This window comes from Brooklawnia propionicigenes (assembly GCF_030297015.1).
GTDB classification, from domain to species: domain Bacteria; phylum Actinomycetota; class Actinomycetes; order Propionibacteriales; family Propionibacteriaceae; genus Brooklawnia; species Brooklawnia propionicigenes.
Genome location: NZ_AP028056.1, coordinates 2584096 through 3045468, shown reverse-complemented (window position 1 = coordinate 3045468; position 461373 = coordinate 2584096). Strand labels below are relative to the sequence as shown.

396 protein-coding genes, 10 tRNA genes, 1 other RNA gene, 6 pseudogenes and 1 riboswitch (2 of these 414 cut by a window edge) are annotated in these 461373 nt (G+C 65.4%); of the genes and pseudogenes, 147 read left to right on the top strand and 266 right to left on the bottom strand.

All coding sequences use genetic code 11. The features are described 5' to 3' along the window. From QUE25_RS13970 to QUE25_RS13960, 3 genes are all read right to left on the bottom strand, one after another. A protein-coding gene (locus tag QUE25_RS13970) for a homoserine dehydrogenase (protein ID WP_286266051.1) crosses the window boundary here: on the bottom strand, positions 1-11 show its 5' end (the start). 1312 nt of this gene lie to the left of the window's left edge; the window shows 11 of its 1323 coding nt (coding positions 1-11); its start codon is at positions 9-11; its stop codon lies beyond the left edge, outside the window. Between the two features lie 2 nt (positions 12-13). Next, positions 14-1417, bottom strand: coding sequence for a diaminopimelate decarboxylase (gene lysA, locus QUE25_RS13965; RefSeq protein WP_286266048.1), 1404 nt, complete (start codon positions 1415-1417; stop codon positions 14-16). 161 nt (positions 1418-1578) lie between these two features. Beyond that, the gene (locus tag QUE25_RS13960) at positions 1579-2835 is read right to left on the bottom strand and encodes an integrase (RefSeq protein ID WP_286266046.1); all 1257 of its coding nucleotides are present in this window, start codon (positions 2833-2835) and stop codon (positions 1579-1581) included. Between the two features lie 181 nt (positions 2836-3016). Between QUE25_RS13960 and QUE25_RS13955 the strand changes: the two genes are divergently transcribed. The 6 genes from QUE25_RS13955 to QUE25_RS13930 all read left to right on the top strand — a co-directional run bounded on the left by QUE25_RS13955 (position 3017) and on the right by QUE25_RS13930 (position 11245). After that, positions 3017-3088, top strand: a tRNA-Arg gene (locus QUE25_RS13955). Positions 3089-3228: 140 nt separating this feature from the next. Further along, positions 3229-4353 carry an AI-2E family transporter gene (locus QUE25_RS13950; protein WP_286266045.1) on the top strand — a complete coding sequence of 375 codons (1125 nt, stop codon included), beginning with the start codon at positions 3229-3231 and terminating at the stop codon, positions 4351-4353. Between the two features lie 16 nt (positions 4354-4369). Beyond that, on the top strand, positions 4370-5731 hold the full coding sequence (locus tag QUE25_RS13945) for a glycosyltransferase family 87 protein (protein WP_286266041.1): 1362 nt from the start codon (positions 4370-4372) through the stop codon (positions 5729-5731). Then, positions 5728-7041: a hypothetical protein gene (locus QUE25_RS13940; protein WP_286266039.1), complete on the top strand. Its 1314-nt coding sequence runs from the start codon at positions 5728-5730 to the stop codon at positions 7039-7041. Before QUE25_RS13945 ends, QUE25_RS13940 begins: the two co-directional genes overlap by 4 nt. A gap of 91 nt (positions 7042-7132) precedes the next feature. After that, on the top strand, positions 7133-10861 hold the full coding sequence (locus QUE25_RS13935; protein ID WP_286266036.1) for a multifunctional oxoglutarate decarboxylase/oxoglutarate dehydrogenase thiamine pyrophosphate-binding subunit/dihydrolipoyllysine-residue succinyltransferase subunit: 3729 nt from the start codon (positions 7133-7135) through the stop codon (positions 10859-10861). Positions 10862-10993: 132 nt separating this feature from the next. Then, complete coding sequence (locus QUE25_RS13930; protein WP_286266032.1) at positions 10994-11245, top strand: WhiB family transcriptional regulator; 252 nt, start codon at positions 10994-10996, stop codon at positions 11243-11245. A 246-nt stretch (positions 11246-11491) separates the two neighbouring features. Here the strand turns inward: QUE25_RS13930 and QUE25_RS13925 are convergent, their stop codons facing one another. The 3 genes from QUE25_RS13925 to QUE25_RS13915 all read right to left on the bottom strand — a co-directional run bounded on the left by QUE25_RS13925 (position 11492) and on the right by QUE25_RS13915 (position 15215). Continuing rightward, positions 11492-12793, bottom strand: coding sequence for a DUF222 domain-containing protein (locus QUE25_RS13925; RefSeq protein ID WP_286266030.1), 1302 nt, complete (start codon positions 12791-12793; stop codon positions 11492-11494). A gap of 236 nt (positions 12794-13029) precedes the next feature. After that, entirely contained in the window at positions 13030-13746 is a 717-nt protein-coding gene (locus tag QUE25_RS13920; protein ID WP_286266028.1) for a M50 family metallopeptidase, read from the bottom strand. Beyond that, positions 13743-15215 carry a sensor histidine kinase gene (locus QUE25_RS13915; protein ID WP_286266025.1) on the bottom strand — a complete coding sequence of 491 codons (1473 nt, stop codon included), beginning with the start codon at positions 15213-15215 and terminating at the stop codon, positions 13743-13745. The genes QUE25_RS13920 and QUE25_RS13915 overlap by 4 nt, the downstream gene beginning before the upstream one ends. A 217-nt stretch (positions 15216-15432) precedes the next feature. On the opposite strand from QUE25_RS13915, the gene QUE25_RS14940 reads away from it, so the two are divergent. After that, positions 15433-15507: a 50S ribosomal protein bL37 gene (locus QUE25_RS14940; protein WP_425332775.1), complete on the top strand. Its 75-nt coding sequence runs from the start codon at positions 15433-15435 to the stop codon at positions 15505-15507. A gap of 77 nt (positions 15508-15584) precedes the next feature. On the opposite strand, the gene QUE25_RS13910 is transcribed toward QUE25_RS14940, so the two are convergent. Continuing rightward, complete coding sequence (locus QUE25_RS13910) at positions 15585-15860, bottom strand: zf-HC2 domain-containing protein (RefSeq protein WP_286266022.1); 276 nt, start codon at positions 15858-15860, stop codon at positions 15585-15587. Next, entirely contained in the window at positions 15853-16464 is a 612-nt protein-coding gene (locus QUE25_RS13905) for a sigma-70 family RNA polymerase sigma factor (RefSeq protein ID WP_286266021.1), read from the bottom strand. Before QUE25_RS13905 ends, QUE25_RS13910 begins: the two co-directional genes overlap by 8 nt. A gap of 188 nt (positions 16465-16652) precedes the next feature. On the opposite strand from QUE25_RS13905, the gene QUE25_RS13900 reads away from it, so the two are divergent. The 4 genes from QUE25_RS13900 to QUE25_RS13885 are packed head-to-tail and all read left to right on the top strand — an operon-like array spanning position 16653 to position 20430. Then, entirely contained in the window at positions 16653-17246 is a 594-nt protein-coding gene (locus QUE25_RS13900; RefSeq protein ID WP_286266019.1) for a DoxX family membrane protein, read from the top strand. Continuing rightward, positions 17243-18562, top strand: a complete 1320-nt coding sequence (gene aroA, locus QUE25_RS13895) for a 3-phosphoshikimate 1-carboxyvinyltransferase (RefSeq protein WP_286268583.1) — start codon at positions 17243-17245, stop codon at positions 18560-18562. The genes QUE25_RS13900 and aroA overlap by 4 nt, the downstream gene beginning before the upstream one ends. Then, positions 18559-19578, top strand: coding sequence for a ribosome small subunit-dependent GTPase A (rsgA, locus tag QUE25_RS13890; RefSeq protein ID WP_286266017.1), 1020 nt, complete (start codon positions 18559-18561; stop codon positions 19576-19578). Before aroA ends, rsgA begins: the two co-directional genes overlap by 4 nt. A 9-nt stretch (positions 19579-19587) precedes the next feature. Then, entirely contained in the window at positions 19588-20430 is an 843-nt protein-coding gene (locus tag QUE25_RS13885) for an inositol monophosphatase family protein (protein WP_286266015.1), read from the top strand. Positions 20431-20466: 36 nt separating this feature from the next. Here QUE25_RS13885 and serA read toward each other — a convergent pair whose 3' ends face one another. The 6 genes from serA to QUE25_RS13855 are packed head-to-tail and all read right to left on the bottom strand — an operon-like array spanning position 20467 to position 26646. Beyond that, complete coding sequence (gene serA / locus QUE25_RS13880) at positions 20467-21654, bottom strand: phosphoglycerate dehydrogenase (RefSeq protein ID WP_286266014.1); 1188 nt, start codon at positions 21652-21654, stop codon at positions 20467-20469. A 40-nt stretch (positions 21655-21694) separates the two neighbouring features. Then, a complete protein-coding gene (locus QUE25_RS13875; RefSeq protein ID WP_286266012.1) occupies positions 21695-22483 on the bottom strand; it encodes an ATP-binding cassette domain-containing protein in 789 nt (262 codons plus the stop codon). Continuing rightward, a complete protein-coding gene (locus QUE25_RS13870) occupies positions 22473-23318 on the bottom strand; it encodes an ABC transporter ATP-binding protein (RefSeq protein WP_286268582.1) in 846 nt (281 codons plus the stop codon). Before QUE25_RS13870 ends, QUE25_RS13875 begins: the two co-directional genes overlap by 11 nt. Positions 23319-23323: 5 nt before the next feature. After that, positions 23324-24106: an ABC transporter permease gene (locus QUE25_RS13865; RefSeq protein WP_286268581.1), complete on the bottom strand. Its 783-nt coding sequence runs from the start codon at positions 24104-24106 to the stop codon at positions 23324-23326. A 35-nt stretch (positions 24107-24141) separates the two neighbouring features. Then, positions 24142-25128, bottom strand: coding sequence for an ABC transporter permease (locus QUE25_RS13860; protein ID WP_425332721.1), 987 nt, complete (start codon positions 25126-25128; stop codon positions 24142-24144). A gap of 12 nt (positions 25129-25140) precedes the next feature. Further along, a complete protein-coding gene (locus QUE25_RS13855) occupies positions 25141-26646 on the bottom strand; it encodes an ABC transporter substrate-binding protein (protein WP_286266010.1) in 1506 nt (501 codons plus the stop codon). Between the two features lie 142 nt (positions 26647-26788). On the opposite strand from QUE25_RS13855, the gene QUE25_RS13850 reads away from it, so the two are divergent. Beyond that, positions 26789-26862 (top strand) — tRNA-Met (locus tag QUE25_RS13850). Positions 26863-26959: 97 nt separating this feature from the next. Here QUE25_RS13850 and QUE25_RS13845 read toward each other — a convergent pair. Together QUE25_RS13845 and QUE25_RS13840 are read right to left on the bottom strand one after the other, a co-directional pair. Continuing rightward, positions 26960-27928, bottom strand: a complete 969-nt coding sequence (locus QUE25_RS13845; RefSeq protein ID WP_286266009.1) for a hypothetical protein — start codon at positions 27926-27928, stop codon at positions 26960-26962. Between the two features lie 63 nt (positions 27929-27991). After that, the gene (locus tag QUE25_RS13840; protein ID WP_286266007.1) at positions 27992-29221 is read right to left on the bottom strand and encodes an Nramp family divalent metal transporter; all 1230 of its coding nucleotides are present in this window, start codon (positions 29219-29221) and stop codon (positions 27992-27994) included. 78 nt (positions 29222-29299) lie between these two features. On the opposite strand from QUE25_RS13840, the gene QUE25_RS13835 reads away from it, so the two are divergent. The 3 genes from QUE25_RS13835 to QUE25_RS13825 all read left to right on the top strand — a co-directional run bounded on the left by QUE25_RS13835 (position 29300) and on the right by QUE25_RS13825 (position 32939). Beyond that, entirely contained in the window at positions 29300-30580 is a 1281-nt protein-coding gene (locus QUE25_RS13835; RefSeq protein WP_286266004.1) for a M16 family metallopeptidase, read from the top strand. 2 nt (positions 30581-30582) lie between these two features. Then, positions 30583-31932 (top strand): M16 family metallopeptidase, encoded by a 1350-nt coding sequence (locus QUE25_RS13830; RefSeq protein WP_286266002.1) that lies wholly within the window; start codon positions 30583-30585, stop codon positions 31930-31932. 122 nt (positions 31933-32054) lie between these two features. After that, positions 32055-32939: an IS5 family transposase gene (locus tag QUE25_RS13825; protein ID WP_425332702.1), complete on the top strand. Its 885-nt coding sequence runs from the start codon at positions 32055-32057 to the stop codon at positions 32937-32939. Between the two features lie 44 nt (positions 32940-32983). Here QUE25_RS13825 and QUE25_RS13820 read toward each other — a convergent pair whose 3' ends face one another. Genes QUE25_RS13820 through QUE25_RS13810 form a run of 3 tightly spaced genes read right to left on the bottom strand, consistent with a single transcriptional unit; the run spans position 32984 to position 37466 of the window. After that, positions 32984-35878, bottom strand: a complete 2895-nt coding sequence (locus QUE25_RS13820; RefSeq protein WP_286266000.1) for a UPF0182 family membrane protein — start codon at positions 35876-35878, stop codon at positions 32984-32986. Next, on the bottom strand, positions 35875-36426 hold the full coding sequence (locus QUE25_RS13815) for a PPA1309 family protein (protein ID WP_286265997.1): 552 nt from the start codon (positions 36424-36426) through the stop codon (positions 35875-35877). The genes QUE25_RS13820 and QUE25_RS13815 overlap by 4 nt, the downstream gene beginning before the upstream one ends. Then, entirely contained in the window at positions 36420-37466 is a 1047-nt protein-coding gene (locus tag QUE25_RS13810) for a YlbL family protein (protein ID WP_286265995.1), read from the bottom strand. The genes QUE25_RS13815 and QUE25_RS13810 overlap by 7 nt, the downstream gene beginning before the upstream one ends. 124 nt (positions 37467-37590) lie before the next feature. Between QUE25_RS13810 and QUE25_RS13805 the strand changes: the two genes are divergently transcribed. Then, entirely contained in the window at positions 37591-38925 is a 1335-nt protein-coding gene (locus tag QUE25_RS13805; RefSeq protein WP_286265992.1) for a zinc-dependent metalloprotease, read from the top strand. Here the strand turns inward: QUE25_RS13805 and QUE25_RS13800 are convergent. Beyond that, a complete protein-coding gene (locus tag QUE25_RS13800; protein WP_286265990.1) occupies positions 38922-39521 on the bottom strand; it encodes a M48 metallopeptidase family protein in 600 nt (199 codons plus the stop codon). The genes QUE25_RS13805 and QUE25_RS13800 overlap by 4 nt on opposite strands. Before the next feature lie 270 nt (positions 39522-39791). On the opposite strand from QUE25_RS13800, the gene QUE25_RS13795 reads away from it, so the two are divergent. Beyond that, positions 39792-39953, top strand: a complete 162-nt coding sequence (locus QUE25_RS13795) for a DUF5679 domain-containing protein (RefSeq protein WP_286265988.1) — start codon at positions 39792-39794, stop codon at positions 39951-39953. Between the two features lie 25 nt (positions 39954-39978). On the opposite strand, the gene QUE25_RS13790 is transcribed toward QUE25_RS13795, so the two are convergent. After that, positions 39979-41775 (bottom strand): ATP-dependent DNA helicase UvrD2, encoded by a 1797-nt coding sequence (locus QUE25_RS13790; RefSeq protein WP_286265986.1) that lies wholly within the window; start codon positions 41773-41775, stop codon positions 39979-39981. Between the two features lie 112 nt (positions 41776-41887). Between QUE25_RS13790 and QUE25_RS13785 the strand changes: the two genes are divergently transcribed. From QUE25_RS13785 to recD, 3 genes are read left to right on the top strand one after another with little or no spacing between them, the layout of a single operon-like run. Next, positions 41888-45043, top strand: coding sequence for an exodeoxyribonuclease V subunit gamma (locus tag QUE25_RS13785; protein WP_286265984.1), 3156 nt, complete (start codon positions 41888-41890; stop codon positions 45041-45043). Further along, on the top strand, positions 45036-48311 hold the full coding sequence (locus QUE25_RS13780) for a UvrD-helicase domain-containing protein (protein WP_286265982.1): 3276 nt from the start codon (positions 45036-45038) through the stop codon (positions 48309-48311). The genes QUE25_RS13785 and QUE25_RS13780 overlap by 8 nt, the downstream gene beginning before the upstream one ends. Next, complete coding sequence (gene recD / locus QUE25_RS13775; RefSeq protein ID WP_286265979.1) at positions 48308-50089, top strand: exodeoxyribonuclease V subunit alpha; 1782 nt, start codon at positions 48308-48310, stop codon at positions 50087-50089. The genes QUE25_RS13780 and recD overlap by 4 nt, the downstream gene beginning before the upstream one ends. Here recD and nudC read toward each other — a convergent pair. The 3 genes from nudC to QUE25_RS13760 are packed head-to-tail and all read right to left on the bottom strand — an operon-like array spanning position 50086 to position 57331. After that, positions 50086-50949, bottom strand: coding sequence for an NAD(+) diphosphatase (gene nudC / locus QUE25_RS13770; RefSeq protein ID WP_286265976.1), 864 nt, complete (start codon positions 50947-50949; stop codon positions 50086-50088). The genes recD and nudC overlap by 4 nt on opposite strands. Beyond that, positions 50946-54167, bottom strand: coding sequence for an ATP-dependent helicase (locus tag QUE25_RS13765; protein ID WP_286265974.1), 3222 nt, complete (start codon positions 54165-54167; stop codon positions 50946-50948). The genes nudC and QUE25_RS13765 overlap by 4 nt, the downstream gene beginning before the upstream one ends. Next, positions 54164-57331, bottom strand: a complete 3168-nt coding sequence (locus tag QUE25_RS13760; RefSeq protein ID WP_286265972.1) for an ATP-dependent DNA helicase — start codon at positions 57329-57331, stop codon at positions 54164-54166. The genes QUE25_RS13765 and QUE25_RS13760 overlap by 4 nt, the downstream gene beginning before the upstream one ends. A gap of 192 nt (positions 57332-57523) precedes the next feature. Between QUE25_RS13760 and QUE25_RS13755 the strand changes: the two genes are divergently transcribed. Both QUE25_RS13755 and QUE25_RS13750 read left to right on the top strand, forming a co-directional pair. Then, a complete protein-coding gene (locus QUE25_RS13755; protein WP_286265970.1) occupies positions 57524-57730 on the top strand; it encodes a cold-shock protein in 207 nt (68 codons plus the stop codon). Positions 57731-57910: 180 nt separating this feature from the next. Next, positions 57911-58138, top strand: a complete 228-nt coding sequence (locus QUE25_RS13750; protein ID WP_286265965.1) for a DUF3107 domain-containing protein — start codon at positions 57911-57913, stop codon at positions 58136-58138. A gap of 27 nt (positions 58139-58165) precedes the next feature. Here QUE25_RS13750 and QUE25_RS13745 read toward each other — a convergent pair whose 3' ends face one another. Next, positions 58166-59032: a hypothetical protein gene (locus QUE25_RS13745; RefSeq protein ID WP_286265963.1), complete on the bottom strand. Its 867-nt coding sequence runs from the start codon at positions 59030-59032 to the stop codon at positions 58166-58168. 177 nt (positions 59033-59209) lie between these two features. Beyond that, positions 59210-59866 carry a ferritin-like fold-containing protein gene (locus tag QUE25_RS13740; protein ID WP_286265960.1) on the bottom strand — a complete coding sequence of 219 codons (657 nt, stop codon included), beginning with the start codon at positions 59864-59866 and terminating at the stop codon, positions 59210-59212. Between the two features lie 144 nt (positions 59867-60010). On the opposite strand from QUE25_RS13740, the gene QUE25_RS13735 reads away from it, so the two are divergent. Together QUE25_RS13735 and QUE25_RS13730 are read left to right on the top strand one after the other, a co-directional pair. Continuing rightward, positions 60011-61441, top strand: a complete 1431-nt coding sequence (locus QUE25_RS13735) for a DEAD/DEAH box helicase (protein ID WP_286265957.1) — start codon at positions 60011-60013, stop codon at positions 61439-61441. A gap of 1 nt (position 61442) precedes the next feature. Then, positions 61443-62204 carry an SDR family NAD(P)-dependent oxidoreductase gene (locus QUE25_RS13730; RefSeq protein ID WP_286265954.1) on the top strand — a complete coding sequence of 254 codons (762 nt, stop codon included), beginning with the start codon at positions 61443-61445 and terminating at the stop codon, positions 62202-62204. 21 nt (positions 62205-62225) lie between these two features. Here the strand turns inward: QUE25_RS13730 and QUE25_RS13725 are convergent, their stop codons facing one another. The 4 genes from QUE25_RS13725 to QUE25_RS13710 all read right to left on the bottom strand — a co-directional run bounded on the left by QUE25_RS13725 (position 62226) and on the right by QUE25_RS13710 (position 70208). Beyond that, positions 62226-63305, bottom strand: a complete 1080-nt coding sequence (locus QUE25_RS13725) for an LOG family protein (protein ID WP_286265952.1) — start codon at positions 63303-63305, stop codon at positions 62226-62228. Between the two features lie 32 nt (positions 63306-63337). Continuing rightward, positions 63338-64459: a tryptophan--tRNA ligase gene (gene trpS / locus QUE25_RS13720; protein WP_286265950.1), complete on the bottom strand. Its 1122-nt coding sequence runs from the start codon at positions 64457-64459 to the stop codon at positions 63338-63340. Positions 64460-64530: 71 nt separating this feature from the next. Next, complete coding sequence (locus QUE25_RS13715) at positions 64531-65388, bottom strand: PHP domain-containing protein (protein ID WP_286265949.1); 858 nt, start codon at positions 65386-65388, stop codon at positions 64531-64533. Between the two features lie 5 nt (positions 65389-65393). Beyond that, complete coding sequence (locus tag QUE25_RS13710) at positions 65394-70208, bottom strand: NAD-glutamate dehydrogenase (protein WP_286265947.1); 4815 nt, start codon at positions 70206-70208, stop codon at positions 65394-65396. A gap of 125 nt (positions 70209-70333) precedes the next feature. Between QUE25_RS13710 and QUE25_RS13705 the strand changes: the two genes are divergently transcribed. Next, the gene (locus QUE25_RS13705) at positions 70334-70816 is read left to right on the top strand and encodes a DUF2505 domain-containing protein (RefSeq protein ID WP_286265945.1); all 483 of its coding nucleotides are present in this window, start codon (positions 70334-70336) and stop codon (positions 70814-70816) included. Between the two features lie 48 nt (positions 70817-70864). Here the strand turns inward: QUE25_RS13705 and QUE25_RS13700 are convergent, their stop codons facing one another. Further along, positions 70865-71644 carry an SDR family NAD(P)-dependent oxidoreductase gene (locus QUE25_RS13700; RefSeq protein ID WP_286265942.1) on the bottom strand — a complete coding sequence of 260 codons (780 nt, stop codon included), beginning with the start codon at positions 71642-71644 and terminating at the stop codon, positions 70865-70867. A gap of 201 nt (positions 71645-71845) precedes the next feature. Between QUE25_RS13700 and QUE25_RS13695 the strand changes: the two genes are divergently transcribed. The 5 genes from QUE25_RS13695 (at position 71846) to QUE25_RS13675 (ending at position 77350) form a co-directional block, all read left to right on the top strand. Next, on the top strand, positions 71846-72286 hold the full coding sequence (locus QUE25_RS13695) for an RpiB/LacA/LacB family sugar-phosphate isomerase (RefSeq protein WP_286265939.1): 441 nt from the start codon (positions 71846-71848) through the stop codon (positions 72284-72286). Further along, positions 72283-73134 carry a transketolase gene (locus QUE25_RS13690; protein WP_286265937.1) on the top strand — a complete coding sequence of 284 codons (852 nt, stop codon included), beginning with the start codon at positions 72283-72285 and terminating at the stop codon, positions 73132-73134. The genes QUE25_RS13695 and QUE25_RS13690 overlap by 4 nt, the downstream gene beginning before the upstream one ends. Then, entirely contained in the window at positions 73131-74054 is a 924-nt protein-coding gene (locus QUE25_RS13685) for a transketolase family protein (RefSeq protein ID WP_286265934.1), read from the top strand. Before QUE25_RS13690 ends, QUE25_RS13685 begins: the two co-directional genes overlap by 4 nt. A gap of 253 nt (positions 74055-74307) precedes the next feature. Next, positions 74308-76044 carry a dihydroxyacetone kinase family protein gene (locus QUE25_RS13680; protein WP_286265931.1) on the top strand — a complete coding sequence of 579 codons (1737 nt, stop codon included), beginning with the start codon at positions 74308-74310 and terminating at the stop codon, positions 76042-76044. Between the two features lie 16 nt (positions 76045-76060). Beyond that, positions 76061-77350 (top strand): nickel pincer cofactor-dependent isomerase, group 22, encoded by a 1290-nt coding sequence (locus QUE25_RS13675; RefSeq protein WP_286265929.1) that lies wholly within the window; start codon positions 76061-76063, stop codon positions 77348-77350. A 55-nt stretch (positions 77351-77405) separates the two neighbouring features. On the opposite strand, the gene QUE25_RS13670 is transcribed toward QUE25_RS13675, so the two are convergent. Further along, the gene (locus QUE25_RS13670; protein ID WP_286265927.1) at positions 77406-78338 is read right to left on the bottom strand and encodes a sugar phosphate isomerase/epimerase family protein; all 933 of its coding nucleotides are present in this window, start codon (positions 78336-78338) and stop codon (positions 77406-77408) included. Between the two features lie 50 nt (positions 78339-78388). Further along, on the bottom strand, positions 78389-79342 hold the full coding sequence (locus tag QUE25_RS13665; protein WP_286265925.1) for a 3-hydroxyacyl-CoA dehydrogenase family protein: 954 nt from the start codon (positions 79340-79342) through the stop codon (positions 78389-78391). A 608-nt stretch (positions 79343-79950) separates the two neighbouring features. Between QUE25_RS13665 and QUE25_RS13660 the strand changes: the two genes are divergently transcribed. The 5 genes from QUE25_RS13660 (at position 79951) to QUE25_RS13640 (ending at position 85750) form a co-directional block, all read left to right on the top strand. Continuing rightward, entirely contained in the window at positions 79951-81444 is a 1494-nt protein-coding gene (locus QUE25_RS13660) for an Nramp family divalent metal transporter (protein ID WP_286265922.1), read from the top strand. A 222-nt stretch (positions 81445-81666) separates the two neighbouring features. Beyond that, positions 81667-82584, top strand: coding sequence for a dihydrodipicolinate synthase family protein (locus QUE25_RS13655; protein ID WP_286265919.1), 918 nt, complete (start codon positions 81667-81669; stop codon positions 82582-82584). A 14-nt stretch (positions 82585-82598) separates the two neighbouring features. Then, on the top strand, positions 82599-83933 hold the full coding sequence (locus tag QUE25_RS13650) for an FGGY-family carbohydrate kinase (RefSeq protein ID WP_286265917.1): 1335 nt from the start codon (positions 82599-82601) through the stop codon (positions 83931-83933). Beyond that, positions 83930-84397 (top strand): hypothetical protein, encoded by a 468-nt coding sequence (locus QUE25_RS13645; protein WP_286265915.1) that lies wholly within the window; start codon positions 83930-83932, stop codon positions 84395-84397. The genes QUE25_RS13650 and QUE25_RS13645 overlap by 4 nt, the downstream gene beginning before the upstream one ends. Before the next feature lie 45 nt (positions 84398-84442). After that, entirely contained in the window at positions 84443-85750 is a 1308-nt protein-coding gene (locus QUE25_RS13640; RefSeq protein ID WP_286265913.1) for a transaldolase family protein, read from the top strand. Between the two features lie 89 nt (positions 85751-85839). Here QUE25_RS13640 and ku read toward each other — a convergent pair whose 3' ends face one another. Further along, positions 85840-86673, bottom strand: a complete 834-nt coding sequence (gene ku, locus QUE25_RS13635) for a non-homologous end joining protein Ku (protein ID WP_286265911.1) — start codon at positions 86671-86673, stop codon at positions 85840-85842. A 3-nt stretch (positions 86674-86676) separates the two neighbouring features. Next, positions 86677-87150, bottom strand: coding sequence for a DUF6912 family protein (locus tag QUE25_RS13630; RefSeq protein ID WP_286265909.1), 474 nt, complete (start codon positions 87148-87150; stop codon positions 86677-86679). Between the two features lie 116 nt (positions 87151-87266). On the opposite strand from QUE25_RS13630, the gene QUE25_RS13625 reads away from it, so the two are divergent. Continuing rightward, a complete protein-coding gene (locus QUE25_RS13625) occupies positions 87267-87719 on the top strand; it encodes an Rv3235 family protein (RefSeq protein WP_286265907.1) in 453 nt (150 codons plus the stop codon). A gap of 36 nt (positions 87720-87755) precedes the next feature. Here QUE25_RS13625 and secA read toward each other — a convergent pair whose 3' ends face one another. The 7 genes from secA to QUE25_RS13590 all read right to left on the bottom strand — a co-directional run bounded on the left by secA (position 87756) and on the right by QUE25_RS13590 (position 97217). Then, complete coding sequence (gene secA, locus QUE25_RS13620; protein WP_483413702.1) at positions 87756-90626, bottom strand: preprotein translocase subunit SecA; 2871 nt, start codon at positions 90624-90626, stop codon at positions 87756-87758. A 209-nt stretch (positions 90627-90835) separates the two neighbouring features. After that, positions 90836-91459, bottom strand: coding sequence for a ribosome hibernation-promoting factor, HPF/YfiA family (gene hpf, locus QUE25_RS13615; RefSeq protein ID WP_286265905.1), 624 nt, complete (start codon positions 91457-91459; stop codon positions 90836-90838). Between the two features lie 185 nt (positions 91460-91644). Beyond that, a complete protein-coding gene (locus QUE25_RS13610; RefSeq protein ID WP_286265904.1) occupies positions 91645-92325 on the bottom strand; it encodes a ComF family protein in 681 nt (226 codons plus the stop codon). Positions 92326-92434: 109 nt separating this feature from the next. Beyond that, a complete protein-coding gene (locus tag QUE25_RS13605) occupies positions 92435-94195 on the bottom strand; it encodes an LpqB family beta-propeller domain-containing protein (RefSeq protein ID WP_286265902.1) in 1761 nt (586 codons plus the stop codon). Further along, positions 94192-95793 carry an MtrAB system histidine kinase MtrB gene (mtrB, locus tag QUE25_RS13600; protein WP_286265900.1) on the bottom strand — a complete coding sequence of 534 codons (1602 nt, stop codon included), beginning with the start codon at positions 95791-95793 and terminating at the stop codon, positions 94192-94194. Before mtrB ends, QUE25_RS13605 begins: the two co-directional genes overlap by 4 nt. Continuing rightward, positions 95793-96521 carry an MtrAB system response regulator MtrA gene (mtrA, locus tag QUE25_RS13595; protein ID WP_286265898.1) on the bottom strand — a complete coding sequence of 243 codons (729 nt, stop codon included), beginning with the start codon at positions 96519-96521 and terminating at the stop codon, positions 95793-95795. Before mtrA ends, mtrB begins: the two co-directional genes overlap by 1 nt. Positions 96522-96653: 132 nt before the next feature. Further along, a complete protein-coding gene (locus QUE25_RS13590; RefSeq protein WP_286268578.1) occupies positions 96654-97217 on the bottom strand; it encodes a YqgE/AlgH family protein in 564 nt (187 codons plus the stop codon). Between the two features lie 153 nt (positions 97218-97370). Here QUE25_RS13590 and QUE25_RS13585 point away from each other — a divergent pair, with 153 nt between their 5' ends. Then, positions 97371-98174 (top strand): thioesterase family protein, encoded by an 804-nt coding sequence (locus QUE25_RS13585; protein ID WP_286265896.1) that lies wholly within the window; start codon positions 97371-97373, stop codon positions 98172-98174. Here the strand turns inward: QUE25_RS13585 and QUE25_RS13580 are convergent. Then, a complete protein-coding gene (locus QUE25_RS13580; protein ID WP_286265894.1) occupies positions 98065-100344 on the bottom strand; it encodes an MMPL family transporter in 2280 nt (759 codons plus the stop codon). The two genes, QUE25_RS13585 and QUE25_RS13580, sit on opposite strands and share 110 nt — an antisense overlap. Positions 100345-100428: 84 nt before the next feature. Here QUE25_RS13580 and QUE25_RS13575 point away from each other — a divergent pair, with 84 nt between their 5' ends. Next, on the top strand, positions 100429-101004 hold the full coding sequence (locus QUE25_RS13575) for a MarR family winged helix-turn-helix transcriptional regulator (RefSeq protein ID WP_286265892.1): 576 nt from the start codon (positions 100429-100431) through the stop codon (positions 101002-101004). A 408-nt stretch (positions 101005-101412) separates the two neighbouring features. Here the strand turns inward: QUE25_RS13575 and QUE25_RS13570 are convergent, their stop codons facing one another. Continuing rightward, complete coding sequence (locus QUE25_RS13570) at positions 101413-102066, bottom strand: response regulator (RefSeq protein ID WP_286265890.1); 654 nt, start codon at positions 102064-102066, stop codon at positions 101413-101415. Between the two features lie 313 nt (positions 102067-102379). Between QUE25_RS13570 and QUE25_RS13565 the strand changes: the two genes are divergently transcribed. Next, a complete protein-coding gene (locus QUE25_RS13565; protein WP_286265889.1) occupies positions 102380-103576 on the top strand; it encodes a sensor histidine kinase in 1197 nt (398 codons plus the stop codon). Positions 103577-103704: 128 nt separating this feature from the next. Here QUE25_RS13565 and ssrA read toward each other — a convergent pair. The 7 genes from ssrA to prfB form a co-directional block, all read right to left on the bottom strand. Next, positions 103705-104073, bottom strand: a transfer-messenger RNA (tmRNA) gene (gene ssrA / locus QUE25_RS13560). A 155-nt stretch (positions 104074-104228) separates the two neighbouring features. After that, positions 104229-104891, bottom strand: coding sequence for a DUF1707 and DUF4870 domain-containing protein (locus QUE25_RS13555; protein ID WP_286265887.1), 663 nt, complete (start codon positions 104889-104891; stop codon positions 104229-104231). Between the two features lie 66 nt (positions 104892-104957). Next, complete coding sequence (smpB, locus tag QUE25_RS13550; RefSeq protein ID WP_286265884.1) at positions 104958-105437, bottom strand: SsrA-binding protein SmpB; 480 nt, start codon at positions 105435-105437, stop codon at positions 104958-104960. Positions 105438-105558: 121 nt separating this feature from the next. Further along, a complete protein-coding gene (locus QUE25_RS13545; RefSeq protein WP_286265882.1) occupies positions 105559-106944 on the bottom strand; it encodes a peptidoglycan DD-metalloendopeptidase family protein in 1386 nt (461 codons plus the stop codon). 105 nt (positions 106945-107049) lie between these two features. Next, complete coding sequence (ftsX, locus tag QUE25_RS13540; RefSeq protein ID WP_286265880.1) at positions 107050-107964, bottom strand: permease-like cell division protein FtsX; 915 nt, start codon at positions 107962-107964, stop codon at positions 107050-107052. Between the two features lie 33 nt (positions 107965-107997). Then, a complete protein-coding gene (gene ftsE, locus QUE25_RS13535) occupies positions 107998-108684 on the bottom strand; it encodes a cell division ATP-binding protein FtsE (RefSeq protein ID WP_286265878.1) in 687 nt (228 codons plus the stop codon). A 158-nt stretch (positions 108685-108842) separates the two neighbouring features. Further along, complete coding sequence (gene prfB, locus QUE25_RS13530) at positions 108843-109949, bottom strand: peptide chain release factor 2 (RefSeq protein ID WP_286265876.1); 1107 nt, start codon at positions 109947-109949, stop codon at positions 108843-108845. Positions 109950-110053: 104 nt separating this feature from the next. Here prfB and QUE25_RS13525 point away from each other — a divergent pair, with 104 nt between their 5' ends. Continuing rightward, entirely contained in the window at positions 110054-110524 is a 471-nt protein-coding gene (locus QUE25_RS13525; protein WP_286265873.1) for a GatB/YqeY domain-containing protein, read from the top strand. Between the two features lie 319 nt (positions 110525-110843). Here QUE25_RS13525 and QUE25_RS13520 read toward each other — a convergent pair. The 3 genes from QUE25_RS13520 to QUE25_RS13510 all read right to left on the bottom strand — a co-directional run bounded on the left by QUE25_RS13520 (position 110844) and on the right by QUE25_RS13510 (position 112211). Beyond that, positions 110844-110917, bottom strand: a tRNA-Val gene (locus QUE25_RS13520). 176 nt (positions 110918-111093) lie between these two features. Continuing rightward, complete coding sequence (locus tag QUE25_RS13515) at positions 111094-111558, bottom strand: Hsp20/alpha crystallin family protein (protein WP_286265871.1); 465 nt, start codon at positions 111556-111558, stop codon at positions 111094-111096. A 233-nt stretch (positions 111559-111791) separates the two neighbouring features. Continuing rightward, positions 111792-112211: a DUF3052 domain-containing protein gene (locus QUE25_RS13510; protein WP_286265870.1), complete on the bottom strand. Its 420-nt coding sequence runs from the start codon at positions 112209-112211 to the stop codon at positions 111792-111794. A gap of 141 nt (positions 112212-112352) precedes the next feature. On the opposite strand from QUE25_RS13510, the gene QUE25_RS13505 reads away from it, so the two are divergent. Next, complete coding sequence (locus QUE25_RS13505; protein WP_286265867.1) at positions 112353-112898, top strand: dihydrofolate reductase family protein; 546 nt, start codon at positions 112353-112355, stop codon at positions 112896-112898. Between the two features lie 94 nt (positions 112899-112992). On the opposite strand, the gene aceE is transcribed toward QUE25_RS13505, so the two are convergent. Beyond that, positions 112993-115737: a pyruvate dehydrogenase (acetyl-transferring), homodimeric type gene (gene aceE, locus QUE25_RS13500; RefSeq protein WP_286265865.1), complete on the bottom strand. Its 2745-nt coding sequence runs from the start codon at positions 115735-115737 to the stop codon at positions 112993-112995. A gap of 276 nt (positions 115738-116013) precedes the next feature. Between aceE and QUE25_RS13495 the strand changes: the two genes are divergently transcribed. From QUE25_RS13495 to fabF, 6 genes are all read left to right on the top strand, one after another. Then, positions 116014-117087, top strand: a complete 1074-nt coding sequence (locus QUE25_RS13495; protein ID WP_286265863.1) for a PfkB family carbohydrate kinase — start codon at positions 116014-116016, stop codon at positions 117085-117087. Between the two features lie 116 nt (positions 117088-117203). Then, positions 117204-118415, top strand: coding sequence for a PucR family transcriptional regulator (locus QUE25_RS13490; RefSeq protein ID WP_286265861.1), 1212 nt, complete (start codon positions 117204-117206; stop codon positions 118413-118415). 102 nt (positions 118416-118517) lie between these two features. Beyond that, positions 118518-119453 carry an ACP S-malonyltransferase gene (locus tag QUE25_RS13485; RefSeq protein ID WP_286265860.1) on the top strand — a complete coding sequence of 312 codons (936 nt, stop codon included), beginning with the start codon at positions 118518-118520 and terminating at the stop codon, positions 119451-119453. Between the two features lie 5 nt (positions 119454-119458). Then, entirely contained in the window at positions 119459-120454 is a 996-nt protein-coding gene (locus QUE25_RS13480; protein ID WP_286265857.1) for a beta-ketoacyl-ACP synthase III, read from the top strand. 62 nt (positions 120455-120516) lie between these two features. After that, positions 120517-120762: an acyl carrier protein gene (locus QUE25_RS13475; protein WP_286265855.1), complete on the top strand. Its 246-nt coding sequence runs from the start codon at positions 120517-120519 to the stop codon at positions 120760-120762. 80 nt (positions 120763-120842) lie between these two features. Further along, positions 120843-122099, top strand: coding sequence for a beta-ketoacyl-ACP synthase II (gene fabF / locus QUE25_RS13470; RefSeq protein WP_286265853.1), 1257 nt, complete (start codon positions 120843-120845; stop codon positions 122097-122099). 129 nt (positions 122100-122228) lie between these two features. Here the strand turns inward: fabF and QUE25_RS13465 are convergent, their stop codons facing one another. After that, positions 122229-122729, bottom strand: a complete 501-nt coding sequence (locus tag QUE25_RS13465) for a DUF3145 domain-containing protein (RefSeq protein ID WP_286265851.1) — start codon at positions 122727-122729, stop codon at positions 122229-122231. A 147-nt stretch (positions 122730-122876) separates the two neighbouring features. On the opposite strand from QUE25_RS13465, the gene QUE25_RS13460 reads away from it, so the two are divergent. After that, on the top strand, positions 122877-124835 hold the full coding sequence (locus tag QUE25_RS13460) for a S9 family peptidase (protein ID WP_286265850.1): 1959 nt from the start codon (positions 122877-122879) through the stop codon (positions 124833-124835). Between the two features lie 67 nt (positions 124836-124902). Here the strand turns inward: QUE25_RS13460 and QUE25_RS13455 are convergent, their stop codons facing one another. Genes QUE25_RS13455 through QUE25_RS13440 form a run of 4 tightly spaced genes read right to left on the bottom strand, consistent with a single transcriptional unit; the run spans position 124903 to position 128986 of the window. Continuing rightward, a complete protein-coding gene (locus tag QUE25_RS13455; protein WP_286265848.1) occupies positions 124903-125865 on the bottom strand; it encodes a VWA domain-containing protein in 963 nt (320 codons plus the stop codon). Then, positions 125865-126845: a VWA domain-containing protein gene (locus QUE25_RS13450; protein ID WP_286265846.1), complete on the bottom strand. Its 981-nt coding sequence runs from the start codon at positions 126843-126845 to the stop codon at positions 125865-125867. Before QUE25_RS13450 ends, QUE25_RS13455 begins: the two co-directional genes overlap by 1 nt. Then, positions 126842-127915: a DUF58 domain-containing protein gene (locus tag QUE25_RS13445; RefSeq protein WP_286265844.1), complete on the bottom strand. Its 1074-nt coding sequence runs from the start codon at positions 127913-127915 to the stop codon at positions 126842-126844. Before QUE25_RS13445 ends, QUE25_RS13450 begins: the two co-directional genes overlap by 4 nt. A 12-nt stretch (positions 127916-127927) precedes the next feature. After that, positions 127928-128986, bottom strand: coding sequence for an AAA family ATPase (locus tag QUE25_RS13440; protein WP_286265842.1), 1059 nt, complete (start codon positions 128984-128986; stop codon positions 127928-127930). Between the two features lie 371 nt (positions 128987-129357). Here QUE25_RS13440 and QUE25_RS13435 point away from each other — a divergent pair, with 371 nt between their 5' ends. Both QUE25_RS13435 and QUE25_RS13430 read left to right on the top strand, forming a co-directional pair. Continuing rightward, positions 129358-130134: a hypothetical protein gene (locus tag QUE25_RS13435; RefSeq protein WP_286268577.1), complete on the top strand. Its 777-nt coding sequence runs from the start codon at positions 129358-129360 to the stop codon at positions 130132-130134. 9 nt (positions 130135-130143) lie between these two features. Then, positions 130144-130953: an HAD-IIB family hydrolase gene (locus tag QUE25_RS13430; protein ID WP_286265840.1), complete on the top strand. Its 810-nt coding sequence runs from the start codon at positions 130144-130146 to the stop codon at positions 130951-130953. 39 nt (positions 130954-130992) lie between these two features. Here the strand turns inward: QUE25_RS13430 and QUE25_RS13425 are convergent. Together QUE25_RS13425 and QUE25_RS13420 are read right to left on the bottom strand one after the other, a co-directional pair. Then, positions 130993-132392 (bottom strand): annotated as a pseudogene (locus tag QUE25_RS13425) (MFS transporter). Positions 132393-132394: 2 nt separating this feature from the next. Continuing rightward, positions 132395-134458: a DNA gyrase/topoisomerase IV subunit B gene (locus QUE25_RS13420; RefSeq protein ID WP_286268576.1), complete on the bottom strand. Its 2064-nt coding sequence runs from the start codon at positions 134456-134458 to the stop codon at positions 132395-132397. Between the two features lie 228 nt (positions 134459-134686). On the opposite strand from QUE25_RS13420, the gene QUE25_RS13415 reads away from it, so the two are divergent. The 4 genes from QUE25_RS13415 (at position 134687) to QUE25_RS13400 (ending at position 138026) form a co-directional block, all read left to right on the top strand. Continuing rightward, positions 134687-134869: a DUF7455 domain-containing protein gene (locus QUE25_RS13415; protein ID WP_286268575.1), complete on the top strand. Its 183-nt coding sequence runs from the start codon at positions 134687-134689 to the stop codon at positions 134867-134869. 118 nt (positions 134870-134987) lie between these two features. Next, a complete protein-coding gene (locus tag QUE25_RS13410; RefSeq protein ID WP_286265837.1) occupies positions 134988-135446 on the top strand; it encodes an aminoacyl-tRNA deacylase in 459 nt (152 codons plus the stop codon). Between the two features lie 2 nt (positions 135447-135448). Beyond that, complete coding sequence (locus QUE25_RS13405) at positions 135449-136393, top strand: hypothetical protein (RefSeq protein WP_286265835.1); 945 nt, start codon at positions 135449-135451, stop codon at positions 136391-136393. Between the two features lie 274 nt (positions 136394-136667). Continuing rightward, on the top strand, positions 136668-138026 hold the full coding sequence (locus QUE25_RS13400; protein ID WP_286265832.1) for a dicarboxylate/amino acid:cation symporter: 1359 nt from the start codon (positions 136668-136670) through the stop codon (positions 138024-138026). A 105-nt stretch (positions 138027-138131) separates the two neighbouring features. On the opposite strand, the gene QUE25_RS13395 is transcribed toward QUE25_RS13400, so the two are convergent. Then, the gene (locus QUE25_RS13395) at positions 138132-139532 is read right to left on the bottom strand and encodes an RNA polymerase sigma factor (RefSeq protein WP_286268574.1); all 1401 of its coding nucleotides are present in this window, start codon (positions 139530-139532) and stop codon (positions 138132-138134) included. 298 nt (positions 139533-139830) lie between these two features. On the opposite strand from QUE25_RS13395, the gene QUE25_RS13390 reads away from it, so the two are divergent. Next, positions 139831-140766, top strand: coding sequence for a sigma-70 family RNA polymerase sigma factor (locus tag QUE25_RS13390; RefSeq protein ID WP_286265831.1), 936 nt, complete (start codon positions 139831-139833; stop codon positions 140764-140766). A gap of 118 nt (positions 140767-140884) precedes the next feature. On the opposite strand, the gene QUE25_RS13385 is transcribed toward QUE25_RS13390, so the two are convergent. Next, positions 140885-141757 (bottom strand): acyl-CoA thioesterase, encoded by an 873-nt coding sequence (locus tag QUE25_RS13385; RefSeq protein WP_286265828.1) that lies wholly within the window; start codon positions 141755-141757, stop codon positions 140885-140887. A 151-nt stretch (positions 141758-141908) separates the two neighbouring features. Further along, the gene (locus QUE25_RS13380) at positions 141909-142427 is read right to left on the bottom strand and encodes a hypothetical protein (RefSeq protein WP_286265826.1); all 519 of its coding nucleotides are present in this window, start codon (positions 142425-142427) and stop codon (positions 141909-141911) included. Positions 142428-142571: 144 nt separating this feature from the next. Between QUE25_RS13380 and treY the strand changes: the two genes are divergently transcribed. Both treY and treZ read left to right on the top strand, forming a co-directional pair. Further along, positions 142572-145268, top strand: coding sequence for a malto-oligosyltrehalose synthase (gene treY / locus QUE25_RS13375; protein ID WP_286265824.1), 2697 nt, complete (start codon positions 142572-142574; stop codon positions 145266-145268). Continuing rightward, on the top strand, positions 145265-146989 hold the full coding sequence (gene treZ, locus QUE25_RS13370; RefSeq protein ID WP_286265822.1) for a malto-oligosyltrehalose trehalohydrolase: 1725 nt from the start codon (positions 145265-145267) through the stop codon (positions 146987-146989). Before treY ends, treZ begins: the two co-directional genes overlap by 4 nt. 45 nt (positions 146990-147034) lie before the next feature. On the opposite strand, the gene QUE25_RS13365 is transcribed toward treZ, so the two are convergent. Together QUE25_RS13365 and QUE25_RS13360 are read right to left on the bottom strand one after the other, a co-directional pair. After that, the gene (locus QUE25_RS13365; RefSeq protein ID WP_286265820.1) at positions 147035-147778 is read right to left on the bottom strand and encodes a hypothetical protein; all 744 of its coding nucleotides are present in this window, start codon (positions 147776-147778) and stop codon (positions 147035-147037) included. A gap of 194 nt (positions 147779-147972) precedes the next feature. After that, positions 147973-149007 (bottom strand): YeiH family protein, encoded by a 1035-nt coding sequence (locus QUE25_RS13360; protein ID WP_286265818.1) that lies wholly within the window; start codon positions 149005-149007, stop codon positions 147973-147975. A gap of 70 nt (positions 149008-149077) precedes the next feature. Here QUE25_RS13360 and QUE25_RS13355 point away from each other — a divergent pair, with 70 nt between their 5' ends. Further along, the gene (locus tag QUE25_RS13355) at positions 149078-149968 is read left to right on the top strand and encodes a LysR family transcriptional regulator (protein WP_286265817.1); all 891 of its coding nucleotides are present in this window, start codon (positions 149078-149080) and stop codon (positions 149966-149968) included. On the opposite strand, the gene hrpA is transcribed toward QUE25_RS13355, so the two are convergent. The 6 genes from hrpA to QUE25_RS13325 form a co-directional block, all read right to left on the bottom strand. Then, positions 149955-153923: an ATP-dependent RNA helicase HrpA gene (gene hrpA / locus QUE25_RS13350; protein ID WP_286265815.1), complete on the bottom strand. Its 3969-nt coding sequence runs from the start codon at positions 153921-153923 to the stop codon at positions 149955-149957. The two genes, QUE25_RS13355 and hrpA, sit on opposite strands and share 14 nt — an antisense overlap. Before the next feature lie 81 nt (positions 153924-154004). Further along, entirely contained in the window at positions 154005-156497 is a 2493-nt protein-coding gene (locus QUE25_RS13345) for a phosphoketolase family protein (RefSeq protein ID WP_286265813.1), read from the bottom strand. 194 nt (positions 156498-156691) lie between these two features. Beyond that, a complete protein-coding gene (locus QUE25_RS13340; RefSeq protein WP_286265811.1) occupies positions 156692-157528 on the bottom strand; it encodes an enoyl-CoA hydratase/isomerase family protein in 837 nt (278 codons plus the stop codon). After that, on the bottom strand, positions 157528-159144 hold the full coding sequence (locus QUE25_RS13335) for an acyl CoA:acetate/3-ketoacid CoA transferase (RefSeq protein WP_286265809.1): 1617 nt from the start codon (positions 159142-159144) through the stop codon (positions 157528-157530). Before QUE25_RS13335 ends, QUE25_RS13340 begins: the two co-directional genes overlap by 1 nt. An 11-nt stretch (positions 159145-159155) precedes the next feature. Then, positions 159156-160166, bottom strand: coding sequence for a LacI family DNA-binding transcriptional regulator (locus QUE25_RS13330; protein ID WP_286265807.1), 1011 nt, complete (start codon positions 160164-160166; stop codon positions 159156-159158). 185 nt (positions 160167-160351) lie between these two features. Beyond that, complete coding sequence (locus QUE25_RS13325) at positions 160352-161287, bottom strand: AEC family transporter (RefSeq protein ID WP_286268573.1); 936 nt, start codon at positions 161285-161287, stop codon at positions 160352-160354. A gap of 155 nt (positions 161288-161442) precedes the next feature. Between QUE25_RS13325 and QUE25_RS13320 the strand changes: the two genes are divergently transcribed. The 4 genes from QUE25_RS13320 to QUE25_RS13305 all read left to right on the top strand — a co-directional run bounded on the left by QUE25_RS13320 (position 161443) and on the right by QUE25_RS13305 (position 163300). Then, positions 161443-161940 (top strand): DedA family protein, encoded by a 498-nt coding sequence (locus QUE25_RS13320; protein ID WP_286265805.1) that lies wholly within the window; start codon positions 161443-161445, stop codon positions 161938-161940. After that, the gene (locus QUE25_RS13315) at positions 161937-162650 is read left to right on the top strand and encodes an AzlC family ABC transporter permease (protein WP_286265803.1); all 714 of its coding nucleotides are present in this window, start codon (positions 161937-161939) and stop codon (positions 162648-162650) included. Before QUE25_RS13320 ends, QUE25_RS13315 begins: the two co-directional genes overlap by 4 nt. 13 nt (positions 162651-162663) lie before the next feature. Next, complete coding sequence (locus QUE25_RS13310) at positions 162664-162975, top strand: AzlD domain-containing protein (protein WP_286265801.1); 312 nt, start codon at positions 162664-162666, stop codon at positions 162973-162975. Between the two features lie 148 nt (positions 162976-163123). Next, positions 163124-163300, top strand: a complete 177-nt coding sequence (locus QUE25_RS13305) for an antitoxin (RefSeq protein WP_286265799.1) — start codon at positions 163124-163126, stop codon at positions 163298-163300. A gap of 125 nt (positions 163301-163425) precedes the next feature. Here the strand turns inward: QUE25_RS13305 and QUE25_RS13300 are convergent, their stop codons facing one another. From QUE25_RS13300 to QUE25_RS13270, 7 genes are all read right to left on the bottom strand, one after another. Further along, positions 163426-164190, bottom strand: coding sequence for an amino acid ABC transporter ATP-binding protein (locus QUE25_RS13300; protein ID WP_286268572.1), 765 nt, complete (start codon positions 164188-164190; stop codon positions 163426-163428). Between the two features lie 20 nt (positions 164191-164210). Next, entirely contained in the window at positions 164211-165182 is a 972-nt protein-coding gene (locus QUE25_RS13295) for an amino acid ABC transporter permease (protein WP_286265797.1), read from the bottom strand. 7 nt (positions 165183-165189) lie between these two features. After that, positions 165190-166098 (bottom strand): ABC transporter substrate-binding protein, encoded by a 909-nt coding sequence (locus tag QUE25_RS13290; RefSeq protein WP_286265795.1) that lies wholly within the window; start codon positions 166096-166098, stop codon positions 165190-165192. A gap of 137 nt (positions 166099-166235) precedes the next feature. Then, positions 166236-167213, bottom strand: coding sequence for an ABC transporter substrate-binding protein (locus QUE25_RS13285; RefSeq protein WP_286265793.1), 978 nt, complete (start codon positions 167211-167213; stop codon positions 166236-166238). Positions 167214-167377: 164 nt separating this feature from the next. Beyond that, positions 167378-170215: a vitamin B12-dependent ribonucleotide reductase gene (locus tag QUE25_RS13280; RefSeq protein ID WP_286265791.1), complete on the bottom strand. Its 2838-nt coding sequence runs from the start codon at positions 170213-170215 to the stop codon at positions 167378-167380. A 65-nt stretch (positions 170216-170280) separates the two neighbouring features. Beyond that, the gene (gene nrdR, locus QUE25_RS13275) at positions 170281-170808 is read right to left on the bottom strand and encodes a transcriptional regulator NrdR (RefSeq protein ID WP_286265788.1); all 528 of its coding nucleotides are present in this window, start codon (positions 170806-170808) and stop codon (positions 170281-170283) included. 236 nt (positions 170809-171044) lie between these two features. Further along, positions 171045-171455, bottom strand: a complete 411-nt coding sequence (locus tag QUE25_RS13270; protein ID WP_286265787.1) for a DUF2752 domain-containing protein — start codon at positions 171453-171455, stop codon at positions 171045-171047. Positions 171456-171541: 86 nt separating this feature from the next. Between QUE25_RS13270 and QUE25_RS13265 the strand changes: the two genes are divergently transcribed. Further along, complete coding sequence (locus QUE25_RS13265) at positions 171542-172789, top strand: RDD family protein (RefSeq protein WP_286265785.1); 1248 nt, start codon at positions 171542-171544, stop codon at positions 172787-172789. A gap of 123 nt (positions 172790-172912) precedes the next feature. On the opposite strand, the gene QUE25_RS13260 is transcribed toward QUE25_RS13265, so the two are convergent. Beyond that, positions 172913-173269: a hypothetical protein gene (locus QUE25_RS13260; RefSeq protein ID WP_286265783.1), complete on the bottom strand. Its 357-nt coding sequence runs from the start codon at positions 173267-173269 to the stop codon at positions 172913-172915. Between the two features lie 268 nt (positions 173270-173537). On the opposite strand from QUE25_RS13260, the gene lexA reads away from it, so the two are divergent. Further along, a complete protein-coding gene (lexA, locus tag QUE25_RS13255; RefSeq protein ID WP_286265781.1) occupies positions 173538-174326 on the top strand; it encodes a transcriptional repressor LexA in 789 nt (262 codons plus the stop codon). Positions 174327-174335: 9 nt separating this feature from the next. On the opposite strand, the gene QUE25_RS13250 is transcribed toward lexA, so the two are convergent. The 8 genes from QUE25_RS13250 to QUE25_RS13215 form a co-directional block, all read right to left on the bottom strand. Continuing rightward, on the bottom strand, positions 174336-176348 hold the full coding sequence (locus QUE25_RS13250) for an ATP-dependent DNA helicase (protein WP_425332720.1): 2013 nt from the start codon (positions 176346-176348) through the stop codon (positions 174336-174338). Continuing rightward, positions 176345-177826: a GTPase HflX gene (gene hflX / locus QUE25_RS13245; RefSeq protein ID WP_286265779.1), complete on the bottom strand. Its 1482-nt coding sequence runs from the start codon at positions 177824-177826 to the stop codon at positions 176345-176347. The genes QUE25_RS13250 and hflX overlap by 4 nt, the downstream gene beginning before the upstream one ends. Positions 177827-177877: 51 nt before the next feature. Further along, positions 177878-178705: a diaminopimelate epimerase gene (gene dapF / locus QUE25_RS13240; RefSeq protein WP_286265776.1), complete on the bottom strand. Its 828-nt coding sequence runs from the start codon at positions 178703-178705 to the stop codon at positions 177878-177880. A gap of 12 nt (positions 178706-178717) precedes the next feature. Next, complete coding sequence (miaA, locus tag QUE25_RS13235; RefSeq protein ID WP_286265774.1) at positions 178718-179653, bottom strand: tRNA (adenosine(37)-N6)-dimethylallyltransferase MiaA; 936 nt, start codon at positions 179651-179653, stop codon at positions 178718-178720. Between the two features lies 1 nt (position 179654). Then, entirely contained in the window at positions 179655-181130 is a 1476-nt protein-coding gene (miaB, locus tag QUE25_RS13230; protein WP_286265772.1) for a tRNA (N6-isopentenyl adenosine(37)-C2)-methylthiotransferase MiaB, read from the bottom strand. A gap of 20 nt (positions 181131-181150) precedes the next feature. Further along, positions 181151-181672 (bottom strand): regulatory protein RecX, encoded by a 522-nt coding sequence (locus QUE25_RS13225; protein WP_286265771.1) that lies wholly within the window; start codon positions 181670-181672, stop codon positions 181151-181153. Between the two features lie 5 nt (positions 181673-181677). Beyond that, positions 181678-182721: a recombinase RecA gene (gene recA / locus QUE25_RS13220; RefSeq protein WP_286265770.1), complete on the bottom strand. Its 1044-nt coding sequence runs from the start codon at positions 182719-182721 to the stop codon at positions 181678-181680. Between the two features lie 207 nt (positions 182722-182928). After that, positions 182929-183123 carry a DUF3046 domain-containing protein gene (locus tag QUE25_RS13215; protein ID WP_286265768.1) on the bottom strand — a complete coding sequence of 65 codons (195 nt, stop codon included), beginning with the start codon at positions 183121-183123 and terminating at the stop codon, positions 182929-182931. A gap of 108 nt (positions 183124-183231) precedes the next feature. On the opposite strand from QUE25_RS13215, the gene QUE25_RS13210 reads away from it, so the two are divergent. Then, complete coding sequence (locus QUE25_RS13210; RefSeq protein WP_286265766.1) at positions 183232-187737, top strand: DEAD/DEAH box helicase; 4506 nt, start codon at positions 183232-183234, stop codon at positions 187735-187737. Between the two features lie 96 nt (positions 187738-187833). Here QUE25_RS13210 and QUE25_RS13205 read toward each other — a convergent pair whose 3' ends face one another. The 10 genes from QUE25_RS13205 to leuC form a co-directional block, all read right to left on the bottom strand. Beyond that, complete coding sequence (locus QUE25_RS13205; RefSeq protein ID WP_286265765.1) at positions 187834-188097, bottom strand: helix-turn-helix domain-containing protein; 264 nt, start codon at positions 188095-188097, stop codon at positions 187834-187836. A gap of 82 nt (positions 188098-188179) precedes the next feature. After that, positions 188180-188692: a CinA family protein gene (locus tag QUE25_RS13200; RefSeq protein WP_286268570.1), complete on the bottom strand. Its 513-nt coding sequence runs from the start codon at positions 188690-188692 to the stop codon at positions 188180-188182. 47 nt (positions 188693-188739) lie between these two features. Further along, positions 188740-189429, bottom strand: a complete 690-nt coding sequence (pgsA, locus tag QUE25_RS13195) for a CDP-diacylglycerol--glycerol-3-phosphate 3-phosphatidyltransferase (RefSeq protein ID WP_286265763.1) — start codon at positions 189427-189429, stop codon at positions 188740-188742. Between the two features lie 67 nt (positions 189430-189496). After that, positions 189497-190930 (bottom strand): 30S ribosomal protein S12 methylthiotransferase RimO, encoded by a 1434-nt coding sequence (gene rimO, locus QUE25_RS13190; RefSeq protein WP_286265761.1) that lies wholly within the window; start codon positions 190928-190930, stop codon positions 189497-189499. Next, positions 190927-193470: an FtsK/SpoIIIE family DNA translocase gene (locus QUE25_RS13185; protein ID WP_286265759.1), complete on the bottom strand. Its 2544-nt coding sequence runs from the start codon at positions 193468-193470 to the stop codon at positions 190927-190929. Before QUE25_RS13185 ends, rimO begins: the two co-directional genes overlap by 4 nt. A gap of 91 nt (positions 193471-193561) precedes the next feature. Then, positions 193562-194536 carry a thiamine-phosphate kinase gene (locus QUE25_RS13180; protein ID WP_286265757.1) on the bottom strand — a complete coding sequence of 325 codons (975 nt, stop codon included), beginning with the start codon at positions 194534-194536 and terminating at the stop codon, positions 193562-193564. Between the two features lie 9 nt (positions 194537-194545). Continuing rightward, on the bottom strand, positions 194546-195664 hold the full coding sequence (locus QUE25_RS13175; RefSeq protein WP_286265755.1) for a D-alanine--D-alanine ligase family protein: 1119 nt from the start codon (positions 195662-195664) through the stop codon (positions 194546-194548). 62 nt (positions 195665-195726) lie between these two features. Continuing rightward, positions 195727-196515, bottom strand: coding sequence for a lysophospholipid acyltransferase family protein (locus tag QUE25_RS13170; protein ID WP_286265753.1), 789 nt, complete (start codon positions 196513-196515; stop codon positions 195727-195729). Positions 196516-196606: 91 nt separating this feature from the next. Next, on the bottom strand, positions 196607-197212 hold the full coding sequence (gene leuD, locus QUE25_RS13165; RefSeq protein ID WP_286265751.1) for a 3-isopropylmalate dehydratase small subunit: 606 nt from the start codon (positions 197210-197212) through the stop codon (positions 196607-196609). A 13-nt stretch (positions 197213-197225) separates the two neighbouring features. Then, entirely contained in the window at positions 197226-198623 is a 1398-nt protein-coding gene (gene leuC / locus QUE25_RS13160; protein WP_286265749.1) for a 3-isopropylmalate dehydratase large subunit, read from the bottom strand. A 50-nt stretch (positions 198624-198673) separates the two neighbouring features. On the opposite strand from leuC, the gene QUE25_RS13155 reads away from it, so the two are divergent. Further along, the gene (locus tag QUE25_RS13155) at positions 198674-199399 is read left to right on the top strand and encodes an IclR family transcriptional regulator (protein WP_286265747.1); all 726 of its coding nucleotides are present in this window, start codon (positions 198674-198676) and stop codon (positions 199397-199399) included. A 52-nt stretch (positions 199400-199451) separates the two neighbouring features. Here QUE25_RS13155 and QUE25_RS13150 read toward each other — a convergent pair whose 3' ends face one another. The 3 genes from QUE25_RS13150 to QUE25_RS13140 form a co-directional block, all read right to left on the bottom strand. Continuing rightward, positions 199452-200345, bottom strand: coding sequence for an NAD(P)-dependent oxidoreductase (locus QUE25_RS13150; RefSeq protein WP_286265745.1), 894 nt, complete (start codon positions 200343-200345; stop codon positions 199452-199454). A 70-nt stretch (positions 200346-200415) separates the two neighbouring features. Continuing rightward, on the bottom strand, positions 200416-200973 hold the full coding sequence (locus QUE25_RS13145; protein ID WP_286265743.1) for a methylated-DNA--[protein]-cysteine S-methyltransferase: 558 nt from the start codon (positions 200971-200973) through the stop codon (positions 200416-200418). A gap of 142 nt (positions 200974-201115) precedes the next feature. Next, positions 201116-201616: a methyltransferase family protein gene (locus tag QUE25_RS13140; RefSeq protein ID WP_286265741.1), complete on the bottom strand. Its 501-nt coding sequence runs from the start codon at positions 201614-201616 to the stop codon at positions 201116-201118. Between the two features lie 167 nt (positions 201617-201783). On the opposite strand from QUE25_RS13140, the gene QUE25_RS13135 reads away from it, so the two are divergent. Further along, positions 201784-203313 carry a serine hydrolase domain-containing protein gene (locus tag QUE25_RS13135; RefSeq protein ID WP_286265739.1) on the top strand — a complete coding sequence of 510 codons (1530 nt, stop codon included), beginning with the start codon at positions 201784-201786 and terminating at the stop codon, positions 203311-203313. 56 nt (positions 203314-203369) lie between these two features. Here the strand turns inward: QUE25_RS13135 and QUE25_RS13130 are convergent. The 4 genes from QUE25_RS13130 to QUE25_RS13115 all read right to left on the bottom strand — a co-directional run bounded on the left by QUE25_RS13130 (position 203370) and on the right by QUE25_RS13115 (position 205442). Further along, positions 203370-203445 (bottom strand) — tRNA-Glu (locus tag QUE25_RS13130). Positions 203446-203514: 69 nt separating this feature from the next. Further along, positions 203515-203589, bottom strand: a tRNA-Gln gene (locus tag QUE25_RS13125). A gap of 69 nt (positions 203590-203658) precedes the next feature. Beyond that, positions 203659-204606, bottom strand: coding sequence for a CPBP family intramembrane glutamic endopeptidase (locus tag QUE25_RS13120; RefSeq protein ID WP_286265737.1), 948 nt, complete (start codon positions 204604-204606; stop codon positions 203659-203661). After that, positions 204603-205442, bottom strand: coding sequence for a fumarylacetoacetate hydrolase family protein (locus QUE25_RS13115; protein ID WP_286265735.1), 840 nt, complete (start codon positions 205440-205442; stop codon positions 204603-204605). The genes QUE25_RS13120 and QUE25_RS13115 overlap by 4 nt, the downstream gene beginning before the upstream one ends. Before the next feature lie 188 nt (positions 205443-205630). On the opposite strand from QUE25_RS13115, the gene QUE25_RS13110 reads away from it, so the two are divergent. After that, entirely contained in the window at positions 205631-206908 is a 1278-nt protein-coding gene (locus tag QUE25_RS13110; RefSeq protein WP_286265733.1) for a thymidine phosphorylase, read from the top strand. On the opposite strand, the gene cimA is transcribed toward QUE25_RS13110, so the two are convergent. Both cimA and QUE25_RS13100 read right to left on the bottom strand, forming a co-directional pair. After that, positions 206905-208518: a citramalate synthase gene (cimA, locus tag QUE25_RS13105; RefSeq protein WP_286265731.1), complete on the bottom strand. Its 1614-nt coding sequence runs from the start codon at positions 208516-208518 to the stop codon at positions 206905-206907. The two genes, QUE25_RS13110 and cimA, sit on opposite strands and share 4 nt — an antisense overlap. Positions 208519-208644: 126 nt before the next feature. Next, positions 208645-209727 (bottom strand): branched-chain amino acid aminotransferase, encoded by a 1083-nt coding sequence (locus tag QUE25_RS13100; RefSeq protein WP_286265729.1) that lies wholly within the window; start codon positions 209725-209727, stop codon positions 208645-208647. Between the two features lie 102 nt (positions 209728-209829). Between QUE25_RS13100 and QUE25_RS13095 the strand changes: the two genes are divergently transcribed. Next, positions 209830-210891: a 3-isopropylmalate dehydrogenase gene (locus tag QUE25_RS13095; protein WP_286265726.1), complete on the top strand. Its 1062-nt coding sequence runs from the start codon at positions 209830-209832 to the stop codon at positions 210889-210891. A 12-nt stretch (positions 210892-210903) separates the two neighbouring features. On the opposite strand, the gene QUE25_RS13090 is transcribed toward QUE25_RS13095, so the two are convergent. Next, positions 210904-211689, bottom strand: coding sequence for a DUF3152 domain-containing protein (locus QUE25_RS13090; RefSeq protein ID WP_286265723.1), 786 nt, complete (start codon positions 211687-211689; stop codon positions 210904-210906). 148 nt (positions 211690-211837) lie between these two features. Here QUE25_RS13090 and QUE25_RS13085 point away from each other — a divergent pair, with 148 nt between their 5' ends. Both QUE25_RS13085 and QUE25_RS13080 read left to right on the top strand, forming a co-directional pair. Then, positions 211838-212995 carry an SPFH domain-containing protein gene (locus QUE25_RS13085; protein WP_286265721.1) on the top strand — a complete coding sequence of 386 codons (1158 nt, stop codon included), beginning with the start codon at positions 211838-211840 and terminating at the stop codon, positions 212993-212995. A 6-nt stretch (positions 212996-213001) separates the two neighbouring features. Then, entirely contained in the window at positions 213002-214243 is a 1242-nt protein-coding gene (locus QUE25_RS13080) for a TFIIB-type zinc ribbon-containing protein (protein ID WP_286265719.1), read from the top strand. Positions 214244-214335: 92 nt separating this feature from the next. On the opposite strand, the gene QUE25_RS13075 is transcribed toward QUE25_RS13080, so the two are convergent. From QUE25_RS13075 to QUE25_RS13040, 8 genes are all read right to left on the bottom strand, one after another. Further along, on the bottom strand, positions 214336-215865 hold the full coding sequence (locus QUE25_RS13075; protein ID WP_286265717.1) for a flotillin family protein: 1530 nt from the start codon (positions 215863-215865) through the stop codon (positions 214336-214338). A gap of 96 nt (positions 215866-215961) precedes the next feature. Then, positions 215962-216516 (bottom strand): hypothetical protein, encoded by a 555-nt coding sequence (locus tag QUE25_RS13070; RefSeq protein WP_286265716.1) that lies wholly within the window; start codon positions 216514-216516, stop codon positions 215962-215964. 132 nt (positions 216517-216648) lie between these two features. After that, a complete protein-coding gene (gene ilvC, locus QUE25_RS13065; protein WP_286265714.1) occupies positions 216649-217677 on the bottom strand; it encodes a ketol-acid reductoisomerase in 1029 nt (342 codons plus the stop codon). A 35-nt stretch (positions 217678-217712) separates the two neighbouring features. Beyond that, on the bottom strand, positions 217713-218237 hold the full coding sequence (ilvN, locus tag QUE25_RS13060) for an acetolactate synthase small subunit (protein WP_286265712.1): 525 nt from the start codon (positions 218235-218237) through the stop codon (positions 217713-217715). Next, a complete protein-coding gene (locus tag QUE25_RS13055; protein WP_286265709.1) occupies positions 218234-219982 on the bottom strand; it encodes an acetolactate synthase large subunit in 1749 nt (582 codons plus the stop codon). Before QUE25_RS13055 ends, ilvN begins: the two co-directional genes overlap by 4 nt. Positions 219983-220271: 289 nt before the next feature. After that, positions 220272-221039 carry an imidazole glycerol phosphate synthase subunit HisF gene (gene hisF / locus QUE25_RS13050; RefSeq protein ID WP_286265707.1) on the bottom strand — a complete coding sequence of 256 codons (768 nt, stop codon included), beginning with the start codon at positions 221037-221039 and terminating at the stop codon, positions 220272-220274. A 42-nt stretch (positions 221040-221081) separates the two neighbouring features. Continuing rightward, the gene (locus QUE25_RS13045) at positions 221082-223805 is read right to left on the bottom strand and encodes a DEAD/DEAH box helicase (RefSeq protein ID WP_286268569.1); all 2724 of its coding nucleotides are present in this window, start codon (positions 223803-223805) and stop codon (positions 221082-221084) included. 13 nt (positions 223806-223818) lie between these two features. Then, on the bottom strand, positions 223819-224757 hold the full coding sequence (locus QUE25_RS13040) for a diacylglycerol/lipid kinase family protein (RefSeq protein WP_286265705.1): 939 nt from the start codon (positions 224755-224757) through the stop codon (positions 223819-223821). A 129-nt stretch (positions 224758-224886) separates the two neighbouring features. Here QUE25_RS13040 and QUE25_RS13035 point away from each other — a divergent pair, with 129 nt between their 5' ends. Further along, complete coding sequence (locus tag QUE25_RS13035; RefSeq protein WP_286265703.1) at positions 224887-226236, top strand: metallophosphoesterase; 1350 nt, start codon at positions 224887-224889, stop codon at positions 226234-226236. 3 nt (positions 226237-226239) lie between these two features. Here QUE25_RS13035 and QUE25_RS13030 read toward each other — a convergent pair whose 3' ends face one another. From QUE25_RS13030 to hemW, 7 genes are all read right to left on the bottom strand, one after another. Beyond that, positions 226240-226995 carry a 16S rRNA (uracil(1498)-N(3))-methyltransferase gene (locus QUE25_RS13030; RefSeq protein WP_286265699.1) on the bottom strand — a complete coding sequence of 252 codons (756 nt, stop codon included), beginning with the start codon at positions 226993-226995 and terminating at the stop codon, positions 226240-226242. Continuing rightward, the gene (gene dnaJ / locus QUE25_RS13025; protein ID WP_286265696.1) at positions 226995-228209 is read right to left on the bottom strand and encodes a molecular chaperone DnaJ; all 1215 of its coding nucleotides are present in this window, start codon (positions 228207-228209) and stop codon (positions 226995-226997) included. The genes QUE25_RS13030 and dnaJ overlap by 1 nt, the downstream gene beginning before the upstream one ends. A gap of 13 nt (positions 228210-228222) precedes the next feature. Next, positions 228223-229236: a heat-inducible transcriptional repressor HrcA gene (gene hrcA / locus QUE25_RS13020; RefSeq protein WP_286265694.1), complete on the bottom strand. Its 1014-nt coding sequence runs from the start codon at positions 229234-229236 to the stop codon at positions 228223-228225. 75 nt (positions 229237-229311) lie between these two features. Beyond that, the gene (locus QUE25_RS13015) at positions 229312-230103 is read right to left on the bottom strand and encodes an inositol monophosphatase family protein (protein WP_286265693.1); all 792 of its coding nucleotides are present in this window, start codon (positions 230101-230103) and stop codon (positions 229312-229314) included. 10 nt (positions 230104-230113) lie between these two features. Then, on the bottom strand, positions 230114-233236 hold the full coding sequence (locus QUE25_RS13010) for an alpha-amylase family glycosyl hydrolase (protein ID WP_286265691.1): 3123 nt from the start codon (positions 233234-233236) through the stop codon (positions 230114-230116). Between the two features lie 69 nt (positions 233237-233305). Further along, a complete protein-coding gene (locus QUE25_RS13005; protein ID WP_286265690.1) occupies positions 233306-234166 on the bottom strand; it encodes a DUF3097 domain-containing protein in 861 nt (286 codons plus the stop codon). A gap of 61 nt (positions 234167-234227) precedes the next feature. After that, a complete protein-coding gene (hemW, locus tag QUE25_RS13000; RefSeq protein WP_286265688.1) occupies positions 234228-235439 on the bottom strand; it encodes a radical SAM family heme chaperone HemW in 1212 nt (403 codons plus the stop codon). A gap of 84 nt (positions 235440-235523) precedes the next feature. On the opposite strand from hemW, the gene QUE25_RS12995 reads away from it, so the two are divergent. Together QUE25_RS12995 and QUE25_RS12990 are read left to right on the top strand one after the other, a co-directional pair. Then, on the top strand, positions 235524-235883 hold the full coding sequence (locus tag QUE25_RS12995) for a cupin domain-containing protein (RefSeq protein ID WP_286265686.1): 360 nt from the start codon (positions 235524-235526) through the stop codon (positions 235881-235883). A 47-nt stretch (positions 235884-235930) separates the two neighbouring features. Continuing rightward, positions 235931-236752 carry a class I SAM-dependent methyltransferase gene (locus tag QUE25_RS12990; RefSeq protein WP_286265684.1) on the top strand — a complete coding sequence of 274 codons (822 nt, stop codon included), beginning with the start codon at positions 235931-235933 and terminating at the stop codon, positions 236750-236752. Here the strand turns inward: QUE25_RS12990 and lepA are convergent. The 3 genes from lepA to QUE25_RS12975 all read right to left on the bottom strand — a co-directional run bounded on the left by lepA (position 236749) and on the right by QUE25_RS12975 (position 240186). Further along, entirely contained in the window at positions 236749-238584 is a 1836-nt protein-coding gene (gene lepA / locus QUE25_RS12985) for a translation elongation factor 4 (protein WP_286265681.1), read from the bottom strand. The two genes, QUE25_RS12990 and lepA, sit on opposite strands and share 4 nt — an antisense overlap. A 106-nt stretch (positions 238585-238690) precedes the next feature. Beyond that, the gene (locus tag QUE25_RS12980; RefSeq protein ID WP_286265679.1) at positions 238691-239356 is read right to left on the bottom strand and encodes a hypothetical protein; all 666 of its coding nucleotides are present in this window, start codon (positions 239354-239356) and stop codon (positions 238691-238693) included. Between the two features lie 122 nt (positions 239357-239478). Beyond that, a complete protein-coding gene (locus QUE25_RS12975; RefSeq protein WP_286265678.1) occupies positions 239479-240186 on the bottom strand; it encodes a hypothetical protein in 708 nt (235 codons plus the stop codon). 324 nt (positions 240187-240510) lie between these two features. Here QUE25_RS12975 and rpsT point away from each other — a divergent pair, with 324 nt between their 5' ends. After that, positions 240511-240771 (top strand): 30S ribosomal protein S20, encoded by a 261-nt coding sequence (rpsT, locus tag QUE25_RS12970; RefSeq protein ID WP_286265675.1) that lies wholly within the window; start codon positions 240511-240513, stop codon positions 240769-240771. 86 nt (positions 240772-240857) lie between these two features. On the opposite strand, the gene holA is transcribed toward rpsT, so the two are convergent. Next, positions 240858-241877: a DNA polymerase III subunit delta gene (gene holA, locus QUE25_RS12965; RefSeq protein WP_286265672.1), complete on the bottom strand. Its 1020-nt coding sequence runs from the start codon at positions 241875-241877 to the stop codon at positions 240858-240860. 155 nt (positions 241878-242032) lie between these two features. On the opposite strand from holA, the gene QUE25_RS12960 reads away from it, so the two are divergent. Then, complete coding sequence (locus tag QUE25_RS12960; protein ID WP_286265670.1) at positions 242033-243277, top strand: tagaturonate epimerase family protein; 1245 nt, start codon at positions 242033-242035, stop codon at positions 243275-243277. Positions 243278-243344: 67 nt separating this feature from the next. Here the strand turns inward: QUE25_RS12960 and QUE25_RS12955 are convergent, their stop codons facing one another. The 3 genes from QUE25_RS12955 to leuS form a co-directional block, all read right to left on the bottom strand. After that, a complete protein-coding gene (locus QUE25_RS12955; protein ID WP_286265668.1) occupies positions 243345-245684 on the bottom strand; it encodes a DNA internalization-related competence protein ComEC/Rec2 in 2340 nt (779 codons plus the stop codon). Further along, positions 245638-246564 carry a ComEA family DNA-binding protein gene (locus tag QUE25_RS12950; protein WP_286265666.1) on the bottom strand — a complete coding sequence of 309 codons (927 nt, stop codon included), beginning with the start codon at positions 246562-246564 and terminating at the stop codon, positions 245638-245640. The genes QUE25_RS12955 and QUE25_RS12950 overlap by 47 nt, the downstream gene beginning before the upstream one ends. A gap of 129 nt (positions 246565-246693) precedes the next feature. Further along, a complete protein-coding gene (gene leuS, locus QUE25_RS12945; RefSeq protein WP_286265664.1) occupies positions 246694-249186 on the bottom strand; it encodes a leucine--tRNA ligase in 2493 nt (830 codons plus the stop codon). Between the two features lie 334 nt (positions 249187-249520). On the opposite strand from leuS, the gene QUE25_RS12940 reads away from it, so the two are divergent. After that, on the top strand, positions 249521-250219 hold the full coding sequence (locus tag QUE25_RS12940) for a VIT1/CCC1 transporter family protein (protein ID WP_286265662.1): 699 nt from the start codon (positions 249521-249523) through the stop codon (positions 250217-250219). 26 nt (positions 250220-250245) lie between these two features. Here QUE25_RS12940 and QUE25_RS12935 read toward each other — a convergent pair whose 3' ends face one another. Continuing rightward, positions 250246-251310 (bottom strand): DUF4192 domain-containing protein, encoded by a 1065-nt coding sequence (locus QUE25_RS12935; RefSeq protein ID WP_286265660.1) that lies wholly within the window; start codon positions 251308-251310, stop codon positions 250246-250248. Positions 251311-251409: 99 nt separating this feature from the next. On the opposite strand from QUE25_RS12935, the gene QUE25_RS12930 reads away from it, so the two are divergent. Together QUE25_RS12930 and QUE25_RS12925 are read left to right on the top strand one after the other, a co-directional pair. Next, positions 251410-252180, top strand: a complete 771-nt coding sequence (locus tag QUE25_RS12930; protein ID WP_286265658.1) for a hypothetical protein — start codon at positions 251410-251412, stop codon at positions 252178-252180. Positions 252181-252295: 115 nt separating this feature from the next. Further along, complete coding sequence (locus QUE25_RS12925) at positions 252296-253114, top strand: HAD-IIA family hydrolase (RefSeq protein WP_286265656.1); 819 nt, start codon at positions 252296-252298, stop codon at positions 253112-253114. Here the strand turns inward: QUE25_RS12925 and QUE25_RS12920 are convergent. From QUE25_RS12920 to QUE25_RS12890, 7 genes are all read right to left on the bottom strand, one after another. After that, on the bottom strand, positions 253075-253941 hold the full coding sequence (locus tag QUE25_RS12920; RefSeq protein WP_340312702.1) for an ABC transporter ATP-binding protein: 867 nt from the start codon (positions 253939-253941) through the stop codon (positions 253075-253077). The genes QUE25_RS12925 and QUE25_RS12920 overlap by 40 nt on opposite strands. A gap of 23 nt (positions 253942-253964) precedes the next feature. Continuing rightward, positions 253965-255041, bottom strand: a complete 1077-nt coding sequence (locus QUE25_RS12915; RefSeq protein ID WP_286265654.1) for a FecCD family ABC transporter permease — start codon at positions 255039-255041, stop codon at positions 253965-253967. Beyond that, complete coding sequence (locus QUE25_RS12910; RefSeq protein ID WP_286265652.1) at positions 255038-256072, bottom strand: FecCD family ABC transporter permease; 1035 nt, start codon at positions 256070-256072, stop codon at positions 255038-255040. The genes QUE25_RS12915 and QUE25_RS12910 overlap by 4 nt, the downstream gene beginning before the upstream one ends. A gap of 4 nt (positions 256073-256076) precedes the next feature. After that, entirely contained in the window at positions 256077-257075 is a 999-nt protein-coding gene (fepB, locus tag QUE25_RS12905) for a Fe2+-enterobactin ABC transporter substrate-binding protein (protein ID WP_286265650.1), read from the bottom strand. Between the two features lie 142 nt (positions 257076-257217). Continuing rightward, on the bottom strand, positions 257218-258504 hold the full coding sequence (locus tag QUE25_RS12900) for an enterochelin esterase domain-containing protein (protein ID WP_286265648.1): 1287 nt from the start codon (positions 258502-258504) through the stop codon (positions 257218-257220). Between the two features lie 23 nt (positions 258505-258527). Continuing rightward, on the bottom strand, positions 258528-260045 hold the full coding sequence (locus QUE25_RS12895) for an aldehyde dehydrogenase family protein (RefSeq protein WP_286265646.1): 1518 nt from the start codon (positions 260043-260045) through the stop codon (positions 258528-258530). A 91-nt stretch (positions 260046-260136) separates the two neighbouring features. Next, the gene (locus QUE25_RS12890; RefSeq protein ID WP_286265643.1) at positions 260137-261012 is read right to left on the bottom strand and encodes a PrsW family intramembrane metalloprotease; all 876 of its coding nucleotides are present in this window, start codon (positions 261010-261012) and stop codon (positions 260137-260139) included. 183 nt (positions 261013-261195) lie between these two features. Between QUE25_RS12890 and QUE25_RS12885 the strand changes: the two genes are divergently transcribed. From QUE25_RS12885 to QUE25_RS12875, 3 genes are all read left to right on the top strand, one after another. Further along, a tRNA-Ala gene (locus QUE25_RS12885) sits at positions 261196-261268 on the top strand. Beyond that, the gene (locus QUE25_RS12880) at positions 261261-261545 is read left to right on the top strand and encodes a hypothetical protein (RefSeq protein WP_286265641.1); all 285 of its coding nucleotides are present in this window, start codon (positions 261261-261263) and stop codon (positions 261543-261545) included. Before QUE25_RS12885 ends, QUE25_RS12880 begins: the two co-directional genes overlap by 8 nt. Positions 261546-261566: 21 nt before the next feature. Continuing rightward, a complete protein-coding gene (locus QUE25_RS12875) occupies positions 261567-262142 on the top strand; it encodes a hypothetical protein (RefSeq protein ID WP_286265639.1) in 576 nt (191 codons plus the stop codon). On the opposite strand, the pseudogene QUE25_RS14935 reads toward QUE25_RS12875, so the two are convergent. The 5 genes and pseudogenes from QUE25_RS14935 to QUE25_RS12850 form a co-directional block, all read right to left on the bottom strand. Further along, a pseudogene (locus tag QUE25_RS14935) lies at positions 262068-262937 on the bottom strand (recombinase family protein); the annotation flags it as partial. The gene QUE25_RS12875 and the pseudogene QUE25_RS14935 overlap by 75 nt on opposite strands. A gap of 166 nt (positions 262938-263103) precedes the next feature. Next, positions 263104-263304 carry a hypothetical protein gene (locus tag QUE25_RS12865; protein WP_286265634.1) on the bottom strand — a complete coding sequence of 67 codons (201 nt, stop codon included), beginning with the start codon at positions 263302-263304 and terminating at the stop codon, positions 263104-263106. 16 nt (positions 263305-263320) lie between these two features. Then, positions 263321-263908: a hypothetical protein gene (locus tag QUE25_RS12860; protein WP_286265632.1), complete on the bottom strand. Its 588-nt coding sequence runs from the start codon at positions 263906-263908 to the stop codon at positions 263321-263323. Between the two features lie 14 nt (positions 263909-263922). Continuing rightward, positions 263923-264408, bottom strand: coding sequence for a single-stranded DNA-binding protein (locus QUE25_RS12855; protein WP_286265630.1), 486 nt, complete (start codon positions 264406-264408; stop codon positions 263923-263925). Between the two features lie 74 nt (positions 264409-264482). Further along, the gene (locus QUE25_RS12850; protein WP_286265628.1) at positions 264483-265910 is read right to left on the bottom strand and encodes a type IV secretory system conjugative DNA transfer family protein; all 1428 of its coding nucleotides are present in this window, start codon (positions 265908-265910) and stop codon (positions 264483-264485) included. A 64-nt stretch (positions 265911-265974) separates the two neighbouring features. On the opposite strand from QUE25_RS12850, the gene QUE25_RS12845 reads away from it, so the two are divergent. Further along, complete coding sequence (locus QUE25_RS12845; protein ID WP_286265626.1) at positions 265975-266355, top strand: hypothetical protein; 381 nt, start codon at positions 265975-265977, stop codon at positions 266353-266355. Here QUE25_RS12845 and QUE25_RS12840 read toward each other — a convergent pair. The 12 genes from QUE25_RS12840 to arsD all read right to left on the bottom strand — a co-directional run bounded on the left by QUE25_RS12840 (position 266289) and on the right by arsD (position 279203). Next, entirely contained in the window at positions 266289-266813 is a 525-nt protein-coding gene (locus QUE25_RS12840; RefSeq protein ID WP_286265624.1) for a hypothetical protein, read from the bottom strand. The two genes, QUE25_RS12845 and QUE25_RS12840, sit on opposite strands and share 67 nt — an antisense overlap. Positions 266814-266928: 115 nt before the next feature. Next, positions 266929-268833, bottom strand: a complete 1905-nt coding sequence (locus tag QUE25_RS12835) for a heavy metal translocating P-type ATPase (RefSeq protein ID WP_286265623.1) — start codon at positions 268831-268833, stop codon at positions 266929-266931. Beyond that, complete coding sequence (gene cmtR / locus QUE25_RS12830; RefSeq protein ID WP_108717769.1) at positions 268830-269189, bottom strand: Cd(II)/Pb(II)-sensing metalloregulatory transcriptional regulator CmtR; 360 nt, start codon at positions 269187-269189, stop codon at positions 268830-268832. The genes QUE25_RS12835 and cmtR overlap by 4 nt, the downstream gene beginning before the upstream one ends. A 170-nt stretch (positions 269190-269359) precedes the next feature. Further along, entirely contained in the window at positions 269360-270844 is a 1485-nt protein-coding gene (locus QUE25_RS12825; RefSeq protein ID WP_286265621.1) for an ATP-binding protein, read from the bottom strand. Continuing rightward, positions 270841-271668, bottom strand: a complete 828-nt coding sequence (locus tag QUE25_RS12820) for a hypothetical protein (RefSeq protein ID WP_286265619.1) — start codon at positions 271666-271668, stop codon at positions 270841-270843. The genes QUE25_RS12825 and QUE25_RS12820 overlap by 4 nt, the downstream gene beginning before the upstream one ends. A gap of 72 nt (positions 271669-271740) precedes the next feature. Beyond that, the gene (locus QUE25_RS12815) at positions 271741-272481 is read right to left on the bottom strand and encodes an SCO6880 family protein (RefSeq protein WP_425332774.1); all 741 of its coding nucleotides are present in this window, start codon (positions 272479-272481) and stop codon (positions 271741-271743) included. Beyond that, on the bottom strand, positions 272403-272867 hold the full coding sequence (locus tag QUE25_RS12810) for a hypothetical protein (RefSeq protein ID WP_286268604.1): 465 nt from the start codon (positions 272865-272867) through the stop codon (positions 272403-272405). Before QUE25_RS12810 ends, QUE25_RS12815 begins: the two co-directional genes overlap by 79 nt. 401 nt (positions 272868-273268) lie before the next feature. After that, positions 273269-273988, bottom strand: coding sequence for a DUF2637 domain-containing protein (locus tag QUE25_RS12805; RefSeq protein ID WP_286265617.1), 720 nt, complete (start codon positions 273986-273988; stop codon positions 273269-273271). Continuing rightward, a complete protein-coding gene (locus QUE25_RS12800) occupies positions 273985-274908 on the bottom strand; it encodes a bifunctional DNA primase/polymerase (protein WP_286265614.1) in 924 nt (307 codons plus the stop codon). The genes QUE25_RS12805 and QUE25_RS12800 overlap by 4 nt, the downstream gene beginning before the upstream one ends. Positions 274909-275226: 318 nt before the next feature. Next, positions 275227-276159, bottom strand: coding sequence for a helix-turn-helix domain-containing protein (locus tag QUE25_RS12795; RefSeq protein WP_073185972.1), 933 nt, complete (start codon positions 276157-276159; stop codon positions 275227-275229). Between the two features lie 41 nt (positions 276160-276200). Then, a complete protein-coding gene (arsA, locus tag QUE25_RS12790; RefSeq protein WP_286265604.1) occupies positions 276201-278744 on the bottom strand; it encodes an arsenical pump-driving ATPase in 2544 nt (847 codons plus the stop codon). A 12-nt stretch (positions 278745-278756) separates the two neighbouring features. Further along, positions 278757-279203: an arsenite efflux transporter metallochaperone ArsD gene (arsD, locus tag QUE25_RS12785; protein ID WP_286265602.1), complete on the bottom strand. Its 447-nt coding sequence runs from the start codon at positions 279201-279203 to the stop codon at positions 278757-278759. An 89-nt stretch (positions 279204-279292) separates the two neighbouring features. On the opposite strand from arsD, the gene QUE25_RS12780 reads away from it, so the two are divergent. The 6 genes from QUE25_RS12780 to QUE25_RS12755 all read left to right on the top strand — a co-directional run bounded on the left by QUE25_RS12780 (position 279293) and on the right by QUE25_RS12755 (position 283636). Continuing rightward, the gene (locus tag QUE25_RS12780; RefSeq protein ID WP_286265600.1) at positions 279293-279667 is read left to right on the top strand and encodes an ArsR/SmtB family transcription factor; all 375 of its coding nucleotides are present in this window, start codon (positions 279293-279295) and stop codon (positions 279665-279667) included. Positions 279668-279816: 149 nt separating this feature from the next. After that, the gene (gene trxB / locus QUE25_RS12775) at positions 279817-280794 is read left to right on the top strand and encodes a thioredoxin-disulfide reductase (protein ID WP_286265598.1); all 978 of its coding nucleotides are present in this window, start codon (positions 279817-279819) and stop codon (positions 280792-280794) included. Further along, positions 280791-281114, top strand: a complete 324-nt coding sequence (gene trxA / locus QUE25_RS12770) for a thioredoxin (protein ID WP_286265596.1) — start codon at positions 280791-280793, stop codon at positions 281112-281114. Before trxB ends, trxA begins: the two co-directional genes overlap by 4 nt. After that, a complete protein-coding gene (gene arsB, locus QUE25_RS12765; RefSeq protein ID WP_286265594.1) occupies positions 281111-282226 on the top strand; it encodes an ACR3 family arsenite efflux transporter in 1116 nt (371 codons plus the stop codon). Before trxA ends, arsB begins: the two co-directional genes overlap by 4 nt. Beyond that, complete coding sequence (locus QUE25_RS12760; RefSeq protein WP_286265593.1) at positions 282223-283215, top strand: metalloregulator ArsR/SmtB family transcription factor; 993 nt, start codon at positions 282223-282225, stop codon at positions 283213-283215. Before arsB ends, QUE25_RS12760 begins: the two co-directional genes overlap by 4 nt. A 16-nt stretch (positions 283216-283231) precedes the next feature. Continuing rightward, positions 283232-283636 carry an arsenate reductase ArsC gene (locus tag QUE25_RS12755; RefSeq protein WP_286265590.1) on the top strand — a complete coding sequence of 135 codons (405 nt, stop codon included), beginning with the start codon at positions 283232-283234 and terminating at the stop codon, positions 283634-283636. On the opposite strand, the gene QUE25_RS12750 is transcribed toward QUE25_RS12755, so the two are convergent. Continuing rightward, positions 283633-283950 carry an ArsR/SmtB family transcription factor gene (locus QUE25_RS12750; protein ID WP_286265588.1) on the bottom strand — a complete coding sequence of 106 codons (318 nt, stop codon included), beginning with the start codon at positions 283948-283950 and terminating at the stop codon, positions 283633-283635. The two genes, QUE25_RS12755 and QUE25_RS12750, sit on opposite strands and share 4 nt — an antisense overlap. Positions 283951-284010: 60 nt before the next feature. On the opposite strand from QUE25_RS12750, the pseudogene QUE25_RS14930 reads away from it, so the two are divergent. After that, a pseudogene (locus QUE25_RS14930) lies at positions 284011-284133 on the top strand (FAD-dependent monooxygenase); the annotation flags it as partial. An 11-nt stretch (positions 284134-284144) separates the two neighbouring features. Here QUE25_RS14930 and QUE25_RS12745 read toward each other — a convergent pair. Beyond that, a complete protein-coding gene (locus QUE25_RS12745; RefSeq protein ID WP_286265587.1) occupies positions 284145-284387 on the bottom strand; it encodes an ATP-binding cassette domain-containing protein in 243 nt (80 codons plus the stop codon). Between the two features lie 57 nt (positions 284388-284444). Here QUE25_RS12745 and QUE25_RS12740 point away from each other — a divergent pair, with 57 nt between their 5' ends. Continuing rightward, positions 284445-285179, top strand: a complete 735-nt coding sequence (locus QUE25_RS12740; protein ID WP_286265585.1) for a TetR/AcrR family transcriptional regulator — start codon at positions 284445-284447, stop codon at positions 285177-285179. Positions 285180-285239: 60 nt separating this feature from the next. Here the strand turns inward: QUE25_RS12740 and QUE25_RS12735 are convergent, their stop codons facing one another. The 5 genes from QUE25_RS12735 to QUE25_RS12715 form a co-directional block, all read right to left on the bottom strand. Next, a complete protein-coding gene (locus QUE25_RS12735) occupies positions 285240-285860 on the bottom strand; it encodes a response regulator (protein ID WP_286265583.1) in 621 nt (206 codons plus the stop codon). Beyond that, a complete protein-coding gene (locus QUE25_RS12730; protein WP_286265579.1) occupies positions 285857-287191 on the bottom strand; it encodes a sensor histidine kinase in 1335 nt (444 codons plus the stop codon). Before QUE25_RS12730 ends, QUE25_RS12735 begins: the two co-directional genes overlap by 4 nt. Before the next feature lie 95 nt (positions 287192-287286). Further along, the gene (locus QUE25_RS12725) at positions 287287-288108 is read right to left on the bottom strand and encodes a DUF1345 domain-containing protein (protein WP_286265578.1); all 822 of its coding nucleotides are present in this window, start codon (positions 288106-288108) and stop codon (positions 287287-287289) included. A 12-nt stretch (positions 288109-288120) separates the two neighbouring features. Continuing rightward, on the bottom strand, positions 288121-288861 hold the full coding sequence (locus QUE25_RS12720) for an ABC transporter permease (protein ID WP_286265576.1): 741 nt from the start codon (positions 288859-288861) through the stop codon (positions 288121-288123). A 23-nt stretch (positions 288862-288884) separates the two neighbouring features. Then, positions 288885-289817, bottom strand: a complete 933-nt coding sequence (locus QUE25_RS12715) for an ABC transporter ATP-binding protein (RefSeq protein ID WP_286265574.1) — start codon at positions 289815-289817, stop codon at positions 288885-288887. A 179-nt stretch (positions 289818-289996) separates the two neighbouring features. Here QUE25_RS12715 and QUE25_RS12710 point away from each other — a divergent pair, with 179 nt between their 5' ends. Next, entirely contained in the window at positions 289997-290557 is a 561-nt protein-coding gene (locus QUE25_RS12710) for a dihydrofolate reductase family protein (protein ID WP_286265573.1), read from the top strand. 105 nt (positions 290558-290662) lie between these two features. Here QUE25_RS12710 and QUE25_RS12705 read toward each other — a convergent pair whose 3' ends face one another. Next, entirely contained in the window at positions 290663-290881 is a 219-nt protein-coding gene (locus QUE25_RS12705) for a VOC family protein (RefSeq protein ID WP_286265571.1), read from the bottom strand. Between the two features lie 18 nt (positions 290882-290899). Next, positions 290900-291262: a hypothetical protein gene (locus tag QUE25_RS12700; protein ID WP_286265569.1), complete on the bottom strand. Its 363-nt coding sequence runs from the start codon at positions 291260-291262 to the stop codon at positions 290900-290902. Between the two features lie 410 nt (positions 291263-291672). On the opposite strand from QUE25_RS12700, the gene QUE25_RS12695 reads away from it, so the two are divergent. Beyond that, on the top strand, positions 291673-292179 hold the full coding sequence (locus QUE25_RS12695) for a flavodoxin family protein (protein WP_425332719.1): 507 nt from the start codon (positions 291673-291675) through the stop codon (positions 292177-292179). 224 nt (positions 292180-292403) lie between these two features. Here the strand turns inward: QUE25_RS12695 and QUE25_RS12690 are convergent, their stop codons facing one another. The 4 genes from QUE25_RS12690 to QUE25_RS12675 form a co-directional block, all read right to left on the bottom strand. Then, positions 292404-292796 (bottom strand): SRPBCC family protein, encoded by a 393-nt coding sequence (locus tag QUE25_RS12690; protein WP_286265567.1) that lies wholly within the window; start codon positions 292794-292796, stop codon positions 292404-292406. 42 nt (positions 292797-292838) lie between these two features. Continuing rightward, positions 292839-293297, bottom strand: coding sequence for a Clp protease N-terminal domain-containing protein (locus QUE25_RS12685; protein ID WP_483413704.1), 459 nt, complete (start codon positions 293295-293297; stop codon positions 292839-292841). 7 nt (positions 293298-293304) lie between these two features. Next, positions 293305-293529 (bottom strand): hypothetical protein, encoded by a 225-nt coding sequence (locus QUE25_RS12680; RefSeq protein ID WP_286265565.1) that lies wholly within the window; start codon positions 293527-293529, stop codon positions 293305-293307. A gap of 112 nt (positions 293530-293641) precedes the next feature. Next, positions 293642-294388 carry an alpha/beta fold hydrolase gene (locus tag QUE25_RS12675; RefSeq protein ID WP_286265563.1) on the bottom strand — a complete coding sequence of 249 codons (747 nt, stop codon included), beginning with the start codon at positions 294386-294388 and terminating at the stop codon, positions 293642-293644. Between the two features lie 94 nt (positions 294389-294482). Between QUE25_RS12675 and QUE25_RS12670 the strand changes: the two genes are divergently transcribed. From QUE25_RS12670 to QUE25_RS12645, 6 genes are all read left to right on the top strand, one after another. Further along, positions 294483-294953 carry a hypothetical protein gene (locus tag QUE25_RS12670; RefSeq protein WP_286265561.1) on the top strand — a complete coding sequence of 157 codons (471 nt, stop codon included), beginning with the start codon at positions 294483-294485 and terminating at the stop codon, positions 294951-294953. Further along, positions 294950-295648 carry a hypothetical protein gene (locus QUE25_RS12665; RefSeq protein WP_286265559.1) on the top strand — a complete coding sequence of 233 codons (699 nt, stop codon included), beginning with the start codon at positions 294950-294952 and terminating at the stop codon, positions 295646-295648. Before QUE25_RS12670 ends, QUE25_RS12665 begins: the two co-directional genes overlap by 4 nt. A 4-nt stretch (positions 295649-295652) precedes the next feature. Continuing rightward, positions 295653-296003 carry a VOC family protein gene (locus QUE25_RS12660; RefSeq protein WP_286265557.1) on the top strand — a complete coding sequence of 117 codons (351 nt, stop codon included), beginning with the start codon at positions 295653-295655 and terminating at the stop codon, positions 296001-296003. A 137-nt stretch (positions 296004-296140) separates the two neighbouring features. After that, positions 296141-297181 (top strand): lysylphosphatidylglycerol synthase domain-containing protein, encoded by a 1041-nt coding sequence (locus QUE25_RS12655; protein ID WP_286265555.1) that lies wholly within the window; start codon positions 296141-296143, stop codon positions 297179-297181. Between the two features lie 88 nt (positions 297182-297269). Then, entirely contained in the window at positions 297270-298703 is a 1434-nt protein-coding gene (locus QUE25_RS12650; protein ID WP_286265554.1) for an MFS transporter, read from the top strand. Positions 298704-298832: 129 nt separating this feature from the next. Continuing rightward, positions 298833-300023 (top strand): M20 metallopeptidase family protein, encoded by a 1191-nt coding sequence (locus tag QUE25_RS12645; RefSeq protein WP_286265552.1) that lies wholly within the window; start codon positions 298833-298835, stop codon positions 300021-300023. 22 nt (positions 300024-300045) lie between these two features. Here QUE25_RS12645 and QUE25_RS12640 read toward each other — a convergent pair whose 3' ends face one another. Beyond that, a complete protein-coding gene (locus QUE25_RS12640; protein WP_286265550.1) occupies positions 300046-301050 on the bottom strand; it encodes a zinc-binding alcohol dehydrogenase family protein in 1005 nt (334 codons plus the stop codon). 86 nt (positions 301051-301136) lie between these two features. Next, positions 301137-301454: a ferredoxin gene (gene fdxA, locus QUE25_RS12635; RefSeq protein ID WP_286265548.1), complete on the bottom strand. Its 318-nt coding sequence runs from the start codon at positions 301452-301454 to the stop codon at positions 301137-301139. A 60-nt stretch (positions 301455-301514) separates the two neighbouring features. Between fdxA and QUE25_RS12630 the strand changes: the two are divergent. Both QUE25_RS12630 and QUE25_RS12625 read left to right on the top strand, forming a co-directional pair. Beyond that, a pseudogene (locus QUE25_RS12630) lies at positions 301515-301824 on the top strand (NAD(+)--rifampin ADP-ribosyltransferase). Positions 301825-301923: 99 nt separating this feature from the next. Next, entirely contained in the window at positions 301924-302811 is an 888-nt protein-coding gene (locus QUE25_RS12625) for a fructose bisphosphate aldolase (RefSeq protein ID WP_286265546.1), read from the top strand. Between the two features lie 24 nt (positions 302812-302835). Here the strand turns inward: QUE25_RS12625 and QUE25_RS12620 are convergent, their stop codons facing one another. Continuing rightward, positions 302836-304146 (bottom strand): DUF222 domain-containing protein, encoded by a 1311-nt coding sequence (locus QUE25_RS12620; RefSeq protein WP_286265544.1) that lies wholly within the window; start codon positions 304144-304146, stop codon positions 302836-302838. Between the two features lie 126 nt (positions 304147-304272). Between QUE25_RS12620 and QUE25_RS12615 the strand changes: the two genes are divergently transcribed. After that, complete coding sequence (locus QUE25_RS12615) at positions 304273-305640, top strand: plasmid pRiA4b ORF-3 family protein (RefSeq protein ID WP_286265542.1); 1368 nt, start codon at positions 304273-304275, stop codon at positions 305638-305640. On the opposite strand, the gene cysE is transcribed toward QUE25_RS12615, so the two are convergent. The 4 genes from cysE to QUE25_RS12595 all read right to left on the bottom strand — a co-directional run bounded on the left by cysE (position 305641) and on the right by QUE25_RS12595 (position 308860). After that, a complete protein-coding gene (cysE, locus tag QUE25_RS12610) occupies positions 305641-306423 on the bottom strand; it encodes a serine O-acetyltransferase (RefSeq protein ID WP_286265540.1) in 783 nt (260 codons plus the stop codon). A 235-nt stretch (positions 306424-306658) separates the two neighbouring features. Beyond that, positions 306659-307468 carry an aldo/keto reductase gene (locus QUE25_RS12605; protein ID WP_286265537.1) on the bottom strand — a complete coding sequence of 270 codons (810 nt, stop codon included), beginning with the start codon at positions 307466-307468 and terminating at the stop codon, positions 306659-306661. 118 nt (positions 307469-307586) lie between these two features. After that, positions 307587-307958 (bottom strand): DUF4186 domain-containing protein, encoded by a 372-nt coding sequence (locus QUE25_RS12600; protein ID WP_286265535.1) that lies wholly within the window; start codon positions 307956-307958, stop codon positions 307587-307589. Continuing rightward, positions 307955-308860: a capsular polysaccharide synthesis protein gene (locus QUE25_RS12595; protein ID WP_286265532.1), complete on the bottom strand. Its 906-nt coding sequence runs from the start codon at positions 308858-308860 to the stop codon at positions 307955-307957. Before QUE25_RS12595 ends, QUE25_RS12600 begins: the two co-directional genes overlap by 4 nt. Positions 308861-308997: 137 nt before the next feature. Here QUE25_RS12595 and QUE25_RS12590 point away from each other — a divergent pair, with 137 nt between their 5' ends. The 3 genes from QUE25_RS12590 to QUE25_RS12580 all read left to right on the top strand — a co-directional run bounded on the left by QUE25_RS12590 (position 308998) and on the right by QUE25_RS12580 (position 310821). After that, positions 308998-309390 (top strand): GntR family transcriptional regulator, encoded by a 393-nt coding sequence (locus QUE25_RS12590; RefSeq protein ID WP_286265529.1) that lies wholly within the window; start codon positions 308998-309000, stop codon positions 309388-309390. Continuing rightward, complete coding sequence (locus QUE25_RS12585; RefSeq protein ID WP_286265527.1) at positions 309383-310195, top strand: ABC transporter ATP-binding protein; 813 nt, start codon at positions 309383-309385, stop codon at positions 310193-310195. Before QUE25_RS12590 ends, QUE25_RS12585 begins: the two co-directional genes overlap by 8 nt. A 65-nt stretch (positions 310196-310260) precedes the next feature. Further along, positions 310261-310821: an ABC-2 transporter permease gene (locus tag QUE25_RS12580; RefSeq protein ID WP_286265525.1), complete on the top strand. Its 561-nt coding sequence runs from the start codon at positions 310261-310263 to the stop codon at positions 310819-310821. 24 nt (positions 310822-310845) lie between these two features. On the opposite strand, the gene QUE25_RS12575 is transcribed toward QUE25_RS12580, so the two are convergent. Both QUE25_RS12575 and QUE25_RS12570 read right to left on the bottom strand, forming a co-directional pair. Beyond that, positions 310846-311088, bottom strand: a complete 243-nt coding sequence (locus QUE25_RS12575) for a GPP34 family phosphoprotein (protein ID WP_286268565.1) — start codon at positions 311086-311088, stop codon at positions 310846-310848. Then, positions 311037-311594, bottom strand: coding sequence for a GOLPH3/VPS74 family protein (locus QUE25_RS12570; RefSeq protein ID WP_286265523.1), 558 nt, complete (start codon positions 311592-311594; stop codon positions 311037-311039). Before QUE25_RS12570 ends, QUE25_RS12575 begins: the two co-directional genes overlap by 52 nt. A 166-nt stretch (positions 311595-311760) precedes the next feature. Here QUE25_RS12570 and QUE25_RS12565 point away from each other — a divergent pair, with 166 nt between their 5' ends. Continuing rightward, positions 311761-312117 (top strand): PadR family transcriptional regulator, encoded by a 357-nt coding sequence (locus QUE25_RS12565; RefSeq protein WP_286265521.1) that lies wholly within the window; start codon positions 311761-311763, stop codon positions 312115-312117. Position 312118: 1 nt separating this feature from the next. Continuing rightward, a complete protein-coding gene (locus QUE25_RS12560) occupies positions 312119-313057 on the top strand; it encodes a permease prefix domain 1-containing protein (RefSeq protein WP_286265519.1) in 939 nt (312 codons plus the stop codon). Between the two features lie 35 nt (positions 313058-313092). On the opposite strand, the gene QUE25_RS12555 is transcribed toward QUE25_RS12560, so the two are convergent. The 3 genes from QUE25_RS12555 to QUE25_RS12545 form a co-directional block, all read right to left on the bottom strand. Next, on the bottom strand, positions 313093-313524 hold the full coding sequence (locus QUE25_RS12555) for a GNAT family N-acetyltransferase (RefSeq protein ID WP_286265516.1): 432 nt from the start codon (positions 313522-313524) through the stop codon (positions 313093-313095). Positions 313525-313528: 4 nt separating this feature from the next. After that, entirely contained in the window at positions 313529-314152 is a 624-nt protein-coding gene (locus tag QUE25_RS12550) for a DUF6434 domain-containing protein (protein ID WP_286265514.1), read from the bottom strand. A 328-nt stretch (positions 314153-314480) separates the two neighbouring features. After that, positions 314481-315722, bottom strand: a complete 1242-nt coding sequence (locus tag QUE25_RS12545) for an IS256 family transposase (RefSeq protein ID WP_043537034.1) — start codon at positions 315720-315722, stop codon at positions 314481-314483. 358 nt (positions 315723-316080) lie between these two features. Between QUE25_RS12545 and QUE25_RS14925 the strand changes: the two genes are divergently transcribed. Together QUE25_RS14925 and QUE25_RS12540 are read left to right on the top strand one after the other, a co-directional pair. Continuing rightward, positions 316081-316221: an ImmA/IrrE family metallo-endopeptidase gene (locus tag QUE25_RS14925; protein WP_425332718.1), complete on the top strand. Its 141-nt coding sequence runs from the start codon at positions 316081-316083 to the stop codon at positions 316219-316221. Positions 316222-316233: 12 nt separating this feature from the next. Then, on the top strand, positions 316234-316443 hold the full coding sequence (locus QUE25_RS12540) for a hypothetical protein (protein WP_286265513.1): 210 nt from the start codon (positions 316234-316236) through the stop codon (positions 316441-316443). 146 nt (positions 316444-316589) lie between these two features. Here QUE25_RS12540 and QUE25_RS12535 read toward each other — a convergent pair. Then, positions 316590-316985, bottom strand: a pseudogene (locus QUE25_RS12535) (type I restriction endonuclease subunit R, EcoR124 family); the annotation flags it as partial. A gap of 10 nt (positions 316986-316995) precedes the next feature. Then, positions 316996-318336, bottom strand: a complete 1341-nt coding sequence (locus QUE25_RS12530; protein WP_286265508.1) for an ISL3 family transposase — start codon at positions 318334-318336, stop codon at positions 316996-316998. Positions 318337-318469: 133 nt separating this feature from the next. Between QUE25_RS12530 and QUE25_RS12525 the strand changes: the two genes are divergently transcribed. Continuing rightward, positions 318470-319969 (top strand): IS1634 family transposase, encoded by a 1500-nt coding sequence (locus QUE25_RS12525; protein WP_425332717.1) that lies wholly within the window; start codon positions 318470-318472, stop codon positions 319967-319969. A 90-nt stretch (positions 319970-320059) separates the two neighbouring features. Here the strand turns inward: QUE25_RS12525 and QUE25_RS12520 are convergent, their stop codons facing one another. From QUE25_RS12520 to QUE25_RS12495, 6 genes are read right to left on the bottom strand one after another with little or no spacing between them, the layout of a single operon-like run. Further along, positions 320060-322843: a type I restriction endonuclease subunit R gene (locus QUE25_RS12520; protein WP_286265506.1), complete on the bottom strand. Its 2784-nt coding sequence runs from the start codon at positions 322841-322843 to the stop codon at positions 320060-320062. Next, complete coding sequence (locus QUE25_RS12515; protein ID WP_286265504.1) at positions 322836-323243, bottom strand: type II toxin-antitoxin system VapC family toxin; 408 nt, start codon at positions 323241-323243, stop codon at positions 322836-322838. Before QUE25_RS12515 ends, QUE25_RS12520 begins: the two co-directional genes overlap by 8 nt. After that, on the bottom strand, positions 323240-323494 hold the full coding sequence (locus QUE25_RS12510; protein WP_286265503.1) for a type II toxin-antitoxin system Phd/YefM family antitoxin: 255 nt from the start codon (positions 323492-323494) through the stop codon (positions 323240-323242). Before QUE25_RS12510 ends, QUE25_RS12515 begins: the two co-directional genes overlap by 4 nt. Before the next feature lie 58 nt (positions 323495-323552). Continuing rightward, on the bottom strand, positions 323553-324503 hold the full coding sequence (locus tag QUE25_RS12505) for a GIY-YIG nuclease family protein (protein ID WP_286265502.1): 951 nt from the start codon (positions 324501-324503) through the stop codon (positions 323553-323555). Further along, on the bottom strand, positions 324500-325771 hold the full coding sequence (locus QUE25_RS12500; RefSeq protein ID WP_286265500.1) for a restriction endonuclease subunit S: 1272 nt from the start codon (positions 325769-325771) through the stop codon (positions 324500-324502). Before QUE25_RS12500 ends, QUE25_RS12505 begins: the two co-directional genes overlap by 4 nt. Further along, on the bottom strand, positions 325768-327333 hold the full coding sequence (locus QUE25_RS12495) for a type I restriction-modification system subunit M (protein ID WP_286265498.1): 1566 nt from the start codon (positions 327331-327333) through the stop codon (positions 325768-325770). The genes QUE25_RS12500 and QUE25_RS12495 overlap by 4 nt, the downstream gene beginning before the upstream one ends. Before the next feature lie 281 nt (positions 327334-327614). Between QUE25_RS12495 and QUE25_RS12490 the strand changes: the two genes are divergently transcribed. Next, the gene (locus QUE25_RS12490; RefSeq protein ID WP_286265496.1) at positions 327615-328493 is read left to right on the top strand and encodes a carbohydrate ABC transporter permease; all 879 of its coding nucleotides are present in this window, start codon (positions 327615-327617) and stop codon (positions 328491-328493) included. Beyond that, a complete protein-coding gene (locus QUE25_RS12485) occupies positions 328490-329419 on the top strand; it encodes a carbohydrate ABC transporter permease (RefSeq protein ID WP_286265494.1) in 930 nt (309 codons plus the stop codon). The genes QUE25_RS12490 and QUE25_RS12485 overlap by 4 nt, the downstream gene beginning before the upstream one ends. A gap of 31 nt (positions 329420-329450) precedes the next feature. Here QUE25_RS12485 and QUE25_RS12480 read toward each other — a convergent pair whose 3' ends face one another. Further along, on the bottom strand, positions 329451-329579 hold the full coding sequence (locus tag QUE25_RS12480; protein WP_286265492.1) for a hypothetical protein: 129 nt from the start codon (positions 329577-329579) through the stop codon (positions 329451-329453). Positions 329580-329700: 121 nt separating this feature from the next. On the opposite strand from QUE25_RS12480, the gene QUE25_RS12475 reads away from it, so the two are divergent. Then, positions 329701-330339 (top strand): extracellular solute-binding protein, encoded by a 639-nt coding sequence (locus tag QUE25_RS12475; RefSeq protein ID WP_286265489.1) that lies wholly within the window; start codon positions 329701-329703, stop codon positions 330337-330339. Positions 330340-330373: 34 nt separating this feature from the next. Continuing rightward, positions 330374-331357 (top strand): cobalamin biosynthesis protein, encoded by a 984-nt coding sequence (locus QUE25_RS12470; protein WP_425332716.1) that lies wholly within the window; start codon positions 330374-330376, stop codon positions 331355-331357. Here QUE25_RS12470 and QUE25_RS12465 read toward each other — a convergent pair. The 8 genes from QUE25_RS12465 to obgE form a co-directional block, all read right to left on the bottom strand. Further along, positions 331320-331949 (bottom strand): histidine phosphatase family protein, encoded by a 630-nt coding sequence (locus QUE25_RS12465; RefSeq protein ID WP_286265485.1) that lies wholly within the window; start codon positions 331947-331949, stop codon positions 331320-331322. The genes QUE25_RS12470 and QUE25_RS12465 overlap by 38 nt on opposite strands. Continuing rightward, positions 331942-332394 carry a ribosome silencing factor gene (gene rsfS, locus QUE25_RS12460; RefSeq protein ID WP_286265483.1) on the bottom strand — a complete coding sequence of 151 codons (453 nt, stop codon included), beginning with the start codon at positions 332392-332394 and terminating at the stop codon, positions 331942-331944. Before rsfS ends, QUE25_RS12465 begins: the two co-directional genes overlap by 8 nt. 40 nt (positions 332395-332434) lie before the next feature. Continuing rightward, on the bottom strand, positions 332435-333142 hold the full coding sequence (gene nadD, locus QUE25_RS12455; RefSeq protein ID WP_286265481.1) for a nicotinate-nucleotide adenylyltransferase: 708 nt from the start codon (positions 333140-333142) through the stop codon (positions 332435-332437). A 24-nt stretch (positions 333143-333166) separates the two neighbouring features. Further along, the gene (locus QUE25_RS12450; protein WP_286265479.1) at positions 333167-334180 is read right to left on the bottom strand and encodes an ABC transporter substrate-binding protein; all 1014 of its coding nucleotides are present in this window, start codon (positions 334178-334180) and stop codon (positions 333167-333169) included. After that, positions 334177-334956, bottom strand: a complete 780-nt coding sequence (locus QUE25_RS12445) for an ABC transporter permease (protein WP_286265478.1) — start codon at positions 334954-334956, stop codon at positions 334177-334179. Before QUE25_RS12445 ends, QUE25_RS12450 begins: the two co-directional genes overlap by 4 nt. Continuing rightward, entirely contained in the window at positions 334953-335780 is an 828-nt protein-coding gene (locus QUE25_RS12440; protein WP_286265476.1) for an ABC transporter ATP-binding protein, read from the bottom strand. The genes QUE25_RS12445 and QUE25_RS12440 overlap by 4 nt, the downstream gene beginning before the upstream one ends. Next, positions 335770-335864, bottom strand: a riboswitch (TPP riboswitch). Its footprint overlaps the gene before it by 11 nt. A 49-nt stretch (positions 335865-335913) precedes the next feature. Further along, the gene (gene proB, locus QUE25_RS12435) at positions 335914-337071 is read right to left on the bottom strand and encodes a glutamate 5-kinase (protein WP_425332715.1); all 1158 of its coding nucleotides are present in this window, start codon (positions 337069-337071) and stop codon (positions 335914-335916) included. Positions 337072-337073: 2 nt separating this feature from the next. Next, a complete protein-coding gene (obgE, locus tag QUE25_RS12430) occupies positions 337074-338606 on the bottom strand; it encodes a GTPase ObgE (protein ID WP_286265474.1) in 1533 nt (510 codons plus the stop codon). Between the two features lie 156 nt (positions 338607-338762). Between obgE and QUE25_RS12425 the strand changes: the two genes are divergently transcribed. The 3 genes from QUE25_RS12425 to QUE25_RS12415 all read left to right on the top strand — a co-directional run bounded on the left by QUE25_RS12425 (position 338763) and on the right by QUE25_RS12415 (position 341101). Then, positions 338763-339170 carry a VOC family protein gene (locus QUE25_RS12425; protein WP_286265471.1) on the top strand — a complete coding sequence of 136 codons (408 nt, stop codon included), beginning with the start codon at positions 338763-338765 and terminating at the stop codon, positions 339168-339170. Positions 339171-339249: 79 nt separating this feature from the next. Next, on the top strand, positions 339250-339993 hold the full coding sequence (locus QUE25_RS12420; protein WP_286265469.1) for a sulfite exporter TauE/SafE family protein: 744 nt from the start codon (positions 339250-339252) through the stop codon (positions 339991-339993). Positions 339994-340054: 61 nt separating this feature from the next. Continuing rightward, positions 340055-341101, top strand: coding sequence for an NAD(P)-dependent alcohol dehydrogenase (locus QUE25_RS12415; RefSeq protein ID WP_286265467.1), 1047 nt, complete (start codon positions 340055-340057; stop codon positions 341099-341101). Positions 341102-341198: 97 nt separating this feature from the next. Here QUE25_RS12415 and rpmA read toward each other — a convergent pair whose 3' ends face one another. The 4 genes from rpmA to QUE25_RS12395 form a co-directional block, all read right to left on the bottom strand. Beyond that, a complete protein-coding gene (rpmA, locus tag QUE25_RS12410; RefSeq protein ID WP_286265465.1) occupies positions 341199-341456 on the bottom strand; it encodes a 50S ribosomal protein L27 in 258 nt (85 codons plus the stop codon). A gap of 11 nt (positions 341457-341467) precedes the next feature. Next, complete coding sequence (rplU, locus tag QUE25_RS12405) at positions 341468-341776, bottom strand: 50S ribosomal protein L21 (RefSeq protein ID WP_286268562.1); 309 nt, start codon at positions 341774-341776, stop codon at positions 341468-341470. Between the two features lie 183 nt (positions 341777-341959). Then, positions 341960-344929, bottom strand: coding sequence for an Rne/Rng family ribonuclease (locus QUE25_RS12400; RefSeq protein ID WP_286265463.1), 2970 nt, complete (start codon positions 344927-344929; stop codon positions 341960-341962). Between the two features lie 273 nt (positions 344930-345202). Beyond that, entirely contained in the window at positions 345203-345904 is a 702-nt protein-coding gene (locus QUE25_RS12395; RefSeq protein ID WP_286265461.1) for a TIGR03936 family radical SAM-associated protein, read from the bottom strand. A gap of 32 nt (positions 345905-345936) precedes the next feature. Here QUE25_RS12395 and QUE25_RS12390 point away from each other — a divergent pair, with 32 nt between their 5' ends. Continuing rightward, a complete protein-coding gene (locus tag QUE25_RS12390) occupies positions 345937-347175 on the top strand; it encodes an MFS transporter (protein ID WP_286265459.1) in 1239 nt (412 codons plus the stop codon). Here QUE25_RS12390 and QUE25_RS12385 read toward each other — a convergent pair. The 9 genes from QUE25_RS12385 to QUE25_RS12345 form a co-directional block, all read right to left on the bottom strand. Beyond that, entirely contained in the window at positions 347164-349116 is a 1953-nt protein-coding gene (locus QUE25_RS12385; protein WP_286265457.1) for a TIGR03960 family B12-binding radical SAM protein, read from the bottom strand. The genes QUE25_RS12390 and QUE25_RS12385 overlap by 12 nt on opposite strands. A 29-nt stretch (positions 349117-349145) precedes the next feature. Further along, positions 349146-350420 (bottom strand): CPBP family glutamic-type intramembrane protease, encoded by a 1275-nt coding sequence (locus QUE25_RS12380; RefSeq protein ID WP_286265455.1) that lies wholly within the window; start codon positions 350418-350420, stop codon positions 349146-349148. Continuing rightward, positions 350420-350839: a nucleoside-diphosphate kinase gene (gene ndk, locus QUE25_RS12375; RefSeq protein WP_286265453.1), complete on the bottom strand. Its 420-nt coding sequence runs from the start codon at positions 350837-350839 to the stop codon at positions 350420-350422. The genes QUE25_RS12380 and ndk overlap by 1 nt, the downstream gene beginning before the upstream one ends. An 82-nt stretch (positions 350840-350921) precedes the next feature. Further along, entirely contained in the window at positions 350922-351386 is a 465-nt protein-coding gene (locus QUE25_RS12370; protein WP_286265451.1) for an RpiB/LacA/LacB family sugar-phosphate isomerase, read from the bottom strand. Positions 351387-351515: 129 nt separating this feature from the next. Then, positions 351516-352535 carry a hypothetical protein gene (locus QUE25_RS12365; RefSeq protein WP_286265450.1) on the bottom strand — a complete coding sequence of 340 codons (1020 nt, stop codon included), beginning with the start codon at positions 352533-352535 and terminating at the stop codon, positions 351516-351518. A 50-nt stretch (positions 352536-352585) separates the two neighbouring features. Next, positions 352586-353230 (bottom strand): ABC transporter ATP-binding protein, encoded by a 645-nt coding sequence (locus QUE25_RS12360; RefSeq protein WP_286265449.1) that lies wholly within the window; start codon positions 353228-353230, stop codon positions 352586-352588. 5 nt (positions 353231-353235) lie between these two features. Then, a complete protein-coding gene (locus tag QUE25_RS12355) occupies positions 353236-354309 on the bottom strand; it encodes a hypothetical protein (protein ID WP_286265448.1) in 1074 nt (357 codons plus the stop codon). 31 nt (positions 354310-354340) lie between these two features. Further along, positions 354341-355006: a hypothetical protein gene (locus QUE25_RS12350; RefSeq protein WP_286265447.1), complete on the bottom strand. Its 666-nt coding sequence runs from the start codon at positions 355004-355006 to the stop codon at positions 354341-354343. A 402-nt stretch (positions 355007-355408) separates the two neighbouring features. After that, positions 355409-356770 (bottom strand): bifunctional folylpolyglutamate synthase/dihydrofolate synthase, encoded by a 1362-nt coding sequence (locus QUE25_RS12345; protein ID WP_286265446.1) that lies wholly within the window; start codon positions 356768-356770, stop codon positions 355409-355411. Positions 356771-356913: 143 nt separating this feature from the next. Here QUE25_RS12345 and QUE25_RS12340 point away from each other — a divergent pair, with 143 nt between their 5' ends. Then, the gene (locus QUE25_RS12340) at positions 356914-357780 is read left to right on the top strand and encodes a DsbA family protein (RefSeq protein ID WP_286265443.1); all 867 of its coding nucleotides are present in this window, start codon (positions 356914-356916) and stop codon (positions 357778-357780) included. Positions 357781-357850: 70 nt separating this feature from the next. Further along, a complete protein-coding gene (gene valS / locus QUE25_RS12335; protein ID WP_286265441.1) occupies positions 357851-360424 on the top strand; it encodes a valine--tRNA ligase in 2574 nt (857 codons plus the stop codon). Positions 360425-360541: 117 nt separating this feature from the next. On the opposite strand, the gene lipA is transcribed toward valS, so the two are convergent. The 18 genes from lipA to QUE25_RS12245 form a co-directional block, all read right to left on the bottom strand. After that, positions 360542-361525 carry a lipoyl synthase gene (gene lipA, locus QUE25_RS12330; RefSeq protein WP_286268561.1) on the bottom strand — a complete coding sequence of 328 codons (984 nt, stop codon included), beginning with the start codon at positions 361523-361525 and terminating at the stop codon, positions 360542-360544. 36 nt (positions 361526-361561) lie between these two features. Continuing rightward, positions 361562-362284: a lipoyl(octanoyl) transferase LipB gene (gene lipB / locus QUE25_RS12325; RefSeq protein ID WP_286265439.1), complete on the bottom strand. Its 723-nt coding sequence runs from the start codon at positions 362282-362284 to the stop codon at positions 361562-361564. A 72-nt stretch (positions 362285-362356) separates the two neighbouring features. Next, positions 362357-363793: a threonine synthase gene (thrC, locus tag QUE25_RS12320; protein WP_286265436.1), complete on the bottom strand. Its 1437-nt coding sequence runs from the start codon at positions 363791-363793 to the stop codon at positions 362357-362359. Between the two features lie 88 nt (positions 363794-363881). Beyond that, positions 363882-365159 carry an ATP-dependent Clp protease ATP-binding subunit ClpX gene (gene clpX, locus QUE25_RS12315; protein WP_286265434.1) on the bottom strand — a complete coding sequence of 426 codons (1278 nt, stop codon included), beginning with the start codon at positions 365157-365159 and terminating at the stop codon, positions 363882-363884. A gap of 115 nt (positions 365160-365274) precedes the next feature. Further along, positions 365275-365955: an ATP-dependent Clp protease proteolytic subunit gene (locus tag QUE25_RS12310; RefSeq protein WP_286265433.1), complete on the bottom strand. Its 681-nt coding sequence runs from the start codon at positions 365953-365955 to the stop codon at positions 365275-365277. A gap of 8 nt (positions 365956-365963) precedes the next feature. Further along, positions 365964-366578 carry an ATP-dependent Clp protease proteolytic subunit gene (locus QUE25_RS12305; RefSeq protein WP_286265431.1) on the bottom strand — a complete coding sequence of 205 codons (615 nt, stop codon included), beginning with the start codon at positions 366576-366578 and terminating at the stop codon, positions 365964-365966. Between the two features lie 104 nt (positions 366579-366682). Further along, on the bottom strand, positions 366683-367978 hold the full coding sequence (locus QUE25_RS12300; protein WP_286265429.1) for an AI-2E family transporter: 1296 nt from the start codon (positions 367976-367978) through the stop codon (positions 366683-366685). A gap of 33 nt (positions 367979-368011) precedes the next feature. Further along, a complete protein-coding gene (locus QUE25_RS12295; protein ID WP_286265426.1) occupies positions 368012-369145 on the bottom strand; it encodes an AI-2E family transporter in 1134 nt (377 codons plus the stop codon). Positions 369146-369239: 94 nt separating this feature from the next. Then, complete coding sequence (gene tig / locus QUE25_RS12290) at positions 369240-370814, bottom strand: trigger factor (RefSeq protein WP_286265425.1); 1575 nt, start codon at positions 370812-370814, stop codon at positions 369240-369242. A gap of 97 nt (positions 370815-370911) precedes the next feature. Further along, positions 370912-373890, bottom strand: a complete 2979-nt coding sequence (locus QUE25_RS12285; RefSeq protein ID WP_286265423.1) for an AAA family ATPase — start codon at positions 373888-373890, stop codon at positions 370912-370914. Beyond that, positions 373887-375044, bottom strand: a complete 1158-nt coding sequence (locus QUE25_RS12280) for an exonuclease SbcCD subunit D (protein WP_286265421.1) — start codon at positions 375042-375044, stop codon at positions 373887-373889. The genes QUE25_RS12285 and QUE25_RS12280 overlap by 4 nt, the downstream gene beginning before the upstream one ends. Before the next feature lie 85 nt (positions 375045-375129). Then, a tRNA-Gly gene (locus QUE25_RS12275) sits at positions 375130-375203 on the bottom strand. A 228-nt stretch (positions 375204-375431) separates the two neighbouring features. Next, complete coding sequence (locus QUE25_RS12270; protein ID WP_286265418.1) at positions 375432-376217, bottom strand: SDR family oxidoreductase; 786 nt, start codon at positions 376215-376217, stop codon at positions 375432-375434. 45 nt (positions 376218-376262) lie between these two features. Next, a complete protein-coding gene (locus QUE25_RS12265) occupies positions 376263-377123 on the bottom strand; it encodes a sugar phosphate isomerase/epimerase family protein (protein WP_286265417.1) in 861 nt (286 codons plus the stop codon). Between the two features lie 64 nt (positions 377124-377187). Beyond that, positions 377188-378144 carry a transketolase family protein gene (locus QUE25_RS12260; RefSeq protein WP_286265414.1) on the bottom strand — a complete coding sequence of 319 codons (957 nt, stop codon included), beginning with the start codon at positions 378142-378144 and terminating at the stop codon, positions 377188-377190. Between the two features lie 3 nt (positions 378145-378147). Further along, a complete protein-coding gene (locus tag QUE25_RS12255) occupies positions 378148-379029 on the bottom strand; it encodes a transketolase (protein WP_286265412.1) in 882 nt (293 codons plus the stop codon). Between the two features lie 38 nt (positions 379030-379067). Continuing rightward, positions 379068-380108, bottom strand: a complete 1041-nt coding sequence (locus QUE25_RS12250) for a zinc-dependent alcohol dehydrogenase (protein WP_286265410.1) — start codon at positions 380106-380108, stop codon at positions 379068-379070. 14 nt (positions 380109-380122) lie between these two features. After that, on the bottom strand, positions 380123-381715 hold the full coding sequence (locus tag QUE25_RS12245) for an MFS transporter (protein ID WP_286265408.1): 1593 nt from the start codon (positions 381713-381715) through the stop codon (positions 380123-380125). A gap of 353 nt (positions 381716-382068) precedes the next feature. Here QUE25_RS12245 and QUE25_RS12240 point away from each other — a divergent pair, with 353 nt between their 5' ends. Further along, positions 382069-383091 (top strand): LacI family DNA-binding transcriptional regulator, encoded by a 1023-nt coding sequence (locus QUE25_RS12240; RefSeq protein ID WP_286265404.1) that lies wholly within the window; start codon positions 382069-382071, stop codon positions 383089-383091. A gap of 30 nt (positions 383092-383121) precedes the next feature. Here the strand turns inward: QUE25_RS12240 and QUE25_RS12235 are convergent, their stop codons facing one another. Then, positions 383122-383667: a CPBP family intramembrane glutamic endopeptidase gene (locus QUE25_RS12235; RefSeq protein ID WP_286265402.1), complete on the bottom strand. Its 546-nt coding sequence runs from the start codon at positions 383665-383667 to the stop codon at positions 383122-383124. Positions 383668-384006: 339 nt separating this feature from the next. Here QUE25_RS12235 and QUE25_RS12230 point away from each other — a divergent pair, with 339 nt between their 5' ends. From QUE25_RS12230 to QUE25_RS12215, 4 genes are all read left to right on the top strand, one after another. Then, on the top strand, positions 384007-384477 hold the full coding sequence (locus tag QUE25_RS12230) for a nucleotidyltransferase family protein (RefSeq protein ID WP_131170169.1): 471 nt from the start codon (positions 384007-384009) through the stop codon (positions 384475-384477). A gap of 32 nt (positions 384478-384509) precedes the next feature. Further along, the gene (locus tag QUE25_RS12225; RefSeq protein ID WP_286265395.1) at positions 384510-384926 is read left to right on the top strand and encodes a HepT-like ribonuclease domain-containing protein; all 417 of its coding nucleotides are present in this window, start codon (positions 384510-384512) and stop codon (positions 384924-384926) included. 5 nt (positions 384927-384931) lie between these two features. Further along, entirely contained in the window at positions 384932-387301 is a 2370-nt protein-coding gene (locus tag QUE25_RS12220; protein WP_286265393.1) for a DEAD/DEAH box helicase, read from the top strand. Between the two features lie 212 nt (positions 387302-387513). After that, positions 387514-388074, top strand: a complete 561-nt coding sequence (locus QUE25_RS12215; protein WP_286265390.1) for a hypothetical protein — start codon at positions 387514-387516, stop codon at positions 388072-388074. 279 nt (positions 388075-388353) lie between these two features. Here the strand turns inward: QUE25_RS12215 and QUE25_RS12210 are convergent, their stop codons facing one another. Together QUE25_RS12210 and QUE25_RS12205 are read right to left on the bottom strand one after the other, a co-directional pair. Further along, positions 388354-389136 (bottom strand): IS630 family transposase, encoded by a 783-nt coding sequence (locus QUE25_RS12210; RefSeq protein WP_286263554.1) that lies wholly within the window; start codon positions 389134-389136, stop codon positions 388354-388356. Continuing rightward, positions 389025-389495, bottom strand: coding sequence for a helix-turn-helix domain-containing protein (locus tag QUE25_RS12205; RefSeq protein ID WP_286263556.1), 471 nt, complete (start codon positions 389493-389495; stop codon positions 389025-389027). Before QUE25_RS12205 ends, QUE25_RS12210 begins: the two co-directional genes overlap by 112 nt. 206 nt (positions 389496-389701) lie before the next feature. Between QUE25_RS12205 and QUE25_RS12200 the strand changes: the two genes are divergently transcribed. The 4 genes from QUE25_RS12200 (at position 389702) to QUE25_RS12185 (ending at position 393845) form a co-directional block, all read left to right on the top strand. Next, the gene (locus tag QUE25_RS12200; protein WP_286265387.1) at positions 389702-390586 is read left to right on the top strand and encodes an IS5 family transposase; all 885 of its coding nucleotides are present in this window, start codon (positions 389702-389704) and stop codon (positions 390584-390586) included. A gap of 22 nt (positions 390587-390608) precedes the next feature. Beyond that, entirely contained in the window at positions 390609-391619 is a 1011-nt protein-coding gene (locus tag QUE25_RS12195; RefSeq protein ID WP_286265384.1) for a radical SAM family protein, read from the top strand. After that, complete coding sequence (locus QUE25_RS12190; protein WP_286265382.1) at positions 391612-392862, top strand: hypothetical protein; 1251 nt, start codon at positions 391612-391614, stop codon at positions 392860-392862. The genes QUE25_RS12195 and QUE25_RS12190 overlap by 8 nt, the downstream gene beginning before the upstream one ends. A gap of 200 nt (positions 392863-393062) precedes the next feature. Continuing rightward, positions 393063-393845, top strand: a complete 783-nt coding sequence (locus tag QUE25_RS12185; protein ID WP_286265379.1) for a creatininase family protein — start codon at positions 393063-393065, stop codon at positions 393843-393845. A 73-nt stretch (positions 393846-393918) separates the two neighbouring features. Here the strand turns inward: QUE25_RS12185 and QUE25_RS12180 are convergent, their stop codons facing one another. From QUE25_RS12180 to QUE25_RS12130, 11 genes are all read right to left on the bottom strand, one after another. After that, a complete protein-coding gene (locus tag QUE25_RS12180; protein WP_286265377.1) occupies positions 393919-394638 on the bottom strand; it encodes a GGDEF domain-containing protein in 720 nt (239 codons plus the stop codon). A 12-nt stretch (positions 394639-394650) separates the two neighbouring features. Continuing rightward, positions 394651-395277: an HAD family hydrolase gene (locus tag QUE25_RS12175; protein ID WP_286265374.1), complete on the bottom strand. Its 627-nt coding sequence runs from the start codon at positions 395275-395277 to the stop codon at positions 394651-394653. After that, positions 395274-396080: a class I SAM-dependent DNA methyltransferase gene (locus tag QUE25_RS12170; protein WP_286265371.1), complete on the bottom strand. Its 807-nt coding sequence runs from the start codon at positions 396078-396080 to the stop codon at positions 395274-395276. Before QUE25_RS12170 ends, QUE25_RS12175 begins: the two co-directional genes overlap by 4 nt. Then, positions 396077-396730, bottom strand: coding sequence for an L-threonylcarbamoyladenylate synthase (locus QUE25_RS12165; protein WP_286265369.1), 654 nt, complete (start codon positions 396728-396730; stop codon positions 396077-396079). Before QUE25_RS12165 ends, QUE25_RS12170 begins: the two co-directional genes overlap by 4 nt. 11 nt (positions 396731-396741) lie before the next feature. Then, positions 396742-398844 carry a phosphoketolase family protein gene (locus tag QUE25_RS12160; RefSeq protein ID WP_286265365.1) on the bottom strand — a complete coding sequence of 701 codons (2103 nt, stop codon included), beginning with the start codon at positions 398842-398844 and terminating at the stop codon, positions 396742-396744. A 19-nt stretch (positions 398845-398863) separates the two neighbouring features. After that, on the bottom strand, positions 398864-399997 hold the full coding sequence (locus tag QUE25_RS12155) for a radical SAM family protein (RefSeq protein ID WP_286265363.1): 1134 nt from the start codon (positions 399995-399997) through the stop codon (positions 398864-398866). Between the two features lie 807 nt (positions 399998-400804). Continuing rightward, positions 400805-400877, bottom strand: a tRNA-Pro gene (locus QUE25_RS12150). A gap of 70 nt (positions 400878-400947) precedes the next feature. After that, the gene (locus QUE25_RS12145; protein ID WP_286265361.1) at positions 400948-401406 is read right to left on the bottom strand and encodes a ribose-5-phosphate isomerase; all 459 of its coding nucleotides are present in this window, start codon (positions 401404-401406) and stop codon (positions 400948-400950) included. A 51-nt stretch (positions 401407-401457) separates the two neighbouring features. Further along, positions 401458-403659, bottom strand: a complete 2202-nt coding sequence (ligA, locus tag QUE25_RS12140) for an NAD-dependent DNA ligase LigA (protein WP_286265360.1) — start codon at positions 403657-403659, stop codon at positions 401458-401460. A 27-nt stretch (positions 403660-403686) separates the two neighbouring features. Next, complete coding sequence (locus QUE25_RS12135; protein WP_286265356.1) at positions 403687-404427, bottom strand: hypothetical protein; 741 nt, start codon at positions 404425-404427, stop codon at positions 403687-403689. A gap of 101 nt (positions 404428-404528) precedes the next feature. Then, the gene (locus QUE25_RS12130; RefSeq protein WP_286265353.1) at positions 404529-405143 is read right to left on the bottom strand and encodes a mycothiol-dependent nitroreductase Rv2466c family protein; all 615 of its coding nucleotides are present in this window, start codon (positions 405141-405143) and stop codon (positions 404529-404531) included. Positions 405144-405345: 202 nt separating this feature from the next. Between QUE25_RS12130 and pepN the strand changes: the two genes are divergently transcribed. Together pepN and QUE25_RS12120 are read left to right on the top strand one after the other, a co-directional pair. Then, complete coding sequence (gene pepN, locus QUE25_RS12125; RefSeq protein WP_286265351.1) at positions 405346-408021, top strand: aminopeptidase N; 2676 nt, start codon at positions 405346-405348, stop codon at positions 408019-408021. Beyond that, complete coding sequence (locus tag QUE25_RS12120; protein ID WP_286265348.1) at positions 408021-409286, top strand: dihydroorotase; 1266 nt, start codon at positions 408021-408023, stop codon at positions 409284-409286. Before pepN ends, QUE25_RS12120 begins: the two co-directional genes overlap by 1 nt. 54 nt (positions 409287-409340) lie before the next feature. Here QUE25_RS12120 and QUE25_RS12115 read toward each other — a convergent pair whose 3' ends face one another. After that, positions 409341-410735 (bottom strand): mannitol dehydrogenase family protein, encoded by a 1395-nt coding sequence (locus QUE25_RS12115; RefSeq protein ID WP_286265347.1) that lies wholly within the window; start codon positions 410733-410735, stop codon positions 409341-409343. After that, positions 410732-412156 (bottom strand): glucuronate isomerase, encoded by a 1425-nt coding sequence (gene uxaC, locus QUE25_RS12110; protein ID WP_286265344.1) that lies wholly within the window; start codon positions 412154-412156, stop codon positions 410732-410734. The genes QUE25_RS12115 and uxaC overlap by 4 nt, the downstream gene beginning before the upstream one ends. 153 nt (positions 412157-412309) lie before the next feature. Between uxaC and QUE25_RS12105 the strand changes: the two genes are divergently transcribed. After that, positions 412310-413581, top strand: coding sequence for a lactate racemase domain-containing protein (locus QUE25_RS12105; RefSeq protein WP_286265342.1), 1272 nt, complete (start codon positions 412310-412312; stop codon positions 413579-413581). Between the two features lie 42 nt (positions 413582-413623). Here the strand turns inward: QUE25_RS12105 and QUE25_RS12100 are convergent, their stop codons facing one another. Next, a complete protein-coding gene (locus tag QUE25_RS12100) occupies positions 413624-414643 on the bottom strand; it encodes a LacI family DNA-binding transcriptional regulator (RefSeq protein ID WP_286265340.1) in 1020 nt (339 codons plus the stop codon). 276 nt (positions 414644-414919) lie between these two features. Between QUE25_RS12100 and gndA the strand changes: the two genes are divergently transcribed. Then, entirely contained in the window at positions 414920-416362 is a 1443-nt protein-coding gene (gndA, locus tag QUE25_RS12095) for an NADP-dependent phosphogluconate dehydrogenase (RefSeq protein WP_286265338.1), read from the top strand. A 91-nt stretch (positions 416363-416453) separates the two neighbouring features. Here the strand turns inward: gndA and QUE25_RS12090 are convergent, their stop codons facing one another. Then, positions 416454-417320, bottom strand: a complete 867-nt coding sequence (locus QUE25_RS12090) for an acyl-CoA thioesterase (RefSeq protein ID WP_286265333.1) — start codon at positions 417318-417320, stop codon at positions 416454-416456. Next, entirely contained in the window at positions 417317-419188 is a 1872-nt protein-coding gene (locus QUE25_RS12085) for an AMP-dependent synthetase/ligase (protein WP_286265331.1), read from the bottom strand. The genes QUE25_RS12090 and QUE25_RS12085 overlap by 4 nt, the downstream gene beginning before the upstream one ends. Positions 419189-419328: 140 nt before the next feature. On the opposite strand from QUE25_RS12085, the gene QUE25_RS12080 reads away from it, so the two are divergent. From QUE25_RS12080 to QUE25_RS12065, 4 genes are all read left to right on the top strand, one after another. Then, positions 419329-419793, top strand: a complete 465-nt coding sequence (locus QUE25_RS12080; protein ID WP_286265329.1) for a MarR family winged helix-turn-helix transcriptional regulator — start codon at positions 419329-419331, stop codon at positions 419791-419793. After that, the gene (locus QUE25_RS12075) at positions 419790-422600 is read left to right on the top strand and encodes an FAD-binding and (Fe-S)-binding domain-containing protein (RefSeq protein WP_286265327.1); all 2811 of its coding nucleotides are present in this window, start codon (positions 419790-419792) and stop codon (positions 422598-422600) included. Before QUE25_RS12080 ends, QUE25_RS12075 begins: the two co-directional genes overlap by 4 nt. 340 nt (positions 422601-422940) lie before the next feature. Then, on the top strand, positions 422941-423996 hold the full coding sequence (locus tag QUE25_RS12070) for a zinc-dependent alcohol dehydrogenase (RefSeq protein ID WP_286265325.1): 1056 nt from the start codon (positions 422941-422943) through the stop codon (positions 423994-423996). Next, positions 423993-425081, top strand: a complete 1089-nt coding sequence (locus QUE25_RS12065) for a Gfo/Idh/MocA family protein (protein ID WP_286265324.1) — start codon at positions 423993-423995, stop codon at positions 425079-425081. The genes QUE25_RS12070 and QUE25_RS12065 overlap by 4 nt, the downstream gene beginning before the upstream one ends. Positions 425082-425181: 100 nt before the next feature. On the opposite strand, the gene QUE25_RS12060 is transcribed toward QUE25_RS12065, so the two are convergent. The 3 genes from QUE25_RS12060 to QUE25_RS12050 all read right to left on the bottom strand — a co-directional run bounded on the left by QUE25_RS12060 (position 425182) and on the right by QUE25_RS12050 (position 428263). Next, positions 425182-425997: a carbohydrate ABC transporter permease gene (locus QUE25_RS12060; RefSeq protein ID WP_286265322.1), complete on the bottom strand. Its 816-nt coding sequence runs from the start codon at positions 425995-425997 to the stop codon at positions 425182-425184. After that, the gene (locus tag QUE25_RS12055; protein ID WP_286265320.1) at positions 425997-426803 is read right to left on the bottom strand and encodes a carbohydrate ABC transporter permease; all 807 of its coding nucleotides are present in this window, start codon (positions 426801-426803) and stop codon (positions 425997-425999) included. The genes QUE25_RS12060 and QUE25_RS12055 overlap by 1 nt, the downstream gene beginning before the upstream one ends. Before the next feature lie 281 nt (positions 426804-427084). Then, a complete protein-coding gene (locus tag QUE25_RS12050; protein WP_286265318.1) occupies positions 427085-428263 on the bottom strand; it encodes an ABC transporter substrate-binding protein in 1179 nt (392 codons plus the stop codon). Between the two features lie 259 nt (positions 428264-428522). On the opposite strand from QUE25_RS12050, the gene QUE25_RS12045 reads away from it, so the two are divergent. Next, positions 428523-429260: a FadR/GntR family transcriptional regulator gene (locus QUE25_RS12045; RefSeq protein WP_286265316.1), complete on the top strand. Its 738-nt coding sequence runs from the start codon at positions 428523-428525 to the stop codon at positions 429258-429260. Positions 429261-429278: 18 nt separating this feature from the next. Here the strand turns inward: QUE25_RS12045 and ettA are convergent, their stop codons facing one another. The 6 genes from ettA to QUE25_RS12015 form a co-directional block, all read right to left on the bottom strand. Further along, positions 429279-430964 carry an energy-dependent translational throttle protein EttA gene (ettA, locus tag QUE25_RS12040; RefSeq protein ID WP_286265314.1) on the bottom strand — a complete coding sequence of 562 codons (1686 nt, stop codon included), beginning with the start codon at positions 430962-430964 and terminating at the stop codon, positions 429279-429281. Between the two features lie 127 nt (positions 430965-431091). After that, the gene (locus tag QUE25_RS12035; RefSeq protein WP_286265304.1) at positions 431092-431514 is read right to left on the bottom strand and encodes a single-stranded DNA-binding protein; all 423 of its coding nucleotides are present in this window, start codon (positions 431512-431514) and stop codon (positions 431092-431094) included. Positions 431515-431623: 109 nt separating this feature from the next. Next, positions 431624-433258, bottom strand: a complete 1635-nt coding sequence (locus QUE25_RS12030; protein ID WP_286265302.1) for a GTPase — start codon at positions 433256-433258, stop codon at positions 431624-431626. Beyond that, positions 433258-435111, bottom strand: coding sequence for a GTPase family protein (locus QUE25_RS12025; RefSeq protein WP_286265300.1), 1854 nt, complete (start codon positions 435109-435111; stop codon positions 433258-433260). The genes QUE25_RS12030 and QUE25_RS12025 overlap by 1 nt, the downstream gene beginning before the upstream one ends. A gap of 62 nt (positions 435112-435173) precedes the next feature. Next, entirely contained in the window at positions 435174-436736 is a 1563-nt protein-coding gene (locus QUE25_RS12020; RefSeq protein WP_286265299.1) for a PrsW family intramembrane metalloprotease, read from the bottom strand. A 76-nt stretch (positions 436737-436812) separates the two neighbouring features. Further along, a tRNA-Arg gene (locus QUE25_RS12015) sits at positions 436813-436885 on the bottom strand. Between the two features lie 109 nt (positions 436886-436994). Between QUE25_RS12015 and orn the strand changes: the two genes are divergently transcribed. Next, positions 436995-437609 (top strand): oligoribonuclease, encoded by a 615-nt coding sequence (gene orn / locus QUE25_RS12010; RefSeq protein WP_286268560.1) that lies wholly within the window; start codon positions 436995-436997, stop codon positions 437607-437609. Positions 437610-437666: 57 nt separating this feature from the next. On the opposite strand, the gene QUE25_RS12005 is transcribed toward orn, so the two are convergent. The 4 genes from QUE25_RS12005 to QUE25_RS11990 all read right to left on the bottom strand — a co-directional run bounded on the left by QUE25_RS12005 (position 437667) and on the right by QUE25_RS11990 (position 444544). Further along, on the bottom strand, positions 437667-440393 hold the full coding sequence (locus QUE25_RS12005; protein WP_286265297.1) for a cation-translocating P-type ATPase: 2727 nt from the start codon (positions 440391-440393) through the stop codon (positions 437667-437669). A 144-nt stretch (positions 440394-440537) separates the two neighbouring features. Further along, the gene (locus tag QUE25_RS12000) at positions 440538-442025 is read right to left on the bottom strand and encodes a glycoside hydrolase family 32 protein (RefSeq protein ID WP_286265295.1); all 1488 of its coding nucleotides are present in this window, start codon (positions 442023-442025) and stop codon (positions 440538-440540) included. A gap of 6 nt (positions 442026-442031) precedes the next feature. After that, entirely contained in the window at positions 442032-443363 is a 1332-nt protein-coding gene (locus tag QUE25_RS11995) for an MFS transporter (RefSeq protein ID WP_286265294.1), read from the bottom strand. 149 nt (positions 443364-443512) lie between these two features. Then, entirely contained in the window at positions 443513-444544 is a 1032-nt protein-coding gene (locus tag QUE25_RS11990) for a LacI family DNA-binding transcriptional regulator (protein ID WP_286265291.1), read from the bottom strand. Between the two features lie 175 nt (positions 444545-444719). Here QUE25_RS11990 and QUE25_RS11985 point away from each other — a divergent pair. Next, positions 444720-444795: transfer RNA gene (locus tag QUE25_RS11985), tRNA-His, on the top strand. Positions 444796-445317: 522 nt separating this feature from the next. Here the strand turns inward: QUE25_RS11985 and QUE25_RS11980 are convergent. Further along, a complete protein-coding gene (locus tag QUE25_RS11980) occupies positions 445318-445992 on the bottom strand; it encodes an AraC family ligand binding domain-containing protein (protein ID WP_286265288.1) in 675 nt (224 codons plus the stop codon). A 134-nt stretch (positions 445993-446126) separates the two neighbouring features. Between QUE25_RS11980 and QUE25_RS11975 the strand changes: the two genes are divergently transcribed. Genes QUE25_RS11975 through QUE25_RS11950 form a run of 6 tightly spaced genes read left to right on the top strand, consistent with a single transcriptional unit; the run spans position 446127 to position 455971 of the window. After that, complete coding sequence (locus QUE25_RS11975; protein ID WP_286265285.1) at positions 446127-446327, top strand: helix-turn-helix domain-containing protein; 201 nt, start codon at positions 446127-446129, stop codon at positions 446325-446327. Then, the gene (locus QUE25_RS11970; RefSeq protein ID WP_286265284.1) at positions 446324-449605 is read left to right on the top strand and encodes a helicase-related protein; all 3282 of its coding nucleotides are present in this window, start codon (positions 446324-446326) and stop codon (positions 449603-449605) included. Before QUE25_RS11975 ends, QUE25_RS11970 begins: the two co-directional genes overlap by 4 nt. Further along, positions 449598-450269, top strand: coding sequence for a DUF4391 domain-containing protein (locus tag QUE25_RS11965; RefSeq protein ID WP_286265281.1), 672 nt, complete (start codon positions 449598-449600; stop codon positions 450267-450269). The genes QUE25_RS11970 and QUE25_RS11965 overlap by 8 nt, the downstream gene beginning before the upstream one ends. Before the next feature lie 14 nt (positions 450270-450283). Continuing rightward, positions 450284-452254: a site-specific DNA-methyltransferase gene (locus QUE25_RS11960; RefSeq protein ID WP_286265279.1), complete on the top strand. Its 1971-nt coding sequence runs from the start codon at positions 450284-450286 to the stop codon at positions 452252-452254. Between the two features lie 5 nt (positions 452255-452259). Then, a complete protein-coding gene (locus QUE25_RS11955) occupies positions 452260-455358 on the top strand; it encodes a type III restriction-modification system endonuclease (protein WP_286265277.1) in 3099 nt (1032 codons plus the stop codon). 43 nt (positions 455359-455401) lie between these two features. After that, entirely contained in the window at positions 455402-455971 is a 570-nt protein-coding gene (locus QUE25_RS11950) for a DUF3644 domain-containing protein (RefSeq protein ID WP_340312699.1), read from the top strand. On the opposite strand, the gene QUE25_RS11945 is transcribed toward QUE25_RS11950, so the two are convergent. The 4 genes and pseudogenes from QUE25_RS11945 to QUE25_RS14920 all read right to left on the bottom strand — a co-directional run. Beyond that, positions 455864-457429 carry an IS1634 family transposase gene (locus QUE25_RS11945; RefSeq protein WP_286265273.1) on the bottom strand — a complete coding sequence of 522 codons (1566 nt, stop codon included), beginning with the start codon at positions 457427-457429 and terminating at the stop codon, positions 455864-455866. The two genes, QUE25_RS11950 and QUE25_RS11945, sit on opposite strands and share 108 nt — an antisense overlap. 219 nt (positions 457430-457648) lie before the next feature. Then, on the bottom strand, positions 457649-459106 hold the full coding sequence (locus QUE25_RS11940) for a catalase (protein ID WP_286265271.1): 1458 nt from the start codon (positions 459104-459106) through the stop codon (positions 457649-457651). Between the two features lie 185 nt (positions 459107-459291). Continuing rightward, entirely contained in the window at positions 459292-459594 is a 303-nt protein-coding gene (locus tag QUE25_RS11935; protein WP_286265268.1) for a helix-turn-helix domain-containing protein, read from the bottom strand. Between the two features lie 499 nt (positions 459595-460093). Then, positions 460094-460315 (bottom strand): annotated as a pseudogene (locus QUE25_RS14920) (PucR family transcriptional regulator ligand-binding domain-containing protein); the annotation flags it as partial. 271 nt (positions 460316-460586) lie between these two features. Here QUE25_RS14920 and QUE25_RS11925 point away from each other — a divergent pair. Further along, positions 460587-461373 carry the 5' portion of an aspartate aminotransferase family protein gene (locus QUE25_RS11925; protein ID WP_286265263.1) on the top strand. Its footprint extends 608 nt past the window's final position, so the window shows 787 of its 1395 coding nt (coding positions 1-787); the start codon lies at positions 460587-460589; its stop codon lies off the right edge, out of view.

Here is a 461373-nt window from a genome sequence, read left to right as displayed (position 1 = left end):
CGCACCCGCATCATCATTCCCCCACATCCAATGCCATCAGATCGTCCAGAGTTTCCCGGCGGAGCAGCACCTTCGCCACGCCATCGTTCACCGCGACCACCGGAGGACGCGGGGTGTGATTGTAGTTGCTGGCCATCGAGCGGCTGTAGGCGCCCGATGCGGGCACGGCGAGCAGATCACCGGGATGCACATCGGCCGGCAGGAAGACGTCATGCACCAGAATGTCGCCGCCCTCGCAGTGTTTGCCAACCACCCGGCAGAGCACGGTTTCGGCTTGCGAACACCTATTTGCCAGGACCGCGGAGTACTCGGCGGCATACAGGGCGGGCCTGATGTTGTCGCTCATGCCGCCGTCCACGCTCACGTAGATGCGCTGGGCGCCGCCCTCCAGATCGACCGGCTTGACGGTGCCGACCGTGTAGACGGCCATCGCGGCCGGGCCAACGATCGCGCGGCCGGGCTCGATCGACAGTCGGGGCTCGATCATCCCGTGGCCACGTGCCTCGTGCGCCACGATCTCGCGCAGATCGCCGGCCAGTTGCTCAGGGGTGGACGGAGAGTCCTGGCTGGTGTAGGCGATGCCGAAACCGCCGCCCAGATCGAGTTCGGGCAGCTGGGTGCCGGTCGCGTCGGTGAACTGCGAGAGCAGCTTCATGGTGCGCCGGGCGGCAACTTCGAAGCCGCCGGTGTCGAAGATCTGCGAGCCGATGTGCGAGTGGATACCCAGCAGCGTGGTGTGCGGGTCGTAGTGACAGCGCACCATCGCCACCATCGCCTGGTTGTTGGTGATGGAGAAGCCGAACTTCTGGTCCTCATGGGCGGTGGCGATGTACTCGTGGGTATGAGCCTCCACCCCGGGGGTGACGCGCACCATCACGCGAGCATGCCAGTCGTTGGCCTCGCAGAGTTCGATGATCCGGTCCAGCTCGTCCAGCGAATCGATGATGATCCGCCCGACTCCCGCGTCCAGAGCCGTCGCCAGCTCGTCGACACTCTTGTTGTTGCCGTGCATGCCGATCCGGGCCGGATCGAACCCGGCCTGCAAGGCGGTCGCCAGCTCACCTGCCGAACAGACGTCGAGCGACAGGCCTTCCTCATCGACCCAGTGGGCCACGGTGCGGGTCAGGAACGCCTTGCCGGCGTAGTAGACCGTCCAGCCCTCGAAGGCGTCGCGGAACTCTCGCGCGCGATGCCGGAAGTCCTGCTCGTCCATGAGATAGACCGGGCTGCCGAACTGCTCAATGGCATCGGTGACTCTCAGCCCGGCGGTGCTGATGACGCCGTCCTCGGCACGTTCAGTCGTCTTGCTCCACAGTGCGGAGTTGAGCTTATTGGGGTCGCTGGGACGCTCCAGCCATTGCGGGCCTGGAGTCGAAACATCTGCATGGATGGCACCAGCGACGTGCATGTGAGTCACGATGCCCTATTCTCCCAGACCTGGCCAACTGGCGCCAAGCCGTCCAGCACAATGCGCGTGCCGAACCGATGCCGAGAACCGGCGCGCTCATCGTGGTGCCTCATTGTCAAATCCCCGCGAAATGGGGGGTCGTGCCTCACATTGTTTTCCTCGCGTAGGGTTCAGCTGGCGGTTAGCCGGATCCCGGCGGGGTTGGGTAGTTGTGGTCGTGCTTGTTCTTCTAGACGGCGGGTTTTCAGACCGGCGTGGCGGGTGAGTTCTTGCTGGATCAGGCCGATCTGTCGGGCCATCGCGGCGGGCTGCAAGGTGGTCTTGTATGCGGCCTGCTCGGCTTGCTGGGCTCGGCTGAGGACCCCGGCGTCGAGGAACCGCTGGTAGGGCGTTTTGGGCTTGTCGTAGACGCGTTTGCGGCGACCGACGGCATCGGTGGCCCAGCCGATTGGTTTCTTCGTGGGGGTGAAGAAGTTCAACCGGTCGTTGACTAGTGGCCACAGCCGGTTGAGGAGTTCCAGCTCCAGTGGGGTGTCGTAGCGGTGGTAGAAGCCGTAACGCCTGACGAGGTGGTTGTTTTTCGATTCGATGGTGGCTTGGTCGTTCTTCTTGTAGGGCCTTGATCGGGTGAAGAACACCTCACGCTGCCCGGCCCAGCCGATCAGGTCATAGTTGATGAACTCCGAGCCGTTGTCACAGTCGATCCCGGTGACCATGAACGGCACCTGGTTGATGAACTCGTCGAACGCGGACCGGATGTGGAGGTGGGCGTTGTTGCGGATCGCTTTGGTGAACACCCAGCCGGTATGCATGTCGGTGAAGTTCACGGTGCGCGCGAACTCGCCCTTCAACGTCGGGCCGCAGTGAGCCACCGTGTCGACCTCGAAGAACCCCGGCTCGGCCTCGACCTCGTCACCGGCCTTGCGGATACTGATCGAGTTACGCAACAAGCTCCCCGGTTTCGTTGCCGATTTGCCTCGGATCGGGTCCTTGGCCCGCGCTGTGTTCAGGTACCGGTCGATCGTGGCCGCCGACATGGACTCCAGCTCGGCACGCACCTCCACGCTGTAGCGGTCCTGCCCGGCCACCAGTGAACCTTCGGCTTCCATCGCATCCAGCCAGTCGCTGATCGACACGACGAGGTACTTCCCGCAACTGCCGCCAGCAGTCGCCCAAACCCGCTGCAGCACCACCAGCGCATCGTAGGAGTACTTGCGTGGTTTCGTGCGTCGCCGGTCAATCACCGCGACCGTCGCAACAGCGCGGCCCTTCGGCTGCCGTAGTCGCGCCTTCAGTGTCTGACGAGCATGATCCCGATTCCAGCCCGTCACGTCCACGACCTGATCCAAGATCAGACCCTTGTCCTTCTTCGACGCGGCCGCGTACGCCGTGGCGTACCGCTTCGTGACCTCAACCCTGGCTGCCATCGACAAACCCTCATCACTCACACCCCATCGTGGCCGACCCAAGCTTCGCGGGGGAAACTGTATGAGGCACGGCCCCCTCACTCGCGGGGACTATGTATGAGTCTCGTCGCTCATTTCCACCCGGAGGCCGCCCAGTGCTAACCTGAACTCTGCCCAGCAAGCCAGTAATGCTGTCAGGTTTGCCCCCGTAGCTCAGGGGATAGAGCACCGCCCTCCGGAGGCGGGAGCAGAGGTTCGAATCCTCTCGGGGGCGCTCATTTTCTCGGTCTCCGCTCTGCTTTGGCTTCTGCGCGGCGGGCCGGGCACTGCGATATCGCACTCGACTGGGCGGTATGGTCTGAGTTGGCAGGCAACGCGTTGCACTCGGTCTGGCATGGCAGAGAGGCAGAACGAATGGAAACGCCACACGTCGGCGACCGGGCAGGTGCCGGCGACCCAGCTTGGCTCATCGGCCTGCGGCGCTATGGCATCGCGAGCTGGTCCGCACTCGGGATCATCGGCCTGGTCGTCGTGGTGTGCTTGGCATTCGGCGCCGTGAGTGGCGTGATGGTGCCACTGGTGATCGCCGTCATGTTGGGCACGGTGTTGAGTCCCATCGCCGCCTCACTGGAACGTCGAGGAGCCCGCCCCGTGCTCGCGGCGCTGGCCGCCCTGCTGGTCTTCGCTCTGGTGGCAGCGGGAATCATTGTGCTCGTCACACGAGGCTTCATCCAACAGGTCCCGGAGATCTCAAGCCAGCTCAACGCCGGCTGGAGCTCATTCCTGGTCTGGGGAAACAGCTTGGATCTCGACACGATCTGGCTGGAACGTGCGCGGGCCGCCGTCCAGGACTATGCCCCGCGGTTGGGCGAAGGCGTGCTCGGCCTGGTGACGGATACCTTCTTCGGGGTGATTTCGCTGGCCTTCGGCGTGTTCTTCGCTGTCTTCTTCCTCTTCTTCGTCATCAGGGACCGGTCGAAGTTCCCCGACTGGGTCGCTCGCCTCACCGGCACTGATCCCGCGCTTGCCGACAAGGTCATCTCGTTGGTGCAAGGCGCGCTGAGCGGCTACTTCAGGGGTGTAGCCGTCACCGCGATCATCACCGCCCCCGTCTTCATGGTGCCGCTGCTGCTCCTGCGCGTGCCGCTGGCGATCCCCATCTTCATCATGTACTTCGTCTTGTCGTTCGTGCCGTTCGTCGGCGCCTGGATCACCGGCATATTCGCCGTGCTCATCGCCTTCGGCTCAGGTGGCTCCACGGCCGCGCTGATCGTGCTGGTCAGCCTGCTCGTCTCCAACGGCACTGTGCAGACAGCGGTCAGTTCCTGGGCGCTCGGGTCGTCTCTCAAGATGCACCCGGTCGCTGTGCTGGTCGCAACGATGGTAGGCGGCGTCATCGCCGGCATCCTCGGAATGGTGCTGGCTCCCCCGCTACTATCCGCAACCACGAAGGCGGCCGCCGCGATCCGCGCCCAGCGGGACGCGGATTCAGCCACGGACGAAGCCGATGCCGGCCTCGTTCCGCCGGAGCAGGGCTGACCCGAGGATACCCCCGATGGCCGAGACACCCCAAGCCTCACAGCCTCCCGAGCGCTGGCACCTCTCCGAGCTTCTCGTCGCTCCCGAGCGCATCGTCTCGCACTTCTTCGACCGCTGGAACCTGCGCTCGGGACGCATGCAACTGCTGATCTGGGCGATCGGGCGTCTTGCCGTGCTGCTCACCTGGGCCCTGATCAACCCCGAAACCCAGGGTGATGTCGTCTACTACTACGAGCACATCGCCTACATGTTCCAGGTGGGCCCGGCTGCCACCATGACCGAGTACCCCACCCCGGTGTTGTGGCTGCTGACACTGCCGTGGTATCTCGGGTTCGGCACTCAGACCGGCTACGTCGTCGCATTCGTGCTCCTTATGCTGGCATTGGACGTGGCTTTCACGCTGTCCCTGTGGCGCTGGGGTGGACGCCTGCGATCCCATGCGGTCACCTTCTGGACGCTGTTCGTCGTATTCATCGGGCCGACGGTCTACCTGCGTTTCGATCTGGTGACCTCGGTACTCGCGGGCTGGAGCCTGTTGCTGCTGCGCCGCCACTGGACGGCGAGCGGAGCACTGGCCGGCATCGGCGCCGCGATCAAACTCTGGCCGGCGCTGCTGTGGCCCGCGCTGTGCGGCGGCAGTCGTCCCCAACGCATCCGCACCAGCATCGGTTTCTGGCTGACCGGTGGCCTGCTCGCCCTGATCTCGCTGATCTGGGCCGGTTGGGACCGCCTCATCTCGCCGCTCACCTGGCAGTCGGGCCGCGGGCTTCAAGTGGAATCGGTCTGGGCGACCATCCCCATGCTGGCGCGCGCCGTCGGTATCGGCGACTATGCGGTGACGATATCCCGCTTCCAGGCGTTCGAGATCTACGGCACCGGCGTGCCCTTCTGGTCAACGCTGGCCACCATCGCCACGGTGATCGGAATGCTGATGCTCATCGTCGTCTTCGCGCTGTGGTGGCGGCGCGGCCACGGCACCACCTCGCAGGCCGCGCTGCTCATGATCCTCGTGATCTTGACGATGATCGTCACCAACAAGACGTTCAGCCCGCAGTACATGATCTGGCTGGGTGGGCCGATGGCCGCAGCGATCGCACTGCTCGGCTGCCGGCGTCCGGACACCGCGAACTACGCACTCGACCGGCGCAGACTCTGGTTGATCTGCCTCACCATCTTGACGATCACGATCCTCACCGGCATCGTCTTCCCCCTCGGCTACGACCCCTTGGTGCGCGATTCCTATATCACGCGCTACTGGCGGTTGCCTGTGACTATCGTTCTGGCATTACGAAACCTGTTGATAACGGCGCTTCTGGGCTATGTTCTGCGGTTGGTGAAGGGTTTCGTCTGGACTACTGCTAAGGAAAGGCGCGCATGAGCAGACCGGCCACCCGGCGTGCGGCATCCCTCGGCAGGTTGCTGACGAATGGGTTCGTCGCCTTCTCATTGTGGGTGCTCAGCCGCGCACTGATGGCCTTGCTGTGGAGCAACCGCGAGACATTCATCGACCACGATGTGCGCTACTACTTCTGGCAGCTCGATGCCGACGGGGTCTCCGGAGCCCTGGTCGAGTACCCCACTCCCATCGCAGTTTTCCTCGACCTCATCCGGATCACGGCAGGGCGCACCGAGAACGCGTACGTCATCGCATTCGTCCTCATCATGGTCATATTGGACGGAGCAGTCACGGTCTGGCTGTGGCGGTCGTACAGCAAGACGGCGAGTGCCTACTGGGCCGCCTACACGTGGTGCATCGGCTCGCTGATCTGGTTCCGCATTGATCTGCTGCCTGCCGTCGCCGTGCTGGCAAGCCTGGTCTGGGTCACCCGTCGTCCGATCGCTTCAGGGGCTGCCGTGGCCGTCGGAGCGGCGACCAAACTGTGGCCCGCGATGCTGATCGCCCCCATGCTCGGCACCGACCGTTGGGGCAAACGCCGCGGCTTGGGCTTCCTGATCGCCGGCGGCCTGCTCGGCCTCGGCTCCGTCCTGTTCTTCGGCTGGACGCGCTCGATCTCCCCGGTGACCTGGCAGTCCGACCGCGGTCTGCAGATCGAATCGATCGTGGCCACCGTCCCGATGATCCGGCACGCCTTCATCTCCCCCGACCTGTTTCACACCGAACTCTCGCAGTACAACGCCTGGGAGATCTTCGGCCCGGGCGTCGACTTCTGGCTCTCGGTCGCGGACTGGATGCTGGTCGGCAGCGTCCTGCTGGCCGTGGCCCTCGGCTGGTTGATCGCGCTCGGCGGGATGGGTCTGCCCCACCATCGCCTGCCCAACGCGAACGATCCCGACACGATGGCTGCCCGGACGCACGCCATCGTCCTTGCCCAGATCGCGCTGATCTGCGCGACGATCGTGGCGAACAAGACCTTCAGCCCCCAGTACATGATCTGGCTGGGCGGACCACTGGCCATTCTGCTGTCGCTGTCGTTGCCGCGCCGTGACCGGATCCAGGCGCGCTGGCTGGCAATTCTGGGCCTGATCTGCGCCGCGATGACCCACCTGGTCTTCCCACTGAACTACTCGGGCCTGATCAGTCAGCCGACCGCCGAGCACGCAGACACCGTGCGACTGGTGGTCCGCAATCTCTTGGTGATCGCCCTGTGCGTCGCCTCGGTAACGATGGCCCTCAAGTCGGCGTGGCGGATCGGCCGGGACGACCCGCAGGTGGCCTCGTCCCACTAGAGTTGACGCAGCAATCAAACTGGCACCTCGCCAGCGGTTCGCGCAATGCCAACCATGGGAAGGGGCGAAGCGGCGTTTGGCCGCAGCAGGTATGTCCAACTTTGACGACTTCGGCGCTAACGACTGGCTCATCGAGGAGATGCGCGAGCGCTATCAGAACGATCCCTCATCGGTCGATCCCCGATGGGTGGAGTTCTTCAGCACTCGCTCCCCAGACGCCGAGGCCTCCGCATCACGTCCACAGCCGGCCCAGGAGCACGCCCCTGCCCAGCCCCCGGCTCCCGCACCTTCGACTCCCAAGGCCGCCGGCGCGCCGGTGGCCAAGGTAGAGGCGAAGGACGAACGCACCGAGTCCCCCAACCAGCCCGGTACCGCCAGCGGTCTGGGTCCCGAGATCCCCAATCCCTTGGTGCGTCCTCAGCTGTCGGGCACCGGTCCGCGCCGGACAGTGATGAAGGGTGCGCCGATGCGCACCGCCAGGAACATGGACGCGTCGCGCTCCATGCCAACGGCCACCTCGGTGCGTACCGTGCCGATGAAACTGGTGGTCGAAAACCGCGCCACCATCAACAACTTCCTGCGCCGCAGCCGTGGCGGCAAGGTCAGCTTCACCCACATCATCGGCTTCGCGATGATCCAGGCGATCAAGGCCGTGCCCGCCATGAACTGTGCCTATGACGAGCAGGACGGCAAACCGGTACTGGTCGAACACCCCGACATCAACCTCGGAGTCGCCATCGACGTGGTCAAGGGCGATCAGCGCCAGCTCCTGGTGCCCAACATCAGGGCGTGTGAAGACCTCAACTTCGCGCAGTTCTACGCCGCCTACGAAGCGCTGGTACGCAAGGCCCGCGACGGCAAGCTCACCGTCGACGATTTCGCCGGAACCACGGTCTCGCTGACCAACCCCGGTGGCATCGGCACCAATATGTCGGTGCCGCGGCTGATGCCCGGTCAAGGACTCATCCTGGGTGTCGGTTCGATCGACTACGCGGCCGATTTCGAGGGCACCAGCCCGGTCAATCTCACCCAGATGGCCGTCAGCAAGGTCACCACACTGACCTCCACCTACGATCACCGGGTCATCCAGGGCGCCCAGAGCGGCGAATTCCTGCGCGAAATGCATCGGCTGCTGCTGGGCGCCGACGGCTTCTACGAGCAGATCTTCGAGGCCCTGCGTATCCCCTACCCGCCGCTCAAGTGGGCAACCGACATCCCGATCAACCGCAACTACCACGTGAGCAAGCAGGCACGTGTGGTCTCGCTGGTCAACGCGTTCCGCATCTTCGGTCACCTGCAAGCCGATGTCGACCCGCTCGAGTACAAGATGCGTACTCATCCCGAACTCGAGCTCGAGACGCACGGCCTGACCCTGTGGGATCTCGACCGGGAGTTCCCCGTAGGACGATTCGCCGAGGAGCAGCTCGGCTTCCTCACGCTGCGCCAGATCCTCGACATCCTGCGGGACTCCTACGCGCACACCCTCGGTATCGAATACATGCACATCCACGACCCCGAGCAGCGCAGCTGGTTCCAGCGCCGGGTGGAGGCACCGCACCAGCCGCGCCCGCGCGGCGAGCACCTGCGGATTCTCGATCAATTGAGCGAGGCGGAAGTCTTCGAGACCTTCCTGCAGACCAAGTATGTCGGCCAGACCCGGTTCAGCATGGAGGGCGCCGAGTCGGCGATCGTGATCTTGGCCGAGATCTGCGAACGCGCCGCCGACAACGACATCTACGAGGTCTGTATCGGCATGCCGCACCGCGGCCGGCTCAATGTCCTGACCAATATCGTCGGCAAGGCGTACTCGCAGATCTTCCGCGAATTCGACAACCGCGCGACCGACGAAGAGGTCGTCAGCGGCGACGTCAAGTATCACCTCGGTTCCGACGGCGAGTACACGGCCGCCAGCGGACGCACGGTGCGCACCTCGGTGGCCGCCAACCCGTCGCATCTGGAGGCTGTCGATCCGGTGCTGGAGGGCATCGCGCGAGCCAAGAACGACCGGCTCATCGGAACCGATCCGTCGGTCCAGCGCAGCGCCCATCCGGTGCTGCCGGTACTGGCGCACGGCGATGCCTCGTTCGCCGGGCAGGGAGTGGTGTACGAGACGTTGCAGATGAGCCAGCTGCGTCCCTACCGCAACGGCGGGACGATTCACCTGGTCGTCAACAACCAGGTCGGATTCACCACCGGCCCGGCGGATGCTCGCAGCTCGGTCTACTGCACCGATGTCGCCAAGGCCGTGCAGGCCCCCATCATCCATGTCAACGGCGACGATCCGGACGCCTGCGCCCTGGCTGCCCAGATCGCCTTCGAGTACCGTCAGCATTTCGCCAAGGATGTCGTCATCGACATGCTGTGCTACCGCCGCCGCGGGCATAACGAAGGCGATGAGCCGAGCTTCACCCAGCCGCTGACCTACAGCCTCATCGAGAAGAAACGCCCGGTGCGCAAGCTGTACACCGAACAGCTGATCGGCCGCGGTGACATCTCGCTGGCCGACGCCGAGCAGGCGGTCAACAAGTTCCGCGGTCGTCTCGAAGAGGTCTTCACCGCGGTCCGTGATCCCGAGGTGCCGATGGAGGACGAGAGCTACCGCCTGGTGCCCGTCTATCCGGTCAAACGAGGCCTCAAGATCGGTACCGCCGCCAGCCCCGACCAGATCGCGGCCGTCGCCTCGGTCTACGACAACCTCCCGGAGGGCTTCCACGTCCATCCCAAGCTGGCACCGCAGCTGAAGCGGCGCGTCAAGTCCATCAGCGACGGCCCCATCGATTGGGCAACCGCCGAGCTGATGGGATTCGGCACCCTGTTGATGGACGGCTACCCGGTGCGCGTCGTCGGCCAGGACACCCGCCGGGGAACCTTCAGCCAACGCTTCGGCGCGATCGTCGACCAGGTGACCAACGAGGCCTGGGTGCCGTTGAAGCACCTGTCGGCCGATCAGGCTCCCTTCGAGATCTACGACTCGCTGCTCAGCGAGTACGCTGCGATCGGTTTCGAATACGGCTACTCGGTGGCCGCCCCGGAGGCGCTGGTGTGCTGGGAGGCCCAGTACGGCGACTTCGTCAACGGTGGCCAGATCATCCTCGACGAATTCATCGCTTCCGGCTTCGCGAAGTGGACGCAGAAGTCCGGCGTCGTGCTGCTGTTGCCGCACGGTTATGAGGGCGCCGGGCCCGACCACTCCAGTGCGCGCATCGAGCGGTTCTTGCAGATGTGCGCCGGCGACAACATGGCCGTCTGCCAGCCGAGCACGCCGGCCAGCTACTTCCATCTGCTGCGCCAGCACGTCCAGGTCAACTGGCATCGTCCGCTCATCATCGCCACCCCCAAGTCGATGTTGCGCAACAAGCTCGCCGTCTCCCAACCCGGTGACTTCACGAGCGGACAATGGCGCCCGGTGCTGAGCGATCCATCGATCACCGATCCGGCCAAGGTCGAGCGCATCCTGATCTGCTCGGGCAAGATCCGCTGGGATCTGGTCCAGCAACGCGAGCAGATGGGGCTGGACGAGAAGGTTGCCATCCTCACCTTGGAGCGGCTGTTCCCGCTAGCCGACAAGCAGCTGGCTACCGAATTGGCGCGCTATCCCCAGGTCAGCGACATCCGGTGGGTTCAGGACGAGCCATCGAACCAGGGCCCCTGGGAGTTCTTGCAGCTGAACTTCGTGCCAGCCATGAGCGAGACACTGGGACGCGAATTCACCATGCGCGGGTTCACCCGCCCGGCGGCTGCAGCAGCATCCACCGGATCGTCCGCCGTCCACAAAGCAGAGGAGAAAGCACTGCTCTCAGCAGCGCTGGGCAGCGCCTGATCCACCGCAATTGGCTGCGAACGGCAACAAAGTTGCGGAAAACCCCTGCTAACCCCTACCGTATCCCGGCCGTTCATGGCAAAGTTGTCTGGCTGGCGGATTACACCACAGATCGAATAGGAGTCCCAACATATGGACTGGCGCCATCGCGCAGCTTGTCTGGCAGAAGATCCCGAACTCTTCTTCCCCATCGGCAACACCGGGCCTGCCCTGGCCCAGGTCGAGGAGGCGAAGATGGTTTGCCGACGCTGCCAGGCTCGCGAGGAGTGCCTGCGCTGGGCACTCGAAGCCGGCCAGGACCACGGCGTCTGGGGTGGCATGTCAGAAGACGAACGCCGTGCCATGAAGCGGCGTGCCTCACGAGCCCGGCTACGGAGCAGCTGACGAGAGTTCGACACCCCCGTCGCGCACTCCAACACAAGCCGTGGTGAGCGTCAGCTCGGGCATTGCTGGTCCCTGTCGCGGCACAATCCGTTCTACACAACCAGAAGCGAACAAACGACGCACACTCTAGAAGCCCCGAGCCTGTTCGGGCACCCTGATTCGGATGGTTCCTGTTGGGGTTACTTGGTATTGGTAGCCGTGGGGTGAGGTCCAGTGGAAGGTGCCGGGTGTGGGTTGTTCGAGTTTCTATTTTCCGTGGGTTTTGGCCCGGTGGGCTTTCCTGGATAGGGGTCCGAGGTTGCCGAGGTGGGTTTGGCTGGATCTGCCGTCGATGTAGGGGATGGTGTGGTCGCTGTCGCATCTGGAGGCTTGGGTCGTGCCGTAGGGGAAGACGTCGACGGGGTTGCGTTGTTCTAGTGCGAGTCGCATGCGTGCGGGGGTTTCGTAGCTGTCGACGGGACGTATTCCGACGGGGTCGATGATGGGGCGGACCGTGATGTTGGCTCCGTTGAGGAAGTGTGGGAGTTGCTCGGTCAACAACGGGCCCCAGCCTTCGATACGTGCCACGCCGGTGGTGGACGTGGGGGATGGGTCCAGTGCCGGATCGTCGGCTGAGATGTGGACGATCAGGGTGCAGCCGATCGGCTCGTGTGTGGTCGGGGTGCTGCGCTGGGGGAGGCGATTGCTCGGTGTCTCGGATAGATCGAGGAGCGGCTTCTCACGGTGCAGCTTGGTGTAGGCGTCTTGAGTGATCATTCCGAACGCGAGTGAGCGACGCCGGTCGAGGTCACGACACAGGGGCGTGTCGGGTTCGGTGGGGAAGGTTTTCGCTACCTCGTTGAGGACGTGATCGAATTTGATTCCGTCTACCGGGTTCACCACCCCGTGGATGCTGACGTGGCCATCTTCGATTGGTGAGATCCGGATTCTGCGGGATTCGCGTCGGGCTTGTTCACGCTGCCGGGCGGTGTCGGGATCGGCAGCAATGATCTGTCCGGGTAGGGCTTTCATGATCCGGGTCCAGGGCAGCATCCCGATGCTGGCGGCCATCGCTGCGTCCACGTTGTGCGCCGCACTACGGGAGAGGTGGGCGCATTCGAGGCAGATTTTGGTGGCTTGCCAGACCCGGACTTTTCCGGTGAGCACGGCCTGCCAGAGTTTCGGGTGGCGATGGCGCAGGTCCAGGGCATCGCCGATGCGGCACAGTGCCGAGGTTTGGGAGATGCCGAGCAGCGCCCCGATTTCGAGGGCGAGGAACTCGGCGATCCTCGGGGTGCCGTCGTGGCCGGGTTGGATGAGTCGTTCGATACCCGCGCCGACCGCGTCTTGGTCGATCTTCCAGCGGTCTGCGGCCCGCAGGATGCCGACCAGTTCGGCGATCTCAGCGGCGATCAGTTGTTGATGCGCGTGATCGATCGCGTCCAAGATCTCGTGGTTCGACTCGTCCTCGACCACGGTGCCGGACAGCACGGGTTGAACACTCGCGGCGATCAGCACCGGCGCCGGTAGCGTGCGCGCCTCGTCTACATCTGGGGGAGGTGTTCTCATACCCAAAGTATAATCGAACACCCGTACGAATACAACACCTGCCCAACACGTTACTCGAGCAGATGAGGAGGGATGGACCTCGTGGACTGCCGATGAGAACCCCGGGAGCTAGTGGGTCACGAGGGTGGTGTCGGTGTCGCTGCCGACGGTGCGGAAGTGGCCTGACCGATGAGCTGCGCCCAAGACATCCTCGAATCCATCGCCAGATACCTAGAACGAATCAACGACGCAGGACGCTAGCCGAGCCCAGCGACGATCACCCGGCCGGCCCACCAACTACACGCCCCGAGGATCAGGGCGAACATCAGCGTCCAGATCGCCGCAGGGATACCGGTCAGCCTGGCCAGCGCACCCGGATCCTGGCGCGGCGCGCGACTACCGGCCACCGCAACCAGGTGCCGCCAGGCACCCAGCAGGACGACCACCCCGAGCCCGCACACCACTGCCGCGTTCCAGGTGGCAGCAGCGCGCCACCACAGGACCACGGCGATCGTCAGCATGGCCACCATCGTCCCCGCGGTGTACAGCGAACGAGACATCACCAAACCGATGCACAACGCAACGATCGCCACCAGCAGCACCAGATCCGCGCGTCCGCTGACCGCAGCCCAGATCAGCACCGCACCTACCAGGCCGGGCATCGGGTAGCCGGCGGCCAACGTCAGCACCATGCCGGGGCCACGCGCGGGTCCCTTCGTGATGGCATGACCCGACATGTCCGGGCTGATCACGAATCCGCGGAAGCGGCGGCCGCAGACGACCCCCACCAGCGCATGTCCGAGCTCGTGAATCACGGTGACCGTCGGGCGCACCCACTTCCACAGCGGACTCAGCACGACGACACCGGCCGCCACGATCACCCAGATCAGCCGGTCGTCCAGGTCGGGCGGTGCGACCTTCAGGCTGTCCAGCAGCCGCTGCCAGACCTGGGCGGCCAAGTCGGACCAGATCACAGGCGCGGCAGATTGGCCGGCAGTTCCAATTCGACACGGGCCGTCGAACCGTGGCCGGTGTTGTTGCGCAGCGTGAACTCCCCACCGAGATCATTGACCAGGGTCGACACGATCGACAGCCCCAGGCTGGCGGCCGTGCTCAACTCGAAGTCGCCCGGCAGCCCGGCGCCATCGTCGATCACTTCCAGAACAAGCCTGCGTCCCTGGTGCACCGCATGCACGATGACCGTGCCGTTGCTCGATTGCAGACCGTGCTCGATGGCGTTTTGGCACAGCTCCGTCATGACCAGCGACAACGAGGTCGCGATGTCGCCCGGTACCGAACCGAAACTGCCCTCACGCCGAGCGCACACCTGACCGGCAGCCGAGGCCACGTCGCCCACCATGAGCAGAATCCGGTCGGCGATCTGATCGAACGGCACCGCCTCGTCGAAGCCCTGCGACAAGATCTCGTGCACCGCTGCGATCGACTGGACTCGCCGCTGGGCGTCGCGCAGCGCATCGCGGCCCTCGGGGCTGCTCATCCGGCGCGACTGCAGCCGCAACAGTGCGGCGACCGTCTGCAGATTGTTCTTCACCCGGTGATGAATCTCCCGGATTGTGGCGTCCTTGGTCACCAGCTGGCGTTCCCGCTCCCGCAACGTCGTGACGTCGCGGCACAGCACCACGGTGGCTGCCCACTTCTCGTGCTCGGACAGTGGCAGGATCCGCAGCCGGACGCTGGCCTGCGGCTTCTCGACCGTCACCTCCCAGGCGGCGTACGGCGGATTCCCGGACTCGGCACTGTCGCGTTCATGATCGAACTCCACGGTCAGCGCCGGCAGCAGCTGACGCACATCCTCGCCGACGAGGTCGCCGGTGGCGCCCAGCCTGCGAATACAGCTGACCGCGTTCGGGGTGCAGTATCGGACGGTGGCGTCGGTATCGACCCATATCAACCCGTCTCCCACCCGAGGGCTGGACGTCGGATCGCTGGGGGGATCCATCGGGAACTGGCCGTGCCACAGCATCTCGCTCAACACGTCGGCGATCGCCAGGTAGGTGTCCTCCAGAGCACCGGGGGCACGTACCCCCATGCGATTGGTGTGACGCTCGATGACTGCGATGCACTCGTTGTGGCGGATGATCGGGATGGCCCAGGTGTCCACCGGTATACCGGCGCCCAGATTGTTGTCGCTGGTCTCCATGATCTCGTGGCTGAGATAAGCGGCGGTCACCATCGAGTCCGGCTCGTAGCGGATCTCCTCGCCCACCACATCATCTTGAAGCGCGGTGGGACCGGTCGTCGGGCGAATCTGGGCACCGGCCCAGAAGATGTTCTCGTCGCTGGCGTCGGGAAGCCACAAGACCAGGTCGGAGAAGCTCGTGTCAGCGAACAGGTGCCACTCGCGCGCCAGCGAGTTGAGCCATTTCCTGTCGGCCTCATCGAGCCCGCAGTGGGTGTTCATCACCTCAGACAGGCGCCGCATGCCCTCCACCATAGACGGCTGCCCCCATCCGCGAGGCACCACATCCCACCGTGCGGCGCTGGTCGCCGCCCGCCGCCGTGGCCCGCTATGGGCGCCTCCCGGCGCAGCCGGCGGGCCCGGTGGCCGGCCGATCGCCGGTTTGGGATTCGCTGCTAGGTTTTGGCAAGATAGTGAGTTGCGCGTTCAGCGCACACACCCGAATCTGGAGGTCTCAATCATGGGAAAAGGTGGCCGCAAGCGTCGCGATCGTCGCAAGAACCCTGCCAATCACGGCAAGCGCCCCAACGCCTGAGCACGGCGTCGGCACACGAATATCGGCCCTGACTGGTTGACAGTCATGGGCCGATAGTGTTTGTGCAGCCGGACGAATCAGGCCTGCGGAGGTTCGGTGCGGATCTGGATACTCAGCTGCGAGACACGAACCCGCAGACCGGCGGGTGCCACCGTAGGCCCGTAGCAGCGCCGCAACATCGCACTGATGAACTGCTCCGCATCGAAGTGGTCCATGCAGTTCTCGCAGGCCATCAGATGGAGACGGATCTCATCGGCCGTCGACTCGGGCAACTCGCCATGCAGAAAATCATGCACACTCCGCATGGCAAACACACACGGATCTTCGGGAACGAGCCCGGGATTCTCAGTCATTCTTGTTCTCCTGACCGATACCCATGGTGGCCGCATAGTCACCCAGTTTTGTTCTCAGCTGACCGCGCGCCCGGTTGAGCCGGGACATCACGGTGCCGATCGGGGTTCCCATGATCTCGGCGATCTCCTTGTATGAGAATCCCTCGACGTCGGCCAGCAGCACGACCTCCCGGAAATCGGGAGACAACGAATCCAGCGCCTCGGTCACCACCGGGTCCGACATCCGATCCAGGGCTTCACGCTCGGCGGACGGAAGCCCACCAGAGGTGTGGGATGCGGCGCGTGCCAGCTGCCAATCCTCCACGTCGGCAGAGCCGCTGGTCTGGGGCTGACGCTGGCTCTTGCGATAGGAATTGATGTAAGTGTTGGTGAGGATGCGGTAGAGCCACGCCTTGAGGTTGGTTCCGGGGGTGAACTGCTCGAAGGAGCTGAATGCCTTGGCGTACGTCTCCTGAACCACGTCTTCAGCATCGGCTGGATTGCGTGTCATCCGCAGGGCAGCACCGTACAACTGGTCGAGGTAGCCCATCGCGTCGCGCTCGAATCGGGCGGCGCGCTCGTCTTCGGATTCGACCTCACGCATGTCGGTGCTGGGAGTGATCATCGAGTCCAACACTACCGAATCGCGCAGCAGCGGGCAGTACCCGCCAGAACTGCGGGTCAACACCTCGCTTCGCTGTCTGTGCAATGCCGTCGACATATTGTCTGAAACGCCACCGGCCACCAGGGTATTCCCTGACGCAATTGCGCAGAAGAGGTGTCTGGGCGGCCCGGGCAGGGTAAGAATGGACTATGTCATTGTTGCGTTTCGCCGGCCGCGCGCTGTTCTCCAGCTACTTCGTCGCCGATGGCGTTCAGATGGTCGTCAAACCCGACAAGAACGCCAATGAGGTTTCCGACACCATCGAAGCGATCGTGCCCATCGTGCAGTCCTTCCTGCCTCCCGATGTCGCCGACAAGGTGCCTGCCCAGGCCCGCACCTGGACGCGCATCCTGGGCGCAACCCAGATCATCGGTGGCGTTGCCTATGCCACCGGGATTGCTCGTCGTCCGGGTGCGGCGCTGCTGAGCCTGGCAACCTTGCCGCGGGTGGTTTCGGCAGCGCGAGCCGGCGCCGAGGATCGGTCCGATCTGTTCGTCCAGCTGGCGCTGTTCGGCGGCGCCCTGGTGGCCACCAGGGATACCGCCGGACGCCCCGGCCTCGCCTGGCGCGCCGAGCAGTCGCGCAAGGCTGCCGAGCAGCGTGTCGACCAGTCACGCAAGTCCGTTCAGCAGCACGCCGAAGCCGTCGGCAAGGATGTCAAGCGCGCCCAGAAGAAGGCCCAGGCCAAGGCTCGCAAGGCGTCCAAGAAGGTGCAGGCTCAAGTGAAGGACGTCCTCAACTGAGCACCGGCGAACCCTGGTCAGCCCCCGCCGCGCCCGGCGCTCTGCAGGCCGTCTGCCCGCTGCCGGGTTCCAAGTCCGAATCAAATCGCGCGCTGGTGCTGGCCGCGCTGGCCGACGCGCCGAGCACGCTGATCGGTCTGCTGGCAGCCCGCGATACCGAGTTGATGATCGCTGCGCTGCGCGCCCTGGGGGTTCGGATCGACATCCCGCTGGATGCCACCGAACACATCGTCCGGGTGGCGCCGCCAGCGCATTTCACGCCTTGTCCCGAGGGCATCGACTGCGGTCTGGCCGGCACCGTGATGCGCTTCGTGCCGCCAATCGCGGCACTGGCGGGTGGCCGCAGCTACTTCTTCGGTGATCCGCACGCGACGCAGCGTCCGATGAGCCCGCTGTTGGACGGTCTGGCCCAACTCGGTGTTCAGCTGGACAACGACGCGCTGCCCTTCACCATGGATTCCCCCGCTCAGTTGGGCGGGCCGCGGGTGCAGATCGATTCGAGCACCTCCAGCCAGTTCATCTCGGCGCTGCTGCTGACCGCGGCACGGCTGCCGGCCGGCATCGATCTGGTGCACCGCGGCGCAACGGTTCCCTCACTGCCGCACATTGAGATGACGTTGGCGATGCTGCGTTCGCGCGGCGTGCAGGTCGACGACAGCGAGCAGGGACGCTGGCGGGTGGCCCCCGGCCCGATCGCTGCCCGCGATCAGCGGATCGAGCCCGACCTGACCAATGCCGCGGTTTTCCTGGCGGCCGGCGTGCTCAGCGGCGGACAGGTGACGGTGCCGGCCTGGCCGGCGCGAACCACACAGCCCGGTGCCTTGATCGCCGACATCCTGCGGCGGATGGGCGCCACCGCCGAACTGACCGATGACGGGCTGACCGCCTACGCGCCGGGCGAACTGCACGGCGCCGAGATCGACCTTCACGAAGCCAGCGAATTGACGCCGGTGGTGGCCGGCCTCGCCGCCTTCGCGTCCGGGCCCACCACCATCAGTGGGGTGGCACACATCCGCGGGCACGAGACCGACCGGCTGGCGGCGATCGAAGCCGAGTTGTCCAGTGTCGGGATCGAGGTGCACCAGACAGCCGACGGACTGGTCATTCACGGCGCCGGCCCGCGAGGAGCCGGTCTGGCACCCACCCGCGTGCTGAGGGCCTATGCCGATCACCGGCTGGCACATCTGGCCGCGCTGATCGGGCTGATCGTGCCGGGCGTGCAACTCGATGACATCGGTTCGGTCTCCAAGACGATGCCCGATTTCGTCAGCCGCTGGCAGCGCATGCTCGATGAAACCCAGGACGCAGTCCGGTGAGCCGCAACCTGGCCGACTCCTACGCCGATGTCGATCCCGACAGCTTCGGGCGTCCGGCCAGGCGTACCCGGCCGCGCACCAAGGACCGGCCCGACTATTCGGATGCCCAGCTGGGCCGGGTGATCACCGTCGACCGCGGGCGCTTCCGCTGCCAGATGGTGGTGGGCGGTCAGATGGTGAGCGCCACCAAGGCCCGCCACCTGGGACGCAAGGGGGTCATCGTCGGCGATGTGGTCCGGATGGCCGGCGACACCAGCGGCGACGAGGGCACCTTGGCCCGCATCGTCGAGGTCATCCCACGCACCACAGTGCTGCGGCGCACCGCGGACGACAACGACCCCAGCGAGCGCCCGCTGGTGGCAAATGCCGATCAGCTGATGATCGTCACCGCGCTGGCCGACCCGCCGCCGCGCACCGGCATGATCGACCGCATTCTGGTGGCCGCCTACGACGCGTCCATCGCGCCGATCATCTGCCTCACCAAAGCCGACCTGGCCTCGCCGGACGACATCATCGCCGCATACCAGCCGCTGGACGTGCCGATCGTGGTCACCCAGCCCGGCTCCGACCTGGCCGAGGTCGATGATCTGCTCGCCGGGCACGTCACCGTGCTGGTCGGGCACTCGGGAGTAGGCAAGTCGACCCTCATCAACCGGCTGGTTCCCGACGCGCAGCGATCGACCGGCGAGGTCAATGAGGTCACCGGCCGCGGCCGGCACACCTCCAGCTCGGCCATCGCCCTGCGGTTGCCCACCGGTGACGGCTGGGTGATCGACACTCCCGGAGTGCGCAGCTTCGGTCTGAGCCATGTCACCGCCCAGTCGGTGCTGGGAGCCTTCGGCAACCTCAGTGATTTCACCCGGGATTGCCCGCGTGGCTGCCGGCACACCGAAGACGAACCGGAGTGCGGACTGGACGAAGCGCAGGCCCGGGGCGACCTCGACGCCCACCGATTGGCGTCCCTGCGCCGCATCCTCGGCGCGGTCAGTGAACCGACAGCGGGCGAATCCCGATAACGTGGGGGCATGGCCTCCTACATCGATGATCTGCGACTGGCCCACATGCTGGCCGACAACGCCGACTCCATCACCGAGTCGCGGTTCAAAGCCCAAGACCTGCACGTGGAAACCAAGCCCGATCACACCGCGGTCTCGGATGCCGACCGCACCACCGAGCAAGCCCTCCGCAAGCTGCTCGCGACCGCGCGTCCGCGCGACGCGGTGCTCGGTGAGGAGATGGCCGACACCGGGTACGGCCCGCGGCAGTGGATCATCGACCCGATCGACGGTACGGCCAATTATGTGCGTGGAGTGCCGGTCTGGGCGACGCTGATCGGCCTGATGGTGGACGGCGTGGTGCGCGTGGGGGTGGTCAGCGCTCCCCTGCTCGGTCGCCGCTGGTGGGCTGCCGAGGGTGATGGCGCGTTCACCGGCAAATCCTTGTTGAAGGCCCAGCGCATGAAGGTCTCCGCCGTGCGCAGCGTGCCCGACGCCTTCGTGTCGTATTCGTCGCTGGGTGGCTGGATTGCCTCGGGACGCGGCCAAGGCTTCGTCGACCTGCTTCGTGACGCCGGCCGCACCCGGGCATTCGGGGATTTCTGGAGCTACATGCTGGTCGCCGAGGGTGCGGTCGACGCCGCCGCAGAACCCGAACTGAGTCTGTGGGACAAGGCCGCGCTCGACATCATCGTCCGCGAGGCCGGTGGCCGGTTCACCGATCTGGACGGCAACAACGGCTCATACGGGCCGGGGGCCATCGCATCCAACGGGCTGCTGCATGACGAACTGGTCACCCGGCTGCAGGTCGCCCAGGACGAATACGAGGAGACCACGGGCATCATCATGCCGTTGCCCGGCCAGCGTCACTGAGCTTGCAGCAACCGCCGACCGGGCACCCGGCACCGGTCAGATCAGCCGGACGCGGATGGTCCCGGGGATCTCCTCCAGTTCGGACACCAGGCCAGGACGCGCAGACGTCACGTCGGTCACCACGTAACCCACCTCGGAGTTGGTGTTCAGAGCCTGGAAGGCGATATTGGCCTCGTGGGTGCTGAGCGCCTGAGTGAGCTTGGCCAGCACGCCGGGCACATTGCGGTGGATGTGCAGCACCCGGCTGCCCTGCTGCGGCGACACCTGCACCTGCGGCAGGTTCACGCTCATCACGGTCGAGCCGGTGTTGATGTAGTCGAGCAGCTTGCCGGCCACGAAGCGGCCGATGTCCACCTGCGCCTCCTTCGTCGAACCACCCACGTGCGGGGTGAGAATGACGTTCGGCAGGCCCTGCAGCTCGCTGGTGAACGGCTCCCCGGCAGCCCTGGGCTCGGTCGGGTAGACGTCCACGGCCGCACCGGCGATATGACCGGAACGGATCTGGGCGGCCAACGCCGCCGGATCGAAGACGAAACCGCGCGACAGATTCAAGAACAGCGAACGCGGACGCATCTTGGCGAACTCTTCAGCACCGAACAGGTGGGCGTTCTCCTCACGACCGTCCACATGCACGCTGATCGTCTCGGCCCGCTCGAGCAACTCGTCCAGGCTGTCGACTCGCTGCGCATTGCCCAGCGCCAGCTTGTCGACGACATCGTAGAAGAGCACCTTCATGCCGAAAGCCTCGGCCAGCACCGACAGCTGCGAGCCGATATTGCCGTAGCCGACCAGGCCCAGGGTGCGGCCGCGGACCTCGTGCGATCCGGCGGCGGACTTGTCCCACAGGCCGTCGTGCATCTGCTTGTTCTTGTCGGTCAGATGCCGGGCCAGCGCCACGATCTCGGCCATCGCCAGTTCGACGACGCTGCGGGTGTTGCTGTACGGAGCGTTGAAGCAGGCAATACCCTCGCGGGCGGCGGCATCCAGATCGATCTGGTTGGTGCCGATGCAGAAAGCGCCCACCGCCTGCAGATCGGTGGCCTGCGCAACGACCCTCTCGGTGATCTGGGTGCGCGATCGGATACCCAACAGGCTGACGCCCTTGAGCGCGTCGATCAGTTCGGTCTCACCGAGGGCACCTCGCCGGTTCTCGACCTCGTATCCGGCTTCGGTGAGAATGCGGGTGGCTTCAGGATGGATGTTTTCCAGCAGCAGGGCTTTCACGTCGACCCATTCTAGAGGCGTGGCAGCGGCTTCCCGCCAATCAGCCGCGGCGCAGCCGGGGCACGGATGCAATCAGTTGCCGGGTATAGCTGTGCTGCGGATCGAGGTAGATCTGCTCGATCGGTCCGGCTTCGACGATACGGCCGGCATGCATGACCAGCACCGCATCGCACATGTGACGTACCACCGACAGGTCGTGGCTGACGAAGATCAGTGTCAGCCCCTGGTCGGCGACCAGTTCACCGAACAGGTTCAGGACCTGCGCGCGGACGCTGACGTCGAGCGCCGAGACCGCCTCGTCGGCGATCAGCACCTGCGGACTGGGTGCCAGCGCACGGGCGATAGCGATGCGCTGACGTTGGCCGCCGCTGAACTGGTGCGGATAGCGGTTGCGGTCTGCCGGTTCCAGGCCGACCCGGGCCATCAGATCCACGACCCGGCTGGCCGGATCGGGACGCTGGGTGCCCTTCCAGATCTTGGAGCGCAGCGGCTCGGCGATGATGTCGGCGACCTTCATCCGCGGATCCAGCGAGGAGCGCGGATCCTGGAAGACCAACTGGACGCCCCGACGCAGCCACGCCAGCTCGGATTCCCGGCGTCCCACGATCGACTGACCGCGAAAGACGATGTCGCCGCTGCTGGGACGCCGCAGCCCCGCCATCATCCGGATCAGGGTGGACTTTCCGGATCCGGACTCCCCCACGATGCCGAGCCGTTGGCCGGCCGGAACCTCGAAGCTGACCCGATCGACCGCTGTCACCGGTTGCGGTCCGTGGCTGAACACCCGCACCAGATCCTGGACGCGGTAGATCGGCTCGTCAGTGCCCACGATCGGTCCTCTTCCAGAAATCATCGAGCACCGGCAGCCGGCCACCCGCCGGCACGTTGGCCAGGTCGGCGGTGGCGATGAGCCCCGCCGTGTAGGGATGCTGCGGGGCGTTCAGGATCTGGCTGCGCGTGCCCGACTCGACGATTCTGCCCTCATAGATGACGGCGATCCGGTCGACCATCTGGCTGACCACGGCGAGGTCGTGACTGATGAACAACAGCGCCGAACCCGCCAGGTCGAGACCTCCCTGTAGTAGTTCGAGGACGCGCGCCTGCACGGTGACATCCAGTGCGGTGGTCGGCTCGTCGCAGATCAGCAGATCGGGGGTGTTGATCAACGCCATCGCGATCAGCACCCGCTGGCGCTGGCCTCCCGACAGCTGGTACGGGAAGCTGTCGGCGACTCGCTGAGGGTCGCCGATGCCGACCTTGGCCAGTGTCTGGAGCACCCGGCTGCGAGCTTCGCCGGCAGGCGCCCCACCATGCAGGCGTAGCACCTCGGCGACCTGGCGTCCGGTGCGCATGGTGGGATCGAGCGCGGTCATCGGCTCCTGAAAGACCATCGAGATCTGTTCGCCGCGCAGCCTCGAATACTGCGCGTCGTGCATGCCGAGCAATTCGTCACCTTGCCAGCGGATCGATCCGGTGGTCTTGGCATTGTCGGCCAGCAGACCCATGACCGCCAGGGCGGTGACCGACTTTCCCGAGCCGGACTCGCCGATCAGGCCGACGCGTTCCCCGCGTCCGATCCGCAATGAGATCCGGTCGACGGCAGGATGCCGATTGCCCGGGAAACGGACACTCAGGTCGTCGATCGTCAGCAGGTCGTCGGTCATGGTGATCACCGGACGTCTTGCAGGGTGGGATCGACGAGTTCACGCAGCCCATCGCCGAGCAGATTGAAGCCGAGCACGGCGATCGCGATGAAAAGCCCGGGCCACAAGGCCAGATTCAGGTTCGTGTAGAGGTAGGGCTGGGATTCGTAGATCATTCGTCCCCAGGTCGGCGTGGTCGGCGGGGTGCCGAGGCCCAGATAGCTCAGTGCCGCCTCGGCGAGGATCGCCAGCCCGAAACTGACCGAGGCCTGGACGAGCACCACCGGAGTGATGTTCGGCAGCACATGCCGCCAGGCGATGCCACCGGGGGTGGTGCCGGCGCTGCGGGCCGCGATGATGTAGTCCTGGCTGAGCACCTGCAGGGCAGCTCCCCGGGACACCCGGGCGAATGCCGGAATCGACGCGATACCGATCGCGGTCATGGCGGTCACCGTCGAACCCGAACCGCGGGCCGCGGCCAGAATGATGGCCAGCAGCAGTGCCGGGAACGCATAGACGATGTCGGTCGCCCGCATGATCACCGTACCCGGCCAACTGTGCTGGTTGACCGCGGCCGTGACGCCGAGCGGGACGCCGAGCAACGCGCCGATCCCGACCGCCACCACGCCGACCAGCAGACAGCTGCGGGCACCGACCAGCACCCGGCTGGCGATGTCCTGGCCGAAGCCGTCGGTGCCCATCAGGTGAGCCGTGCTGGGCGGCAGCAGCCGCCCAGGGGTGACCTCGGTGGGATTGTAGGGCGTCCACACCGCGGAGATGAGGGCGAAGACCACCACCAGCGCGACCATGGCCGCACCGATCAGCAGGGCGGGATTGCGTCTCACTAGTCGTCCACCTCGTCCTCACCGGCACGCAATCGGGGATCGATCAGCGTGTAGCTCAGGTCGACGAGCAGGTTGATCACCAGAACCAGGGCGACCAGGATCATCACGATCGACTGGACGACAGGCAGGTCGCGATTACCGACCATCTGCACCAGATAACTGCCCAGCCCGGGCAGCACGAAGACGCTCTCCACGACGATCGCGCCCACGAACAGTGTCGACAGCTGCAGGCCGAGGACGGTGACGATCTGCAGCGAGGCGTTGCGCAACCCGTGCCGTACGATCGCGGGCCAGCGACGCCAGCCGATCGCACGAGCGGTCCGGTAGTAGTCCTGGCTGATGACATCGATGAATGCCGAACGCACGTAGCGCACCAGCACCGCGGACTGGACCAGGCCCAGCGTCAGCGCCGGCAGAATCAGGTGGGACAGCCACTGCCCGAATGACCTCGAGATCGGTACATAGCCGTTGGCGGGCAGCCAGTGCAGCTTTGCGCCCACCACCACGCTGAGCGCGATACCCACGACGAAGGCCGGAATCGCCATGCCCAGCTGGCTGAAACCGGAGATGAGTACACCATCGGCTCGTCCGCGACGCAACGCCGCCAGAATGCCCAGCGGCAGCGCAATGAGGACGGCCGCGAGCATTCCGAACAGCACCAGCGACAAGGTCACACCGAACTTGTCGGCGACGACCGGGTTCACCGGCGCCCCGGTCAGTGCCGACGAACCCAGATCGCCGGTCAGCATGGCGCCCAGCCATTCGACATAGCGCGGCACGATGTTCTGGTTGAGACCGAGCTGTTCACGCAGCGCGTCGATCGATTGCTGACTGGCGTTCGGGCCGAGGATCACCCCAGCGACGTCTCCGGGCAGCAGGTTCAGCAGAGCGAACACGACGATCGAGGCCACCAGCATGCTCAGCGCGAACCAGCCGACGCGACGCGCCACCAGCCAGCCCGTGCTGGCAACACGAGTCGAGTTCACAACATCCCCGGATCAGGCGGCCGGCGCATTGACCCCGGTCATGTCGAAGCTCAGCGAGGTGCGGTTCGAGTCCACCCCGGTGACATCGGCCTTCGTCACGATCAGGTTCGGCATCAGCCACAAGAAATCGGCGGCGGCATCGTCGGACAGAATCCGGGCGGCCTGCTTCATCAGTGTGACCTGCTCGTCCTCGGTCATGGTCTTGTCTGCCGCAGCGATCAGCTGCTGGAACTCGGGGTTGTCGTAATGCCAGTAGTAGGTGGGATCGGCGAAGTTGCCGATATCGCGGGCCTCGACGTGGGCGACGATCGTCATGTCGTAGTTGCCCTGATACATGACCTGGTCCACCCAGGTGGCCGGGAACTCGAGTTCGTCCACGGTGACCTGAATGCCCACCGCGCCGAGCTGGCTGGCGATGTAGCTCGCAGCTCCCGGCGCATACGGCAACGTCGGCACGCGCAGCCTCAGGCTGATCTGGCCGAGGCCGGTCTCGGCCAGCAGTTCGCGAGCCTTGTCCGGATCGTAGGGGTACCTCTGCGAAAGATCCTCGAACCAGGGGTCGGTGGGCGGAACCATGGAGCCGATCAGCTCACCCTTGCCTGCCCAGACCGCGTCGAGCAATGCCGGACGATCGATCGCATAGTTGATCGCCTGACGCACCCGCAGATCCTTGAGGACCTCATTCTGGTGGTTGAAACCGAGGACCACCTCACCGGTCGTGCTGCCCTCGAGCACGTTGAAATCGGCGGTCTGGAACTGGTCGAGCGCCTGCGGGGCCGCAACATTGGAGACGATGTCGAGTTGCCCCGCCAGCATGGCCGCATTCATCGCGTTGGGATCGCTGTACGACTTGAAGGTCACGCCGGCCAGCTTGGTGGGTGTGCCCCAGTAGTTGTCGTTGCGGACCAGGGTCACCGAGTCGCCCTCTGTCCAGTTGGAGAAGACGAACGGCCCGGATCCGGCCGGGGTGGTGGCCAACTGGTCGAGATGATCGGGATCGAAGATGATGCCGGCCCGCTGCGACATGTCGAACAGCCAGTTCTGCGAGGGGGTGCTGAGCGTGAACTGCACGGTGTCGTCGTCGACCGCGCGCATCGAGGCGAGCGGGGCCATCGCGGTCTTGAGGATCGGAAGCACCGAGTCGTCATCGATGATGCGCTGAATCGAGGCGATCACCGCGTCGGCCGTGACTTTGGTACCGCTGGCGAACTGCGCCTGCGGGCGCAGGTTGAAGGTATAGATCAGACCGTCGGACGAGACCGACCACTCGCTGGCCAGCAGCGGCTGGTACTTGCCCTCGCCATCGATCTTGAGAAGTGTCTCGTAGACGTTGTAGAGCAACGCCTCGGGGATGGCTGCGGCAGCAGACGTGGTCGGATCCATGGAGTTGGGGGCGACGGAGGTGCCGACAACGAGCTGGCGATCCTGCGGTTCGGTGGCTGTCGGGCTACAGGCAGCCAGAACCAACGCGAGTAGGCCGATCAGTACGGTGGCCATCTGGCGGAAAACCCTGGTCATCTTGTTCGTGGCTCCTGACGCTTGTCGGTGGACCAAAAGTGTAGTCGTCGACTGCCTCGGGAACCTAAACCACGCCACGGCGGATGACCTAAGCAGCCGATTTGAATCCCTGCCCGAACCGGGCTAAGGTTCAACGAGTCGACGCGGGGTGGAGCAGCTCGGTAGCTCGCTGGGCTCATAACCCAGAGGTCACAGGTTCAAATCCTGTCCCCGCTACGAATCAGGCTCCTGACCAGCGCATATGCTGGTCAGGAGCTTTCATTCTCCGGACACGTCGAGGTCATCGTTGCCCTCTCAAGAACTCCGATCGCGATCACCAATCGCCGTCGCTCACCTCGTCCCCGTGCGCGTCCTTCAATTGGATGACGGTGGCCGGATCGACCGGGCTGAAGGGTTCGACCGGCAGACCGAGCACCTCGTCGACGGTCTTTACCTGCGCCAATGCCTGGCTGGCCGCCAGATCGTCGGCGTCCGCGTCGTAGTAGTCGAACCATGGCAGGCCGAACTTGACGTAGGTCTCCCGGTCGATCGGCGTCGGCGGCGGCAGCTCCCCGGTGATCGTCGTCCACTGCTCGGCCGAGCACAGATGGACGAAGACCCGCCACGAGCGGTCCTCGTCATAATCGGCCAGCTGCCGCTGATCGGCATAGATCTCCTGACGCATCCGGCCACCGGCACCGAGCCCCATGGCCGCCGATGCCGGCGCGGCGGCGACCGCGCTCATCCTGCGGCCGGACGCGCGGTGCTGCTCGGCGCGCCAGCTCTGCAACGCCGCATCGCTCAGGCCGACCGCCCGCAGCTGGATTCCCCCATGGATCTCCTCGCCACTCAGCTGGCCCTCCACTGTGGCTCCCGATCCCAGCGCAACGGCGACGAACTGGCGGATGGTTCCGTCCCCGGAGTTGATGCCGTCCAGCCACGGCTGCCGCGGTAGGGCCACATAGTTCTGTGGCTCGTGGCGCAGCTTCTCACGCCACGCCGTGCCGCTGATGGCGCAGATCTTGCCGATCGCGACCTGCAACGCGGCCGGCTCGGAACTGACGAACGAGAGCCACATGGCCTCGCGCTGGTAGACCGGCAGCATCACACCGCCACGTTCCAGCCAGTCGGCCGGCGCGGTGTCCGGATAGTCCGCCACCCGGCGCAGCCGGAATCTACCCAACCCGGGCGGCAGCGCGTGCAGTCCGGTCTCGGGCAGCCGCAGCGTCCGTTGGAAGCTCACCTGGACGGGCCCCAGCTGCAACACGTCGTGCGCGATGGTAACCGGCGAATCTGTTGTCATGCCGTTCTCCTCTCTACGACATGTCTACCGTGTCGGCGAATCGGCGAGGATCAGCGCCTCGGTTCACGCTTCGGCAAGGGTCATCACGATCACGGCGATATTCAACGCGAGCACCAATGCCGTGATGATGATCGACGTCATCCGCAGCCACGGACCCGAGGCCCACTCCCCCATGTGCTTCGGGCTGCTGGTGAACCAGACCAGCGGGATCAAGGCGAAGCCGATCCCGAAGCTGAGCACGAGTTGGCTACCCACCAACGCCATGGTCGCGTTGACGCCCACCGCGAGCAGGACGATCGAGGGCAGCACCGTGGCCACTCTGCGAATCCGGCTGTCGATGCGCCAGGGCAGCAGGTCGTACATGATGCTGGCGCCGGCATGGGTCCCGACCACGGCCGACCCGATGCTGGACGCCAGCAGCCCGATCGCGAAGATGATGGCGGGCAGCCGGCCGATCTGCGTATTCAACACCTCGTATGCGGCCACGACCGCATCCGAATGAGGAACTCCGCGCAGGATGGTCGCACCGAACAGCAACATCGCCACGTTCACCGTGCCGGCCACCACCAGGGACGCTCCGACATCGACGCGCTGCACGAACAGCAGCGACTTCAAGGGGGCATCCAGCTGTCCCAGCGGACGATGCCGATCGATCGCCAGAGTCGAATGCAGGTAGATCGCGTGCGGCATCACGGTGGCCCCCAGCATCGCCGCGGCGATCGCCACCGAGCCCGCGCCGCTGAAGCGGGGCACCATGCCCCCGATGACCCCTGCCGGGTCGGGCGGCGCCCACACCAGGGAGACCAGGAAGCCGGCAGCGATTACCAGCAGCACCAGCGTCACGCCGATGTCCAGCGCCCGCTCCCCCCGGGAGCGCATGAAGCCGAGCCAGAACAGCGACACCACCACCACGATGAGTCCACCCAGCCAGCCCGGCAGGCCGAAGAGCAGATTCATCGCGATCGCGCCGCCCATTACCTCCGCAACGTCGGTGGCGATGGCGACGACGATCGCCTGCAGTGCGAAACCGATCCGCAAAGGACGCGCCTGCCGGTGATGCGCCAGCGAATCCTTGACCATGCTCGACAGCGATCGTCCGGTCACCAAGCCCAGCTTGGCCGAGAGATACTGCACGATCATCGCCATCAGGCAGGCTCCGACCAGTACCCAGACCAGCAGATAGCCGTAGTCGGCGCCGGCAGACATGTTTGCCGCCACATTGCCCGGATCGACATAGGCAACGGAGGCCACGAACGCCGGACCGAGCAGCGAGACCACCCGTCCAATACTCATGCGCGGTGGCTGAAGCTCGGCTGGCTGCACGTCGATACCTCCCTCGCCGCATTCTAAGCGTTGGCTAGCATGCAGTTCATGTCAGAAGTCACCCGCCTGCACTACCCGGTCGACGACACTACCCTCGACAACGGGCTGCGGGTGATCACCAATCCCGATCCACTCGCGCCCGGTGTCGCGGTGAATCTCTGGTATCGCGTCGGATCGGCCGACGAAGCCCCCGGGGCCACCGGCTTCGCGCATCTGTTCGAACACCTGATGTTCGCCGGCTCGGCGAATGTGGCCTCGGGCGAGCATCTGGCCACGATTCAGGCGGTCGGTGGCAGCGCGAACGCCACCACGAGTTTCGATCGCACGAACTACTTCGAGACCGTCGGGCCGCAGGCACTCGAGCTGGCGCTGTGGCTGGAGGCCGACCGGATGGGCAGCCTCGATGTCGGGGAGCAGAACCTCCGGACCCAGCGGGATGTGGTCAAGGAGGAGAAACGCCAGCGCTATGACAATGTGCCCTACGGTGATCAGCTCGAACTGCTGCTGCAGTTGAACTTCCCCGGTGGCCATCCCTACGCGCACCCGGCGATCGGTTCGATGGCTGACCTGGACGCGGCGACCCTCGATGACGTGCAGGCTTTCTACCGCACCTGGTATCAGCCGGGCGCCGCTGTGCTGACCCTGTCCGGGGCGTTGAGCGTCGATCAAGGTCATGAGCTGGCCGGACGCTATTTCGGTGACCTCCCCGGTGCCGGCGTGCCGGCCAACAAGCCCGCGCCGGCCCTGCCCCCTCATGCGGGCACTCCCGAGGTGGTGGTCAGCCGTGATGTGCCACGCCCGATGGTCCATCTGTGCTGGCGCACTCCGCCACTCACTCATCCCGACCGGCTGGCCGTCGAGGTGCTGCTCTCACTGATCTCCGACGGCCAGTCGTCGCGGCTCCATCGGCAGCTGATCCGCGAGAACGAGCTCGCCGAGGCACTCGGCGCCGACGATTTCGGCCTGGCGCGCGGCAGTTCGCTCGGGGTGATCTCGGTGCGGGCGCGCGAAGGTGTGGATCTGGCACAGATCACCGACACCGTCGTCGAGACACTCGACGACATCATCACCGATGGCCCGCGGCCCGAAGAACTCGCCCGCGCCAAAGCCGGTTTCGAGCGAGAATGGCTGGCCGCTCTGGCCCCCATCGATGAACGTGCCAACCAGCTGAGCTACTACGCCACGTTGTTCGATGATCCGCAACGCATCAATCACGAACTCGCCGAGATCGAGCAGCTTGAGGTACCCGACATCGCTCGGGCCGCCGCGCGCTGGTTCAACCCGGAGGCCCGCGCGACCTTGCGCTACGAGATCGACGGAGGCAACTAGTCATGAATCACTCGTCTGTTCGTCCGCAGGTACGCCCGGCACACGTCTGGACGCTGCAATCGCCCACCGAAACCCGGTTGGACAACGGCGCCAGGCTGTGGCTCTACCAGCTACCCGGCCAGTATGTGATCAGCGCTCAGGTCGTCATGGATGCCCCGCTGAGCTGCGAGCCGGCGGCTGTCGAGGGCTGCGCCACCATCGCGGTGCGCTCCAGCGACGAGGGCAGCATGCTTCATCCGGGTTCGCGGCTGGCAGAGGCTGTGGAGGACATCGGTGCGATCTACGCAGGCACCGCGCGTCAATCCTCCACCGTCGCCCGCATGGAGGTTCCTGTCAGCCAGCTGGCCGCGGCGCTGAGGCTGCTGGCAGAAACCGTCACTCAGCCCGCCTACGAGAAAGCCGACGTTGACAGGCACCGCGATCTGCGGCTGGCCGAGATCGAGCAGACCCTGGCGCGCAGTTCGGCGCTGGCCCAGATCGGATTCCAGAATGCTGTCTTCGATGCCGGTTGCCGGGTGGGACGACCGGCCGCCGGGCGGATCAGCACCGTCGAGGCCATCACTCGAGACGATGTCATCGCATTTCACGACCGCTGGTGGCGTCCCGATGGGGCCACCATCATCTTGGCCGGCGAGCTGCCCCCGGACGCCGCGCAGCTGGTCGACGCGGCCTTCGGCTCGTGGACGCCGGGCAACCAGCGGGCCGCCCACGAGCAGACCCTCGCCAATCCGGCCGCCCCGGTCGTGTGGGTGATCGATCGTCCCGGCTCGGTGCAGGCCGATCTGCGGATCGGTGGATTCGGACCCGACCGGCTTGATCCGCAGTGGGCTGCCCTGCAGGTGGCCTCCTGCGCGATCGGCGGCGCATTCGGCTCCCGGTTGAACCGGGTGCTGCGCGAAGAACTCGGATACACCTACGGCGCCCACGCCGGCTTCCGGCCGCTGCCCAGCCACGGCAGTTTCGTGGTGCAGACCAGTTGCCGCACCGAGGTCGCCGCCCCCGCCGCGCGGGCCGCGATCGACTTACTGAATGTGACCGACGAGCCGTTCACCGCGACCGAAGCGCTCGATGCCCGAACCTTCCTGCTGGGTATCGCGCCACTGCGCTTCCAGACCGCCGATGCGATCGCCGACGAGGCGTCCGTACTCGCCGGGACGGGACTGCCGGCATCGTGGTTCAACGATCAGCAGGCCCAGATCGCGGCGGTCAGCGCAGACCAGGCATCCGCTGCTTTCAGCGCGGCGGTCCGGCCGGAGCGACTCAGCGTGGTGCTGTGCGGGGACGCCGACCAGCTGCTCACCGGCCTGGAAGCCCAGGGCCTCGCCGCCGAGGTCGTCACCATCGACGGCTAGGTCGTGTTTCGAAAGTGGTGTCCGACGAGGGTGTGGCGGCTGGCGTGTCGGTCCTGACGGTGGGAGGGCTCCCGGGGTAGACGGATTGGTATCTAGTCACTCCTACTTCCCCGGGAGTCCTCGTGCCAATCGTAGATGTTGCCCGCCGTCATGACCTCACCGATGCTCAGTGGGCGCTCCTCCAGAGCGTGCTGCCAACTCCCCCAGCACGGGGACGGCCACGCAAATGGCCGTTACGGCAGCTGATCGATGGGATACGTCACCGAGCGAGAGTGGGATGCCCATGGCGCGATGTCCCCGACCGGTACGGACCCTGGGGACGGATCTACATGTTGTTCGCCACCTGGCAGATCCGCGGGGTGTGGGAACACATCGAGGACACGCTGCGAGCCGTTGCACAGGCTCGTGGCAAGGTGAAATGGCAGGTCTCGGTGGACTCCACCAGCTGTCGTGGGCACGTTCACGCCGCTGGTGCTCGACGTGACTCGGTCGAACGGGTTCCCGGAGAACCCGCCGATCACGGGTTCGGTCGTTCCCGGGGCGGCTGGTCCACCAAGACACATCTGGCCGTGGACCAAGACCGTGGCCTGCTGGCCTTCCACATCACCGGCGGCCAAGCCGGCGACAGTCCGGAGTTCACCACCGTGCTGGAAGCGATCAAGGTCGCCAACCCGGTCGGGGCACCGCGCCGGCGTCCCGATCGCGTGTTGGCCGACAAGGCGTACTCCTCACGGGCCAACCGGGCTTGGCTACGTGATCATCGGATCAAAGCCACCATCCCGACCCCGGCCGACCAGGCCCGCAACCGCCGACGCCGTGGCCGCCGGGGCGGTCGCCCGCCAGCGTTCAACCCAACCACCTACAAGGACCGCCACGCGGTCGAATGTGGCATCAACAAGCTCAAACACCAACGAGCCTTCGCCACCCGCTACGACAAACTCGCTGTCCGCTACACCGCCACCCTCCACATCGGAGTAATCAACGACTGGCTCAAACGACTTACGTAACACGACCTAGCCCTGTCTGGAAAGCTCGGATCCAGAGGCCTCCGCTACCGGGCCGCGTTCTGGGCGTCCTGCAGCTTCTGCCGGGCGATCTCGATCTGGCGCTGATACTCGCCCAGATCGCCCCTGGTCAGCGCGGCGTCGGCAGCAGTGTAGGCGTTGGCCGCCTCCTGCAGGGCCTGCTGCACCGCGGCCAGCCCGGTGGACGGCGTCGTCGGGGTCTCGCCACCGTTGACCTCCTCTTCGCCGGTGGACGCGCCCGCGTCGCCTTCGAAGACCTGGTCCAGTGCCTCCTGAAGAGTCGACCCGAGCCCGATGTGGTCACCGAAACGCACCACGATGAACCGCAGCACTGGGTAGGAGCCCTGCGTCTTGCCCCGCGTGTAGATCGGGTTGACGTAGATCAGCCCGCCGCCCAGCGGGAGTGTCAGCAGGTTGCCGTAGACCGGTTCAGCAGCGCCCTGGCTGGTGAACGGCAACAGCGCCTGCTGCACCAACTGGTCGGTCTGGATGGCGTTGAACGTTTGGTTCGGACCGGGCACCTGATGGGTGTCCGAGAGCCTCAGCACCCGGAGCTTGCCGTAGTCAGGGCTGGCTGCGTCGGCGACCACCGCCATATAGGCACCCAGATTCTCACGTTCGTTCGGCACGAAGACCGCCGTCTGGCTGAACACCGGCATCTCGTCGCCGGGCCACTTGATCGACAGATAGTAGGCCGGTTCCTTCGTGTCGGCTGAACGCGGATCCTCCGGGACCACCCACAGATCGGACTGCTGGTACCAGGCATCCGGGTTGGTCATGTGGTAGCGGCCGAGAATCTGGCGCTGGACCTTGAACAGATCCTGCGGGTAGCGGAAATGCGCCATCAGATCGGGGCTGACCTCGTCGACCGAATGCAGCATGTCCGGGTAGACCTTCTCCCAGGTCTGCAGTACCGGATCATCGGTATCCCAGGCATAGAGGGTGACCGAGCCGTCATAGGCATCGACCACGGCCTTGACCGAATTGCGCATGTAGTTGACGTTCTGGCGCTCGGTACCGATCGGGGTCCACGAACTCGTCGAGTCGCTGGTGGCGCTCGCCAGATCGACCCGCTGCGAGTTCGGATAGCTGTCGGATGTGGTGTAGCCATCCACGATCCACACCACCCGACCGTCGACAACCGCCGGATACGGATCCTTGTCGATGTTCAGCCACGGGGCCACCTTGGCCACCCGCTCGGCCGGCGTCCGGTCGAACAAGATCTTGGACTCGGAGTGCACGCGGCTGCTCAGCAGCAGGTTGATGTTGCCGAAGCGGGACGCGAACAACGCCCGGGTGAAGATGTTGCCGATCGGCACGCCCCCGGAGCCGTCATAGGTGTTGTACGACTCGCCGGCACCCGTGTCGTTACCGCCGCCCGGAGTGTCGAGTTCTACCGGATCCAGCCCCTCCGCAGTGCCGACGATCGCATACTCGGTGGTGTTCTCACCGAAGTAGATGCGTGGCTGGACCTGTTCGAGGGCGCCTACCGGAGGAATATCGCGGACGATCCACTCGGGTTCACCGCTGGGCTGGCGGCGGTTGCCGTAGGCTCCCACCATTGCGTAACCGTGCGTGTACACGGTGTGCACGTTGTTCCAGCTCTGGTTCGCCGGCGGCAGCCCGGCCACGTTGATCTCGCGCGCCGCGACGATCGCGTCGGTCTCCTGGCCGTCGATGGTGTATCTGTCGACATCCAGCACATCGGGGAACTGGTAGTAGCCGCGCACCTGCTGCAGCTGTTCGAAGGTCGGCGAGATGACCTGTGGGTCCATCAGCCGGATACCGGGCAGCACCGAGGCATCCTGAACCAGCTGGCCGGCGCTGACAGTGGTTCTGGCGGAATAGTCGGTGATCTCGACATCGGCCACGCCGTAGGCCTGCCGGGTCGCTTGAATCTGGTTGACGATATAGGGACGTTCACGGTCGGGCTCGTTGGGCCGCACATCGAACTGCTGCACAAGGGCCGGGTAGGCACCCTGGACGATCAGGCTGGACGCCACGGCCAGGGCCACCGCCGAGGTCGGCAGCACCCAGCGGCGCAGCTTCGCATTGATGAAGAAGGCGATCGCGCAGACCAGGCAGATGATCGACATGATCATCTTCGCGGTGATCCGGGCATGATCGTCGGTGTAGCCGATGCCGGTGAACAGCGCGTCGTTGTCCGAGATCGAGAAGACATAGCGCCCCAGCCACTGGTCGACGCCGATGGCGAGCATGATCAGCCCCATCACCACCGACAGATGAGCCTGAGCATTCTTCGTGAACGGATTGCTGAACTTGATCTCCGGCGACTGACCGGCGGCCGGCGACGTCACCCGCATCGGGCTGGTACGCAGCGAGCCGGTGACGAAATGCACCGCTGCCGCAGCGAGCAGCGCGACGATCAGCGTCCAGATCAGCTGGCCGACCACAAAACGCCACCATGGCAGGTGAAAGATGAAGAAGGCCACATCCAGACCGAAGTAGGGGTCGGTGGTCCCGAACGGTGTCGCGTTCAGCCAGGCCAGGAACAGATCCACATTCGACACCGCGCCGGCACCGGCCAGAATGGCAAGCAGCACCGACGGCACGGCGATCACCAGCTGGGGACGCCTTTCCATCAGTTGGCGATAGTTGCCGAGCGTGCTGGACGAGTTGGCCGCCTGGGCGCCGCGCGGGCGCAACCGGTAGGCGATTGCCATATTGATCCAGGCGGCAGCGCCCATCAGGATGCCGAAGATGGCAAAGAGCCCCATCGTGCTGATCAGGCGCACGGTGAAGACCTGGGTGGCATCGACCGAGCGGTACCACAGCAGGTCGGTCCAGATCCGCGCGAAGAGAATGAACAGCAGCATCACTACTGCCAAGATGGCTATCGTCGGAGCCAGTGCATTGCGTCGTCTCGGTGCGGCGCGATCACCGGTGATGGTGGAGCTCATGAGTTCCCCTCGTTGTCTTGCAGCGTCCAGGCAACAGCTTGCGTCAGGGCCGGCACCATGTCGGCCCCGACAAGTAAATCGTCGGGATTGGTGGCCACGCGAGCCACGCAGTGGGTGAGAATCGCGCCGTCGGTTGCACGCACTGCGCCGGCGACCACCCGCAGATCCTGCCGCTGCGGATGCTGGGCCACGAACTCGGCGGCGAGCTCCGGATTGGCGGGGATGTCCTGTTCGGCCCCGGCCGGCAGGAAGCTGCGTTCGGTCGACAAGGCACAGCCGGCGACCGTCGGCGGCCAGCAGATCTGCGAGAGCGCGGTCATCAGATCAGTGCCAGGGTGAAAACCGTCTTGTTCGATGGACGACAACGCGTCCGGACCGGTCACCGTCAGCTGATCGGCCAGCGCGGGCTCGGCTTCGAGCAGCGCGGTCGTGGGGACGAGGGCAAAAAGGCGGGCCGGCTGATCCCAGCCGGCCACACCCACGTAGCGCTCGACCTCAATGAGTCCGGCCAGCAGCGCTTCGGTCTGCTGTTCGTGATTGCTCAACATCTCGGCACCTGATCGGCAGTACTCGGATTCTTCAGTAATTCCAGGCTAGTGATCGCGTCTGTCAATTTGGTCACCTTGACGACCGTCACCGACGTGTCAACGCCTTCGATGTCCACGCAGTTGCCCTCGGGAACCAGCATGATCTGAGCGCCTGCGTGTTCTGCACCGCGCAGCTTCTGCCGCAGGGCGCCGATCGAGCCGACGTCCCCGGTGGCGGTGATCGTGCCGGTCGCGGCCACCACGCGCCCATCGATCAGCGCGCCGGAGGTCAGATCGTCATAGATCGCCAGGGCGAACGGCAGACCGCCCGATGAGCCGACCACACCGGGGGTGATGTTCAGCTGGACGTCCACCGAGTGCTGGTAGCTGTTCTCCAGTTCGACGCCGATCTGGGCGACCGACGGGTCGTCCTGGGAGGCCACCGCGACGACGAAGACTTCCAGTTGCTGATTGGCGCGCAGCAGGCCCAGCCGAATCACCGAGCCGGGCTGCTCCTGATTCAGAATGGCCCGGACCTCGGATCGGCGCTCCACCACCGACCCGTTGACGGTGCTGATGAGATCACCGACCTCGACCTTGCCGTAGGAGGGCCCGGAACTGGATACCTGGGTGACCTGGGGCAGCGGCTGGACGGGGATGCCCGCGGCCATCAGCGCAGCCACCGCCGCATCACGCTGAGAATCGGTCATGAGTTTGTTCTCGTTGCCCTGCTGCTGATCGGCGGGCAGTCCCGCCGGGTAGACCTTCTCACGCGGCAGCACCGTTTCGTCCGGCATCACATAGGCCAGGAATGCCTGCGGCAGCGTCATCTCGGAATCCGCCTTCGTCACCGAGACGGTGGGCAGCAGCAATTCGCCGGTCGCAGGGTAGCTGTTCGCACCACTGATCTGCAGCACCGAGTTGTCACCATTGCTGCCCAGCAGATCGATCGCCGGGCCCGACGACCAGCGCACGAAAGGCACCGGGATAAGCGAGATCGCGATGATGAGCATGACGAACAAGGCTGTGGAGACGACGGCCGTCCAGCCTTGTTTGGTCATAGGCCTGCCCTTCCATTGCAGATAGGTATGTCCTGACTCTACCTGTTGGGCCAACCAGGGCACGGGCCGGTTGTCCGGTGCGGTTGAATGGATGTCAGGCAAGAACCAGGAACGATGGTGAGCGATGAACGACGACATGGCCAATTGGTTCGCCCAGTTCGGCGGCTCCGGCGATGATTTCGACTTCAACAAGCTGATCGCCCAGTTGCAGCAGGCGATGGCGTCCATGGCCGGCACCAGCGACGGCAAGGGCATCGATTGGAGTTACGCCAAGGCGACGGCGCGCCATGTGGCGGCATCGCTCGGCCCGGACCCGGCGCCCAGCCAGCGGGATCAGCACGATGTCGCGGAGGCGGATCGGCTTGCCAGCCTGTGGCTGGATCAACATGTCAGCTTCGATGCACTCACTCGTCCGGCCGCCGCGTGGAGCCGGGCCGAATGGGTCGAGAACACCATGGGTGCCTGGCGCACCATCGCCGAACCGATCGTGACGCGCATCGCGGACGCTCTGGCCACCTCGTTCGGTGAGCAGTTCTCCTCGGCCGAAGGGGTACCCGCCGAACTCGGTCAGTTCGGCGCGATGATGGCTCCCATGCTGCGCACCTCGGCTGGTGCGATGTACACCGCCCAGCTTGCGCAGGCCATGGGCAAGATCTCCGGCGTGATCGTTTCGGGCAGCGAGATCGGCATGCAGTTGCTGCCGGCGCCGCAGGTGGTGCTGCTGCCCACCAACGTCAGCGGCTTCAGCTCAGGACTGGGCATCTCCGACAACGATGTGCGCATCTATCTTGCGGTCCGCGAAGGCGCCCGGCAACGACTGTTCGCCCACGTCGGCTGGCTCGTCCCGCAGATGCTGGCCCTGCTGGAGCACTACGCTCGCGAGATCACCATCGATGTCGGCGCCATCACCTCGACGATCGAAGTCAGCGATCTCAGCTCCTTGACTCCCGAACGCCTCGCGGAACTCAGCGAGCAGTTGCAGGGCCGGCTGTTCTCCCCCACCCAGTCCGATCTCCAACTCGAGATCCTGGCGCGGCTGGAGACGCTGCTGGCGCTGGTCGAGGGATGGGTGGACGAAGTGACCGCGACCACGGTGAGCAGGTGGATGCCGCACGCCGCGAATGCGCTGTCCGAGGTCGTCCGGCGCCGTCGGGCCACCAACAGTCCTGCTCAGCAGCTGTTTTCCGCGCTGGTGGGTCTGGAGCTGGCTCCCCGCAGGATCCGCGATGCCGCCAACCTGTGGGCGGGACTCACCCGTGAGCGCGGCGTGGCCGGGCGGGACGCCGTGTGGGCGCATCCCGATCTCATGCCCAGCGCCGACGACTTGGACGACCCGCTGCGGCTGCTCGCCCCGGACCAGGACACGGCCGCCGGCGACGAGATGGACGTGGAGTTGGCGCAGCTGCTGGAGCAGGCCGAGCGGGAACGCCGCGACGAGTCGGGGAACGCCGACGACTAGCTGCCCGGTGTGGACGAGCGGGCGGCGCTCCAACCGTCCAGGTAGCCGCCGGCACGCTCGGCCTGCGGATAGTGCTTGACCAGGGCCCAGAACTTCGGGCCATGCCCGGCATATTTGAGGTGGGCCAGCTCGTGGGCGAGCACGTAGCCGACCACCCAGTCGGGCATCTGCCTTAGCCGGTCACTCAGCCGGATCGCCCCGGTATCGACGCTGCACGATCCCCCCCGATGGTTCATATTGGTCACCCAACGCACCGATGAGGCCCGCAACTCGCATCCGGCAGGCACGTCGAGGTAGCGGGTGGCGATCTCGTCGGCCCGGCGGGCCAGCTCCTCGTCCGAACGGGCTGGGCGCGCTCGCTTGGTCACCACGCGCTCCACCATCCGGTTCACCCACTCCTGCTCTTGGGACGTGGATAGCCCGCAAGGCAGGAAGACGATGATCTCGCCCGCCTCCAGACGCGCCGAAACCGTCTTGCGGCGGCGTGTGCTGCGTCGCACCCTCACTCCGGCCAGACCATCGGGTAGCGGTGGCAGGCGCAATGCGGCCGTGGGCAAGGCCTCAGCTGCCGGTGGACTCTGTTGAAAGCTCGGCATCGCTCACTCCTGTCCGTCTTGACGGTGGTGCCCGCAGGGCACTAGCTTGCCTGTAGAGCCTCCGGCGATCGAATCCGTGCAGGGGAAGGCATGAGATTCGGCTCCGGGGGCTCTCTCGCGCATCAGCCGAGACCAACGGCCTGCCGGATGAGCGTTTCCCGCGTGGATCTCCCGGTTTCGCGGCCGGGCGACTGGCTGCGACCGATACCGGCGACGGCTAATATCGGCGTCAGTGGCCTGTAACCCGGCCCCCAAACTAAGGAGACAACAGTGGCTGAGGAAACCTACGAAGGCGAGTTCTACTGCGTGAAGTGCAAGGAGAAGCGCGAGGCCAAGGGAATCGTCGTGGTGAACGACAAGGGCACCAAGATGGCCAAAGCGAAGTGCCCGGTGTGCAGCACCAACCTGAACCGCATCCTGGGTAGGGCCTGAAGTCCGTGGGGTTCCCGGCATTGGGCTAGACCGACGCATGATGGGCGATCACTTCGATCAGTTGGTTACCGTAGCACTCGCATTTGACCCGTCCGATGCCGGGGATCTTCATCAAATCGGCCGGGTCTACCGGCTTCTGTTCAGCGAGCGCACGTAGTGTCGCGTCGGTGAATACGACGAATGCCGGCACCGACTGGTTCTGCGCTTGCACGCTCCGCCATTGATGCAGCGCATCCAGAAGCTCCACATCAAGCCTCGCCGGGCAACCCTCATGGCGTCCGAGCTTGATCTCGACAGCATCACTCAAGGCCTCCCCGCAGACATGACACGCCGGCAGCGCTCGCGGCTTGCGAAAGCGTGAGCCCTGCTGCGGCATGTCCGAGGTAACCACCCCGCGCTCGACCAACCCAGCAGTGCGCAGGAAGCGGGACGGCTCGCGCATTCCGCGGCCATGTCCCCCGGTCCGAGCCCAGGACAACCTCAGTTCGGTTCTCGCCCTGGTCAAGCCCACATAGAGCAGGCGCTTCTCCTCAGCGATCGCTGCGGCGGTATCGGCCAGGACGAACGGCAACAGCCCGTCCGACAATCCGATCATCGCGACCGCCTCCCACTCCAGACCCTTGGCCGAATGAATCGTCGACAACGTCACGGCATCGTCGGACGGGTCCTGATGCTCGGCATCGCGCAGCACGAAGGGCACCTTGGCCGCTCGCAGTTCGCCGGCAAGGACCTCGGATTGGGCGTTGATCCGGTACAGCACCGCAAGCTGTCGCCATGCCAGCCCACGGTGATGTTGGGCGACCAGCCAGGAGACGGCGTCGGCGGCTTCGGTCTGCTCGTCGGCGGCCGCGACGACCTGGACCGCGGGACCCCCATCGCGGGTGGCCCGAAGCCCGGCGCCGGAACCGATCAGCGCATTCGCCACCGTCAGCACCTGAGGGGTTGAACGGTAGTTGGTGCGCAGCCTGAGGGTCAGCGCACCGGGATGGTCGCGGCCGAAGGTGGTCAGATAAGCCGGTTGAGCGCCGGCGAAGGTATGAATCGCCTGGTTGGGGTCACCCACCACACAGATGTCCTCGCGGTCGCCCAGCCACAGTTCCAGCATGGTGCGCTGAATCGGACTGACGTCTTGGTACTCGTCCACGACGAAGTGCCGGTACTGGTCGCGGACCTGGTCGGCGACTTCGGGATGCTCATGCAACAGGGCTATCGCACACAGCAGGATGTCGTCGAAATCGATGACCCCCTGGTGCTTCTTCACCTGCTCGTAGCGCACCAGAACCGACGCGACCTGGTCGGCATCCAACCCTCCGACCTCGCGCCCGGCCTGTGGGGCGAGGTCGCTGTATCGATCGGGTGGCACGTTCGAGACCTTCGCCCAGCTGATCTCGGCCGCAAGGTCACGCAACAACGGCGTCTCGACGCTGATCGGCACGGCACGCGCAGCTTCCGCAATGATGCCGAAGTTGCCGTTGGCCACCGGTGGCAGCTCGACGCCATAGACCCGCGGCCAGAAGTAGCTGATCTGGCGCAATGCGGCAGCATGGAAGGTGCGCGCCTGCACTCGCGGCACGCCGAGTTGGGTCAGCCGGCGGCGCAACTCGGTGGCCGCCTTGCTGGTGAAGGTGACCGCCAAGGTGCGCCTGGCCTCCAGCACCCCACTGGCCGCACCGTAGGCGATCCGGTGCGTGATGGCCCGGGTCTTGCCGGTCCCTGCGCCTGCGAGCACCACGACGGGACACCCGAAGCTGGTCGCCACCGCCCGCTGCTCCGCGTCCAGATCCTCCAGGACGCGCGCTGCCAGCGTTGCTTCGGTACTCACGCCGATTCACTGTAGGCGGTGGCAGTGACAAAAGTGACGACCTCTTCTGACCTGGACCGCGGCAGCGCAACGAGCCACGAAATGTCACAGCTGGGTTCTAAGGTGAGTTTCGATGATTGAGAAAGTACCGGTCACCGGATGGCGCGAGGCCTGTGAGCACGCGGCGAAGCTCCTGCAGTCCATCCCCGCCGGACCACTGGCCGCCGATCTCGTGGTGCTGCCCTCAGCAGCCCATCGGCGGTCGTTTTCCCAGTACCTGGCCGGCCGCCCCGGTGGCCCGCAGATTTCTGCCGGCATCGAACTGGTGACCTGGCGGGTGTTCATCGAGCGGTTCCGTGGCGATACCTGGCAGGGCGAGACGTTGACGCTGGCCATCTGCGACGTGCTGGACGATCCGGCCCACGCCGAGGCGTTGGCCCCCCTCCGGCGTCACCTGGGTGCGCCGGGCAGCCGCCCGGGTCGCCGCTACGCGACCGCACAGCGGCTGGCTCGAGTGCTGCGCCGCTATGCCGCCCAGGCTCCGCAGATGGTGTCCGCATGGCGCGACGGTCACAACACCGATCCTGACGGCCAGCCGCTGGCCCCGGCTCAGCTGTGGCAACCCGACCTGTGGCGGGCCGTGCGAGCCTTGTTGGGCGGCGATCCGGCCGAGCACTACCGGCAACGACTCGACGAGCTGGCCGCTGGTCCGGATCGTGAGCTACCGCGTCGGATCGTCCTGGTGGCGCTGGACGACCCGGACGATGCCGGCCGTGATCTCATCGACGCGCTCGGCCACCATCATGAGGTGCACCTGATCTGCGCCGAAGGAATCCCGGTCGACACCACCCGGGCCGGTTCGGCGTTCTTGCGTCATCATGCCAGCCGCCGGCCGGGCGACAATATGCCGGGCGACAGCGCGCCGGCCGGCGCGCCGCGCTCGGGCAGCCTGCTGCATCAGGTGCAGTACGAGCTGCGGCGCGACCTGCCCGCTGCACCGCGACAGTTCGCCGATCAATCACTGCAGATCCATGCCTGTCACGGCCCCGACCGCCAGGTCGAGGTCCTGCGCGACGCCCTGTGCGGGTTGTTCACCGACGATCCCAGCCTGCAGCCCCGCGATGTCGTGGTGCTGTGCACCAGCATCGCCGAGTATGCGCCGCTGGTCGAAGCATCGTTCTGCCTGGATCCCGGAGCCGGTTTCCACCCTGGGCACCGGCTGCGCGTCCAGCTGGCACACAGCTCGGTGAGTTCGTTCAACCCGGTGCTGGCGGTGCTGGCCGAACTGCTGAGCCTCTATACGGAACGGGCCACCAGCGTCGACCTGCTGGATTTCTGTCAGCTGCCGCCGGTCGCGCATCGTTTCGGATTCGACGCCGACGATATCGAGCGGCTGCGCGAGTTGATCGCGGCCGCCCAGATCCGTTGGGGGGTGGACGCGGAGCAGCGGCGCCGCAACGGCCTGGCGATCAGGCAGTCGACCTGGCTGGCCGGTGTTCAGCGGATGTTGATCAGCCTCGCCCTGGCCGACGAACCGCCCGTGGTGCTGGGTACCTCGGCGCCGCTGGCTCAGGTGCAGGGCTCGGACGCCGAGCTGATCGGCCAGCTCGCCGAGCTGATCTCCCGGGTGCGCAAGATCAGCCAGCCGTTCGCTACCGCCGCGCCAGCCCAAGTCTGGGTCGACAGGCTGCGCGAGGCCATCGAATTGCTCACCTCCACCGAATTCGAGGACAGTTGGCAGCTCAGCCACGCGCTCGGTGAACTTGCCGATCTCGGCGAGCAGGCGGCCGGACGCCGGGGTCTACTCGATATCGGCGACATCGCCTGCTGGTTGGATTCGAGGCGCCACTCGGCCAGTCGCCGCCCCAACTACGGCAACGGCTCGCTGCTGGTGACCGACCTCGACGATCTGGCCGGCATCGAGGCCCGGGTGATCTGTGTTCTGGGCCTCGACGACGCGCATTTTCCGGGGCCGGCCGGTTTCGACGGCGACGATCTGCTTCGTGCTCCGGGCCGGCGCGCCGCCCACTGGACCACTGATCGTCGGGCGGTGCGCCGCCAGCGGCTGCTCGATGCCGTGTTGGCTGCACAGGACGCCTTGGTGGTCATCACCCAGGGAGCCGACCAGTCGTCCGGGTCGGTGCGCCCCGTGCCCGTCTGCATCGCCGAGCTGATGGAGGCCTGCGCGATTCAAGGACCATCCGGGCAGTGGCGGGCACCCGGCAGCGATGCACTGCCAGGGGATGCCTTGGTGCGGTGGCATCCGCTGCATCCACATGGCTGGCAGGATTTCACCATCAGCGGGGATGAACAGGTGTCCAGTTTCGACCGTCAGGGTTTGCTCGGGGCATGCGCGTTGCAGACCCCGCCGGCCCCGGGCGTCCCGCACTGGCAGCTGCACCATCCGGCCGCAGCGCCAACCGAGGTCGATGTCGAACAGCTCATCGCCTTCTTCGTCAACCCTGCCCGGACGCTGTTGCGCGAGGCGACCGGCACGACCCTGTCGTCCTTCGAACGCGAATTGCAGACCAGCCTGCCGATCGCCCCCGACCATCTGGCCGTGTGGTCGGTCGGCAACGAGCTGTTCGAGGCGCTCAGCGCCGGCCACGACGCCGACCTGACCCGCCGCAAGGTCTGGCTGTCGGGTCAGGTCCTGCCCGGACAAGCAGGCGCCCGGGTGCTCGATAGCCAACTGGCCGACGCGCAGATCGTTGCCCGATCGGTGCGCGCCGCCCACGCGGGCGAGCCATTCCTGGCGGACTGCCAGCTGGACTTGCCTGCGGTCCGGTTACAGGGCCGCATTCAACTGTTCGACCGCCGAGTAGTGGTCAAGAGATTCGGCTTTCCCAAGCCTGATGACGCGCTGACCTGCTGGATCAGGCTTCTGTTGGCAGCAGCAGACCCTGGCCCCGACCTGGCCCAGGTGGGCGGGCTACTGATCGGCAAACGCTGCTATCAGCTCACTGCCCCACCGGCGTCGCAGGCCCGTCAGTTGCTGAGCGATCTCGTCGCAGTACGCGCCGAAGGCCTGCATCAGATCCTGCCCCTGCCGTTGCGCACCGGCGCCGCATACACCGATCTGCTCAACTGGAAATCCGGTGAACCACTCAGCCGTGCCCACCAGGCGTACGCGGACGAGGACGCCAACTGGCAGTACTTCTTCGCAGACTTCGATGAACTGCACGCCGCGCGGCCGGGCAGGTTCGAGCAGTTGTGCGACCAGGTGATCGCGCCCATCAAGGATCATCTGAATCCCTGGCGTCCGGGCGGGACGGACTGCGATGAATGAGATCTTCCGGCTCGACCAGCCGTTGCCCGCCCCCGGCACCACGATCGTCCTGGAAGCCAGCGCAGGCACCGGCAAAACCTATGCCATCGCCGCGCTGGTCACCCGCTACGTGGCCGACGGCCTGCCCCTCGACCAGATCCTGGCAGTCACCTTCTCCCGCCGAGCCACCAGTGAACTGCGCGACGGCATTCGCACCCGGCTCATCGCCGGCAAGCTGGCGATCGATGGCTGGTTGCGCGACGGCAGGCTGGACAGCTCCGATCGGGTCGCGGTCTTGTTGTGCGATACCGATCCTGCGATCGCCAGGCTGCGTGCCGACCGGCTGGACGAGGCGATCGGCCTGGTCGACGCCGCCCCGATCTTCACACTGCACACCTTCGCTGCGCGGATGCTCGATGAGCTGGGCGTGCTGGCCGACCATGATGAGGCCACCGTCTTGGAGACCGACCCGTGCGTGCTGGTCGAGGAGGTGATCTCCGACAGCTACCTCGGAGAGGAGCGCTGGCAGTGCCTCGGCTGGCAGACCGCTCACGCGATCGGCCAGCAGGCAGCTGCACACCCGGCCGAGCGTCTCTACCCGCCCGATGACTCCGGCGCTGTACGGGTGGGTTTCGCGACGGCGGTTCGCGAGATGCTCGACGCCCGGAAGCGCTCGCGCCGGGTCTTCGGATACGACGACATGATCATGCGGCTGTCTGCGGTGCTCACCGATCCGGTCAGCGGGCAGGCGGCCGCCCAACTGCTCAGTGAACGGTTCTCGGTCGTGCTGGTGGACGAGTTCCAGGACACCGATCCGGCTCAGTGGGCCTTCCTCGAGGCAGGCTTCGCCGGCCGCTCCACGCTCATGTTGATCGGCGACCCCAAGCAGGCGATCTACCGCTTCCGCGGGGGCGACATCGAGACCTACCATCAGGCCCGCGGCCAGGCCGAGCGTGTCCTGAGGCTGGCCACCAACTACCGTTCGGATGCCGAGGTGGTGCGTGGCATCGAGAACCTCTTCGGTCCGGTCGACCTCGGTTCCCCGGGTGTCCGAATCGAACTCGAGCGAGTCGCCACGGCCCAGCAGCAGCCGCGAATCCGCCGGGAAGGATCGCTGGAGCCGGCTGAGGTCGTGCGGGTGCGCGCCATCGACCCGGGGCAACCGATCAAGACCTTCCCGGCCCGCGAACTCATCGCGGCCGACCTGCTCGGCCAGGTCGGGCAGCTGCTGGATGGCAGCCACCAGCTGCGTGAGCCGGGTGGGCGTTGGCGTCCGGTGCGCTCCGACGACATCGCGGTGCTGGTGAGCACCAACAAGGTGGGCCGGCTCATCCATGCCCGTCTCACCGCCGGCGGATACTCCGCCGTGTTCACCGGGGAACGCAGCGTGTTCACCTCCCAGGCCGCGGCCGACTGGCTGATCGTGTTGCAGGCGCTGGAGAATCCGGACCGCTGGCACCAGCGGCGCGCCATGCTGACCAGTCTGATCGGGTGGACCAGCGCCGATATCGCCTCGGCGTCCGACGACGACCTGGTCGAGATGAGCGCGCTGCTGACCCGATGCGCAAGGCGGCTGACCGACCAGGGCGTGGCTGCCGTCTTCGAGACCCTGGTAGCCGAACGCGATCTCTACGCCCGGCTGCTGCGATCTCCCGGCGGCGAGGAACTGACCAGCGATCTGCGGCACATCACCGAGTTGCTCAACCAAGCCCAGTCCGACCAGCGGCTTACGTCCTCGGCGCTGACCGAGTTCTTACGGCGCAGCATCGAACAGGCCGACACGATGGACGAGGACGAGCGGGCCCGCCGGCTGCCCACGGACCGGCCCGCGATCCGGGTGATGACGGTTCACAAGGCAAAGGGATTGCAGTTCCCGATCGTGCTGCTGCCGCAGGCCGCCGACAAGTACACCGCGCAGGTCGATGATCGCGACGAGCCCGTCGTCGGTCACCAGGACGGCGAGCGGGTGCTGGATGTTGATTCTCCACGCGGCCGTGCCGGGCGCATCGAGGGCTATCAGGCCGAAGACCTCGCCGAATCGCTGCGGGCCTTCTATGTCGCCTGCACCCGGGCGCAGTCGCTGCTCATCTGCTGGTGGGCCCCCACCCAGAACGCGGTCTGTTCCCCATTGCACCGGCTGCTGATGAACGACCGCTGGCATGCTGCGCCCCGATCCGAGGTTCCTGTTGAACCTGCCAGCGAACTGCGTCGTCCGCCCGGGGTGAGTGTGACGGTCGTCGATCCGGAGCAGATCGCCAAGCGAGCCGGCGTTGCGCCGCGCGATACCAGCTTTGCCGGACTGCTCGAAGCCCGCCGCTTCGCCGACCACATCGACCGGGCGTGGACGCGCACCTCCTACACCGGTCTGACCACCGGCATCCACGAGGTGGGGCCGCTGCCCGGATCGGTTGCGGGCTTCGACGAGGTCGACGTGGCGGGCGATGACGATCTCGAGGTGTCCGAGCTGTCCGCCGTTGTGGAGCAGGATCAGCAGGCCCTGTCCGCGCTGGCCGAGCTTCCCGGCGGTACGCAGTTCGGCAGTCTGGTCCATGCCGTTCTGGAGGATGTCGACCCCGCCAGCGCGCAGTTGGAGGCCGATCTGGGCGCCAGTGTGCGGCGGCTGGCCGTTCGTTATCCGCTGACCGGCCTGGACGTATCCGCGCTGACAACGGGCTTGGCTCAGCTCGTCAGCACACCGCTGGGGAAACTGACCGGTGATCGGACGCTGCGCGACCTCGGGGCGGCCCGGCGGCTGGCCGAACTCGACTTCGAACTGCCCCTGGGCGGTCCGGTCGGCCGCCGGTCGCAGGTGGCCGACCTCGCGCGTTGCTTCGAGACGATGCTCGAGCCCGGCGATCCCCTGCAGCGCTACGGCGCGCTACTGTCCGAATCCGCCGCGGCAGGTACCACCCTCGCAGGATTCCTCACCGGCTCGATCGATGTCGTGCTCCAGGTGCCCGGAGACCCCGATCGCTATGTCATCCTCGACTACAAGACCAACCGGCTGGCCCGATTCGGCCCTGATGCCATGGCCGATGCCATGTGTCAGGCGCATTATCCGCTGCAGGCGCTGCTCTACGCCGTCGCGTTGCATCGCTATCTGGGCTGGCGGCTGCCGGGCTACGACCCCCGCGTGCATCTGGGTGGGATCGGGTATCTGTTCGTCCGTGGCATGGGTGGGGCCGGCAATCCGATGCTGGGCACCATGCCGAGCGGAGTCTTCACCTGGTTGCCGCCCGCCGAGATGATCGTGGCGGCGTCCACGGTGCTGGCCGGGGGTGAACGATGACCGACGAAGTGTTCGAGGTTCCGGTGGTCGCCACCGGGTTGCTCGCCGAGTTCGCGGCCGCCGGCTTGATCTCGGCCAGTGGGGTGCACCTGGCCCGCACATTGTCGTGGTTGACCGGGGAATGTCGCGACGAGGTGTTGCTGGCTGTGGCGCTGTGCCTGCGTGCACAGGACTCCGGGTCGGTCTGCCTACCGCTGGACGAGCCTCACTCGGTGGCCGGCGAGCTACCGTGGCCCGACCCGGCGGGGTGGCAGCTGCTGCTCGCCGAGTCGCCATTGGTGGTGGTCGGCGCGGAGGCCGCGGCGAATCAGCGCCCGCTCCGGTTGATCGGCCACCGGCTCTATCTGGAACGCAACTGGCAATCCGAGGAAGCTGTCCGCACGGCACTGGCGCAGCGCATCGCCCTGCCGCCGCCGGCCCTCGACCGGCAAGCCGTCGCCGACGCCGTGATGCGGGTCTCGCGGCAGCGATCCGCCGCTCAGGAACTGACCGCAGACCAATGCGCCGCCGTTGACACCTCGGTGAGCACCTGGACCAGCGTCATCGCGGGCGGTCCGGGGACCGGCAAGACCACCACCATCGCCGGGTTGCTGCGCGTCCTGGACGATCTGGTGACCCACCGCACCAGCGTCGCGCTGGCCTCGTTCACCGGCAAGGCCGCGGCCCGTATGCAGCAGTCCCTGGACGCGTCGCTGAGCGGCTCCGACCGGGACGGTGCGGTCTGGAAGCATCTTCAGGTGCAGCCGGCCACCACCCTGCATGCGCTGTTGGGGGCCCGTCCAGGCGGACGCATGACACGTGACGCCGGCAATCCGCTGCCGCACGATCTGCTGATCATCGATGAGATGTCGATGGTCTCGCTTGATCTGATGGCGGCGCTGATGGCCGCGTTGCGCCCCGGCACGCGGCTGGTCATGGTCGGTGACCCGCATCAGCTGTCCTCGGTGGACGCGGGTGCGGTGCTCGCCGACATCGTCAGCGCCGGCCTGCCTGCGGCCGGCGGATCGCCGCGCAGCGCCATCACGGTGCTCACTCACTCGCACCGGTTCGCGGGCCCGATCCAGCACCTTGCCGACGCCATCTTGGCGTCCCGGGCCGATGACGTGCTGGACCTGCTGGCGTCGGCTCCCGACGGGCTGACCTGGGCCCAGACCGATCCCGATCCTGTGCTGGTCGAGACCCTCAATCCCTTGACCGCGGATGTGGTCACGCAGGGGCGGGCCATGGTGAGTGCGGCTCGCGCCGGGGATGCCGTGCAGGCGCTCAGTGCGATGGATGCCCACCGCGTACTGTGTGCGCACCGGCAGGGACGCTACGGGGTGGGCGGCTGGTCGCGTGCGGCCGAGGCCGAACTGCGACGGGCGATCCTCGGATACGGACGCGAGGGCGAGTGGTATCTGGGCCGGCCGGTGCTGATCACCCGCAATGCCCCCGACCTGCAGATCTCCAATGGGGACACCGGCGTGGTCGTGCGGATCGACGGCCAGATTCAGGTGGCCCTGTCGAGCGGGGACAACCCGCGGCTGCGCTCGCCGTGGCTGCTGGACTCCAGCGAAACGATGCACGCGATGACCGTGCACAAGTCGCAGGGCAGCGAGTACGACGCGGTCACCGTGGTGCTGCCCTCGGCCGAGTCGCCGCTGCTCACCCGGGAGCTCTTCTACACCGCGGTCACCAGGGCGCGGCAGCGGGTGCGGATCGTCGGCACCGCCGAGGCGATCAGGCAGGCGGTCACTACCGCGGCCCGGCGGGCGACCGGCCTGGGGGGCCGCGTCTAGCCCTCGGGCGCGGGCAACGTCCGGTTGCGCCAGGCGCCGATGACATGGGCTGCGATCGAGCCCGGACCGGGCAGAATGAGCTTGCCGGCGGCCAGTCCGGCGTCCACCTCAGCCCGGCTGTACCAGTTGCCCCACTCCAGCTCGACCTGGTCGACCCGGCCGGTCGAATGGCTGCGGGCCACATAGGCAAGCATGAGCGAGCGGGAGAACGGCCACGGTTGTGAACCGAGGAACCGGTAGGCATCGATCTGGAGCTTCGCCTCTTCGGCGACCTCGCGGTAGAGCGCGTTCTCGGCGCTCTCCCCCGCCTCGATGAAGCCCGCGAGGATCGACACCCGGTGTTGCGCCCAGGTCGTCTGATGAGCCAGGAAGATCCGGTCGGCCGGGTCGAGCACAGCGACGATGATGGCCGGATCCGTGCGCGGAAAATGCTCGCGCCCGCACATCGAGCAGACCGCGGCGAAACCGCCGTGAGTGCGCCGCAGCTGCCCGCCGCACATCGTGCAGAAGCGCGTATTGCCAATCCAATTGAGCACCGCCAATCCGGCGCTGACTACCTGATATTGGAGATCAGTCAGTCGCGAATCCCGGATCGTGACGCCGTCGAGTTCCTCGACTCGCTGCGCGAACCAGGGCACGCCGTCGATGCGTCCGAGGTAGGCGATGTCATCGGTCAGTTCCCCGACGGCTGGGATTCCGAAAGGATCCAGCACGAACTGCGAGTCGAAATCGAGCTGCAGCAGCAGCGCCGAGTCATCGGCCCAGGCACTCCGGATGGACTCCGGGTCACGGACTTCGGCCTCCCGGTTCAGCAGCGACAGGCCATCCCAGGGCGACAGATTCAGACGATCGAGACTCATGCGTCGAGGTTAGCCTGTGTGGCGAGATCGGCGACCAGGGTGCCCATTGCGCGTTCATCGAGCAACGGCGGAGCCTCGACGCGGTCGGTCAGCACATGGTAAAAGACCGCATCAACCCGATCCAGGGGCAGCTGCAGGCTGCGCGCCCAGGCCAGCCGGTAGATCGACAGCTGCAGCGGGTCGGCCGGGGCGTTCGAGGTCTTCCAGTCGACGACCTGGTAGTCATGGCTGTCGTCCTCGGGGGTCGCGAAGACCGCGTCTATCCGGCCACGCACCTGCTGGGCGCCAATCGTCAGAATGAACGGCTCCTCGATGCACACCGGCGTGCGCTCCGCGTAGCATCCCTGCTCGAACGCGTCGGTCAGGCTCCGGAAGAGCTGGTCCGCGGTGCCTCCGGGTTCGGCCTCCGGCTCGGAGTCGAAGTCGTCGTCGAGCAGTCCGATCATGTCGAAGCGTTTCTCCAGCCACTCGTGGAAACGGGTGCCCACGCTGGTGCGCTGGCTGACAGGACGCGGCATCGGCCGCAGCACCTGGGAAGCGAACGCGGCCCGATCCCGGTTGGCCATCATCAGGGCCGACGCCGAGACCGAGGCCGGCAACGTGACCTCGCTGCGCGGCTGCCTCCGCTTGTGTTCGGCAGCAATGAGCATTTCGCCGAGGGCATGCCACGCATCGCCATGCTGCTGCGCGTCCGCGTCGGCCGCGACCAGCGCCGCCTGATCGGTTTCCTGGGCCTGCCGCACCTGCTGCGCGGCCTCGCTGAGTGCCGCCAGTTTCGCCTCGTCGATCGGGACGGGCCAGCGATGACGCAACTCGACGCCCAGTAGTGGGTTGGCTTCCGACATCTGCGCCGCCACGTCGATGTGGCTGCCGGCATCGCACAGGGTTCGGAAGTAATCGGAGGGCGCCTTGGCCGTTTTCCGGCCCGGGAACCAGTAATGACAGCTGGCCACCAGCTGGCTGCGCGCGCGGGTGACACCGACATAGATCAGCCGGTCCTCGGCCTGCCGCTGGGCCGCTTTCAGCTCGCCCGGGTAGACCTTGCTCAACTCGGTGCTGCTCACCTCGGCCAGTTGCGGCACCCACGGTGCGTCGCCGCGCAGTGCGGCCGGGAGTACGGCCGCCTGGGTCGTCCAGTTGTCGGCCGGTTGGGTGCTGGGGAAGGTGCCCTCGCACAGCCCGGGCAAGAAGACCAGGTCCCATTCCAGTCCCTTGGAACGGTGCACGGTCAGCAGTTTGACCGATTCGTCGCTGCTCGGAACCGCCTGGTCGAGTCCGCGGCCCTCCTCGCGTTCGACCCGGAACCAGGCGAGCAGGCCGCTGAGCGCGCCGTCCCCGTCGATGTCGATGTACTCCCCCACCGCGTCGGCGAACCGCTCGAGCTGGCGGCGTCGTCCGGAGTTGAACAGGTCCACATCCGCGCTCAGCTCCAGCGATATCCCGCTGCTGTCGATCACCCGGTGCACGAGTTCGAGGAGCGGCTCGTCGCGATGCCTGCGCAGATCGCGCAGCTCGGTGGCGAAGGCCGCCAGCCGCCGTCGGGCATCGTCGGAGACCGGCGCCGAGCCCAGGTCCTCCACCGCATCCATCAGACACAGCTGGGCGGCTGGTTCGAACTGCTCGCCGATGTCGGCCAGGGCATCGCCACCGTCGGCACGACCGGGGGGCTGCGAAGCGCGCAGCAGCTCTCGAGCCCGACTGCCCACGACCGCAAGATCACGCGGCCCGATCCGCCATCTGGGCCCGCTCAGCAGCCGCACCACCTCTGGATTGGCGGTGACATCATCGATCAGCTGCAGCGTGGCGACCACATCGGCGATCTCCGGCACCTCCAGCAGACCGCCCAGGCCGACGATCTCGACCGGAACATCACGGCTCACCAAGGCTTCGAAGATCGCTCCGATGGGCGAGTTCGTCCGGGTCAGCACCGCGATCTGTGACCAGTCGGTGACCTGCCCGGTGCGCCTGGCCGCCAGCACCTGATCGGCCAGCCATTCGACCTCCTGCGGCCAGGTGTCGAAACTCGCGGCCCGCACGATGCCACCGCGGCTGTCGTCGGGGGCGCGCAGCAGGCGCTGCTGTGGGCTGACTCCGTCCCCCAGGAGTCGCCGATCAGCGCGCAACGGCTCGGCGAGCTGATTCGCGAGGTCGAGAATGACCGGCTTGCTGCGGCGGTTGATGCTGAGAGTGAAACGGGCCGCGGGGCTGCCGTCCGCATTGGGAAAATCATCGCAGAACTGCAGGATATTGCTGGGTGCGGCGCCCCGCCAGCCGTAGATGGCCTGGAACGGGTCACCGACCGCGGTCACCGGGAAGCCGAGACCCCGGGCAGTATCCGGGCCGGAGAACAGCCGCTGCAGCAGATGCGCCTGGGCTGCCGAGGTGTCCTGATACTCGTCGAGCAGTACCACCCCGAACCGCTCGCGCAGCTGCCGGGTCACTTCCGGGGAGGCATCCAAGAGGCGAACGGCCTGCGCCATCTGGTCGGCGAACTCGGTGAAGCCTCGATCATGCTTGAGCCGGCGATAATCATCGATCAAGCCGAGCAGTTCTGCGCGGGTGGCGGTCGTCCGGGTCGCCGTGCGCACCGCGGCCGTCGGACGACCACCGCGTCCGGGTTTCACCGCCTGCAGCTCCTGGGCGAACGCCTGATCCTCGGCCAGGACCTCAGCGCTGTCGACCAGATGACTGCGCAACTCGGCATCCAGCTTGAGCAGGCGGTCGGCAACCGTTGCGGGCTGCCATTGGCACAGCCCTGGCAGAGCTTCGCCGGTACCGGCCACCGCCTGCGCGGCGAGCCGATAGCGGGTGGCGCCGGTGATCAGTATCTGGTCGGCTTCGACGCCGATCCGCAGGCCGTGCTCGCTGATCAGCCGGGACGCGAACGAGTCGTAGGTGGTGATCAGCTGGCGTCCCTCGTCGGCAACGTGATCGGGATCGACCAGATCAGCCTTCACCAGCGCCTCGTCGACTCGCTGTGACAGCTCGAGAGCCGCCTTGCGGGTGAAGGTGAGTCCGAGCACCTGATCGGGACGCAGCTGTCCGGTGGCCACCAGCCAGACCACCCGGGCCGCCATCACTGTCGTCTTGCCGGTGCCGGCTCCTGCGATGATCACGCCCGGCGCGAGCGGTGCGGTGATCGCCGTCAGCTGCTCGCTGCTGAACGGAATGCCCAGCAGCTCAACCAGCTCATCGGGCGAGTGCAGATAGCCGCTCACTGCTGCTCGCCGCCCACGGCCTGCGCCGGGCAACCGAGCCGGAAGTCGCAATGGCGGCAGCCGGGTTGCACATTCGCGTAGAAGTCCTCGGTCGCGATGATTTCGGCCGCCTCGCTCAGATGCTCATGTACCCAGGTCTGGCCCTCCGAATCCAGGGGAGGCTGGCTGCGCACGGTTGGCCCGTCTGCCTTCGCCACCCTCAAGTAGACCGCCTGCGCGTCGGCGAGCTGCCGGACGCCTCCGGTCAGGTCGTCGAACTGGCCTTCGCGGACGGCCAGTTGGTAGATGCCGAGTTGATCCATCTGGAGGACGTCGTCCTGGCTGCGGGCGCTGCCGTTGGTCTTGAAATCGACGACCCGGAGACGGTTGGACGAATCGACCTCGAGACGGTCCACCGTGCCGGTGACCAGCACCTGGCGGCCGTTCAGCTCCAGCCTCAGCCGAAATGGGACTTCCACGCCCAGCGGATGAGCGTGATCGCTGCTGGAGGCCCAACTGTCGTAGCGCCGAAGCGCGGCGACCGCCTGATCGTACTGGGCCTGGGTGTACCACGGCGCCCCATAGGGCAGTTGCGGCCAGACCTCGGCCAGCCGCTCCGACAGGTCCGCCGCCAACACTCCGGTCTGCACCGATTCGGCGATCAGCTGATGCACCAGTGTGCCGAAGACCGCGCGCACATCCTTGGCCGGGCGGCCGCTGGCCGGTCCGCTGAGAAACCACTGCCGGGGGCAGGCCAGGACCGACTCCACCGCGCTGCCGGTCAACCGGATCGGCTCGGGCTCGGCAGCGACCGCAAGTCCGGGATCGCTGAACGGCCGCAGGCCCCACCATTCGCGCGGATCCGCTCCGCGCACCAGATGTCGGCCCTGCTCGTCGCGTTGAGTGGCCAGCCAGGCCAGTTCGGACGCGGCTCGCTGCCGCAGGCCAGGGCCGGCGGAGCTGTCGGCTGCTGTTCGGCGCAGCTGCGCGACCAGGCCTTCCAGGGTGGACGGCATGATCTCCGGCCGGCAGGCCACCGGTCGGACGCCGAGTTCGCCGATGAACCGCGACGGCGCATCGGTCTGGCCCGTGGGGTCGGCGATCGCGATGACGATCAGCCGCCGCCGAGCCCGGCTGGCCGCCAGCAGGAAGGAACGCCGCTCGGCGGCGATCTGTGCGGTGGCCCCTTCGGCCGTCTGAAGGCCGTCGGGGCCCAGCAGATCGGCACGCAGCAATCCTCCCGCTTCACTGATTCGCGGCCACTGTCCTTCCTGCAGGCCAGCGAGCACGACCAGCTCCCATTGCCGGCCCTTGGCGCGGTAGGGCGTGATGATCGCGACGCTGTCTCGCCGCGGATCGGACTCCCGCGCGGTGTCTGCGGCGATCTGGCGTGCCTGGATCTCGGCGACCAGTGCCCGGATTCCCGCTGCCCCCCGCCAGCTGAGCTGGCGGGCGGCCAGGTCGAACAGCGCCACCACAGCGTCCAGGTCACGGTGCGCCCGCGCCGAGTTCTCGGCGCCGCGCAGCGCCTCCGCCTGCAGTATCCGCGGCCAAGGGGTGGCCGACCAGGCATGCCAGAGCAGCGCCGAGGTGTCGGCGCCCTCGTTGACCAGAGCGACCAGATCCCCCAACAGTCCGCGCAGTCTGATCAGGGCGTCCAGTTCGGCAGACAGCCCCGGCTGATCGCCGTCGACCAATACCGGGCCGGTCAGCTCGGCGGCGATCAGTGCTCCCGAACTCGGCAATAGCTCGTCGGGGTGGGCGGCCGCGGCTCGCGCCCGCAGTTCGCGCGCGAGCCTGCGCAGCCCGAGCGCGTCCAACCCGCCCTGCGGAGTGCGCAGTAGCCGGGCAGCCTGCCCCGCATCGAGCTGACCGGCGTCGGCCAGCACCGCGGCACCCTGCAGCAGGACCAGCAGCTGACGCACCGGCGGTTCATCGGCCAGCGCCACCTCATCTCCGGCGATCTGGACGGGAATACCCGCCGCGGACAGCCGGCGGGCCAGCGAGGAGATGGTCTGTTCGCCGGCCGGGCAGATGACAGCCATCTGCTGCCACCCGAGATCGTCGTGCACATGGGCGCTGCGCAGCACGTCGGCGATCCGTTCCGCCTGGCCAGCCGCATCCGGGATGATCTCCGCCCGCACCGCAGCCGACTCATCTTCGCGCACCGTGAAGGGTGGACGGGCTATGCCCTGGGCGGGCAGCCGGGCCGCCACACCACGCAACGCGCGGGCGATCTGTGGATCGGTGGCCGGTGCCTCATCGAAGCCGAGCAGCTGAGCGGGAGCACCGGGCAAGCTGAAGCGTCCGACGAAATCGCTGACCGCACGGGGATCGGCGCCCCGAAACCGGGAGACGGCGGTGTCCGGATCGGCGAAGGCGATCACCCGGCTACCCGCGCGTTGGGCGTCGGCGAGCAGGTTGATCATGCCCGGGTCGAGTTCGGCGAACTCGTCGCAGAACACCATGGCTGCGCTGTGCGGCAGCAGCGCCGAGTTCGCCGGGTCGGCCAGCAGCAGCCGCGCCCGGAATACCAGCTCGGTGTAGTCGATCACCCCCTCGGCGTCCAGCACGTCGAGATATTCACCGAAGAAGCCCGCGGCGGCGACCCATTCGGGACGCCCGGCTGCCTGTCCGGCCGCGGCCAGATCGCCAGGATCGAAGCCCAATTGCCGCGCCCTGGCCAGGATCGCGCGGATCTGGCGGGCGAAGCCTCGGGTGCCGAGCGCGGGCCACAGCGCCTGCGGCCACGTTGATTGGTCACGACCGGCTAACAATTCCCGGACCCGGTATTCCTGTTCGGGAGCGCTCAGCAGCCGCGGCATGCCGAGTTCGGTCTCGGCGAAACGGTGCAGCAGCTGCAGGCACCAGCCGTGCACCGTGGTGATCTGCAGGCCCCGTTGAGTGGTGTCGAGTGCGGCGACGATGCGGGCCCGCAGTTGCTGCGCCTGGCCGCGCGAGGCGGACAACACAACCAGCTGCGACAAGGAGATACCCTCCTTCACCCGAGCTGCGACGGCGGCAACCAGGGCGGATGTCTTGCCACTCGCCGGCCCACCCACCACGCAAAGCGCGGGACCCTTCAGCGCGGCCTGTGCCACCACCAAGCGCTGCCCGGCAGTAAGCGGGCCGGGCTCGCGGACCGGTCGCGCGGGACGCAGGGTGGGGGTCTCGGAACCGATCATGAGATCCATGGAACCATGACCGTCTGACATTTTCCCGTGACTTATGAGCTGTCTATGTGGAAGAGTGGAGGTTGCCAGGCAAGTTCAGGCTGCAGTACCTAAGCTGTATCCCGTTTTTGCTCCACCCCGCCGGGGCTGGAACGGCAGGTGGCCGTGAGGTACGGACCGCCAAAGTAAGTATGAGGAGTACACATGGCGCAGGGAACCGTTAAATGGTTCAATGCCGAGAAGGGCTACGGCTTCATTGCCGTGGACGGATCGAATGACGACGTCTTCGTTCACTACTCGGCCATCGATGCGGCGGGCTTCCGTTCGCTCGAAGAAGGTCAGAAGGTCGAATTCGAAATCACCCAGGGCCCCAAGGGCCAGCAGGCCGATAGCGTTCACATCATCGGCTGACGTAAGACCACAGACTTCGAGGTCGCGTGTGTAAGCCGTGACCTCCTGATACCCCGCAGGGGCCGTGCCAACAGGTGCGGCCCCTGCTGCACGTCCGGGGTCGGCGATCACAGCCCGCTTACGCGTCCAGCCGAACCGGTCGGCGCCGGTGTGGCCGACCGACCGGGTAGGTTTGGGGACGTGGAGATCAAGATTGGCGTCCGCAATATTGGACGTGAGCTCAATATCGAGACGGACCAGACCGCCGAGCAGATCGAGAAGAACCTGCGCGAGGCCGGTGACGATGGCCTGTTGGTCATCGAGGCCACGCAAGGACGCCGGATCCTGCTGCCCGCGGGCAGCATCGGCTACATCGAGCTCGGCCAGGAGCACGCTCGTCCGGTCGGCTTCGGTTTCAGCGGCGAGTAGGCCCCCGCTCATCCCGGCGGTGCGGCATCAGTGGTCGCCGAAGAACCGGTCCTGGATGTAAGGCACCGGCATCTCCAGACCGAACCAGAGCTGTTCGGCGATGGCGGCCTGCCACAGCAGCATGCCCAGCCCGCTGATCGGGGTCGCCCCCACTTCCTGGGCTTCGCGTAGCAGCTTCGTGACTCGAGGCACATAGACGGTGTCTGCCACTGCCTGGCCGGCAACGAGCCACTGCTTGGCCACATTGGATTCGTTGTCCAGTGGAGGCATGCCCACCTTGGTCGCATCGGCGATCAGGGCGCTGTCCGAGATCTGCTTGGCCAGTTCGGTCTTGTCGGCCAGGTCGTACAGCTTCAGGTGCATTCCCGTGCGGTCTGCCACTTCGGCAAGGCGCCGGGCGGTGGCATCGAAGAACCCGTCCCTGATGTTGAAGACCGCGATCTCCTTGACCCCGTCGAGTGCTGCCTGCGTGTAGATGGCAGATCCCGCACCGCCCGCGCCGATCAGGGTCATCTTCTTGCCGATGACATCGACACCGGCCAGCGCCACCGCCCGCATGAATCCCGCACCGTCGGTGTTGTGACCGATCAGCCGGTCACCATCACGCACAACAGTGTTCACCGCGCCCATCAGCTCAGCTGCCGGAGACAGCTCATCGAGGTACTGCAGAATCCCGGTCTTGTCGGGCATCGTCACGATCAGACCGGAGAATCCCATCACGCGTGCACCCTGGACCGCGTCCTTGAGACCTTCGGGCCGCACGTCGGCGGCAATGCAGACGCAATCGACACCCAGCTGCTGGAACGAGGCGTTGTGCAGCGATGGCGACATCGCCTGCGCTATCGGTGAGCCGAAGATACAGATGACCTTGGTGCGACCTGAGACGATGTCCATTTTTCCTGCCTGAATCCGAGTTGAAGGTTGCGAGAAGAAGTCCTGACAGTGCCGATGAACTCCTGCCGCCGGAGCAGGCCGCCGATGGCGATGCTCCGGGGTCCCCGGCAGCATCATAGCCACCGCCCGCGCCGGCCCGATCCCTCGACCTCGCAGGGCACCCCCGCGCAGTTGGCGCTAGACGGACAGCCCGAGTTGGGCCAATCGCGCGGCAGTCGCTTGCAGGACGTCGTCCAGCACCGCCGTCGAGATGCTGAGCTCCTCGTCCGCCTCCCCCGCCAGCACGATCCGCAGGTCTGCCTGGCGGACCAGCAGCCGCTGAGCCATCACCACCACCTCGCCGAGCAGCCGACGGGCGTACAACGACAGTTCATCGACGCTTCGAGTGTGTGTCGTGGTCGCCTCCAGCACCTGAGAACTCCCGTGATCGATGGCACGCCACAATCCGGCCGCCGGGGTCAGCACGCTGCGGGCCGGCTCGGGCAGCCGATCCTCCAGGCGCTGCACCAGTTCCAACTCGATGCTGGCGAGCACCAGCAGCCGCAACCGCTGCTCGACCTGGACGCGCGGCTTGGTCATCGTCCAGAACTCATCGACCGGGCTGAGCATCGGAGCCATCGCCTCCTGCGCGGCGCTCTGACCGCCCGGAATGGCGTCGCAAGCCGCGGTGAAACGGCACAGCGCGTCGGAGCTGAGCCTGGCCACCGTCAGCCGATCACCGAGTTCGGTCCGCACTCCCTGGTGCGCGATCAGCGATTCGGCCACCCACAGATTCTGGTACGCCAACCAGGCCAGCAGCGCCGTGACTGGTTCGGCAGGGATCTCTTTGCTCACCGCTTCAGGCTAGCGCCCGGGTCCGTCACGGCCACGGTCTGGCGCGCAAAGCCGGCGCATTGGTTCACACAGGTTAGAATTGCCCGTGGCGTGGTTTCGCGCCCCTGAGATGCCGCCATAGAGGCGGACGCGAGAGACAGCTATATGACTGACACTGACATCATTCCCGAGAACGTAGCCACCACCACCTTCGAAGAGCTCGGCGTCGCCGCTCCCATCGTCGAGGCCCTGGCCAACGAGGGAATCACCCACCCCTTCCCGATCCAGGAACTGGCGATTCCGATCGCCCTCACCGGGGCCGACCTCATCGGTCAGGCCCGCACCGGCACCGGCAAGACCCTCGCCTTCGGCGCGCCGCTGCTGCAGCGGCTCAGGCTGCCGGGCAAGGACGACTTCGAGAAGTTCAAGTTCTACGGCAAGCCGCAGGCCCTCGTGATGGCGCCGACCCGCGAGCTCGCGCTCCAGGTGAGTTCCGACCTGACCAAGGCAGCCACCGTGCTGGGTGCTCGCATCCTGACCATCTACGGTGGCGTTGGTTACGACGAACAGCTGGATGCGCTGGCTAGCGGTGTCGACGTCGTGGTCGGTACTCCCGGCCGGCTGCTCGATCTGGCTCACCGGCGCAGCCTCGACCTGTCGCATGTGCAGACCATGGTGCTGGACGAAGCCGACGAGATGCTCGACCTGGGCTTCCTACCCGACGTGGAGCGCCTCACCGCGATGACTCCGGCCTCCCGGCAGACACTGATGTTCAGTGCCACCATGCCCGCCCAGATCGTCGCACTGGCACGGGCCAACCTCAATCATCCGGTGCATGTGCGCGCCGAGGGCCAGGACGCGCAGGCCACGGTGCCTGACACCACCCAGTTCGTCTATCAGGCGCACGACCTGGACAAGCCGGAGATCATCGGCAAGCTGCTGCAGGCGCCGAACGTCGGCAAGGTGATGGTCTTCACCCGCACCAAGCGCGCCGCCCAGCGGCTGGCCGACGAGCTGGCCGACCGCGGCTTCGACGCAGCGACCATCCATGGCGACCTCAATCAGGCCCAGCGCGAGCGCACGCTCAAGAAGTTCCGGCACGGCAAGATCAAGGCTCTGGTGGCCACCGATGTGGCGGCCCGCGGCATCGATGTCGAAGGCGTCACGCACGTCATCAACTACGAGGTGCCCGACGATCCGAAGCAGTATGTGCACCGGATCGGGCGCACCGGGCGGGCCGGACACTCCGGTGTGGCGATCACGCTGGTGGACTGGTCGGACGTCACGATGTGGAAGGTCATCAACAAGGCCCTGGATCTCGACTTCGCCGAACTCGAAGAGACCTACTCGACCACCCCGCAGCTGCTCGCCGATCTGCAGATCCCCGAGGGCACCAAGGGACGAATTGCCGCTGCCAAGAAGGTCGATCACGACAAGGATCACCGCTCCGGCCATTCGCGCGGCAAGGACAACCACGACAAGGACGACAAGAAGCACGACCACAAACGCTCCGACGAGAAGAAGTCGGCTCGCCCGCACCGCAAGCGCGTTCGCCGCCGCAATGGCGAGGTCGTCGCTCGTGATGCACAATCGTGACATGACTTTCGACCTCACAGATATGCGTGTCCTGGTGACCGGTGGCGGCGTGGGCATCGGCTTGGGCATCGTCAGGAGCTTCGCCGAGCTGGGCGCCAAGGTGGCCTTCACCTGGAAAACCCATGAACCCGACCAGGCTCTCCTGGACGAGATCGCCGAGCTGGGCGGGAACCCTCCGTTCGCCGTCCAGCTGGATGTCACCGATGAGCACCAGGTGACCACAGTGCTCGCTCAGGTCGCCGACACTCTGGGTGGCCTGGATGTGCTGGTCAACAATGCCGGCGGCATGATTCAGCGTTCGACCGTCGACGAGATGCCGCTGGAGCTCTGGCACCAGGTGCTGGACGTCAACCTGACCAGCTGCTTCCTGGTCACCAGAGCCGCGCTGAAGTATCTGGCCGATGGCTCCTCGATCATCAATGTCGCCTCGCTCGCCGGCCAGAACGGTGGCGGGCCCGGCGCGTCGGCCTACGCCGCGTCGAAAGCCGCGGTCATCGGGGTGACCAAGGCATGGGCCAAGGAGTTCTCGGCCCGCCAGATCCGCGTCAATGCGGTGGCTCCGGGCCTGATCCTCGACACTCCGTTCCATGAGCTGTTCAACACTGCCGCAGGGCGCGCCGCGGCCATCGAGGGTATCGCCTTGAAGAAGCCGGGATTCCCGGCCGATGTGGCCGGCCCGGTGCTGTGGCTGGCCGACCCCCGGGCATCGGGTTTCGTCTCGGGGACCACCATCGACGTCAACGGTGCGGCCTACTTCAGCTGATCAGGCCCGCCTCCGCAGCCCTCACTTCAGGTCGCCCGACGCCGCGTCCGGCGGAGTCTCAGGTATCGCGGAGGCACTCGGCAGCGCATTGATCGCGCCGATCAGCTGGTAGATCGAGCCGACCTGGAACGGATCGAAGCGACACACCAGGCGCGGCAGACCGAGGCGATCACCGTCGTCCACCTCGTGACGAAGCGGTCCTCGCTTGTGGATCGTCCCCCGGGTGAGCATGCTGCCGAACCGCTGGTTCAGCTCTTCGACTTCCGCGTCGGTCGGCTCGGTGTGCAACCTCAGGACGAGGCGGTCCCCGACCCAGCGCAACGAGTCGTAGTTGCGCCAGAACCCGGTGATCTTGTCGGCGGCCTCACTGACCGAATCGGTCAGCACCACCCGTCCGAAATCGTCGGGCGAGATCACTCCCGCGCGCAGCAGATGGTCGTTGACGAAATCGCGCAGACCCGTCCAGAAATGGCCACCCGGCTCGTCCAGCAGGATGATCGGCGTCGGCTCCGACTTGCCCGTCTGCTGAAGCGTCAGCAGTTCGAACAGCTCGTCCAGGGTTCCGAAACCGCCGGGCACGTAGACGAAGCCGCTCGACTCCTTGACCAGCATCAGCTTGCGGGTGAAAAAGTACTTCATCGCCACGTTGCGGCCGTTGGCGATCGACGAGTTCGGCTTCTCCTCGAACGGCAGGCGAATGGACACACCCAGCGACAGGTCGGGCCCGGCACCCTCGGCAGCTGCCTGCATGATGCCCGGCCCGGCACCGGTGACGACCATCCAGCCGCGCCCGGCCAACTCCGCGGCGATCCGCTTGGTCTGCTGATAGGCCGCATCGGTGGGCTTGGTACGAGCCGATCCGAAGACCGTCGCCTTGGGGATCTGCTCGAACGGTGCGAACAGCGCGAAGGCCGCCCGCATCTCGGTCAGCGCGGCGCTGGCGATCTTCAGATCGAGCTTGCCGGCCTGGTCGGTGCCCAGACCGATACCGGTCGCCAGCAGACGCTCGACCAAGCCGGTGTTCTGAGTGATGCCTGCCTCGTCGACGATCGTCCGCAGTGTCTGCGAGACCTCCGCCGGCAGAACTGGTGAGTCGGACATGTTGCCTTCAGCCTCCAAAGGATCCGGGAGTATCAGTAGTCCATCTGCATGGCTTTGCGAACCTCACCGAGGGTACGCTCGGCGACCTCGTTGGCCTTGGCATTGCCGACTCGCAGCACCGTCTCGAGATAGCTGGGGTCGGCGGCCAGTTCGGCGCGGCGCTCGCGGATCGGCGCCAGATGCTCGTTGACGGCCTCGGTGACCAGCTTCTTCAGGCCGCCGCCTCCGCCGTCGCCGATCTGCTCGGCGATCTGCACCGGGTCTCCCCCGCTGGCCAGCGCCGCCAGCATGAGCAGGTTCGATACCTCGGGGCGGTTCTCGGGATCGAAGGTGATGTGCCGATCGGAGTCGGTCTTGGCCTTCTTGATCAGCTTGGCGGTCTGCTCGGCGCTCATTCCCAACTCGATGACATTGCCCCGTGACTTGCTCATCTTGGCGCCGTCCAGCCCGAGGATCGCCGGGGCCGGCGACAGCAAAGCGTCAGCCATCGGGAACACCGGCACGGCCTCGTCGGCGCGTCCGTATCGCTCGTCGAATCGACGCGCGACCAGCCGGGTCAACTCCAGGTGCGGCAACTGATCCTTGCCGACCGGGACGATGTTCGCCTTGCAGAAGAGAATGTCCGCGGCCTGGTGCACCGGGAAGGTGAGCATCAGTCCGCTCATCGGACGATCGGAATTGGCCAGCTCGTCCTTGACCGTGGGGTTGCGGCGCAACTCGGCGTCGGTGACCAGCGACAAGAACGGCAGCAGCAGCTGGTTCAGCGGGGCAACCGCCGAGTGCGCAAAGATCGTCGAGCGCGCCGGGTCGATGCCCACCGCCAGGTAGTCGGCGATGGCGCTGTACACATTCGCCTTGAGGTCACCGACCCCATCGCGGTCGTAGATCACCTGATAGTCGGCGATCAGCACCCATGAGTCCAGGCCGAGGTTCTGCAGTCGCACCCGGTTGACCAGCGAACCGAAATAGTGCCCCAGATGAAGCTTGCCCGTCGGGCGGTCACCGGTGAGCATCCGGTAACGCTCGGGGTGCACCTCAAGATCGGCTTCGATCTGTTCGCTGCGCTTGAGGCTGGCGCGCAAAGACCCGTCAACCGAGGATGCGAGGCCATCACCAGATTCCGCCGGATTCGTGGGCAGATCGCCTGAAGTCATTGGTCGCGCTTCTCCTTCGCATACTACGGGTTGAGCGCGTCCAGCTTAGCCGTTCGATCGGCCCGCCCCACTCAGTCGATCTGGCCTCCGTGTGCCTGGATGCGGCGCAGCAACTCGTCGAAGGCGGACGCCCGGGTGGTTGCCGAGCCGAGATCGTGGCCGGTCTTGCCGGTGCCGTGGTAGTCGCTCGAGCCGGTGCGCACCAGATCCAGACGCGAACCGAGCTGCTGATACAGGTCGCGGGTTTGCGGGTCGTGCAGCGGATAGTCGACCTCGATGCCGTCGAGGCCGTGCTCGGCGCGCAACTGCGTCAGCAGGGTGCCGGTCAGCACCTCTGCCATGCCGCGAATGCCCGGATGCGCGATGACGGCCGCCGCACCTGCGTGGTGCAGCAGGTCGACCCCGGCAGCCAGCGGTACCGCCGGGCGCCCCACATAGGCAGCTCCGGTGCGGTCGAGGAAACGCTCGAATGCCTCGTCCCGGTTGGCCACATAGCCGCGGGCGACCATGGCGTCGGCGACATGCGGACGCCCCAGCGAGGTCTGCGAGTCCTTCGCCTGGGCGCGCACCTCATCAAGGCTCAGCGGCATGCCGAGTGCCTCGAGCTTGGCGAGCATCTTCGGCAGCCTCTCGGTTCGTCCCACCCGCAGCCGCTCCAGCTCGGCGTTCAGTTCCGGATCGTTGCGGCGCGGGCCGTAGCCCAGCAGATGCACCTCCGTGCCGTCCTGGATGGCGCTGAGTTCGACCCCGCCCAGCACCCGCACGCCGATCCGCCGGCCTGCCTCGCGGGCCTCGTCGAGACCGGCGAGCGTGTCATGATCGGTCAGCGCGACCACATCGAGACCGGCGCGCTGCGCGTTGAGCACCAGCCGGGTGGGGCTGTCCGTGCCGTCCGAGATCCAGGAATGGGTGTGTAAGTCGATGCGCATGATGTCTATCCTGCCTGCGCGGTCTCCAACAGGCCGCGCAGCGAGGCCACAGCCACCGACATCCGTGCCAGGTCAACCGGCCCCGCGGCCAACTCGTCGAGCAGCGTCTGCTGGCGGGCGGCATCCGGATTGGCCCGCCACCAGCGCTCGATGACCGCCGCGCTGTCGTCCTCGTCGGGCCCGGCAAGGTCGAGAGCAGCCGCAGCGATAGCAGTCTGTGCGCTGATCAACTCCTCGCGCATCGCCGCCCTGGCCATGATCTCCCAATGGCCGGTGCGCGGCAGATCGAGCGAACGGCGCAGCGCGCGTTCGATGCCCAACCGTTCGCTGAGCTGGAAGTAGACCCGCGCACACCGCGGAATGCTGCCCCCATGTCGCCGTGCCACCCGGACGATCGGCAATGCGGCGTGCGCGAGCGACCACCTGGCCAGCCGCTCGGCGAGTTCCGCGTTCACCCCGCGGGCGGTCAGCTCGTCCATCTGCGTCTGGTAACGCTCGGCTCCGGCCTCGGTGATCAGTTCGGGCAGCTGAGTCATCACCTCGCGCACTCCCGGTTTGAGTTCGTCCACGACCGCTGCGATATCGATGCCACTACGGTGGGTCTGCAGAATCCACCGGGTGGCACGCTCGACCAGCTGCCGAATCCGCACCCGGACCAGTGTCTGGGTGACCGCGTCGACCCCCGAGGAGGCGAGCGCGGTCTCTTGTCCACCAGCGTCCATCAGATTGCGGGCGGCCAGTTGCGCGCGCACGATGTCGGCCGCACTGGCACCGGTCTCCTCGCCCAACCGGTGCGCGGCACTGAGGCCTTGCGAATCGACGAAGCGGTTGACCGCGACCGTGGTGATGATCTGCCGCGCCAGCCGGTGAGCCGGCATCTGGTCGGCGAAGCGTTCCCGCAGCGGGAGCGGGAAGTACTTGATCAGTCGGTCTTCCAGGTAGGGATCGTCGGGCAGATCACTGGCGAGCAGTTCGTCGGCCATGGTGTTCTTCACCGTGGCCAGGACCGTCGCCAGCTCGGGGCCGGTCATGCCCTGGGAGTGCGCGGATCGAATCGCGAGTTCCTCGCTCGACGGCAGCCCGTCCTCAATCCGGTCCAGCCGGCCTTTGGCCTCCAGCGTGGTGATCAGATCATCGTGGACACCCGCATGGGCCGGCGCCTCCTGCAACGAGTTGGCCAGCGCACGGTTCTGCACGACGTTCTGGTGCAGCACGATCTCGGCGACCTCATCGGTCATCTGATGCAACAGGCTGTTGCGTTCGTCGCGGTCCAGTCGGCCCGCAGACACCGCCGCATCGAGCAGGATCTTGATATTGACCTCGTGGTCCGAGGTCGCCACTCCGGCCGAGTTGTCGATGAAATCAGTGTTGATCTTGCCGCCGGCAAGCGCATATTCGACGCGTCCTGCCTGCGTCCAGCCCAGGTTACCGCCCTCGCCGACGCAGCGGGCGCGCACCTTCGAGGCGTCCACCCGGACTGCGTCGTTGCTGCGATCGTCGGCCGCGCTGTGCGGCTGGCTGGTGGCCTTCACCCAGGTGCCGATGCCACCGTTCCACATCAGGTCCACCGGCGCGCACAGGATCGCCTTGATCATCTCGGCGGGTGTCAGCGTGGTGACGAAGGGACTCAGCCCCAGGCTTCGGCGCACCGGCTCGGTCACCGGGATCGATTTGGCGGTGCGCAGGTAGACCCCACCGCCCGCGCTGAGCAGATCGGTGCGGTACGCATCCCAACTGCGCCCGGCAGTGAACAGCCGCTGCCGCTCGATGAAAGACGACTGCGGATCGGGATCGGGATCGAGGAAGATGTGACGGTGGTTGAAAGCCGCCACCAGTTTGGTGTGGGCCGACATCAGCATGCCGTTGCCGAAGACGTCACCGGACATGTCGCCGATTCCCACGCAGGTGAAGTCCTGGGCCGCCGGATCGATTCCGAGTTCACCGAAGTGCCGAGCCACCGAGATCCAGGCACCACGCGCGGTGATGCCCATCTTCTTGTGGTCAAAGCCTTCCGAGCCTCCCGAGGCGAAGGCATCGCCCAGCCAGTACCCTCGATCGACGGCGATCTCATCGGCCAAATCGCTGAAGGTCGCGGTGCCCTTGTCGGCGGCCACCACCAGATACGAGTCGTCGTCGTCCCAGGCCAGGACGTGGTCCGGACGCACCACGGTGCCGTGCACGATGTTGTCGGTGACCGACAGCAAGGCGGTGATGAACGTCGCGTAGCTCGCCCGGGCTTCCGCGACGCGAGCGGCCGGCTCGAGCCCGGCGAGCCGCAACGGATAGAAGCCACCCTTGGCGCCGACCGGCACGATGATGGCATTCTTCACTGTCTGAGCCTTGACCAGATCCATCACCTCGGTGCGATAGTCCTCGGCCCGATCGGACCAACGGATACCGCCACGGGCGATCTTGCCGAAGCGCAGATGAACGCCTTCGACCTGCGGCGAGTAAACGAAGATCTCGTGGGCCGGTTGGGGACCGCGCACGAACTCCAGCCGCCGTGGTTCGATCTTCACGGCGAGAGCAGCACGGCGCGGACTTGCCCCGGCAGTCTCGGCAGGGTCGTCCAAGGCATAGAAGTTGGTGCGCACCATCGCCGTGATGACGCTCAGGTACTGGCGGAGCATGCGGTCCTCGTCCAGCACCGTGACCGCATCGATGGCCCGGCTCACCTGCTCGGTCAGTTCCGCGACGCGGGCTTTGCGATCTATCTCGGCGTCTTGCCACGGCGAGAACTTGGCCTCGAACAGCTCGACCAACGCCGTGGTGATCGGCAGGTGCTTGTTCAGCGTCTCGGCGATGTAAGGCTGTGAGTAGCTGGTTCGCAGCTGACGCAGGTAGCGCGAGATCGCCCGCAGCAATGCCACCTGCTGCCAGTTCAGGTCGGTCTCGGTGACCAGCCGGTTCAGCCGATCGGCCTCCCCCAGCCCGGCGTAGCTGGCGGCGACCGCGGCTGTGAAGCGTCCCCTGGCCTCGTGCGACCAGCCTTCCAACCGCTCCGCACCACCCGGCAACCGCAGGCCGAAGTCGTAGATATGCGCGTCGACGCCGCGCAACTGCAGATCAAACGGACGCTCGTTGATGACATCGACATCGAGGCTGGACAGGTGCGGCAGCACCTGCGACAGCACCATCTCGGAGCCGACCCGGGCCATTTTCAGCCGGAAATCCACGCCGTTCTCGGGCGGGCTCGGCGCATACATCACCTGGACCATGCCGTCGGGCCCGCTCACCTGATTGAGCGAGACCAGGTCGTTGACCGCCTCGAGCGGCGAGTACTGCTCCTTGTAGGCGTCCGGGTACTGGACGCCGCGCTGCGAACTGTCCAGACGTTCGGCGATCTGGATGAAGCGGTCGTCCCAGCTGCGGGAGGCTTCTTCAACATCTCGCGCGACCCGCTCAGTGTTCAGTTCGGGCAGCTGCTGGCCGTCCGGCATCTTCAAAGTGATATGTAGCGTGGCGAGTGGAGCGTCCGAGACCTGGACGCTCCACTCGGACGACTGGGCGCCCGTGACCGACAGCAGCAACTGCTCGATCTGGTGACGGACCGACGTGTTGTACCGCTCGCGCGGCAGGTGAACCAGCACCGAGATGAACCGTCCCCATCTGCCCGCACGCAGGTGGGTGATCACCCGCCGGGGATCCTCGGCGTCGGCGATCTCGGCGATGATCGGGGTCAGTTCCTCGACGCTGGCCTCGAACAGATCGTCGCGAGGATGCGCCTCGATAGCGGCTGCGACTGATCGTCCGCCGTAGGACGCCCGGTCGTAGCCGATCGCTGCGCTGATCTGACGTGCCTTGCCTCGCAGCACCGGAATGCTGGCCACCGGTTCACTCAGGGCAGAGGTCATGAACAGACCGAGGAACCGGCGCTCCACATGGCTGCCGTCAGGACCGGGCAGATGCAGGGCCAGGTAGTCCATGTAGCTCGACCGCAGGACCGTGGAACGCGCGGAATCCTTGGTAATGACCAGCAGCTGGCCCTCCCGCGGCACCGCGCCGAAGCTGGCGGCTGCACGCGGATCACCGGCGAGAATGCCCAACCCACCCGGCAACGGGCTGAGCTGACCGTCCACCAACTCGAAGTCGCGGGCCCCGAGCAGCAGGAAGCGGTCATCGGCACACCAGCGCAGCATCTGAGCCGCGATCAGCGCGTCGTAGCCGCCCATCGATTCCGCCTGCTCTGCCGTGGCCAGTAGCAGGGCGTGCATGGCGTCGTGGTCACGGGTCGCGGCCTCGAGATCGGCCAGGCTTGCCTCCAGCGCCTCGGCCAGATCGGGTATCGCCTCCTCTGCCGACGAGCCGGCCGGCGGATAGAGCTCGATCCACAACCAGGCCTCCGCGATGGCGGACTGCTCCTGATCCCGGTGTACGACATCAAGCAGCCGCCCGTCGGCATCGCGCAGCACGCTGTATTGCGGATGGACCAGATCTCGAACCGCCCACCCCTGACGGGCCAGCACCATCGTGACGGTGTCAACGAGCCAGTCCTTGTCGTCGGTGACCACCGTCAGCACCGTGTGGCCGCCCGCATCCCAGCCGTCGGAGTACAGCGAAGGGGTGAACAACTCGACATGGGACTCCCCCGGAAGCCGCCACCAGGCCAGCTTCGCGTGGTGCAACAGCGCCCCGGCGATCAGTCCTGCCGGGCGTGCCAGCAGCGTTGAGCTGTCAGCGTGTTTGAAGTAGTGCTGAAGGAACTCGGCGATTCGCTCGGGGGTGGCGATGTCGAGGCCTCTATCCACTGCCAACTCGGCCACCTCGCTGAGCAGTTGCTCATGATCGGTTGCTGGCCGGTGATCAGCGTCACTATTCATTCGGGGTCACACTCCCATGCCGAACGTCTGTTACCTGAGCGGGTCTTCGTGCCCCACACTAATGGCCCCGGCGCATCGTAAAACGTGACTTCGGCAGGTGGGCGAAGTGGGCCACAATAGTGGCCATGCAGATCAGCGCTCGACACAACTACTCCGCCAGCCCCGACCGGATCCTCGCCATGATGGCTGACGAACTCTGGCTTACCGAGGTCGCCCGCCGTGCGGGCGCAGCCGAATGGGCCGCCTCGGTGGATTCGGCAGGCAGCCATATGCGGGCCGCGCTGCCGGCCCCGGCGCGAGCGCAGCGGTTCACCGGTTCCACGATGGAAATCGACCTCACCATCTCATGGAACCCGCTCGCCGACGACGGCACCAGCAACGGGCGCATCACCGTGGTGACTCCGGGAATGCCGGCCTCGATGGGTGGAACCGCGCACCTGGTTTCCGAAAGCGGGCTCAGCATCGTCGACTATCTGGCTGACTTCGTCATCACGGTGCCGCTGCTGGGCAGAACCCTGGAGCAGGCCGCCGCGCCCTATGTGCGCCGGGTCATCGACATCCAGCAAAGCGTCGGCAACGACTACCTGGCCGGCCGCATCATCGGCTGAGCCCGCCGGCCCGGGGCCGCAGCCCGGACCGACCATCGGAGGCAGCCATCACTTCATGTGTTTGCCGCCATCGACATTGAACGTCGCACCGTTGACGAAGCTGGCGCCTTGCGACAGCAGGAAGTCGACGACGTCGGCGATCTCGCTCGGCTGACCGACACGACCGAGCGGAATGTTGGACGACATCGATGCTTTGCGCTCGTCGGTCAGCTTGCCGCCCATGATCTCGGTGTCGATCGGTCCCGGACAGATGCAGTTGGTGGTGATGCCGTACTGACCGAGTTCGCGGGCACCGCCGCGGGTGAGCCCGATGACCGCTGCCTTGCCGGCCGCATAGGCGATCTTGCTGAACGTACCGCCGCCGTCATAGGCGGTGATGGACGAGAAGTTGGCGATCCGGCCGACCCCGGCCTGGATCATCCGCCGAGCACCGTACTGCATCATGAGCATCGTGCCGCGTGCGTTGACGCCCATCACCTTGTCGAACTCGTCCACGGTCAGTTCGAGCAGCGGAGTGGGACACGCGATCCCGGCGACATTGGCCAGGCCCACGACCTGCGGCAGTTCGGCATCGATACGCTGCCAGGCGGCGTTGACCGAGGCCTCGTCAGCGATATTGCACACCACACCGATGGTCTTCTGTTCGGTGAACTCCGCGGCAAGTTCAGCGGCGAAGTCCGCTACCGCGGGGTTGATGTCGACAGCCGCGATGTTGTACCCGGACAACGCCAGCCTGCGGGCGACGTGGCGTCCGATACCGGCCGGGGCACCACACCCGGTGACCACTGCAGTGCGCTGCTCGGGAAACGGGTTTCCAGTTTCCGACATTCGATTCCTCCTTGGGACGGCGCCCGCACCACTGCAGGCAGCGAAAAGATGACGTAGCGAACAGGCTGGCAGCCTCGCGCAGGGGTATCGTCACGGACAACCCATCGGCTGCATGCCTGCGCTCGATCATATATCTTAGAGGTAATGCGGCGCACGGGTTTGCCCGCCACCGCTCATCATCTTCACGGGAGAGGAAGATCCATGAAGCTCGCATTCGGCTGTGATCCCAACGCGGCAGAGCTCAAGAAGGCACTCATCGCCAAGGCCGAATCACTCGGTCATGAGGTGACCGATTTCGGCTCGGATGACCCGATCTATGCCAATGTCGCAGCTGACGTGGCGCACGCGGTCGCCGAGGGCAAGTACGACCGCGGTGTGGTGGTCTGCGGTACCGGCATCGGTGTCTCGTTGGCGGCGAACAAGGTCAAGGGCGCCTACTGCGCACTGATCGCAGACCCGTACTCGGCTCAGCGCGCCACGCTGAGCAACAATGCGAACATGATCGCCATGGGCGCCCAGACAACCGGCGTCGAAACCGCGAAGGTGCTGCTCGAGCTCTATCTTGCCAACACCTTCGATCCCAATTCGCGCAGTGGTGTCAAGGTCGCCCGCGTGGTGGAGATTGAGGCCGAGCAGCTGTGAGCGATCGGGTAGCCGAACTCGAACTGCATGCTGCCCGAGCCCGCCGCAATGTCGTCCGGATGATCGAAACCGGTCATTCCGGCCATCTGGGCGGTGCCATGTCGGCGATCGACCTCATCACGGCGCTGTACTTCGACATCATGAACGTCGATCCGGCTCGCCCGGATTGGCCTGAACGTGACCGTTTCCTGCTGAGTGCCGGACACAAGGCCATGGGCCAGTACGGAGTGCTCGCCGAACGCGGCTACTTCGATCCGGCACTGCTCCAGACCTACGGCGCCATGATGACCGCCCTGGGCGGACATCCGGACATGCACAAGCTGCCAGGTGTGGAGGGCAACACTGGTGCGCTGGGTCATGGCCTGTCGATATCGGTCGGTGCGGCGCTCGGCCTGCGGCTGGCCGGGACGACGGCCCGAGTCTTCACGGTAATGGGCGATGGCGAGCTTCCGGAGGGCTCCAACTGGGAGGCCGCCGCCGCGGCAGCTCACCACAAGGTCGACAATCTCATCGCGATCGTCGACAACAACGGCCTGCAGATCTCAGGACCCGTCGCCCAGGTCATGAACATGGCTCCGATCGCCGGCAAGTTCGAGGCCTTCGGGTGGGCGGCCCGCGAGATCAACGGCAACGACATGACCGAGATCCTCGCCGCGCTGGACACCGCACCGTTCACGCCGGGCAAGCCGAGCGTGATCGTCGCTCACACCACCAAGGCCAAGGGCATCAGCTTCGCCGAGGACACGCTGGCCTATCACTACTGGAAGCCCGCCGAGGGCGAGCTGGAGCAGGCGATCACGGAACTGGACGCGAAGATCGCCGAATGCGAACAGAAGGTGACCCGATGAGTCAGCTGACCGACCCCCGCAAGGAATTCGGACGCGCGGTGACCGCCATTGCCGCGGACAACGACCGCATCGTGGTGCTGTCGGCAGACTCCGGCAAGAGTTCGGGCTTCGGCGATTTCGCCAAGGCCTATCCCGAGCGCTACTTCGAATTCGGCATCATGGAGCAGGGCGTCACCGGTATCGCCTCCGGTCTGGCCACCACGGGATTGATTCCCGTCTTCGCCGCCATCGCCCCGTTCGTGACGTCGCGCAGCTACGAAATGGTGCGCAACGACCTGGGCTACATGGGCCAGAACGCCAAGATCGTCGGACGCAACGGCGGATTCACCTATGCGGATCTGGGGGCTACCCACCACTCCCTCGAGGATTACGCCATCATGCGCATGATCCCCGGCCTGGTGGTCTTCGCCCCCAGCGATCCCGGTGAGATCCGCAGCTGCGTGGCCGCGATGCTCGACCACGTCGGACCGACCTACATGCGGATCGGCGCCCAGGGCCTGCCGGATCTGTTCCCCGAGGAACCCGTCGAGATCGGCAAGGGCCGCCACCTGCGTGACGGCTCGGATGTCACCATCATCACCACGGGCTACGAATCGGTGCAGACCGTCGCCGCGGTCGAGCAGCTCGCCGCGGCCGATATCTCGGTCGATCTGATCGGCATGCCGACGCCCTCGCACCTGGACGCCGAACTCATCTGTGCTTCGGCAGCGCGCACCGGTGCGGTGGTCACTGTCGAAGAGCACTACGAGACCGGTGGCCTGGCCGGTGCCGTCGCCGAACTGCTCTGCCGCGAACAACCCGCCAGGCTGCTGCCGATCGGCGTGCCGCACGCCTACCAGCCCGCCGGCCCCTACGACGGCCTACTGGCCAATGCGGGCATCGATGCCGAGAGCATCTTCCGGCGAGTGAGCGCGTTCTAAGGAGCCGCGAACTGCGCCACTCCATATAGCGACGACGGGTCGTTGCCCTTGCGGGCGGCGGCCCGTTGCGCTGCCCGGCCACCCTGACCGGCGGCCGCTGCGGCACCGCAAGCCATGGATCGTGTATGATATTCAGTGCCCAGCACGGCCGGTCCGAGTCTGGCCGGCTGCCCGGGATTCCCGTAGAAGCGAATACCGAACCGAGTAACCATTTACCCAGACGCAGGCCGCGTCCGTATCTGAGGAGTCGTCGATGACTCGTGTGTTCAACGATCCGTCCAACTTCGCGCTCGAAGCTGTGTCCGGGATGGCGACGGCCTACCCGCAGTATGTGAAGGCAGTGCATGGCGGTGTCGTGCGCGCCACCGCCAGCCCCGACGGCCAGGTGGCGGTGATCGTCGGTGGCGGTTCCGGTCACTTTCCCGCCTTCGCAGGCTGGGTCGGGCCCGGCATGGCCCATGGCGCGGTCTGTGGCAATATCTTCGCCTCACCGTCTGCCTCCCAGGCCTACTCCGTCGCGAAGGCCGCCGACAACGGTGGCGGCATCATCATCACCTATGGCAACTACGCCGGCGATGTGCTGCATTTCGGCCAGGCCGCCGAACGTCTGCGCGCCGAGGGCTACGACGTGCGCACCATCGAGGTCTCCGACGACGTGGCCTCCGGACCTCGCGATGACACCCGCAAACGCCGCGGCGTGGCCGGCGATGTGGTCGTCTTCAAGATTGCCGGCGCCGCCGCCGAGCGCGGCCACACCATCGACGAGGTCACCGAACTCGCCTGGCGAGCCAATGATCGCACCCGCTCGCTCGGCGTGGCCTTCGACGGCTGCACGCTGCCGGGCGCCGCGGAGCCGCTGTTCCATGTCCCCGCCGGTCAGATGTCGGTCGGGCTGGGCGTGCACGGAGAGCCGGGAGTCTACGAGGTGCCGATGGGCACCGCGAGCCAGATCGCCGATCTGCTGGTGGATGGCGTCATGGCGGAAGCTTTGGAGATCGGTACCGAGGGCTACTCCGGTAGGGCGATCGTCCTGCTGAACGGGCTCGGCACGGTCAAGTGCGAAGAGCTCTATGTGGTCTGGAACCGAGTCGCCGAGCGGCTGACCGACGCGGGTGTCACCCCGGTGCTGCCGGAGGTCGGCGAACTGATGACCAGCCTGGACATGGCCGGCATCTCACTGACCATCACCTTCCTCGACGATGAGCTGGAGGAGTTGTGGTGCGATCCGGTCGATACCATCGCGCTGCGACGCGGCGCGGTCGCCGAGCGAGCCGAACGCCAGGTCAGCGATGACACCGACCAGGCCGAGACTCCGATCACCCCGGGCAGCGAAGCCTCCCAGGCGCTGGCGGCCCAGGTGGTGAAGGGGCTGGAGGTCATCAAGCAGGTGACGATCGACAACGAAGCCGAGTTGGGCAAGTTGGATGCGATCGCCGGGGACGGCGATCATGGCCAGGGCATGCGCTACGGCGCTACCGGCGCCGTGGAGGCCGCCCATCGGGCGGCCGAGGCAGGTGCCGGCGCGGGCACCTTGCTGGTGCGTGCCGGCGCCCAGTGGTCCGAAAGTGCGGGCGGCACGTCCGGAGCGCTGTGGGGCGCCATACTGACCGCCTTCGGCAGGGCGCTGGGCGATGAGACCCCGGCGTCACCGCAGGCCATCGTGACCGGGGTGCGCGACGCGGTCGACGCGGTGCAGCGGCTGGGCGGCGCTACGGTCGGCGACAAGACGATGGTGGACGCGCTCATTCCCTTCGCCGACACCCTCAGTGCCAAGCAGGCCGAAGGCGTCCCACTGGCCGAAGCCTGGCAGCAGGCAACCACCGCTGCGCAGAGCGCCGCAGACCGGACCGCGGATTTCGTGTCGAAGCTCGGGCGCTCGCGTGTGCTCGGTGAAAAATCTCTGGGCGTGCCCGACCCGGGAGCAACATCATTCTGCATGCTGATGCGGGCTCTGGGCGATGCGGATCTATTCGCGTCCGAGACGAACTGACCTGTAGGAGAAACCTGTGACGAACTCACTCAATCTGATTCTTGACGACATCGCACTGCCTCGGTTCGCCAGGGTTCATCAGGATCTGCAGGCCCCGCGGCTCGACGACGTTGCGGGACGCATCAATGAGCAACTCGCCGAACCGGAGTTCGCCGATACCGTCAAGCCCGGGCAGCGGATCGGGATCACGGTCGGCAGCCGCGGCATCGCGAATATGCCGCTGATCGTTCGCACGCTGGCCGATTGGGTGAAGTCGAAGGGTGCCTCTGCGGTGATCATCCCCGCCATGGGCAGCCATGGCGGGGCCACGGCCGATGGACAGCGGCAGATGCTGCTCGGCATGGGTTTCACCCCGGAGGCGACCGGCTGCGAGATCATCTCCAGCCTCGACGTCACCGAGCTGGGCGAGGTGGACGGGCTGAAGGTGCTCTTCTCCTCCGATGCGCTGGCCTGCGACGGATTGATCTTGTGCAACCGGATCAAGGCGCACACCGATATCGTCGGGCCGATCGAGTCGGGCCTGATGAAGATGGCCGCCATCGGCGTCGGCAAGCACCGCGGCGCTCTGCAGGCGCACTCCCGTGGCCTGCACATGGCGGGCAAGATGATCCAGACGATCGCGCCGGTGATGTTCGAGAGGGGCAACATCATCTTCGGAGTCGGTGTACTGGAGAACTCGCTCGATCAGACCCGCGATGTCGTGCTGATCGAAACCGGCAAGATCGAGCAGACCGAACCCACGCTGCTCGAAGAATCGCGTCGGCATCTGCCGAAACTGTTGATCCACGATATCGATGTGCTGGTCGTCGACTACATGGGCAAGAACATCTCCGGTGATGGCATGGATCCGAATGTGCTCGGGCGCTCGCTGATCGGGGTCAAGAATCCCGAAATGAACGTCAACCAGATCGTGGTGCTCGATCTGACGCCCGAATCGCACGGAAATGCGACCGGCATCGGCCTGGCCGACATCACCACGGCCCGGCTGTTCAACCAGATCGACTTCGTCGCGATGTTCACCAATGGTGTGACATCGAACGGCATCGCCGGCTCACGAATCGCCCCGTTCATGGCGAACCAGAAGATGGCGCTGCAATGCGCGACACGGCTGACTTTGCTTCCGGACCCGAGTAAGGCTCGTATCGTCCGCATCGTCGATACCCTCGATGTGGCCGAGATCTGGGTTTCCGAACCCCTGCTGGACGAGGTCGCCGCGAATCCGGCACTCACCCAGCTGACCGAACCGGCCGAACTGGAATTCGACGAGAACGGCGATCTGTTCCCGGCCTCCGCCCCGCTGGACTGACGACGAAAAACGCCCCTCCGGAATCTCCGGAGGGGCGTCTGCCGCTGATCAGTGATCAGGCCATCTTGGCCCGCAGCACCGAACGGATGTACTCGCGCGACTGCGCAAGATTCCACAGCGAATCCGACCCGTAGTGCTCCACCATGAACGGCATCTCGAAGCCGAGTTCGAGGGCCCGGGCGATGATCGGCCGATAGTTCACGTACCCGCCCGGCAGTGGAGCCGGATGAGTCGCATAGGCTCCGGTGGCCGGATCGAAATCGCGAGTGTAGTTCTTGATGTGCCAGTAGTTCGTGTACGGCAGCATCTTCTCGAATGCCTCGGTCACCGGCTCCAAGGGACGATGCAACCGCACCAGATTGCCCAGATCGGGGTTCAGCCCGCAAGCTGGGTGATTGACATCGGTGACGAACTTCACGCAGCCGTCCGAGCTTCCCAGATAGGTATCCTCATACATCTCCAAGGTGATCTGGATACCCACGGATTCGGCATGCACAGCGAGTTCGCGGATGCGGTCGACCGCCAGTTCGTAGATCGCTGGGTCAGCCGAGTCCTTGTGCCCCTGCGCCAGCCAGAACCACACGGCGGCGTTCTGGGCCGGCGTAGTGGCCTGGAAGAAGCCGAACGAAACTACCTCCGCGCCCAGCGACACTGCCGCATCGATGACCCGGTGGCCATAAGCCAGGTACTCGTCGCCGCGCCTGGCATCGACCACCGACTTACGGGAGGTGGAGATACCCGGAACAGTGAGCCCGGTGTCGGCCAAGGCCTGCTTGAACTCGTCCAACCGCTGCGGCGAAAGATCGCCGACTCGCACCCATACATCCAGCGGATCCAGTTCGGTGAAGCCGAGGTCGGCGACCTCCTTCATCTGCGCGTGCCATTCGGAGGCATCCGCATCCTGAATGGGACCGCCTTTCGAGTCGAGCCCGCCGAAGACCAGCATGGGGCAGGCGATCGGCCAATTGTCCGGGTTGTACTTCGACATTGTCTACTGTCTTCCTCTTGATAGGCAGGTTTGCTGTGTCCGGCAAAGTGTTACTTGACGCCTGGAGCCTCACCGAGCTCGGCAAGCAGCTGCTGCAGCCGTGCGTAGGCGGTGTTGCGGTAGGCCACCAGGTCGGTGGTGTCGCCGGCCGGGATCACGAAGCCGCCACCCGACTTGGTGCCCAGATGACCCTCGGCGACGAGTTTCTTGAGCCCTTCGGGCGTCGCGAAACGCTCGCCGAAGTTGTCCTCAAAGGTCTTGAAGCAGTCGAGATAGATATCCAGGCCGGCCATGTCGGCGATCGCGAACGGGCCGAAGAACGGCAGCCGGAATCCGAAGGTGGTACGGGTGATGATATCGACGTCCTCGGCGCTGGCTACCCCGTCATCGACGATGCTGATGGCCTCCTTGAGCAGCGCATACTGCAGGCGGTTGAGCACGAAGCCGGGCGAATCACTGAGCCGCGCGGTCAGCTTCCCGGTCGAGCGGACGAGTTCTTCGACCTCGGGCACCAGTGACTCGTCGGTTCCTGCGTGCAAGATCACCTCGACGCCGGGAATGAACGGCGATGGGTTCGAGAAGTGGACGCCCAGGAAGCGGTCGGCCTTGTTCAGTGACTTGGCAAGACCGCCGATCGGTAGCGTCGAGGTATTGGACGCGATGATCGCGTCCGGACGAGCGGCAGCCTCGATGCGTCGCAACACGGCGTCTTTGATCTCGGGCTTCTCCGGCACGGCCTCCTGGATGTAATCGGCATCGGCAACAGCTTCCTCGATGCTCGGCGCCGCGCTGAGATGCTTCTCGACAAGTGCAGCCTGGCCGGGCAGGAAAAGGCCCCGCCCTTCCCAGTCCTTGGCCTCGGCGATCAGCCGGGCAAGGTTCCTTTTCGTAAGTTCGGCGTCGGCGTCCGCCAGGATGACGGGGTGCCCAGCGATCGCGAAAACCTGAGCGATCCCGCCGCCCATGTAACCCGCGCCCACCAGAGCAATGGTGTTGATGGCCATGAAGTTGCTTCCCTTCTGAAGCGACTGCGGTCCCTCATCGCCCCGACGCCAGCGCGGCGTCGGTGCCTTGATCTTCACGCGGGTCAGCAGTCAGTGGTCGGTCGGTGACCAGTTGATTGAGTCAATGCTATAGGAAGTTCACACGATTCGACCCTGAGTGAGTGCTTTTGCATACGATTTTCTGCGCCAGCCGTGACCAGTAGCTGGGCAGACGGATGCTATGCTCGCCGGAAATGGCCCGTCGAGCGCAAGATCAGTTCGTATATCACCTAGTGACACTCTTTTTGAATCGCCGAACCGGGAGGGCTGGGGTGACCTTGCGCTGACGGGCGCGTTGTATGTAGCATATAGGCGCTGCACCTGGACGCAGGAGACCAGTTGTAGCCCATGAAGGAGGCAGCGTTGCCAGTGATTCGGACTACGACCCCGGTGGGCCTGTTCCAGGTGCCGGAAGACTCACAAGCAGACGACTCTGCATTCTCCAGCGTCGCGCGATGCGCGGCGTCCCACACCCAGCGGTTCTCCGGCCAGTGCGGCCAAGGATGGACCACCGGGCCTCTGGAGCTGTCGCAACCGGCGCAGCTCCCCGGTCACAAAGGAGCGATCCGATGAGTACTGGGGTTGAAACGACACCCATACTGGAGCCCTTGCGGTATCCCGAGCAAGACCCGAAACTTGCTTCCAAGCGATTCCTCGACTTAGCCAGCATCGTGGGGCCGGGATTCATCCTGGCTTCTGTGACGATCGGCAATGGCGAGGTCTTCCAAGCCACTCGAGGCGGCGCAGTCTTCGGCTACACCATCTTGTGGACATTCGTCCTCGGTGCCATCTTCAAGGCCACCGTCACCTACGCCGCCGGGCGCTACATGGTCATCACCGGCGAGCATCCCTTCGCACGCATGGGTCATCTGCTGCCCGGCGTCGGGCAGCGGGGAATCGGCCGGCACTGGCTGGCTGTCTTCTTCGGCACGCTGGCCGCCGTCTGCTTCCCGGCTTGGAGCGTCGCCTACATTCTCGCCCTCAGCCAGTGGACTCCCTGGGTCATCACCGGCTCACAGGAACCTTGGCTGTGGGCCGGCATCGCCTGGAGCCTCATCGCCTACGTGACGTTGTGGGTCAAGAACTTCAGCTTTGTCGAGAACCTGCAGACGGCCGTCGTTGGTCTGTTGGTCTTCTTCTCGGTCGTCGCGCTCATCGTCTCGCAGCCCGATCTCGGTGCTATGGTGCGCGGCCTGTTCTTGCCGGAGATCCCCTCCGCATACCCTGAATGGGTCCAGCAGAAGTTCCCGGACGTGGCGGCAGTCGCCATTCCCGTTGAGATTCTGGCCTACATCGGTGCTCTCGGCGGCGGCATCTACGACTACATCGGCTATATCGGCACCTTCCGCGAGAAGACCTGGGGCATGCTCGGCCGCGCCGACAATGCCGACATCAACCTGCAACTGCAGGCGCTGGGCAAGGGCGAGCTCATTCCGATCGCCATGGACGAGGAGAACCTGGCGAGGTCGGGCCACGGCGTCAAGGCCGTCAAGATCGACTCGGTCAGCTCCTTTACTGCAGTCGGCATCTTCGCGATCACCTTCATGGTTCTCGGCGTTGTCATCCTCGGCACCGACGGCCTGCAGGAAGTTCCTGGCAACAACAACATCCTGACCGCACAAGCCGCGTTCTTCACCACTATTCATCCCGTGCTGAAGTACCTGTACATGGTGGCCATGTGGGCAGTGTTCTGGGGCTCGCAACAGGCCCTGCTGACCACGACGTACCCCTACACATTCCGGGAGGCCTTCGCGCCTGCATTCCCGGCCGTCGCCAACCCGGCCAACTGGGTCAAGGTGAAGCTGGGCGTTGCCACCTACACTCTCGGCGTCGCGATCTTCCTGGCCTTCACCGGCGTCAGCTACACCACCGTGATCGCCTTCGCGGGCCTCCTGGGCGGCGTCTTCGCCCTGGGCCTGTGGGGATTCATCCTGTTGTTCACCGAATACAAGGTGCTGCCCAAGCAACTGCGGATGAAGCCGTTCCTGCAGGTGCTGCTGATCATTTCCTCGGTACTGATGACAGTGATGGGCCTCATCGGCCTCTACCAGTTCTTCTTCTGACCAAGACCTGGTCCGCAAGTGCATCAAGAGATCCGCGCCGCTGCCACCATTGGCAGGGCGCGGACCCCTTGATGAGGCAATTGCGCGTTCACAACTGGCAGGGCTCTGGGTTTTCCTATAGCATGTATGCAAGCCAGTTGCCGGGACTGACAACGACATAGCGGTCGTCCGGATGCCTGTTCGTCTGTTGTCGTGTTCTTCGGCCGATCTGTTTGGAGCACTATGAACCACCAACTGCGCGGCGTGATCATCCCCGTCGCGACACCGTTCGACGCCGCCGATGAGGCGGTTGACGTCGCCGCTCTCGAGCTCAACTTCGGCATGTGGGGGGCCACCGCAGTGGCCGGCTACATGGTGCTGGGCACCAACGGCGAGTTCAAGGCCATTGATGACGATGAGTCGCGCACCGTGATCGCGACCGCAGCCGCGAACAAGGGCGACAAAACCCTGATCGTCGGCGCCGGACGGGAATCCACCCGCACCACGATCGCGTTCATCCGCACGCTGGAGCCCTGGGCCGATGCCATCGACTACATCTCCGTACTCACCCCGAACTACTTCGCAAAGCTCGACGATGGCCCAGCACTGGCCGACTTCTACACAGCGGTGGCCGACGCCAGCCCGGTTCCTGTGCTGCTCTACGTGGCGCCGGGCTATGCCAATGGCGTGACTGTTCCGCCGAAGGTGCTCGCCGAGCTGGCCGACCACCCGAACATCGCGGGCATCAAGGACACCTCGCCGACCATGATGACCGAGTACATGGTGGCCGCCGGGTCGCGCGACGACTTCGCCGTGATGGCGGGTTCGCTGAGCAACATCATGACCTGCCTGGCCTTCGACGGGCCCGGTGGCGTGGTCTCGGCGGCCAACTACCTGCCGGACGAATGCGCACGACTCACCGACCTCTACTTCACTGCCTCCCCGGAAGCTGCTCGTCGTTACTACCGGCTACTGCAAGGCGTCGCCAAGAGCGGCGGCGGCAAGCAGGGCGTGGCAAGCCTGAAAGCTGCCATGAACATTCGTGGCTACCGCGCGGGTGCGCCGCGACGTCCGCTCCGGCCCATCGGCGCCGAGGCTGAATCCCAGATCCGTGCGGCTCTGGACACCGGACTGGCCGAACTCGCGGCATTCCAGGCCTGAAAGGACCATCCACCGTGTACTACCTGTCGATCGATTTCGGAACGTCAGCGGTGAAAATGGAGATCCTCGACGACGATCTCCGTGTGCTGGCCTCCGAAAAGCAGGATTACCCCTACATCCTGCTCCCGGGTGAGAAGGTCGAGATCGACCCCGAGGTGCTCTTCGATGCCACGAGCCAGGCCGCCAAACGGCTGCCCGCCGAATTGCGCGAGCAGATCGGGGTCCTTTGCTACGACACCTTCTCCCCCTCGCCGGTCTTCATCGCCGAAGACGGAACCCTGGCGTACCCGAACATCATCACCCACATGGACCGCCGCAGTCGCTCCATCACCGACTACATCAACGAGAAGGTGGGCAAGGACCGGTACCTGTCGATCGCGGGCATCTATCCGTTCGCCGGCGGCGCCGGCATCATGACGGTGCTGTGGATGCAGCAGAACGAGCCGGAAGTGCTGGAACGCACCCACCGTATCGGTCATCTGCCGACCTATGTCCATCATCGCCTCACCGGCGAGTGGATGGTCGACCTGGTCAACGCGTCCATGCTGGGGCTCTACGAAACGACGACCCAGGGCGGCTGGTCGGCTGAACTACTCGATGCCTTCGACCTCAAACACGAATGGTTCAGCGAGATCCGCAACCCAGGTGAACTACTCGGCGCGCTGCTGCCCGCTCCTGCGAAACAGCTGGGCATTCCGGCGGGTATTCCGGTCGCGGTCGGCACCAATGACATGGCCGCCGCTCAGATGGGTGCCCACAACGATCGGGCGGGCCGCATCATGAACACCGCCGGCAGTTCGGACATGGTCTCGGTCCTGATCGACAAACCGGTCACCAATCCCGGCTACTATCTACGCAACTCTGCGCTGCCCGGCATCTGGCAGATCTACGCCACCACCGCCGGCGGATTCGGCATCGACTGGTTCTACGAACAGTTCTGCCGCGAGATGACCCGCGAGCAGTTCAACACCGAATACCTGCCTTCGTGCATCGACCGGTACACCACCGACGGCGAGGTGACTTTCGATCCCTATCTGACCGGCGATCGCCAGTCGTTGGACAAGCGCACCGCAGCCTGGCATGGCCTGACATTGGCCGCCACCCGTGACGAGATGCTCGCCACCATGCTCAAGTCCATGAACAAAGTGCTCTATGACGTGGTGAGGCTGGCCGCCGATGTAGTGCCAATGGACTCGGTCATCAAACTCACCGGCGGTCTGTCCACGCCCGCGTTCATCAAGCTCAAAGAGCAGCAGTTCCCCGGCTTCAGCTTCGAGGTCGTGGACAACTGCTCGGTACTCGGTAACGTGGAGTTGGCACGACACTACAACGGGGAGTTGAGAGTATGAGCCAGCGCTGGGGGATCTACCTGATGACGGTCTTCTCGCTGGGTGTCCTGGCGAGTCTGTTCGCCAGTCGCGGTCAGACCATCTGGGCAGTCGGATTCGCCATCCTCGCCGCCGGCTATCTTGCGCGGGGGATCTTCCAACAGGTACGCGAGAACAAGGAACACCACCAAGAGCTCGACGATCGCATGTCGGGCCGGAAGACGTCCGCAGAGAAGCGCGCGATCGTCGACAATCTACTGACCACCCGCAAGCTGTTGAAGGGTCGGCGCAATTCGGAGATGCTACTGGGCACCCTCGTGCTGGTGGGCATCGTCCTCATCTACCCCAGCAACGTCTTGCTTGCCTGGGCGATATCGATCCTCTTCATCCCGCTCGGCTACCTGATCATCAAACAAACGCGTTCCATCAACCTCATCGAACGCGGCCTGACCGAACGCGGCTATTCCCTGAAACCCACCAACTAACCCCGCAACGGCGACATCAACCATCAGAAGTTAGGAGAATCCTCGATGACACCTCCGCTACAACTGCGATTGCGTTCGCTCGGTCTTGAGCCTGCGCGCGGCGTCAGTGACCACCTTTCCCGCGTCCTCGCCCAACCCATCGACGAACTGCAGTTCTCGCTGCTCGCCGAGACCGCGACCCACATCGGCGTGACCGACGAGTTCGTCCGCATCTGTGATTACTTCAAGGCCGAACCCGGCCACACTCCGGCCGGGTTCCGCTTCGAATACGAGCTGGAGCCCGACGGCCTACTGAACGTCAACCTGAAGCGCGACATCGGCTATGACAGCGACGGACGCAAGCGCCCGACTGCTGTCATCTACTCCGCCGACTCCGCGAACCCCTACGAGGTCGCCCCGATCGCTCCCCTGCTCGGCAACCTCACCTGCAACCCCGGCATCATCTACGACCTGTTCATCAACAATCCCAAGGCGAACATCGATCACAAGTTCAGCACTCGTGATGAGGTGATGGCCGAACTCGGACGCATTCTCGGTCCGGGCTGTGACATCTCGGTGGAACTCAACAATCCATTCGAGCCGGATTTCAACAAGATTCTGGAAGAGGCGACCTTCTTCAAGGAACTGCTCGGCCAGGATCGTGTTGTCATCAAGGTGCCGCACACCGGTCCGGTCAATGCCGACAATGTCGGCCAGCTGCTCACCGGCGACGGCCGTCTCGACCGCCGCTACTGGCAGCCCGCCACCGAGGACGCACTGCGCGGGCACAATCTGACCCTCAAGCTCACCGAAGCCGGCTTCCGCATCAACTACACCTTGATGTTCGAGGGCTACCAGACCCAGCTGGCGCTGCAGGCCCGACCGTACTTCATCAACTCGTTCATCAGGCATCGCCTGATGCAGTCGGAGAAGATGGTCGCACTGCTCGCCCGCGTTGACGGTGGCGACGTCGATGCTGCCGCCGAACTGAGCGACTACATGCTGTCCACCGACTACCTGGCCAGCACGGACGCCGGGCTGGATCCGGAGGAGGCCGTGGCGCGGGCGCGGACGATCATCGCCTACCGCCACATCACCGACGACGAGGGCAGCGACGGCCTGGATTCGGTGCGCCACAACCTCCGGTTGCTGCGCAATGCGAATCTGCCCGACACCCGGCTGATCATCTGCTCGATGGAAGGTGACCACAACTATCCCGACATCGACAACCTGCTGGCCAGTGATGAGTTCTCCGACATGGCCGACCGCGTCGTGGTGACCGCCGAGCCGGCCTACCTGGCCCGCTTCACCTCGACCAACCAGGTCATCAGCTACCAGCGCCGCTTCATGAAGGCGGCACAAGGCCAGAAGTAGGGCCCGACCAGTTCAGCCATCGCGCACAGCGGCTCCCGTGTCCACGGGGCCGCTGGCGTCTCGGCCGTTGATCGGGCAGCCGGGCAGTCTCAGCCCGCCGCTGCCTCGTCCTTGTCCGAACCCGAGGACTTGCCCGAGGATGCGTGACCGCGCTTCTTGGCCGCCTCGACCGACGCGCGCAGAGCGGCCATCAGGTCGACGACTTCGCCACCGCCCTCGGTCTTGACCGGTTCGGGAACCGTCGCGCCCTCGAGTTTGGCTGTCACCAGCGCCTCCAGAGCCGCCCGATAGCTGTCGGTGTACTCGGACGGCTCCCAATGCCCGGACATCTGACCGATGAACGTCTCGGCCATCGTCACCTCGGCAGGGCTGGCATGCACCTCGGTATCCGGTGCGGCGAATGACGGATCGCGGACCTCGTCCGGCCACAGCATCGTGTCCATCACCAGCAGGTCTCCGCGCGGCCGGATCAGCGCCAGCGATTCCCGCGTGCGCAGCGCCACCTTGACCACGCCGGCCTTACCGGTCTTGGCCAATGCGTCGCGCAGCAGTACATACGGCTTGACGCCGACGCCTTTGGCCTCGATCAGGTAGGTCTTCTCGAAATAGACCGGGTCGATCTCCGATTCGTCCACGAAGGTGGAGATCTCGACCGTGCCCTTGCTCGCCAGCGGCAGCTGCTCCAGGTCCTGCTTGGTGAGCACGACCACGCGTCCATCGGCTGCGGTGTAGCCTCGGTCGATCTGATCGTAGGGCACCTCCTGCCCGCAGATCTCGCAGACCCGGCGGTAGCGGATCCGCCCACCATCGACGCCGTGCACCTGATGCAATGGCACGTCGACGGGCTCGGTGGCGCCGTAGAGCTTGACGGGTATGACGATCAACCCGAAAGAAACCGCGCCTTCCCACATCGCTCTGGGCATCATTCACTCCTCGGGTAGTTCGGTGACAGAATGCCAGGCCAGATCGTGATCGGCATGAAGCGCTGCCACCTCCGGCAACTCCCAGGCCTCGTCAAGCTCCAGCCCGCCGACCGCTGCGCAAACCGCCTCGATGGGTGCCTGGTCGTCGTCGCTGAACCAGGCCTCGACCGAGCCCGCACCGAGGCCGGCAAGCGTCACGCCGCCATTGGGGGTTTCCTCGCCCGGACTGAGGGTCTGCGGATCCACCATCGCGGTCAACACGAGCCGCTGCCCGTGGTGGATGAGGCCCCACAGGCCGGCCAACAGCAAGGTCGCGTACTCCGCCTCCTCATCGTCCGACGGCTGCAGCCCGAAGGTCTCGTAGAGGAGGGGGCCCGCGGTGAATGCCTGCAGGGGGTCGTCGATCCTGTGCCCGCGAGCGATCTGACGCGCCTGATCGGTGTCCACAGGTACGCACACCAGTACTCGCTCTGTCATCGGGTCTCCCTCGTCCGGTCCTGTGATCGAGTCTAGGCAAGTCTCACGAAAGCCAACTTATCCACAGATCGGCCGAGCGGCCGCCATGACAGGCCCGGATGGGGTCATGCTGAGGCATGGAATTCACCCCACCGCTGATCATCCACACGATGTGCGCACACGATGAGCGTCTCAGCATGCACGGCTGGGACCAGTTGGCCGAGCTGGGCCAGGAGACTGCCCGGCAAGCCGACCCGGCGCCCGCGCCAGCACAGGCGATCGCCACAAATGCGGCCCGGCTGGTCGCGGAGACTCTCACCGGTCACCGCGATCCCAAGCAGCTCAGGCAGTGGCTGTCCGCTGCCGAGTGCGAACGGCTGATGGCTTGGACGCAGGCGCACCGCGGCGAGCGGATACGCCTCAACAGGATGAACCTCATCGAGGTCTCACCCGAGCGCGTCGAGGGCCAACTGCACTTCGACTACGGGCGCGGCCGGCTGTGCGCGACCCTGTGCCTGGTGTCGCGGGCCGGACGCTGGAGCTGCCGTCAGCTGAATGTGCTGCTGCCCGGCGCGGTCCCGCATCCATAGCGGGCCGCACCGGGCAGCACTGGACAACCGATCAGCTCAGGCGGCGTTCGGGTTGCGTCCGTGACACATCTTGAACTTCTTGCCCGAACCGCACGGGCAGGGCTGGTTGCGCCCGACTCCGGCGTACGGATCAGTGCTGGTCGACGTGCTCACCTTCTTGCTGGTATCACCCTGCTCGTCGGGCGCGGAGTAGCTGAGCTTGCTGGTATCGGCCGCTGTCTCGGCGCCCTTGATCCGCACCTTCGCGGCGCGCTTCGGCGCCGCGGTATGGTCCTGGGCTTCGGCGGCCGGCTTCTGCTCCGCCGCGGCGACGGCGCTGCCCGCCTGGGCCTTCTCATCGGCCGACGATGCTGCCGCATTTCGCAGCTGGGTGGCGGCCAGCTTTCCGGCGGTCGCGGCGGCGCTCTCGGTGGTCAACTCGGCCTGCTGATCCGGGACGACCTGCACGTCGATATTGAACAGGTAACCGACGACCTCCTCGGCGAAACCATCGCGCATCTGGTCGAACATCTGGGCGCCCTCGCGCTGGTACTCGACCAGCGGATCGCGCTGGGCCATGGCCCGCAGGCCGATCCCCTCACGCAGGTAGTCCATCTCGTACAGGTGCTCGCGCCACTTGCGGTCGAGCACGGTCAGCCAGACCTGGCGCTCCAGCTCGCGCATGTTCTCCTCGCCGAGGGTCTCCTCGCGAGTGTCGTAGGCGCGCGCCGCGTCCTCGGCGAACGCATCAGCCAGTTCGGTCTCGTCGTCGACGCTTTCCCACTCGTCCTGGTCGAGGCCGACCGGGTAGAGCTTGCGCATCTCGGCCCACAGCCCGTCCAGATCCCAGTCATCCGGCAACCCGGCGGTGAACTGCTGGACGCCGGCTCGTACGACACGGTCGACGGTCTGCCGGAGCTGCTCGTCGACGGGGGCCCCCTTGAGCACCTTCATGCGGTCGCCGTAGATGGCGTGGCGCTGACGGTTCATCACATCGTCGTACTTCAAGACGTTCTTGCGCATCTCGAAGTTCTGCGCCTCGACCTGCTTCTGTGCACTCTCGATGGCCCGGGTGATCATCTTCATGTCGATGGGCTCATCATCGGGAACGTTAAGCGAGATCATGGCGCGCTCAATGACCTCACCTTTGAACAACCGCAGCAGATCGTCCTCGAGTGACAGGTAGAAGCGGCTCTCCCCCGGGTCGCCCTGACGTCCGGAACGGCCTCGCAACTGGTTGTCGATTCGCCGCGACTCGTGGCGCTCCGAACCGATCACATAGAGGCCGCCGGCCGCCGTGACCTCTTCGTGTTCTTCCTCGGTCTTCTCGCTGAGTTCCTCGAGCGTGTCGGGCCACTCGGCCTCGTATTCGTCGCGCTGCTCGACCGGGTCGATGCCCTTGTCCTGCAGGAGTTGATCGGCCAGGAACTCCGGGTTGCCGCCGAGCATAATGTCGGTACCACGACCAGCCATGTTGGTGGCCACCGTGACGGCGCCCTTGCGTCCGGCCATCGCCACGATCGCGGCCTCACGCGCATGCTGCTTGGCATTGAGCACCTCGTGCGGAATGCCGGCCTTCTTCAGCTGCTTGCTGAGCAGTTCGGACTTGTTGACCGAGGCAGTGCCGATCAGCACCGGTTGACCATTCTCATAGCGCTCGGCAACGTCCTTGACGATCGCATCGAACTTAGCGGCCTCGGTGCGGTAGATCAGGTCGGTCTTGTCGGCCCGGATCATCGGCTTGTTGGTCGGGATCTCCAACACGCCCAGACCGTAGATCTTCTGGAACTCGCTCTCCTCGGTCTTGGCCGTACCGGTCATGCCGGCGAGCTTGTTGTACATGCGGAAGTAGTTCTGCAAGGTGATCGTGGCCAGCGTCTGGTACTCGTCCTTGATGGTGACGCCCTCTTTGGCCTCCAGCGCCTGGTGCAGGCCCTCGTTGTAACGACGCCCGATCAGGGTACGACCGGTGTGCTCATCGACGATCAGCACCTCACCTTGAGCAACCACGTAGTCGCGATCGCGGTGGAAGAGCTCCTTGGCGCGGATCGAGTTGTTCAGATAGCCGATCAGCGGTGTGTTCGCGCTCTCGTAGAGATTCTCCACACCTAGGACGTCCTCGGTGGTCTCGATGCCGTGCGAGAGCACCGAAACGGTGCGCTTCTTCTCGTCGACCTCGTAGTCGAGATCACGCTGGAGCCGGCGGGCAAGCCGGGCGAAAACCGGGTACCACTGCTTGTTCTCGGTAGCCGGACCGGAAATGATCAGCGGCGTACGGGCTTCGTCGACCAGGATCGAGTCGACCTCGTCGACGATGGCGTAGTGATGGCCGCGCTGGACGAGATCGTCGGGGCTCAGCGCCATGTTGTCGCGCAGGTAGTCGAAACCGAACTCGTTGTTCGTGCCGTACGTGATGTCGCGACCGTAGGCCTTGCGGCGCTGCGCGGGGGTCATCTGCGACAAAATGACGCCGACATCGAGCCCCAGGAAGTGGTGGACACGGCCCATCTGCTCGGACTGATACTGGGCCAGGTAGTCGTTGACGGTGACGACGTGCACGCCCTCGCCGCCCAGCGCGTTCAAGTAGCTGGGCATCAGCGCGACGATCGTCTTGCCTTCACCGGTCTTCATCTCGGCGATGTTCGCCTCGTGCAGAGCGATACCGCCGACCACTTGCACATCGAACGGGCGCTTGCCGAGCACTCGGTTCGATGCCTCGCGCACGGTCGCAAAAGCCTCCGGAAGCAGCCGATCGAGGTCTTCCCCGTTGTCCAGACGCTGCCTGAAATCAGCGGTCTGCGAGCGCAACTCCTCGTCGTCCATCGCGACGAAGTCGTCCTCAATGTCGTTGACCTGCTGAGCGATCTTCTGCATTCGCTTCAGCGTGCGTCCCTCGCCGACACTGAGCAGGCGGTCCATGAAACCCACGGGATACGTCCTTTGCTGAGTCCTCGCCGCTGGACGCACCGGATGCGCGCCTATGACAGCAGCGTCCACCAGTGTAGTTCGTGGTCGCTGTGGCTTACACCGTGCCGGACCGACCTGCACGGCCGCCGAGCCGGATCGGGGACGCTGCTGATGAGCAACGCCCCCGATTGTGTCTACCTCACCGGCCGACCAGCTCGCTCACCATCCGGTCAGCGTTCGGAGCTGACGGACAGGTGGATGACCCCGTAGTCGTAGGCCTTGCGGCGGTAGACCACGCTCGGCTCCTCGGTCTCGGCATCGACATAGAGGAAGAAGTCGTGACCGACCAGTTCCATCTCGTCGAGTGCCTGGGCCAAGGTCAACGGAACGGTGCTGAACCGCTTCTCGCGCACGACCAGCGGGCCATCCCCGGTGACTTCCAGGCCGCTGCCCACCTTGCGCGTTGCGACCTGTTCGTCGAGGCTCTCTTCGACGGCCATCATCGCCAGGTCGAGATCAGCCAACTCCTTGGCCGCGCGCAGACCACGGTGCCTCTTCCGCCGGTCGGCGGCCTTGCGCAGCTGCGCTTTCAGTTTCTCTTCCGCACGATCGAAGGCGATCGTTTTATCGGACGCATTGGCGCCGGCCCGGATGACCGGTCCCTTGCCTCGCAACGTGATCTCGCACCGGATTTGACCATCCGGATCACCCTTGGAATCGGTCTGAGTGAACTCGACCTCGGCACGGATTACGCGATCGCGGAGCTTCTCGACAGTCGCGGTCAGTTCTTCGCTGACCTGCTCACGGGTCGCATCGGAGATGGTCAGATGCCTGCCGGTGATACTGACGTCCATGATCATTCCTTCCTTGTCCGGACCAGCCGTTTCCGGCCGGCCGTTCGGCGGCTCAAACCGCCGGGGCGGAAAATACGTGGCACGACCCACCAGAAACGCCTTCCTGAGCCCTGAAGCTGCTGGTCGACGTTCCAATAGATCGTGCCATACACCAACGTTACTCATCTCGATGGCAGCTCAGGCGGTTAACGAGGAGTTGCCCATCTGGGGGTGTCGCAGACCACAGCTGCGCCCCGGACGAGGTACCCCGCAGCGCGCAATGCCCGCACTGCTTCGCTCATCGTTGACCCCGTCGTGACTACGTCATCGGTCACGATCAGCGCCGCCGATGCACCGGCTGCAGCCACCATGGTGCCCTGCTGTGCGCGCAACCGATCGTCCCTGCCGCGACCGACCTGATCGGCTGCGGCGCGGGCGCGCTGCAGCAGCGGACGAACCCCGAGGCCGAGCCTGCGGCCGGCTGCTTTAGCGAGTGCGCTCGAATGGTCATAGCCGCGCCTGCGCACGGCGGCCGGGTCGGACGGCACCGGAACGAGCAGCACGTGAGCGCACTCCGCCGGATTCAGCCCGCCCACGGCCTGGCCGAGCAGACCCCCCAAGAGCCCGGCCAGCTGCCAGGCCCCGTCGTCCTTGTGAGCGATGACGATCGACGACAGAGGCTCTCGATACCAGCCGCAGGCCGCCACCGGTGGCATCTGGGTCCACCCCGGACGCTCGACCAGGTGCGCGCCGGACGGCAACTGCCGGCGGCACGCTTCGCAAAGCCCCCAGCCCGGCGTCCGGCAGCCGGGACAACCAGAGCCGAGCGTCAGGTCGGCCGCGGCATCACGCAGTCGGTGCAATGCCGCCGGAAGAGTCACTGGCATGCCGCAAGTATTGGTGAGTCACCGTCCGGATCGGTCAACCTTGTGCCCGTCTGTGGATAGCCTCCGCACATTGAGAACCGGACGTCGAGACTCGCGGTCGTTGAACAGGTCAGCTCGGGTAGGCGGCGTCGCTGACATCGCCCAGCAGCTCTTCCCAGCGATACTGGGCTTCATAGCGCAGAGCGAGCCTCGTCGAGGTGACCACTGCTGCGGCGACCGTGCCGTCCAGCGGCATAGCGGTCAACGCCACCACGTCGACGTCTCGGAGCGGCCCTTGGGATGTGACCTGGGCCGCATCGACATCGAAGGAGTACACGCTCAACTGGGCGTCGCGTTCGCTGGCTCCCAGCACCATCATCTTCCCCGACGACAGGAACGCCACATCCCCGAAGGCGACGATCTGGCCGGCCGCGGTGTTCAACGGCAGCTCCCGCCATCCATCGATGGTTCCTTGATCGCTGCCGCGCAGGCGCAACAACCCCAACTGCTGGGTCTGCCCGTTCTGGACGATCACCGCCATCCGGGTCAGATCCGGCGAGATCCGGAAACTGAGCACCTGGCCCCCGCCGATCTCGGGGATCGGCACCAGCAGCGGCGTTCCTTGTTGGGGGACCTGCACGGCAACCACCCCGTCAGCGGTGTTGTCCAGCGTCCACAGCCGTCCCGCGCTGTCGAACTGGGGTTTGGCCAAAGCGGACCCGTGATAGACCTCCACCGGTTCCCCATCGATGGTGGCAGCACGGTACAGATTCGTGCCGTCCGAGTTCACCACGCCGACCAGCGTGCCCTGCCAGGAGACGGCCAGTCTGCCCGGTTGCTGGTCCCAGCCGGCTCCCAGTGGCCCGGGCAGGGCTACCGCAGCCGTTCCGGCGACTTCGGGGAGCCTGACGATTCCCGAACCCTGGATCGCGTAGAGATCGCGCGGTGCGCGCGGCCGCTCGGGGTTGTACCCGGACAGCGCACCGAATCCGATGATGCCGTCATCGTCGGCACCCGGAATCGACAGGGGACGATTGTTCACGTTGATCTGCAGGCCCTTGATCGACTCGAAGTACGACAAGGTGAACAACAGCTGCGCGGCGGCCTGCACCCGCTGATCTGCACTGAGCGCCTCGATCTCCTCGCTCAGGGCCAGCCGCGCGATGCCGTCATCGCCCACCCAGGTACCGCTGGATGCCACATCGTCCGGCAGTGCATTGAGCACCGCGGGACGCAGCCAGACACCGGGTCCCCGGATAACCGCACGGACCAGCGCGTCCGGAGCGGACGAGCCGAACTCGGCCTGCCGCAAGAAGACCTGCTGGGGCACCAGCCGGCTGCCCGCCGAACTGAGGAAGTAGACCGAGACCGGTTGGAATGCCTGCTGGAAACGCTGCCGCGACATCAGAATGCCTTCGCCCGGATTGTTGATCCGCCACTGCCCATCGACTGTGGTCAACTCGAAATTGTGGTTGTACTCCGTGTCCCGGACGGCGGTGAAGACATGGTCCGAACCGAGTCGGCCGACCAGCGATGCCCGCACGACGGCCGATCCGTCGGCAGTGATCACCCGCGACTGGCCGCTGGAGTCGTAGATATTGATGCCGTCCTCGGGACGCCAGCTGCTCGCCGCCTGATCAGTGAGGTACTGGCGGGCCACCGCGTATCCGTCGGCCGGCGATTCGGAGGCTGCGAAGAACCCCTCGAGAATCGCCTCAGGGCTTGCCCCGTCGGATGGGGGTTGCGCGGCGACGTCAATGCCGGTCGGGCGCTCACCGCTGCCGCCGTCCCCAACGGTCTCGATCGGTCCCGACGTTGGAAACCGCCCGCAGGCGGCCAGCACCAGGGCCAGGGTCACGGCCACCCAGACCGCGATGGTGAGACGCTTCATGGTTGGATCCCGTCCTGGTGCGAGGGCGTGCCCGGCTGACCTGCGACGAGTTCGCGCCCGGTCGGTTCCAATGGCAGTGGCGACGAGCCGAGGACGATCTGCTGGTTGCGCGGCAGCGTCAACCGGAACTGGGCGCCCTCCCCAGGACGCCCCCAGGCCTCCAGCCAGCCGTTGTGCAGCCGGGCGTCCTCCAGCGAGATGGCCAGCCCGAGACCGGTGCCACCCACGATGCGATTGCGGCTCTGGTCCGCACGCCAGAAGCGCCGGAAGACCTGGTCGGCTTGTTCCGGCTCGAAACCCACCCCGTAGTCGCGCACGGTCAGCGCCACGGCCCGCAGGTCACCGGCGACCGTGAGGGTGATCTGCCGGTGTTCGCCGTGACTGATGGCGTTGCTGAGCAGGTTGCGGACGATGCGTTGCACTCTCCGGGCGTCCGCCTCGACCACGCAGGGCCCGGTACGGTGCAGTACGAGTTCGGAACCCACCGCGGCGGCCATCGCCTGCTGAGCATGCATTTCGGCCTCGACCAGGTCACCCAGATCGATGTCGTCGGTGGTCAGGTCGGCGGCCCCGGCATCGAAGCGCGAGATCTCCAGCAGGTCGCCGAGCATCGACTCGAAGCGCTCCTCCTGGTCATGTAGCAGTTCGACGCTGCGCGCCAGCTGCGGACTGAAGCTGTCGAGGGACTCATGCAGGACCTCGGTGGCCATCCGCATGGTCGTCAGCGGGGTACGCAGCTCATGACTGACGTCAGAAACGAACTGCTGTTGCACTCGCGACAGGTCCTCCAGCCGGCCGATCTGGTGTTGCAGTTCACCGGCCATATTGTTCATCGAGGTCGCCAGGCTGGCCAGTTCGTCGGTGCCCTTGACCTTCATCCGCTGGTCGAGATCGCCGGCGGCGATGCGTCCGGCGACCTCACCGGTGGTGCGCAGCGGCTTGGTGATCTCACGGGCGATCACGTAGCTGATCACCCCGAGGCAGATCATCAGCAGCACCCCGGTCGACACCAGATCGCGCTGCAGCATGTGCAGGGTCTGTTGTTCGGTGCTGGCCGGGAAGATGAAGTAGACGGGAAACGCCTGTCCCGACGGCGCGAACAGATGTCCGCCGACGACCACTGCCGGCTCTGCCGTGCCGTCGGTGTAGCGCACCTGGGTGAGGGTGACATAGACACCCTCCACGTCGGCCGCCAGCGCCTCACGAAGCTCATCGGGCACGCTGTCGGATTGCAGGCCACGCGACATATAGCTGCTGGCGGCCGTCTCGATCATCACGCTGAACTGGCTGGGCTGGCTGCCCACCTCACTGGCCAATTGGCCGAGCCGTTCCAGCAGCGAATCACTGCCCAGATCCGTGTCGTCCAGCTGGTTCTGCATCCGGTACAGCGCACCGCGGGCCTCCACGACCGACGCCTGCTTCTTCGCCTCCACCAGGTCGTTCTTCGCCTGGTTGAGATAGACGAACCCACCCAGCAGCAGCACGAAGATGGACGCCACCATGGTCATGATGATCACCCGCAACGGCAGGGACGACCCCCAGACGGCACGCACGAGACGAGCCAGCGTGACATACCAACGCGGCGGTCGCCCGCTCATCAGTCGTCGCCCGCGGCCTGCTCACCGGCGCGATAGCCGACACCACGAACGGTGACCACGATCTCGGGGTGTTCGGGATCGTGTTCGACCTTGGAGCGCAGCCGCTGGACGTGCACGTTGACCAGCCTGGTGTCCGCCGCATGCCGGTATCCCCAGACCTCTTCCAGCAGGGCCTCACGGGTGAGCACCTGTTTGGGACGCTTCGCCAATGCGACCAGCAGATCGAATTCGAGGGGGGTGAGATTGATCGGCTTGCCGTCGCGACTCACCTGATGACTCAGAGTGGAGACCTCCAGATCACCGATACGCAACGACTCGGGGGCCGGTGTCTCCGGGGGGACATTGGCGCGCAACCGGGTGCGAATGCGGGCGATCAGTTCCTTGGTCTTGAACGGCTTCGAAACGTAGTCATCGGCGCCTTCCTCAAGACCTCGAACGACGTCAGTGGTGTCGGTCCGGGCAGTGAGCATGATGATCGGTATGCCCGACAGTTCGCGGATCTGACGGCAGACCCGGATGCCGTCGATGCGGGGCAGCATCACGTCCAGCAACACGAGCGATGGCTGGTATTGCAGGAATGCGCTCAATGCCTGGTCACCGGTCGCGCACCATTCGGTGTCAAAGCCCTCTTGCCGCAGGACGATCTGCAGCATCTCGGCCAGGGCAGCGTCGTCATCGACCACCAGGATCTTGTGTTGATTGCCCATCGGACCCACGGAAGTGCTCATGCCCCCTCGTTGCAGTCGGTTGCTTGCCATCCTAGCCAGCTGGACAACCGGCCGTGCGGACTCGCAACCCCGCGCGCCCCCGTCCGCACCGCCATCGTCCGTGAACGTGGCCAGCAGCTTTCGTAACCCGCTCTAGTTGAGTTCGGGGTCTTTCGGCCAGGTCGACAGCAGCGCCGGTGTCCCGCCGTGCCTGCGCAGTATCCGGCGCCACAGGCTCGTCGGGTCCGCGGTGAAGATGTCCTCGTCGCGACTGGGCATCCGGAACCAGGCGCCACGGGCGAGCTCCTCGTCCAGTTGGCCGGGCGCCCACCCGGAGTAGCCGGCGAAAATGCGCAGATCTGTGTAGCCGCCGCTGGCGATCTCCACCGGTGTGTCCAGGTGCAGCAGGCCGATGTCACCGATCACCGGACGCCAGCCCGGCGGCTCTTCGGTGGGATCCTGCAGTTTCGCCACGCAGACCGCGCCCTGGGGTGAGACCGGTCCGCCCGCGAAAAGCACCCGCGGTGGTGCGACCAGGGCCGTCCAATCGGGCAACACCGCCTCCAAAGACGTGCCCGCGAGCTTGTTGAGTGTGACGCCCAACGCCCCGTCGTGGTCGCAGTCCAACAAGAGCACCACGGACTGATCGAAGAACTCCTGGTTGCCCCCCGAGGTGGACACCAGCAGCTCTCCAGCTCTCGGCGGCTCGGCTGACATCACCCATCGATTCTCCCATCATTGCTGAGGGCGGGAGGATGTTTGAGCGATGAACTGAACGGCGGTTGCCCGACACCCGGTCGCTTCCTGCCAGCGGATCAGCAGATGGCAAGAGTCGCGTGGCCGAGCCAACACTCGATACAGTGTCTGTTCGTGACTCGACCGATCGACGCTGAAGAAAACGCTTACTTCGTCCGTCTCGGCCCGCACTGCTACTCCCCCACCGAACACGCGGGCGGTACCTGGCGGGAGGACGAACTGCATCTCGCCCCGGTCGCCGGGCTGGTGGTGCACGAGATGGAGCGCTGGCGACAGGCCCATCTCGATCCGGCGATGCGATTCAGCCGTTTCAGTTTCGAGTTGCTGGGTCAGATTCCCCGCGGCACCATCGAAATGCACACCGAGGTGGTTCGTCCAGGACGCACGATCGAACTCATCGAGACCACCATGACCATCGGCCGGGTCATCATTCGCGGGCGGGCCTGGTTGCTGAGCACCGAGGACACCAGCGCGGTCGCGGGATCACCGTTCGACCCTCTGCCCGATCCCGAAACCCAGCCCGACTTCCGGATGTCGGACATCTGGCCCGGGGGGTTCATCGCGAGTCTGCGAGGTAAGCGGGTCGGGCCGGTCGAACCCGGACGAGGATGCGCCTGGCTCACGACCGATGTCGAGCTTGTGACCGGCGAACCGGTCAGTCCGCTCGCCAGTTTCTGCGCACTGGTGGACGCCGCCAATGGCATCGCCATCCGTCAGAAGCCGACCGACTGGATGTACCCGAACGTCGAGTGGACAGTTCACCTGTTCACCCAACCCCAGGGACGATGGGTCGGATTGGACACCCGGGTCAGTTTCGGGCCCGATGGGCTGGGGCTGACCAGTTCGGTGCTGCATGATCTGGGTGGTCCGGTGGGGATGCTTCAGCAGTCGCTGACTGTGCGTCCACTGCATACCTAGGCTTTGGTCTGGCCAGCCGGGACGGCCACCAGATTCTGGGTCCGATCTCGAGCGCCAGCGCGGGCACGAGCAGCGTCCGCACGATGAAGGTGTCGAGCAGCACTCCGAAGCTGACGATGAAGGCCAACTGAGCCAAGAACAGAATCGGGATGACGGCCAGTGCTGCGAAGGTCGCCGCCAGCACGACTCCTGCCGAGGTGATCACCGTGCCCGTGATGGCCAGACCACGGACGATCCCCTGGTGGGTGCCATGCGTGCGAGTCTCTTCGCGTATCCGGGTCATGAGGAAGATGTTGTAATCAATCCCCAATGCCACCAGGAAGACGAAGGAGTAAAGCGGGACAGCCGGGTCGGCGCCGGGGAACTTCAGAATGTGATTGAACACGACTGCGGATACCCCCAGTGCCGTGCCGAACGACAGAATCGTTGTGGCGATCAGCAGGATCGGCGCGACAACCGCGCGCAGCAGCAGCATCAAGATGACGAGAATGACGATCAGAATGATCGGGATGATGAGATTACGGTCGTGGATCGAGGCGATTGTGGTGTCCAGGGTCGTTGCGGTCGGGCCACCGATGAGCACGTCCGGGGCGACCTGCCGGGCATCGGATCGCAGCCGTTCGATGGTGGCCAGAGCCTCATCCGAGTCCGCCGGATCCGACAAGGTGACCTGGAGCAGCACTCGCCCGTCCACCACCGTCGGTTCGGGGTCACGATTCGGGCCGAGTGGGGTGATGCCGTCAGGGCTGATCGGCGCTTGCCCGCTCGGCGAATCGCTGGTGATCACCGAGATGGAATCGACCCCGGGATCAGCGGCGAAGAGTCCGACAATCGCGTCAAGCTCGGACTGCTCCACGATCACGGTCGCCGGACTCCCCGATCCCGCAGGGAAATGGCGTGCCAGCGCAATTTGGCCGTCGCGAGCCTGGGAGGCACTGAGGACGAGGTCTGTGTCGGGCACGCCACGGGCCTGGAAGGTCGTGGCCCCGAATGCACCTACCAGCAGGGCCACTGTCGTGAGGATCCAGATGGGACGCGAACGCCGTTCGACGAACCCGACAGTACGTCCCCAGATGCCGGTCCGGTTGATGTGCTCCTCACCTTCGCTGCCGGGATCGAACCGGGGAATGCGTGGCCAGAACGCGACGCGTCCCAACAGGCCCAGCAGAGCCGGGAGCAGAGTGAGGGCCGCGAGCATGGCGAAGACGATGCCGATGGCGGTCACCGGCCCCAGCACGCTGTTGGATTTCAGATCGCTCAGCACGAGACAGAGCAATCCCGCAATCACGGTGCCACCCGAGGCGGCAACCGGTTCTACGGTGCCCAGCCAAGCCTTCTTTGCGGCCTGCCATTTGTCCGAGTACTGCAGGAGTTCTTCACGATAACGCGATACATAAAGCAGTGAATAGTCGGTCGCCGCGCCGATGACGAGGATGAAGAGAATCCCCTGGGTCTGACCATTGAGCAGGAACAGGCCGGAACGGGCCAGCAGCCAGACGGTGAGCAGCGCCGCGCACAAGGCGAACATGCTGGTGATGAGCACGGTGACCGGCAGGAATATCGAGCGGTAGACGATGAGCAGAATGACGAACACCGCGGCCAGGGCTACTGCCAGCAGAATGCCGTCGATGCCACCGAAGGCATCCATCAGGTCGGCCGCCAGTCCGGCTGGTCCGGTGACATATGCGCTGAGCCCGGCCGCCGGACCACTGCCGAGCAGGTCTCGCATGGCCTCGACGGTGGCAGTGGTGTCGCCGGCTGAATCGATCAGCGCCACGATCTGCACCGCAGCGCCATCATCCGAAGGTATCGGCGGGGAGATCTCGGAGACGCCCTCGAGGCCCCCGAGCTCTTGAGCGGTGCCGGAGATCGCGTCGAGCTGGGTCTGGTCGAGAGTTCCGTTGTCGGCGACGATGAGGACCAGGGCCGGGATGTCCTCGGAATCGTAGAAGTCCCGCGCGAGGACGCCCGCCCGAGTGGATTCGGCCGAGGCGGGCAGGTAGGCGCTCTGATCATTGGATGAGACCTCGTCGATCCGGCCGAACAGCGGGCCTCCGATGGCTGCGGCGGTCAGCCACGCGACGATGATGAGAGCCGGGAGCAGGACCCTCAACCACCACCGTGGTTTGTGGACGCTCGCCGCCGTGGAGTCTGTCTCTCGGGCCTTCATCAGGTTGTCCACGATTCTCCGTCCGTTTCGCCCGATATTAGTTAACCTAGCTATTAATTAGCTTATTGTACTAGACTGAGGTGCATGGAAGCCGAGACAGCGGGAACTCCGCAGGACGCGGACGAGGGCGTCTACGGGGTCCGCGACAACGACCCCGCGGCTCAGCTTCTGGATCTTTCCCAGATCGACGAGTCCGATGTCGAGCAGATCTCCCGACTGATGCAGGCTCTGGGCACGCTGCGCGAGGCTGAGCGGAAGGTCAGCGAGGCATCGGCTCGATACATGAAGCTCAACGAGACCGACATGCGCGCCCTGCACTATCTCATCGTCAATGAGAATCGTGGACGAACGGTCACCCCGGGCGACATCGCGGGCCATCTGGGCATCTCGGCGGCGGCCACCACGAAGCTCCTCGACCGGCTCGAGCGCGGCGGTCACGTGACGCGCAGTCCCCATCCGACCGATCGCCGGGCCTTGCAGATCCGTATCACCGCCCAGACGCGGCAGGCTGCCTACGAAACGGTGGGACGTCATCAGGCTCGGCGGTTCCATTCCGCGGCTCGACTCAGTCAGCCGGAGCGGGAGGTCGTGATCCGCTTCCTGCGGGATATGGCCTCCGAGATCGACATCAAACACATCGATTGGGTCGCCGATGAGTGATCTGTCCCGTGCTACGGGATCGCCGTGAGGCTCTGGAGTCCCGCCGTGCGGCCTCACCCGGTCATCAATGTGATCCTCAGGCCAACTGCATCCTGAGCGCGGATCCCGCCTTTCCACATGTTTCCGCCCTATCCGGGCCACGTCGATGTGGAGCTGTGCCGACTACCTTCGGGCACAATGCCTGCGGGTTTAGGGCACAAGACCCCGGCGACTGCGAGTAGGAAACTCCACTCGCGCGCAGCTGCTGGCGGGGCTGAGCGCTCAACCACCTCCACACCGGACGGAGCGCCTTTCAGCGAGCGTTACCCTCAACTCGTGCAATCACTGCCCTGCTCCGGCAACGAACGGAGGTACTCGTTGACCATCCCCCGCGGGCATCAAGCCCTGATTTCGTGGGCAGGGGGGGGGTCAGGAGAAGTCGACGAGGCCCGCGCGGGCAGCCCTCACGAGCACCTGGACGCGATCGCGCACATTCCACTTCTGCATGATGCTACCGAGGTGCGCCTTGATGGTCCCTTCGGACACGTGGAGGGCGCCCGCCATCTCCGCATTCGACATGCCGAGCGAGAGCTTGTGCAGGACCTGGGATTCTCGCTCAGTGAGCTGCGCAAGCTCGCCGCTGGTGTGCACGGGAGACGCGTTGCGCACGTGCTGCACGAGCATCGCGGCCACTCGCGGCGAAAGAGAGCTCTCGCCCCCGTACGCCTGATGCAGGGCCTGGAGGATTTCGTCCGCAGTCGAGTCCTTCAACATGTAGCCGGTGGCGCCGGCGCTCAACATCGGCAGCACATTCTCGCGATTATCCAAGGTGGTGACAGCCAGCACACGCACCTCGGGCCAACGCGAAGTAATGACTTCTGTGGCCTCGATGCCACTCATCTCCGGCATCTGAACGTCCATCATCACGATATCCGGCAGCAAGCGTTCAACGGTCGCGATGGCTTCTCGCCCGTTCTCCGCCTCGCCTACCACCTTGATCTCCGGGTCGCGTGAGGCGAAGTGGGAGAGCGCAACTCGTACCAGCGGGTCATCATCGGTGATCAGCACCCGGATCTCAGTCATGGAGTGATTCTAGCGCGCCGACACCTCGACCTTTGTCCAAGGTGATCCTTCACTTTGATCGATGAAAAGTATAGCCATATTGGGGATGTTTATGTCCGCCAAAGACGTGAGTATTGATATCAGCAATACAAAAGACTACCTGAAAGGAGGTGTTCCAATGTCTTTCTGGTCTACCGTCGCCTACCTTCTTGGTATCGGTCGTTAGTATAGCCCGGACTGCTTGCGTAGCCCCCTGTTGAACTGCATTTGTAGACCGTCCTAGACTGTTCGCATAGCCCAATGCCGAACTACTAGTGCAGGCCATATGGAACCCATGACAAGGAGTGATGCCGCATTTGCGGCGCACGGTCGCGGATGGTTCAACCAGACAGAACGGTTGAACCGGGTCGAGAGCGTCGCGCTGTTGGCACTGCTTGCCGTCATGGTGACGTTCGACGTCATCGGGTTCGTGACTTCTGGCACCAATCACCTCGACCATCTCGTGAGTGTCGTTTCGACGCTGACTCTTGCTCTCTATATCTGGTCACCGCTGGTGGCCACATCGCTCCTCGGTGTTACTGTCGCGTTATCTTTGACGACCGCCTACGCTTCGGCGTCAATCACAGCTGGGTCGTTGGCCGCCCTGCTGGTCCTGCGTCTTGCATCGTCGCCGCTGATCATCGCGTATTTCGGTGGTCTCTTGCTGGCGACAGCTGCTGTGACGTCGGGAATCAGCCCCAGCGTCATCGCCCCACCGGAGATGGCCATATACCTGCTCGTCGCAGCAGTGGCCGGCTCGATCGGTGTCGCGCTACGCACGGCGTATGCGCGCGGTCGTCGACTCGAGTACCAACTCGCCGAACGCGAAGAACACAAGCGTCAAGCGATCGTCGCCGAGCGCCGCTGGATTGCCGGCGAACTGCACGACAGCATCGCCCACCAGCTCACGATCATTTCTCTCCACACGCAGTTGCTCGACGATGACGAGATGCGTGATGCCTCGCAGGAAGCGATCCGCACAGCAGCGCGCAAGGCGCTCAGCGACCTCCGCTTCATCATCAAACTCGCAGAGGATGCGCCCGCTGGAACCGAGGTCTCCGCCGGGGACCTCAAGGCCGCCATCGACGAGGCCCGAGAAGAGTTCCGCGGCGCGGGCCATTCGGTGGTCCTCGAAGGGGATCTACACGACGAGGGCATCCCCCGTGGCGCGGAGATCGTCCTTGCACGTGTGGTCCGCGAGTCCGCGACCAACATCATCAAGTACGCGGGTCCCGGTGACGTCCGTTTTGTGCTGGATGTACAGCCTGAGGCGATCACCATGACGATCAGCAGTCCGCTCGCGACAGGATCGACGCCTCGAGTGGCCTCCTCCTCAGGCACCGGACTCAACCGGATGGCCGGGCGCGTGCTCGGCGTGAGCGGCGAGTTCTCAGCAGGCCCGGTGGGTAACGAATGGCAAGTGAGGACATATCTGCCACTCGGCTCCTTGCCGAACTCCCATGAGACCAGGGTTGCGGGCATCGGTGCCTAGCGGCACGACTGATGATGTCCTGTCCGAAAGGGCGGGTGAACAGCAAAACGACTCGCCCTCCGCCCGAAGGCAAAGGACGAGTCGGGGACTCAAACGTCGTCCGTCGTGGGTTTGAACGACGAACGTTGGGGTGGAGGTGGCGGGAATTGAACCCGCGTCCTGATGAGGCGCTCCAGACATTCTCCGGGTGCAGCTGACTAATCGTTCTGCTTGGCCTCTGCACTCACGTCAGCATGTTGCAGACAGGCCCAGCCTGGTTTAAGTCCCGATCAGCCCTCCAGGCTGGAGCTGATAGGCAAGCCTTCTAAATGAGGCCAGGAACCGGACGGAAGGCAGCATCCGGGCTGACCCTTCGGTCACTGCTCAGGCAGCGAGAGCGAAGTCAGTGCGCTGTACGTTGGCACTTATTGGTTCCCAAGGGACATTTACGAGTTGACCTTGGATTCTCGACCCGCTTCTCCTGGAACTACCGTCCCCAGTCGAAACCAGTCACCCCCCTGTTGAGTTGTCAGTGACTACAACAATAGCCGACCCCACCGCATTCCCCTCGGCGCACCCAGCGGCGGCCCGGAGGTTCGAGCGGCTGCCGGCCATCGCAGCCATTGGACGAGCATTCGCTGGCTGCGGCGCGTGCGACCTGAAGGTGGGAGGCTCAGCGGCCATCTGTGGGCAGCGGGCGGATCTTGACCGCCTTGCTCAACGGGTTCACCCAGTCCTCGCCACGAGCTGCCTTGACAGCGCCGGCGATCGTCAATCCCAGCCAGCCGAGCCACAAGAAGGTGACCAGCCCGCCGGCTCCGACGACGCCGAAGACGATCGCCCCCGCGATGAAGACGCCCGCAGCCACCAGTTGGTAGTTGAATGCCTTCGCGGCTTCGCGGCGAAGAACAGTGCCGGGCCGCGACGAACCGTAAATGATCGCGGGGCCAATGATCCAGGTGACCAGCCCCGACAGGTGAGCCAGCATCGCGACGCCGGAATCACTTCCGGGGATCACCGGCACACCAACGTTCGGCCGCTGGCCGGTGTATGCCCGGTACTGCTGGTTGACGGCAACCAGGGACTGCTTCACGGGCGCCGGAATGTTCTCGATAGCCGTGTACAGCTGGCCGAGCCGCTGGGCATTCATTGCGCGGGTGAACCGGGCTTCGAAGTCCGTGGCTGAGATTCGGCCATCTCGATATGCCTGATGGAGAATGCGTTCGGCATCGCCGCGCTGAGTCTCGTTGATGGGATCGTCCGGTGTAATCTGCGGGCCCGTGGCAGAAGCGGTCGGCTCGTTGTTGTTCAGCAAGGGCCACTGGTCGTAAGTCATGATCCCACGATGACGCACGACCCAGCGATACTCCAGCAGGTGGCGCCCCCAACTGTCCCTGGAGGTTCAGCGGCCGTGCCGACGCCGGCGATCGGCCATTTCGCGTTCGACGTCGCGCTGCATGTCGCGGGCGGCGATGGTCTGCCGCTTGTCCCACTCGCGCTTGCCGGTCGCCACCGCGATCTCCACCTTCGCGAAGCCATCGCTGAAGTAGATCGCCAGAGGCACCAGGGTGCGGCCGGAGTCGGAGATCTGGCGTTCCAGTTTGTGTATCTGGGCTCTGTGGAGCAGCAGCTTGCGGTTGCGCTTGGCTGCATGGTTGTGGAACGTGCCGAACTCGTACTCGGGAATGTTCGCGTTACGCAGCCAGACCTCGCCGTTGTCGATCGTGGCGAACGCGTCCGCCAGGGTCGCTCGTCCGGCGCGTAGCGACTTCACCTCGGTGCCGGTCAGCACGATGCCTGCTTCGACGCGCTCGCCGATGTTGTAGTCGTGCAGCGCCTTCTTGTTCTGCGCGACCACCTTGCGGCCCTTCTCGCGTGGCATGTCTGCTCCCGTTCTGCGTGCCCAGGGACGAACCAGCCCCGTCGGGACAGCCTACCAAGCGTCCCGGCGGGGCAGGTCCGAGCTGGCCGGTACCAAGCTGCCAGGACTCAGCCGTTCAGCCTCACAGGTAGGGGGCCGGATTGGTGACCTGGCCGTTGATCCACACGTGGAAGTGCAGATGGCATCCGGTCGACAGCCCGGTCGTCCCGATGTAGCCGATGACCTGTCCACGGTTCACCCATTGGCCAGGGCCGACGATGTAGCTCGAGAGGTGGTTGTATCCGGTGCTCACCTGCACGCCGTCGATCCAGCCGTGGTCGATGATGACCCGGTTGCCCCAGCCGCCACTCGACCACTCGGGGACGGTCTGACCCACCGTGCCGCTGGCCGCAGCGTAGACCGGGGTGTTGCAGCCCGCACCGATGTCGAGACCGTCGTGCAGTTCGGAGTAGCCGAGCACCGGATTGGTCCGCCAACCGAACGGAGAGGTGTAGGGGCCGTTGGCCGGGGTGTAGAGCGGGAATCCGCTGGACGACGCGGCCGCAGTCGATGAGGACGTGTCGGCGGGCGCTGCGGCGGCCGGTGCTGCGGCGGCAGGCGCCGCGGCTGCCTGTTGAGCTGCGGCAGCGGCCTCGGCAGCCTGTTGCGCTGCCGCAGCGGCGGCGGCCTCTGCTGCTGCTTGAGCTGCGGCCGCAGCCGCGGCGGCCTCGGCGGCCTGCCGGGCGTTGCGTTCTTGGATCGCCTGCGTCACCGAATCCATCTGGGCCTGCATTGAAGCGTGGGCCGCCCTTTCGTCGGCCAGCACCTGCGCGGCGCTCGCCTCAGCGGCCTCATTGGCGGCCACCAGCTGGGAAACCTGGTTCGCCGCGCTGTCGGCTGCCTGTTCGGCGGCCTGCGTCCGGCTCAACTGCGCGGCCGCTGCTTCTCGGGCCACTCGGGCGTTGTCCTCCAGGGTCGCCAGCTGGGTCTGCGCGTTCTGGAGCTGCAACTGCAGCTGGGTAAGCCGATTCAGTTCGGTGGAGTTCGCGTTGTACAACGTGGAGGCCCACTGGACGCGCGAGCTGACGCTTCCGACATCCTCGGTATCGACGAACAGCATTCCCAGTGAGATCAGCCCGGTGTTCTGCTGGTGTGTGGTGCGCATGTCCTGCGCAGCCTTGGACTGCTGGGCTGCCACGGCATTCTTGCCGAGCGAAACGGCCGTCTTGGCGTCCGAAAGCTCTTGTTCAGCACTCGCCAAGGCGTTGGCCTTCTGCTGGTCGACCGCATATGCCGCGTCCCGCTCGCTTTGGGCCTTGGCCAGCACGGCCTGCGCATCTGCCAGCGCCTGGCGCGAACTCACGACCTGAGCGGTGGCGGCGTCCAGAGCGGCGTGATGGTTGTCGATGTCTGTGACCGACTGCTGGAGCTGGGACTGCAGATTGGCCTGCTGGTCGTCCAGATCGTCGGCTCGAGCAGGAGCAGTGAGCGAGCCGAGACATCCGATGACGATCAATCCCGTGAGCATCCGCCACAGCCAAGGTCTGCGACCGGAAAGAGTCGATGGAGTTCGGGCAGTCCGGGCAGAACCTTGAGTCACGACACTCAGCCCCCTGTCTGTACGTCCGGCATGTCAGACGCGGAGATACCTCCGCGTTGTGATCAACGTAGGGACGATAGACAGAACAACTGCGACGACCGCAACCAGGCCGACCGCCATCCAGGCGTCGGTCCACGTAATCCAAGGTAAAGCCTGGATAGAGACTTTAGCGTTGCGTTCGATGAGGAACTCATATGAACCCAGCAGCGCGGCGGCCGACAGAATCGTGCTGACGACGCCCGCGAAAAGCGCCTCCAGGACGAACGGCAGCATGATGTAGATGTTGGACGCGCCGACCAACCGCATGATGCCGATCTCGCGGCGACGAGTGAAGGCGGACATCCGGATGGTGTTGCCGATCTGCAGCATGGCTGCCGCGAGCAACAGCACCGCCATGCCCATGGTGCCCCACTTCAGCCCGTTCAGCACCGAGAAGATGGGGTCGAGCACCTCGTGCAGATCGAGGACATTCTGAACGCCCGGCAGGCTGGACGCCTCGGCGACCACCCCCTGATAGTTCTGCGGATCGACCAGTTTCACGCGGAAGGAATCCTGCATCTGCTCGATCGTCAGACTGTCCAGCAGTGGCGAGTCGGCATAGGTGTTCCGGTAGTCCTGGTAGGCGTCTTCCTTCGACTCGTAGAAGACCTCGAGGACGTCAGGGTTCTGCTCCAACCGAGTGCGGATGTAGTCACGTTGAACGTCGGTGGTGTCTTGGCCGGGTTCGCAGTTGCCGGACTGGCTGGTGCCCGCCGAGTCCTTGGTGCACAAGAAGACCGAGATCTCGATCTTGTCGTACCAGCGGCCCTTGACCCGGTCGACCTCCTGAAAGGTCATCACCGATAGACCGAAGAGCGTCAGGGAGACGGTCATGGTCACGATGACCGCGACCGTCATGGACGCATTGCGCTTGAGGCCCGACCACGTCTCACGGAAGGTATGTCGCATATTTCAGTGCTCTCCTAGCAGAGGTCCGGCCGCTCACGCGGTGCCGTAGACGCCCCGGACCTGATCACGGACCAGGTTTCCCTGATCGAGTTCGAGGACTCGTTTGCGCATCTGGTCGACGATGGTCTGGTCGTGGGTGGCCATGATGACGGTGGTGTCGCGCTTGTTGATGCGATCCAGCAGCTTCATGATGCCGACGCTGGTCTGCGGGTCGAGATTGCCGGTGGGCTCGTCGGCGATGAGGATCTTCGGCCGGTTCACGATGGCACGCGCGATCGCGACGCGCTGCTGCTCGCCGCCCGACAGTTCCTCGGGCTGGCGGTCTTCCTTTCCTGACAACCCGACCAGGTCAATGGTCTCAGGCACGATCTGGCGGATCTGGGAGGTCGGACGGCCGAGCACCTGCAGACCGAAGGCCACGTTCTCATAGACCGTCTTGCCGGGCAGCAGCCGGAAGTCCTGGAAGACGGTGCCGATCTGGCGCCGCAGCGCCGGGACCTTCCACTGGTGCAGATGCCCGAGGTCCTTGCCGAGGACGAAGATCTTTCCGGACGTGGGCCGGTACTCACGCAGGATCAGGCGCAGGAATGTCGACTTGCCAGAACCCGAGGTACCGACGAGAAAGACGAACTCCCCCTTGTCGATCTGCAGGTTGATGTGCCGTAGCGCAGGCTTGGTCTGGCCTGAGTAGGTCTTCGAGACATCCTCGAATGTGATCACGTGACCGTCCTGTTCGTCGCTTCCAACCTGCGAGGCACTTCCCCGGGCGGGATCATGGACAGATTTCCTGAGAAACTCTCAGTCCACGTCACGAGTGTAAACGGTTCTCGCGAGCGAGCAACTCGCCACGCGGGACCGCACCAGGCCGGCTCCGATGATCAGGCCGCGTCGTCGCGCTGACGCCAGCGGATGCCGGCGTCGATGAACGCATCGATATCACCGTCGAAGACCGCGTCGGTATTGCCCGTTTCGTAGTTCGTGCGCAGGTCCTTGACCATCTGGTAGGGATGCAGCACATAGCTGCGCATCTGTGAGCCCCAGGAATTGCCCGCTGACTTCAGCGCGTTCATCTCGGCTTCGCGATCTTGGCGCGCCTTCTCGAGCAGCCGGGCCTGCAGGACGCGCAGCGCGGCGGCCTTGTTCTGAATCTGGCTCTTCTCGTTCTGGCAGCTGACTACCAGGCCGGTCGGCAGGTGGGTGATGCGAACTGCCGAATCGGTCGTGTTGACGGACTGGCCGCCGGGACCCGAACTGCGGAAGACATCGACCCGGATGTCGGTCTCCGGCACGTCGATGTGGTCGGTCTCCTCCACCACCGGAAGCACCTCGACACCGGCGAAGCTGGTCTGTCGGCGTCCCTGGTTGTCGAAGGGACTGATCCGCACCAGGCGGTGGGTACCCTGCTCGACCGACAGCGTTCCGTAGGCATAGGGGGACTTGACGGTGAACGTGGCCGACTTGATGCCGGCCTCTTCGGCGTAGCTGACGTCGTAGACCTCGATGGGGTAGCCGTGACGTTCGGCCCAGCGCTCGTACATGCGGAGCAGCATCGCCGCGAAGTCGGCCGCGTCCACCCCACCTGCCTCGGAACGGATGGTAACCAGCGCATCGCGTTCGTCGTACTCTCCGCCCAGCAGGGTACGGACCTCAAGCGCCTCGATCTCGCCTTTCAGCACGCTGACTTCGTGTTCTGCTTCGGCCGCACTGTCGCGATCGCCTTCTTCGGCGGCCAGTTCGAGCAGCACCTGGACATCGTCCAGTCGTTGGCGCAGATCCTCGACGCGCTCGACTTCAGATTGCAGCCGCGAGAGCCGACTGGTCACCCGCTGCGCATTGGCTTGGTCGTTCCACAGGTCCGGCGCTGCGGATTCTTCCTCCAGCTTCGCGATCTCGACCTTCTTTGAATCGGGGTCGACAACGACCTCGATCGAGGTCAATGATCGGTCGAGTTCATGAATGATGTCGGGGAGATCTGCAACGGCCACAAACCGGAAGTCTACCGTCTGGCATCACAGCCAACCAGCGCTCGACCTGGGCGGCATCGGTCGCGTGCGAGAATGGACGACGAATCCGTGTAAGGGAGTTGGCCGTGGGTGAGATCAAGAACCAGTTGCGCGAGGACCTGATTGCTGCCATGAAGCAGCGGGACGACTTCGCCAAATCGACGATCCGGATGGCGTTGGCGGCCATCCAGTACGCAGAGGTCGCCGGTGATGAGGCTCGCGAGCTGAGCGACGCCGAGGAGATCTCGGTGATCACCAAAGAACGGCGCAGCCGAGCCGAGTCCGCCCAGACCTACGCCGAGGCCGGCCGACCCGAACTGGCGGAGAAAGAGTCCGCCGAGGCCGACTTCCTGGATCGCTATCTGCCGAAGGCGCTCAGCACCGACGAACTTGTCGCGATCGTAGACGCTCAGATGACCGCCACTGAGGCCGAGCTGGGAGCCAAGCCGACCATGCGCCAGATGGGTGCGATCGTCAAGGCAGTCAACGCGAAAGTGGCCGGACGAGCCGACGGCAAGACGGTCGCGGGCCTGGTCAAGGCCCGCATCAATAGCTGAGTCGGCGGGGCCGGCGCAATGGGTTGGGGCCGAGTCTTCGACCGGCGCCATACTGTCTCCGGCGTCGGTCGGGGTGAGCAACGCCGTCGCTATGACGAACGAAAATCGAAACGCATCCCGGAGCACGGGCTGCGGCTCGTGGTGATCGACAAAGCCGCCTTCGTGGTTGTTTCGAAGCACATCGTGCGCGATCCCGCCAGGGATTGCGACGTGATCCGGGAGTATCTGCGCAAACACGAGGATCCGACCATTCCTTCGCGACGAGGCAGGGGCCCAAGCTGAACGCAGGCTCGGCGATCGCGATGTGGGTCTTGCGAAGTGGGCGCAGTCGGACTCGAACCAACGACCTGCTGCTTGTAAGGCAGCTGCTCTAACCAACTGAGCTATGCGCCCGCAGGCTAGATAGTAGCCGATCCGGGCGGCGCTTCAGTATTGCGGGTCCGGTCGCCTGCCACTGAGCCCAGATCAGCATCACGGCATACGAAAGGCGTCCGTCATCCCCTCGCTTCAGGGAGACGGACGCCTTGTCGTCGTGTCTGGCCGACCTCAGTTTGTGGATCGGCTCAGGCTCAGTTCTGAATCGGCTCGGGCTCGGCGGCCGACTCGACCTCGACAGGAACCTTGCCCTTGTTGACCTTCACCTTGCGAGGCTTGGCTTCCTCGGCCACCGGGATCTTCAGGGTCAAGACGCCGTCGGCGTAATCAGCAGTGATCTCCCCGACATTCAGGCCCTGGCCCAAGGTGAGCTGGCGAGCATACGAACCGTAGCTGCGCTCACGGCTAACCCAGCGATGATTCTCATCGTCGGAGTGAATCTCCTCCTGCTCGCGCTCTGCGCGGACGCTCAGCGTCCGGTCGTCAACATCAATGTCGATGCTGTCGGGATCAACACCGGGCAGGTCGATCTTGACGACGAACTCATCGCCATCGCGGTAAAGATCCATCGGCATGGTGCGTGCCTCAGTGGCGGCAGTGCGCGCGAGCTGAGTAAAAACGCGATCCATATCGCGGAAAGGATTGTAAACAGTGCTCACGATTACTCCTTGTGTCTTCAGGGCGCCTGCATGACGCCCACGTAGATCACAACAGGACCGCTGCGGCAGCTATTCCCGAATCGAGTCGACCAGACTCAACTTTTTTGGTAAGTCAATCCAAAGTTGAGTCGCGACTCCGCAAGATCAACTTGCCATTGGTCAGTTGTGCCCGCGCCCGGGCAGCACAGCCACACCTGAACTCGGCATGAGCAGTCGTCAGAGCCGCCAGCGGCTCAGCGGCGCGTGCCGCGAGGACGAACGACCTTTCGGGCCTGCCAGTCGGGGCAGACCTCGATCACGGTGGTGAGCGCCATCCCCGCTGTCGTTGCCCCCTCATCGATATCGGCCGGGTCGACGTAGCCCGGACGCCCGATCTTGGGGGTAAGCACACAGATCCAGCCGGTGTCCGACAGATCGCGCTGAGCGTCGACGAGTGCATCGGCCACATCAGCATCATCGCGCTGCCACAGCAGCACCAAATCGACGGCTTCGACGGCGTCCTCGATCAGCTCGCCATCGATCACATCCATGATTTCGTCACGCAGGTCCTGGTCGACGTCATCGTCCCAGCCCAGCTCTTGAACGACCATTCCTTCGTGCAGTCCAAGCTGGTCGATACCGTTCGATCCTGGCCGCTGAGGGGATACCACCATTCCTCCACTTCACCACACAACTGCTGACCACGCCAACCGGCGTCTGACACCAGATTGCCAGACGCAGCCCGACCGACGCATGCGGGCGCCCCACCCTCACAGGTAGCAGTCTTTCACTGCTCCGGACGGCACAATGGCTACATGACGAAGCTGACCTACTACACGGCCACTACGCTCGACGGTTTTCTTGCGGACCCCGATGATTCTCTTGCCTGGCTGCTGCGTCAACAGATCGACGATGACGGTCCCTTCAACTACGGGCAGTTCATCGCGGGCATCGGCGCGATCGTCATGGGATCGACCACCTACGAGTGGGTGCTGCGCAACGATCCCGAGCCCTGGTCCTACACGGTGCCGGCCTGGGTCCTGACGTCGCGCGTGCTCGACATCCCTGAGGGTGCGGATGTGCGACTGGCTTCCGGCGACGTGCGGACCGTCTATTCCCGGATGGTCGAAGCAGCAGGCGGACGGGATCTGTGGGTGGTGGGCGGGGGCAACCTCGCCGGCCAGTTCGCCGACGCCGGCCTGCTGGACGAGATCATCGTCTCGATTGCACCGGTGACCCTCGGGTCAGGCAAGCCACTGCTCCCCCGTCGCCTCGACCTGAGGCTGGCCGAAACCAGTCGCAACAGAGCCTTCGTCTGCGCCCGCTACCAGGTCCTCGGCCGGCTCCGCGAGGATCGCTGACACCACAAAGACAAGACGCCGGCGGTGCGGCCTCCGGAGAAGAACCGCACCGCCGGCGTTGATCGATCATTGCGACCGGGTCGCGAGCATCGGGTTACGCGTCGCCACCCACCTCGCCGGAAGAACCCGCGTTGACATTGTTCAGCTGGTAGCGGTCGATCGCCTGACGCACGACCTCACGCGGCAGTTCACCGCGATCGGCCAGCGCCTGCAGCGCGCGCACCGTGATGGACGGACCATCAATGCGCAGGTGCCGGCGTGCCGCCGCCCGGGTATCCGAGAAACCGAAGCCATCGGCACCCAGCGGGTAGTAGTCGGTCGGCACCCACGCGCGGATCTGTTCGTGAACCGCACGCATGAAGTCGCTCACCGCGACCGCCGGGCCTTGGCGCCCGGCCAGCTTCTGGGTGACGAACGGCACTCGTCGTTCGGCCTCCGGGTTGATGAAGGCCTCCTCGTCGCAGGCACGGCCGTCGCGGGCCAGCTCATTCCAGCTGGTCACCGACCAGACATCCGATTCGACGCCCCAGTCGTTCTTCAGCAGCTGTTGGGCTTCCAGCGCCCACGGCACGCCGACACCGGACGCGAGCAGCTGGGCGCGCTTGTCACCCTCGCCACCTTCCGCGATCAGGTGAATGCCGCGGCGAATGCCCTCGGCGTCGACATTCTCGGGCTCGGCCGGCTGCAGCATCGGCTCGTTGTAGACCGTCAGGTAGTAGGCGACATCCTCGGGCTTGTCCCCGTACATGCGGCGCAGGCCGTCCTCGACGATGTAGCCGATCTCATAGCCATAGGCCGGGTCGTAGCTGACAATGCCCTCATTGGTCGAGGTCAGGATGTGCGAATGCCCATCCATGTGCTGGGTACCCTCGCCTGTCAGCGTGGTCTTGCCGGCCGTGGCGCCGATGTAGAAGCCTCGCGCCAACTGGTCGGCGGCGGCCCACCACATGTCGGCGGTGCGCTGGATACCGAACATCGAGTAGAAGATGTAGATCGGGATCATCGGCTGGCCGTGGGTGGCGTAGCTGGTGCCGACCGCCGTGAACGCCGCCGTGGCACCGGCCTCATTGATGCCGACGTGCATGATCTGGCCGTTGGTGGCTTCGCGGTAGCTCAGCATCAGGTCGTGATCGACCGGCGTGTACTGCTGACCGTTCGCGTTGTAGATCTTGATCGTCGGGAAGAACGAATCCATGCCGAACGTGCGGGCCTCGTCCGGGATGATCGGGACGATGAACGGCGCAAGGCCGCGATCGCGCAACAGATCCTTCAGCAGACGCACGAAGGCCATCGTGGTCGCGACCTTCTGGTTGCCCGAGCCCTTGCGGGTGGCCTTGTACGCCTTCTCGTCGGGCAACTGCAGCTTCTTGCTGGGTTCACCGCGCCGCTCCGGGACGAATCCGCCCAGCTCGCGGCGACGCTCCAGCAGGTACTGGATTGCCGGGCTGGACGGACCGGGGTTGTAGTACGGCGGCTGGTAGGGATCAGCTTCCAGCACCTCATCGGAGACCGGGATGTTACAGCGGTCGCGCAGGCCCTTGAGGTCGTCGATCGCCAGCTTCTTCATCTGATGAGTCGCATTGCGGCCAGCGAAGTGGCTGCCGAGGAAGTAACCCTTGATGGTGTGCGCCAGGATGACGGTCGGCCCACCGGTGTAGTCGGTGGCTGCCTTGTAGGCGTTGTAGATCTTCGCGTAGTCCAGGCCGCCACGGCGCAGGGCCCAGATCTGATCGTCGGTCCAGTCCGCGACCATCGCAGCCGTGCGGGGGTCACGCCCGAAGAAATGCTCACGTACGTATGCGCCGTCGTTGGCCTTGAAGGTCTGGAAGTCACCGTCACGCGTGGTGTTCATCACGTTGACCAGCGCGCCCTCGGTGTCGTTCTCGAGCAGCGGATCCCAGTTGGCACCCCAGACGAGTTTGATGACATTCCAGCCGGCGCCACGGAAGAACGACTCCAGCTCCTGGATGATCTTGCCGTTGCCGCGCACCGGGCCGTCCAGACGCTGCAGATTGCAGTTGATCACGAAGGTGAGGTTGTCGAGGCCCTCATTGGTGGCCAGCTGCAGCGCACCGCGCGACTCGACCTCGTCCATCTCACCGTCGCCGAGGAACGCCCAGACGTGCTGCTGGCTGGTGTCCTTGATGCCCCGGTTCTCCAGGTAGCGGTTGAAGGACGCCTGGTAGATCGCGTTGATCGGGCCGATGCCCATGGAGACGGTCGGGAACTCCCAGAAGTCGGGCATCCGGCGCGGGTGCGGGTAACTCGGCAGCCCGCGGCCACCCATGGGGCGGCTGTATTCCTGACGGAAGCCGTCGAGGTCGTTTTCGGTGAGTCGTCCTTCGAGCAGCGCTCGGGCGTACATGCCTGGCGAGGCGTGGCCCTGGAAGAAGACCTGATCGCCCCCACCCGGATGATCCTTGCCACGCCAGAAGTGCATCAGGCCGACCTCGTACAAGGTGGCTGCCGAGGCATAGCTGGCGATGTGGCCACCGACACCGACACCGGGACGCTGCTGGCGATGCACCTGAATGGCCGCATTCCAGCGGAGCATATGGCGAACCTTCTGCTCCAGATCGGGATCGCCGGGGTACGGCACTTCCTTCGACTTCGGGATGGTATTGACGTAGTCGGTCGACACCAGCGAGGGAACGCCGATGCGCTGATCACGGGCTCGTTCGTTGAGCCGGAGCATGACGTAGCGGGCCCGGTTGCGTCCACCTGATTCAATCAGCCCATCCAGTGACTCCAACCACTCATTGGTCTCGTCGACATCAGTGTCCGGGAGGTTGGTAGGAAGGCCATTAAGCAGGGGGCCGGGTTGCTCGCGAGGGATCACGCTGAGGTCCTTTCAAGTCACGACAGATGTCACTTCAACACCAGCTACACCCGCAATCTTCCCGCGAACCGCTTGTTTTCGCCAGGAGTCCGGCGATCCCGCCCACAGCATCGCGATGGCCGGTCGGCCGAACCTGGCCCGCCTGCTGCAACGCTTGGCAATAACCAGGGGCGAACCGAATCCATCACGGTAGAATCCGGGCATACAGCCGCGGCGCGAGCGAAGCCGACGATGCATAGCAGGCGCCGGTTCACGATCTCGAAAGGCAGCATAATAATGAAACTCCGTGAGGACGCCGAATGGTCGCTCGTCATTCCGACCAGCATGGGTATCCGTATCTGTCCTGAGGACGCACAGCCCGTGCAGACCGCGAACCGCTTCACCATGCAGGTGACCTCGGCGGAGAGCAACGTCGGTTCGATCGCCAGCTACCTCGGCCAGCCGGTGAAGATTCTCACCAACTTCGTTCAGGGCAGCCCGATCTCACTGATGATCAAGTCGAACCTGGCCTCGCGCTTCATGGATTTCGAGGGTCCTGATCTGCCGCAGGGCGGAGCTTGGGGCTACCGCCACCAGTTCAACATCGCCGACTCCGGCTACGGCAATCGTGGCGCGCGGGTCTGGAACGACCGCGCCGGTGAGGTCGGGCTGCAGTTGGACGCCAAGGACTTCGACCTCGAGCGCATCTTCGGCGACGAGGGCGCGAAGATCGTCCACATGTCGGGCCTGATCGCCGCGTTGTCGCCTAAGACCCTGCAGTTCTGCCTGGACATCGCTCACGCCGCCAAGAAGCATGGCGCCGCGGTCAGCTTCGACCTCAACTTCCGCGCTTCCTTCTGGAAGGGACGTGAGGAGGAACTGCGTGCGGGCTTCACCGAGATCGCCAACAACTGCTCCATCCTGATCGGCAACGAGGAGGACTTCCAGCTGGCACTCGGCCTGGAGGGCCCGGAGGCCGGTGGCAAGGGCATCGGCGCGAAGATCGAGGGCTTCAAGGCCATGATCAACACGGCCCACGAGCGTTTCCCCGGCGTCGAGGTCTTCGCCACCACGCTGCGTGAGGTCGTCAACGCCAACCATCATCTGTGGGGCGCGATTCTGTGGGCGGGCGGCGAGTTCTATGTCGCAGAGCCCCGTGACATCGGCGTGCTCGACCGCATCGGTGGCGGCGACTCGACCGTCGGCGGCATCCTCTACGGTCTGATCAAGGGCTGGGAGCCCGAGAAGTGCCTGCAGTTCGGCTGGGCATCCGGCGCGATCACCACCACCTTCCTGACCGACTACGCCGTGCCTGCCGACGAGGAGCAGATCTGGTCCGTCTGGGAGGGCAACGCTCGCATCAAGCGCTGAGCCTTCTTGCGATTCGAGCCCCGGTGCGCGCCAGCGGCCGGGGCTCGGTCTTTCAATACGCGTACCGATCGCCGCACCGCGGTAGAGTGCCCGGCAGATAGATGCCAGGAGGTTCAATGGCCGTGAAAGCCCCGGCGAGTGCCGGCAGGTCGTTCGTACCTGCCGCCCGCACCCGCTCCGCCATTGCCAAGAGACTGGCCGCCCAGGCCGGCCGGATGAGCACGGCGGTCGTCGCGGAGATGGAGATCCGCCACCCCTGGTATTCGGATCTGAGCGCCGAGGAGCGTTCCTGGGTGAGCATGGTCGCCAACGAGGGCATCAACGGATTCGTCGACTGGTTCGCCGACGATGCCGAGTCCGATCTCGACCCGGCTCGGATCTTCAACGTCGCGCCGCGTTCCCTCACTCGCAAGATCAACCTGCACCAGACGGTCGATCTGATACGCACCACGATCGATGTGGTGGAGGCGCAAATCGGTCAACTGATGCCGCGAGGTGACCGTGCCGTGCTGCAGACCGCCATCCTGCACTATTCGCGAGAGATCGCTTTCGCTGCGGCCGAGGTCTACGCGCGAGCGGCCGAATCCCGGGGCAGCTGGGACGAGCGGATCGAGGCGCTCATCGTGGACGCGGTGGTGCGGGCCGACTCGAACGAAGACCTGTTGTCTCGGGCGTCCACGCTGGGCTGGCACTCGCAGGCGCCGGTGGTGGTTGCGATCGGGGCGATGTCGGACGACGAGGACTTCGGCGGGCTGCGCAAGGACGCCGAGCGCCTCGGGCTGGTGGCCATGGCTGCGCTGCACGGCGATCGGCTGGTGGTCGTGCTGTCGCCCACCTCGCCGGATGCCGAGCCCGATCAGCAGGCCAGCATCGGCTGGCTGGAATCGCTGGCCGCGCACTTCGGATCCGGCCCGATCGTGGTGGGGCCGCCGGTCGCCGGATTGATGCGAGCCTCCGAGTCGGCCCGCGCCGCCCTGTCGGGTGCGCGCTCTGCGAAGGCATGGCCGGAAGGGCCACGAGTGCTGACCGCCCGCGATCTGCTGCCCGAACGAGCGCTGGCTGGCAACGGCCAGGCACGCCGCGAACTCGTGGAGTCGGTCTACAAGCCGTTACTGGCCGCCGGCGGCGACCTGCTGGAAACCTGCGTCAGCTTCGGTGACCAGGGCGGCTCGGTCGAAGCCACCGCCCGGGCCCTGTTCGTCCACCCCAATACTGTGCGCTACCGCCTCAAACGCATCGCCGAGGTGACCGGCTACTCCCCCAGCGCGCCCCGGGAGGCCTATGTGCTGCGGCTGGCCATCACTTTGGGACGTCAGCACAGCAATTAGGACGAAGATCAGCTCTGGTTTGTAGATTACGCACAATGTCGGTGCGCCAAATTCGTCACGCGGCGCACATGCTCCTTCCGGCCGACCGGGCAGGATGTAAGGGTGCTTGTTATCGCCGCTCCCGGCCAGGGCGCCCAGACGCCCGGCTTCCTCTCCGAATGGTTGAAGATCACCAGCTTCGCTGACCGACTCACCTGGCTGTCCGCCGTGGTCGGTCTCGATCTGGCGCACTACGGAACCGAAGCCGATGCCGACACCATCCGCGATACCGCGATCGCCCAGCCACTGCTGGTCGCCTCGGCTCTCGCCATCGCCCACGAGCTTTTCCCGGACGCCGAATACGGCTGCGGGCCCGCAGACATCGTCGCCGGACACTCGGTCGGAGAGATCGGCGCCGCCGCTTTGACCGGTGCGATCAACCCGGAAGCCGCGATGGTCTTCGTCCGCGAGCGTGGTCAGGCCATGGCCGCCGCCTCAGCGGTGCAGCCCACCGGGATGTCCGCGGTCATCGCCGGCAAGCCGGACGACGTGCTGGCCGCGATCGAGGCTGCCGGGCTCACCCCCGCGAACTACAACGGATCCGGCCAGATCGTCGCGGCCGGCACCCTCGAGCAGTTGAAGACCCTCGAGGACAATCCCCCGGCCCGTGCTCGGGTCATCCCGCTGTCGGTCGCCGGCGCCTTCCACACCGTTCACATGGCCCCCGCATCGCGGCGTCTCCGGCTGCTCGCGGAATCCATCGGTACGGCGCGACCGGTCACCCGACTGCTGTCGAACCGCGATGGCGCCGTGGTCGAATCCGGCGCCGAATACCTGGACCGCATGGTCGATCAGGTCACCAACCCGGTGCGCTGGGACCTGTGCATGGACACCATGGCTTCCCTGGGAACCACCGGGCTGCTCGAGTTGGCTCCGGCCGGAACCCTGACGGGTATCGCCAAGCGGAACCTGAAGGGCGTCGAGCTGTTCAACCTGAACACCCCCGATCAACTGGACGACGCCCGCGATTTCTGCGCGCGTCACTCCGAAGCGAAATGAGGAAAATGAGCTCGCCTATCAAAGCCTCGCAAGGCTCGGCCTACTCCCGGATTCTGGGGGTGGGCGGCGCCCGCGGCAACCGCGTTGTCGACAACGCCGAGATGTGCACCATCATCGATTCCTCGGACGAATGGATTCAACAACGCACCGGCATCATCGAGCGCCGCTGGGTCGATGATTCGCAGAACACCTTGTCGCTGGCCACCGAGGCAGCCCGCAAGGCCATCGACCGCTCGGGAGTGCCGACCGACCAGATCGATGCGGTCCTGGTCAGTTCGGTTTCCAATCACCGCCGGTTCCCCTCGCTGGCAGTGCAAGTGGCATCCGAATTCGGGCTGCCGAACCCGGCCGCCACCGACCTCAGCGCCGCCTGCGCCGGCTTCTGCTATGGGGTGAGCCTCGCCGACTCTATGGTGCGCGTCGGCTCCGCCCACTACGTGCTCGTGGTCGGCGTCGAGGTGCTGAGCGAACAGACCGACTACACCGATCGTTCCACCGCCTTCCTGTTCGGCGATGGCGCAGGCGCCGCAGTCATCGGCCCCTCGGATACGCCGGCCATCGGCCCGGTCGTATGGGGCTCGGAGATCAACACCGCCGAGATCATTCACTCCGACGATTTCGACGTCGCTGCAGCCGGCGGTTTCAGCCCGAAGATCCACATGGAGGGCAACAAGGTTTTCCGCTGGGCGACCACCTACATCGTCGAGAAGACCGTGGAAACCCTCGAGGTGGCAGGTCTGAAGCCCGACGAGCTCGACGTCTTCATCCCCCACCAGGCGAACAATCGCATCACCGATGCCATGCTGCGCCGCCTCAAGCTGCCGGAAAGCGTCGTGGTCAGCCGCGACATCAAGCACATGGGAAATGCGTCGGCGGCTTCCGTCCCGATCGCCATGGAGGCCCTGCTCGAATCCGGCGAGGCCAAGTCCGGCGACAATGCCCTGATCATCGGCTTCGGCGCCGGGCTGGTCTATGCCGGCCAGGTCGTCGTCCTGCCCTGATATACCCTCCGATACAGCCCGATTCATACAACGCCATCCAGGCCAACAGAAAGGACCACATCATGGCCACCACCGAGGAAATCCGTTCGCAGCTCGCCGATATCGTCAACGACGTTGCTGGTGTCGATCAGGACGATGTGCAGCTCGAGAAGAGCTTCGTGGACGATCTGGACGTCGACTCGCTGTCGATGGTCGAGATCATCTACGCCTGCGAAGAGACCTTCAACATCTCGATTCCCGATGAGGACTCGAAGTCGCTGAAGTCCGTTGGCGACGCCGTCTCCTACATCGAGCGCGCGCAGAACTGAGCTACCGCCATCTCCGGCCCACACCTGACCTCATGGACAGTGCGGGCCGGTCCATCAACCATTTTCATCCAGGAGCCTCAATGACTGACGTTGTCATCACAGGATTCGGAGCCATCACCCCATTGGGAAATGATGCGCCCACCACCTGGCAAGCACTTCTCGCCGGGCGCAGCGGCGTCCGTCATATCGAGGCTGACTGGGCTCAGGATCTGCCCGTGCAGATCGCCGGTCAGGTCAACGCGGACATCACGCAGTGGATCTCGCGCGTTGAGGCCCGCCGGATGGACCGCGTCAGCCAGCTCGCGGTGGTAGCCGCCCGCGAGGCATGGGCCGATGCCGGATTCGGCCTCGGCGAGGAGAACCCGGTTGATCCCGAGCGGCTGGGCGTTTCGGTCGGCAGCGGTATCGGCGGCCTGGTGACCACGCTCGATCAGTGGGACATCCAGCGCGAGAAGGGCCTGCGGCGGGTCAGCCCGTTCACGGTGCCGATGCTGATGGCCAATGCCCCGGCCGCGCATGTCGGTCTGCTGGTCAACGCCAAGGCAGGGGTGCACGCGCCCGTTTCGGCGTGTGCCTCCTCGAACGAGGCGATTGCGCTGGGTGCGAATATGCTGCGCCTCAATGAGGCCGACATCGTCGTGGTGGGCGGATCCGAATCCGTCATCCACGCGATGCCGATCGCCGCATTCGCCCAGATGCAGGCGCTGAGCCGCCGCAATGACGAGCCCGAGCGGGCTTCGCGTCCATGGGACGTCGACCGCGACGGCTTCGTCATCGGCGAGGGCGCGGTGATGCTGGTCATCGAGACCCTGGCGTCGGCCAAGGCCCGCGGGGCCAAGATCTACGGCACGCTGGCCGGCTACGGCATCAGCGCCGACTCGCACGACATCGTCCAGCCCGAGCCGACCGGCTCAGGGCAGTTCTCGGCGATGGTCAAGGCGATGCGGAACGCCGGGCTGGAGCCTGCCGATGTCAAGCACGTCAATGCGCATGGCACCTCGACCCCGCAGGGCGACGTCACGGAAGCCAGGTCGATTGCACGCGCGCTCGGTTCGGCTGCCGACGACGCATTCGTCACCTCCACCAAATCGATGACCGGCCACCTGCTGGGTGGTGCCGGCGCGCTGGAGACCTTCGCCACCGTGATGGCGTTGCGCGACCGCATTTCGCCGCCCACCATCAATCTGGAGAACCCCGAGCCGGACCTGGGTATCCAGATCGCCGCGAACACCGCGCGCGAGCTGTCGTCCGGCCCGCTGGCGGCACTGAACAACTCGTTCGGCTTCGGCGGGCACAATGTGGCGTTGGCGCTGACCAACGACAACATGACTGACTGATCCGACCTGCTGCACCAGCGGCAGAGGCAGACCGACTCTCCGGTCTTTTCTACAGCGGCTGCCGGATCCGGCAGCCGCTGTTTTTGACAAGTCGACCGCGGATCCGCGGAACGGCAGGCCGCGGGCGGCTCAGCCGACCCGGTGCAGCCAGCGGACGGGGGCGTCTTCGCCTGCGTAGCGGAAGACCTCGAGTTCGGCATCCCAGGGCTCGCCCAGCAGCTCGCTCAACGCATCCTGCAAGCTGATGCCGCCCTGAGCGGCGGTCGTCATGGCCGTACGCAGCCGGTGTTCCGAGACCTGGATGTCACCGTGCGGGCCGGTCATCGCATGAAAGACACCCAACTCGGGAGTGTAGGCGTAACGCTGACCCTCGTCGGTGGCGGTGGCGTCCTCGGTCACCTCGAAGCGCAGACGCTGGCAGCTGCGCAGGGCGCTGGCCAGGCCTGCCGAGCTGCCGGCGGGACCCGTCCACGAGTACTCGGCGCGCAGCGTCCCGGGTTCGGCGGGCTGGTCGGTCCATTCCAGATTCAGGGGCAGGCCAAGAACCGCGCCTGCCGCCCATTCGATGTGCGGGCACAGCGCGGCCGGCGTCGAGTGCACGAAAATGACTCCACGCGACATGGTTTCCATCTCGACTCCTCTCGCTTCAGGTGTGCCTTCCCCTGCAACCTGTGCGACGGCGTCCCGATGGAACCTGGTCTGTTCGATTTGCTTATTGATTCTGCCTCAATTGGGTTCAACATGCCAGCCGGGAGGCTGCTGCGCTAGCTTGTCCACATGAGTACCGCCGATCAGCAGCCCACAGTCGCGCCCTGTGGCTCGTGGGTCTCCCCCATCACCTTGGACGAGGTGATCGCCGGTGGCGCGTCCATGCTCGAACTGGTGGCCGACAATGCCGATCTGTACTGGCTGGAGTCGCTGCCCGGCGAGGAAGGCCGGACGACCGCCATGCGGCTGCGCAACGAGCGCACCCAGCAGATGACACCGACGGCCAACGTGCGCTCCCGCGTCCAGGAGTACGGCGGTGGCGCCTTCGACGTCGAAGACGGCGTCCTGGCCTACTGCGACGATGTGGACCGCACCGTGAAGCTGCGTACCCCGGACGGCACGATCCTTACCCTGACCTGCGGCGATGCCTCGGTTCGCTACGGCGATCTAGTGGTCTGCCCCAGGATTCCGGCCGTGCTGGCGATTCGTGAGGATCACCGAAACCCGGGCGAGCCGCAGACCACGCTCGTGGCGCTCAGTTGGCCGAACGCCGATGGTTCTCCCGGACCCGAGCACATCCTCGCCGGCGGTGCCGACTTCTACGCCAATCCGGCGCTCTCGTCCGACGGGCGACTGGCCTGGCTGGAGTGGAACCACCCGGCGATGCCCTGGGACTCCACGGTGCTGAAAGTCGCGCAGTTGCGCACCGGCGCGGTCTGGCGCCTCGACGACATTCGACTCGTCGCGGGACAGCCGGAGGCCGGCTTGGATGGCATCGCGGTGCATCACCCGCGCTGGAACAGCGATGGCAGCCTGGTCTTCACCAGCGAGCAGTCCGGTTTCTTCCAGATCTACGAGTGGACGAACGGCACGATCCGTCGGCTCACGCACGACGACACCGACTACGATCTGCCGATGTTCGTCTTGGGCAATCACGTCACGGCTGCTCTCGACGATGAGCGAATCCTCGCCTGGAATATCGACGAGGGCTTCTGTCACCTCCAGGTGGTCTCCCGCAGTGGCGGCCCGGCCAAACGGTTGGCCGGGGTCGCAGAAGTCGACTCGGTGGCCGCCTCGATGGGCAAGGGCTACGCGATCGTCAAACGGGCGAAGGATCACACGGCGCTGGTGCGTGTTGAGGCCGACGGCTCGCTGAAGATCCTGCGCTCACTGGGCGGCGCACCCGCGCATGCAGTCACCTCGGTTGCCCGCTCGCTGCGGTTCGAGGGGCGCCACGGACCCGTCCAGGCCTGGTACTACCCGCCGACCAACGACGCCTACCGAGGACCCGCGGGTAAGCGTCCTCCGGCGCTGTTGCGGGTACATGGCGGGCCGACCGCCAGGGCGAGCAACGGCTACTACGCTCCCGTCCAGTTCTGGACCTCACGAGGCATCGCCGTACTGGACGTCAACTACTCCGGCTCGGCAGGATTCGGACGCCAGTGGCGCGACCGGCTGCGCGGAGCCTGGGGCGTGGCCGACGTGGACGACTGCGTTGATGCCGCTGAGGCCGCCATTGACGCAGGGCTGATCGATCCCGGACGCATCGCCATCGCGGGCGGATCGGCCGGCGGTTTCACCGCGCTTCGTGCCCTGATGGACAGCGACCGGTTCACCGCCGGCATCAGCTGCTACGGCGTGAGCGACCTGAAAGCGCTGATCGGTGGGCACAAGTTCGAATCGCACTATCTGGATTCGCTGATCGGCGGCTGGCCCACCGACGAGCAGCTCTATGAGTCGCGCTCCCCCATCAACACCCTGGATCGACTGGCCAGCCCGATCCTGATCCTGCAGGGCACCGACGATCCGGTCGTCCCGATGGCCCAGTCGACCGCACTCGCCGAGGCGGCGCGGAAGCGCGGCCTGCCGATGGCGATGCGGGTCTTCGAGGGCGAGGGGCACGGTTTCCGCGGTTCGGCCGCGCGCCGCGACGCGTTGGCGGCCGAGCTTAGCTTCTTGGCGCAGATCTTCGGCTTCACTCCCGCCGATGACCTCCCGGACCTGGAGATCGAGAACCTGCCCCGCTGACCTGGGCCTCCGTCGGACGCGCACCGGCAATCCGCTCGGACGGCGAGCGTCTGAGCGCCGGCGGGGATCAGGGCCAGCGGGCAGCCAACGAGATGACGCCGCAGCCGGCCAGCACACTCAAGATCAGCGCATACAGCGCGAAGCGATCGGTCACCTCGACCAGTTCTTCGTCGTAGCCGATGGAACTGGCGATCGTCTGGTAGACCCCGCGCAGATCCCCCAGCGACTCTGCAGAGTATTTCTTGCCGCCCGAGTTCTTCGCGATCTGGGCGAGTTCGGCATGGTTCACCGGCACCGGGACACGGACGCCCTCCTCGTAGACGTAGCCGCCGGCGGTGCCGTAGGCGATCGCGTAGATCGGCACGTCCTGCTCCTTGGCGGCCCTGGCCGCCTCACCGGAATCGCGGCCGATGTTGGTGTAGCCGTCGGACAGCAGAATGATCGCCCCAGGGGCCGGCTCGTCCGGATTTTCGGGATCGGGCGGAGCCAGCTGCAGCGCGTCCAGTGACGTGTAGATCGCCTCGCCAATGGCGGTCGCGGGTTCCAACTCGATCGCGTCGATCGCGGACTTCACCGCGGTGCGGTCGGTGGTGGGCGCTGCCGCGATCTGCGCAGTTCCGGAGAACGTCACCAGGGCGACGTTGAAGCTCGCCGGTACCATGTCGACGAATTCCTTGGCCGCGGTCTGAGCAGCCTGGATCCGGCTGGGCGAGACGTCCTCGGCCCGCATCGACCGCGAGATATCGATGGTGATGACCACCGTCGCGCGCTCACGGGGCACCGGCGAGACGGCCTGCGGCTGCGCGTAGGCCAACACCAGCGAAGCCATCGCCAGCAGCGAAGCACCCACCGAGATGTGCCGTTTCAGCGGGGAGTCCCGCGGAACCACCAGGTCCAGCCGGGTCTTGCCCCGCCGTCGGCTGCCACTTTGGACGCGCTGGGAGACGATCAGATAGAAGCCCAGCACCGCCACCACGAGTAGCAGCAGCCACAGCCGGCCGGGATGCAGGAATTCCAACATTGGTATCATCACGGCCACCTGGCTGCCATCGAGACTGCACCCAGCGAGGCGACGAAGGCGAAAGCCAGTGCATACAGCGCCCAGCGCGCCGTGACTTCCTTCTTCACGTCCTCGTAGGTGACATCGGAGCGCATCTGATCGTAAGCGTTGTTCAACTGACTGGCCGACTTCGCGTCCACGGCGGCGCCACCGGTGGCCACCGCGATCTGCTGCAGAGCCTCGGTATCGGGTGCCACGTTGTAACGCTGACCGTCGAGGTCGACATATCCGTTGAGTGTGCCGAAGGCGATGGTGTTGACGACCACGCCCTGTTCACGCGCATTCGCGGCTGCCTGCTCGGGACTCACCTCACCACCGGTATTGCTGCCGTCCGAGAGCATGATCACCATGCCGGGCGCCGGATCCTCACCAGGCTCACCGGGTGCGTGCGCGATGGCGTCTAGCGCAGCCATCAGGGCATCACCGATGTGGGTACCGTCCTCAAGCGTCAGCGCATCGATGTAGCGGTTGATCATGCCCCGATCGTTGGTGGGCTGAGCCAGCACCCGGCTGTTTCCCGACAGCGCGACGAGCGCGATGTTGTAGGACGCCGGCAGCTGGGCGATGAAGTCCTTGGCCGCCTGCTTCGAGGCGTCCAGACGAGTGGGGTCGATGTCGGTCGCCTGCATCGACTGCGACAGGTCGAGCACCAGCACCACGGTGGCGCGCTCGCGGGGAACCTGCTCGGTGCCTGCCGGGCGCGCCCAGGCACCGGTGATCGCCGCCAGGGAGCACAGCGCCATCGCGACCGAAACGTGCCGGCGCCACTGCGACTGCCTGGGCAGCACCGCGCCGACGATGCCGGTCTGGGTGTAGCGCATGCCGCGGTTGCGCTTCAACCGCAGCAGCAGAATGTAGGCGATCACCAGCACCGGCAGCACGAGCAGGGCCCACAGCCGTTCGGGATTGAAGAACTCCCACAGCCAGACCTGGGTGGTATCGCCGGTCACTTGGTCACCCCCTGCGGGGGCTGATGCAGCACGGCGGCGGTCTGCCGGTAGGTCAGCACGAAGCGGGCGATGTCATTCACCCAGTCACGGTCGGTCTGCAGGCGGATATGCCCCACGCCGGCACGGCGCATGGCTGCCGCCACCCGCTCCCGCTGGGCGGCGGCCGCCCGGTCGATCATCTTGCGGGCGCGGACATCCGAGGTGTTGACGAAACGCGCGAAATCGGTCTCGGGGTCACGGATCAGCAGCTCGCCGACATCGGGGAACTCCATCTCGCCCGCGTCCACGACCTCGACGCACAAGACCTGATTGCGCACGGCGAGCCGTCGCAGCGGGCGCTCCCAGCTGGGCGGAGCCTTGGGGTTGAGCTCCTGGTCACCGGGATCGAGGAAATCGGAGACCACGACCCGCATGCCGCGGCGGCGTTGGGTGCGGATCAGTGCCTCGATACCTTCGGGCAGTCCGAGTGTCGCGGGCTGATTGTCGCGTTCGATCGGATCATCCAGCAGCTTGCCGAGCAACCCGTAAAGCGCCTGGCGTCCCGACCGCGCCGGAAATCGTTTGACCGAATCCGAATGCATCACCATGCCGCCGAAGCGGTCGCCCATCTTCTGGCTGATGAAGCCGAGCGTGGCGATCGCGGCGATGCCCAGATCGCGTTTGGTTACGCCTGCTGTGCCCCAGTTCATGGACGGGGTCGCGTCGAGCAAAGCCCAGACCTCGAGTTCGCGGTCGGCCATGGTGTCTCGCACGTGCGGCACCGTGGTGCGCGCGGTCACCGCCCAATCCATCCGGCGCACATCGTCCTGGCCGGGCACGTAGATCCTGGCGTCGTTGAGGTCCGAGCCGGGTCCGGGCAGCAGCCCCAGGTGATCACCCTGCAAGAAGCCCTCGAGCCGGCGGACGACCGTCAGCTCGAGCCGGCGCAGCGCCGCTTCGGGTGCGAGTCTGTTCAGCGGCACCGTCGGGCCGGTGGGCTCGCGCAGCACGCTGCCCGCGGCGCCCACATCGTGGCGACCGTTCGCCTGCGTGGTGCCGGTCTTGGAGACTGCGAAATCAGGTCCGCTCATCTAGGGCAGGGCTCACTCGTAGCTCGGCTGGTGGCGGTGCTGGGTACGGCTCGCGGCGCGCTGCTCCTGATTCCACACCGGAGTGGGAGCGGGCACCATCGCGAGGATCCGTTCCACCACCTGCAGCGCGGAGATGTTGTCGGCGATCGCGTCGAAGCTGAGCACCAGGCGGTGCGCCATGACGTCCTTGGCGATGGCCTGGACGTCGGTCGGCAGGACGTAGTCACGTCCGTGAATCAGCGCGACCGCGCGGGCGGCCGCGGTCAGACCGAGGGTGGCGCGTGAGGAGTTGCCGATCTGGATCACCCGAGCCAGGTCGGGCATATTGAACTCGGCCGGGTTGCGGGTGGCCAGCACCAGCCGGACGATGTACTCCGCGACCAGATTGTGGACGAAGACGTGCGAGGCCATGCCCTGTAGCTGGAAGGTCAGGTCGGGATTGAGGATCTGGTTCGGTGTCGGTGGGGTGACCGACATCCGGCGCAGGATCTCGAACTCCTCGTTGCCCTTCGGGTAGGGCACGTCCACCTTGAGCAGGAAACGATCCCGCTGGGCTTCGGGCAGCGGGTAGACGCCCTCGGATTCGATCGGGTTCTGGGTAGCGATGACGATGAACGGCTTCTTCATCGGGAAGGTCTGGCCAGCGATCGAGACCTGCTTCTCAGCCATCAACTCGAGCATGGCCGATTGCACCTTGGCGGGGGCGCGGTTGATCTCGTCCGCAAGCACGAAGTTGGTGAAGACCGGGCCGAGCTCGATGTCGAACGTCTCCTTGGATGCCTGATAGACGCGAGTGCCGACGATGTCGGAGGGAACCAGGTCGGGAGTGAACTGGACGCGCGCGAATGACCCGCCGACAACGGTGGCGAACGTCCGCACGGCCAGGGTCTTCGCCGTACCGGGCACGCCCTCCAGCAGAATGTGGCCCTGCGCCAGCAAACCGGCCATCAGCTGTTCGACCATGTGCTCTTGACCGACGATGACCCGCTGCACCTCCGCTATTGCCTCTCCCAGGACCTTGGCGGCATCTTGGGTGGACAGCGTTTGCTGATTGCCTAGCGTGCTGGTCAACGTTCTCTCCTGTGGCCGAAGGCCGCCTGGTGGGCTTCAAAGCGTCCCTGCCACGATACCTTGCCCGCAACCGGACTCGGGCGACGACCAACTGTGCGCAAGCCATGACGCGGCCGCACTTCGGGAAAGCCCGCCGATGTGGTGAGATTGTGGCGATGTCCGATTTCCCAGCCGATCCGCCCGGCACCCCGCCACCTCCGGGGGCTCCTGGCGCGCCTCAACCGCCCGATGGTGATCCCGGCGGTTTCGAGCCTGTTCCCCTTCTGGTGAGCGATCCGCCGAAGATCGGCGATTTCTGGTTGGACGCGCGGCTGACCGCCCGCGAGGCCGGTGTCGTCTACATCGCCCATGCCGACGACCAGCCCGCGGTGATGCTGGTGGTGCTCGCCGAAGGCGCCGCTCATGATCCCGCGGCCCGCGACAGGCTGGCCGGTGAGGTCAACAAGCTGCATGCCGAGTCGGTGATCGCGCGCGGCGGCGACGGCCAGAGCGGCGGCCGCCTGGGTTACAAATACCGTAGTGAAGCCGATGATCCGGTGTCCCCCGAGGACCTTCCGATCGCGCCTTGGGTGGCCCTCGACTATGACGGCTCGGCCGACGCGCGAGCCGAAGCCGATCGGCTGCTGCGCTCGGTCGACCTGTCCAGCACTCCCCTGCTCGGACGACCGGCAGGCCCCGACTATCGCCTGCACTGGCTCGACGACTCCCGACCGGGTGCCTGGCGAGTGTGGCCGGCCTCGTTTCCGGGGCGCCATGACCGCGCGGGCTGGGTGCCGCTGGCGGTGTCGTGGTCGTTGACGGTTCTGCTGTGCGGATTGGCGTTGTTGATCGCGGTGCTGCTGTTCCAGAACTCACCGCCCGAATCTCCGCAGCCGCCGGTGCCCACCAATCAGAGCGCCTCCGATGGTGGCGGCACGCCGTCCGACAGCAGCCCCGAGGGTGGCGAATCGTCGGGTTCGGAGTCCGCGTCCCCCGAGGACACCGGAAGCGAGTCGGGTTCGCCCGAGCCGAGTGGAACCGAAGCAAGCAGCGAAGAGACCACACCGGGCAACGACGGCTCCCCCTCGAAGGATCCGTCGATGGGTACCGCGGGCACCGGTGAGGCCACCGACACCCAGCCCCCGCCCACCGATAACACGAGGCTGTGAGGCGGCGCGATGAACCCGTTCGATCTCATCGCGACCGACCTGGACGGTACCTTCCTCGCCGATGACAAGCAGATCCCCGCACTGAATGCGCTGGCGGTGCGGCGGGCGGCGCGGCGCGGAATCACGACCGTGTTCGCATCCGGGCGTCCGCTGCGCTGGTTCGGTGTGCTGGACCCGCTGACCGACGCGCACGGGTGGGCGGTGGCCGCCAACGGAGCGGTGACCTTCGACCTGGCCACCCGTGAGGTGGCACATGTTCGTCCGATGGCGGCCGACATCAGCCTGACCGCTGCCGAGCAGATCCGCGAGCGCCTGCCGCGGGCGGTCTTCGCGGCCGAATATGTCTCGGGCTGGGGCAGCGAGCCAGGCTTCGAGCTGCACACCCGCGAGCCCGGCTCCCCGTTCCAGGCGCCCCTGGACGAGTTGGTCGACCGCGACGAGATCGTGAAGCTGATCGTGGTCGATCCGGCGACCCGCACCGACGAACTGGCCGCAATCGCCAGGAGCATCGTCGGTGATCGGGTGACCGTGACGTTCAGCTATGTGTCGGCAGCGGGCATGCTCGAGATGTCGGCACCGGGAGTCAGCAAGGCGCTGGCCCTGCGCGAGCTTCTCACCGACCTGGGTCTGCCGGCGAACCGGATGATCGCCTTCGGGGATATGCCGAACGATCTGCAGATGCTCGACCTGGCCGGTCAGGGTTTCGTGATGGACTCGAGCCATCCGACGGTGCTGGGCGCGGGCTATCCGACCGCGGGTGACAACAATGCCGGCGGGGTCGGCGCCACGATTCTGCGGCTGCTCGGCGAGGACGCCTGAAGACCGCCGCTCACCACGCGTTGGGATGCGGGTTGGTTCCTACAGCACGCGGCTGTGTTCGGTGTGCTCCTTGACCGGGATCATCACCGCAAGACCGATCGCCAGCACCACCACGATGCCGAGGATGCCCCAGTACTGGGTGTTCTCCTGGCCGGTGACCCGCGCTCCCACCGCGATCGCGATGCCGAACAGCGCCGGCGACAGGAACGAGACCACTCGTCCGGTGGTCGCATACAGGCCGAAGACCTCGCCGGACTTGCCCTCGGGAATCAGCCGGGCCAGGAAGCTACGGGAAGCCGACTGAGCAGGGCCGACGAACATGCACATGATCAGACCCGCCACCCAGAAGACGATCGCTCCCCGTCGTGCAGGACGAAGACCACGGTGCCCATCAAGATCAGCGCGACGAGCGCCATGATGATGACCTTCTTGGGGCCGATCTTGTCGTCCAGCAGGCCGAAGGCGATGGTCGACAATCCTGCCACGATGTTGGCGGCCGCGCCGAAAACCACCACATCGCCGCTGCTGAAACCGAACGTCCCGGCCGCGATCACGGCGCCGAATGCGAAGACCCCGGCCAACCCGTCACGGAAGAGCGCCGAGGCGGCCAGGAAGTAGACGGTGTGACGGCTCAGCTTCCACAACCTGCCGATGGTGGCGGCCAACTCCGCGTAGGACGCGATCACCGGCGCCAGCCAGCCCCAGATCCAGCGGGGCTGCTTGCCTCGGTAGACCTCGATGCCAGGGATCGGGCGCCGCTGAGCCTGCGGCCTGTCGTGCAGGCTCACGAACGTCGGAATCGTGAACAGCAGCGTCCAGATCGCGCAGACCAGCATCGAGACCCGGATGTCCATGCCATCGTCCCCGGTGACGCCGAACCAGCCCACATCGGGCTGGATGAAGCCGAAGTAGATGACCAGCAGCACCACAATCCCGCCGAGGTAGCCCATCCCCCAGCCGAACCCGGACACCCGCCCGACATTGGCCTCGCCGGCGACATCGTCCAGCAGCGAGTTGTAGTTCACCCCGGCGATCTCGTTGATGATCGATCCGAAGCCCAGCAGTCCCAGGCCCAGCCACAGGTACGACGGATCCGGGCGGACGAAGAAGAGCAGCGCGGAGATCAGCGCCAGCGTCCAGGTCAGTCCGCGCAGCACGGTGACGGTGCGTCCGCTGCGGTCGACGGTCTGTCCGAGCACCGGAGCCGCCAATGCCACCACCAGACCGGCGATCGTCGTCGACACCGACAGGGCCTGCGAGGTCTGGTTGGTGTTGCCGAACGACGAACTGGTCAGGTAGACCGCGAAGACGAAGGTGATGATGACGGTGTTGAAGGGCTGAGTGCCCCAGTCCCACATCGCCCAGCTGATGATCTTTTTCGCCGACGTGTCCTTGGGCCGGCCGAGCGCGGTTGCGGGTTCGCCCGCGATCGGTGGCATGGTCATGCGTCGATCCGATCGTCGTCCAACTGGTAGGCGCCCTCGACGATGAACTCCTTGCGCGGGCCGACCTCGTTGCCCATGAGCATCTCGAAGGTCCGTTCGGCCTGTTCCGCGTCGTCGACGGTGAGCCGCCTCAGCATCCGGCCGCGGGGATTCATCGTGGTCTCGGCCAGCTGATCGGCATCCATCTCACCCAGGCCCTTGTATCGTTGCGGTTCCTTGAACGCCTGGCCCTTCTTGGTGAGTTCGGCCAGTTTCCGCTGATACTCGGGGTCCGAGTAGGTGTAGATGTACTTGCTCATCCCCCGCTTCGGGTTGATCAGTTCGAAGCGGTGCAGCGGGGGTACCGCAGAGTAGACCCGACCGGCTTCCACCATCGGGCGCATGTAGCGGAAGAACAACGTGGCCAGCAGACATCGGATGTGAGCGCCGTCGGAGTCAGCGTCCGCCATGAAGATGATCTTGCCGTATCGCGCGGAATCCAGATCGAAGGTCTTGCCGGAGCCGGCCCCCACGACCTGAATGATGGACGCGCACTCGGCGTTCTTCAGCATGTCCGCGACGCTGGCCTTCTGCACGTTGAGGATCTTGCCGCGGATCGGCAGCAACGCCTGGAACTCGGAATTGCGGGCGCGGCTGGCCGTGCCGAGCGCCGAATCGCCCTCGACGATGAACAACTCGGCACTGTCGACCGACGGCGAGTGACAGTCCTTCAGCTTGGGTGGCAGGCTGGACGACTCCAGTGCCGTCTTGCGGCGCTGATTCTCCTTGTGAACCCGGGCGGCCACGCGGGTGCGAGAGGCGTTGACGACCTTCTCCATCACCTGCCGGGCCTGCGGACGCTCGGATGCCTTGGTCGAGTTCAGGAATGCCCCGAGTTCGGTCTCGACGACCTGCGCGACCAGCCGGGCGACCGGCGGTGTGCCCAGTACCTCTTTGGTCTGGCCCTCGAACTGAGGTTCGGGCAATCTCACGGTGACGACCGCGGTCATCCCCTCCAGCACGTCGTCCTTGATGATGTCGTCGCCGCTCTTGAGCAGCCGGGTGCCGTCTAGCCCGCCCAGGAACGCCTTCAGCAGACCGCGTTCGAAACCCTGAACGTGGGTGCCGCCCTTGGGCGTGGCGACGATATTGACGAAGGAGCGTTCGACCACCTCATAACCGGTTCCCCAACGCACGGCGATGTCCACGAACAGGTCGCGTTCGACATCGGTGGGAGTCATCGCGCCGTTCTCGTCCAGCATCGGGACCGTCTCGGTGAACGACTCATGGCCCTGAATACGGATGACATCGGTGACCGGCGGATCGGTGGCCAGGTAGTCGGCGAACTCCGCGATGCCGCCGTCGTGCCGGAATTGCTCGGTCGTCGGCTCTTCGCCGCGCTCATCGGTGACGACGAGTTCGAGCCCGGGCACCAGGAAGCTGGTCTGGCGGGCGCGCTCGATCAGGTGAGGCAAGGACAGCTGGGCGCCGGCCAGGAAGATCTGCCGATCGGGCCAGTAACGCACCCGGGTTCCGGTGACACCGCGGCCCACCTTGCCGATCTTGCGCAGTCCGTGCTGAGCGGTGAACGGGGCGTCAGGCCCCTCGCCGTCGAAAACGCCGGGAGTCCCGCGACGGAAGCTCATCGCCCAGACTGCGCCGTTGCGGTCGACCTCGACGTCCAACCGGGAGCTGAGCGCATTCACCACTGAGGCGCCCACCCCGTGCAGGCCACCTGCCACGTTGTAGTTGCCGGTGCCGAACTTTCCACCGGCGTGCAGCTTGGTATAGACGACCTCGACGCCGACCAGCCCGGTACGCGGCTCGATATCGACCGGAATCCCGCGCCCTTGGTCGGCCACGAAGATCGAGCCGTCGGCCAGCAGCGTGATCTGGATCGATTCGCCGAAGCCTGCCAGGGCCTCATCAACGGCGTTGTCGATGATCTCCCACAGGCAGTGCATCAGACCGCGGGTGTCGGTCGAGCCGATGTACATCGCGGGGCGTTTGCGGACGGCCTCGAGCCCTTCGAGGACGAGGAGGTTCTTCGCCTCGTAGTCACGGCTGGGAGCCGTGTTCAGCTTGCTATTACTACGTGGTGGCACGGCTCGAAGCTTACAGACCAGCCGGCCTCGAGGACATCTTTGAATGACGCATGATCGAAACCCGATCGCAACGAGTCTGGCGCTTGTCTTCTCCGGCCGGCGAGTAGGCTGACAGGCACGGGAACAAAGTTAACAGCAGATGTGTTGACGAGGCGACCGGCAGTATCCCCGGATAGTGAGGAGAGAAAGTTGAACGCGACAGTCATGAGCGATCAGCAGCTGACAGCAGCAGACCGCTGCGACCGCTGTGGTGCGCAGGCTTACCTTCGCGTAACCCTCGCATCGGGTGGCGAACTGCTTTTTTGCGCCCATCACGCACGTAAGCATTCCGACAAGCTGAAGCAGGTTGCTCTGCGTATTCACGACGAGACCGACAAGCTCAGCTGAGCCATTCGTAGCCCACAAGCGTCGCGGCCCGGTTCGAATGAACCGGGCCGTTGTCGTATCTTCGACAGTGTGCGGAAAGGGGTACGGGCCTTGACGCGGTGACCGAGGAGATGGATTCGTGAGCGAACAGCGGGCGTTGGACGCCTTGCGTGTGCTCGGTCTGGAGCAGATCGTCACCCGGCATGGCCCGGTGGACTCACTGGCCGAAGCCGCCGAAGCGCGTGGCATCCAACCCGGTGACATCGTCAAGACCCTGGTGGTACGCCGCGGCCGCGACGACTACCTGTTCGTGCTGGTGCCCGGTGACCGGACGTTCAGCTGGCCGAAGCTGCGTGCCCTGTTGGGCGTCAATCGGCTGTCCATGCCGGACGCGGACACCGCATACGCGGTGACCGGCTATCTGCGCGGCACCATCACTCCGTTCGGTGCCAGCCACGCGTGGCCCGTGATCGCGGACGCATCCATCCCCGGACGGCGGATCTCAATGGGTGCGGGTGCTCCCGGAGTCTCCGTCTCGCTGGAAGCGGATCAGATGATCGCCGCCCTCAAGGCGACGGTGGCCGACATCAGTGACTGATCGTGAATTGGCCTGACGGCGCGGCACTCACTGCTTTCGGGCGCCAGGCCTTATCGCTGGTCGCCCAGCAACTGCGGACCGAATCGGTTACCTGCCTGCTGGCCCCCGACTACTATTGCCAGACCATGCTCGTCCCCTTCCTCATGGAAGGCATTCAGGTGCACGTGGTGGTGACCGGAGCAGACTGCCTAATGCACGGGGATGCGCTGCTGGCAGCGGTGGATTCGCATCCGGGCTGCGCGATCCTGCATTGCGAGACGTTCGGGAATCGTCCGCATGCCGACCTGGCCGCAACCCTGCATGACACCGCCGGCCGCGGCATCAAGCTGATCATCGATCGCACGCACAGCTGGCTCGACCCCGCCACCACGCCGGCCGACTACACCGTCGCCAGCCTGCGCAAACTCCTGTCGGTCCCCGATGGTGCCTTCGTCACCGGGCTGCGGGCGCCGGTAGCTCTGGCGGCCAACCACGAGACGGACGAGGCGGTGCGCGCCCGCATCCGCTATCTGGGCGATCCTGATCTTCGCGGGTTCGAGCTCGCCGAAGACGCCATCGACGACGCTTGGACCCCGGCTCCGCCCAGCCCGCAAAGCCTGCACATCATCGATGCACTCGACGCCCGGGCGCTGCGCGAGCAGTATCTGATGACCGCTGATCGAGTACGGGCCGCACTCAACGAACGTCCGGTGCCCGGCCTGAACGTGATCAACCCCGCGAGTTCGTGTTGCGTGGCGCTGAGCCATCCTCGTGCGGCGGCGATCATGGACGACCTCGCCGCCCGCGGGGTCTACGGTCCGCTCTATTGGGGCCCGCCCGAGCATCTGCCACGCACTCATCACTGGCGCACCGACCTCTTCACGGTCCCGGTCGATCGGGCATGGGCCGGACGCGAGGAACTGCTTGCGTCGTGGATAGAGCAAGCCGCCGCGGGGTGTTCTCTGTGAGCGGACATCATTTGCCGGCCGGGGAATCCCGGCCTAGGGTGACTGATTGGCGTGATCGCTGTCGAGCGATCAGATGAAGGAACGAGTCACTCAAGATGATGTGGTGTCGGCTGTACATCGACCTCGCGCTGACTTTCAGCGCGGCGTGTCGCTGACCAACAGCCATCCGGCATCGCCGTAGCTGCACCTCCAGGCAGCCCTTCGTCAGTCTTCCTCTTTTCCCATGTCGGGGTCTCTGCGACAGCTGAGGCCCTGATCTTTGCTCAGGAGAACCATGTCCGCAACCACGGATCAACCCCAAGCACACAGAATCAAGGCGCCATCCTTCGGCGTCCAGGTCATCATCGGCCTGGTAGTCGGCGCCGTCCTCGGCGCGATCGCCCGCGTCGGACAGATCGAGTGGCTGACCGCGACTCTCACGCAGGTCGGCACCATCTTCGTCCAACTTCTTCGCGTCGTCGTCGTACCGCTGGTCCTGCTGGCCCTGGTGGTCAGCATCTCCCAGCTGCGCAAGGTCACCAACGCCGCCCGGCTCGCCGTTCAGACGCTGGTCTGGTTCGCGATCACCGCGTTCATCTCGGTGGTGATCGGCATCGTCCTCGGATTGGCGACCAATCCCGGCAAGGGCACCGGGGTCGACACCTCCACCGCCCAGGCCGTGTCCACCCAGGGCGGCTGGCTCGACTTCTTGAAGTCGATCGTGCCGGCCAACTTCCTCGGCCTGAGCGTCAGTTCCTCGGCCACGGTCTCGGACGCCTCCGTCGCGGTCACCAGCAGCGTCAACTTCAATGTGCTGCAGATCGTCGTGCTCGGCATCGCCATCGGTGCCGCTGCGCTGGCCGTCGGAGCCAAGGCCGAACCGTTCCTCAAGTTGTCCGAGTCGGCACTGGAGATCTTCCAAAAGCTGGTCTGGTGGATCATCAAGCTGGCCCCGATCGGCTCGGCCGCACTGATCGGCAAGGCTGTCGCCAGCTACGGCTGGAACCTGGTGCGTCCGCTGGCGGTCTTCTCCATCGATGTCTACGTCGGCTGCGCCCTGGTGCTGTTCGCGGTCTACCCCATCATCCTCAAGCTGCACGGGCTGAGCATCAAGCGCTTCTTCGCGGGCGCCTGGGAGTCCATCACGCTCGGCTTCGTCTCACGCTCCTCGGTCGGCACGCTGCCGGTGACTCAGCGCAATATGACGCAGAACCTCGGTGTTCCGGCCGAGTACGCGGCATTCGCCGCGCCGCTGGGCGCCACCACCAAGATGGACGGTTGCGCCGCGATCTATCCGGCGCTGGCAGCCATCACCGTCGCCCAGATGTTCGGTATCAGCCTGTCGTTCACCGATTATCTGCTCATCGCCTTCGTCGCCGTGGTCGGTTCTGCTGCGACCGCGGGTCTGACGGGCGCGGTCGTGATGTTGACGCTGACCTTGTCGACCCTGGGCCTGCCGCTCGAGGGCGTCGGCCTGCTGCTGGCGATCGATCCGATCCTCGACATGATCCGCACCGCGACCAACGTGGCCGGTCAGTCGCTGGTTCCGGTGATCGTGTCCAAGCGCAACGGCATCCTCGACCGGGCGCGCTATGACGGCCACACCGAGGCAGCGCCCGCCACCGAGTCGGACAAGCAGCCCGTCACCGTTTGATCGGTGGGTTCATAGAAGAGGGCGGGGTTCCGGTTCGTTCCGGATCCCCGCCCTCTTCGGCGTCTGCTTGAGCCCGCCATGCCGGGCCGACCGACTACCGGGCGATCACTCGAGGTAGTCGCGCAGGATCTGCGACCGGGACGGATGGCGCAGCTTGCTCATCGTCTTCGATTCGATCTGGCGAATGCGCTCGCGGGTGACCCCGTAGACCTTGCCGATCTCGTCCAGCGTCTTCGGCTGGCCGTCGGTAAGACCGAATCGCATCGAGACCACGCCGGCCTCGCGTTCGCTCAGCGTGTCGAGCACATCGTGCAACTGCTCTTGCAGCAGCGTGAAGTTCACTGCATCCGCCGGGACGATCGCCTCGGAGTCCTCGATCAGATCGCCGAACTCGGAATCACCGTCCTCGCCCAGCGGGGTGTGCAAGGAGATGGGCTCGCGTCCGTACTTCTGCACCTCGATGACCTTCTCTGGGGTCATATCGAGTTCCCTGGCGAGTTCCTCGGGAAGAGGTTCACGACCGAGATCCTGCAGCATCTGACGCTGTACTCGGGCCAGCTTGTTGATGACTTCGACCATGTGCACCGGAATACGGATGGTCCGCGCCTGGTCGGCCATGGCACGGGTGATGGCCTGCTTGATCCACCACGTCGCATAGGTCGAGAACTTGTAGCCCTTGGTGTAGTCGAACTTCTCGACCGCACGGATCAGGCCCAGGTTGCCTTCCTGAATCAGGTCGAGGAAGAGCATGCCGCGTCCGGTATAACGCTTGGCCAGTGACACAACCAGGCGAAGGTTCGCCTCGAGCAGGTGGTTCTTGGCGCGGTGGCCGTCCTCACTGATCCACAGATAGTCCTCGTAGTCACGGTCGACGACCGTGCCCTCGGTGAGTCGTTCCTCAGCGAACAGGCCCGCTTCGATGCGTTTGGCCAGCTCGACTTCCTGAGCAGCGTTGAGCAGCGCTACCTTACCGATTTGCTTGAGGTAGTCCTTGACCGGGTCAGCGGTGGCGCCGGCCGAAACAACTTGTTGTTCCGGTTCGTCGGCATCATCGGAATCCGAGAGGCTGAAGGCTTCGCCGTCGGCGACCAGTTCGGCCTCATCCTTGGCGGCGGCCTTCGAGTCGAACTTTGAGTCGTCGACATCGTCGAGGTTGCGTTTCTTGCCCCCGACCGTTAGCACGACATCGTCCCCCTCGCGTTTGACTGTGACGTCAACCATCTGACTGGCCACCTCCTGAACAGTCGGCTCCTTGGCCGCAGTCTTCGCGGTGGCTTTGCGGGACCGGGTGCCCCCGGATCTGGCGGCAGAGGCCTTCTTCGTCCGCGCGCTGGGCTTGTGCGCCCCTGTGGTGGTCGCGGCGCCGGTTGCGGCTGATGCTGCGGACTCGTTGCCGGCAGCCGAGGCCGTCGCCTTTCCAGTACGCTTTGCAGGAGCCTTCTCAGCAGGGACCGCGTCGGTCGGCTGCTCGCTGACCTTCGTCTTGCGGGTGCGCGCCGTCTTCACCAACGCGCCGGCAGCCTGATCAGTGGTGGAAGTCACAAATGACCTTTCGAGAGCCGACTCTTACCTGGACGCGTTCAAGACCTCTCCCGTCAAGAAGCGCCTCTAGCAATCTTGCCACGACCACCAAGCGAACCCCACGCCGGGTAGGGCCCTGCGGAGCAGTCCGGACGATCGCTGGGTACGACCAGGGTCGCAGTATGCCCCCAGCACGGCCCGTTTTCAAAGAAACTGTGCGATTGATGAAAGAAATTGACGGGTTCGTGCGTTACACCATTGGTTGAGAGAAAGGCAGACACCCATGGATAGCAAGACTCGCGTTCGCACCAATGATGGCATCGATGGCAAGGACTCGGTCGGACTGTACCTTGAGTCGATCGCCAAGACACCCTTGCTCAATGCTGAAGAAGAAGTCTACCTGGCACGCCGGATCGAAGCCGGGCAGTTTGCACGGGCGATTCTCGACGGACGGGTGGAATCGAAGACCGACGCCAGCCGCGAAGATCTCGAACTCATCGCTCAGGATGGCGACGAGGCGATGCAGCACTTCCTGCGCGCCAACCTGAGGCTGGTCGTCTCGGTGGCTCGCAAGTACGGCCGCTCCCAGATGCCGCTGCTGGACCTCGTCCAGGAAGGCAACACCGGGTTGATCCGCGCTGTTGAGAAGTTCGACTACGCCAAGGGCTTCAAGTTCTCCACTTACGCCACCTGGTGGGTACGTCAGGCGATCAGCCGCGGCATCGCCCAGCAGGGACGCATCGTCCGGCTGCCGGTGCACGTCGCCGAGCAGGTCAACCAGATCTCGGCGGTACGCCGCAATCTGGAGCGCACGCTCGGTCGTGACCCCGAGGTGACCGAGATCGCCCGCGAGCTCGACGTCACCGAGGACAAGGTCATCGACCTCATCCGGTACAGCCGGGAGCATGTCAGCCTGGACGCCCCCGTGGAGGAGGACGGCGATACCTCGCTGGGTGATCTGATCGCCCGTGAGACCGCACCCGGCCCCGATGAAGTGGTGCTCAGCCAGGAGGACCGCGATCGTCTCGACACCTTGCTGGAAGGTCTGGATGAGCGCTCCGCTGACGTGGTCCGGCGCCGCTACGGCCTGCTGGACGGTCGTCAGGCCAAGCTGTCGGACATCGGCCAGGTCTGGGGCATCACCGCAGAGCGGGTACGCCAGATCGAGCGGGCAGCGCTGGTCGTACTGCGTGAGAAGAGCGCGGTGGCCGTCGCCTGAGAACCATCGATGACCCGCCCGGCGACCGCCGGTAGCATTCACCTACAACGGCCCCAGCCTTCCTCGTGAAGGTTGGGGCCGTTGTCGTGACTGCCAGTAGGTCGGGGGGTCCAGCAGGTCAGCTGAGCAGGGCGCGGGACTCGACCTGACGGATGAGACCCTCCTGGGCGCAGGACGCGATCAGCCTGCCCTCCTGGAAGAGCCGGCCGTTGGAGAATCCCAGGGCCGAGGACGCTGAGGGCGAGAACATGTCGTAGAGCAGCCACTGGTCGGCCCGGAATCGGCGATGGAACCACACTGCGTGGTCGATCGAGGCGGTCTGCAGCTGATTGGACATGAACACCACCGGATGCGGCACCGTCGAGACGCTCAGCAGCGTCAGATCCGAAAGGTACGCCAGCACCGCCTGGTGGATGCGCAGATCGTCGGGCAGTGCGGCCTCCGTGCGCACCCAGACCCGCATGCTCGCGACGTGGCGGCCTGGTTTGATGGAACCGCCGGGTGAGGAATCACCCGCGAACCGCACGTCCAGGGCGTCCCATTCATGCCAGATCGAATGGGAGCCGAACCGGGTGTCCATGACGTCGACCAACCGGGGGCACTCGTCGGGCACCGGAACGTCGGCCGGCATCGGATCGGCGTGATTCAGTCCGGGCTCCAGGCCATGGAACGAGGCCGAGCCGATGAAGATCTCCCGTTCCTCCTGAAAAGCCTCGACGCGCCGGGTGGTGAAGGTATTGCCGTCACGCATGGCCTGCACATTGAAGCGCATGTCATCGTCGGCAGCGCCCGGGCGAAGGAAGTAGGCGTGCAGGGAGTGCGCCACCCGGTCGTGGGGCACTGTCTGATAGGCGGCGGTGAGCGCCTGCGCCAGCACCTGCCCGCCGTAGGTGCGCTGCATCCTGGTCCGAGGATGGGGGGCCACGAAGGACATCTCGCCGAAGCGGGTCAGATCAAGCAGGGCAAGCAATTCTGCAGTGTTAGCGGGCACTCGCCTACCCTGCCACATCGTCGGCCTCCATGGAACAGCCTCACGAACGATACCGGCGATGCAACAGCCCCGCGATTCCGCAAGCGGCACCGCAGGGCTGCGCAAATTCAGTTCGGGTCGGATTCAGCCGAATCAGACCGGTGCTGTCTGGTCACTGATCCTTGAGATCATCCTTGGCCTGCTCGGCGGCCTCGGAGACGGCGTCACTGGCGTCGGCGACGGCATCCGAGGCGGCACCCTTGGCCTGCTGCGCAGCGTCCGAAGCATCGGCTGCAGTCTCGGAGGCGGCCTGGGCGGCGTCGTCCTTGGCGTCGAAGAAGGCAGCCTTGAAGTCGGCGAACTTGCCGCCGAAGTCCTTCTTGAGGTCATCGAACTTGTCGTCGAGATCAGAGTCGTCGTACTTGGTCTTGACGGTGTCAGAGATATCGCGGTACTTGTCACCGAGCGATTGGGTGAACCCGCGGAACTTGTCGTCCAGGTCGGATTCGTCGACCTTGCCCTTCACCGATCCACTGAACTTGTTGTACTTGTCACTGACATCGTCCTTGAAGGCATCGATCTTGTCATCGAGGTCGGAGTCTTCATACTTCTGCTTGACCGAGTCAAGAAACTCGGTTGTCCGCGCCTGCACATCCTTGGCCAGTGCCTCCAGCCGGTCACCAAAATCCATCGCTGATCCCTTCTCGTCGGTACTTGTCTAAACGCTAACTCGACACCTTGTGTTCCTGAGGCAGACCGGCAAAGAAAACCCGGCGTCGACTCGGCGAGAGTAGTTTGTAATAGTCGTATCTTCGATTGATGAGGCTGAAAGCTAGTGACTGAGAGCATACAAATCGCCAGCCAAGCCCCGAGCGGGCGCAGTGCGCACCTGCCATCGAGCGGGCGACGCATCCCTGTGTCCACCTACCGGCTGCAGTTGGGGCCGGATCTGAGCTTCGATCAGGCCGCTGCGCAACTGGACTACCTCGATGACCTGGGCATCACCGATCTCTACCTCAGCCCCATTCTGCAGGCTGCGCCCGGCAGCACACACGGCTATGACGTGGTCGATCACACCCGGATCAGCGATGTCATGGGCGGACGCGCGGGCTTCGAGCGACTGACCAGGGCTGCGCACAAGCGCCAGATGGGCATCATCGTCGATGTCGTCCCCAACCACATGGGCGTGCCCACTCCGATCTACCACAACAAGGCGGTCTGGTCGGTGCTGAAGTATGGCGCCCACTCCCCCTACGCGCGCTGGTTCGACGGCACCGACGACGGCGACGGCATTCTGATGCCGTTCCTGGGGGCCCGTATCGGCACCGTGCTCGCCAATCACGAGATCACCCTCGAAGACCGCGTGATCCCCGGCCTCGAGGACGAGGGTGCCCAACCTGTGCTCGTCTATTACGACCACGTCTTTCCGGTCCGGGCCGGCACCGAGAATCTGCCGGTCGAATTGTGCGTCGCTCAGCAGTACTACCGGCTGGCCTACTGGAAGGTGGCCGCCGAGGAACTCAACTTCCGGCGTTTCTTCGATGTGGACACGCTGCTGGCAGTGCGGGTGGAAGATCCCGAGGTTTTTCACGCCACCCACGGCCTGCTGCTGGAGCTGTACCAGCAGGGCTGTATCGATGGCTTCCGGATCGATCATCCCGATGGCCTGGCAGACCCGCGCGGCTACATGCGCCGGCTCTACACGGCGACCGGCGGCGCCTGGATCACCGCCGAGAAGATCCTCGAGGCCGATGAGCAGATGCAGGCCGACTGGCCGGTCGCAGGCACCACCGGCTACGACGCCGCCTGGCGGATCGGCGCGTTGTACTGCGATCCCAATGGCTACGGCGAGCTGGCCACCATCGCACACACCATCACCGGTGACATCCCCGGCTCCCTGGATGAAGTGATCGGCGAAGCGAAGCGCGAGATCACGACCACCTCGCTGTTCGCCGAGGTGCACCGCATCGCCTCGATGGCCTATCAGATCTGCCGAGACGACATCATGCTGCGCGACCACACCCAGGGATGGATCGCCCGTTGCCTGGCCGAACTGGTGATCGCATTCCCCCGCTATCGCGCCTACGTGGTCCCCGGCGAACCTGCACCCGATGAGGCGGTCGAGTTGGTCACCGCCGCCGCAACCAAGGCCCGTCTGCGGCTGGATCCCGAGTTGCACGACACGCTGGATCTGGTGGTCGACCTGGTGCTCGGACGCCAGGTGGGCTCCGAGCAACGCGTCCAGCGGGCCCAGCGCGAAGAGCTCGTCGTCCGGTTCCAGCAGGTGTGTGGAGCGGTCACCGCGAAGGGCGTCGAGGACACCGCGTTCTATCGATGGACCCATCTGCTCTCCCTCAACGAGGTGGGCGGGTCCCCGGCGACCTGGGGACTGACCCCCGACGAGTTCCACCCCTGGTGCGCTCAGATGGCGGCCACCTGGCCCGCCACCATGACCTGCGGCACCACCCACGATTCGAAGCGTTCCGAAGATGTGCGGGCTCGCATGACGGTGATCTCGCAGTACGCGAGTGAGTGGCGAGCGCTGCTGACCAAGCTGCATCCCTACACGTCCCAACTCGAAGGTCATACCGAGAACCTGCTGTGGCAGACCCTGGCCGGCACCTGGACCTCGGCCGGCCCGATGGAGATCGAGCGCTTCAGCGACTACATGATCAAAGCCTCCCGCGAGCAGAAACTGTGGACCTCGTGGACCAACCCGGATGCTGCTTCCGAGGGTGTGCTGGCCATGACTATCGGCGACCTGTATGCCGACGACGACGTCATGGGCGCCTTCGCTGACTGGTTCGACATCACCAGCGAGGCGGCCAGGGCCTCGATCCTGTCTCGCAAGGCCGTGCAGCTGACCTGCCTGGGCGTGGCCGACTGTTATCAGTCCTGTGAGACCGTCCAGAACTACCTGGTCGACCCGGACAATCGGCATCCGGCAGACTTCGCCGCGCTGGCCAAGATGGGACGAGAACTCGCCGATCGACCACCGGTCAGCCTGGCCGAGGAGAAATACCACATCACCCGCGCCATCCTGCGGCTGCGCAGGCGGCGTCCGGCAGTCTTCGTCGGGCCGCATGCCTCCTATCGTCCGCTGCCGAGTTCGTCCGGGCATGTGACCAGCTACTCGCGTGGGGCTGGCGATGAGGTCGTGGTGATCGCCAGCAGGCTGACCCGGTCGGCTGAGCAGGTCGATGACTACCTCGGGAATACCGTGGTGCTGCCCGAGGGGCAGTGGTTCGATGTGCTCACTGCCCAGGAATACCCGGGAGGGCCGGTCGAGTTGACCAGGCTGCTGGAGCGCTTCCCCTGCGCTGTGCTGGAGGAGGTCTCCGACGCCGAACGGACCACCAGCATCCGCGCCGTCGGACAGCCACCCCAGCCGAAACCGGTCCGTCCGGCGCCGGCCGCCGAGACCGAGGGCGGCCTGCTCAGCTGGCTGACCCGTCGGTTCGTCAACCGCGAGGAGGAGAGAACTCCCGTGCAACCGCCCAAACGCATCGACGGCCCGGCGGATGCCCGATGAGCGGATCCGAGGTGCTGATCAGGTTGTGGGCGCCGCTGGCCGACTCGGCGTTTGCCGTGGTGGACGGTCAGCGGCTACCGATGCGTCCACAAGACCCCGGCTATTGGACGATCGACTTGCCCGCAGGCACCGACTACCTGCTCGCCATCGACGACCAAGAACCGCGGCCCGACCCGCGCAGCGCCCAACAGCCGTTCGGCGTGCACGGCCCGTCCCGGGCGTTCGACACGTCCGCGTACCGCTGGAATGATGCGCAGTGGCCCGGCATCGACGTGGTGGGCTCGGTCTTCTACGAGCTGCATGTGGGCACATTCACCCCCGCCGGTACCCTCGATTCGGCCATCGACAAGCTCGATCACCTAGTTCGGCTCGGCGTGCAGACCGTTGAGCTGATGCCGGTGGTGCCGTTTCCGGGTGACCGCGGCTGGGGATACGACGGGGTGGACCTGTATGCCGTGCATGAAGCCTACGGCGGACCCGCAGCGCTGCAGCGCTTCGTGGACGCCGCGCACGGACGCGGCTTGGCGGTCTGCCTGGATGTCGTTTACAACCACTTCGGGCCCGCCGGCAACTACGCCCCCGTCTTCGCGCCCTATTTCACCGACAAGCACGACACGCCGTGGGGATCGGCCATCAACCTGGACGACGAGCACTCCGACGGCGTCCGCGATTTCATCTGCGAGAACGCCATCCGCTGGTTGCGCGAGTTCCACATCGACGCGTTGCGGTTGGACGCCGTGCATGCCCTGGTCGACGAGGCGCTGCAGCACATCTTGGCCGAGCTGTCCGAGCGGGTGGACGCGATCCGGCCCAGCCTGCCCCGTCCGGTCGCGTTGATCGCCGAATCCGACTTGAACCAACCGTCCATGGTCGAGCCGAGGTCGGCCGGCGGCATGGGCATGGACGCGCAATGGGCCGACGATGTGCATCACGCGCTGCACGCCTATCTGACCGATGAGACCTTCGGCTACTACGTGGATTTCGGTCCGGCCTCGGTGCTGCGTCAGGCCTTGGAAGATGTCTTCGTCCACAACGGCTCGTATTCCACCTTCCGCGAGCGGAATTGGGGTGCGCCGGTGCCCAAGAATCTGGACCGGCGCCGATTCGTGGTCTTCACCCAGAACCACGATCAGGTGGGCAACCGGGGTCTCGGGGACCGGCCCGACGTCAAGCTCCCCGCGGGTGCGGTGGCCGGCGGGGCAGCGCTGCTGTTGCTCTCACCGTTCACTCCGCTGCTCTTCCAGGGCCAGGAGTGGGGCACGAGACGGCCTTTCCTGTTCTTCACCGACCACGAACCCGAACTGGGGGCGGCTGTCACCGAGGGTCGGCTGGCCGAGTTCCAGAGCCACGACTGGGAGGCGATCTACGGACCCGATCCGGCGATTCCCGATCCGCAGGCGCTGTCCACCTTCGAGAACAGCAAGCTGGACTGGTGGGAACTGGATGATCCGCCCAACGCGCGGATGCTCGCCTGGTACCGGCGGCTGATCGAGCTGCGGCACGAGTTCTTCCCGACCGGCGGCGGCCAGGTGCACACGGACTTCGGGGACGACTGGTTCCGCATGGTTCATGGGCCGGTGACGGTGATCATCTGCCCCGGCCCGCGTCCGGCCCGCGTCGACGAGCAGCGGGAGCGGATCATCGCCGGCTGGGGCGAGGCCTCGACCGCCGAGCAGACGGTGCGGCTGCCCGCGCATTCGGCCGTGGTACTCACCGACTGAGCAGCGGCGACGCTTCAGCCGGAACCGTCGGCGTCGGCTGACCCATCACCGATTGGGCGACCATGTCGTCGATGGGTTGGTCGGGTAGGGCGTTGTGGGCCCCGCGAAACCCTGGCCCGGACGGCCACGGGTGCCCGGCCTCTTGCCCAGTCCGACAGCGATGAGGATGACCCCCACGATGGTGCCTGCGACTGCCAGTAGGATGCCGCCGACTCCGACGAAGATGCCGCCGATCGACACCGGTGGCCCCACCAGGAGCGGGGTGCTGGTGTCACAGACGATCATGTAAAGCTGGGCCGAATCGGCCCTGAAGGAGCCGAACGACTCCCATGACTGGTTGGCGTTGCCGACCGTGCTGTGCTGCATCGTCCCGACCCCGGGAATGCTGCCGTCGGCTCCGATCACCTCGCAGCTGGGCGTCATGGAGCCCTCCGGCTTGTACAGCTGGAAGACCTGTCCGGACTCGGCGCTGACCTGGGTGCTGACGGAGAACTCCTGCGACCTGTCGAGGGTGCCGACCGCGCCGCCGATACCCATGATCGCCATGATGACCCCGCCCACCAGGCCGACCGCCAACACGATCACGCCTGCGATCAACAGCTTCTTGCCCCCGGGCCTGGGCTGAGGTTGCGTGTTCACCCCGCCCGGGTTTGCGTACGGCGGGTACGGACCGCCGGAGGGGTACTGATCGCCTGCGGGGTACGGCGCGCCAGGCTGCTGATAGCCGTGCTGAGGCGCGGGCTGCCCGCCTTGGAAGAAAGGTGGATTCGGGCCTGGTGGGACGCTCATGATCGACTCCTTCGGACTTCGTCAGGTCGTGTCCGGGATGCCTGTCCCGAACTCTGCCGCGATCAGCAGAACCATTCTGCCGCCCCCCGGTTCACCTTCACCGGCACGCCGGGCTGCCTGCGCAGGATGCCGGCCGCGAACCGGGCCTCCTCGGGCTTCGGCTTTCGGACGCTCACCGTCCGCCGACCAGTCGATCAGCCGATGATCAGCACACCGGCCAGTGCGGTCAGCGAGACGATGACGGTCGAGATCAGACCGAGCAGAACAGGACGAAGGCCCACCTCGCGCAGCGCGCGAATCTGAATGCCGAAGCCCAGCGCCACCATCGCCATCGCGAGCACGGCGCTTTGCACGGTTTTTACCACATTCATCACCGGGACGGGGATCGCAACGGCCGTACCGATCACCACCATCGCCAGGAAGCCGAGCACAAAGCCGGGGATCGGCATTGGACGGTTTCCCGATTGGGTGACGCTCGTCCCGGTGCGGCGCGTCATCAGGCCCAGCACGGCCACCACGCCGGCGAGACAGATGACGCGGGCCAGTTTGACCGTCACGGCGGTCGTCATCGCGTCCGATCCGATGGCCGCGGCTGCGGCTACCACCTGAGCGACCTCGTGGATACTGGCACCCGCCCAGGTCGCCGCGGACTGGGCATCCAGCCCCATCAGTCCTGCCAGCAGCGGCACAACCGGGATCGACACCGTACCGTAGAGCACCACCAGGCCGAGCGCGGTGCCGGTCTGCTCCTCGTCCGCACCCGAGACGTCTTTGGCGCCGGCGACCGCTGCGGCCCCGCAGATGGAGAAGCCGCAGGCGATCAGCATTCGCAGCGGGCCGGCAATACCGAGCAGGCGCCCGATCCACAAGGTACTGGATACTCCGACGGTGACGACGATCACCACCAGAGCGAGTCGCTGCCAGCCCAACCCGGCAAGCGTGGCCAGGGAGATCTGAAGACCGAGCAGTACGATACCGACGCGCAGCAGATACTTGGACGCGAAACTCAGGCCAGGCAACCAAGAGGCAGGGACGGGACGCAGATTGCCGATCACCGCACCGAGCACGATGGCCACCAGCAGTGTGCTGAACAGTGAGTTGAGCTGATTGACCAGCAGGGCTGCGAACGTCACCAGCGCCGTGACGATCAGCCCGGGAATCCACTCCCGGGGACGAACATGATGGCGAGCAGGTCTGAGGGCAGTCTGTGCTTCGACGGTTTCGGTCACCGGTCCATCCTGGCCGGCCAGTGATCCGGACGGAATGGTCAATCGGCTATCGCGGCCATATCATTCCGATATGAGTTGGCCTGATCTGGCGGCGCTCGAACTGCTCGTCCGCATCGACGAGCTGGGCAGCCTCTCACGAGCCGCCGATGCCTGCGGCATCGCGCAGCCGAACGCCACCCGCACCATCGCCCGGTTGGAGCGCCAGCTCGGCCAGTCACTGGTGGTGCGGTCGTCGTCCGGATCGAAACTCACCCCGACAGGCTCCCTGGTGGCGCACTGGGCAGAGCCAGTACTGGTGGCGGGCACCACCTTCAGCTCGGCCATCAACACTCTGCGTGACGACAATGCCCACGAGCTGCATGTATTGGCTTCTCAGACGGTTGCCGAATGCTATGCGCCGGGCTGGCTGGCCGGATTCCGCGCTGCCTATCCGGACACCAATGTCAAGATGTCGGTACACAACTCGGCCTTCATCATGGAACAGCTGGCCGACGGGGACGACCGGCTGGGGTTGGTTGAGTCACCAACGGTGCACGCGGGGCTGTCGGCGGTCCCCGTGGGTCATGATCAGCTGGTGGTGATCGTGCGCCCCGATCATCCGTGGGCCAGGCGCCGCTCCCCCATTGATCTGGCGCGGCTGGCTCGCACGCCGCTGGTGGTTCGGGAAGAGGGATCGGGCACCAGGGATGTGCTCGACCGGGCGCTCGCCGATTTCGATCCAGTGCCGCCGGTGGCGGTGGTGAGTAGCAATGCGGGTGTGCTGGGTAGCGTCATCGCGGGAGTTGCCCCGGCTGTGACCAGCAAGAAAGCTGCCGCGGCGGCGCTGCAGGCAGGTCTGATAGCGAACGTCGCGGTGCAGCAATCCGGTCGCCTGCGGCGCACGCTGCACGCGGTCTGGCCGGCCGGTGCGCAGTTGCTCGGGCCGGCCGCTGATCTGCTTGCGATGATCAGGATTGGCTAACGCGGGCCTCCTGCATCGCCTTGCGGATCCGTTTCGGCGAGACGGTGACCGCAGTCCCCAGGGTCTGCGCCCAGGTCTGCACCCGCAACTCCTCGATGAGGAAACCGATATCGTCGACGGCATCGGGCAGGCGTCCGGGCGGCTGTTCGGCACAGAGCTCGTCGTAGTCGGCCACCAGATCATCGATCACCCCGGCAAGCCGGGCGTCCTTGGTCGGGTCGGTCGCGGCCAAGGTCAGCCGCGCCAGCATCGCCTTGCAGTAGTACGGCAGCCGGTCGTACCAGGGATCACGGATGAATCCGATGAAGCCGTCGAATACCAGGTTGTCCAATTGATCGGTGATTTCCGCCCCGATCTTCGACGAGGCGGCCTGCGCCCGGATCTGGCGGGCCAGCTCGCATACCTGCGCCGCGACCTGCACCACCTGACGCATCTGATCGGCCTGCTCCTGGCGAACCTGCACAGCCAGCGACTCGTAGGTCTGCTGGTCACGCACGGTTGCTGTGTCGAGCCGGCGGGCCGCGCACTGGTCGGCCGCCTTCAGCCGGGCGTCGGCCAACAGAGCCGGGACGTTTGGATAGGGGCTGGACGGCAGCACCATCTTGTCGGTATTGGACAGGTGCGAAACCGTCCAGCGGGTGGGGTCGGGGTTGGTGAGCACCAGCAACCGGCGGATCCCCCGGCGGTGGACGGCTGCCTGCTGTTCGGGGGTTTCGGCGATGATCACCCCGACTGCCTGACCGAGGTCCTTCAGCGCCGGATAGCCGATCGCGGTGATGCCGGACCGCTTGATGGTGACCTTGGACTCGAGTCTGCCGAAGGTCCAGGAGGTCGACGCCGCCACCTTCGGCGCGGCCTTGGTCAGCGTCCGTGACACCTGCGCCGACAACTCCTGACGCAGCTCGCCGAGGTTGCGGCTGAAGCGATCGGGCTTGCCTGGCGTGGCGACCACGAAGCCCACCTGCAGATGCGTGGGCACTTCGTCGGGATGCCAGTCCTCCGGCTCGACGGCCACTCCGGTCAACGCTCGCAACGCGCGTCCGAGTTCATCGCAGAATCTTCTCGAATGGTCCGGCTGGTGCTCGTCCAGCCAGGCCAGCGCCTCGCGGGCGCGGTCGGGTGCCGGCACGAAGCTGGTGCGCACCTGCTTGGGAAGATGCCGGATCAGTTCGGTGGCGAGCTCGGTGCGTAACCCGGGCACCTGCCAGCTGAACGGCTCGGGATGCAGCTGGTTGAGTTGTGCCAGCCGGACGCTCACACTCGCCCCGTCTCGTCCGTCGCCGGGCTCGAAGACGTAGCTCACGGGCAGGCTCAACCCGGCAACCGCCCACCGATCGGGGAAGTCGGCGCGTGCCGCGTCCCGATCGTCCGCGTCTGTGAGCAGGTTGAGGTCGAATTCGAGGAAGGACGGGTCGGGGTGGTTGCGCCACCAGGCGTCGAAACTGGCACCTGAGGTGACCTCGGACGGCAGCCGCGCGTCGTAGAAGTCGAAGATCGCCTGATCGTCGACGAGCATGCCGCGCCGCCGGGTGCGGTCGGCGACATCCTCGGCCTCGCGCAGCACGGCCCGGTTGTGCTGCAGAAAGTAGTGTTTCGCGTGGGTATCGCCGGGATTCCACTGCTCCTCGACCAGCCCGGAGCGGATGAAGATCTGCCGGGCGGTGGGCGCGTCGATCCGGGCGTAGTCCACCAGGCGCTCGGCGACGATCGGCACCCCGAGCAGCATGACCTTCTCGTAGGCGACCACCCCGGCCGAATTGGACGACCAGTGCGGCTCCGAATAGCTGCGTTTCAGCAGCTGCCCGGCCACCTGTTCGAGCCACTCGGGTTCGATGGGTGCCACGGTGCGCGCCCACAGCCGGGTGGTCTCGACCAGTTCGACGGCCATCACCAGCGGCGGTGGATTCTTGGCCAGCGCCGAACCGGGTTGGATGGCGAACCGCGAACCGCGGGTACCCATGAATTCGGTGATCGGACGCCCCCGCCGGGCCTTGGGGTCGCGTTTGGGTGGTGGCAGTTGCAGACCGATGTGGCTGATCAGCCCGGACAGCACCGCGGTCAGGATCTCCGGTATCTCGGCGGGAACGTCGTTGCGGTGCATGCCCAGGTCTCTGCAGACGAGCTTGAGCTGGGTGTGCAGATCCTGCCATTCGCGCACCCGCAGGTAGTTGAGGTACTCGTCGCGGCACAGCCTGCGGAACTGGTTGCCGGACAGTTCACGGCGTTTGACCTTGAGGTATTGCCAGACCCGCACGATGGCCATGATGTCGCCGCCGGGGCTGACCGCGGTGGCCTGCTGTGGGGCGGACGCCTCGCCGCGCAGCCCCTGCGCTCGCGCCGTCTTCGACGTGTGCGGGGTGTGTCGCAGTGGCTGCGGGTTCGGGCTCGATGCAGCCTCCCGTGCCGCGGCGCGGCCGGGCCCGCCGGTGTGCGGGGTGAAGCGCGCCGGTGCTTGTCCATTCCGCTCGCCGGCGAGTGCGGCGGTCATGGCCTCGTCGGAGAAGAAGCGGGCATGCAGCCGGTCGGCCTCGTCGCGTTTGTCGCTCGGACGCTCCCGGGGATCCTGGATCGCCAGGAAGGCCGCGATCACCAGCACCTCGCGCAGGCAACCCCGCTTGTCGGCCTCGATCAGCATCCGGCCGAGCCGGGGGTCGATGGGAAGCTCCGCGAGCTGCTGCCCGACCCGGGTCAGCCGCACCGGAGCCTTGGCTTTCACCGCGCCCAGCTCGGTCAGCAGCCGCAGCCCGTCGCCGATCTGAGCCGCGTCCGGCGCCTCGACGAACGGGAAGTTCGAGATGTCGCCGAGATTCGCTTTGGCCATCTGCAGGATCACCGATGCCAGGTTGGTGCGTAGGATCTCCGGTTCTGTGAACGGCGGACGGGTCAGGTAGTCGTCCTCGCTGTACAGCCGGATGGCGATGCCCGGCGCCACCCGGCCGCAGCGTCCCGAACGCTGGTTGGCCGAGGCCTGCGAGATCGGCTCGATGGGCAGCCGCTGTACCTTGGTGCGCGCCGAATAGCGCGAGATCCGGGCTGTGCCGGCGTCCACGACGTAGCGGATGCCGGGCACTGTCAGCGAGGTCTCGGCGATGTTGGTGGCCAACACGATCCGGCGGCCGGTGTGCGCGGTGAAGATGCGGTGTTGTTCGGACGCCGGGAGCCGGGCGTGCAACGCCACCAGCTCGACCTGCGGCCAGTCCTCGGCTGCCAGCGCGGTCAGGCCGTCGCGGATCTCCCGCTCACCCGAACAGAAGACCAGGATGTCACCGGGACCTTCACCGCGCAGCTCGGCGCAGGCCGCGACGATACCGTCGGCCTGATCGATTCCGTCGCCGGACGGATCATCGGGACTTGACAAGGCACGATAGCGAATCTCCACGGGATAGCTGCGTCCGGAGACCTCCACCACCGGGGCATCGGAAAAATGCGCTGCGAAGCGGGCGGTGTCGATGGTGGCCGAGGTGATGATCACGCGCAGTTCGGGCCGCGCGGGCAGGAGCTGCTTGAGATAGCCGAGCAGGAAGTCGATGTTGAGACTGCGCTCGTGAGCTTCATCGATGATGATCGTGTCGTAGCGGCGCAGTTGGCGGTCGTGGCTGATCTCGGCGAGCAGAATGCCGTCGGTCATCAGCTTGATCCGGGTCGCGCGGCCGGCCTGCCGGGTGAATCTGACCTGGTAGCCCACCAGCTCGCCCAGCGCCACGCCCATCTCGGACGCGATCCGCTCGGCGACGCTGCGGGCAGCGATCCGTCGGGGCTGGGTATGACCGATCCGTTTGCGGCCGGCCAGCAGACAGATCTTGGGCAATTGGGTGGTCTTGCCCGAGCCGGTCTCCCCTGCCACCACGACCACCTGATGATCGCGGATCAGCTGTGCGATCTGCTCGGCGTGCGCACTGATCGGCAATCCGGGGTCGAACTCAATACGCGGAAGCTCCGGCGAAGGTGTGGTCATCTCGCAGGCAAGCTTATGCGCATGCGCCCCGGCCTCCCTGCCCGAGGCGGGAGACCGGGGCGCAGCGCCGATCGTGGTCGGTCAGCTCAGGCCGAGGGCGCGATCCTTGGCGGCATGCCCGTCGGCGAAGGCCGCCCGACGGCGAGCCTCCTTGGCGCGCTGTGCATCGTCCGCCTCGATCAGGGCATCCTGCTCCGCAAACTTGCCGAGCTGCCAGCCGCGAATCTCCGGAATGTCCTCGAGGTACTCGACGATGTACTCCTCGTGGCGCGCCAGCTGGGCCTCGCACCACTGATAGAGCTCGTGGCTGCCCTCCGGCTTGACCTTGGAGTTGTTGATGCAGTCCATCACCAGGTGGTACCGGTCGACCTCGTTACGCACCACCATGTCGAACGGTGTGGTGGTGGTGCCGAGTTCACGGAAACCGCGGGCGCGGAAGCGGTCGGCGTCCGGACGCCCGTGCACCAGCTGATGAATCGCCCCGGCATAGCCGTGGAAGGCGAAGACGACATCGACATCGGTGGTGAACGCCTCGGCGAACTCCTTGGCGCTCATGCCGTGCGGGTGGTCCTTCGGGCGGTAGAGCGTCATCAGGTCGACCACGTTCACGAAACGAACCTTCAACCTCGGCAGCCGGGCCTTGAGGATCTCCGCTGCGGCGACCGCCTCGACGGTGACCACATCGCCGGCCGAGGCGAGCACGATGTCGGGTTCGGCATGACCCAGTCCCTCGGTGCCGGCCCACTCCCAGATGCCGTAACCGCGGGTGCAGTGCTCGACTGCCTCGTCCATGTTGAGCCATTGCGGCTGCGGCTGCTTGTCCTGCACGATCAGGTTGACGTAGTTGCGTGACCGGAAGCAGTGATCAGCAACCTCGACCAGGCAGTTGGCATCCGGCGGCAGGTAGATCCGCGCGACATCGCCGCGCAGGTTGAGCACGACCTGCAGCAGCTCGGGCGACTGATGCGAGAAACCGTTGTGGTCGTTGCGCCAGCAGGTCGAGCTCAGCAGGATATTCGTGCTGGGCACCTTGGCGCGCCACTCCAGGTGATTGGCCTCCTGAAGCCACTTGGCCTGCTGCATCGTCATGGACGCCGAGACCATGCCGAATGCCTCGTAGGACGCGAACATGCCGTGCCGGCCGGTCAGCGTGTAGCCGTCCAGCCAGCCGTGACAGTTGTGCTCCGAGAGCACCTCCATCACCCGGCCCTGTCTGCTCAGCTTCACATCGAAGACACTGGTGTGCTCGGCGAATGCGCGGTCGGAGACCTCGAAGACCGCACCCAGCCGGTTCGAATTGGTCTCGTCCGGACAGAACAGCCGGAAGTTGGCTGGGTTCTTCGCGTAGATGTCACGCATGAACTCACCGAGCTTGCGGGTCGACTCCAGACGCTCGGTGGCGCGGGTCTGGTCGGTCACCTCCACGGCGTAGTCGTGGAAGTCCGGCAGGTCCAGGTCCACGGTGAGGCGTCCGCCGTTGGCGTGCGGGTTGGCGCTCATCCGCTTGTCCCCGGCGGGGTTGTTGGCCAGCACCAACGCGCTGGGCGAGCCGTCGGGTTCGAACAGCTCGTCGAGATTGTACGAGCGCATCCACCTCTCGAGCAGCCGCAGATGAGCGGGGTTCTCCCGCACACCCGACAGCGGCACCTGATGAGCCCGCCAGGTGCCCTCCACGACTTCGCCGTCCACCTCGTGGGGGCCGGTCCAGCCCTTCGGTGAGCGCAGGATGATCATCGGCCAGACCGGACGCTCGCCATCCCAGTTGCCGCTCCGCGCGGCCTCCTGGATCGCCTTGATGCGCTCGTAGCAGTAGGCCAGGGCATCAGCAAAACGCTCGTGCATCCACGGCAGATCCTCGCCCTCGACCCAGACCACCTCGTAGCCGTGGCCGGTGAACAGGGCAGCAACCTCATCGGGGTCCTTGCGGGCCAGCACGGTCGGGCCGGCGATCTTTCCTCCGTTGAGGTGCAGGATCGGCAGCACTGCACCGTCATGGACCGGATTGAGGAAGCTGATGCCTTTCCAGCCACCCTCCAGCGGACCGGTTTCGGCCTCGCCGTCGCCGACTACCGCGGCCACCAGCAGATCCGGATTATCGAATGCGGCACCGAAGGCGTGCGAGAGCGCATAGCCCAACTCGCCGCCCTCGTGGATCGAGCCCGGGGTCGTCACCGATGCGTGGCTGGGGATACCGCCGGGCGCGCTGAACTGACGGAACAGCGACCGCAGGCCGTCGGCGTCCTGAGTGATCTTCGGGAAGACTTCGGTGTAGTAGCCCTCGAGGTAGCCGGCGGCCACCAGGGCTGGACCACCATGGCCGGGGCCTGCGATGTACACCATGTCCTGACCGGTATGCCGGATCAGACGGTTGAGATGGGAATAGATGAAGCTCAGGCCGGCACTGGTGCCCCAATGGCCGAGCAGTCGAGGCTTGATGTCCTCGACGCTCAGCGAGCGCTTCAGCAGCGGGTTTTCCTGCAGATAGATCTGGCCGACGGTCAAGTAGTTCGCGGCACGCCACCAGGCGTCCACACGCTCGACATCGTCACGAGTCAAAGGCGGAACCAAGGTCATGGGTCGAGGTTAACCTAGGCCCACCCAGGCGATCCGTGCTCTCACGTTTCCACCTGGGCGGCCCACGATGTGGTAGCGCCGAGCCCCAGATCCCGAACGCTCGCCGTGAATCGGTTCGCTTCTGCTGGAAACGCGAGTGAACTGCTCTACGGCGAGCGTCCGGGAGCGCAGCGCTGCTGGGAGGGCTGACCTGACTATCCGTGCAGCACGTCGCGCGGCCCGGGATCATCGAAGCTGCCGCTGAACTGCGGGGGCCGCTTGCTGCGGAAGGCCGTGACACCCTCCACGAAATCGTCGGTGGCCGAACTGGCCGCCGATCCCAGCGCCTCCAGGGTGAGTCGCAGACCTTCGCCGGACTGACCGTCGATGATCTGCTTGGTCATCTGCAGGGCGATCGGGGCGCGGGTGGCGATCTGCTCGGCGATCTCCCGCGCCTTCGCGACCACGTCAGGGCGTTCGGCGAGATCGGTCACCAAACCCCAGTTGAGCGCCGTTTCGGCGTCCACCATCAACGAGGTGAAGATCATCCGCTTCGCCCGGGCCACCCCCACCGTCTTCTGCAGTCGGGCGGTGCCGCCCCACCCCGGCAGGGTGCCGATGCCCAGCTCCGACAGCCCCACCTTGGCATCGGTGGCCATCACGCGGATATCGCAGGCCAGCGCGAGTTCGAGGCCTCCACCGAACGCGTTGCCGTCGATCGCGGCGATCGACGGCTGCCGCAACCCGGCCAGCTTGTCGAACAGCGCATGTCCGCGGCGAATCCAGGTGGACCACATGCGAGTGGCCGACAGCTGGCTGAACGCCTTGATATCGGCGCCGGCCGAGAAGGCCCGGTCACCGGCGCTGGTCACGATCACGGCGCGCACGTCTTCGGAGTCGTCGATGACGGCCAGGTGCGATTCCAGCTGCTCGACCATGGGAATGGTGAACGAATTCAGCTTGTTCGGCCGTGAGATGTGAATGACGGCGACGTGACCGTCGACGGTCAGTGTGATCTCGCCATCGGGTTGGACCGGGCTCGGATCTGTCATCAGCGGATCTCCCCGGGAACCGGAAGCGGACGACGCGGCGCACCGAGTTCGAGACCCATGGGTGCGTCGGTGAAGATGCGCGCGTCCATCAGCTTGAGATCATCGGCAACCGCCAGCGGAATCCCGGCGCGCGCCAGCACGTCGCGCTCCAGATCCACCCCGGGCGCGATCTCGACAACGGTGATGACGCCGTCGCGCAACTCGAGCACGGCACGCTCGGTGACGTAGGTCACCTGTTGGCCGCGGCTGGCGCCGACCGCGCCCGACCAGGTGATCTGGGCGACCTCGGGCAAGAACTTGGCAATCTTGCCATCGGAGATGATCTCCAGGCGTCCGTCACCCAGCCGGACGTCCTTCCTGCCCGCGGTGAACTGGCCGGAGAAGACCAGCCGCTTGGCATGCGCAGTGATATCGGCGAAACCACCGACACCGGCGGTGACGTGGGTGGTCGAGCGCATCAGCGACACGTTGACATCGCCGTGCTGCGAGACCTCCATGAAGCTGAGCAGCGCGATGTCGATGCCGCCGCCCTGAAGCAGGATGAACTGGTCGGACGACGCAACGATCGCGTCCGGGTTGTAGGCCGCCCCGAAAGCCTTGCCGGTGACCGGGAAACCGCCGACCGGGCCCTGCTCGATGACCCAGGTGACCTCCCCGTCCAGGCCCTCCTCCATCAGAATGCGCGGCACATTCGCCGAGATGCCGAAGCCGAGGTTGGCGAGGTCGTAGTGGTGCAACTCCATCGCTGCGCGCCGGGCAATCACCTTCGTAATGTCGAAACCGATGCTCTCGATCTCATCGAGGGACTTGATCTCGGTGCCCGAGATGGCCGGATCGTAGAAGATGCCACCGGCCTGCTCCTGGGTGGGAGCGACCACGATCGCATCGACCAGCGCGCCGGGCACGTGAACCTCACGGGGAGGGTGCTTCTCGGTGGTCGTGCGCTTGACCTGGGCGATCACGATGCCGCCGTTGTTATGGGCGGCCACCGCGGTATCGAGGGTGCCCAGCACCGCTGCTTCGTCCTCGAAGGTGAGGTTGCCGTACGGATCGGCGGTGGTGGCGCGGATGATCGCAACATCCACCGGGATGGCCGGGACGTAGATCCACTCACGGCCGTCGAGGGTTTCGATGCGCGCCATGTCGGGGGTGACATCGTTCATCTTGCCGCCCTCGACCCGCGGATCGAAGAAAGTGCCGACGCCGACGTCGGTGAACACACCGGGCTGCTTGGCCGCCGAAGCCCGCAGCAACTCGTAGATGACCCCGGAGGGGAACATGTAGGCCTGGCAACCGCCGGACTCCAGCAGCGCGCGGGCGGCGGGCTTGGGCATCTTGGACGGGCCGGCCGGGTAGGAGCCACCGATGATCCGCGCCAGCAGACCTGGCTTGGCGATGTGGTCGATGCCCGCGATGCCCGCGGACATGTCACCGGTGTTGATGGCGTGGATCGAGGTGATCTGCTTGGGAGATGCGGTCTGCTCATAGCGTTCGCCGATCGCGGCGAGCACATCGTCGGGGCAGCCGATGGCTGAGGACGATGAGATCGCGACCGTGGCACCATCAGGGATAAGTGCGGCGGCTTCGGCGGCAGTCAGGATCGGTGGACGACGCATGCGTGGACTCCTCAGTTTCTGGATTGCGATGTGATGGCCGCGCAGCCACAGGAGGCGCGCGGGATGAGTGTGGAGGGGACGAGGATCCGCTCGGGCTCGGCGTAGGGTTCGGCGAGCCGGCGCAGCAGCAGCCGGGCGGCTTCGCGTCCGGCCAGTTCGCCGGAGGAGGCGACCGAGGTCAGGCTCGGCGTCGAGTAGCGGGCTTCGGCGACGTCATCGAAGGCCGCCACGAGCAGGTCGTCGGGTACCCGCTTGCCGGCCAGCTGGGCTGCTTCGAGAACGCCGAAGGCCACCTCGTCGGAGTAGCAGACCAGGGCGTCGGCACCATCGGCGATGGCCGCGGCGGCAGCGTCCACCGCCGCCTGCCGGGCAGGCTCACAGGGGTGGACGACCGGTGGCCGGTGGCCGGCCTCGGCCAGCGCGCGGATGACGCCGGCCAGCCGCGGTTCGTAGGACGAGAAGTGCGGGAGGCCACCCACGAAGTCGATGTGTCCGGCGCCGTGTTCGAGCAGATGGGTTGCTGCCTGGTAGGAGCCGGACGCGTTGTCGGCGGCGACGTAGTCGGTCGCGGTGCCGCTGACCCGGCGGACCAGTTGCACCAGCGGTATCGGGCTGTCGCCCAGGTCCTCGGGCGCCGATCCGTTCGCGGGCACCACCACGACCCCGTCGATCTTGCGTTCGGCGAGTGCGGTGAGAAGCCTCAGCTGCTGCCCGGGATCGTCGTGGGTGACCCCGGCGAGCACGAGCATGCCCTCCGCCTCGAGCACATCCTGGGCTCCGGTGACGAACTGGGTCAGATAGGGATGGCTCAACGCCGGGGCGATCAACCCCACCACTCCGGTACGCGAATTGCGCAGAGCTGCCGCCGAGCGGTCGTAGACGTACCCGAGGGCCTGCATCGATTCGCGGACACGCTCACGGGTAGCGTCGGCAACCAGCGGCGAGTCCCGAACGACCAGCGAAGCAGTTGCCCGGGAGACCCCGGCGTGCTCGGCCACATCGACCAGTCTGATGCGTGACATTGCCTTCCAAACGTCGTCGTCCAGGGTTTTGGATCGATCTATTAGATCGATCCAAAAGGAATCGTAGATTGACCCGCGAGCGAGTGTCAAGACCGAGTGTCACCACGATCTGCGAGCCTGCCGACCACGCCGCATACGGGTCGCATCGGGCTATCCGCGGTCGTTGCCGCCGCCCATCACCGCGGCTAGATCAGGTGCACCAACGCGGCAAGCCCCGTCACCGCCGGAATGGACGCGAACGAGGTGATGAAGATCGCGTCGCGGGCCAATTGCACCGACTCCTCGCCACGCATCGCGAAGATGAAGACGTTCTGCGCGGTTGGCAGGCCCGCCATCACCGTGACTGCCAGGGTGGTCGCCGGATCGAGTCCGAAAACGAACCGCGCCAGGGCGAACGCCAGCAGGGGCTGGACGAGCACCTTGAGGACACTGACCGTGATGGTCTCGCCCAGATTGCCGTACCCGGGCAGCGGCCCGGCACGCAGCGAGACACCGAAGGCGATGAGCATCGCGGGCACCGCTATCCCACCGACCAGATCGATGGTCGAGGTCATCAGCTCCGGCAGGCCCACACCGGTCAGATTCACCAGCAGCCCAGCGATCACACCGATGGTCATCGGGTTGCGGAACGGCAACGTGATGTTGCGCACCGCGCTGGTCTTCTGGCCGTTCCTCCTCGCGCTCAGTGCGTCCAGAATGCTCAGGCCGACCGGCTGCAAGAAGACCACCTGGATCAACAGGATCGGCGCCACCCAGCTGGTGTCATGCAGCACGTAGGCCGCGATCGGCAGGCCCATGTTGTTGGCGTTGACATAGCAGGACGCGAAGCCACCGATCACCTTGTGTCCGGCTCCTCGCTGCCACACCGTCGAGGCCAGCAGCAGGTAGATGGCGAGGGTGATGAAGATCGCCAGCAGTGACACGATGACGTTCTGCGAGAAGATGCGGCCGAGTTCGGCCCGGCGAAGACTGCCGAACAGCAGCGCGGGCAGGCCCACCCAGAAGGAAACTTGGGACAGCACGCGCTGACTATGGGCGTCCAGGACCCGGAACTGGGCCAACAACCAACCGATGCCAATGACAAACCAGATGGTGAAGAAGCCCGACAGCACATCTTCCACGGATGCCAACCCTATATGCTCGCCGATCCGACGTGCGGCGTCCCCACGGTGCAGACGCGTCCGGCCGCTGCACTCCGGCCGAGTATGGTTGATCCGTCAGCCACCGCGGACCGACGAACCGGCAGGGGACGAGCATGAATCCACTGGAATGGGAGATGCCCAAACTGTTGGTCTACGCGACCCTGTTCTGCATCGTGTTCTCCCGAGCTGCCGCGACCTATGCCGTCGGACGCGGTCTGATCGCCGGAGCCTCCCGCATGAGAATGACAGCGAAAATGCAGGGGGCGCGCTATCGGCAGGCCTGCGAGTTGGTCGCTCGTTTCGGGGCCCCGGTGGTCTCGTTGTGCTTCCTGACGGTCGGGTTCCAGACGATGGTGCTGCTGGCTTCGGGCGGGCTGCGGATGCCGCTGCGCAAGTTCTTGCCGGCATTGGCCGTGGGCAGCGTCTTGTGGGCTCTGCTCTACGGAACCGTCGGCTTCGTCGGCTTCCACGCCCTGCGCGTGGTGTGGGAATTCTCTCCCCTGTTGTGCGCCATCGCGGTCTGCCTGCTGCTCGCCGCGTCGATCGGCTACGTCTTGTACCGGCGTATCCGAAGCCGCGAATCCGCCCACAGCAAGACCGACCAGTATGTGAGTGAGTCCGTAGCCGAGTGAAACAGTTGTTGAGCAGCCCCGCCGTCCGGATGGGGCTGTCGGTTTCGATCGCCACCGGGTTGTACGGGATCTCGTTCGGCGCGCTCGCCGTGGCTGCTGGGCTGAATCGCTGGCAGGTCCAGGCCTTGAGTGCGCTGATGTTCACCGGCGGCAGTCAGTTCGCGTTCGTCGGCACGTTGAGCGGTGGCGGCATGTCCGCTCTGGTCGCGGCGAGCCTGCTCGGGATCCGCAATGCGGTCTACGGAGCACAGCTGAACGGATTGCTGACGCCGCGCGGACCATTGAGACTGCTGATGGCCCACCTCACCATTGATGAATCGTTCGCCACCACGATGGCCGCCGGCACCGCTCGCGAACAGCGGCGCGGCTTCTGGACCGCAGGCGTGGGCGTCTGGCTGCTGTGGAACCTGTTCACCTTCATTGGCGCCTGGGCCGGCGATTCCATGAGCGATCCGAAGATCTGGGGGCTGGACGGGGCTGCTGTCGCGGCCTTCCTCGGACTGCTCTGGCCCAGGCTGCGCAGCCGGGATGCCGCTGCGCTGGCCATCGTGTGCGCACTGGTGACCGTGCTCGCTGTTCCCTTCACTCCCCCGGGTATCCCGCTGCTGGTGGCGGCAGTGGTAGCGCTGCTGATGCACGCTGTCGGACGTCCAAGCGCCGCCGACCGGTCGGCCGGTCAATCCAGCGGTGTCGGTGGGAGTCCCGAATGAGCGGAAGTCCCGAATGAGCCTGTGGGGTTGGATTCTGGCCGGCTGCGCGGTGGCGTTCGCAACCAAGCTGACCGGCTATCTGCTGCCGTCCAGGTGGCTCGAATCCGACGGATTCCGCAAGACCAGCAGTGCGCTGACGATCGCCCTGCTCTCGGCACTGGTGGCCACGAATGCCTTTGCCTCCGGGCAGACACTCGCCGTGGACTCCCGGGCGCTGGCACTGGCCGCTGCAGCCGTGGCGTTGTGGCGCAGGCTCCCGTTCCTCGCCGTGGTGATCATCGGTGCCACGGTCGCAGCCCTGGGACGGCTGGCCGGTCTGCCCTGATCCGGGTTCGTGGTGCCACCCGCTGGCGTCCGCCTTGGGAGAATTGCGAAAACTGTAACGCAAGGCCTGTGGTGTCTTCTTGCCGGATGTGCAACGCTTAGGTCAGCGCCGAGCAGTTGCCGGCACTCTCCGGGAGAAAGGAGTTCACATGGGGCTATTGGACGACATCAAGTCCGCCGCCGATCAACATGAGGATCAGGTGGAAGCAGTGATCGACAAGGCTGGCGACGCAGTCGACCAGGCGACCGAGAAGAAGTATGTCGGTCAAGTCGATCAGGTCCAGGGATTCCTCAAGGAGAAGATCGGCAAGCCGGAAGCCAAGTGAGGCATGTCCTTGCATTGAGACTTCGGTGAAGGCGGACGAGCCGTCAAAGCCAAATACACTTTGCACATTGAAAAAGCTGGGGGTCAGTCGGGATGACTGGCCCCCAGCTTCACGTCCGGCCGCGGCTACAAGACTTTGGCGAAGAAGTCCCGGGTGCGCTGCTCGACCGGATGACCGATGACCTGGTCCGGAGTGCCCCGCTCGACGATCAGGCCGTCGTCCATGAAGACCACCTGATCGGCGACTTCGCGGGCGAAGCCGACCTCATGGGTCACCACGATCATCGTCATCCCCGATTCGGCGAGTTGCTTCATGACCGCCAGCACTTCGCCCACCAGCTCCGGATCGAGCGCCGACGTCGGCTCATCGAACAGCATCAGTTCAGGATCCATCGCCAGAGCGCGGGCAATCGCGACGCGCTGCTGCTGACCGCCGGACAGCTGGGACGGATAGTGATCGGCCCGGTCGGTCAGCCCCACCTTGGCCAGCTGCTCCCGGGCCAGCTTCTGGGCGTCCGGCTTGGACACCTTCTTGACCTGACGCGGCGCCTCCATGACGTTCTCCAGAGCCGTCATGTGCGGAAACAGGTTGAACCGCTGAAAGACCATCCCGATGCGCGACCGTTGCCGCGCGATCTGCGCGTCCGGCAGCCGATGCAACTCCGTCTTGCCGTTCCTGGTGACCTCTCGTAGCCCCATCAGCTCACCGTTGACGTAGAGCCGACCGGCGCTGATCTGCTCCATCTCGTTGATGCAGCGCAAGATCGTCGACTTGCCGGAGCCCGAGGGTCCCAGCAGCACGCACACTTCGCCGCGCTCAACACGAAGATCGATGCCTCTGAGCACATGCAGTTCGCCGAAGAACTTGTGAATGCCCTGCGCATCCACCATCGGGACGACCGGTTGCCCGCTCATGGGGTCACATCCAGGTTCGGATCGGTGTGCACCGTGCCGGCCGCCAGGATCGCCTGCTGACGCTTCGAAACGCCCCTCAGTCTGCGGTTCTGTGAGGGTTCGCCGTCGAAGCCGCGTCCGTAGTAGGCCTCCAGGCGCTGCTGGCCGATCATCAGGATCGACGTGATGAACAGGTACCACAGCGCCGCCACGATCAGCAACGGCACCGGCAGGAAGTTCTTGTTGCCGATCGCATTGGTCACGAAGGTGATCTCGAGCATGAACGGCACCGCGAGCACCAGCGAGGTCGTCTTCAGCATGGAGATCGTCTCGTTGCCGGTGGGTGGCACGATCACGCGCATCGCCTGCGGGATGACGATCCGCCGCAGCACGGTCGAGCTCTTCATCCCGAGCGCGGTCGCAGCTTCCCACTGCCCCCTGTCAACCGAGTTCAGGCCGGAGCGCACGATCTCTGATAGATAGGCGCCCTCGTTCAGGCCCAGGCCGAGAATCGCCGCGACGAAGGCGTTGACCACGTCCTGGGTGGTGAAGGAGAAGAACTCGGGGCCGAAGGGGATGCCCACGCTGATCCGGGGATACAGCACCGAAAGCAGGCCCCAGAAGACCAACTGTGTATAGACCGGGGTGCCGCGGAAGAACCAGATATACGCCCAGGCGACCCCACGCAGGATCGGGTTCGTGCCCATCCGCATGATGGCGGTCGCCACCGCCAGCACGATACCGATGACCATCGCAGCCACGGTGAGCAGGAGTGTCCATCCGACGCCCGCGACGACTCTCGGGTCGAACAGGTACTGCGCCACGACATCCCAGCGGTAGTTCTTGTTCTCCAGCAGGCTGGAGATCAAGCCGAGCACGAGAAAGCTGACGATGCCGGCCCAGACCCACACCGTGGGTCTGGGCACGGGCTTCGCCTCGATCAGATTCGGTGTCCTATCGGCAGCGCGGTGATCGGATGGCTGACTCATGAAGCACTCACGCAGTCGGATTGAGTTCTGCGGTCTTCAGTCCGGCACTCTCGTCGACGCCCCAGCTGCCCAGAATGGCTGACCAGGTGCCGTCGTCCATCAGCTGCTGCATGGCCCGTTGAATGGCCTCGGTCAGCTGCGCGTCATCGGCCGAAACGACGATGCCCTGCGGAGCCGCATCCCGTACTCCGCCGACGACCTCGAGCTGGCCATCGGTCAAAGCGACGGCGTAATCGGCGACTGTCGAATCGGCGTAGAAGGCGACGACCTTGCCGCCGATCAGATTGGTCGTCACATCCGACTGGACGCCATAGCTGAGCACGTTGATGGCTTCCTTACCATCGGCCGCGCACTGATCGGACATGGTCGCCAGCTCTTCCTCCTGGTAGGTGCCGGTCTGCACACCGATCGTCTGGCCGCACAGGTTGTCGGGATCGAAGTCCTTCGGGTTGTCCTTCTGTACCGCGAACGAGGAGCCCACCATGATGTAGGAGATCATGTTGTAGCTCGCGGTGCGCTCCGGCGTGATGGTGAACGACGAAATACCGATGTCGGAAGTCGATCCGATACCGGGCAGTAGGCTGGCGAACTCGGCGGCGTTTACCTCGGTGTCGACGCCGAGCACCCGCCCGAGCGCCTTGCCCAGATCGACGTCATAGCCGATGGCGGTCTGCAGGTCTTCGGCGCGGAACTCGGCCGGTGCGTAGTCAGGGGCGGCGGCGATCACGAGAGTGCCTCTGCTGGCGATCCTCTCGGGCAGCAGCGCAGCGATCTCGTCCACCTTCTGGACGCCCGAGACGTCGTAGCTCAGATCATCAGTACTTGGGCTGGCAGATCCCTCGGTGGTGGACGATCCCCCACCACAAGCAGTCAGGGCGAGCATGGCCACCAGGCCGGCGGCGACGATTCGGCGCATGATATTTCCTCTCACGTATGTGCAAGCACTGATTCTAGTGATGCCCCCAGCGGCAGGGTCCTACCTTGAGTGTCGATTTGATGACAATCGGCTGCCCTGGACAGCCGCTGCCATGCCCCCAGCAGTAGGTCCTTCGGTCAGCGGACGACCTTCACCGCGGTGTCGATGACCGACTGCGGGATGGTCACACCCATCCGTTCGGCGGCCTGCAGATTCAGCGAGACCTGCAGATCCTTCGCCACCGCAACGGGGATGTCGCCCGGCTTGCCGCCGTCGGCAAGGAATTGCGCGGCCATCTGACCGGTCTGGACGCCCTGGGCGTGGTAATCGACGGCAAGCGCGGCCATCGCACCACGGTCGATCGAATCGGGGTCGGACACGTACAGCGGGACCTTGCGCTCTTCGGCGACGGCAACCAGCGCCTCGACGCCCGAGATGATCGTGTTGTCGGTGCCGACGAAGTAGCAGTCCACGCCGGTCAGCGATTCGGCTCCCTGACGCACCTCTGATGAGGCGGTCACGGTGGCTTCGCGGACGCTCAGCCCCAGCGCCGGGGCGGCTTCGGCGACCATGCGAGCCTGAATCTGGGAGTTCACCTCACCGGAGGTGTACAGCAGGCCAATGGTCGCGGCATCGGGGGTGATCTCCTTGATCAACGCCAGCTGATCGGCGATCGGCGGCATGTCGGATGTTCCGGTGATCATCCCGCCCGGCGCGTCGAGTGAATCGACCAGGCCGGCGCCGACCGGATCGGTGACACCGGCGAAGAACAATGGGGTGTTGGGCAACGCCTGAGCCAAGGTGATGGCGGTCGGGGTCGCGATGGCGACCACGAGGTCCTTGTCGGTGAAGCTGCTGGCGATATTGGTGAGAGTCACCTGGTCGCCGGCGGCGTTCTTGAGGTCGTAGACGACATCTTTGCCCTCGACATAGCCGGCAGCGGTCATCGCCTCGATGAATCCGTCGCGCAGGGCGTTGAGTGACGGATGATCGACGATCTGGGCGATGCCTATCTGCAAAGGCTTTTCTGCGGAAGCACCTGACGAATCCGAGCCCGACGAACATGCGGTCATGGCCAGCGCGACGCACAACAACAATCCCAGTAGGCGCTTCATGACTTCCTCCCCGACGGCCTGAGCTTCGATCAGCGGCCGTCCACGCGCGCGTCCAACCTTGACCCGCAGCCGCTACATTAGCCGACGGCCAACGAAACAGAACTCCGCGGTGACAATCCATCCTGTCACCGCGGAGTTCCGCGTCATCGTATGTCGGTCATCGATCAGCTGCAGCCGCTGGTTGCTCCGCAACCCTCGCAGACGTAGCAGCTGCCGGAAGGACGCATCTTGGTGCCGCAGATCAGGCAGAGCGGAGCGTCCACCGCGAGACCGGTGATGGCCTCCATCAACTCGCTGGTGGTGTGCGGATGAGCCTCGATCAGGCTCGGCTGCAGCGGACCACCGGCATCGACCCGGACATTGTCGCCTGCGTCGTTCTTCAACTGCTCGGATTCGGGCAGCTCGCTCTCCTCCTCCTCGCTCAGGTAGCTGCCGGTCTCGACATAGTGAGCCCGTTCTGCGGCGGTGTAGATGCCGAGTTCGGCACGCTCATCGAACGACAGGTAGTCCAACGCGAGACGGCGGAAGATGTAGTCCATGATCGACTGCGCGATCCGGATATCGGGATCGTCGGTCATGCCGGCAGGCTCGAACTTCAGGTTGGTGAACTTCTGGACGAAGCTCTCCAGCGGGACGCCGTACTGCAAACCGATCGACACCGCGATGGAGAAGGCATCCATCACGCCGGACAGCGTCGACCCCTGCTTGCCGAGTTTGAGGAAGACCTCGCCCAGCCTGCCGTCTTCGTAGGCACCAGAGGTCATATAGCCCTCGGCGCCCGCCACGGTGAAGCTGGTCGTCCGCCCCGAACGCGACTTCGGCAGCCGCAGGCGACGCGGACGATACTCGATCCGCACCTCGGGAGCCGGCTTCGCGTCTTCCTCCGGGGCCGACTTGCCGTTGCTGAGCGGCTGGCCGACCTTGCAGTTGTCGCGGTAGACGGCGATGGCCTTGAGTCCGAGGCGCCAGCCCTCCATGTAGACATCGGCGATGTCTTGCACGGTGGCCGATTCGGGCAGGTTGACCGTCTTGCTGATAGCACCCGACAAGAACGGCTGCACCGCAGCCATCATCCGCACATGACCCATCGGCTTGATGGCGCGAACACCCATGGCCGTGTCGAAGACCTCATAGTGTTCCGGCTTGAGCCCGGGAGCATCGATGACATTGCCCTTGTCGCTGATGTAGGCCACGATGGCCTCGATCTGCTCGTCGAGGTAGCCCAGGTTGCGCAACGCCCTCGGCACCGTGTGGTTGACGATCTGCATCGAGCCCCCACCCACGAGCTTCTTGAACTTCACCAGCGAGAAGTCCGGTTCGATGCCGGTGGTGTCGCAGTCCATCATGAAGCCGATGGTTCCGGTCGGAGCCAGCAGGGACGCCTGCGCGTTGCGGAAACCGTTGCGTTCCCCCACCTCGATGACCTGATCCCACTGAGACGCAGCGGCCTCACACAGTCCGGCATCGATGGGGTTGATCGTGCGCAGGCTGTCGTTGGCGCTGCGATGCTTACGCATCACCCGCTTGTGCGCGTCGGCATTGCGGCCATAGCCGGCATAGGTTCCGACCACACCGGCCAGTTCGGCGCTGCGCCGGTAGGCGGCGGCGGTCATCAAGGAGGTGATCGCTGCAGCCAGCGAACGTCCGCCTTCGGAGTCGTAGCCCTTGCCGAGAGCCATCAGCAGCGCACCGAGGTTGGCGTAGCCGATACCCAGCTGACGGTAGTCGCGGGTCGTCTGGGTGATGGACTCGGTCGGGAAGTCCGCGAAGACGATCGAGATGTCCATGGCGGTGATGATCAGCTCGACGGCCTTGATGAACCTGTCGACATCGAAGCTGTCGTCGGCGCGCAGGAACTTCATCAGGTTCAGGCTCGCCAGATTGCACGAGGAGTTGTCGAGGCTCATGTACTCCGAGCACGGGTTGGACGCGGTGATGCGTCCGGACTCGGGATTGGTGTGCCAGTCATTAATGGTGTCGTCGTACTGCAGACCCGGATCGGCGCATTCCCAGGCAGCCTGGGCGATCTTGTCGAACAGCTCCCGGGCATCCACCTTCTCGATGACCTCGCCCGTCATCCGGGCGCGCAGTCCGAACTCGGTGCCATCGGTCACGGCCTGCATGAACTCGTCGCTGACGCGAACCGAGTTGTTGGCGTTCTGGTACTGCACCGAGGTGATGTCCTTGCCGCCGAGATCCATGTCGAATCCGGCATCGCGCAGCGCACGGATCTTGTCCTCCTCGCGCGCCTTGGTCTCGATGAACTCCTCGATGTCGGGGTGATCGACGTCCAGCACAACCATCTTCGCGGCGCGGCGGGTGGCGCCACCCGACTTGATGGTGCCCGCCGATGCGTCCGCACCGCGCATGAAGCTGACCGGGCCGGACGCAGTGCCACCGGACGAGCGCAGCAGTTCCTTGGAGGAGCGGATCCGCGAGAGGTTGAGGCCGGCGCCGGACCCGCCCTTGAAGATCATGCCCTCTTCGCGGTACCAGTTCAGGATCGATTCCATGGAGTCGTCGACCGACAGGATGAAGCAGGCGCTGACCTGCTGCGGCGCCGCGGTGCCGACATTGAACCAGACCGGGGAGTTGAAGCTGAAGTACTGGTTCAGCAGCAACCAGGTGAGTTCCTGACCAAAGATCTCGGCATCGTGGTCGGTCGCGAAGTAGCCGGATTCCTGGCCGGTCTGCTGATACTTGCCGACCACGCGGTCGATCAGCGTCTTGAGGCTGGCTTCGCGCTCCGCGGTGCCGAGCGCGCCGCGGAAGTACTTGGTCGTGACGATCGTGGATGCGTTGAGGCTCCATGAGGTCGGGAACTCAACCCCGCGCTGCTCGAAGACCACTTCACCGGTTTTCCAGTTGGTCTGAACGACATCGCGCTTTTCCCAGGTGACCTCGTCATAGGGATGGACGCCCTCGGTGGTGAAGACCCGATCGATCGTCAGGCCGCGAGCGCTCGGCGTTCCAGGCTTGTCGTCATACAGAGTGTCGGTCACAGCTGTCTCCTGATGGTGATGCGTGCATGTGGGTAGGTCGGGAAAATCCAGGCAGGTCGTGAAGGTCAGTGTGCACCGGCGGTCTGACAGATTTCGTCCGCCAGATCGATGGGCAATTGCGCTTCGGCGTCGGACTCGGCATCGGCCCGAGCGCTTTCGCGCATCCGGTCGATCTCGGCGACGAAATCGTCCACGCTGGTGTAGTGCCGATAGACCGAGGCGAATCTCAGATAGGCGACCGGATCGAGTTCACTGAGAGGACCGAGGATGGCAACGCCCACCTCTTCGGTGGGAACCTCGGCCTGCCCGGATGCCCGGATGGCCTCTTCGACCCGCTGGCCGAGTTTGGCGAGTTGGGCCTCGGTGACCGGACGCCCCTTGCAGGCCTTGCGGGCGCCGGATATCACCTTGTCCCGGTTGAAGGGCTCGATCACACCGGACTTCTTGACCACTACCAGTTGAGTTTGCTCGATGGTGGTGAAGCGTCTTTCGCAAGCCGGGCACTGCCGCCGACGGCGAATGCTCGTGCCGTCCTCAGAAACGCGGGAATCAAGCACCCGAGAGTCGCAATGACGACAATATGGGCAGTGCATCGTGACTCCTCAGCTCGGGATGTGTATGCCTCTGTGGACATCTTGTGGACAACAACCACAATCTGTGGACAAATGACACTTGTGTAACTACTAGATGTAGAGAGATTACACCGATTGGCCACTAGATCAAGTGCCAGCGGCGAAGCTCGCCGTCGATTCGGCGTGTCGCCTGATCGCCTCGCCCACCGCTCCGAGTGAGGCCAGAAAATCTGACCGCTGATGACAAGACGGCCACTTCAGATGAGGTTGCGCACGATCATGAACACCGCACCGACAACCCCCGCGACCCAATAGATCTTGGTCTGGGTGAGCGGACGCCAGGACTTCGGCGGACGCAACGCCGGTCCTCCGGCCAGTTCCACGGTCCAGGCCACCGCGCACACGATCAAGATTGGTAGCACCAGCACGAGCAGCGCGTTGTATCCCCAGGCTGCCGCCACGTCGCCTTCGGCCAGGGCGCCAGCGGCTCTGGTCGATCCACACAGCGGGCACTGGATTCCGGTGAGACTCAGCAATGGACAGGGCAGACCGATGCCGAAGAGCAGGTGAGCACCGGCGATCGCCGCACCGACTGCGCCGAAGCCCAGCAGACGCGACAGCGCTACTCCCGGCGAGAAGACCGCCGGGCCGGCCTCATGAGACTGCACACCACCATTATCCGCGTGAGCCGCCCGCGCTGAACCCACCAGCCGCATAGGATCAGTGGCGTGATGCAATCTGATTGGAGGCAGCCGTGAGCAACGACTACTGGGGTCGCCCCGCTGAGGACCCTGGCCAAGACGCCGCGAGCAGCGACGAGAACGGCCAAGCGAGCCCGGAGACCGCGGGCCAGGCCAACCAAGAACAAACCGGCAGCGCAGCGCCGACGTACGGCTCGCCTGCTTATGAGCAAACCGCAGGTGAGCAGCCGAGCAGCGAGCCAGCAGCACCTTCCGCCTACGGGCAGCCCGACACACCATCCACCCCGCCGACCCAGGCCGGCTACGGGCAGTCGTCCTACGAGCAGCCGGGTGGCTACGGGCAGCAATCCGGTCCCCAACCGACCACTCCCAGCTATGGCCAGCCGGGCGCCCCGACTACCCCCGGCTACGGCCAGCCAGATGCCCCGACTACCCCAAGCTACGGACAGCCGGGCGCACAGCCCACCACTCCCAGCTACGGCCAGTCGTCGAGCTATGGCCAGCCCGGCTCGGGAACACCCAACTACGGCACCCCCAGCTACGGACAGTCGTCGTCCTACGGGCAAGCGGCCGGCGAGCCGCCCTCGTCGTCCTACGGACAATCGAGTGGCCAGTCCTACGGCAGCGGCGACCAACAACAGTCCGGCGGGCAATCGTTCTACGGCCAAGATCCATACGGCCAGCAACAGCCCCGCTACGGCCAGGGCGCCGGTTCGCCTTCGGCCGACCCCTACGGCCAGCCGGCCGACCCCTATGGCCAGCAACCCGGCTACGGCCAGCCGACCGATTCGTATGGTCAGCCGACCTACTCGGGCAGCCTGTACGGCCCGGTCGGTGGCCCGGCGGCACCACTGGCCTCCTGGGGCAAGCGCGCACTCGGTGGCCTGATCGACTTCGTCCTGCCCGGCATCGTCATCGGCATCATCTCCTCCTTCTTCAATTCGGGCGGCAATGAGAGCATGATCGGCGGCATCGTCCAGTTCGTCCTGGGGGTCGGCTGGGTTGTCTACAACGTCGGCTACGTCGGCGGCAACACCGGGGTGACGTACGGCCGCAGGGTCGCCAAGACCCGGCTGGTATCGGCGGCCACTGGTCAACCGATCGGGCCAGGAATGTCGATCCTGCGCTACTTCGCGCACATCGTCGACTCCATCATCTGCTACATCGGATGGCTCTTCCCGCTGTGGGACGCCAAGCGGCAGACCCTCGCGGACAAGATGCTCAACACCGTGGTGCTGGACGAGTCGCCGACGACCCCGCCGGCCCCCTACGGCCCGCCGCAGCAGCCCTACGGCTACTGAGTCACACAATCACCAGCGCCTGAGCATTCACCAGCGCCTGAGCGATTACACGGGCGGGACGGTTCCCTGAGGAGCCGTCCCGCTTTCGCTGTCCGAGGCCCTTGGCGCTGGTGACCGCAGCGCTCAGGCCAGACCCGGCGCCAGGGCGAGGTACTGCGAAACGACGATCCACACTCCGAGTAGCACAGCCAGGGTGAAACCGATCATCATCACCACCAGGCCACGATCGGTCAGCGTGATCTCCTCGCGGCCAACGACTGATCGTGTCGATGCGGGCGAAGCGGCCGCGGCCGAGGCCACCACCTGGTAGTAGGCCCCCGGAAGCGGCGATGCCGGTTGCCGGGGACCGGCCGCCCGAGTGGGCACGAAGCGCATCTGTGCACAGGGCCGCCGGTCGCCGTCGAGCAGGGCGCGCCTCGACCGTACGGGTGAGCCCGCGACGCGCCGGACATCGATCTGACTTTCCACCAGGACGCTCATCTTGCTTCCTCCATCCGCCCGGCCATCCGCCGCAGCTAACAGGATCGAACGTGTGTTCGATGCACAGCCTAGCGAGCCGTCCGCGATCGTTCAAGTGTTCGATTCGCTTGTTTCTTGCCGTCTGAGAACCATGCAAGCAGGGCCCACTGACAAAACCATTCGGACGATTCCCGCCGCATCTGTGGTCCGTGGTTCGCCGATCGCATCCATTGGCGACACGCTCGAACAGATGTTTGAATGACGCCCCCGGATGATCTAGCGTTGTCTCATGATCACAGTGAGGCGTCCACCCGCCACCCCTCGCCGTGCCGGCCGGCCATCCAACGAAGACATCGCCCGCGATCTGGGCTTGGACAACGTCGCCGAACTACCCGACAGCTCCGAGGACGAACTGGGGCTGACCGCCCGTCAGCGCCGCATCCTGGAGTTCATCCAGGAAACCGTGTCGTCTCGCGGCTACCCACCCAGCATCCGCGAAGTGGGCGAGGCTGTCGGCCTGGCCAGTTCCTCCAGCGTTTCTCATCAGCTGAAGGCCCTGGAGGCCAAGGGTTTCCTGCGACGCGACCCGAATCGTCCGCGGGCCCTCGAGGTCATTCTTCCGACCCGGACGGCCTCCCCAACAGAACCCGAGGCCGAGCCGCTCGGCCAAGACGACGCCACCGATTCGGGTGACCGGTCACCGAACGCCGTCGCTGTGCCGGTGCTCGGCAGCATCGCCGCCGGCGTGCCGATTCTCGCTGACGAACAGGTGGAGCAGGTGTTGCCGCTGCCACGCGAGCTCGTCGGACAGGGGACCTTGTTCTCACTCAAGGTGCGCGGAGACTCGATGGTGGACGCAGCAATCTGCGATGGCGACTATGTGGTCGTCCGTCAGCAGCCCACTGCGGACAATGGCGACATCGTAGCGGCGTTGCTCGACGGGGAGGCCACCGTGAAGACGTTGCGCCGTGTGCCGGGCCAGGTCTGGCTGATGCCGCACAATCCGGCCTACCAGCCGATCGACGGTAACGACGCCGCGATTCTCGGCAAGGTTGTCGCGGTTCTGCGGCGGATCTGAGCCGGACCGCTAGCTGGTCCCCAAACGCTGCAATGCCTGGATTGCCACCTCGGCGTCGGTGGTGGTCCAAAACGGCGGCAACGAGGCTCGCAGGAAGCCGCTGTAGCGGGCCTTGATCAGCCGCGGGTCGAGGACCGCCACCACGCCCCGGTCGCTCGTCGAACGGATCAGGCGTCCGGCACCCTGGGCCAGCAGCAGGGCCGCATGACTCGCGGCCACCTGCATGAAGCCGTTGCCGCCGGCCTGAGCGACAGCTTGTTGTCGGGCCTGCATCAGCGGATCATCGGGCCGCGGGAACGGGATCTTGTCGATCACCACCAGCCGGCAGGTGTCCCCCGGCACATCAATGCCCTGCCACAGCGACATCGTGCCCAGCAGCACGGAATCCTCTTCGGCAATGAAGGTGCGGGTGAGCTCACTGAGATTCGCCTCGCCCTGGCACATCACGTTCAGCCCCGGGAGTGCGCCGCGCAGGTGCTCTGCGGCTGCTTCGGCAGACCGCTGCGAGGCGAACAGGCCGAGCGTGCGGCCATCCGCGGCCCAGATGAGCTCAGCCAGTTCCGCCAGCGCGTCGGCGCCGATACCATCGCGGCCGGGGTTGCGCAGCCCGGTCGCCACATACAAGATGCCCTGTTTGGCGTAGTCGAAAGGAGATCCGACATCGATGGCACGCCACTGCCCGGCGTCGCCGGCCTCGGTATCGGCCGCGATACGGTCCGCACGGCGCAGCCCGACGCTCCCGGCCATCGACTCGAATGCACCACCGACCGTCAACGTCGCCGACGTCAGGATCGTCGGATGTTCTTCCAGAACGTTCTCGCGCATCAGCCCCGCAACCGACAGCGGCGCAACGTTGAGCTGACGGCCGAAGCGATCGTGCGCGCTCAGCCAGACCACATCGTGCTCGTCGAGTCTGGCCATGCGCTCGGCGATCTCGAAGATCTCTTTCATCGCCGACGCCGCCTGTTGCCGCTGCTCCGGATCGGAGCTCTGCCCCGACCCCGTCGCCAGCGCCGAAACCGCCCGGCGGCTGACCTCGCGCACCAACGCGGCGGCCTCGACCGCGAGCGAACCCGGCTCCGTGATGCGCCCAGGCGCCACCTCGGCCAGTGCATCAGCGAAGGTGTCGGCGACCTCCAGCAATTCTGTGGCCAGGTCATCGTCCAGCCAAGCGCTCGCCCGCTTGGAGACCCGTCCGATCTGCTGCGCCGACAGTTCGCTGCTCGCCGCACCGGTGACCCGGTTGACCAGTTCGTGCGCCTCATCGATGATGACCGGACCGTACTCGGGCAGCGCCGTGCCGCCGTGCATGGCGTTGATGGCCAGCAGCGCGTGGTTGGTGACCACCAGGTCGGCCTGCCTGGCCCTGGCTCGCGCCTCCTCGACGAAGCACTCTGCGCCGTAGGGGCAGACGTTGGCCCCCAGGCATTCGCGTACCGGCACCGAGACCTGCGCCCAGGCCCGCGGGGAATGGCTCGGTGCGTCGTCCCGGTCGGCAAGTCCGCCGTCCTTGGCCTGGTCATCAGCCCATTCGCGGAGCGCGATGACCTCGGCTCCCAGACTGGAGGTGGCATCGGATCCCGAATCGCGCACCGCCTCGACGAGCTCGGCGCCGCCGAGCAGCGAATCCTGTTCGCCACCCGTCTGATCGCGTACCCGCAGCAGGCAGATGTAGTTCGAACGTCCCTTGAGGATCTGCGTGCGCGGTTCGCGACCCACGACCGAGGCGACCGCACGCGCGGCGATCGGAATGTCTTTGTGGGCCAGCTGAGCCTGCAACGCCAAGGTGGCCGTGGCCACCAGCGCGGTCTGTTTCGATCCCACTGCCCAGATCATCGCCGGGATGAGGTAGCCGAGCGACTTTCCGGTGCCGGTACCGGCCTGGACGAGCAGGTGAACCCCCTCGTCCAGGCTCGCCGCCACCTGATCGCTCATCGTCTGCTGTCCCGGACGCGAGGTGCCTCCGAGAGCAGCGACCGCCGCAGCCAGCGCCTGGGAGGCTTGGCCAGGCAAATCGCTCACTGCGGCTGCCTGTTGGCCTGGGCGTACGGGTTCAGTTGGGCCGCCAGATCGGGATGCACCCGCGCCGTGATCAGCGTGCCGCCGGGCTCATGCTCGAGACTGAACACATCCGCCTCCCGGTGCACCCGGTCAACCAGATCGCCCCGGTCCCACGGCACCAGCGCGGTGATCTCGGTCTGCGGTACCGGCAACCGCCGCTCGATCGTCTCGCGGAGCGTCTCGATGCCCTCGCCCGTTCGGGCCGACACCGCGATCGCTTCGGGATATCGGCGCATCACGACCGCGAGCACGTCGGGATCGGCCTGGTCGATCTTGTTGATGACCAGCTGCTCGGGACGATCCGACGCGCCGATCTCGGCCAAGACGGTCCGCACCGCGTCGATCTGGCCGAGCGGGTCGGCGTCGGAACCGTCGACGACGTGCACCAGCAGGTCGGCGTCCACGGTCTCTTCCAGGGTCGAGCGGAAGGCTTCCACCAGATCGGTGGGGAGATGGCGGACGAAGCCGACCGTGTCGGTGAGGGTGTAGACCCGGCCATCGGCAGTCGTCGTGCGGCGGGTGGTCGGATCCAGGGTCGCGAACAACGCATCCTCGACCAGCACGCCGGCATGGGTGAGCCGGTTCAGCAGCGACGACTTGCCGGCATTGGTGTAACCGACGATCGCCACCGAAGGGACGCGGTGCCGTTGCCGGTCGGCGCGCTTGATGGCACGCGTACCTTCCATCTCGCGCAGCTTGCCGCGCAGCACCGAGATGCGATGGTTGATCCGCCGTCGGTCGGTCTCAATCTTCGTCTCACCGGGTCCGCGTCCACCGATCCCCGCGCCGCCGGAGGCCCGGCCGCCCACCTGGCGGCTCAGATTGCCGCCCCAGCCGCGCAGCCGCTGCTTGAGGTAGTTGAGTTGCGCGAGTTCGACCTGCGCCTTGCCCTCCACGCTCTTGGCATGCTGGGCAAAGATGTCGAGAATCAGTGCCGTCCGGTCGACAACCTTGACGCCGATCCGGTCTTCCAGGGTGCGCAATTGAGCTGGGCTCAATTCGCCGTCGCAGATCACCGTGTCGGCTCCGGTCGCCTGCACCACTTCTCGTACTTCGTCGACCTTGCCGCGCCCGACATAGGTGGCCGGATCGGGCTTCTGCCGGCGCTGCACCAGCCCTTCCAGCACCTGCGAACCGGCCGTCTCGGCCAGCGCCTTCAGTTCGAACATGGCGTTGTCGACGTCCTGCTGCGTGCCCGTGGTCCAGACACTGACCAGCACGACCCGTTCCAGCCGTAGCTGGCGGTACTCGACCTCGCTGACGTCTTCCAGTTCGGTCGACAAGCCGGCCACCCGCCGCAGCGAATGGCGCTGGGCTAGATCGAGTTCGCCGTCGTCGGCTTCGTCGTCCCAGTCGTCATCATCGAAAAGCTCGTCCGGATCGGTGTGCTCGTCGTCGGTATCCCAGGTCTCTTCGTGGTTCAGGGCATCGTCTGTCATCGTCAAACAAGCTTATGCGCAGTGGCCAGCGGGCCCGGCATGAGCCATGGCTCACTGTTTGGGCAGGGTGACCCTGCCCTGCGCAACAACCACGGCCGGGCCCGTCAGGTAAGCCTGGTCATCATCGACGTCGACCTTGAGGGCGCCGCCGGGCACGGTGACCGTCAGGGAGCCGGTCTGCCGGCCCAGGGAATGCAGCTGGGCCGCCGCGGAGGCGACCACGCCGGTACCGCACGATTGGGTCTCCCCCACTCCCCGTTCGAAGACCCGCATCTGCAAGGCGTTCTCGGCGACCGGCACGACGAATTCGACATTGACACCGGCCGGATACACCGCCTGGTCGAACGTCGGCGCGACGCTCAGATCGAGTGCGCGGAGTTGCTCGACGTCGTCCAGTCGGACCCCTGCGTGCGGGTTGCCCACATCGACCGTGGTGGCGTCGTAGCGGCGGCCATTCGATTCGATCCAGGTCGGCTGCTCAGCGACGCGCACCCGGCCCATGCTGACCTTGATGCGTCCGTCCAGGCAGGCCCAGGCCTTGCGCAGGCCTGCCCGGGTGGCGATCTCGACGGGTTCGGCGTCCACCAGGCCCTGATCGAGCAGATAGCGGACGAACAACCGCAGGCCGTTGCCGCACATCTCGGCGATCGAGCCATCCGCATTGCGGTAGTCCATGAACCACAGGTCGGGCTTGCCCTGCCATTCGGGAATCAACTCGCTGCGCACGGCGCGCAACACGCCGTCGGCGCCGATGCCGCCACGCCGGTCGCACAGCCATCGGACGGTGTCGGCAGACAGCGGCGTCATGGCTTCGCGGTCGACCAGAATCACGAAGTCATTGTGGGTGGCATGCCCCTTGGCAAAGCTCAGCGTCTGCACGCGACCAGTCTGTCACTTACCGGCTGGCAGGCCGAGATGTCCGGCAATCGTCTCATCTGCGTGCGGATCGGCCGCACTCAGCCAGGTGATGCGGGGGTCGCGTGCGAACCAGCCGAGTTGCTTGCGCGCGAACCGGCGGGTGCCGTCGATCGTGGCCTGCCGGGCCTCGGCTTCGCTGAGTTCGCCGCCGAGATATGCCAGCACCTGCTGATAGCCGAGCCCGCGCGAGGCCGTCAGGCCTTCACGCAGCCCCCGTGCGGCCAAGTCGCGCACTTCGTCGACCAACCCGTCAGCCCACATCTGGTCGACCCTGGCGGCGATCCGGGCGTCCATCTCGGCCCGGTCGGGATGCAGACCGAACTGGTGAACCTCGTCCAGCGCGTAAACGGGCTCGGGCAGCTGGGGATTGAAGTCGCCGGTGAGTTCGATCACTTCGAGAGCCCGCACGATGCGCCGGCCGTTGCCGGGCAGGATGCTCTCGGCGGCACTCGGGTGGCGCTCGGCGAGCACCTGGTGCAGCGCGGGCGCGCCGATGCGGTCGAGCTCGTCCTGCCATTTCTGGCGGACGACCGGGTCGGTGCCCGGAAAATCGAACCGGTCGACGATCGCGCGGATATACAGGCTGCTGCCGCCCACCAGGATCGGCACGACGCCCTGGCCACGCAGCCGGTCGATGGCGGCGCGGGCCATCGACTGGAACTCGGCCACCGAGGCTGCCTCGGTGATATCCATGATGTCGACCAGATGATGCCGCACGGCTGCCAGTTCTGCCGCGGTCGGCTTGGCGGTGCCGATGTTCATGCCGCGGTAGACCAGCATCGAATCGGCGTTCACGATCTCGGCCGGTTGTCCCCGACCGGCCAGCAGCGTGGCCAGACGGATCGCCAGCGACGACTTCCCGCTCGCGGTGGGCCCGATCAGGACGATCAGGGGCAGCTGAGCGACCACCTCAGCGGACCTGGATGGTGGGCAGTCCGAGACCGATCCCCGAGGGACGCGGCTGCTGGGCGGCCTGCCAGGCATCGCCGCCCCGGGTGCGGCGCAGATTGCGGATCGGGGCGTCGGCGACCAGGTGGTGGGGCGCGGCCCGGGTGATCGTCAGCTCGGCGATATCGCCGGGGCGCGGCTGCAGGTCGGGGTCGTCGGGCTTCGCGACATGGACGAGCCGGTTGTCGCGGGCACGTCCGGTGATCCTGGTGGTGGCTTGGTCTTTTCGTCCCTCGCCCGCCGCGAACAACACCTCGGCGGTGGAGCCCACCAGCGACGTGTTCTCCTCCCAGGCGATCTGCTCGATCTCGGCCACCAGCCGCTCGTAGCGTTCCTGGACCACCTCGGCCGGGATCTGATCGGGCATGGTGGCGGCCGGCGTCCCGGGGCGAATGGAGTACTGGAACGTGAAGGCCGCACTGAATCGGGCCCGGCGGACGACGTCGAGGGTCTGTTCGAAGTCGGCCTCGGTCTCGCCGGGGAAGCCGACGATGATGTCGGTGGTGATCGCGGCATGCGGCATCGCCGCGCGCACATCGTCCAGAATGCGCAGGAAGCGGTCCTTGCGGTAGCTGCGCCGCATCGCGCGCAGCACCGCGTCGGAGCCGGACTGCAGGGGCATGTGCAGGCTCGGCATCACATTGTGGGTCTCGGCCATCGCCTCGATCACGTCGTTGGTGAACGACGCCGGATGCGGGCTGGTGAACCGGACGCGTTCCAGACCGTCGACCTGCCCGACCGAGCGCAGCAACTGCGCGAAGGCGGAACGGTCACCGAACTCGACGCCGTAGGTGTTGACGTTCTGGCCGAGCAGGGTGATCTCCTGGACCCCCTCGTCGACCAGCATCGAGATCTCGCGCAGGATCTCGCCCGGCCTGCGGTCGGTCTCCTTGCCGCGCAGGCTGGGGACGATACAGAAGGTGCAGGTGTTGTTGCAGCCGACGCTGATCGACACCCAGGCGGCATAGGCCGAGTCGCGGCGGGTCGGCAGGTTGGACGGGAAGGTCTGCAGGGCTTCCTTGATCTCGACCTGCGCCTGCTCGGTGATTCTGGCGCGTTCCAGCAGCACCGGCAGCGAACCGACGTTGTTGGTGCCAAAGACCACGTCCACCCAGGGCGCCTTCGTGGTGACGAGATCGCGGTCCTTCTGAGCCATGCAGCCACCGACGGCGATCTGCATGCCCGGGCGTTCACGCTTGATGCGCGCCATGTGCCCGAGGTTTCCGTAGAGACGGTTGTCGGCGTTCTCTCGCACGGCGCAGGTGTTGAAGACGACCACATCGGCGTCGGCGAGTTCGCCCGAGGGCTCGGGTGCGGCAACCAGACCGGCCTGTTCGAGTAGTCCGGCGATGCGTTCGGAATCGTGCACGTTCATCTGGCACCCGTAGGTGATGACCTGATAGGTGCGCGGCGAGGACGATGTGATCTGCGTGGTCATGGCCCATCCACTGTAATGGCTCAGGAACCGAGATCGGGATTCGTGACCTCGTCGAGGGCCTGCCGGGAGGCCGACCAGGCCAGCTCCCCGCTGTAGCCGCGGCGTCCCAGCGTGCCGGCGATCCGGCGCAGCGCGACCTCACGTTCGAGCCCGGCTACGCTGCGCGCCTTGCGACGAGCCAGTTCCAAGGCCGAGGCGGCCTCGACCGCCTGATCCACCGGCTCCACCGCCCGGGCGATGACATCGTCGTCCAGGCCTTTTCGGCGAAGTTCGGCGATCAGGGTGCGGCGCGGCAGCAGCCGCCCGCGCTGTCGGGTTTCGACCCACTGGTCAGCGAAAGCCGCATCGTTGATCAGGCCGACCTCCTCGAACCGGCGCAGGACCTGCTCGATGACGCCGTGCTCGGCGCCCTTGCGGGCCAGATACTGGGCCAGCTCGGCGCGGCCGTACGCGCGCCGGTCCAAGGCCCGCAAAGCGATCTCCCGAGTCACCGCATAGGCGTCCGCCGCCGGTTCGGGCTCGCTGCCGACGGGAGGTTCCACCGCTATCAGAAGTCGACCTCACCGGTAACCGGATCGACGCCCTCGGGCACCTCCGCCTCACCCATGCCCATCGCCTCGCGAATCTTGGTATCCAGCTCCTTGGCCACATCGGGATTCGCCAGCAGGTAGTTGCGGGCGTTCTCCTTGCCCTGCCCCAACTGGTCATCGCCGTAGGTGAACCATGAACCGGCCTTGCGGACCAGCCCAGTATCCACACCCATGTCGATCAGGCTGCCCTCACGGGAGATGCCCCGCCCGTACATGATGTCGAACTCCGCCTGCTTGAACGGCGGCGCGACCTTGTTCTTGACGACCTTCACGCGGGTCCGGTTGCCCACGATCTCGGCGCCATCCTTGAGCGACTCGATACGCCGCACGTCGAGGCGTACCGAGGAGTAGAACTTGAGCGCCCGCCCGCCGGTGGTGGTCTCGGGGCTACCGAACATCACTCCGATCTTCTCGCGCAACTGGTTGATGAAGATCGCTGTGGTGTTCGCGGACTTGAGGGCGCCGGTGATCTTGCGCAGCGCCTGGCTCATCAGCCGGGCCTGCAGTCCGACATGGGAGTCGCCCATCTCGCCTTCGATCTCGGCCTTCGGGGTGAGCGCGGCGACCGAGTCGATCACGATGAGCGCCAGCGCCCCCGAACGGATCAGGGTGTCAGCGATCTCCAGAGCCTGTTCACCGTTGTCGGGCTGGCTGACCAGCAGCGCATCGGTGTCGACGCCGAGCGCCGCGGCGTAGGTCGGGTCGAGCGCATGCTCGGCATCGATGAAGGCACAGATGCCGCCCTCGGCCTGCGCATTGGCGATCGCATGCAACGCAACGGTCGTCTTACCGCTCGATTCAGGACCGTAGACCTCAACGATCCGGCCTCGGGGAAGACCCCCGATGCCGAGTGCCACATCGAGCGCGATCGAGCCGGTGGGGATCACTTCGATCTGGGCATGGCTCTGGTCTCCCAGCCGCATGATCGAGCCCTTACCGTGCTGCTTCTCAATCTGGGCGAGTGCTGCCTCGAGGGCTTTCTCGCGATCTGCAACAGCCATCTGCCTTGTCCTCTCTATGCCAGGTGTGCCCTGGAAGCCTGGGTGGTTGACGTGTAGAGCAATCTAGACCGGCCCACCGACAGTTTTTCGTGGTCGCCTCGGGCTGTGGATAACTCCGTCACGCTCGTGACCTGCACCCAGCGTAACCGAACACGTGTTCGACATGAATCTCTGTTCGGCGTGTCGCACCGACATTTCCCGCACCGGTCAGCGGTCGTGCGCCGGCAGCTCGAGGTGGGCCCATGCCGCCCGCCAGATGGTCTTGCACGGAACACCCGCGGCGAGCGCCTCGCTGACCGTGCGCCCTCCGAGGTCGGCCAGCACCACCTGCTCTGCCCACACCCGGGCATAACCCGATCCCAGTTGGGCAACGAGTCGCTGCCACAGTTCGGCCTCACGCATGGCCCCCACGCTACGGGCAGTGGGCAAGTGTTCCGCAAGACCGCGCGTGAATCGTTGCCGGCGGATGGAGGTCGAGTTCTTGTCAGTGGCTGCGTCCACAATGGCTACATGGACGACAAGGTGCCACTCGACGCGCTGGCTGGATTCAGTGAGCCCACCCGCGCCTGGTTCGCCGGCGCCTTCGATGGCCCGACACCGGCGCAGTGCGCGGCCTGGCGGGCCATCAGCGCCGGTGAACACGCCCTGGTGGTTGCGCCCACCGGATCCGGAAAGACGCTGGCCGCCTTCCTGCACAGTCTGGACAAGCTGGCGAACACCCCGTCGACCGGCAAGGTGCGGGTGCTCTACATCTCGCCGCTGAAGGCCCTGGCGGTCGACGTGGAACGCAACCTGCGCGTCCCGCTGCGCGGTATGCAGGCCGCCGCTCGTAGGCTCGGCCTGCCCGAGCCCGAAGTGCGGGTCGCTGTGCGTTCCGGCGACACGCCGGCCAGTGAACGCCGTGGGCTGCTGCGCCACCCGCCCGACATCTTGATCACCACACCCGAATCGCTGTTCCTGATGCTGTCCAGCGCGGCCGCCGAGACGCTGAGCGAGGTGGAGACCGTCATCATCGACGAGGTGCATGCCCTTGCCGCCACCAAGCGTGGCGCGCATCTGGCCGTCAGCCTCGAGCGCCTGGCCGCATCCGGCCGGGATCCACAGCGTATCGGCCTGTCGGCCACGGTCAATCCGGTGCGGCAGGTAGCCGAGTTCCTCGCCGGAGATCGCCCGGTCAGCGTCATCGAACCACCGTCGGAGAAGACCTGGCAACTCAGCGTCGAGGTTCCGCTCGACGACATGACCGAACTGCACGCGAATGTCGGCGCCGAGGGTGAAGCCGTCACCAATTCGATCTGGACGTGGGTCGTCCCGAGGATTCTGGATCTTATCGAGGCTCACCACTCGACGATCTGCTTCGTCAATTCGCGACGGCTGGCTGAGCGACTGACCGCCCAACTCAACGAGTTGCATGCGATGCGCCAGGGCGAACCCTATGCGCAGTTCGATATGCCGGCCGGGGGCACCGCCCGTTCCAGCGCAAGTCCGGGATACGACGAATCGTCCGAGGTGGCGATCATCGCTCGCGCGCACCACGGGTCGGTCAGCAAGCAACGGCGCCTGGAGATCGAGTCCGAGCTGAAGGCCGGACGGCTGCCCTGCGTGGTGGCGACCTCCTCGCTGGAACTGGGCATCGACATGGGGGCGGTCGACCTGGTGATCCAGGCGCAGGCTCCCGGGTCGGTGGCAAGCGCCCTGCAGCGCATCGGCCGGGCGGGCCACGGCGTCGGAGCGGCCAGCCGCGGGGTCTTCTTTCCGACCTCGCGCGGCGATCTGCTGGAATGCGCCACCGTCGTGGAGCGCATGAAGCAGGCACTCATCGAGCCTCTCGCGCGGTTGCGCAATCCGCTGGATGTCTTGGCGCAGCAGCTGGTATCGATCTGTCTGAGTTCGCCGCGGCGACCCGATGAGCTGTTCGATCTGGTCCGGCGGGCCGATCCGTATCGGGAACTGCCGCGGGCAGGATTCGATGCGGTGGTCGACATGCTGTGCGGGCGATATCCCAGCGAGCAGTTCGCCGAGTTGCGGCCCAGGCTGGCCCGCGATGCCTCCACCGGGGTGCTGTCGGCAAGGCCCGGCGCCCGGCAGCTGGTCACCACCAGCGGCGGGACGATCCCTGATCGCGGCAACTATCCGATCTACCTCGCGGGCAGCACCGAACAGGTCGGCGCCCGCGCGAACGCCGGACGCCGAGTGGGCGAACTCGACGAGGAGATGGTCTACGAGTCGCGGGTCGGCGATGTCTTCACCCTCGGGACGACCAGCTGGCGCATCGAGGAGATCACCGTCAACCAGGTGGTGGTCAGTCCGGCGCCCGGTGCGCCCGGACGACTGCCGTTCTGGCACGGCGATTCACCGTCCCGGCCGATCCAGCTCGGCGAGGCCATGGGCGAGTTGACCGGCCGGCTGGCCACCGAGGCCGATCGTTGCGCGGCGGAGCTGCCGGGCCGTGCCGGGCTCGATGCCTCCGCCGTGACCAATCTCGTGCAGTATGTGCGCGATGAGCTGGCGGCTACCGGCGTGGTGCCCGATGATCGCACGATCGTGGTCGAGCGATTCCGCGACGAGTTGGGTGACTGGCGGGTTTGCGTGCTGAGCACGCTGGGCAGCGCGGTGCTCACGCCGCTGTCGTTGCTGTTGCGCCATGACCTGCGTCTGCGCTACGGCGCCGAACCGCAGGTGATGTGCACCAACGACGGCATCGTGCTGCGCATCCCCGACACCGACGCGCAACCGCCGGGCCCCGAGATCGTCACCGGCATCGATCTGGCTACCGTGCACGAGACCGTGGAGCGCGAAGTCGGTGCTTCGGCCCTGTTCTCGGCAAGATTTCGCGAATGCGCGGCGCGCGCGCTGCTGCTGCCCAGACGCAATCCTGGCAGGCGTTCTCCCCTGTGGCAGCAACGCCAGCGGGCCTCCCAGCTGCTTGAGGTGGCACGCGAATATTCCGACTTCCCGATCACCTTGGAAGCGATGCGCGAGTGCCTCGACGACGTCTTCGATATGGCCGGCCTGGGCGATCTGCTCGAGCAGGTCGCGGCGCGCCGGATTCGCGTGCTGGGGGTGGAGACCGAGCAGGCGTCCCCGTTCGCGCAGCAACTGCTGTTCGGCTTGGTGGGGGCCTTCATCTACGACGGCGACCAGCCGGTGGCTGAGCGGCGGCTGGCGGCGTTGAGCCTGGATCCGGCGATGCTGGACGAGTTGCTCGGCCGTGGCGACACCGAGGTCTTCGACGCAGGCGTCGCCGACGAACTCGCCGCCGAGTTGCAACGACTGGCGCCGGGCTGGCAGGCCTCCGACGCGGAGCAGCTGTGGGACCTGCTGCGCAGGATCGGCCCGCTGACCGGCAGTGAGCTGGCCGAGCGGTGTGTTCCCGATTCGAACGCCGACCCGTGGCTGGCCGAGCTTGCCGCTCAGGGCCGCGTCCGGCGACTGGACGTCGGCGGCCGGGCGATGTGGGTCGTCTCGGACGACCTGCATTGGCTCGCGCCGGCGCAGCTGGACGATCCACGACCCCAGGCTGAACTGACCGCCAGCGCAGTCGAGCGACTGTGCGAACGCTGGGCGAGGCATCACGTGCTGGTCCGGCCGGCCCAGCTCAGCGAGCGATTCGGGATCGATGAGCGGGCCGTGCGGGCGAGTTTTGACTTGCTCTGCCGCAGCGGCGAGCTGACCCGTTTCGGCGACAGCGACCTCGACGCCAGCACGCGATACATCCATCAGCAGGTGCTGACAACGCTGAAACGCCGGACGCTGGCGCGGCTGCGGCGCAGTGTCCAGCCGGTCAGCCAGCAGGTCTTCGCCGGCTTCCTGCCCGCCTGGCAAGAACTGGACGCGCCCGGGCTCGGCATCGGAGCCCTCAGCGCGGCGATCGATCAGCTCGCCGGAGTGCCGATTCCGGCGTCCATGCTGGAGAGCCTGGTGCTGCCCGCCCGGGTGGCCGACTACCGCCCCGAGATGCTCGATGAACTGCTGGCCGACGGCACCGCGCGGTGGAGCGGGGCCGGCCAGATCTCGGACCGCGACGGTTGGGTGCAGTTATGGCCCGGAGACGTCGGATTGCCCTCCGTTGACGATCCACCCAGCCCTGCCGCGGCTGCGCTGTTGGATCGGCTGCGCAGCGGCGGGGCCTGGCGCGCGGCCGATCTCGCCGACACTGCGCTCACCGAGGCCGAGGCTCAGCGCCTGATCTGGGAGTTGGCCTGGGCCGGCCGGGTCAGCACGGATTCGTTCGCCGCCGTCCGCCAATGGTGCGGCCAGAAGGTGCAACGGCGGGTGCGTGCGCCCAGTCCGCGACGCCGCATGCTGCCCCGCACCATCGTCGCCGCTGCCCATGCCGGTGGCGGGGTCCGCTGGGCCGTGCTACCGCGCGGTGAGCTCGGCCCGGCCGATCAGCGCGTGCAAGACGTTGGCCTGCTGCTCGGACGCCACGGTGTGCTGACCAAGCCAGCCGTGGTCAACGAGTCGCTGGTGGCCAGCTTCGCGCAGGCCTACCAGGTGCTGACCGCGCTGGAGGAGCGCGGCACGATCCGGCGTGGCTACTTCGTCGAGGGGCTGGGCGGGGCGCAGTTCGCGCTACCGGGCGCGGTCGAACGGTTGCGAGAACTGCAGGCAGCCCATGATGCGCCCGGCCGAACCGGCCCGTCGCCGGTCATCTTGTTGGCGTCGTGCGATCCCGGAAACCCCTACGGGGCGGCGCTGGCCTGGCCCGAACTCGAGGGTCACCGTCCGAATCGTGCCGCCGGCTCGATGGTCCTGCTCGCGGGCGGCGAGCTGATCGCCTATCTCGAACGCGGCGCGCACAGCCTGCTGGTGGCCCGGCAGCCGGGTGATCCGGCGCTCAGCGAGGCCTTCGCGCAGCTCGCGGACACCATCGATGCGGGCCGTGTCGACGAGATCACCATCGAGCGGATCAATGGGGGTCCGGCACTGGAGGCCCGCCTCTATCGCGACGATCTGGTGCAAGCCGGCTTCGCGATGGTCCCGCAGGGTTTCCGGAAGAGACGCCGCGCCTGATCCTGCCGGCCCGCGGACGCCGAATACCTCCAGACGTGACGACGGTGCCGCGTTCCGCAGAACACGACACCGTCGATACAGGTGTGGGGCGAGCGCTCAGGCAGCCAAAGCGGCCTGACGCGAATCGACCTCGCTGAAGCGTTCAGCCACCGAGCCGTACACCTGGGAGAGCGGTACTCCCAAGGCTCGGCTGATCGACTGAAGCAGTTCGCTGGAGGCATCCTTCTGGCCACGTTCGACCTCGGACAGATATCCCAGGCTTACCCGGGCGGCCAGGGAGACCTCGCGCAGCGTGCGTCCCTGACGGATCCGCTCCGAGCGCAGCACCTCACCAAGCAGTTCACGAGCCAGCACAGCCATTGCATAGCCTCCCAGACAGGCGCCCGAATGGGCGCAGACGAACATTCAACGCGGCGGGCCCATCCGTTATTCCGTGCAGGATTCAACTGGTTTTGTCGGTTGCGCGCGGCGCCTCCCCCAGGCACTCGCTCAGCCAGGCCAGCGCGGACGAGATGGTCTGCGCCCGGATCTGCCCGCGTTCACCGTGCAGCCGCAACAGCCGGCCTCGGATCCTGTCGTCCCAGCCGGTGGGCAACGCCAGTCCCAGCCAGACGGTGCCCGGCGCTTCGCCGTCCTCACCGTCCGGCCCTGCCACCCCGGTGCAGGACAGACCGATGTCGGCGCGGCAACTGTTCGCCGCACCGATCGCCATCTCCTGGGCGGTGCGCCCATTGATCACGCCGTGCTCGGCAATGAAATCGGCGTCCACTCCCGCCAGACTTGCTTTCAGGTCGGACGCATAGGTGATCAGTCCGCCGCGGAAGACCGTCGACGCGCCGGGAACCGAGGTCAGCGTGGCGCCGATGCCGCCGCCCGTCAGGGACTCGCAGGTCGCCAGCGTCCAACCGCCGGCACGCAGCAGACCGATCAGCCGCGCGGCTGCCGGTGAAGGCACCTCATCGAGTCCCGCCGACTCCGCAGTGCCCTCCGCGCCGCCTCGGATCACGGCAGATGCTCGTCGTCATCGGGGATCTCGGGTGTCTTGGGCAACTCGACCTCTGCTGCCACACCAGCGCTGATATCGACGGGCCCGCCGGCCTCGAGCGATGCCTTGCGCAGCTTGCGCGCCTCGAAGAGGTAGTCGATGCCGGTCACCACGGTCAGAATGAACGCGATCCACATCAGCGCCCACTTCACGACCTCGAACGCCACCCCCAGGCCGGGCAGCCAGAGCAGGAAAGCGATCAGCGCGAACGACTGCACCAGGGTCTTGAGTTTGCCGCCCCGGTTGGCCGCCATCACGCCGTACTTGAGGATCGCGAAGCGGAGCGCGGTGATCCCCCACTCGCGCACCAAGATGATGATCGTCATCCACCACGGCAGCTCTCCGACGATCGACAAGACGATGAATGCCATGCCGGTCAGCGCCTTGTCGGCGATTGAATCCCAGATCTTGCCGAAATTGGTGACCAGGTTGTACTTGCGGGCGATGTGACCGTCCAGGCTGTCGGTCAGGATCGCGATGACGAAGACCGCGGTCGCCCACAAACGCCAGATCTGATCGTGCGGGTGCATGAGGAAGATGACCACGAAAACCGGTACCAGCACCATCCGCAGGAGGGTCAGCGCATTGGGTACGTTCCAGGTGAATCCCAGCAGCTTCTCCGGCTTGTCACCGTTGACTTGGTTCATGCCTGCTCCTCGCCTGGCCCACCACCGGAGCCGTCGTCCCACTCTACTTGCATCACCGGCGCGTCCTTCACACCACTGCGGCGATCAGGTCGACGCCCTCGCTGTCGACGACGACCGCGTCCACCAGGTCGCCGACCACCGGATGATCAAGCCCGGTCACCGACGTCGTACCGTCGACTTCGGGTCCCTGGTGGGCTGCCCGTCCGGCCGCTTGCCCGGCCATGGCCCGGTCGCCGTCGAGGTCTTCGATCAGCACCTCTACGCGCTCACCGATGCGCTCGGCGGCCCGCTGATTGCAGACCTCGTCGATCAGGGAGCTGATCATCTCGTGGCGATCGTCGATCTCGTCGGGATCGATCTGACCCGCAAGCGAGGCGCCTTCGGTGCCCTCTTCGGGTGAGTACGAGAAGACACCGGCCACATCCAGCCGGGCCTCGCTGATGAAGTCCGCGAGTATCTGCACGTCCTCGGGCGTCTCGCCGGGGAAGCCGACGATGAAGTTGCTGCGGATCCCGGCCGCAGGAGCAAGCGCGCGCACCCGAGAGATCAGCTCCACGAACTGTTCGGGGTCACCGAAGCGCCGCATCCGGCGCAGCACCGGCGCCGAGGCGTGCTGGAAGGACAGATCGAAGTAGGGCGCCACCTTCGGCACCGAGGCGATGGCCTCCAGCATGTCCGGGGTGATTTCGGCAGGCTGCAGATAGCTGACCCGGATCCACTCCAGACCGTCGACCTGTGCCAGCCGCTCGAGCAATCCGGACAGCGCCCGCGGTGCCCCCAGATCTTTGCCGTAGGACGACGAGTTCTCGCTGACCAGCATGATCTCTTTGACGCCTTCACCGACCAGCCACTGGGCTTCGGTGACGATCTCGTCCGCCGGGCGCGACAGATATGCCCCCCGAAACGACGGGATCGCGCAGAAAGCGCAGCGACGGTCGCAACCGGAGGCGATCTTCAGCGGGGCGAACGGCCCACCATGCAGCCGGCGCCGCAGCACCGGCGGCCCGGACAGCGGACGATAATCGGAGTGGCCCGGCACCGCCAGCGGGGCACGCAGGTCGCGGGCTGCGGCCTGCCGGGCTACCGGCGTCAGCGGCAGCAGCGTCCGCCGGTCCTGGGGTTCATGCGAGGCGATCCGCCCACCGGCCAGGATCGTCCGCAACTTGCCTGCGATCTGGGGATACGAATCGAAGCCGAGAACCGCATCCGCCTCCGGCAGGGCTTGAGCCAATTCCGTGCCGTAGCGCTCGGCCATGCAGCCGACCGCGACCACGGCTCGGGTGCGCCCGGATTCCTTGTGATCGGCGGCCTCCAAGATCGTGTCGATGGAGTCCTTCTTGGCCTGCTCGATGAACCCACAGGTGTTGACCATGATGACGTCGGCCTGGTCGGGATCGTCGACCAGGCGGAAGCCCTCGGCGTCCAACCGGGCAGCGAGTTCCTCGGAGTCAACGTCGTTTCGCGAGCAGCCGAGGCTCACCAGGTGGACAGCAGTCGTCATGATCCGTTCGCCAGGTTGGCGAGCACCTCATCCAGGTCGTCGGGTTTGACGAGAACCTCACGTGGCTTGCTTCCTTCTGAGGGGCCGACCACGCCACGGTTCTCCAAGATGTCCATGATACGTCCGGCCTTGGCGAAGCCCACCCGCAGCTTGCGCTGCAGCATCGAGGTGGATCCCAGTTGCAGCTCGATGATGTGCCGCGCGGCATCCAGCACCAGCTCCAGATCGTCGCCGATGTCCTCGGCGACCTTGACCGCCGACTCGGCGGCCGCCGACACATCCTCGCGGTACTGCGGGGTCAGCTGGCCCTTGATGTAGTCGGCGACACCGCGGACCTCGGCCTCGGTGACCCAGGAGCCCTGCACACGCATCGGCTTGGACGCACCCATCGGCAGGAACAGGCCGTCGCCTTGGCCGACCAGCTTCTCGGCGCCGGGCTGGTCGAGGATGACTCGCGAGTCGGTCATCGAGCTCGTCGCGAACGCCAGCCGACTGGGCACATTCGCCTTGATCAGACCGGTCACCACGTCGATCGACGGACGCTGCGTCGCGAGCACCAGGTGGATGCCTGCGGCGCGGGCCAGCTGGGTGATGCGGACGATCGAGTCCTCGACATCACGGGGGGCCACCATCATCAGGTCGGCGAGCTCGTCGACGACCACCAGCAGGTAGGGATACGGCGCCAGCACGCGTTCGCTGCCGGGAGGCAGTTGCACCTGGCCGGCGCGGATCGCCTTGTTGAAGTCGTCGATATGCCGGAAACCGAATGCGGCCAGATCGTCGTAGCGCTGGTCCATCTCGCGCACCACCCACTGCAGGGCGTCCGCAGCCTTCTTCGGATTGGTGATGATCGGGGTGACCAGATGCGGGATGCCCTCGTACTGGTTGAGCTCGACACGCTTGGGGTCGACCAGCATCATCCGGACCTCGTCGGGCGTGGCACGGATCATGATCGAGGTGATCAGCGAGTTCACGAAACTCGACTTGCCGGAGCCGGTCGCGCCGGCGACCAGCAGATGCGGCATCTTCGCGACGTTAGCGATGACGTAGCCGCCCTCGACGTCCTTGCCCAGACCCACGGTCAGCGGGTGATGATCGTTGCGTGCCTTCTGGCTGCGCAGGACGTCGCCCAGCGAGACGACCTCCTTGTCCCGGTTGGGGATCTCGACGCCGATGGCCGAGCGTCCCGGGATCGGGCTGAGGATGCGCACATCGGCGGAACCGACCGCGTAGGCGATGTTCTTGGACAGGCCGGTGACCTTCTCCACCTTGACGCCGTTGCCGACCTCGACCTGGTAGCGGGTCACCGTCGGGCCACGGGTGTAGCCGGTCACCCGCGCGTCGATGTCGAACTCGGTGAAGACATCGCTCAGCCGTCCGACGATGGCATCGGACGCCTCGGTGCGAGCCTTCGGGATCGTGCCGGCCTTCAGCATGCCGGGGTCGGGAAGCGTGTAGACGATGTCACCCGACAACGCGAGCTGCTCCGAGCGCTGCGGAACCGCGGTGTGCGGCGGAGGCTGCAGTTCGGCCGGCGCCGGCTCGGGCTGCGCCAGCCCGGCGGTCAGCTTGCCCTTGCCCTTGCCCTTGGCGGGCGCCGTGGGTGGCTCCGCGGGTGCGAGGAACTCCCCGGTCTCCTGACTGGCCAGCACCTCTTCGGCGCTTCCCGGCTCGACCGCCGCCGGCTCGTCGGTCTTCGTCTCGATCTCCCGCTCCCCCACCAGCGGTGTGTCATAGGCCTCGTCGACCCCGTAATGCAGTCTCTCGGCGGCGGCCTCACGGCCGGCTGCGACCTGGTCGGCACACCAGCCGACCACCCGCTGGCCCAGCGCCACCCATTCGTACAGCGGCCGTCCGACGATGATGACCAGCCCGAACAAGCCGATCAGCGACAAGACGAAGGCGGCGAGCCACAGCGGCATCAACTGGGTCATCATCGATGAGGCGATGTAACCGACGATGCCGCCGTATTGGCGCAGCAGTTCCATGTCGGAGGGGGCAGGCAGCGGCGAATGAGCCAGGTTGATGACGCCCTGCACACCGAATCCGAGGATCGTCCAACCGACGAACTGGCGACCGGCCGGGCCGTTCGCCGCCGGATTGCGCAGCGTGCGCCAGCTCATCACGACCAGCAGTACCGGCAGCAGGTAGCCGCTCAGCCCGATCACGGTCGAGGTGCCGATCCGGATCCACTCGCCCAGCAGCCCGGGGATGGACGCCCAGAAAGATGCGGCGACGATCACCGCGAGGCAGAACAGCCCCAATCCGACACCGTCGCGACGCAGCGCGGAATCGGCCTCGTGGGTATCTCCGATACTGCGGGCAAGCCTGCCGAGGCCGCGTGCAGTGCCGTTCCAGATGCCCGACAGCAGCCGCCCCACCGGATTGGGAGGGGTCGCCGAGTTCTTCGTCCGGCTTGGTTGCTTGGACGTGGGTTTCTTTGAGCTTCCGGACGCGCGCGAACTCGACTTCGTCGTTCCGCTGCTGGAGCGGGACGCCGAACTGCGAGACCGCGCCGGGGAAGACGCGCTGGTCGCCATGTGGGCAGATTACCGCAGGCAGTGGAGGCGGCCGGGGATTCCACGCCGGTCACCCCTCAGGCAAGATCGATCACGCATCGATCACGCCCGGTCACGGATGGAAGTGCGTCCAGCCCTTCTCGCCTTCCCATTCCTGGCCGTCGACCAGCACGATCGGGCCCACCTCGTCGTTGATCTGGCGCACCTGGCCGATGACGTCCCAGCCTTCGGGCACCTTGCCGGGCTCGAAGGTGGCGGCCATCGCGTGATCCTCGCCCCCACCCAGCACGAAGCCGAGCGGATCGGCGTTGAGCGCGGCGGCGACTGCCTGCACCGGCTCGGCGATGGTGAAACGCGCCGAATCCAGGTCGATGGCAACTCCGCTGGCCTCGGCGATGTGACCGAGGTCGGCCAGCAGCCCGTCCGAGACATCGATCATCGCGGTCGCACCGGCGTCGGCAGCCTGGCGTCCGGCGCCGTAGGGCACCTTCGGCGCTCGCTGCGAGTCGACGGCGGCCCGCGGAGAGCGGAAGCCACGCAGCAGCGCGGCCAGGCCCGCGGCGGCCCAGCCCAGCCGCCCGCAGACGGCGACGATGTCTCCGGGACGAGCACCCGAACGCAAGATCGGTCCGCGCCCGGCGGTCTCGCCGATCACGGTGACCGAGATGGAGATGTCGCGGGCTCCGGTCATGTCACCGCCGACCAGAGCCACGCCGCCCAGTTCGGCTTCTTCGCGAACGCCGGTCATGAATTCCTTGACCCAGGTCACCGGCAGATCCGCCGGCAGCCCGAGGCTGATCACCATCGCGACCGGGGTGCCGCCCATGGCCTCCACGTCGGCGAGATTGACCGCGACCGATTTGTGGCCGATGTCGGCGGGGCTCGACCAGCTGCGGCGGAAATGCACGCCCTCGATCAGCATGTCGGTGGTCGTCAACGCGGATCCATTGATCAGGTAGGCCGCGCAGTCATCGCCCGGCCCCACCGAGACCGCAGGCGGCAGAGTCAGATTGCGGGTGATCAGACTGATGAGAGGGAACTCGCCGAGATCACCGATGGTCTCGGCTTGCGTACTGCGCGAAGTCATGAGGCCAAACTACCGAATGACCGAATTCGGGCGCGCCAGCGCCTGGTCGATGAGGTCGCTGATGAGGTCGGGGTACTCGATGCCGCTGACCTGCCACAGGCTGGGGAACATCGACAGTTCCGTGAATCCGGGCATCGTGTTGATCTCATTGATGACGACCCGGCCGTCGGCGGTGACGAACGTGTCGACGCGGGCGAGTCCCTCGACTTCCAGTGCGTCGAAGCACTCGGCTGCCAGCGTGCGCACCTGCTGTTCGGTGGTGGCCGGTAGGTCTGCGGGGATCTTCAGATCGACCTGGCCTTCGGGCAGGTACTTGGCGTCGAAATCGTAGAAGGCCGATTCGGTGTGGACGACGATTTCGCCGGGACGCGAGGTGCGAACCTCGCCGCCCTCGGGCCGGGGTCCCAGCACCGCGCATTCGACCTCACGGGCATTGACGAAACCCTCCTCGACGAGCACCTTCGGGTCGAAGGAGCGGGCCTTCTCAATGGCCTCCGGCAGCTCGGCGGGGTCGGCGACCCGCGAGATCCCCACCGACGAGCCACCGCGGGCCGGCTTCACGTAGACCGGGAATGTCAGGGAGTCGACGATTCGTGAGCAGCAGGCCTGCGCATCGGCGTCCCACTGGCGGCCGGTCACCAACTCATAGGGCCCGACCGGCAGTCCGGCGCTGACCAGGGAGATCTTCATGAGGTGCTTGTCCATGCCGATGGCGCTGGCCGCGATCCCCGAGCCGACATAGGGCAGGCCCAGCATCTCGAACTCGCCCTGGATGGTGCCGTCCTCACCGTAGGCGCCGTGCAGCACCACCAACGCCACATCGATTCCGACGGGCTCGGCCGAACCGTCACAGCTGATCAGGTAGACGCCGTCGGGCTCACGGACCAGGCTGGCCGAGGGCAGCCGATCGTCCAACTCGGGCAGCTTGCGACCCTCGGTGCGCAGCGCCGTGATCTGCTCGACGCTCATCCGATGCCAGATCCCCGACGGGGAGATGCCGATGCCGAAGACCTCGAAGCGGTCGGTGTCGATGGCCTTGGCCACCCCCGCTGCGGTCAGGCAGGAGATCTGGTGTTCCGTGCTCTGGCCACCGAAGATGAGGGCTACACGGGTGCGGTCTGCTGGCATCGTTTTCCTTCCCCAAGCTGGGTTCACACTACATCGGTGACCGCCCGCGCACCGGCGCGGGATCAGCTCAGCGCCTCGACCCTAGCCACCCGGCGTTTCAGCCGTGGCTGCCAGCGGCCCTCGGGCGCCTTCGCCCCGCGGGCCAGCTCTACCTGAGCGGTGATGGCGTCCATGATGCGCACCGAGGCTGCGCGCACCACCTGCGGAGTATCGGGCTGGCCCAGGAAATCGCTCAGATCGATAGGGCTGCCGCACTCGATGGTGATCGGTCCGCGCTGCAGCTTGAAGGGCCTGATCCCCCGAGGGGGGACGGCGATGCTGGCGCCCCACTGCCCGATCGGGATCACGGGTGCACCGGTGGCCAACGCGAGCCTGGCCGCGCCGGTGTGGGCGGCCATCGGCCATTCGTCGGGATCGAAGGTGATGGTGCCTTCGGGATAGATGACGATCACCTCGCCCGCGTACAGGGCCCTCTCGGCCTCGAACAGAGCGTCCCGGGCGTGGCGGCCGCCGCGGTGAACCGGGATCTGCTCGGCACTGCGCAGCAGCCTCCCGAGCACCGGCAGATAGAACAGATTGGCCCGGGCCAAGAAGTGCGGCCAGCGTCCGTTGTAGGCCAGGAACTCGCCGACCATCACCGGGTCGAGTGAGCTGATGTGATTCGGGACGATGATCACCGGGCCGGTCGCGGGCAGATTCTCGCCGCCATGCCAGGTGGGGGTCTTGGTGAGCAGTCGAGCGAGCCGGTGCACGACCGGAACCAGCGTGCGGAAGACGCGGTTGGTGGGCTCGAAGTTCACCTGCCCGAGTTCGCCTCGATAGATCCGCTTGACCGGGACTCCTGCACTCACCGTTTCATCATGCCCCGTCTGTCCCCGGACAAGCACATCGCCGCCCCGCGTGGCGACGGGACGGCGATGCGTGGTCACGATGCCGACGGCGTCAGCCTGCGACCTTGGCGGGCAGTGTCTTCGGCTTGAAGCTCGGCCGCGCGGCCTCGTAGGCCGCGATCTCATCCGCATGAAGCAAGGTGGCGGCGATGTCGTCCAGCCCCTCGAGCAGCCGGTTCGCGGTGTAGTCGTCGATCGCGAAGGTGTAGACATCGTCGCCGGCCGTGATGGTGCGGCTCGGCAGATCGACGGTCACCTCCGCGCCCGGGTTCGCATCCGCGTAAGCCCACAGCTTCTCCACGATGGTCTGATCGACGGTGGCCAGCAGCAGCCCCGACTTGCCGGAGTTGCCGCGGAAGATGTCACCGAAGCGCGAGCCGATGACCACCTTGAAGCCGTAGTTCTGCAAGGCCCAGACGGCGTGCTCGCGCGAGGAGCCGGTGCCGAAATCGGGGCCGGCCACCAACACGGACGCCTTCTCGTAAGCCGGTTGGTTGAGCAGGAACTCGGGGTCCTTGCGCCAGGCTGCGAACAGCCCGTCTTCGAAGCCGGTGCGGGTGATGCGCTTCAGGTAGACAGCCGGAATGATCTGATCGGTGTCGACATTGCTGCGTCGCAGCGGAGCCACGATCCCGGTGTGATTGGTGAACTTGTCCATTGCTTCGTCCTTCTCACAGATCCGACGGGGCGGCCAGGTGACCGGTCACCGCAGTGGCGGCGGCAACGGCCGGACTCACCAGATGGGTGCGTCCGCCCTTGCCCTGGCGTCCTTCGAAGTTGCGGTTGCTGGTGGACGCCGAACGCTCGCCCGGGGCCAGTTGATCGGGGTTCATGCCCAGGCACATCGAGCACCCGGCCTCACGCCATTCGGCTCCGGCCTGCAGAAAGATCTCGTCCAAGCCCTCGGCCATGGCCTGCTCGCGTACCCGCGCCGATCCCGGCACGACCAGCATCCGGACGCCGTCGGCGACCTTGTGTCCCTTGATGATGCCCGCGGCCAGCCGCAGATCCTCGATGCGACCGTTGGTGCAGCTGCCCAGGAAGACCGTGTCGACCGAGATACCCCGCATCGGGGTCCCGGCGGTCAGGCCCATGTATTCCAGTGCGCGCCGCGCGGAGGCCTTGGCCACCTCGTCCTCGAACTCCTCGGGGTCGGGAACGCTGGCATCCAGGCCGACACCCTGACCGGGGTTGGTCCCCCAGGTGACGAACGGGGTCAGCTTCGTCGCGTCGATGTAGACCTCGGTATCGAATACCGCGTCGTCGTCGGTATGCAGCGTCTGCCAGTACTCCATCGCGGCGTCCCAGTCGGCGCCCTCGGGGGCGTGCGGACGACCCTTGAGGTATGCGAAGGTCGTCTCGTCGGGGGCGATCATGCCGGCCTTCGCGCCCCACTCGATCGACATATTGCAGATCGTCATGCGGCCTTCCATCGACAGATCGCGGATGGCCGAGCCACGGTATTCGGCGATGTAACCCTGGCCGCCGCCGGTGCCGACCTTGGAGATCAGCGCCAGCACGATGTCCTTGGCGGTGACGTCCGGCGGCAACTCACCTTCGACCGTCACGGCCATGGTCTTCGGCTTGGCCTGCATCAGCGTCTGGGTCGCCAGCACGTGCTCGACCTCGGAGGTGCCGATGCCGAACGCCAGCGCGCCGAAAGCGCCGTGAGTCGAGGTATGGGAGTCGCCGCAGACGATCGTCATGCCCGGCTGAGTGATGCCCAGCTGCGGGCCGATGATGTGCACGACGCCCTGATCGCGGTCACCCAGCGAGTGAATGCGCAGGCCGAATTCCTTGGCATTGCGGCGCAGCGTGTCGACCTGGGTGCGGCTCACGATGTCCGCGATCGGCTTCTTGATGTCAATCGTGGGAGTGTTGTGATCCTCGGTGGCGATCGTGAGATCGGGGCGGCGCACTTGGCGTCCTGCCATCCGCAGACCCTCGAATGCCTGCGGACTGGTTACTTCATGGCACAGCTGCAGATCGATGTAGAGCAGGTCCGGCTCGCCCGCAGCAGCGCGCACGACGTGGTCATCCCAGACCTTCTCGCTCAGAGTTCTTCCCATGGGTCAATGATGACATTGCTGTTCAAATAATGAGATGTTAGTCTCAGAGTATGGACGAATCCTCTGGAGTCGGGGTACTCGACAAAGCAGCCATGGTCTTGGCGGCACTCGAATCCGGACCGATGACACTGGCCGGTCTGGTTCAATCGACCGGCCTGGCCCGGCCAACCGCCCACCGTCTTGCGGTCGCCCTCGAACATCATCGACTGGTTGGCCGCGACCTGCAAGGGCGCTTCGTACTCGGCCCGCGGCTGGCCGAACTGGCCGCCTCGGCCGGCGAAGACCGTCTCTTGTCGACGGCAGGGCCGATCCTGGCTCGCCTGCGCGATATCACCGGCGAATCCGCACAGTTGTATCGCCGGCAGGGCGATGTCCGAGTCTGCGTGGCTGCCGCCGATCGGCCCTCCGGCCTACGCGACTCGATTCCGGTCGGCAGCCAGCTGTCGATGAGCGCCGGCTCGGCAGCGCAGGTGCTGCTGGCCTGGGAAGAGCCGGACCGGCTGCAGCGCGGCCTGGTGAATGCGACCTTCTCTGCCGTCGGGCTGACCGGCGTGCGCCGGCGCGGCTGGGCTCAGTCGGTCGCCGAGCGCGAATCGGGTGTTGCTTCGGTGAGCGCTCCGGTGCGCTCGCCCGGCGGCAAGGTGATCGCCGCGGTGTCGGTTTCCGGCCCGATCGAACGGCTGAGCCGCCAGCCCGGACGCCTGCACGCGCCGGCGGTGACGGCTGCCGCGGATCGGTTGAGCGAAGTGCTGCGGCGTTCCGGCGGCGGCGAGTAGACAACTCTCGCCACCACCGGCGGCCGGGCTGAGCCGCGCCCGGCCGGACTTCCTACGCCTGCGCGTCCCGCTCCTCGATGTACTTCTGGACGATGGCGGTGTCCTCGGCACCCCAGCCGGCGTCCACCACGCCCTGGAACGCCTCGAGCAGCCGGTCACCCTGAACAGTCGGGGTACCGGTGCGGCCGGCCTCGTCGAGGTAGGCCTTGAGGTCCTTGATCCAGAAGGACGCGGCGCCCGAGACGGTGTAGTCCTTGTTGATATAGCGAGGCGCCTTGTCCGCCATGATCGTGCTGCTGGAGTAACCGCCGAGCATCAGCTCGAACAGCTTCGCGACATCGAGTCCTGCCCGCTCGGCCACCACGGCGGCCTCGGCGTTGGCGATGATGTTCGCCGCTCCGATCAGCTGATTGCAGGCCTTGGCCACTTCACCGGCGCCGGTCGGGCCGAGGTGGGCCGGGTTTCCGGCGAGCTTCAGGTATGGCAAAGCCTTGGCAACAAGATCGTCCGGACCGCCGACCATGATCGACAGCGTGCCCGCCTCAGCGCCCACCTGGCCACCCGAGACCGGAGCATCGATGACGCGCGCCAGGCCGTTGGTGATCTCGCTGACATCGACGTCCAGCTGGCGCACCGCATCGGGCGAGACGGTCGAGCAGACGACCAGCAGGATCTCCTTGTCGACACCGGCAAGCAGACCATTCTCCCCTGCCAAGACGGCCCTGACCTGGGGGATGTCAGGAACCATGAAGAAGACGATGTCGGATTTGCTGGCCAGTTCCTTCGCGGATCCGGCCCAGACGGCGCCGCCGTCGAGCAGGTCCTTGATGCGGTCGGAGCTGATGTCGTTCAGTACGAGAGTGTCGCCGGCGGGCAGGTTCTCCAACATATGGCGGGCGATGGGATGACCCATGGTCCCCAGCCCGATGAATCCGACAGTCGCCATCAGTTCCTCCTTGAAAAGGGCGTGCGATACCTGGCCAATGGTAGGGCATTGCCCGTCACCGTGGCAGAGGTCAGGCCGCGCGGAACTGCCGCTCCAGCTCCAGCAACGTGCGCTTGGCCTCCAGCCCGCCGAGGTAGCCGCCCAGATGGCCGTCACTGCGCACCACCCGGTGGCAGGGCACCACGATGGGCAGCGGGTTCGCTGCACAGGCCGCCCCGACTGCGCGGACGAGACGCGAGTTGCCGACCATCTCGGCGACCTGCTTGTACGACCGGGTCTGTCCGTAGCCGATCCGCGGCAGATAGCGGTGCACGGCAAGCCGGAAGCCGGCCGACAGACTCTGGTCGAGGTCCAGGTCGAACTCCTGCCGACTGCCGGCGAAGTACTCCCCCAGCTGAGACGCGGCCGTCTCCAGCCGGGTCGGCATTTCCACCACCCGTGGTCCGATCGTTGCGGCCAGCCGGTCGAGCTTGGTTTGAAAACCCTCGCGCTCGAACACAACCCGCACCAGTCCGCTGTCGGTCGCGGCGAGCAGCAATGGTCCCACCGGGCTGTCAATGATCCGGTAGACGACATCGGGGGCGCCGTCGGTGCCGGCCGGCGATCCCAGAAGATCGGCGTCAGACATCGGTGCACTCCTCTCTATTAGGTGTCTATCAACGTGCGAGGCAGATCGTCCTTCGACAAGTCCGTGATCTCCTCACACGGTAGACGCGCCACGGGCCAATGATGACCCACTCCATGCCCGGGCACAGCGCGTTTGGGCGCCGCTAGACACCGGGTGACGTCTTCCCCTCCGACGGCCATCCGAGCCAGCGGGGCACCTGGTTCATGTAGTCCCGGTACTCGTCCCCGAAGATCTGCTCGAGCGCGCGCTCCTCGGGACGGATCTGGAATGCCGTGAGAACCACGGCGAGCGCCGCAACCGGAGGGATGGCCCGCAACGAGCCCAGCCAGACAGCATGGGTGACCAACGCGCCGGTCAAGGCCAAGTACATCGGGTTGCGGGTGTAGCCGTAGATGCCGTCGGTGACCAGAGCACTGGCCAGCTCAGGTGTCTCGGGGTCAAAGGTTGTCTCGTGCCTGTTGAACTGGGCGAGTGCCGTAATCCCCACCGCCGCGGTCACGGTTCCTGCGATACCCGCGGCCAGGAAGCGAACCCGGCCGGGGCGCTTCCGGAGGCTGGGTCGACCTGCCAGCAGCCACTGGGTCAGGCCCAAGGCAGCCGTCCAGATGGGGGGCTTGATACGAGTGTCCAATGGAGTAGCCATCGGCTGTCTCTCAGCTCGGTCTGATCCACCCATTCAAGCACGCCCATGTGCTGCGACCAGCGATCGTGACGTGGTGGTATGTCCTGGCGCAGCGATCGCCCTCGGGACGTCGATCTCAACCGGCATTCCGGATTGCGCACCGTTCACAACGCAGGCAGGCTTGCCCCGTGACCGCAGATCACAGTCCCAGTCCCATCGAGCAGGTCATCGACCAACGAATCGGTCCATGGTTGCTGCTGCTGATCGGTGCGCTGGTCGGCGCTTTGATGCTGCTGGTGCTCGGCCCCCGTCCGGCAGCACTGGGCACCCCGACAGGCGATGCGGTCCTCGCCCGGGACGCCACCGCCGCCCTCGCCCCCGGCACCGACTTCAGCGCCATCAGCGTCGTGCGGATCCGCGACGGGCAGCCGGCGTGGGCCGGATTCGGTGACGTGGGAGCCGACAGCCGCTTCGAGATCGGCTCACTCACCAAGACCTTCAACGGGCTGCTGCTCGCGGACGCTGCCGAGCGCGGTGAGGTGCGCCTCGACGACCGGTTGGAGACCCATCTCGCAGAACTTGCCGGCACAGCAGCCGGTTCGGTGACCCTGGAGGAGTTGGCCCAGCACACCTCGGGACTGCCCAACATGGCGCCGATGAGCACCCTTCGGATCATCGCCGAAGATCTTGCGGGAGCCTCCTACAGCGCCTTCGGCGACGCCACCCCGCAGGGAATCATCGAGGCGTCGAAGACCATCCCATTGACGAGCCGAGGCAGCTGGTCCTACTCCAACCTCGGCGCCGCGCTGCTCGGGTTCGCACTCGCTCGGGCTGCCGGTGCTCCGGACTGGACGACCTACGTGACCCAGCGACTCTTCACTCCTCTGGACATGACCGAGACCCTCGTCGCAGCGACCGGAGCTCCGGCCGGCGACCTGCTGCAGCCACACAATCCCAACGGCAACCCGATGGCGCCCCAGACGGGTACCGGCTACGCGCCGGCCGGAATAGGCGTCACCAGCACCAGCACCGATCTCACGAAGTACGCGCAGGCGCTGCTCTCCGGGACGGCACCCGGCATGGCGGCGCTCGGGCCACGCATCCGGATCGACAGTGGCGCGCTGGCCGGGCAGCAGATGGGCCTCGCCTGGGTGGTCTCCGATGCCGACGGTCATGACGTGACCTGGCACAACGGCATGACCGGCGGCATGACGAGCATGCTGGTCGTCGATCGGCAGGCGCAGGCAGGCGTCATCGTCCTGGGTAACCGGGCGCGGGACCTCACGGGGGCCGGGCTCATCCTGCTCGCCGGGACCGACGATCCGGGCATTCCCGCGCCTCCCCCCGTCGACGGTGACACCGTGGCCTGGGTGGCCGTCGGCATACCGCTGGTGCTGCTGTTCGCGTTCGGAGCGGTACGGGGCAGGAGCCGGTCGCGCGTCCTCGGCCAAGGGCTGGGAGCTGCCGGCGCGGTCTTGCTCTGGGGCATCGCCCAGCCGTGGGATTGGGCACCGCCGTGGACGTTCGGTGTGGCGCTCGGTGTCGGTGTCGCAGGCGGTGTCATCGCCGCGATGCGTTGGCACCGGCTGCCATGGCTGCCACCTCGGCGGCGCGCGCCGGCCATCATCGCGTTCGTGCTCGGTGTGGCCTGGTTCTGCCTGATGGTCGGTTTCGCCGTCTACGTGGGCACCCTGATCCCCCGGACCCCCGCCGGATAACCTTCGAGGAAAGAAGAATCCCCCAGCCAGTATTACTCTGACTAGGGGTATTAACCTGGTAGCCCCGAGCGGATTCGAACCGCCGTTACAGCCTTGAGAGGGCCGCGTGCTAGGCCACTACACTACGGGGCCAGGTCATCTTCAATTATTACCGAGCCGTTGGCGTCGGCCCAGCGTCCAGCAGCCTGGCGAACCAGCTACTGGTTGGGGTACCAGGACTCGAACCTGGACTGACGGAACCAGAATCCGGCGGGCTGCCAATTACCCCATACCCCAGTGTTGTGCCCTGCGGCGCAACGACAGCTAAACTTACACGACGGTCATTCCGCTACGCAAATTTCGTTGTCATTTCGCTTTTGGCGGTTGCGGGGCGGCTACCGACACCCGCATCCGACGACCGATCCACCAGCAGACAACGGCCGTCAGCGCGTAGGCGAGCAGATTCCATCCGGTCGTCTGCCAGGTCGACACCTGTAGCGCTCGTGCCTGCGCCACCCCGCCGGCGGCCGCCGCATAGCCGAAGGCAAAGACATTGTTGATCACGTGCGCGGCGACCGCGGCCTCCAGACCGCCGGTGGTCACCACCAAGGCACCCGCGATCAGACCGAAGCCCATCCGGTCGACGAACAGCGGAATGTTCTGAGTGCCGTGCATGGCTGCGAAAATCGTGGCCGAGATCGCTACGGCGAGCCATGGACTACGGCTGATCATGCCCGAGATCTGCAGCAGATAGCCCCGGAACAAGAACTCCTCCCCCGCGGCCTGCAATGGAGCGGTGAGGACGATCGCGAGCAGCCACCATCCCAGGTGATCGCTGGCCTGCCAGGTGGGCATGTCGTTGGCCCGGGAGACCCAGTAGACGCCGTTGAGCACCGCCACGGATACCAGGGCGCAGGCGACCGCGTAGCGCCAGCGGAAGCCGGGCTGCACCGAGCAGAGCCACCGGGGGTGCCGCTGATGCACGTAGCGCATGATGTACATGCAGAGCACGACCAGCGAGCCGATGGCCAGATGAGTGGCCACCATGCCGTCGATCAGTTCGAACTGGAGCGCCGCGGTGCGGTAGTCGGCGAAGCTGCCGGGCATCCCGCGCAGCAACCAGAAAACTCCCAGCAGCGCCCAGGCCACTCCCGGCAGCAGCAGCGAGTATCCGGCGAGCGCGACCAGCAGACCACCCAGGCCCTTGACCATCCCGTCCGAAATGGGGTCGATACGCAGCACCGCCGCATAGTTGGTCCCCGGCTTCGGATCGGTCAGTCTGGAGGTGTCGCCACCCCACAGCGCCGCCTTCACTTGGCCGCCACGCTGTCAGCGTCCTCGAGGTCGTCGGTATCGTCGACGACCGGATTGGTCAGCGTGCCGATGCCATCGATTTCCACACTCACCCGCTGGCCCGCCAGCAGGGGGCCGACCCCCGCCGGTGTACCGGTGAGCAGCACGTCGCCGGGCAGCAAGGTGGCGAATGCGGAGACGTAGGCGATCAGTTCGGCGATCGAGTAGACCATCTGGTTGGTGTTGGCGTCCTGCTTGACCTCGCCGTCGACGCTGGTGACCAGTGAGAGGTCGGCGGCCTCGTCGATTCCGAGATGGGTCACGATCCACGGCCCGAGCGGGCAGAACGTGTCGAAGCCCTTGGCGCGGGTCCACTGCCCGTCGCTGCGCTGCAGGTCCCTGGCGGTGACATCGTTGGCGACGGTGTATCCGAAGATCACCTCGGCGGCACGCTCGACGGGCACCTTGCGGCAGAAGCGGCCGATCACCACGGCCAGTTCACCTTCGAAGTGCACGTTGTGGCTGAGCTGCGGACGCACGATCACGTCGTCGGGGCCGATCACCGAGGTGTTCGGTTTCATGAAAATCAGCGGCTCGGGCGGCACTTCGCCATCGAACTCGGCGGCATGGGCCGCATAGTTCTTGCCGACCGCAAGAATCTTGCTGCGCGGGATGACCGGGGCGAGCAGCCGGGCGTCGTCCAGGGCGATTCGTTCACCGGTGTAGTTGACCGGACCCGCGAGCGGATCACCGTCGATCACCGCGATGGTGTCGGGGAACTGGCCTTCATCGGCCTCCAACTCGACGATTCCGAAACGAGGGTCTCCACCGGCAACGGCAAAACGAGCAATACGCATGACGGCAGCCTACTGGTCAATGGAATTGGCAGCGATTGAGCCCGCGGACGTGAGGACGTAGCGCCCGCCCGCCGTACTTCGTACCAGGTGTGCTGGAAGAGGACGTTCACGTCCAACGCCAGAACAGTCCGCGGTCTGCTTACCCTCGGCGCAGGACCGTAAGCCTCGCGGGCCCCTAGTGTGACGGTATGTCCCCGTACACCGCAGTCGAACTCATCCGAGCCAAGCGGGATGGGCATCGCCTCACCGACGCCGCGATCGGATGGCTGATCGCTGCCTACACCGATGGGCAGATCGCGGACGAGCAGATGGCCGCGATGGCCATGGCGATCTATTTCCGCGGCATGGACGACCGCGAGCTCGCCACCTGGACGAGGGCGATGATCGCCACCGGTTCGCGGATGGACTTCGCCACATTGAACCGGCCCACGGTCGACAAGCACTCCACGGGAGGCGTCGGCGACAAGATCACGCTGCCGCTGGTTCCGCTGGTGGCGGCCTGCGGCGCCGCAGTTCCGCAGCTGTCGGGGCGTGGGCTCGGCCATACCGGCGGGACCCTCGACAAGCTCGAGTCGATACCCGGCTGGCGCGCGCACCTGAGCAACGCCGAGATGCTGGCTCAGCTGAGCGATCTGGGCGCGGTGATCTGCGCTGCGGGCAGTGGGTTGGCCCCGGCCGACCAGAAGCTCTACGCGCTGCGCGATGTCACAGCCACGGTGGAGTCGATTCCGCTGATCGCCAGCTCGATCATGAGCAAGAAGATCGCCGAAGGTGCCGCGTCCCTGGTGCTGGATGTGAAAGCCGGCAGTGGCGCATTCATGAAAGAGGTGGACGCCGCACGCGAGCTCGCCGGCCGGATGGTCGAGTTGGGCAAGGCGGCCGGGGTGCAGACCGTCGCCGTGCTGACCGACATGAGCACTCCTCTGGGGCGCACGGTCGGCAACGCTCTGGAGGTTCGCGAGGCCGTCGAGGTGCTGGCCGGCGGCGGCCCCGACGATGTCGTCCAACTCACGCTTGCCCTGGCCACGGAGATGGTCTCACTGGCAGGCCTGGACACCGATCCGGCCCAGATCCTGTCCTCCGGCAAAGCCATGGATGTCTGGCGGCGGATGATCCGGGCGCAGGGCGGCGACTGTGACGCGGCGTTGCCCACCGCCAGATTCACCGACGATGTCCGCGCCTCGACCGCCGGGGTGGTCACCGCGATGGACGCCATGGCGATCGGGGTGGCGTCGTGGCGGTTGGGCGCCGGGCGCGCCCGTCAGGGGGACAGCGTGCAGGCGACCGCCGGGATCGAGTTACTGGTGCGCCCCGGCGATCGGGTCGACGCCGGCACCCCGTTGCTCAGGCTGCACACCGACACCCCGGGAACCTTCGCCGCGGCCCGCGAGGCCCTGACCGATGCCATCGTGATCGGATCCGACCCGCCCGCCACGCGGCCCCTGATCATCGACCGTATCCGCTAGCGGGATTCGGCCTCGACAAGCCCGTAGCCCTTGACCAGGCCATAGGTGTAAGCATCTGCCAGCGCCTCCCAGGAGGCTTCGATGACGTTGGTGCCCACCCCTACTGTCGTCCAGCCGTGCACGCCGTCGCTGGTGTCGATGAGCACCCGCACGGTGGCGTCGGTGCCGCGCACCTCGTCGAGAATGCGCACGCGATAATCCACCAGCTCGTATCCGGCCACCTGCGGGTAGGCCGGGGTGAGCGCCTTGACGATGCCTTGGCCCAGCGCATTGACCGGGCCGTTACCTTCGCCGATCACCAGCTGCCGCTCACCCTTGGCCACCAGCTTCACGGTCGCCTCGGAGCTGTCGCGCGGAACACCCTCGTCGGTGTTCTCCTCGGTCAGCACCCGCCAGCTGATGAGTTCGAAGGGCTCGGTCAGCTGGCTGGTCATCGACCGCACCAGCAGTTCGAAGGACGCATCCGCCGCCTCGTAGGAGTAGCCGTCCGCCTCCCGCTGCTTGATCATGTCGGTGACCTGCCCGGCGAGTTCGCGATCGGTGATCTCCAGACCGAGCTGGGCCGCCTTGATCTGCACGCTGGCACGTCCGGACATGTTGCTGATCAGCATCCGCATGTCGTTGCCGACCAGCTCCGGCTGGGTGTGCTGATAGAGATCCTCGTTCACCTTGATGGCGCTGGCGTGCAGACCGGCCTTGTGGGCGAACGCGGAATGCCCGACATAGGGCTGCCTGGTGAGGTGCGGCTGGTTGGCGATGTCGGCGATCGCGTGACTGGTGTGGGTGAGTTCGGCGAGCTGGCGATCGGCCAGCAGCGGCCAGCCGTACTTCAGCTGAAGATCGGCGATCAGCGTCGTCAGATCCATGTTCCCGGTGCGTTCCCCGTAGCCGTTGACGGTTCCCTGGACGTGCATCACGCCCGCGTCCACGGCGGCCAGTGAGTTGGCGACCGCGCAACCGGAATCGTTGTGGCAGTGCACCCCCAGATCGACTCCGATGCCCGCGGCCGCCGAGACGACATCGCCCATCCAGTTGGGCAGCATGCCGCCATTGGTGTCGCACAGCACCACCACCTCGGCGCCCGCCTCGGCCGCGGTGCGGACCACATCCAGGGCGTAGCTGCGGTTGGCTCGGAACCCGTCGAAGAAATGCTCGCAGTCGACGAGCACCTTCTTGCCCAGCCGGGTGAGGTAGGTCACGGTGTCGTTGACCATCGCCAGGTTCTCGTCCAGCGTGCTGCGCAATGCGTCGGTGACGTGTTTGTCGTGCGACTTGGCGACCAGGCAGATGTACTCGGTGCCGGCAGCGACCAGGCCTGCCACCTGCGGATCGGTGGCCGCGGTGCCGCCCGCCTTGCGGGTGGCACCGAAGGCGACCAGTCTCGCATTCGTCAGCCGCAGCTCGGTTTGCGCACGCGCGAAGAACTCGGTGTCCGCCGGATTCGCGCCCGGCCAGCCGCCCTCGATGAAGGTGACGCCGAGCGCATCGAGAATGCGGGCAATTCGGAGCTTGTCTTCGACGGACAGTTGAATCCCCTCTTGCTGGGCACCATCGCGCAGCGTGGTGTCATAGAGGTGGAAACGCTCCGGCATCACCGGCATCGTTGGCATCGGGCCTCCCGTAAGACGATCAGATGGCGCGCCATCGGCGGCGTGCCATCTTCAATCGTCCCTATCCAGAGGGCTCATTCCAAACTGGTCTCGCCGGTTGGGACGCCCGGCTCAGCCCGCACCGGGTCAGCAGACCTGCTGCATCCAGCCGTGGCTGTCGGCGATCCGCCCGTACTGGATGTCGAGCAGATGATTGCGCAGCGGGATCGTGTGGGTCGCCTTGTCGACGTCGATGATGTACTCGCCGGACTCGTTCTTGAGCGAACGGATCGGGGTGATGACCGCGGCGGTGCCGCAGGCAAACAGCTCGCGGATCGCGCCGGTCGTGATACCGGTGGTGACTTCTTCGAGGCTGATGGGCCGCTCGATCGGCTTCAGACCAAGGTCGGGGGCCACAGTCAGCAGCGAGTCGCGGGTCACGCCGGGCAGGATGTTGCCGTTGAGCTCCGGGGTGACCAGTTCGTCGTCGGCGGTGATCATGAAGAAGTTCATGCCACCGAGTTCTTCGATCCAGCGCTTGGACGCAGCGTCCACGAACAGCACCTGGCTGCAACCCTGCGCGTAGGCCAGCTCCTGGGGCAGCAGGGACGCGGCGTAGTTGCCGCCGCACTTGGCCGAACCGGTGCCGCCGGTGGCAACCCGGCTGTACTCGGTGGAGATCCAGATGTCGACCGGCGCGACGCCACCGGCGAAGTAGGAGCCGACCGGGCTCGCGATGACCACGTAGAGCACCGAATGCGCCGGACGCACCCCGAGGAAGTTCTCGCTGGCCATCATGAACGGACGCAGATACAGGCTCTGCTCGGCTCCTCCGGGAACCCAGCGGGCATCCAGAGCCGTCAGCTGCCGGACGCTGGTGATGAAGTCCTCGGCGGGCAGCGCCGGCAGCGCGAGCCGATGTGCCGAATTCTCGAAACGCTTGGCGTTGGCCTCGGGCCGGAACAGCCACACCGACCCGTCCGCGTGCCGGTAGGCCTTGAGGCCCTCGAAGATCTCCTGCGCATAGTGATAGACAGCGCTGGCCGGCTCCATGGAGATCTGGGCGTAGTCGGTCAGGCGGTCATTGTGCCAGCCCTCCTCCACGGTCCAGCTGGCCACGCTCATGTGATCGGTGAAGTACTGGCCGAATCCCGGATCGTCCCAGACTCCCTCGATCACGTCATCGCCCAGGAAGCTCGGATTATCAGGAAAATCGAATGACAGCGCCATGCGGTCAACCTTAGTAGCGACTCCGCGGAATCTGCCCACAGGGGCACATCGTGGTCTGAGATCACCGGGCCGGATCTCGGACCGGCCGTTAGAGTTCGAGACATGACTGCTGAGACTCTGCGTCCGACCATTGCCGTGATTCCCGGGGACGGTATCGGTCCCGAAGTCGTCGCCGAGGCCCTCAAGGTGCTGAAGACCGCGGTGGGTGAGCACACCTTCGAGTTCCGCCACTACGATCTGGGCGCCGACCACTGGCTGGCGACCGGTGAGGTCCTCAATGACGAGACCCTCGCCGAGCTCGCCGAGGCGCAGGCGATCATTCTCGGCGCGGTGGGCGCGGCGCCGGGCAGCACCACGATCCCCAGCGGTCTGCTGGAGCGCGGGCTGCTGCTGCGGCTGCGGTTCGCCTTCGACCAAGACGTCAACCTGCGCCCGTCGAAGATGTATCCGGGCGTGGCCAGCCCCCTGTCGGACGCAGTCCTCGACCAGGGCCTGGCCGATTTCGTCGTGGTGCGCGAAGGCACCGAGGGACTGTATGCGGGCAATGGCGGCACGCTGCGCCACGGCACCGCCAATGAGGTGGCCACCGAGGTGAGCGTCAACACGGCCATGGGGGTCGAGCGCGTGGTGCGTTACGCCTTCGACCTGGCGACGCGTCGCCGGGGTCATCTGACGATGGTTCACAAGCACAACGTGCTGGTCAACGCCGGGGGCCTGTGGAAGCGGATCTTCGCCGAGGTCGCCGCCGAGTACCCGAGCGTGACCACCGACTATCTGCATGTGGATGCCGCGACGATTCACCTGGTCACCAACCCGACCCGATTCGACGTCGTGGTGACCGACAATCTGTTCGGCGACATCCTGACCGATGAGGCCGCCGCGATCACCGGCGGTATCGGCCTGGCGCCGAGCGCCAACATCAATACCTCGCGCACCTTCCCCTCGATGTTCGAGCCGGTGCACGGATCTGCCCCTGACATCGCCGGCCTGGGCATCGCCGACCCGACCGCCGCCATCTCGTCGATGGCGCTGCTGCTGGATCACCTGGGCGCCCACGAAGCGGCTTCCCGGATCGAGGCCGCGGTGACCGCGGACATCATCGATCGGGGCACCACGAAGCGCTCCACCACCCAGATCGGGGATGCGATCGCCGCGCTCGTGTGAGGACGGCAGCCGTCAGCCGTTCTTTTCTCCGGTGACATCGGGCCAGGGGTTCGGCTCGCAGCCATTCAAGGTGATGCTCTGCTGCTGCATGACCGGGGACGCAGAACCGGCCGCAGGGCAGGTCACATGTCCGAAGCCGAGATAGTGACCGACCTCGTGGTTGATCATGTAGGCGCGGTAGTCGTCCAGCAGATAGCCGTTCCAGGTGGGCGTGGCGAACCACCAACGGTCGACATTGAGGAAGACCTGATTGCCCACCCGGCAGCTCCAGGTGCCCCCCGTGTCCAGCGCGCCACAGCCGATGTCGACGGTGGGCGGCGAACCCAGGTTGAGGGCGAAGTCGGCCGCCGAGGCGTCGGCAACCAGATGGAAGGCGACGCCGCGATAGCCGACCCAGCCGCGCGGTGAATCCAGGACCTGCTGAACGTACCCGGCCACCTCGTTCGCGTCCAGACCGGTGCTCGTCTCGACGTGCACCACATAGTTGCGAACATCTGGCTGCTGAGTGGCCGGTGCAATGTCCACGGTGTTGGTGGTGAACTCGCCGCTCGCCGCGATGCCGGAGTGCTTCATCCCGTCCGGATCGATCTCGGCCGGGGTGGGCCCGATCGCATTGAGGGAGCCCGGCGCCTGCTCGGCGGTCGGCTCACTGCCGGCCGGGGTGGTCTCCACCACGGCGGACGTATCGGCCGATGACGGCTCTGCCGTGTCCGTCGCCGCGCCGTCGCCTCCCGATCCGCAGGCGCCCAGCAACACCACTGCCGCCACCACCAGCCCCGACCATCTGCGCAACGCCATGCCACCACGCTATCGCGGCCGGCCTGCTGCGCTCGAACGCCCCGAGTGCCACTGGGGTCCTCTATGCTCAATACTGAGCGAAAGCCACCGCGGCCGCGCTCGTGGGACCTGCTATCAATAATCAGAAAGGTGCCTCACCATGGGCCTGATGGATAAACTCCGTGGCGAATTCGTCGATATCATCGAGTGGCTCGAGGATTCGCGCACGCTACTGGCCTGGCGCTTCCCCCGCTATCAGAACGAGATCAAACAGGGCGCCCAGCTCATCGTCCGTGAGGGACAGATCGCGATCTTCGTCTATCAGGGTCAGCTGGCCGACACCTTCGGCCCGGGCACCTACACCCTGAACACCCAGAACCTGCCACTGATGTCGACCCTGCAGGGCTGGCGCTACGGCTTCAACAGCCCGTTCCGTTCCGAGGTCTACTTCGTCAACACCCGCCCGGTCACCGATCTGCGCTGGGGCACCCCGACACCGATCACGCTGCGCGATCCCGACTTCGGCATGGTCCAGGTGCGCGCCAACGGCCTGTGCATCGTGCGCGTGCAGAATCCGCCGCTGTTCCTGCGCACCGTCATCGGCACCGATTCCGCGGTCGACATCGACGAGGTCACCGAACTGATCCGTCGCGAGATCAGCCAGGCGCTGTCCGAGCTGGTGCTCGGCACCGGCGTCGGCGCGATCGATCTGCAGTCCCGCCAGACCGAGCTGTCGGGCAAGCTACGCGATGTCGTGGCCTCGCGGGTGGACGACGAGTTCGGGCTGGCCATCGACTCGATCACGATGAATGTCTCGCTGCCCGATGAGATCACCCAGGCGATGACCCGCGGCGTGGCCCAAGGTGTCGAGGAGTCCGGACGCATGCGCCAGCTCGATGATCTCGACAAGTACCAGCGGGTGCGCCAGATCGACGCCATGAACGCGGCCGCCGGCAACCCCGGCGGGGGCGCGATGGGCGACATGATGGGTGCCGGCATGGGCGTGGTGCTGGGCCAGCAGATGGCCAACCAGATGAACCAGCCCGCCCAGCAGCAGACCCCTCCCCCGCTGGTGCAAGACAGCCAGACCTTCCACATCGAGATCAATGGCGCCTCGGCCGGGCCGTACAACATCGGTCAGGTTCGCGAAATGGTCGCCAATGGGCAGCTGACCACTCACACCCTGGTCTGGAGCGCCGGACTGGCAGGCTGGATGCCGGCCGGTCAGGTGCCTGCTCTGCTGGCCTTCTTCGTCTCCCCGCCGCCACTGCCCAGCCAGCCCGCTGCGACTCCGCCGGCACCGCCGTCGAACCCGCAGGACGCCTGAGTCTCCATGTCGTCTCCTTCATTCCCGAGCGGGCCACCATCTCCGGGCAACGGCGGTGGGGGCCCGCGGTCCTCGGGACCCGATCCGTCCGGGAAGCCACCGTCGGACGATCAGCGCTCCGCTGATCCGGCGATCTTCCAGGTCACCGAGCAGACCCGCACCTATCCATGCCCGAACTGTGGCGGCGTGCTGGCCTTCGATGCCTCGGCCCAGGCGCTGAAATGCCCGCACTGCGGCAGCATCGTCGCGATCGATCCCGCTGTGGCCAAACCTGCCCGGATCGCCAAGCGGGAGTTGGCGCCGGCGATGGCCCAGCTGGCGGCGCAGCAGGCGAACGCCAAGACCAGGTTCTCCGGGGACAAGGAGATCGTCTGTCAAAGCTGCGGTGGGCGCACCGTTTTCACCGGGACGCTGACCGCGGTGCGCTGCCCCTACTGCAACACCGCGATTCAACGCGACGACGTGCAGGAGGCGCCGACCCGGCTGCGCGTCGACGGCATCCTGCCGTTGCGTATCGATACCCGGGACGCTCAGGCACGCATCGAACAGTGGATCAACTCTCGCCGCTTCGCCCCGAATGCCTTCAAGAAGTACCGCGAGCTCGGCACTTTCAGCAGCATCTACCTGCCCTACTTCAGCTATGACGCAGCGGCCACCACGCGCTACACCGGCATGCGCGGCATCCACCGCACCGAGACCTTCCGGGATTCCGAGGGCCGGACCCAGACCCGCATTGTCACCGACTGGTATCCGGCCAGCGGGGTGGTGGACAACGTGTTCGAGGATGTCACCGGGCACGCGACCTACGGGCTGGACGATCAGAAGGTCACCGAACTCGAGCCCTGGCCGATGCAGTACACCCACCCGTATTCGCCCGAGTTCGTTGCGGGCCATCTCAGCCGCACCTACGACTGGGACGCCGAACAGGTCTTCCGGGAACGCACCGAGCCGCGGATGGAATCGGTGATCGATTCCACCATCCGCGCCGACATCGGCGGCAACGAGCAGCGCATCACCTCGCGCGACATCCGTTGGCGGGGCGTCCAGTTCAGCCAGCTGCTGCTACCGGTGTGGATGCTGACGGTGACCTTCCAACAGAAGCCCTTCCAGGTGGCCATCAACGGTGTCACCGGCGAGGTGCAAGGACGCCGGCCGTGGAGCTGGGTGAAGATCACGCTGGCCGTCATCGCGGTGCTGATCGTGATCTGCGTGATCTACTGGCTCTACGGAAGCTCCGGCGGCTCCTGAGGCTGGTCGGCCACCGCATCACAGACGGCAACAGCCGGCGATCTGGAGAACAGATCGCCGGCTGCCTTGTTGATCGATCGGGGCCGGGGCGCTCAGATCTCGCCGCGGCTTGCCGCACCCGCGGTGCTGGTGCTGCCCGGCACGGCAGCGTCATCGCCGAGGTACTTGTTGCTGATCTTGGCCAGATCGATGCCGGTGGAGTCCTTCAGCAGCTGGAAGGTCTGCACCACACCGTTGGTGACCTGCTTGGGCATCTCGCCCGCGCCGTCGGTGGAGATGACGGTCAGCGTGTCGATGTCGCCCATCGGGGCGGCGATCTTCTCGGCCAGGCTGGGCAGCACCGAGACCAGCATCTCGATGACTGCGGCCTCGTTGTAGCGTCCGTAGGCGTCGGCCTTCTTGTTCATGGCTTCGGCCTCGGCCTGACCGGTGGCCAGGATGGCGGCGGCCTGCGCGTCACCTTCGGCCCGCAGGGCCTCCGACTCGGCGACACGGCGAGCCTTCTCGGCCTCGCCTCGCCTGGCGCCCTCGATGGCTTCCGCCTCGGCCAGCGCGGTGCGGCGGGATTTCTCACCGACACCGCTCAGTCGTGCCTTCTCGGCCTCGGCCTCTGCGCGGGCGATGGCTGCTGCCTTGTCGGCCTCGGCCTGGAAGATCGCGGCATTGCGGCGACCCTCGGCGTCGGCCTCGACCCGGTACCGTTCGGCGTCCGCCGGCTTGCGGACCTCGGTGTCGAGCTGGCGGTCCTTCAGCGCGGCCTGCCGCACGGCGACCTTCTCCTGCTCGGTCAGAATCGCCTGATCGCGGTCGGCTTGAGCGAGCGGACCGGCGGCCGCGGCCTGAGCATTCGCAGCGTCGGTCTCGGCCTTGATCTCGGCCTGCTTCAGCAGCAGCTCACGCTCACGGATGGCGATCAACTGCTGGGCGTTGATGCGGGCCTGTTCGGCTTCCTGCCGCGACTCGGCCTCGGCGACCGCCGCGTGCTGCTGCACCTTGGCGGCTTCCGGGCGTCCCAGGTCGGTCAGGTAGGTGCCGGCATCGGTGATGTCCTGAATCTGGAAGGTGTCGAGTACCAGCCCCTGACCGGTAAGCGATGACTCCGACTCGTCGGCCACCCGCTGGGCGAAGGCGGCGCGGTCACGAATGATCTGCTCGACGCTCAGCGAGCCGACGATCGAACGCAGCGAGCCTGCCAGCGTTTCCTGGGTGAAGCCCTCGATCTCGTCCTGCTGGGTGAGGAAGCGCTGTGCTGCTGCCCGGATGGAGTCCTCGTTGCCGCCGACCTTGACCAGTGCGACGCCGTCGAGGTTCAGCTTGATGCCCTGCCCGGAGACGGCGCCACGGATCTGCACCATGATGCGCCGGCTCGACAGATCCAGGATGAACAATCGCTGAATGAACGGGACGACGAACACGCCGCCACCCATGACGACCTTCTGACCCGACAGATCGGCGGAGATCTGGCCGGTCTCCGGATTGCGGACTTCTTTGCCTTTACGGCCGGTGACGATGAACGCTTCGTTAGGCCCCGCCACTTTGTACCTGCTGGCGACCAACAGGCCGATCAGCACCACCAGGACGACTAATCCGATGATTGCTATGACAAGAGGTGAGATTGGCAAGGCGGGCTCCTTCGCGTCGTGATCGTCAATGCTCGTCTGACATCAACCCTACCGGCCGGCGTTAACAGCGCAGGGCCCCGGGACCGTTCGGTCGCCTCACATATCCAAGACGCCGGGTTGCCCGGCCGAACCCAGCGCGTCCACCGGCCGCACCTCCACCGACGTGGCCGACAGCACTCCCGAAATCCACACTCGGGTGCCGGCATCCAGCTCGACGGGGCCTTTGGCATTGAGCGTGTGGGTGTGACCGCCGTAGCGCAGCCTGATCTGGCCATAGCCGTTCTCGGGGATCGCGGTGATGACCAGCGCCTCGGCCCCGATCAGCGAGGCGGTGCTCGGTGCGACGTCGCTTCCCTGGCGACGCAGCAGCGCGGTCAGCTTGCCGGCTCCCCAGCCGAGCAGGGCACCGACGACCAGTCCGAGGACGATCGCCACCGGCATCAGGCCGGTCAGTTCCAGTCCGATCGCCCCGGCGAATCCGAAACCGCCGAGCAACCCGGCGATGCCTGCTGTCGAGAAGACGTCAGCATCGAGGGCATTGAAACCTTCCAGGCCGTCCAGACCGAGCGCGCCGTCCAAGACGTCGCCGATCAGTAGCGCCAGCAGGAGCAACGCGATGCCGACTCCGCCGATCACGAAGAAAACAGTCATCGTTCACCTCCTGTGTGCGCTGTTGAACCCATCCTATTGCCCGGCGCCGCATGCCCCCCGGGGACGGCGAAGGTGGCCCTCCCGAGGGGAAGGGCCACCTTCGTGGTCGGATCAATCAGGGCATTGCGCCGATCAGCGTGCGGCAGTGCCTTCGACGTAGTCGTCGTCGGCGCTCTTCAGCCAGCTGAACATCTTGCGCAGTTCCTTGCCGGTGGCCTCGATCGGGTGACCGGCCTCGGCCGCGCGCAGCTTCTTGAACTCCGGAGCCCCGGCGTCCTGGTCATCGATGAAGCGCTTGGCGAACGCACCGGACTGGATGTCGTCCAGCACAGCCCGCATGTTCTGCTTCACGTGAGCGTCGATGACCCGCGGGCCCGAGACGTAGTCGCCGTACTCGGCGGTGTCGGAGATCGACCAGCGCTGCTTCGAGATACCGCCCTCGATCATCAGGTCGACGATCATCTTCATCTCGTGCAGGCACTCGAAGTAGGCCATCTCGGGCTGGTAGCCGGCCTCGGTCAGGGTCTCGAAACCGGCCTGCACCAGGTGCGACATGCCACCACAGAGCACCGCCTGCTCGCCGAACAGGTCGGTCTCGGTCTCTTCGGTGAAGGTGGTCTTGATGGCGCCGGCGCGCAGACCGCCGATGGCCTTGGCGTAGCTCTTGGCCAGTGCCCAGGCTTCGCCGCTGGCGTCCTGCTCGACGCAGACCAGCACCGGGACACCGCGGCCGTCGGCGTACTCGCGGCGGACGATGTGGCCCGGGCCCTTCGGGGCGACCATGCACACGTCGACGCCCTCGGGAGGCGTGATGTAGCCGTAGCGGATGTTGAAGCCATGCGCGAAGAAGACCGCGTCACCGGGCTGGAGGTTGGGGGCGATCGACTCGGCGTACACGAACCGCTGCACCTGATCGGGCACCAGGATCATGATGACGTCGGCCTCGGCGGCGGCCTCGGCCGCGCTGACCACGCGCAACCCCTCGGCCTCGGCCTTGGCACGCGACTTGCTGCCCTCGGCCAGGCCCACCCGCACATCGACACCCGAGTCGCGCAGGTTCAGCGCATGGGCGTGGCCCTGCGACCCGTAGCCGATGACGGCCACCGAGCGGGACTGGATGATCGACAGGTCGGCATCGTCGTCATAGAACATTTCTGCCATGGGGATTCGTGCTCCTTAGATTCTTCTTCTTGGCTTCAGCGTGCTGTCCGCAGGACACCACGGCTCTTTTCGTTGATGGACTTGTTGCCGCGGCTCAACGCGACCTCACCCGACTTCACCAATTCGATGATCCCATAGGGTTCGAGCATCGTGATGAGCGCATCCAATTTGTCGTCGCTGCCGGTCGCCTCGACGGTGATCGATTCGAAGCTGACGTCCACGGCCTTGCCGCGGAACAACCCGACCACATCGAGCACGGCACTGCGGTTGCGTTCGTTGCACCGCACCTTTACCAGGATCAGCTGGCGCTGCACCGAATTCGGTTCCAATTCGATGACCTTGTAGACCTCGATCAGCTTGTTGAGCTGCTTGACCAGTTGCTCGAGGATCGTGACATCGTCCACCTCGGTGACCAGCGTGATCCTGGAGAGATCGTCGCGTTCGGTCGGGCCGACTGCCAGCGACTCGATGTTGAATCCGCGGCGGCTGAACAGGCTCGCGACCCGGGCCAGCACGCCCGGCTGATCGCTGACCAGCACGCTCAGAGTGTGGTTGCTCACAGCACTTCCTCCTCCCACGCCGGCGCCATGTCGCGGGCGATCTTGATGTCGTCATTGCTGGTGCCGGCCGCAACCATCGGCCAGACCATCGCGTCCTTGCTGCACACGAACTCGACCACGACCGGACGATCGTTGATAGCCATCGCCTGGTTGATCACGTCGTCGACCTCATCCGGGCTGGTCGCCCGCAGGCCCACGCAGCCCATTGCCTCGGCCAGCAACGGGAAGTTCGGCACCGTGTCGGTCTCCAGGTCGGTGTTGGAGTAGCGGCCGCTGTAGAACAGGGTCTGCCACTGCCGGACCATGCCCAGCGCGTTGTTGTTGATGATGGCGATCTTGATCGGGATGTTGTTCAGCGCGCAGGTGACCAGTTCCTGGTTGGTCATCTGGAAACAGCCGTCCCCGTCAATGCCCCAGACCACCTTGTCGGGCGCTCCGACCTTGGCGCCCATGGCGGCCGGGACGCAGTAGCCCATGGTGCCCGCCCCACCCGAGGTGAGCCACTTGCCCGGCTTGGCGAACGGCAGGAAGTGCGCCGACCACATCTGATGCTGGCCGACACCGGTGGCGAAGATGGCGTCGGGTCCGGCGATCTCCCCGATCCGCTTGATCACCTGCTGCGGCGTCAGGCGTCCGTCGGAGCTTTCGGTCCAGCCCACCGGATACCGCTCCTTGAGCCCCTTCAGGTAGCCCGACCAGGTCTGGAAGTCCGGGATCTTCTCGTTGCGCAACGCCTCGATCAGTCCGTTCAAGAAGACCTTGGCGTCGCCGACCACCGGCACGTCCACCGCGCGGTTCTTACCGATCTCTGCGGGGTCGATGTCGGCGTGAATCACCTTGGCGTCGGGTGCGAAGGAGTCGAGACGCCCGGTGACCCGATCGTCGAATCGGGTTCCGACGGCGATGAGCAGATCGGATTTCTGCAGCGCGCCGACCGCGGAGACCGAGCCGTGCATGCCCGGCATCCCCATGTGCAGCGGATGATCGTCGGGAAAGGCACCGCGGGCCATCAGGGTGGTGACCACCGGAATGTCGGCCAGGTCGACCAGATCGGCCAACTCCTGCCAGGCGCGGGCCTTGAGCACGCCGCCGCCGATGTACAGCACCGGACGCTTGGACTCGCAGATCAGCTTCGCGGCTTCCTTCACCTGCCGGATATGCGGCTGGGTGTTGGGCTTGTAGCCGGGTAGCAGGAGCTCATCGTCGTAGTCGAACGGTGCGCTGCCGGACAACGCATCCTTGGCGATGTCGACCAGCACCGGTCCCGGACGCCCGGTCGAGGCGATGTGGAAGGCCGCCTTGATGGCTTCGGGAATGTCCTCGGTGCGCTTGACGAGGAAGTTGTGCTTGGTGACCGGCATCGTGATGCCGCGGATATCGGCTTCCTGGAAGCCGTCGGTTCCGATGAGCGCGGAATTGATCTGTCCGGTGATCGCGACCATCGGCACCGAGTCCAGGTTGGCATCGGCCAATGGGGTGACCAGGTTGGTCGCACCCGGGCCGGAGGTCGCGATACAGACCCCGACCCGTCCGGTGGCGACGGCGTAGCCCTCGGCGGCGTGCCCGGCGCCCTGTTCGTGGCGGACCAGGATGTGGCGAATGGACGAATCGAAAAGCGGATCGTATGCCGGCAGGATTGCCCCGCCCGGAATGCCGAAGGCTACTTCCACGCCGCAACGCTCCAATGACGTGACGAGCGCCTGTGCTCCGGTCATGATCGGCAGATCGGCTGGCTGCTTGGCCATCGGCGATTTCCTCTCTGTGTGATGGCAGGATCAGTGCAAAAAAAACCCCCGCTGCCGTGATGGCAGGCGAGGGAGCGCTCCGTCAGTTGACGAAGCGCTAATGAAGTACGAGACCCTGTCGGTTGTGCACGTAGCCATGATTGCACGGGGCACCAACCGCGACCAAAACCTGTCTCGCATCGCGAACAGCCGGGCGCCTGGCAATGCGTCCTCGTCAACGCTTCGAACAGCCTCCTGACACGCCCGGATGTCGCCAACCGCAGGCAGGGCCGAGGTGGTGTGCGGTCGCTCAGGCGAGCCGCACCGGGAAGCCCGCGGCGTCCAGCGCCTGTTTGACCTGTGCGACCGTGAGCACCCCGAAGTGGAAGACGCTCGCCGCCAGCACGGCGTCCGCGCCGGCTCGTGCTGCGTCGACGAAGTGGCTGATCTGCCCGGCTCCTCCCGACGCAATCAGCGGGACGTCGACGACCTGCCGGACTGCTTCGATCATCTCCAGGTCGAAGCCGTCGGTGGTGCCGTCGGCGTCCATCGAGTTCAGTAGCACCTCGCCGACACCGCGAGCGCAGGCCTCACGAACCCATTCCAGTGCGTCCAGGCCGGCCGGCCTGCTGCCGCCGTGGGTGGTGACGCCGTAGCCGGACGGCATGCCGGCCTCGCGCCGGGCGTCCAGGCTGAGCACCAGCACCTGATTGCCGAAGCGTCCGGTGATCTCGTCGATGACCGAGGGCTGCGCGATCGCGCCGGTGTTGATGCCGACCTTGTCCGCCCCGCAGCGCAGCAGCGCGTCCACATCGTCGACGCTGCGGATGCCGCCGCCGACCGTGAGCGGGATGAACACCGTCTCGGCGCAGCGCGTGACGACCTCACGGGTGGTTTCGCGTCCCCTGGATGAAGCGGAGATGTCGAGGAAGGTGATCTCGTCGGCGCCCTGCTCGTTGTAGCGGGCGGCGAGTTCGACGGGATCGCCCGCGTCGCGCAGGTGCTGGAAGTTGACGCCCTTGACCACCCGACCGTCGGTGACGTCGAGGCACGGAATCACGCGAATAGCCACAGCCATACCGCACAGGTTATCGGTCCGACGCCAGCCGGCGGCGTCCGGTCAGTCCTCGTCGACCGCGAAGTCGGCGATGTCACGGCGCATCACCGTGACCAGCTGGCGGCATTTCGGGGCCAGCGCCTCGGTGCCGGGAGCTTGGGCGATCTGTCCGGCCAGGTCGATCACCTGGCGCACCCAGCGGACGAAATCGCCGGCGGGCAGCCCGCTCGAGTCGAGCACCGCGGCCAGGCCCACTCCCGATGCCCACTGGTAGGCGGCGTCCGCGAAACCGATATCGGGTGCCGGGGTGCGCTCCACACGGTTGTCGCGCTCGACAATCCCCAGATCGCGCCAGATCCGGCGCACCCGGCTCTGCGCCTGTTCGCTGGGCGAGTCCGGCATCGTGCGCATCTGGCCCTGCTGATCGCCGCGCGACTCGTAGACCAGGCTCGACAGCACCGCCGCCAGTGCGGGCACCTCGAGGTCGTCGAATACGCCGTCCCGGATGCTCTCGGCCACCAGCAGATCAAGCTCGTTGTAGATGCGCGTCAGCATGGCGCCGCGCTCGGTGAGCCGGTCCCCGTCGAGGTAACCGAGGGAATCGAGGACCCCGCAGATCCGGTCGAAGCGATTCGCGATCGACTGCGCGCGCGCCTTGGCCTTGGCCCGGGTGCGTTCGTGACCGCGAGTCAACCGCAACGCCTGCTCGGCGGCCCGCGCGTGCTCCTCCCGATCGGGGCAGTCATGGCACGGGTGGACGCGCAACTGAGCCCGCAGCTCGGCGATCTCATCGGCCAGTTCGGCGTCGGCTCGCGGCCGGCCGGTCCGCACCGGGCGCTCACCCAGCGACTCGGCCCGCGCGGCCAGCGAATTCGCCAGCTGCCTGCGGTCGGCGGCCGAGCGAACATCGAATCTCTTGGGCACCCGCACCCGCGAGATCGCCGTGACCGGCTGGGTGACGTCGCGGTCGGCCAGCTGGACGATCTGGCGTCCCGCCGTCATCACCGTCGGCCAGGGCTGATGCGCCACCGCGGGGGTGATGACCGCGGCCCAGCCCTGATGCTTGCCGGCCGGGATCCAGAAGACGTCGCCGGCCTCCAGGTCTGTCAGCGATCCGGCGATCTCGGCGCGATGATCGCGTTTGCGTTCCTTGGCCGCCTCGGCCTCCAGCGCCCCGATGCGGTCGCGCAGTTCGGCGTACTGCCGGAAATCGCCGCGGTCGCACTCCGCCTGCGCCCACAAGATCTCGGCCTGCTCGTCATCGCGGCTGGCCTGCCGGGCCATCGCAACCACCCGCCGGTCGGTCTGGAACTGCGCGAAGCTCTGCTCCAGCAGCGCGCGGGCGCGCACCCGTCCGATCGACCCCACCAGATTGACCGCCATGTTGTAGGTCGGCGCGAAACTCGACTTCAGCGGATAGGTTCGCCGCGATGCCAGCCCGGCCAGTGCCCGCGGGTCCATTCCCGGTTGCCAGAACACCACGGCATGACCTTCGACGTCGATACCGCGTCGTCCGGCCCGGCCGGTCAGCTGGGTGTACTCGCCGGGGCTCAGCTCGGCGTGGGTCTCGCCGTTGTACTTCACGAGCTTCTCGACCACCACTGTGCGGGCCGGCATGTTGATGCCCAACGCCAGTGTCTCGGTGGCGAAGACAACCTTCACCAGACCTTTGACGAAACCTTCCTCCACGATCGCCTTGAAGACCGGCAGCAGTCCGGCGTGATGGGCGGCGATGCCGCGTCCGAGGGCTTCGATGAAGGTGTCCCAGTCGAGCGCGCGTTTGTCGGCCGCGGTCAGCATGCCCACATGTTTCGCGGCGATCTGCAGCAATTGCTCGCGTTCGGCACGGTCGGTGAGCCGGATGTCGGATCCCAGCATCTGGCGAACTGCCTGGTCGCAGCCCTGTCTGCTGAAGATGAAGAAGATCGCGGGCAGCAGATTCTGCTGCTGCAGCACCTCGACCGCGCCGTCGCGCCGGGGTGCCCGGATGACGCCCTCCCCACTGGCGCGTTGCCGCGCTTCGATCTTGCCGCGCACCCGGCGGCCACGCATCCGCCGGGAGTCATCGCGGGTGACCCGCGCGTCGGCCTTCGCCAGCCGCAGCAGCTCCGGATTGACATCGGCCCGGGACTGCGGCAGCGGTACTTCGGTGGGTGCTTGCCCCGCGAACAGGTCGTACAGTCTGCGGCCCACCAGCACATGCTGATAGAGCGGGACGACGCGGCGTTCGCTGACCACCACATCGACCTCGCCGCGCACTTCATCGAGCCACTCGCCGAATTCCTCGGCATTGGAGACCGTCGCGGACAGCGCGACCAGCTGAACCGAATCGGCCAGCCCGAGGATCACTTCCTCCCAGACGGCGCCGCGGAACCGGTCGGCCAGATAGTGCACCTCGTCCATCACTACCGAGGAAAGCCCCGACAGGGTCCGCGAGCGGGCATAGATCATGTTGCGGAGCACCTCGGTGGTCATCACCACGATCGGCGCCTCGGAGTTGATCGAGGTGTCACCGGTCAGCAGGCCAACATTGTCTGCACCGTGCCGGGCCACCAGATCATGGAACTTCTGGTTGCTCAGGGCCTTGATCGGGGTGGTGTAGAAGCACTTCGTGCCCTGCCGCAACGCCAGCCAGCAGGCGAACTCCCCCACCACGGTCTTGCCCGACCCGGTCGGGGCGGCCACCAGCACGCCATGTCCCGAGGCGAGCTTCAGGCAGGCGTCGGTTTGGAAGTCGTCAAACGAAAATGAGTAGCCCGCAGCGAACTGCGCGACCACGTGGGCCAGCCCTGCCTCCGGTTCAGTCATTACCCACCACGATAGTCAGTGCCGACGGCACGCAGCTGATGCGCAACGGGGTGGCCCCGAGTTCTTCGCCGTCGGCCATCGGCACCAGCCCGTCCCCGTCGACGATCACCTCGTGCGCCTGCAGCTGGGTGATCGCCGGATGCTTGACGAAACCGGGGCGGAACAACAGGGGGAAGAGTCTGATCAGCGTCCATCGGCTGACCGGCCCGATCATCATGATGTCGAGCAGACCGTCGGTCACATCGGCGGCCGGGCACAGATGGATGCCGCCGCCGACGTAGCCGGCGTTGCCGACCGCGGCGATCACGGCGCGGGTATGCAACGGCCGGCCGTCGATCGTCAACCGGTAGTTCAGCGGCCGCAGCTGCGCCATCTCGGCGAGCAGCGACCACGCATACGATCTCACCTTCGCGTGATTGACCCGATAGTTGACCTTCGCGTCATAGCCCGTGGAGACGACCGAGCCCACATATCGTTGCTTGTGGCCGTCGGTGAGGTCGCCGGTGACCAGCGCCAGGTCGATCATCTTGGTGTGCCCGGCGATGATCGCCTGAACCGCCTCGGCGGGTTTGCGCGGGATGCCCACACCGCGCGCGAAATCGTCACCGGTGCCGGTGGGAATGATCGCCAATGGGATGTGGCTGCCTGCGCAGGCATTCAGTCCCAGGCTCGCCATCCCGTCGCCGCCCATCATCACCAGCACATCCGGACGGCGGCCTGCTTCGGCCGGTGCGGCTTGGGCCACCGCAGCGAGCGCCAGCTGCCGGGCGTCGTCGAACGAACGCGTGCGCATGATCCGCAGCTCGGAGTCGGGCAGGCCTTCCTGGAGGGCCGCCTGTACCCTGGGCAGCAGGCGGGTCGCGCGCCCTCGTCCCGATCGAGGATTGACGACAACGGTCACGACATGCCGTCGACGCTGAACACCTGCCATAGGTGGGGAATCTACCGTGAATGGGCTGGTGGGCGGCACGATTCTGCTCGGGGCGTGAGCGGCAATCTGCGGAACCAAATCGGTATTTCGAACGCCCAGGGGGTAGGTTAAGGGTCTGTGGATTACCAGTTGAGCACTGCCACCATCGATGCACCAGCAGCAGCCGACTCGTTTACCCGGGGCAGGGTGCTGGCCACCGATCTCGAAGTGTTGACCGTCACCCCCACCAGCGTCGTGATCAGCTGGGTCACCCATGCAGCCAGGCTGGGCATCGCCATCCCCAAACCGGTCGCCGTCGGAACCGAGGTCGCCATCGGCCCGGTGGGCGGCCCGATGCAGTTGGTACACGAGGATCCGACCCCACGGGTCTACCACGTCGTGGAGATCACCGGTCTCGAGCCGGGCCGAACCTACCAGTTCCAGGCATCGTCGGAGGGAAAGCTGGCCGCGGCCGCGCTGCGTCCCACCCGGGTCGTCGGGTGCTGCGAGCGCACCCGCCAGTTCACGACGCTGACCGTGCCGAAGGGCCGCTATCTGACCACGGTTGCGGTGGTCAACGACATCCACATCGGCGAACGCCGGCAGGGCATCGTGCTCGGGGCATTGCCGACCTCGGTCTGTCCCCGGCCGGATCAGGCGGATTACCCCCGGATGATGTGCGCCGCTGCGCTGGACGAACTGACCGGCCGCCATGGCCGGCCGCTGCTGATCGCCAACGGAGACATCACCTACGACAACACCCCCGAACAGAACCGGATCGCCCGCAAGCTGCTGGACGGCTACGGCACCGAACTGGTCGACTGGGTCGCCACCCGGGGAAACCACGATCATCCCAGGCGTGATGACGACCCTTTTGGTGATTACTTCGTCGGCTACCAGCAGGCCCAGGCCGTATCGGAGCCCAGCGGGCTGCGGGTGCTCGCGATGGATTCCACCCGCGGGTCCGGGGGCGGCTGGATCCTTCCCGGCCAGTACGCCCAGATCATGGCCGAGCTGGAGACCGACCCGCAGCGTCCGACCCTGGCGACCACGCATCACCCGGTCACCACCGATGCGGCATGGTCGTCGGCATCAGGACCGCAGTTCATGCTGCGCGGGCGTGACCGGCTACGGCTGCAGCTGATCGAACGCCAGGCGCCCGGGGTGTTTCTGCACCTGGCCGGGCACACCCACCGGATGCGCCGCGACCGCGCCGATCTGGCCGACACCAACGCGCGCTATCTGGAGAACGCAGCCTGCGCCGCCTATCCCGGCGGCTACAGCTTGATCCATCTGTTCGAGGGCGGCTACCTGGTGAATTTCTGGCGGGTGAGCGATCCGACTGCGCTGCAGTGGATCTACCGCAGTCGCTGGCAGTCGCTGGGCATCGGCGCCCACCTCATGCTCGGCTCCACCGCGGACCGCAACCACCGGGTCGATATCGATCTGTCAGGACTGCGGCCGAGCGGGCGTACGGTACCGGCCGAACTCGGGATCTGAGAGCTAGCCTGCCTGCCGGGCGGCCAGCACCTGCAACTGAGCCAGACTCACCACGCCCGCGCTGGAGGTGCGCAGCACCCCGTCGCCCAGGCTCACCGCCGTGGCACCGGCCTGCTCGAAGCACCGGAGTTCATCGGGGCTGATGCCGCCTTCGGGGCCGATGATGACGACCACCTCACCGGTGGCCGGAACGTCGACGCTCGCCAGCCGAATCGTCGCTTCCTCGTGGGCGACCAGCGCCAGATCGGCGCCCGCAATGACGTCCACGATGTCGGCGGTGGACGCATACTCGACGTCGGGCACCCGGAATCGACGAGACTGCTTGGTGGAAGCACGGGCAACCGCCTGCCACTTGGCGAGGCCTTTCGCGGACTTGTCGGGGATACCTGCCCGGGCGTCCCAGCGGACCACGCTGCGCGAGGCCTGCCAGGCGATGATGCGGTCGGCGCCGAGCTCGGTCAGGGATTCAACGGCTATCTCGGAGCGTTCGCCCTTGGCCAGCGCTTGGACGATCGTCCAGCGGTGCCTGCCCGGCGCGGCGATCAGCACCTCGTCGATGCGCACCACAAGCCCCTGCTTGCTGGTCTCGATCACCGGCCCGCGGATCGCCCGTCCGGCTCCGTCGGCCACCAGCAGCTGCTCACCGACGCGGGTGCGCTTGACCACCGCCGCGTGGCGTCCCTCATCGCCGCCAAGCTCCACCAGGCCACCGGGACGCGGATCAGCACCCAGATCGGCCAGGTAGAGCGCGTCGGTCATCAGCTGAAGACGTCCTTGAGGCGGTTGAAGAAGCCCTTCTCCTCCGGCTTGGTCAGCACCTCCGGACCGGCCTCGCCGCGCAACCGAGCCAGCTGGGCCAGCAGCTCGCGCTGCTCGGCGTCCAGCTTCGTCGGGGTCTGGACGAGCATGGTGACACCCAGGTCGCCGCGCGGGGTCTCACCGCGACGGTTGGTCCGCAGGCTCGGCACGCCGTGGCCCGCCATGACCAGGCGGGTGCCCGACTGGGTTCCGGCCGGCACCTCGACGTGTACCTTGCGGCGATCCTCGGGGCAGTCGGGCAGCTCGGATTCCAGGGTGTCGATGTCGATGTGGGTGCCCAGCGCGGCCAGCGCCATCGGCAACCTGACGACCATTTCGAGATTGTCGTGGTCACGCCGGAAGACATCGTGCGGCAGCACCTGGATCTCGACGTAGAGGTCGCCGGCGGGCCCGGCACCGGGTCCGATCTCGCCCTGACCGGACAGGTGAACCCGGTTGCCGGTGTCGACACCACCGGGAATCTTGACATTGATGGTGCGCTGCTGGGAGATGCGGCCGTGGCCGGAGCATTCGGGGCAGGGTTCGGGAATGATGTTCCCGAAGCCCTGGCACGACGGGCAGGGCTGCGAGGTGCGGATCTCGCCGAGGATCGAGCGCTGCGAGACGATGATCTCGCCGCGTCCCTGGCACCGGGTGCAGGTAACGGGCTCGCGATTGTCCTTCGAGCCGGAGCCGTTGCAGGCATCACACAGCACGTAGGTGTCGAAGGTGACCGGCTTGGTCACCCCGAAGACAGCCTCCGGCAGCGTCAGCTTGGTGCGAATGAGTTGATCCTGGCCGCGCCGGACGCGGGACTTCGGCCCGCGGCTGGCGGTGGTCTGGCCGAACATCGCGCCGAACAGATCGCCGATGTCGAAGCCCTGCCCGCCGGCGTAGGCGTTGAAGCCGGAGAAGCCACCCATCCTCGAGAACGGATCACCACCGGCGGCGCCGTGACCCATCGGGTCACCGCCCCGGTCGAAGACGGCCCGCTTGTTGGGGTCGCTCAAGACCTCGTAGGCCTCGTTGACCTGCTTGAACTTCTCTTCGGCGTCCGCATCGGTGGCCACATCGGGATGCACCTTCATGGCCATCTTGCGGTAAGCCTTCTTGATCTGCTCCGCACTGGCATCCCGGGGCACGCCCAGTACCTGGTAGTAATCAGGGTTGCTCATCAGTTGTTCTCGTTCATCCTTCTGCCAGGAATCTGCCGACATAACGGGCGACGGCCCGCACGGCGGAGATCGTTGAGGAATAGTCCATCGACGTCGGCCCGACCACGCCCAGCGAAGCCCAGACCTCGTCGGAACCGTACTCGCTTGCCACCAGCGAGGTGCTGTGCAACGGGACGTACGGATTCTCCTGGCCGATACGCACCGTCACCTCACCAGGATGCTCGGCGACCGCATCGCCCAACAGACGCAGCAGCACCACCTGCTCTTCGAGCGCATCCACCACCGGGCCGATCGCCTGCTGGTAGGACGCGCCGTAGCGCATCAGATTGGGCATGCCCGCCACCACGACCTCATTGGACGGGTCGTAGGCCAACATGGTGCGCAGCGCTGCCACGATCAGGCCGAGCCCGGCCTCATCGAACTCCGGTTCGGCGGCCAGCTCGGCGAGCGCGGCGTCGGCTTGCTGGGGCTTACGGCCCGCAACGGCGGCATTGAGCCGGCCGCGCCAGGTCTCGAGTTCGTCCTCGGTGTACTCGCTCAGCGTCACCGGATGCTGGTCGATGCGGGCGGTGGAATCGATGAGAATCACCAGCACCCGATCGCTGCTCAGGCTGATCACCTCGACATGCCGCACGGTCGCAGAACTGGATGCCGGGTACTGCACGATCGCGACCTGACGGGTGAGCTGGGCGAGCAGCCGGACGGTGCGATGGACGATGTCGTCGACATCGACTGCCCCGGCCAGGAAACTCGAGATCGCCCGTCGTTCGGCGCTCGACAGTGGCTTGACGGTCGCCAGCCGGTCCACGAACAGCCGGTAGCCCTTGTCCGTGGGGACGCGCCCGGCGCTGGTGTGTGGCTGGGCGAGATAGCCCTCCTCCTCCAGGACCGCCATGTCGTTACGGATGGTCGCCGGGGAGACATCCAGGCTGTGACGCTCTACCAAGGCCTTCGAGCCGACCGGCTCGCGGGTGGCCACGTAATCGGTGACGATGGCGCCGAGCACTCTCAGCTTCCGGTCGTCCATCGTTCTCCCCTCCTTGGTCGCTGGCACTCCACAATTCCGAGTGCCAAGCTTACCCCGCGTGCCGGCGGACGCCAGTCAATGGGCCTCAGGCGGATCCCAGCGTCCGGCCACGTCGTCGGCCAGCCCGGCATCGGTCGACGCACAGATCGCCTGAACACGTTGGCTGCCCGGGCCGTAGCCCCGGCCGTCGACCTGGACGGTCGCGCCGCCCAACTCGCGCACCATCAATAGGCCGGGCAGATGGTCCCACGGCATCGGCCTGCGGTAGACGAAGAAATCGGCCTCCCCGCGAAGCAGCTGCGGATAGTCGAACCCGGCGCAGAAATTCGACCCGACGGGCTCGGCGAAGCCGTCCGCCGAATCGAAGCACTGCCAGACCCTGCTGGCTCCGCCGGCGCGCGCCGGGCGGTGTGCCTCGACCCTGGTCATCGGCTCACCGTTACAGGTCACCCCCGCACCGCGCTCGGCCACATAGGCGCGTCCCGCCTCGGGCTGCCAGATCCACGAGCGCGTCACCTCGCTGCGACGGATCTCGGCGATCATCACGGCATAGTCGGGCGATCCCTTGACGAAGTTGCCGGTGCCATCGACCGGGTCGACGGTGTACGCGAGGTCGGCCACGCCCAGGCCCTCGCGAATCGAGGGATCGGCGTAGCTGGCTTCCTCCCCCACCACCAGGCAGCCAGGATTGCGCGCCAGCAGCGCGGCGGTCAGCAACTTCTCGGATTCCCGATCGGCCACGGTGACGTAGTCACCCGGCGATTTCTCGTCGATGTCGTTGCCACTCAGCGCCCGGAACCCGGGCCGGATCACCCGATCGGCGACCTCGACCATCAGTTCGAGTATGTCGTCGTGCGTGTCTACCATTCCTCACCGCCTATTCAGCCAGCGCGGCAGCGTCCAACCGCCGACGGCGGCGAGCAGGGAAACCCCGGTAGTCGAAAACGGGCGATTGATCGGACGCCGCTGCCAGGACCGCGATCGACCACGGCTCTACGGTATAGCTGCCTTCAATCACGTCCCCATCGGCCGGCGGCCAGCAGTTGCCGACCGATTCGGCCCACGGAGCGGTGTCGATGAGGCGGTGCCACTTGAGGTCGCGGCGCGAGATCTCGGTGGAGTCCGGCACCTTGAACACCGCCGGCGACGTGTACATATTGATCATGACCAGGTAATCGGTGCCACCCACACCGGCGCCGTTGATCAGCACCGTCAATTGCCGGTCGGTCAAGCCGGGTTCCCGTGAAAGGTCGGGGCAATAGTACAGGTAGCTCACGTTGTCGGAATCCAGTTTTCCCGAACCCCAGGTCTTCTGGCGCAAGGTCACATCCAATGCGCGCAGCCGAGCGGTGAACCGGGCAAACCGGAACATCGGGTTGACATTCGGCGCTGAATCGCATTCGCCCACCACATCGAAATAGGACGCCAGCTCCGGATTGTCGGGGTCGACCGGCAGCCGGGTGGGGGTATTGGACGACAGCTGGGCCCAGTTGTTCCACATCCCGATGGTGTTGAGATTCCACGGATTGTTGTTTCCGTTCTGGGTGCGGCCGTACTCGTCCCCGCTGACCACCATCGGGACGCCGCGTGCGCACATCAGCGTCACCCAGTTGTTGCGCCACCGGGTGCGCCGCAGCGCCTGATCGCCGCCCGAGTCCCAGGAGTTGTTCTGCGGACTTCCGCCGTCCGAGGGTCCGAAGGGGAAGGGCTGGTCGTTGATCGGCTCATTGAAGCTGACCAGGTCGAACATGGTGAAACCATCATGGGCAGTTACGAAATTGATGGACTTCTGCGGACCGGCATTGTCGTTGAAATGCAGCCAGTCGCCGTTGAACAGTTCGATGAACGCGCGGGTATTGCCGTCGCCTTTCAGGTAGTGGCGCACCGCATCGCGGAAACGGCCGTTCCATTCTCCCCACCCGGACGGGAAATTACCGACCTCATATCCCCACAGATCCCAGGCCTCGGCGATGACCTCGATACCGCGATCATCGGCCCAGTCGACGACCTCCCGCAACAGCGGGTGGGCGTTGAAGAAGCGCCGCCTGCCGCCCCAGTCCTCTTTGTCCGATGCTGACGGGAAGCGTCCGAGCACGGTGGCCAGATCGAACCGGAAGCCGTCCACGCCCATGACGTCATGCCAGTAGATGAGCGAATTCATCACGACATCGCACATCGCCCGGGTCGAGAAGTTCGTCTGGTTGGACGACCCGGTAGCCCCGTCGACGATGTACCCGTCGGAGGTCAGATCGTAGTAGTGCGTGGTCGCGAATCCGCCGAAGCTGGTGAACGCCGCCGAATCGATGTCGTGGTCCCAGTTTCCGCCCTCGGCGGTGTGGTTGAAGACCACGTCGAGGTAGACCTCGACGTCGTGCTCGTGGAACGTCCGCACCATTTCCTTGAACTCACGGGTCGGGCCGCCCGGCGACTTGTCATGGGCATAGTCGCGGTTCGGCGCGAAGAAACCGATCGTCTGGTAGCCCCAGAAGTTGGTGGTGCCATTGACCGCACCCACCTGATCGGAGTCGGTCTCGTGCACCGGGAGCAGCTCGAGCGTGGTGAAGCCGAGGCCCTTGAGGTAAGGCGCGAGGTAGGCCGCACCGGCGTAGGTGCCCCGCAGCTCATCGGGGAGATTGCGCACGTCGTCGAACAGTTCCTCGCCGGCCAGCAGATCGCCGAGCTTGGCTGCCGACGGATGCATGGTGAGGTTCTTGATGTGACCCTCATAGATCGTCACATCTTGAGCGGGACGATTCGGCGCCTCCCCCGTACCGGTGTTGTCGCTGATGACCACGCCCTTCGGGGTGAACCGGCCGGAATCGACGCTGCGGCGCACCCTGCCGTGGTAGTCGCCGCCGCCGGTGGCGAACACGCCCCGGTCGGCTCCGGCCTTCAGGATGCGGGGGCTGAGCGGGACATGGCTGATCTCCCGGGCATAGGGGTCGAGCAGCAGCTTGTTGGGATTGAAATGGTTGCCCTCCGAATCCCGATCGGAGATGAAACCGGCCAGGGAACCCGGCTGCCAGTCGGGGTCCACATCCCAGTTGGTGCCCCAGACGCGATAGCCGTAGAGCTGTCCGGCCACCACGCCGACCAGCTGGCTGCGCCACGCACCGTCCTCCCCCTTGACCGCATCGAACCGGTGGGTGGCGTCGGCCCCGATCTCCTCGTCATACAGTTCGATCGCTACTCGCGTCGCTTTCGGGGCATAGACAGCGAACGATGTCATGTTCTTTTGGGCGTCGAAGGTGGCTCCCAGCGGCCAGCCGCCGAGCTCCCACATCTCGGGGGCGAACGCCGTGACCGAATCGTCCTGTGCGGGCGGCACGTAGGGGCGGTCGGCCGGGGTTGTCAGCTTCTGCTCGGACAGCGCCTCCACGTCCTCGTGGGACAACGTCTTCACATCTTCGACGGACAGCACTTCCTCACCCTCGGGGGGCAGCGTCTGGACGCCCTCGGCTGCAGGTGCGTGCTCGCCTTCATTGGACAGCGGCCGCACGCCCTCGACGGGCAGCGTCTTCGCGCGCTGGGCGGGCGGGGACGGCTCCTCGGTAGGGGCCGACTCATCCTCGGTAGAGGCCTGCGCGTCCTCGGGAGTTGTCTGCGCGTCTTCGGGAGGTGCGGGCTGCTCCTCTTCGTCTGGCTGGACGTCGGCAGGCTGAACCTGGACGCCCTCGGGCTGGTCCTCGGCGTCCACGGTCTGGGTATCCCCGGCGTCCACGGGCTGGGCATCCTCAGCCTGGATCTCGGCAGGCTGATCCTCGGCTTCCTGCGGCTCAGCTTCTTGCGGCTCAGCACCGGCGGTCGGGGTGTCCTCGGGCTGCGCCTGGTCGTCCTCAACGGGCAGCGTCTCATCCTCGGCAGAGGGGGTCTGCTCGTCGCGAGGATCGGCAGCGGGCGCCTGCTCACTTCGAGTGGGTGGGGTGGGGGTCTTCTGACAACTGGTGTGGTTAGACTCGCCCCCGGCTGGGGTAATCTGCTCAGCTCCGTTTTCGGTCATAAGGTCGACGATAACGTAACTCGCGGCTGGTCGGCTCGGCTTGATCCAGCCGACCGCAATGCGACATGGTCAGCCGATCTCATCCAGATGGTCCTGAGTGACGAAGTCAATGAGCTTTTCGACCTCGCGATTGAAGTCCGGATCCAGATCGCGGAAGGTGTGCACCCGCCCGAGCATCGACTGCCAGGCATGCGCGATGTCGGTCTGATCGGAGTGCGGCAGGCCGAGCGCGGCCAGCGTGCCCTTCTTGAAATCGACATCGCGGGGCACCTGCGGCCAAGCCTTGATGCCGATGACCTCAGGTTTGATCGCCTGCCAGATGTCGATGAACCGGTGCCCGGTGATCTGGACGACGTCGCCGTAGCCACCGTGGGCGACCTGCTGGGCGATCCGGGTCTCCTTGCTGCCGCTGACCAGATGGTCGACCAGCACGCCTAGCCGGCGTCCGGGCTCGGGCTGAAACTCGGCCACGATCGCGACCAGATCGTCGATGCCGCCCAGGTATTCGACGACCACCCCGACGTGGCGCAGATCGCCGCCCCAGATCTTCTCGACGAGTTCGGCGTCGTGGCGACCCTCGACGTAGATGCGGCTGGGCAGCGCCACCTTGGCCTTGCCCTCCGGCACAGCCCGGGCGCCCGAGGCGGTGTAGCGCCTGGTGGACCCGGTACGGGGCGGAATCCGCAGCGCAACCGGCTTGCCGTCGAGCCAGAACCCGGGGCCGACCGGGAAGCTGCGTCGTTTTCCCCGGCGATCCTCCAGGATCACCAGGCCGTTCTCCCAGCCCATGATCTCCCCGACGAATCCGGACCCCGGGTCCTCGACCACCATCCCGAGTCGCATCGGGATGTCCTTGGTTTGCGGACGCCGGTTGCGCGCTGCCCTCGGGTCGAGCACGTCACGGCCATAGCGATCATTGGAGAGTCCCACCTGCGGAAGGCTAGTAGCCCGGGCGCCCGGATCCGGACAGGACGCGCGAACAAACGCGGTCTCAATCCAGCAGGTCTCTGATGACCGCATCGGCCAGCAGCCGGCCATCCAGCGTCAGCCTGATGCGCTCGTCCTCCCGCTCGATCAGGCCACGAGCGGCAAGCGCGGGCAACCGACCACGTTCGCTGGCCGTCAGGACCTCGACTGACAACCCGTCGGAGATCCGCAGTTCGAGCAGCACCCGCTCGATCCGGCGGGTGTCCGCGTCCAACACCTCACGGGCCTGGGCGGGGCTGTGGCCAGCCTCCAGCGCAGCTGCATAACGCGCCGGATGCCGCAGATTCCACCAGCGCACCCCGCCGACATGGGAGTGCGCGCCCGGGCCCACCCCCCACCAGTTGTCGCCCCGCCAGTAGGCAAGATTGTGACGCGCCCGGTGGGAGCGATCACGCGCCCAGTTACTCACTTCGTAGTTCTCGTAGCCGGCCGCTTTCAGCCGGTTCTCGGCCATCAGATAGTAGTCGGCCTGCCGATCGTCGTCGGTCGGTGGGATCTCGCCGTGGGCCACCCGGCGCGCCATCGCGGTGCCGGGCTCGATGACCAGAGCGTAGGCAGAGACATGATCGGGATCTGCGGCAATGACCGCGTCCAGACTGGCCTGCCAATCCTGCGGCCGCTCGCCGGGCGTGCCATAGATCAGATCCAGGCTGATCTGGCCGAACCCGGCCTGCCGGGCCAGGCCGACCAGCTCGAGCGCGCGCCCGGGGGTGTGTACCCGGTCGAGGGTGGCCAGCACATGCGGGACAGCGGACTGCATACCGAGACTCAGCCGGTTGATGCCCCCGACCAGCAGTGCGTCCAACTCGGCCGGGCCGATAGTCTCCGGGTTGGCCTCGGTGGTGACCTCCGCGCCGGGACGAAGCCCGAAGCGCCCGGCGATATGTGCAAGCACCTCGGTCAACTGAGATGGCCTCAATAGCGTCGGGGTGCCACCACCGAAGAAGACCGTGCTGACCTCGGGTGCCTGCTCGCCCAGCACCCGGGCGGCCAGATCGATCTCGGAATGCACCGCGGCAAGCCACGCGTCCGGCCCGCCGCCGGGGCCCAGCTGATCGGCCGTGTAGGTGTTGAAATCGCAGTAGCCGCACCGCACCCGGCAGAACGGCACGTGCACATAGAAACTCAGCGGGCGCCCGGTCACCTCGCGCAATGCCGAGGCGGGCAGCGCGCCGTCGGCGGGAGCCGGATCACCAGGTGGCGGAGCGGAAGGCATACCACCGAAGTTATGTCACCGCGACGAGCGGTTCCAGCTGAACGACACTTCACAATAAATACTGCTTAGGCTAGCCTTCTTCTTATGAGCACAACCGCAGTCAGCGAATCCACCGTCGTTCTCGATATCAACGAGCAGCTTCCCGTCGTCACCGAATCGACCACATCGCGGGTCATCGTCAACAATCCCCTGCTGCGGGTGGTCGATTTCACCTTCGCCGCCGGCCAACTGCTCACCGAGCACTCCTCCCCGCGAGCGGTCGTGGTCACCCTGCTGGACGGCGAAATGGACTTCGAAGTCGAAGGCCGGTCGAACATCCTGCACGCCGGTGACGTCATCTATCTGGCGCCCGATGCCCGTCATGCGCTGACCGCGCTCACCGACTGCCGGATGCAGTTGGTGATGGTGGACACCACCGCACACGACTCCTCCGCACAGCACTGATCCGGGCACCCGCGCAGAAGACAACCTCCCAGAAAAGAGTGGATCCCATGACCGAAACCACGTACTCGGAAAAGACCGGCGGCCCCACGACCTCCGAAGAACACCGCGCGGCCGGCCACTGGTTGCTGGCCAAGATGGGCAAGCGGGTGCTGCGTCCCGGCGGCATCGACCTGACCCGCCGGCTGCTCGGCAGCCTGCAGATCTCCTCCGCCGACCGGGTCGTCGAGCTCGGCCCGGGCATCGGCCGGACCGCCCAGCTCGTCCTGGACGGTGGCTACGCCACCTATACCGGAGTCGACCCGAACGAGGACGCCCGCCGCCAGATCGCCGCGGTGCTCGCCGGGCACCACGATGCGGCAGTCCGTGAAGGCGATGCCCGCGCCAACGGCCTACCCGATGGCAGCGCGGATGTGGTGATCTCCGAAGCCATGCTCACCATGCAGTCGGCGGCCGACAAGTCCACGATCGCCCGTGAGGTCTTCCGCACGCTGGCGCCGGGTGGACGCTGGGGGCTGCATGAGCTTTCCCTGAAACCGGACGACGTCGACCAGTCCGTGGTCGACCAGATCTCCAAGGCGCTGTCGCGCACCATCAAGGTAGGTGCCCGTCCCCTGACCACCAGGGCCTGGACCGAACTGGTCACCGAGGCGGGCTTCGAGATCGAATGGACCGATCACCATCCGATGAAGCTGCTCAGCCCGACCCGGATCATCGCCGACGAGGGCCTGCGCGGCGCGCTGCGCTTCTTCAACAATGTGCGGCGCAACCCGCAGGCCCGGCAGCGCATCATGGCGATGCGCAAGGTCTTCCGCGCCAATCAGGATCACCTGGAGGCGGTGGCCCTGATCGCCCGCAAGCCTGAGCGCTAGCGCTTGTCCTTGCTGGTTTCGCCGGTCGACAGCGCGGCGACGAAGGCCTCCTGCGGGACTTCGACGCGTCCCACCACCTTCATGCGCTTCTTGCCTTCCTTCTGCTTTTCCAGCAGCTTGCGCTTGCGGGTGATGTCACCGCCGTAACACTTGGCCAGCACGTCCTTGCGCATCGCGCGGATGGTCTCACGGGCGATCACCCGTGCCCCGATCGCGGCCTGCACCGGCACCTCGAACTGCTGGCGCGGGATCAATTCCTTGAGCTTCGCGGCCATCGCCACTCCGTAGGAGTAGGCCTTATCCTTGTGGACGATCGAGCTGAACGCGTCCACCGGTTCGCCGTTGAGCAAAATGTCGACCTTCACCAGGTCTGCAACCTGGGTGCCCGCCTCGTCGTAGTCCAGCGACGCGTATCCCCTCGTCCGGGACTTCAATGAGTCGAAGAAGTCGAAGACGATCTCGGCCAGCGGCAACTCGTAGCGCAGCTCGACCCGGTCTTCGGACAGGTAGTCGAGCCCGAGTTGGACCCCGCGGCGGCCCTGGCACAGCTCGATGATGGTGCCGATGAACTCGGCCGGGCTCAGAATCGTCGCCTTAATCATCGGCTCGTAGACTTCGGCGATCTTGCCCTCGGGGAACTCGGACGGATTGGTCACCTCGTGCTTGGTGCCGTCTTCCATCACCACGCGATAGTTCACGTTCGGCGCCGTGCTGATGAGATCGAGGTTGAACTCGCGCTCCAGGCGTTCGCGCACGATCTCCATGTGCAGCAGACCGAGAAAACCGACACGGAAACCGAATCCGAGGGCAGCCGAGGTCTCCGGCTCATAGGTCAGCGCGGCATCGTTGAGCTGGAGTTTGTCCAGCGCCTCGCGCAATTCGGGGAAATCGTCACCATCGATCGGATAAATGCCCGCAAAAACCATCGGATTGGGGTTGCGATAGCCCGCGAGCATCTGCGAGGCGGGCCTGGACGACAGGGTCACCGTATCGCCGACCCGCGATTGGCGCACGTCCTTAACGCCGGTTATCAGGTATCCGACCTCTCCGACGCCCAGAGCGGACGATTTCACCGGCTCGGGCGAGATGACGCCCACCTCCAGCACCTCGTGGGTCGTTCCGGTCGACATCATGAGGATGCGATCGCGATGCGCAATCTCGCCGTCGACGACCCGGATGTAGGTGACCACACCGCGATAGGAGTCGTAAACCGAATCGAAGATCAGTGCGCGGGTGGCAGCATCGGGGTCCCCGGTCGGCGCAGGCACGTGGGCGACGATCTGATCGAGCAGCTCGGCGACACCCTCCCCCGTCTTGGCGCTGACCCTGAGGATCTCGTCCTGCTCGCAGCCGATGATCGAGGCGAGCTCGCGGGCGAACTTCTCGGGCTGCGCGCCGGGCAGATCAATCTTGTTGAGCACCGGAATGATCACCAGGTCGGCTTCCAGCGCCAGGTAGAGGTTGGCCAGTGTCTGGGCCTCGATGCCCTGGGCCGCGTCCACCAGCAGCACTGCACCCTCGCAGGCGGCCAGCGACCGGGAAACCTCATAGGTGAAGTCAACGTGCCCGGGCGTGTCGATCATGTTCAGCACATAGTCGTCGCCAGCGCTGCTCCACGGCATCCGCACGGCCTGGGACTTGATCGTGATGCCGCGCTCGCGCTCGATGTCCATCCGGTCGAGATACTGGGCGCGCATCGCCCGCTCGTCCACCACGCCGGTGAGCTGCAGCATGCGATCGGCCAGTGTCGACTTGCCATGGTCGATGTGGGCGATGATGCTGAAGTTGCGGATGATGGCCGGGTCAGTGCGACCAGGTGCAGGAACAGGCATTCACTTTCCAGTCGTGGTTGTTGGCAGTCATGGACGCACTCCGCGCCGCCGCCCATCCTCCCACGACCGGGGCGGTCCCCCAACTTCCCGGCAGCCGACCGGCGGCTCAGCGCGCGCGGCGGCGTCCGAAACCGAGCAGGCCCAAGAAGCCGCCGAAACCGATCAGCAGCGCCCCCGCGATGCGGGCGACCAGACCCACCAGCCACCAGCCGTAGGCGTTCAGCAGCATCCCGCGGATCGCGTTGCCCATGAAGAAGTTCTCGGAACGCAGCTCGTAGAACTGGTTGATCTTGCGAGCCAGGTCGTACTCGGTTTCGGGATCCTTGATCTCCATGCGGGCCAGGCCGGCGATCTCGCCGGGACCCATCTCCGGATACTGCTCTTTGAGCTCGGCCTTCAGTTGCTTGTTGAGTTCGGCAGCCAGATCGCCGACGCCCGCGTAGGTCGCCTGGTCCTCGGGGACGCCGGCGCGCTCGGCGGCGACCTTCATATGCGCGAGCACATAGTTGTCGGCGTAGATGCGGGCCTGCGGACCGTTGCTGAGGGTTTCCCCGGCGTGCAGACTCAACAGTTCGGCGTCGTCGGGGCTGATCAGGCCGGTCTTGAGTTCTTGGGTGATGAGCTCGGGGGCAGGCATGGTGATGTCTTCGGAACCCAGCTGATCGGAGACGAAACGATGGGCAAACGAACCGCCGATCATCGCGCCGGCACCAACCACGGGCAGCACAACGCTGAAGACTCGAGAGAGCGCCCGATAGACCGAATCTGCCATCGTTCCTCCACATCCGCGATGATGACCTGTCCGCATTCTAGGGGCATGAGCAGAGGGACGAGCCAGCGGCCTGACTCGTCCCTCGTGATTGCTCGAAACTGCTGCTACCTGCCCGGTTGCTGCTACACGCCCGTAGCGGACGACTCGGCGCCGGCAGTGGTGCTCTTGCCCTTGAAGATGAACCCGAACGCAGTCAGCGCGACACCGACGACGATCAGCGCCCAGCCCGCGGCCTGAGCGATGGTGCCGACCAGCCACCAGCCGTAGGCGTTCAGCAACATGCCGCGCAGCGTGTTGCCGTCCAGGAAGGTGTCCATCCGCAGGGTCTGCAGCTTGGCGGCCTGCTGCGCGTTCTCGTAGGTGGTGTCGGGATTGGCGATCTCGGCGGCGGCCTGCGCTGCGATCTGGGCATCCGTCGCATTGGCGTTCTCCGGCAGAGCCTTCAGCTCTTCCTTCAAGGCATTCGTGTACTTGGTGACCAGCCCACCGATCGCGCTGTAGTTCGCCTGATCTTCAGGCACACCGGCAGCCTTGGCCGCTGCGGCCATGTGAGCGTGGATGTAGTGGTTGGCGAAGACCTCCGCCTGCGGACCGGTGGTCATCTCCTGACCTGCGTACTTGCGAAGGGCTGCGGCGTCGTCCTCACTGATCCTGCCCGCAGCCAACTGGGAGTCGATGCTCTCGTTGGTCGCCATCGTGATCGACTGATCGGCGAGTTGGTCGCTGACATATCCGTGCGCGAAGTTGCCGCCGATAAGCGCAACCACGCCGACGAGTAGGAGAACAACCCCAACGATCTTCGATAGGGTTTTGTAAACCTGAGTTGCCATCAATGTTCCTTTGTCTCAACTAACGACGCCGTTTCCCGAGAATCGGATGTTCGAACGAGCAACCACTGCGGGCTCGGACCTCCAGGGGAACAAGTTATTCAATAATCAACAGTTCTATTGTAAATGGTTGAACCTTGCAAATCCGCTGCCAGGCAACGTGGGTGATGTCAGTTCAACGCGTGCGACTCGATGCGCATTCCTGGACGACAGTGGTTTGGGCTGCCCGGAGGCCATGTGGTAGCGTGATCAGTCGCGCGTTCAACCAGACGTCAGCCTGATTGTGCGCTACCCAGTCCAGACCAACGACTCAAAGAGGCTCACCAAGTGGCGAACATCAAGTCGCAGAAGAAGCGCATCGGCACCAACGCCAAGGCAACCGCACGTAACAAGGCCGTCAAGTCGGCCCTGCGTACCCACATCCGCAAGTTCCGCGAGGCTGCCGCCGCCGGCGACGCAGAGAAGGCGCAGGAGTACGCCAAGGTTGCGAATCGCGCCCTCGACAAGGCTGTTTCGAAGGGCGTCATCCACAAGAACCAGGCTGCGAACCGCAAGTCCGCGATCTCGTCGCGCGCCGCGGCTCTCTGAGTTCTCGGACTTTCAGAACCTTTCGGCAAGCGCCCTGACCCAGCTGGGTGGTCAGGGCGCTTGTTGTGTTGTCCCACGGGGCCGGCTCAGCGCGCGCGTCCGGCCTGGCGAGCCTGGTCGACGGTGCGCAGGAGTTGCTCCAGGGCAAATCCGGGATCGGCAGCTGCACCCTTCACCTGCTCGTCGGCCCGCGCGACCGCCCGGATGGCGATCGAGACCGCCTGGCTCGACCAGTCACGCGACAGCCGCGACAGGTCCTTCAACTTCCACGGGGGCACGCCCACCTGCCGGGCCAGGTCGTTGTCCGGCATCCGCGCCGAACGCAGTTCGAGATACTTGCCGAGACCTCGCAACGAACCGGCGAGCGCGCTGGTGACCAACACCGGGGCCACTCCCGTCGACAACGCCCAGCGCAGCTTCTCCAGTGCCGGCCCCGGACGCCCGGCCAGGGCATCGTCGGCAACCGCGAAACTGGTGACCTCCGCGCGTCCATCGAAATAGCGACGCACCATCGTCGCGCTCAGCTGCTCCCCCTGATAGTCGGACGCCAGCTGGCGCAGCGCACCGGCGAGCGAACGCAGATCGGTTCCCACTGCATCGATGAGGTCCTGGGCGGCCTGGACGTCCATGCCCATGCGCAGCGATTTGGCCTCGGCGGCGACGAACTTGGGCAGCTCCCAGGCCTTGACGGGGTCCGCCGCGATCCGGGTGACCTTCGCCTTCTTGAGCGCATCGATCAGGGCTTTGCCCTTGAGGCCACCGCCATGGACGAGCACCAGGCAGAGCTCGGGATAGGGCTCCAGCGCGCTCTGCCGGACCAGCGGCAACGCCTGTTCGGGCAAGCTCGCCAGATCGTTGACCACCACGATGACCCAGGACGCGAACAAGCTGCCGCCGATCAGATCGGCGAAACGTCCATCGGCCAGTTCGGCAGCGTTGACCTCGGTCAGTTCGGCATCGGGATGCTCGCGGCGAGCTTGGGCGACGCGTGCGGCGACGGCCCGTTCCGCGAGCAGGGGCTCAGCGCCCTGGACGAGCAGGGTGCTGCCGAAAACCGACGATTGTGCCACCGCTCCATCGTGCCATCTGGTGCTGTCGACTGCCATCCGCACCTGACCCGAACCCAGGAGACTCAGCTCAAGGCGGCCCGATCAGAACCCCGACCCTGACGGCAACCGGTGGCAAGAACGGCCGCGGGGTCGCTGCTGTCGGAGGTGCCCGCTAGAGTCGATGAGGCAAGGATTACCTCTGAGGAGACAGCATGACGATTGGGAAGTATTCCCTCGGCGCTGGCGACCGTTTCGGCAAAGAAGGCGCTGCACAGGTCGCGGCATTCGAAAAGATCAAGGCAGACGGCGTCGATGTCGACATCGTCTGGAACAAGTCCAACCGCGAGCACACCATTATTGGCACTTCGCCGGTCGACCAGCGCAAAGCTGCCGATGCTGCTGTGGCCAAGACCGGCTGGAAGGGCCAGTACTTCGTCGACGCCGACCACATCAACATGACGAACGCCGATTGGTTCATCGACTCGTGCGATTTCTTCACCATCGACATCACTGATCTCATCGGCAAGCAGACCACTGCGGAGAATGCGGCGGCTTTCCTCGAGCGCGCGAAGCCGCTGCTCGGCGAGCACACCATTGCCGGGCTGGACGCTCCGGTCGTCGTCACCGAAGGGGTCCTGAACAAGATCGCCCAGCGTTACCTGTTCGGCCTGGAGGATGCGAAGCGGCTCTACGATCGCATCGTCGAGAAGGGTGGCGACATCCGCCACGTCGAGCTGGCCATGGACGAATCCCCGGAGCGGCAGGGCCCGGCCGATCTGCTGGTCGTCTTGTCGGAGGTCGCCCACGAGCAGCTGCCGATCGACACGGTCGCGGTGAAGTTCGTCGGTCGTTTCAACAAGGGCGTCGACTACGTCGGCGATGTGGACGAGTTCCTCGCCGAGTTCCGCGCCGATGTCGCGGTGATTCAGTACGCGATCAAGAAGTACGGGCTGCACGAGAACCTCAAGCTGTCGGTGCACACCGGCTCGGACAAGTTCTCCATCTACCCTGGCATGGGCCAGATCATCCGCGAGCTGAACACCGGCCTGCACCTGAAGACCGCCGGCACCACCTGGCTGGAAGAGCTCATCGGCCTGGCCGAGGGCGGCGGCGAGGGCCTGGCGATCGCCAAGGAGATCTATCGCACCGCCTACGGCATGCTGGACGAGTTGACCGCGCCGTACGCCGACGTCATCGACATCGACCCCGCGGCGCTCCCGAGCCCGGACGAGGTGGACGCCTGGACCGGCAAGCAGTTCGCGGACGCGCTGCGCCACGACCAATCCAATCCGGCCTACAACCTGAACCTGCGGCAGCTGCTGCACGTCTCGTTCAAGCTCGCCGCCAAGATGGGCCAGCGCTACCTGGACGCTCTGGACGAGCACCGTGAGCACGTGGAGCGCAACGTTACCGAGAATCTCTACGAGCGCCATCTGAAGCCGCTGTTCGAGGCCTGATCGGTTTCGTCGGACTACTGAGCGGGGACGCTTCCAGAACTCCTGGAAGCGCCCCCGTTTCCGTTCATCAGCGCTGGGTCACCGCCGAGCCGCCATCGGCCGATACGGCGATTGCTCCCTGCTGATCGGTGCGGAAGACGGTTGCCCCGCTGCCGCGCAGCATCGTCAGTGCCGACGACGCGGGGTGGCCATAGCCGTTGTTCTCCCCCACCTGGACGAGCGCGATCCGGGCGTGCACGGCGTCGATGAACTCCGGGTCCTGCCGCGGCGAGCCGTGGTGAGGGACAACGAGGACATCTGCCCGGATGTCCGCCCCGGAACTGACCACGGCCTGCTGACCCGCCACCTCGAGATCTCCGGTCACCAAGATCCGCAGCTCACCGGTCTCGATCAGCCCAACAATCGAAGCGTCGTTCTGGCCCGCGTCTTCACCGGCCGACGACCCGTCAGCAAGCGGCGACGCCCGAGCCGAAGGACCGGCGGCTATGGTCGTCCATCTCAGTGGGCCCAGCTCAATAGTGTCGCCGGCACTCGTCCGGGTCGTCTCGGGCAGCCCCTCCAAATCGGAGGCAGCCGGGGCATCCGATCCGACGAGCACCATCTCGACCGGGATCTCACCGGCGATCGCCGGCAGCCCACCTACATGATCGGCATGCGAATGCGTCAGCACCAGCACCGAGATCCGGCTCACGCCAGCAGAGGCCAGGCAGGCGCGCAACGCATCCGGATCGGGACCGGTGTCCACGAGTATCGCCCGGCCGGGCGCGGCTCGGATGAGTTGGGCGCCGCCCTGCCCCACATCACAGGCGATCACCACCCACTCCCCCGGCCAACCAGCCTGGGGCGGCGCACGAAATGCCCCGATGACCAGCAGCACGGCAAATGCTGCCACCAGCCATCGCCTCGGCAAGACCCGCGGCATCACCAAAGCGGCGCAGATCACGCAGGCCACGCCGAGCAGCACCAGCGTCGCCGGAGTACTACGCCAGCTCCAGGCAGCGGCCGGCGCGGACGCCGCGAGGTGCGCCACCAGCACGATCGGCTGGACGCACCACCCCGCGGCCCAACCCACCGGCCCCGCCAACCCCGGCGAGACGAGTGAGATCAGTCCTGCCGCCAGCCCCAGGATCGTCACCGGCCCCACGAATGGCCCCGCGAACAGATTCGCCGCCAGCCCCACCACACTGACCTGCCCCGACAGCGCGGTCACAATGGGCTGGGTGGCCAACTGCGCCGCCAACGGCACCGCCACCGACTCGGCCAGCCAGCCGGGCGCCCAGCCGCGCATCGCGGTCTGCCAGCGTCCGGCCCACCACAAGATCCCCGCCGTGGCGGTGACCGACAACGCGAACCCCCACGATCGCGAAAGCCAGGGGTCGATCAGCACCAGCACCAGCACCGCCAGACTGAGCGCTCGCAGCCCGCGCGCCCGGTCGTGGGCGAGTCCGGTGGCAGCCATCGCGATGAGCCCCATGGCGGCGGCCCTCAACACGCTCGGCTCGGCACGGCAGACGACGATGAACGCCGCTGCCACCAGCACCGCCATCCCCCGTAGCCACCAGCCCCGAACCCCGGCCTGGCGCGCTAGCCCGAGGGTGAACACCAGCATCAGCGTCAGATTGGTGCCGCTGACCGCGGTCAGGTGAGTCAGACCCGTGGTCTTGAAATCGGCTTTGACCTGTTCGGGAAGATGGGAGATGTCGCCCACGACCAGCGAGGGCACGAGCCCCGCCTGCTCCGGCGGCGAGTGCGCCATCGCCTGCCTCAGGCCGGCACGAAAGCTGTTCGCCAGCCGAGCCACCGGCCCCGGCGATTCTACTGAGGTGATCTCACTACGCAGGACGAGGGTGCCCACCGAACGATCCGCGGCATCGGGAGGCCGGCCGATCGCCAGGAACGTGATGGCCGCACCCACCGGCTGATCGAGCTGCGCGGCCATCTCCCCACTGGCACGCAGCTGCGCCGGCAGACGGCCCTGCCAAACCTCGCCGTGCGCTGTGACCTGCCGAAGCTCGATCGCGAGCACAGCGGCGGCGGGCTGATAACCACGTGCCTGCCATTGTCTGGCGTCCGAGGTGACCTCGGCCGTCACCTCGATCAGCGCCTTCTCACGCGCCCACTCGGCCGGCAGGGAGTGATTGAGCGCCGCTGCCCACATCCCTGCAACCCCCGCCGCCCCGGCCATCGCCACGCCCACGGCACACACCGTCCAGGACCGCCGCAGCAGCCCCAAGGACCCGGCCACCACGCCCAACCCCAGGACGAGGCCGATCCAGCGTCCGCCCTGAACAGCGATCGCCGCGCAGGCCCAGGCAGCCGCGGCCGGGGCCAGCAGCCGCAGATCGACCGGACGCCCGGCCTCAGACGTGGACGAGCGGGGCGAGCTTCGCGTAGGTTTTCGCGCCAATGCCATCCACCTCCTGCAACTCCTCGACCCGGGTGAAGCCGCCATTGGCCGTGCGCCAGTCGATGATCCGTTGCGCCATGACCGGACCCACGCCGGGCAGGGTCTCCAGCTGGGCGGCGGTCGCGGTGTTGAGGTTGACCGTGGACGACGATGTGCCCCCGCCGGTCGCTGCGCCGCCACTACCGCCCGCGCCGCTGCCACCTGTTCCGCTGCCTGAGCCGCCGGTCGAATCAGCCTGGCCGGTGCGCATCTCGCCGCGCGGGTCGGCGGTAGTGCCGATGACGATCTGCGCCCCGTCGGGTAGTTCGGCAGCCAGGTTCAATTCCGCACAGTCCGCATCCCGGGCGAGCCCGCCGGCCGCCGCGATCGCGTCCGCCACCCGGGAGCCAGCGGGCACACTGACCACCCCGGGAGCGACTACCGCGCCCATGACGTGCACCCGCAGCGGGACCGGGCTCGGGGTGGGCGACGACACGCTGGCCGCCGGAGTGAGCACCGGGGTTGCACTGACGGTGTCGAGTTCATGACCGCGGGCAGCGGTCAGCCGGCTTCCGGTCAGCACAACCGCCACCACGAGCAGCACGGTGAGCGCGCCGGCATGTGCGCGTCCGAGCCGGAAGACGACCGTGGTCCACGCGGTGCCGTGATGCTCAGCCGCAGCGCTATCCGACTTCCCGCAGGCTGATCGCGGACTCTGCGGCTCACCAGCCTCGATGCTCGCCGGAGACCTCAGATCATCGAGTTCAGCCGCGCGCAGTTCATCGTCCAGCGATGACCGGCCACCCGGCTGGGCGCGTCTGGGCGAGCCGGGTGGCCGCGCGTCCCCCAGGACCACGCGAAGTCGCCCGGATACCTTCTCGGAATCGTCCCGCCGTAGCACACACCAAGGATTGGTGAGTGGCCGCGGAATCGGTCAAGAAGGCCCGCAGCTGTGGACAAACCGGAGACGCTGAGACAGATCGGTGAGACGATCCGGACAGCAACTCTGTGGGAAGCGCAGTCCCCTCAGTCACCCCTTGGCGGGGACGATGCTCACCATCTTCGGAAGCTTGGTGATGATCTTCAGCACCTCGCGGCCGGCCAGCGCCCGCTGCACATTGTCATCGGCGAGCGCCAGGTCGGTCGCCTCCGCCTCGCTGATCTCGGGGCTCACCTCGAGCTTGGCGCGCACCTTGCCCTGCACCTGGACGACCATGGTCACCGATTCGGTAACCAGCAGCCCCGGATCGGCGGTCGGCCAGGTCGAGCTGGCGATCGACGGTTCGCCGCCCAGCAGCTGCCACATCTCCTCCGCGACGTAGGGCGCGAACAGGCTGAGCGCCTGCGCGACGAACCCGACGGCTTCACGCACGGCGGGATCGGCGCCGCCGGCACCGGTGTCGATCGTCTTGCGGGTGGCATTGACGAGTTCCATCACGCGGGCGATCGCGACATTGAACCGGCCCATCGCGATGAGCTCGGTGATGTCACGGATCGTCTTGTGAGTGACCTGACGCAATGCCTTGTCACCTGCCGCATAGTCGGCGTCAGTAGGGCTGGCGACCTCGGTGGCCAACCGGTAGGCACGCTGCAGGAAGCGCAACGAACTGGCCGGCGAAACATCCGCCCAGTCGATGTCGTCTTCGGGCGGACCGGCGAAGACCACGGTCAGGCGCACCGCGTCCACCCCGAACAGATCGATCTGCTCGCCGAGATCCACACCGTTGCCCAGCGACTTGCTCATCGCCTTGCCCTGGTTGATGACCTGGCCCTGATTGAGCAGACGCTGCATCGGCTCATCGAAATCGATCATGCCGAGGTCGTGCAGCACCTTCGCGAAGAAACGCATGTAGAGCAGGTGCAAGATGGCGTGCTCGACGCCGCCGACATACTGCTGAACCGGCATCCAACGCGCCACATCCTCGGGCCGGAACGGTCCACCGGTGAAGCCCGGGCTGCAATAGCGGTAGAAATACCAGGAGCTGTCGACGAAGGTGTCCATGGTGTCGGTATCGCGCTGGGCGTCCGCGCCGCACTTCGGGCAGGCCACATTGCGCCAGGCCGCCGCAGCATCACCGGCCAACGGCGAGGTGCCCTTCGGTGCCAGATCCGCACCACGCAGATGGGGCAGCTCGACCGGCAGCTGATCTTCGGGAACCGGCACCTCTCCGCACTTCGGGCAGTGGACGATCGGAATCGGGCAGCCCCAGAAACGCTGCCTGCTGAGCAGCCAGTCGCGCAGCCGGTAGGTCACCGTGGCCTTGCCGGTACCGCGTTCTTCGAGTGTCGCCAGCGCAGCAGCCACACCGGCCTGCTTGTCCGCCAGCCCGTTCAACGGACCGGAGTTGACGTAGCGTCCGTCACCGGCGGTCGCCACACCCGACTCGGCGGGATCGGCCTCACCGGTGTCGATGACGACCCGCACCGGCAGACCGAACTTGCGCGCGAACTCGAGGTCGCGTTGATCGTGCGCCGGGACAGCCATGATCGCGCCGGTGCCGTAGTCGCTGAGCACGTAGTCGGCAGCCCACATCGGGATGCGTTCGCCATTGACAGGATTGATCGCGTAGCGGCCCAGGAAGACACCGGTCTTCTCGTGCTGGGTGGACTGCCGCTCGATCTCGGTCGACTTCTTCACCTGGTCGTGGTAGGCGTCGAAGGCGGCGCGCTGTTCGTCGGACACCAGCTCGGAGGCCAGCTCGGAATCGGGCGCGACAACCATGAACGTGGCACCGTAGAGCGTGTCCGGACGCGTGGTGAACACGGTGATCGGCTCATCGCGGCCCTCCACGACGAAGTCGACCAGCGCGCCCTCGGAGCGTCCGATCCAGTTGCGCTGCATGGCCAGCACCCGGTCGGGCCACCCGGCCTCCAGCTGGCTCATGTCGTCGAGCAGCCGGTCGGCGTAGTCGGTGATCTTGAAGTACCACTGGTTGAGCTTGCGCTTGGTGACCGGGGTGTGGCAGCGCTCGCACTCACCGTTGACGACCTGCTCGTTGGCCAGCACGGTCTGGTCGTGCGGGCACCAGTTGACGTAGGAGTCCTTGCGGTAGGCCAGGCCACGCTCGAAGAACTTCAGGAAGAGCCACTGAGTCCAGTGGTAGTACTCGGGGTCGCTGGTGTGCAGCTCCCGCGTCCAGTCCAGGCTCAGCCCGTAACGCTTGAACGACGTCTTCTGCGTCTCGATGTTCTTGTAGGTCCACTCGGCCGGATGAGTGTTGTTCTTGATCGCCGCGTTCTCGGCGGGCAGGCCGAACGAGTCCCAGCCGATCGGATGCAGCACCTCGTAGCCCTGCATGCGCCACAGCCGCGCCAGCACATCGCCCATCGCGTACGCCTCGGCGTGTCCCATGTGAAGATCACCGGAGGGGTAGGGGAACATGTCGAGCACATACCGTCGCGACTTGTCAGTGTCGTCGTGGGCAACGAATGTCTGGTTCTCTTCCCAGAATCGCTGCCACTTCTCCTGCGCCGCGGGCGCGTCATAGCCGATCTGATCGGACGCCTCGCTAGTCTGGCTCACCGTTCCCGTCTCCTTGTCCGCTGGTCCCAGCCTGTGATCGTCTCTCCCGACATGAAAAAACCCCGAAGCCCAAGGGCATCAGGGTCACCGCGGCTCGACTGTCATCAATCGCGCCGCGGCATGGGAAGAAGCTGCGCCGGGTGCACCCGCACAGTTTAGCCGATCGGCGCCGGAGGCCGGCACCTGCGACTGCCCGCCGAACCCGGCCATTGCGACAGTTCAGGATGGCCTCAGCTTAGTGGGCATCTACTAGGCATTATGTGTCAGCCAAGGCTTGCCTCAGAGTCTCCCCGAAGCGCTTGGACGAGCGTTCGGCTAGCCCCACCATGGAAATATGACGATCATCCGCGGCGCCACGGAGGCGACGTACCTGGCCGGCAAGTTGAACTGGTTGCGTGCGGCCGTGCTCGGCGCCAACGACGGAATCGTCTCGGTCTCGGGCCTGCTGATGGGTGTGGCCGGTGCGCAGGCCGGCTCGCGGGCACTGCTCATCGCCGGTCTCGCCGGTCTGGTCGCCGGGGCCTTGTCGATGGCCGGCGGCGAATACGTCTCGGTGAGCACCCAGACCGACACGGAGCGGGCCGCGCTGGCCGCACAGCGCAATCGGCTCACCTCGCAGCCCAACGAAGAGCGGGGCACGCTCATCAGGCTCTACCAGGAGCGGGGACTGTCGGCGGTGCTCGCCGAACAGGTGGCCGACGAACTATCCCATCACGACGCGCTGGCTGCCCACGCCGAGACGCGGCTGGGAATCCGTCCCGGCGAGCTCACCAGCCCGTGGTCTGCCGCGGTATCGTCGTTCGTCGCCTTCGCCTTGGGCGCGTTGATCCCCCTGCTGCTGATGGTCGCCTCCCCGGTGTCGATGCGGGTGGTGGCCACGATCATCGGCGTCGAGCTCGCGCTGCTGCTGACCGGCTACGTCAGCGCCAAGCTGGGCGGAGCCGATCCGGGCCGGGCGATCGTCCGGAACATGCTCGTCGCAAGTCTGGCGATGACGACAACCTATCTGCTGGGCACGGTCTTCGCCGGCTGATCAAACCCCACCGGCCGGCGTCAGCGTCAGTCGTCGGACGGCGCGGCATCGTCCACCCGGTCATCATCGAACAAGTCGGCGCGCAGTTGGTCCCACAATACCGGGGGTGCCGCCGCGGCATTGATCTGGCCGAGCAGGGCGATCAACGGATGATGCGGGGCGATCTTTTCGGCGCGTTCGATGCAGGCAACCTGCAGGGCGCCCTCCCCGCTCACCCAGGCTGCCAGGCCCAGCATCCCGAGCACCGGCGGCTGGCAGCCCCGCGGGGTCATCCGGGCCACGGTCCGCCACAGTTCGACGTGGCGGTGCGCATCCGGCCGGCGGAGCAGCCGCAACGCCTGGTCGCGGGCTGTCGGATAGTACGCGATCGTGGCGAGCATGGCTGCCTCCTGCGGACGAACCAGCCGTGGATCGGCCAGGCCCTGCTGCACCATCTCGACGAACAAGTCCTCGATCTCTGTCATCTCGAGCTCGCGGACGGCGGCCCGGGCGTCCTCCATGCGCTGGCTGGCGGCTCTGCCGAGCCAACCGCGCGGCGGCCGGATGGACTCGTCCAGCTGTGAGCGGGAGTCCAGTACCTGCATACCGGCCAGCACCGCTCGGGCAGCCACCGGCGAACCCTCGGCGTCGATCGGGCGCCCCTCGGGCGGGCAGCAGCCCGGCACAGTGCACGACAGCGACCAGTAGCGCCCGGCGTTCACATAGACCGACTCCAGAACATCGTCGGCGCCGATCACCGCGGTCATCTGCTCGACGACGCGGCTCGCCCGCTCCCGGTCGGCGGCGTAGCCGGCGAGTATCCAGCTCGATCCGGGGAACTGCCTCACGATGGCGCCGATGCGATGGGCCAGTTGAGCGGGCACGTCGGCCAGCTCGATCGGGAACCGGACCGTGGTGGTCAGCGTCTTGTCGCGGAAGACCAGGGCAACGATCGACTCCCGCGGCTGGAAGCCGAGCAGGTAGGGAACCGCGGCGACGACATCCGCGTCGTTCTTGAGGCGCAGCGGTGCGTCCAGTTCACTCGATGCTGCGGCGCGATCCCAGGCGTCGGTCGATTGAGCGGACGAGGCGGGGGGCTCTGTTGGTTTCATGTCCAAAGGATTGGTAAGCGGCCTGCCGAATCGGTCAAACACGTCGCCGTCTGTGGACAAGTCACGCCGTTGACCTTCTCGGCTACCCTGGGAGGCACCATGAGCACACCATCGCAGCCACCCCGCTCGTCCGACCCGCATACGCCCTCACAAGGCGATTCGGCGTGGGGCCAGCAGAATTCCGCATGGGGTCAGGGCAATTCGGCCTGGCGGCAGCCCTCCGGTGCATGGAACCAGGCCCCCGCACAGTCCGGCCCGCGCCGGCAGGCGGTCGACGCTCCCCCGCAGGCTTCCGATGATTCCCAGCCTGCCGAGCAGGCCGCTCAGACCACTGTCCGGCAGCCGGCCATCTCGATCGAGCAGTTCAAGCCGCGCCGCAACCGGCTGGCTCCGCTGGTGCTTGCGGTGGTCGCCGTGGTCGCCTTCGCCGGCATCTGGTGGCTGGCTATCCGGCCCAGCCCCGAGGTGACGCCCGGGGCGTCCCCGACACCGACCGTGGTGCGGTCGGCTCCCAGCGTGCCGCCCGCCGGCGAGTTCGCGAACTCCACCCCGTTCAGCTCGAACGGACTGACCGGCACCTTCACCATCAACGATTCCTGGTGGGACGACGACTCGACGCTGTCGGTCAACGTCACCGTCCAGGTTGACACCGGCGTGCTGAGGTACCGGTTCTTGGTGATGGACATGGCCTCGGGCGATATTCAGGTGATGCATGCCGGTCCCGCCCCGGACGGCCTGGCCGAGGGCACCTTGTCTGCGGGCGAGTCGGTGACCGGCGTGGTCCAGGTGACCAAGGAACGCGGCGACACTCAGATCGTGCTCAGCGAGAGTACCGGCAACAACGTGACCATGCTCGCGGTGAAGGGCTGAATCGTCCGGCTGCGGTTCGGCGATAATTCATCCCCGCGTTACCGCGATACGCCACACTGGGAATCAGACTCCCTCATTGCGCGTGGCAGTCGCCCGCACGGAAGGAAAGACGAAGATGACCTACGGGATCCGAATCACGACTCCAGAAGAACTCGCAGCCCTCCCGCACCCACACGCCTGGTTGTGCGACATGGACGGTGTGCTGATTCGCGAGAACCTCGTGCTGCCGGGCGCCAAGGAGTTCATCAGCGCCCTCGAGTCCAGCGGAACACCGTATCTGGTGTTGACGAACAACTCGATCTTCACCCGGCGCGACCTGTCGGCCCGGCTAGCGACGTCGGGGTTGGACATTCCCGAGGAGCGAATCTGGACTAGTGCCGTAGCCACCGCCGATTTCCTGGCTTCCCAAAGTCATGGCGGCAGCGCCTACGTGATCGGCGAGGCCGGCCTGACGACCGCGCTGCACCAGCAGGGCTTCGTGATGACCGACACCAAACCCGAGTACGTAGTGCTCGGCGAGACCCGCAACTACTCGTTCTCGGCGATCACCCAGGCGATCCGGCTCATCGAGGGTGGCGCCAAGTTCATCGCCACCAACCCGGACGCGTCCGGCCCCTCGCCCGAAGGCACCCTGCCGGCCACCGGTTCGGTGGCTGCACTGATCACCACGGCCACCAACCGCAAGCCCTACTTCGTGGGCAAGCCGAATCCGATCATGATCCGGGCAGGGCTCAACCGCATCGGTGTGCACTCGGAGACCACGGCCTTCATCGGTGACCGGATGGACACCGACATGCGGTCGGGTCTGGAGGCCGGCCTGCAGACCCACCTCGTGCTGTCGGGCTCAACCGCCCTGGAGGATGTCAGCACCTACCCGTTCCGCCCGGTGGCCATTCATGAGGGCATCGGCGGGGTTGTGCCGCTGGTCTCCTGATCTCCGGCCGATCTGCGCTGCACGGTGCGTTCGTGACGCAGCGACATCAGCGGGACGACCAGCGGCCGTCCGGTCAGGGGATCCACGCTGATCTGTGCCCGGATCTGGAAGACCTCGGCCAAGAGCTGCTCGGTCAGCACCTCGGGCACCGGGCCGGTCGCTGCGATTGCGCCGTCGTGCATGACGATCAGATGGTCGGCGTAGCGAGCGGCCAGCATCAGATCGTGCAGCACCAGCACCATGGTGCGGCCTTCGTCCTGGTTGAGTTGGCGCACCAGTTCCAAGACCTCGAGCTGATTGGCGATGTCGAGGTAGGTCGTGGGCTCGTCCAGCAGCATGGTGGGCGGATCCTGGGCCAGCAGCAGAGAGATCCAGACGCGCTGGCGTTGGCCACCCGACAGCTCGTCGACGGGACGATCGGCCAGGTCGAGCACCCCGCAGGCCGACAGCGCGCGACGCACGGCGGCTTCGTCGTCGTAGGACCACTGTTGCAGCATCTTCTGGTGCGGATAGCGCCCGCGCGCGGCGAGGTCGCCCACGGTGATGCCGTAGGGTGCCTGGGACTGCTGCGGCAACAGCCCCAGCCGGCGGGCGAATTCCTTCGATCCGACGGAGTTGACGGCTTTGCCGTCGAGCATGACGACGCCCTTTTCGGGGGTCAGCAGCCGCGACATGGCACGCAGCAGGGTGGACTTGCCGCAGGCGTTCGGGCCGACGATGATCGTGATCTTGCCGTGCGGGATCTCGACACTCAGGTCGTGCGAGACGACCCGCTGGTCGTAGGCCAAGGTGAGTTCCTGAGCGTGGATGTGTGGTGCTGCGCTCACGATGTGGTTCCTTTCGGACGGGCTCAGAGCTGTTTACTGCGGGTGAGCAGCCAGGCGAGGTAGATGCCGCCGATCAGGCCCGTGACCTGGCCGATCGGCAGAGTGGTCGCGGTCGGGATGGCCTGGCTGACCACATCGGCGCCGAGCAGCAGACAGGACCCCATCAGCGCCGCCGGCACGATGCTGAGCCCTCGGGCCCGGCTGAGACGCCGCGCGATCTGCGGCGCGGACAGCGCGATGAACGCGATCGGGCCGACGGCCGCGGTGGCCAGCGCGGCCAGCGCGACGCCGCAGAAGATCAGCCAGCGCCGGGTGGGCTCGGCCCGAACCCCCAGCTGACTGGCGATGTCGTCGCCCATCTCGACCAGCGTTGCCCTCCTGGCAAGCAGGATCGTGATGGGCACGACGATGATGGTGCCGATCAGCACGGGCAGCACCTGCGTCCACTGCCGGCCGTCCAGGGATCCGGCGATCCAGATATTGGCCGAGACCGCCTGCTCCACCTGACCGCGCACCATGAGCAGGCTGTTGTAGGAGCCGAGCAGCGCTCCCACGCCCAGCCCGATCAGGACGAGCCGGTAGCCGCCGGTCACCCCGCCTTTCAGGCTCAGCAAGTAGATCGCCAGCGCGGTACCGACGCCGCCGGCCAGGGCGGCGAGCATCACTTGGACCGGCCCCGCGTCGAACAAGACGATCTGGGTGATCGCGCCACTGGCAGCGCCGGTGGTCAGGCCGATCACGTCCGGGGAACCGAGCGCGTTGTTGGACACCGACTGAAACACCGCACCCGAGACGCCGAGGGCCGCGCCTGCGGTCAGCGCCGCCACGACCCGCGGCATCCGCAGCCCCAGGGCGAGCACATGTTTCCGCTCGCCGTTGCCGAAGATGGCGGGGATGATGTCGCCGAGCGGGACTGCCACCTTGCCCTGGGTGAGGCCGATGAGGGCCAGCAGCACCGCGACAGCCAGCAGAATGCCGATGACCAGCAGCGCCCGGGGTTGGACGAGCAGCGAGAAGTCCCTGCCGCGCAACACCCGCCCGGTGACGATGGGGCTGGGCTGCGAGCCGGACGACGCCTCGCGCGTGGTCGCGCGGTTCACAGCTGGGCCAGCTTCCTGCGCCGCACGATCCCGATGAACACCGGCGCGCCGATGAAGCCGATCATGATGCCAACGCTGATTTCTCCGCTGCTGACCACCAGGCGCCCGGCGATGTCGGCGGCCAGCACGATGACAGCGGCGAGCAGCGCGGTGGCGGGAATGAGCTTGCGATGGTTGAGGCCGACGATCTGGCGTCCGAGGTGGGGCGCGGTGAGGCCGACGAAACTGATCGGGCCTACCGCCGCGGTGGCAGCACCGCACATCAGCATGACCACCAGCGCGGCAGCGCTCAGCACCCTGCCGGGGTGGGCGCCCAGTGAGCGGCTCAGATCCGCGCCGAGGGCGCTGGCGTCCAACGAATTGGCCAGCGCGAAGCAGATCAGCAATCCTGCCAGCACGGCAAGGCCGGTGGGCAGCAGCAGATCGGGGCCACGGCCTTCGAGCGAACCGACGGTCCAGGAGCGGAAACGGTTGAAGACCTGCTCGTCGGAGTTGATGATGACGATCCGGGTCGCGGCCAGCAGTACGACGCTGAGCGCCGACCCGGCCAGCACCAGCCTGACCGGGCCCGCACCCTGGCGTACCCCGCCCAGCAGGTAGACGGCGGCACCGGCCAGGCCGGAGCCCAGAAAGCCGAAGACCAGCCCGGCGGTCAACGCCTGATACTGAAAGATCGCGATACCGCAGGCGACCGCGAAGGTGGCGCCGGCGTTGACGCCGAGCAGGCCCGGCTCGGCCAGCGGATTGCGGGTCAATGCCTGAATGATGACCCCGGACGCTCCGAGCGCCGCGCCGACGATGACCGCGATGATGGTGCGGGGCACCCGCACGTTGCGTACCAGCAGGTGTTCGGTCACCAGCGGATCGAAGTGAAAGTAGGCGTCCCATGCCTGCTGCGCGGTGATCGGTACCTCGCCGACCAGCACCGATACCGGCAGCAGTGCGACGAGCACGACCGCGGCGACGACGAGCCACACGGCGCGTCCGCTGAGGACACGCCGTGTGGTCTGGTCGGTCGATGGTCGCAACAACGGATCAGGCGTTCCCGAAGTTCTGCAGGATGCCGTCGGCGATCTCGGTCGCTGAGTAGAAGTCGATGCGGAAGGAGTTCTTGCCGAGGCCATAGACCTGCTTGTTGACCACGCTGGGCACGTTCGCCAGCACGGGGTCGTCCGCGAATGCCTGGGCGCCCTCGTTGTCCTGCGAGAGGATGAACGTGGTCTCGGCGGTCAGTTCGGTCAGGTTCTCGTAGGACGCGAAGACGAAGTCGCTACGCGCGCCACCCTCTTGAGCATGCCACTCGGCCTTCGGTTCCTCGATCGTGAAGCCCAGTTCACCGAGCAGCTGAGCGTGCGGGCCGGTCGTCATGCCGATCGGGTTGTTCTGGCCGGGACCGTTGTAGGAGACGATGTTCGCCTTCCCCTCGGGAACGGTGATCTTGCCGGCGACGTCGCTGACGTGCGCCTCGAAGTCGGCGATGGTCACTTCGGCCTGGTCGGTCAGCCCGGCCGCCTCGGCCAGTTTGAGGGTGGTGTCCTCCCAGGTGCCGTCGGAGTAGTCGACAACGATCGTCGGGGCGATGGCCTGCAGATCGGCGATGTTGTCCTTGGTCGAGTCGGCGCCGGACGCGGCGACGACGATCAGGTCGGGATCTTGGGCGATGACGGCCTCCAGGTCGACGCTGCCGGCCGACCACAGGGTCTCGACGCCGTGCTGGGTGGCTACGTCGGCCCACTGGGCGAAGAACTTGCCGTTGGCTGCCGCACCCGAGGCGATCACCGGGGCATCGAAGGAGAGCAGGCCGCCGGTCAGGGTGACCGCGGTCGAGACGATACGTTCCGGCTGTGCGGGGATCTCGGTGGTCGTGCCGTCGGCATTTTCGAAGGTCAGCGGAAAGCTTGCCGAACTCGATTGCTCGGTCGAGGGGCTGGCACTGGAGCCGGCATCTTCGGTGGACGAACCACCGCAGGCGGTCAATGCCAGTGCGGCGGCCGCTACCAGTGCTGAGCCGTAGCGGACGAGGCTGCGTGTCATAGACGGAGTTCCTTTCGGGGACTCGGATTCGGACCAAACGCTGGTTAGCTTAGCCTCGCCTAAACGGTCCTGGTGGCGTTCGTGCAGGAAATATGGTCACAACCCCATAACGGTTGGAGCCGAGCTGCCGAACCCCGTCAGCTCAATTGAATCGCGACAGCTGGGCGATCAGCCCGGCCGGCAGCGCACGCCGCCACCAGACGATGTCGTGCCCGCCGCGCACCAGATCGGCGGGGGTCTCGATGAGTTCGCCTCGCGAGCGAAGCGCCTCCCGAGCCTCCAGAACGGTCGTGGCCAGGGTGTTCTCGAGCAGCCCCAGCTGGACGACGACCGGAGAGCTGGCCCCGGCGGCGTCGGCGAACTCGGTGAACCAGCGCCCCACGACCGGGTTCATCGGGGCGTCGCTCGGCCACCACAGCGACGGGGATTGGGCGACGGCGCCAGCGATCGGGCCCCGGTGACGGACCGCGCTGAGCATCGCGAACAGGCCGCCCAGGCTCGAGCCGGCGGTGATCCACGGCGCGCTCACGCTGCCCTCCAGCACATCGGCGACCTTCTCGAGCAGCAGTTCGGATTCGTCCAGTTCGCAGGCGTAGTCCAGCTGCCGAGCGCCCGCGCCACCGGCATGCAGCAGAACCAACTGGATCGGCGGGATCCGACCGGTGCCGATCGCCTGATGCAGCGAGTTGATGAGCAGATCGTCCTGCAGCCAGACCTCGCCGTCGAGGACGAGCACGACCGGTGCGTCCGCCCCGGCCTGCGGGTGCCGGAAGACCGTCACGGGCACGTCGCTGCCGCTGACCGGCGTGGTGATCTGGTGATCGCTGCGCTGCCAGCCCTCGGCACGGCTGGAGGCCGGCAGCGCAATGGCGTCGGGCAAGGCGACGACACTGTGCTGCTCGGGGTGCAGCTTGTTGGGCAGATGCTCGCGGGCGAGCGGGTCGGTGCGGATGAACTTGGAGATCGACTGCAGCTGGCGCGCGGTGAATGGCTCGTGCAGCGCCGCGCTGGGTAGCGGTGCGGGCGGAGTGATGAACTGATAGCCCGCGATCCAGTCGTTCGGCATCTCGACGCTCAGCACCGCAAGGTCGGTGCGGTCGAGCCTGCGCATCAAGGTGTCGGCGGGGTCGAGGTGGTCGGTCAGCCGGTTGGCCGCCAGATAGACCAGCTTGGCGCCGGCACCGCGGTAGCAGAACGTCACGATGCTGTGGCCCGGCTTCGGTGACTGCTCGATCAGCGGGGTGCCATCAGCGAGTTCGGTGGCCACGAACCGGTCGACCAGCGCCGGCACCTGGTCGGCGGACGCGGCCGCCAGCGCAGCCTCCAGGCGCTGCACAGCCGGGGAGACTGCCCGCGGCAACGGCCACGGCCGGAAGCTGTGCGGAGGGATCGTCCTCATCAATCGGGCGCGCCTGGCTTGTTCGTCCATGATCTCGAAGGTTACAGCCCGATTCAGCGGTGCTGCTGGGGATCGTCGTGGTGGGCGAACAGCTGCCTGGTGGTCAGGTCGGCACCGGTGAGCACTCCCCCGCGCGCCAGCAGGCGTCCGCGCTCCCAGTTCGACAAGCCGAGCTCGGGCTGGTCGAGGGCGTACTGGCCGTCGACCCAGCGGGTGAATCCGTCGCCGAGGAACGGTGCGTCCACCAGCGCCCGGAAACGTGCCTGCGCGGTCGCGTCCTCGGCGATGAGGGAGGCGACGAAGTGCGGGCTGTAGCTGTTGAACAGGCCCGCTGCCTGCTCGAGCCCGTCAACGACGACGATGCTGATCTCGGGGGTGTCCTCCCATTCCCATTCGGTGCCGAGCCGGTGGACGGGCAGCAGGGTGGCGCGCGGCTCCTCGACCACGCCGGCCGCGCGTTTGACCTCGATGGTGGTGGTGAACACGTCGGCGGGTAGCCAGCCCTCGCTGCCGGAGGCGACGTGCAGCCGCGCTACGCCTCCCCGGGCCGCCGCGGCCTGGTCGGCCGCGCCCAGCAGCACCGGGATCAGTTCCTCCGCCCGGTCGGCCACGACGACCGCGACGTTGAGGGTGTTGCAGACCTTGCGGTCGAGCGAGTGGCGCACGGCCGCCCCGAACCGGGCGCCGTCGGCGCTGGAGTCGGCGATCATCCAGGCGCCGCCGGTGCCGTGGGCGGAGACCGGGATGCCGGATTGACGGGCTACCGAGGACAGTTCAGTGACCGCGCGTCCCGAGCCGCGGACCACGGCCAGCGCCAGCCGCCGGTCGCTGAACAGTGCCCAGCCTGCCGAGCGTTCGCGAACCGGGATCAGCGAGATCGTGCCGGCCGGCAGCCCGGCCTGCTGCAGGGCGGGGTCGAGCGAGGTTTCGCAGATGGCCTGGGCGGTGGCCAGCGCGTCCGATCCGATGCGGAGCACGGCGGTGTTGCCGGTGGCGACCACACCGGCGGCGTCGGCCAGCACGTTGGGGCGTCCCTCGAAGACGAAGGCGATCACCCCCAGCGGTGCGGTGACGATTCGGACATTCCAGTCGTCGTGATCGACGCGGCCGATCTCGTTGCCAGCGCCCGTGGCCAGTTCGTGTTCGACACGCTCGGCCCAGCCTTGGAGGCCGGCCACCATTTCGTCGCGGGTCTTCTCGCTGACGACCAGCCGGGTGGTGGAGCGTCCGGCGGCCTTGGCGCGTTGTTCGTCGTCCACATTGGCGGCGGCGATCTGCGGCCAGGACGCGGTGAGGTTGGCGGCGAAGGCCCGGTAGAACTCGGCGATCTGTTCGCGGCGGGTGCTGCGCAGCTGCTCGAAGGCGGACGCGGCAGCGTCCACCTGGAGGGTCACGGCCTCGTGCACCGCGGCGGGCACATGCAGCAGAACGCCGGTGTCCTGCACGGAGTAGAGGCGGTCACCGGGCTGGAAGGCTGCTGCCAGGTCGGCGTCGACCTGGGTGTAGCGGTCTCCCCCGACCGGGATGATCATGCCCGGCTCAAGCGAGGTGAGCTGCTGGGTCGCATTCACGGCTTCTCCTGTCGTCCAAAAGCGAACGCGGCCAGTCTAGACGGGACGACGACGCCGGGGAGGTAACCGCGGGGCGCCCTGCGGCGACGGTTCAGCCGATCGTGGGTGGCAGCGTCGGGCCCTGGCCGTAGGGACCCATCGGCGGCGCTCCCGTCCACGGCACGTCGGCCGGCTGGGGGGCGCCGTCGCTTCCCTGGGCATGATGCGCGGCCACCACGACCCGGACGAGTACGGCCAGGCTCAGCAGGCCGACGATCACGTGCAACGGGATGGAGGCAGCGACGTCCCAGACCGTGTGCAGGATGATCGCCCCGAGGTAGGCGCCGATCGTCGCGAGGGCGCCGAGGCCGGGACGTCTTCCGGAACGCCAGAACCAGATGGCTGCGCACAGCACGCCCGTCCAGGTGATGTGACCCGCCGGGGCGAAGACCCCGCGGACCAGCAGGGTCGCATCGACTGCACCCAGACCGCCGCCGTTGCCCAGCAGCGCATTGAATCCGTAGCCCATGGTTTCCAGCACCGCGAAGCCGGCTCCCGCGGCCACTCCGATGACGACCCCACCCTGCGCGGTGCGCGGATAGGCGACAGCCAGGATGATCAGGGGCACGATGAGTTTTGCCGTCTCCTCAATGAGGCCTACCAACAGCAGCATGGAATCTCCGAGTACAGCGGCTGCGATCGATTCGCAGATGGCTGCCACGAGGATTCCCACGACACCGCCGACCAGGGCAGTCACCAGGATGATCCCGGAGGGCAACAGCTCGCCGCGGGGCCCGTTCGATGCCCACAACAGCACGGTCAGCGGCACCGTGAGCGCTCCGACCAGGAGCAGCGCAGGGAACAGAGCCGCATCCTGGGTCAACACGAGGACGAACAGGAGTGCGAGATAGGCGACGATGCCGCCGATAAGCACACTCATCGGAACGAACCGGGTCTGGCGAGGTGAAAGGAAAGGTGGCTGCACCATGAGGCCGATGCTAGCGGCGCATTCGGGGACGAGGATCGGTGTCCGCCGATTCAGGCGGGCGCATCAGCGACGGCCTCCGGCCGCGCGAAATCGTCGACGCGACGGAGTGCTGCGAGATTTGGCTCGAGCTTCGAAGGTGCGCTAGTCTTCTCAGGTCGCCGCGCGAGCGGTGCTGAAAGACTTGGGGCATTGGCGCAGTTGGTAGCGCGCTTCCATGGCATGGAAGAGGTCAGGGGTTCGAATCCCCTATGCTCCACATAACCGGTTACGTTCGAACCCTGCCCCGCTTCATCGTGGGGCAGGGTTCGAGCGTTGTTGGGGCTGGTGTCGGTGGCCAGGATCGTGGCGATGGTCTGTACGGGCTCGGTGGTGACGTGTTCGGCGTCATCGATGGTGATCTTGGTGAACAGTGCCCGGTTGAGCATCCGGCGTTCGGCGGGTTCGGCTTTGGCGTAGAGGTCTCCCAGGTCGGTGAGGATGTCGAGGATCGCGTCGAGTCCGATCTTCGCGTTGGCGTAGAGGGTGCCGAGTGAGTCGAGGCGGCTGTTGATTGCGTGGAGGCTGGCGCGGATGCGGTCTTGCTCGGTCTTGAGCAGGTCGATGGGGATCGCGTCGGCGTAGTGGGCTTGGAGCAGCTTGACCTGTTCGGCTTCGAGCTTGGCCTTCTGCGCGCTCAGGGTGGCTCGTTCGTCGGCGGACGCGGCAGCGAGAGCGTCGAACACTCGCCCGAGCACGCTCTTGATTCGGGTGGCCTCGTCGGAGGTGACGCCTTGCTGCTGGTAGGCGTGGGTGATGTGGTCCTCGACGCGGTGGACGAGGATGGCGCTGCGCTGGCAGGTGTTGCGCTTGAGGCGTCGTCCGGTGCAGGTGAAGTAGTCGTAGGCGATGCCCTGGTGGTTGCGGGGGCGTTCGTACATGAGCCGCTTGCCGCAGCCGCAGTAGATCGACCCTTTCAGGTAGTGGTCGTACTTCTGGGGCTTGTCACCGACGACGTTGTTCTGGTGGAGGATCGTCTGGACCCGATCGAAAGTCTCTGGGGTGACCAGCGGCTCGTGGGTGCCGGGGTAGGTGACTTCGCGGTAGGTGACGATGCCCTGGTAGTAGGGGTTGGTCAGGATGGTGTGCAGTAGCTTCGTGGTGACGGGCTTTGCTGGGAACGACGGTGTGGGCCGGGTGTTCAGGCCCCGGGTCTCCAGCTCGCGGGCGAGCGTGGAAAGTGACCAGTTCCCGCTGGCGTAGGCGGTGAACGCGAATCGGATCAGTTCGGCCCGATCCGGGTCGAGTGCGATGTCGCGTATCTCGTGGCCTTTGGCGTCGATGGTGCGGACGTTGAGGTAGCCGATGGGCGCCTTGTTCGGGGTTCCACCAAGGGATGCCTTCTGGACGAGACCCTTGGTGACCTCTTGGGCGAGGTTCAGGGAGTAGAACTCGGCGATGGAGGCCATGATGCCGTGCATGAGCATCCCGGAGGGTGTCTCATCGATGTTCTCGGTGACGGACACGAGCGTGACGCCGGCCTCGCGGAGGGTGGCGTGGATGATCGCGTCATCGAGGCGGTTCCGGGCGAGCCGGTCGACCTTGTTGATGATGCAGTACCGCACCGGGTTGTTCGCGATGTAGTCCAGCATCTCTTGGAGGGCTTTGCGCCTGGCTGTCTTGGCGGACTCGCCGGGTTCGATGAACTCCGCCACGATGACAGCGCCGAGTTGGTCGGCCTTGCGGTCGGCGGCCTCGCGTTGGGCGGGGATCGACAGGCCTTCTTCGAGGCCGTTGCGGGTGGCCTGGTCCTTGGTGGATACGCGAAGATAGGAGATCGCGGGCTCTTTCCCGCCGAGCCCGGCCAGGGTGGCGGTCTGCTTCGGCCCGCGGACCAGCGCGCGCAGCGCGCCGAGGTCGAGGCTGGTGGGAAGGTCGGCGAGAGTCATGCTCGTGACTGCCTTTCGTGCTCTCGCTCACCCTGGTGAGGGGCGAGCGCGGGCACCACATGGCGGTCACGAGAACGAGAGTGGGTGGCCTTCCGAACCGCTGAAGGTTCGGGCAATGGTGGGGTCTTGCCGGTAGCGCCCAGTGGATGGACGTACACCACGGATTCTACCGCTCGGGGCTGAGAAGTTGTCGGAGCTGGGTTCCGGCTTGTCCTGCCGGGCTGCCGGTTCCCGCTTCGCGCAGTGCCACACGGATGAGCACTTCGGCAACCTGCTCGGCGTCGATCTGCTCACGCTTGGTGAACCGCACCCGCAGGTTGCGGTCCGCCGGCTTGCGGTGAGTCTTGGGCTGATAGTTCCGCACCATGCCCGACCACTTCGCTCTACTCGTCGTCGCTGTCGGCGGTACCGAAACGCGGCGGGGAGTCGAGACCGAGGAAGAAGGCGTCTTCGGCGTCCTTGCGGCGGGCGACTTGTTCGAGGACGAACTGCACGAAGTCGTCTCGCCGGTTGACGATCGGCGTGTCCTCGATGGGGGCGGCCGGCCGCTCGCCCGGCCAGGCTGTCTGGCGGGAGGGCCGGTCGCGGTCGAGGCGGGTGCCGGAGGCGGTCACCCAGTCGCGCAGTCGTGCCCGGGCGAGGGCGAAGTCGCGGTGCCAGCCGATGGGTGCGGAGCCGTTCTGTTCGGGATCGTAGGCGCCCAGCCAGTGCAGGTGCAGCGCTGACAGTTCCCACTGCAACTCGGGGTGGCGGTGCCAACACGGCGGGATGACCGATGCCGGGAGAGCGTAGGTCTTGCGGAGCCATTCGACCCAACGGTTCAGCGCGAGCCATTCCTGTTCGAGGTCGTGGGACAACAGCAGGTTCCAGTTCACCGGGTGTACGGCCCCAGGCTCGTCGCTACCGAGCCGGGTCACCTCGTCGTACTCGTCGGGTTCGTCGGCGTCGGGCCGTGGCGTGTGCTCGTTCATCATGACCTCCGCGTTCACATCGTCCGAGCGGCGGCGTGAGCGGGCTCATCGCGTTCGGGTTCCTCGAAACCGGCGGCGCGGTCCTGGCCGCGTTCGACAGCTTCGCGTCCTGCGCTGCGGCGCTGGGAGCGGTCGATGTCGTAGGTCGTGCGGGCGAGGTCGTGGCCGAGCCTGCTGGCGATGAACTGCTGTTCCTCGACGCCGGTGTTCGGGTTCACGTTGGGGCTGGTGCGCCCGTGGGCGAGGAACCAGTCCTGCTTGGCGAGCTTGTCGGCGCCCCACTGTGCGGCTCCGTTGAACGCGACGACATCGTGGAATGTGGTCGTGAGCTTGGTCCGGGTGCCGTTGTCGTACTGGTAGTGCTCCTGCCCGGCCTTGAAGTAGAGCCGCGGCGTGCCGTCGTCGGAGTATGTCAGCCTCGGGGTGGAGGCGACGAAGCCGTAGAAGCCTTCGCGCACATCGGGGGCCTCTGAAGTCATCTCGTGCGGTTCGGTAGTCATGGAGAGTGCTCCTGCTCGTGTTTACCGGCCTCCGGGATCGGTGGCCGTTGCATCAGGCAGGTGCGCGTCCCGGTTCAGGGCTGCTTGGCTGTCGCGTTGGCGCGGGGCGCGGCGGCTTGCAGCTGTTCCGCGATCTGCTTGCGGTCGGCGGCGAGTTGCCGACCATCGGGACGAGCCGGCCAAGGACGCAGGTCGGTGATGATCGGCGGGGCTGCGCGCAGCAGGGTGACCGCAGTACCGAACGGCAGTGTGCGGATGCGGTCGGGCGCCATGATCGGAACTCTGCGGACGGATCGCTGGTTGGAGCGGGAGCCGTAGTCCCCGACGGTTGAGGAGTCGGTGTATTCGTCGCGATCTCCGATGAGCGTGGAGAGGTCTTGCAGGTCGCGGGAGTTCGATGCTCCGCCGAGAACGATCTTCACGATGGAGGCATCCCAGATCGCGTTGGCTTGATGCTCGGACCACCGATCCCGTGCTTGCGCGAGCGATTGCAGGACGGCCATCGTCGTGATCCCGGTCCCTCCACCTTCGGCCATGAGCGTCGGCAGGCTGGGCAGAGGGGCAAGGTTCCCGATCTCATCGAGGGCCAGCAACAGCGGAGGGTCGAGCCGGGCACCAGCGGAGCGAGCGGCCATACGGCGGGCCGTCTCCACGAGGTCTTCCACGAACGCTGCCACCAGGGCGGCACTGTTCCCGGCGCCAGCACCGGTGGCCAGCAGGTACAGGGTTCCGCGCTCTCGGATGAACGTCTCCGGGTCGAAGCTCTCCCCATCGGCCGGGGAGACGGCATCGAGGACGCGCGGATCTGCCAGGGACGCCAAGGCGAGAGAGACGCCTTGCCAGATCGAGTCCCGGGTCTTGGGGTCGGCGTCGATCATCGTGTGCAGCGAGTCGGCCCACCCAGTCGCCGCGTTCGGGTGGTTGGTGAGGATCGCGACGGCCTCGGCCGCCGCAACGGGGTCCAAAGTCCAGCGAAACAGTTCAGTCGGGCTGCGGTGATCGAGAGCCGCGGCGTGGAGCAACGATTGGAGCACGGAACGGGTCTTGCCCTCCCAGAAATCACCGCCTTCCACACCGCCAGCCGACAGCCCGGTCGCGGAGGCGAGACCGGTGGCGCGGATCATCGCTGTCTGCGGCGATTCGCATCCCCGGATCGGCGACCACCGCAGGCCGGCCGGGATGCCCTCGGCCAAGTGCTGGGGGTCGAACACGGCTACCTTGCCGCCCGCGCGTCTGCGCGCCGCGAGGGTCGCGGTGAGGTTGTCGGGCCGGGTGCTGGTCGTAACCACCGCACCTGGGGCGTCGAGGATCGCTGGAATCACGACGTGCAGACCCTTGCCTGAGCGGGGTGGACCGACGATCAGCATCGAGTCCTCGACGCTCGCCCACACCGCCTGCCTGCCGATGCTTCCGAGCCGGTAGCCGAGGTCGGCGGGCGTGGGCTGCGACAGGGACGGGCGCAGCGTCCCTGCTCGTCGCGTCAGTGCCCGCGCAGACGCCACTTGCGCGGCCTCGTGCGGGGTGGGTGCCTGCTTGCCGGTGTGGATCGGACGCGGCCTTCCGCGCGTGCCGACGCAGCAGCACCCAGCCCGAGACCCCGGCGGGGGTGATCGTGGCGAGCAGCAGCCCGGCGACGATCCAGTACGCCACCGAGCTCAGGCCGTCGGCACCGAGCGCGCCAGCAGGATCGCCGGGGTTGAACAAGACGCCGACTCCTGCGGCGATCCCGGCATCTGGCTGTCCCGCCCCGGTGAGGAACGCGGCGATGGTACCGGCGGCGCGCAGGAGCAGGGCTACGGCGATGACGCCGCCGATCCCGGCCAGGGCGATGTTGGTGAGTTCGTCACCCATCACCTGGCCGTGTCGCCCGGCAGGCGAGGTCACGGCAGGTCCCGGATCGTGATCGTGCCCGAGACTCGGCCGATCAGCACAACCTCCTGCGCGTGAGTGGCGGCAATGATCGTGGGATCGAGGAGGGCGCGTACCTGGCCGTGATGACTGGCATCGGTGTGGCCGGTGACGAGCGCGATCGCCACATCCTCGCCGGCGAGGAAGCCGTGACCACCGTCGATCGGCACGGGCTCGGCCCTCCGCGCCATCGTGGTTGGTTCCGGCTGTGCGGTCGGTGGCTGCCGACGGGAGCGGCGCGTGGCGGGCAGGATGTCGGTGAACGTGCTCCCGTCACTCTCATGCACCGTGACCCGTACCGGCACCTGACGTTCGCGGGTGGCGTGGTCGATGATCCGTGCGAACCCAGCCCGCCGCCACGGCCCTGCCCCAACCGGCGGTGTGACCGGCTGGCCGTCGAGGAGAGCGGTCATCGTGCCGTCGGCACGCACATCCAGGACAAGCTGCGGCATCGACACCGGGACGGCGGGAGCGGCAGCATGATGGGGTTGCTTCATGTCCGCCAGGTGCGCCCACACCGCCCGGGACCGAGCCTGTTGTCAGGTGCCTGTCTCTACTATTGCGGGTTCCTCATGTTCCCGCTCTGCCAGCGGTAGAGAGGGAGCAACCCGTTCAGGTCGCGGTGCGGGTGTGCGCGGCGCGGAGCCCGTTGAGGATGACGATGACCTCGGCGATCTCGTGGACCAGCACGACGGCGGCGAGGCCGAGGACGCCGAACAGTGCCAGCGGGAGCAGCCCTGTGATGATCAGCAGTGACAGGATGATGTTCTGGTTGATGATGCGCCTGCCGCGGCGGGCATGGGCGAACGCGCGTGGGATGAGGCGCAGGTCATGGCCGGTGAACGCGACGTCGGCGGACTCGATTGCCGCGTCCGATCCGGTGGCGCCCATTGCGATGCCGATGTCAGCGGCGGCGAGTGCGGGGGCGTCGTTGATGCCGTCCCCGATCATCGCCACAAGCCCGGCTCCGGCCAGCTTGCTGATCGCGTCGGCCTTGTCTTCCGGCCGCAGCTCGGCGCGCACATCCTCGATACCGGCCTGGGCGGCGAGGGCTCGGGCGGTGCGGGTGTTGTCGCCGGTGAGCATCGTTACCGCGACTCCCTGACCGGCGAGGGTGCGGATCACTTCGGGTACTTCCGGGCGCAGCTCGTCGCGTACCCCGATCGCGCCGACCGGCTGATCGCCCCGGTGGATGACCACAACGGTCATTCCCTGCCGCTCCAGTTCCGCTACCTGACTGGCGAGGGCTCCGGGGTCAAGCCATCGGGGGCTGCCGACGGTGATCGTCGCGGCGTCGATGACGCCAGTCATGCCGTGCCCGGCCTGCTCAGACACGTCGACGGCAGCAGGGGCGCAGGGAGCGTTCTGGGTGATCGCGGCGGCGAGCGGGTGGGTGCTGTGCTGTTCCAGCCCGGCCGCCCAGCCGAGCACCTCGGCCTCGGACGCAGTCTCGGTGGTGAGCACGGCGGTGACGGTGGGCTGGTTGCGGGTCAGGGTGCCGGTCTTGTCCACGGCGACGTGGCGGATCACGCCGAAGCGCTCGAAGGCCGCGCCGGACTTGATGATCACCCCGAACTTGCTCGCGGAGCCGATCGCGGCGACCACGGTGAGCGGCACCGAGATCGCCAGCGCACAGGGAGATGCGGCGACCAGCACGACTAGTGCGCGGGTGATCCACAGCTCTGGGTCTCCGAGCAGCGACCCGATCAGTGCGACCAGGGCGGCGAGGAGCAGCACGCCGGGCACGAGCGGGCGAGCGATCTGGTCCGCGAGGCGGGCGCGGTCGCCCTTCTCGGCCTGCGCCTGCTCGACCAGCTCCACGATCGTGGTCAGCGAGTTGTCCGTGCCCGCCGCGGTCGCCTCGACCTCCAGTACGCCGGCGGTGCTGATCGCCCCAGCCGACACGGTGTCGCCGGGTTCGACCTCTACCGGGATGGATTCGCCGGTGATCGCTGAGGTGTCCAGGCTGGAGCGTCCTGCGCGCACGACCCCGTCCGTCGCGATCCGCTCACCCGGACGCACCAACAGAAGCTGGCCGACCGCCAGGTCTTTCGCGGCGACCTCGACCGCAGTCCCGTCGCGTCGGATCGTGGCGGTCTCAGGGACGAGTTTCAGCAGTGCCCGCAGGCCGCCGCGGGCGCGGTCCATCGCCTTATCCTCCAAGGCTTCGGCGATCGAGTAGAGGAACGCCAGCGCGGCAGCCTCCTCGATATATCCGAGGAACACCGCACCGATCGCGCTGATCGTCATCAGCAGACTGATCCCGAGCTTGCCCTTCAACACCTTGCGGATCGCGCCCGGCGTGAACGTCGAGGCACCCGCCAAGAGCCCTGCCCAGAACAGCGCCAGGGCGGGAATCTCCGCCCCGGACCACTCACAGATCAGGCCCGCGAGGAGCGCCAGGCCCGAGAACGCCGGCAGCAGGATCTCCCGATCCTTCCACCACGGCCCGTCATGGTCGTCATCGTCGTCGTCCAGATCGACGCCCTCGACCTGTGACCCCGTAACTGCGCTCACGCGCCCGCTCCCGGTTCGCAGCAGCCCGCGACCTGGCAGGCCGGGTTGATGCACGGCGCCTGCTCATCGACGGCGAGCGTCACCTCGACCAGCGCGTTCAGCGCCGCCGCCAGGTGTGGGTCGGCAATCACATACCGCGTCTGTCGGCCCTCCGGCTCGGCCACTACGATCCCGCAATCGCGCAGACAAGTCAGATGGTTCGATACGTTTGAGCGCGTCAGACCCAGGTTCCGCGACAGCACCGCCGGATAGCTCGGCCCCTCCAACAGGCTCATCAGAATCCGAGAACGTGTGGGATCGGCCATCGCCCGGCCCAGCCGGTTCATCACATCCAACCTCGAAGCAATAGTCAGCATGTGGTGACTATACAGCGAAAGCTGAATGAATGATGCGCACGCCCAGGGCATGGTCTCGCCCAGCTTGCCTGTTCCACAACCATCCCGGGAGTGCGCCACCTCCACCTAGCCCGAGACCGGCGGTGAGTAGTCAGGCTCCCGAGCTTTCCGAACGAGAAGCCCGGAACCTGTTACCCTCCGGCCGCGCGGCTGCTGGTGTCGAACAGCGCGAATTCGGCGGGATGGAGCTGGTGGGCGATCACGAAGCTGCGGCCCTTGATCTTCCACAGGCCCTGCCCGACGCCGAGACCGGGCAGGAGCGATTGCTCGGTGCCGGTCAGCCCGAGAGCGCGGGCGGTCGCGCCGAGCTGGTCGGATTCCTGTCGGTAGATGATCCTGGTCTCCGCGTTCGCCAGCAGGCTGTTGGCCAAGGAACGCATGGCTGAGCCTTGGTCGCCCACGTTGTCGAGGTCGGTGATCTTGTGGAAGATCATCATGTTCGCGATTCCGTAGGCGCGGGCCAGACGCCAGTGCGCATCCATCCTCCGCAACAGTGCGGGATGGCTCATCAATCGCCACGCCTCGTCGTAGACACACCAGCGCTGCCCGCCGTTGGGGTCGAGCAGCGCGGCTTCCATCCACGCGCTGGAGCAGGTCATCAGCACCGAGATAAGGGTCGAGTTCTCGGTGACCCGCGACAGGTCCAGCGAGATCATCGGCAAGGTTGGATCAAACACCTCCGTGCTTGGGCCGTCGAACAGCCCGGCAAGGTCACCGCCGACCAGCCGCCTCAGCGCGTGCCCGACCATCCGGCCGTCTTCGGTGAGCCGCCCATCGGGATCGTTGGACGGGGCGAGCAGATGATCCACGATCATCGGCAAGATCGGCACGGTGTTCTGCCTCACCGCGGCCGACAGAGCGGTGTCGATCGCGGTGTGCTCCAGCGGCGTCATCGGTCGGGTCAGCACGGTCTCGGTCAGTGCGCCGATGAGGTCTCGGCGGCGCGAGGCGACGGTCGCCGCCCATTGCTCGTTGCTGAGGCCTGCGGGGCGGTATCCCTCATCGAGGGGGTTGAGCCGGGAGGGCAGTCCGTGACCGAGCTTGATGGCGCGCCCGCCGACCGCTTCGGCCACGGCGGTGTGTTCCCCTTTGGGATCGCCAGGGATGTAGACCCTTCTGCCGAACGCCAGCGACCGGCTGTAGAGGCTTTTGGTGAGCGAGGACTTCCCGCTCCCGACGATCCCGGCCAACACGATGTTTGGGGCTGTGATGAGGCCTCGGGAGTACAAGACCCACGGATCGTAAACGAAGCTCCCACCGGAGTAGAGGTCTTGACCGACGAACACTCCCTGCGAGCCGAGCCCACCCTCCGCAAGGAAGGGGTAGGCGCCCGCGAGCATCGCGGAGGTGTCCTGATGCCTCGGCAGCCGGAACCTGCCCGGTGACCGCAACGCCGCCGGGCCGGACTCGCCTGCCGCCGGGAGATAGTGAGTGGCCTTCTGTTCGGCCCGCTCGGCCGCTGCCTTCTCACGCTGGGCCTGCGCCTCTCGGTGATGCTGCTCGGCGGCGAGCTGGGCGGCAGCCTGACGGCGTTGCTTGCGCAACCGTCGCTTCTCCTTCGCGGGGGCGACCAGGACGGCGGTGTGCAGGCGTTCTCGTTCTGGGCGCGCGCTCATCGGGACAGGCCTCGCTGCTCGGCGACCTCAGTGATCGGCTCCGGGGTGAACCACGACCGGGCCGGCGGTGCCGTATGCCGACCGGCTGGCTGCTCGGCCGGTGGCTTGTCGGACTGCGCCCTTCGTGGTGGGCCGATCTCGACATGCTGATGTGCTTCGAGCAGGGTGAGGCTCGGCAGCTCGTCGGGGTTCCGGTAGAGCGCGACGTGACCCAGGCTCGGGTTGTAGATCATCGTGTACGCATCCACGGTGGCGGTCTTGTCGCTGGCACTGGAGGGCAGTTCGTCGTAGGTGTGCCCGATCGCGATCGCGTCGTCCACGGTGTCAGCTCCCATGTCCCACTGCGACAGGTAGAGCACCCCGGCCGTGCTGCCTTCCCGGTCGATCAGGTCGAGCACCCGGTCGGCTTCCTCACCATCGAGAAACACGATGTTCACCCACGCCGGCCTGTTCACCGCCTCGGGCGCGGCGGGTTCTGCGGGGTGCCACGCGATCCGCCCTGCGGCCTGTGCGGCAGCGTCAAGCAGGCTCTCGGCCCGACGGACTATCGCAGCGGTCTCATGGAGCCGATCGGCGGCGGTGAAGGCATCGACCATCCCGGCGAGCTGGTCGCCGGCGGCGGTGAAAGCCCGGCCCTGGTGGCGCTCGTGCATCGCGGCGAGCTGGTCGAAGACCTGCTGCAACGAGCGGACACCGCCGAGCAGTTCCAGGATCACTCCGTAGGCCTCGTGCGGCTGCTCGATGAAGATGGTGGCGTGGGCCAGCCCTCGGATCGCCTCGTAGGCCTCTCGTGAGTCAGCGGTTGGATCGTGGAACGTGGGCATCACAGGCCTCCCCGGTCGTCTGGACGTGCGGACATCGGCCAGGTGCGCTATCCGTCCCGGGTTGCAGGTCGTTCAGAGGCGGCGGCACAGGGGCAACGCGGCGGCAGTGAACGCCTGGGCTTGCTGGCCGACCAGCAGCCGGGTCTCGCAGGAGGCTTGGATGGCGGCCTGCTCGATCGCGGCGACAGCGGTGTCCAACTCGTTGGTGCTGGGTGCGGTGACGGCGATCAGCCCGGTATAGCGCAGCACGCCGTGCCCGGCGGTGAGGTCGGCCTCCTGCCGGAGCACGTCGCGGTACTCGGCGCTCTGCGAGGCGTCCTCGATCTGCCCAATCCTGGCCCGCTGAGTGGCGTCGGAAATGTACTCGACCTTCTTCTTGCGGATGTCTCGGGCGGCCTGATCGGTGCGCAACGTCGTGCATAGCAGCGAGAACGAACGTCCGATGCCGGTGGACAGCAGCACCGGGGCGAGGAATCCGGGGTACACCATCGATCGGGGCCATTCCGAAATCCACAGCACCGCGTGGTAGCCCGAGTCGGTGCGCAGCCGGTCCCAGGTCTCGGTGACCGCGACCGGCCCGGCGGTGGCGAGGTCTTGCCCGAGCTGGCCGTGACGTTCCAGGGTGGGGCCGATCGCCGGGTCGTAGGCGGTGCGCAGCATCACCGCGAGCTGACCAGCTCCGAGCCATTCCGAGGCCGTGAGGTCGGCGGCGCGCAGGGCCGCGGTCAGAGTGGTCATCTCCTGGCGCAACACATTTGCCGCACCCCGGATGCCGCCCCCGGCGGTTCTAGTCTGACGGGCGGCAGCGCGCATGTCCAGCGACAGCGACACGGTGGTGGCACGTGCGTCACCACACCCCAGGGATCGACGGCCTCCCGCGCCGAACGGGTGCGCATCACATCGAACGCGGCCGTTGCGGCCTCCCACGGATCAAGGCCATGCTTCCTGGCCAGGGCCTCGTACTTCTCCGCAGCGAAGGCCATCAGACGTGCCGCGACGGGATCAGTGCGCCACGCATCCGGCCCCGCTTCGTGGAGCCGTCGCAACAAGGCGCGCAGTCCCTCGCCCGTGGTGAAGTCCTCTGTGCCGCCCTCGTCGGCGGTCATCGTGCGTGTGGTCATCTCGGCACCTCCTGGCAAGCAGGTGCGCATCGCCTCCCAAACGGGCGCGATACCGATGACGAACGTGATGGTGTGCATGATGGATCACCCCCGATCAGGTCCTTTCCAGGCCACGCTGCTCAACAGCGGGCTCGCCTCGCCCGAAGGCAGACAACGGGGCAAGCCGCCGCACGCGCGAAGCCGACGCCTTGGCCCCGGCGACGATCCCCGACCGGGCGCGCTGCGCGAGTCCGGCCTGGAAGTCGACACCGCTGCGCGCCAACGCTCCACTCGCCCGCGAAAGCAAGTCGGAAGGGCGCACCCAGTCCACCCCCCCCCCCGCGCTGGCCGCTCAACCTCCAACTCCTTCGTGTCCCTGCTCCCACGGTCGACATCGGCGGCCTGCACCGCCTCCGGCGCGGAGGCTCCGCCCTCAGCGGGTAGATCGCGGCGTGGAGCGGCCGGAGGCTCGGGGTCCGGCGTGGTGTGCTGGTCAATGGTCATCGTTCTCTCCTGTCTTCGGGAATCTCAGAAGCGTCGGTGGCAAACCAACGCCCCACAGTGGACGGATGCACCGTCAACTCTTGGGCGATCCGCTTGTTCGACCACCCCTCGCCCCGCAGCCGCGCCGCCTCTACCCGCTGCGAGACCCGCTCCACAGGCGAGACGGCCCTACGCGCAGACTCCTCGACGCTCGACTCTGCAACCTGCTCGTCAGCCTCACCTGCGGTGTTGAGTGGTAGTAGCTCGGCGATAGCGAGCGGATGCGCAGTAGCCGGTGCGTCTGGTTCCGGCACGGGGTCGGTTCTGGTGGAGCGGATGAGCACGACCGTCAGGTGGGTGCTGGCCAGCAGCACGACCGGAGGCACGGCCGCGACCGACGCGGCCAGTAGCGCGGGAACATCGGCATCCGCTGTCACGATCGCGTGAATCGCGTTCGCTGCAACCGACACCAAGGCTCCGCAGATCAGCAGCGCCCACGGGTACCACGCAGCCCGCCGACCATCCAGCGCGACGACTGCGACCGTGGACACCACGATCAGACCGTCCACCAGCAGCGGCCATATCCATGCCTGTCCGGACGAGATGCCCGAGCGACGCGCCAGATCAGCCAACGCCGTGAACGACAACCAGAACGCCCCGGCAGCGATCAGCACGGTTCCAGACGCCGCCGAGACCACGGCCCAACGGCGACCACCCGCTCCAACAAGTCTGGTCACGGCAGCCCCCGTACTATCGCGGCCCGCGAGTCTGCGGCCGAGACCGCGAACTCATCCGTACCGACGGCCGCAATGCCCGAGCTGACATGGCCGTCGTTGACGGTGCGGTAGGCCGACCGGACCGTCCGTGCGGCTTCGCGCTCACCGAGGCCAGCAGTCATCGCCGCGCGGGTCAGCACATCAGACGCCTCCGCCTGCGCGACCCCCCGCTCGGCCAACTTGCACGCGCCCCAGAACAAACCGTGATTACGTTCGTTCTCCGGCCGACGCGCCACCCACTCGGCGATCCGCCGCACGTCCAACTCACCGTTGCCTCGATAGGAACGTGGGCGCGGGAGCCGGGGCGGATCGAGAAGGTCCCGCAACCTCGTCGCATCCAGGGCCTTGCCCGGCGCCTCGCTGATAGCGGTCACCTGGTACAGGGCCAATTCGCCGTTGACAGCCCGACGTGAAGGTGGCGCGATGATGTAGCCACCGTCACCCCGGAAGTCGATCCCGGCCCGGCCCGCCTGCCACGACCGCTGCTCGGCACTTTCGTGAGCCGGATAGTAGGCGTGCAGCCCACCCGAGGGCGACCGGACGACAACCTCCCACCCCGAGAGAAGCCCCGCCTCCTTGGCTCGGCAGCAGGCCGCGAATCCGTTGACGCCATGAACATCGACATCCACCACGACCACCCCAGACGGCCGACCGGTCGGGACGCCGATGTTCGCCTTCGGGAACCGTCGCCACCACTGACGCACCTGAGCGAGATTCGTGGTTGCTTCGTGGAACCCGTGCTCGGTGATCGGATGCTTGCCGCCCGGCGCGCACGGGAACACCGGAACACCGGCTCCCGCGAATCCGGCAGCAGCCACCGAGAGCGGCGTCGTCAGGCCCATCTCGTTGATCGCCGTCGTGAAGCGGCCCGGGCCAGACATCACAGCCCCCGACCCGCCAACACGGTTACGGGCTCAATCTCGGGCTCGACCACCGGCACGCTCGGCACCGTGGGCCGCTCGCGTCCCGCGTCCGTCCCAGGTGCCACCCGCTCAGACAGCTCCCGGGTGAGGCCGGGTGGTGTGCCGTTGGCGAGCGGTGTCCGGAAGGTGCGCCAAGGCAACCTGGAGGGGACGGTCAGCAACACAGAGAAGGGGTGCCGAGAGTCGTGGCGGCAGGGAACCTGGCGTCATCCCTGCCTATCCGACGCGTGGACCAGGCGGCGAGACGGCGGGCGTCACATTGGCGCGATACCGACGCTACGCGTCGTGATCCCGACCACGCACCATCTGCCGGTACCCTTCGGGTGTCATTCCCGTTGACATCGCGAACACTGACCGAGCGTGGCTCCGGCTCCGCCAACCTACGGCTCTGCTCATTTCGCCGACTGTCATCTCGGTGTCACGAAGCATTCGGGCCATCTCCTTGGTGCGCAACAGGCCCAGGAAGGTGATCGGGGACACGCCCAGCGACTCAGCGAACACTCGCTGTAGTTGCCGCACCGATAGATGTGCCGTCGTGGCCATCTCCGCGACGAGCCAACGGTGGGCTAGATCACACTGGATGGCGTTGCGGACCTGTAGCACCTCGCTGCGCACGGGCCGCGTGGCGGTGCGACGGGCCACCATCGCCGCGATCCCGTGTGTCAGGGTTCGTAGCGACGGCGCCGGGCTCCACGGCAACAACTGCCCGAGCAGGTGCAAGACCTCGGCAAAGGCGGCCTGCATCCGATGGAACTCTCTCATTGTCTGCGCCCGCTCGATCTCATCGATTCTCGCGGCGAAGGTGGCTGCCAGCGGGCCGTTCAGACGGATCATGATTGCGCCCGTCCCGAACGCGCGTTGCATCACGGTCTCGGCTGCCGTCCGGTCCTGCAACACATCGGCGTAGCGCCAGTACACCTGATCCATTACGTAGTCTTTGTCGGCAAAGATTGTCGAGGTCGTTGCCGTCCCGTCCGGCGCGCCACCGATAGCCAAGCCTGAGCCCACCAGCATCAGATCGCCCATGCGGAACCGACGCTCGCCCCAGTCACCGGTGATAGTCCCTGAGCCCTCGCGGGCTAGCAGGAACTTCACACAGTCATATACCTCCGGCGCTACAGGGTGCGCGTAGTGGCCGGTCTCGACGCGCACCGGCCACCGAACCACGCCGCTCGCTGCGCTGTCGATCTCACCGCTGCTTGCCTCCATGGCTCATCCCCAGCGAGCTCACTCTTCGAAGGTTCCGGAAGCTAACGCACCAACTTCGTCGCGCGGATGATCGCTGAGTGCATGTCATCGGCGACTTGGTGGGTGAACTCGACGGTAGGGTCGCTGAATCCGGCTGCGGCGAGGCCCTGAAGGTATTCACTCTTGGAGAGCGCGCCGGCGATGCACCCCACGTATGAACCGCGCTCGGCTCGTTCGGCCGGGGTGAGATGGTCTTCGGCGACGACATCGGAGATGCCGATTCTTCCGCCGGGAGCGAGCACACGGAACATCTCCGCCAGGGCGGCCGGCTTGTCTGTGGACAGGTTGATGACGCAGTTGGAGATCACGACGTCGACTGCGCCGTCGGGTAGGGGTACATCCTCAATAGTGCCTTTGAGGAACTCGACGTTGGTCGCTCCCGCGTTCGCGGCGTTGGTGCGTGCCAGGTCGAGCATCTCGTCGGTCATGTCAACGCCGTAGGCGAATCCGGACTGGCCGACACGGCGTGCGGAGAGCAGGACATCGATTCCGCCCCCGGAACCGAGGTCTAGGACGCGCTCGCCCTCGCACAGCTCTGCGACCGTGGTTGGGTTGCCACATCCCAGACTCGCCTCGATCGCCTCCAGCGGCAACTCGGCAGCCTCCGTCGCGTCGTAGAGCCCGGCCCCGAAGCCACCGATGTCAGCGCTGGGATTGCCGCAGCAGGAAGCGGGTGAGCAGCAGGTACTGTCCGCCAGCAGGTCGGTGTTGTGAGCGCCGGCGCGGACTGCCGTTGCGGCTTGCGCGTAGCGGAGGCGTACCTGCTCACGGACAGCGTGACCGGCGTCCCGGTCCGAGGCGGTGGAGAGCTGGCGAAGTTGGTTCACACCCACGGGAGGGGTGTCGCTGTAGGGCACGACGGCGACCCGGCCGGTCTGCGCCTGGGCCTCTCGCAGAGGTGTTTGTTCGGCGTTGACCCGTTCGGCCAGCAGGGGGCTGGTGGTGTCGGTCGGGGTGAGGGAGCGGTTGACGATCCATCCCCAGGTGGTGATGTTGGCTCGGGTGAGGTCGGCGGCCAGGCCGGTGGCTTCGAGGACGGGGGTGGTCTCGGGCAGTGTGACGACGATGACGCTGGTGTTGTCGGGGTCCTGGAGTCGGGCCAGCGGCGTGAGCCCGGCCTGCTCGGGCAGGTTGCGGACGACCTCGCGGTGGTAGGAGCCGGTGGCGTCCATGAGGAGCAGGGTGTGTCCGGTGGGGGCGGTGTCCATGACCACGAACCGGTGGGCGGATTGCTCGACGGCTGCGGCGAAGGCCTGGAAGACGGCCACCTCTTCGGTGCAGGGCGAGCGAAGGTCCTCGGCGAGGTTGGCCCGACCGTCGGCGTCCAGGCCCGCGCCCTTGGTGTCCATGACGTGGCGCCTGTAGTCGGCCACCGCCTGGACGGGATCGATACTGGAGACCTCGAAGGGCGCCGCTTCGCCGACCGTCCAGGCGAGATGCGCGGCCGGGTCGGTGGTGGTCAGCAGCACGTCCTTGCCGCGGTCGGACAAACCGACGGCGATCGCCGCAGCCATCGTCGTCTTCCCGACGCCGCCTTTCCCCACGACCATAATCAATCCGTGGTCCTTGGCCGCCAGCTGCTCGATCGTCGCGGCCAGAGAATCCGACGAGCCGGCGGGGGCGTTGGCGCGCGGTGCGGCTAACGCCGGGGTGTGGTCCGGGGCCTCGGAGAGCAGCGTGGTGAGGGCGTCGAGGCCCATCACGTCGCGGGAGCGCAGCGGGAGCCGGTCGATCGCCAGCCCGGCGAGGTTGACGGGCATGGCGGCGATGGCGGCGGTCTCCTCGGCGCGGATCGCGTCGGCCAGGACATCGGAGATGGGTTCGCTGGGGAGGATGCCGTTGATGACCAGGTGGGTGGCGTGGACGCCTGCTTCGGCAAGTTCGTCGGCGGTGCGGGACGCCTCGGCCAGCGACGAGGTTTGTGGGCGGGCAACCAGGCCCAGTCTCGTCACGGACGAGTCGGCCAGGGCGGTGAGCGCGTCGGCGTAGGTGGTGCGGGTCTTGTCAAGGCCGGCCATCGGACCGAGGCAGGACGCATCGCCGAGCCCGTCTTCGAGGAAGGAGGTCCATTCGCCGGGGAGCTTGAGCAGCCGGACGGTGTGGCCGGTCGGGGCGGTGTCGAAGACGATGTGGTCGTAGCCTCGCGCGATGTCGTTGCCGGCCAGGAAGGCGGTGAACTCGTTGAACGAGGCGATCTCGGTGGTACAGGACCCGGAGAGCTGCTCGGTGACGTCGGCGAGGTCCTTGACCGAGAGGAAGTCCCGGATCGGGGCGAGTGCGCGTTGGCGGTACTCCTCGGCGGCGGCCTCGGGGTCGATCTCCAGCGCGTCGAGCCCGGCAACGCCGACAATCGGGGTGATCGCGTACCCGACCCGCTGGTCGAAGACCTGGCCGACATTCGAGGCCGGGTCGGTGGAGACCAGCAGGACCCGGTTGCCCCGGCGGGCGAGGTCGACCGCGGCGGCGCAGGCGATGCTCGTCTTCCCGACACCGCCCTTCCCGGTCAGGAACAGGAACCTCGGCGGGTTGTGCAGCAGTTCGATCATCTCCGATCAGCCCTACGCCTGAGAACCGGACTGGATGGTCACCGACTGGTCCGAACCGCAGCATCCCGACGACACCGGGGCCTCGTCGCCACAGCACACCGACGCTGCCGGGGTGGACGGTGCGCTACCGCAGCACCCGGTCGCCGTGTTCTCGGCGGGCGCCTCGACGCCGGCGATCCGGGCCAGCTCGGCGCGGGAGGGGTAGCGTCCGGTGGCAACCGTCACGTCGTCGGCCACGATCAGCGGCAGCCCGGACGCGCCGACCTTCTGCACGAACGCCCGCGCGACGGCGCTGTCAGCGAACGCGGCGGGGTCCTGGGCCAGGTTCGCCCGGCGCACCGACACGCCTTGCCGGGTAAGCCAGTCGAGGTCGGCGGTGAAGTCGACCAGCGCCTGGTCGGGGTCGGGGCCACACACCCCGGTGTTGCAGCACAGCGGGCCTTCGAAGACCTGGATCATGAGGACGCCTCTCTCGGATTGATGTTCGTCAATATGAAGGCTAGGGCTCATATCGACGTCTGTCAATTTGAGGTGGTAGGCTGGCGCGCATGGTTCAGCACCTCCCGATCATCGACTGCGCCCCACGGGGCGCGTCGGCGCTCGCCGACGAGGAGGCCGAGCGGGTCGCCGCCACCTTCAAGGCACTCTCCGATCCGGTCCGGGTCAAGCTGCTGCATCACATCTCGGCGAACTGCTGCTCCAGCGTGTGCGCCTGTCACATGCCCGACAGTCTTGGCATCAGCCAGCCAACCCTCTCCTACCATCTGGCCCGGCTGGTCAAGGCCGGGCTCATCAGCCGGGAGATGCGCCACAAGTGGGCGCACTACCACGCCACGCCGCAGGGCCTGGCGACCGTGCGAGCGTTCCTCGCCGGACTGCCGGACCCGGACAACTGCTCGGCGGACCCGTCGATCACCTGCTGACCCACCAGGCCCACGACAACCCTCCCAACCGACTCCGCCTCGAAAGCCGCGACGCCGGGGCGGGGCGACCAGCCTGCCCGTGGCGTCCGAACAGCACCCGCCGCCGCTCCCGGGTTGCATCTTGCTTCGATCTCCTTCAATATAGATACATGTCGATGCAAGATGTGGAACTAGTGATCGTAGGGTCCGGCCCAGCCGGATACACCGCAGCTGTCTACGCCGCGCGAGCAGGCCTCGCGCCGGTCGTCCTGGCTGGATCGGTGACGGCCGGCGGAGCGCTGATGACGACCACGGAGGTCGAAAACTTCCCCGGCTTCACCGACGGCATCCAAGGCCCCGAGCTGATGGAAGCGATGCGCGCCCAGGCAGAGCGCTTCGGCGCCCGCATCATCTATGACGACGCGACCTGTCTTGCACTCACCGAATCCACGAAGGTCATCGAGACCAGCAGCAGCGGAACCTTCCAGGCGCGCGCCGTGATTCTGGCGATGGGGTCCGCATATCGCAAGCTCGGTCTCCCTGAGGAAGCGCGACTCTCGGGACATGGCCTGTCATGGTGCGCGACCTGCGACGGCTTCTTCTTCCGTGACCGGGAGATCGCGGTCATCGGCGGTGGCGATTCCGCGATGGAAGAAGCACTGTTCTTGACGCGCTTCGCTGCCAAGGTCACGCTCGTCCACCGGCGCGGCGAGTTCCGGGCGTCCCGGATCATGGCCGAGCGGGCATTGGCCGACCCCAAGATCGAGGTCGCATGGAACAGCGAGGTGGCCGCGATCCTCGGCGAGGCGAACGTCACCGGTCTGCGCCTGCGCGACACGATCACAGGCACCGAACGCGTGCTGGATGTGTCGGGCACTTTCGTCGCAATCGGGCACGACCCGCGCTCCGAGCTTGTCGCCGACCAGGTGTCCACCGACGCCGAGGGGTACGTCATCGTGGCCCATCCAACGACACGCACCAACGTGGCCGGCGTGTTCGCCGCCGGTGACCTGGTGGATCACAACTACCGGCAGGCGATCACGGCCGCTGGCACCGGCTGCGCCTCTGCCTTGGACGCGCAGCACTATCTGTCGACCCTCGATCTGCCCACCCAGATCGAGAGTCCCACTCTGGAGGTTTCCGCATGAGCATCACCCCCGTCACCGACGCCACGTTTGTCAGCGAAGTGCTCGAATCAGAGCTTCCGGTCGTAGTTGATATCTGGGCTGCGTGGTGCGGCCCATGCAAGGCCATCGCTCCGATCCTGGAGCACTTGGCCGCCGAGTATGCGGGCCGGGTCAAGATCGTCAAGATCGACGCGGACGCCAATCCCGAGACCGTGACCACAGTTGGTGTCACCTCGATCCCCACTCTTTCCTTCTACCGCGACGGCGAGCGGGTCGACATGCTGATCGGCGCGCACCCAAAGCCGTCCATCGCCGCGAAGATCGACGGACTCCTGGCATGACCGCGACCGCAACGGCGCCCACACGCGCCACTCCGAAGCGCCTGTCCGCCCTCGACCGTTGGCTGCCGCTGTGGATCGGACTGGCGATGGTCGCGGGCCTCCTACTCGGTCGTCTCGTCCCCGCCGTCTCCGATGTGCTCGCTCACCTGGAGGTGGGAGGCATCTCGGTACCGATCGGGCTGGGGCTGCTCGTGATGATGTACCCCGTGCTCGCAAAGGTCCGCTACGACAAGATCGCGGCCGTCACGGGCGACAAGCGTCTCCTCGTCTCATCCCTGGTGCTGAACTGGATCATCGGCCCGGCAGTCATGTTCGCCCTCGCCTGGCTGTTCCTGCCTGATCTGCCGGAGTACCGAACGGGGCTCATCATCGTGGGACTGGCCCGCTGCATCGCGATGGTCGTGATCTGGAACGACCTGGCCTGCGGCGACCGAGAGGCCACCGCCGTGCTGGTTGCGATCAACTCCATCTTCCAGGTCGTCGCATTCTCGCTGCTCGGCTGGTTCTACCTCACCGTACTGCCCGGCTGGCTCGGCCTCGATACCCAAGGTCTGGAAGTGTCAGTGGGGCAGATCGCGCTGAACGTCCTGGTCTTCCTCGGCGTCCCGCTCATCGCAGGGTTCGCCTCGCGGTGGATCGGCGAGAAGCGCCGGGGACGCGACTGGTACGAGAACCGATTCCTCCCCAGAGTGGGGCCGTGGGCGCTCTATGGGTTGCTGTTCACCATCGTGCTGCTCTTCGCACTCCAAGGCGAAGCGATCACATCCAGTCCGTTCGATGTCGCCCGGATCGCCCTGCCGCTACTGGTCTACTTCGCGCTGATGTGGTTCGTCGGGCTCTTGCTCGGCAAGGGTCTCGGACTGGGCTATGCCCGCTCCACCACACTGGCGTTCACGGCGGCGGGCAACAACTTCGAACTCGCCATCGCGGTCGCGATCGGCACCTTCGGCGCGGCATCTGGACAGGCCCTCGCAGGGGTCGTCGGCCCGCTTATCGAAGTTCCCGTGCTCGTCGGCCTCGTCTACGTCTCGCTGTGGGCCGCACGCGCCTGGTTCCACACCGACCCCTACGCTCCGGACACCGCTACGACCGACCTGAGGAGGACACCATGACCGAAACACCCACAACGGTCGAGACGTGCGCACCTGCCGAGGCGCACGCAATCGGCCTCGACGTCGCTACCACCGTGGCCAACACGTTGAAGGCGCTGGCCGACCCGCTCCGGCTCCGGATGCTGTCGGCCATCGCCACCGACCCGCGCGGCGAGTCCTGCGTCTGCGACCTCGCCGAACTCGCCGACGTCTCCCAACCCACCATCTCCCACCACCTGAAGGTCCTGAAGGACACCGGCCTGCTCAGCTCCCAACGGCGCGGCACCTGGGTGTACTACCGCCTCGTCCCCACCCGACAGGCGGCCGTCACCGCCCTCCTGGACGGCTTCGCATCCACGGTCGCCGCCGATCCTGCAGAGGATCGGCCCGAGTCGCCGCGTGAGGTCGACTCGCACGTCATCGATCGCCTCGCCGAAGAACTGGCCGACGAATACGACACGCTGAGTCGCGACCTGGTGGTCACGATGGTGCGGGAGTCCTACGCCGGTCTCCTCCGATCCGCGAAGATCGCCCGACACCTGGTGCCGCTCACCGAGCGCTTCGCCCGCCAGCGCCTCACCGACCTCACCCGCGACCGCGGGACGGGTGTGCCGCAGGTGTTGTTCGTGTGCGTACAGAACGCCGGCCGATCCCAGCTCGCGGCCGCGCTGGTCAACCAGATGGCCGATGGCAAGGTCGTCGCCCGCTCCGCCGGATCGCGACCGGCGCCAGACGTCCACCCGCACGTGCGCTCGCTGCTCACCCAGATCGAGGGCGAGGACGCCGCTACCGAGCGATTCCCCAAGCCGCTTACCGACGACGCGGTCCGCGCCGCCGATGTCGTCATCACCATGGGCTGCGGCGACGTCTGCCCGATCATCCCCGGCGTCCGCTACGAGGACTGGGCGGTCGGAGACCCGGCCCTCGCCTCTGCCGAGGGCGTCGAAGCCATCCGCGACGACATCGCCGCCCGCGTCCGCACCCTGCTCGACTCCCTCACCACCCACTAACGAAAGAGACCCGACCATGACCGACCCCAAGCCGTCCGTGCTGTTCGTCTGCATCCACAACGCCGGCCGCTCCCAGATGGCAGCCGGCTACCTCCGCCACCTCGCCGGCGACCGGATCGAGGTCCGCTCCGCCGGCTCCATGCCCGCCGACCAGATCAACCCCATCGCCGTCGAAGCCATGCGCGAAGAGGGCATCGACATCGCCGCGGAGCAGCCCAAGGTGCTCACGCCTGAGGCCGTCCAGGCCTCGGATGTGGTGATCACGATGGGGTGCGGCGACGCCTGCCCCTACTACCCGGGCAAGCGCTACGAGGACTGGAAGCTCGACGACCCCGCCGGGCAAGGCATCGATGCTGTGCGGCCGATCCGCGACGACATCCGTGCCCGTATTGAGGGGCTGATCGCCTCTCTCGCCAGCTAGGAATCGCCCGCTCCCGTTGGCGGGCAGCAGCGTGCAAGGAAGTCGCCCAGCACCTCCAGCTGGTCACTGATCCGGCTCGGGTCCGCCCGATACCGCACCTGCTTGCCCGCCCGCGTTGAGGTCACCAGACCCCCCTGTCTCAGGATCGTCAACTGCTCCGAGGCGGTGGACTGCCCGATCCCACACCTCTCAGCGATCTCACCGACCGTCAGTGCCGCGCCGGTGGCGAACTCCTGCATGATCTGCTGTCGCGTCTCGCTGGCCAGCGCCTTCAGGAACGCCTGCGTCTCCGCCAGGAACAACGAACCACTCATGACTTCATTCTAGTCTCGTATCGTCACTTCGGGAAATGACGATACGATGCGATCGTGGACATGACGACGACAGACACCTTGGTGATCGGCGCCGGGCAGGCCGGCCTAGCCGCCGCTCACCACCTCGGCAGAGCGGGAACTGCGTCGGTGATCCTCGACGCCTCCGCCTCGCCTGCCGGATCATGGCCTCGGTACTACGACTCGCTGGGGTCAAGCCCGGTGGTCGGTTCGTCGACGAAGAGGATCTGCGGGTCCACGATCAGCGCGACGGAAAGGTCGAGCCGCCTGCGCATGCCACCCGAGTACGCGCTGACTCGTTTCGATCCAGTCTCGGCCAGTCCGAACTGCTCCAGCAACTCGTGGGCTCGGCGGCGAGCCGCCCGGATCGGAAGCCTGCTGAGCCGACCGAACATCATCAGGTTCTGCAGGCCGGACATCTCCTCATCGACGGCGGCGTACTGGCCAACAAGCCCGATTCGCCGGCGCCGGACCTGGTGCGCAGCATCTACCTGCTATGGGGACACCACCCCAGCCCAGGAAGGTCTGGTCTCTCGGTCTCGGCGATCGTCAAGGCGGGCATCGAGATCGCCGATGCCGATGGCCTCGACGCAACCTCGATGCGCAAGGTCGCCGAACGGCTCGGCGTAGGCACGATGTCCCTCTACACGCATGTGCCCGGCAAGGACGACCTCACCGCACTGATGGTCGATGCGGTCTACGCGGAGCTGTACAACAACGATGTCGAGGCCGCGGCTCGCGTAGGTGACTGGCGAGATGCAGTGAGATTCATTGCCGAGCGGAACTGGGACCTCTACGCCCGGCACCCGTGGCTGCTCGATCTACGTTCATCCCGACTAACGGTCGGGCCGAACATCAGCCGCAAGTACGAGACTGAGTTGCGCCCCCTTGATGGCATCGGGCTGTCCGATGTCGAGATGGACGCGGCCCTCACGCTGATCCTGAGCCTCGTCGACGCGACAGCCCGCGCAAGACGAAGCTCCGCCAGCACACGCGATGACTCCGGCATGTCCGATGCCGAGTGGTGGGGAATCGTCGCTCCCGTCCTAGAACAGGTGATGACAGACGACAGCCTCACCGTGTCCGCGCGGGTCGGCAGCGCTGTCGGCGCGGCGTTCGACGCCGCACAGAACCCCGCGCACGCCCTGGCATTCGGCCTCGATACCATCCTCGACGGCATTCAAGCCCGCATCCAAGGGCGCCTGTCGTAACGGTGGACGCTCGCGGCCGACCCCGTGACGGCGTTTGCGTCGACGTCCTTGGCCGGGCGTTCACTTGAGCAGGCGTCGGCGATAGCCTTCGGCCACCGCTGAGGCTCGATCCCGGACGCCCAGCTTGTCGTAGATGTGCTGCAGGTGGGTCTTGATGCTCGCCTCGCCGATGAACAAGGCCGCCGCGGCCTCCCGGTTCGAGTTGCCGTTCGCCACCAGCTCCAGCACCTGCTTCTCGCGATCGGTCAGCACGCCGGCGCTCGGTCTGCGGACATGGCCCATGAGGTGCTGTGTCACCGACGGTGCAAGCACTGCTTCCCCGCGCGCCGCCGCCCGGACGGCTCGCATCAACTCATCGGGAACAGCGTCCTTCAGGAGGTAGCCGATCGCACCCGCCTCGATCGCCGGCAAGACGTCACCTTCGCTGTCGAAGGTGGTGAGGATCAGCACCCGAATATCCGGGACTCGCTCGCGCAGGGTCGCGGTAGCGGTCACACCGTCGGTCCCGGGCATCCGGAGATCCATGAGCACGACATCCGCCGCCAGCGCCACCGCGCGTTTGATGCCCTCGGCGCCGTCACCGGCTTCGCCCACCACGACGATGTCCTCTGCGTTCGCAAACGTGTCCCGGAGTCCGCCTCTGACGATCGGATGGTCATCGACGATCAGCAAGCGAATCATCGGTCGCCCTCCTCCTCGCTCGCATGCCCCGGAAGAACGATTGCCGGTACCCGCGCACTCACGGATGTCCCCTCGCCCGGCACGCTCTCCACCTCGAGGTAGCCACCCACACCTCTGATGCGCTGACGCATGCTCGTCAGGCCGAAGCCTGGGTTCTCGGTTTGCGCGAATCCGCGTCCATCGTCCCGCACATCGAGCAACACCTCGGGGCCCGCATACGACAGTGTCAGGCCGACCCGCGAGGCCTCCGCATGTTTCGCCACGTTGGTCAGCGCTTCCTGGGCGACACGGAAGAGCGACACCTCGATCGCCGGACTGATAGGCAGCTGGATGCCCGTGACCTCCACCTGCACCGGGACGCCCTCGTCCTGCGACCATCGCTCGGCCAGCGTTCGGAGAGCATCGGGAAGCTGCGCTCTGCCGAGTTCCTCGGGAGCGAGCGCCCGTACAGACCGCCGAGCCTCGGCCAGGCTGCTGCGCGCGAGCCGAAGCGCCACCGCCACATGGCTCTCCGCCTCGCCCTGAACGTTCGCGGAACGCTCCGCGGCTTGAAGTTGCGTGATGATGCCGGCTAGGCCCTGGGCCAGGGTGTCGTGGATCTCGCCGGCCAGTCGCTGTCGCTCGTCCTGGATGCCCGATTCCCGGGCCTGGGCGACCAGCTGCGCATGCAGGCCGGCATTCTCATGCAGTGTCGTTTCGAGTTGCTCCACGAGTTTCTCTCGTTTGCGTTCTTCGGTCTCGGTTCGTGCTGAGAAGGGGATTCCCACGCCGATTGCCGCCGTCTGGACGAGGACGATCAGGATGAACATCACTAGCGTCTGCGGGGTCAGCTCGCTGCGCAGCAGCATCGAGCCATTGAGGACGACGGAGGTGGCCAGGACGCCGAGTACCCCTACCGGCCAGGGAGTGAGCAGGTAGGCGTAGAAGAATCCCGAAATGGTGAAGATGACGAAGACCTCGGAGTAGGTCATGAAGATGAGGCACAGCGCCAAGAACCCGACGAAATAGATGACGGCGGGCACAGGTCGGAGCGTCTTTCTCCTGATGGGCAGCGTGTGACCGAACAGCACCCACGTTGCCGTGACCGCAACGAGTCCGAGGACAGATGCCCCGTCGGGCCAGTAACCCTCTCCGGAGGCCGGTAACGCCCACGAGAAGTAGATCGTCGTGGAGAGCGCCAGCAGAACCCAGGGGGTGCCCAACTGGAGATAATCCCAGATCCGCAGGTCTTGTTCTTTCCGAGCCAGGCGGGCGCGATTCGTCCGCTCCCCATCCGCGGCGACTGCGGGCGCTCCGAGGTTCGGGCGGTCACTGATCCGGGGATCCGGCATCTGCCACCTCCTGCTCCGCTCGGATGCGCTTGCCGTGTTCGTGCGTGCGCTCGTGCTCGGTGCGTTCCCTGCCATTGCCGCAATTGGCTGCCATCTCAACCGTATGCGGAGCTCAGCATCAGCGACACGATCATGGCGATGAGCACCGAGTTGAACACGAACGCGAGGGCACTGTGACCCATCACGGCTCGCCGCCCCGCCACGCTGGTCACCGACACGTCGTTCGTACCGAAGGCGGTCTGCACGGCCAGGGCCAGGTATAGGTAGTCGACGAACTCGCGCAGCTGACCGCCTGGAAAGGAGAACACCCGTGCGCGGATGTCCAGCCGGGCGTAGTGGACGCCATAGGAGACCAGCACGTTCACCCAGGAACCGATGACCATCGCCAGCGCGACGAACAGCACCGACTGGGAACCGCGCAGCGCCGGGGTCACGAGAATGCCACCGACCACCAGCAACGCCAGGATCGACACGTGCACCGACCACGACGGCACCTGATAGCTGTCGTGGGTGCCGCGGCGCCAGTACCGCCGACCCTGTTCGATGCTGCCGGAGAGCCTCCCGGCGAAGGCCTGGACGATGGCGCCCGGGCCAGTCTCGGCGGATACCGACTCGCTCTGCTGCTGCTCCGCTCGCGGCGACTCGGCGTCGGTTGCGGCGCCGGTATCCGCCTTGAGCACCGCGAGTAGTTGATCCGAGGTGAGACCGCGATAGGCGAGGAACGTCGCGCCCGCCTCGACGACCGCGAACACAGTCCACACGATGACGGCGCCGACTGCCGCCACATGCTCGGCCGGTGCGCCCTCGTGCCGGAGCCACAGATAGCTGATCGGCACGGCGACCAGGATGGTTACTGCCGCGCACACGGCCGAACGCTTCTTCTCATCGAGAATGGCCGACCGGAATCTCGCTGCCATCCTGCCTCCTCCCTACTCCCAGCGGAACAGCTTCGCAGCCACCGCGGCCGTGATCACCGCAATGCCGGCCATGACGGAGAGCTGCACCCAGAACGACATTCCGGCGCCGGTGATCTCACCTGCTGCCGGGGACCAGGACGAGATCAACGCTTGCAGGCCCGGCGGCACGAAATCACCGATCGTCTGGAGCACCTCGGGCATGATCGCTCGCGGCAGAAAGGCCCCGCCGAAGAACATCAGAACGACAAACAGAAGCGTGCCGATCGATGTTGCCGCGCTGCTGGAGCGCACCACCGCTGCGGTGATCATGCTGATTCCCAGCACGGCGGCGTAGCCGATGACGAAGGCGACGGCGAATTTCAGAGGTTGCTCGGGCGGCGCGATGCCGAGCACCGCCCACGCGGCAAAGATCATCAGTGCCGCAGAGACGAGCACGGAAGAGAAGGCGACGATCATCTGTGCGATCAGCACGTTGCGCGGATGTACCGGAGTCGTCGACAGCCTGCGCAGAATGCCGCGTTCCCGGTAGGTCGCGATCACCGTGGGCACATGCTGCACGGCGATCATCACGATCCCGAACACCAGCGCTGTCGGCGCCCAGACGTCAATGGGACGCAGCCCGCCCAGATCCGCCGAGGGCGTCCTGAGATCGGGAATGGAACCCAGCCCGAGAAGGAGCGCCGTGGGGAACAGCACCCCGAAGAGCACTGTGGCACGGTCTCGAAGGAAGAGCTTCGTCTCCACCTTGATCATGTTCGTGAGGGCACTCATATGGATCAGGCCTCCTCTTGGCGGGGTGCCGATGATTCCGGCGGGCGGCCCGTGAAGGCCACGAAGGCGTCGTCGAGGCTGCGCTGATCGATCCGGAGATCTTCGGCGACGATCTCCGCCCGGGCAAGAGCCCCGGCGACGCTGCCCAACAGCTGCCCGCTGCCGGTAACCAGATAGCGGCCCTCGGTGATCTCTACATCGCTCACTTCGGGCAGTTCGGTCAACAGGCGTTTGTCCAGCGGCCTGCTGAGACGGAATCTGACCTGCTGCATAACGCTGGCCGCGGCGATCAGGCCAGCCGGGGTATCCAACGCAGCGACCCTGCCGCCGTCAATGACGGCGATCCGATCGCAGAGACGTTCTGCCTCGTCCATGAGGTGGGTGACGAGCAGGATCGTCACGCCGGAGTCACGGACCCGTTCGATGAGGCTCCAGGTGTCACGCCGAGACTGCGGGTCCAGTCCCGTTGTGAGCTCATCGAGAATGGCAATTCTTGGGCCGCCGACCAACGCCAGCGCGATCGAGAGCCGCTGCTTCTGCCCGCCGGAAAGGGCCTTGTATCTCGCCTTGCGTTTGTCACCCAGGCCCAGGAGTTCCATCAGATCCTGCCAGTCGACCGGGTTCCGGTAGAAGGAGCTGTAGAGCTCGAGCGCCTCGGATACCGTGATCGCATCCGGGAAGCTGCTTTCCTGCAATTGCACTCCGAGGCACTCGCGCACCTCCGCCCGGTCCTTGACCGGGTCGAGCCCGAGCACGGAGATCGTTCCCGAGTCGGGCACTCGTAGGCCGGCGATGCTTTCCACCGTTGTCGTCTTGCCTGCGCCGTTCGGCCCGATGATGCCGAAGATCTCCCCTGCTTCAACGGTGAAGGAGACATCCTCGACAGCAACGCGCCGGCCATAGCGCTTGTGCAGATTCTGTACCTCCATTGCAGTCATAAGACGAGGCTACGGACGCGCGGTGCCCCACCACATCGCCCATCGCGTCCGGCTCGGGTTGATTCCCGCATCCACCGATCGGTGGATATCGAGCAACTGCCGCGGAGACACTGTGACGGTGTTGACTGGTCATCTGAGCACGGTCCGGTGGACGCGCGGCGCATCAAGGGAGCAGCGAGATGAGACCACTTCGATACTCGATCAACGTCACACTCGACGGCTGTTGTCATCACGAGGCCGGGCTTCCCCCGGACGAGGAGTCGATGCGCTACTGGACCGCTGAGATGCAGCGGGTCGATGCCCTGCTCTTCGGTCGGGTGACCTACGAGATGATGGAGTCAGCCTGGCGGAGGCCGGCCACGGGCACGTGGCCTGACTGGATGAATGAGTGGGAAATCCCATTCGCCGAGGCCATCGATCAGGCGAAGAAGTACGTCGTATCGAGCACACTGAGCGGGGTCGACTGGAATGCCGAACTGGTGCGGAGCGACTTGGGACCAGCGGTACAGCGGCTCAAGCAGCAGCCAGGCGAGGGCCTGTGGGTGGGAGGCGTGACCCTGCCCCGGGCGCTGGCAGATCTGGGACTCATCGACGAGTACGAGTTCGTTGTGCAGCCGGTTCTTGCCGGATACGGGCCAGCGTTGCTTGCCGGTCTGCGCGAGCGCATCCAACTCGAGCTCGTCGATCGTCACGAGTTCCGGTCGGGAGCGGTCGCCCTACGATACCGGCCCACGCGATAGCGCAGATGAAGCGCCCCGGTTGCCCCGAATCACCACGACGTCAATGCGCTCGTCGACCAGGCCTGCGGCAAGCACCCGACCACCGACGTCGCCAGACCCGCCCGGTCAGTCCGGTTCCTGGGCGAGCCCGATAAGGATGCCTTCGGGCCCGCGCAGGTAGCCGAGCTGGTATGCCTGCTCGTACTGCACGATCTCACCGACGAATTCAGCGCCGTACTTCGCGAGCCGGACGAGTGTCTCGTCGATGTCGTCGACAGTGAACATGGCGCGGAGGTAGCCCAGCGCATTCACCGGAGCGTGCCGGTGATCGGCGACCAAGAGCACACCGCGTGCCGATCTTGATCAGCGAAATGCCATCCGCACGAGGTCTGCAACCTTCGCGGCGGTGACGTCATCAATCTCATCAAGGAACCAGGCACATGGCCGCAAAGTGCTGTCGGGTTCGCGCTCAGCCGTCGCCTTCTCGGACAATCCGAGCGACATCACCCCGTCGTCCACGCGGAAGAACACCAGCACCGGAGCACTACGCCCAACGGCATAGCCCGGCATGCCGTACCAGATTCGTGGCTTGAGCTTCGGCCCCGCGCCCATGATCGTCTCGTGCAGCCGCGCACCGATCGTCGCATACGGTTCCGGCCATTCGGCAATCTTGTCCACAACGGTTTGCAGGTCTTTGACCGTCTTGTCCGTCTTCATCGTCGACATGAGAAACAACCCTTCTCTCGCGCCGCATTCGCGGCTTGGTGAACACAACCCACCCCCGAACAGGAGCCGGTTGCGCAATCTCCACCGCGGACATGTCCTGGCAGACGCCAGTCCTCTCCGCGAATGTGTCAGACGAGCACTTCGTCATCGACTGCGCGAGAGCACAACAAGTGCTAACAACCAGAATATCAGGCACGAGATCCGATCCAATGCTCTGAGCAGTCCCGATAGCGGCTGCCACAAGCCAAGCTCCCACTACCCCGCTCACCGCCGCAACGCCTTCCTGCGCCGAGAGGCACCGGATCTCGCGCCCCGCGACACAGACAGCCCTAGCATGGACGTATGGCCCACGTTGCCAGGATGATCCAGGTATGGAGGCTTGACGAGCGGCGCTTGGGAAGAGGGCAATCGTGAAGATGGTTGTGGTTTATGAGTCGTTGTGGGGCAATACCGCCGCCGTGGCCGATGCGATTGCCGAGGGTCTAGGGCCTGAGGCGAAGGTGCTGTCCACCGCGCAGGCCACGGCCGAGGAGCTTGCCGGTGCTGATCTGGTGGTCGCCGGCGGTCCCGTGTTCGGGTTTCAGCTGTCCTCGGAGCGAACGCGGCAGAGCATCCAGGACAGCCCGGAGTCCGGGGCGCCCGCTCCCGATTTGTCCGCTCCGCCGCTTCGTGCCTGGCTGGAGACATTGCCGCCCGGCACGGGTCAATGTGCGGCATTCGATACCCGCGTTCGTGGTCCGTTCGGCAAAGGTGCCCCGACCGTGGCTGAGGGACTGCGGGCAAAGGGGTACCAGTTGATTGCCCGGCCCGAGGGCTTCGTCGTGACCGGGAAATACGGCCCGCTGCGCAAGGGCGAGCTTGAGCGCGCCACGCAGTGGGGAAGACAGCTGCGACAGAGCATGTCGCCCTCACAGTGACACTGGCGGCACTCGCCCGACCCGAGGTGTGGCGACGTGCTGCGCCTACTCGCCGGCAAGTACTTGAAGTCCGGCGGGTTCCGGTCGAAAAGCGCACGGCGAACGCCGTCGAAGTCGTGGCCAGCCAAGGCACGTTCGCTGATTGGGGGCCCAGCGGCCGCACGCATCCCAACCCTACGTCAGCATCGATGCGACGTGGGTGCTTAATAAGGTAGCTATCGCCCTCAGAGCCGTTCGACAATCATCTTCAGGGTGTCAAGATCCTGTTCGACCATCGCCGCATCGCGATCGAACTCCTCATCGGTGAGCCCGAGCTGGCGAATGGTGAAGATGATCTCCGCACCGTCAGGATGCGCAACGACCCTGACCGGATTGTTCACAACCTCCCCGGAGGGCAGCCGCACATCATGATCGATGACCCCAAAATCGTTGCGGGGTGTGAAGACGACGGTGACCTGCCCCATCGGAGACTCTACGAGCAGGCTGTCGCCGTCCCGGATCACCTCGCTTTGCGTCAGCCCTGCAGCCCATTTCGCGAGATTGTCGGGGTCGGACGCGTACGCATAGACCGCTTCGGGGGATGCTGCGATCACCCGGCTGATATGCCTGCTCTCCATAACCCGAGTCTGTCACTCACTACCTCGTCGGCCTACGGACACTCACGCCTGCCGAGCGCGTTCGATGAGGTCGCCGCGGTCGATGCCTGCGATCGCCAGCATGCGCGGCACCGTCCCGAGGTTCGCCTGCAGGATCCCGATCAGCAGTTCGGTTTCGGACGGTCGGTGTCGCCCGTCCGAAATCACCGGCTTCTTGCCGCGAAGGATCGCCTCCTTCACGGAGGGACCCCATCCAGGACGCACCTGGCGCGGCGTCGCAGCCAGACGACTCTCATCCACCGGCCCGATCCCGGCCGCAGCCAGGCTCTCGGCCCGCTCCTGATCCAGCGCAGCCTCGATCGCATCATGGGTCAGACCTGCATCGGCAAGCACCTTTGCCGCGATCAATCCCTCATCGGTGGCCAGAGCCAGCAGCAGATGCTCCGCTTCTACCGTGGTCGATCTACGGGCACTCGCTTCGTCGATCGCGCGCGACAGCACCGCCTGCAATGACCTGTTCATCTTCTCGTCAACCATTTCGCCTCCTCAACTCGACACCCGCAGCGATGAGCCGATGCAGGTGTTTCTTGTGCACGGCCTGGCGTGTGACGCCCAGACCCTCCGCGACCTGTGACCATGACCAGCCCTGCCGCATGGCTTTCTCCACCGCGGCGTCCTCCAGCCGATCGGCCAGTTCACGCAACGCGACGACAGCAGCCAACTCATCTGCGGGGCCACCCGTAGGTGGGATCATTTTCTGTGCCATATAGGCAACTTACATTGCTTATATGCAATAGTCAACACGAGTTGCCTATCTGGTCGCCCGATCGCTCCCCTAGCCGAACCGGAGCTTTTCCGCTCGTGCCTCAGGCGTCCGCGGCCTCGCGGTACAAGAGCTCGGCCAGATCGTCCGGCCGGGAGAACATCGGCCAGTGTCCGGTGGGCAGATCGATGAACGTGAGGTCGGTGAGATCGTTCACGGCCGCGAACGTCGGCTCCCCCGCGGCGGCAAGTTCGCGCACCTGCTCGCTGCGGATCGAGCAGCAGACCAGGGTCGCCGGGATCGCGTTGCGCCGTGAATCATGCAACTCCACCGGCTCCCGGCAGGCCCCAGCAGGATGCGGAACCGCAAGCGCCTCGAATCGAGCCTTGTCCTGATCACTGATCCCCTCCACGCTCGCCCCGGTTGCGGGCAGCGCGTCGACCCCCGGGAAGGGCAACTCCGTGGCCTCGGCAGGAAGATCGGGCACCGGGATCGTCCCATCGGTGCAAGGGCCCGAGTCGACGTAGACGATCTTCGCGAGGAGCTCGGGTACGCGGTCCGAGACAGCGGTTGCGACTGCACCTGAGCCGCTGTGAGCGGCGAGTACCGCAGGCTCACCAAATGCCTCAAGGTTCGCGACCACGAAATCCACGTGATCGGCAAAGTGCACCTGGTCGCGCCGAGCCTGGGACGATTCGAGGCCGGGCAGGGTGACCGCTTGCGCGCGTACCCCTCGGCCGGTCAGGGACTCAACGATCGGCCCCCAGATCCATGCACCGAGCCAGTATCCGGGCAGAAGAAGAAGGGGACGCATCGCGGGCGCGGTCCCACCATTGGTTGACGTCGTCATGTTGCCAGTCTGCAAGACGGCAGCGGCATCACGGTCGCCAATGATTTGTCACCCCGGGGTTGACGACTTGACCCCGGCGTGTAATGCTTGATCCATGAAGAGTAACCCCAGGGGTGACAAACCCGATGCAGGCACGACCCTCTCCGAGGAGGCGGCGTGGACACGAGTCCTCGCACACCGCCGGAAAGACAGCCCAGCAACGGTCAATGCTGTCATCGAGCGCTTCCGGGCGGCCGGTGTCACACCCCTGGAGGTCGAATCTCATCTCGAAGATGCCGGCGACCGTCTTTATCAGGCCGCAGCATCGGGAGAGGAGGCCTGGGCGGTCGCCTTCGGCGGAGAACGAGCCGTTGCTCTGCTCGCTGCCGAGGTCAGCGCCTTGATGTCTCATCTCGTCGCCCGCGCCGCGAGCGTCCGGTCGGTCTGTGTCGATGCGCTCCTCGACGAGTTCAGCGCGGTGACCGTGGCGGGCGCACTCGGTGTGGCACGGCAGAAGGTCTACGAACTCGCCAGACCGAACATCGATCCCGAATACCTGACGACAACTCCTTGGAGGTCCAGATGAACGACATGCATGAGGCAGTGACCCTGCCCGATCCTGCCGTGAAACGGCTCCTGCATCCGACGGTGCTACCCGAAGCCCGATCGTTGTACGTGCGCGGATGGTGGTTCGGACGACTGTGCTCGCCTCCGATCGTCGTGGCCATCGGGGCGATCGTATGGCTGATCAGCGGCAACCTGTTCGCCTCGCTCGTGGCGCCGCTGAGTACGTTCGCCATCGCGCTCGTCGCAAGCCGTTGGCTCGACGCCCGGGCTTGGGATTTCATCCCGCGGAAGCGGCAAGATCCCCGGGGCGCGCGCTCCTGGCAGCTCCTCGCAGCCGTGCTGGACGCTCAGGCGCTGCTGATCACCGCCATCGCATTCGTCCTCGCCATGAGCGACAGACCACTGTCCGACGGTGTCATCGTTTTTGCGATCGGCGCCGGCGGCGGTGTGGCTGTGGTGCAGATCATCGAACTGGCCCTGGCGGTCGCTCGCAACCGAGACTCGGCCCAGATCGGTGCGCGCATCATCATGATCGTTGCCGTCGTCGCGTCGTCGGTGACCGTCGCCGCCCTCGCCATGGGCGGCCGCTGGACCCCGGAATCCCTCATCACCGTGATCCTCGGCGCAGCAACAGTCCTGTTGGCGCAGTCGCTGTGGTGGGTCTTCACCGCCGTGCAGCGCCGTCACCGCCGCACCCCTGTGGTGGTCTCATAAAGACATGAACAGACTCGACAATGTCCTCTACAAAGTCTCCGATCTGCAAGCCGCGAAGGCACTGCACTCGTCCATCCTCGACGCCGAGCCGCACACCGACAAGCCCTTCTACGTCGGGTTCCAGATCTCCGGCATCGAAATCGGCCTCACGCCGACCCAACCTGGAGAAACTCCGGGCGTGGTCGCCCACATCAGAGTCCCCGAACTGGAAGCGTCGATCCAACGTGCCCTCGACCTCGGTGCCACACTCGCCAGCGAGCCGCGCGAGGTCGGGGGTGGCCATCGGGTCGCCGCCGTCCGCACGCCCGACGGCACGATCCTCGGGCTCATCGACGGCCCGGAAAGGGTCGTGTGATCAGATTCCCGGTGCCTGAAGGAGACCGCAAGCACGATCACCTATCGTGATGTGTGTGCTTCGCGGCGCTTTCCTCGCCGGTCAAGGAGTCGGGACCACTTGACCGAGACGACACATCTTCACCCGGGAGCTGAGCAATGCCACCAGAGCAGGACGCGAACGAGGTCCTCACCAGCCTTCGGCACGAACGCAAGAACGGCTGGATGCGGCGAATCGTTCTGGCCGCAATCGCCGTCCTCGTCGTCTTCGGACTGGTTCGCGCCTACCGCCGCATTGACGCGACTGCAGTCTGGGATGCCCTGTCGCGCCTGCCGTGGTGGACGCCGCTCGTCCTGCTGGTGCTGCTCGTCGCGCGGCAGGTACTCAACGCCGCCCCCTTGGCGATCTTCCTGCCGGGGGTCGGATTGTATCGATGCACCATCAACGATCTGTCCGCAAGCACTGCCGCAGCATTCGCACCGGCACCCAGCGACATGGTGCTGCGAGTAGCCATGTTCCGCTCGTGGAACCTCTCGACGGAGTCGGCGCTTGCCGCGACGACGATGAACGCCGTCACCTTCTTCATCGCTCGCTTCTCCGCACCGCTGCTGGGCTTCGCGCTGCTGCCATTCCTCAAGGTCAGCCCTGGCCTGCGGTTGTTCGATCTACTCAGCCTGGCCGTCGCGGCGGCCCTGATCGTCGGGGTTCTGCTGGTGCATCGCAGCCAGGAGTGGGCGGCGACCCTCGGGCGTCTGTTCGGCAAGACGGTTCGGATCATCCGCCGACGGACCGATCCCGAGAAGTGGGCGGAGACCATGCGCGGATTCCAGGCGAACATGGCCACCGATCTGTCGCGACGATTCCCGCGCGCTGTGCTCGTCAGCTACGCCGTCGTGCTCATCGACCTGCTGATGCTGGTCATCACGCTGCGAGCGATGGGCGTCACCCCTGACCAGCTGCCCGCTGTAGAACTGGCAGCCGCCTACCTGTTCGCCTTCCCACTGACCATGTTCCCTGCACAGGGACTCGGAATCATGGACTCGGCGATGATCGCATCCCTGGCACAGACCGCCGGCGACGGCATCCTGGAGCCCTCGCTGGCCGCTCTGCTCGTCTGGCGGACCTTCACCGTCGCTGGGCCTTTCGCGCTCGGGACGATCGCGCTGGCCTTGTGGAAACGAACCCCGCCACCCGCCTAGGGCCAGCTCCCAACGATCTCACCCATCGACTGGTCCCAACAGGTGAGACAGAATGGTCAGATAATGGACGCCGAGAAGGAGTCCATACATGTCGATCAGTTCTGCCAACCCCATCCAGACGAAAGCGCCACTGAACTCGCCTGGGCGAGTGATCGCCGCGAGCCTGGTCGGCACGACGGTCGAGTTCTACGATTTCTACGTCTATGCCACGGCCGCGGCCCTCGTGTTCCCCAAGCTGTTCTTCCCCACCGGCAACGAAACGACCGCGCTCATCGCATCATTCGCGGTTTTCGGCGCGGCCATGATCGCGCGTCCGGTCGGTGCGATTTTCTTCGGTCATCTCGGTGACAAGCGAGGACGCAAGACCACACTGGTGATCAGCCTGCTCACCATGGGAGTGGCGACCTTCCTCATCGGTCTGCTGCCCACCTTCCAAGGTGCGGGGCTGATTGCGCCGGTTCTGCTGCTGACGTTGCGGCTGTGCCAAGGTTTCGCGCTCGGCGGTGAATGGTCGGGCGCTGCGCTGGTGGCGACCGAGAACGCCCCCGATGGCAAACGCGCGCTGTACGGGACCTTCCCGCAGCTGGGCGCTCCGCTCGGCTTCATCATCGCCAATGGGCTCTTCCTGCTCATCAACATGGCCCTGCCGCATCCCGACGGTCCGACCATGCAGTCGGAGGCCTTCCTCAGCTGGGGTTGGCGCATCCCCTTCCTGTTCTCGGCAGTCATGGTGATCATCGGCTTGTGGGTTCGCCTCAAGCTCGTCGAGTCGCAGGCCTTCGTCCAGGCCGAGCAGAAGGGCGCGATCCGCAAGGTTCCGCTGAGCGACACCGTGCGCTACCACTGGCGTGAGCTCATCCTCGGCACCTTCATCATGCTGGCCACCTACGTGCTCTTCTACCTCATGACCACCTTCGCGCTGACCTTCGGCACCAAGCCGCAGACTGCGACCCCCGGGGGCCTGGGCATCGCCTACACCGACTTCGTGCTGATGCAGATCATCGGCGTGATCTTCTTCGGTCTGTTCACGCTGCTGGCCGGTCCGGTGGCCGACATGCTCGGACGCCGCAAGCTGCTCATCGGTGTCACGGTCGCGATCATCGTCTTCGGACTGTCCTTCCCGGTGTGGTTGACGCTGCGTCCGGATGCCATGTTGACCGGCGGAATGACGCAGGCCTTCCTGATCATCGGCTTCACCCTGATGGGCATCACCTTCGGGCCGATGGGCGCCGTGCTGCCTGAGCTGTTCCCGACCAACGTGCGCTACACCGGATCTGCGATCGCCTACAACGTCTCCAGCATCCTGGGCGCTGCGCTGGCCCCGATCATCGCGGTCGCGCTGTGGGCGAAGGCCGGCGGCAGCACCTGGATGGTTGGCGTTTACCTGGCCGTGGCCTCCGTGCTGACCCTGATCTCGCTGATCATCGTCCACGAAACCAAGGACACCGACTACAACGCCGCATCCTTCGAGGACGAACTGGCCGAGTTCGAATCCGACGAACTGGTCGGCACCGGAGTCTGAGAGACAGCGTTCAGTCACTGCAAAATGGCGGTGGGCCCACTGCGCGAGCGGGGGCTCACCGCCATCGCTATACCGTGGACACGGAAGGCTATCGCAGGATCGGACACGAATACCACGAGGGAATCTTCCATGAGCGTTTTCTTTGAGCAACTGCGCGCCCAGCAGGAATACCTGACCGGGTTACGCCGGGCATTTCATCAGCATCCCGAGTTGGCGCTGCACGAGTTCTGGACCGCCGAGGCGATCGAACGTGAGCTCGATCTCTACGGCATCCCCCATCGCCGCGTCGGCGCCACCGGGGTGCTGGGCACCCTCACCGGAGACCTCGGCGGTGACCGTGTCATCGCCCTGCGAGCCGACATCGATGGGCTGCCGGTACAAGAGACCAACGATGTGCCCTACCGCTCACAGATCGACGGCGTGATGCACGCCTGCGGGCACGATTCCCACATCACCTGCCTGCTGGGCGCCGCGAAAACGCTGAAGTCAGCCCGCGGAGCCTTCGGCGGCACGGTGAAGTTGATCTTCCAGCCCGGCGAAGAGGTCGGGCTCGGCGCCCTCGACTTCGTCGAGGCGGGTGTGCTGGACGATGCGGGGCGCACGTTCGGGCTGCACGCCGCGTCCGATCTGCTCACCGGTTCGGTGGCCGCCGTGCCCGGACTGAACTGCGCGGCAGTCGACCATTTCGGCATCACCGTTCACGGCAAGGGGGCGCACGTCTCGCGTCCGCAGCTGGGCGCCGACGCCCTCTATGTGGCGGCGAGCCTGGTGACCCAGATCCAGGCCATCGTGACCCGCCGAACCAATCCGGTCGAGCCGGTGGTCATCGGCGTCGGCAAGCTGCACGCGGGAACGACGTACAACGCGCTCGCCGAAACCGCCGAACTCGAAGGCACGACGCGCACTGTAACGCCTGAGTCGCGGATTCTGGTGAGGCAGCAGATCACTCACCTCGCTGAGCAGACCGCGGAGGCATTCGGCGCGACCGTCGAGGTTCAGTGGCGCGAGTTCACTCCCGCGGTCGTCAATCCGCCGGCCATCACCGAGGAGGTCGCCGAGATCGCCCGCCGGATCGACGACAACATCCAGGTCATCACCCAGCGTCCGATCTCTCTGGGAGGCGACAACTTCGCCGACCTGGCGTTGCGTGTCCCGGGTGTCTATGCGTTCTTGGGCACCGGAAACCCTGCCGTGGCGAACACCCAGAACTCCCACCACAACGGCAACTTCGATCTGGACGAGGCTGCCCTGCCGATCGGCGCCGCTCTCTACGCCGACTACGCCTTCTGGTGGCTGACTGCGGGGGCGGCAGCGCTGTAGCGCCACGCAGGCCGGGCGCAGATCACTCCCACCCGCGCAGAACGAGCTTGCCGACGAGTCGCCCGCCCTCCACCAACTGGTGCGCCTCGCGCAGCGTCGCCGCGCTGATCGGAGTCATCCTGCGAGTCGCCGTGCTGACCAGCTGACCCTGCTCGACCATGTCGGCAACGCGCTCGAGAAGCAGATGCTGCTCGATCATGTCGGGGGTCTGCTGAACCGGGCGGGTGAACATGAGTTCCCAGTGCCAGGTGATGCTCCTGGGTTTCAGCGGGGAGACATCTCGGGGGCCATCGTCAATGGCGGTGATCTGCCCGAACGGTCGCACGATCTGGGCGTAGGCCTCCAGCTGTCCCTCCGAATGTGCGGTGAACAGCCAATCCACCCCACCGGGTGCGATCGCGAGCACTTGGGCCACGAGGTCGCCGTGGTGATTCACGGTGTGCTCGGCCCCCAGCTTGGTCACCCACGCCTCACGTTCGGGGTTGGACGCGGTGGCGATGACCGTCACATCCGGAAGCAGTACCTCGGCCAGCTGTAGCATCGCCGAGCCCACTCCGCCGGTCGCGCCGACGATCAGCAAGGTGCCGGTGCTCTCCCAGGTCAGGCCAAATCGGTCGAACAGCGTCTCCCATGCGGTGATCGAGGTGAGCGGCAGTGCAGCGGCATCCTCGGGTGACAGCGTCGAGGGTTTGCGTCCGACAATGCGTTCGTCCACCAGATGCAGGCGTTGGTTGGTGCCCGGACGGTCGTAGCTGCCCGCGTAGAACACCTCGTCGCCGGGCTGGAACAAGGTCACGGCATCGCCGATCTCGCGGACGATCCCGACCGCGTCAAACCCCAGCACCCGAAATCCTCCCGACGGTGCACCCGCGCGGAGTTTCACGTCAACCGGGTTCACCGACACCGCCTCGACCTCGACCAGCAGGTCGTGCGGTCCTGGGGCTGGCACCTCGATGGTTCGTTCGATCAGGCTGGCCGGATCGGACGCAGGAAGATTCTCGGTGTAACCGATGGCTGTGGTCTTCATACAGCCATGATTGCACCGACATCACTGCAATCGCCGCGGCAGGAATGCTGGTTGGTTGCCCCCGGGGCCGGAGAGCTCCCGACGGCCTAGCCCTGCGGAGGAAGCTCCTCGATAAGCGGATCGTCCTTCGCGATCGGGCCAACCCTCGCAGCACCGCCCGGGGAGCCGATACCTTCAAAGAAGCCCGCGTTCGCCGGCAGGAAATCGGCCCACTCCTCGGGGAGATCGTCCTCGAAGAAGATCGCCTCTACCGGGCACACCGGCTCACACGCACCGCAGTCCACGCATTCATCGGGATGAATGTAGAGCATCCGTTCGCCCTCGTAGATGCAGTCGACCGGGCATTCGTCCACGCATGCGCGGTCCTTGACATCTACGCAAGGCAGAGCAATCACATACGTCATGTCACAACGGTAAGCCCACATCCATAACCGTGGGCCGGTTGGGCCGATACCGTTGACGCCATGACCAGCGGACCTGTGCCCTTCGAAGTGTTCCGGCCGGGCATCTACCTGCACGGGACGAAGGCGGTCCTCGTCCCGGGTGAGGTCCTGGAGCCGGGGCGAGCGTCCAACTTCGAGGACGGGCGCATCTCGAACCACATCTACATCGTGGAACCCATCGGGGAGATCGAGGACGATCCCAACCTCACCGACAAGCGGTTCCCGGGCAATCCCACCCATTCGTACCGGGCACTCCCCCGATCAGATCCGCGCCATGCGCGATGGGCTTGCCGATCTGCAGCGTCGCGGCGAGAACACGATCATCGACTGAGGTCGTGGGGCGATCTTCCGCATCGTTCCGCTTCGGTCCGGCGGATAACGACGTAGCGTGAGATGTATCACCTGATGTTCCTTGTGGGAGGCGGACAGCATGTTGAGTACCAAGCTCGAGCGCATGGGTTCTGGAGCAGGATTCATCGCCGCATTGGACCAAAGCGGCGGCAGCACCCCTCGCGCTCTGAAGCTGTATGGAATCGAAGAAGACCGTTATTCCAATGATGACGAGATGTTCGATCTGGTTCACGCAATGCGGGAACGCATCGTCACCAGTCCGGCATTCACCAGCGAGCACATTCTTGCGGCCATTCTGTTCGAAAAGACGATGGACCGTACCTTTGCCGGACAACCGGCAGCGGATTACCTGTGGGATACGAAGAAGATTCTGCCGATCCTCAAGGTGGATAAGGGCCTGGCCGATCCGGCGAACGGCGTGCGCCTGATGAAGCCGATCGGCGACCTGGACGACCTGCTGGAACGGGCCAAGAAGGCTCATATCTTCGGGACGAAGATGCGCTCTGTGGTGCTGTCGGCCAATGCTGAGGGAATCGCCAGCAATGTCGAGCAGCAGTTCGCCTTCGCGCGGCAGATCTCCGATGCCGGCCTGATTCCGATTCTGGAGCCGGAGATCGATATCAAGGCTCCTGACAAGGAAGAATCCGAGCAGATCCTGCTCGCGGAGATCATGGAGCGACTGGCAACCGAGATCTTCGACCTGCCGATCATGTTCAAGGTGAGCATTCCCACGGTCGACAACTTCTACGCGCCACTGATCGATCACCCGTCGGTCCTGCGCGTGGTGGCGCTTTCCGGAGGTTACAGCCGGGACGAGGCAGACGAACGCCTCGCCCGCAATCACCGCCTGATCGCCAGTTTCTCCCGTGCACTCACCGAAGGGCTGACCGAATCCATGACGGACGAGGAGTTCAACGCCGCGCTGGCCGCCTCGATCGACGCGATCTACAAGGCGTCCATCACCTAGTGAAGTGACGGACGGGCGGCAGGGTCAGGCCGTCTCGAGCACTTGAGGTTCCCGCACGGGTACGAACAGGCGGGTGGTTCCCGAGGGGGTCACTTCGTAGTGGTACCCGTGCGGCGAGGTCCAACGGAAGACACCAGGAGTGGTCTGTTCAAGTTGCCACTTGCCGTGGGTCTTCGCTCGATGAGCCTTGCGCGACAGTGGTCCGAGATTCTCAAGGCTGGTCTGGCCCCGTCTGCCATCCATGTAGGCGATGGTGTGGTCCATGTCGCAACGACCGGCTTTGCGGGTTCCCCACGGAAACACATCCACCGGATCCCGCTGCTCGACCGCGAACCGCATTCGGTCGGGAGTCTCATACGCGTCGACGGGTCGCATTCCTGCCGGATCAAGCACCGGGCGGACGATCACTCTCGAGTGAGCAAGGAATCGAGGCAGCTGGTCGGTCAGGATCGGGCCCCAGTCCTCGACCCTGGCCACACCCGTGGTCGTCGCCTGCTCCGTCAGCTCGCCATCCGCGGTAGTCAGCGCGGGATCTTCGGCCGAGATATGCACGACCAACGTATGGGTGGGCAAGCTGTCCTGACCGAGCGCTGACCTGGCGAGCACACCCACCGCGGCCGCTCGCCTCCGATCCAGGTCACTGCACATGGGCGTGTCCTCGCCTACCGGCAAGGTCTTGGCGATCTGGGTCAGGACATGATCGAAGAGGATCCCGTCCACGGGATTGACGACACCGAAGAAACTGACATGCCCATCGGTGATCTTCGACACTCGCACTCTGCGGGCCTCGCGTTCGGCCTCGGCCCGCTTGCCGGCAAGCTTGGTATCCGCACTGATGATCTGCCCCGGCAGCGCTCTCATGATCCGCGACCACGGCAGCGCCCCAACTCCGGCGCTCATCGCACGGTCGACTTTCAGAGCGGCTTCAGCGGACAGGTGTGAGCAGGCGATGCAGATCTTGTTCGCCTGCCACACGCGCATCTTCCCGGCCAGAACTGCCTGCCACAACATGGGATGTCGATGCCGCAGGTCCAGCGCCTCTCCGATTCGGCAGATGGCTGATGAGGCCGAAATCCCCAGGAGTGGGCCGATCTCCAGAGCCAGGAACTCGCCTACCTCCGGTGTGCCGTCATGGCCGGGCCGCATCAGGCCTTCGATGCCTTCGCCTACCGCGGTCTCGTCGATCTTCCATAGGTCGGCCGCGTGGGTGATCGCCACGAGCTCGGCGATCTCAGCGCCGATCAACTGCTGATGCGCATGATCCAGCGCATCGAACACTTCCGCGCTGGTCTTCGAGTCGACCAGCAGTCTTGGGTCATGGGTGGGGTCTTCCATAACCTCAGTTTATTCGAATCTGTGTTCGAATACAACGCTTTCGTTCGAATACTTGCGAGTATTTCCCGGCGGCAGGCTGCTTGGTCGGGCGCGTCCGATCGTCCGCCTCCTGCCTACGATCGACGTATGGCATCCACTTACTGGGCTGATCCCGACGGGTTCGCTCTGACTACGCCCACGCCGCTGGGCAGGCGTGCGGTCAAGGCGGCGCTCATCGTCCGCCTCGACCTTGATGATGCTCACCCGCCCATCTGGCGGCAGCTGCGGCTGGCAAGCGATCTCACGCTTCCGCAGGTGCACGAGGTCGTGCAGATCGCGATGGGGTGGACGGATTCCCATCTGCATCACTTCGTCATGGGTCCCGACACCCACGATCCGACCACGCAGCACTTCCTCACCCCGTTCGACATCGCCGAGGGTGACAAGGGCATCCCCGAAAGCGATGTGCATCTCGACCAGGTGATCTCCGAGCCCGGCGATTGCCTGTTCTACGAGTACGACTTCGGTGACAGTTGGTGGCACACGATGAAGCTTGAGAGCGTCGAGCCCTGGCGCGCGGGCGACACGGACGCATGGTGCCTCGCGGGCCAGCGAGCCTGCCCGCCCGAGGATCTCGGCGGGATCGGTGGCCTGGAAGAGCTCCTGAACTGGCTCGACGGACGAACCGAGGGCGCCGACCCCGAATGGGTACAACAGGTGCTGGACTGGTTGCCTCCCGGCTATGATCCGGTAGCCTTCTCCGTCGACGAGGTCAATGCGGTTCTCGCGCGTGGCCTATTGCCCCCGCTCGAACAGTTCCATCCGATGGTGAGCATCCTGATGCGGAACGCCGGTGGCTCACCACTCTCCGATCTGGGTGAGCTGATCAGGCGTGCCGACCTCGGCTCACCGAGTCTGACCGAGCGCGACATGGCGGACGCCGTGCGCGGCTACCAGGTGCTGCTTGCCGAGATAGGCGACGGCCTGACTCTCACTCAGGCGGGCTATCTACCACCGCGGGTCGTCCAACAGATCCTCGCCGAGCTCGGTCCCGAAACCGAATGGGTCGGGATAGGCACCCGCGAAGACACATCGCAGACGGTGTCGTCGCTACGCAGGTCTGCGACCGCGCTCGGTCTCGTCCGGTTGAGCCGTGGTCGCCTCACGGTGACTTCGAACGGACGAAGGCTCGCCGGCGATCCGCCCCACCTGCTGCGCCACATCGCCACCCGGCTGCCACTCGGCAAACAGCATGAACAAGATGCCGGCACGATAGCGCTGCTGTTCGTCGCGGCCGGCAAGGACTGGCTACACAGCTTCGACGAGGCCGCCCGCATCATGGAGTGGATCGGCTGGCGAACCGGTGGCGATGCGTTTCTCGATGAACGCGCGGTGCACATATGGAGCAAACCGACCCGTGACGTGTTGCAGAACCTGGGCGGTAGCGGGCTTAGTACACCGAACCGCCAGATCGCGGTCGCACGATATCTGCTCCAGACAGCGGACCAGCGATAGCTAGAGGCTTCCCTCCAGGTCGGCGATGTCCAGAGCCGGCAGCCCGTGGACGGGGTAGCTGACGGAACGGGCCGGCACGCCGGCCACCGTGGTGAAGGGCGGCACATCGTCCAACACGACGCTGCCGGCGCCCACCTTGGCTCCCTCACCGACCCGGATATTGCCGAGCACCTTGGCGCCGGCGCCGATCATCACGCCGCGTCCGATCTTGGGATGCCGGTCTCCCCCGACCTTGCCGGTACCGCCGAGGGTAACCTCGTGCAGCATCGAGAAATCGTCCTCAACCACGGCGGTCTCGCCGATGACCACCGACGTCGCGTGATCGAACATGATGCCCTTACCGATCCGCGCCGCGGGGTGGATGTCGACGGCGAACTTCTCGGAGATCCGGCTTTGCAGGTAGAGCGCCAGCTGCACGCGCTCCTGCGTCCAGTAGTAATGCGCGATGCGGTAGCCCTGCAGGGCGTGAAAGCCCTTGAAGTACAGCAATGGGGTGGCGTAGCGGCGGGCGGCGGGATCACGGCTGATGATCGCCCGCAAGTCCTCGCGGACCGCGATACCGATCGAGGGGTCATCGGCGAAAGCATGGACGAACAGCTCGCGCAGCCGCTCGGCCGGGACCGACGGGCTTGCCAGTTTGTCGGCCAACAGGTAGCTCAGCGCTTCGTCGAGGTCCTCGTGATCGAGGATGGTGGCCTGCAGGAAGTCGCCGAGGGCGGGCTCGGCCAGGAGGTCGGAGGCAGCCTCCTCGCGGATGCGATTCCAGATTTCGGTATGGGGCATGGCACAGCTCGCTTCTTTGAAGTGCGAACGATTGAGGAGTGAGGTTGTGAGATGAGCACTCACAAGGAGGGGCCAAGAATCATCGGCGCCTCGGGGCGGGTGGTCAAGTCAGTGACGACAACAACACAGCATTCGATGGCACCCTGAAGCGGGGACGCACACATCGAACCTGATACCCATGACCAACAGTGTAACCACACTCTCTAGGAGAACCGCTCCCCCGCTGCTGCGGAGCTCAATCCCCCAGATCCTGCAACCCCATCATGTCGTCATCGGAGATGACGAAGTCGACGTCAGCATTGGTGCGCTGATGCTCAGGACTCGAGGCCTTGGGCAGCGACACCGTGTTCAGCTGCAAGGTGTAGCGGATGCACAATTGCGCGACGCTGACCCGATACTTCTGCGCGATCGCCATGACCCGCGGATTGTCGAGGATCTTGCCGTGCGAGAGCGGCGAGTACGACTCGACGAGGATGTTCTTGGCTTGGCAGTACTCGATCAGGTCGGTGGGAGTGTTGCCAGGAGTGACCTTGATCTGATTCGCTTGCGGCGCGACCGTGCCGTGCTCGAGGATGTTCTCGACGTCTTCGTCCAGGAAGTTCGAGACGCCGATGGAGCGGATCTTGCCCGCCCGATACGCCTCTTCGAGGGCGCGCCAGGCCTGGCGGTTGCCCTCGGAATAGTCGGCCTGACGGAACTCGGCCCACGGTTGCGGCGCGTGGATGAGCATCAGGTCGATGTAGCCGAGGTCCAGCTTCTCGAGTGAACCCTCAATGGCGCCGACCGCAGTGTCGTAGTCCTTGATCTCGGCGGCGAGCTTGGTGGAGACAAACAGCTCCTCGCGGGGGATGCCACTGGTGCGAACGCCCTCGCCCACGCCGCGTTCATTGCCGTACGCCTGGGCGGTGTCGATGTTGCGGTAACCGATCTTCACGGCATTGCGGACGGCCTGTGCCACCTTGTCATCATCAATGAACCAGGTACCCAACCCGAGTTTCGGAATGGTGACGCCGTTGGACATGGTGAATGTCTCGTTCAAGATCATCGGGTTCTCCCTCGTAGTGGCCAATGCCCATTGTTCTCCCGTCTTGTTTCACGGCAAACGTGCGGGAGGCCGTCGCATCGCTAAGCACCCCGTGGGGACGATCAAGCCACCAGACCGGTCACGGATGCCGTCGCAGCTGGTCCTCAATCCAGGCCATCACCACGGCGACCAGATAGCCGAGTTCGTCGTCAGTGAGTTCCCGCCCTTGTGGAATGTGATGCCACTTGGCAACGCAGCCGCGACAACAGGTCGCGGTCGCATGTTGAGCGACGAAGACCGGGTGACCGCGCATCGGGGTCTGCTTGCCGTCGTTTCTTGGCTGGGCCGCACCGATCCGCCCAGCGAGCAGTTCGTGAGCATGCTGCTGGATCGTGTCCTTGCCCTTTGCGCGGGCATAGTCGACGTCCTTGCGGGAGAGGTAAAACTTCGAACGAAACTCCGAATGCCGGAGCCGTTGCAGCACCATCCTCACCTCGTTCGAGCTGGTCACAAGGATTCCGGCGCCCCAGGGTAGCGGCCCGAGACGAGATGGTCGACGATCGTGCCTGCCACGGCATCGGCCGGATCGTACTTGTAACTGAGCTTGTGGACGAAGGCGGCCTCGACGAGCATCGCGAACCGCGCCGGCTCGTAGCTGCGGAACATCTCAAGTTGCAGGAAGTGGCTCGGCACGGTGCTCACCCTCGGGACCATTGCCCAGGCGCGCTCCGCATCGGGGAGGAGATCGAGCAAACCCTCGAAGACGCGGTGGAAGAGGAAGTAGTCGGGCAGTTCATAGTGCTCGCGCCACCAGGTCTCGAGGGCTGCGCGTTCGACCGCAATGAGCAGCGAACGTGATCTGGCAGCGATGAACCAGTTCGAGATCTGCGTCCGGCTCCACCGCAGATAGAGCAGACCCCCGCCGAGGAGCGGATCGAGACACGGGCCGAGCGGCTGGGGAACGAACGCGGTCGCGTCCACCCACACCCCGCCGTAGCGTTCGAGCAGCGACAGCCGCAGCAGATCGGAGAAGTGCGCCGGACGATCGCGCAGCCGGTCCACGACCACGCCGGGCAACTCGAGATGGTCCTGCCAGGAGGTCTCGTCGAGCACGATCGCGTCCGGATGGACGTTCCTGAGCTGCCGCACGCAAGTACGCACGATCGGGGGCGCGCTGCGCAGCGGAGTTCCCCAATAGGTGAAGACGTGGCTGGTCAGTTCATCAGACGATACCGGCGCCGGGACTGCGGCACTCGCGGTGGTCGTCCTGAGCTCATCGAGGTGCTCGGCGAGGAACTCGTCCACGATCACTCGAGCCGCGATGGATCCGATGGGGTCGATCATCGGCGCAAAGCGGTCCCGTGCCCGCCGCACCTGCGCGGCGAGATTGTCGAGAGGACCAGTTTCGGACATGCGGACTAGTCGGAAGGGAATGCGTCCGGGATTGCTGTCATCTTCGTCATCGTAGCGAAGCGGCGCGGGTAGTGCAGGTTGCACCAGCCAACCTGACTGTATATGCTCGTATATATACAGTAATAACGGAGGTTGTCGTGCCGCTCCATGTGGTTCTGTCCAACCGGTCTGGAGTGCCGATCTATCAGCAGATCGTCGACCAGGCCCGCGCCGCCATCCTCAAGGATGAGCTCGCCGAGGGTGAGCTACTGCCGTCCATCCGGGGCCTGGCGAGGGACCTGCGCATCAGCGTCATCACGACCACGCGCGCCTACAACGAGCTCGCTCAGCTCGGATACATCGTCAACGTTCCCGGCAAGGGCAGCTACGTGGCACCCAAGGACGCCGAGTTGATCCGCGAAAACCTGCTTCGCCAGGTCGAGGGTCATCTCTCGGATGCCGTTGACGTCGCTGCTCAAGCCGGCTTGGATGCGCCGACACTGCACGCCCTACTTGATTTCGCCTTGGAGGAAGGAACCGACAATGATTGACCTGCAGGGGGTCACCAAGCACTACCCCGGATTCACGCTCGGGCCCCTCGACCTGGCGATCGAAGAAGGATTCGTCACCGGATTTGTCGGCGCCAACGGCGCCGGAAAGACGACCACGATCAAGCTTCTGCTGAGGATGGCGCACCCAGATTCGGGCACCATCCAGCGGCCGGACATGGCCGACATCGGTGTCGTCCTCGACACCCCCAGCTACGACGGCGACTGGCGGGTATCCACGGTCGGCAAAGCGCTGCGACCGTTCTACCCACGCTGGTCGGATGCGAGATTTCAGGAGCTGCTGGAGCGGTTCAACGTGCCCGCCGACCGCAAGGTCAAACAGCTGTCGCGAGGCATGGGCATGAAACTGCAGATCGCTGCCGCACTCGCCCAAGGTGCGACGTTCTTGGTGCTGGACGAACCCACATCCGGCTTGGACCCCCTGTCACGCGACGAACTGGCCGAGATCATCGGCGACTTCATGCTGGACGAGCACCGGACGGTACTGTTCAGCTCGCATATCACCAGTGATATCGAGCGCATCGCGGACTATGTCGCCGTCATCGACAAGGGCCAGATCGTGACATGTGCCGAAGGCTCCGAACTGCTCGGGTCGTACCGGATACTCCATGGCGGACGCACACCTCTGGATCCCGATGTTGCGGCCGAAGCCTACGGACTCCGCTCCCATGCCGCCGGCTGGGACGCACTGATCGCGACCCGCCTGATCGGCGAGATCCCTGACGATGCAGTTGCCGAAGAACCCACCTTGGACGACATCGTCGTCCGGATCGCGAAAGGACACTGACGATGCTCCCCCTCATATACCTGGACGCACGTCGCCTTCTCGCGCTGCTACCCGTCATCGGAGTCATGCTCGCCTTCGGCATGGTGCCTGTTGTGCTGCAGCAACCGCAGGGCGGCACCACCGGCATCGCCTTCGTGGCCATGTCGGCCATGGTGCTAGTCAGTCGGCTGTTCCCGTTCGATTCGTCCGGCGGCCGCATCAACATGCTTGTCGGGACGCTGCCAGTCACGCGGCGGCAAGTCATCGGCTCTCGCTACACGCTGGCACTGCTCATCGTCGCCATCACCGGCGTACTCATCGCGATGCTGCTGCCGGGCACGGACCTGGCCGACAAACTGGGGCTCACCGCCCTCTTCACGGTCATCCCCCTGATCAGCGTGGCAGTGACCGGCCCGCTGTCCAGCCGAGGAGGACTCGGGGCTGTGGGTCCGGTACTGCCCCTCCTATGCTTCGGCGTTCTCATGTTGGCGGCGGTGCTGATGCCCGAGAGCTGGCAGCAGGGGCTGCTCGGGTTCATCCTTCAGGCGCCGGCGCCCAGTGCCGGGATCGGGATCATCGTTGTGGCGGTGCTGTTGGCGGTCAGCTTTGGGTTGAGCGTGCGGTGGTTCGAGCGTCGGGATCTGTGACCATCAGCGGGGCAGAGCTTCTGCTCATCCGCGCGGACGAACCGACATCGCGACGATGACAGCACTCGCGATGATCGCGTTCATGGTGCGTGTCACGGCGTCGCCGACAGCTCCGACACCCCAGTTTCCGCGTTCGAGTTGCTGCGCCCGGGTGATGACTGCCGAGCTCCAAGGGATCTCGGGATCGAACTGAGGCAGAGTGCCGCTGGCCCAGATCAACCCCGCCAGTGCGGCAATCCGCGGGGTCGGGACTGCACCGTCGACCAGGACCGCGCGAACGTCATGGACGAGGTCGGCGCGCCTCCCATTTCGCCAGCCACAAGGGCTTTCGTCTTGAACAAGCCGAGTGTCTTGCGGCTCTCCTCGCCGAAGTCACCGCGGGCGATCAATCGCTCCAACACCGGCTGGCGAAGTGCCGGTCCAATCGCAGCAAGGACAGTCTGGACTTTGCCGGGCTTGTCAGACACGTAATCCCAGGCAGCACGGAGTAGCTCGTCCGATGGGGCACGTCCGTCGACGGCTTCCACCCTCGTGGCGCCGGTTCGGGTGGCCGCGGTCGTCACGCGCTCTTCGAGGGCGAGATCGGCGAGTACCGCTCCGGCAAGGACGTAGAAGAGAGTGTCTCCCCCGCGATAGTGCCGGAATCGGGCTGGAAGAGCAGCAATAGGAGGTCCTCCGCCAGAGTCGGGGCATCCGGTCCTCCCGCCTCGGGGGTACCGGTGCCGCTGTCGGCACCGTTGTCTTCTGGCTGCTTGGTCATGGCTACTCCTCACTTGTCGTTCGGGCCAGGCAGCGACGGGAGCTGGACTAGCTCTGCCTCTAGTAGAAACTGTGTTCTTGGAACAGGGTCAAGTCCCGGTTTCGGTCAGAGTCTTCCTATCATACAAACCCAATATCGCGTCCTTGCCTATAGTGTGCGACACATAGTATTGTGTATGCATGGACGAGGGATTCGAAGGCAACCGGCAGGAGTTGCGGCGCGGGACCATCGTGGTCGCCTGCCTGCGGCTGCTGCGCACGCCCGGCTATGGCTACGGCCTGCTTCAGGAGCTCGAATTCCGCGGGTTCACCGTCGACGCGAGCACGCTGTACCCACTGCTGCGCCGTCTCGAGAAGCAGGGGTTCCTCACGAGCGAGTGGAACACCGACGAGACGCGTCCGCGCAAGTTCTATCGGACCTCCCCTGCCGGCGTCCGCCTGGCCGAGGCCCTCACCCAGGAGTGGCTCGCGCTCACTGACGCGATCGCTTCCCTTACCAATGATTCATCTACGACATCCACCGACGAGGAGCGCTGACATGACCACCACACTGACCCAGCGGTACATCGCCGCTACCGTCAAGAGTTTCTCGCCCGCCGCGCAGGTCGACGTGCGCGCCGAGCTGGAGGCATCCATCGCCGATGCGATCGAGGGACGCGTAGAACAGGGCGAAGAACGCGAGGACGCAGAGCGCACGGTGCTCACCGAGCTGGGAGACCCGGCAGTACTCGCAGCGGGCTACGCCGATCGTCCGCTGCATCTGATCGGCCCGCGCTACTACGTCACCTGGTGGCGGCTGGTGAAGCTGCTGCTGATCATCGTCCCGGTCTGCGTCGTCGGCGGCGTTGCGCTGGGGCAAACACTGTCGGATGCCCCGATCGGCACCATCATCGGCCAGTCGATCGCCGCCGGTCTATCGAGCATCGTGCACGTCTGCTTCTGGGTGACGCTCGTGTTCGCCGTGCTCGAACGTGCCGGCGCGGACACGGGGCTGCAATGGGATGTTGACCAACTCCCCGAGCCACAGCCGGCGGGCGTCGGCCGTACCGACCTGATCGCCCAGCTCGCGATCCTCGCGCTTGCCGCCGGCGCAATCCTGTGGGATCAGTTCCGCGGTTTCGTGCGCACCGGCGGCGAGGCACTTCCGCTACTGAGCCCCGAACTGTGGCCCTATTTGATCGCGCTGGTCGGACTGGAAGCTGCGTTCGCCATCGTCTTGTACGTGCGAGGACGGTGGAGCACGACTCTGGCGGTGATCAACACCGCGCTGGCAGTGCTATTCGCGAGTCTGGTGCTCACCTTGCTCGTCCGCGGGCAGTTGTTCAACCCCGAATTCGTGGCGGTCTTTCGCGCGGTGAGCGGGGTCGAACAGGACACCCTGCGCACTCTGACCATTCTGCTGGGCTTCTCCGTCGCCGGCATCTCGGTCTGGGACATCATCGACGGCTGGCTCAAGAAGCATCGGGATGGACGCTGAGTCGGTCTGACAGGCGGCCCGCTGCTGGCGCTTGCTCAGGCACTGCTCGCGCCGAGCGTGCAGCGATACCGGGGACGACCGGGCCAGCGGGGGTCGGTTGGCCGTGGCTCGACGGTGAAGCCGAGGGCCCGGTAGAAGTCCACAGCATCATTGTCGGTCTCGGCGAGAAGCGGGAGACCAGGGTGGGTGCTGCGGATGGCGTCCACGAGAGATGCGCCGATGCCGCGTCCACGAGTGCCGGCGTCGACCGCGATGTACTCAAGCGTGAGTTCATCGGCCGTGACGGCGAAGGCCGCGAAGGCGACCACGTCGCCGTCGGTGACACCGATGACCTCAAGGGCGGGCAACTCCGTGTCGCGGATGTGCCGGAGAGCGTCGTCAGCCACCCCCGCCGCCTCATAGAGCAGCGCCCAGAACGGCGGACTCTCGATCTGGGTGCGGGTGAGCGGGTGAACGAGTTGTTTCACGGGCTCAACTCCCATCTGGTCTGAAGCTGCGTGACGAAGCACCGGCCGAGGCGCTCCGTCCTCGATCCCGTTCCCCGCGCCCGTCTATCGGACGACCGCGATACTCCTTCCAGTCCGACAGGAGATCCTCGCGCAGGCCATCTGGATGTTCCTCGTACCACGTCCGCGTGAAGCGGTTGTATTCGAACTGTGAATCAATAGTGCGTTCACCTTGATTACGACTGGCGTGCCAGCAGTCGAGTGCATCCTGCATGGTCGGGGTTCCATCAGACTGAGCGAAGAATGCGCGCATGGGGGCATCAAAACGAAAACCAGAGCCGACCTGGCCTTCAAGCCACCTGCGAACAACCTGGCTGCATCGTTGCCCGGCGGGGATGACCGTGGCTGCGCTCAGCTCGCCCACGAGTTGCCTTGGCCCGCTGCTTCGAATCGGCGCCGGCTCAGCAAAATCACGTCCATCGAGCGACGCTGCGATGCGGGCCGTGAGTAGTTCCTTGCCTCCGCTCGCACGAATGCCGAGGGTGCGGGCAAAGTCAACGAGCTCGGTCTTGAGCCAGTACCAGCGCTGGAACTCCTCAGAAGAGAGACCAGGGACGAGATCGGGGCGAGATGACGCGGGGCGAGTCATACGGCCGGCCCCGCTTGATTCTGGTGAGCCGCGCCCGGATCACTGGAGGACGCGCGCGATGACGCACCATGCAAGCCCAAGCGGTGTGAGTATTCGGGGTCTGCGCTGCGCCTGACACGAGCACCGCCACTAGTGACGTCCACGGCATCATCCTCTCGTACAGCCCTCAGGCTGCTCAACAGCAGACTGCCAGGGTGCTTGCGGCCCCTCCACTGCGATCGGCTATCGCGTTGAGCGTGCCTAGTCTTCTTCACTTGAGGGCGTTTCGAGGCGGTCCCCGCGTAGAGGTACGGTCAAGTCCAGTGGAGTGGTGTAGCGGTTCCTTCGTCTAGGCGGTGAGGGCGAGGGGTTCGGTCACCTCCTCAACGGCGTTGGTGATGGTGCTGAGTCGGCATCGTGCGAGGACGTCGAGGCCGAGGTAGCGGCGCCCTTCTGCCCACTCATCGGTCTGCTCGGCCAAGACAGCGCCGACGAGGCGGATGATCGCTTCCCGGTTGGGGAAGATCCCGACCGCGTCGGTGCGGCGGCGGATCTCACGGTTCAGGCGTTCGGCGGGGTTGTTCGACCAGATCTGGGTCCACACGTCCTTGGGGAAGCCGGTGAACGCGAGCACGTCTGCCCGGGCGGCTTCGAGGTGCTCTGCAACCTCGGGTAGCTTCTCGGCGGTGTAGTCGAGCAGACGGTCGAACTGCGCCTGGACCGACTTTTTGTCGGGTTGGTCATAGACCGAATGGAGCATCGCTTTGACCGCGGGCCACATGCTCTTCGGGGTCACGGACATCAGGTTCGCGGCGTAGTGGGTTCGGCAGCGCTGCCAGGACGCGCCAGGCAGGTTCGCCGCGATCGCCTCCACCAGCCCGGCGTGGGCATCGCTGGTGACCAGTCGGACCCCCGCAAGGCCGCGGGCCACCAGATCGGCGAAGAACGTGTTCCACGCCGGTTTGGTCTCGGAGGTGACGACCTGCAGGCCCAGGACCTCGCGGTGTCCGTCGCCGTTGACGCCGGTGGCGACGAGGACCACGGCGTTGATCACGCGTCCGCCTTCGCGGACCTTCATCGTCAACGCGTCAGCTGCAACAAACGTGAACGGCCCGGCCTCGCCCAGGGGGCGGTGCCGGAACTGCGCTACGTGTTCGTCGAGGTCGGCGGCCATGCGTGAGACCTGTGACTTCGACAGGCCGTCGATGCCCAGGGTCTTGACGAGTTTGTCCATCCGACGAGTACTGACGCCGGCGAGGTAGCAGTCAGCGATCACCGTGATCAGGGCCGCTTCGGCTCGTTTGCGGCGCTCCAGCAGCCACTCGGGAAAGTAGCTGCCGGAGCGCAGCTTCGGGACGGCCACGTCGATGGTGCCGACGCGGGTGTCCAGCGGGCGGTGGCGGTAGCCGTTGCGCTGCGCGACCCGCTCGGTTGAGGGCTGTCCCCATTCGGCGCCGCACACGGCGTCGGCATCGGCCGAGAGGAGGGCGTTGATCATGTTCTGCAGCAGCTGGCGCATCATGTCCGGAGAGGCTTCGGTCAGCAGGTTGCCCAGCACGCGGGCGGGGTCGACAATGTGAGGAGCGGTCATCGTGGTTGATTTCCTTTGAGAGAGCTTTGGTAGGTGAACTCGAAGGATCCCACGGTGACCGCCCTGCCGTCATCGACGGCCACGGCCACTGTGGGGGCTACACCACTCTAGGGGGCTCTACTAGAGGTACGACTTCGCGCCGCAACTGAAGAAGATTAGTCACGCCATGCACCTCTGTCTATGGTGCAAGATAGTGCGGCACTAGGATCAACGACCAGCGGCGGATCTGTTTCGTATGGGGCGACGCCGGACCAGAGGAGGGGGAGATCGTTGACTACCACTGAGAAGATCGCGCCAACTCATCCAAGAGTGGTACTGACGGAGGACTTCATCGACGGTCCTGCACGGCGAACAGGACATGGACCCCAGCACCTCAAAGGAACGCGAAGCCGAAGCAAACCAGTTCGCGGCAAGCTTGCTGATGCCTTCTAGCGGCGTTCTGGCTCAGTCCATGCGTGCGGCGAGCCTGGAGCGAATCCTCGCAGCCCGCTCGTTCTGAAAGGTGTCCGCGATGGCCATGACTCATCGTCTTCACGAGCTTCACCTCCTCAGCGATTGGCAGTATCGGAGCACTTGCGTCACTTTGTCTGACCTCGGCTACCGCTCCGCTGAGCCCGGTGGCATCATCCCCGAGAACTCGCAACTTCTACGCAAAGTGATGTTCGGCTCCGCCAACAAGATCAGCATCTCGGAGGCCGCGAGAAGCCTCGACCTCTCATAGCACGCATCTGCTGGGCGTTGAAGCATCGCGCTAGCTCCAGGCCGGCCAACACCACTGTGGCCTCAAGCCTTCCGCTCCCATATCGGACAGGCCGACTGTGCTTGTCCAACTAGGACCTGCTTGGCAGCCCTCAGTGTTTCTATTGCTCACCCCAGTCCGAGCTCAGAGCTCAGCCCGAAGAAGCGCTCGAAGAACGCGCTGAGCTTGGCGACAACGCGCTGTTTCTTCTCTCCGTGCCCGCCAGTGTGCGAGAAACGCGAGGTAGGTGGCAGGACCTTGGTAATCGCCGTGCCCGATGTGCGAAGCGTGCCATCGCGGAATGCTGTCTTCACGAACGCTCGAGCCTCATCGGCACGGAGGTTCTCGTCCCGGATGATGGTCTCCAGCTCTGCCTTACGCTTGGCGGCGATGAAGGCCTGCCACTCCTCGTCGATTGCGCCGTCAATGGAGACCGAGTCGACGAAGTTCTCGATGAGGTCCTTCTTGTTCCGCAGCGTCGGGCTGGCGTCCACGGCCCGGGAGATCTCGGCGCGGACTTCCTTGTCCGGCTCTTCACACTTCCGGTGGGGGTGGCGGGGTGAGTCCGCCGCCGATGAGGAGCATGCGTAGCCGGTAGTTGTCTCGGTTGCGGAAGCCGCGGGCGATGCGGCGGTGGAGTTCGATGAGCCCGTTGATGCTCTCGGTGCCGCCGTTGCTGGCGCGGCCGGTGTCGAAGTAGGCCAGGAAGGCGTCCCTCCACTGCTTGAGGGTGCGGCCCAGCTTGGCGATCTCGGGGATGGGACACGTGGGGAAGCTGGCGACGACTTGTTCAGCGAGTTGGCGGCCTCGAGCGGGGTCGGGGTGGGCGTACGCGGCGCGAACACGTTGGGCGCACTGCCAGGCGATGTGGACGGCGTCGTGGCGCTCGTCGGCGGCGATGGCAGCGGCCAGGCGGGCCTGTTGCTTCTCGGTGAGCCGCTCGGCCGCGCAGCGCAGGATGTTCCGGATCCCGTACAGCGGGTCGCCGGCACGGCCACGGTGACCGTGGATCTCCTGCTGCACGCGGCGGCGAACCTCATCGACCGCCCGGCCGGCCAGGGCGACCACATGGAAAGCATCCAGGACAGCGGTGGCGTCGGCGAGTTTGTCGTCGATGGCGTTCTTGTAGCCGTGGAACGGGTCCAGGGTGGCGACCTCGACCCCAGCCTTGAACGCCGTGCCGCGTTGGTCGAGCCATGTCTTGTACACGGTCCCGGAGCGGCCGGGTACGAGGTCGAGCAGCCGGGCTCGGACGCGTCCGTCCTTGTCACGGGTCAGGTCGACCATGCCGGTGAGTTCCTTCGGGCCGCGCTTGCGGGGACTCACGTGGTGCCACAGGTGTTCGTCCACCCCGAGGGTGGTCACGCCGGCGAACCGGGCCTCGTCGACGGCCAGCGTCGCCAGGATGGGTTGGATCGAGCCCCATACCGTCTTCCACGCCACCCCCAGCTGCCGCGCGAGTCCGTGGATGGAGGCGTGCTCGCGGCGGACCTGCTCGATCACCCACCGGCACGCCCGGGTGGTCAACAGCCCGCGCGGGCGGGCTATCTGCTCGTCCTGCTCGGTGAACACCCTGGTCGGGCACGCCGGCTCCAGGCACCGCCACGTGCGTTTGCGCCACCGCAGCCGGGTCGGCCGGGCGAAACACGGGATGTCCACCAGCGTGGTCGTGCGTCGGCCGCGACTCTCAGCGACCACCCCACACGTCGGGCAGCCCATCACCGTCGGCGCGGACTCCATCGTGACCACGAGCACGCCATGGCCGGTCTTGTCGACGTCGACCACGTGCAAGCCGTCCAGGCCGACCAGCAGGTCGCAATGGTCACAGTACGAAGGGGTCGTGGAAGCGCAGCAGCACCCCGTAGGCTCGGACACGTCGAGGCCTTCCGGTCAGGTTGAAGAGACCTGACTTGGGCCACGATTCCCGGTTTCGATGTTGATCATGGGGTTGGCTAGGTGTGTCGTGTTTGGGGTTGCGCACTAATTGGGGGGTTGTGAAGCTATCAGTGTGGCGTATGTGCGGACGGTGACCACGGGGTCGGGGGCGACGGCTGTTCAGATCGTGTGGAAGTCGGTGCGTGGGTCACGAGATATCGAACACATTGGCTCGGCGCGGGTTCCGGCCGAGGTCGAACTGTTGAAGGCAGCTGCCGTGCAGCGGATCGCTGCCGGGCAAGACCAGCTCCCCCTCGAAGACCCGGCTCTGGCGGTGGAGTCTGAGGTTGTGGTGGCCGGGATGCGGATGGGCCGGCTGCTGGATGCGATCGCCGGTGTTTATCGGCAACTCGGCTTGGAGCGGGCCGCTGGCGGGGATCTGGTGTTCGAGCATTTGGTGACCGCGCGGATCATTGAACCGTCGTCGAAACTGGACGCGGCCCGGGTGCTGGCTGAGGCCGGTATCCGGCCATTGTCGTATCGCACCGTGAAACGGCGGCTGCCTGTTTACGCCGAACCCGCGTTTCGTCACCGATTGTCAGGGGCTGTTTCAGCCAGGTCTGATCTGGGTCCTGCCGCCCTGGTTTTGTACGATGTGACGACGTTATGGTTCGAGACCGATACCGGTGACGGGTTCCGTGAACCAGGATTTTCGAAGGAACGCCGGTTGGAGCCGCAGATCACGGTCGGGTTGTTGACCGACGCGACCGGCGCCCCGTTGATGATCGAAGCGTTCGAAGGGAACCGGGCCGAAACCAAGACGATGATCCCGCTGATCCGGGGGTTCGTGGAGGCTCACGGGATCGCTGATGTGGTCGTGGTTGCTGATGCTGGGATGATGAGCGAGCAGAACCTGAAAGATATCGAGGATGCCGGTTGGTCGTTCATCGTGGGCGGGAAGATCCCGGAGATCCCGTACGCGATCAGCCAGTGGCGCAAACACCATCCCGATACTGATCCGCCCGATCAGCTCGTGCTGTCACAAAAACAGGTAATGGGTGTCAAGGCCGATACCCGGCATCGGAGCGTGTATTTCCAGTACCGGGCCGATCGTGCCCGCCGTACCCTGCACGGTGTCGATCAGCAGCTCACGAAGGCCGCGAACGCGGTCGCGGGGAAGACCCCGGTGAAACGCAACCGGTTCATCACCTTGTCCGGGGCACGTCCGTCAATCAACCGGGAACTGGAGACCAAAGTCCGGACGCTGGCCGGGTGGAAGTCGTATGTGACGAACCTGGACAAGCCGGCCGACTTCGTGATCGGCGCGTATCACCAGTTGTGGCATGTCGAACACGCGTTCCGAATGTCCAAACACGATCTGAAAGCCCGCCCGGTCTACCACCACAAGAAAGAGTCGATCGATGCTCACCTGGCGGTCGTGTTCGCTGCGCTGGCCGTCAGCCACCACATCGAACAAGCCACCGGATGGACCATCAAACGCTTCGTGCGTACCTTCCGTCAGTACCGCGACGTCACCCTCACGGTCGCCGGCCAGACCATCACCGCCAGCCAACCCATCCCCTCCGACGAAGCCGACATCCTCGCCAAGATCAACAACTCAGATGCGCACTAAATTGGCCCAAGTCGGGTCGGACACGTCGAGGCCTTCCGGTCAGGTTGAAGAGACGCTTCCGATCCTGAAGGCCTCGACCCCCAACCACCCTCACCCCGCGCTCTGGCGTGTCGCGCTCACCCCCACCTCAAGGTTGAAGAGCCCCTTGTCCTGCCCGTTACCATGCTGTTCTCGGTACTTGGCGACGAGCATCAGGATGTAGTCGACGTTGATCTCGACCTGTTTGATCAGCTCGATCTCGAAGACCAGATCATCATTGATGAACTCCTTGTCGGCCTTCTCATCCTTGCGGAAGTCCGCGTACAGATCCAGATAAACGCTGCGATAGTCCTGCGCCTGTCTCGGATCAAGGAGTTCGCTTCCGGTGAATTCATCAAACGCGGTCAGGATGTTCTCCAAGCGCAGGATTTGCCCGAATAGCCGAATGAACTCCTTCTGTGCGCTCTCCCCAATGATGGGTTGGCCCAGCGGGAAGGACTCGAGCAGTTCACCCACCTTGTCGGCGTACTCTCCGTAGTAGTCGCCGTACGGCTTCAGAAGCACAACGCCGCGCGCGTCCTTATTGCCGAACAGCTCAAGCGCCGCGTTCGTCTCGTCTTCAAGATCGCGGAAGGTAACGATGTTGCCATAGGTCTTCACCGAGTTGAGGATGCGGTTCGTTCGGGAGAACGCCTGGATCAGCCCGTGTGCGCGCAGGTTCTTGTCGACAAACAGAGTGTTCAGGGTGGTCGCATCGAACCCGGTGAGGAACATATTGACCACAATCACGAGCTCGAGTTCGCGGTTTTTCAGCCGTTGCGAAAGGTCCTTGTAGTAGTTCTGGAACTTGTCCGCGCTGGTGTCATAACTGGTGCCGAACAGGTCGTTGTAATCCTGGATCGCATCCTCGAGGAAGCCGCGTGCATCGGCCGTGAGGGCATCGGTGTCGAAGGCCTCATCGTCGAGAATGCCGTCATCGCTCGCATCGTTCGCGCTATAGGAATAGATCAAACCGATCTTGAGACGCCGATCCGGCGGCAACTCGTCCTGCTGAACTCGAAAGTGGTTGTAGTAACGACGCGCAGCATCAATCGATGCGGTCGCGAAGATGGCGTTGAACCCGCGCACTCGCTTGTGCTCACGCACGGCCTCCGCTTGGTTGCGGATTCGCGTCGCCTCGGACACGTTCGTAACCACGGAATGCTCGTAACTGGACGACCGCTTCGTCTTCTGATCGAAATGGTCCAACGTGTACTTCACGATCTCGCTGATCCGCGCGGGCGCGAGTAGGGCCCTCTCAGTGTCGATCGCGGGGACCTGCTTGTCGACGACTGTGCCGACCTTTACGGTGTTGATGTAGTCAATCCGGAAGGGCAGCACGTTCTTGTCGGTGATCGCGTCCACAATCGTGTAGGTGTGCAGCTTCTCCCCGAACGCCTGTTGGGTCGTCTTCAGCTGCGGCCGGCCACCGGAGCTCGCGTTGGCGGAGAAGATCGGCGTGCCGGTGAATCCGAAGAGGTTGTAACGCTTGAAGGCCTTCGTGATGTCGGCGTGCATGTCGCCGAACTGCGACCGGTGACACTCGTCGAAGACGATGACAACATGCTCGCTCGTGATGGCGTGACCCTTGTTCGCCTTGATGAACGTCGACAGCTTCTGGATCGTCGTGATGATGATTCGCGCGCTCGGATCTTCCAACTGCTTCTTCAGCATCCGAGTGGACGTGTTGGAGTTCGCCGCGCCTTTCTGAAATCGGTCGTACTCACGCATGGTCTGGTAGTCGAGGTCCTTGCGGTCGACCACGAACAGGACTTTGTCCACGGTCGGCAGCTTGGACGCCAGTTGCGCCGTCTTGAAGCTTGTGAGCGTCTTGCCTGACCCGGTCGTGTGCCAGACATATCCACCGGCGGCCAGAGTGCCGAGCTGTCTTTGGTTCGTCGAGATGCTGATTTTCTGCAGTATTCTCTCGGTCGCCACGATCTGGTATGGACGCATCACCAGCAGCATCCGATCTGCTGTCAGTACGCAGTAGCGGGTGAGGATGCTCAATAATGTGTGCTTTGCAAAGAACGTCTTCGCAAAGGAGGTGAGATCCTGAATCGGCTTGTTTTGTGCGTCCGCCCACCATGACGTGAATTCGAAACTGTTGAAGGTCTTCCGCGCTTTGCCTGGCTTCTGTCCTTCTTTGATGTGCTGGCCGCGGGTCGTATTCGAGTAGTACTTCGTCAGCGTGCCATTCGAGATGACGAACAGTTGCACGTATTCGAAGAGCCCAGAACCGGCCCAGAAGCTGTCCCGCTGATACCGGTCGATCTGGTTGAACGCCTCCCGGATATCGACGCCGCGTCGCTTCAGTTCGATGTGCACCATCGGAAGGCCATTGACGAGGATCGTCACGTCGTACCGGTTGGCGTAGCGACTACCAGCGCTCTGCGGATCCTCGGGATGGCCTTGATCAACCTCGTACTGATTGATGACCTGCAGCCGGTTGTTGTGGATGTTCTGTTTGTCCAGCAGGGTGATGTTCTTCGTCGAACCATCATCACGCTTCAGGAGTTGGACGTAATCCTCTTGGATGCGGGTCGTCTTCTCGATGATGCCGTCGTTCTTGCCGGCAATCTTGTTGCCGAAGAAGTCCTGCCATTCGGCATCCGAGAACCTGATGTGGTTCAGTTCCTCAAGCTGGGCGCGAAGGTTCACCACCAGTTGCGTCTCGGACGTCAGGGGCAGATATTCGTAGGCCTGCGACTCCAGCAGCCGGATCAACTCGCGCTCCAGCGTGGCCTCCGACTGATATGCCGTCTCCGCCGTCGCATCCGGCACATACTCGGCGACGACAGTGCTTTCGGCGGAGACGGCGATGGGATCGTATTTGCGGTAGGCGATATCAGCCACGGGCGGGTTCTTCCAGTGGGTCGAGCGTATGCAGACCTATCTGTTCGGCGACTCGAAGTTGGTTCTGATCGTGGCTCACGACGATTACCCCACTGCCCAACGACAGCGCGGTCGCCAAGTGAATCGCGTCAAGCGTCTTCACATGTTCCATGATCGCCTCGGCCGTGGCGAGCACACCCTCGGTAATCGGGACGATACCGACATAGTCCAGCACGTCGTCGCGTTCCGAGATCGCACGGTCCTCTCGACGAAGGGTACGGGTGAGTTCTGTCTGCAGCAATCGGGAAGAGAACACTGCGTACGTCGGGTTGCTGGTGGTCTCGTCCAGCCAGCGAGCTGCCCGTCCGCCTCGCAGGAGAGCGTGCGCAGCTATGGACGTGTCCAGGTAGTAGCCTGTCACCGATTCTCTTCCATCTCAGCTAGCAGTGCCTCGACTTCGTCGTAACCATAGACGCGGTCGCGGGGACGATCAGCAAGCCGCGAGCCCCCGGGCTTCCGAGGCGGAGTTATCGTGATCGTCTCAGCCTCGTATGGCACGAGCTTCGCCACCGGGCGACGATGCTTCGTCACGAGGTATGTCTCCCCCGCCTCAACCCCGTTGAGTGCTTCGGTGGGGTTCTGGCGCAATTCTGCCACCGTGATGGTCTTCATGAAGCCAGTGTAGATGCCATATCTAGCTAGATCTAGATTTGGTGTGCAAACGTCTCTCTCAACTTCGATCAGTCAGCCGAAGTTCCGCGATTCCGTGCGCATCCTCGTTGATCTCATCGACCCCTCGGTCTTCCCACTGCGCGTAAGTTCCGCCCGACCACGTCCACGAAATCCGGCCATTGCAGGAGCGCCCGAGCGCAATAGCCCCCGCTCGCGAGGGAGAAGTGAAGCGGATGTCGCGCGCCACGCGTCCCACCCCGTTCTCGACGACGATAGAGCCATCAGCGAGCAGCCGCTCGTGTTCTTCTCGATAGACGGCGTATGCCCTTTGCGTCGCCTCGGCTATTCCCTTCGAGATCCACTTTGCGATTACGGTTGAGCCGGTAAGCAGAGTGAACTCTCCGTCGATAACCTGCGCACGCGCGTCCACCTTTCGCCTGGTATCAGTGAGGGTGAACTCTGGGGAAACGGACTCGATCGAATCCGCTGCTTTCGCGGTCTCACGACTGCGGATCACATCAACACCGAGAACAGGCAGCACGATCTGAAGTTGAGCAAGGAAGGCTTCCATGTCTGACTGCGCGGCTTCGGAGAGCCTCCTTCCCTGCGGATCATTGCCGTTGGTCAGCGTGCAACGGTTGGCCAGCCGCGCGAGCTCCACGAGGCGAGATTCGAGGTATCCCCAATGCCCTTCCGAGAAGGAATCGTCCTTGTTCGTCACGATGACGATCCGATCCCACTCACGAGACTTGAGTTCGGCATGGGCAGGGAATCGCCGCGCAAAGTTCTCAGTACGCCCGATATAAGTGCGAACGCCGGCAACCGCGTCAGAATCGTCGGACAGGAAGAGGTAGGCGCCGTTTCGCTGCGCTTCAGGCCGCCGCAAGAGCGCGCCCAGGCTGGATCTCTCGGAGGCCAGAACATGACCGGTCCATCCTGCGATCTCCGCGGTAGTCATGCCTCCTGGCACACCGTCGACCAGGAAGATCTCTATGTGCTTACCGTTCACGACGCATCCTCGAAGGTCAGGAGCTTGTCGCGGTAGTACTCGTACTGCTTTCGGCGGGCGGCAAGCTCAGCAGGAAGACCGGCACTCAGGTCATTTACGAGTGCGTCGAACTTGCTTAGGACCGTGACTATCCGGCGCTGGTCTTCAATCGGCGGAATAGGGACTACGATCTTGCCTAGGTCCTTACCGCCGATGCGCTTGACCTTGGCGCGGGAGACGTACTTCTCCTTCTGCGCATGAAACGCCGCCGTCTGTAGAACGTAAGAGATGTAAACAGGATCCTCATCAGACCGGAACGCGAAGCTGTCATCATGGATTGCGACCTCGGAATCACCCAACCATGCAACGCCCTTCGCAACGTCCTCAACTGTCTCCCCGACACAGGCAATCACAACGTCTCCAGGCTTTGCGTAACGGAGCCGCCCTGAGAGGTCGCTTCGGACATGCGAGAGAGTTTCGGTGGCAGAGATCCCGTAGTGTGTGTAGATCTCACCGTAGTGGATGCTCGGGATACCCTCCGAAGTCATGTCGTCCTTCGTGAACCGGCGCCCGCGGACGAACTCGCCGAACTCACCCATTGGAATCCACCGCACCCCCTTCACTTCGCGGAACGCCAGTAGTTGATCTCGATAGTGCCCGTACTGGCGGCGGCGGGCTTCCAGCTCTGCTTCCAGCTCTGCTTCCAGCTCTGCTTCCAGCTCTGCTTCCAGCTCTGCTTCCAGCTCTGCTTCCAGCTGAGTGAACTGGTCCAATACTCTCACGATCTCCCGCTGAACTTCGAGAGGCGGGACGGGGATCCGATAAGCCCGGACAAGATTGTCGGGGATTGAGGGGTAGTTTCCCGCGACCTGATTCGCCTCAACGTATTGACGGAAGGCGTCGGCACCGAGAAGGTGAGCTAAGAAGTTCGTGAGAACGACGGAGGTGTCTGGTCGAAGCACACAGTAGCCCGTGCTTGCGACCTGCCCGTCATGATCGGCCGGGATCACCGCCCATCGCATTTGCGCGGGACGTGTGGTTGCGAAGATCACATCGCCTGTGTGAACGATCTGTTGCGCGCGGCTTGGAGCGTTGCCTGCAGTGATGGATGCCGTTTCACCAATCCTGCGCGTCACGCGGTCCACGGAACTCAGATCGATGTACTGGAACTCGTCGTCACCCACATTGGCCCATTTGATGTTGGAGCCTCTTGCCGTGACTTCGCCGACAGGCTTGAATTCGACGCCCTTTGGCGCCAGTTCCGCGATCAACTCGTCGATGCGGCTCATGCTGTTCCCTCGAGGTCGGCGACGATCTCGTCAATCGAGGCGCGAAGTTCGGCTTGGCGCGCGACGATGCGGGCGATCTCGTCATTCAACTCGGTGATGTCAATGACCTCACGGCTATCTTCCTGCGCGACGTAGCTGGAGACGGCAATGTTGTAGTCGTTCTGACCAATGTCCTCGTTCGGGACCAGCTTCGCGAGATAGTCGACGTCAGCGCGCGCAATGAAGGCGTCGAGGATGTGCTGCTGGTTTGCGGGCAACAGCTTGTTCTTGTTGCCGACTCGTCCAAACTCCCCGGATGCGTCTATGAACAGGACGGCGTTGTCGGCCTTCGACCTCTTCAGCACGATGATGCAGGTCGCGATCGTGGTGCCGAAGAAAAGATCGGGCGGCAATTGAATGACCGCGTCGACGTAGTTGTTGTCGATGAGGTACTTGCGGATCTTCCGCTCCGCTCCTCCGCGGTACAGCACGCCCGGGAATTCGACGATCGCGGCAGTGCCGTTGACGGCGAGCCACGACAGGATGTGCATTGTGAAGGCCAGGTCGGCCTTCGACTTGGGCGCGAGCACTCCCGCAGGCGAAAAGCGCTCGTCATTGATGAGCAACGGGTTCGCGTCGCCCTCCCATTTGATTGAGTAAGGCGGATTCGACACGATCGCCTCGAATGGTTCCTCGTCCCAATGCTGCGGGTCAAGAAGAGTGTCACCGTGAGCGATGTCGAACTTCTCGTAATTCACGTCGTGCAGGAACATGTTGATGCGCGCAAGGTTGTACGTGGTCAGGTTGATCTCTTGACCGAAGAAACCCCCGACGTTCTCCTTGCCGAGCACTTTGGCGAACTTCAGCAGCAGCGATCCGGAGCCGACGGCGGGATCGTAGACCTTGTTGACCCGAGTCTTACCGACGACGGTGATCTTCGCGAGCACCTCGGAAACCTCCTGCGGTGTGTAGTACTCGCCACCTGACTTACCGGCACTCGAGGCATACATCTGCATGAGATATTCGTATGCGTCACCGAAGGTATCTATTGCGTTATCGGCGAAGTCCCCGAACTCCAGATCGCCGATGGCATCCAGAAGCCGCACCAGCTTCTCGTTGCGCCTGGCGACCGTGTTTCCGAGCTTGGGACTGTTGACATCGATGTCATCGAACAGGCCCTTGAAGTTGTCTTCGGCATCGGTTCCGATGGCGGACGCTTCGATGTTCTTGAAAACCCGAGCGAGGGTCTCATTGAGGTTCGCATCTTGCGCAGCACGCTCGTGGACGTAGGCGAACAGCTCAGACGGGAAGATGTAGAAGCCCTTCTCCTCGACCGTGTCCTGTCGTCCGAACAGTGCTTCGGGGTCAGGCAGGGTCGCGTAGTCGAAGTCCGAATCGCCGGCGTCACGTTCGCCCTTGTTGATGTAGTCGGTGAGGTTCTCGGAGATGAACCGGTAGAAGAGCATGCCGAGCACATAGCTCTTGAAGTCCCAACCATCGACGCTTCCGCGCAGATCATTCGCTATGCGCCAGATTGTCTTGTGCAATTCGGCGCGCTGGGCTTCTTTGGTGGTGGGTACCATGCATTCACCTCCTGCGCCGGCGGCGCGAACTCATCGTTGGTTACTGTCTGCTCACACCGTAGCGGGAGGCACTGACATCGGCAGTCTGGCACGCTCACTGAGCCCCCACCTCAATCCCCCACCCCCAGATGTCATCCACTCGCTGACCCCCGTTCACCCTACGTATCCCAACGCGTCCGACACCGCCCCTAGATTCACCCCGTGCCCAGTTCGCGCGAGGAGACGCAGAGGTGACGAGGACATCCCTATCCGCCGAAGCGGCAGCCCCACGACGACCGCGGATGACCCGCCGAAGCCTGCGCGAAAAGACGATCTTCGTCCTGCTAGCGGCGCCAAACATCGCGCTGATTCTCGCGTTCACCTACCGGCCGCTGCTGATGAACATGTACTACTCCACCCTCGACTGGACGCTCGGCTCCGACTACGCGCGCTCGGTCGGGCTGGGCAACTACATGGAGTTCTTCACCAAGCCGGAGTCGATGCAGGTGCTGCGCACCACGCTGATCTTCACCGTCGCCACCGTCGGCGGCTCCATCCTGCTGGGGCTGGCGCTCTCGACCGTCCTGAACCGTCAGCTGGTCGGCCGCGGCTTCGCCCGCGCCACCGTCTTCGCGCCGTACGTGCTGTCCGGCGTCGGCGTCGGCCTGGTGTGGATGTTCATCTTCGACCCCACTTCGGGCGTCCTGTCGGCGCTGCTGCGCCGCGGCGGATTACCGGTGCCGCAGTGGTTCCTCCAACCCGACTTGTCGCTGGCGATGGTGATCATCGTCTACGTCTGGAAGAACCTCGGCTACTGCGCAGTGATCTATCTCGCCGCGCTGCAGGCGATCCCCCGCGACCTGCTCGAGGCAGCCGCCATCGACGGTGCCGGACGATGGCAGGTCTTCAGCCGAATCGTCTGGCCGCTGCTGTCACCCACGTCCTTCTTCTTGCTGATGACGATGCTGCTGTCCTCACTGCAGGCATTCGACCTGATCCGGATCATGACGCCACTCGGCAACGGCACCACCACGTTGATGTATGCCGCCTACCTTCAGGCGTTCGGCGGGTACAACCGGGCCGGCTACTCCGCGGCGATCTCCACGATCCTGTTCGTCATCCTCATCGTCGTGACCATCGTCCAGCTACGCGTCATCGAGCGGAAGGTCCACTACGCGTGAGCACTCTGATCAGCGACCGGCCTGCCTCGGCCCCCACCTCCCCGGCGCCCACCGTCCTCCAGCTCCGTAAGGGGCCCAGCTCCGCCCGGGCCGACCGGCGCCGGGCAAGGGCATCTCTCATCTTCGGCGGATACCTGCCGCTGATCCTGGCGACCTTGATCATCGCGCTTCCCCTGCTGTGGATGGTGCTGGGCTCATTCAAGACGAGCAGCGAAGTGATATCCCGCGAGCTCGTCTGGCTGCCCGGCTCCCCCAGCTTCGATGCCTACCGGGTCGCCTCCGAAAAGGTCGACTTTCCCCGGCTGTTCTGGAACTCGCTGGTCGTCACGGTCATCGGGGGCGGCCTCAAGGTGATCTTGGCGATCACGACCACCTACGCGCTGGTCTTCGTCAAGTTCCCATTCAAACGCGTCATCTTCATGGGCATCCTCGTGGCACTGATGGTGCCCTCGCAGGTGTCCCTGCTGCCCAACTACGTCCTGGTGGCGGGGCTCGGTGGCGCGAACACCTATTGGGGCATCATCCTGCCGGGCCTCGGGACGGCATTCGGCACCTTCTTGCTGCGGCAGCACTTCCTCTCGTTGCCCGTCGAGATCCTGGAGGCCGCCGAACTCGACGGTGCCGGGCACCTGCGGCGGCTGGCGTCCATCGTCGTGCCGATCTCGACCCCGACGATCGCCACCGTCGCCCTGGTGACGCTCGTCAACGAGTGGAACGACTACATCTGGCCGCTGATCATCACCAGCGACGACTCGATGATGACGCTCCCGGTGGGCCTGACCCTGCTGAAGAACCTCGAGGGCGACCCCAGCTCCTATCCGATCCTGATGGCCGGCGCTGTCGTGGTCATCCTGCCAGTACTGATCGTTTTCATGTTCCTCCAGCGCTACATCGTTGCTGGCCTGACCCAGGGTGCGGTCAAGTGACCGCGTCCGTATGACGTAAGCAAATAGATCCCTATGCCCCGACTTCTCCGGTCGTCACCGCCGGTTCCAACTGGAGGTCGCCACCAAGTTCCAGGCCGCCCAGGCCGGTAGTCAGCTGCCCGACATCGTCGTGTTCTCCGACGTGTGGTGGTTCCGCCACTTCCTGGCCGACTCGATCATCCCGCTCGGCAACGCGCTCGAGGCCGCCGAGGTCGACACCTCCGACTACCGCACGGCCTGTTCGCCGACTACCAGTACGCGGACGCGCAGTGGGCCGTGCCGTGGGCCCGCTCCACGCCGCTGTTCTACTACAACAAGAGCCACTGGAGCGCCGCCGGGCTGGAGGACCGCGCTCCCAAGACCTGGGCCTGCAGAAGACCACGGCTGGCAAGTTCGACCTGGGCGTCGGCTTCCTGCCCGGCGGCCCGGAGGAGACCTCCCCGGTCTGCCCCACCGGTGGCGCCGGAGTCGGCATCCCGAAGAAGATCGCCAAGGAGAACCAGCTGGCCGCGGCGAAGTTCATCGGCTTCCTGACCAACCCCGAGAACACCGTCAAGTTCTCCGCCGCGACCGGTTACATGCCTGTCCGCACCTCGGCCGACACCAGCAGCCTGCTGGCCGCCAACCCGCTGGCCGGTGAGGCGATCAAGCAGCTCGACGTCACTCGTCCCCAGGACTACGCCCGCGCATTCCTGCCGGCGCCGACCAGGAGATCGCCAAGGCGGTCGCCGAGATCGTCACCCAGGAGGCCGACGTCAAGACCTCACAACCACGCTCAAGGGTGTCCTGGAAGGCATCTACACCAGCGAGGTCAAGGACAAGATCTAGGCCGAGGTCACCCCCCTCAGGCCTGCGGGCCCGCAGCATCTTCACCCGGATGCTGCGGGCCCACATTCATCTCCGGGTGCGCCCGCCCGTGATTCTCGCGATACCCCCTGGGCCTCATCCGGCAGAATGGCGTCCGTGAACCACGCGCTTGGCCTCATTGCCGGAACCGCCGCCGACGCAGTCTTCGGCGATCCCCGGCGTCATCACCCGGTGGCCTGGTTCGGCAGTTGGGTGTCCTGGCTGGAAAGCCGCATCTACCGCGATTCCGTGGCCCGAGGCGCGCTGTTCACCGCCACTGCACTGGCACCGGTCGCAGCCCTCGGAATCGCCGCTGACAAGCTCACCCGCGACCACCCGATCGCGCACACCGCACTGACTGCCACCGCCACCTGGGCGGTACTGGGCGGCCACAGCCTCGCTGCTGAGGGTCACGCCATGGCTCGCGAGCTGCAAGCCGACGACATCGCCGCCGCCCGTGATCGGCTCACGCACCTGTGCAGCCGCAATCCCGAGCACCTCGACGCGTCCGAACTGGCCCGGGGCACCGTCGAGTCGCTGGCCGAGAACACCTCGGACGCGGTGGTCTGCTCGCTGTTCTGGGGTGCTGTCGCCGGAATACCCGGATTGCTCGTCCATCGGGGCATCAACACCCTGGATGCCATGGTTGGCTACCGGAACCCGCGTTACGAACGTTTCGGCAAGGCTTCGGCGAAACTGGACGACGCCGTCGCCTACCTCCCGGCCCGGCTGTCCGGGGTGATCTCCAGCGGCTTGGCCGCCACGGTGGGCGGCAGCCCCACGAACGCTTGGCGGGTCATGAGGCGCGATGCCCGCAACCATCCGAGCCCCAACGGAGGCTGGTGCGAGGCTGCCTGGGCGGGTGCGCTGAACACCCATCTGGGTGGCGCGTCCATCTATCACGGACGCGTCGAGGAGCGCCCACAGCTGGGTGATCCGGACACACCGGCCCCCGATGTGCACACCATCGAACGCGCGTCGACCCTGGTCAGCGCGGTGACCGTGGCGTCCGCGGGGCTGGCGGCGGCCGGATCGCTGCTGGCGCGGCGGCTGGTCAGTGCAGCAGTTGCTCGGCGCGCTGGTTCCAGGTGACCAGCTTCCAGTAGCTGTCGGGTCGGGCCGCCAGCATCGTCCAACCACAGTTCGACATGCTCGCCAGCGTCGTCGAGGTCGGGTAGTCCCAGCCGAGCACACCGGCGGTGCCCATCCTGATGGCCAATCCGTGGCTGGCGACCACCACGGTCTGTCCGAGATGCGCGGACGCGATCTCGCGCAACGCCTCAGCCATCCGTGCCGCGACCTCCGCGCCGGTCTCCCCCGTCGGGGAACGCCGAGCATCGCGGCCCTCGCCGAGGGCGAGCACGAACTCAGGATTTGCGCGGTAGATGTCTTCGGCGTACAGGCCCTCCCACTCGCCGACGTCGATCTCTTTCAACCGGTCATCGGTCGCAATGGGCAGATCGACCCTGCCGGCCAGCGCCTGAGCGGTGATGTACGCCCGCTGCAACGGCGACGCATAGATCGCATCGATCCGCAGCTTCGACAGGCCGACCGCGGCCACCTCGGCCTGGGCGAGCCCCACATCGTTCAGCGGGGCATCGAGCTGGCCCTGGAAGCGGTTCTCGACGTTGAAGGTCGTCTGGCCGTGCCGCCACAAGATGATCTGGGTGCGTCCCTCAGTCACTTCCGGTCGCCGCCCTCACCCCGGCCGGCTCGTGCTGACCGGGCAGGTCGTCCTCGTCCTGATCGTCGCCGAAGTCGTCGTCATCGGGTAGTTCGAGATCGATGACCGGGCAGTCGCGCCAGAGCCGCTCCAAGGCGTAGAGCTCGCGCTCCTCGCTGTGCTGCACATGCACCACAACGTCGCCGTAATCGAGCAGCACCCAGCGGTTCTCGCGGTCGCCTTCGCGGCGCAAGGGACGAAGCTTGTCCACCTCGATCAGCTTCTCCTCGATGGCATCGACGATCGCTCCCACCAGACGCTCATTGTTCGCGCTCACGATGAGGAAGATATCGGCGATGGCCAATGGCTCCGACACATCGCAGGCGACGATGTCGCGGCCCTTCTTGTCGTAGGCAGCCTTCGCGGCGAGCCGTGCGATTCTGATGGCTTCTTCGGTAGCGCTCACATCACATCCAGACTGATCCTTGACAGATCTCGAGGTCCTCTTACCAGTCGACAATATCGGCCGCAAGCGTTTCTCCCTCATTCGCGGGGGTATAAAGACCGCGTTTCGCAACATATTGGACGACGCCGTCGGGCACCAGATACCACAGCGGCAGCCCCTCACGGACTCGCTTGCGGCACTCGGTGGAGCTGATGGCCAGCGCCGGCACCTCCAGTCTGGTGACCTTCTCGGCCGGCAGATGGCTGATGTCGCGGGCTCGCAGATCCACTCCCGGCCGCGACACCCCGACGAAGTTCGCCAGGTCGAACAGCTCGTCGGCGCCGCGCCAGGTGAGGATCGAGCCCAGCGCGTCCGCGCCGGTGATGAACGTCAGATCGACATCCTCGCCCCGCTCGGCCTTCAGCTCCTTGAGAGTGTCGACGGTATAGGTATTGCCGGGCCGGTCGATATCGACGCGCGACACCGAGAAGCGCGGGTTGGACGCGGTCGCGATCACCGTCATGAGGTAGCGGTCCTCGCGGTTGCTGACCTTGCGTCCGACCTTCTGCCAGGGCGTGCCGGTGGGCACGAACACCACCTCTTGCAGATCGAACCGGGCAGCGACCTCGCTGGCAGCCACCAGGTGGCCGTGATGGATGGGATCGAAGGTGCCGCCCATCACACCCAGGCGATAGCGATGCTTGCCATCACGGATGCGAGCGAGTCCCAGATCAATGGACTCATGGAGCAGCTCACCAACGTCGGTCATGGCAGAACAATAGTGGTCCGGCGCTCAGGGTAGGTAGTCGTTGGTGGTGGCCTGCGCGCCGTCGACCTCGCTTTCGAGCAACCCGTTGTCGTGCATCCAGGTGGCGTAGGTCGCCCAGTCGTCGGCGGACTGACGTCCGAAACCGTCGGCCGGCAGCAGGGCCAGCGTCGCCTCGACCATCTTGGCGAGCACCTCCGGGTCGTAGGAGCCTTCGGTTTCGGGGGTCAGCGCGTCGATCGCCACCTGCGGATCGGCCAGCGCGGCCTGCTGGCCCGCGGCCGTCGCGGCGAGGAAGGCCTTCACTCGTTGGGCGTAGTCGGCGTCGTCCTGCAGGCGCCGCGGGTTGGCGATGATGACCAGTTCAGCGTAGTCGGGCACACCCAACTCGGTGGCCGGCAGGATCACGAAATCGCCCTGGGCAGCCAACTCGACGCCCTCGATATTGCGGAACGCGCCGAAGATGGCGTCCACCTGGTCGGTGAGCAGCGCCTGATTGAGGCTCTGCTGCACATTCGGCAGCGAGATCGTCGCGGGGTCGACACCGGCATTGCGCGCGATGAAGTCGATCGTCGGTTCTTGGGAGGCCAGCCCGGACAGCCCGATGGTCTTACCGCCAAGATCGGCGGCGCTGGTGATGCCGGAATCGGCCCTGGTGATCAGTGAGGTCAGCGAGGTGGGGATCAACGCGGCCACCGAGATCACGTCCAGCCCCGATTCGACGGCGATCAGGGTGTCGGGTTCGTACGAAATGGCCAGGTCGACGCGGCCCAGCGAGACCTCGCGGGCGGCGTCGGCGGTGTTCGACGGAGTGGCGAAGCTCACGCTCAGGCCGGCGTCGTCGTAGGCGCCGGTGTGCTGGGCGGCGTACAGCGCGGCATGGTCGGGATTGGGTGCCCAGTCGAGCAGCATGCTGACCTGGGTGGGGCCGGCTCCCGAGGTCGAATCGCCGGTCTGGGCGCCGGACGAGCCGCAGGCGCTCAGTGCCAGGCCGGCGGCCAATCCGAGTGCGATCGTCGCGCCGAATCGTGTCGTTTTCATAGGGTGGTGGTTCCTTCCGTGGGTTTGTTCCATGGGCAGACGAGTCGTTCCAGGCCGATCACGGTGGCCAGCAGCACCGCCGACATGATGGTCAGGACGATGACCTGGGCGAAGACGAAGTCGGTCTGCATCCTGGGGATCGCCTGCAGCATGAGGTAGCCGATGCCGTCGGTGGAGCCGGTGTATTCGGCGAAGACAGCGGCGACAGGGGCGAAGGTCACCGAGACCCGCAGCCCCGCGAAGCCGCGTGGCGCCGCATACGGCAGCCGAACCCGCCAGAACAGTCCGTGGCGGGTGGCGTGCAGGCTGCGCAGGGTGTCGATCAGCCGGGCGTCCACCGACCGGATGCCGGAGAGCAGGTTGAGCGCGACCGGAAAGAAGCACAGCAGTGCCACCACGATGACCTTGGGGGCCATCCCGTAGCCGAGCGCGATGGTCAGCAGCGGGCCGATGACGATCACCGGGATGGCCTGGGAGGCGATCAGCAGCGGCGTCATGGCCGAGCCGATGACCGGGAGATAGCCCGAGATGATGACCACGATCACCGCGACCGCCACCCCGAGCAGGACCCCGATGACGGTTTCGCTGAATGTCAGCCAGGTGGCCGAGGCCAACCGGGTGGGCCAGGTGGCGATCAGCGAATCCAGCACGGCTTTCGGTGCGGGAATGACGTAGTCGGGGATGAGCCCGTTCGCGGTCACGGCGATCCAGCCGGCGAGGATGAGCAGCACCGTGATGGCTGGTGGTAGCACCTTGTGCTTGAGATACCAGCTCATCGGGGCGCTCCCGGATTCGGGCCGAATCCGGAGTCGGCGAACGATTGCAGGATCTGCCTTCTGACCGTGGCGAAGGCCGGGTCTCCGAGCAGGAGTTCACGGGGGCGGTCGTCGGCGAACCAGCCCGGCCAGCTCGCTGCCGTGCTGACCGGTTGGCCAGGAGCGGGTTCGGCCAGCAGCACGACCCGGTGGGACAGCAGCAGAGCTTCGTCCACGTCGTGGGTGACCATGATCAAAGTGGCGCTGGAACCGATGATGGTGGCCCGTAGCCACTGCTGGACCTCGGCGCGGGTGATGGCGTCGAGCGCGCCAAGGGGCTCGTCGGCCAGCAGGATCGGCTTGTCGGCGAGCAGTGCGCGGGCCAGCGCGGCGCGCTGCCGCATGCCCCCGGACAGTGCCGCGGGGCGTTCCTGCTCCCAGTCGGCGAGTCCCCACTGGTGCAAGGTGGCGTGCGCCCGGGCCCTGGCCTGTGGACGTGTGACTCCGCGGTTGCGCAGGCTGATCGCCACGTTGTCGAGCAGGTTCAGCCACGGCAGCAGCGAGTCGCCCTGGGGCATGATCGCGCAGGAGGCCAGTCGTCCGGCTGGGTCGTCGCGTCCCAGGACGCTGAGGGTACCGGTGGTGGGTTCGTGCAGCCCGGCGATCAGCGAGAGCAGGGTGGACTTGCCGCAGCCGGAGCGTCCGATCAAGGCGAGATGCTGACCGGCCGGCACCTGCAGCCGCAGTCCGCCGAGCACGCCGCGCTCGGCTTTCGGGTAGCGGAAGCCCAGATCGTCGATGGTGATCGCGGGCGTTGGAGGGTCGGCCGAAGCGTTGATGGCCATTCGACATCCCTCCGCTCATACGAATGAGTTCAGGTTCAACGGGTGTCATCTCAGCCTGCTGGGCAGGCACCCCGTGTCGCTTTCTGTTGACCTGGCGAACTATAGCAAGCCCGCCCCCCGACCGCCCGGCCGGTTAATCGATTGTGTGGTTGAGCAGGATCAGGGAATCGCGGTGGACGATCTCGCGCTCGTACTGGACGCCCAGCTCGGCGGCCAGTTCGGACGAGCGGCGGCCCAGCATCGCCGGCAGCTGATCGGCATCGAAGTTGACCAGGCCACGGGCGACCGCCTCACCCGACGGGGTGACCAGGTCGACCGGGTCACCGGCGACGAAATCGCCGGTCACCTTGGTGATCCCGGCAGCCAGCAGTGACGCATTGGCCTGGGTGACCGCCCGCACCGCACCCGAATCCATGTACAGCGCTCCCCTGGCCATGGACGCATGTGCCAGCCACAGCAGCCGGCGCGGCCGGCGCTTGTCGATGGGCGAGAACGCAGTGCCGACCGGTTCGCCGACGAGGATCTCCCCCACCTGCGATGCCCGGCCGAGCACCACCGGAATGCCCGCGCCGGTGGCGATCTGGGCGGCCTGCAGTTTGGTGGTCATCCCGCCCGAGCCGATATTCGAACCGATCCGATGGGTGTCGACCGTCAGCGCCTCGACATCGGGCACGAAGCTGATGGGCAGCGAACCCGGTTCGTCGGGATGTGCGGTGAACAACGAATCGACATCGCTGAGCAGCAGCAACGCGTCCGCGCGCACCAACTGGGCGACCAGCGCGGCCAACCGGTCGTTGTCACCGAAGTGGATCTCGTGGGTGGCGACGGTGTCGTTCTCGTTGATGATCGGCACCACGCCCATCCGCAACAGCGTGCCCAGTGTGCGCAGCGCATTGGCATAGGTCGACTGGCGGGTGACATCGTCCACGGTCAGCAAGACCTGACCGACCAGGATACCGCGATCTCGGAAGAGTTCGGTGTAGCGCTGCACCAGCAGCCCCTGACCGACCGCGGCGGCAGCCTGCTGGTGAGCCAGGTCGCGCGGACGCCTGCGCAGCTGCAGCGGAGCCAAGCCCGCGGCGATGGCGCCCGAGCTAATCAGCACGATGTCGTGGCCGTCGTCGTGAGCATCGGCCAGCGCGCTCACCAAGGCGGCGACCCGATCCTCGGCGAGACCACGCGAGGCGCTGCTCAGGGACGAGGAACCGACCTTGACCACCAGACGGCGTCCGGTGGCAACCTGCTGACGGACTTCTTCCTCGGTCAGCACACCATCGAAATCGGGGCTCAACGCTATTCGCCATCCTCGTCGAAATCATGGGAGAGTTCGTCGGCCAGCGCCTGACGGTGCAGCTCGCGCCAGTCGGCCTCCCGGTCGTGGCCCACCAGCTCATCACGGGCAGCATGATAGGCGGCATCCAACTCGCGGCGGCGCCGCACCGATGGACGCACCTCTTCGAGCCGCTGGTCTTCACCGCGGCGCGACAGCAGTTCGGCACCGGTATCGACCTGCGGAGCGAAGTCGAAGACCACCGGATGTTCCCCGGCGCCGATCGCCACCGCATCGCCGGGGGTTGCCCCCATGGCCAGCAGTTCGTCCTCGATACCCAGCCGGTTGAGCCGGTCGGCGAGATACCCGACGGCCTCGTCGTTGCCGAAATCGGTCTGCCGCACCCAGCGTTCGGGCTTGTCACCCCGCACCCGCCAGACGAAACCGCCCTCGCCGTCGCCTTGACGTTTGATGGTGAACTCGCGGCCGCTGGAGGCTACCGGCTCGGGACGGATAACGATCCGGCGCGGCGGCGCGGCGGTCATCTCGGCACGACGCTCGCGCACGATCTCGGCCATCGCGAAGATGAGCTTGGTCAGGCCCTGACCGGTCTTCGTCGAGATCGGGAAGACCCGGTATCCGGCTGCCTCGATGTCGGGGGTGACGATTTCGGCCAGGTCGCGGGCATCGGGCACGTCGATCTTGTTCAGAGCCACCAGGCGCGGCCGGTCTTCCAGGCCGCCGTAGTTGGCCAGCTCCTTCTCGATGACCTGCAGATCGCCGAGCGGTTCGCGTCCGGGTTCCCAGGTGGCGCAGTCGATGACGTGGACGATGGCCTGGCACCGCTCGATGTGACGCAAGAAGTCGTGGCCCAGGCCGCGGCCTTCGCTGGCTCCCTCGATCAGGCCGGGCACATCGGCGACGGTGAAGGTGGTTTCTCCGGCCACCACCACGCCCAGATTGGGGACCAGCGTGGTGAACGGATAGTCGGCGATCTTCGGCTTTGCCGCCGAAATCGCCGCGATCAGACTGGATTTGCCGGCGCTCGGGTAGCCGACCAGGCCGATGTCGGCCAGCACCTTGAGCTCGAGGTCGACGATGCGTTCGTCGCCTTCCTCGCCGAGGAGGGCGAAGCCGGGCGCCTTGCGGGCCGCCGAGGCGAGCGCGGCGTTGCCCAGCCCGCCCTTGCCGCCGCCTGCCACCACGACCTCGTCGACCTCCCCGAGATCGGCGAGCACACGGCCGGTTCGTTCGTCGGTGACGATGGTGCCCTGGGGCACCATCAGGACGATGTCTTCGCCGTTGGCGCCGTTGCGGTGCCCACCCATGCCGGGTTGCCCGTTCTGGGCCTTGCGCACCGACTGCCGGTGGTAGTCGACCAGCGTTGTCAGACCGGGATCGGCGCGCAGGATGACCGATCCGCCGTTGCCGCCGTTGCCGCCGTCCGGGCCGCCGAGCGGCTTGAACTTCTCGCGGTGCACGGACGCGCAGCCATGGCCTCCATTGCCTGCGCTGACGGTGAGCCGCGCGCGGTCAACGAATGATGGAATCGCCATGAAGTGCCTTCTGAATGTCCGTACCAGCGCCGCGATGGCCTGGCTGCGCCCAACGGACGCACTTGTCCATTCTACCGAGACCGCCAATGGCGCGCCTCAATGCGACTCTCCCGCACCGTAAAGTTGAAAGGGCTACGACCAACAAAGGGGTTACCGATGCTCAACGCTAGTCCGTACGTCATTTTCTCCAGTCAGGCCCGCGAAGCGCTCGAGTTCTACCAGTCGATTCTCGGTGGTGAGCTTCGTGTCATGCTGCAGTCGCAGTACAACCCCGATCCCGCCGTCGCAGATCTGGTGATGCACGGCCAGCTGGACCTGCCCGGCTTCTCGCTGATGGCCGGCGACGACCCGTCCGGGAACACGCCGGCCGAGTCCGGCAGGATCACCATCACCTTGTGGGGTGATGATCTGGACGAGGCCCACCGCATCTTCGACGCGCTCGGCGAGGGCGGTACCGTCAACACCGCGTTCAGCAAGCAGATGTGGGGCGACTACTACGGCGACCTGGTCGACAAATACGGGGTCTCCTGGGCGATCGACATCGACGTGTCCGGCGAGAGCTGAGTCCGCGCGACGCCGTTGATCGTCGCCCGGCGGCCACGGTGGCACGTGCAAGAATGACCCTGCAGGAAGGCAGGCATTCGTGGACGTCACCGTGGGCAACATCGTCTTCTTGGCGTTCGCCGGAGTCGCCGCCGGGCTGGTCGGCTATCTGGCAGGGCTGATGTCGCTGATCAGCTACCCGGCGCTGCTGGCGGTCGGGCTTCCCCCGCTGACGGCCAACGTCACGAACACCCTGGGTGCGATCGGTGTCGGCGCCGGAGCCGCCGTGCGCGCCGGCGACCAGGTGATGGCCGCCGGACGCAAACGCGCCTGGCAACAGTTCGTCATCTGCGCAATCGGCGGCGGTACCGGCGCCGCCTTGCTGCTGATCACCGGGGAAGGCGTCTTCGAGGCGGTGGTCCCCTGGCTGATCGCGTTCGCGTCCCTGACCCTGTTCGTCAGCCCGCGCCTCAAGAAGCTGTCCAGCGGCACCGAACGCTGGCGCATCTACCTGTGCTCGCTGTTCTTCGTCTGCCTGTACGGCGGGTATTTCGGCGCAGGTGCCGGGGTTGTCTACTTCGCCCTGGTGCTGCTGCTGACCAGCTATCCCTGGCCGCGGGCCGTGCTGATGAAATCGGTGCTGTTGAGCATCTCCAATCTCGCGGCCACCGTCATCTTCGTCATCTTCGCGCCGATCGATTGGCTGGCGGCGCTCATCTTGTTCATTGGCAACCTGATCGGCGGCAACATCGGGCCGCTCGTTCAGCGGTACATCCCCGAAGCCATCAGCCGCTGGGTGATCGCCATCGGCGGCCTCTTCCTGGCCTGGTCGTTGTGGAGGTGACCCCGCTCCACATGAGGGATCACTAGACTCGAGCAAACGGTCCCGACGCTGAGGAGCAAAGATGCCCGAGGTACTCGCCTATGCCACCGACGACCACAATGCCGAGTTTCACCGCACCACGATCACCCGCCGGGAGCCCGGGCCCACCGAGGTCTACTTCGAGATCAAGTACGCCGGAATCTGCCACTCCGACATTCACACCGCTCGCGCCGAGTGGGGGCCGGCGATCTACCCGCTGGTGCCCGGCCACGAGATCGTCGGCATCGTCACGAAGATCGGCGATCAGGTCACCAAGTTCACGGTCGGCGACAAGGTGGGCATCGGCTGCTTCGTCGACTCCTGCCGCGAATGCGAGCAGTGCAAGGCCGGTCACGAGCAGTTCTGCACCGCCAAGCCGTACACGATCTGGACCTACAACTCGATCGGACGCGGCGGTCAGCCGACCGCCGGCGGATACTCGCAGGCCATCACCGTCGAGCAGGACTACGTCATCCGGATCCCCGACGAGATCCCCTTCGAGAAAGCCGCGCCACTGTTGTGTGCAGGCATCACGCTCTATTCACCACTCAAGCGGTGGGGTGCCGGACCGGGTAAGAAGGTCGCCATCATCGGCATGGGCGGCCTTGGACATGTTGGCGTCCAGATCGCGGCGAAGATGGGCGCCGAGGTCGTGGTGATCAGCCAGACCATGAGCAAGAAGGACGACGGCCTGCGCTTCGGTGCCTCCGACTACTACGCGACCAGCGAGCCCGAACGGCTGCGGGAACTGCGCGGCAGCCTCGACCTGATGGTCTCGACCGTGGCCGCGGTGGCCGACCTGGACGCGATGCTGAAGCTGCTGAAGCCCGGCGGCGTCCTCGTCGATGTCGGTCTGCCCGAGCACGCGAGCACGCTGAGGCTGTCGAGCCTGACCAGTGGCAACAAGGTGCTGGCGGGCTCCCAAATCGGCGGCATCGCTGAAACCCAGGAGGTGCTGGACTTCTGCGCGGCCAACGGCGTGGTGCCGCAGGTGGAGATCATCTCCGGCGAGGACATCACCGCTGCCTACGACAAGGTCGTGCACTCCCAGGTGCGCTACCGCTACGTGATCGACACCTCGACCTTCTAGGTCGCAGGCTCGGCGCGGCATCCGCCGCCACACAAGCAGCAGCTCCCGAAAGCCTCAGGCCTTCGGGAGCTGTCTTCGGGATCTGAGCTGTTTGGGCTCAGACCTCGCTGGGCTCAATGTTGATGACGCGGCGTCCGCGGCGGGTGCCGTACTGCACCTTGCCCGCGATCAGCGCGAAGAGGGTGTCGTCGCCACCACGGCCGACACCTTCACCCGGATGGAAGTGGGTGCCACGCTGACGGACGATAATCTCGCCTGCGTTGACCTGCTCGCCACCGAAACGCTTCACGCCGAGGCGCTGAGCATTGGAATCACGACCATTGCGCGAGCTGGACGCGCCCTTCTTGTGTGCCATCTCTGCCTCCCTCAGCCTTCGATTCCGGTGACTTTGACCTGGGTGTACTTCTGACGGTGCCCCTGGCGCTTCTTGTAACCGGTCTTGTTCTTGAATTTCAGAATGTGGATCTTCGGGCCTTTGACCTCGCCGAGTACCTCAGCAGTCACCGAAGCCTTACCCAAACCATCGACATCTGTGGTGATGTCGTCGCCGTCAACCAGCATCAGCGGCTGCAGGGAGATACTGCTACCGACCTCGTCAGCAACTCGGTCGATCTCGACGATGTCACCCACGGCCACCTTGTGCTGGCGGCCGCCACTGCGCACGATCGCGTACACGCCTGACTCACTCTCGCTCATCTGCCCCCAACCTTCAGGGGCGGAACTTCGTTCTTCTGTCTGGGAGCGTCCTGCCGCCATCACTGACTGCCATGACGCCCAACGCTCTACGGTGCCCCAGCCGAACAGATGACGGCCGAGGACGCACCGAAGATCTATGTTATGTCGTGCCCTGCCAGCCGGTCAAACCGTCTGGACCAGATCGGCATCCTGCTGATCGGCGGCCTGCGGCGCGCCGGCCTCCAACTCACCGGCCGGTTTGTCTCCCGGCAGCAGTTCGCCCGGCCTGGTTTCTGCGGGCAGTTCGGCGTTCTGCGGGCCGGCACCATCGGTGTCGAAACCGGAGGCCTCGCCTTCCACCGGCTCTGCGGCGGTCGCGGGCTGCTCGACGTGATGCCGTGATGCCGCCGCGGCCAGCCTGGCGGCTGCCTGCCTGGACTCCTCCGACGGCTGCACCTGTTTGGCCTTCGGCGGCACCGGGGCCTCCTCGGGCTTCGGCTTCGCCTTGTTGCTCGAGCGCCGATTGTTGCTGCGGCTGGCGTTGGACGATGCCTTGCCGCCGTGACGCTCGCCGCCGTCGGCCGGAGCCTGCGAATCGACGGGCTCGTCGTGGCGCACGTAGCCGCGTCCACCGCATTGTTCACAGACCTCGGTGAAGGCTTCTGCCAGGCCGGTGCCGATGCGCTTGCGGGTCATCTGCACCAGACCGAGGCTGGTGACCTCACTGACCTGATGACGGGTGCGGTCGCGTCCGAGGCATTCGACCAGCCGGCGCAACAGCAGTTCGCGGTTGCTCGGCAACACCATGTCGATGAAGTCGACCACGATGATGCCACCCAGATCGCGCAACCGCAGCTGCCGGACGATCTCCTCGGCAGCCTCCAGGTTGTTGCGGGTGACGGTCTCTTCGAGGTTGCCGCCGGTGCCGGTGAACTTGCCGGTGTTGACGTCGATGACCGTCATGGCCTCGGTGCGATCGATGACCAGCGAGCCGCCACTGGGTAAGAAGACCTTGCGCTCCAGAGCCTTGCTGATCTGCTCATCGATACGGAATTTCGCGAACGGATCACCCTGCGTGGCGTCCCACTTGACCAGCCGTTGCGCCAGATGCGGCGCGACACGCTCGAGGTAGTCCTTGATGGGCTCGTAGACATCGTCATCGCTGCCGTTACCGGCCACGAACAGATGCTTGAAGTCCTCGGTGAAGGTGTCGCGGATGATCCGCAGCGTCAGATCGGGCTCCGCGTAGAGCTGATGCGGCGCAGTGTTCTGCTTCGCCTTCTTCTGGATCGTCTCCCATTGCGCCTTCAGGCGCTCGACGTCGGCGGTCAGCTCATCTTCGCTGGCGCCCTCGGCGGCGGTGCGGACGATGACCGACGACTCCTCGGAGACCACCGAGTCGAGGATCTTCTTCAGGCGATGCCGTTCCGAATCCGGCAGCTTGCGGCTGATCCCGGACAGGTGACCGCCGGGCGAATAGACCAGATAGCGTCCCGGAAGCGAGATGTGGCCGGTCAGCCGGGCACCCTTGGCGCCGACCGGGTCCTTGCTGACCTGGACGAGCACCGGCTGGCCCGACTTGAAGACCTGCTCGACCTTGCGCTTGTCGGAGCTGACGTCGAAGGCGTCCCAGTCGACCTCACCGGCATACAGCACGGCGTTGCGGCCGCGGCCGATGTCGATGAAGACGGCCTCCATGCTGGGCAGCACGTTCTGCACGCGGCCCAGGTAAATGTTGCCGATCAGCGAGGTGGACGTGCTGCGGTCGACGTAATGCTCGACGAGCACGTTGTCCTCAAGCACCGCGAGCTGGGTGTAGTCGGCGCGCTGGCGAACCATCATCACCCGCTCCACCGATTCGCGGCGGGCGAGGAACTCGGCCTCGGTCAGGATCGGCGCACGGTGGCGTCCGGCAGCGCGTCCTTCACGGCGGCGCTGCTTCTTGGCCTCCAGCCGGGTCGACCCCTCGATCCCGGAGACCTCATCGCTGCTGGCGTGCTTCGGCTCGCGAACCCGCACGACCACGTCGCTGTCCTCAGACGAGTCATCGCCGCGGCGACGGCGACGACGACGCCTGCGGGTGGACGATCCGGCCGACTCGCCGGATTCCTCCTGCTCGCCGGACTTGTCCTCGTCGGTCTTGTCGCCGGATTGGTGGTCACTTTCGACGGCGGCTGCCTCGGTCTCGGCGTCGTCCTCGGCGTGCTCGTCGCTCTCATCGCCGGCGCCCGACGACGACCTGCGACGGCGGCGACCGCCGCGGCGACGGCGACGACGCTGGGACGAACCGCTCGATTCCCCCTGCTCCTCGTCGGAGGCCTCAGCTTCGTCCGTGGCCGCCTCGCTGTCGTCGGATGACTCGTCGGCTTCGGCGGGCTTGGTGTCGGCGTGCTCGGACTGATCGTCGGCGGAAAGCTCATGGGTGACCGCGGCGATGAGAGCCGCCTCGGCGGCAACTTCTGCCTCGGCGAGCGCGGTTTCGGCCTCGGCCGCGGGTCGTCCGGCGATGGCCGCGGCCAGCGATGCGAGCATCTGCTCCTTGTCGACCTCGCCTTCGGCGGCCTTCGCCCGACGGCGCCCGGCCGCTGCGTTCTCGGCTGCGGCCAGCGCTGCCTCGATCTCGTCGGCGCTGCCGGCCAGCGATTCGTCCAGGGCCTGCACCGGCCTGCGCGATGAGCTGCGGCGGCGGGTCTGCGACCGGTGCCCAGCTGCCGGCTCGATCGGCGTCAGATCGGGGATCTCGCCTTGCGGATGATCGTCCGCCTCTTCGACAACCTCCGGGGCCACGGCCTCGGCAACGGGTTTGGTGGCGCGCCGGGTGCGGGGGGGACGCTCGGAGCCGGTGGTCTTGTCGATCGCGGCCTTCTTGGTCGCCGCCTTCTTGGCAGCTGCCTTGTGGGGGGCGGCCTTCTTGAGGGCCACCTTGATCTGCTCGTCCTCGTGCGCGGGGTCGACAGCCGCGGCGGCGGGGGTCGGCTCACTCACCTTGGGTGGACCTGCCGGACGGGTCTTCGAGCGACGACCGCTGGGGGGACGCGGCAGATCGTCAGCGACGGCGGGGGCGGGTTCGGGGGTCGTGATCTGCTCGGCAGCAGCCGGGGTTTCGATCACCGATTCGGGGGATTCATTGTTCACTGAAGTGTCATCGAGCATGGACGCTCCTCTTGCACCCGAGGGTGCGGCTCACTACCGCGGCAAGCCGCGGTACAAAACTGTCGGTGCATCCGGGGTTCTCTCATCCCCGCGGTCGCCGCACCCAGTAGGGCGTCGGACTCGCACTGGCACTCGACGTGACCATCTCGATCAGCGGTGCAGTTTGCGTCGCGGTTGGATGATGAGGATCATCCCGGAGCTCGTGCCGGCGGCACGATTACCTAACGGCTAGTATGCCACAGCTCGGCAATCCAGCCCCTGTTTCGCCGCTGGTCAGGCCAGCGGGTCGCCAACTTCGTCGCCGATCAGGGGACCCTGGGCCCGCCGGGTGGCCAACGGCGCATCGATCTCGGACAGCACATCGGGGGCCAGCAGGCGCAGCGCGGCGACCACATCGTCGGGGCGTACCAGCGGCTCGCTGTGCCGCACCACCAGCTCCAGGCCGTCCTCGCTCGCCCAGACCTTGATCAGGCCGGCCCGCACGTCGAAACGCCGCTCCCCCTTCTTCGTCATCCGGGTCACCTCGACCTGCTCGGCGTCGCGCAGGATGCCGGCCAGCTGCGCCAGCACTGCCGGGTCGACTCCGGGCAACTCGATCGTCCACCAGGAGGCCTCGAGCAGTTCGTGCAGCGGACGACCGCCGGCCTCGACGATGGTGACGACATCGAATCCCGGTGGCAGCACCCGGTTCAGCGCCTCGCGAACCTTCTCGGGATCGCACCGCTCGCTCAGCCCCAACTCGACGTACTCGGCTTCGCTGGCGGCACCGGTCGGCGCAGCCCCCGCGTAGGAGACCCTCGGGTGCGGCGAGAACCCCGACGAGTAGGCCATCGGGATGCCCGCGCGGCGCAACGCCCGCTCCAGGGCGCGTCCGAAATCGCGGTGGCTGGCGAACCGGGCGGTACCACGCTTCACATGCCGGAGCCGCAGCTTCTGCACGGGCGGTGGTTGTTGGGGCGGTTGTGGACGTGCCATGTCACGACAGCTTAATGTCCGATATATCGCGTATGCTCGCAGCTGACCTGGTCCGGCTCTGGAAAGGCGCCATGCGCATCTCGAAGACGTCCGTGCTGCTCGCCCTGATGGTGACGGTGACGTCATTCAACCTGCGCACGATTGCGGTGGCGATCGGGCCCGTCCTGCCGTCGATCCAAGACGAGCTGGGCATGTCGCAGACCATGGGCGGGCTGCTGACCTCACTACCCACGCTGTGCTTCGCGCTCTTCGGATTCCTGGCCGGACGGATCAGCGGACTGCTCGGACTGCACCGGGCGATCCTGGTGGCGTTGATCGTCAACATCGGCGGGCAGGCCGCCCGCAATGTCAGCGACTCCACGGTCGGTTTCATGCTGGCCACCTGTGTGGCGCTGGCCGGTATCGGCGTCATCAACGTGCTACTGCCTCCGCTGGTCAAACGTCATTTCCCGGCGCGCAGCGGACTGGTCACCTCGCTCTACACGACCGGCCAGTCGATCGGCCTGACGATGGCCAGCCTCTACACCGCCCCCCTGGCGATCTCGCTGGGCAGCTGGCGCGGCGCCTTCTGGGTCTGGGTGGCCACCACTGCCCTCGCGCTGCCGCTGATCATCTGGTCGATGCTGCGGTTCCGCGATTGGTCGGGGGGTTCACGCACCCGGATCTCGCTGGCCGCGGTGGCCCGCACCCGGCTCGGCTGGATGATGGCGGTCTTCTTCGGCATGCAGTCCGCGCAGGCCTACGGCCAGTTCGGCTGGCTGCCGTCCATCTACCAGAGCGCAGGATTCACGCCGATCCAGGCCGGGAACTTCTTGGCCATCGTCGCGGGCATCGGCATCCCATTCTCGTTCATCATCCCGAACCTGACGATGCGGATGAAGAACCCGGCCCCGCTGGTAGTGGCGCTGGCCGTGTGCGGCAGCATCGGCTACGGTGGCCTGATCTGGAACCCGACCGTGCTGCCCTGGCTGTGGCCGGTCTTCCTGGCCATCGCGGGCTCGTTCTTCCCGATGATCCTGGTGCTGTTCAGCAGGCATGCCAGCACGCCCGCCGGCACCGCCGCGCTGTCGAGCTTCTCACAGGGCATCGGCTACGTGCTGGCCTGCATCGGACCGTTCCTGCTGGGCGCGCTCAAGGACGCCACCGGCTCATTCCTGTGGCCGATCTGGATCCAGCTGCTGATGTTCGTCCCGCTGACGATCTGCGGGCTGATCGCGATCGGTTCGGGCACGATCGAGGACGAGCTGGAAGCCACCGCCTCAGGCCAGTGAGCGCTGCACGACCCGCAGCGGCAGCAGTGCTGCCCCGCTGGGGCCGATCTCGATGTCGACGCCCATCTCGGGGCAGACGCCGCAGTCGTTGCACTCGTCCCAGCGGCAGTCGTGCACCGCGCGGCCCTTGGTCGCGTCCTGGTAGTCCTGCCACAGCCAATTGCGGTCGAGGCCCAGGTCGAGATGATCCCACGGCAGCACCTCGGTAGCCGGACGCTCGCGCGTGGTGTACCAGGCCAGATCGACGCCTTGGGGTTCCAGTTGCTCCGCTGCGCAGCGGATCCACCGTTCGTAGTTGAAATGCTCATTCCAGCCGTCGAAGATGCCGCCGTCACGCCAGACCGCCTCGATCACCTTGCCGACGCGCCGGTCGCCGCGGGCGAGCAGACCCTCGATCAGGCCGGGGTGGCCGTCCGACCAGCGGATCGTGATGGCTCGCCCGCAGGCGCGATCGTCGCGTACCCGCTGTTTGAGCTGGCGCATCCGGTCGTTGGCGATCTCCGGATCGGTCTGCGCAACCCACTGGAAGGGAGTGTGCGGCTTGGGGACGAACGCGCCGATGCTGATGGTGCAGGCGATATCGCGACGGCCTGCGGCCCTGCGCCCGGCCTCGATGACCCGGTGCGCCATGTCGGCGATGGCGAGCACGTCCTCGTCGGTCTCGGTGGGCAGCCCGCACATGAAGTAGAGCTTGACCGAACGCCAGCCGGACGAGAACGCCGCGGTCACGGTGTTGATCAGGTCGTCCTCGGAGACGTTCTTGTTGATCACCGCGCGCATCCGCTCGGTGCCGCCTTCGGGGGCGAACGTCAGGCCGCTGCGGCGCCCGTTGCGGGCGAGTCTCTCGGCCAGATCGATGTTGAAGGCGTCCACCCGGGTGCTCGGCAGCGACAACGAGACATTCGTACCGTCGTAGCGCTCGGCGAGCTGCTCGGTGATCTGGTCGATCTCGGTGTGATCGGCGCTCGACAGACTGAGCAGGCCGACCTCTTCGAGCCCGGTGGCCTCGAGCCCGGCCTCCACCATGGTGCCGATCACCGGCAGGCTGCGTTCCCGCACCGGGCGGGTGATCATGCCGGCCTGGCAGAAGCGGCAGCCGCGGGTGCAGCCGCGGAAGATCTCGACCGAATAGCGTTCGTGGACGGTCTCCGCCAGCGGAACCAGCGGTGCCTTGGGGTAGGGCCATTCGTCCAGATCGGTGAGGATCCAACGCTGTACCCGGTAGGGCACGCCGGGCCGGTTCGGTGAGATCTTGGTGATGGCACCGTCGGTGCCGTAGCTGATGTCGTAGAACTGCGGCACATAGAACATGCCGGTCTCGGCGAGGGACTGCAGCAGGCCGAGGCGTCCGCCCTGGTCGCCGGAAGCATGCCAGGCACGGACGATCTCGCTGAGCCGCAGCACCGCCTGCTCGCCATCGCCCAGCACCGCGACGTCGATGAAATCGGCGATCGGTTCGGGATTGCAGGCGCAGTGCCCGCCGACCACCACGATCGGGTCATCGATGGTTCGGTCCGCGCTGCGCAGCGGGATACCTGCCAGGTCGAGGGCGTTCAGCAGGTTGGTGTAGCCCAGTTCGGTCGACAAGCTGACACCGAGCACATCGAACGCGCGCACCGGACGATGGGTCTCCAGGCTTGCCAGCGGCACTTTGTGCTGCCGCATCAGGGCTTCCATATCGGGCCAGACCGAGAAGACCCGCTCGGCGCTGATCCAGCTGGTCTGATTGAGCACCTCGTAGAGGATTGCGTTGCCCTGGTTGGGCTGGCCCACCTCGTAGGCGTCCGGGTACATCAGCACCCAGTGCACATCGGCATCAGCCCACGGCGTGGTGACGGCGTTGAGCTCGCCGCCCACGTACTGGATGGGTTTGGTCACGTGGGGCAGCAAGGGCTCGATGCTGCCGTAGATGGACGCCGGTTCTGTGGTGTGCGCAGTCATATCGCAGGCAATGGTAACCGGCCGGCGGGCTAGGGCCGGTCCCCGGATTCCCAGGGACGCGGATTGAACAGCGGATCTTGTTCGATGGGCGCGGTCTGAGGTGGCACGTCCTGCGGCCACCGCGGCTGCGGGACGCCCGGGTAGGTGCCCCAGCCGGGCTCCGGCGTCGAGCCCGGCGCCAGGTAGGGGTTCGGTGCCGGCGGCGGGTAGCTCATCGGCGCTGCGGGGACTTGCATTGATGCCGCGGGGGCGGCGGTGATCGCGATTCCCCGGCGTCGCGCCTGCCAGATGATCAGCGCTGTCGCGACGGCGATGACCGCCATCCCGATGAGGACGTCGGGACCGCCGGCGCCCGAGGACCGGTCGAACAGCCCGCTGATGTCGCTGAACGGCAGGAATGCCTCGCTGAGCAGGTTGTTCACAACATGCATGACGATGCTGGCCTCCAGGCCACCGGTACGCCAGACCAGAATGCAGGACGCCGCGCCGAAGCTGAAATAGTAGAGATTCAGCCAGAGGTCGGATGCCGAGTGGGCCCACATGAACACGCCCGACGAGACGATCAGCCCAGCCACCAGGCCGGCCTTCTCGTTGCGGAAGAAGCCGGCGATGGCGCGGTTGACCACCCCGCGGAAGCCGTACTCCTCACCAGCCGACTGCAGCGGCGTGGTGATGAGGATGCCGACGACCAGCAGCCAGGTGTCCTGGTTGACGGCCAGGTCGTCGAAGCCACCGGCTTCGGCGGTCAAGAACCAGTCGAAGCCTATGTAGATCAGCCAGAGGGGCAGCACGATGAGCACGCACCTGCCCAGCCAACCCCAACGCAGGCTTCCGGTCACGCTGGCCAGGAAACCCGGGCGCTGCTTGAAGATGACCGCCGAAATGAAGAAAGCGACCAGGATCAGTGCGGCCAGTGAAAGGTTGTTCGCCAGGAAGACCGAGGCCGTCAGCTGGTCGAGTCCCAGATTGGCGAGGTCTTGGGTCGTCAGCCTGCCGCGGGAGATGTCAAAGGCGATCGCGCCGGCGGACAGGACAAGCGCCAGGACGAACATGGCGACCACGCCGAGCGCCAGAGCGACGACCGGGCGCCACCAGCGCCAGCGGGGCGTCCGCCAGAACGACGCATAGCTAGTCGGTGTGATGGGCAGGGACGGCTCGAACGCGGGCGGCTGATTCATCAGTGGCTGGTAGGCGGACGGGGGAAAGATCGGTGCGCCGTAGCCCGGCTGCTGAGAGTAGCCGCCCTGCGATGGGCGATCGTCCTGCTGGGGGTAGGAGTTCTGCGGGTAGTCGGTACCAGACATCAAACCTCCAATGCCGGGAACCACAGCCCGATCTCGCGAGCGGCCGAGTCCGGCGCATCCGAGGCGTGCACGAGATTGCGGTTCTTGTACAACGAGAAATCACCGCGGATGGTGCCGGGCGCCGCAACCGCGGAGTCAGTGACCCCGTTCAATGTCCGGACCGCGTCGATCGCCCGCTCGCCCTCCAGCACCATCGCCACCAGCGGTCCGGACGTGATGAAGGCTTCGAGGGATGGGTAGTAGTCGCGTCCAACGTGTTCGACGTAATGCTGGGCAGCCAACGCGGCGTCCGCCTGACGCAGCTCGAGCGCCCGGATAGTCAGGCCTTTGGCCTCATAGCGGGCGATGATCTGACCGATCAGTCCGCGGGCCACTCCATCGGGCTTGACAAGAACTAACGTGCGATCGATTGCGCTCATGACTGAACTTTACAAGCCAGTTCCCGCACGCCCCGGGTGCCCGCCGCGGGCACGCGCATTGATGCGCATCGTCAGGTCCGACTCACAGCGGTCGGACGTGGCGCTCGGCGATCTCGACGACCTTCGCGACCCTGCGGGCGTACTTCTCTTCGGACGTGCCCAGCCAGTCGGTCGACATCCAGGACTTAACCACTTCCATGGCGAGCGCCGACCCAATGATCTTGCCGCCGATGCACAGCACGTTGGTGTCCGAATGCGAGCGGGCCAGCCAGGCGCAGAACGGGTCCTGCGCGACGGCGGCGAAGACACCTGGCAGCTTGTTGGCGATCATCGCCGACCCGTAGCCGACACCGTCCACGAAGATGCCTCGTTCGCATTCGCCACGTGAGACGGCCAGTGCCGCAGGATAGACGTAGTCGGGTAGGTCACAGGGCTGCTCGTCGAAGGTGCCGAAGTCGACGACCTCGTGGCCGAGCGACTGCAGCCAGGCCGCGATCTCATTCTTCAATGCCGTTCCGGCGTGGTCGTTGGCGAGAGCAATGCGCATGTCTGGACGCTACCTTCTCGACTCGGCTCCTGGTGCGGGTACCGGTCAATCACCACCAATGAGTCGGACGACTGGACTCGCCAACGCAGTTTGCTAACACGGCAACGAGCCGGTGTCGGGGTTCGGAGTTCAGCGCGCCCGGAAGTACCTATACATTGAGGCTCGTCTAAGGCTCGCGGCGCCCAGCATCGATCCCAAGATGAGCGACACCGAACCCGCGGCAGGACAAACCGCTGCGATCAGCCACAGCTCGTGAAAGAACTGCTTATCGTCGCTGTGTATTCGCGAGAGTATACCGAGGGCCGCTCCGCTCAGGACCAGAGCGGGCACAGCGACCAGTCCGGCCTCGATGGCTACCTGCAACAGCAACGCACTCCGGCTTTGCCCCTTGGCCAGCCCGTCGCACAGTTCAACGCGCCGTCGCCTCGCCCACAACAACCCCACACACAGGCCAAAGGCCGCTGCTCCTACCCAAGCGAATCTCGAAATCCGTGATTCAAACTCCCCGGAGAAGTCGGCATTCGTTCCATTCGACGGATTTGCCTGCCGGATCTGCGCCGCATCTGCATTTTGAGATTCAGTAATCACAGTGCTACGCAACAATGCGCCGGAATCCTCCGAGACCGGCCATTCTCGCAGCCAGCACTCATCGAACGCCGAAGTCGTGGGCGTCGGGACAAGAACTGCGAATCCCAGCCGAGCATCTCGTCCATCGCTAGGCCACACATAGGTGCCAGCGATCACGATCGGGCCTTCAGGAGTCTCCAGACGTGAACCAGCACTCAACCCGAGCTGCTCGGCAAGCGTGTCATGAATCAGCACGCCCGAGTCGGTGATCGGGCTTCCCGCGATCAGTTCGGCAAACCCGGGAGAAACGTCGTACGCCGCCACCGACAATCCGTACAGCTCGTGCAGCACCAGCGGCGAACGCTCCCGTAGGCCGCCACTGTTTTGGACTGAGTCAAGCTCCGAAAGCCTGTCGCAGGCGCCACCATCCACGGTCTTGTTCGCGGTGACAAGTATCACATTTGACGCCGTATCGCGATAGTGCATCATTTCGGTGTTGACGGCCGTCACCTGCAAGACTTCGGCCGCTCCCAAGGAGCCGAAGACGGCAGCGGCTGCCACAATTAAAAGCACTGCCTGCATCTGTCCGCTCGCAAAGTCGCGCCATGCCCAGCGAAGAATCGATCCTATTCTCATAGCGGCTCACGGGGCACTGACATTCGGTCCTTGCCCAAATCGATTGTCCGATCACAAACACCCGCCGTCGCTGCGTCATGCGTTGCCACGACGACGATTGCTCCCTCGTTCGATAGCGACCTCAGTACGCCATTCACAGTACTGGCCATTTCAGCATCGAGTTGGGCGGTCGGCTCATCGACCAGGATCAACTGCGGATTGAATGCCAGCATGCGCGCAAGCATGACTCGCTGCCCCTCACCTCCAGATAGTGCGGCGAACGGCTTTTCGGCACTCGCGGTCAACTGGAATGCTTCTAGGATATCTCGCGCTCGTAACTCCGCAGCAGCCCAACTCAGCCCTTGGGTCAGTAGCGGAAAGGTCACGTGATCCAACGCGGTCCTGCGGGCCATACCGTGGGGATTCTGGAAAACCCAGCCACTACGTGCCACTCCATTGCGCCTGATCTCCCCAGATCGAGGGCGTTCCCAGCCTTCCAGGATCGATAGCAAGGTTGATTTCCCGCTGCCCGACGGGCCAACAACTGCAGCGACTTCGCCGCCCCTCAAGCGAAAGGTAAGATCCTCAAACAAATGTCCGGTGCCTGGATACCAATGAGATATATTGCGAGCCTCAATCATCGGCACATCGCGCTGGATCATAGCAGCTAGCAGCCGCCAGTAGTAGCGTCGCCGAGGTCAACCTCAGTGAGTTCGGCGGGCTCGTCCGGCACAACGACAGCAGCACCGAGGGTCGCCGCAAGAATCTCCACCCGGAAGCTCACACCGCCAGATTGGATACACCCGCGAGATCCGTCCATATCAAAGACTGCGCCGATGGGCACTCGAAGCGCCGGTACCGGGCTCTCCAATCGCAACGAACCCACGGTTTCTTGATCTGGAGCGGCCAAGTAGTCGCGATATTGAGGACTTGTTTCGATTGCCCGCAGAAACTCAGGAGCCGAAACTGTTACTGGCAGCTCACCGAATTCCCCAATGGACGCGCTGGCTCCCATCAGGGTCAGAACGCGTGCTCCTGGCCGCATCGCCGGGCCTTGCACGTCGTGGATGGTCACAGAGATCAGTTTCCCCGGGATCGTGCCGATGACACCGTCTGAGGGCACCGACGCGCCCACCGCGGGACGCCAGACATTCAGCGACACAGGATCGGAGGGCAGCCACACTGTCTGTGCCAACGACACTTCGTCCGCTGGTTCAGTTACCCCCGCATGAGATTGAAGCCTTCGCCATCCCGCGGAGCTTCCCGAATCGAAAACGTCACCACTAGATTCCGACAAGAACCCCAGCCGGACGAGCTCATTGTTGAGTGCGGACACATCTGGCCCGCTGGTCCCGAAACCGATGTCTCGGTAGAGCGGGGTTTGGGTTGCCAATCCGAGGATAGGCTGTCCATTGACCTGCATCAGCAGTTGACCTGAGTCGATCGTTGTGCCTTCGCTAGCTAGAAATGTCACCACTCCCGGCATGCTTGTTCGAATGTCCACCCGGGGGCCGGTGAGAAAGCTCACGTCTGCCACGCGGGCATCATCGAACTGCTGGGATTCGACCGGGGCGAAGGTGTGCGGTGACGCTGCTTCCAGCCCACGCGGCGGCGAACCTGAAACCCTCAGGCCGACAAGCACTCCGACAGACACGGCGACGATGATCGCCACAACCCAGGCGGTCAGCGATTTGGTGCGGGCTCCGGCGTGCTGCGGACCTGGTTCAGCCTTTGTGGGCACCCGCGCTCCTTCCGCCTTAGTGTGGGCAGGTCTAGCCGATTGAGATCCCGACCGCATACAAACAGCTTTGTGCCACCGGATCGCTCACTTCGAATGGAAAGGTCATTGCACGACGGTCAGACTCGAAGTCACTCGCGTGATACTCGGGACCGACAAGACCGCCTCTGAGTAGGCACCGCACAGCGACCTCGTTCTCATCCGCCAACAAGTCGGGATTGTTCACCTGAATGTTGTAGAGCGTCTCGACAAGGCGATAGGTACTCGAGCATTCCACGCTGACCTGGGCGAACCTTTCGCGCGTGACCGTGGCGTCGTTGACAGTTCCCAGTCGGTAGATTCCGTCAATTCCCTTCGTGAATGGCAGCCCGGTCACGCCACCGGCCTCAAGACAATCGACATATTCAGCGAAGACGAGCTCGTAGTCCGCCGTAGAAATCGATCCAGAGGCGGCTGCTCTTTCGATGACAGGGATGGCATCCTCGGGAATATCCGGCCTGGCAAGGGTCCGTTCAAACAACTCATTCAGGTTTTCCGCCAGTCGTCCGCCGCTGGCAGTAGCGTCTGGGCTCGAATCAGCTGAGCACCCAAACAGCGCCGCAGCCAAGAGCAGGCAGGCACCGGCACGACGCCAGCCGCGACGTACCGGCGACCGCTGCCCGAGGCTGCGCCGCCCGCGCGGAGTCAGCAGTGTTGCCATCCGTATCCCCCGCCAGAGCCTGATACGCCCACGAAGGCGTTACTTGTCTGACCGGTGCCATACCAGGGATCTCGGCACGCACCCGTGTTCCAAGCACCCGCTCGCTGGGCCCAGGCTTGGAACCTCAGGTCGCTACTTGACGACGCAGTTGCCTGAGAGTAAACCCCCCATGCCTTAATCTCCCCGTATACGCTTACTGCGGCGGCAGCTGGCGGAGCAGTCCCAAGCATCAGACCCAAGCCAACTGCGACCATCCCAGTGCTCTGCACAGTATTTTTTTCATTGTTGCTCCTGGTTGAATTCGACATCGAATGGGTGTACTAGCCACACTATGACCGGTATCACAGGTTGTCAACAGACATATGCGTATCGGATCAGCGCATAGGAGCCAGGACAGCTGACCTACAACCCCAGTTCGGCATCCAGCCGCCGCAAGACCTCACCCACCTCGCCAGCGAGGTAAACCGATCCGATCACCAGGACCGCAGCGTCGTCGCCGCCCTGCTCGGCCAGACCACGGGCCAGATCGATCGCCCGTGCGGGATCCGCGGCGGTACGCACCCGGCTGGGGCCGAACGCTTCCTCCGCCACCGCAGCGAGATCGTCGACCGTCAGGGCCCGAGGATTGCCGGTCATCGTCGTCACCACGATCGTGTCCAGTTCGTCGGCCAGCAGCTCCATCACCTGAGCGGCATCCTTGTCGCGCATCATCGCCACAACGCCGATCAACGGCTGGGCGGTGAAGGCCTCTCGCAGACCCGCCAGGGTCGCGGTGATCGCTTGCGGGTTGTGTGCGGTGTCAAGGATCAGCAGCGGATCGGAGCTGATCGCCTCCAGCCGTGCAGGCGCCGCGACCGATCCCAGACCCTCGGAGATGACCTCGCCGCTGAGCCCCGCGCCCCGAAGCGCCTCCACGGCCGCCACTGCCAGGGCGGCATTGTGTGCCATGTGGGCTCCGTACAGCGGCAGGAAGATGTCACCCATCGGGCCGTCGGCGGCATCGATGCGCAGCAACTGTCCGCCGACGGCGGGCTGCCGATCGAGCAACCCGAAATCGACGCCCTCGCGCACCATCGGGGCACCGACCTCGACACACCGCGCCATCAGCACCTGGGCGGCTTCGGGAGTCTGCCCGGCCAGCACGGCCACCGAGCCGGGCTTGATGATGCCGGACTTTTCGCCCGCAATCTCAGCGATCGTCCGGCCGAGCAGATGGGTGTGGTCGAGCGAGATCGGCGCCACGACCGCGACCTGGGCGTCGGCGACGCTCGTCGCGTCCCAGCGTCCACCCATGCCGACCTCCATGATCGCCACGTCGACTGGGGCATCCGCGAACGCCGCATAGGCCATGGCAGTGATGACCTCGAAGAAGGTCATCGGGACCCCGCCGAGCAACCGGTCGTCCACCATCTGCACCAGGGGTGCGATCTGCCACCAGATCTCGTCGAAGCGTTCCGCGCTGATGGGCTCGCCGTCGACGCAGATGCGTTCGGTGACGTCGATCAGATGCGGGCTGGAGAACCGTCCCGTGCGCAGCCCCATCGCCCGCAGCAGCGCATCGATCATGATCGCGGTGCTGCCCTTGCCGTTGGTGCCGGTGATCTGGATGACCGGGCAGGCCCGCTGCGGTTCGCCTAGCAGGTCGCACAGGGCGGCGATGCGCTCCAGTGAAGGCTGCGGATGGCTCTCGGGCCAGCGGCTGATCAGCCAGGAGACCAGCTCGTCGTGACTCGCATGGACGGACGGCTGCACGAGGGAACTCATAACGCGCAAGTTTAGGCTGTGGGTCCACAAGAGCGTTGACACGCGCGAGCGACCTGCGCCACAAACCGGATTCAGGTCTGAGTTGCACAGATATCATGGGCGCGTGGATGCTTCGTCCCGGCCACCGAGTGGAAAGCGACCAGATGAGCAAGAGCAAGCAGAACCAGCCGCGCGCGGGCAAGGACAACGCTGCCGGTAAGGCGGCGTCCGCGAAGGCTGACACCCCCAGAGCGGCCAGTGCTTCGCGCCGCGAGCAGCTGCGTGTTCAGCAGGAGGCCGAGTCACGGCGCAGGCGCACCATCGGCATCATTACCGCCGCCGCAGTCGTGCTGGCCGTGGTGATCATCGTCGTCGTGGTCGTGGTGATCGTTCAGAACCGTGGCTCCAGCGGTGGCCAGTCAACCCCCGGGTCGACCGCGGACCAGATCGTTCCGCCGAGCGCCAATGCCGACAACACCGGGCTGGTGTACAACCGGGCTGATCCAGCCGCTGGCGCGCCGGAGGTCGTCGTCTACATGGACTATCAGTGCCCTGGCTGCGGCCAAGCCTCCAAGTTGGTCGAGCCGGGCCTGGAAGAGCTGGCCGACAACGGCGAGATCTTGCTGACCTACCAGATCCTGCACGGACTTGATCGCAACTTCCCAGGTGATCACTCCTTCCGCGCCGCCACTGCGGCCACCTGCGCCGACGTGCAGGGGGTCTTCCCCAAGTACTCGAAGCTCGTCTTCGCCGGTCAGCCGGCCACCGAGGGCGACGGTTGGACCGACCAGCAACTCGGCACGGACTACCCGAAGCTGGCCGGCCTCGACGGTGATGCACTGAGCGCCTTCCAGACCTGCTTCACCGACCAGGCCACCGCCGATTTCGTCAACAGTATGCAGGACGCGTTGCCGTCCTACGTGACGTCGACGCCGTTCTTCACCGTGAACGGTGACCAGTGGAGCCCGACGACCGCCGATCTCGCCAGCACGGACGCCATGCGCCAGGCCATCCAGCAGCTCGCCGGCTGAGCCTTCGACGCCCTCGAGTCCGGCTGACCAAAGATGCTGGAGGTCGGCCGGACTCGTTAAGATGCACACCATGAGTTTTGAATCCAGCATGTCCTCCTCAGCCGCCGACACCACCGGCTGGCAGGTACCGGAGCGTCCAGTGCTGGAGGGCCTCGAGGACCGGTGGGCCGCCCGCTGGCGCGATGAGGGCACCTACGCCTTCAGCCGGCCGGAATCCCGCGAGCAGGTCTATTCGATCGATACTCCCCCGCCCACGGTGTCCGGTTCGCTGCACGTCGGCCACATTTTCAGCTACACCCACACCGATCTGATCGCTCGCTACCAACGGATGCGCGGCAAGAACGTCTTCTACCCGATGGGCTGGGACGACAACGGGCTGCCCACCGAACGGCGCGTCCAGAACTTCTACGGCGTGCGCTGCGAGCCGGCGCTGCCCTACGATCCTGACTTCACCCCGCCCGCCAAACCTGACCAGAAGCACCCCGTCGCGATCAGCCGACGCAACTTCGTGGAGCTGTGTCTCGAGTTGACGGCCGTCGACGAGAAGGTCTTCGAGGATCTGTGGCGCCATATCGGCTTGTCGGTCGACTGGGACACGCTGTACAGCACGATCTCGGACGAGGCACAGTCGGTCGCCCAGCGGGCATTCCTGCACAACTACGCGCGCGGTGAGGCCTATCTGTCGCACGCTCCGACGCTGTGGGATGTCACCTTCCAGACCGCGGTCGCCCAGGCCGAGCTCGAGGCGCGGGAGTACGACGGCTTCTACCACGCGCTGAACTTCCATCGTCCCGACGGCGGCGAGGTGCTGATCGAGACCACTCGTCCCGAATTGCTGGCCGCCTGTTGTGCGCTGATCGCCCACCCCGACGACCAGCGCTACCAGGCGCTGTTCGGGACGACGGTCACTACGCCGGCCTTCGGTGTCGAGGTGCCCGTGCTGGCTCATCCGGACGCCGAGCCCGAGAAGGGCTCGGGTATCGCGATGTGCTGTACCTTCGGCGACCTGACCGACGTCACCTGGTGGCGCGAGTTGCAGCTGCCGACCCGCACGATCATCGGACGCGACGGGCGCATCGTGCGCGAGACCCCGGATTGGATCGTCAACAAGGCGGCCTACGAGCAGATCGCCGGCAAGACCGCCTTCTCGGCTCGTGAGGCGACCGTGGCGATGCTGCGCGAGAACGGCGAATTGGTGGGCGAACCCAAGCCCACCAAGCGCATGACGAACTTCTACGAGAAGGGCGAGAAGCCGCTCGAGATCGTCTCGACGCGCCAGTGGTACATCACCAATGGTGGGCGCGACCCCAAGTTGCGTGCCGAACTGCTGGCCCGCGGCGACGAGCTGCAGTGGACGCCGGAGTACATGCGGCATCGCTACGCCAACTGGGTGAGCGGGCTGAACGGTGACTGGCTGATCAGCCGGCAGCGTTTCTTCGGGGTGCCGTTCCCCATCTGGTACGCGCTCAACGCCGACGGCGAGCCCGACTACGCCCATCCGATCACCGCCGACGAGGCTGCACTACCGGTGGATCCCGCCTCACTACCGGCGCCTGGCTACGACGAATCGCAGCGGGGCAGGCCGGGCGGCTTCATCGCCGACCCCGATGTCATGGACACCTGGGCAACCAGCTCGCTGACCCCGCAGATCGTCTGTGGTTGGCAGCGTGACCCCGATCTGTGGAAGCTGACCTTCCCGATGGACCTGGCCCCACAGGCCCACGACATCATCCGCACCTGGCTGTTCAGCCGGGTGGTGCGCAGCCATCTGGAAGAGCACAAGCTGCCGTGGCGCCGGACCACTATCTCGGGCTTCGTCGTCGACCCTGATCGCAAGAAGATGAGCAAGTCGAAGGGCAATGTCGTCGTCCCGACGCAGATCCTCGACAAGTTCGGCGCCGACGCGGTGCGCTGGCGTGCGGCGATGGCTCGTCCCGGGATGGATTCGCCGTTCGACGAGACCCAGATGAAGGTCGGACGCCGGCTCGCGATGAAGATCCTCAATGCGTCGAAGTTCGTGCTCGACAAGCATGCGCCCGCCGATCCGGCAGCGATTACCGAGGCCGATGACCTGGCCATGCTCGCCGGATTGGCCGAGGTGGTCAGGCAGGCGACCGAGGCGTTCGAGGACTACCAGTACACGGACGCGCTGGAGGCTGCCGAGAAGTTCTTCTGGACCTTCTGCGACGACTACCTCGAGCTGGTCAAGGAGCGCTCGTATTCCGACGATGCCGCGGCAGCTTCGGCGGCGGCAGCTCTGCAGCTGGGATTGAACGTGCAGTTGCGGCTCTTCGCGCCGTTCATGCCATTCGTCACCGAGGAGGTCTGGAGCTGGTGGCAGCCGGGCTCGGTGCACCGCGCACCGTGGCCCACCCTCGACGAGCTGCCTGCTGGTGGCGACCCCACGCTGCTCGACGATGTGGCCGAAGTGCTGATCGCGATCCGCGGCGCCAAGTCACGGGCCCAGGTGAAGATGCGCACCGAGGTCGATCGAGCGGTGATCAGCGGTCCGGCCGAGTCACTGGCCCGCCTGGAGACCATCGCCCGCGACCTGCGCGCGGTCGGCCGGATCACCGGCGACCTGGAGTTCGCCGCTGGCGCGGACCAGATCAGCGTCGAGGTTGTGCTGGCCCCGCAGGCCTGAGGCCCGACGGGCTGGATCGACAGAGATTGGGTACCGTTATAGCTCGTCTGAGCTACAGCGGTACCCAATAATCGTGAAACCCCGGTTCTCGCCCGGTCAGCAGGCCTGGCAGCGGCCTCAGTGGTGCTGGCGGGTCAACAGCGCCGAGGCTTCCTGCAGCGCGGAGCCCTCGTCGGCGATATGGGCCAGATGCGCCGGGATCTCGCGTCCGGCTTTCTTCATGGCACGCGCCCACAGCCTGCCGGCCCGGTAGGACGAGCGCACCATGGGGCCGGCCATGACACCGAGGAAGCCGATCTCGTTGGCCTGCTGCGCGAGTTCGACGAACTGCTTGGGCTTGACCCAACGATCCACCGGACGGAAGCGCGGCGACGGACGCAGGTACTGCGTCAGAGTCAAGATGTCACAGCCGGCGTCGTAGAGGTCGCACATCGCCTCGTACACCTCGGCGTCGGTCTCCCCCATGCCCAGAATGAGGTTCGACTTGACGATCATGCCGCCCTGCTTGGCCTGGCTGAGCACGTTCAACGAGCCTTCATAGCTGAACGCCGGACGGATCTCGCCGATGATCCGGGCAACGGTTTCGAGGTTGTGCGCGAAGACCTCGGGCTTGGCGTCGATGACCTGCCCGATGGCGTCCGGATCGCCCTTGAAGTCCGGCACCAGGATCTCGACCCCGGTCGACGGGTTGATCGTGTGGATCGCCCGCACGGTCTCGGCGTTCAGCCAGGCTCCCCCGTCGGCGAGGTCGTCGCGGGCCACCGAGGTGACCGTTGCATAGCGCAGCCCGAGTTCGCGGACCGATTCGGCGACCTTGCGCGGTTCCAGGATGTCCATCAGCGCCGGGCGTCCGGTGGCGATATCGCAGAAGTCGCAGCGCCGGGTGCAGGTATCCCCGCCGATCAGGAAGGTCGCCTCGCGGTCCTGCCAGCATTCGTAGACGTTCGGACAGCCGGCTTCCTCGCATACCGTGTGCAAGCCCTTACCGCGGGCCAGCTTCTTCATCTGCGTGAAGTTCTCGCCCATGTGCGCGGTGTTCTTCATCCACTCGGGCTTGTCCTCAATGGGCGTCGCCGCGTTGCGAACCTCCAGCCGCAGCATCCGGTGGGTATCGGTGGTCACCTGTGGACTCTCCTATCAGTTGGCTGCGTGGCTCAGGCCGTGCAGGCCGGACAGATCGAGTGGTGCGGCAGCGGTTGCCGGCTCGAAGCTGTCGATGATTCCCGCATTCTCCAAGGATGCCAGTTCCAGCTCCATCCGCTCCACGACATCGGCCGGCTTGACCTCGCGGGACACCTCCTGGCTGATCGAGGTGACTCCGGCATCCGAGATGCCGCAGGGGATGATCTTGCCGAACGGGCGCAGATCGTTGGAGCAGTTCAACGCAAAGCCGTGCATGGTGACCTTGCGGGACACCTGCAGGCCGATGGCGGCAAGCTTGCGGTCGGGGCCGCGGCTGTCGGCTCGCACCCAGGCCCCCGAACGGCCCTCGACGGTGCCGGCCTGGACGCCGAAGTCCGCCACCACGGCGATGATGATCTGTTCGAGCAGGCGCACCATCTTCACCGGTTGGATCGGCACGGCGAGCCGGACGATCGGATAGCCGACGAGCATGCCCGGGCCGTGATAGGTGATCTTTCCGCCGCGTCCGATCGGGACGACGGGAGTGCCGTCATAGGGGTATTCGGAGGCCTCGGCACGCCGCCCTGCGGTGTAAACGGGGTCGTGTTCGAGCAGTAGCACGGAGTTGCCTCGGGTGCCCGCCAGCACCTCATCGTGTACTTGTTGTTGCAGATCGAGGCAGGCCCGGTAGTCGACGAAATCGGGGTTGAATCCAAGTCGTTCGAAGTGAAGGGCCATGGTCCAACCCTAGTCACCGGAGACGAATCGGGTGACCTCTGTCCGCCTTGGGCGGACGCCGGATCGGCATGCCTAGCTCGTCGCAGCGATGTAGTCCTTCACGGCCTGGACATCGTTCGGCAGGTCGACCACCCGGCGCGGCGCGTCCATGATCGCGGCGAAGCGGGCGGGGATCTCGGGCTCGACCTCGATGGCCTCCTTGATGGTCGCGGCGAACTTCACCGGTAGCGCCGTCTCCAGGACGACGATCGGCGCGGCTACCCGCGAGATCCACTCATGTGCTACATGTACTCCGTCCGCGGTGTGCGGGTCGATCAGCACGCCGTTGTCGAAGTAGAGCCCGCGAATGGTCTGCAGTCGATCGGCGTGGGACGAACTGCCGCTGACGAAGCCGTAACGGTCGGTGAGGCGCTTGAATTCAGGGGTCTCGGACAGATCGAAGTAACCTTGCTCGGGCAGCTGGCGGCCGAACAGATCGGCCACCCGGGCTCCATCGCGGCCGAGCAGATCGAAGATGAACCTCTCGAAATTGGATGCCTTGCTGATGTCCATGGAGGGGCTGGACGTGGCTGCGACCTCGCTGGACGCACGCACCCGGTAGCGGCCGGTGGTGAAGAACTCGTGCAGCACGTTGTTCTCGTTGGTGGCCAGGATGAGCGTGTCGATCGGCAGTCCCATCTCGCGGGCGATGTGGCCCGCGCAGATGTCGCCGAAGTTGCCGGTGGGCACCGCGAAGCTGATCCGCTGATCGTTCTGCGTCGTCACCCGCAGCCACAGTGCTACGTAGTAGATCACCTGCGCCGCCAGCCGCGCCCAGTTGATCGAGTTGACCGCACCGATGTGATACTTCGCCTTGAATTCGGCGTCGGCGTTGATGGCCTTGACGGCGTCCTGGCAGTCGTCGAAGACACCGTCGAACGCGATGTTGTGAATGTTGGGATCTTGCAGCCCGAACATCTGTGCCTGCTGGAAGGGACTCATGCGACCTGCCGGAGTGAGCATGTGGACACTCAGCCGATCTCTGCCACGCATCGCGTACTCGGCGGACGAGCCGGTGTCTCCGCTGGTCGCGCCCACAATGGTGAGATGCTCATCGCGTCTGTCCAATTCGTAGGCGAACAGTTCTCCGAGCAGTTGCATCGCCATGTCCTTGAAGGCCGCGGTCGGACCGTTGGACAGATGCCCGAGCCACAGCGGTCCGTCCCCGATCCGCTCGACCGGCACGATGCTGGACGATCCGAACTTCTCCGGGGTGTACGCGCGCCGGCAGATGCCCAGCAGGTCATCGCTGGGAATGTCGTCCACGAAAAGACTCAGCACACGATGCGCGAGTACCGGGTACCCCTGGGTGGCGAGCACATCGCGCCAACTGGCCAGTGTCGCCGCGTCCAGCTGAGGGTATTCGGCGGGTACGTACAAGCCACCATCGCCGGCAAGACCTTCGAGCAGGATGTCGCTGAAGCTGGACGCCTGCGAGCCAGCCGAACCGCGAGTCGAGATGTATCTCACAAACCCAGCCTATCTGTCCTGGCCAGCAGGCCCATGCCAATGAAACACCGCGGACTACGGGTTGACGAAGCGGTCAGTGTGGATCGCGTCAGGCGGACAGTTCGGCGCGCTGGGCCAGTTGCTCGCGGGTGACCAGCGTCGGGGCCTCCTCGCCCCGGACCGCCTCGGCGGTCACCACGACCTGGCCGATCTCCGGACGGCTCGGCACCTCGAACATCACGTCGAGCAGCAGTTCCTCGAGGATCGCCCGAAGGCCACGGGCACCGATGCCGCGCTCGAGCGCCTTGGCGGCGATCGCGGCCACTGCCGAGTCGGTGAAGTGCAGTTGCACATCGTCGATATCGAACAACTTGGCGAACTGCTTCACCAGCGCGTTGCGCGGCTCGACCAGAATGCGCTGCAGCGATTCCTGGTCGAGATTGGGCACGGTGGCGATCATCGGCAGTCGTCCGATGAACTCGGGAATGAGCCCGTACTTGTGCAGGTCTTCGGGACGGACCCCGGCGAACGGATCGTCGCTGCGCTTGGCACGCACGTCCTGGGCGGCTGTGAATCCGAGGGGACGCTTGCCGATCCGCGAATCGATGATGTGTTCCAGGCCGGCGAACGCTCCCCCGACGATGAACAGCACATTGGTGGTGTCGATCTGGATGAACTCCTGGTGCGGGTGCTTACGCCCGCCCTGCGGGGGGACGGAGGCGACGGTGCCCTCCAGGATCTTCAGCAGTGCCTGCTGTACGCCCTCCCCCGAGACATCGCGGGTGATCGAGGGGTTCTCCGACTTGCGGGCCACCTTGTCGATCTCGTCGATGTAGATGATGCCGGTCTCGGCCTTCTTCACGTCGAAGTCGGCGGCCTGGATCAGCTTGAGCAGGATGTTCTCGACGTCCTCGCCCACATAGCCGGCCTCGGTCAAAGCGGTGGCGTCGGCGATCGCGAAGGGCACGTTCAGCATCCGAGCCAGAGTCTGAGCGAGATAGGTCTTGCCACAGCCGGTGGGGCCGATCAGCAAGATATTCGACTTGGCCAGCTCGACATCCGAATCATGGGCGCGGCCCGACTCGGCCTGAGCGTGAATGCGCTTGTAGTGGTTGTATACCGCCACCGACAACGTCTTCTTCGCGGAGTCCTGCCCGATGATGTATTCGTCGAGGAACGTCCGGATCTCGGCGGGACGCGGTAGATCACCGGGAGCGTTGCTCGACGACTCCTCACTGAACTCTTCTTCGATGATCTCGTTGCACAACTCGATGCACTCATCGCAGATGTACACGCCGGGTCCGGCTATGAGCTTCTTGACCTGTTTTTGACTCTTTCCGCAGAAAGAACACTTGAACAGGTCGCCACTCTCGCCGATGCGAGCCATCGTCTCTCCTTCGACCCTAAACCGATGTGAGCAGTCCCACGTTGGACTCCTGCCAGGGTCTCAACCCTAACGCCCATGAAGTTCGCTGGGGTTGAGACCTGCCGGAATGTGGAACTTACCTCCCCGTGTCCGACAGCGAGGTGAGAATGTCATCGATGATGCCGTATTCGACGGCCTCCTGAGCGGTCAGGAACTTGTCTCGCTCGACATCGGCGCGCACCTTCTCGAGGCTCTGCCCGGTGTTGTCGGCCAGCATCTGTTCCATCTGGCTGCGGATACGCATGATCTCGCGTGCCTGGATCTCCAGGTCGGACGACTGACCGTAGGACCCGTCGCCGGCCATCGAGGGCTGATGGATGAGGATCCGCGAGTTCGGCAGCGCGAGCCGCTTGCCTTTGGCTCCCGCGGCGAGGATCACCGCGGCCGCCGAGGCAGCCTGCCCGAGGCAGATGGTCTGCACGTCCGGCTTGATGTAGTTCATGGTGTCGTAGATGGCGGTGAGCGCCGTGAACGAACCGCCGGGCGAGTTCAGGTAGATCGACACCTGGCGTTCGGCGTCCATCGACTGCAGACACAGCAACTGCGACATGACCGCGTTGGCGATCTCATCGGTGATCGGGGTGCCGAGGAAGATGATGCGTTCCTCGAACAGCTTTGTGTAGGGATCGACACGGCGCACACCGTAGCTGGTGCGCTCCTCCCACTGCGGAATGATGTAGTCCATCCGCGGCTGGGAACCGGCCGTGCTGAACGGCTGGGCCGGCAGGTTCGTGCCAGGAATCAGGTTCGGAGTCATCTGCTGCCTCACTGGTTGGGTGCGTCGGAGCCGGGAATCTGTGACGCACGCTCGAAGACGTGGTCGATGAAGCCGTAGGACAGCGCCTCGGAGGCGGTGAACCAGCGGTCCCGATCGGAGTCCTTGGTGATCTGCTCGACAGTCTGCCCGGTGTGCTGGGCGATGAGTTCGGCCATCACCTGCTTGAGGTGCAGCGACTGTTCCGCCTGGATCTTGATGTCGGACGCGGTACCGCCCAGGCCGCCGGACGGCTGGTGCATCAGGATGCGCGCATGCGGCAGGGCGAAACGCTTGCCGGGAGCACCCGCGCACAACAGGAACTGCCCCATGGACGCCGCCAGCCCCATGGCCACGGTCGCCACGTCATTGCTGATCCACTGCATGGTGTCGTAGATCGCCATGCCCGAGTCGACCGAGCCGCCCGGGGAGTTGATGTACAGGTAGATATCTTTGGTTGGATCCTCGGCATTGAGAAGGAGCATCTGCGCGCAGATCGCGTTGGCGTTCTCGTCGCGTACCTCGGAACCGAGGAAGACAATACGGTTCGCCAACAACGACTGGTAGACATTATCGGTCATGCCTGCACCGGATCCGGCCGCAGCCGCGGCTTGCAGTGTTGTCATGTCTGGATTCACATTCACGAACTTACAACCCCGCGCTGACAAAAGCCGAACACATCCGTGAGGTGTTCGCTGGAGGCATGGCTTGGCCGAGTATGCCGCAGCGGTCAGGTCTGGCTGGCCGCCCCCCGGACCTCGGTCTCATTCGAGATCAACGAGTTGACCCAGCGGACCTTCGGGTCGGCGTCCACCAGCAACGCCTTGACCAGCTGGGTGCACGGCAGCGCGATCAGCGCACCGATCGGGCCGAACACCCACGCCCACAGCAGCAGCGAGATCAACGAGATCGTGGCATTGACACCGACCGCGTTGCCGGTGACCTTCGGCTGGAAGACCCCCTGCACGATCCAGGTGGTCACCAGATAGACGATGAGCAACCACAACGCGGTCTGCCAGCCGTTCGCGACCAGCGCGACCAGCAGCGGCGGGATCAGTGAGAAGAAGAACCCGACGCTGGGCACGTAGGTCATCAGCCAGGTCAGCAACGCCCAGATGAGCGGCAGCGGGACCCCGAGGGTGACCAGCTGCACGTAATTGAGTGCGGCCATCAGAGCCCCGAAACCGGTGCAGACCAACCAGTAGCGCCTGGTGCCGTCGCCGAACTCGCGCATCGCGGCAACGATGCGGGGATGCGTCGACCCGGCCACCGCGATCCGCCTGCCCCAGGTCGACACGTCGATCAGCATCATGATGAGCGCCGAGATGATGACACCGAGCATGCCGACAACCCCGGAGAAGCCCGAGAAGACCTGAGTGAATGCCGTGAAGATCTGGTTGAGGTTGATGTTGGCCAGCCCCTGGAGGATCGCCTCGCGTTCGACACCGATACTCACCAGCCAATCGAGCCACTGCTCCTGCAGTTCGATCAACTCCGGCACATACTGCGGCACCGCGGTGACGATCTCGCTGATCGCCCAGGTCGCAACCAGTCCGATGACAGCCAGCGTGACGAACAACGCGAGCGCGGTCAACGCCACCGCGATGGGCTTGGGAACGCCGTGACGGCGCAGCACATTCTGCAGCGGGTAGACGACGATGACCATGTTGAGGGCGAGGAATGCCGGTGCGATCAGCCAGCTGAGCTGACGCAGCAACCAGAATGCGCCGGCTATGCCCACCACACCGAGCAGGATGACGACGAACCTGGGCAATGACGGAGGCTGCCCACCGTGCGGCCCCTGTGGGACACGCGCGGGATCGGAACTGAATGCCATGTTGAATCGCCGCTGCTCGGCGAGCAGTTCCCGGCCGGTGATGCCGGCCGGAGCCGCTGCAACAATGCGTCGATCGATCGCCGTTGCGCCCGGACCATCGATGCTGGGGGGTTCGACCGTGTCATTGAACTCGCGCATCTTGTGCAGCAGATGTGGTTCTTCGGTGCCCCGCACCTTGGGATCTGGCATGGCTTCCTCCCCTGCCGTCAGGTGGCCGGACGACTAGTCGTCGTCACCTGCTTGGTCTTCTTCGGGTATCTCAGCGTCCTTGGGGTCACTGGCGATAAGCGCGTTCACCCAGCGCGCACGGGGATCGGCGTCGATGACCAATGATTTCACCAGCAGTGTCATCGGCAGAGCGAGCAGCGTGCCCATTCCGCCCAGGACCGCCGCCCACAGCAGCAGCGAGACGAATGAGACGGTCGGCGTGACGCCCACCGACTCGCCGGCGAAGCGCGGCTGGATGATGGACTGAATGACGAAGTTCAGCACCGAGTACATGACGATGACCAGCACCGCTGTCTGCCAGCCGTTGGCGAACAACGCGACCAGTGCGGGTGGTATCAGACCGATGACGAATCCGATGTTGGGGATGTAGTTCGTCAGGAAGCTGAAGATGGCCCACACGATCGCGAGCGGCACTCCCATGATGGCCAGCGCAATGCCGTCGAAGACGGCCACGATCAGGCCGAAGACCGTCGTGACAAGCCAGTAGCGGCGCACCCCGCGCGCGAAACTGCCGATGGCTACCGAGATCCGCGAACGGTTCTGATCGAGCAGCCGCATTCGCTTGTCAAGCCCCGGGGTGTCCATCGCCATGAAGACGATTGCGGCGACGATGACACCGATGAGCCCGATCATGCCGGACGCCCCCGACAACAGGGAGGTTGCCGCTCCCAGGAACCGCGTCGGATCCAGCGAAGCCAGCATCCGATTGAACGCCGTGCTGTCAAGGTTGAGTTCGTTGACCGCCCAGTCGCTCGTCTGCTTGTACAAGACGGTGAACTCGTCGGAGTACTGAGGCAGGATGCCGATCATCTCACTGACCGACCAGACCAGTCCCGAGACCATCGCCACCAGCACGGCAAAGACGGTGAGCGATACGACCATCGCACTCAGCCACGAGGGAGTGCCTCGGCGCACCAACCAGGTGTGCAGAGGATAGGCGGTGATCATCAGATTGATGGCCAGGAACCAGGGCGCAATGATGCTGGAGAATTCACGCAGGCAGATCAGGCAGATGAGGGCTCCGGCCAGCCCGATCACGACGTTGTTGAAGCGGGGCGTGCCAAATGCGGAGTGCGGGGGGCTGGACGCCGCCTGGGCGCCCATGGGTTCCGACGGGCCCAACGGCATTGCTACCTCCGATTAAACGCGGACGGCTTGCAGCCTATGACAAACCGCGGCTCCCTCGGGCAGGTGCCCAAAGAAGCCGCGGCAGCGGAGGTCGTCACTCGACGGGTTCAGCCTTGTCGGCTTCCGCCTTCTTGGTGGTGCGCTTCTTGGGGGCCGGCTTCTCGTCCTCGGCAGGAGCCTGCTCGTCTGCGGCTTCTGCCTTCTTGGACGTGCGCTTCTTGGCGGCCGGCTTGGCCTCCTCGGCGGGAGCCTGCTCGGTCTCGGCCGTCTGATCGGCGGCTTCCTCAGCAGCTGCCGGGGCCTCGTCCGCCTCATCGTCAGCCGGCTCCGAGACCGTGCCGTCATTGTTCAGGCGGGACAGATCGATCTCGTTACCCTCGGCGTCGATGATCTTGGCGGCCGCGACCAGTTCACCCAGAGCCTTGCCCCGGCGAACCTCGCCCATCCACTCGGCGGCGTGGTCGTGCTCCATCATGTGCTGGAGCTCCTGCTCGGGAGACGTGCCGTTCTGCTGCGCCTTGGCGAAGATCAGCTCGGTGAGTTCGCTCTGGCCGACCTGCAACTCGGCGTCCTCGGCGTACTTGTCGAGGATGATCTGCGAGCGCAGCCCCTCGACGACACGGTTGTTGATGTCGGCCCAGAACTCCTCGGGGGTCTGGGCATCCTCGTCCTCGGCCTCATCCAGGTACTGCTCGATGGTCAGGCCGGCCGCACTGAGCTGCTGCTCGATGCTCTGGCGACGGCTCTCCTGCTCGGCAGTGATGAGCGCCTCGGGCAGCTCGAACTCGGTGGCCTTGATGAGCTTGGCCAGCACGGACTCGCGGGCCTTGTTGGCCTGATCGATGCGGGCCAGCCGCTCGAGGTTGTCACGAAGATCGGCGAGCATCTCTTCGGCGGTGTCGAATTCGCTGACCAGCTGCGCGAACTCGTCGTCCACATCGGGCAGATCCTGCGACTGCACCTTGACGATCTCGACCTCGATCTCGGCTTCCTCGCCGCGGTTCGGGCCGCCGACCAGGGTGGAGGTGAAGGTGGCTTTGTCGCCGGCCGACAGACCCACGACGGCCTCATCGAGACCATCGACGAAGCCGCCGGAGCCGATCTTGTAGCTGACCTCGGACGCCTCGGCCTCAGGCAGGACCTTGCCGTCCTGGCTGGCGGTGAGGTTCAGCACGACGACGTCGCCGGTCTCGGCGGGGCGATCGACCTCGGTCAGGGTCGCGAAACGCTCGCGCAGCAGTTCGACGCGCTCGTTGACGTCCTCGTCGCTGACCGCGGCAACCGGAACCTCGACCTCGACACCGGCGATGTCGGCGATCTCGAAGTCGGGGCGTACGTCGACCTCGGCGGTGAACAGCACATTGGTGCCGTCGTTCAACTCGCTGATGTCGATGTCCGGCTGGCCGAGCGGACGCAGATCATGGGTCTGAACGGCCTCGCCGTAAGCCTCCGGAAGAATCGAGTTGATGGCCTCCTGCAAGACCAGCCCGCGACCGAAACGCTGGTCGATCAAACGTGCCGGAACCTTGCCCTTGCGGAAGCCCGGAATGTTTACCTGCTGAGCGATGTCTGTGTAGGCGGCGTCGATCGCCGGCTGCAGGTCTTCAAAGGGCAGATCAATGGTGAGCTTCACCCGCGTGGGGCTGAGCTGCTCTAGGGTGCTGGGCACGTGGTCTCCTGGCATATTCGGGGCTGGCCGCCAACGGCGGTCTGCGCTAACCGTTTGATTCTAACCAGCCTGATGGAAGCCAGCCAATCAACCGTGCTCACGACGACGATTCTTGCCTGATCACACTCCAGCCGCCGGGCACCTTCTCGACCGACAACTGCGCCGGGATCGATTCCTTCATGGAAGCCACATGGCTGATCAGGCCGACAGTCCTGCCGCCCTCGCGCAGATTGTCGAGAGTGGCCATCGTGACGTCGAGAGTTTCCGCATCCAGCGAACCGAAGCCCTCGTCGATGAACAAGGTGTCCAGTCGCATGCCTCCGGCGCGGTTTGTGACCACCTCGGCCAAGCCGAGCGCCAACGCCAGTGACGCCTGGAACTTCTCGCCGCCCGACAACGAATCGGGACCGCGGACGCCACCGGTGTGCGCGTCCAGCACCTCCAGGCCCAGACCCCACTTGCCGCGGTTCTTCTCGATGGCGTCGGAATGGCGCAGGGTGTAGCGGCCGTCGGTCATGGTGTACAAGCGCCGGTTGGCCACCTGGACGATCTCCTCCAGCTGGGCGGCCAGCACGAACGTCTCGAGCTCCATCCGCATGATGTTGGGATCCAGGCCGCGCAGGGTGCGTGCCAGCCGGTCGACTGCCTGGAACTGCTTGTCGTCTTCGGCGATGGTGACGCGTCGGTCGGCGATCTCGCCTGACAGTCGCCGCAGCTCGGCGAGCCGCGGTTGGATCGTGGCCACCACCGTGCGGGTCTGCTCAAGTTCGGCATCGACCTTGGCCACCGTCTGTTTCGGGGCATCGAGATCGACCGGCTGAGCGGGCAGCCCGATCAGCTCCGGCGATTCCAAGGTGAGCTTGACTGCCGCGATGCCTGCGGCGTGACGCTCAACCTCGGCTCGCAACCGCTCTTGCTCGGGCCGCGAGATCCGAGCCTTCTTGGCCTCACCTGCGTCGGCAAATCCCGCGTCCGCCAACGCTGCGGCAAGGCGTTCGCGTTCGGACGATGCCCGTTCCACAGCGCCCTGGTGTTGCGTTCTCGCCTCCAGCAGCAACTCGCTCAGCTTCCGCCGCAGCTGAGCTTCGGCCATCGCTTCATGGACGCTGGCCTGGTCACCGCGTGCCTCGGTCACTGCCCTTTCGGCCTCGGCGAGACCGGTCTGCGCGGTGGTTCGGGCAATCACCAGGCCAGCACGAAGCTCTTGGGCCTGGTCCAGGCTTGCGGTGATCGCGTCGGTCTGCTCCTGGAGCTTCGTCAGCCGGTTGCGGCTGCGACGCAGTTCGTCGCCCGCCGCGGCGGCCTCAGCCATCACCTGCCGAGCCTGGGACGCCACTGCCTCAGCTTCGGGGACCGATTGTTGCCCAGCGGCAAGGAACTCGCTCTGACGGCGTTCCTCCAGTTGCTGGCTTCTCGCGGCAGCCTTCTTCGCTTGAGCATAGGTGAGCTCCACCGCGGCCTGAGCGCGGTCGATATCGGACTGATCGACGTGGTCTGCCGCGAGCTCGGCGAGCTTCGGATGGTCGAGCGAGCCGCAGACCGGGCACAGCTCGCCGGCGACCAGGCCTTGAGCCAGATCACCGGCGTAGCCGCTCAGCTGCCTTCTGAGCAGCGCCGAGAGTTCGTCGGAGGCCGCGGATGCCCGCTTGACCGCCGCCTGGTCGTCCTGAGCTGCGAGCTGTAGGTCAGCACTCAGTTGCTCTGCGCGTTGGGCTGCCTGCAGTCGTCTGGCCGCCTCATCGGCCGCGGCCTTGGCTTCGGCGAAGGTGCCGGCGGGTTCGTCCAGGGCGGTGATCGTGTGCCGCAATTGCTCCATCTGCTCGGTGAGGGATTCCCGTTGCTCCTTGTCGGCCGCAGTCCGGTCGTCGTGCTCGGTCACCTTCTCGGCCGCCAGTTGGGCGGCTCTGCGTAACGCCGGCAGCGACTTCTCGACCTCCAGTTGCGGCCGAAGCCTGCCGATCAGCTGGTTCAACTCGCTGATCGATTCGGCGACCTCGCCAACGGTCTCCGGTAACGCCGCAGCCACGGTGAGGTAGCCGGCTTCGGCGTCGTGGCGGGCTCGCTCGGCCTGGGCTGCGGATGTGTCGGCGTCCTCGGATGCTTCGATCGCCGGAGCCACGGTGTCGGCACGGGCGGCGTTGTGCAGCGCGGCTTTGGTGGCCGTGATCTGCTGCGCCTGGCCTGCCAACCTGGCCTGCTCGTCCAGCGCACGCGCTCTTCGCTGCTGCCGGGCAGCAATCTCGGTGGCTTGAGCGAGCTCTTCCTTGGCCACGTCGAGCGAGTCGCGCAGCGCCTGCTGGCGCCGGGTGGCTTCACCGAGTTCGGCAGCCTGGGCTGCGACTATCCGCGCACACCACTGTTCCACCGTGTCATCGACGGCCTCAGGGGTAGCCGAATCGTCGCTGACGCAGGCCCAGCTCGCGAAGGCGTGCACTTTATCGGTCAGGCAGTGCTGCGCGTCGTCCAGCTGGCGTTTCAGATCACGGGCCCGCTCGGAGAGCATGTCGACGTAGTCGGCGAATCTCTTGGTGCCGAAAAGCGTTTGCAGCAGTGAGCGTCGTTTGTCGGTGTCGGCAACGAGGAACTCCTGGAATTGTCCCTGGGCAAGCAGCACCACCTGCTGGAATTGGCTGCTGCTCATCCGGATCAGATCGTTGATCTGTCTGCTCGTGTCGACCGCTCTGGTCTGCAGCCGTTCCCATCGTCCGTCCAGGAGTTCGTCGAGTTCGGCACGGGCCGGCGCGGAGGTGGTGCCGGTGCCTCGTTGTTTGGGACGCTCCCAGGCGGGCGCGCGCGTCACCTTGAACCGCCGTTCGCCGACGCTGAACTCCAGTTCGACATGGCAGGGCTTGTCAGCTGCCAGCCGGTCGCAGCGCACGGCGTTGCCTGCCTGGCCCGCGTAGCGCGGAACGGTGCCGAACAGCGCGAAGGTGACGGCATCCAGAATCGACGTCTTCCCGGCCCCGGTGCATCCGGTGATGAGGAAGATGCCGTCGTCGTCGAAGGCGTCGAAGTCGGCGGTTTCGGTGTCGCGGAACGGCCCGAATCCGGTGACGGTGACGCGGTTGATCTTCATCCGCGAAGTGACTGGTTCTCGTAGCCGGAAATGGTTTCGCGGAGCAGATCCGCCTCTGTCGCATCGGAGGCGATGCCGTTGCGCACCCTGGTGAGGAATGCCCCGATGAGTTCGAGGTCGGTCTTGCCGCGGACGAGTTCGGTGTAGCTGACCCCGTCGTCCGCGCTGATCTGAGCCGGCTCATGGCGCAGCAGAGCGCAGTGGGGGAAACGGGCTTGCAGTTTGCGCATGGCGTCCATGGGGTGCTCATTGTCGGTCAACACGGCGCTGATCCAATGATCGTGCAGGCTGTCGTAGCCCGGATTGCTGAGCAGATCGTCGAGGGTGCCGCGCAGCTCGGCCAGCGGACGGGGCACGGGCAGGTCCAACCATTGCGCGCCCGCGAAGCCGTGGGCGTCCAGGTCGACCAGCCAGCCGCCGCGCGGCTTGCCGGCTTCGGAGAACGAGTAGTGCAGCGGCGCGCCCGCATAGCGAACCTGCTTGTCGAGAGTCATTCGTCCGTGAATGTGACCGAGCGCCGCGTAGTCAACGCCGCGGAACGTCGGCACCGAGACCTTGTCGAGTCCGCCCAGGATGTCGCGCTGGCTGTCGTAAACCGCGTCTTCGGCACCCTGCACGAACGTGTGGGCCAGCACCACCGATCGTCCGTCACGCGCGGCCGCATCGGCCCGGACGAGGTGCATCGCATGCCGCAGCGCGTCCGCCTGGGATCGCATGGGTTCGGCATCGGGCCACTCGGTACGCATCTTGGCCGGATCGAGGAACGGGATGGCGTAGAAGTGCACCGGTCCGTGGTCGTCGGTGATCGTGACCGGCTCGGCGATCTGTTGGGGCTTGGTCTGCACGAACACACCGGCAGCGGCTGCGAAAGCTGCCTTCGCTCCCAGACGCGCGGCGGAGTCATGGTTGCCGCTGGAGGCGACCACCCGGGCTCCGGCTTTTCGTAGGCCGAGGAGCACCTCATCGAGCATCGTGACGGCCTCGGCCGACGGGGTGGAGGAATCAAAGACGTCACCGGCGACCACGACGACGTCGACATGGTTGTCGCGCACCGCGGCGATCATCGCGTCGAAGACCACACGCAGGGCATCCAATGTCGACCAGCCGTGGAAGGTGCGGCCGATGTGCCAATCAGAAGTGTGCAGGATTCTCACACTCAGGACCCTAGAGCGTGGGTCTGACAGTTTTGCGCCGGCCTCCTCGGCGAGTCGCAAGGGCGGAACTCCGGTGAAAGTGAGTTGGAGCGGACGACGGGAATCGAACCCGCGTAGCCAGTTTGGAAGACTGGGGCTCTACCATTGAGCTACGTCCGCGCGCCCCGCCGAAGCGGTGCGGAACTACTGTAGCCGATCTTCTGCCCCACCATCGAACCCGCGTGACCCCGCCGATCCGTCGAGCGGGTGCCGACGCAGTAAGTCGAGCGAATCCCGCGACGCGGGACCGGCAGGCCGGTAGCCCGGCGAGACGATCTCTCGCTCTGTCTCTCCGGGCCACCAGAAGGGCTGACCATCGTGCGGCTACAGCCACGATGCCCCGTGATCTCAGACCGTGGTGGTGAACCCGCCGTCAAGGCTGATGGTCCAGCCATTCACATAGTCCGAGGCCTGGCTGGCCAGGAAGACCGCGGCGCCCATCAGGTCATCGAGCCGCCCCCAGCGTCCGGCCGGGATCCGATCGGTGATCTTGTTGTAGAACCCCGGATCCTCGCGGAGTTCGCGGTTCACCTCGGTGGCCAGGAATCCCGGGCAGATCGCATTGGATTGGATGTTGTGCTGCCCGAGTTCGTTTGCGAAGACCCGGGTCAGACCGATGATGCCGTGCTTGGCCGTCGAGTACGGAGGACAACGCTTGTCGGCCGTGAACGACAGCGCCGAGCCGATGTTGATGATCTTGCCGTTGCCCTGCTTCATCATCACCAGCGCAACGCGCCGGCCGAGGAAGTAGGAGGCGTTCAGGTCGAGTTCGATGCAGCGCCGATAGTCTTCGTCCGCGTAAGTCTCGAAGTCACCGAACTTGCTCATTCCGGCATTGTTCACGAGAATGTCGATCCCGCCGTATGTCGACAAGCAGTCGGCGACGATGCGGTCCATATACTCCGAATCGGTGAGATCCCCCTGCAGAAATGCGACCTTGCGTCCTTCGGTCTCGACGATCTCCGTTATCTCGGCAACATCGCCGGTAAAATGGGGAATGTAGAGATCGGCACCTGCTTTGGCGAAGGCCGCAGCATATGCCATCCCCAGGCCCATATTCGCGCCGGTAACGATGGCAACCTTGCCGTCCAGCCGGAAATAGTCCATGGAAAAGCGATCAATTTCGTCGTTCATTATTCTTGAGCTCCTAACAAGCGGAATGCACTATGCGCGAGATGGTCACTGCTCGGCGTAGACCGAGCGGATGATGTCGACAGCTTCGGCGGCCACCGCGTGCGGATCGGAGTAGGTCCGGCGCCAAATAGCCAGGGCATTCGCACCACCGGTAACCAGTAGCTGACGGGTGAAAGCCTCCAGGCCGAACCGGCCGGTGTATCCGGCTTCCTTCGCCGCCTGCACCGCCGCCCGGATGTCGACCGATCCGGTGAGCAGCGAGCCTCGTCCCGATTGACCGAGTTCCAGGTAGCCCAGCACCGGCAGCGCGCTGCGGATCGCGCCGGGGATGTCAGCCTCCTCAATGCCCATGTGGTAGCTGTCGAGGTGGACGAACAGGTTGTCCGAGCCGGACTGCCGAACATAGTCGATCGCCTGCGCGGCGGTGTTCAGCATCGATGTCTCGTAGCGGTTGACGACCTCGAAGGTCATCCGGATGCCGGCCTGCGCGGCGTAGTCGGCAGCCTGGCCCACCAGCCGTGCCGACTCCGCGATGCGCTCGCCCGAGAAGGGCTCCTGGTGATCACCGAACAGCGCGTACACGACGCCGTTGAGCTGGTCCGCCTCCAGCTCGTGAGCGAGGTCGATGGACGACTTCAGCAGATCGAGGCCTCTCGCCCGGACTGCCTCGTCCGCGGAGGCGACATTGGCCTGCGGCGCCTGACCGGCCATGGGGATCGGACGTATTCCGGAGTCGTTGAGCGCCTTCTTGAGTGCGGCCACATCGGTGGCGTCCTCGGAGATCGGGGACAACGCGATGTGCGAGTACCCCAGCTCGGCCATGTCGTCCAGGGCGCTGGGCAGGTCGGCTGCATCCGGACCGGTGCAGTACACGTTGATGCCGCAGGCGATTTCGGGACTGTTCATTGTCACGTTCCTTTCGTCAGCCGGTGGATGAAGCGATGCCACATCCACCGGCTGACAGTTGTTGTCAGTGGACGGCGGCTTCGCGCAGCGCCGCGATCGTGTCCTGCAGGCCGTAGCCGTACTTGTCGCGCAGTTCCTTGTCCTCACCGAATCCCGCGAAGACCTGAGGAATGCCCAGCCGCCGGAACCAGTCGAGGTGAATCATCTGGTCGGCGAGCACATTCGCGATGCACTGCGCAAGACCACTGGCCATCAGATGGTCTTCCAGGACGACGAAGCGGTGCGTGTCGTCGGCGCACTGCTTGATGAGGTCCACATCGATCGGCTTGAGAGTGAAGATGTCGACCACGCGCACCGAGACGCCCTCATCGGCCATCGCGGCTGCCGCCTGCATAGCCTGGGCGACCATCTCCCCATGACAGAACAGCGTGATGTCGGTGCCCTCGCGGGCGACGATGCCTCTGCCGATGCTGATATCGAGCTCGTCAAAGTCGTAGATGACAGTGTCCTTCTTGCCGACACCGGTGCGGATGTACAAGGGCCCGGGCAGCGACATGGACTGCTGCAGCACCTCTCTGACCATCATGGGATCACTGATCGACACGACCGTCATGTTCACCAGCGAGCACATCAGCCCCAAGTCCTCGACGGCGTAGTGCGTGGAGCCGCCGTTGCCCTGCAGGCCACCGTGCGTCCCGATGATGCGCACCGGAAGGTTCGGATAACACACATCGGTGCGCACCTGCTCGAGTGCCCGCATGCTCAAGAAGGGCAGCATGCCCGACACGACGCAGATATTGCCCTCGTAAGCCAGTCCGGAGGCCACGCCGACAGCTGCCTGCTCGGACAGACCCACGTCGACGAACCGTTCCGGGAATCGTTCCCGGAACTCCACCAGCGTCGCGCTGATATCCGGGGTGATTGCCCACAGATTCGGATGCTCCTCACCCAACTCAGCAAGGGTTTGACCCGTCACCGAGCGTGACGAGATGACCACATCGAAGTTCGAGGTCACAGGCATAGTTCACTTCTCCTTCCGGCTCTTGTTCAACGAATCCAGTGCCCGCTGGAGATCTGCCGCGCCCAGCGAGCCGGCGTGCCAGCCCAGATTGCGTTCCATGAAGTCGACTCCATGACCCTTGACTGTCCGGCAGATCACCGCGGTCGGACGATCGGAGTCGGCGCCCGGCAGGGAATCGATGGCCTGCACCAGCGCCGCCATGTCGTGGCCGTCGACCTCCAGCACGTTCCAGCCGAATGCCCGCCACTTGTCGGCGTAGGGTTCCAGGACGATGCGGTCTTCCGAGAAGCTGGTCATCAGCTGGCAGTTGCGGTCGATGAAGGCCACCAGATTGCCCAGCTCGCGACTGCGTCCGGCGATCGCCCCCTCCCACACGCTGCCCTCGCCGGTCTCGCCGTCGCCCATGAGGACGAAGACTCGATGGTCCAGGCCGGCCTGGCGAGCGTGCAGTGCCATTCCGACCGCGATGGGCAGGCCATGGCCCAAAGACCCGGTGGATGCCTCGACGCCGGGCAACTGCACCTTGCACGGGTGCATGCCGAAGGCACTGCCGAGCTTTCCATATGTGCGGACGATGTCGTCGTAGTCGAAGAACCCACGGATAGCCATGGCGATGTACATGCACACGGCCGCATGGCCCTTGCTCAGGATGAACCGATCACGTCCTGGGTTGGCGATATCGGACGGGTCCACCCGCATCCCGTACTGGAACAGTGCCGTCAAGATGTCGGCCACCGACAGGTCGCCACCGATATGCACGGCGCCCTCATATGAACCGCACAGCCGCAGCAGCTTCTCTTTCAGCTCATAGGCGCGATCCTCTAGTTCTCCAATGGTGATCTGCTGGCGCTCAATGCCCAGCGGCCGCTCGATCGTGTTAGTCATCTGCCCTCCTGTGGTGTGGAGCGTGACCGGTGAACCGGTCACTCCCCCTCGATCTGATTGCAACGAATAAGGACCTTCGGGTACTTGCCGGACACCTGGGCCTCGAAGGCCGCGACCGCGTCATCGAGCTCAAAGACCGCCTGGGTGAGTGCCTCGAGATCGAGCCGCGACATCACCTGGGCAGCCCGCGGATAGGTGTACGGCGAGATGTACAGCCCGGTGATGGTCAGCTCATTGAGGTAGCAGTACTGGTGAATGTTCAGCGGGAACTCGTAGCTGCCGGGATACATGGCGGCGAAGACAAGTCGTCCCCCTCTGGCCGCGATCCGGGGAAGAGGCTCGATCCCGCGAACCGAACCCGAGCAGTCGATGACCACGTCGTAGCCCAAGCCACCGGTCAGTTCCCGAGCGGTGGCAACGACGTCTTGGCTGATGGGATCGATGGTGTGATCGGCCCCGTAGGCAATCGCAAGCTCCCGGCGTTCGGCGATCGGCTCGATCAGCGTCAAGCTCGTGGCGCCCATGATCTTGATCAACTGAAGGGTCAACAAGCCGATGGGACCGGCGCCGCAGATGGCGACCCGCTCGCCCACCTTCGGGCGCACCTTGTCCATCACCCGCACGGCCACCGACGTGGGCTCGAGCAAGCAGCCGACCCGCAGCGGCACGTCGTCGGGCAGCTTGTACACCTGCGACTCGTGCCACACGATCGTCTCGGCCATGCCGGGACGGTTGTACTCCTGTAGCGACTCGCAGAACTGCTGCTGCCCGTTCTGGCAGTAATAACAGGTCCCGCAGAAACGGACGAAGTTCCCCGCGACCCGGTCGCCGACCTTCAGTCCCTTCTTGGTCGCTTTCGGGCCCAGCTCCACGACAACACCGGACAGCTCGTGGCCGATACCGATGGGGACGTCGGTTCCGAAGATTCCCTCGACCAGGTGGGGATCCGAACCGCAGATCGAGCAGTAGGCCACCTTGATGCGGACGTCCTCGTCCCCGAGCGGCTGCTGGGGTATATCGAGGACTCCGACGGCGCCCCGGGTCTGGGGATCGGGATCCCTCAGACTGCCGATCTTCACTACATGCACACACTTCATTTCTCGAAGCCTTCCGTTGTTTCGCGTTCGTCATGGGAATCGATCGTGGAAAGGGATCCCTGCGCGCCCCCGAGCAGGGTGTCGGCGTCGTGCTTGCGGGCCGCGGCAGCGCGCAGCGCCTCGCCCTCGGCGACCAGAGCTCGTTCCTCGTCGTTCACGGGAGCGAGCAACCCGTCTCGGACGGCGATCTTGTGCTGGATCTGGGCGACCTTCTCCTCAGTGAGGTCATAGGACAGCCCGAAGATGATCAAGGTGACGATGAGGATGCCGGCCGGCAGCCACGAGGACATCAGATGGATGCCGTTGAGCGACTGCTGGGTCTGCTGCGCAACTCCCGGCTCGTAGTGCACGGCACTCAGGATCAGGGTCGGCAAGACGCCGCCGAGCAGCATGGAGAACTTGAGGCCGAGTCCGATGAGCGTCATCACGATCGCGGTCAGCCGACGGCCGGTGTGCAGATCGCCGTACTCGACCGGGTCGGTGATGATCGCCCACAGGCTGCCCATCAAGATGCCGTAGCCGAACGAGCTCAGACCGCGGAAAGCCAGCATCAAGGCGACGCTGGTCGCCGGCAGCAGGCCGAGCAGCAAGGCCCCGGCTGCGCCGACCGTCAGCCCGAGCATCACAGTGCCGCGCTTGCGGAAGTTCCTGATCAGCCACGGCACGACGGCGACGCCAACAACCGACGGCAGCACGTTCATCATCGAGAACCAGGCGACCATATCGGGCCGCATGGCGAAATAGGTCATGTAGTACACGCCCGAGGACGACTGAACCGTGTTGAAACCGTAGACGCCGAAGAACAGCAGGAACATCAACACCACGTACTTGTTGTGGGTCAACTGGTAGATCACGTCCTTGAATCCGGGCGGGTCCTCGTGGGAGGTGACCTTGATTCGCTCCACCACCTGAGTTGAGGCCCAGAACAAGGTCGCAACCATGACAATGGCGAGCACGCCGGTGGTGACCATGTAGCTGCTCTGCAGCGACAGGAATTGCGAGAGCCAGCCGCTGACCAGCGGCAGTGCCAGGGCGACGATGACGCCGCCGCTCTGCGCGCACATCATGCGAACGCTCTGTAGCTTGGTGCGCTGCGCCGGATCTGCCGTCATCACGCTCGCCAGCGAGATATACGGGTTGATGATCACCGAGTAGAGGATGTTCAGCAGGTTGTACGTCACATATGCCCACAGCAGCTTCCATCCGTAGCTGAAGTTGGGCGTGGTGTAGGTGAGGACTGCCATCACACCGAAGGGCACCGCCCCGTAGATCAGCCACGACTTGTACTTGCCTCTGGATGGATTCGATCGCTCCGCGATCGTGCCCATGATCGGGTCGGCGAAGGCGTCCACGAATCTCGACAGCAGGAACATCAACGTCACGTCAGCTACCCGCAATCCGAAGATATCGGTGTAGAAGAAGGTGATGTACATCATGATCGCCTGGAATACGAGGTTCATGGCGAAGTCAACGGATGAATAACCGAGTATTTCTCTGGTCTTGAGCAGATAGTATCCCGGCGCGGCGCCCGACATCTCCCATTTGGGTTTGTCTGAAGTGGCAGCCGAAAGCGCGCTCTGATAGCTCACGAGCCATCCTTCCTAGACTGAATCCTGGTGCTGGCTCGGGCGTCATCGCCCGCAACGACCAGCTGGCGGTAGTCACTATATGACACGTATCACCTGGATTGGAAGAGCCAACTCGAAATCTAGACGCTACGTGTCACCTATGAGTTTCTGAACGCCCTCCGGATTGGTCGTGTCAGCGTTACAAAGAGGCGACTGCGGCCGCACACATCAAGCACCGCGCCCGCAAGATGAGCCGGATGTGCGGCGCAGGATGCCTTAACATTGCTTCTCAGTGCGGTCAACGCCTGGCGGGCCGGGCGCTTGTAGCCGGACTCCGGACGTCCGATCGCCTGGTAGCCAGAGGAGTACTTCGTTTGTCGTCCACAATCCCCCGCAGGAACCCCACCAGAGCCGACGTCGCGAGGCGTGCCGGGACGTCGCCGGCCACTGTCAGCTACGTCGTCAACAACGGACCGAAGTTCGTGTCCGAGGAGACTCGACAACGAGTACTGCGCGCGATCGAGGAGCTCGGCTATCGCCCCGATCCGGTGGCGCTGTCCTTCCGGGGGTCCGACTCGAACGCCATCGGGATGCTGGTGCCCAACTTCAACGGCCCGTTCTTCTCCGACCTCGTCGCCGAGGTCGAACGCCAAGCCTCCAAGCGGGGCAAGGCCGTGCTCGTCGGATCGACGGCCTATCATCCATCCGCTGAGCAGCAGATGCTGCAGACCTTCTGGCACCGGCGGGTGGACGCAGTGCTAGTCATCGGACCGACGCTGCAGGTAGGCACCTCATCGGTTGCGCACGGAGCCGTCAATGTGTTGCGCTTCGGGTCCGATCAGGTCGTGCCCGTGGGCATCGCGCAGCGCGCAGCGGCCCGCGCGGCGGTACGGCACCTGCTGGAGCATGGACGCCAGCGCATCGCCGCAGTGCTGGGTCCTGTCGAGCATGGGGTCTTCAGCGTCCGGTACCGGGGCTGGCGGGACGAGACGGCTTATCCGCCGCAACAGACCCAGCACCTCGTGCGTCGGGCCGAATACTCATTCCAGGGTGGCTTCGATGCCACCATGGAGCTCTTCAGCCAGCCAGAGCTGCCGGACGGGCTCTTCGTGTCCAACGACACCCAGGCGATCGGAGCGCTGAGTGCGCTTCATCGCGTCGGATTGTCGGTTCCGGGCGACGTCGCCGTGGTCTCCATCGACGCCACGGAGTTGAGCCCGTTCCTGATTCCCCCGCTCACCTCGGTGCGCCAGCCCACCGACCTGATCGCCGAAGCCGCACTAGACATCGTTGACAGTCCGCCCGAGTCGGTACCCAAGTTCGTCCGGGTACCGTTCACGCTCGAATTGCGCGAGTCGTGCGGATGCCCCTTACGGCGGACCACCCCAGCCGAGTAGCACCGGATGCTCGGTGCGCTCCGCGCCCTGCTAGCCGACGACGAGTCCGGCGACGATGTTGGTGACGAAGTGAAGTGCGGCGCCGGGCACGAACGTTCCCGTCTTGTATCGCAGCCATCCGAACAGCCAACCCGCAGCGAACTGGACCGGAATGATCGGCCAGATGCGGGCGTCGATCAGGACAAGCGCGAGGTGCGGCACGATGAATGCTGCCGCCTGAAGCAGATTCCCCCAACCGAATCCGAGCCGGCGCATCAGCACCCCACCCAGCAACCCGCGAAAGAAGACCTCCTCGCCGACCGCCCGCGCCACCACGCCGACCGCGGCGCCGACCGAGGTGATACGGCCAACCGTGACGCCAGGATCGTCCAGAATCTCAGCGGGGATGACTGTGATCGCCAGCCAGCCGGTCAGCAGGATCGGAAGCAGCAGGACGAGCGCCCATCGGTACCCGGAGGGAGATCCCCACGTTGCGCCGACTCGTTGAAGTGACGATTCCACGTCCTGACCCTGCCCGCGAGACTGCACGATCACATAGACGACCGACGGGATGCAGAAGACGATGAACTCGATCATCGCAGCAGCCTATCGAGCGGGATCATCGGATCGGGGTTTCACCCTTGGTCGGGGCGACAGGACTCGAACCTGCGGCAAGTCACCTGCATAACCCCCATCTGACAAGGGACGATGCGGAGCGGTCTTGGGTTCCGGGCACCACTTGGGGCTTATCTGGGGCACCGAGATTGCTCGCCGACCTGTCGCCCCACCCTGGCCCTGACAAGGCCTTTCGCGTGCGCCCATCTCAATCGGGCGCTACTCCATCCCTGAACTCAACAGTCCGCCGGGGGGTTGCGTGAGCCGCCTGGGCACGGACCGCGGACACTCAGTACGTATAGCCGTTGCTATAATGAGGCCATGACGAGCAGTCTGGCAGAGGTAGCCCGCGACGCCGACTACCGAATCTCGCGTGCGCGCGCCGAACTGGTCCGGGCTGTGCGGCAGGCGGCCGCAGCGGGAATGACCCAGACGCAGATCGCCGCCGAGATCGGCCGCAGCCAGCCCGAGGTGTCCCGTCTGCTTCGCTTCCATGGGACATCCTCGCTGGGGCGTCGGCTGCGTAAGCACGCCGCCGAGGTGAAGCGTCTGGTGGCTGAGGCTGGTGGCAGCAACGTCCGAGTGTTCGGGTCGGTCGCCACTGGGGAGGATCGGGAGGATTCCGACATCGACTTGCTGTTCACCATGGAACGACCCCTCAGCTTGATACAACTCGGCGTCCTGGAGCGCGCCGTAAGCCGAGTGGTGGGTTGCCCGGTGGATGTCGTGCCCGACTCGGTGCTGCGGCCCGAGCTACGCGACCGGATCCTGGCCGAGGCCGTGGCACTGTGAGCCGGACCACGATCGAGATCCTTCAAGACGCGTTGGCGCACTTCGAGATCATGCAGACCCACGCCGAGCAGGGCCTTGAAGAGCGTCTGGTCATCGACGCGGTGTGCATGCGCTTGTCCGCTGGGATCGAGGCGCTCGCCGCGATCGACTCCGACGAGCGGGAGGACATCTTCGGCGAGGTCTGGCCGCTCATGTGGGGCATGCGGAACCGCATTGCGCACGGCTACCTGCTGGTCGACACCACCATCATCCGCGAGACCATGATCCACGACGTTCCCTCCATCATGAGCCGCATCAGGCAGCGCGTCCTCCTTCATCAATCAGCCGCAATCGGCGACGAGCGGGCCGTGGGTGACGCCGCGCTCGGCGAGCCCACGCATGTCGACAGGCAACTCAAGGACACACGCTCTGTTGGGAGCGCAGGCGCCAGTGAGAGCGACCGGGACTGACTGTGATGTCGGTCTCCCGGTTTGGTGACGCGCAGGCGCGCCGGGCTGATCTGGAGCGCCAGTTGACGGCGCTTCGGGTGGAGAACCTGCGGTTGAGGAACCTGCTCAAGGTGACCGACGGGGTGGAACCACCCCCGTCCCAGCCGACATTGGCCCCATCCGATCCAGGCTTGGTGACGAACGCGTCACCGACGGAAGTGAAGCTGGCGTTGTACGCGCAGCTCTTCGCGGCGCGCCGGGACGTGTACGCACGATACTGGGAGAACCCGCGGAAAGGCACGAAGGGCTGGTCGCCGGCGGTGCGGGACTCGTTCGGCAAGGGCTCGTTGTGGGATCGTCGACCGCTTCCGTTGACGAACGAGGTCCTCGAGGCGCACCTGCGGTCTGGCAATGAGTTGTTCATCGGTCTGTATCCGCTGCTGCCGGACGGAAACTGCTGGTGGCTGGCCGCCGACTTCGACGGTCCCCAGGCCATGCTGGACGCGCACGCGTACGTGAAGGCCGCCGCGTCCCTCGGTGTCCCCTGCGGGCTTGAGATCTCCCAGTCCGGCAGAGGCGCACACGTGTGGACGTTCTTCACCTCCCCAGTTCCCGCGGCGGACGCCCGGGCGATGGGGACCGCCTGCATCCACCGGGCGATGGCGTTGCGCGGATCGATGCCGCTGGCCAGCTACGACCGGTTGTTCCCGAACCAGGACACAGTCCCGACAGGCTCGTCCGGGGTCGGGAACCTGATCGCCGCACCCCTGAACGGCAACCGCCGCACCAAACGCGGCACAACCCTGTTCGTGGACCTGGCCACCTGGGAGCCGTGGCCCGACCAGTGGGAGTACCTGTCACGCCTGGACCGGATGACTCCCCGCCAAGTAGCAGCAGCCGGCCGAATGGAACGGCTCGTCGTCGGGCTCGAGGTCACCAGACTGGAAACCTCGCCCGCGACCGCCATCCACCCCAGCCCCCCGACTCGCGTCCGGGCGACGCTGGCGGCGCAGTTGACGATCCGGGACGAGGACCTGACGCCCGAGTTGTCGGCAGCCCTACGACATGCGGCCACCATCCACAACCCGGCGTTCTACGAGGCCCAACGCGCCCGCCGGTCGACCTGGAACATCCCCCGCTTCATCCAGGGCTTCGACATCGCCGTCAACGGGGACCTGCTCCTCCCGCGCGGGCTACGCTACCAAGCAGCCGACCTGATCACCCAAGCAGGAAGTGACCTGGTCAGCGAGGACAACCGCAACGAAGGCAACGAACTCGACGTGTCCTTCCTCGGCGAACTCGACGAGCGGCAGGCAGCAGCCGTCGACAGGTTGCTGGCTCACGAGGACGGCGTCCTTTATGCGCCGACCGGCTCGGGCAAGACGGTGATGGCCTGCGCCATCATCGCCGAACGCTCAGTCACCACGCTCGTGCTCATCAACAAGACAGCACTTGCCTCACAGTGGCGCGAACAGGTCCGCAACCTCCTCGGCATCAAGACCGGCCAGCTGGGCGGCGGACGAGCCAAGACCCGCGGACAGGTCGACATCATGCTCCTGCAATCCCTGGCCCGACACAGCCCCCAGGACATCCGGGAGCTCACCCAGGGCTACGGCCAGGTGATCGTCGACGAATGCCACCACCTCGCCGCCGGATCCTACGAGAACGTCGTAGCCCAGATCGGCGCCACCTGGTGGCTGGGCCTCACGGCGACACCCGAACGCAAGGACGGACTGGAGCAGGTCACCAACTGGCAGCTCGGCCCCATCCGGCACACCATCCGCGACACGCTCCCCCACGAAGCCAACCTCGTCACCCCGTACGACGGACCGCGTCGCGTGCTGCACATCCACTCCACCGCCTATCGCAGCCCGCACGACTTCGACCTGAGCACACCTGGAGCGATCACCCAACTGGGCGGCCTGCTCGCCAAAGACCCGGAACGCAACCGCCAGATCGCAGCCGACATAGCTGCGGCACTCGCCCAAGGCCGCAAGTGCCTCGTCCTGTCCCGCCGCCGCGACAACCTCACCGCGCTCGCCGGCCTGCTGCCCGACACGGAAGCGCTGATCATGCGCGGCGGCACCGGCGCCAAAGCACTGGCCGCCATCCGAGCCAAGATCGCCGACGCTTACCCGGGCGACCCGCTTCTTGTCATGACCACCGTCCCCTACGGCGGTGAAGGATTCGATGCACCCGCCATCGACACCGTCTTCCTCGCCGGGCCCATCTCCTACCCCGGACTGCTCATCCAAGCCGTCGGCCGCGCGCTGCGCCGGCACGAAGGCAAGACCGAAGTCGCCGTACACGACTACCTCGATGCAAGCGTCCCCGTCCTCAATGCGCAGTACTCAAGGCGCCGGTCGGCGTACCGGCAAATGGGCTTCACCGACTGACATGTATCGCCCCCGTTTCAGCTCGGAGCCGCAAACGTTCACCGGCACGATTGGGCGCACTGCACGCGGCAATTGAGGATGTCCCGACCCAGCGCTCCAGCCAGTGTGTATGACGTGTCAGACAGGTCGAGGGTGGCCGTAATGCCGTGATTCACTAACCGCCGTTCCAGGTCGAAACCCTCAATCTGCTGGCGACCTCTAGGATGTGCCTCGTGCTCATCGAGATCGAGTCAGTCGGCTATCCCAATCTGTACGCGGATGAAGTGGTGAGTGTGGAGTATGAGGGCTGGCCCGACTTGCCTGAGGTAGCCGCCCTTCGTGACAAGATCATCGAGCTCTACCCGAACAGCGACGGGTACGTGGTCGAGATCCGGTTGTCCGAGTTCGAGTGGGGCGCATCGGCCGGTGACGTTGCGGTGATCGTGTCACTTGCCACGGGTCTACGAAAGCTATGGCCCGATGTGCGGAAGCTCCTCGATTGGGCGACTCGGCGTAATAATGAGCTCAGCTATCTCGACGACCAAGAAGCCGAACGCCTGGCTCGGTTGAGGTTGGCGACTAAGTTCGAATTGCGAGCCGGAGAACTGCGGAAGATCAAGGTCCGCGAGAGCAAGGACCACCTTGGCTGGGAGTTCCAGTTCCTCGATGACCGTGGAGTCTCGTTCGGAGTTACAGTCCAGGCCACCACCTCGGGCGTGCCCACGACCTTTATCTCTGCGGACTGGACCGCCATTGGCGGTGCACCTGAACGCCCGAACCACCGGGCCAAGTAGGCTCAGTTCCGCACAAGCGGCAGGGGTGGTTCGCACTGCGGCAAAGTCGGTCGTGCGCTCGGAACCGGAGCCGACAGGCTACCCTCACGCACTCTGCGGCAGAACCGCGCGTTCCCCAGTCACCAACTGGCTGCTGTCACGATGTCGGGCTTGGCGCCCGCGAGGCCTACGCTGCAAGCGTGACTAGTGCTGCACCGCTTGACCTCCTCGACGTTCTTCAACGCCTCCTCACCCACAACTGGAGTCTGGGGGGACAGGAGCACTAGTAGTGTGTCGCTGCTAAGTGTTTGGGTATAGGTGGTGAAGTTTGATGCGGGCGTCGGTCGTGGTGAACTGCCAGCGGACTTGGCGCTCGTCGTCGTTGGTTGCGGCCTGCCAGGCGGCGAGTTCGGTGTTGAGGATGTCGAGGTCGTCGATCCGGCGGGTCAGGCACTGGCGGGTCAGGGCGGACAGCTCGATCTCGGCGATGTTGAGCCAGGAGCCGTGCTTGGGTGTGTAGTGGATCTCGAGCCGCTCGGCCAGCGCGCGTGCTTTGGCTGGCTCGAACGCTTCGTAGAGCGAACCGAGGGTGTGCGTGTTGAGGTTGTCCATGACCAGGACGACCCGTTGCGCGTCGGGGTAGTCGACGTTGAGAAGCTGATCGATTTCCGTGGCCCAGTCGATCCGGGTCCGCTGCGCCCGGGCGTCGACCCGGCGGCGGCCGGCGAGGGGCTCGACCCACACGAAGATCGAGCAGGTGCCGTGCCGGACGTACTCGGAGTCTTCTTTGAGGTCGTGGCCCGGGCAGGCAGGGATCGGATCGCGGGCGTGGCCGAGGAGCTGGTATGGCTTTTCGTCCATACAGACCACCGGAACGGCCGGGTCGTAGGGGCGGTGGTAGACCTCCAGCACGTCCTCCATCCGCGCGACGAACTCGCCGTTGGCTTTGGGCGGGATCGTCCAGCACGCTTTCAGGTGAGGACGAAGCCCCCTTTTTTCAGGGTCCGACCGATCGTGGAGTGATCCAGCGGCCCGATCCCGTCGGTGAGGGCCACGTGTTTCTCCAGCAGCCGCAGCGACCACCGGTCATACCCTTCCGGTGGCCTTGTGCACGCCAACGCGATCACCCTGGCCTCGACGTCCCCGGTCACTTTCGCTGGCACCGGCGGCGTGACCCGCTTCTTGCGGTGGATCACCGCATGAACATCCCCGCCAGAGGCCGTGAACTGCTTCGCGATCAGATACACCGTCTGTATCGACACGCCCACTCGCTCCGCGACGACCCGCCTGTGCGGCACCGCCCTGGCGTTCTCGTCGAGCTCGAGCAGAACCCGCGCCCTCATGACCGTCCTGACCGGGTGCGCGCCACGCGAGACCACCCGCGTCAACGACGCACGATCAGCATCCGTCAACTCAACGACATGATCCTTCGGTCTGGGCATCACGCGGCTCCTCCTGATCGATTATCGGTCAGGAAACAGTCAAGCCTCAACATACACAAATCATTAGCAGCGACACACTACTAGAGCCTGTTCCGAAATTGGTTTGTGTTAGGGATGCGCTTGTCAGCGTGTCGTTGCTGAGCGTGGGAGGACTCCCGGGGTAGACGGATTGGTGTCGAATCACTCCTACTTCCCCGGGAGTCCTCGTGTCCACGATAGATGCCAGCCGTCGCCATGACCTCACCGACGCACAGTGGCGGTTCCTGCAGAGCGTCCTCCCGACCCGGTGTCGGCGGGGACGGCCCCGCAAGTGGCCGTTGCGCGCCCTGATCGACGGGATCCGGTTCCGGGTCCGGGTGGGCTGCCCGTGGCGGGACGTGCCCTCCCGGTACGGCCCGTGGGGACGGGTGTACGCCCTATTCGCCGTCTGGCAGGTCCTCGGCGTGTGGGACCAGATCGAGGCAGCCCTGCGAGCACTCGCCCAGGCCCGCGGCAAGGTGAAATGGCAGGTGTCGGTCGACTCCACGACCAGCCGCGGCCACATCCACGCCGCCGGCGCCCGCCACGACTCGATCACCCTGGTGGCCGGGGAACCCGCCGACCACGGGTTCGGACGGTCCCGGGGCGGCTGGTCCACCAAGACCCATCTCGCCATCGACCAGGACCGCGGCGTCCTCGCTTTCCACCACACCGCCGGACAGGCCGGCGACAGCCCCGAGTTCACCCTCGTGCTGGAGGCGATCTGTGTCGCCAACCCGGTCGGAGCACCCCGCCGCTGTCCCGACCGGGTCCTGGCGGACCGGGCCTACTCCTCCCGCGCGAACCGGGCCTGGCTGCGCGCCCACCACATCAAGGCCACCATCCCCACCCCGAAGGACCAGACCCGCAACCGGAAACGCCGCGGCGGCCAGGGCGGCCGACCACCCGCCTTCGACCCGGCCGTCTACAAGGACCGCCACGCCGTCGAATGCGGCATCAACAAGCTCAAACACCACCGAGGCTTCGCCACCCGCTACGACAAACTCGCCGTCCGATTCGCCGCCACCACCCACATCACCGTCATCAACGGATGGCTCAAACGACTTTCGTAACAGGCTCTAGTAGGCTGACGGCATGGAACAGTCGCCCGCGGGTGCCGACCACACCTCCCCCCAAAATTCCGGCTTCCTGGACGTCAGCAGGGTTGAGTATCTCCTGACCAAGCGGTGCACAGGCTGGTGCGAGCACTGCTCCGTCATGACGGACGACCGCAACCCGGATCGATCCTACGAAGGCCTCGATGCGGTGGTATCGGCGTCGACGGTCCTCTACTCAGCGGGCAACGTGACGTCAATGATGGTCTACGGCGGTGAGCCACTGCTCTACCCAGCAACAGTCCAGCGACTCTTCCAACTCGCCCGTACCCACAACGTCGCTTCCCGAGAACTCATCACGAACGGCTTCTTCAGCAGAAACCCATCGGTGATCGCGGACACTGTCGCGGGCCTCGTCGACTCCGGCGTCACCCTGGTCCACCTGTCCGTCGACGCATTCCACCAGCCCAGGATTCCGCTGCCGTTCGTCGAACAGTTCATCACCCAACTCCAAGCGAACGGGTTCAGCGAGCTCTTCCTCCACCCATCCTGGGTCGTCCAGCGAGAGCACCAGAACGAATACAACCAGACCACCGAGCAGCTCCTCGCAGGCCTCGTCGACAAATATGGCGTCCGCGTCTCCCAGGGGAACACCATCATCCCCGCAGGCTTCAACCGTCACACCCTGAGCGACTACTATCCCCGGCTCCCAGAGCTACCCGTGCAACGATGCAGCGACATCCCTTGGGCCAACTCGCCAGACAAGGTCCACTCACTGCGATTCCTGCCCAACGGTGACGTCCACATCTGTCGCGCCGCCATCCTCGGCAACATCTACCAGTCCACCATCACCGAGCTACTCGACTCCTACGACCCGTTCTCAGACCCCATCTTGTTGACCCTCCTCGACCAAGGAGTCGACGGACTTGTCGACCAAGTCGCCAGCAACGGTGGCCACATTGACCCCCAGGACTACTTCGGACAATGCGACCTGTGCGCCGACTGCATGCGATTCCTCAAAAAGTCGCCCCAGGCAGCGCAGCATGCCTGACACCGAGACACTCGTACGGCACCTTCGTGACCTGCTGATCGAGGACCTTTCCCCCATCCTGGCCGGACGGCCCGTCATCCTCGTGAACCAGCACGCGGCCCGCAACGTGATCGATTCCTACCTCACCGACGCCGGCGCACCCGAGGTCACCCATCTCAGGGCGTTAGAGGACCGCGCAACACTCACGGAGTATTTCCGCGACTTCGACCACACCCTCGCAAACCCCCACGAGGACCTCTTACAGTCACTCCACGCCATCGACCCCCACAAGCGGGCCGTCGTGTACGCCGGATCACCCGTCAGCCACCCCACACTTGACGGAAGACCAGTGATTGGCGCCCGTTTACCGGCCTGGAAACAAGCCGAATCCAAACAGAGTCAAGTCGCCATCTTGGGCCAACAGGCCCGCTACGACGTCACCTACATTCCCTTCAACGACACCCGCGACCCGGACGAGTTCGCGGAGCTACTGCGTTCCCGCACACCCTGCGTGGCGGCCGGCGATCCCCACGACATGATCTCCATGTCCTCGGATCATGTGTACTTCATCCATCAACGCCTCAGCGACGAAGCCATCACCGACATCTCACGCCGGCTGCTGCACGCCTGTCGCGGCGTTCGAGTGTCGCGATTCATGACGGGGTGCCCGACGACCATCTACGGCGTCTTGATCGGGGATCGCCTGAGCTTCCTTGGCCCTGTCGAGGCACTCGTCGGATACACCGAGTCCGATGGGCGCGTCACCGCCCCCGGGGTGTTCGCCCCGGTCGCCGACGCCACCTCCTTCTCACACAGTGACACGGCCCGTCTCGCCGACTTGGTGTTGCGCCTCGCTCAGGAAACGGGCTTCCAGGGCGCATTCGGGGTGGATGGAGTTGTCAGTGACGGGCGCTTCACGGCTCACGAGATCAACACCCGTGTGTGCGGGGGGTTCAGTCTCGTCTCGCACATGCTGAACGGAACACTGTCATTCGGTGTGGTCGACATCGTGGCCCGTCACGGCAGCACTCACCAGGACGACATCCTCGACCTGCTCGACCAGGTCAACGAGGCACTGTTCCCCCATCACCCCGATGCCCGCATCTGGAGCGATGCCGCCTGCGAGAAGCACCTTCGCTCCGTGGCGCCGCGCAGCAGTGACAAGTGGTCGCTCGAGCGCTGGACACAGGAAGTCCGCCGCAGCGCCCTGAGATCCCTCTCACCCTTCTTCGCCGTCGAGCAGGACGCAGTCGCTCGCAGCTAACGTCGACAGCCACCGCCTCGACGGTCGCGAACGCAGAACCCCCCTGCCTGAGCGGTGAGAGACTTGAAGCAGGGTCACCATGATCCTCGAGCCGGGGAGGCGCTTCCACGTCAACCGGCCTAGCACCTACAAGTATCGCATTTTGCACGGGACTGGTGTCCCACCGGTCCCACACATCCACGTTGTTGGAGGTTCCTGGCATGAAGACTGATGCGCGTGACTACACGGCCCTGTCCAGGGAGCAGGTGCGGGAGCTGGTCGGTCGAGACTCGATCATCTGCTTGCCGCTCGGCTCGACCGAGCAGCACGGACCCCACCTGCCGATTGAGACCGACTCCGTTCTGGCGGGAGGTTTCACAGACCGGCTCGTGGCGGCATACGGCGAGCAGCTTGACCTGTGGAGGCTACCCACTGTCCCGTTCGGTTTGTCACGTGAACATGCAGGGAGTCCGGGCACGATCAGCCTCACCGTCGCCACCTATTGCGCCACCCTGCACGGGATCGTTGCGGGGCTTGTTGAGAGCAGCGCGTCGCGGAACCTGGCGTTGGTGAACGGCCATGGGGGCAACCGCGGCGTGCTTGAGGCGTTGGTCTACGAGCTGCAGTCGACCTATGGCGTCTCGGTCGCGGTCCTGCACCCGACGGCTTTGTCGTCCGTCAAGTCTGGCTCTGCCTGGCCCGAGGTCCATGGGGGGAAGAGTGAGACGTCGGTGATGATGGAGTTGGCGCCGCATCTGGTGGACGTGAGTTTGTTGCCCGGCGCGTTGCCCGAGGGTGCGCAGCCGGATGTCCGGGCGAAGATCTTGGATCGTGGGGTGACCTGGCCGTGGAAGTCCGGCGATAGTCGTCTCAGCACGGACGGAATCATCGGTGACGCTGCTGCAGCAACTCCGGAACTGGGGCGCGAGATTGTGTCCGACGCGGTCCAGAGGGCCGAGTCGGTGTTGACCCAGATCGTCGCTGAGCAGCATCGGGGTTCGTAGGCTGGCCGCCGGCGGCCGGAAGCGGTTGGACCGGCAGGCTGGACGCGGATCTGATGCTGGGTGATCGCGGCTCCTACGAGGTGGTGGCGGGGTCCGGGCTGCGCAGCGAATGCTGCGCTCCCTTGTGCTGGTACATCCGTTCGTCGGCGAGGCGGAGCAGGTCCTCGCCACGCGGGCTGGTACTGATTCCCCCGGCGATGCCGTAGCTGATGCTGAACTGTGGCCCGGTCGACGGTGACGCTTCCGCAAGTCTCGTCTGGACGCCAGCCATGAGGTCACGGCAGTCATCCTCAGCAGCGTTCAGGAACAGGACGAGGAACTCGTCGCCGCCGACCCGGCAAACGGCGTTCGCTTCGGTCAGGGCGTTCAGATTCTCCGCCACGCAGCGCAGGTACCTGTCGCCCTCGTGGTGGCCGAGATGGTCGTTCACCAGCTTCAGTCCGTCGAGATCGACGAAGCAGACGGTGAACTGCTGGCCCGCGAGCTGCCACTCCGTGAGGAGCTCTCGTCCTCGCAGTCGGTTCTGGACGCCGGTGAGAGGGTCGAGTCGTGCTTCGGAGACCAGGCGTTGTCTCAGTTCCTCCAGTTCGGACCTCTGAGCTCGCACCTCGTGGATGAGTGCTGCGACGCAGCCGGCGACGCTGCCTACATGCGGGGAGAGGGAATCGATGGTTGCCCGCATCTGCTCCTCGGCGCGCGCAAGGTCGTCGTCGCGCAGCGTGGCCGGGGAGTGGAGAGTCTCGGCCAGGCCGGCGAGCCGCCGCCACGCGTCGTCTTCGCTTCCATCTGTCACGTCGCCACCTGACTACGTGAGGGAGTCTGGGAGGTCGTCGAGCGTCGAGATCACGGGAACCGCAGGTGGCAGGCCGGGATGCTCGCTGGAGCGGCCGCGGTCGAGGAGCACGGCCTTCCAGCCGACGCTGATCGCACCGTGGATGTCGGCGCCGAGGCTGTCGCCGACGTGGGTCACCTCCGCGGTGGGGATCCCCACCTGCTCGATCGCGCGCTGAAATATTGGCTGTTCCGGCTTGATGGCGCCGGCGTCGAAGGAGTAGATCACGTCTTCCAGGAACGCGGCGAGCCCTGTCTCAACCAGCCCCCCTGCTTCCCATGGGGTGCAGTTACTGAGCCCGAACATCCTGAAGCCTCGAGTTTTCAGCCACTCGAGACAGGGCAGAGCATCTGGGAACACCCGCGCAGGCTGCGGGCGATAGCTGTCGATGATGGCGTCGGCGTCGGCGTGGCCGATCGCGCCGCACGCCGCCCTGGTTGCTGCGGCGAGGTCGGTGCGCGTCGTCAGAAAGTACTGACGAAAGATGGGCCGCAAGCAGTCGAATGGGCGATCGACGCAGCGCGCGAAGTGGGAACAGTATCCGCCGCCTGGCCCGCCCTGGAGGAGGGTGTTGCCGATGTCGAAGCTGACAGCCTTCATTCGGGTTGGCACTCGTGGATCCCGCTTTGCACCACGAAGTGGGCATTCTCGACGAATTGGTCCAGGCCATCGTTGGCCGTCAACAGTTCGGACGTCATGGTGGCTTCGAACTCGTCGAGTCGATCCCCGTACAGGTCGCGGGCGGAGAAGGAGGTGGAGTAGAGGTAGCCGAGGATGGTCTGTGTGGTCCAGGTCCGGGTGACGGGAATGTCTTCGTACTCGACGCGGGCGTAGCCGGCGTTGGTGAGCATCGTGGTGTAGGGCTCGGTCGGGGCGGAGTACTTCTTCTTGCCTGCTCGTCTGTCCTCGCCGAGGAAGCGTTGGATGATCGACCGGATGAGGGCTTGCCATGGATCGTCACCTGTCCAGAAGCTGCCGTCGCCGATCAGCGCGACACCGCCGCCGCAGGTCAGGGTCGAATGGAGCGTGTCGAGCAGGGGGTATTGGTCCATCCAGTTGAAGGAGCGGCAGGCGGTTGCAACCCGGTAGGGGCCTTCGCCCGCAACAACATCACGGTCGGATCGTTGCTGCCACTCGATCCTCGAGGTGCCCGGGTCGGCCTGGCGCGCGGCCGCCAACATTTCAGCGTTGGTGTCGAACGCTACGGTGTGGTCGAACAGCGGGGCCAGGGCTAGGGTCGACAGTCCGGTTCCGCAGCCCATGTCGAGCAGGGTTCCCGTGCCGTCGAGGACGAATCGACGCTGCACGTAGTCCACGACCTCGTCCGGGATGCCCGGACGGTACTTGGCGTAGTAGTACGACGTCCCCTTGAAGGCGTCCGGTGTCTCGGCTTGGTTGGTCATGTCGCATTCCTGTCGTGAAGAGCACGCTCGATGGCGCGTGAATGGATAAACCCAGCTCTGGTGATCGTGGGTGTCGACGTGGCGTCTTGGGCGTCGACGATGGTTGTGGGCTGGAAGTTCGGGCACACTCCCCCATCCAGAGCGAGGGCGACCTGGAGCCCGGAAGACGCCACGAACGACGTGACCTCCTCGAAGCTGATCGACGGGCCGGCCCCCTGGGGTGCTACGGGCCCGGACACATTCGCTGACGTGCAGGCGATCGGCGCGCCGAAGAGGGCACAGATGTCGCCCAACAGGCTCGGGGCACAGCTCACCAGTGTTTCGCCCGCGGAAGCGCTGATGTACCTATCTTGTTCCTCCGGGTCGCGCCAGGTCAGCAGGAGCGTCATTTCGCCTGGGAGGAGCCGATCGATCAGGCGATCGGTCTCGTGGCTGGTGCGAAACAGGGACCGCAGGGTGGCGACGTCTGGCATGAGCAGCAGTAAGGGTCGATCCATTGGGCGTTGTTTGGCCGTATGGATGGCCTCCACGAGATCTGGCCGGCGGGCGTCGCAACAGACCATGTACCAGCGCTGCGTGGGCACAATCACGATGGTGCCTTGGCGCAGGCACTCCACCGCGGCCGACACGGATGCGGCCGACGCGTCCATCGTGGTCAAGGTCACTGTGGTGTCCCTTCCGCGAGAGAAACAGCCAGCGCCACCACCGTCTCGGGGTCGAGTCCGTTCACCCTGAGGCGTGGCAGGCCGGACGGGGCCTGGTCGTTGTCCTGGAAGCCCAGCACTGTCGCCCCGGTGAGGAGTCCCAGATCCGCGAGGTGTGGCTTGATCGCCGTTGGACGTCCCCCGTAGAGCCACAGTACGTGGTGGCTGTGCTCCAGACGGGGCAGCAGCGATTCCCAGCCGGGGTGGTGGGCGTGGCCCAGCATGCTGAGGTCCTCGATGGCGACCGCGTTGGTGTGCCTGCCGGTCTTGGTGGCCACGTGGGGGACAACGTAGGTGGCGACTTCGGCCATGAGGTCACCCACGGCGACGAAGCACACCGATGGGCCGGCGGTGGCGCTTGCCTCGGCGAGGGTGGTCCATCCGGTGAGAGTCTCGGGCTCCTGGTGCAATCCAGGTGAGGGCTGCTTCGCCAACAGGCCTAATCCGTGCTTGCTGGCCACGAGGACGCTGAGCCGGTCGGTGGAGCACAGCGCCTCGCGCATGTAGGCCGCGGCCGAGCTCGGTTGCACGGGCATGTAGACGGCGAGTTCGGGGCTGGCGACACGGCTGACGAGGGAATCGACGAAGCTCGGATTGTGGTGGGTCGGGGTGTTGTACCAGCCCAGGCTCGTCAGAACCAGGGTGACGCCGGGTGCGGCTGTTCGGTGCGGGACCTGGGACCCGGCCCGGATTTGCTTCAGGAACTGGTCTGCTTGGCTCGCGAAGATCGGGCTGAACGCTTCATAGGAGACGAAGATCGGTCGTCGGTTGCTGGCTGCTAGCCCCCAGGACCAGTCGAAACACACGCTCTCGTTGAGTATTTCCATCACGCGAGAGTCGGGGGCGAAGCCGGGGTCGGTGGTGAATCCGTGGCGAAGGGGTGTGGAATGGCCCGCCCCCAGGAAGGTATTCGATTCGAGTTCGTCCGGGCCGATCAGGTAGACACTCGCATCATCCTGCACGGCGCTCATGGCGACGTCTCGAAGAGCCGCAAACGCGGTGTCGTGATCGCTGGGCCTCGTCGCGGTATCCCCGGGAACGCTGGGGATGCTGACCCGCAGTGGCCGGATTCCGCTGTCACCGGACGGCAGACAGGCGAGGACACCGGGAGCGGGCTCCCCCGCCGCGGTGAACAGCGTCTCGGGCGCGTACGACGCCAACCAGGACCGCAGTTCCTCTAATTGGTGGGGATCGGTTCTGGGGCTCTTCAGCAGGGGTTTGTGGGCATGGCGGGTGCCCAGGAACGCCTCGCCGTTGAGGTGGCCGGGGCCTGTCCAGCCCTTCGGGGTCTCCAGGACGATCGCTGGCCAACTCCCGTGTCCTGTGTGGGCGCGGTCGAGGGCCTGGTCGAATGCGTCGGCCAGCTCCTGGTGGTCGGCGCCGACGAAGATGGGGACGATGCCGTAACCCGCCAGGAGCGAGCGCTGCCGATCGCGTGATCGCAGGCTCCACAACGACCGCGACCCCATGCGAAAACCATTGGCGTTGATGACCGGGATCACGATGCCGTCATGGGCGGGATGGAGATAGTCGAAGCCCTGCCACGAGGAGTGCCCTGCGGCGGTCTCTAGCTCGCCGTCGCCGACCATGGCGACGACGATTCGTTCGGGCGATCCGAGCACGGCCCCTTGTGCGAAGGCCAGGGCGTTGCCCAACTCCCCGCCGACATAGTCCACGTTGGGGTACTCCATGGAGATCTCCGTGGAGAAGCCGTCCTCGGTTGAGTAGGACGCCAGGAGAGCGGCGAGGCCATCCAGGTCTCGGGAGAACTGGGGATACGCCCGGTGGAGGCTGTCATCGAGGAAGGTGCAGGCCGCCAGGGCCGGGCCCGCGTGTCCTGGCCCGACCACGAGGTTGACCTGTCGCTCTGTTCTGCGGCACAGGTCGTTCAGGTGGGCGTAGACGGCGTTGATGCTGGGGCACACCCCCCAATGGCCGAAGATCCGCGGCTTGACGGACTCCGGGTCGAGCGTGCTGGGGGCCAGGACCGGACGGTTGAGATACAGCAGCGACAGCGACAGAAAGTTGGCGGCCCGCCAGAAGTCCGTGATGCTCGACAATCTGGGTGCTGGTTGGCCGTTAGGCACCGACGCTCAACCCCTGCAGCTCACTGATCGATTCCCTGTCAGGGAACCGCGGGCCCTCGACAGCCTCCCCGCCGAATCTCAGGAACCACAGGCTCCGGTAATCTTCCCAGGCCTTAGGACGCAGCTCGGTGTCGCGGTAGATGTTCTCGATGGCCCGTCGTGCGCTCAGATAGTAGTCGAGCGTCCCAGCTGACGGGTCCCGTAGCCCGGCATCATGCTGCTGGTGCAGTTGGAGGAGATTGACGGTGGGGAACTTGTTGGTGCACGCCGTGAACTCTTCCATGCGGGGGATGAACTCCTCGATGGGCTCCAGGCCGACGATGTACGTGTAGTTCACTTCCATGCCGGCGTCCATGCTGGTGGACATCGTCTCCTTGATCGCCTCGAGTGACAAGGCGGCCTTCGTACGGTGCAGGATGGTGCGCCGATCGAAACACTCGAGCGAAATGCAATAGCCGAACGGTCCCGACTCCCCCAGCCTCTTGATGGCGACAGGGTCCGAGAGCGCGGACCCGAGGTAGAAGATCCGACCATCGAACCCGAGCTTCGATGCTTCATCCCTCAAGGACAGCAGGAAATTCACCAGGTGCGCTTCACTGCCGTAGCAGCCGGTGACGATGGAGATCTGTTGCAGGTGACTCAAGTCGGGAACGCGCTGTTCACTCACCCAGTTCGTGAAGAAGCCGCGGATCTCATCCGGTGTTGTCATTTTCTGGCGATCGAGTGGCACTTGGTAGGCGGTGTAGCAGAAGTCGCACCCGCGACACGAGGTCCGGGTGTTGGGATTGATGTTGAGACAGGTTCCCATGCGTCGTTGATAGTGGGAGTCGCAATAGTCCTCGGTGGCCCCGAACGTCCGGCCCACCAGATCGGAGCCCAACAACAGGTCGCCATTCTCCAGCCGGAACGGGCTGTCCGGCCGCACCGGCAGCGCCAGATAGTAATTCCATTCATCGAGTGCCCGCGCCTCAGAGAAACGGCTGTCCTCAGACAGTCGCAGCGCAGTCCTCATCCGATTGAATTCAACATCCCAGTTGAGGCCAAAGAAGTTGAGGGCAATGAACACCACATCCTCAACAGGAATGGAGTGTCGATCCGCGTAGAACCGTAGCTCTTCGAGGGACAACGAGTCATGTGCCGTGTTCATTCGGGGGTCCAGTTCCTGAAAGTGGGGGTTCTCCTTTGAAGCGCTCAGGGTCGAGCCCCAGTCACTCTAGCAATCATCAGGCCAGCCGGGTGAGTCGGCTCGCCCTGACCACAATCCGACACAGACGATCGTGATGACACGGCTGGGCCGCAGACGCGTGACCGGCGGGCGCGGACCACAGCTCCACGTCCCCACCACCAGCTGCTTTCCCACTCCGCGCGACCTGAACCACCGGCCGCCCGGCTACGTTGGCGCCGACCCAGGCACCCGTCCGCGTCGCCGTTCCAGCACAGGCGTGCAGCGTTCAGTTGACCGGTTCAAGCCGGCACGGTGACAGCGCCATCAGGTGACCCATCCGGCGTTTAGAACTGGCCCGTCCCGGAGCCTCGTGGGTCGCGCTCGTCCCATTCCGGGCATCCGCCAACGTCCGCTACTGGGCATGAGAGCGAGGTCACGACCATCGGGATGACCGTCAGTCAGTAACAAACAATCGTGAGCCTCAGAGACGACCCCTCAGGCCGGCCCTTCCGACCGGCGCGTAGCCATCCTTGGACACCGCAATGCACACTCCTAGACCGGCGTCAAGGGCTCCGCATCAATATCTCGCAGGCTCTTGGGGCTTATATGGGGCACCAAGCTGTCCACTCTTGACCACCCTAAGCCCCAGCGTTCGTGCCCGAGTTCGAGACATCACCCCTAGCCACCACGCAGATTCCGCCCCAAGGGCGACAGGATGAACGATCAGAGTACATGGACGCATAATGCCTAGTCAAAGGCACATTGGCGTCGGGGCGACAGGACTCGAACCTGCGGTCTCCTGCTCCCAAAGCAGGCGCGCTAGCCACTACGCTACGCCCCGGTGCCGCCGTTGAAGTGGCGAACTCGACCAAGTGTACTGGACCTGCTCGTTTCGCTCCACTTGCGGAGCGTCAGGCAAGCGAGCCGGTCTGCTCGTACTGCTCCAGCTCCGCGATCCTGCGGGCGTGACGCTCGTCGCCAGAAAATGGCGTAGTCAAGAAGGCCCGCGCGATCTCCAGTCCCAGCTCCGGGGTGACGAAGCGTCCGCCCATCGCCACGCACCGGGCATCGTTGTGCTGGCGACCCAGCTCAGCGAACTCGACACGATCGGCGAACACGGCGCGGATGCCCTTCACCTTGTTGGCCGCGATCTGCTCGCCATTGCCCGAGCCGCCCAGCACGATCCCCAGCGAACCCTCGTCGGCCAACACAGCCTCGGCGGTCGGGATGATGAAGTCCGGATAGTCGTCGCTCGGATCGAACTCATGGGCGCCGTGATCGATCACATCGAAACCTTCTGCCCTCAGATGCTCGACGAGGTATTCCTTCAACTCGAAAGCGGCATGGTCAGTCCCGATGTGTACGCGCATGAAAGCAATAATTCCAGATCCCGGCCCCGAGCGCGACTGGCTCGCCTGCGGCTACTTGTCGGCTTTGCGCCCAGTTCTCTCGGCCGGCTCGCCCTCGGCCTGCGGCCCCGAATCCAGCAACCGGACGAAACCGTCCTCGTCCAAGATCGGCAACCCCAGTTCCTCCGCCTTGGCGGCCTTCGACCCTGCGTTCTCCCCCACCACCACATAGTCGGTCTTGCGTGACACCGAGGTCGCGGCCTTCCCGCCGTGGGCAAGGATTGCGTCCCTCGCAGAGTCCCGGGTGAAGCCTTTCAATGTGCCCGTGACAACAACCGTCAGCCCGTTCAGGGTCTGCGGCTCAGTCTGTTGAGGTGCGGCCGGCTCGTCGGCCATCCGCACCCCGGCGGCCGCCCAGCGATCCACCACCTCGAGATGCCAGGGCTCGGTGAACCACTCCACAACCGCCTCAGCGATGATCGGGCCCACGCCCTCGGTGGTCGCCAACTCGTCCACCGACGCAGACCTGATCGCGTCCATCGAGCCGAAGTGATCGGCCAGCGCCCGTGCCGCGGTCGGCCCGACGTGGCGGATCGACAGGCCCACCAGCACTCGCCACAGCGGCTGCTGCTTGGCGGACTGCAGATTCGACAGCAACTTGTGGCCGGTCGCCGACAGCACGCGTCCATCGACGATCTGATCGGGCGGGTCCGACTTCTTGGCCGCCCTGGTGTACAAGGGCACCCGCATCAGCTGTGCGGCGGTCAGGTCGAAAAGGCCCGCCTCGTTCGTCAGCACCCCGCTGGCCAGCAACCCGCGGGCCCCCTCCCAGCCCAGGGCCTCGATGTCGAGGCTGTGCCGCGATGCCAGCGCGAACAGCCGTTCGGTCAGCTGAGCGGGGCAGGACTTCGCGTTCGGGCAGCGGATGTCCTTGTCGGATTCCTTTTCCGGACGAAGCTCCGCCCCGCAGACCGGGCAGTGGGTGGGCATCACGAAGGGTCGCTCGGTGCCATCGCGCAGTTCCACGACCGGCCCGAGGATCTCCGGGATCACGTCACCGGCCTTGCGCAGCACGACGGTGTCACCGATCAGCACGCCCTTGCGGGTCACTTCCCAGGCATTGTGCAAGGTGGCCCGCGAGACCGTGGAACCGGCGACCTTGACCGGCTCCATCACCGCAAAGGGGGTCACGCGGCCGGTGCGTCCGACATTGACCTGGATATCGAGCAGCTTGGTGTTCACCTGTTCGGGCGGGTACTTGTAGGCGATCGCCCAGCGCGGCGCCCGTGACGTCGAGCCGAGTTGTGCTTGCTGGGCGAGGTCATCGACCTTGACCACCACACCATCGATCTCATGTTTGAGATCGTGCCGGTGTTCTCCGTAGTAGCTCACGTAGTGCAGCACGTCGGACACCGACGAGACCACCCGGTATGCCGGTGAGGTCGGGAATCCCCAGCCGGCGAGCAACTCGTAGGCCTGCGACTGGCGCTCTATGTTCATGCCCTCGTGGGCCCCGATGCCGTGCACCAGCAGCTGAAGTGGGCGGGTGGCCGTCACCGCAGGGTTCTTCTGCCGCAGCGAACCGGCCGCCGCATTGCGTGGGTTTGCGAAAGGGGCCTTTCCTGCCTCAACCAACGATGCATTCAGATCTGCGAATGCCTCGATGGGAAAGAAGATCTCACCGCGGACCTCGAGCACCTCGGGGATGTCGGGTCCAGCGAACTGATGCGGGATTCCTGCGATCGTCAACACGTTGGGGGTGACGTTCTCGCCTACCCTGCCGTCGCCGCGGGTCGCACCGGATACCAGCCGGCCACCGCGATAGACCAGGTCAACGGCCAGTCCGTCGATCTTCAGTTCGCACAACCATGACGCTTTCTGCTCGCCGAGTGACCGCTGGGTACGGGCGATCCAATCGGTGAGTTCCTGGGTGCTGAAGATGTCGTCGAGGCTGAGCAGCCGCTCCAGATGGGTGACCGGCGCGAAATCGGTGACGCGTTGTGCTGCGCCGACCCGCTGCGTGGGGCTGTCGGGAGTGCGCAGTTGCGGAAAACGCTTCTCCAGATCCTGCAGTTCGCGCATCAGCGAGTCGTATTCGGCGTCCGACATCGTGGGCGCGTCCAAGCCGTAATAGGCCTCTTGGGCGTCGTTGATGCGTCCCGCCAACTCGCTCCAGCGGTGCTGCTCGCCCAGCCCCGGCTCAGCGACCTCGGGGGTTGCGTTCAAGTGCAGGTCGGCACCGGTGATCTGGTCGTCGTCGTCATCCGAAGGCATGGATCAATCCTGGCAGCCGCCCCAAGCTCAGGACGCGAACCTTGGCGTCCACAAGGTGGTTTCGCGGGCGGCCTCGAAGGCTGCCAGCACCTGCCGCTTGTTGAACTGCTCGGGACGGTTGACCAGCCAGTTCGCGATGTCGGACTGATCGATGACCGCAACATCGTCGGGGAACCGCTCGATCACCAGACGCCGGTCGTTCACCGGAACGATCACACCGGTGATGCCGATCTCCCAGCGCATCGACGTCGAGAAGCCACCGGCGCGCCGACGGGCCTCGCCACGGATCTGCGAAACATAGGGCTCATCGTGGCCGTCCACCAAGAACCGGTCTCCGCTGACCCGCAGCTTCGAACCGGGCAGATGCTTGGCATTCAGCAGGTACACACCGCCGGGGCCGACCGCCCAGTGATCCAGCTCGGTGCCTTCGTCGGCTGCGCGGGTGGCCTGCAGAAAGCCCCAACGCGGATCCAGGCCCGACAGCCGCACCAATTCGGCCGCCAGCAGTTCGTTCGGGTCGAGCAGCGCGCGGCGGGCACTGCCCTCGCGCAGCAGCCAACGATCGAGCAGAGCCCGCATGGGCGCGCGGCGGCGCGGATTCTCCCGCACGATGGGGAACTTCTCAAAGCCGAATCCGGGCATCACCATGTCGGTGATCTGCGCCCGGCGAGGCGCCACTTGCAGGTGCGGTGCATCTTCGTCGGCAAAGTACCCGCGTCGCGCGGTTGTTGCCGGCGCAGCAATCTCAAGCTGCTCAGCGACTGACATGTCGTCTCACCCCGTCCAGAACGGCATTTCGCCTCGATGGTCGGGCCCATCGTATGAAGCAGTTGCCGTTATGGCCGGTTGCCACGCGGGAAACGCGGAGATTAGTTGAAAATTGGCTCGCGATCCCGGCTGCGCTTCAACTCGAAGAAACCATCGGCGGCCGTAACCTTGGAAACGCCGTCGAACAGATCTCCGGCGGCCTCACCGGTGGGCGCAGGCGAAATGACCGGCCCGAAAAGGGCCTTCCCGTTGATGTGCAGGACCGGAGTGCCGACATCGCTGCCGACCGGATCCATGCCCTGGTGATGGGACAGCCTCAGCGCCTCATCGTATTCGTCGGTTTGGGCCCGGTCGGCGATGGTTTCGTCGAATCCGCACTCGCGCAATGCCGCCTTGACGACCTCGGGATCGCCCACGGTCTCGCCCATTGGGTGATAGCGGGTACCCAGAGCCGTGTAGAAATCGCGCAGGGCCTCGGTGCCGTACTGCTGCTCCACGCCGATCGCAGCACGAACACCGATCCAACCGCGCTTCATGTGATCGAGGTAGCCAGGGTCCAGGTCGCGGCCCTCATTGAGCACCGACAGGCTCATCACATGGAAGACCGTGTGCACCGGACGGACCTTCTCCACCTCGAGCATCCAGCGTGATGCCATCCACGCCCACGGGCACAACGGATCGAACCAGAAATCAACCTGCTGACGTTCTTCACTCATGCACCACAGCCTAGATGCGGGCCTGCAATTCAAGACAGGACAATTCTCGGTGCGCGAACAACCGTGGGTCGAGCGCGAAATGCCCGCGCCAGCCGGTAACCTCCAAAATGTTACGTGCACATCAGTGTGGGCGATGGCTCCCTAACCCGGGGACCAACCCAGGTGCGCGAATGCGGCGAACGGACAAAGATTGGAAGGCCCCATGACCAGTTCGGTGAACATCACGAGGGATGAAGCACAGCAGCGGTCCCAGCTCATCGCCAACCATGCCTACCGCGTCACCGTCGACCTCACCGGACGCGGACTGGACGACGAGCCGCTCGCAGATCCGGCCGCCACCTTCATCTCCACCTCGACCGTGCAGTTCGCCAGCGAGGCGGGCCACAGCTGGCTCGATCTGATCGCCGACGAGGTCATCGATGCCTGGTTGGACGGCGTCCAGCAGCCCCCGGACGCCCACGATGGCTTCCGGCTCGCCCTCGATCTGGCCAGCGGCGAGCATCAGCTGACCGTCACCGCGCTGTGCCGCTACTCCCGCACCGGTGAGGGCCTGCACCGCTTCGTCGATCCCGCCGACGGCAAGGTCTACCTCTACACCCAGTTCGAAACCGCCGATGCGCGCCGCATGTACGGCTGCTTCGACCAGCCTGATCTCAAAGCCACCTTCGAGCTGACCGTCAAGGCACCCGAGGACTGGAAGGTCTACTCCAACTCGCGACCCGCCGAGCACGAGCCGGGCGGCGATGGCTTCACCACCTGGCATTTCGCGCCCACCCCGCCGATCTCCAGCTACATCACCGCACTGGTGGCAGGCGAGTTCCATGTGCACACCGGTGAGATCACCTCGATCAAGGGTGTCGTGCCCGCCGACTTCGTGTGCCGCGAGTCGATGGCACGCTACCTGGAGGCCGAGCAGATGGGCACCACCACTCAGCGGGGCTTCGAGGTCTACGAACAGGCATTCGGACGCGAATACCCCTTCGACTCCTACGATCAGCTCTTCTTGCCCGAGTACAACGCCGGCGCCATGGAGAACGCGGGCTGCGTCACCTTCCGAGACGAATACCTCTTCCGTTCCAAGGTCACCCAGGACGACTACGCGCGGCGGGACAACACGATCCTGCACGAGCTCGCCCACATGTGGTTCGGCGATCTGGTCACCATGAAGTGGTGGGACGATCTGTGGCTGAACGAGAGCTTCGCCGAGTGGTCGGCCTACTACTGCCAGAGCGAGATCGCGCACCGCTACGGCGGCAATGACCCCTGGACGACCTTCGCCAATATGCGCAAGCTGTGGGCCTACCGCGTCGACCAGGCACCCGGCACCCACCCGATCGCGGCCGACATGATCGATCTGGAGACCGTCGACCAGAACTTCGACGGCATCACCTACGCCAAGGGCGCCAGCGTCCTCAAGCAGCTGGTCGCCTATGTCAGTGAATCCCAGTTCCTCGCCGGGGTGCGCGACTACCTCGCCGAACACGCCTGGGGCAATACGACATTCGCCGATCTGCTCGATGCACTGCAGAAGTCGAGCGGGCGCGACCTGTCCGGGTTCGCGTCCGAATGGCTGGAAACCACCGGCGTGAACCTGGTGCGGGCCGATTTCGATATCGCCGACGACGGCAGCTATTCACGGTTCGAGGTGCTGCAGAGCGCCGACCCGGCGCATCCGACGCTGCGCACCCAACGGTTGGCCATCGGGCTCTACGATCTGCGCGTCGGCGGCCTGCTGCGCCGCGAGTCGCTGGAGATCGATGTCAAGGGGGCACGGACGATCGCCGAGGCGCTGGTGGGCAAACCCCGCGCCGATCTCGTACTGCTCAATGACCGTGACCTCAGCTACACCAAGGTCCGTCTCGACCCCGACTCGCAGCGGGTGGTGACCGAGAACATGGCGCAACTGGTCGATCCGCTCGCCCGTGCGGTGGTCTGGACCAGCGCCTGGGACACCTGGCGCGACGCGGAGATGACCTCGTCCGACTACCTGACTCTGATACTCAGCGGGTTACAGACCGAATCCGATGTGACAGCGATCATCAACCAACTCCGCCAGGCCCATCTGGCGGTCACCCGCTACGCCGCGCCCGGCCAACGTCATCAGTTGCGCGCGCGACTGGTGGCCGGCCTGGCCGAACTCCTGAAGACCGCGCAACCCGGTTCGGACCGGCAACTTGCGGTGGCCGACGGGATGATCTCGGCCGTCGACTCCCCCGCCGGCGCGGGATTGCTGGAGGGCTGGCTGACCGGCGAGGAGGTGCCCGAAGGCCTGCCGATCGATACCGACCGCCGCTGGGCAATCCTCACCACGCTCGCCCGACTGGGACGCATCGGCACTGACCAGATCGATGCCGAGCACGACTCGGACCGCACGATCTCGGGCGCCGAATCCGCCGCCGGTGCGCGCGCCGCGTTGGCCGATCCGCAGACCAAGGCGGAAGCCTGGCGGCTGGCCACCGACGAGGTCGACATCCCGAACGGCACCCACGTCGCCATCGCCGCGAACTTCTGGAAGTTCGGCCAAGAAGAACTGCTCAACGGCTACCAGGACGCCTACCTGGAGCTGTGTGATCAGATCGCCACCTCATCGGGTAGCTGGGCCAAACGTGGACATGTCGCACGCCAGACCGCATTGACCTACCTGTGGCCGGCAGTCCTCGCGGATCGCGAGTGGATCGTCAAGCTCGACGAGTGGGTCGAGGCCCGCGATCTGCCCGAGCAGGTGCGCCGGGTGCTGGCCGACTCGCGCGCCGAGGCGCTGCGCGGCATCAAGGTGCAGGAGTTCGGCCAAACCGTCAACGGTGAGCAAGCCTCCGGCGGCGACCAGGCCTCCGGTGACCAGGGCTCCGGTGACCAGCAGGACGACCAGGATCAGTAGTGAGCAGCTACACGATCAAGGGAGCGCGCTCGTCCCAGGGCGAGCCGCTGGAGCTGCACATCGCCGATGGTCATCTGGTTGCCGAGATGGCCCCGGGCGCTGAGGTGATCGAGGCGGATGGGCTGCTGGCGCTGCCCGGTTTCGTCGACATGCACACCCACCTGCGTGAGCCGGGTTTCGAGGCGTCCGAGACCGTGGCGAGCGGAACCGCTTGCGCGGCGCGGGGCGGTTTCACCGCGGTCTTCGCGATGGCCAATACCGATCCGGTGACCGATTCGGTGGCCCGCGCTGCCCACATCGCGGCATTGGGCCGGGCAGCCGGGAATGCCGAGGTGTTCCCGGTCGGTTCGATCACGATAGGACTGGCCGGCGAACGGCTGTCCCCCATCGCCGAGATGGCGGCCGCCGGGGTACGGATGTTCAGCGACGACGGTCGCTGCGTCATGAACTCCGCCCTGATGCGCGAGGCACTGCAGCTGTCGGCCGTACACGGGGTGATCATCGCCCAGCACAGCCAAGATCATGTGCTGGCGGGCCCGGAGGCCGCCGCCGACGAGCGATCGGTCGCAGCCGACCTCGGCCTGACCGGCTGGCCATGGGCCGCCGAGTCCACGATCATCGCGCGTGACGTGCAACTGGCTGAGCTGACCGGCGGACACCTGCACGCCTGCCACATCACCACCGCGGAGAGCGTGGAGGTGGTGCGCTGGGCTAAGGCCCGCGGCGTCCAGGTGACCGCCGAAGTGACGCCCCACCATCTGCTGCTGGATTCACAACATCTGCGTGCGCTGGACACCACCTTCAAGGTCAATCCACCGTTGCGCGGCTCCGAGGACATCGAGGCGCTGCGCGCGGCGTTGGCCGACGGCACCATCGATGTGATCGGCACCGATCACGCGCCCCACGATCCGGCAGCCAAGCAGGGCGACTTCGCGCACGCCAAGCCGGGCATGCTCGGTCTCGAACAGGCACTCGCCTCGGTCCTGGAAACCATGGTGAACACCGGACGCATGGGTTGGACCGACGTCGTCCGGGTCATGAGTGCCATGCCGGCGCGTATCACCGGCGCCTCCGGCCAGGGCGGTGCGCTGCGTCCGGGCGAGGTGGCCAATCTGGTGCTGGTGGATCCGGTCCGGCGGGCCCGGGTCGACCGGGAGCGATCGAGTTCGGCGTCCCGCAATAACCCGTATCACGGCCTGGAGCTGCCCGACCCGATCGAGATGACCTTCTACTCAGGCCATCTCAGTTACTCCCGCCGGTCCTGACCGCCCAGGGGCCCTGACCGCCCAGGTACGAGGCGCCCGGGCGGTCAGCCCGGGTCAGGCGCGCATGGCCTCCATCTCCTGGGCCTGGCTGAGCACGGTGGCGGCGATCTGCTCGTCGTCGATCTGCAGGAAGCGCAGCACGGCATGCACCGCGCTGTCCAGGTCGCCGGAGCGCACCTCGTTGACCAGTGCGGACGCGGCCGCATCATTGACCGGGGCGCCGACACCCCGCAGATGCAGCACCCAGCCCGCGACCGGACGAGTTGCTCCGGTGGCGACCTTGCCCGCAGCGGCGAACGCCTTGAGATGCGGCACGATCCGGATCGGCAGCTTCTGGGTGCCGTCGGCAGCGATGCGGGCCAGCTGATCCTTCATCCGCGGATTGGTGAACCGCTCCAGCAACGCCGCGCGATACGCCTGCTTCTCGGCGTCAGGCAACGGAACCTGCTGCACCGCATCGTCCCAGAAGGCGTTGACCCAGCCGAGCACCCGCGGATCGTTGATCGCCTGGTAGACGGTCTCCAACCCGAGCACCGGAGCGCAGTAGGCCATCAGCGAATGCGAGCCATTGAGCAAGTAGAGCTTGCGCATCTCATGGGGAACCACGTCGTCCACGAACTTGGCGCCGACGCTCTCCCAGTCTGGATGGCCCGCCTTGAATTCGCCTGCCAGCACCCACTCGGCGAAGGGTTCGCAGACCACCAGCCCGGGGTCGACGATTCCGGTCAGTTCGGCGACCCGGGCGGCGTCTTCCTCGCTGGTATGCGGGGTGATGCGGTCGACCATCGTGGTCACGAATCCGACATTCTCGTCGATCCACTCCAGCAGGCTCGCATCGACGTAGTCGGCGGCCTGCCGGATAACGGTCTCGGCCATCGTGCCGTTCTCCGGCACGTTGTCGCACGGCACGAAGGTGATCGCACCGGCGCCGGCGGCCCGGCGGGCCAACAGGCCCCGGACGAACTTCGCCGGTCCGGTGAACACCGGCTCGTCGAGCTGGCCCGACTTCAACTTGTCCAGATCGGCGATCAGCTCCGGATTGCCCAGATCAAGATCGCCCTGCGGGTTGCGGCAGTAGCCGGCCTCGGTGATCGTCGAGGTGACGATGACCACCTGCGGGTCGGCGAACAGTGTCATCCAGGACTCGATGTCGTGCGAACGGAAGGACGCGCTGATCGAGCTGATCACCTCGACCCGATCGCCCTCGGGAGCCTGAATGTCCAGCTGGTAGAGCCCCTCTTGGGCGTCCAGGGCATCGTCGCGCGGCGAGACTCGGGGCCGCAAGGTGGTGCGTCCGGGGAAGCCCGCGATGCCCCACTGGTCGGCGTCGCTGGCGTGCTCGGTGTACCACGCCTGGTGGGCGCGAGTGAAGTTGCCGATGCCCAGGTGGACGATCCGGATCGGCGCGGCGGGCCGGCCGTCCTGGGCGCGGTTCAGGATGCGGCTCACAGCTTGAACACCTTCTTGGGGTTGTCCACGACCAGTTTGCGGGCCTGCTCGATGGCCTCGTCCTCATCGAGGCGGTGCGCCGCCACGAGGTTCGCCAGGTGCGCGGCATCGAGCCGGCGCATCATGTCGTGGCGAGCCGGGATCGAGCAGAAGGCGCGGGTGTCGTCGATCATGCCCGAGATGCGGCTGAACCCGGCCATCTCGGTGACCGACTGCTTGAAACGCATGATCGACTCGGGGGCATCGATGAACCACCAGGGCACGCCGATGTACAGCGAACGGTAGAAGCCTGCCAGCGGCGCGATCTCGCGGCTGTAGACATCCTCGTCCAAGGTGAACAGCACCAGATTGAGGTTCGGATGATTGCCGAACCTGTTGAGCATCTCGCGCGTGGCGCGGGTGACCTCGATGGCGTAGGGAATGTCGCAGCCGACGTCGGCACCGTAAGCCTCGAAGGTGGCGCGATCGTGATCGCGGAAAGCTCCCGGGTGGAGGGTCAGAGTCAGGCCGTCCTCAGTGGCCATCCGCACCTGGTCCATGATCAGGTGGTGATGCAGAGCCGTGGCCTCTGCCGCGGTGATCTCACCCGCGCGGGCCTTGCCGTAGAGCCGCTCGGCGTCCTGCGCATCGAGATAGGCCGCATCAAGGTCCTGAATGCCATGGTCGGTGCTGACGCCGCCATGAGCCTTGAAGTATGCGCGACGGTTCTCCAGGGCCGACGTGAGACCGGCCAAGGTGCTGACGTCGACGCCGGCCACCTCACCGAGCGTATCGACGCGCTGGTTCCAGTCCGGGTTGGCCGGGGTCAGGTACTTGTCGGGACGGAAGGTCGGCGCCACGCGATGCTTCGCGGAGAACTCGGCATCGGCGGCCAGCTTCTCGTGGTCATGCAGGTCGTCGCAGGGGTCGTCGGTGGTGGCGATGAACTCGATCTTGAACTGATCCATCAGGGCACGCGGACGATGATTGTCGTCGTCGATCCAGGCCTGGATGGTGTCGTAGATTTCATCGGCGGTCTCGATGCTCGGACGCTGGGTCACGCCGAAGACACCCACCAGCTGATCGGTCAGCCAGTACCGCATCGCGGTGCCGTTGAAATCGCTCCAGTGTGCACAGAAGGTGCGCCACGCCGCCCGGTTGTCGGCCTCGGTCATATCGGTGCGGGTCACCGGAACGCCCAGCTCGGACAGTTCGACGCCGTTGGCGTGCAGGATGCGGTTGATGTAGTGGTCAGGAGTCAGCAGCAGCCGCGTGGGGTTGCCGAACGAGAGGTTCTCGCTCATCCAGGCGGGCGGTACGTGGCCGTGCGGCGAGATGATGGGCAGGTCCTTGGTTTCGGCATAGATGCGCCGCGAGATCTGACGGACGGCCCCGTCCGCAGAGAACAAGCGGTCTTCATGCAAAGTCAGTTCAGGTGCCATGGCCACATTCTGATGCATGCCGATCACCTGCCCGAAACGTTGCCACGTGTTGCCAGCCACCGCGCCGGCCGGCGGATTCAGCAGGACAAATCGGGCGCGCCGCGCTGTATCGTGAATCGGGACGTCGCAGTCGATCACAACCAGGAGCGTGTCATGTCCATACCTACCGTCGGTGGCCCTGGCTACCACATCGGTGTCGAAGAGTTCGAGGGGTTCGTCGCCGCGGCGATCGGCGATGTCGACCTCGCCGGCAAATCCGTGTGCCTGATCATTCCGGACGACACCCGCGGCTGTCCGATGCCTCGCATCCTGCGAGCGGTCTACAAGGCCGTGGCCGGTAAGGCCGCCAGCCTCACCTGCATCATCGCGCTGGGTACCCACGAGTACATGGAGCCGGACGAGATCGCCTTGTGGGCGGCCGGTGATCCGAAGGCGGACCTCGGCGCGGTCTACCCGGGCATGCCGATCATCAACCACCTGTGGAAGGACCCCGAGCAGCTGGTCGATGTCGGTCACATCAGCGGCGAGCGCATCAGTGAGCTGTCCGGGGGTCGTCTCGATATCGGCACCGATGTGCTGATCAACAAGACGGTCGTCGAGGCCGATGTGAAGATCATCGTCGGCCCGATCCTGCCGCACGAGGTGGTCGGCATCTCCGGCGGCAACAAGTACTTCATCCCCGGTTGTGCGGCTCACGAGTTGATCGACATGACCCACTGGGTCGGTGCGCTGATCACGTCGGCGAAGATGATCGGCAGCCCGGGCACCACCCCGGTGCGCGCGATGATCAACGAGGGCGCCCACCTGATCCCGGGCGAGAAGTACTGCCTGGCATTCGTGGTCAAGGCATACTCCGACGAGCTGGAGTCGGCGTCATTCGGCAGCCCCGAGGATGCCTGGGCCGAGCAGGCGAAGGTGACCGCCCAGACCCACATCGAGTACGTCGACGCGCCGTTCAAGAACGTCATCGCGGAGATCCCGCAGCGCTATCACGACATCTGGACCGCAGCCAAGGGCTTCTACAAGACCGAGCCGGCCGTGGCGGACGGCGGCGAGACGATCCTCTACGCCCCGCACATCACGACCGTGTCCGAAGCCCACCCCGAGATCTACGAGATCGGCTACCACTGCCGCGACTACTACGTGAAGCAGTGGGACAAGTTCAAGGACGTGCCGTGGGGCGTACTGGCGCATTCCACCCACGCCCGCGGCGCCGGCAGCTACGATCCCGAAACCGGTGTGGAGAGCTGCCGGCTGAAGCTGACCTTTGCCACCCAGATACCGCCGGAGGTCTGCGAGTCCATCAACGTCGGATACCGCGATCCGGCCACGATCCCTGCGCTCATGGAGGATCCGGAATTCCATGTCGTCACCGATGCCGGTGAGGTGCTCTTCCGGCTGGCTTCGGAGCGGCCCAAGAGCTGACCGCGACCGGGCAGCGACCCCGCGCGATGTATCCGGCAGCTGTCAGCGTCGGGGCGCTGGACCGGTCGATTCGCGGACGATCAGCCGCATCGGCAAGACCGACGGACGATCGGCGCTGGTCTCCGGCTCCTGGCCGTTGGCCAGCGCGATCACCGTCCGCGCGGCGCGCTCCCCCAGCAGGGTGAGCGGCGACGCGATCGTGGTCAGCCCCGGACTCACCAGGTCGGCGACGAAGACATTGTCAATACCCACGACCGACAACTCGTGGGGCACCTGCACTCCGGCCATCTTCGCAGCGCGCATCACGCCGACGGCCACCACATCGTTGAAGCAGATCACTGCCGTGACATGCTGCTCGCGGATCTGCGGCAGGATGCCCATCCCACCGCGCACGGTCGGCGCTGTCGGACCTACCCGATGATCCATCAGATCGAGCTCATAACAGCCCTCACGGAACGCTCGTTCCCGGGCGCCGTCAGCCCACGAGTTGGTCGGCCCGCTGACATAGGCCACCCGCCGGTGACCCAACTCCGCCAGATGTTCCAATGCCCGCCGCATCCCCCGGGCATTGTCCGTGATCACGCTGGGCAGGCCTGGCACCAGCCGGTTCAGGGAAACAACCGGGGCGGTTTTCGCGGCATTGCGCAAGAAGGAGTCGGGCAGCCGCGACGTGGCGACGATCATGCCGTCGACCAGCGGCATCGTCCGATCGGACAGCCGGCGCTCCAGCTCGTCATTCTCCTGCGAGTCGGCCAGGATGATCGAGTAATCCTCGGCCAGAGCAACATGTTCGGCGCCGCGAATGATGCCGAAGAAGAAGGGGTTCGTGATGTCGGTGGCGCTGATGCCCAGCATCTTCGATTGCCGGGCTGCCTCGGTCTTGACGACCTGCGGCACTCGGTAGCCCAGCTCGGCGGCCACCTCGTGAATGTGAGCTGCCGTCCGGGCACTGACCCGTCCAGGACGAGAGAAGGCCCGCGAGACGGTCGACGGGCTTACCCCAGCGGCCTTTGCGACATCGTAGATGGTCACGGCCTTGTCTGCTGAGCCCGGCTTATCCACGGGAAACACTCTAACCGACCCGTGCTCAGCCATGACGATGCCCACCGGTGGCAACATTGCCCGGATTTGTATTGAATTACGCGAGATCGGCTCATGACGCCGTAGCGTTGCGTCTAGACACGGACAGCGATGCCTGATGCGATTGATATCGGTCACCAGGAGCGGCGGCTGAGCCAATCGGCGGCAAACAGCGGCAACGATTGCTCGCGCGCCGCACGACCAGGCAGGATTGCGGTCCAGGGTTGTTTGGCTCGACACAGCAAGGAGAAGCAGCATATGTCAGAGAAGGCCAATATCGGCGTCGTCGGTATGGCGGTGATGGGCTCAAACTTGGCCCGTAACCTCGCCCACAAGGGGTTCACCGTTGCGATCTTCAATCGCACCTACGCCAAGACTCAGCAGGTCCTGGCCGATCACGGCAACGAGGGCAAGTTCATCGGTTCGGAGTCGATCGCCGATTTCGTGGCCTCGATCGAGCATCCGCGCTCCATCATCATCATGGTCAAGGCCGGTGCCGCCACTGACGCGACCATCGAGGAGCTGCTTCCCTATCTCGAGCCCGGCGACATCATTCTGGACGCCGGCAATGCCTACTTCCGCGACACCATCCGCCGCGAGAAGGAGATCTCGGCCAAGGGCTTCCACTTCGTCGGCACCGGCGTGTCCGGCGGCGAGTACGGCGCCCTGACCGGCCCGTCCATCATGCCCGGCGGCACCCCGGAGAGCTACAAGATCGTCGGCCCGATGCTGGAGGCCATCTCCGCCCATGTGGGCGACGAGCCCTGTTGCGCCTGGATCGGCCCGAACGGCGCCGGCCACTTCGTCAAGATGATCCACAACGGCATCGAGTACTCCGACATGCAGGTCATCGGTGAGGCCTGGGAGCTGCTGAAGGCCGCCGGTATCGGCAATGCCGAGGCCGCGGAGATCTTCAAGAGCTGGAACGAAGGTGAGCTGTCGAGCTACCTGATCGAGATCACCGCCGATGTGCTGAGCCAGACCGATCCGCAGACCGGCGGCTCCCTGGTCGACGTGATCAAGGATCGGGCTGGGATGAAGGGCACCGGCACCTGGACGGTGCAGACCGCCCTCGAGCTGGGCGTTCCGGTCAATGGCATCGCCGAATCGGTCTTCGCACGGGCCGAGTCGAGCCACGACGATCTGCGCGCCGTCGCACAGCAGACGCTGCAGGGCCCCGACCGTACGCTTCAGGTGCCCGACAAGGATGCGTTCGTCGAAGACGTCCGGCAGGCGCTGTGGGCATCCAAGGTGGTCGCCTACTCCCAAGGCTTCGACGAGATCCGCACCGGCGGCATGGAATTCGGCTGGAACATCAACGTCGCCGACTGCGCCAAGATCTGGCGTGACGGCTGCATCATCCGCGCCAAGCTGCTGGAGAACATCCGCAAGGAGTACTCGGCCGACCCCGATCTGGTGTCGCTGATGTGCGCCCCGTCCATTGCCCCGCAGCTGGCTCAGTACAACGACGCCTGGCGCCGGGTGGTGTCGGCCGCCGTGCAGTCCGGTGTGTCGGCTCCGGTCTTCTCGAGCTCGCTGGCGTACTACGACATGGCGCGGGCACCTCGCAACAATGCCGCTCTGACCCAGGGCCTGCGTGACTACTTCGGTTCGCACACCTACGAGCGTGTCGATCAGCCGGGCCACTTCCATCTGGATTGGTCGGGCGACCGCTCCGAGGTGAAGACCTCGGACGACTGAGTCCGCGTCCGATCGGTCGAGTTGCCGACAACCACTACCGGCCGGTTCCCTTCGGGGAGCCGGCCGGTTGCGTCGTATCAGTCTGGCGAACTCACTGGGTGGTCAGTAGCTTTTCCAGCGCCGCGCGGGCGGCATCGGGCAAGGGACGTTTGTGGCCGGCCTCATCGGCACAGACGAGCACGGTGCGGGCCTTGGCATGGACGATGCCGTCGTCCGGATCGACGATCTCGGTGGCCAGCACGATCGAACTCGTGCCCAGGTGAACCGGCGCAGTCAGCACATGGAACGGCTCCAGCCGGAACATCATCTGCACCAGATAGTCGATGTCCTGCCGAGCGATCAACCAGCGCGCCGCATCGGCGTTGCCCATCGCGACCCGGGCCATCGACGGATCGGCGTGGGAGGTCATGTCCACTCGCCCGGCCAGCACATAGTCGAGATAGCGCACATTGTTGACGTGCTGATAGCGGTCGGGGTCCGACCAGCGCACCTGCACCGGGGTGATCTTGCCCCGGCCCGCGAGTTCGGGAGCAACCAGCTCGGGCAGCGGCGCGGTGTTCTCGTCCAGCCAGGCGGTGAAGAACCCGCGCTCCCGGCGGGTGAGCCGCCGCGGCACCATCCGCTCGAAGTCGTAGGGGCACAAGACCGTGCGCGCCTCGACGCACAGGCTGTCGTCCTGGATCAGCCGGTAGGCGATCACCAGGCGTGCGGCGCCCACCTCGGCCACCCACAGCTCGGCGCGCAACGGATCGTCGCTGTAGTGGATCGGGTTGCGGTAGGAGATCTGATGGGCGACCACCACAAGGCCGTCCTCGATCATCTCGCCGGCATCACCCGACAGCATGAACTCGGCGCGCGCCTGCTGCAGATAGTCGGCCACCATGACGTTGTTGACATGGCCCTGGGCGTCCAGATCGGTCCAGCGCAGCTGAACGTCAGCGACGAAAACCCCGGTCATCGCGGTACGAGATCGGACATCGGCGCGTCGTCGGCGTACATCGCGTTGATCGCGTCGGCGTAAGCCGAGTTCACCTCATCGCGGCGCACCTTCAGGCTGGGGGTCAGGGTGCCGTCGGCCATGCTGAGCTCTGCCGGCAGGATTGTGTAGCGCTTGATCTGTTCCCAGCGCTCCAGCCGGGTGTTGACCTTGCGCATGAACCGGTCGATCGAGGCGTGGATGGCCGGGTCCTGGGTCAGCTCGGCGTACGACATGTTCTCCTTGCCGCGGCGCTCGGCCCATTTGCGCAGTTGCGGCTCGTCCAGCGTGATCAGCGCGCTCACGAACTTGCGGTCCTGCCCGATCGCAACCACCTGACTGACGTAAGGGATGTTCGCCATGACCGCGTTCTCGATCTTCTGCGGGGCGACGAACTTGCCGTTCGAGGTCTTGAAGAGGTCCTTCTTGCGATCGGTGATCGTCAGATAGCCGTCGGAATCCAGCACGCCGATATCACCGGTGCGATACCAGCCGTCATCGAAGGCCTCCCGGGTCTCCTCGGGCAGATGGTGATAGCCGCGGGCGATGGTCGGTCCGGAGACCAGCACCTCGCCGTCGTCGTCGAGCTTGGTCTGCAGGCCTGGGATCACCGGTCCGACCGTGCCGAAACGCGGACGATCCGGCAGGTTGAGGAAGGTGATGGCCGCGGTCTCGGTGGCGCCGAAGCCTTCGACGATGGTGATGTCGGCGCTGTAGAACCACTCCTGCACCTGCCGGGAGAGTTTGGCCGATCCGGAGATCATGAACCGCATCCGCCCGCCCAGCCTGGCCTTGAGCTTGCTGAAGACCAGCTTGTCGGCGACGGCGTACTGCAGCCGCAGCACCCGCGGCAGCGGACGACCGGCCAGCCGGTAGGGGCGCGACTCACGACCCACCTTGAACGCCCACCGGGAGATGCGTCCCTTGACACCGTTTTGGGGATACATGGTCATCACGGCGGCACGCACCTTCTCGAAGATGCGCGGGACGCCGACCAGGATCGTCGGGTGGGTCAGAGCGAGTCCGTCGACGATGTGGTCGACCCGTCCGTCGACGACCGAACGGAAACCGATCGACAGCTGCACCGAGATCAGGTCGCGGCCGAAGACGTGGCTGAGCGGCAGCCACAGGTAGAGCACATCGTCCTCGTGGACGAAGTCGAGGTAGGCCATGGCCGCCCCCTCGTAGGCCCAGCTGCGATGCAGCAGTTCGACGCCCTTGGGATTGCCGGTGGTGCCGGAAGTGTAGATCAGGGTGGACAGCGAGTCCGGGCCCAAGGTGCCGATGGACTCGTCCACGCAGGCGGGATGTTCGGCCAGATAGGCCGCGCCCCGGTCGAGCAGGTCGTGCCAGACGATCACCCGGTCGTCGGCATGGGCATCGGCCGGCCGGTCGTCATCGATGAGGATGATGTGGTGCAACTGGGCGTCCAGTTCGGGGGCTTGGTGCACCTTGGTGAGTTGCGCGTTGTTCTCGAGCACCATCATCACCGAGCCCGAATCGCGGACGATGTGGCTCATGTCCTCGACATTGGTATTCGGGTAGACCGTCGTGGTCGCGGCAGCGGCGCAGGCGACGGCCAGGTCGGCCTCGATCCACTCCAGCCGGGTGGCACACGCTATGGCGACCCGCTGCTCGTACTGCAGACCCAAGGAGAGGAACCCGGCAGCGGCACGGTCGACGACCCCGCGCACCTCACCCCATGTGACGTCACGCCAGCCGTCGCCATCGGGCACGGTGAAAGCGACCTTGGCCGGGTCTGCGGCGACCCTGTCGCGGAACATCGTTGGGTAGTCAGAAGCACACTGCGCGAGAATCGTGTCGGCGACTTGCTGTGCGTTGGCGTTCATTACGCTCCTCGTTGGCTGCCGGCCCGGGCAGCGGAAGGTCATCTGCTGGCATCTGATCCTAACGCTCAGCAAGGTATGAGCCCGCCGCGCATCGCCACCCCCATGATTCACTCTTCAACTGCGCCGTTAGGATAGTCGCCATGTCCGAGCAGGAAGTCCGCTGGCTGACGCCGTCCCAGCAAGTTATATGGCGCAACTGGCTGAATGCCTGCGCGCGGATAAATGAGCAACTCAATGCCGACTTGCGCCCGCACAATCTCGATCTCAATGAATACGAGGTGCTCGTCGTGCTCTCGGAATCACCGGGTCACTCCATCCGCATGTCGCAGCTGGCCGAGGGATCCAACCAATCCCGCTCGCGACTCACACATACCGTCAACCGCATGGAGGCCGAGGGGCTGATCGTGCGGGAGACCGCCGCCCATGATCGCCGCGGGGTCATCGCCCGACTCACCGACAAGGGCTTCGAGCTGCTCAAGACCGCGGCTCCCGATCACGTCGCTTCGGTTCGGCGGGTGTTGATCGACCCAATCGCCGAGGACGACTGGGAAGGGCTCGGCAGGGCCATGCAGGCTGTGCTGGATGCTGCTGGGGCCAAGAAGTGAGCGCGCCGGCCGCCACACTCGACAAGGTCGCCGAACTGCGCGCTCAGCTCAGTGATCCGTCCTGCCTCGACCAGTCAACGCTCGCGAGGGCACTGTATTCGACGGATGCCTCGCTCTACCGCGTCGTGCCCGAGGTCGTCGCGACGCCGCGAACCACCGACGAGCTGATCGAGCTGGTGCGCGCCGGCCTGGCCGTCGGGTTGCCGATCACCGGACGCGGGGCCGGCACCTCCTGCGCGGGCAATGCGGTCGGTCCCGGACTGGTGATCGACACCTCCCGGTACCTGAACAAGGTGCTCTCGGTCGACATCGAGGCCGGCACCGCGGTCATCGAACCCGGCGTCGTGCAGGCCATGCTGCAAAAAGAGGTCAATCCGCACGGCTGGCGGTACGGCCCCGACCCGTCCACCTCGAACCGCTGCACGGTCGGCGGCATGATCGGAAACAACGCCTGCGGACCCCGCGCGCTGGGATACGGGCGCAGTGCCGACAACATCGTCGAGCTCGAGATCATCACCGGCACCGGTGAGCTGCTGACCCTTCGTCCGGACGCCCACGGCAGTCTTCTCGACAAGCTGCGCGCGCTGGTGCTGGACAATCTGGCCACCATCCGCACCGAGTTCGGGACCTTCTCGCGTCAGGTGTCGGGGTACAGCATGGAGCATCTGCTGCCCGAGCGGAATTTCGATGTGGCGAGCTTCTTCGCCGGCACCGAAGGCACCCTGGGCATCATCACCAGGGCCACCGTTCGCCTGGTGCGCGATGCCCCGCTGAAGACGACGGTGGCTCTTGGCTACCCGACCATGGCCGACGGTGCGGACGCCATGGAGCGTATCCTGCCGTACCGCCCGACCGCCTGCGAGGGTATGGACCGGCGGCTGTCGAATGTGGTCGCCGAGCGCATCGGGCCGCACGCCGTGCCGCCGCTGCCGGCCGGGGAGGCGTGGCTGTTCATCGAGTTAGTCGGCGATGACGCCGCGGAGATCGCCCAGCGCGCCCAGGCCATGGTGGACGCGTCCGGTGCCATCGAGGGCTGGGTAGTGCCCGATGCCGCCGAGGCCGCCCGGCTGTGGACGATCCGCACCGATGCGGCCGGCTTGGCCGCGGTCGCCCTGGACGCCCCGGCGCATGCGGGCTGGGAGGACTCGGCAGTGCCCGCCCCGCGGCTGGGTGCCTACCTGCGCGACTTCGATGAGTTGCTGATCCGCTTCGGGCTGCACGGGCTGCCGTACGGGCATTTCGGTGAGGGCTGCGTCCATTGCCGAATCGACTTCCCGCTGAACACCGAGAACGGCACCCAACTGTTGCACGACTTCATGTTCGCCGCCGGCGAGCTGGCGGCGCGTTACGGCGGCTCGATGTCGGGCGAGCACGGTGACGGCCGGGCGCGCAGCGAACTGCTGCCGTTGATGTACTCCCCCGCTGCGCTGTCACTGTTCGGGCAGGTGAAGCAGATCTTCGACCCCCAGAATCTGCTCAACCCGGGCATGCTGGTCGATCCCGAGCCGCTCAACGCCAATCTCCGGATTCCGCAGTTGCGCCGCTCGCCGCTGGCCATGAAGAACCCGGAGTTCACCCTCGAGGTGCATCAGTGCACCGGCGTCGGCAAGTGCCGCGCCAACACCACCAAGGCCGGCGGGGTGATGTGCCCGAGCTTCCAGGCGACCGGGGATGAGAAGGACGCCACCCGCGGGCGGTCACGCGTCCTGCAGGAGATGCTGAACGGTCAACTGATCACCGGGGGCTGGGCCTCTCCCGAGGTGGCCGAAGCCTTGGAGCTGTGCCTGGCCTGCAAGGGCTGCCGTCGCGACTGCCCCACCGGCATCGACATGGCTGCCTACAAGTCGCGGGTGCTCTACGAGAAGCACCGGCGCAAGCTGCGTCCGGTTTCGCACTATGCGCTGGGCTGGCTGCCGCGCTGGGGACGACTGGTCACCAAGCTGCGGCTGGGCGTGCTGGGCAATTTCGCGCTGCAGACCCCTGGCCTGAGCAATCTGGTTCGGGCGGCTGCCGGTGTCGATCAGCGGCGTCCGATGCCGCGTTTCCGGGTCGGTCGTGCCGCCAGCCAGCAGGACTACGAACTGGGCGAGGTTGCGGGTAAGCGTGGGCCGGTCGCGGTCTGGGTCGATTCGTTCACCGACGCCTTCGCCGGAGGCCAGCTGGTAGCGCTGCTGAATCTGCTGGTCAGCGTGGGATTCACGCCGCGGGTCATCACGCAGGATGCCTGCTGCGGGCTGACCTGGATCACCACCGGCCAGTTGGACGGCGCTCGCCGCCAGCTGACCCATGCGCTGGATGTGCTGGCTCCGATAGCCGAGCAGGGCATTCCGATTGTCGGCATGGAGCCCAGCTGCATGGCCGTGTGGCGTTCGGATGCCCCCGAGCTGCTGCCGGACGATGTGCGCGTGCCGGTGGTGGCGGATTCGATTCACACCCTCGCCGAACTTCTGGGGTCGTTGGACGACTGGCAGCCACCGAGCCTGGCCGGGCACACGATCGTTGCTCAGCCGCACTGCCACCACGCGTCCGTACTGGGCTGGGAAGCCGACGCGGCGCTGCTCCGGCGAACCGGCGCCCGGGTTGTCACACTCGGTGGGTGCTGCGGCCTGGCAGGCAACTTCGGTGTCGAACGCGGCCACTACGAGGTTTCGGTCAAGGTGGCCGAACACGATCTGCTCCCCGCGATCCGGGCTGCCGGGCCGGAGGCCGTGGTGCTGGCCGATGGCTTCTCCTGCCGCAAGCAGGTCGCCGATCTGGAGGGTTCGACCGCAGTCACGATGGCCGAGTTGCTCGTCGCCCATCTCTGACCGCCGCTCGGACGCTCGCCGTCCGCCGTCCATCCCAAACGCTCGCCGTCCATCCCAGACGCTCGCCATAAGTCAGTTCGCTCGCGTTCCAACAGAAGCGAACTGCTCAACGGCGAGCGTTCTGTGGGGGACGCTGCCCAGATGGGGGCGCGGCCACCGAGCGGCATCGCCCGCACCCATCGGCCGGCTCCATACTGCACGATCAACGACATGCTGCACGATCTACGAAAGTGGCACCCCCTATGGTTGCTGCGCCAGCTGCGCAAGAATGGACCTCGTCGACAGACGTAGACCCGCACGACGGTCGTCCGGCATCCACGTCGTCGCAGGAGGCGCAGGCATGAAAGCATTGGTGCTCACCGAGTACAACAAGTTCGACTATCTCGATGTGCCCACCCCCACACCGGGCACCGGCGAGGTGCTCATCAAGGTGAAGGCCTGCGCGGTATGCGGCAGCGACGTGCACGGCATGGACGGCTCATCGGGACGACGGCAGCCGCCCGACATCATGGGACACGAGGCGTCCGGCCAGATCGAAGCGGTCGGCCCTGGCGTCGAGGGCTGGTCGGTCGGTGACCGGGTCACCTTCGACTCCACGGTCTATTGCAACCAGTGCGATGCCTGTCTGGCGGGCAACGTGAATCTGTGCACCAACCGTCAGGTGCTCGGCGTCTCCTGCGACGACTACCGCAGAGACGGAGCCTTCGCCGACTATCTCGTGGTACCGGCCTACATCTGCTACCGGCTGCCCGACGAGGTCAGCTATGTGCAGGCCGCGATGGTCGAGCCGCTGGCCATCGCCTACCACGCGGCCACCCGCACCCCGGTGAAGCCGGGTATGAGCGCGGTGATCGTGGGAGTCGGGACGATCGGCCTGCTCACGCTGCAGGTCGTCAAGGCCATGGGCGCAGGACCGATCATCGCTGTCGACATCGACGACGCCAAGCTGGCGACGGCCTTGGACAATGGTGCGGACGCCGTCATCAACTCGGCTGCGCCCGATGCGTTGGCACGCCTGTTGGCGGCAACCCCCGGCGGCAAGGGCGTCGACATCGCCTTCGATGCCACAGGTATCGAAGCGACCGTCGACCTGTCCGTCCGTTCGGTGAAGCTGGACGGCTCGGTGGTGCTGATCGGCAATCTCGCACAGCACATCGGCTTCCCGCTGCAGTGGGTGGTAACCCGCCAGATCAGCCTCTTCGGTACCTGCGCATCGGCCGGTGAGTACAACGAATGCCTGCAGCTGATTGCCGACGGCAAGGTGGATGTCGAGGCGCTGATCTCGAAATCGGTGCCGTTGTCGGCCGGGCATGAATGGATCACCCGAGTCTACAACCGTGAGCCGGGCCTCAACAAGATCGTGCTGCTGCCCGAGGTCGAGGAGGTCGTCGCATGAGCGACACAATCAAGACCGCGGTGCTGGGTTGCGGCAAAGTCGGGCATTTCCACGCCAAGTGCTACCAGTCGCTGGACGGCAGCGAGTTCGTCGGAGCGGTGGGCACCAGGCCGGGACGCGGCGCGGCCTTCGGCGCCGAGTACGGTGTGCCCGGCTTCGACTCGCTGGCCGAACTGGTCGACCGGACCGGTGCGCAGGCGGTAAGCATCTGCACGCCGCACCCCAACCACGAGAGCTACGCGGTCGAGGCGGCACGGCTCGGCTTGCATATCGCCATCGAGAAGCCGCTGGCATCGACGCTGGCCGACTGCGATGCGATCATCGCCGCCGCCCAGCAGTCCCGCGTGATCGGCACGACGATCTGCCAGCGGCGCTTCTATCATCCGGCCATGCGCATCAAGCAGGCCATCGATGCCGGCAAGCTGGGTCATCCGATCCTCGGCACGGTCAACATGCTGGGCTGGCGCGACATGGGCTACTACCGCTCCGATCCCTGGCGCGGCACCTGGGCCGGTGAGGGCGGCGGTGTACTGGTCAATCAGGCGCCGCACCAACTCGACCTGCTGCTGTGGTACATGGGTGAGGTCGACGAGGTGGTGGGCTGCTGGGACACGCTCAACCATCCCGATCTCGAGGTGGACGACACCGCCATGGCACTGATCCGGTTCCGCAGTGGGGCGCTCGGCAACATCGTGGTGAGCAACTCGCAGAATCCGGCACTGTTCGGCAATGTCCGGGTGCACGGATCGAATGGCGCCAGTGTCGGGGTTCAAACCGATGGCGGTGCGATGTTCATCGCGGGCATGTCGGGCATCACCGAGCCGCCGGTCAATGATCTGTGGACGATCGCCCGTGAAGAGGATCGGCTTGCCGAACTCCAGGCCGAGGACTCGGAGTTCTTCAATTCGGTGGATTCGATGTACTACTTCCACCGTGAGCAGCTGGCCGATTTCCTGTCGGCGATCCGCGAGGACCGCGAGCCGCTGATCACGCTGGACGACGGCCGCCGCACGGTCGAACTGTTCACCGCCATCTACCGCTCGCAGGCCGAGCACGGCTGGGTGAAGCTCCCGCTGCAGTCCTGAGTCGTTGTAGTCCTGACTGCACCCGGCCCCCGAGGCCGGCCGATCACCGGTAGCGAGTACCCGTGATCGGCCGAACCTCGGGGGCCGGAACGTCTCGGCCTCAGCCCTTGACCGCACCCGCGGTCAGGCCGGTGACCACATACTTCTGGAAGAACAACGCGATGACCATGATCGGCAGGGTCACCACGCTGGCGGCCGCCATCAGCCCGCCCCAGTCGATGCTGGCGTAGCCGATGAAGTCGAAGATCGCCACCGGCAGGGTCTTGGTATCGGCTCCCGACAGCACCAGAGCGAACATGAAGTTGTTCCAGCTGAAGATGAACGACAGGATCGATGCGGTCGCGATCCCGGGCGTGCTCATCGGCAGCGTGATATGCCACATCGCACCGATCGGGGTGAGTCCGTCGACTTGAGCCGCCTCCTCCAATTCGGTCGGCATGCCGTCGAAGAAGCCCATCATGATGTACAGAATCAGCGGCAGCGCGACGAACATGTGCGACAGGATCAAGACGCCGTAGCCACCGACCATCCGCAGATTGCTGAACAGGTAGTACCACGGCACGAGCAGGGAAACACCGGGGATGACGCGGGCCATCAGCACGACCACCGCCTGCCGTTTCATCACGAAACGGCTCATGGAGTAGGCGGCCGGCACTCCGAGCACCAGCGAAATACCCGTCGACAATGCGGCGACCAGGAAGCTGTTCCACATGAACTTGCCGAAGTTCGCCTGCTGGAAGACCTTCTGGTAGTTCTCCATGGTCGGGGTGAATCTGAAGACCGTTGCGGTGTCGTAGATCTGCACATTGGTCTTGAACGAGCTGAGCACCATCCATGCCAGCGGCATCAGCATGATGAACAGCAGCAACGCGATCGCCACGATACGGAAGACGCGGTATCCACTTGAGACTCGCATCATCGCTCCTTGGTCCGCGAGGTGAGCGCCAGCATCGCCGCGATGATCAGCGCGAAGAACAAGATGAGCACAGTGGACGCGACACCATACTCGTTGTAGTCGAAGCTCAGGCCGTACGCATAGACGTTGAGCGTCTCGACCTCGTGGAAGGATCCCCCGCCACGTCCCTTGGTCGCATACAAGATGTCGAAGGTCTTGAGCGCGTCGATGCCGCGCAGCAGCAACGCCACCAGCACGCTCGGCCAAACCAGCGGAAGAGTCACGAACCAGAATCGCTGCCAGGTGCTGGCGCCGTCGATCGCGGCCGCTTCATCGACCTCGTCGGACAATGATGTCAAGCCTGCCAGCAGGATCAGCGCCACCATGGGAGTCCACTGCCAAACATCGATGAGCATCGTGGTCGGCAATGCTGTCCGCTCCCCTGCCAGCCAGGAGAACGGACCAAGCCCGACGAAACTGAGCAGGTAGTTAGCGGGACCGATGTTCGGGTCGAATATCAGTCTCCACATCATGCCGACCGCTACCGGCGTGGCGACCAGGGGCAACAGAATCGCCACCCGGACGATGCCCTGGCCACGGAACGATCTGCGGAGCAGCAGCGCGATGCACATGCCCAGAACCATCTGGGCAATCAGCACTCCCACGGTGAACACCAGGGTGCGCCCGACGGCCGGCCAGAAGCGCTCGGTGTCGGTGAGTACATCGATGTAGTTGTCGAAGCCGATGAAGGACTTGGGTGCTCGCACGGAGCCCTGAGCATTCGTGAGGCTCAGGTAGATCGTCCAGACGAGCGGAAAGATGAGCATTGCTGCCGTGAATACCATCGCGGGAGCTGCGAATAGCCACTTGCGGTGCCGATTGGCCCAGCGCGAGAAGGTGCTTTGGCGCGGTTGCGGCCGACTGGGCTGGTCCACAGCGACGGCTTGGCCGGACGCCGGGTTATCAATTGGAGCAGACATGTGTCGCCTTAGCGAATATGAGGGACTGAGATCGGAGATGCACGAGCAGTCTCGTGCATCTCCGATTGGGTATTGACCCGCTCGGGCCGGCCGGCAGTACCAAGGCTCCGGCGGCCCGATCGGCCCTGCTACTTCTCGTCGTCGAGGAACGCCTGGTAGGAGGTCTGAGCGCCGGCCAGGGACGCGTCGAGATCCTTGCCAGTGATCGAGTCCACGATCGGCTGACCGACGATCTCCCGAGCCTTCGCCACCTGGACGACCAACGGACGATCATGACCGACACCGTCGTCGGCGGCAGCTTGCGCGGCGGCCAACAGATCCGGCGGGTAGTCCTGGGTCGCTTGCGGATCCGCCCAGACCGAGGTGCGCGCACTCGGCACGCCCGCCTGCTGATTCAGCAGCGTCTGCTCCTTGCTGGTGGCCCACTCGATGAACTTCCAGGCATTGTCGATGTTCGTGGAACCGGCATTGACTCCAAGCGCCCATGACGGGATGTTGTACGGTCGTGATCCGGCCGGGCCCGCGGGGAACGCGGCGAAGCCGACCGTGTCGGCGACCTGGGACTTCGTCGGATCGGTGGCGTTCTTGTACAGCGAGTTCGCCTCGACATAGAAGCCTGCCTGGCCCTGGGTGAACACGGCCATGGCCTCGGGCCAGCTCATGTCGGTGCTGACATTGGCGGGTCCGTACTCACGGATCAAAGACCCGTACATGTCGTAGGCATCATGGGCGGCCTGGGTATCCAGGGTCGCCACGCCCGCACCGTCGTCGAAGTCGCCTCCGTAGCTGAACAGGAAGCTGGAGAACTGCGTGACTGCGGCCGTGCGTCCGGTGCGGGCGACGAAGCCCGCAACGCCCGGGTTGTCCTCATTGATCTTGGCAGACATCTCCTTCAGCTCATCCATCGTCGCCGGTGGCGCGGTGAATCCCGATGCCTCCAACAGGTCCTTGCGGTAGTACAGCACCTGCGTCTCGGTGATGATCGGCACCCCGACCACCTGACCCTCATAGGTGGTGGCGGTGACCGGACCGGCCTGGTAGTCGTCCCAATCCCATTCCGGGTTGCTGGTGACCTTGTCGGACAGGTCCGCCATCCATCCGTTGCGGGCGAACATCTTGCCCTCTTGCAGCGGCCGGTACATCATGACGTCGATATCGGACGAGCCCGCGTTGAGCTTGACGTTGTACTGATCAGACAACTGATCTTCGCCAAGCTGCGTGAGTTCCACTTTCAGGCCGGTCTGCGCGGTGAAATCGTCGAACTGAGCCTTGATGTTCTCGGTCCAGACGTGATTGGCAAGCGTCACTCGCACGGTGTCGCTCGGCGCTTGCGCAGCTTCCCCTCCCCCACATCCCGATACCACGAGGGGAACAGCCAGTGCGAACGTGACACCCATTGCATGTAAGCGTCTCACTGCATCTCCTTTGATTGTCTACTCAACGTTGAGTTACCCACGGATACGCTTGCACATCCGCGGCATGACCTAGAATAAATCAGACTTATCGAGCTGTGAAGCTCTTCACAGAAATGGTGGCCAAGCCGTAACCAATCAGATTGGAGACGCAGTGTCCGCAGCACAGCCGACGCCCAGCCCCTCGGGAGGCCTGTTGCAGCGCGAGGTGATCGAGCAACTCGGTAAGCAGATCGTCACCGGGCGCTGGCCCGGCGGGACGGTACTGCGGATGGACGAACTCGCCGATCAGCTGGACGTATCGCGCTCGGTCATCCGCGAGGCGATGAGCGCCTTGTCCGGCAACGGGCTCGTACAGTCCCGCAAGCACCGCGGCACCGTGGTGCAAGATCCCAGCCGGTGGAACGCGTTCGCGCCCGATGTGATCGCCTGGCGGCTGGACGATCCAGCCCAACGGGACGAACAGTTCCGTTCACTGGTCGAGCTGCGCACGGCAGTCGAGCCACAAGCCGCGAGGCTCGCTGCGGAGCGGATCGACTCCGATCGCGCGGCCGAGATGATCCGACTGGCGGCCCGCATGGTCGAATCCGGTTCGATGGGCAAGGTCGACGAGTTCGTCGAAGCCGACGTGGTCTTCCACAGATTGCTGCTGCAGTCGTCGGGCAACCCGCTGTTCGCGAGCCTCGAGCAGATCTTGAACGAGATCCTTGCCGGCAAGTACCGGCTGGGGTTGATGCCCATCATCCCCGACCCGCAGGCCAGCCACCGGCACCTCGAGCTCGCCACCGCGATTGCATCAGGAGATGCCCCAACCGCGGTGACGGCCTGCCTCGACATCGTCCTGCAATCGGCCGAAGAGCTGGGCAACAGCAGTCCCCAGCCCCGAGGTTGATCAGAGCCCCGAGGCTGATCAGTCGCGCATCAATCGACGGTGCTTGCTGGCGTGCGGACGCGCAGCCTCCTCGCCGAGCCGCTCCAGCTTGTTCTTCTCGTAGTCGGCGAAGTTGCCCTCGAACCAGAACCAGCGCGGCAGACCGTGGTCGTCCTCACCTTCCCAGGCAAGGATGTGGGTGGCCACCCGGTCGAGGAACCAGCGGTCGTGGGAGATCACCACGGCACAGCCGGGAAATTCCAGCAGCGCATCTTCGAGGCTCTGCAGCGTCTCGACATCCAAGTCGTTGGTCGGCTCGTCGAGGAGCAGCAGATTGCCGCCCTGCTTCAGGGTCAGAGCCAGGTTCAGCCGGTTACGCTCACCGCCCGACAGCACGCCGGACGGCTTCTGCTGATCGGGACCCTTGAAACCGAAGGACGCCACATAGGCGCGGCTGGGCACCTCGAAGCTGCCCACCTTGATGTAGTCGAGCCTGTCCGAGACGACCTCCCAGACGTTCTTCTCGGGATCCAGCCCTTCCCGGCCCTGGTCGACGTAGCTGATCTTGACGGTCTCACCGACCTTCAGGGTGCCCGAATCCGGCTGCTCCTCGCCGACGATCATCTTGAACAGCGTGGTCTTGCCGACGCCGTTCGGGCCGATCACACCGACGATGCCGGCGCGCGGCAGGTCGAACGTCAATCCGCTGATCAGCACCCGGTCGTCGAAGGCCTTGTGCAGATCGTTCACCTCGAGCACCAGGCTGCCCAGCCGCGGACCCGGCGGGATGTTGATCTCGGCGGGATCGAGCTTACGGTTGCGTTCGGCGTCGGCGGCCAGTTCCTCGTAGCGGGCCAGGCGGGCCTTGTTCTTGGCTTGCCGGGCTTTGGGCGACGAGCGCACCCACTCGAGTTCGCGCTCCAAGATCTTGGCTCGCTTGGCATCCTTCTGACCCTCGATGGTCAGACGCTTGCGCTTGGTCTCGAGGTAGGTCGAGTAGTTGCCCTCGTAGGGATACAGGCGTCCGCGGTCGATCTCACAGATCCATCCCACCACGTTGTCGAGGAAGTAACGGTCGTGAGTGATGCACAGCACCGCTCCCGGGTAGCTCTTCAGGTGACCTTCCAGCCAAGCTACCGATTCGGCGTCCAGGTGGTTGGTGGGCTCGTCGAGCAGCAACAGATCGGGCTGTTGCAGCAGCAACTTGCACAATGCCACGCGGCGCCGCTCACCGCCCGACAGCACATCGACGATGGTGTCCGGCGGCGGGCAACCCAGCGCATCCATGGCTTGCTCGAGACGGGAATCGACATCCCAGGCATCGCGGGCGTCGAGCTCGGTCTGCAGCTCGCCCATCTCGGCCAGCAGGGTGTCGAAGTCGGCGTCCGGATCGGCCATCGCCTCCGAGATCTCGTTGAATCGGCGAAGCATTGACTTGACCTCGGAGACGCCCTCCTCGATGTTCTCCAAGACGGTCTTGCCCTCGGTCAGTGGCGGCTCCTGCATGAGGATGCCGACTGTCGCACCCTTGGCCAGCTGAGCGTCACCGTTGTTGATGGGCTCCAAACCTGCCATCACCTTGAGCAGCGTGGACTTGCCGGCCCCGTTCGGGCCGACGACGCCGATCTTGGCGTCCGGAAGGAACGAGAGGGTGACATTGTCCAGGATCAACTTGTCCCCGATCGTCTTGCGGACGTTGTGCATGGTGTAAATGAACTCGGCCATTCGGCGCGTGCTTCCTTCGTTCGCAGCGTGACCGTCGGGCAGGCCGGACGATCTGGGCAGGTGGGGTGGTGCCCGTCCATTATGCCGCACCTGCCAAGCCAACCGAATCATCGCGGCAGTCCCGGATTCAGCCGGCCAGTTCGCTGCTCGGCTCCACGTCGCCATCGTCGCGTCCCGGATCAGCCTCCTCCGGCTGCCGGGCCCAGGCGATCCGGGTGAAGGCGGTGGTGCCGCGGCTCAGGTCGTGGCCGATCGAGCTGGCCTCGATGACCATCCGTTCGTGTTTGGTGCCCTCGGATTCCCAGACCTTGGTGCGCAGCCGGCCGAAGACGACCACCGGGTCACCCTTGGCCAGCGAGTCGCGCGCGTTGTCGGCCAGCCGGTTGGTGCATTCGATGTTCACCCAGGTGGTGTGGCCATCGATCCAGTCGTCACCGCGGCGTATCCGGGGTGTGCTGGCCAACCGGAAGCTCGCCCTGCTGTAGTTGTCGGTTGCCCGGTGCTCGACGTCGGTGCCGAGGTTTCCCGAAACGGTGATGTACGCATCCATCATGGGGGTCCTTTCTCGTTGGACCCCAATGATTGGTGACTAGCACCCCGAATCGGTCAAAGACGTCGCCAGCTGTGGATAACTCCGTGAGATGACCGCCTGGCAAGGCTCAGCCGATGGCCCGCGATGCCTCCTGGCGTCCCTGGTTGAACCGCGTCAGTTCGCCGTTGACTGGGGAAATCACCAGCCGGTCGGCGACGTCAACGATGGAACGGGTGAGTGCGCGTTCGGCGCGGCCACCCTTGGCTCTCGCGTCCAGTTCCACTCCGGCCCGCGAAATCAGGCTTACCAGCATGCCGAGCAGGGCACCGCCCAATAGCATCACCGTCGGCAGCGGTGCGCGCCCCACCCGGACGACGGGCAGCTGCGGCAACTGCAGATAGTTCAGCACCAGGTCGAGCAGCAGCCAGCCGGCGCCGACGACCGCGGCGACGAAGATGATCCACTGCAGCACCTGAACGACCGTCCACCAGCCCTGGCCCCGCTCCATCGCCAGATCGGTGGCACCGACAGCGCGATCGAGTTCGTCCGGCAGGTCATTGCGGTGGGCCAGCGTAGCCTCCCGGACCGCTGTCGCGAAGCCGTCGGGCAGGCCCTGGCTCGATGAGGCGGCCAGACCCCGCAACGCGATGTCGACCCGCGCGGTCTGCACACCACCCGCGGTCGGCAGGCTTGTGCGCTGCACCGATGCCGGTTCTAGTTCGTCGGGTCGTTTCTTGCCGCGTGGCACCGCGCGATCGAGATGCAGCATGCGTAGTGGGTCCGGCGTGAACCGGCGCAGCCACTTGGTGACCGGCCAACCGGTGGCCAGGCCTCCCCTGTGGCGCATCGATTTCAGCACGGCGTCCCGCACGATGCTCGCTCCGGCGGCCTCGGCGAGCGCCTTGTTCAACTCGCGCGCCCTGGCTTCGGGCACCTTCGTGGGCACTTTGGCGTCCCCGAACTCGGTCTTCATCGAATGCGCCACGCTTGAGATGTCGGACGACAACCGGTTCGCCGCGGTCTTCTTCTCACGCACGGTCGTGGCGATCGTCTTGCGCAGCGTCTCGATGCCCATGCCGGTCAAGGCGGAGGCGGCGACGCAGCTGGTCTTGCTCAAGCCCTCGGAGTCGAGCAATCCCCGCAGATCGCGCATGGTCTCGCGCAGCTGGTCACCGGTCAGCCGGTCGGCCTGGTTAAGCACCACGAGCATCACGCCGGCATGGTCGGCGAGCGGCTTCAGGTAGTCGTTGTGCAGCGTGGCGTCCGCGTACTTCTGGGGGTCGACCACCCACACCAGCATGTCGACGAGTTCGACGAGCCGGTCGGCCTCGGCGCGATGGGCCGCGACCGTCGAATCGTGGTCGGGTAGGTCGATGAGGACGAGACCATTCAGCACCGGGTCGTCGCCTTGCACCAAGTGACGGCGCGGCACGTCGAGCCAGTCCAAGAGCTCGTGCGGCAGCTGCGCACCCCAGTAAGCGGCCATCGATCTGTTGGTGGTCGGACGCTTGAGTCCCGGCTCGGCGAGCCGGGTGCCGGAGATCGCGTTGAACAGGCTGGACTTTCCCGACCCGGTCGCCCCGGCCAGCGCGATGACAGTGGTGTCGCCCGCGATCGCGAGCCGACGGTCGGCCTTGCGGGTCACTCGGCGAGCTTGGTCCACCACGTCGTCACTGAGCCGACCGGCTGCGAGGTCTGCGGCCCGGCTCAGGGCCTGAACACGGGTGGCGAGGGATTCGGCTGCACGTTCGGGTTTCGACATCAGTTGCTGCCATCCTGCCGGTTGTCGTGCACGAGTTCGGCATCGACGATCTCCGCATCCGCGGCGTTGACCTGAGCGATCTCAACCGCGGTGCTGCCGGTGGTCAGTTCCTGGTGGGGCGCACCATCGAGGGCCGGTCTCGCCGGCGAACCCGGCCGCAGAGCCTGACCACCCGCACCCCGGGCGCGTTCGACCTCGACGACCGCCTGCCGGACATTGGCGGCATCGTCGGGTCCGATACCCAGATCGTCGATCACGCGGGTGAAGCGCACCAGTTCACCGGCCATCAGGCCCTCGACCCGCGCGTCCAGTTCCTGTTTGGCTGTCGTCGCCAGCTTGCGCACCGCCTCATCACCGAAGACGGATTCGAGCAGCCGCTGGGCCAGTACCGTCGTGCCGACTGCAACCCCGCCCTCGGCTCCGGTGAGACCGCCGGTGTTGAAGAAAATGACCAGCATCAGGGCAGCGCCCACCCCGTTGACGCTGAGCGCAGCGATCCGCGCGGAGGTGCGTTTGCCCTTGCCCTCGTTCGCGACCAGTGCGAGCACATCGGACTGCCAGTCGCGGATGGCGCGCGCAGTCGAGCCCGCCAGTTCGTCGCCGGGACGAACCAGCTCCGGGTAGCGGGCCATCAGTTCCCGGCCGGCCGGATTGGCTTTCCAGGCGACGACGGCGCGTTCGGCGGCGGCGGCCGCCTCCCCGTTGATCAGGGCTTCCAGCCCGCTGCTGGCTGCGACCCCGACCCGCTCTGCGCGCTGCGAATTGCCCGTGAAGAAACCAGCGATTCGGTCCCGCAGCCGACTGACGCCCTGGTCGAGGCTGCGCATCAGGTCACCGGTACCCACGTAGTCGTGCCAGCGTGACAGCACCTCGCCGCGCAGCAGGGTGCCATCGGCCGACTGCACCGCGACCGCGCGGGCAGCCTCCGCGAACGCCTTCTGGGCGTCACTGGCCAGCTGCACGGCGACCTCTCGCTGGCTGTCGAGGGCATTCGCGACCTCAGGCGCGCGCTGTACGAGGGAGCCGATCGCTCCGTCGAGAGTCCGCCGGACGACGCGTTCCCGGGATTCCTTGTCGGCGGCCAGGGTGGCCAGGTAGGTCCGGACCGGAGCCACCGCCGAATCGGGCAGCAGGCCCAGATCGTCCACGACGGTCTCCGGCACCGCGAACAGCGGAGCGTCCGCCAGGCCCCGGTCGGACATCATCTGTCCGAGGTCGGCGGGCACGACAGCCATCGCCCCCGGAGGCACCCGGTCGAGCACCACCGAGATGGCGGCGCCCCGGCTGGCGGCGGTGCGCAGGAATTCCCACGGGACCGCATCGGCATAGCGGGCCGCGGAGGTGACGAACAGCCACAGATCGGCCGCATCGAGAAGCTGGGTGGCCAACAGCCGGTTCTCCTTGACGACCGAATCGATGTCCGGGGCGTCCAGGATCGCCAGCCCTGCGGGCAACGTCGGTTCGGACACCAGCTGCAGCGAACGCTGGTCCCGGCTGGAGACCCGGGAGCGGATCAGCCCGGGCAGCACACGGTCGTCGTCGAACCAGCGGCCGTCGTCCGGATTGTGAATCAGCACCGGCGAGCGGGTGGTGGGGCGGATGACGCCTGGCTGTGAGACCACGCGTCCGATGAGCGAGTTGACCAGTGTGGACTTGCCTGCGCCGGTGGAACCGCCGACCACAGCCAGCAGCGGCGCCTCCAGGTTGACCAGTCGAGGCAGGACGTAGTCGTCGAGCTGACTGACGATCTGATGGATCGTTGTCTGGGCAGCCGTGCGATCGGGCAACGCCAGCGGGAACCGTGCCTGGCTCAACGCCGAACGCAAGGAGGTCAGCGACCCTGCCAACTCCATCGCGTCCTCCTCAATACGAACCGTTCACGCCCATTGTGGCGTCTACCTGACACTTTGGCACGTCAACGCCACTGTGCGGGCCACCCTCCGCCACCGGTAGCCACCGGAACGCCGGTGGGTGGCGACCACGACTGGGGCGGCTGCTTGCGCGCCCGGCGCGCCCGGCGCTCGGCGCGCGCGTCCTTCACGCGTTGCACGAGCGAGCGTACCGCTTCGCCCCACTGCGGCGGGATGAACGGGACGCCACGAACGTGATCGATCGCCCAGACCCGGGCCTCACCGGCGGCCAGGATGAGGTCGCGTTCACGCTCGATCGCCATCGCATCGACGATTCCGCGCATCTCGGCATCACGCAGATAGGCGATCTCGGTAAGGCTGCGCTGCAGGCGCAGGGTGGCCCGGAAGACCCGAGGACCGCGCAGGAATGCGGCGAGGGCCATCCGCCAGCGCCCGAACAGCTTGCTCATCTCGGCCGGATCATCGATCTGTAGCCAGCCGAGCTCGACCAGCTCGGTGAGCCTGGCCCGGATGTTGCGGGTCTGGTGGACGTACCGGAAAATCGTGTAGACGCCCAGCGCGAGGACGCCGATCCAGCCGCCGATGATCAGCACCAACGTGCTGCTGGACAGCGATGCGAACCCGTTGAAGAGCATGTGCCCGAACGCCGCGGCGAGATAACCGGCCACCGGCGCCAGAACACGGACGATCTTGCTGCGGTTGGTCAGGGCGGCGATCATGCCGAGCGCAGTCAACGAGGTGAACAGCAGATGCCCGAACGACAGCACCACCCCGCGCAGCACGAAGAGCTGATGCAGCTCTGCTTCGGCGTCGGTGCCGTAGATCGTGACCGCGTACAGGTAGGTGCGAATGTAGTAGACGACGTTCTCGCTGAATGCGAAGCCGGCTGCTGACAAGGCAGCCAGCGTGAGCGCCTGATGGACGCCGACGATCCGCCTGCGCATGGCGATCGCGATGAAGAAAAGTATGGTCGCCTTCGCGGCTTCCTCGACGAAGGGCGCCGAGAAGATCGCAGCCCGGGCGCCCTGAGACGGATCCACCGGGCCTTCGGCTCGCATCAATTCGCCGGCCCAGGTGTTGACGTGCAGCGAGATGAAGACGGCCGCGCAGGCTCCCCAGCCGAGCGCGAGCCATTTCATCGACCAGGTAGTGGGACGCAAGCGGTCCAGAAAGACCAGCAGCAGCACGTAGCAGCCGAGCGTCGCGGCGGCGAACGGGATGACCTTCAGGTAGGCCTCATTGATCTGGCCCCAGACCAGCACCGTCGGGTTTCCGGTCGCCTCCTTGGTGACCGCGCCGACTTCTTCGATCAGCCCGTCGCCGACCGTGCGGTAGACGGTGAACAACAGGCCGGCGTAGACCAGCGTCATCGCGAGGACGATCCAGGTGTAGGGATTGCGAAGCAGGCGCTGATGCCACTTGAGCGACGGATCCACCTGCTGGGCCAAGCCGTTCTGCCGCCGCCGGTACTGGGCCGGCCGATCGTCGTGGCCGGCTTCCCCACGGCCGTCGGGAGCGTGACTGACGACAGCCGCAGCGCCGCGTCCGGTCGCCCGCACGGGAATGGTGGAGGCCGGAGGCCGCCACGTGTTGGCGTCAGCAGTCATGTGGGCAAGACTATCGCGCCCTGAACTCGTCCCCGCTCCGGCGAACGGTCAAGTCCGTGCCCACTGGCCCGCCCGGCGCCCCCGGCGGGGATCGAACCCGCGGCCAGCCGCTTAGAAGGCGGATGCTCTATCCACTGAGCTACGGAGGCACGGACAGTCTAGAGGATGCTCCCCCGGCCCATCCGCCCGCGGGTGCTGGATCAACCATCGGATTCTCCGGCTTCGCGGCAGTGGCATACCCTTAGGGACGTGATGGACATGCTGGTGTGGATCGACTGTGAAATGACCGGGCTCAACCTGGCTACCGATGCTTTGGTCGAAGTCGCGGTACTGGTGACCGATGGCGAGCTCAAGGTGCAGGGCGAAGGCCTCGACCTGTTGATCCCGCCGTCCCAGCAGGCACTGGAGCAGATGAACGAGACGGTGCTCAAGATGCACTCCGATTCGGGTCTTCTCGACGAGTTGGAGAAGGCAACCCTGAGCATGGCCGACGCCGAGGCGCAACTGCTCGACTACATCAAGACCTATGTGCCCGATGCCCGGAAGGCCCCGCTGGCCGGTAACACGGTCGGCACCGACCGCGCCTTCCTCGCCCGGGACATGCCCGAGCTCGAGGGCCATCTGCACTACCGCAACGTGGATGTCTCCAGCATCAAGGAGCTGGCCCGACGCTGGTATCCGCGGGCCTACTACAACGCTCCGGACAAGAACGGCAACCACCGGGCGCTCGCCGACATCCAGGAGTCGATCGAGGAGTTGCAGTACTACCGCGAGGCCGTCTTCGTCCCGCAGCCCGGCCCCACCAGCACCGCGGCTCGGGCCATTGCAGCCAAGTGTCAGGGCTCACTGACCGGTTTCGCCGCGCAGGCCTGAGCCCAGCGCTCGGATCGTCGGTATGCCGGCGGACGCGGCGCAGGTCCGCGCGTCTGGTCAGCGGCGGTCGAAGACCTTCCGGATGACCCACTTTCCGGCCTCGACGAGCAGGAAGACGACGATGGTCATCCCGAAGATCCGGCCCCACTCGGCAAACCCGATGGGGGCCGAATGGAACCAGATGTGCATGAACGGCGCGTAGATGAACAGGCACTGCAGTGCCAGCAGACCAGCGACTCCGTACCAGATCATCCGGTTGCCGACCAGCACCCGCCAGGTCAGCGATGAGGTATTGAGGAAGCGGCAGTTGAACAGATAGGCCAACTGCCCGAAGGCCAGCATCGTCACCGCTGTGGTCTGGGCCATGGCGTAGCTGCCGCCGGTATTGCGTTCGATGATGAACAACCACAAGGTCACCCCGCCGATCAGCAGTGAGGTCCACAGCACCTGCACCAAGGTGCGCGGCGACAGCACCTGTTCGCTGGGGGCGCGGGGCGGGCGCCGCATGATGCCGGGCTCGGCTGGTTCACCGGCCAAGGCCAGCGACAGCGTCAAAGCGGTCACCAGGTTGATCCACAAGATCTGGACGGGGGCCAGCGGCAGGGCGATACCGACCATCACCGCAACCAGAATGATCAAGGCTTGGGCGCCGTTGGTCGGCAGCAGGAACGCGACCGACTTACGGATGTTGTCGTAGATCCGGCGTCCCTCCTCCACTGCCCGTTCGATGGTGGCGAAGTTGTCGTCGGCCAGCACGATATCGGCGGCCTCCTTGGTCGCCTCGGTGCCCTTGATGCCCATCGCGACCCCGACATCTGCACGCGTGATGGACGGCGCGTCGTTGACACCATCGCCGGTCATCGCGACGACTTCGCCCTGCGACTGGAGTGCCCGCACGATGCGCAGCTTGTGCTCCGGCGAGGTGCGCGCGTAGACGTCGACATCACGGGCCACCAGCGTCAGCTCGTCTTGACGCATCGCGTCCAGGTCGGCCCCGGTCAGCGCCTCCACTCGGCCGTCCGTCCCCACGATGCCGAGTTCGCGGGCGATGGCCACCGCAGTGCCCTTGTGGTCGCCGGTGATCATCTTCACCCGGATGCCCGCGGTGTGGGCGTCGGCGATCGCGTCGGTGACCTCCGGGCGCGGTGGATCGACGATGCCGACCAGCCCCAGGAAGGTCAGGTCAGTGTCCAGATCGGCCAGCTCGATGGATTCCACACCGTCGGCGGGACGCTCGGCCACCGCGAGAACCCGCAGACCCTGTACCGACAACTCATCGATATGTCGTTCCCAGGCCTCGATATCCACCGGCACCCGCTCACCGGTGGCGGTCAGCTGGCTGGACGAGCGGTCGAGCAGCCGGTCCGGCGCTCCGAGCGCATGAATGATCCGCCGGGTTCCATCGCCGTCGGGAACGTCATCGAGTGTTGCTGAGAACTTGTGCGCGGATTCGAAGGGTACCTGGGCGAGGCGGACGACATCGTCGACGTCGGCTCCCGCCTTCGCCGCCAGCACATCCATGGCTCCCTCGGTGGGCTGTCCGACCACCCGCCAGCCTTCATCGGTCTGTTCGACCCGCGCATCGTTGGCCACCCCGGCGGCCAGCACCAGAGCTTCCAGGTCGGGATGGTTCGCGAGGTCGGCTGTCTCACCGGCCTCGGTCGTGATGCGGCCGGTGGGTTGATATCCGGTGCCCTCGACCTGGTAGATGCCGTCGGCGGTGACGACGCTGCGTGCGGTCATCTCGTTCTGGGTGAGGGTTCCGGTCTTGTCCGAGCAGATGGTGGTGACCGAGCCCAGGGTCTCGACCGAGGCCATCTTGCGGGTGATGGCATTGCGCTTGGCCATCTGCTGAACGCCGAGGGCGAGTGTCACCGTCACCAGGGCCGGCAGGCCTTCCGGGACTGCGGCGACCGCGAACCCGATCGCCGACGACATCAGCTCGTCCCCGGTGAAGTCGTGGAAGATGCGTCCGACCAGCAGCATCACGACGGCGAGCAGGCCGATGAGGATCGACAGTTGTTTGCCCAGGTGGGCCAGCTGACGGGTCAACGGGGTATCGAGCTGGTCCTGGTCGGAGACCAGCGACGAAATGCGTCCGATCTCGGTGTCGGCACCGGTGGCGACCACCACTCCCTCGCCGGTGCCTGCGGTGATGATCGTGCCCGAGAAGAGCATGGACGAACGGTCACCGAGACCGGCCTCTACACAGACCGGAACCACGTCCTTTTGGGCCGGCACCGATTCGCCGGTCATGGCGGCTTCGTCCGCCTGCAGCGACGACGCCTCCAGCAGCCTCAGGTCGGCGGGTACCCGGTCGCCGGACCGGACACGCACGACATCGCCGACCACCAGGGTGGCGGCGTCCACCACACCCCAGCTGTCGTCGCGCAGCGCCTGAGCGTCCAGCGATTGCATGTCCTGAAGACTGGCCAGCGCGGACGCGGCGCGACCCTCCTGAATGAATCCGATGACCGCGGTGGCCACGATGACAACGCTGATCACCGCGAAGTCGATCCAGTCGCCGCTGATCGCCTTGAGCACGGCAGCGGCGATCAGAATGTAGATCAGCACATCGTCGAAGTGCGCCAGCAGGCGACGCCAGGCGGGCTTCTGGGTCGGTTCGGGAAGCGTGTTGCTGCCGTCTCGCTCGAGCCTTCGGGCTGCCTCAGTGCCGGACAGACCGCCGGACGAGGCGTCCAGCAGCTCGAGCACGTCCTGCGGGGACTCTGCCCACGGTTTGGCATCGGCTGTCGTCTGGGGAGCATTCGTCACTGTCGCCACGCTCCCCGAGTTTAGTGTGCGCAAGCGCCGACGAACTCGCGTCCAGACTGCTGACGCTTTGCCGGCCGATTCGGGCACCTCGGCGGACGAACAAGGGCTGCCGCAGTCCGAGGGAGCGACTGCGACAGCCCTTTGGCCCGTGAACTACCGGTCGGGAGACTCCCAGATCGTCCGTAGCCGGTGCACCTTCAGGCCATTCACCTTGGTGACGCCCGACTCGGCACACAGGACGACAGCGCGCGGACCTTTGTTCGGGAAGCTGTACGACGTGATCGACTCCGCCCCGTCGTTGACGAAGACCTCGACGGACCCCCGATCCACCAGCACCCGCAACCGGAGTTGACTACCGCCCTCATATGGTGCGGCGCGGTGCCCGCGGTCACCGTTGCCGGTCAGCCTGCGGTCGAGATCGACTCGTCCGGCCAGATCGTCGTAGGCGACATAGGTGTGACCACCATCGGGGGTGTTGTGCACCCTCAGCCCGATCCGCTCGGCCGAGGTCGAGGCCAGATCCACCTCGAGTTCGATCTCGACCGCCCCACCATCGTCATCGACCAGCACCTTGTCGCCATTGAGGCCCAGCTCGAAGGCACCGAAGTCGATGGTCTCGGTGCGCAGTTGCTCGATCTCGGCGATCGGGAAGCTGCGCAGGTGGTTGTTCTTGTCCAGGGTGAGTTCACGCGGCACGGTGAACTGACCGCACCAGCCGTCGACTTCTTGGGTGGCAATCGGCATCGTGAACGATCCGAGCCAGCCGTACTCGATGCGACGGCCGTCCGGCGCCTCGAACGACTGCGGCGCGTAGAACTGATGTCCCCAGTCGATCGTCCGGTAGTCGGTGATCTGCTCGAAGACTCCCCCAGGCTGCCAGTCGCCGACCACATAACCCGCGTTGTGGCCGTTGCGGGCCACATAGCGTTCCGGTTTGGTACCCATCGGGCAGTAGGTGATGACCCACTTGTCGTCCAGGGGGAACATGTCCGGGCATTCCAGCATGAACACGCGCGGGTTGGGATCGGTGAAGATCACCCGGTCGAATTCCCAGGACTTCATGTCGGTCGAGGTGTAGAGCCAGACCTGGCCACGGTTCTCGGCCGAACAGGCACCGAAGACCATGTACCAGGTGTCGCCCATCCGCCAGACCTTCGGGTCGCGGAAGTGCAACAGGCCCTCGGGACATTCGACGATGACACCCGTCTTCTCGAAGGTGATGCCATCGTCGGAGACCGCCATGCACTGCACCTGCAGATTGCCTTCGTCCTCGTTGACACCATTGCGCCAGCGGTGACCGGTGTAGTAAGCGACCAGTTGGTTGTCGTCCGAGACGACCGCCGAACCCGAGAAGACACCATCACGGTCGGCTTCGATCGACGGAGCCATCGCGATCGGCTCCCGCCGCCAGGTGACCATGTCCTCGGAGGACACATGTCCCCAGTGCATCGGTCCCCACTGAGTGCCGAAGGGATGATGCTGGAAGTACACCTGGTAACGCCCGTTGAAGTACGACAGACCGTTCGGATCGTTGATCCAGCCCGCCTTGGCAGCGATGTGGAACAGCGGGTACCAGCGATCGCTGCGGCCTTCGAGCAGCTTGGCCACGCCGGCTTCGGCGCGCTCGAGTTGTTCTTTCATGGTGCGTCAGGCCTTCCCGTCGCTGCCGGTCGGATCGGACTGCGGACCGGGGGCCGCGGTGGCCACGACCTCGGCCTGGCCATCGCGCAGGAATGGGTCGCCGAGCACTTGGTCGTCGTCCTTCTTCAGCGTGAAGAACGCGAAGATCCCGGACAGCAGCACAATTCCGGAAATCACCAGGAAGGTCGGCTGATAGCCGATGGCGTCACGCAACTGGCCGAGCGGCTGCGACAGGATCACATTGCCGATCTGGGCCGAGATCTGGAAACCGACCATGTACAAGGTGGCCGACAGGGCCGGATTGAAGTGCAAGGTGAAGTACCGGAAGATCGGCAGGATGAACAGCGGAACCTCGAGCGCGTGCAGCATCTTGACTGCGGAGACGGCGATCGGGTCGCTCAGAACTGCGCAACCGAAGATGCGCAGGGTCATGACGGACACACCCATCAGCAGCGTGTTGCGGACGCCGACCTTGCGCATGATGATCGGGACGACACCCATCATCGCGGCCTCGCAGAAGACCTGCGCGGAGTTGAGGATGCCGTAGATCTGCTCGCCGCGTTCCTTGGTTTCGAACAGCCCGGTGTAGAAATCGGGGAACATCTGCTGATCGAAGACCGTGTAGAAGGTCCAGGAGAAGATGACGAAGACGATGATGAGCCACAGCGACTTCATCCCGAGCAGGCCGGCCATTTCCCGGATGCCGGGCTGGGTGGGCTCCACCGTGCCGGGTTCGTGGTGGTCGGTCGGGCCGGGCTTCCAGAAGAGCTGGATCAGCAGCAAGGCGATGCCGAAAACCGAGCCCATGATGAAGTTCAGGTGCGGGTTGGCGGTGAACAGGAAGCCGGCCACCAACGCGACCATCGCGTAACCGAAAGAGCCCCACATGCGGGCTTGGCCGTATTCGAAGTTGAAACGGCGGCTCATGCGCTCGGCGAATGCTTCCAGCAGGCCAACACCAGCCATGAAGCCGGCCGACAGGACGATCGCGCCCAAGATCACGCCGAACATGAACTGGTTCTTCAGCAATGGCTCGTAGACGAAGATGACGAACGGCGCAACACAGGAGGCGATGATGCCGATGAGAATGGTCAGGTGACGCTTGAGACCCAGCCGATCCTGGATGGTGCCGTAGAAGAACATCAGGATGAGCGTCACGAGCGAGTTCACCGCATACACGGTGCCGACCTGGCTACCATTCAGCCCCAGGCCGGTGTCCTTGGTGAGCCACAGCTGGAAGAAGGACCACCAGATACCCCAGGACATGAAGAAGAGAAGCAGCGTCAGGGAGCTTTGCAGGTATGACGGGTTCTTGAGGGACTTCGTGAAGCTGGCCACTTTGCCTGTCCCCCTCCTTTCGTGGGGTGGTGCCGCGTAACATACGCAGTCAGAAGCGCTATAACGTTATAGCAGTTGAAGCGTAGCAGGCGGAGTTCCTCTTTGGGAATAGGGCCCTACGGCAAATTGGAGCGACCGGGTCGGCGTCGTCAGCCGAGGTCAGCGACCGAGCTGCGTTCGACCAGCGGCATCCGGACGAGCGTCTCCTCGGCGGAGTCTGTCGGACACCACTCGCCCGCGATCTGCTTGAACAGGAGCTCGGCGGCGATCTGTCCCATGTCGAGGTAGGGCAGGCGCATCGTGGTGACCTGGGGACGCACGTAGCTGGCCAATTGCTCATCGTCGAACGACAGCACCGACATGTCATCGGGGATACTCAGTCCGCGTGCCTGAGCCACTCCGTAGACACCGAAGGCGATGCGGTCGTTGGCGGTAATGATGGCTGTGATGTCGCCCCGATCGAAGATCTCGGCAGCGCCGCGGTAGCCGAGTTCCGGCTCCCAGTCCGAGCCCTCGACCTCGTGGACGAACGACAGGCCTGCGTTGGCCATCCCGGTATCGATGCCGGAGATGCGGCGGCCGATCGTCCAGGAGACGCGTGGGTCGAGATGCACCGCTGCCCGGCCGATGAAGGCGATCCTGCGGTGACCATGTGCTACGAGGTAGTTCACCGCGTCCAGGCCGGCCTGGTACTCGTCGGGAAGCACAGCGTGATAGCCGTCGACCTTGCCGTTGACAATGATGACGGGCAGCCCACCCAGGCCGGCCGGAAGATCCACCTGGCGGGCTCGCATCAGTCCGACGATGATGCCATCGATGTGACGGGTACGCATCAGGCGGATAGCGTTCTCTAGGCGGCGCGGATGGTTGTCGGTTTCGGCCATCAGGACGGCGTGGTTGCAGGCCTCTGCGGCGTCCAGGATGCCGCGGACCATCGCCGAGGCGTAGCGGGTGATCGTCACCTCGTCCGAGATGAACCCGAGCGCCTCGGAGCGGCCGGTACGCAGCCCGCGTGCCGTGCGGTCGGGCGCGTAGCCGAGTTCCTCGGCGATCGCACGGACGCGCTCAGCGGTTGCTTCGGGAATGCGAGAGCCCGGACGGTTGTTGAGCACCATGCTCACAGTGGACGCAGAGAAGCCCGTACGCGCCGCTATGTCGGCGAGTGTGATCCGCTTGTTCACGCCTTCTCCCTTACCCTGCGGACTATGTTAATGGGGTCCGACAACCACTTCATCCGGTACGGCCGACACGACAGCGGTCGAGCGAAGTGCCGCTGGGCCGGTTTTACGGAACCTGGATCTGGGCGCTACACTGATCAGGCTGCCTGATTCGGGAGGTCCTGATCTGGTGGGCATGGTGGCTGTAGCTCAGTTGGTAGAGCTCCTGGTTGTGGTCCAGGCGGCCGCGGGTTCAAGTCCCGTCAGCCACCCCAAATGGGTCAGGTGTGAACTTGCGACCAAGGGTCCGCCCTTGGTCGCGGTTCGCGCCTGGCCCTTTTTGCGTGTCCCGGTTGCCTCTGCCCCTGTGGCTGCGGCGCGGGCTTGGTCGGCCCAGGTGAGGGCGTCGGCCTGGAGGTCGGGGTTCGACAGGCCGTCGTAGGGCGTGCGGTAGCCGACGTGGATGTCGTTGTCCTCGTCAACGTAGATGGCTTTGAACAGGGCCTGGTTGCACAACCGCCGGTTGGCATCATCAGCGTTGGCATAGATGTCGGCGATGTTGGCCAACAGCAGTAGCGAGTCGTCGAGGTTGGCCCGGGCATCGGCATATTCACCGTTGTGAGCCCGGACCCGGAAGTCGATGGTCTCCAACGATGTGGTGATCCGGTCCTGTTCCCGTTTGAGCAGGTCCAGTGGGATCGCGCCCGCATAGTGGGCCTGGAGGAGCTTGGTCTGCTCGCCTTCCAGTTCGGTGCGGCGCGCGGCGAGTTCGGCCAGTTCTGCCGCGCCCTCGCTCATCATCTGCCCGCCAAATCCGCCAGGCTCCACTTGCGCGCCAGGTCCGCTTGGACAACTTCCCCGACGTCGACGATCTCCCGGCGCAAGGGAGGGAACCGGCCGCCCACACCGTTCCCCGCCAGGGAACGCACCGGCCCGTCCGGAATATCCGTGTAGGGCAGGAGCGGGAGCAGCAGGTCCAGCAGGGCGACGAATCGGGACTCGATCGCGTAGAAGCCGCCACCAGCCTTCTGAATCTGCTCAACCCGGTCCAGGAGCACCGCCATCTTGCTGGCCACCTCGGGTGCCAACGCAATGTCCCACATGTTGTGGCGGAACGCTCTCGCCGCGATCTGCTCCGCCTCGTGACGATCCAGCAGCATCCCATGCAGACGCCACGTCAGCTGGTCCAGCAGATAGTCCAGGCTCACGTACGCCGTCGAGACCGTCACCGACGTCTCCGGGATGCCGCCGCACAGCGTCCCGCCGCACACGATCACCAGCGTCCCAGGACGCGCGTGGACCCTGCCGTGGCGGGAATGGACCAGACACGCGCCCTGCCGGAACAGCATGAACTTCAAGCACGTGTACGCCACCGGCTCCACCACGTGGTCGAACACCGCGGCCTCCACGTCGATCGGCCCCGGCGCCCGCTCTCGGACAGTCCCCCCACTGTCAGGGAAGATTCGCTCCATACCCCATTTTCGCTCATCGGCATGCGAAACGCACCCGCCGTCGGTGGGACATCCCCGCACAAACAGGGTCTGATTAGGTAGAATCAGCACGGCTCCCCAACCGGTGGGGCCCGCACCGTTGAGGGAGGACCAACGTGACCGAGCCGTGGTTGTCCGCAGACGACATCGCCGCCCATCTCGGCGTCACCAAGGACACCATCTACACGTGGATCGCCGACAAAGACATGCCCGCCCACAAGATCGGCCGCCTCTGGAAGTTCCAGGCCAGCGAAGTCGACGACTGGGTCCGCAACGACGGCGCCGCTGACTCAGGCTCCAGTAAGGCGGGTGAGTGACTCAGTTGCGTATCATCAACAACACCACCGACCTCCTCGGTGACGACCTCAAGAGCGTCATCGCCCCCGGATCCAAGGTCCGCATCGCTGCCTCCACGTTCTCCATTTTCGCTTTCGAGGCCTTGAAGAAGGAACTGGAACAGGTCGGTGAGCTGGAGTTCATCTTCACCTCCCCCTCGTTCGTCGCCGAGGACGTGACGGACAAGGTCCGCAAGGAGCGCCGCCAGTTCTTCATCCCAGCCGGGCACGCCGAGTCAGCAATCGCCGGGTCCGAGTTTGAGATCCGGCTGCGCAACAAGCTCACGCAGAAGGCTATCGCTCGGGAGTGCGCGGACTGGGTGCGTCGCAAGGTGACCTTCCGCTCCAACGCGACGGGCAACCCGATGCAGCCGTTGGCAGCGGTGGATGACCGCGCCGCCTATTTCCCGATTCAGGGATTCACGACCACCGACTTGGGCTACGAGAAGGGCCCGGCTATCTCCAACTACGTTCCTAAATATGAGGGCGTTGCGGAAACTCAGCAGTTCCTGGCCCTGTTCGATCAGATTTGGAACAACCCCGACCAGCTTGACGATGTCACGCAAGCGGTCTGCGACCACATCGCTACCGTGTACGCGGAGAACTCCCCGGAGCGGATCTACTTCCTGATCTTGTACAACCTGTTCGCCGATTTCCTCGACGATGTCAATGAGGATGTCCTGCCGAACGACCGCACTGGCTACCAGGACACGAAGGTCTGGAAGAGCCTGTACAACTTCCAGCGTGACGCGGCCACGGGCATCATCAACAAGTTGGAGACCTACAACGGCTGTATCCTGGCCGACTCCGTCGGTCTGGGGAAGACGTTCACCGCGTTGGCGGTCATCAAGTACTACGAGCTGCGCAACAAGAGTGTGCTGGTCCTTTGTCCCAAAAAGCTGGCGGAGAACTGGACCAACTACAACTCGAACTACACCACCAACCTCTTCCGCGAGGATCGCTTCGCCTACGATGTCCTCGCCCACACCGACCTGTCCCGGACCAGGGGCGAATCCCTCGGCCTTGACCTGTCCCGGATCAACTGGGGCAACTACGACCTGGTCGTGATCGACGAGTCGCACAACTTCCGCAATGCCGACTATGCCGAGGAGAAGGAGTCGCGTTACCAGCGTCTCATGCGCCAGGTCATCAAGGAGGGCGTGAAGACCAAGGTGCTGATGCTCTCGGCAACCCCGGTGAACAACCGGTTCAACGACCTGAAGAACCAGCTCCAACTGGCTTATGAGGGTGAGTCGGAGAACCTCGCCAAGCATCTGAACATCTCCACCAGTGTGGAGAAAGTCTTCTCTGACGCCCAACGTGTCTTCAACGAATGGTCCAAGTTGGATCCAGAGGCGCGCACCACGGACCAGATCTTGAAAATGTTGGACTTCGACTTCTTCGAACTTCTGGACTCGGTGACGATTGCGCGTTCCCGCAAACATATCCAGGCCTTCTACGACACCAGCGAGATCGGAGCCTTCCCCGAACGCCTCACGCCCATCTCCGTGCGTGAACCGCTCACCGACCTGCCGGATGTGCCGGGCTTCAACGACATCTTTGAGCAGCTTCAGGCACTCACGTTGGCCGTCTACACCCCGTTGGCTTATGTCTTCCCCTCCCGTCGCAGCAAGTACGAGGACCTCTACGACGTCACCGCGGGCACTGCCCGGTCGAATCTGGGGCAGGCAGGCCGCGAGCAAGGCCTCAAACAGCTGATGACCGTCAACCTCCTAAAACGGTTGGAAAGCTCAGTGGAGGCGTTCCGCCTCACGCTGGGCAAGGTGCAGGACTCCGTCACCCACACTCTGTCCCGGATCAGCAACCACGCCGGAAACCTTGCCGACCTCGTCCCAGACATGGCAGGCCAGGACTTCGACATCGACGACGAGGACGACGCCAACATCGAGGCACTCTCCTTCGGCGAGAAGATCCGCATCGACCTGGACGACCTTGACATCGAGTCCTGGCAACGGGACCTGTGGAACGATCGTGAGACCCTGCGTGAACTCCTTGACGAGATGAGCAAGGTCACCCCCGAGCACGACCTCAAGCTCCGCAAGCTCAAGGACATCATCCGTTCCAAAGAGCAGCATCCGATCAACCCCGGCAACCGCAAGGTCCTGGTGTTCTCCGCCTTCGCCGACACCACCAACTACCTCTACGCAAACCTGGCCCCTGCTCTAGCCGCCGCGGGCATAGAGACGGCAGTCATCACGGGCGGCAACCGCGCCCACACGACACTGGGGAAGGGGTTTGACTTCCAGCAGATCATGTCCCTGTTCTCCCCGCGCTCCAAACAGCGAGACGTGACCATGCCCGGGGAGACCCGTGAGCTGGACGTACTCATCGGCACCGATGTCATCAGCGAGGGGCAGAACCTCCAGGACTGCGACTACCTCATCAACTACGACATCCACTGGAACCCGGTCCGCATCATCCAGCGCTTCGGACGTATCGACCGCATCGGCTCCACCAACCGGGTCATCCAGTTGGTGAACTTCTGGCCCGACATCTCCTTGGACGAGTACATCAACCTTAAGGAACGTGTCGAGAACCGTATGGTGATCGCTGACATCGCTGGTACCGCCGACGACAATGTCCTGACCCAAGAAGACCCTGACGCAGCCTTCCGCAAGGAGCAGCTCCGCAAGCTCCAGGACGAGGTCATCGAGCTGGAAGACGTCCGCACTGGTGTGTCGATCACGGACCTCGGACTCAACGACTTCCGCATGGACCTGCTCGGCTACATCAAGCAGTACGGTGACCTTGCTGCGGTGCCGAAGGGTCTGCATGCCGTGGTCCCCGCCGACCCGGGTAAGGGACTGCTACCCGGCGTGATCTTCGCGTTGCGCAACGTCAACGCGGACGAGCACATGAACCGTGGCAACCGCCTCCACCCGCACTACCTCGTCTACCTCGACCAGGATGGCGAAGTGGTCGCCGACCACACGGAGGCCAAGCATCTCCTCGACCTCCTGCGCACGGGGTGCCGCCCCTACGATCAACCGGTGGCTAGTGCGGTCCGCACATTCAACCAAGCGACCCGGGACGGTGCCGACATGGACGCATACTCACAGTTGCTGACCGACGCGATCCACTCGATGATCGACGTCACCGAGGAACGTGACATCGACAGCCTGTTCACCCCAGGGCCTACCACCGCCCTCACACAGACCATCGCTGGACTCGACGACTTCGAACTCACCGCCTTCATCGCCGTCGTCCCCTCCACCGAGGAGGCGAGCGACCGTGACTGACGTGTTGTACCGGTGGCCAAACGCCGCCCACTTCGGACGACGCGTGCCCAAGGAGAAGTTCTACGAACACGCCCGAGTCAATACTGCGCTGCGGGAGAAGTTCATCTCCGAGGTCGATCGCGTGACGTGGGCCTACGACTTAGCTGAAGCGACGATCAACCTGGCGGGTACCGACGAAGTCCCTGACATCGCTGTCTTCCAAATCGATGCGAAGGGCGCTGACGTTTCCGAACCGGTCCTCAGCGCCATCGACACGTCGATGCCCCGCCCACTCGTCTTCGAAATCAGCCGCGACATCGCTGGTGCGCGCGAGAATCGCATGGTCGCAGCCCACAAGCAACTCGGCACGGGCGCACCGAAAATCAGCCAGTACTTCAGCACCGCGTGGCTACCAGCCGACACCGAGCGCCAACCGCTACCGACCGCGATCACGTTGACGACCCTCTATGCGGCTCTGCTCGAACCCCTCACCAACGTCGAGGTCCGTCCAGAAGAAGGAATGTCAGAGGTCGCTGACAGACTCAAGACCATCGGCAAGCTCGAACGCGAGATCAAGACACTGGAGCGAAAGCTCCGCACCGAGAAGCAGTTCAACCGCAAGATCGAACTGCGCCGCACCCTCAAGACCAAACAAGCACAACTGACTGCGCTGAGTGAAAGATAGGCAGAGGCAAGAAAGTGGAGAAACTGCGCATGACATCGCCCGACCTGACAGAGGCGAACATCGACAAACTCGCCGACCTGTTCCCAACCGTTGTCACCGAGACGCTCGACGACAACGGCAACCCCCAGCGCGCCGTGGACTTCGACCTCCTCCGCCAGGAACTCTCCGACCACATCGTCGAAGGACCCCAAGAACGCTACCGGTTGGACTGGCCTGGCAAGCGCGCCGCAGCGTTCGCCGCCAACGCGCCCGTCGCCAAGACCTTACGACCGGTCCGCGAGGAGTCAGTCGACTTCGACACCACCAAGAACCTCTTCATCGAGGGGGACAATCTCGACGCCCTCAAGCTTCTCCAAGAGTCCTACCTGGGGAAGGTCGGTTTCGTGTACATCGACCCGCCATACAACACAGGAAATGACTTCATATACGACGACGACTTTGCCGAATCAACGGAGTCCTTTCTTAACCGCTCGGGGCAGGTCGACGATGAAGGTGTGCGCCTCGTGGCGAATACTGACGCCAACGGTCGCTACCACTCGGACTGGTTGAGTATGATTTACCCGCGGGTCAAGCTGGCTCGTAATCTTATGACGGACGACGGAGTCTTTTTTGTCTCTATCGATGATCACGAGTATGAGAACCTCAAGAAGATTCTGGATGAGGTCTTCGGCGCCCAAAATTTCCTCAACGCCTTCGTCTGGATAAGCAATCTAAAGGGAAGGCAGATCTCCAAGAGCGGTGCGGCTGGAACAAAGGAATACATATTATGTTACGCGCGGAATGCCGAATTCGTGTCTGAGTTTCTCGTCTCAGGGTCTGAGTCCAAGACGATTATGCCGTCGATCTACAAGGGTTTCAACTATGAAATCAAGTCTGACGCGTTTGGTCCATATGTAACAAAGAATGAGCTATACAATACAAATTCGGCATTCAATGAAGAAACGCGCCCCAATCTAGTATTCGACATCTATTTTAATCCGCACGACCGACAGGTTAGGACCGCTCCCGTTTCTGAGAGCCACAAGTTTCCCGAGTTTGTCAAGATCTCGCCGCATGCCAATGGTGATGGAGTGCACAAGTACCACGCATTCCGATGGAGCGCTTCGAAGGTGGAGTCTGAGTCGCAAGACTTGGAGTTTGTCGAGACAACTTCAGGATGGAGAGTCTACACAAAGGTTCGAAATGTCGACTCTACGTCGCTCAAGGACCTGATCATGGGAATTTCAACGACTCAGGGCACAAAGGATATCGAGCAAATTGGATTCACATCCAGCCAGTTCAGTTACCCTAAACCTGTTTCGCTGATTCAGCTCTTAATTGCAGCAGCAGCACCCGAAGATGCGATTGTCCTCGACTATTTCGCCGGTTCAGGAACGGCCGCACATGCTACGCTTGCGCAGAATGCCAAGGATGGGCAGAAGAGAAAATTCATACTAGTTCAGCTTCCTGAGCAAATTGACACGGCCGTAAAGGGAGTGCCAGCAGAGTTCGAGCATCTCGCCGACATGGCTAGCGAACGTGTGCGTAGAGCCGCAAATCAGCTTTCTGACGGCGGCGGTTTTGTGGCTTCCGAACTCGATGGTGGATTTCGATACCTACGCGTGGACTCTTCAAACAAGGTTGACGTTTTGCGCTCTCCCGAGGAAACTGCACAGCTCCAGATCGGCAACTTAGAAGGAAGCATTCGGTCGGGGAGATCGGGGGAAGACCTGCTGTTCCAGGTGCTTCTTGACTGGGGCCTTGAACTATCGCTTTCGATCACGCGCGACGATGTTGATGGCCACGAAGTATTCGTCGTTGACGATGGTGCGCTGATTGCGTGTTTCACGGAGTCCATGACTCCCGAAGTCGCGCGAGCGATCGCCGAGAGGGGCCCGTTGCGTGTCGTTTTCCGCGACGACGCGTTCGGATCGGATGCTGCCCGCATCAATACCGAACAGATTTTCCGGGAGCTGTCTCCATCCACTGAAGTGAGGGCGATCTGACCGATATGAAGCTCCAGTTCAAGGTTCAGCAGTACCAGACGGATGCGGTCGACGCAGTCGTCGAGGTGTTCGAGGGGCAGCCGAAGCACGAGGGAATCTCGTACCGGATTGACCCGGGCAAGGTTAGTCCGGTGGCAGCTCCTGCCCTGTTTGAGACTGACGAGCGACCGGATTCGGGTTTGCGCAACGCTGAGATCGTCCTGAACGACGCGCAGTTGCTATCGAACGTCCAGAAGGTCCAACGGACTCGGAATCTTCCGCTTTCGACGGAGTTGAGGGACAGCAAGGCGGCGCTGCATGCACCAAATCTGGATGTGGAGATGGAGACGGGCACGGGTAAGACCTACGTCTACATCAAGACGATCATGGAGCTTCACAAGCGGTACGGCTGGTCGAAGTACATCATCGTGGTGCCGTCGATAGCGATCCGAGAAGGCGTGAAGAAGTCCTTTGATGTCACTGCTGACCACTTTCAGCAGATGTATGGCACCAAGCCGCGGTCCTTCGTCTACAACTCATCGCAACTGCATGAGCTGGAGCGGTTCAGCTCGGATGCAGGTGTTCAAGTGATGATTATTAACATCCAGGCTTTCAACGCTACGGGCAAGGACAACCGCCGCATCTACGACGTCCTGGACGACTTCCAGTCACGCAAGCCCATCGATGTGATCGCCGCGAACCGGCCGATCGTCATCATCGACGAACCGCAGAAGATCAGCGCGGAGAAATCACTGAACGCCTTGTCGAACTTCAACGGGCTGATGATGTTGCGGTACTCCGCCACTCACAAGGTTGAGCACACCAAGGTCCATCGCTTGGACGCGCTGGATGCCTACAACCAGAAGCTGGTCAAGAAGATCGCCGTGCGGGGCATCACGGTGAAGGGCTTGGCCGGTTCGGCCGCCTACCTGTACGTGGAGGGCATCGAGATCGCAAAGGGCGTGCTACCGCGGGCCCGAGTGGAGATCGAGGTCCAGACCAAGACGGGCATCAAGCGGCAGGTCAAGCGGGTGGAGAAGGGCACGAACCTCCATGACCTGTCGAACGGGCTGGAGGCCTACCGGCCTGACGGTAAGTCCTTAGTCGTCGTCGATATCGATGCGAACCGCGACGTGATCGAGCTGAGCAATGGCGACACGGTCTTCGCCGGGCAGCTTGCCGACCGCGATGTCACGGAGGAGACGAAGCGGCGCATCCAGATCCGGGAGGTGGTCCGTGCCCACCTGGACAAGGAACGCGAATTGTTTGCCCAAGGTATCAAGGTGCTGTCGTTGTTCTTCATCGACGAAGTCGCGAAGTACCGCGACTACTCCCGGGAGGACACCCTCGGCGAGTACGCACGCGTGTTCGAGGAAGAATACGCGTTGATCCGCGACGAGGTCCTGGGCGAGCTGGCCCTCGATGACGCGACCGCCGCCTATCAGGCCTACCTGCGTCGTGACGAGGTGCGCGAGATCCACCAGGGCTACTTTTCGATCGATAAGAAGACCAAGCACCAGGTGGACGGCAAGGTCTCCGGGCGCGGCGATGACAAGGGTCAGTCCACCGACATCGACGCCTACGACCTGATCCTCAAAGACAAGGAACGGCTCCTCTCCTTCGACGAGCCGGTCCGGTTCATCTTCTCCCACTCGGCCCTCCGGGAGGGATGGGACAACCCGAACGTGTTCGTGATGGGGATGCTGAAGAAGAGCGACAACACGGTGTCGCGACGCCAAGAGATCGGGCGAGGACTCCGGCTGGCTGTCGACCAGCACGGTGAGCGTATGGACGAGGCTACTGTGGGCGCTCGGGTTCATGACATCAATGAGCTGACAGTTGTGACCGACGAGTCTTACACGGACTTCGTCGATGGGCTCCAGAAGGAGATTTCGGAGTCCTTGGCGGCGCGTCCGCGCAAGGCGAGTGTCGACTTCTTCACGGGCAAGACGATCCAGACCACCGCAGGCGAGTCGGTCGTGGAGGAGCAACTGGCCCGGTCCATCTACAACTATCTGGCGCGCAACGACTACATCGACGACGACGGTCACATCACACCCGCCTACAAGGAGGCCAAGGCTGAAGGGACGCTCGCTGTCCCCACCTCGGAGGTCTTGCGTCCGGTGGTGGACTTCGTCTGGCCGCTGGTCGACTCCCTGTACATCGACGTACCCAAGCCCGTCGATGACCGCAAGCCGAAGAAGATCCCCCTTAACGAGGCCAACTTCGCGCGCAAGGAGTTCCAGAGCCTGTGGGGTCGGATCAACCATAAGGCGGTCTACCAGGTGGAGTTCGACTCAGACGAATTGATCCGCAAGGCGGTCGACCACATGGACAAGCATCTCAACGTCGCGTCCATGCAGTACGTCATCCAATCGGGCAAGCAGCGTGACGAGCTGGAGGCCGACGACCTGTCGAAGGGCTCAGGATTCGCGGTTTCCACCACGGAGACCGTGACCGAGACGGTGACGGCTGGCTCTCAGGTGAAGTACGACCTTCTCGGGGAGATCGCCGAGAAGACGAAGCTGACCCGCCGTACAGTCGCCGCGATCCTCAAGGGCGTCCGACCGGATACGTTCGGGAAGTTCAGGCTGAACCCGGAACAGTTCATCACCGAGGCTGCCCGGCTGATCAACGAGCAGAAGGCCACCGTCATCGTGGAGCACCTCGCGTACGACGCTCTGGACGAGACGTTCGACTCGGCGATCTTCACGGAGAACCAGACTAAGCAAGATCTCACCCACGCGGGTACCAAGCTCACGAAGCACATCTACGACTACGTCGTGACCGACTCGAAGATCGAGCGTGCGTTCGTCAACGAGCTGGACACTAGCACCGAGGTCGCCGTCTACGCGAAGCTCCCGCGCGGGTTCTTCATCCCAACTCCGGTCGGGGACTACAACCCGGACTGGGCTATCGCGTTCAAGGAAGGCAGCGTCAAGCATGTCTACTTCGTCGCGGAGACCAAGGGTTCACTTTCAACTCTCCAGCTGAAGGGCGTCGAGGACGCAAAGATCGAGTGCGCCCGCAAGTTCTTTGCCTCCCTCAACAAGAAGAACGGGCGCGACGTCACCTACGACGTCGTCACCGACTACACAGAGCTGATGCAGTTGGTTACCGCCTGATTCATTGTCCCGCTCCGACTCTCGACAGAAAGTCTGTTGATCCATGGCTAGACCCCCAGCGTGGAAGCACACCCTTGAGGAAGCACGTCGACAAGCGCTGGTGGCGATCGACTTCTACAATCGCCCGGGTGACCGACGCAGCTTCGCTGACTTCATAGTCCACATTCACCTGGCATGGCAGAACCTGATGCACGCTGATCGGATGCGCCGAAAGGTTGAGATCTTCTATAGAGAGAATGACAAGCGGCGCACCTTTAAGCGCAACCCCGATGACTCAAAGAAGACATGGGATCTTAGCCAGTGCCTGAAACACGAGTTCAAGGATAACGATCCGATCCGGAAGAATATCGAATTCTTCATCGGCCTGCGTAACCATGTCGAGCATCGCTATCAAGACTCGGTCCTTGTTGCGACGGCAGCCGAAGCTCACGCCTGCATTATCAACTTTGAGTCAGAATTGGTACGGCGGTTTGGGCCGGGAGCGAGCCTCCTGACTTCCACAGGTTTAGTGCTCGGGAATCCCGAGGGTGTTGAGGATTTCTCGGGTGTTGTCGGAGATGGCGGGTTGGGCTTCGATCGGGTGACCGTTGATGGTGATGGTGACGTGGCGTAGCGGTTGGAGGGTTTGGATGATGCGTTTGATGCTCCAGCCGGTGCGGGCCTGTAGGTCGCGGGCGATCGCGAGCGCGGTGAACACGATGGTCAGGTGGGCTTCGATCGCGTCGCGGGTGTGGTGGAAGATCGGTCTGGCAGCGAGGTCGGTTTTGGACATCCGGAAGGATTGCTCGACGTGCCACAGTTCGTGGTAGGCCGAGATCACCTGGTCGGCGGGCATGGTGTCGACGGTGATGTTGGTGACGTAGCCTTTCAGGCCGGTGAGTCGGCGTGCCCGGTCCAGGCTGGTGTGATCAAGGGTGAGCGTGGCCCCGCTGGTCTTCAAGAATCTGGCCTTACGGGGCGGGTGGAGGCCGTCGATGATCGCTTGGGCCCGGTTCTGCTGCGCGGTCAGGGTGTGTTGATCCCGGACGGCCCGTTTGCGGGAGTATTGCCACACCGCCCGCCACGCTAGCGGATGGGCTTGGGGGTTCCACACCGGCTCGTCGCAGGTGTCGAGCCTGGCCGGGTCGGGTTTGGTGCGGCGCATCGTGATCGTGTCGATGATCTGGGCGTCGGTGAAGTGGTCACCGTGCCAGCAGAAATGCTTGGCCAGATCGTGGGGTGCTTTCGTGACCCGGGACCCGACGATGAACCGGAGCCCGGCATCGTCGAGGGCTTGCAGGTTGGTCGCGGACAACATGCCGGCGTCGGCGACCACGACCATGTCGGTGATCTGGTGACGGTCTTGGAACGCTTTGACGATCGGGATGATCGTGGCAGTCTCGGCCTTGTTACCCTCATAGCAGGCGATCTCTAACGGGAACCCGCTCCGGTCAACGAGCAGCCCGACCACGATCTGCGGATCGACACGACGCTCTTTACTGAAGCCGACTTTGCGAAGATCGTCTTCGTTCTCGGCCTCGAAATACAGCGTGGTGACGTCGTAGAGCAGCAAGGAGATGTCCCCGCCAGCGTCGGTCCACACGTGGGTGAAGCAGGCCTTCGCGATCTGTTCGCGGTAGTCACCAGCCATGCAACGACGCAGCGCGGCGTAGAAGGTGTTCTCGTGGAACGCGTGCATGCCGAGTTGGTTGATCACCCGGATGCTGTCGCGTTTCGAGGTCGGCTCGACGAGCCGGGCTGCGACCAGCTGGAAGAACGCCTCGTCATCGATCACGGTGAACCCGAGCCGGCCCCAGGAGGCCCGGATCGCATCCATCAGGAGTTTCGATCGTGTCCCGGCGACTACCGCGACCGCACCCACCGGCACGCCGTGGGGATCGATACCCAACTCCAAGGCGGGCTGGCCGGCGTGAAGCTTGTCGTGGCCGGCCCGCATCAACGCCGCGAGCTCGGCGTCGGTATGGGCCGACCCCAGATGCTCCACGATCACTCGCTGGCCATGCCTCTTTTCCACGATCTGCACCGCGGTCGCACCAGACCGGGTCTTCACTTTCCGCAGATACGGGCTCACAAGCCCGATTCTAACCGCCCGTTAGTGCCCCAAAACCACCCACCGCAAGCCCCTGACAAGCACAAACAATCACGAAACACGCCCACCTGTGGAAGTCAGGTCTGGGGCTGAGGCAGCGACCGATCCCGGGCTTCAGCAGCGGCGACGACACCGTCGGCCGATGAACAGACGCGTTAGAAAAGCCGGGCGGGAGCCGCCGTAGCGACTCCCGCCCATCGCCTAGTTGGCGGCGCGATAGCTGGCTTCGATCGCCTCACCGACTTGTTGATCGATGTTCTTCCAGTACTGGAAGACGCGTGACAGCACCGGCTCCATGACCCCGGCGAGCGCGCCGACGACGGTCTCCACCAAGCGCTCCCGCTGCTCTTCCGAGAACACCTCGCGCACCAGGGTGTGCGCCTGACCGAAGTCATCGTCCTCGGCGTGCAGCGTGTAGGCGGATCGAATCAGTTCACCGTCGGACTCCCAGCCGTTTTCGACCGGACCCTGCTCGTCCTGGTAGGCACGCCCATACGAGTTCGGCGCGTACACCGGCGCTGCGCCGCTGTGGTCGTACTGCATCTGCCCCTCCTTGTCATAGGAGTTCGTGGGCACCACCGGCGCGTTCACGGGCAACTGGTTGTAGTTCGTGCCCACCCGATTGCGTTGGGCGTCCGGGTAGGAGAAGACCCGCGCAAGCAGCATCTTGTCCGGCGACACTCCCGTTCCGGGCACCATGTTGGACGGGCTGAACGCTGCCTGCTCGATCTGCGCGAAGTGATTCGTCGGGTTCTCGTTCAACGTGATGCGTCCCACCTCGTGCAGCGGGTAGTCCTTCTTCGACCAGACCTTGGTCAGATCAAACGGATTGAAGCGGTAGGTCTTCGCCTCGGCGTACGGCATGATCTGAACGCTCACCGTCCAGCTCGGGTAATCGCCGCGTTCGATCGCGTCGAACAGATCCCTGCGATGGAAGTCTGCGTCGTCACCGGCGAGTTTGGCTGCCTCCGCGTTCGTAATGTTCTCCACACCCTGATCGGTGTGGACGTGATACTTCACCCAGAAGCGCTCCCCGGCCGCGTTGATCCACATGTAGGTGTGCGAGGAGTAGCCATTCATATTGCGCCACGTCTTCGGAAGCCCGCGATCCCCCATGAGGTAGCTCACCTGGTGCGCGGACTCCGGCGACAGTGTCCAGAAATCCCACTGCATGTTGTTCGAGCGCAGACCCGAGTCAGGCAGGCGCTTCTGCGAATGAATGAAATCGGCGAATTTCATCGGGTCACGCACGAAGAAGACGGGCGTGTTGTTCCCGACCAGATCGAAGTTTCCCTCCTGGGTGTAGAAACGCATCGCGAAGCCGCGGACGTCCCGCCAGGTATCCGGGGAGCCGAGTTCGCCGGCGACGGTCGAGAAACGCATCAGCGTCCTCGTCCGCCGGCCAGGCTGAAGGAAATCGGCCTTGGTGTATGCGGAAACATCCTGCGTGAGAACGAACTCACCGAAAGCGCCGGAGCCCTTTGCGTGCGGGCTACGTTCCGGAACCCGTTCGCGGTCGAAGCGGGCAAGTTTCTGAACGAGGGCTACATCGTGCAACATGAGCGGGCCGTCGGGCCCCACGCTCAACGAATGTGCATCGGATTCGCGAGGCGCACCAGATTCCGTTGTCGAGGGAATCGCCGGATCGTGGGTTGTCATTATCTCTCCTTCAAGTGAATACCTGCCGAATTAGCCATGTCGGCCCGAAATCAGGGGCGGCAGCACACGGTCAACGCTGACCAGTCACCCAGATCAGCCCCGGTCCCGATCACATGCGCTGGTTGACACTGACACCTTAGCGAATACCGCGCGCCGGCACCGGCAATCCCTCCAGACCCGCTGCCTCACATCGACAGGTACTCGCGGATGTAGAGCGCCAGGAGGAGGTTGAACTTCACCGTCGCCTGGTCGATGTTCAGCTGAAGCACCTCCTTGATCCGGCGGACGCGGTACACCACCGTGTTGCGGTGCGCCGGCAGGCGCAGCGCGGTCTCGACCAGGTTGCAGTCGCAGATCAGGAACACCTTCAAGGTATGGACGAGGTCGGTGTCGTGCAGCTGGTCGTAGTCCTCCAGCGGGCCGAGGTAGTGATCGCAGAGGTCCTCCAACAACGACAGGTCCGAGACCCCGAACAGCAACTGGAGCATGCCCATCTCCTCGAAGCCAACGAACGGGTGAGCGCTGCCACAATTCGGCCATCGACAACGAGAAGCGCGCCCTGCGGTAGCCGGTTCCGAGCTGATGCAAGCCGTCGACCGGCCCGCTCACCCCCATCGAGACCGCATCGCAGTAACACGCAAGGTCGACCAGTTCATCCGGCGACAGCGACTGTTGATCGATGCGGTGAATGAGCACGTGCAGGTTGTTGTGACGAAACAGGTGATAACGCATCCGGCGGCGATTCAGCGGCGAGGACACCTTGGCCGGAATCGCCAGATTGTGGATCACCGCAACCCGATAGGAAGCGTGCTCCTCGAACCCAAAATGCCGCAGGCCTTGGAGCACGACCTCCGGTACCGGCGTCTGATACAACGCCGCCTCAAAGGCAGCGTTCAGGCTGGTCATCCGCTGCTGCTCCTGCAGGAGCATCGCCGACAACTCCTGCATGATGTCGACGAGATGAATCTCCCACGGCATGACGAAAAGAGGAAGGCTGTTGGCATCACAGAAATCCCAGATATCCTGCGTCAGATCATGCTCGGTCAGATAGGGGCCAATATTCACCAGAACGCCGCTGCAATCGCGCAGAGCGAGCGCTTCCACAAAGTCACGCAGCGTGACATCTGCTTTCACGAACAACCCCGTGGTCAAGACGAACTCTCCTCCGCGAAGGAATGAAACGTTGCCGATATCCTCGGCCAAGTACACCCAGGATGCCGAGTTGGCTAGGCCATTCTCACCCCCGAGCAGCGACACGGAGTACTTCTCTCGAGACCTCTCATATAACGTACCAACGACGGTTTCCACGCAGCACCCCTTTCCCAGAACGCCAATCGAAACTCCTTGTATTCGGCGTACAAATGTCGTCCATCGGCTTGGTGTTCGCGATACCTAGGCAGATCGAGAGTGGTCTTCGATACTGGATTTAGGACGCAAACCCCACGGTCTACTGGCTCTCTACACCACAGGAGTTACCACCATGTTGCGAAACGCACTTCCCAAGATCGTCACCAAGGTGCTCCCCGGGCCTCAGGCAGCTCAGATCATCGCCCGGCGCGCTCAAGCCGTACCGAGCGCCATCCGATGCGACTATCCCGTCGTCATCGACCGGGCCGAAGGAGCCATGGTCGCCGACGTCGACGGCAACATCTTCGTCGACTGGGTCGGCGGCGTCGGCGTCCTCAATGTCGGGTACTCGCACCCCGATGTGCTCGCCGCGATCCACGCACAGACCGACCGTTACCTGCACGCGATGGCCAACATCATCACCCATCCCGGCTACGTCGAACTCGCCGAGGCGCTGGCCTCCCGGGCTCCCATCCGTGGCGAACGCCGCCGCGCGTATTTCACCAACAGCGGCGCCGAGGCCGACGAGAACGCCGTGAAGCTCGCCAAGGCATTCACTGGGCGCCCCAACATCATCGTCTTCTCCGGTGCGTTCCACGGACGCACGCTGCTGACCATGGCCATGACCTCGAAGAAGGCCTACGCCCGGGGAATGGGCCCATTCCCCGACGGTGTCTACCGGGCTGATTTCCCGAACCTCTATCGCGCCCCCGCAGGCCTGGAGGGCAGCGACGCCATCGCCTACTACCTCAGCTCGTTGGAGCAGGTGTTCGAGCAGGCCTCGCTGCCGGAATACGTGGCTGCCATCGTCGTGGAGCCGGTGCAGGGCGAGGGCGGATTCATCCCCGCTCCCTTGGAATGGGTGCAGGCGGTGCGCGAGATCTGCGATCGCCACGGCATCCTGCTCATCGTCGACGAGG

Excerpts from the sequence above, each read along its gene's own strand:
- QUE25_RS13960 (WP_286266046.1), bottom strand. The coding sequence starts at position 2,835 with ATGGCAGCCAGGGTTGAGGTCACGAAGCGGTACGCCACGGCGTACGCG.
- QUE25_RS13950 (WP_286266045.1), top strand. The coding sequence starts at position 3,229 with ATGGAAACGCCACACGTCGGCGACCGGGCAGGTGCCGGCGACCCAGCT.
- QUE25_RS13945 (WP_286266041.1), top strand. The coding sequence starts at position 4,370 with ATGGCCGAGACACCCCAAGCCTCACAGCCTCCCGAGCGCTGGCACCTC.
- QUE25_RS13940 (WP_286266039.1), top strand. The coding sequence starts at position 5,728 with ATGAGCAGACCGGCCACCCGGCGTGCGGCATCCCTCGGCAGGTTGCTG.
- QUE25_RS13935 (WP_286266036.1), top strand. The coding sequence starts at position 7,133 with ATGTCCAACTTTGACGACTTCGGCGCTAACGACTGGCTCATCGAGGAG.
- QUE25_RS13930 (WP_286266032.1), top strand. The coding sequence starts at position 10,994 with ATGGACTGGCGCCATCGCGCAGCTTGTCTGGCAGAAGATCCCGAACTC.
- QUE25_RS13925 (WP_286266030.1), bottom strand. The coding sequence starts at position 12,793 with ATGAGAACACCTCCCCCAGATGTAGACGAGGCGCGCACGCTACCGGCG.
- QUE25_RS13915 (WP_286266025.1), bottom strand. The coding sequence starts at position 15,215 with ATGCGGCGCCTGTCTGAGGTGATGAACACCCACTGCGGGCTCGATGAG.
- QUE25_RS13910 (WP_286266022.1), bottom strand. The coding sequence starts at position 15,860 with ATGACTGAGAATCCCGGGCTCGTTCCCGAAGATCCGTGTGTGTTTGCC.
- QUE25_RS13905 (WP_286266021.1), bottom strand. The coding sequence starts at position 16,464 with ATGATCACTCCCAGCACCGACATGCGTGAGGTCGAATCCGAAGACGAG.
- QUE25_RS13900 (WP_286266019.1), top strand. The coding sequence starts at position 16,653 with ATGTCATTGTTGCGTTTCGCCGGCCGCGCGCTGTTCTCCAGCTACTTC.
- QUE25_RS13885 (WP_286266015.1), top strand. The coding sequence starts at position 19,588 with ATGGCCTCCTACATCGATGATCTGCGACTGGCCCACATGCTGGCCGAC.
- QUE25_RS13870 (WP_286268582.1), bottom strand. The coding sequence starts at position 23,318 with ATGACCGACGACCTGCTGACGATCGACGACCTGAGTGTCCGTTTCCCG.
- QUE25_RS13865 (WP_286268581.1), bottom strand. The coding sequence starts at position 24,106 with ATGGTCGCGCTGGTGGTGGTCTTCGCCCTCATCTCCGCGGTGTGGACG.
- QUE25_RS13855 (WP_286266010.1), bottom strand. The coding sequence starts at position 26,646 with ATGACCAGGGTTTTCCGCCAGATGGCCACCGTACTGATCGGCCTACTC.
- QUE25_RS13845 (WP_286266009.1), bottom strand. The coding sequence starts at position 27,928 with ATGACAACAGATTCGCCGGTTACCATCGCGCACGACGTGTTGCAGCTG.
- QUE25_RS13840 (WP_286266007.1), bottom strand. The coding sequence starts at position 29,221 with ATGAGTATTGGACGGGTGGTCTCGCTGCTCGGTCCGGCGTTCGTGGCC.
- QUE25_RS13835 (WP_286266004.1), top strand. The coding sequence starts at position 29,300 with ATGTCAGAAGTCACCCGCCTGCACTACCCGGTCGACGACACTACCCTC.
- QUE25_RS13830 (WP_286266002.1), top strand. The coding sequence starts at position 30,583 with ATGAATCACTCGTCTGTTCGTCCGCAGGTACGCCCGGCACACGTCTGG.
- QUE25_RS13820 (WP_286266000.1), bottom strand. The coding sequence starts at position 35,878 with ATGAGCTCCACCATCACCGGTGATCGCGCCGCACCGAGACGACGCAAT.
- QUE25_RS13815 (WP_286265997.1), bottom strand. The coding sequence starts at position 36,426 with ATGTTGAGCAATCACGAACAGCAGACCGAAGCGCTGCTGGCCGGACTC.
- QUE25_RS13810 (WP_286265995.1), bottom strand. The coding sequence starts at position 37,466 with ATGACCAAACAAGGCTGGACGGCCGTCGTCTCCACAGCCTTGTTCGTC.
- QUE25_RS13805 (WP_286265992.1), top strand. The coding sequence starts at position 37,591 with ATGAACGACGACATGGCCAATTGGTTCGCCCAGTTCGGCGGCTCCGGC.
- QUE25_RS13800 (WP_286265990.1), bottom strand. The coding sequence starts at position 39,521 with ATGCCGAGCTTTCAACAGAGTCCACCGGCAGCTGAGGCCTTGCCCACG.
- QUE25_RS13785 (WP_286265984.1), top strand. The coding sequence starts at position 41,888 with ATGATTGAGAAAGTACCGGTCACCGGATGGCGCGAGGCCTGTGAGCAC.
- QUE25_RS13780 (WP_286265982.1), top strand. The coding sequence starts at position 45,036 with ATGAATGAGATCTTCCGGCTCGACCAGCCGTTGCCCGCCCCCGGCACC.
- recD (WP_286265979.1), top strand. The coding sequence starts at position 48,308 with ATGACCGACGAAGTGTTCGAGGTTCCGGTGGTCGCCACCGGGTTGCTC.
- nudC (WP_286265976.1), bottom strand. The coding sequence starts at position 50,949 with ATGAGTCTCGATCGTCTGAATCTGTCGCCCTGGGATGGCCTGTCGCTG.
- QUE25_RS13760 (WP_286265972.1), bottom strand. The coding sequence starts at position 57,331 with ATGATCGGTTCCGAGACCCCCACCCTGCGTCCCGCGCGACCGGTCCGC.
- QUE25_RS13755 (WP_286265970.1), top strand. The coding sequence starts at position 57,524 with ATGGCGCAGGGAACCGTTAAATGGTTCAATGCCGAGAAGGGCTACGGC.
- QUE25_RS13745 (WP_286265963.1), bottom strand. The coding sequence starts at position 59,032 with ATGGACATCGTCTCAGGTCGCACCAAGGTCATCTGTATCTTCGGCTCA.
- QUE25_RS13735 (WP_286265957.1), top strand. The coding sequence starts at position 60,011 with ATGACTGACACTGACATCATTCCCGAGAACGTAGCCACCACCACCTTC.
- QUE25_RS13730 (WP_286265954.1), top strand. The coding sequence starts at position 61,443 with ATGACTTTCGACCTCACAGATATGCGTGTCCTGGTGACCGGTGGCGGC.
- QUE25_RS13725 (WP_286265952.1), bottom strand. The coding sequence starts at position 63,305 with ATGTCCGACTCACCAGTTCTGCCGGCGGAGGTCTCGCAGACACTGCGG.
- trpS (WP_286265950.1), bottom strand. The coding sequence starts at position 64,459 with ATGACTTCAGGCGATCTGCCCACGAATCCGGCGGAATCTGGTGATGGC.
- QUE25_RS13715 (WP_286265949.1), bottom strand. The coding sequence starts at position 65,388 with ATGCGCATCGACTTACACACCCATTCCTGGATCTCGGACGGCACGGAC.
- QUE25_RS13710 (WP_286265947.1), bottom strand. The coding sequence starts at position 70,208 with ATGAATAGTGACGCTGATCACCGGCCAGCAACCGATCATGAGCAACTG.
- QUE25_RS13705 (WP_286265945.1), top strand. The coding sequence starts at position 70,334 with ATGCAGATCAGCGCTCGACACAACTACTCCGCCAGCCCCGACCGGATC.
- QUE25_RS13700 (WP_286265942.1), bottom strand. The coding sequence starts at position 71,644 with ATGTCGGAAACTGGAAACCCGTTTCCCGAGCAGCGCACTGCAGTGGTC.
- QUE25_RS13695 (WP_286265939.1), top strand. The coding sequence starts at position 71,846 with ATGAAGCTCGCATTCGGCTGTGATCCCAACGCGGCAGAGCTCAAGAAG.
- QUE25_RS13685 (WP_286265934.1), top strand. The coding sequence starts at position 73,131 with ATGAGTCAGCTGACCGACCCCCGCAAGGAATTCGGACGCGCGGTGACC.
- QUE25_RS13680 (WP_286265931.1), top strand. The coding sequence starts at position 74,308 with ATGACTCGTGTGTTCAACGATCCGTCCAACTTCGCGCTCGAAGCTGTG.
- QUE25_RS13670 (WP_286265927.1), bottom strand. The coding sequence starts at position 78,338 with ATGTCGAAGTACAACCCGGACAATTGGCCGATCGCCTGCCCCATGCTG.
- QUE25_RS13665 (WP_286265925.1), bottom strand. The coding sequence starts at position 79,342 with ATGGCCATCAACACCATTGCTCTGGTGGGCGCGGGTTACATGGGCGGC.
- QUE25_RS13660 (WP_286265922.1), top strand. The coding sequence starts at position 79,951 with ATGAGTACTGGGGTTGAAACGACACCCATACTGGAGCCCTTGCGGTAT.
- QUE25_RS13655 (WP_286265919.1), top strand. The coding sequence starts at position 81,667 with ATGAACCACCAACTGCGCGGCGTGATCATCCCCGTCGCGACACCGTTC.
- QUE25_RS13645 (WP_286265915.1), top strand. The coding sequence starts at position 83,930 with ATGAGCCAGCGCTGGGGGATCTACCTGATGACGGTCTTCTCGCTGGGT.
- QUE25_RS13640 (WP_286265913.1), top strand. The coding sequence starts at position 84,443 with ATGACACCTCCGCTACAACTGCGATTGCGTTCGCTCGGTCTTGAGCCT.
- ku (WP_286265911.1), bottom strand. The coding sequence starts at position 86,673 with ATGCCCAGAGCGATGTGGGAAGGCGCGGTTTCTTTCGGGTTGATCGTC.
- QUE25_RS13630 (WP_286265909.1), bottom strand. The coding sequence starts at position 87,150 with ATGACAGAGCGAGTACTGGTGTGCGTACCTGTGGACACCGATCAGGCG.
- QUE25_RS13625 (WP_286265907.1), top strand. The coding sequence starts at position 87,267 with ATGGAATTCACCCCACCGCTGATCATCCACACGATGTGCGCACACGAT.
- hpf (WP_286265905.1), bottom strand. The coding sequence starts at position 91,459 with ATGGACGTCAGTATCACCGGCAGGCATCTGACCATCTCCGATGCGACC.
- QUE25_RS13610 (WP_286265904.1), bottom strand. The coding sequence starts at position 92,325 with ATGCCAGTGACTCTTCCGGCGGCATTGCACCGACTGCGTGATGCCGCG.
- QUE25_RS13605 (WP_286265902.1), bottom strand. The coding sequence starts at position 94,195 with ATGAAGCGTCTCACCATCGCGGTCTGGGTGGCCGTGACCCTGGCCCTG.
- mtrB (WP_286265900.1), bottom strand. The coding sequence starts at position 95,793 with ATGAGCGGGCGACCGCCGCGTTGGTATGTCACGCTGGCTCGTCTCGTG.
- mtrA (WP_286265898.1), bottom strand. The coding sequence starts at position 96,521 with ATGAGCACTTCCGTGGGTCCGATGGGCAATCAACACAAGATCCTGGTG.
- QUE25_RS13590 (WP_286268578.1), bottom strand. The coding sequence starts at position 97,217 with ATGTCAGCCGAGCCGCCGAGAGCTGGAGAGCTGCTGGTGTCCACCTCG.
- QUE25_RS13580 (WP_286265894.1), bottom strand. The coding sequence starts at position 100,344 with ATGAAGGCCCGAGAGACAGACTCCACGGCGGCGAGCGTCCACAAACCA.
- QUE25_RS13575 (WP_286265892.1), top strand. The coding sequence starts at position 100,429 with ATGGAAGCCGAGACAGCGGGAACTCCGCAGGACGCGGACGAGGGCGTC.
- QUE25_RS13570 (WP_286265890.1), bottom strand. The coding sequence starts at position 102,066 with ATGACTGAGATCCGGGTGCTGATCACCGATGATGACCCGCTGGTACGA.
- QUE25_RS13565 (WP_286265889.1), top strand. The coding sequence starts at position 102,380 with ATGACAAGGAGTGATGCCGCATTTGCGGCGCACGGTCGCGGATGGTTC.
- QUE25_RS13555 (WP_286265887.1), bottom strand. The coding sequence starts at position 104,891 with ATGACTTACGACCAGTGGCCCTTGCTGAACAACAACGAGCCGACCGCT.
- smpB (WP_286265884.1), bottom strand. The coding sequence starts at position 105,437 with ATGCCACGCGAGAAGGGCCGCAAGGTGGTCGCGCAGAACAAGAAGGCG.
- QUE25_RS13545 (WP_286265882.1), bottom strand. The coding sequence starts at position 106,944 with ATGCTCACGGGATTGATCGTCATCGGATGTCTCGGCTCGCTCACTGCT.
- ftsX (WP_286265880.1), bottom strand. The coding sequence starts at position 107,964 with ATGCGACATACCTTCCGTGAGACGTGGTCGGGCCTCAAGCGCAATGCG.
- QUE25_RS13510 (WP_286265870.1), bottom strand. The coding sequence starts at position 112,211 with ATGGTGGTATCCCCTCAGCGGCCAGGATCGAACGGTATCGACCAGCTT.
- QUE25_RS13505 (WP_286265867.1), top strand. The coding sequence starts at position 112,353 with ATGACGAAGCTGACCTACTACACGGCCACTACGCTCGACGGTTTTCTT.
- QUE25_RS13495 (WP_286265863.1), top strand. The coding sequence starts at position 116,014 with ATGAAACTCCGTGAGGACGCCGAATGGTCGCTCGTCATTCCGACCAGC.
- QUE25_RS13490 (WP_286265861.1), top strand. The coding sequence starts at position 117,204 with ATGGCCGTGAAAGCCCCGGCGAGTGCCGGCAGGTCGTTCGTACCTGCC.
- QUE25_RS13480 (WP_286265857.1), top strand. The coding sequence starts at position 119,459 with ATGAGCTCGCCTATCAAAGCCTCGCAAGGCTCGGCCTACTCCCGGATT.
- QUE25_RS13475 (WP_286265855.1), top strand. The coding sequence starts at position 120,517 with ATGGCCACCACCGAGGAAATCCGTTCGCAGCTCGCCGATATCGTCAAC.
- fabF (WP_286265853.1), top strand. The coding sequence starts at position 120,843 with ATGACTGACGTTGTCATCACAGGATTCGGAGCCATCACCCCATTGGGA.
- QUE25_RS13465 (WP_286265851.1), bottom strand. The coding sequence starts at position 122,729 with ATGGAAACCATGTCGCGTGGAGTCATTTTCGTGCACTCGACGCCGGCC.
- QUE25_RS13460 (WP_286265850.1), top strand. The coding sequence starts at position 122,877 with ATGAGTACCGCCGATCAGCAGCCCACAGTCGCGCCCTGTGGCTCGTGG.
- QUE25_RS13455 (WP_286265848.1), bottom strand. The coding sequence starts at position 125,865 with ATGATACCAATGTTGGAATTCCTGCATCCCGGCCGGCTGTGGCTGCTG.
- QUE25_RS13445 (WP_286265844.1), bottom strand. The coding sequence starts at position 127,915 with ATGAGCGGACCTGATTTCGCAGTCTCCAAGACCGGCACCACGCAGGCG.
- QUE25_RS13435 (WP_286268577.1), top strand. The coding sequence starts at position 129,358 with ATGCTGGTGGTGCTCGCCGAAGGCGCCGCTCATGATCCCGCGGCCCGC.
- QUE25_RS13430 (WP_286265840.1), top strand. The coding sequence starts at position 130,144 with ATGAACCCGTTCGATCTCATCGCGACCGACCTGGACGGTACCTTCCTC.
- QUE25_RS13415 (WP_286268575.1), top strand. The coding sequence starts at position 134,687 with ATGAGCGATCAGCAGCTGACAGCAGCAGACCGCTGCGACCGCTGTGGT.
- QUE25_RS13400 (WP_286265832.1), top strand. The coding sequence starts at position 136,668 with ATGTCCGCAACCACGGATCAACCCCAAGCACACAGAATCAAGGCGCCA.
- QUE25_RS13390 (WP_286265831.1), top strand. The coding sequence starts at position 139,831 with ATGGATAGCAAGACTCGCGTTCGCACCAATGATGGCATCGATGGCAAG.
- QUE25_RS13380 (WP_286265826.1), bottom strand. The coding sequence starts at position 142,427 with ATGGATTTTGGTGACCGGCTGGAGGCACTGGCCAAGGATGTGCAGGCG.
- treZ (WP_286265822.1), top strand. The coding sequence starts at position 145,265 with ATGAGCGGATCCGAGGTGCTGATCAGGTTGTGGGCGCCGCTGGCCGAC.
- QUE25_RS13365 (WP_286265820.1), bottom strand. The coding sequence starts at position 147,778 with ATGAGCGTCCCACCAGGCCCGAATCCACCTTTCTTCCAAGGCGGGCAG.
- QUE25_RS13355 (WP_286265817.1), top strand. The coding sequence starts at position 149,078 with ATGAGTTGGCCTGATCTGGCGGCGCTCGAACTGCTCGTCCGCATCGAC.
- hrpA (WP_286265815.1), bottom strand. The coding sequence starts at position 153,923 with ATGACCACACCTTCGCCGGAGCTTCCGCGTATTGAGTTCGACCCCGGA.
- QUE25_RS13345 (WP_286265813.1), bottom strand. The coding sequence starts at position 156,497 with ATGACCTTGGTTCCGCCTTTGACTCGTGACGATGTCGAGCGTGTGGAC.
- QUE25_RS13340 (WP_286265811.1), bottom strand. The coding sequence starts at position 157,528 with ATGACAGATCCGAGCCCGGTCCAACCCGATGGCGAGATCACACTGACC.
- QUE25_RS13335 (WP_286265809.1), bottom strand. The coding sequence starts at position 159,144 with ATGCGTCGTCCACCGATCCTGACTGCCGCCGAAGCCGCCGCACTTATC.
- QUE25_RS13330 (WP_286265807.1), bottom strand. The coding sequence starts at position 160,166 with ATGTCACGCATCAGACTGGTCGATGTGGCCGAGCACGCCGGGGTCTCC.
- QUE25_RS13320 (WP_286265805.1), top strand. The coding sequence starts at position 161,443 with ATGCCCAAACTGTTGGTCTACGCGACCCTGTTCTGCATCGTGTTCTCC.
- QUE25_RS13310 (WP_286265801.1), top strand. The coding sequence starts at position 162,664 with ATGAGCCTGTGGGGTTGGATTCTGGCCGGCTGCGCGGTGGCGTTCGCA.
- QUE25_RS13305 (WP_286265799.1), top strand. The coding sequence starts at position 163,124 with ATGGGGCTATTGGACGACATCAAGTCCGCCGCCGATCAACATGAGGAT.
- QUE25_RS13300 (WP_286268572.1), bottom strand. The coding sequence starts at position 164,190 with ATGGTGGATGCGCAGGGCATTCACAAGTTCTTCGGCGAACTGCATGTG.
- QUE25_RS13295 (WP_286265797.1), bottom strand. The coding sequence starts at position 165,182 with ATGAGTCAGCCATCCGATCACCGCGCTGCCGATAGGACACCGAATCTG.
- QUE25_RS13290 (WP_286265795.1), bottom strand. The coding sequence starts at position 166,098 with ATGCGCCGAATCGTCGCCGCCGGCCTGGTGGCCATGCTCGCCCTGACT.
- QUE25_RS13285 (WP_286265793.1), bottom strand. The coding sequence starts at position 167,213 with ATGAAGCGCCTACTGGGATTGTTGTTGTGCGTCGCGCTGGCCATGACC.
- nrdR (WP_286265788.1), bottom strand. The coding sequence starts at position 170,808 with ATGCACTGCCCATATTGTCGTCATTGCGACTCTCGGGTGCTTGATTCC.
- QUE25_RS13260 (WP_286265783.1), bottom strand. The coding sequence starts at position 173,269 with ATGAGCGTCCTGGTGGAAAGTCAGATCGATGTCCGGCGCGTCGCGGGC.
- lexA (WP_286265781.1), top strand. The coding sequence starts at position 173,538 with ATGATCACAGTGAGGCGTCCACCCGCCACCCCTCGCCGTGCCGGCCGG.
- hflX (WP_286265779.1), bottom strand. The coding sequence starts at position 177,826 with ATGACAGACGATGCCCTGAACCACGAAGAGACCTGGGATACCGACGAC.
- miaB (WP_286265772.1), bottom strand. The coding sequence starts at position 181,130 with ATGACCACGCAGATCACATCGTCCTCGCCGCGCACCTATCAGGTCATC.
- recA (WP_286265770.1), bottom strand. The coding sequence starts at position 182,721 with ATGGCTGTTGCAGATCGCGAGAAAGCCCTCGAGGCAGCACTCGCCCAG.
- QUE25_RS13215 (WP_286265768.1), bottom strand. The coding sequence starts at position 183,123 with ATGCGTGAGGCCGAACTGTGGCAGCGACTCGTTGCCCAACTGGGATCG.
- QUE25_RS13210 (WP_286265766.1), top strand. The coding sequence starts at position 183,232 with ATGGACGACAAGGTGCCACTCGACGCGCTGGCTGGATTCAGTGAGCCC.
- QUE25_RS13205 (WP_286265765.1), bottom strand. The coding sequence starts at position 188,097 with ATGGCTGTGCTGGCTCGTGAACTGCTTGGTGAGGTGCTGCGCTCGGAG.
- pgsA (WP_286265763.1), bottom strand. The coding sequence starts at position 189,429 with ATGAACCAAGTCAACGGTGACAAGCCGGAGAAGCTGCTGGGATTCACC.
- rimO (WP_286265761.1), bottom strand. The coding sequence starts at position 190,930 with ATGACGACTGCTGTCCACCTGGTGAGCCTCGGCTGCTCGCGAAACGAC.
- QUE25_RS13185 (WP_286265759.1), bottom strand. The coding sequence starts at position 193,470 with ATGGCGACCAGCGCGTCTTCCCCGGCGCGGTCTCGCAGTTCGGCGTCC.
- QUE25_RS13180 (WP_286265757.1), bottom strand. The coding sequence starts at position 194,536 with ATGACTTCGCGCAGTACGCAAGCCGAGACCATCGGTGATCTCGGCGAG.
- QUE25_RS13175 (WP_286265755.1), bottom strand. The coding sequence starts at position 195,664 with ATGCCAGCAGACCGCACCCGTGTAGCCCTCATCTTCGGTGGCCAGAGC.
- leuD (WP_286265751.1), bottom strand. The coding sequence starts at position 197,212 with ATGGACAAGTTCACCAATCACACCGGGATCGTGGCTCCGCTGCGACGC.
- leuC (WP_286265749.1), bottom strand. The coding sequence starts at position 198,623 with ATGGGAAGAACTCTGAGCGAGAAGGTCTGGGATGACCACGTCGTGCGC.
- QUE25_RS13155 (WP_286265747.1), top strand. The coding sequence starts at position 198,674 with ATGGACGAATCCTCTGGAGTCGGGGTACTCGACAAAGCAGCCATGGTC.
- QUE25_RS13150 (WP_286265745.1), bottom strand. The coding sequence starts at position 200,345 with ATGGCGACTGTCGGATTCATCGGGCTGGGGACCATGGGTCATCCCATC.
- QUE25_RS13145 (WP_286265743.1), bottom strand. The coding sequence starts at position 200,973 with ATGTCTGACGCCGATCTTCTGGGATCGCCGGCCGGCACCGACGGCGCC.
- QUE25_RS13140 (WP_286265741.1), bottom strand. The coding sequence starts at position 201,616 with ATGGCTACTCCATTGGACACTCGTATCAAGCCCCCCATCTGGACGGCT.
- QUE25_RS13115 (WP_286265735.1), bottom strand. The coding sequence starts at position 205,442 with ATGCGTATTGCTCGTTTTGCCGTTGCCGGTGGAGACCCTCGTTTCGGA.
- QUE25_RS13110 (WP_286265733.1), top strand. The coding sequence starts at position 205,631 with ATGTCCCCGTACACCGCAGTCGAACTCATCCGAGCCAAGCGGGATGGG.
- cimA (WP_286265731.1), bottom strand. The coding sequence starts at position 208,518 with ATGCCAACGATGCCGGTGATGCCGGAGCGTTTCCACCTCTATGACACC.
- QUE25_RS13100 (WP_286265729.1), bottom strand. The coding sequence starts at position 209,727 with ATGGCGCTGTCATTCGATTTTCCTGATAATCCGAGCTTCCTGGGCGAT.
- QUE25_RS13095 (WP_286265726.1), top strand. The coding sequence starts at position 209,830 with ATGACTGCTGAGACTCTGCGTCCGACCATTGCCGTGATTCCCGGGGAC.
- QUE25_RS13090 (WP_286265723.1), bottom strand. The coding sequence starts at position 211,689 with ATGGCGTTGCGCAGATGGTCGGGGCTGGTGGTGGCGGCAGTGGTGTTG.
- QUE25_RS13085 (WP_286265721.1), top strand. The coding sequence starts at position 211,838 with ATGGATAAACTCCGTGGCGAATTCGTCGATATCATCGAGTGGCTCGAG.
- QUE25_RS13080 (WP_286265719.1), top strand. The coding sequence starts at position 213,002 with ATGTCGTCTCCTTCATTCCCGAGCGGGCCACCATCTCCGGGCAACGGC.
- QUE25_RS13070 (WP_286265716.1), bottom strand. The coding sequence starts at position 216,516 with ATGACTGTTTTCTTCGTGATCGGCGGAGTCGGCATCGCGTTGCTCCTG.
- ilvC (WP_286265714.1), bottom strand. The coding sequence starts at position 217,677 with ATGGCAGAAATGTTCTATGACGACGATGCCGACCTGTCGATCATCCAG.
- QUE25_RS13055 (WP_286265709.1), bottom strand. The coding sequence starts at position 219,982 with ATGGCCAAGCAGCCAGCCGATCTGCCGATCATGACCGGAGCACAGGCG.
- hisF (WP_286265707.1), bottom strand. The coding sequence starts at position 221,039 with ATGGCTGTGGCTATTCGCGTGATTCCGTGCCTCGACGTCACCGACGGT.
- QUE25_RS13040 (WP_286265705.1), bottom strand. The coding sequence starts at position 224,757 with ATGGCAGGTGTTCAGCGTCGACGGCATGTCGTGACCGTTGTCGTCAAT.
- QUE25_RS13030 (WP_286265699.1), bottom strand. The coding sequence starts at position 226,995 with ATGACCGACGCGCTCTACCTGGCCGATCTGGGTGCTGATCCGCGTCCC.
- dnaJ (WP_286265696.1), bottom strand. The coding sequence starts at position 228,209 with ATGAGCAACCCTGATTACTACCAGGTACTGGGCGTGCCCCGGGATGCC.
- hrcA (WP_286265694.1), bottom strand. The coding sequence starts at position 229,236 with ATGGACGACCGGAAGCTGAGAGTGCTCGGCGCCATCGTCACCGATTAC.
- QUE25_RS13015 (WP_286265693.1), bottom strand. The coding sequence starts at position 230,103 with ATGGTAGACACGCACGACGACATACTCGAACTGATGGTCGAGGTCGCC.
- QUE25_RS13010 (WP_286265691.1), bottom strand. The coding sequence starts at position 233,236 with ATGACCGAAAACGGAGCTGAGCAGATTACCCCAGCCGGGGGCGAGTCT.
- hemW (WP_286265688.1), bottom strand. The coding sequence starts at position 235,439 with ATGCCTTCCGCTCCGCCACCTGGTGATCCGGCTCCCGCCGACGGCGCG.
- QUE25_RS12995 (WP_286265686.1), top strand. The coding sequence starts at position 235,524 with ATGAGCACAACCGCAGTCAGCGAATCCACCGTCGTTCTCGATATCAAC.
- QUE25_RS12990 (WP_286265684.1), top strand. The coding sequence starts at position 235,931 with ATGACCGAAACCACGTACTCGGAAAAGACCGGCGGCCCCACGACCTCC.
- lepA (WP_286265681.1), bottom strand. The coding sequence starts at position 238,584 with ATGCCTGTTCCTGCACCTGGTCGCACTGACCCGGCCATCATCCGCAAC.
- QUE25_RS12980 (WP_286265679.1), bottom strand. The coding sequence starts at position 239,356 with ATGGCAGATTCGGTCTATCGGGCGCTCTCTCGAGTCTTCAGCGTTGTG.
- QUE25_RS12975 (WP_286265678.1), bottom strand. The coding sequence starts at position 240,186 with ATGGCAACTCAGGTTTACAAAACCCTATCGAAGATCGTTGGGGTTGTT.
- holA (WP_286265672.1), bottom strand. The coding sequence starts at position 241,877 with ATGGCAGTCGACAGCACCAGATGGCACGATGGAGCGGTGGCACAATCG.
- QUE25_RS12960 (WP_286265670.1), top strand. The coding sequence starts at position 242,033 with ATGACGATTGGGAAGTATTCCCTCGGCGCTGGCGACCGTTTCGGCAAA.
- QUE25_RS12940 (WP_286265662.1), top strand. The coding sequence starts at position 249,521 with ATGACGATCATCCGCGGCGCCACGGAGGCGACGTACCTGGCCGGCAAG.
- QUE25_RS12935 (WP_286265660.1), bottom strand. The coding sequence starts at position 251,310 with ATGAAACCAACAGAGCCCCCCGCCTCGTCCGCTCAATCGACCGACGCC.
- QUE25_RS12930 (WP_286265658.1), top strand. The coding sequence starts at position 251,410 with ATGAGCACACCATCGCAGCCACCCCGCTCGTCCGACCCGCATACGCCC.
- QUE25_RS12925 (WP_286265656.1), top strand. The coding sequence starts at position 252,296 with ATGACCTACGGGATCCGAATCACGACTCCAGAAGAACTCGCAGCCCTC.
- fepB (WP_286265650.1), bottom strand. The coding sequence starts at position 257,075 with ATGACACGCAGCCTCGTCCGCTACGGCTCAGCACTGGTAGCGGCCGCC.
- QUE25_RS12900 (WP_286265648.1), bottom strand. The coding sequence starts at position 258,504 with ATGGACGAACAAGCCAGGCGCGCCCGATTGATGAGGACGATCCCTCCG.
- QUE25_RS12890 (WP_286265643.1), bottom strand. The coding sequence starts at position 261,012 with ATGGTGCAGCCACCTTTCCTTTCACCTCGCCAGACCCGGTTCGTTCCG.
- QUE25_RS12880 (WP_286265641.1), top strand. The coding sequence starts at position 261,261 with ATGCTCCACATAACCGGTTACGTTCGAACCCTGCCCCGCTTCATCGTG.
- QUE25_RS12865 (WP_286265634.1), bottom strand. The coding sequence starts at position 263,304 with ATGGTGCGGAACTATCAGCCCAAGACTCACCGCAAGCCGGCGGACCGC.
- QUE25_RS12860 (WP_286265632.1), bottom strand. The coding sequence starts at position 263,908 with ATGAACGAGCACACGCCACGGCCCGACGCCGACGAACCCGACGAGTAC.
- QUE25_RS12855 (WP_286265630.1), bottom strand. The coding sequence starts at position 264,408 with ATGACTACCGAACCGCACGAGATGACTTCAGAGGCCCCCGATGTGCGC.
- QUE25_RS12840 (WP_286265624.1), bottom strand. The coding sequence starts at position 266,813 with ATGAAGCAACCCCATCATGCTGCCGCTCCCGCCGTCCCGGTGTCGATG.
- cmtR (WP_108717769.1), bottom strand. The coding sequence starts at position 269,189 with ATGCTGACTATTGCTTCGAGGTTGGATGTGATGAACCGGCTGGGCCGG.
- QUE25_RS12825 (WP_286265621.1), bottom strand. The coding sequence starts at position 270,844 with ATGAGCGCGCGCCCAGAACGAGAACGCCTGCACACCGCCGTCCTGGTC.
- QUE25_RS12820 (WP_286265619.1), bottom strand. The coding sequence starts at position 271,668 with ATGCCCACGTTCCACGATCCAACCGCTGACTCACGAGAGGCCTACGAG.
- QUE25_RS12815 (WP_425332774.1), bottom strand. The coding sequence starts at position 272,481 with ATGCGCGCTGCCGCCCGTCAGACTAGAACCGCCGGGGGCGGCATCCGG.
- QUE25_RS12810 (WP_286268604.1), bottom strand. The coding sequence starts at position 272,867 with ATGCACACCATCACGTTCGTCATCGGTATCGCGCCCGTTTGGGAGGCG.
- QUE25_RS12800 (WP_286265614.1), bottom strand. The coding sequence starts at position 274,908 with ATGTCTGGCCCGGGCCGCTTCACGACGGCGATCAACGAGATGGGCCTG.
- QUE25_RS12795 (WP_073185972.1), bottom strand. The coding sequence starts at position 276,159 with ATGGAGGCAAGCAGCGGTGAGATCGACAGCGCAGCGAGCGGCGTGGTT.
- arsA (WP_286265604.1), bottom strand. The coding sequence starts at position 278,744 with ATGATCGAACTGCTGCACAACCCGCCGAGGTTCCTGTTCCTGACCGGG.
- arsD (WP_286265602.1), bottom strand. The coding sequence starts at position 279,203 with ATGATCCAGGTCTTCGAAGGCCCGCTGTGCTGCAACACCGGGGTGTGT.
- QUE25_RS12780 (WP_286265600.1), top strand. The coding sequence starts at position 279,293 with ATGGTTCAGCACCTCCCGATCATCGACTGCGCCCCACGGGGCGCGTCG.
- trxB (WP_286265598.1), top strand. The coding sequence starts at position 279,817 with ATGTCGATGCAAGATGTGGAACTAGTGATCGTAGGGTCCGGCCCAGCC.
- trxA (WP_286265596.1), top strand. The coding sequence starts at position 280,791 with ATGAGCATCACCCCCGTCACCGACGCCACGTTTGTCAGCGAAGTGCTC.
- arsB (WP_286265594.1), top strand. The coding sequence starts at position 281,111 with ATGACCGCGACCGCAACGGCGCCCACACGCGCCACTCCGAAGCGCCTG.
- QUE25_RS12760 (WP_286265593.1), top strand. The coding sequence starts at position 282,223 with ATGACCGAAACACCCACAACGGTCGAGACGTGCGCACCTGCCGAGGCG.
- QUE25_RS12755 (WP_286265590.1), top strand. The coding sequence starts at position 283,232 with ATGACCGACCCCAAGCCGTCCGTGCTGTTCGTCTGCATCCACAACGCC.
- QUE25_RS12750 (WP_286265588.1), bottom strand. The coding sequence starts at position 283,950 with ATGAGTGGTTCGTTGTTCCTGGCGGAGACGCAGGCGTTCCTGAAGGCG.
- QUE25_RS12745 (WP_286265587.1), bottom strand. The coding sequence starts at position 284,387 with ATGTCCGGCCTGCAGAACCTGATGATGTTCGGTCGGCTCAGCAGGCTT.
- QUE25_RS12735 (WP_286265583.1), bottom strand. The coding sequence starts at position 285,860 with ATGATTCGCTTGCTGATCGTCGATGACCATCCGATCGTCAGAGGCGGA.
- QUE25_RS12730 (WP_286265579.1), bottom strand. The coding sequence starts at position 287,191 with ATGCCGGATCCCCGGATCAGTGACCGCCCGAACCTCGGAGCGCCCGCA.
- QUE25_RS12725 (WP_286265578.1), bottom strand. The coding sequence starts at position 288,108 with ATGGCAGCGAGATTCCGGTCGGCCATTCTCGATGAGAAGAAGCGTTCG.
- QUE25_RS12720 (WP_286265576.1), bottom strand. The coding sequence starts at position 288,861 with ATGATCAAGGTGGAGACGAAGCTCTTCCTTCGAGACCGTGCCACAGTG.
- QUE25_RS12715 (WP_286265574.1), bottom strand. The coding sequence starts at position 289,817 with ATGACTGCAATGGAGGTACAGAATCTGCACAAGCGCTATGGCCGGCGC.
- QUE25_RS12710 (WP_286265573.1), top strand. The coding sequence starts at position 289,997 with ATGAGACCACTTCGATACTCGATCAACGTCACACTCGACGGCTGTTGT.
- QUE25_RS12700 (WP_286265569.1), bottom strand. The coding sequence starts at position 291,262 with ATGTCGACGATGAAGACGGACAAGACGGTCAAAGACCTGCAAACCGTT.
- QUE25_RS12690 (WP_286265567.1), bottom strand. The coding sequence starts at position 292,796 with ATGGAGAGCAGGCATATCAGCCGGGTGATCGCAGCATCCCCCGAAGCG.
- QUE25_RS12685 (WP_483413704.1), bottom strand. The coding sequence starts at position 293,297 with ATGAACAGGTCATTGCAGGCGGTGCTGTCGCGCGCGATCGACGAAGCG.
- QUE25_RS12680 (WP_286265565.1), bottom strand. The coding sequence starts at position 293,529 with ATGATCCCACCTACGGGTGGCCCCGCAGATGAGTTGGCTGCTGTCGTC.
- QUE25_RS12675 (WP_286265563.1), bottom strand. The coding sequence starts at position 294,388 with ATGACGACGTCAACCAATGGTGGGACCGCGCCCGCGATGCGTCCCCTT.
- QUE25_RS12670 (WP_286265561.1), top strand. The coding sequence starts at position 294,483 with ATGAAGAGTAACCCCAGGGGTGACAAACCCGATGCAGGCACGACCCTC.
- QUE25_RS12665 (WP_286265559.1), top strand. The coding sequence starts at position 294,950 with ATGAACGACATGCATGAGGCAGTGACCCTGCCCGATCCTGCCGTGAAA.
- QUE25_RS12660 (WP_286265557.1), top strand. The coding sequence starts at position 295,653 with ATGAACAGACTCGACAATGTCCTCTACAAAGTCTCCGATCTGCAAGCC.
- QUE25_RS12655 (WP_286265555.1), top strand. The coding sequence starts at position 296,141 with ATGCCACCAGAGCAGGACGCGAACGAGGTCCTCACCAGCCTTCGGCAC.
- QUE25_RS12650 (WP_286265554.1), top strand. The coding sequence starts at position 297,270 with ATGTCGATCAGTTCTGCCAACCCCATCCAGACGAAAGCGCCACTGAAC.
- QUE25_RS12645 (WP_286265552.1), top strand. The coding sequence starts at position 298,833 with ATGAGCGTTTTCTTTGAGCAACTGCGCGCCCAGCAGGAATACCTGACC.
- QUE25_RS12640 (WP_286265550.1), bottom strand. The coding sequence starts at position 301,050 with ATGAAGACCACAGCCATCGGTTACACCGAGAATCTTCCTGCGTCCGAT.
- fdxA (WP_286265548.1), bottom strand. The coding sequence starts at position 301,454 with ATGACGTATGTGATTGCTCTGCCTTGCGTAGATGTCAAGGACCGCGCA.
- QUE25_RS12625 (WP_286265546.1), top strand. The coding sequence starts at position 301,924 with ATGTTGAGTACCAAGCTCGAGCGCATGGGTTCTGGAGCAGGATTCATC.
- QUE25_RS12620 (WP_286265544.1), bottom strand. The coding sequence starts at position 304,146 with ATGGAAGACCCCACCCATGACCCAAGACTGCTGGTCGACTCGAAGACC.
- QUE25_RS12615 (WP_286265542.1), top strand. The coding sequence starts at position 304,273 with ATGGCATCCACTTACTGGGCTGATCCCGACGGGTTCGCTCTGACTACG.
- cysE (WP_286265540.1), bottom strand. The coding sequence starts at position 306,423 with ATGCCCCATACCGAAATCTGGAATCGCATCCGCGAGGAGGCTGCCTCC.
- QUE25_RS12605 (WP_286265537.1), bottom strand. The coding sequence starts at position 307,468 with ATGATCTTGAACGAGACATTCACCATGTCCAACGGCGTCACCATTCCG.
- QUE25_RS12595 (WP_286265532.1), bottom strand. The coding sequence starts at position 308,860 with ATGTCCGAAACTGGTCCTCTCGACAATCTCGCCGCGCAGGTGCGGCGG.
- QUE25_RS12585 (WP_286265527.1), top strand. The coding sequence starts at position 309,383 with ATGATTGACCTGCAGGGGGTCACCAAGCACTACCCCGGATTCACGCTC.
- QUE25_RS12580 (WP_286265525.1), top strand. The coding sequence starts at position 310,261 with ATGCTCGCCTTCGGCATGGTGCCTGTTGTGCTGCAGCAACCGCAGGGC.
- QUE25_RS12565 (WP_286265521.1), top strand. The coding sequence starts at position 311,761 with ATGGACGAGGGATTCGAAGGCAACCGGCAGGAGTTGCGGCGCGGGACC.
- QUE25_RS12560 (WP_286265519.1), top strand. The coding sequence starts at position 312,119 with ATGACCACCACACTGACCCAGCGGTACATCGCCGCTACCGTCAAGAGT.
- QUE25_RS12550 (WP_286265514.1), bottom strand. The coding sequence starts at position 314,152 with ATGACTCGCCCCGCGTCATCTCGCCCCGATCTCGTCCCTGGTCTCTCT.
- QUE25_RS12545 (WP_043537034.1), bottom strand. The coding sequence starts at position 315,722 with ATGACCGCTCCTCACATTGTCGACCCCGCCCGCGTGCTGGGCAACCTG.
- QUE25_RS14925 (WP_425332718.1), top strand. The coding sequence starts at position 316,081 with ATGGACCCCAGCACCTCAAAGGAACGCGAAGCCGAAGCAAACCAGTTC.
- QUE25_RS12540 (WP_286265513.1), top strand. The coding sequence starts at position 316,234 with ATGGCCATGACTCATCGTCTTCACGAGCTTCACCTCCTCAGCGATTGG.
- QUE25_RS12510 (WP_286265503.1), bottom strand. The coding sequence starts at position 323,494 with ATGAAGACCATCACGGTGGCAGAATTGCGCCAGAACCCCACCGAAGCA.
- QUE25_RS12500 (WP_286265500.1), bottom strand. The coding sequence starts at position 325,771 with ATGAGCCGCATCGACGAGTTGATCGCGGAACTGGCGCCAAAGGGCGTC.
- QUE25_RS12495 (WP_286265498.1), bottom strand. The coding sequence starts at position 327,333 with ATGGTACCCACCACCAAAGAAGCCCAGCGCGCCGAATTGCACAAGACA.
- QUE25_RS12490 (WP_286265496.1), top strand. The coding sequence starts at position 327,615 with ATGACCCGCCGAAGCCTGCGCGAAAAGACGATCTTCGTCCTGCTAGCG.
- QUE25_RS12470 (WP_425332716.1), top strand. The coding sequence starts at position 330,374 with ATGGCGTCCGTGAACCACGCGCTTGGCCTCATTGCCGGAACCGCCGCC.
- nadD (WP_286265481.1), bottom strand. The coding sequence starts at position 333,142 with ATGACCGACGTTGGTGAGCTGCTCCATGAGTCCATTGATCTGGGACTC.
- QUE25_RS12450 (WP_286265479.1), bottom strand. The coding sequence starts at position 334,180 with ATGAAAACGACACGATTCGGCGCGACGATCGCACTCGGATTGGCCGCC.
- QUE25_RS12445 (WP_286265478.1), bottom strand. The coding sequence starts at position 334,956 with ATGAGCTGGTATCTCAAGCACAAGGTGCTACCACCAGCCATCACGGTG.
- QUE25_RS12440 (WP_286265476.1), bottom strand. The coding sequence starts at position 335,780 with ATGGCCATCAACGCTTCGGCCGACCCTCCAACGCCCGCGATCACCATC.
- obgE (WP_286265474.1), bottom strand. The coding sequence starts at position 338,606 with ATGGCGATTCCATCATTCGTTGACCGCGCGCGGCTCACCGTCAGCGCA.
- QUE25_RS12425 (WP_286265471.1), top strand. The coding sequence starts at position 338,763 with ATGCTCAACGCTAGTCCGTACGTCATTTTCTCCAGTCAGGCCCGCGAA.
- QUE25_RS12415 (WP_286265467.1), top strand. The coding sequence starts at position 340,055 with ATGCCCGAGGTACTCGCCTATGCCACCGACGACCACAATGCCGAGTTT.
- rpmA (WP_286265465.1), bottom strand. The coding sequence starts at position 341,456 with ATGGCACACAAGAAGGGCGCGTCCAGCTCGCGCAATGGTCGTGATTCC.
- QUE25_RS12400 (WP_286265463.1), bottom strand. The coding sequence starts at position 344,929 with ATGCTCGATGACACTTCAGTGAACAATGAATCCCCCGAATCGGTGATC.
- QUE25_RS12395 (WP_286265461.1), bottom strand. The coding sequence starts at position 345,904 with ATGGCACGTCCACAACCGCCCCAACAACCACCGCCCGTGCAGAAGCTG.
- QUE25_RS12390 (WP_286265459.1), top strand. The coding sequence starts at position 345,937 with ATGCTCGCAGCTGACCTGGTCCGGCTCTGGAAAGGCGCCATGCGCATC.
- QUE25_RS12385 (WP_286265457.1), bottom strand. The coding sequence starts at position 349,116 with ATGACTGCGCACACCACAGAACCGGCGTCCATCTACGGCAGCATCGAG.
- QUE25_RS12380 (WP_286265455.1), bottom strand. The coding sequence starts at position 350,420 with ATGTCTGGTACCGACTACCCGCAGAACTCCTACCCCCAGCAGGACGAT.
- ndk (WP_286265453.1), bottom strand. The coding sequence starts at position 350,839 with ATGAGCGCAATCGATCGCACGTTAGTTCTTGTCAAGCCCGATGGAGTG.
- QUE25_RS12370 (WP_286265451.1), bottom strand. The coding sequence starts at position 351,386 with ATGCGCATTGCTCTCGCCAACGACCACGCCGGAACGGCATTGAAGAAT.
- QUE25_RS12365 (WP_286265450.1), bottom strand. The coding sequence starts at position 352,535 with ATGCAGGCAGTGCTTTTAATTGTGGCAGCCGCTGCCGTCTTCGGCTCC.
- QUE25_RS12360 (WP_286265449.1), bottom strand. The coding sequence starts at position 353,230 with ATGATCCAGCGCGATGTGCCGATGATTGAGGCTCGCAATATATCTCAT.
- QUE25_RS12350 (WP_286265447.1), bottom strand. The coding sequence starts at position 355,006 with ATGGCAACACTGCTGACTCCGCGCGGGCGGCGCAGCCTCGGGCAGCGG.
- QUE25_RS12345 (WP_286265446.1), bottom strand. The coding sequence starts at position 356,770 with ATGAGTTCCCTCGTGCAGCCGTCCGTCCATGCGAGTCACGACGAGCTG.
- QUE25_RS12340 (WP_286265443.1), top strand. The coding sequence starts at position 356,914 with ATGAGCAAGAGCAAGCAGAACCAGCCGCGCGCGGGCAAGGACAACGCT.
- valS (WP_286265441.1), top strand. The coding sequence starts at position 357,851 with ATGAGTTTTGAATCCAGCATGTCCTCCTCAGCCGCCGACACCACCGGC.
- lipA (WP_286268561.1), bottom strand. The coding sequence starts at position 361,525 with ATGCTGCGGCTGGAGGTTCGCAACGCGGCGACGCCCATTGAGGACAAG.
- lipB (WP_286265439.1), bottom strand. The coding sequence starts at position 362,284 with ATGGCCCTTCACTTCGAACGACTTGGATTCAACCCCGATTTCGTCGAC.
- clpX (WP_286265434.1), bottom strand. The coding sequence starts at position 365,159 with ATGGCTCGCATCGGCGAGAGTGGCGACCTGTTCAAGTGTTCTTTCTGC.
- QUE25_RS12310 (WP_286265433.1), bottom strand. The coding sequence starts at position 365,955 with ATGACTCCGAACCTGATTCCTGGCACGAACCTGCCGGCCCAGCCGTTC.
- QUE25_RS12305 (WP_286265431.1), bottom strand. The coding sequence starts at position 366,578 with ATGACAACACTGCAAGCCGCGGCTGCGGCCGGATCCGGTGCAGGCATG.
- QUE25_RS12300 (WP_286265429.1), bottom strand. The coding sequence starts at position 367,978 with ATGCCAGATCCCAAGGTGCGGGGCACCGAAGAACCACATCTGCTGCAC.
- QUE25_RS12295 (WP_286265426.1), bottom strand. The coding sequence starts at position 369,145 with ATGCCGTTGGGCCCGTCGGAACCCATGGGCGCCCAGGCGGCGTCCAGC.
- QUE25_RS12285 (WP_286265423.1), bottom strand. The coding sequence starts at position 373,890 with ATGAAGATCAACCGCGTCACCGTCACCGGATTCGGGCCGTTCCGCGAC.
- QUE25_RS12270 (WP_286265418.1), bottom strand. The coding sequence starts at position 376,217 with ATGAACGACGAAATTGATCGCTTTTCCATGGACTATTTCCGGCTGGAC.
- QUE25_RS12265 (WP_286265417.1), bottom strand. The coding sequence starts at position 377,123 with ATGAACAGTCCCGAAATCGCCTGCGGCATCAACGTGTACTGCACCGGT.
- QUE25_RS12260 (WP_286265414.1), bottom strand. The coding sequence starts at position 378,144 with ATGCCTGTGACCTCGAACTTCGATGTGGTCATCTCGTCACGCTCGGTG.
- QUE25_RS12255 (WP_286265412.1), bottom strand. The coding sequence starts at position 379,029 with ATGACTAACACGATCGAGCGGCCGCTGGGCATTGAGCGCCAGCAGATC.
- QUE25_RS12235 (WP_286265402.1), bottom strand. The coding sequence starts at position 383,667 with ATGATCGAGTTCATCGTCTTCTGCATCCCGTCGGTCGTCTATGTGATC.
- QUE25_RS12230 (WP_131170169.1), top strand. The coding sequence starts at position 384,007 with ATGACGAGCAGTCTGGCAGAGGTAGCCCGCGACGCCGACTACCGAATC.
- QUE25_RS12220 (WP_286265393.1), top strand. The coding sequence starts at position 384,932 with ATGTCGGTCTCCCGGTTTGGTGACGCGCAGGCGCGCCGGGCTGATCTG.
- QUE25_RS12205 (WP_286263556.1), bottom strand. The coding sequence starts at position 389,495 with ATGCCCAGACCGAAGGATCATGTCGTTGAGTTGACGGATGCTGATCGT.
- QUE25_RS12195 (WP_286265384.1), top strand. The coding sequence starts at position 390,609 with ATGGAACAGTCGCCCGCGGGTGCCGACCACACCTCCCCCCAAAATTCC.
- QUE25_RS12190 (WP_286265382.1), top strand. The coding sequence starts at position 391,612 with ATGCCTGACACCGAGACACTCGTACGGCACCTTCGTGACCTGCTGATC.
- QUE25_RS12185 (WP_286265379.1), top strand. The coding sequence starts at position 393,063 with ATGAAGACTGATGCGCGTGACTACACGGCCCTGTCCAGGGAGCAGGTG.
- QUE25_RS12175 (WP_286265374.1), bottom strand. The coding sequence starts at position 395,277 with ATGAAGGCTGTCAGCTTCGACATCGGCAACACCCTCCTCCAGGGCGGG.
- QUE25_RS12170 (WP_286265371.1), bottom strand. The coding sequence starts at position 396,080 with ATGACCAACCAAGCCGAGACACCGGACGCCTTCAAGGGGACGTCGTAC.
- QUE25_RS12165 (WP_286265369.1), bottom strand. The coding sequence starts at position 396,730 with ATGGACGCGTCGGCCGCATCCGTGTCGGCCGCGGTGGAGTGCCTGCGC.
- QUE25_RS12145 (WP_286265361.1), bottom strand. The coding sequence starts at position 401,406 with ATGCGCGTACACATCGGGACTGACCATGCCGCTTTCGAGTTGAAGGAA.
- ligA (WP_286265360.1), bottom strand. The coding sequence starts at position 403,659 with ATGCCTTCGGATGACGACGACGACCAGATCACCGGTGCCGACCTGCAC.
- QUE25_RS12135 (WP_286265356.1), bottom strand. The coding sequence starts at position 404,427 with ATGTCAGTCGCTGAGCAGCTTGAGATTGCTGCGCCGGCAACAACCGCG.
- QUE25_RS12130 (WP_286265353.1), bottom strand. The coding sequence starts at position 405,143 with ATGAGTGAAGAACGTCAGCAGGTTGATTTCTGGTTCGATCCGTTGTGC.
- pepN (WP_286265351.1), top strand. The coding sequence starts at position 405,346 with ATGACCAGTTCGGTGAACATCACGAGGGATGAAGCACAGCAGCGGTCC.
- uxaC (WP_286265344.1), bottom strand. The coding sequence starts at position 412,156 with ATGGCACCTGAACTGACTTTGCATGAAGACCGCTTGTTCTCTGCGGAC.
- QUE25_RS12105 (WP_286265342.1), top strand. The coding sequence starts at position 412,310 with ATGTCCATACCTACCGTCGGTGGCCCTGGCTACCACATCGGTGTCGAA.
- gndA (WP_286265338.1), top strand. The coding sequence starts at position 414,920 with ATGTCAGAGAAGGCCAATATCGGCGTCGTCGGTATGGCGGTGATGGGC.
- QUE25_RS12090 (WP_286265333.1), bottom strand. The coding sequence starts at position 417,320 with ATGACCGGGGTTTTCGTCGCTGACGTTCAGCTGCGCTGGACCGATCTG.
- QUE25_RS12085 (WP_286265331.1), bottom strand. The coding sequence starts at position 419,188 with ATGAACGCCAACGCACAGCAAGTCGCCGACACGATTCTCGCGCAGTGT.
- QUE25_RS12080 (WP_286265329.1), top strand. The coding sequence starts at position 419,329 with ATGTCCGAGCAGGAAGTCCGCTGGCTGACGCCGTCCCAGCAAGTTATA.
- QUE25_RS12070 (WP_286265325.1), top strand. The coding sequence starts at position 422,941 with ATGAAAGCATTGGTGCTCACCGAGTACAACAAGTTCGACTATCTCGAT.
- QUE25_RS12065 (WP_286265324.1), top strand. The coding sequence starts at position 423,993 with ATGAGCGACACAATCAAGACCGCGGTGCTGGGTTGCGGCAAAGTCGGG.
- QUE25_RS12060 (WP_286265322.1), bottom strand. The coding sequence starts at position 425,997 with ATGCGAGTCTCAAGTGGATACCGCGTCTTCCGTATCGTGGCGATCGCG.
- QUE25_RS12055 (WP_286265320.1), bottom strand. The coding sequence starts at position 426,803 with ATGCTCATCTTTCCGCTCGTCTGGACGATCTACCTGAGCCTCACGAAT.
- ettA (WP_286265314.1), bottom strand. The coding sequence starts at position 430,964 with ATGGCCGAGTTCATTTACACCATGCACAACGTCCGCAAGACGATCGGG.
- QUE25_RS12035 (WP_286265304.1), bottom strand. The coding sequence starts at position 431,514 with ATGGATGCGTACATCACCGTTTCGGGAAACCTCGGCACCGACGTCGAG.
- QUE25_RS12030 (WP_286265302.1), bottom strand. The coding sequence starts at position 433,258 with ATGTCGAAACCCGAACGTGCAGCCGAATCCCTCGCCACCCGTGTTCAG.
- QUE25_RS12025 (WP_286265300.1), bottom strand. The coding sequence starts at position 435,111 with ATGGAGTTGGCAGGGTCGCTGACCTCCTTGCGTTCGGCGTTGAGCCAG.
- QUE25_RS12020 (WP_286265299.1), bottom strand. The coding sequence starts at position 436,736 with ATGACTGCTGACGCCAACACGTGGCGGCCTCCGGCCTCCACCATTCCC.
- orn (WP_286268560.1), top strand. The coding sequence starts at position 436,995 with ATGCTGGTGTGGATCGACTGTGAAATGACCGGGCTCAACCTGGCTACC.
- QUE25_RS12000 (WP_286265295.1), bottom strand. The coding sequence starts at position 442,025 with ATGAAAGAACAACTCGAGCGCGCCGAAGCCGGCGTGGCCAAGCTGCTC.
- QUE25_RS11980 (WP_286265288.1), bottom strand. The coding sequence starts at position 445,992 with ATGGAGCGAATCTTCCCTGACAGTGGGGGGACTGTCCGAGAGCGGGCG.
- QUE25_RS11955 (WP_286265277.1), top strand. The coding sequence starts at position 452,260 with ATGAAGCTCCAGTTCAAGGTTCAGCAGTACCAGACGGATGCGGTCGAC.
- QUE25_RS11950 (WP_340312699.1), top strand. The coding sequence starts at position 455,402 with ATGGCTAGACCCCCAGCGTGGAAGCACACCCTTGAGGAAGCACGTCGA.
- QUE25_RS11940 (WP_286265271.1), bottom strand. The coding sequence starts at position 459,106 with ATGACAACCCACGATCCGGCGATTCCCTCGACAACGGAATCTGGTGCG.
- QUE25_RS11935 (WP_286265268.1), bottom strand. The coding sequence starts at position 459,594 with ATGCTCCAGTTGCTGTTCGGGGTCTCGGACCTGTCGTTGTTGGAGGAC.